The following is a 457,192-nucleotide window of genomic DNA, read 5'->3' as shown; positions in this document are numbered from 1 at the left end:
TGGCGGAACTCTGCCCTGGCGAAACGCCGCCGATGTTCTCGACCTCCGCTATCGCCTGCGTGACGATTGAAGGCGATAACGACAAGGGCGTGTTTAACTGGCAGATGAGCCCCTGCAATCTGAAAATGGCGAAAGCGATTTAACGCCTGCCACTAAGCTGTAAAAGAAAAAGAGCCGCTGATGCGGCTCTTGCTGTTTCTGCGGCGTCCTTTTTGCGCCAGTCACGCGCATGGCTTAAGGCAACTGCGGCGGCTGCCACTCTTCCACTTCAATCAACACCAGCAGCGCGGCGTCGCCGCCATACTCTTTCGGCGCCTGATGAAACGCCATCACGTGTGGATGCTGGGCCAGCCACAGCGGCGTCTGCTGTTTGAGAATATGTTTACCGTGGCCGTGCATCACGCAGGCACAGAAGACATGCTCGCGGCGACAGGCGGCAATCAGCGCTCCCAGCTCCTGCTTGGCCTGCATCTGCGTTAAGCCGTGGAGATCGAGGAACAGCTCGGGCGAGTAATCGCCGCGGCGCAGTTTTTTCAGCTCGAAATGGTCGACGCCGGGGCGTACATAGCGCATCGGCCCGTCGCTGTTCAGAAGCGGCTGGAACTCATCGGAAAAGTAGTGGCTGGCGTCCACCTGCTCCTGCAACAGGCGCTTAGGCGGCACCTCACGCAGTTTTTTACGCGCGGGCGGGTGCACAATGGTGTCCTGTTTCAGCTCCCGCGTTCCGCTCATCAGCGCGCGAAACAGCGACTTTTCTTCCTCACTCAGCGATGGCTTCTTTTTCATCTTCTTCTCTTCTTTATCGTTGCGCAGGCAGTTTACCCGAGATTGGCGCGTCGCCAAACAAAAGCCAATTTTCAGGGATGACGCGCCGGTTGCTGATTTATCGCCGCCTTCATGGCAAACTAGCCGCCGAATTTAACGCGGAGCGTCATGCGGAGGGCAGTGTGGATAAAATTTTCGTCGATGAGGCAGTCAGTGAACTGCATACCATTCAGGATATGTTGCGTTGGGCGGTGAGCCGTTTCAGCGCGGCGGGCATCTGGTATGGTCACGGCACGGACAACCCCTGGGATGAAGCGGTGCAACTGGTGCTGCCGTCGCTCTACCTGCCGCTGGATATTCCGGAAGATATGCGTACCGCGCGTCTGACCTCCAGCGAGCGTCACCGCATCGTCGAGCGGGTGATCCGCCGCGTCAACGAGCGTATTCCGGTGGCGTACCTCACCAATAAAGCCTGGTTCTGCGGCCACGAGTTTTACGTCGACGAGCGCGTACTGGTGCCGCGCTCGCCCATCGGCGAGCTTATCAACAACCGTTTCGCCGGGCTTATTGACCATGAACCGCAGCACATCCTGGATATGTGCACCGGCAGCGGCTGTATCGCCATCGCCTGCGCGTACGCCTTCCCGAACGCCGAAGTTGACGCGGTAGATATCTCCGGCGACGCGCTGGCCGTCACCGAGCACAACATTGAAGAGCACGGGCTTATCCATCATGTGACGCCGATCCGCTCGGATCTCTTCCGTGACCTGCCGAAAGTACAGTACGACATTATCGTGACCAATCCGCCGTATGTGGATGAAGAAGATATGTCCGACCTGCCGAACGAATATCGCCACGAACCAGAGCTCGGTCTCGCGGCTGGCAGCGACGGACTGAAGCTCGCGCGCCGCATTCTCGCCTGCTCGCCGGACTACCTGACCGACAACGGCATTCTGATTTGTGAAGTCGGTAACAGCATGGTACATCTGATGGAGCAGTACCCGGACGTACCGTTTACCTGGCTTGAGTTCGACAACGGCGGCGACGGCGTCTTTATGCTGACCAAAGCACAGCTCATCAGCGCACGCGAACACTTCAGCATCTACAAAGATTAAAACAGGCGGGCGCACGCCCGCTGAATAATGCATAACACCACAACGACACGATAATGGAGCCGTGATGGCAGGCAACACTCTTGGACAACTCTTTCGCGTCACCACTTTCGGCGAGTCCCATGGTCTGGCGCTCGGCTGCATCATTGACGGCGTACCGCCGGGCATCGCGCTAAGCGAAGCCGATCTCCAGCACGATCTCGACCGCCGCCGCCCGGGCACCTCCCGTTACACTACGCAGCGCCGCGAGCCGGATCAGGTGAAAATTCTCTCCGGCGTGTTTGAGGGCGTGACCACCGGCACCAGCATCGGCCTGCTGATTGAAAACACCGATCAGCGCTCACAGGATTACGGCGCCATCAAAGATGTGTTTCGTCCGGGGCACGCCGATTACACCTACGAACAGAAATATGGCGTGCGCGACTATCGCGGCGGCGGACGCTCCTCCGCGCGTGAAACCGCCATGCGCGTCGCCGCAGGCGCGATTGCCAAAAAATATCTGGCGCAGAAATTCGGCATCGTTATCCGCGCCTGCCTGACCCAGATGGGCGACATTCCGCTGGAAATCAAAGACTGGGCGCAGGTGGAGCAGAACCCGTTCTTCTCGCCGGATGCCGACAAGCTCGACGCGCTCGATGAACTGATGCGCGCGCTCAAAAAAGAGGGCGACTCCATCGGCGCGAAAGTGACGGTTGTCGCCGACAACGTGCCGCCGGGCCTCGGCGAGCCGGTGTTTGACCGGCTTGACGCCGATATCGCGCATGCGCTGATGAGCATCAACGCCGTAAAAGGTGTAGAGATCGGCGAAGGGTTTGGCGTCATCGCGCTAAAAGGCAGCGAAAATCGCGATGAAATCACCAAAGACGGTTTTCAGAGCAACCACGCGGGCGGCATTCTCGGCGGCATCAGCAGCGGCCAGCAGATTGTCGCTACTATCGCGCTGAAACCGACCTCCAGCATCACCGTGCCGGGGCGTACCGTTAACCGCGCCGGCGACGAAGTCGAAATGATCACCCGTGGCCGCCACGATCCGTGCGTCGGCATTCGCGCGGTGCCTATCGCCGAAGCGATGCTGGCTATCGTGCTGATGGACCATCTGCTGCGCCACCGCGGCCAGAACGCGGACGTCACCACCACGCTTCCTCGCTGGTAACCTCATGAAAATACGCTGCACTACCTTGCTGGCGCTGCTCTTTTGCAGCGCGGCAAGCGCCGCCACGCCGTGGCAGAAAATCACCCAGCCCATTCCGGGCACGGCCCAGTCGATCGGCACCTTTTCCAACGGCTGTATTATCGGTGCCGAGCCGCTGCCGATGGACTCGGAACATTACCAGATCATGCGCACCGACCAGCGTCGCTATTTCGGCCACCCGGATCTGGTGCGCTTTATTGAGCGTCTTAGCAATCAGGTGAACGAATTACAGCTCGGCACCGTGCTGGTCGGCGATATGGGCATGCCGGCGGGCGGGCGCTTTAACGGCGGTCACGCTAGCCATCAGACGGGGCTTGATGTCGACATCTTCCTGCAGCTGCCGAAACAGCGCTGGAGCGCGGCGCAGCTGCGTCGTCCGCAGGCGCTGGATCTGGTGTCTGACGACGGGAAATCGGTCGTGTCGTCGCTCTGGAAACCGGAAATCGGCGGGCTGATTAAGCTTGCGGCGCTGGATGACGACGTCACCCGTATTTTTGTCAACCCGGCCATCAAGCAGCAGCTCTGCCTGGACGCCGGGCCGGATCGCGACTGGCTGCGCAAAGTGCGCCCGTGGTTCCAGCATCGCGCCCATATGCATGTGCGCCTGCGCTGTCCGGCAGACAGCCTGGAGTGCGTGGAGCAGGCGCCGCCGCCGCCGGGCGACGGCTGTGGCGAAGAGCTGCAGAGCTGGTTTAAACCGGCGGCACCGGGCAGCGGCAAAGCTGAGAAGACAACGCCGCCGCCACCGCCGCCGTCATGTCAGGCATTGCTGGATAAACACGCCCTTTAACACAGACTAAGGATGGCCGTGATGGACTGGTTTATGGTTTCGCCGCTGTTGCTGACAGCGCTTTTTTTCGTCGCCATGCTCGCAGGCTTTATTGATGCCCTCGCGGGCGGCGGCGGGCTGCTGACGGTGCCTGCGCTGCTGGCGGCAGGCATGTCGCCCGCCCAGGCGCTGGCGACCAATAAACTTCAGGCGTGCGGCGGCTCGCTCTCGTCGTCGCTCTATTTTATCCGTCGCGGCGTGGTCAGCCTTCACGACCAGAAGCTGAATATTCTGATGACGTTTATCGGCTCAACCAGCGGCGCGCTGCTGGTGCAGCACGTGCAGTCCGATATTCTTCGCCAGATTTTGCCAGTGCTGGTCATTGCCATCGGGCTCTATTTCCTGCTGATGCCGCGCCTTGGCGAAGAAGATCGCCAGCGCAGGCTCTACGGCCTGCCGTTCGCGCTGGTGGCGGGCGGCTGCGTCGGCTTTTACGACGGCTTTTTCGGCCCCGGCGCGGGCTCGTTTTACGCCCTGGCGTTCGTGACGCTCGCGGGGTTTAACCTCGCGAAATCCACCGCCCACGCCAAGGTGCTCAACGCCACTTCCAACGTCGGCGGGCTGCTGCTGTTTATCATCGGCGGCAAGGTTATCTGGGGCACCGGCTTTGTCATGCTGGCCGGGCAGTTTTTCGGCGCGCGCCTGGGCTCGCGCTTAGTATTAAGTAAAGGACAGCGCCTGATCCGCCCGATGATCGTTATCGTCTCGGCGGTGATGAGCGCCAAATTGTTATTTGACAGCCACGGGCAGGAGATCCTCCGCTGGCTGGGGATGGCGTAATGCGTGAACACCACTATCAGGATTTAATCGCGATTTTCGACGGCTGCTTCGCCGATGATTTTAATACCCGTCTGATTAAAGGCGATGACGAACCCATTTATCTTCCTGCTGATGACGAGACGCCGTATCACCGCGTGGTCTTCGCCCACGGCTTTTACGCCAGCGCCCTGCATGAGATTTCGCACTGGTGCATTGCCGGCAAAGCGCGGCGTGAACAGGTGGACTTCGGCTACTGGTACTGCCCGGACGGGCGCGATGCCGCGACCCAAAGCCAGTTTGAGGATGTCGAAGTTAAACCCCAGGCGCTGGAGTGGCTATTTTGCGTGGCGGCGGGTTTTGCGTTTAACGTTAGCTGCGACAATCTCAGCGGCGATGTCGACCCGGACCGCATCGCGTTTCAGCGCCGGGTGCACGCGCAGGTGATGCAGTATCTGAACGACGGCATTCCCGCGCGTCCGGCGCGCTTTATCGCCGCGTTACAGGATTATTACCAGACGCCGCCGCTGGCGGCGCAACAATTCCCATGGCCGGAAGACTTGTGCTAATCGCCATGTTATTAACCGAGGAAAAACGATGATTGCCGAATTTGAAGCACGTATTCTGGCGCTAATTGATGAGATGGTAGAGCACGCGAGCGATGACGAACTGTTTGCGAGCGGCTATCTGCGCGGCCACCTGACGCTTGCCGTCGCGGCGCTGGAGCACGGCGACGATCACTCCCCGCAGGCCGTGTATACGAAGGTGACCAACAGCCTGGAAACCGCGATCCACGCGGGCGAACTCTCGCCGCGCGATCAGGCGCTGGTGCTGGGCATGTGGGATAACCTGTTCCAGCAGGCGAAGCTGAACTAAGCCTGATGGCCTGCGCGCCGCCAGGGCGCGCAGGCTGTGAACTTACTGCGCCTGCGCCTCCAGGCGAAACACCCGCGTTCCCGCGTTGAGTCGGGTCACCTGTTCCGACATCACATCCGCCGATCCTGCCAGCTCCTCCACCATCGACGCGTTGCTTTGCGTGACTTTATCGAGCTCCGCGATCGCCAGGTTTATCTGCTCGATGCCGCGCTGCTGCTCCTGGGTCGCCATATTCACTTCATCCAGCAAATCCCGCACCCGCGTGGCGTTGCCGATAATGTCGCTCATGGCGCTCTCCGCGCTACGCACAAGGCTTGCGCCTTCGCTCATTTTATCGGTGGTGCCGACAATCAGCTGGCGGATATCCTTCGCGGCCTCGGAGCTGCGATGGGCGAGGTTGCGCACTTCGCCCGCCACGACGGCGAAGCCTTTGCCGTGCTCGCCCGCGCGGGCGGCTTCGACCGCCGCGTTAAGCGCCAGAATGTTGGTCTGAAACGCTATCCCTTCAATCAGGGCGATAATCTCGGTCATCCTGTCTGCGCTGGCGGAAATCGCCTGCATGGTGCCAGAAACCTGGCTCATCACCACGCCGCCCTGCTGGGCGCTGGACGCGGCATTGCCCGCCATCAGCCGCGCCTGCTGCGTGTGATCGGCGTTATTTTTCACGGTCGAGGTGATCTGCTCCATGCTGGCCGCAGTCTCGATAAGCGCCGCCGACTGCTGTTCGGTGCGGGCAGAAAGTTCGCGGTTGCCCGCGGCGATTTCGCCCGCGTGATTCAGCACCGTTTCCGCCGAGTGGCGAATGGCTGCGATAAGCTTGCGCAGCTCGTTTTGCATCACGCCGAGCGAGCTCAGAAGGTTGTTGTCGCCGCGCCAGGTCACCGGGCGGCTCAGGTCGCCCTGCGAGATGGTATAGGCTATCGCCTGCGCTTTGGCCGGTTCGCCGCCGAGCTGGCGCATCAGGTTGCGGGTCAGGACAGCGGCAATCACGCCGCTTGCGACGAGCGCGACGATCCCGAGGACAATCTGAGTCCAGGTGGCGGAGGTATAACCCTGCGCCGCGCGTGCTGCTTCGGTGTCGGCGGCGGCGATTTCGTTTTTCTCAAGTGTCGCGAGATCCGCCATCAGCTGCGTGCGGTACTGGCGCGAATTATCGCCGCTGATTTTACTGGCAAGCGCAATATCTTCCTGCGCCAGCGCCGCCAGTACCTGACGGTTAGACTGAGAAAACGCCTTAAAGTTATTCACGATGTTAATCGCCAGCGGCGGCAGCGTGTCGCCCTGATATAAACGCAGATAATGGTTCTGTGCTTCCAGGAAATTATCGATCGCCTGTTGCAGTTCTTTCTGATGCTTTTCGCGTTCGGCCAGAGTCGGGGAAGCAATCATCTGCACCTGCTGAAGCCGCAGCTCCGATAAAACGCCACGCATTTCAAGCGCATATCGGACTGCCGGAAAACGCTCCGTCAGGATAAACGAGGCGCTCTTATTATTATTGCTGAGAAAATAAAGTGATAAGGCTCCCATTACGAGCATTAACGCCAGAATAATGGAAAGGCTCATGATTATCTTTTGGGAAAATTTGAGGTTATTCATTGTTATTGGCCATGGTATTTACCGGAACGGTAAAACGTATTAACGGCACGGCACGGCGTTTCCCCAGCGCGCTTTATTAACCTGGATCAAGATTTTGTGAAATGATTTTTCAGAAATATCAGAAGGGCATATCGGCAGGGCGACGCGCCGTGATGCGCGCCGCGAAGGTTTAGCGGGCGGCGCGGCCTTTCAGCAACTTACGCACCCATAACCGGTTAGGGTTGAGCGCGGCAAGCGTAGCGCTATCCAGAGGCAGCGGCTCGCCGCTCATCTGCGAGGCTAAAATCTCCGCCGCCAGCGGCGCGCTGCACAGCCCGCGCGAGCCGAGCGCGCCGAGCACAAACAGGTTGTCCAGCGCCGGGGCTGGCGGGACGGCGTGCGCGGCGTCCGCCTGGCGGGAGAGGTCAGCGTACACGCTGAGCGTGGCGGCGTAGTCGGGCGCGTTGCCGACCATCGGCAGGTGATCGCGCGTGGCGCAGCGCACCCCGCATCGCGCGTCGCCGGCGCTCACGTCCACTTCATGCGTCCACTGCGCCTGCGGCAGACAGTCGATCAGCCGCTGGCGGTTGTGCTGCTGATCGTCTTCCTGATAGCGCATCTCGCTGGCGCCGCGATGATAGCTCGCGCCGATGCAGTGCATACCGTTGGCCGGGTTCTGCGGCGTCAGGTAGCCGTCGTAGCACAGCACCTGGCGCAGTGCGCCGAGGCCTGGCGTGGAAGGAATATGGCTCACCTGGCCGCCGACGGGGTAGACCGGCAGTTTTTCCGTTTGCACAAACTGGCCCAGCTGATGACCGTTTGCCAGCGCGAGCGTGGTGTGGCGCGCCTGCGCACCGTGGGCGAAATCGAGCCGCCAGCCGCCGTTTTCGGGGTGCAGCGCGCTGACCCGATGCCCGTAGTGCACCTGCAGGCCGCGCGCCTGCGCGAGCGCGAGCACGCCTGCGGTGAGTTGCGCCGGGCAGAGCCAGCCGCCCTGCGGGTATTCAACGCCGCCACAGCCGGTCTCCACGCCGCAGCGCGCCTGTACCGTGTCGCTATCGACCGCTCGCGCCAGGGTTTCCGGCAGGTCGAGTTCGAGCATCCGGGCGATTTTCGTCTGGCTCTTTTCGTCCCAGCCCAGCTGCGTCACGCCGCACCAGTCTTTATCGAAACTGACCGGCAGCGCGTCATACAGCCTGCGCGCGAAGGTAAAGGCCGCCGGGAAAAACGCGGACAGCGCGGCGTCATGGTGGCTTAACAGAGGATAGAGCGCGCCCTGGCGGTTGCCGGATGCGCCCTGGGCGGGCGCGTCATCCTCGCAATATAGCGTAACCTGCCAGCCGCGCGTCTGCAGCGCAAGGGCCAGCAGGGCGCTCGCGATGCCGCCGCCAACGATCGCCGCGTCTTTGTCGCCGATCGCCGGGCGACGCGCGTACCAGGGCGCGCGGGCTGGCGGCGCGGCGTCAGGGTTAAGCGTGCCGACCAGCATCTCCCGCTTGCGCCCGAACCCTTTGCGTTTCACCACCTGAAAACCGGCCTCAATCAGACCACGGCGCACAAAACCCGCTGAGGTAAAGGTGGCAAGGGTGCCGTCGGGACGGGCGAGGCGCGCCATCGCGGCGAACAGGCCGGGCGTCCACATATCCGGGTTTTTCGATGGCGCGAAGCCATCAAGGAACCAGGCGTCCACCTGACGGTTATGCGTATCATCCAGCGTCTCAACCAGTGCGTTAATATCGCCAAGCCAGAGGTCAAGCGTGACGCGGCCGCCGTCCAGCAGCAGTCGCTGACAGCCCGGCAGCGCCATCGGCCACTGTGCCTGGAGTGGTTCCGCCCACGGCGCGAGTTCCGGCCAGTGGGCGTGCGCGCTTTGTAAGTCCGCGAGCGTCAGCGGAAATTTTTCAAAGCTGATGAAGTGCAGACGCTGTAGCGTAGCGTCCGGGTTCGCCGCGCGAAACGCCGCAAACGCCTGCCAGAGCGTCAGAAAATTCAGCCCGGTGCCGAAGCCGCTTTCGGCGACAACAAAGTTGTCACGCGGGTGTGTCATAAAACGTTCGGGGAGCTGATTACCGTTCAGAAAAACATAGCGGGTCTCTTCCAGACCGTCATCATTGGAAAAATAAACGTCATCAAAATCTCGGGAAACAGGTGTACCCTCATTATTAAACGTCAGGCTGGCGGGCTGTATGGCGATAGGTTTCACGTAAATGGCTCGAATGGCAGGCAGTCGCACGATCTTAGCGAGCCCGGTCGGACAGCGCAAATTTCTTGCCAATCTGGCTGATCGGACTTGTTCGGCGTACAACTGTACGCTATCTTGCGACACGACACTTACTTAGCGTACTCGAAGAGGTATTGAATGAAACGTGCAGTAATTACTGGCCTGGGCATCGTTTCCAGCATCGGTAATAACCAGCAGGAAGTCCTGGCATCCCTGCGTGAAGGACGCTCGGGGATCACTTTCTCTCAAGAATTTCTCGACGCGGGTATGCGTAGCCACGTCTGGGGCAACGTGAAGCTGGACACCACCGGTCTTATCGACCGTAAAGTGGTGCGTTTCATGAACGATGCCTCTATTTATGCTTACCTCTCCATGCAGGAAGCGATTAAAGATGCCGGACTGAGCGACGAGGTGTATCAGAACAACCCGCGCGTCGGTATCGTTGCCGGCTCCGGCGGCTCGTCCAAAGCACAGGTTTTTGGCGCTGACGCGATGCGCAGCCCGCGCGGCCTGAAAGCGGTCGGCCCGTACGTCGTCACTAAAGCGATGGCGTCTGCGGTATCTGCCTGCCTCGCCACCCCGTTTAAAATCCACGGCGTTAACTACTCCATCAGCTCCGCCTGCGCCACCTCCGCGCACTGCATCGGCAATGCGGTCGAGCAGATCCAGCTTGGCAAACAGGACATCGTGTTTGCGGGCGGCGGCGAAGAGCTCGGCTGGGAAATGGCGTGTGAGTTCGACGCGATGGGCGCGCTCTCCACCAAATACAACGAGACCCCTGATAAAGCCTCCCGTACCTACGACGCGAGCCGCGACGGCTTCGTTATCGCAGGCGGCGGCGGTATGGTCGTGGTCGAAGAGCTCGAGCACGCGCTGGCGCGCGGCGCGCACATCTACGCGGAAATCGTCGGTTACGGCGCTACCTCCGATGGCGCTGACATGGTGGCACCGTCTGGCGAAGGCGCAGTGCGCTGCATGAAGATGGCGATGCACGGTCTCGACACCCCGATCGACTACCTGAACTCCCACGGCACCTCTACTCCGGTGGGCGATGTGAAAGAGCTCGGCGCTATCCGTGAAGTGTTCGGCGACAACACGCCGGCTATCTCCGCGACCAAAGCGATGACCGGCCACTCGTTGGGTGCGGCGGGCGTACAGGAAGCTATCTACTCGCTGCTGATGCTGGAACACGGCTTTATCGCGCCGAGCATCAACATTGAAGAACTGGACGAGCAGGCGAACGGTATGAACATCATCACCGCGCCGGTTGAGCGTGAGCTGACCACCGTGATGTCCAACAGCTTCGGTTTCGGCGGCACCAACGCCACGCTGGTCATGCGTAAATACCAGGCATAACGTCTCTTTAAAAGAAATGGAGCCGCAAGGCTCCTTTTTTTATCTTTTATTTTCTCCCTGTGATGCGCGTCATTCCCGCGCAGCCCCCAGCTGTGAAATGATGCAGTTTCTGGTTTTACATACCCTCTCAAATACAGGCTTTTGTTTTTAAAAGTATTTTTCTATTAGTGCTTTACTTTCTTCCTCTAACGCAAATTATGTATTTTATTTGCCACTCCGCGCGCCGCCATCAGAGCGTAATTTCGCTTAAGTAATAAATAACGTATTTTTAACAAATATAACTCGCTGAATAATAAAAATTAATCCAATAAAAGTTCCCTGAATACGCGTAAGCATAAAGTTTCGCCGGTTTTGGCCGATATATCTAAATATATCCGGACGCCTTCTTATTCACTGAGGCGGCGCTACACACCGGAATCGATATTAAATACTGCCATTCTTAATCTTTTCAAAAAGATAAGAATGAAGGACGCAGCGGAAAAGAAATCCGAAATCAGTTTGCGGAATTCAGGGAAACGTTGTTTGCCTCTTTCGAGGCGTTGCCAGCCGGGGAAACCAACCATGCCCACAGAACCATCTCTGGGTAAAGGGATTTTATTCACCAAAGGGAAAGTGATCCCACTCGTTATTTTGTCCTGTTCAGGTGCCGCTTCCGCCAGCGAAAAACCGGATGAGACGTTCACCTATCTGCCCTCCGTCGCGGCGGCGGATGTCGTGACGCGCACCAACTGGAACCGACCGCTGTTTATCACCAGCGCCGCGACGGCGCGCGCGGCTGGCGTGAACGGCGCGGGCGTGAAAGTCGGCGTGGCGGACACCGGTATTCTCGCGACGCATCCGGCGTTGGTGGGCGCGGTGAAGGGCACGCTGAATTACGTCGACCCGACCACAAACAACCTGAGCGTCGGCGATGTGCGCGGTCACGGCACGATGGTCGCCCAGACGCTCGGCGGACGCGCGACCAGCCTGTTTACCGGCGGCACTGCGCCGGGCGTGACGCTTATCAGCGCCCGTATCATTCCTGACGTCGCCAATACCCGGCAGAGCCTTAATTTCGGCCAGATTAACTACGATCTGGCGCGCGCGGGCGCGAAAATTATCAACAACTCCTGGGGCATCCCTGACTGGAGCCCGACGAGTACCTCCACGACTAACTATTTTGTCAACGCCTGGAAACCGTTTATCTCGGCATACAACGGGCTTATTGTCTTTGCGAGCGGTAACGACGGCGCGGCCAACCCGGTGGGAGTGGCGAAGCTGCCGTCGCTGGCGCCCGCATCGGGACTGGATAAAGGCTGGCTGGTCGCTACGGCCACGGACACCTTTAACCCTGGCTATATCGCAAGCTACGCCAACCGCTGCGGCGTGATGAAAAACAACTGTCTGGCGGCGCCGGGCAGCGTCTACATTCAGAGCACCGACAGCAGCGGCAAAGCGGTGCTGCGGCTGGTGAACGGCACCTCCTTCGCTGCACCGCAGGTCTCCGGCGTCGCGGCGATGGTCTGGCAGAAATACCCCTATTTCACCAACGACCTGGTGCGCCAGACGGTGCTTGGCACGGCGACCGACATCGGCGCTCCCGGCGTGGATGCGGTCTTCGGCTATGGCATGCTGAACGCCGCGAAAGCCATCAATGGCCCGGCGAAATTTAACTGGGGCACCGTGAGCGTGGCGTTTAACAGCTACACCTCCACCTGGGGCAACGCCATCAGCGGCAGCGGCGGGCTGATTAAAAGCGGCACCGGTAAGCTGGTGCTGACGCAGGACGCCAGCTACACCGGCAATACGCTGGTGATGGGTGGTAGCCTGTCGTCTGCGAAAAGCCTGGCCTCCGCCGTCACCATTGGCCGCGCGGGCACGCTCGACGTGCGTACGGTAAAAGGCAACGTCGATAATAGTGGTTATGTGCTGCTGCGCGACGGCAAAACGCGGTTTGCGCGCGCCTACACGCAGCGCACCACCGGCACGCTGGCGTTTATGCTCGGCTCGACGCTGGATGTGGCCGGGCGGGCGACGCTCGCAGGCAACCTGCATCTGGTGGGCGTGCCGACGGGCTACGTCACCCAGGCGCGCCAGCCGGTCGTTAACGCAGGCGCGGTATCCGGCAGGTTCAGCCGCTTTACGCAGTCGGCAGGCGTCTTCCTGACGGGCTCGCTGGGTTACAACACCCGCCAGGTGTGGCTCAACATCAAACGGTTGCAGGTGACGCAGACCAAAGTTGCGACGACGTCAGCGGCCACGCTTTCCGGCGCTGCGCGTCTGGAGCAGGCGTTCACGCAGCTTGATAAACAGGTGGCGAGCGGTGTGGTGGTGCGCGCAAGTTCATTTGCCTCAACGGCGGGTGATTTACAGCGCATTTCGAATAACCCGTCCGCCCGTGCGGCGCTGGAAAGCCTCTCCGGCCAGTTGCCTGCGGCGACGGCGGCGCTCACCTGGCAGGCGATTAACGTCAACCAGCGCAGCAGCGCGAAGCGCATCGATGAACTGCTGGACGCGCCGCACAGCCGCAGCTGGAGCGATACGCTTGCATGGAACGGCAGCCTCGGGCGCGCCGGATTCGCGCCGGTGAGCTACTCGATGAAAGGGTGGGTAACAGGCCAGGATCAGTTCATCGACGAACACACGTTTGTCGGCACCTCGCTGTCGCGCACCGAAACGTTCAGCGCGCTGAGCAGCGGCGGCGAGCGTAATACCGGCACCCTGAGCGAAGCCGCGCTGTACGGCGGTAAAATCTTCGGCGGTTACTACCTGACCGGCCGCCTGGCGTCGGGGTATTACGACGGTCGTCAGCACCGTATGCTGTGGCTCGGCAGCCGCTCCGAGCGCGTCAGCAGCCGTCAGAGCGGCAGCTGGATGTCGCTTGGCAGCGAAACCGGCTATCGCTTTAGTGTGGATGGCCTGCAGGTGACGCCGTTTGTCGACACGCAGTACATCACGCTTAAGCAGGATGCCTTTACCGAGAAGAGCGCCTCCGGCTTTGGGCTTCGCGCCGACAACCAGAGCACCACCCGCTGGCAGGCGGGCGCGGGGCTGCGGGCGAGCTATGACATTGACCTGAAAACGCACGGCAGCCTGAACCTGAGCGTCCAGACGCATCTGCAGCGCGCGTTAAGCCAGGACGAAGGGCACTACCAGGCGAGCTTTACCGGCGTGAATCAGTCGGTGCCGCTCAGCGGCGTGACCGCGCCTGAGAAAACGCTCACCAGCGCGGTCTCGCTGGGCTGGCAGGTCAACCCGGCGCTGAACCTCAACCTTACGGGCGAGCAGGAGACCAGCGACGGGCGCGACAGCAATCGCAGCGTATTTGCGGGCGTGTCGTTAAGCTTCTGAGGCGTGCCGGGGAGTCAAAAGAAAAGGCGTCGAAAGACGCCTTTTTGCTGCCTGTCAGATAACCAGCCAGAGCAGAAGGATAACCAGCACCAGCAGGAACATCGCAAGGCCGGGGCGGGCGGACACCGTCTTCACCGGCTGGGTGAAAAACGCGATAAGCGGGCTGTAAATCGGCTGGATATGGCGCACTTCGAGGGTTTCCGGCGAGCGCTCCGAGCGGCGCACGAACACCTGATTAAGCAGATCCTGCACCTGGGCGGTGGTCAGCACCGTTTGCGGCGTCGCCTGGAAGCGCTGCTGCGCATAGTCGCTGATCTCCTGCCATTCGCGCGTTTCAAGGGGCTGGCGCAGCGCGGCCTGAATGGTGTGCAGCGTTGGCGCCGGCTGATCGGCGAGCGTCTGGCGCGCGGCAAGCCAGGTCGAGAGCGCCGCGAAATGCTTCGCCGGAATGAGTTCGCCGGTTTTCACATTGGAGAGTTCCAGCATCGACTGCCAGATAAGCTTCGGCGACTCGCCGGTCGCGGCGGCAAGCTTCGTCACCTGCTGGTTAAGCGTGTTGTGCTCCGCAGGCAGCAGCGGGCGGTCTGTCGCCGGGCGCTGTTGCGGCTGCGGGATATTAAGCTGCGCGTTTTGCAAAAGCGTCAGTACGGTTTTCAGCTGGTCGCCGGAGAGCTGATTCAACGCCGTATGGCCGAACTGCTGGCGTATATAATCGCTCACCGCCTGGCGGTTATTGCCCACGCTTAACAGTTCGGTGAGCTGCGACAGCACCTGACGCTGGGTGTGCGTCTGCTGCGCCTGGCCGAGCCGCTGATTGAGATTCTGCTCAGCGGCGGGGAAGTGGCGCGAAAGCAGCGGCGCGTCGCTCTTTAAGCCCAGATCGTGCTTCATGCCGGCCCAGACTTCGGCGCTTTGCTGCTGGGTCAGCGCCACCAGCCGGGTGATAAGCCGCTCCAGCACGGTACGCTGCTGGGTGGAAAGCGGCTGCTCGCCCGCAGAGTGGGGCGAGGTGGGAGGCTCGCCCGCCGGGCGGGGCGTGGCGCCATGAATGGGTTGCATCATCAATAATCCTTAACCTGACCGGACGGTGCCGCGAAACTAACCACGCTGTTAAGTATGCCTGGCGGCGAGATTATGGCACACTTAACGGCTATCTCCCGCACATAAACAGGTAGAGAAACGTGAAAATCCTCGTTGATGAAAATATGCCTTACGCACGCGAGCTGTTCAGCCGTCTGGGCGAGGTGAAAGCCGTGCCGGGCCGCCCGATCCCGCAGGCGGAACTGGACGACGCCGACGCGCTGATGGTGCGCTCGGTCACGCCGGTCAATCGCGCGCTGCTCGAAGGTAAAAACGTCAGGTTTGTCGGCACCGCCACGGCGGGCACCGACCACGTTGATGAAGACTATTTACAGGCGGCGGGCGTCGCGTTCTCCGCCGCTCCCGGCTGCAACGCTATCGCGGTGGTGGAGTATGTGTTCTCCGCGCTGCTGATGCTCGCCGAGCGCGACGGCTTCGCGCTTGCTGACCGCACCGTCGGGATCGTCGGCGTGGGTAACGTCGGCTCCCGGTTACAGGCGCGGCTTGAGGCGCTGGGCATCCGCACGCTGCTGTGCGATCCGCCGCGCGCCGATCGCGGCGACAGCGGTGATTTCCGCACGCTGGATGAACTGGTGCGCGAGGCGGATATTCTCACGTTCCACACGCCGCTGTTTAAAGACGGCCCGTATAAAACGCTGCACCTTGCCGATGAGGCGCTGATTGCGCGCCTTAAACCCGGCGCTATCCTGATTAACGCCTGCCGCGGCCCGGTCGTGGACAACGCCGCGCTGCTGGCGCGTCTTGAGGCGGGCCAGGCGCTGAGCGTAGTGCTGGACGTCTGGGAACCGGAGCCGGAACTCAATACGGCATTGCTAAAACGCGTGGATATCGGCACCGCGCATATCGCGGGCTATACGCTCGAAGGCAAAGCGCGCGGCACCACTCAGGTGTTTGAAGCCTACAGCCAGTTCCTCGGCGAGGCGCAGCAGGTGGCGCTCGCGACGCTGTTGCCGCCGCCGGAGTTTGGCCGCGTGACGTTCCAGGGGCCGCTCGATCAGGCGGCGCTGAAACGGCTGGTGCATCTGGTGTATGATGTGCGCCGCGATGACGCCCCGCTGCGACGCGTGGCGGGCGTGCCGGGTGAGTTCGACAAGCTGCGCAAAAATTACCAGGAGCGCCGCGAATGGTCGTCACTGTACGTGCAGTGCGATGACGCCGCCGCCGCCGAACTGCTGCAAAAGCTGGGTTTTAACGCGACCCATCATCCGATCCGTTAATCACTGACTCTCTTATTCCCCGCGCAACGCGCGGGGGATGCATTTTTATTTTCTGGAGTAAATACCACCATGTCTGAAGGCTGGAATATCGCCATACTGGGCGCGACGGGCGCCGTGGGAGAAGCCCTGCTTGAGCAACTCGCCGAGCGTCAGTTCCCGGTGGGTGAACTTTATGCGCTGGCGCGCAACGAAAGCGCGGGCGAAACGCTGCGCTTCGCGGGCAAAAGCGTGCAGGTGCAGGACGCCGAGGCGTTTGACTGGACGCAGGCGCAGCTCGCCTTTTTCGTCGCAGGCCCGGAAGCCAGCGCCCGCTATGTAGATGACGCGACCAACGCCGGTTGTCTGGTTATCGACTCCAGCGGCCTGTTCGCGCTGGAGCCGGACGTGCCGCTGGTGGTGCCGGATGTGAATCCGTATGTGCTGGCCGATTATCGCAACCGGAATGTCGTGGCGGTGGCCGACAGCCTCACCAGCCAGCTTCTGACGGCGCTGCGTCCGCTGATGGAAGCAGGCGGCCTGTCGCGCATTCAGGTGACGAATTTACTGTCCGTGTCCGCCCAGGGCAAAGCGGCGGTCGACGCGCTGGCCGGGCAGAGCGCGCGGTTGCTGAACGGCATGCCGGTTGATGAAGACGACCATTTTGGCCGCCAGCTGGCGTTCAACATGCTGCCGCTGCTGCCGGACCGTGAAGGCAGCGTGCGTCAGGATCGCCGACTGGTGGATGAAGCGCGCAAGATTCTTCAGGACGAAGGCCTGATGATTTCGGTCACCAGCGTGCAGGCGCCGGTCTTTTACGGTCACGCGCAGATGGTGAATTTCGAAGCGCTGCGCCCGCTCGCGGCGGAAGAGGCGCGCGACGCGCTGGAACGCGATCCGGATATCGCGCTGTCCGAGGCCAGCGACTATCCGACCCAGGTGGGCGACGCCTCCGGCAGCGTGCATCTCTCCGTCGGCTGCGTGCGTAACGACTACGGCATGCCGGAGCAAGTCCAGTTCTGGTCGGTTGCCGACAACGTGCGCTTCGGCGGCGCGCTGATGGCGGTGAAAACCGCTGAGAAGCTGCTGCAGGAGTATCTGTACTGATGTCCGACGGTCTGGAAAAGCCGGTCGTGAAAATCGCGCTCGGCATTGAGTATGACGGCAGCAAATATTACGGCTGGCAGCGCCAGCAGGAAGTGCGCAGTGTTCAGGAGAAGCTTGAACAGGCGCTCTCGCAGGTCGCTAACGAGCCGATTAACGTCTTCTGTGCCGGGCGTACCGACGCGGGCGTACACGCCACCGGCCAGGTGGTGCATTTCGAAACCACTGCCGTTCGCAAGGACGCGGCCTGGACGCTTGGCGTAAATGCGAATTTACCTGGTGACATCGCCGTGCGCTGGGTCAAAGATGTGCCCGCGGAGTTTCATGCCCGGTTCAGCGCCACGGCCCGCCGTTACCGCTACGTTATCTATAATCATCGTTTGCGGCCGGCGGTGCTCTCGCAGGGGGTGACGCATTACCACCTGCCGCTGGACGCACAGCGTATGCACCGGGCGGCGCAGTGCCTGATCGGCGAAAACGATTTTACGTCGTTTCGCGCGGTGCAGTGCCAGTCCCGCACCCCGTGGCGCAACCTGATGCACATCAACGTTGAGCGCTTCGGGGCTTACATTGTGGTGGATATCAAGGCAAACGCGTTTGTTCACCATATGGTGCGCAATATCGTTGGCAGCCTGATGGAAGTGGGCTGCGGTAACCAGCCGGAGAGCTGGATGGCAGAACTGCTGGCGGCAAAGGACAGAACGCTTGCGGCAGCGACGGCGAAAGCGGAAGGGCTTTATCTGGTGTCGGTGGATTATCCGGCGCAGTTTGACCTCCCAACGCCGCCGATGGGCCCACTTTTTTTAGCTGACTGAACGCAGTCGGGGAAGATGAACCTGTATGGACATTATTCGCTTTCTGATTGATTTTATTTTACATATCGACGTGCACCTGGCGGAGCTGGTGGCACAGTACGGCATCTGGGTTTACGCGATCCTGTTCCTGATCCTGTTTTGCGAAACGGGGCTGGTGGTGACGCCGTTTTTGCCAGGCGATTCGCTGCTGTTCGTCGCCGGCGCGCTCTCTGCACTGCCGTCAAACGATCTTAACGTGCATCTGATGGTCACGCTGATGGTCATTGCCGCTATTCTTGGTGATGCGGTGAACTACACGATAGGCCGTTTGTTTGGCGCTAAACTTTTCAGCAATCCGGATTCCAAAATCTTCCGGCAGAGCTATCTTGATAAAACGCATGCGTTTTATGAACGCCACGGCGGCAAAACCATTATTCTCGCCCGCTTCGTGCCGATCGTGCGCACCTTCGCGCCGTTCGTCGCCGGGATGGGACATATGTCCTACCGCCATTTTGCCCTGTTTAATGTGATTGGCGCGCTGCTGTGGGTCCTGCTGTTTACCTACGCGGGCTACTTCTTTGGCGCGATGCCGTTCCTTCAGGACAATCTGAAGCTGTTTATCGTGATGATTATTATCGTCTCTGTATTGCCGGGCATTTTTGAAGTGGTGCGTCACAAACGCGCCGCGGCACGCCAGGCAAAATAAGCCCTCTGGCGGTTCGACCACTTTTTTATCCAAAGTCGCGGGCCGTTATGGTTTAATGAGCACCATTTATGGTCTGTGGAAGGCAATAATGGCATTATGCGCCCCCACAGAAAAACTGGCATCGACCAGGTTCAGGCAGAAAGGTTATCAATGAGCTGGATTGAACGAATTCTCAATAAAAGCAATATTACTCCCACTCGCCGAGCGAACATCCCGGAAGGGGTGTGGACCAAGTGCGACAGCTGCGGACAGGTTCTCTACCGCGCCGAACTGGAGCGTAACCTTGAGGTTTGCCCGAAGTGCGATCACCACATGCGCATGGCCGCGCGCGACCGTCTGCACAGCCTGTTAGACGAAGGTTCGCTGGTGGAACTGGGCAGTGAGCTTGAGCCGAAAGATGTGCTGAAGTTCAAAGATTCCAAAAAATACAAGGACCGTCTGGCGAGCGCCCAGAAGGAAACCGGCGAGAAAGACGCGCTAATCGTGATGAAAGGCACCCTGCACGGGATGCCGGTTGTCGCGGCGGCGTTTGAGTTCGCCTTTATGGGCGGCTCGATGGGTTCTGTCGTCGGCGCACGTTTCGTGCGTGCGGTCGAGCAGGCGCTTGAAGACAACTGCCCGCTCATCTGCTTCTCCGCCTCCGGCGGCGCGCGTATGCAGGAAGCGCTGATGTCGCTGATGCAGATGGCGAAAACCTCTGCGGCGCTGGCCAAAATGCAGGAGCGCGGTCTGCCGTACATCTCCGTGCTGACCGACCCGACTATGGGCGGCGTCTCGGCAAGCTTCGCGATGCTTGGCGATCTTAACATCGCTGAGCCGAAAGCCCTGATAGGCTTCGCCGGTCCGCGTGTTATCGAGCAGACCGTACGTGAAAAACTGCCGGCTGGCTTCCAGCGCAGTGAATTCCTGATCGAAAAAGGCGCTATCGATATGATCGTGCGTCGTCCGGAACTGCGTCTTAAGCTTGCAAGCGTTCTGGCGAAGCTCATGAACCTCCCGGCGCCGAGCCCGGACGCGCCGCGTGAAGCGGTCGTCGTGCCGCCGGTCCCGGAACAGGATCAAGAGGCCTGATAGTCATGAAGGGCAGGGCCACCAGGCGCTGCCCTTCTTGTTTATGAACCGTAACCAGGATACGGGCATCATGGAAAAGCAACAGCTTCCCCAAGCCACGTCGCCTCTGGCCACGTGGCTTTCTTATCTGGAAAACCTGCACGGCAAGACCATCGATATGGGCCTTGTGCGCGTCTCACGCGTGGCGGCGGCGCTGGACGTTGTGAAACCCGCGCCTTTTGTGTTTACCGTCGCAGGCACTAACGGCAAAGGCACCACCTGCCGCACGCTCGAAGCAGTGCTGATGGCCGCGGGCTACCGCGTGGGCGTCTACAGCTCGCCGCATCTGGTGCGCTATACCGAGCGCGTGCGCGTGCAGGGCGAAGAACTGGCTGAAAGCCAGCACACCGCTGCGTTTGCAGAAATAGAAGCCGCGCGCGGCGAGACCTCACTCACTTATTTCGAATACGGCACGCTTTCCGCACTGTGGCTGTTTAAGCAGGCGCAGCTCGATGTCGTTATCCTCGAAGTGGGGCTCGGCGGTCGCCTTGACGCCACCAACCTGGTGGACTGCGATGTGGCGGTCGTCACCAGCATCGCGCTCGATCATACCGACTGGCTGGGGCCGGATCGCGAAAGCATCGGGCGTGAGAAAGCCGGGATTTTCCGCCCTGGCAAACCGGCGGTGGTGGGCGAAACCGATATGCCGCAGACTATCGCGCAGGTGGCGCAGGAGACAGGCGCGCGGCTGCTGCGCGTTAACGCCGCCTGGCGCTATACGGTCACGGGCGATAGCTGGCGCTTTAGCGACGAGCGCGGCGAACTGCTTGATCTTCCGCTGCCGCAGGTGCCGCAGCCGAATGCCGCGACGGCGCTTGCGGCGCTGCGCGCAAGCGGCCTTGCGATAAGCGAGCAGGCGATCCGCGACGGCATTGCGCGCGCCACGCTGCCGGGACGTTTTCAGATAGTGAGCGAGGCCCCGCGGATTATCCTGGATGTGGCGCATAATCCGCACGCGGCGGGTTATCTGGCGCAGCGTCTCGCGCAGTCGCCGTCGGCCGGGCGCGTGCTGGCGGTCATCGGCATGCTGCATGATAAAGATATCGCCGGAACGCTCGCCTGTCTGGAGAGGGTGGTGGATAGCTGGTATTGTGCCCCTCTGGACGGGCCGCGCGGCGCCCGCGCCGAAGCGCTTGCGGAACATCTGCAGGCCAGCGCGGTCTTTGATAGCGTGGCGCAGGCCTGGCATGCGGCGCTGGCCGATGCGCAGCCCGCCGATACGCTACTGGTATGCGGGTCGTTTCATACCGTAGCCGCGGTAATGGAAGAGATGGACGCGGGGAGACGAGGTGGCGAGTAAGTTTCAGAACCGATTAGTTGGCACGATTGTACTGGTGGCGCTGGGGGTTATCGTGCTGCCAGGGCTGCTGGACGGCCAGAAAAAACATTATCAGGATGAGTTCGCCGCGATCCCCCTGGTGCCGAAGCCTGGCGATCGCGATGAGCCGGATATGCTGCCTGCCGCGACGCAGGCGCTGCCGTCTCAGCCGCCGGAAGGCGCGGCGGAAGAGGTAAGGGCCGGTAACGCGGTGACGTCATCGATAGACACCACGCGACTGCCTGCCGACACCGGCGCGGAGCTCGACGATGTGCCGGTGACGCCGGTGAAACCCAAAGCGACGGAGCCTGCCAGAACGCGTCCCGCCGACAAGCCGCAGAGCAAACCGCAGCGTGATAAAACCGACGAACAGCTCGCGATGGTGAGCGAGGCCGAAGCGCCTGCGAAACCAGAGCCCGCCAAAACCACGCCGCCGGAAAAAGCGCAGACGCCGCCTGCGGGTAAAGCGTATGTGGTGCAGCTTGGCGCGCTGAAAAACGCGGATAAAGTGAATGAGATTGTCGGTAAGCTGCGCTCGGCGGGCTACCGTGCCTATACGTCGCCGTCCACGCCAGTACAGGGGAAAATCACCCGTATTCTGGTCGGGCCGGAGGCGTCAAAGGACAAGCTTAAGTCGTCGCTTGGCGAGCTCAACAGCCTGTCAGGGCTTAACGGCGTGATAATGAACTACAGCGTGAATTAAGCGGTCCTGCGCCTGATTTGCAGGCGCGTCGAGAAACCGCATCGCGCCACAGACGGCCCGCAGCCGGTGTCAATTCACCCTTTGCGGGCGTAACGGACGGATGGCGTTGAAGATTTTTTCAACGCCATTTTTTATTAACGCGTGGAAGGGAAATCCCTACGCAAACGTTTTCTTTTTCTGTTAGAATGCGCCCCGAACCGGATGTCAGGGCGTTTTATCGTGGGACACATTCATGGTCTGGATAGATTACGCCATCATTGCAGTAGTGGGTTTCTCGTGCCTGGTCAGCCTGATCCGCGGGTTCGTGAGAGAGGCGCTGTCGCTTGTCACCTGGGGCTGCGCTTTCTTTGTCGCCAGCCATTACTACACTTACCTGGCAGTCTGGTTCACCGGCTTTGAAGATGAACTGGTACGTAATGGGATTGCTATCGCGGTGCTGTTTATCGCGACGCTTATCGTCGGTGCGATAGTCAACTATGTGATTGGCGCGCTGGTGGAGAAAACCGGCCTGTCGGGTACTGACAGGGTGTTGGGGATCTGTTTCGGCGCCTTGCGGGGCGTGCTGATTGTCGCCGCCATTCTGTTCTTTCTTGATACCTTCACGGGCCTGTCCAAAAGCGAGGACTGGCAAAAGTCCCAGCTCATCCCGCAGTTCAGTTTCATCATCAGATGGTTCTTTGACTATCTGCAAAGCTCGTCAAGTTTCCTGCCCCGGTAATCGTGCCGGGGGCGGTCTTTGAATTGAGGAAAAGACAACATGTGCGGTATTGTCGGGATCGCCGGTGTTATGCCGGTCAACCAGTCGATTTATGACGCGTTAACGGTGCTTCAGCACCGCGGGCAGGATGCCGCAGGCATCATCACCATCGATGCGAATAATGGTTTCCGTCTGCGTAAAGCGAACGGCCTGGTGAATGATGTGTTCGAAGCCCGCCACATGCAGCGTCTGCAGGGCAACATGGGTATCGGCCACGTGCGCTACCCGACAGCGGGCAGCTCCAGCGCCTCCGAAGCCCAGCCGTTCTATGTGAACTCGCCCTACGGCATTACCCTTGCCCACAACGGCAACCTCACGAACGCCCATGAACTGCGCAAAATGCTCTTTGAAGAGAAGCGCCGTCATATCAACACCACCTCAGATTCTGAAATCCTGCTCAACGTCTTTGCCAGCGAGCTCGATAACTTCCGTCATTACCCGCTGGAAGCGGACAACATTTTCGCGGCCATCGCGGCGATGAACCGCCTGATCCGTGGCGCTTACGCCTGCGTGGCGATGATTATCGGTCACGGCATGGTGGCGTTCCGCGACCCTAACGGCATCCGCCCGCTGGTGCTCGGCAAACGCGACGCCGGTAACGGGCGCACCGAATATATGGTGGCCTCCGAGAGCGTGGCGCTCGACACGCTGGGCTTTGAATTCCTGCGCGATGTCGCCCCTGGCGAAGCGGTTTACATCAGCGAAAAAGGCCAGCTGTTTACCCGCCAGTGCGCGGATAACCCGGTCAGCAACCCGTGCCTGTTCGAGTATGTCTACTTCGCCCGCCCGGATTCCTTTATCGACAAGATTTCCGTTTACAGCGCCCGCGTTGAGATGGGCAAAAAGCTCGGCGAGAAAATCGCGCGCGAGTGGGAAGATCTGGATATCGACGTGGTTATCCCGATCCCGGAAACCTCCTGCGATATCGCGCTGGAAATCGCGCGTATCCTCAACAAACCCTACCGCCAGGGCTTTGTGAAGAACCGCTATGTCGGGCGCACCTTTATCATGCCGGGCCAGCACCTGCGCCGTAAGTCGGTGCGCCGCAAGCTCAACGCCAACCGCGCCGAGTTCCGCGATAAAAACGTGCTGCTGGTCGATGACTCTATCGTGCGCGGCACCACCTCCGAGCAGATTATCGAAATGGCCCGCGAAGCAGGGGCGAAGAAGGTCTATCTGGCCTCTGCCGCGCCAGAAATTCGCTTCCCGAACGTTTACGGTATCGACATGCCGAGCGCCAACGAGCTTATCGCGCATGGCCGCGAAGTGGACGAAATCCGCCAGATAATCGGTGCCGACGGCCTGATTTTCCAGGATCTCGACGATCTCATCGAAGCGGTACGCGCTGAAAACCCGGACATCCAGCAGTTCGAGTGTTCGGTGTTTAACGGCGTTTACGTCACTAAAGATGTCGACCACCAGTATCTGGAATATCTGGAATCTCTGCGTAACGACGACGCGAAAGCCGTGATGCGCCAGAACGAAGTCGAAAATTTAGAGATGCACAACGAAGGCTAATTCTTTCCGCATGCCATCGCCCCTTCCGCGCAGGGAGGGGCGAAATCCCCGTTTGCATCTCGCCGCGTCTTGCGGCAAAGTCTCGCTCAGTGCCCCTTTTCCAGATAACTTCATGAAAAAAATCATTGTCGGTATTTCCGGCGCCAGCGGCGCGATTTACGGCATTCGGCTGTTGCAGACGCTCCAGGCGGTGCCGGAAGTGGAAACCCATCTCATTATGAGCCAGGCCGCGCGTCAGACGCTGGCGCTGGAAACGGACATGACCGTGCGCGATGTCCAGGCGCTGGCCGATGTGAACCACGACGCGCGCGATATCGCCGCCAGCGTCTCTTCCGGCTCGTTTAAAACTGATGGAATGATTATTTTGCCGTGCTCGATTAAAACGCTCTCCGGCATTGTGAACAGCTATACCGACGGCCTCCTGACGCGCGCGGCGGATGTGGTGCTGAAAGAGCGCCGCAGGCTGGTGCTGTGCGTGCGCGAAACGCCGCTGCATCTCGGTCACTTACGCCTGATGACCCAGGCGGCGGAACTGGGTGCTGTGATTATGCCGCCCATGCCCGCGTTTTATCACCGCCCGCAGACGCTGGACGATGTGATTAACCAGACGGTCAACCGCGCGCTCGATCAGCTCGATATTACGCTGCCCGCCGATCTCTTCACCCGCTGGCCTGGCGCGTAACGCGCGCCACGATGAGGCAAAGCGGAGCGCGGCGCCTCATTTTGGGGCAATTCTGCAAGCGCGATCATATCCTCAACATTTAATCCCGCTTTTTACCTTTTCACGCTCAGCGTCTGCTGCGCGGAGTGCTATCTTTCATTCACACAACTTAGTTGCAACCGTTTATTAACAATTCATGCCGGTTCCGGCGGTCGGCTAAACCTGGCATGGGAAGTGCAACGCCTGGTTGCAACATACAACGCAACAGATAATAAAATCAGAAAACTTGAGGGTAATGTATGAAGAAGAAGGTGCTCGCGTTCTCCTTACTGCTTGGCCTTTCCACCAGCGCCAGCGTATTCGCCGCGCTTCCCCAGACCGTACGCATTGGCACTGACGCCACCTACGCGCCGTTCTCTTCAAAAGACGCCAAAGGCGATTTTGTCGGGTTCGATATCGATCTCGGTAACGAGATGTGCAAACGCATGCAGGTAAAATGCACCTGGGTCGGCAGCGATTTTGACTCGCTGATCCCCTCACTCAAGGCGAAAAAGATAGATGCGATTATCTCTTCGCTCTCCATCACTGAAAAACGCCAGAAAGAGATAGCGTTCTCCGAGAAACTTTACGCGGCGGATTCCCGCCTGATAGCCGCCAAAGGCGCGACTATTCAGCCGACCATTGATTCCCTCAAAGGCAAACATGTCGGCGTGCTGCAGGGCTCTACTCAGGAAGCTTACGCCAATGAGAAGTGGCGTGCGAAAGGCGTGGATGTGGTGGCCTACCAGAACCAGGATCTGATCTACTCCGATCTGGCGGCGGGCCGTCTCGACGCCGCGCTGCAGGATGAAGTGGCCGCAAGTGAAGGGTTCCTCAAGCAGCCTGCCGGGAAAGACTATGCGTTCGCGGGGCCGTCGGTAAAAGATAAGAACTACTTTGGCGACGGCACGGGCGTGGGGCTGCGTAAAGATGACGCCGAGCTGAAAGCCGCGTTTGATAAAGCCTTCACCGAAATCCGCAAAGACGGCACTTACGACAAGATGGCCAAAAAGTATTTTGATTTTAACGTGTATGGCGACTGATCGCCCATAACGCGCTCGCCTGCCTGCGGCCATCGTGGTGCGCCGCTGGCATGCGTGACGCAAAATGGTGCAACTTATGCACCAGAAGAGGGCGAAGGCGCATTTCTATCCACGAATAATGAAAATAAATCTATCTCAGCGCGCATAAAGTTTTGATTACGAGGCGGCAGTGATGGCACGATAAGTGCAGTTTTTCCGCCTGACACTTTATTATGCGCGTCTGATGAGGATAGTTATGAAAAAACGGCTGTTAGCACTTTCTCTGGGGCTGGCTCTTTCCAGCATTTCTGGCGCTTTCGCAGCAATTCCGCAGCATTTACGTATCGGCACCGATCCGACCTACGCGCCGTTTGAATCGAAAAACGCGCAGGGCGAACTGGTCGGTTTTGATATCGATCTGGCGAAAGAGCTGTGCAAACGCATCCAGACACAATGTTCTTTCATTGAGCAGCCGCTCGACGCGCTGATCCCGTCCCTGAAAGCGAAGAAAATCGACGCCATTATGTCCTCGCTGTCGATTACCGAAAAGCGCCAGCAGGAGATTGCGTTTACCGACAAACTCTACGCCGCCGATTCCCGTCTGGTGGTCGCTAAAGGCTCGCCTGTCCAGCCGACGCTTGAGGCGCTTAAAGGCAAACGCGTGGGCGTGCTCCAGGGCACGACGCAGGAAACCTACGGCAACGTACACTGGGCGCCGAAGGGCGTGGAGATTGTCTCCTATCAGGGCCAGGACAACATTTACTCCGACCTGACCGCCGGGCGCATCGACGCCGCGTTCCAGGATGAAGTGGCCGCCAGCGAAGGCTTTCTGAAACAGCCGGTGGGCAAGGATTACCAGTTCGGCGGCCCGTCGATTAAAGATGAAAAACTCTTTGGCGTCGGTACCGGCATGGGTATTCGCAAAGACGATGACGAGCTGCGCCTGGCGCTGAACAAGGCGTTTGCAGAGATGCGCGCCGACGGCACCTACGAGAAGCTCGCCAAAAAGTATTTTGATTTCAACGTTTACGGCGACTAACCCGCACGGGACAGCGCGGCGCCCCGCGGGGCGTCGGACGGTCGTGCGCACGCTGAGTACAGGATAAGGCACCATGCTGTATGGGTTTTCACAGGTAATACTCCAGGGGGCGCTTGTCACCCTGGAGCTGGCGCTCAGCGCCGTAGTCCTCTCGGTGGCGATTGGTCTGGTTGGGGCGGGCGCGAAGCTGTCGCGCAACCGTCCGCTGGCGCTCATTTTCGAAGCGTATACCACGCTTATCCGCGGCGTGCCCGATCTGGTGCTGATGCTGCTGATTTTCTACGGCCTGCAGATCGCGCTGAACAGCGTGACCGATGCGCTGGGGTTCAGCCAGTTTGATATCGACCCGATGGTCGCGGGCATTATCACGCTCGGCTTTATCTATGGCGCTTACTTCACTGAAACCTTCCGTGGGGCGTTTCTCGCCGTGCCGCGAGGCCACATCGAGGCGGCGACCGCGTTTGGCTTTACCGGCTCGCAGACCTTTCGCCGCATTCTGTTCCCGTCGATGATGCGTTTTGCGCTGCCGGGTATCGGCAACAACTGGCAGGTGATTTTAAAAGCCACCGCGCTGGTGTCGCTGCTGGGGCTGGAAGATGTGGTCAAGGCGACGCAGCTTGCCGGCAAAAGCACCTGGCAGCCGTTTTACTTCGCGATCGTCTGCGGGCTGATTTATCTGGTGTTTACCACGCTCTCCAACGGCATCCTGCTGCTGCTTGAGCGCCGCTACACCGTGGGCGTGAAGAGGGCCGACCTGTGATTGAGATCCTTCAGGAGTACTGGAAATCCCTGCTCTGGACCGACGGTTACCGCTTTACGGGCGTGGCGATTACGCTCTGGCTGCTTATCGCCTCGGTGGTGATGGGCGGCGTGCTGGCGCTGTTTCTGGCGATTGGCCGCGTCTCGGAAAATAAAGCGGTCTGGTTCCCCATCTGGCTCTTTACGTATGTGTTTCGCGGCACGCCGCTTTACGTGCAACTGCTGGTGTTTTACTCGGGCATGTACACGCTGGAGGTGGTAAAAGGCACCGCGCTGCTGAATGAGTTTTTCCGCAGCGGGCTGAACTGTACCGTGCTGGCGCTGACGCTTAACACCTGCGCATACACTACCGAGATTTTCGCGGGCGCTATTCGCGCCGTGCCGCATGGCGAAATAGAGGCGGCGCGCGCCTACGGGTTTTCGCGCGTGAAGATGTATCGCTGCATCATTCTGCCGTCGGCGCTGCGTATCGCGCTGCCTGCCTACAGCAACGAAGTGATCCTGATGCTGCACTCCACGGCGCTGGCGTTTACCGCCACCGTGCCGGATTTGCTGAAAATCGCCCGCGACATCAACTCCGCCACTTACCAGCCGTTTACGGCGTTCGGCATCGCGGCGGTGCTCTACCTGATTATCTCTTACGTGCTGATAAGCCTGTTCCGCAAGGCGGAAAAGCGCTGGCTGCGGCACCTGAAACCGGCTTCAACGCACTGAGTGGCTACGCATGTCTGAAAATAAATTAAACGTGACCGATCTGCACAAGCGCTACGGCGAACATGAAGTGCTCAAAGGCGTCTCGCTGAAGGCGAACGCCGGGGATGTGATTAGCATTATCGGCTCCTCCGGCTCCGGTAAAAGCACCTTCCTGCGCTGCATTAACTTTCTGGAAAAGCCGAGCGAAGGCACGATCGTGGTGAATAACCAGAACATCACGCTGGTGCGCGACAAAGACGGGCAGCTTAAGGTGGCGGATAAAAACCAGCTACGCCTGTTGCGCACGCGCCTGACGATGGTGTTCCAGCATTTCAACCTGTGGAGCCATATGACGGTACTGGAAAACGTCATGGAAGCGCCGGTTCAGGTGCTGGGCTTAAGCAAACAGGATGCGCGCGAACGGGCGGTGAAATATCTCGCCAAAGTGGGCATCGATGAGCGCGCGCAGGGGAAATACCCGGTGCATCTCTCGGGCGGCCAGCAGCAGCGCGTGTCGATTGCTCGCGCGCTGGCGATGGAGCCGGATGTGCTGCTGTTTGACGAGCCGACCTCCGCGCTCGACCCGGAGCTGGTGGGCGAAGTGCTGCGTATCATGCAAAAGCTCGCCGAAGAGGGCAAAACGATGGTCGTGGTCACGCATGAAATGGAGTTTGCCCGCCACGTCTCGTCGCACGTGATTTTTCTGCATCAGGGCAAAATCGAAGAAGAAGGGCCGCCGGACGCGCTCTTTAACAATCCGCAAAGCCCGCGCCTGCAACAGTTTCTGAAGGGATCGCTGAAGTAACCGCGACAGGCTTTCACGGCCGGCAGGGACGCCGGTCACGCGTCATCGTCTGTCAGTATTAATCCCATCTCATCAGCCAGCCGGTAAATCTCAACCAGCGCGCCTTCCAGCAGCGGCAGGCTCTCATTGAGTATGAGCGGCACAGCGCTGAGGCGATCGCCAAACAGCATCAGCGCTTTGCCGCCGTGCTGGCGCGACGCCCAACTGATGCCGTGCAGATGCGGATTCGCGCGATAAATGGCACCAGCCCACTGACGGGTCTGCGGATAACAGAGCGGCGAGCTGGCGGTAAGCGCCGCTGACGTAACGCCCCAGCGGCGCAAAAGCGTTGGCGTGAGGGCCGCCAGCGACAGCGCGCCGCCCGGCGTTAGCGTGCTGATGCACAGCCCTGCGGCCTTGCGGAGATCGAAGCTGACGCCAAGCGAGCCCGTCGGCACGTCGTGAAAGAGCGACTCCATAATCGCCACTTCCGCTTCCACGCCGCCATAGAGCGTGGGAATGGCGCTGCCGTCGGCGCGTTGCAGCGGGCTGAAACGCGCGTTGCCAATGCCGGGGTTAAAGGCGTCGCCCGCGAACTGGCGGCTGTGAACGCGAATAATCCGCTTCCCTGCGGGCCATACCGTGACGCGCGGCACCTGCATATCGACAGGCGGCGCTGGCAGGCATTCTTCCGTGACATCAACCATGCACCGGGCCCTGCGCTTCCGCGTCGGCGGCGTTCATCACCGCCTGCGGATCGGTCTTCAGCCGGTCTTTAGGTTTGTCGCCCCCAAGCCAGGCGTTCGGCGAGTGGAACCAGAGCGCGATGGCCCAGGGGGTTTTCTCGCGAAACCGCGCCAGGATGGGTTTCAGCGATGGCAGTGGCTGGCCGCCTTCATCGAATGCCCAGGCCGGATAGCGGTCTTTACCGTTTACCGGCAGGGCGAAGACTTTGCCCGCCTGCTTCCAACGGTTCGCCGTCGCGCTCGGGTTTTTCAGCGCCGCGCCCGCCGCCAGGCTTACTTCACCTGCGCAAAGCCAGCGGTCTTCTTCCAGCACGCGCTGGCGCAGCGCGTCGAGCCGCTCGCGGTTGCGGGCCTGTAGGGGCGCAATCCCGGCGGCGGCAGCGCGCTGCCCGGCGCGCTTCATCTGCGACACGGCGGTGACGGCACTGACGATAGCGAGCCGGATTTCGTTATCCAGCGCCGCGTCGTCGACTTCATCAGGCATTTTCAGCATCAGATAGCGTCCGGCGTCTTCGCCCGGAATATCGGACAGCTGAATACGCCCCCATGGCGCAGGCGTTTCCTGAAGAGATGTGCCCAGATGCCCGACATCGACAAACTCGACGCTGACCTCCAGCGGATACTCTTTAAGCTTTGCGTGGCGTGTACGGGAAACCATAGCGCCTCCCTCGTGATATAAATGATATTCGTGATATTGATTATAACGTAACCAGTGAAGGGAAAGCCAGCAGGGAGTGAGACAGCGTGATGACGGGCGAAGCGGGCAGCATGCGCTGCCCGCACAATGCGCTTAGCGCGCGCGTTTAGCGATATCTTTTAACGCCTCTTCTAAATCGAACCAGCGAAAGCCGAAACCCGACTCCTCAAGGCGTTTTGGCAGCGCGCGCTGGCCGCCCAGCACCAGCACGGCGGATTCGCCCATCAGCAGACGTACCGCCGTGGCGGGCGCGCGTAGAAACGCCGGGCGACGCAGCGCATGGCCCAGCGCGTGGGCGAAACGTTCGTTGCGCGCCGGGTAGGGCGACACCATGTTAAACGGCCCGCGCAGATCGTTATCCAGCAGCCAGAGGATAGCGTTCACCATGTCATCGATATGGATCCAGGCGAGATACTGGCGGCCATTGCCGATAGGGCCGCCCAGCCCGAGGCGAAACAGCGGCAGCAGTTTCGCCATCATGCCGCCATCGGGCGCCAGCACCGCGCCGGTGCGCAGCAGGCAGACGCGGGTGCGCTCGCTTTGCGCGCCTTCGGCAATCTGCTCCCAGCGGGCGCACAGCTTATGGGTGAATTCACTGTGCGGGGGCTCGTCCTCGGTCACCACCACCTCGCCGAGATCGCCGTAATAGCCCACCGCGGAGCCGGAGAGAAACACCGCAGGCGGTTCGCTGCCCGCTGCCATCAGCGCCACCAGTTGTTGAGTTATCTGCCAGCGGCTCTGGCACAGGCGCTCTTTCTGCGCCGCCGTCCAGCGCTTGTCGGCGATGGGCTCGCCCGCCAGGTTAATGACCGCGTCGAAGGCGTCGAGATCGTTGAAGTGATCCAGCCCCGGTGCCAGCGTCACGCCAGCGTCGAGTCGCGCGCGGGCGTGGTCCGGATTGCGGGTGACGACCGTCACGTGGTGCCCCAGCGCCAGCAGGCGCGATGTCAGCGTGCGGCCAATCAGACCGGTGCCGCCGGTTACCAGAATCTGCATAAGTGCCTCCTGCATGCGTTTAGCGCCGCCAGCGTAAGGTGATGAACACCGAAACGGCAAGCGCTGTGCATAAAATGAGTCGGTTTCTCCTTTAGCATAGGCGACCCGGCGGCGAACGCCCGGGACGCCGGGCACATCTTGCGTTAATTTTTCCTGTAAAGAGAAGCGGTTATTGCAGAGCGTACGGTAACGGCGCTTCAGCTTAGAGCGCGGTGGCGAGCTGCCAGGCGCGCTCCGTCGCCGGGCGGTGTTTGATGCGCTCATACCAGTTGCTGACCGCCGGGAAGTTGTCGAGATCGATACGCTGACGCTCATGGGAGACAACCCACGGATAGGTGGCGATATCGGCGATGCTGTAACGATCGCCGCCAAGCCACGGGCATTTTTCCAGCCGCTTGTTGAGCACGCCGTAAAGGCGTTGCGTCTCTACCTGATAGCGCTCGATGGCATAAGGCACCGCCTGCGGCGCGAAGTGGTTAAAGTGGTGATTCTGTCCGAGCATCGGCCCGAAGCCGGAAACCTGCCAGAAGAGCCACTGCAACGTCACCTGCCGCTCGCGCAGTTCGCCGCTCAGCAGTTTGCCGCTTTTCTCTGCGAGATAAAGCAGGATCGCGCCCGACTCAAACAGGCTGAGCGGCGCGCCGCCATCGGCCGGAGCATTATCGATAATGGCCGGAATTTTATTGTTCGGGGCGATGGCGAGAAACTCGGGTTTAAACTGTTCGCCTTTGCTGATGTCAACGCGGTGGAGACGATACTCCAGCCCGGCCTCTTCGAGAAACAGCGTGACTTTATGGCCGTTAGGCGTCGGGGCGTAGTAGAGATCCAGCATGGCAGCATCCTTTGTGAGGGGGTTCGGCGTGCTCAAAGTATAGGCGTTTTGCTGCAAAATGCGGCGGGCCCCGATTTTCGGCAGCATGACAGAAAAGGGATTACGGTATAGTTTTAGCTATCCGCCATCTTAAGATGAGAATGACGATGTCCCAGCCCGCGATTACGCTTTGGTCCGATGCCCAGTTTTTTAGCCCGTACGTCATGTCCGTCTGGGTGGCGTTGCAGGAAAAGGGTTTACAGTTTCAGTTGCAAACCCGCGATCTGGCGCGCGGCGAGCATCTTCACGCAGACTGGCAGGGGTTCGCGTTAACGCGCCGGGTGCCGGTGCTGGTGATTGACGATATCGTCCTGAGCGAATCCACGGCAATCGCGGAGTATCTCGAAGAGCGTTTCGCGCCGCCGGTATGGGAGCGGCTCTATCCGCACAATATGGAAAAGCGCGCCCGCGCCCGCCAGGTGCAGGCGTGGCTGCGAAGCGATTTAGGCGCGCTCAGATCCGAGCGTCCGACGGAGGTTATCTTCGGCGCGGCCCGCTTTGCGCCGCTGAGCGCTGAGGGCCAGGCGGCGGCGGATAAGCTTATCGACTGCGCGCAGGCGCTGCTGACGCACGGGCAGCAAAATCTGTTTGGCGAATGGTCGCTGGCGGATACTGACCTGGCGCTGATGATTAATCGTCTGGCGATGCACGGGGACCCGCTGCCGGATACGCTTGCCGACTACGCCGCGTTCCAGTGGCAGCGCGCCTCGGTGCAGCGTTATATCGCACTTTCTGCCAGGCGTTCGGGCTGATTAGGCTTACGCGATCCGGTATCATGCGTGCACCACAATTTTCATTCGGAAGGTGAGTAATGAAGCTGATGTTCGCTTCGGATATTCACGGCTCGCTGCCCGCCACGGAGCGCCTGCTGGCGCGCTTTGCCGACAGCGACGCACGCTGGCTGGTCTTGCTGGGTGATTTCTTAAATCACGGTCCGCGCAACCCGTTGCCGGACGGCTATCACCCCGGCGAAGTCGCAAAACGACTCAACACGGTGGCGGACCGCATTATCGCGGTGCGCGGCAACTGCGACAGCGAAGTCGATCAGATGCTGCTGGAATTCCCTGTCACCGCGCCCTGGCAGCAGGTTTTACTGGCGAAGCAGCGGCTCTTTTTGACCCACGGTCATCTCTACAGCCCGGAGAATCTGCCGCCGCTGGCCGCAGGCGACGTGCTGGTCTATGGTCATACCCATATTCCCGTAGCGGCGCGCAAAGGCGAGCATATTCACTTTAATCCGGGCTCCGTCAGTATGCCGAAAGGCGGCTATCCGGCGAGCTATGGGTTCCTTAATGGCGACACGCTGAGCGTGATAACCCTCGACAGCTCGCAGGTTATTGCACAGACCGCGATTTCCCCTTAATTTACCGAACAACCAGAACGCGCCGTAAGAGCGCTTATTGAAGAAGGTTTCCTGATGGTGGAGCAGAATCATTTGGCAGGCATGGAGTGGGTTGACATTGTCAGCGAAGACAATGAGGTGATTGCGCAGTCCAGTCGGGCGCAGATGCGCGCCGAACGCCTGCGTCACCGTGCGACCTATATCGTGGTGCATGACGGCATGGGCAAAATCCTCGTGCAGCGTCGTACCGATATTAAAGACTTTATGCCAGGCATGCTGGACGCCACCGCAGGCGGCGTGGTGCAGGCGGGTGAAGCGCTGCTGGAGAGCGCGCGTCGCGAGGCGGAGGAGGAGCTTGGCATTGCGGGCGTGCCTTTCGCTGAACATGGCCAGTTTTATTTCGAAGATGAACATTGCCGCGTCTGGGGAGGCCTGTTCAGCTGCGTCTCCCACGGCCCGTTCGCGCTGCAGGAGTGCGAAATCAGCGAGGTGTGCTGGATGGCGCCTGAAGAGATCACCGCGCGCTGCGATGAGTTCACGCCGGATACGTTAAAAGCGCTGTCGCTGTGGATGAGCCGTAACGCAGGGCAGGAGAACAGCAGTAAAGAGAAAGAAAAAGAGCAGGAAGAGAAAAACACCACGTTGAGCTAAGTGGTGGCGCCCCGCGACGTACACAACGCGCGGGGCGGCCCGGTTCACTCAGGCGCAACCGCCGTCACAGAGCGCCCGCCACAACGTATCAAACCCCACCGCTTTAAATTCGTCAGAACGCGCCGGTTCGCGCGTGGCGAAATCCATCGTCGTCTGCGCCAGCGCAAAGAAAATCTCATCGCCAAACGCGCGGAATTGCGGTGAGCGGAACAACGGCGCAATACATTTTTCGCAAAGCTCGTGCAGTTCCGGATAGATATCCGTGACCAGTTTTTCGCTTTCGTCAGTAATACGGCTGCTGACTTCCAGTTTACGCACGGCCAGATTCGCTTCTGGTTTGGTCAGCCCCCAGTCGATAAAACTGTTCCAGACGTGGCGGATGTTTTCCCGGTGATCGCTGTTGGTATCGAGCTTGCCTATCATCGAACGGCAGAAGTCTTGCTTCAGATGCACATAAAGCGCGTTATACAGTTCGTCCTTCGAGGCGAAATAGCGAAACAATGTACCTTCAGCCACGCCTGCCTTGCGGGCTATCAACGCGGTGGACGCGCCAAGACCGGCCTCGGCGATAGCGTCGGTCGCGGCTTCAAGAATCGCCATTCTTTTATCTTCACTGCGGGGACGCGCCACGGGCATTTCACTCCTGTCAAAAGGGCAGATTGAATCACGACTCGCCAATCCGCTGCAAGGCCCCGGATCACAGGGCAAAAACGGGGTTGACGAATCAATGCGCATTCCTATAATGAGTGGTTACTCACTCATTATCAAGTTTCGCCGGACAGTTTTTCTGCGCCGTGCGTCGGTCTCTTGCGGCCGGGAAATGAGCGGGGCGCTCCTGCGAGCCGGGACTCAGGGCAGGCAAACGCCTGGAATATCATTGCTATCACCACGACTGGAGGGATTCTATGGAACTTCCCGCTCAGGTTATTGAAACGCTGACTGACTGGATTGATGACAACCTTCACAAGCCGTTGCGCATAGATGATATCGCGCGTCACGCGGGCTATTCCAAATGGCATCTGCAACGGCTGTTCCATCACCACAAAGGGGAGAGTATCGGGCGCTATATCCGGGAGAAAAAGCTGCGGCTGGCGGCGCAGGACTTGCGCGCCACGAATGACCGCGTGTTGGATATTTCCATGAAATACGGGTTCGATTCGCAGCAAACCTTTACCCGGCTTTTTACCCGTAAGTTTCAGATGTCGCCAGGCACATGGCGTAAACAGGGCGCGGCCCCAGCAAACCACTGCTGAGCTGCGGTTTGCATAGCGCGCGAAATTCCCTGACAATGCGCTTTTGAACAGACCGAAAGCCTCTCATGAAGCATCCTCTTGAAACGCTGATCACCGCTGGCGGCATTCTGCTGCTGGCGTTTCTCTCCTGCCTGCTGCTGCCGGCCCCAAGACTCACGCTGACGCTGGCGCAGAGCCTGATGACGAAGTTTCATCTGGTTGATCTTAACCAGCTCTACACGATTATTTTCTGCATCTGGTTTTTACTGCTCGGCACGGTGGAGTATTACGTGATTCGCTTTGTGTGGCGGCGCTGGTTTTCGCTGGAGCGCTGAAAAAGCAGGGTGTTAACCCATAAAAAAGGCCGCATTACGCGGCCTTTTGCTTTTCAGCAGCGATGAGATTACTGCTGCTGAGACGCCTGAATCGCCGTCAGTGCGATGGTGTAGACGATATCGTCAACCAGCGCGCCGCGGGAGAGGTCGTTAACCGGTTTGCGCATACCCTGCAGCATCGGCCCGATGGAGATCAGGTCAGCAGAGCGCTGTACCGCTTTGTACGTAGTGTTACCGGTGTTCAGATCCGGGAAGATGAACACGGTAGCGCGGCCAGCGACCGGGGAGTTCGGCGCTTTGGATTTCGCCACGTCAGCCATGACGGCGGCGTCATACTGCAGCGGGCCGTCGATCACCAGATCCGGGCGTTTTTCCTGCGCCAGTTTGGTTGCTTCACGTACTTTTTCGACATCGCTGCCCGCACCGGAGTTGCCGGTGGAGTAGGAGAGCATCGCCACGCGCGGTTCGATGCCGAAAGCGGCAGCGGAATCCGCAGACTGAATCGCGATTTCAGCCAGTTGTTCAGCGGTCGGGTCCGGGTTGATCGCGCAGTCGCCGTAAACATAAACCTGTTCCGGCAGCAGCATGAAGAAGACGGAAGAAACCAGCGAACTGCCCGGCGCGGTTTTGATGAGCTGCAGCGGCGGACGGATGGTGTTGGCGGTGGTGTGAACCGCGCCGGACACCAGACCGTCGACTTCGTCCTGCTCCAGCATCAGCGTGCCGAGAACGACGTTGTCTTCCAGCTGCTCGCGGGCGACCGCTTCGGTCATGCCTTTGCTCTTACGCAGCTCAACCAGACGCGCCACATAGCTTTCACGCACCACTTCCGGATCGACGATTTCGATGCCCGTGCCGAGCTCTACGCCCTGGGCTGCCGCCACGCGGCTGATTTCATCCGGGTTACCCAGCAGGACGCAGGTCGCGATACCGCGCTCGGCGCAGATAGCGGCCGCTTTCACGGTACGCGGCTCATCGCCTTCCGGCAGCACGACGCGTTTGCCCGCTTTACGCGCAAGCTCGGTCAGCTGGTAGCGGAACGCTGGAGGAGAGAGACGACGGCTGCGCTCGGAGGCGGCGGTCAGAGAGTCGATCCACTCTGCGCTGACGTGGCTTGCCACATATTCCTGCACTTTTTCGATACGCTCGTGGTCGTCTGCCGGCACTTCAAGGTTGAAGCTCTGCAGGCTGAGCGAGGTCTGCCAGGTGTTGGTGTTGACCATAAATACCGGCAGGCCGGTGGCGAAAGCGCGCTCGCACAGCTTGTTGATGCGCTCGTCCATTTCATAACCGCCGGTCAGCAGGATGGCGCCGATTTCCACGCCGTTCATCGCGGCGAGGCAGGCGGCGACCAGCACATCCGGACGATCCGCGGAGGTCACCAGCAGGGAGCCCGGACGGAAGTGTTCCAGCATGTGCGGAATGCTGCGCGCGCAGAACGTCACCGACTTCACGCGGCGGGTTTTGATGTCGCCTTCGTTAACGACGGTCGCGTTCAGGTGGCGAGCCATGTCGATGGCGCGGGTCGCTATCAGATCAAAGCTCCACGGCACCGCGCCCAGCACCGGCAGCGGGCTGATGGACTGCAGATGCTGCGCGTCGATGTTGACGATTTTCGCTTTAGTGGAGTCGTCGAAAATCTCAGAGAGATCCGGGCGCGTACGGCCCTGCTCATCAACCGGCGCGTTCAGCTTGTTGACAATAACGCCGGTAATGTTGGCGTTTTTGCTGCCGCCGAAGCTGCTGCGGGTCAGTTCGATACGCTCTTTCAGCTGTTCCGGCGTGTCGGTGCCCTGAGACATCACGAACACGATTTCCGCGTTCAGGGTCTTGGCGATTTCATAGTTCAGCGACTGGGCGAACTGATGCTTGCGGGTCGGCACCAGGCCTTCCACCAGCACCACTTCGGCGTCTTTGGTGTTCTCATGGAAGCGAGCAATAATCTCTTCCATCAGCACGTCTTTCTGGTTGCTGGAGAGCAGCGACTCGACGTGGCTCATGCGCAGCGGCTCGGCCGCCGGCAGGTTGGTGCTGGCACGCACGATGGTCGTGGTCTGGTCCGGGGTATCGCCGCCGGCGCGCGGTTGGGCGATAGGTTTGAAGACGCTCAGACGAACGCCTTTACGTTCCATAGCGCGGATCACGCCGAGGCTGACGCTGGTCAGGCCGACGCTGGTTCCGGTTGGAATAAGCATAATGATACGGGACACGGTTTATCCTCTTCTTGTTGCAGCCAGCCGCGCGGCTGGCACCACATAAAACAACACCGCCAGCACAGGCTGGCGGTGAGGGATCAGGCGGTCAGGCGGCAGGCGTCCTGCGCGATAACCAGTTCTTCGTTGGTCGGAATGACCATCGCGAGGGTGGTGCCTTCTTTGTTGATGTAACCGGATTTGCCAAAACGCGCGGCCAGGTTGCGCTCGTGATCAACCTCAAAGCCAAGCACGCCGAGCTTGCCGAGGGAGAGCTCGCGAACCATCGCGGCGTTCTCGCCGATGCCGCCGGTGAAGACGACCGCGTCCAGACGACCTTCCATCAGCGCAGTGTAGGAGCCGATGTATTTCGCCAGGCGGTGGCAGTAGACATCCATCGCGCGTTTCGCGTCTTCTTTGGTCGCGTAGTTGTCTTCAACATAGCGGCAGTCGCTGGTGACTTCGGTCAGGCCCAGCAGACCAGATTCTTTGGTCAGCAGCTTGTTGATGTCGTCAACGCTCATGCCCAGGGCATCGTGCAGATGGAAGACGATCGCCGGGTCGATGTCGCCGGAGCGAGTACCCATGACCAAACCTTCCAGCGGGGTCAGGCCCATAGAGGTATCCACGCATTTGCCGTTGCGGATAGCGGAAACGGAACCGCCGTTACCGAGGTGGCAGGTGATGATGTTGACTTCATCTACCGGCTTGTTCAGCATTTTAGCGGCTTCCTGGGTCACATAGAAGTGGCTGGTGCCGTGCGCGCCGTAGCGACGAATGCCGTGTTCTTTATACAGTTTGTACGGCAGGGCGTAGAGGTAAGACTCTTCCGGCATGGTCTGGTGGAACGCGGTGTCGAAGACGGCCACGTTTTTATCCGCCAGGTGCGGGAAGGATTTCAGCGCTTCAGCGATACCGATCAGGTGAGCCGGGTTATGCAGCGGTGCGAAAGAGGCGGAATCTTTGATGCCCTGAATAACAGACTCATCAATGACAACGGAACTGGTATACTTTTCGCCACCATGCACGATACGATGACCAATCGAGGTCAGCTGGGCAGACAGCTCCGGTTTTTGTGCCAGAATAGTATTAACGATGAAGTTCAGCGCTTCGCTGTGAGCCGCGCCGGCGCCAAGCGCCGCTTCTTGTTTGCCGCCGTCCATTTTCCATTTAATACGCGCTTCAGGAAGATGGAAACATTCGGCCAGACCGGACAGGTACTCGTCACCGTTGAGAGCATCGATGATGGCAAATTTCAGTGAGGAGCTACCGCAGTTGAGAACCAGTACTAACTTACTCGACATGGAAGTACCTATTAGTGATACGTGGCTAAAAAAACGTCAGTGAGTCTCTCAGCGTAGCGTAAGATGACGCCGACATTTATGATTAACGTCATAGCGAAGGGAGATTCTGCTGTGACGAAGAAATAAACAAAGTTTACGCCATTCCTCGCAAATTTCCGGCGGGAATGGTGACCTTAAAGATTTGACAGCGCGGGCTTTGCCTTCTACGCCATCGCAGGCGCGCACAGGATAACTGATTGCGACTTGCATTGACAAAATATTTTGAACCTTGTCATAGAGAGTTGTTATCTTGCAGGAAAATTTTATTTTTTATTAATGAAGTTGAGGTAAGGCCATGTCGACACCTGAAAATCGCCCCGTGAGCTTTTTTAGCCTGTTTCGTCGTGGGCAACATTATGCGAAGACCTGGCCTGTCGATAAGCGCCTGGCTCCCGTCTTTGTTGAAAATCGCGTGATCCGCGCCACCCGCTTCGCGATCCGCGTAATGCCGCCCGTCGCCGTGTTTACGCTGTGCTGGCAGATTGCGCTCGGCGGTCAGCTTGGGCCCGCCGTCGCCACCGCGCTGTTCGCGCTGAGTATGCCGATGCAGGGCCTGTGGTGGCTTGGCAAACGCTCCGTCACGCCGCTGCCGCCTGGCACGCTGAGCTGGTTTTATGAAGTGCGCACCAAATTGCAGGAGGCCGGGCAGGCGCTGGCGCCTGTCGAAGGCAAGCCCGATTACCAGGCGCTGGCCGACACTCTGAAACGTGCGTTTAAGCAACTTGATAAAACTTTTCTTGATGACTTGTAATTGATCAAAAGACGTATGGGCAAAAAAAGGCAGAGTAGGGAGCAGTATCCCACTTTGATCGGGCTTCGCCTGTAACAGGAGCACACCATGGAAATGACCCATGCCCAGCGTCTTATTCTCTCCAACCAGTACAAAATGATGACCCTGCTCGATCCGGATAATGGCGAGCGCTATCGCCGCCTGCAAACCATCATCGAGCGCGGCTACGGGTTGCAGATGCGCGAGCTTGACCGCGATTTCGGCGAGCTAAGCGAAGAAACCTGCCGCACCGTCATTGATATTATGGAGATGTATCACGCCCTCCAGGTCTCCAGAGCCAATATGAAAGACAACCACACCATTGATGAGCGTCGCGTGACGTTCCTCGGCTTTGACGCGGCCACCGAAGCCCGTTTTCTCGGTTATGTGCGGTTTCTGGTGAACACGGAGGGACGCTATACCCATTTCGACGCCGGCACGCACGGCTTCAACGCGCAAACCCCGATGTGGGAGAAATACCAGCGGATGCTGAAAGTGTGGCAGGCCTGCCCGCGGCAGTATCATCTGTGCGCCAACGAAATTATGCAGATTATTAACGCCTGACGGGAGAAGGCTGTGGAATGTAAAGGGTTTTTGTTCGATCTTGACGGTACGCTGGTGGATTCGCTGCCTGCGGTAGAGCGCGCCTGGTGCCACTGGGCGGATCGCTTTGGCATCGCGCACGACGAGGTGCTGGGCTTTATTCATGGCAAACAGGCGATCACCTCGCTGCGCCATTTTATGGCGGGTCACAGCGAAGAGGAGATCATGGCGGAGTTTCGCCGCCTGGAGCAGATTGAAGCGAGCGATACTGAGGGCATCGTCGCGCTGCCCGGCGCGCTGGCACTCCTTAATCATCTGAACGACGCCCGCATTCCCTGGGCCATTGTTACTTCCGGCTCCATGCCGGTCGCCTCCGCGCGCCGTGGCGCAACGGGTCTGCCGGAGCCAGAAGTGTTCGTGACCGCTGAGCGTGTAAAGCATGGCAAACCGGAGCCGGACGCCTATCTGCTCGGCGCTGAACTGCTTGGCCTCGCGCCTCACGAATGCGCCGTCGTGGAAGATGCCCCGGCGGGTATTCTTTCCGGCCTGGCGGCGGGATGTCCGGTGATTGCCGCGAACCCGCCCGCGAATACGCCGCGTCTTGACGAGGCGGCGCTGGTCGTTAAAACCCTTAACGAGCTGGTGCTGGGAAAAGGCGCCGACGGCTGGGTGCGCGTAACGCAACAGCCGTAACGGCACGGCTTCCCGGCGCGGCGGCGCTACCATTATCACGGCGGGTTTCCCGCCGTTTTCATTGGTGGCGCCCTGATGACAACAAAAGGATACGTTGTGAATGGTGAATTGATCTGGGTGCTGACCCTGCTTGGCGTGGCGGTGGTGCTGTTCGCTACCGGGAAAATCCGCATGGACGCCGTGGCGCTCTTGGTCATCGTCGCGTTCATCCTGAGCGGCACGCTGACCGTGAATGAAGCCTTTGCCGGTTTCAGCGATCCGAACGTTATCCTTATCGCCGCGCTGTTTGTTATCGGCGACGGGCTGGTGCGCACCGGTGTTGCCACCAGAATGGGCGCCTGGCTGGTACAGATGGCGGGCAGCAGCGAAACCCGGATGCTGGTGCTGTTAATGCTAACCGTCGCCGGGCTTGGCGCCTTTATGAGTTCCACTGGCGTCGTGGCGATTTTTATTCCCGTGGTGATAAGCGTCTGCGCGCGCATGAAGATCGCGCCGTCGCGCCTGATGATGCCGTTAAGTTTCGCCGGGCTTATCAGCGGCATGATGACGCTAGTGGCGACGCCGCCAAATCTGGTTGTGAACAGCGAACTGCTGCGCGAAGGGCACGCCGGGTTCGGTTTTTTCAGCGTCACGCCCGTCGGGCTCGCCATTCTCGCGCTCGGCATTCTCTATATGCTGCTGATGCGCTTTATGCTCGGCACCGCTGAGAGCGCTGACAAACCGCAGGCCTGGAGCCGTCGCACGTTTCGCGATTTTATCCGCGACTATCACCTTACCGGCCGCGCGCGGCGGCTCGCAATCCGCCCCGGCTCGCCGCTTATCGGTCACCGTCTCGATGATTTAAAGCTGCGCGAGCGCTACGGCGCCAATGTGATTGGCGTTGAGCGCTGGCGCCGTTTTCGCCGTGTCATCGTCGATGTGAATGGCGTGACGGAGTTTCGCGCGCGGGACGTGCTGCTGATAGATATTTCCGCCTCGGATATAGATCTGCGCCAGTTTTGCAGCGAGCAGCAGCTGGAGCCGATGATCCTGCGCGGCGACTATTTTTCCGATCATGCGCTGGATGTGGGCATGGCGGAGCTGTCGCTAACGCCGGAAGGCGACATGGTGGGAAAAACGGTGCGCGAGATACGTTTTCGCAGCCGCTACGGGCTGAATGTCGTCGGCATCAAACGCGAGGGGAAAGCGCTGCCGGGCGCGGTGGTCAACGAGCCGCTTCAGCTTGGCGACCTCTTACTGGTGGTCGGGCCCTGGAAGCTCATCAGCCAGCTCGGACAGAAGAGTCGCGACGTGGTAGTGCTGAATCTGCCGGTGGAGGAGAGCGACGCATCGCCCGCCCACAGCCAGGCGCCGCATGCGATTTTTTGCCTCGCGCTGATGGTGGCGATGATGCTTACCGATGAGATCCCAAACCCGGTCGCCGCGATTATCGCTTGTCTGCTGATGGGTAAATTCCGCTGCATCAACCCGGAAAGCGCCTGGAAGGCGATCCACTGGCCGAGCATTATTCTTATTGTCGGGATGATGCCGTTCGCGCAGGCGTTGCAGAAAACCGGCGGGGTGGCGCTGATTGTCGACGGGCTGATGCGCGTCGGCGGCGGTTATGGCCCGCATGTGATGCTGGCTTGCCTGTTTGTGATGTGCGCCGCTATCGGCTTGTTTATTTCCAATACCGCGACCGCGGTGCTGATGGCACCCATCGCACTGGCGGCCGCGAACACGATGGGCGTGTCGCCTTATCCGTTCTCCATGGGCGTGGCGATGGCGGCGTCGGCTGCCTTTATGACGCCCGTTTCATCGCCGGTCAACACGCTGGTGCTTGGGCCGGGGAATTACCGTTTCAGTGATTTCGTCAAAACCGGCGTGCCGTTTACGCTTATCGTGATGGTGGTCTGCGTGCTGTTGATTCCGGTGCTGTTCCCGTTCTGACACTCAGAGCGGGGAGTCCTGGCTTATCTCATCCAGTGAGAGATGAAAGCTTGGCACGAACACCTGCATGAAATAATCCATTTCGGGGCTGTGCCGCTGCGCCAGCGTTTTCTCAAGACGGCTTTTGGCAAGCAGGAATTCGTTATTGCCTGCCGAAAGCTCTTCCAGGCATTTCAGGTAAGCGCACAGCGCGTCTGCCTGTTTAACCAGCGATTTCTCCTCTTCGGTATAGTGATGCTCATCCAGCAGCGGGGCGAAAATGTCCTGCAACTCCTCAGGCACCATCTCGATGAGCTTCTGCTGGGCGATTTTCTCGATGGCCTTGTATTCATGGGCTATCTGGGAATTGAAATATTTCACCGGCGTCGGCAGATCGCCCGTCAGCACTTCGCTGGCGTCGTGATACATCGCCAGCAGCGCGATACGCTCCGGATTGACGTCACCCTGAAATTTGCGGTTTTTAATTGCGGCAAGCGCATGGGCGACCATCGCCACCTGCAGACTGTGTTCAGAGACATTCTCGGTGCGCACGTTGCGCATTAATGGCCAGCGGTTGATTAACTTCAGGCGGGAAAGGTAGGCGAAAAAATGACTCTGACTCATAAAGATCCCTTGTCTGTAACGGCGACAAAAAACCATTGTGAGGGGAGCGGGGGGAAGATGCAAATCTCCCCCCGAAAGGTTACTGGTGGTAGCCGGAAAGGAAGCGGCCCAGTTTGGTAATGGCGAGATCGAGTTCGTCAATGCGCGGCAGCGTCACGATACGCACATGATCCGGCCACGGCCAGTTAAACGCGGTACCCTGAACCAGCAGCACTTTTTCCTGTAAGAGGAAGTCGAGCACCATCTTCTGATCGTCGTGAATGTTAAACCGTTTGGCGTCAATTTTCGGAAACATATAGAGCGCGCCGCGCGGTTTCACGCAGCTGACGCCCGGGATCTCGTTAATCAGTTCCCACGCGCGGTTGCGCTGCTCATAGAGCCGACCGCCAGGCACGATAAACTCGCTGATGCTCTGGTAGCCGCCAAGCGCCGTCTGGATGGCGTGCTGCGCCGGCACGTTGGCGCACAGACGCATCGAGGCGAGCATCTCCAGCCCTTCTATATAGCCCTTCGCGTGTTTTTTCGGCCCGTTCAGCACCATCCAGCCCTGACGAAAACCGGCAACGCGGTAGGTTTTCGACAGCCCGTTGAACGTGACGGTGAGCAGATCCGGTGCCAGCGCCGCGATCGAATGATGCTCGGCGTCGTCGTAGAGGATCTTGTCATAAATCTCATCAGCAAAAATGATGAGGTTATGCTGGCGCGCAATCTCAACAATCTCCAGCAGCAGTTCTTTTGAATAGACCGCGCCGGTCGGGTTGTTCGGGTTGATGATGACGATCCCGCGTGTGCGCGGCGTGATTTTGGCGCGAATATCGTCGAGATCCGGAAACCAGTCGGAGGATTCATCACACAGATAGTGTACCGCTTTGCCGCCGGAGAGTGACACCGCTGCCGTCCAGAGCGGATAGTCCGGCGCAGGGACCAGCATTTCGTCGCCTGTGTTTAGCAGGGCCTGCATCGCCTGCACGATAAGCTCGGAGACGCCGTTGCCAATATAGATATCTTCAACGGTGACGTCGCGCATGTCGCGCGCCTGGTAGTGCTGCATGATGGCTTTGCGCGCGGTGTAGAGGCCTTTGGAATCGCAATAGCCCTGCGCGGTAGGCAGGTTGCGGATAACATCCACCAGGATTTCATCAGGCGCGTCAAAACCGAACGGCGCAGGGTTGCCGATATTCAGCTTAAGAACTTTTTGGCCTTCTTCTTCAATGCGTTTGGCCTCTTTAAGCACCGGGCCGCGGATGTCATAACAGACATTGTCGAGCTTGCTGGATTTTTCGATGGGCGACATAGCGTCAGAACCTTACTTGTTTTGCGCTTCCTGCCATGGAAGCCGATGGCGGACAATTTACTCCTCCCTTCCACGCTTTTAAAGCCTCGGCGGCAAGAGAGTGTTGTCGTAGCTTATGATATCAGCCAGCGTTATGTTTCTTATTGTTGCCTTAAATTTTTATAAAATAGTGTAAAATGAAGTGAGCTCTGGTTTTTGTGCTGGTATAAGTTTTGGCTATGGTTAATGTCACCACAACACAGGGCGCAAAACTTAGCGGGTTAATTAATTCAGCCGCTAGCAATTTCGCATGCCAAAAATAGCGGAATTTACTGTGCACAGTTATTGAGGAAAAAAGGCCGCGCGATAGCCTTCTTTGTAACGAGCTTGTTATATGAACAGCGCGGGGAATAAGGAATTATTAAATAATATTAATTATTGGTTTTGGCGATGTCTGTAATAGCGTTACGAAAATTTAGAAATTGTTCAGCTCGTATAAGTAAAATCGCATTGAGTCTTAAAAAAAGATCAAATTTGCGATATTATAAGCCCCCTGGCGCGAGACGTTTCGCCAGCGCAGCCAGGCCGGAGAAGGCGTTTTCGGCAACTGGTTGTTTCTACAGTCATTCAGGACACAAGTCAGGCATAGTTATATACTCTTCTTTTTCTTTTGCCAGAGTATGTTAAGGTCGCAGAGTTGTTACTTTTCGCCTTAGCCAACGTAGCCAGATTTTTAATTCAAATCACGGGTTCGATGTGCAAAATATTTGACGTAAAGGCACAACGGCAGCAGCGAAAAACGCCCTTTTACTGTTTTAATAACCAGGGGTTTGAATTAGAAAAGCGCATGGCGGTCTTCCGACGCGGGTTGTGTTAGCCCGGAAGCATGCTTCAAAAGGAATTGCTTTCTTTCCTTTACACATAGCAAGAGACGGTACCCGCCGCGTGCGGTGACCTGAAAGTGATAACAATATGATTAACGCAAATCGTCCGATCTTAAACCTCGACCTCGATCTGCTGAGAACGTTTGTCGCAGTCGCCGATCTGAATACGTTTGCCGCCGCAGCAGCAGCGGTATGCCGTACGCAGTCGGCCGTCAGCCAGCAGATGCAGCGCCTGGAGCAACTGGTCGGTAAAGAGCTGTTCGCCCGTCATGGGCGTAATAAACTCTTAACCGAGCATGGCATCCAGTTGCTGGGTTACGCACGTAAAATTTTGCGCTTCAATGATGAAGCATGCACTTCGCTAATGTATAGCAATCTGCAGGGCGTCCTGACTATTGGCGCCTCTGACGAATCGGCGGATACCATCCTGCCGTATCTCCTCAATCGTATTAGTTCGGTCTATCCGAAACTGGCGATTGATGTGCGCGTTAAGCGTAATCCGTACATTATTGAAATGCTCAATCAGCAGGAAATAGACCTGGTGGTCACCACGCGACAGCCGGAGAATCTGGATTCTCTGGTGCTGCGCACATCGCCCACGCTGTGGTATTGCGCGGCGGATTACACCCTGCATAAAAACGAAGCGGTGCCGCTGGTCATGCTGGATGAGCCTGGCCCGTACCGGGATGTGATTATCGAGCAGCTCAACGCGGCGAATGTGCCGTGGCGTATCTCTTACGTCGCGTCCACGCTGCCTGCGGTGCGTGCCGCCGTCAAAGCGGGGCTTGGCATTACCGCGCGTCCGGTGGAGATGATGAGCCCAGAGCTGCGCGTGCTTGGCACGTCAGATGGCTTGCCTGCGCTGCCAGAAACGCAGTACATGCTGTGCCGTAACACCAGCACTAAAAACGAAATGGCGGAGATTATCTTCCAGGCCATGGAGAGCCATTATCAGCCGTGGCGCTACACTGCAACGCTTGAAGGCGGTGACGACACGATGCTGGTGCAGGGCGATCTGGAGTAAGCTTTGCCGTAAATGTTTCAATTATGTTAATGAAGCCTCTGGCGATCGTAAGGTTGTCAGAGGCTTTTTTTATACATTTTCATTATCTAAGTACCTGTAATTAACACAAATTGAAACCCCATTTCATCATGCTTTCTTCCTTCTGAAACCCGCCTGCGGCGCATCTCACCAGCAGAAAATTTCACTTTTGATGTTAAAAAGTGAGCAGTTTTGTTGCTGTTTTTACCGGTCAATTAACAAAAGCGTGTCGCAGATCAAGAAAATACTCCTGACGAGGGGGAGGAATAGTTGAGATTTCCTGCCAAAATAAGGGGTGTTTATGTCTCCCCACATTTAACGGACACGATTCACCCGCCGGGCTCCGTGGTCTCGTACGCGGCTCACAGGACGCTAAAAGCATCAAATGTTAATGGAGTTGGGGTGATGTAAACTAATGTTAGGTTTCTTTTGTTAAAGTTGACAAAAGGTTATAGAAAGGAGTAAAAAACCCCATCAATTTGCTGCCTAAGTAATAATACCAGCAGTTATTGTACGGTTGATTGTTCCTCCCCTTGAATCGATGTGGCGTTCATCTGCCAGCAAGAGCAGAGGCTTTAGCGCCACTTTTGATGAGTAAGCAATGAGTATGTCAACATCCACTGAAGTTATCGCTCATCACTGGGCGTTCGGTATCTTTCTTATTGTTGCCATTGGCCTGTGTTGTCTGATGCTGGTCGGCGCCTGGTTCCTCGGCGGTCGCGCCCGTGCCAGGTACAAAAACACCCCGTTTGAATCGGGGATCGACTCGGTTGGCACCGCCCGCTTACGACTTTCCGCGAAGTTCTACCTGGTAGCGATGTTTTTCGTCATCTTTGACGTCGAAGCCCTCTATCTCTTCGCCTGGTCAACATCAGTCCGTGAAGTCGGCTGGCTCGGCTTTATCGAGGCCGCAATTTTCATTTTAGTGCTACTGGCTGGTCTGGTTTATCTGGTGCGCATCGGCGCGCTGGAGTGGACGCCGTCGCGTTCCCGTCGCGAGCGTGTGAACACCGAAGAAGCTGGCAGTCTCACTAATCGTCATACGCAGTAACAGCGAGGCAATAAGATGGACTATACGCTCACCCGCATAGATCCCGACGGTGAGAATGACCGTTACCCCCTGCAAAAACAGGAGATTGTGACTGATCCTCTGGAACAGCATGTACACCGCAGCGTCTATATGGGCAAGCTAGAGCATGCCCTGCATGACATGGTGAACTGGGGGCGTAAAAACTCCCTGTGGCCTTACAACTTCGGCCTTTCCTGCTGCTACGTGGAGATGGTGACTTCGTTCACCGCGGTCCATGACGTCGCGCGTTTTGGCGCCGAAGTACTGCGTGCTTCCCCGCGTCAGGCCGATTTCATGGTGGTCGCCGGTACGCCGTTTACCAAAATGGCACCGGTTATCCAGCGTCTGTATGACCAGATGCTGGAGCCGAAGTGGGTCATTTCCATGGGTGCGTGTGCGAACTCGGGCGGCATGTACGATATTTATTCCGTCGTGCAGGGCGTGGATAAATTCCTGCCCGTGGATGTTTACATCCCAGGCTGCCCGCCGCGCCCGGAAGCGTACATGCAGGCGCTGATGCTGCTGCAGGAGTCAATTGGCAAAGAGCGCCGTCCGCTGTCATGGGTGGTTGGCGATCAGGGTGTTTATCGCGCCAACATGCAGTCAGAGCGTGAGCGTAAACGCGGCGAACGTATCGCAGTCACGAACCTGCGTACACCGGACGAAATTTAATTTGCGCCTGCGGGGGGTTGCTTCTCACGTATACCAATAAACGACAGCGAGAAGCCGCCGCCCGACAGTCATCACAAACCATTGGCAATGGTGAACAATATGACCGATTTAACTGCGCAAGACGCCGTTTTGCCTGTGTGGCAGACCAGGGATCACCTTGACGACCCGGTTATTGGCGAGTTGCGTAACCGTTTTGGGCCGGATGCCTTTACTGTTCAGGCTACCCGCACCGGTGTTCCGGTTGTCTGGGTCAAGCGTGAGCAATTACTGGAAGTTGGCGAATTTTTACGAAAGCTGCCTAAACCCTACGTCATGCTGTATGACCTGCATGGCATGGACGAGCGCCTTCGCACCCACCGCAACGGTTTACCGGCTGCGGATTTTTCCGTTTTCTACCACCTGCTTTCCATCGATCGCAACCGCGACATCATGCTGAAAGTGGCGCTCACGGAAAACGATCTCCACGTGCCGACCTTCACCCGTCTTTTCCCGAACGCCAACTGGTATGAGCGTGAAACCTGGGAAATGTTCGGTATTACCTTTACCGGCCACCCGAACCTGCGCCGCATCATGATGCCGCCGACCTGGGAAGGGCATCCGCTGCGTAAAGATTACCCGGCGCGCGCGACCGAATTCGATCCGTTTACGCTCACTAAGCAAAAAGAAGAGCTGGAAATGGAAGCGCTGACCTTCAAGCCCGAAGAGTGGGGCATGAAGCGCGGCAACGACACTGAAGATTTCATGTTCCTGAACCTCGGCCCGAACCACCCGTCGGCGCACGGTGCGTTCCGTATCATCCTGCAGCTGGACGGCGAAGAGATCGTCGACTGCGTGCCGGATATCGGTTACCACCACCGTGGCGCGGAGAAAATGGGCGAGCGTCAGTCCTGGCACAGCTATATTCCGTACACCGACCGTATCGAGTATCTCGGCGGCTGCGTGAACGAAATGCCGTATGTGCTGGCTGTGGAAAAACTGGCGGGGATTCAGGTGCCGGAGCGCGTCGACGTCATCCGCGTCATGCTCTCTGAGCTGTTCCGCATCAACAGCCATCTTCTCTATATCTCGACCTTTATTCAGGACGTGGGCGCGATGACGCCGGTCTTCTTCGCCTTTACCGATCGTCAGAAAATCTACGATCTGGTGGAAGCGATTACCGGTTTCCGTATGCACCCGGCCTGGTTCCGTATCGGCGGTGTCGCGCACGACCTGCCGCGCGGCTGGGATCGCCTGCTCAAAGAGTTCCTGGAGTGGATGCCGAAACGTCTCGACTCTTACGTCAAAGCGGCGCTGAAAAACACCATCCTGAAAGGCCGTTCTCAGGGTGTGGCGGCTTATGACGCTAAAGAAGCGCTGGCATGGGGCACTACCGGCGCAGGCCTTCGCGCCACCGGTATCGACTTCGACGTGCGTAAAGCGCGCCCGTACTCCGGCTACCAGAACTTCGAGTTCGAGGTGCCGGTCGGCGGCGGCATCAGCGACTGCTACACCCGCGTGATGCTGAAAGTCGAAGAAGTGCGCCAGTCGCTGCGAATTCTTGAGCAGTGCCTGAAAAACATGCCGGAAGGCCCGTTCAAGGCGGATCACCCGCTGACCACGCCGCCGCCGAAAGAGCGTACGCTGCAACATATCGAAACCCTGATTACCCACTTCCTGCAGGTTTCGTGGGGCCCGGTGATGCCGGCCAACGAATCCTTCCAGATGATTGAGGCAACCAAGGGGATTAACAGTTACTACCTGACCAGCGACGGCAGCACCATGAGCTACCGTACCCGTGTTCGTACACCGAGTTTCCCGCATCTTCAGCAGATTCCTTCGGTGATCCGCGGCAGCCTGGTATCCGACCTGATTGTCTATCTGGGTAGTATCGATTTTGTAATGTCTGATGTGGATCGCTAACTATGCACGAGAATCAACAACCACAGAACGAGGCTTTTGAGCTGAGTGCGGCAGAGCGTGAGGCGATTGAGCACGAGAAGCACCACTACGAAGACCCGCGTGCGGCGTCCATTGAAGCGCTGAAAATCGTTCAGAAACAGCGTGGCTGGGTGCCGGACGGCGCTATCTATGCGATAGCGGAAGTCCTCGGCATCCCGGCGAGCGACGTCGAAGGGGTCGCGACCTTCTACAGCCAGATCTTCCGCCAGCCGGTAGGCCGTCACGTGATCCGCTACTGCGACAGCGTGGTGTGCCATATCACTGGTTATCAGGGGATCCAGTCCGCGATTGAAAAACATCTGAGCATCAAACCGGGCCAGACCACGTTTGACGGACGCTTCACGTTGCTGCCGACCTGCTGCCTGGGTAACTGCGACAAAGGGCCGACCATGATGATTGATGAGGACACTCACAGTTATCTGACGCCGGAAGGGATCCCTGAGCTTCTGGAGCAGTACAAATGAAACAGATTATTCGTACTGCCGAAACGCATCCGCTGACGTGGCGCATGCGCGATGACAAGCAGCCGGTGTGGCTCGAAGAATACCGCAGCAAAAACGGCTACGAAGGCGCGCGCAAGGCGCTCACCGGCCTGGCGCCGGATGAAATCGTCAATGCAGTGAAAGACGCAGGTCTCAAAGGGCGCGGCGGCGCAGGCTTCTCCACTGGCCTTAAGTGGAGCCTGATGCCGAAAGACGAATCCATGAACATCCGTTACCTGCTGTGTAACGCCGATGAAATGGAGCCGGGCACCTATAAAGACCGCATGTTGATGGAACAGCTGCCGCACCTGCTGGTGGAAGGCATGCTGATCTCCGCGTTCGCGCTGAAAGCCTATCGCGGCTACATCTTCCTGCGCGGCGAATACATTGAAGCCGCCGTTAACCTGCGCCGCGCCATCGCGGAAGCGACCGAAGCGGGTCTGCTTGGCAAAAACATTCTCGGCTCGGGGTTCGATTTCGAACTCTTTGTGCACACCGGGGCGGGCCGCTATATCTGCGGCGAAGAGACGGCGCTTATTAACTCGCTGGAAGGCCGTCGCGCCAACCCGCGTTCCAAGCCGCCGTTCCCGGCATCCAGCGGCGTATGGGGTAAACCGACCTGCGTGAACAACGTGGAAACCCTGTGCAACGTGCCGGCCATTCTCGCCAACGGCGTCGAGTGGTATCAGGGCCTGTCGACTAGCGAAGACAAAGGCACCAAGCTGATGGGCTTCTCCGGTCGCGTGAAAAACCCTGGCGTCTGGGAGCTGCCCTTCGGCACCACCGCGCGTGAAATTCTCGAAGAATACGCGGGCGGCATGCGTGATGGTCTGAAATTCAAAGCCTGGCAGCCGGGCGGCGCGGGGACAGACTTCCTGACAGACGCGCATCTCGATCTGCCGATGGAATTCGCCAGCATCGGTAAAGCGGGCAGCCGTCTTGGCACCGCGCTTGCGATGGCGGTCGACCATGAGATCAACATGGTGTCGCTGGTGCGCAACCTGGAAGAGTTCTTCGCGCGTGAGTCCTGCGGCTGGTGTACGCCATGCCGTGATGGTCTGCCGTGGAGCGTAAAAATCCTGCGCGCGCTGGAGCGCGGCGAAGGGCAGCCGGGGGATATCGAAACCCTGGAGCAGCTCTGCCGCTTCCTGGGCCCGGGTAAAACGTTCTGCGCCCATGCGCCAGGTGCCGTAGAGCCACTTCAGAGCGCGATTAAATATTTCCGTGACGAATTCGAAGCGGGCATTAAGCAGACCCCAGGCAACACCCGTGCCATTAATGGTATTCAGCCGAACCTGCTCAAGACGCGCTGGTAAAAGCATTTTGATTAACGCCTGGCTCGCGCCAGGCCAACTGGAAGCATGCTGACTATGGCTACGATTCATGTAGACGGCAAAGAATATGAGGTAGACGGCGCGGACAACCTGCTGCAGGCGTGTCTGTCGCTCGGCCTCGATATTCCTTATTTTTGCTGGCATCCGGCGCTGGGAAGCGTCGGCGCCTGCCGCCAGTGCGCGGTGAAGCAATATCAGAACGCGGAAGATACCCGTGGTCGCCTGGTGATGTCCTGCATGACGCCGGCATCCGATGGCACCTTTATCTCTATTGACGACGACGAAGCGAAGCAGTTCCGCGAAAGCGTTGTAGAGTGGCTGATGACTAACCACCCGCACGACTGTCCGGTCTGCGAAGAGGGCGGTAACTGCCACCTGCAGGATATGACCGTGATGACCGGTCATAGCTTCCGTCGCTATCGTTTTACCAAACGTACCCACCGCAATCAGGATCTGGGGCCGTTCATCAATCATGAGATGAACCGCTGCATCGCCTGCTACCGCTGCGTGCGTTACTACAAAGATTACGCTGACGGCACCGATCTCGGCGTTTACGGCGCGCATGACAACGTCTATTTCGGACGCCCGGAAGACGGTACGCTTGAGAGCGAATTCTCCGGCAACCTGGTGGAAATCTGCCCGACCGGCGTGTTCACCGATAAAACGCACTCCGAGCGCTACAACCGTAAATGGGATATGCAGTTCGCGCCGAGCATCTGCCAGCAGTGTTCACTGGGCTGCAACACCAGCCCTGGCGAGCGCTACGGCGAACTGCGTCGTATCGAGAACCGCTATAACGGTACTGTTAACCACTACTTCCTGTGCGATCGCGGTCGTTTCGGTTACGGCTACGTCAATCTGAAAGACCGTCCGCGTCGTCCGGTACAGCGCCGTGGCGATGACCTCATCACCCTGAACGCCGATCAGGCGATGCAGGGCGCGGCGGATATTCTGCGTCAGTCGAAGAAAGTCATCGGTATCGGCTCCCCGCGGGCGAGCGTTGAGAGCAACTTCGCGCTGCGCGAACTGGTTGGCGCTGAAAACTTCTATACCGGCATCGCGGCGGGCGAGCAGGAACGTCTGCAGTTAATGCTTAAAGTGCTGCGTGACAGCGGCATCCGCACGCCGGCGCTGCGTGAGATTGAATCTTACGACGCCGTACTGGTGCTGGGCGAAGACATCACCCAGACCGGCGCGCGTGTCGCGCTGGCGGTGCGTCAGGCGGTGAAAGGCAAAGCGCGCGAAATGGCAGCGGCCCAGAAAGTGGCTGACTGGCAGATTGCGGCCATCCTGAACATCGGCCAGCGCGCCAAACATCCGCTGTTCGTGACCAACGTCGACAGTACCCGTCTGGACGATATCGCCGCGTGGACTTATCGCGCGCCGGTTGAAGATCAGGCGCGTCTGGGCTTTGCCATTGCGAACGCGCTGGACGCCGCCTCGCCTGCGGTTGAAGGGCTGGGTAGCGATCTGCAAAACAAAGTTGACGTCATTGTCCAGGCGCTGGCTGGCGCGAAAAAACCGCTGATTATCTCCGGTACCAACGCCGGTAGCGTCGAGATGATTCAGGCGGCCGCGAACGTCGCGAAAGCGCTGAAAGGCCGCGGCGCCGATGTCGGCATCACGATGATCGCTCGTGCGGTGAACAGCGTCGGTCTTGGCATGATTGGCGGCGGTTCGCTTGACGACGCGCTGAACGAGCTGGAAACCGGCAGCGCCGACGCGGTTATCGTGCTGGAAAACGATCTGCATCGGCACGCCTCGGCGGCCCGCGTGGACGCCGCGCTCTCCAAAGCGCCGCTGGTCATGGTGATTGACCATCAGCGCACCGCGATTATGGATCACGCGCATCTGGTGCTTTCTACTGCGAGCTTCGCTGAAAGTGACGGCACGGTCATCAACAACGAAGGCCGCGCGCAGCGCTTCTTCCAGGTTTACGATCCGTCTTACTACGACAACACGGTGACGATGCTGGAAAGCTGGCGCTGGCTGCATTCGCTGCACAGCACGCTGCAGGACAGGCATCCGGACTGGACGCAGCTCGACCATGTGATCGACGCCTGTATCGAGAAGCTGCCGCAGCTGGCGGGCATTAAAGATGCCGCGCCGGACGCGACGTTCCGCATTCGCGGCCAGAAATTAGCGCGCGAACCGCATCGTTACAGTGGCCGCACCGCGATGCGCGCCAATATCAGCGTGCATGAACCGCGTCAGCCGCAGGATAAAGACACCATGTTCTCCTTCTCGATGGAAGGGAACAACCATCCGGACGCGCCGCGTTCTCAGGTGCCGTTCGCCTGGGCGCCGGGCTGGAACTCCCCGCAGGCCTGGAACAAATTCCAGGACGAAGTGGGCGGCCATCTGCGCCACGGCGATCCGGGTGTGCGCCTCATTGAGGCGGGCGAGGGCGCTATCGACTACTTCACGACCGTGCCGCAGCGCTTCGCGCCGCAGGATGGCCAGTGGCGTATCGCGCCTTACTATCACCTGTTCGGCAGCGATGAAATGTCGCAGCGTTCGCCGGTCTTCCAGAGCCGTATGCCGCAGCCGTATATCCGCCTGAATCCGGCAGATGCCGCGAAGCTTGGCGTTAATGCGGGCGCGAAGGTTTCCTTCAACTATGAAGGCCAGACCATCACGCTACCGCTGCAGCTGTCTGAAGGGCTGACGGAAGGGCAGGTCGGTCTGCCGATGGGCATGCCGGGCATCGCGCCTGTCATGGCTGGCGCTCGTCTTGAAAATCTGCAGGAGGCTGCGCAATGAGTTGGTTGACACCGGATGTTATCGAGATCCTGCTCAGCATCCTTAAAGCGGTGGTCATTCTGCTGGTGGTCGTGAGCTGCGGCGCGTTCATGAGTTTTGGCGAGCGTCGTCTGCTCGGCCTCTTCCAGAACCGCTACGGACCAAACCGCGTTGGCTGGGGCGGTTCGCTCCAGCTGGTCGCGGACATGATCAAGATGTTCTTCAAAGAAGACTGGGTTCCGCGCTTCTCTGACCGCGTTATCTTTACGCTGGCGCCGATGATCGCGTTCACCTCGCTGCTGCTGGCGTTCGCCATCGTACCGGTAAGCCCCACCTGGGTGGTGGCGGATCTCAACATCGGGATCCTGTTCTTCCTGATGATGGCCGGTCTTGGCGTGTATGCGGTGCTGTTCGCGGGCTGGTCGAGCAACAACAAATACTCTCTGCTGGGCGCCATGCGCGCCTCCGCGCAGACGCTGAGCTACGAAGTGTTCCTCGGGCTCTCCCTGATGGGCGTCGTCGCGCAGGCGGGTTCCTTCAACATGACCGATATCGTTAACAACCAGGCGCATATCTGGAACGTTATCCCGCAGTTCTTCGGCTTTGTGACTTTCGCTATCGCGGGCGTTGCGGTGTGTCACCGTCACCCGTTTGACCAGCCGGAAGCCGAGCAGGAGCTGGCTGACGGTTACCACATCGAATATTCCGGCATGAAGTTCGGCCTGTTCTTCGTGGGCGAATATATCGGGATTGTGACGGTTTCCGCGCTGATCGTGACGCTGTTCTTCGGCGGCTGGCAAGGTCCCTGGTTACCGCCTTTCATCTGGTTCGCGCTGAAAACCGCGTTCTTCATGATGATGTTTATTTTGATTCGCGCCGCATTACCGCGTCCTCGTTATGACCAGGTAATGTCCTTCGGCTGGAAAGTTTGCCTGCCGCTGACGCTTATCAACTTGCTGGTAACCGCGGCTGTCATTCTCTGGCAGACAGCAGCATAAGGGGTGGAAAAACCATGACATTGAAAGACATAGTGGTTGGTTTCGGCACCCAACTACGCAGTATCTGGATGATTGGCCTGCACGCGTTTTCCAAACGCGAAACGCGCATGTATCCGGAAGAGCCGGTTTATCTGCCGCCGCGCTACCGTGGACGTATCGTGCTGACGCGCGACCCGGACGGTCAGGAGCGCTGCGTAGCCTGTAACCTGTGCGCCGTCGCCTGTCCGGTGGGCTGTATCTCTTTGCAAAAAGCAGAGACCAAAGATGGCCGCTGGTACCCGGAATTCTTCCGCATTAACTTCTCGCGCTGCATTTTCTGCGGGATGTGCGAAGAGGCCTGTCCGACGACCGCAATCCAGCTGACGCCGGATTTCGAGCTGGGCGAGTTTAAGCGCCAGGATCTGGTGTATGAAAAAGAGGACCTGCTGATTTCCGGTCCGGGCAAATACCCGGAATATAACTTCTACCGGATGGCGGGTATGGCAATCGACGGCAAAGATAAGGGCGAGGCGGAAAACGAAGCCAAACCTATCGACGTCAAAGGCCTGTTACCTTAAGGAGTCAGGAATGGAATTCGCTTTTTATATCTGCGCCCTCGTGGCGGTCCTGACCACCGCCCGGGTGATCACCCACAGCAATCCGGTACACGCGCTGCTGTACCTGATCATTTCGCTGCTGGCGATCGCGGGCGTCTTTTTCTCGCTGGGCGCTTACTTTGCCGGTGCGCTGGAAATCATCGTCTACGCAGGCGCCATCATGGTGCTCTTCGTGTTCGTGGTTATGATGCTCAACCTCGGGGATTCCGTGGTGCGTCAGGAGCGCGAATGGCTCAAGCCGCAGATCTGGATTGGCCCTGGCATTCTCTCGGCTGTCCTGCTGGTGGTGATCGTTTACGCGATTCTCGGCGTTAACGATCAGGGCATTGAAGGCAATCCGATTAGCGCGAAAGCCGTCGGTAAAGACCTGTTCCAGCCTTACGTACTGGCGGTGGAACTCGCGTCCATGCTGCTGCTGGCGGGCCTGGTTGTCGCCTTCCACCTTGGCCGTGAAGAGAAAGCGGGCGATGTGGTGAGCGTGCGCGGCGGGGCTCCGTCGGACGCGTCGAAAAGAAAAACGGAGGAGCGCGCATGATCCCGTTACAACATGGACTGATCCTGGCGGCGATTCTGTTCGTCCTGGGCCTGACCGGTCTGGTTATCCGCCGCAATCTGCTGTTTATGCTGATTGGGCTGGAAATCATGATTAACGCCGCCGCGCTCGCCTTCGTGGTCGCGGGCAGCTACTGGGGCCAGACTGACGGCCAGATAATGTATATCCTGGCGATTAGCTTAGCCGCGGCGGAAGCGAGCATCGGCCTCGCGCTGCTGCTGCAACTCCATCGTCGTCGCCAGAACCTGAATATCGATTCAGTAAGTGAGATGCGTGGATGAACCTGCTCGCATTAACCATTATTTTGCCATTGATTGGCTACGTACTGCTCGCCTTCTCTCGCGGACGCTGGTCGGAAAACCTCTCCGCGACGGTCGGGGTAGGCTCTGTAGGGCTGGCCGCGCTGGTCACCGCTTACGCTGGCATTGATTTCTTTAATAACGGCAAACAGGCGTTCTCGCTGCCGCTGTGGACCTGGATGTCCGTTGGCGATTTCAACATCGGCGTTAACCTGGTGCTGGATGGCCTGTCGCTCACCATGCTCTCTGTGGTCACGGGCGTAGGCTTCCTGATCCACATGTTCGCGTCCTGGTACATGCGCGGCGAAGAGGGCTACTCCCGCTTCTTCGCGTATACCAACCTGTTTATCGCGAGCATGGTCGTGCTGGTGCTCTCCGATAACCTGCTGTTGATGTACCTCGGCTGGGAAGGCGTGGGCCTGTGCTCCTATCTGCTGATCGGTTTCTACTACGCCGATCCGAAGAATGGCGCTGCGGCGATGAAAGCGTTTGTCGTGACCCGCGTGGGTGACGTCTTCCTCGCATTCGCGCTGTTCATTCTTTACAACGAACTGGGCACGCTGAACTTCCGCGAAATGGTCGAACTGGCGCCGCAGCACTTTGCTAATGGCAATGAGATGTTGCGCTGGGCGACGCTGATGCTGCTCGGCGGCGCGGTCGGTAAATCTGCTCAGCTTCCGCTCCAGACCTGGCTTGCGGACGCGATGGCGGGCCCGACGCCGGTTTCCGCGCTGATCCACGCGGCAACCATGGTGACCGCGGGCGTTTACCTGATTGCCCGCACCCATGGCCTGTTCCTCCTGACGCCGGACGTGCTGCATCTGGTCGGTATCGTAGGGGCTGTTACGCTGGTGCTGGCGGGCTTCGCGGCCCTGGTGCAGACGGATATCAAACGCGTTCTCGCTTACTCCACTATGAGCCAGATTGGCTACATGTTCCTGGCGCTTGGCGTTCAGGCGTGGGACGCAGCGATTTTCCACCTGATGACCCACGCGTTCTTTAAAGCGCTGCTGTTCCTCTCGTCCGGCTCCGTCATTCTGGCGTGCCACCACGAGCAGAACATCTTCAAGATGGGCGGCCTGCGTAAGTCCATCCCGCTGGTGTATGTCTGCTTCCTGGTGGGCGGCGCGGCGCTGGCGGCGCTGCCGCTTATCACCGCGGGCTTCTTCAGTAAGGACGAAATCCTTGCAGGTGCCATGGCGAATGGACATATCAATCTGATGGTTGCGGGTCTGGTCGGTGCGTTCATGACCTCCCTGTATACCTTCCGTATGATTTTCATCGTATTCCACGGTAAAGAACAAATTCATGCTCACGCAGGGAAAGGGATTACCCATCACCTGCCGCTGATTGTGCTGCTGGTACTGTCCACCTTCGTTGGCGCGATGATTGTGCCTCCGCTGGCGGGCGTTCTGCCAGACACCACCGAGCTTGAGCACGGTCGCGTTCTGACGCTTGAAATTACCTCCGGTGTGGTCGCTATAGCGGGCATTCTGATCGCCGCCTGGCTGTGGCTTGGCAAGCGTACGCTGGTTACCGCCATTGCTAAAAGCGCGCCGGGTCGTTTCTTCGGCACCTGGTGGTACCACGCCTGGGGCTTCGACTGGCTGTATGACAAAGTGTTCGTCAAGCCTTTCCTGGGTATCGCCTGGCTGTTGCAACGCGATCCGCTTAACGCACTGATGAACATTCCGGCCATTCTTTCCCGCTACGCAGGCCGTGGTCTGCTGCTGAGCGAGAACGGCTATCTGCGCTGGTATGTGGCCTCAATGAGTATCGGCGCGGTGGTCGTGCTGGTGTTGTTGATGGTGTTGCGTTGATTTGAGATGGCGGTGTTGCCCGGTGGCGTTGCGCTACCGGGCGAGGGAGACGGCAGGGCGGGTAAGCGTTAGCGCCACCCGACACCGTCAACCGCCCTCAAACGTGGATGTAGTCGAATTCGTTGAAAATCGGTCCCTTTGGGACTTAAACAAGGAACAAATATCGCCATGTTACTACCCTGGCTAATACTGATTCCCTTTATCGGCGGCTTCCTGTGCTGGCAGACCGAACGCTTCGGCGTTAAGGTGCCGCGCTGGATTGCGCTGATTACCATGGGGCTGACGCTGGCGCTCGGCCTGCAACTCTGGTTGCAGGGCGGCTACTCACTGACGCAATCCGGTGAGTTTCCGAAGTGGCAGGACCAGTACATTCACGACTGGATCCCGCGCTTTGGTATCACCATCCACTTAGCCATCGACGGTCTGTCGCTGCTGATGGTGGTACTGACCGGCCTGCTCGGCGTGCTGGCGGTGCTCTGCTCGTGGAATGAGATTGAAAAATATCAGGGCTTCTTCCACCTGAACCTGATGTGGATCCTGGGCGGCGTTATCGGCGTATTCCTCGCCATCGACATGTTCCTGTTCTTCTTCTTCTGGGAAATGATGCTGGTGCCGATGTACTTCCTGATTGCCCTGTGGGGCCATAAGGCATCGGACGGTAAGACGCGTATCACGGCGGCCACCAAGTTCTTCATCTATACCCAGGCGAGCGGTCTGGTGATGCTGATTGCCATCCTGGCGCTGGTGTTTGTGCACTACAACGCGACCAACGAGTGGACGTTCAACTATGAACAACTGCTGAAAACGCCGATGTCGCACGGTGTCGAATATCTGCTGATGCTCGGCTTCTTCATCGCGTTTGCGGTGAAAATGCCGGTGGTGCCGCTGCATGGCTGGCTGCCGGACGCGCACTCGCAGGCGCCGACCGCTGGTTCTGTCGACCTCGCGGGCATCCTGCTGAAAACCGCGGCCTACGGTCTGCTGCGCTTTGCGCTGCCGCTGTTCCCGAACGCGTCTGCCGAATTTGCCCCGATCGCCATGTGGCTGGGTGTTATCGGTATTTTCTACGGCGCATGGATGGCTTTCACCCAGTACGACATCAAACGCCTTATCGCATACACCTCCGTTTCCCACATGGGTTTCGTGCTGATTGCCATCTACACCGGCAGCCAGCTCGCTTACCAGGGCGCGGTTATCCAGATGATCGCTCACGGTCTGTCCGCGGCGGGTCTGTTTATTCTGTGCGGTCAGCTCTATGAGCGTCTGCATACTCGCGATATGCGCCAGATGGGCGGCCTGTGGAGCAAGATCAAATGGCTTCCGGCCCTGTCGATGTTCTTTGCTGTGGCGACGCTCGGTATGCCGGGCACCGGTAACTTCGTTGGCGAATTCATGATCCTGTTCGGCAGCTTCCAGGTCGTGCCGGTTATCACCGTCATTTCGACTTTCGGTCTGGTGTTCGCTTCCGTTTACTCGCTGGCGATGCTGCATCGCGCGTACTTCGGCCAGCCGAAGAGCGACGCGGCGCGTCAGGAGATCCGCGGCCTGTCGCTGCGCGAGCTGTTTATGATCCTGCTGCTGGTGGTGCTTCTGGTGCTGCTGGGCTTTTATCCCCAGCCAATTCTGGATACATCCCATTCGGCGATGAGCAATATTCAGCAGTGGTTTACCGATTCTGTTTCAACTACAAGGCCGTAATTCGCCATGACAATAACTACTCAACAATTGATCGCGCTGCTACCGCTGCTGATCGTCGGATTGACGGTGGTAGTTGTGATGCTCTCCATTGCGTGGCGACGTAACCACTTCCTGAATGCCACGCTGTCCGTCGTCGGGCTTAACGCCGCGCTGCTGTCGCTGTGGTTCGTCGGTCAGGCAGGCGCGATGGATGTCACGCCGCTGATGCGTGTGGACGGTTACGCCATGCTCTATACCGGGCTGGTGCTGCTGGCGAGTCTTGCAACCTGTACTTTCGCTTATCCGTGGCTGCAGGGGTATAACGACAACAAGGAAGAGTTCTACCTGCTGGTGCTGATTGCCGCGATGGGTGGCATTCTGCTGGCGAATGCCAACCATCTGGCCTCGCTGTTCCTGGGTATTGAGCTGATTTCGCTGCCGCTGTTTGGCCTGGTGGGCTACGCCTTCCGCCAGAAGCGTTCGCTGGAAGCGGCTATCAAATACACCATCCTGTCTGCCGCCGCCTCGTCATTCCTGCTGTTTGGTATGGCGCTGGTTTACGCGCAGTCCGGCAGCCTGTCGTTTGTGGCGCTCGGTAAGAGCCTCGCGGACAACATGCTGCACGAGCCGCTGCTGCTGGCGGGTCTCGGCCTGATGATTGTCGGTCTCGGCTTTAAGCTCTCGCTGGTGCCGTTCCATCTCTGGACGCCGGACGTTTACCAGGGCGCGCCTGCGCCGGTTTCGACCTTCCTGGCCACCGCGAGCAAAATCGCTATCTTCGGCGTGGTAATGCGTCTGTTCCTCTACGCGCCGGTGGGAGAGAGCGAGGCGGTACGCGTGGTGTTAGGCGTGCTGGCCTTCGCCTCAATCCTCTTCGGTAACCTGATGGCGCTGACCCAGACCAACATTAAGCGTCTGCTCGGTTACTCCTCCATCTCCCATCTCGGCTATCTGCTGGTGGCGCTGATTGCGCTGAAAAGCGGCGAAATGTCGATGGAAGCCGTGGGCGTGTACCTTGCAGGCTATCTGTTCAGCAGCCTCGGCGCGTTTGGCGTGGTGAGCCTGATGTCCAGCCCGTATCGCGGCCCGGACGCAGATTCGCTCTACTCCTACCGTGGCCTGTTCTGGCACCGTCCGATCCTCTCCGCGGTCATGACCGTGATGATGCTGTCGCTGGCGGGTATTCCGATGACGCTCGGCTTTATCGGCAAATTCTACGTGCTGGCAGTGGGTGTGCAGTCAGGCCTGTGGTGGCTGACCGCTGCCATCGTGGTGGGCTCGGCGATTGGTCTTTACTACTACCTGCGTGTCGCGGTAAGCCTGTACCTCAACGCGCCGCAGCAGCTTAACCGCGATGTGCCGTCCAACTGGGCGTACAGCGCAGGCGGCGTCGTGGTGCTTATCTCCGCGCTGCTGGTCCTGGTGCTGGGCGTCTGGCCGCAACCGCTGATCACGCTGGTCAATCTGGCGAAACCGCTGATGTAAGCGCGAGCCTGAGCTAACAAAAACCGCCGGTAACCGGCGGTTTTTTTATGGGCGCTATACCGTGAGGGTCAGGAAATCTTCCGCCAGTTCGCTTGCCGGAAAAATAGCCTGGCACTCCGCCAGCAGCCGCTGGCAGTCCGCCGCGTCGTAGCGCGAGCTGAAGTGCGTCATCACCAGACGCTTCGCGCCCGCCTCACGGGCGAGCGTCGCCGCCTGCTGCGTGGTGGAATGCCCGCGCCCGTTGGCTTTCTCGGCCATCGCCGCCTCAAGCGTGGTTTCATGCACCATCAGGTCGACATCACGGGCGAGTGCGGCCGCCTGCGCCGTCGGGCCCGTATCGCCGAAAATCGCTATCTTTTTGCCGGGGCGCGGCGCGCTCAGGTAATCCGCGCCGCACAGCGTGCGTCCGTCATCCAGCGTTACCGTCTCGCCGCGTTTGAGCTGCTGAAACAGCGGTCCTGGCGTCACGCCCGCCGCTTTCAGCGCCGCGGCGTCCAGCGTGCCAGGCTTGTCGCGCTCTTCAATCCGGTAGCCATAGCACTCCACCGGGTGCGTCAGCGCAAACGCGGTGACGGTGAACGCATCATCATCAAGCACGGTGCCTGCGGTGATTTCGTGGATGCGCAGCGGGTAGCTGGTCCAGGAGCCGCTCAGGCGCAGCGCGGTCTCAATAAATTCTTTGATACCCTGCGGGCCGTAGACGTCAAGCGGCGTTTCGCAGCCTGCCATCGAGCGGCTGCACAACAGGCCCGGTAGCCCGAAGATATGATCGCCGTGCAGATGCGTGATAAAAATCTTCTCAATCTTACCGGGGTTCGCGCTGGCGCGCAGCATCTGATGCTGGGTCGCCTCGCCGCAGTCAAAAAGCCACAGCCCCGACTGATTATTCTGCGGGTTCAGCACAATGGCCGTCACGTTGCGCGTGGTGGAGGGCAACCCGGCGCTGGTGCCTAAAAATGTCAGTTCCATGAGGAATTTACTCTGCAAGATCGGGGAAAGCTTTTAGTATAACGAGGATCGCCGCACAATCTGGAGCCCATTATGATCGACTGGCAGGATAAGCATCACGCTGAGCTGGATGTCCCAACCTTATACGCGCTGCTGAAGCTGCGCTGCGAGGTGTTTGTGGTTGAACAAACCTGTCCCTATCTGGATGTGGACGGCGAAGACCTGGTGGGCGAGAACCGTCATCTGCTCGGCTGGCGCGATAATCAGCTCATCGCTTATGCGAGGATTCTGAAAAGTAATGCGTCTGACGCGCCGGTGGCGATAGGCCGGGTCATTGTTTCAGGGCTGGCGCGGGGCGAAAAGCTGGGCGTCGAACTGATGAAACGCGCCGTCGCAAGCTGCGAGCGTCACTGGCCGCAGAGCCCGCTATACCTGAGCGCGCAGGCGCATCTGCAGGCCTTTTACGCGCAGTTTGGCTTCACCCCCGCGACAGACATCTACGACGAAGACGGCATCCCGCACATCGGAATGCGTCGCGAACCGCTGCCAGGCAAAAAAGCGTGATTGTGTCTATAGTTAGCAAACCGGTAACTTGTTAACACGGAGACCAGTTATGCCTTTATCTTCACAACCTTATGAAACACGTGTAGACGATGACCTGACCCTGCTGAGCGACACGCTGGAAGAGATCCTGCGCTCCTCTGGCGACCCGGCGGATCAAAAATATATCGAGCTGAAAGCGCGCGCCGAGCAGGCGCTGCATGACGTGAAAAACCGCGTCAGCTCTGCCTCCGACAACTACTACTTCCGTGCCAAACAGGCGGTGTATCGTGCCGATGACTATGTGCATGAAAAACCGTGGCAGGGCGTAGGGATTGGCGCCGCCGCAGGGCTCGTGCTGGGCCTGCTGTTAGCCCGTCGCTAAGCGTAGCGCACCGCACGCTGGCGCATCCTTTGGGGTGCGCCATTTTTTTTGTCGTGAAAACCCCGTAGAATGCAGGGTTTTCACGCAAAGGAAGGGATACCTGTGACGACGTTCGCCGCCGCGCTGGCGCAGGCGCAAGAGGCGCTGGCTCAACGGCCGGATACCGCCGGCTTCTACCGCTGCGCGGTTGAATTCTCCCCTGTCGACCACGATTTTCTCGCCTGGCTGCGCGCGCAGCCTGATTTCCCAAAGTTTTACTGGCGCTCGCGCGATGGTCACGACGAAGCCGCGGCGCTTGGCGCGGCGCGGCGCTTCACCACGCTTCACGACGCTGAAACCTTTTTACGCCAGCACGCCGATATGCCTTCGTTGCGCGCGTGGGGGCTGAACGCGTTTGAGCCGCAGCGCGGATCGCTTTTTATCCCGCGCCTTGAGCTGCGTCGCGAAGGCGAGCGCGCCTGGCTTATCGCCACGCCCGGTCACGACGAGACGGCTGCGCAGGGAATAAAAAGGATCGCCGCGCTGCAACCGGCGATGACGTTAGCCCGGCCTCAGCCGGGTTTCGTCAGCCGGTGCGACATTCCCGACGCGGCGCAGTCGGCGCAGCGCGTCGGGCTGGCGACGCAGGCCATCGCGCGCGGCGATTTCGCGAAAGTCGTGCTGGCCCGCGCCACCGAGCTGCGTTTCGCAGCGCCGGTCGACGCCGGGGCGCTGATGGCCGCGAGCCGGCGCGCCAATCGTGATTGCTATCACTTTTATCTGGCGTTCAGCGCGCGCGAGGCCTTTCTCGGCTCCACGCCGGAGCGGCTGTGGCGGCGACAGGGGCTCGCCCTTGACACCGAAGCGCTGGCAGGCACCGTGGAAAATCACTCCGATGACGCGCAGGCGCATGAACGCGCGGCGTGGCTGCTGGGGGATGATAAAAACCGGCGCGAAAACGCGCTGGTGGTGGACGATATCTGCGAGCGTCTGAAGCCCATCGCGGATGACATTCATACCGAGGCGCCGCAGGTGGTGCGGCTGCGGCGGGTGCAGCACCTCAGACGCCTGATCCGCGCGCGGCTCCTGACGCCTGACGACACTGCCTGTCTGCGCCAGTTGCAGCCGACCGCCGCGGTGGCCGGGCTGCCGCGCGAGGCGGCGCGGCGCTTTATCGCGTCTCATGAACCCTTTGACAGGGCGTGGTACGCGGGCTCTGCCGGTTATCTCTCTCTCGAAAAAACAGAGTTCTGCGTCAGCCTGCGTTCGGCATGGCTTGATGGCGAGACGGTGCGGATCTATGCGGGCGCCGGGCTGGTGGCGGGCTCGCAGGCGGCGCTGGAATGGCAGGAGATCGAGAACAAAGCCGCGGCGTTGCTCACGCTGTTAACGGACTGAACCTTGTCACAATCCCGACCCATATCAAAATTCGATTTTGGCGAGGCTTTATAATAAACCGGCTAAATTGATACCGGACAAGCTTATGTCGACAAGCACCTTCAACCGCCGCTGGGCCGCGGTGATCCTCGAAGCGCTGAGCCGCCACGGCGTGCGCCATTTGTGTATCGCGCCCGGCTCGCGCTCCACGCCGCTGACGCTTGCGGCGGCGCAGAACCCGGCGTTTACCCTGCATACCCATTTTGATGAGCGCGGCCTGGGCCATCTGGCGCTGGGGCTTGCCAAAGCAAGCGGCGAGCCGGTGGCGGTGATTGTCACATCCGGTACGGCGGTGGCGAACCTCTATCCGGCGGTGATTGAAGCCAGGCTGACCGGCGAAAAACTGGTGGCGATCACGGCGGACCGCCCGCCCGAGCTGATTGACTGCGGCGCGAACCAGGCGATTCGCCAGCAGGCAATTTTTGCCTCGCATCCCGCTGCCGCCCTCGACTTACCGCGCCCCACGCCGTCTGTTCCCGCCGCCTGGCTTATCAGCGCCATCGATGAAAAGATGGGCGCGTTGCGCGCGGGCGCGCTGCATATCAACTGCCCGTTCGCGGAGCCGCTGTATGGCGAGCTGGATGAGACCGGTCTGGAATGGCAGCAGGCACCCGGCGAATGGTGGCAGGAGGCCACGCCCTGGCTGCGTCTTGCCGACGAGCGAGCCGTTAACGCGCAGCCGGACTGGTCCTTCTGGCGCGCGCAGCGCGGCGTCGTGCTGGCAGGCAGGCTTAGCGCGCAGGAAGGCGCGGCGGTGGCGCAGTGGGCGCAACGCCTCGGCTGGCCGCTGATAGGCGATGTGCTGTCGCAAACCGGCCAGCCGCTGCCGTGCGCCGATCTCTGGCTCGCGCATCCGGAGGCCGCGCGCGTGCTGGAACAGGCGCAGCTCGTCGTGCAGTTTGGCGGGAGCCTTACCGGCAAGCGCCTTCTGCAATGGCAGAGCGAATGTCGCCCGCAGGAGTACTGGATTGTCGATGCGCTGCCGGGGCGGCTCGATCCGGCGCACCATCGCGGACGTCGGCTGGTGGCGGATATCTCCGCCTGGCTTGCGCAGCATCCGGCAACGCCGTCGATACCCTGGGCGGAGGCGCTCGAAGGGCTGGCGGCGCGAGCGCAGCGTATCGTGGCGCGCGAACTCACTGAATGGGGCGAAGCGCAGGTGGCGCACCGGCTGCCTGAACTGTTGGCGCCAGACGGACAGCTCTTTCTCGGCAACAGCCTGACGGTGCGGCTGGCCGATGCGCTGGCGCAGCTGCCCGCCGGGTATCCGGTTTATGGCAACCGTGGCGCGAGCGGCATCGACGGACTGATTTCCACCGCCGCAGGCGTACAGCGCGCCACCGGGCGGCCAACGCTTGCGGTGCTGGGCGATCTCTCGACCCTTTATGACATTAACGCGCTGGCGCTGCTGCGCGACACACCCGCGCCCTTCGTGCTGATGGTTGTTAACAACAACGGCGGACAGATTTTCTCCATGCTCCCGACGCCCGCCCGCGAGCGCGAAAAATATTACTGCATGCCGCAAAACGTCAGTTTCGCGCCCGCGGCGGCTCTGTTCTCGCTCCATTATGAGGCGCCTGCAAGCCTTGCGGCGCTGCGGGAGGCGATGACGCGCGCCTGGCAATCGCCGGTTGCGACCGTCATTGAACTGCGCGTCCCGGACACCGATGGCGCGCAGGCGTTTCAGCGTCTCATCCAGCAGGTGCGGGCCTGATGCGGCTGGCGGCGCACTGGTTGCCCGCTCGCGCGGCGTCGCGCGGCGCGGTCGTCTGGCTGCATGGCTTTCTTGGCGATCGCCGTGAATGGCAGACGGTGGCGGCAGACTGCGAACAGTACGACCACGTGTTTATCGATCTGCCGGGCCACGGCGGCTCGGCGCACTGTACGGCATCAGGCTTCGCGCACGTCAGCGAATTACTGACCGCAACGCTCAATAGTTACAACATACTTAAATACTGGCTGGTGGGTTACTCCCTCGGCGGGCGGATAGCGATGTTTCACGCCACGCAGGGAGAGACGCGCGGCTTGCGGGGGCTGGTGGTGGAAGGCGGTCATCCGGGGCTGCGCGACGCGCACGAACGCGAGGCGCGTCTGATGGCCGACCAGCGTTGGGCGCAGCGGTTACGCGGCGAACCGTTCGCTGCCGTCCTGGACGACTGGTATCGCCAGCCAGTCTTCGCCACGCTCACGCATATGCAGCGTCAGGCGCTGATAGCGCTGCGCCTGCGCAACGATCCCGTCGCGCTTGCCGCGATGCTCGACGCCACTTCCACGGGCCGTCAGCCGCCGTTGTATGAACCGCTGCAGGCGCTGCGCGTGCCGTTTCATTACCTGTGCGGCGAACGCGACGCAAAGTTTTGCGCGCTCGCCGCCACGCTCAATGTCCCCCTGCATCTGATAACTGGCGCAGGCCACAACGCGCACCGGGAAAACCCGCAAGCGACGGCCCGCTGCCTTAACGCGATTTTGCGAACCCCTACGGAGAACTCCCATGATTTATCCTGATGAAGCGACGCTGTACGCGCCCGCCGAATGGCTCGACTGCTCTGAAGGTTACACCGATATCCGCTACCAGAAATCCACCGACGGCATCGCGAAAATCACCATTAACCGTCCGCAGGTGCGCAACGCGTTTCGCCCGCTTACGGTCAAGGAGATGATCCAGGCGCTGGCCGATGCGCGGTATGACGACAACATCGGCGTCATTATCCTCACCGGCGAAGGCGAAAAAGCCTTTTGCGCGGGGGGCGATCAGAAAGTACGCGGCGACTACGGCGGCTATCAGGACGACTCCGGCGTACATCACCTCAACGTGCTCGATTTCCAGCGCCAGATCCGCACCTGCCCGAAACCGGTCGTGGCGATGGTGGCGGGCTACGCGATTGGCGGCGGCCACGTGCTGCATATGATGTGCGATCTCACTATCGCGGCAGAAAATGCCATTTTCGGCCAGACCGGCCCGAAAGTCGGCTCCTTTGACGGCGGCTGGGGCGCGTCTTACATGGCGCGCATTGTCGGGCAGAAAAAGGCCCGCGAAATCTGGTTCCTGTGCCGTCAGTATGACGCCCAACAGGCGCTCGATATGGGCCTGGTCAATACCGTGGTGCCGCTGGCGGAACTGGAGCGCGAAACCGTGCGCTGGTGTCGCGAAATGCTGCAAAACAGCCCGATGGCGCTGCGCTGCCTGAAGGCGGCGCTGAATGCCGACTGCGACGGTCAGGCGGGGCTGCAGGAGCTGGCGGGCAACGCCACTATGCTGTTCTACATGACCGAAGAGGGCCAGGAAGGGCGCAACGCGTTCAACCAGAAGCGCCAGCCGGACTTCAGCAAATTCAAGCGTAATCCATAATGCGCGCGGCACAGCTTTACCGTTATCAGCTGCCGATGGACGCGGGCGTGGTGCTGCGCGAGCGGCGTCTTAAAACCCGCGACGGCCTGCTGGTGCGCCTCTCTGACGACGGGTGCGAAGGGTGGGGCGAGATAGCGCCGCTGCCGGGCTTCAGCGCCGAGACGCTGGAGGATGCGCTGCCTGCCGCGCGCGACTGGTTGATGGCGTGGCGTGGCGGCGACGCGCCGCCGCTACCGGCTATCGCCAGCGTCGCGTTCGGGTTGAGCTGCGCCCAGGCGGAGCTTGACGGTACGCTGCCGCAGGCGGCGGATTATCGCGCGGTGCCGCTCTGCACCAGCGACCCGGATGAGCTTTTCGCGCGCCTCGACGGGCTGCCTGGCGAGAAAGTCGCCAAGGTGAAAGTAGGGCTGTACGAGGCGGTGCGCGACGGCATGGTGGTCAACCTGCTGCTGGAGGCGCTCCCCGATCTTACGCTGCGTCTTGACGCCAACCGCGCCTGGACGCCGCAGAAAGCGCAGCAGTTCGCGAAATACGTGGATCCGGCGCATCGTCCACGCATCGCCTTTATCGAAGAGCCCTGCAAAACCCGCGACGACACGCGCGCGTTCGCCGCCGAAACCGGCATCGCCATCGCCTGGGATGAGAGCCTGCGCGAGGCGGATTTTACGTTCGCCGCCGAGCCGGGTCTGCGCGCCGTGGTGATTAAACCGACGTTGACTGGCAGCCTGCAAAAGGTACGCCAGCAGGTAGCACAGGCTCACGCGCTGGGCCTGACGGCGGTCATCAGTTCATCCATTGAGTCAAGCCTCGGCCTGACGCAGCTGGCGCGAATAGCCGCCTGGCTGACGCCGCAGACGATCCCTGGTCTGGACACGCTGAGCCTCATGCGCGCCCAGCTGGTTCGCCGTTGGCCTGCCAGCACGCTGCCGTGTGTGACCGTGGATACGCTGGAGCCGCTGCTGTGATCTTTAGCGACTGGCCCTGGCGGCACTGGCGGCGGCAGCGAGGAGACGCGCAGGCGCTGCGCCTGAACGCGCGGCGGCTAAGCTGGCGTGAACTCTGCGCGCGCATTGATGCGCAGGCTGCGGGGCTTCACGCCCAGGGCGTGCGCGAAGGCGATGGCGTGCTGCTGCGCGCTGATAATCAGCCCGACGCGTTGCTGGCGTGGCTTGCTCTCTTGCAGTGCGGGGCGCGCGTCATGCCGCTGAATCCGCAGCTGCCTGCGCCCCTGCTGGCTGAACTGCTGCCGACGCTGAGCCTGCGCCATGCGCTGGTGCTGAACGGCGGTGAGCTACCGGTGCGGCTTAACCCTCTGACGTTGCGGCCTGGTCAGGGCGAGCACGCGGCGCCCTGGCACGACCGTCGTCTCGCTTCCATGACGCTGACCTCGGGATCGACGGGGCTGCCGAAAGCGGCAGTGCATACTTTTCGCGCGCATCTTGCCAGCGCAGAAGGGGTGCTCGCGACGATCCCGTTTGCCCCGCAGGACGACTGGCTGCTCTCGCTGCCGCTGTTTCACGTTTCCGGCCAGGGCATTCTCTGGCGCTGGCTCTCTGCTGGCGCGGGCCTGACGGTACGCGATAAGCAGCCGCTCGATCAGGCCTTATGCGGCTGCACGCATGCCTCCCTGGTGCCGACCCAGCTCTGGCGTCTGCTTAATAGTGGCGTTGACGTGTCGCTCAGGGCGGTGCTGCTGGGCGGCGCGGCGATCCCGGTTGAGCTCACCGAACAGGCCCGCACGCGCGGTATCCGCTGCTGGTGCGGCTACGGGCTGACCGAGTTTGCCTCCACGGTATGCGCCAAAGAGGCGGATGGCCTCGCCGATGTCGGGCGGCCCCTGCCGGGGCGCGAGCTGCAAATAGTCGAGGGCGAAGTCTGGCTGCGCGCGGACAGTATGGCCGCAGGTTACTGGCGCGACGGAGAAATAATCCCGCTCACTAATGACCAGGGGTGGTTCGCCACCCGTGATTGCGGCCGAATCGACGATGGCAGGCTGACTCTCCTTGGAAGAAAGGACAATCTCTTTTTTTGCGGCGCAGAAGGTATTCAGCCGGAGGAAGTGGAGCGGGTTATCAGCGCGCATCCGTCGGTTGAGCAAGTGTTTATTGTGCCGCAGGATGATGCGGAGTTTGGCCAGCGCCCGGTGGCGGTCGTGGCGTGCGACGAAGCCTGCGACCCGTCCGTGCTGGCAGGCTGGTGCGCCGATAAACTGGCGCGATTTCAGCAGCCGGTGCGCTGGCTGCGCCTGCCTGAGACGCTGAAAACCGGCGGCATTAAAATTTCCCGCCGGGCGCTACGTGACTGGGTAAACCAGCAGGCCGTCGCTGAGTCAGGTACGCTGGACGTTCAGTAGCTGCTTCGTATGCCAGCGGCCCAGCGCGAAAACCGTGGTCAGCGCGCCGAGCAGGGCACAAAACATATCCGACTGGGTATCCCAGGGGTCGCCCTGGGTGCCGAGAAAGTCATCCGCGCCTTGTCCCAGCGCCAGCGCTGACCACCATTCGATCAACTCGTAAACGGCGCTAATCGCCAGCGCGATACAGCAGACCACGAAGGCGAGCATTTTACGCCCGTGAACGTAGCCGCCGCGCAGCAAAATTTCCCGCGCCGCAAGCGCTGGCACCAGCCCCTGGAAAAAGTGTCCCAGCTTGTCGTAGGGGTTGCGGCTCAAATCCAGCCACGCCTGAACGTCAAAACCAATAGGCACTTTCGCGTAGGTGTACATACCGCCGACCATCAAAATGATGGCATGGAAGAAAATCAGCACATAAAGCAGCGGCGTTAACGGATAGCGCGCGTGCGTGGCCAGCAACAGCGGAACGATGATAATGACCGGCGTCACTTCCATCAGCCAGGTGAGTTTGTCGCCTGCGCTGATGCCGGTATAAACAAGGATGAGGAGCAGCGCCAGCGCTGCGACAATTAACCCCGAACGGGAAGATGCGGCGGTCATAACGGTAACCTGAAAGTGAAAACGATAACTATCAGGCAGATGCGGTGAAAATACAATCTCTGCCGTCGCGGGCGGCGAGTGAGTTGCCGCCCGCGAGATATTCCATCAGGAGGGAAGATCGGTCTGCGTTTTTAGCTGGCGTCTGCGCAGTCGCTTCACGACCGGCGGCACGGCAATCACCAGTATCGCCAGGACCAGCAGGGTTTTGGTCACGCCGCTCTGCCAGAGTATGCCCAGCTCTCCGTTGCTTATCGAGAGCGCGCGGCGCAGGTTCTGCTCCAGCATTTCGCCCAGCACGAAGCCCAGAATGAGCGGCGACATCGGGAAGTGCATTTTGCGCAGAATATAGCCCAGCACGCCGAGACCCACCATCAGCAACAGATCGAACGTCGTGCTGTGGACCGCGTAGACGCCGACCGCCGAGACCGCCGCGATCGCTGGCACCAGAAACCACAGCGGGATCGTCAGCATGCGGGTGAACAGACCGATCAGCGGAATGTTCATAATAAGCAGTATCACATTGGCAATCAGCAGCGCGGCGATAAGCCCCCAGACGATATCCGGCTGTTCGGTAAACATCGCCGGCCCCGGCGTGATGTTATAGAGCGTTAGCGCGCCCATCATCACCGCCGTGGTGCCGGAGCCCGGCACGCCCAGGGTCAGCATCGGGATAAACGAGCCGCAGGCCGAAGCGTTGTTGGCCGCCTCTGGCGCCGCCACGCCGCGAATATCGCCCTTACCAAAGGAACCGTCTTTGTCGCCGAGCTTTTTCTCGGTCATGTAGGTGATGGCGCTTGCGATGGTCGCGCCTGCGCCAGGCAGGATACCAACAAAAAAGCCAATGACTGACGAGCGCAGCGTCGCGCCAGTGCAGGCGGCGGCCTCTTTGGCGTTAAAGAGCATACGCCCGGTTTTACGCACCAGCGTCTGGCCGCTGCTGGTGCTCTCCAGCATCAGCAGGATCTCGGACACCGAGAACAGACCTATCACTACCACGATAAACTGCACGCCGTCCGAGAGATGCACGCTGTCAAAGGTGAAGCGGTAGACGCCGGTGTTGGCATCGACGCCCACCGTGGCGAGCCCCAGGCCAATCAACGCCGCCAGGAACGATTTCAGCGGGTTTTGCGCCATCATGCTGCCAAGACAGGCGATAGCGAATACCATCAGCGCGAAATATTCCGCCGGGCCGAACGCCAGCGACCACTCGGCGAGCACAGGTGCGAACAGAATGATGCCGCCGATGGCGATAAACGAGCCCACGAACGAGCTAACCGCGGAAATCGACAGCGCCACGCCGCCGCGCCCCTGTTGCGCCATCGGATAGCCGTCCAGCGCGGTCATGATCGCGGCGGCATCCCCTGGCACGTTGAGCAGAATCGACGAGATGCGCCCGCCATATTCGCAGCCGATGTAAACGGTCGCGAGCAGGATCAGCGCCGACTCTGCCGGCAAATGAATGGCGAACGCAAGCGGCAGCAGAATAGCGACGCCGTTAATCGGCCCGAGGCCCGGCAGCAGACCGACGATAGTGCCGACAAAACAGCCGATCAGCGCAATCAGCAAATTGGTGGGCGTCAGCGCGACGGCGAAGCCCTGCGAAAGATAAAGCCAGGTATCCATAAAAGCCCCCGTTAATTAAGCCAGGCCCCGAGAGGCAGCGTCACGTCAAGCAGGCGATCGAAAGCGAACCAGAGCGCGCCGCCCATCACCACGCCGGAGGCGAGCGCCGCCGGAAGCCGCGCGCCGAATAGCATGCCAATCACCGCCGTCAGCAGCGCAGTCGCGAGCGGAAAGCCCAGCCATTCAAAGCCCCAGGCGTAGAGCAGCAGAATAATCACCATCACCACCAGCCGCTGCAGCACCGCGTGATGCGGCCACTCCACCACATCCGGGCGGCGCAACAGCAATAGCACCGAACAGAGCAGCATCAGGGCGATAATGCCCACCGGAAAGGGGCGCGGCCCGACCGGCTCATAGGCGTACTCGCTGTGGATCTGCCAGGCGACAAACAGCCCGCCGATACACAGCAGCAGCCAGATCCCGGCAAAAATGCGATCGCTCATCACAGCCTCCTTCGCTATTTCGCAAGCCCAAAGGCTTTGGCTTTTTCGCGGTAGTCGTTGACCTGGTTTTTCACATACTCATCCAGCGCTTTGCCGGTCAGGTTAAATTCAAACAGGCCGCGCAGGTCGCGCTGCTTTTTGAATTCCCCGGTCTGCTGGAGTTTTTCGAAGGTCTGTACCCACCACTGATAATCGGCGTCACTGACTTTCGGGCCGACATAAAAACCGCGAATGATAGGCCATACCAGGTCGTAGCCCTGTTCTTTGGCGGTCGGCACCTGGGCGAGCTGGCCGGGCAGGCGCTCATTGGCAAAGACGGCCAGTACCCGCAGTTTATTGCCGGTCAGGTAGGGCACCATTTCGCTCAGATCGCCCGACACTGCCTGCACATGATTGCCCATCAGCGCGGTCACCGGCTCGCCGCCGCCCTCAAACGCCACGTAGCGCATTTTGTGTGGGTCGACGCCCGCCTTCTGGGCCAGCAGCGCGGTTTTCATCCAGTCCTGGCTGCCGATGGACGCGCCCGCGCCAAACACGACGCTGTTGGGATCTTTCTCCAGCGCTTTCATCAGGTCGCCGAGCGTTTTCCAGGGCGAGTCGGCGCGTACCGCTATCATCCCGTAGTCGGTGCCGACGCTCGCAAGCCAGCGCACGTCGTCAACGTTGTAGCGGCCAAACTTGCCTTGCGAGAGGTTCAGCAGCGAGCCGCCGGAGAACGCCACCACGGTGCCTGGCTCGCCGGGGCGCTGGGCGACGATAGCGTTATAGGCCACCGCGCCGACGCCGCCGGGCATGTATGTCACGCGCATCGGTTTTTCCAGCGCGCCGGTCTCCTGCAGGCTCACCTGGATGAGCTTGCAGGTTAAATCAAATCCGCCGCCGGGCTTCGCAGGCGCGATGCATTCCGGGCGTGACGGCGCTTCCGCGGCGTGGGCGGTGGTAAAGGTGAAAGCCAGAGACGTTGCTAACAGGGTAGAGAGAAGCGATGTTTTCATTTTCATCCTCATGCATGACAGCCGTGATGTTTCTGATTATGTGAACTGCTTTGTAGCGTGTCGGTTGCGTGATTGTTAAAACTAAAGCCTTTCAGTTTCCTTTCATCGCGACAGAAACTTTACCGGATGTGATATGCGTCTCTTATTAGCGGAAGATAATCGTGAGCTGGCTCACTGGCTGGAGAAAGCGCTGACGAATACCGGCTTTGCCGTGGATTGTGTCGGCGACGGGCTGGCGGCGGACCATCTGCTGCAAAACGAAAGCTACGCCGTGGCGGTGCTGGATATCGAAATGCCGCGCCTGAACGGGCTGGAGGTGCTGGCGCGCCTGCGCCGTCGCGGCCAGGCGGTACCGGTGCTGCTGCTCACCGCACACGGGAGCGTGGCCGACCGGGTAAAAGGGCTTAACGAGGGCGCGGACGACTACCTGCCGAAGCCCTTTGAGCTGAGCGAGCTGGAGGCGCGGCTGCGCGCGCTGGTGCGGCGCAGCGAAGGGCAGGTGCAGGAGGCGCAGCGCTTAGGCGAGCTGATATTCCACGACGCGGGCTATTTTGAGTTACAGGGCAAGCCGCTGGCACTGACGCCGCGCGAGCATGCGCTGCTCACCGTGCTGATGTTCCGCCGCCGCCGTCCGGTGTCGCGCCAGCAGCTCTTCGAACAGGTGTTCAGCCTGAGCGATGACGTCAGCCCTGAGAGCATCGAGATTTACATTCACCGGCTGCGTAAAAAACTGCTGGCGAGCAACGTCCAAATCACCACGCTGCGCGGCCTGGGCTATGTGCTGGAGTGCAGCGATGAGCTGGTTGCGCCCTGAATCCCTGCTCGGCAAATTGCTGCTGTTTCTCGGCCTGCCGCTCCTGCTGCTGTGGGCGTTTTCCGCGTTAAACAGTTATGTCAGCGCGCTGAATGCCGCAACCCAGGCGTATGACCGTACACTGCTGGCCTCGGCGCGTATCGTGGCCGAGCGCCTTAATGTGCATCACGGCGAGTTGCAGGCGGAGGTGCCCTGGGCGGTGCTCGACAGCGTCGAGCGCAACATGAACGACCGTCTCTTCTACAAAGTGCAGGATACCCACGGGCGGGTTATCTCCGGCTATGACGATCTCCCGGCGATGCCGCGCGGCGTGGCGCGCACCGAGCTTTACCCGGCGCTGGCGTGGTTTTATCACGCTACCTATCAGGGCCAGCGGCTGCGCGTGGCGCGGCTGCTGCAGCCGGTTAACGAGGACGGCATCAACGGCATGGCGGAGATTTACGTCGCCGAGACGTTGCAGTCGCGTCATCTGCTGGCGCGCCAGCTGCTCATCTCTTCGGCGCTGACCCAGGGAGGACTGGTACTGATGACGCTGGTGCTCGCCGGGCTGCTGCTGCGCCGGGTTCTTAAGCCGATGCGCAAGCTGTCGCGCCTGATGGTCAGGCGCTCGCCCGGCGAGCTGACGCCGCTGCCGGATCTGCTGCCGTGGTCGGAAACGCGGCTGCTGATTGTCGCTTTTAACCGCTATATCAGCCGTCTGCGCGCGCTGATTGCCCGCCAGGAGCGCTTTAGCGCCGATGCCTCTCATCAGTTAAAAACGCCGCTCACGGTGCTGAAAACCCAGGCGGCGGTGGCGCTGGCAAGCGACGACCCGGCCCAGTGGCGCGAGAGCTTACAGGCCATGAGCGCGACGCTCGATCAGACCATCACCCTGACGGAACGGCTGCTGCAACTGGCAACATTGCGCCGGGCAGAGCCGGGCGAGACGCGCGCGCTCGGCGTGGTGGATCTGGTGGCGGCCGCGCGTGAGAGCTGTTTCTCGCGCCTGCCGCAGGCGCGCAGCAAACCGGTGGATCTCGGTTATGAAGGCGAGGAGGGGCCGGTGTGGGTGGCTGCCGAGCCGCTGTTGCTGGCGGAGCTGTGCGCCAATCTGCTCGATAATGCGCTGAAATATACGCCTGCGGGCGGCGTGGTGACGGTGCGCGTCTGCGTCGCGGCGGGTGAGGCGATGCTTGATGTGGAAGACAGCGGGCCCGGCATCGACGCCGCGCAGCGCGATCAGGCGCTGACGCCGTTTCGCCGTCTCGATAACGCCGGTATACACCCTGGCGCCGGGCTCGGGCTGGCGCTGGTGAATGATATCGCCCGCTGGCATCGCACCCGCGCCGAACTCCTTAACGGCGACAGGCTCGGCGGGCTGCTGGTCCGCGTCCGGCTGCCGCTTCATTCCTCGCCGCCCGCCCAAAGCGGCGTTTAATGCTTTTCAGCATAGGCGTTTTCTCTTTTTTACCGCCCGGCGCGGCGCGCGGGGCGGCCCGCATTGATCGCAGGCCGGATACAGGTACAATGCCGCGTTACGTTTACAGGGTCCTTTTTTCTTTTTTTTGAGATACATGGAATGAAAAACACACTTCGTTTAGCAATGGCCGGCCTGCTGCTGGCCGCCACGCAGGCCAGCGCTATCAGCGTGAATGGCGCGGTCGGTGAGCATTACACCAATCTGGGCGCCGGTTTTGGCACCGAAAGCAGCGGCCTGCAGCTGACCGGCAACTGGGCACATAACGACGATCACGGCGATATCGTCGGCGTCGGCCTGGGCTTCAACATGCCGCTGGGGCCGTTTATGGTCACGCCGGGCGTGAAGGCGATTTACCTCAACCCGAACGAAGGGGATGAAGGCTACGCGGCGGCGGTTGGCGGCGGCGTGCGCTGGGATATCGCGCAGCGCGTTTCGCTGTTCGGCGACTACTACTACTCGCCGGATTCGCTCTCCAGCGGCGTTAATGATTACCAGGAAGCGAGCGCGGGCGCGCGTTTCTCGCTGTTCCGTCCGCTCAGCGTTGAAGCGGGTTACCGCTACATCAACATGACCGGTAAAGACGGCGATCGCGACAGCAAAGTGGCTGACGGCCCGTACCTCGGCGTGAGCGCAGGCTTCTGATTTTTCGGGCGCGGCCACCGCTGCGCCTGTTTTTTTCCTCCTTCCTTCCTCTGCGCGCTATAGTAAAGGCTTCCCTTCACGCGGAGAAAATAATGCTACAGACAGAAATGCTCTCGACCGGCGACGAAGTGCTGCACGGTCAGATTGTCGATACCAACGCCGCCTGGCTTGCCACGCTGTTTTTTGAACAGGGACTGCCGCTCACCCGGCGCAACACGGTAGGCGACAGCCTGGAATCGCTGGTGGCGGCGCTGACCGAGCGCAGCCAGCACGCCGATATTCTTATCGTTAACGGCGGCCTGGGGCCGACCAGCGACGATCTGAGCGCCGAAGCGGCGGCGCGCGCGTTGGGCGTGGAGCTTGAGCTGCACGAAGGCTGGCTTGCGACAATGGAGCGGTTTTTCACGGCGCGCGGGCGGCTGATGGCGGCGAGCAACCGCAAACAGGCGCTGCTGCCGGCGGGCAGCGAAATGATCGACAACCCGGTCGGCACCGCCTGCGGGTTCGCCATTAAGCTCAACCGCTGTCTGATTTTCTTCACGCCCGGCGTACCGTCGGAATTTAAGCGGATGGTGGAGCATGAGATCCTGCCGCGCCTGCGCGAGCGCTTTACGTTCCCCGAGCCGCCGCTCTGCCTGCGTCTCACCACGTTCGGGCGCTCCGAAAGCGATCTCGCCGCACAGCTCGACACCCTGACGCTGCCGCCGGATGTCGTGATGGGCTACCGCTCCTCAACGCCGATTATCGAGCTTAAGCTCACCGGCCCGGCTTCCCGCCGTGTTGAGATGGAGGCTATCTGGCCGCACGTTCGCGAGGTGGCAGGCGACAGCCTGATTTTTGAAGGCACTGAAACGCTGCCTGCCCAGATTGCCCGCTGCCTGCGCGAGCAGCAGCTCAGCATTACCCTGAGCGAGCAGTTCACCGCGGGCCTGCTGGCGCTGCAGCTCACGGATGCCGACGCGCCGCTGCTGGCGAGCGAAGTGCTGCCCGCCCAGGTCGAAACGCTGGCGCAGACCGCGCACTGGAACGTGGAGCGCTGCCGTCGGCATCTCGCGGATTTGGCGCTGAGTATCGCAAGCGTTGAAGACGATGAGATCAATATCGCGCTGACCACGCCGCAGGACACGCATGCCGTGCGTTTGCGCTTTAACGCCAGCCGCTACGCGCGGCGGATTCGCCAGGAGATCTGCGCGATGATGGCGCTGACGCTGGTGCGCCGCTGGCTGAACGGCCAGGCCGTGACCGCAAGCCAGGGCTGGGTGCAGGTGGTCGATACGCTGACCGTCTGACGGCACGCCGGGCGCGGGCGACAGTGCCGCGCGCCCGCGTTCTTTTCTGTCCTTCCTCTTGTACCTCCTCCGGGCCGTTATTTTCCTTTTATCTCCGCCGCACCTGCCTGGTGCATCTCCCTACTGTTTTTGGCCTTAAACGAAAGTAAACGCGCATAAATCGAAAAATCTAACCCACCACCATGCGCTTTTGTGTTCGATTGTCATAAATCCGTAACAAATTGTGCGATGTTTCACAGCATAAATAATCCTTTTTGCCTACTATCACGCTCGCAAGGGAAACATAAGCAAAACGAATAGTTCGATACCTAATAAGCAGGAGACAGTGATGTTAAGTATTTTTAAACCCGCCCCGCATCGCGCAAGGCTGCCTGACGGCGAGGTAGATCCTCTCTATCGTCGCCTGCGCTGGCAGATTTTTATGGGGATTTTCTTCGGCTATGCCGCTTACTATCTGGTACGTAAAAACTTTGCCTTGGCGATGCCGTATCTGGTGGAGCAGGGCTTCTCGCGCGGCGATCTCGGTTTTGCGCTTTCTGGTATTTCCATCGCTTATGGATTTTCGAAATTCATCATGGGTTCGGTCTCTGACCGCTCAAATCCGCGCGTCTTTCTGCCGGCGGGCCTGATCCTCGCGGCGGCAGTGATGCTGTTTATGGGCTTCGTGCCGTGGGCGACCTCCAGCATCATGGTGATGTTTGTGCTGCTGTTTATGTGCGGCTGGTTCCAGGGCATGGGATGGCCGCCGTGCGGGCGCACGATGGTGCACTGGTGGTCGCAGAAAGAGCGCGGCAGGATTGTGTCCGTGTGGAACTGTGCCCATAACGTGGGCGGCGGCATTCCGCCGCTGCTGTTCCTGCTCGGCATGGCGTGGTTTAACGACTGGCACGCCGCGCTGTATATGCCTGCCTTCGCGGCGATTCTGGTCGCGATCATCGCGTTTGCCCTGATGCGCGATACGCCGCAGTCCTGCGGGCTGCCGCCCATCGAAGCGTATAAAAACGATTACCCGGACGACTATAACGAGAAGCACGAAGAAGAGCTGACAGCGAAGCAGATTTTTATGCAGTACGTGCTGCCGAATAAGCTGCTGTGGTACATCGCGGTGGCGAACGTGTTCGTGTATCTGCTGCGCTACGGCATCCTCGACTGGTCGCCCACCTACTTAAAAGAGGTGAAGCATTTCGCGCTGGATAAGTCCTCCTGGGCCTATTTCTTCTATGAATATGCAGGCATCCCCGGCACGCTGCTTTGCGGCTGGATGTCGGACAAAGTGTTCCGCGGCAACCGCGGCGCGACTGGCGTGTTCTTTATGACGCTGGTGACTATCGCGACCGTCGTTTACTGGCTCAACCCGCCGGGCAATCCGCATATCGACATGGCGTGCATGATTGTCATCGGCTTTCTGATTTACGGCCCTGTAATGCTGATTGGCCTGCATGCGCTGGAGCTGGCGCCGAAAAAGGCGGCGGGAACGGCGGCGGGCTTTACCGGCTTGTTTGGCTATCTCGGCGGTTCCGTCGCGGCGAGCGCTATCGTGGGTTACACCGTCGATTTCTTCGGCTGGGACGGCGGCTTTATGGTGATGATTGGCGGCAGCATTCTGGCGGTCCTGCTGCTGATTATCGTGATGGTGGGTGAGCATAAGCATCACCATGAAACGCAGGCAAAACGCGGATAAGGAGCACCGATGAAACTGAGAATGACGCTGGCGGCGCTGGCGATAGGCGTAATGTCGGCAAACGCGCTGGCGGCGGATAAGCTGGTTATTGCCCATCGCGGGGCCAGCGGGTATCTGCCTGAGCATACGTTGCCTGCGAAAGCGATGGCGTATGCGCAGGGCGCCGATTACCTGGAGCAGGATCTGGTGATGACCAAAGACGACCAGCTGGTGGTGCTGCATGATCACTATCTGGATCGCGTGACCGATGTCGCGGAGCGATTCCCGGACCGCGCGCGCAAAGATGGCCGCTATTACGCCATCGACTTTACGCTCGCGGAGATCAAATCACTGAGGTTTACCGAAGGTTTTGAGCTCGACAACGGCAAAAAAGTGCAGACGTTCCCTGGCCGCTTCCCGATGGGCAAATCTGACTTCCGGGTGCATACCTTCGAGGAAGAGATCGAGTTTGTGCAGGGGCTTAATCACTCCACCGGCAAAAACATCGGCATTTATCCTGAGATCAAAGCGCCGTGGTTCCATCATCAGGAAGGCAAGGACATCGCCGCGAAGACGCTGGAAACCCTGAAAAAGTATGGCTACACCACGAAGCAGGACAAGGTTTATCTGCAGTGCTTTGACGCCAACGAGCTTAAGCGTATTAAGACCGAGCTGGAGCCGAAGCTTAAGATGGATCTGAAGCTGGTGCAGCTTATCGCCTACACCGACTGGAACGAAACCCAGCAGAAACAGCCGGACGGCAAATGGGTAAACTACAGCTACGACTGGATGTTTAAGCCGGGTGCGATGAAGCAGATAGCGCAGTACGCCGACGGTATCGGGCCGGATTATCATATGCTGGTGGCGGAGGGCTCAACCAAAGAGAAGGTGACGCTGACCGCGATGGCGAAAGAGGCGCACGACAGCCATTTGCAGGTGCACCCGTATACGGTGCGCGCCGACCAGTTGCCGGATTACGCTACCAACGTCAATCAGCTTTACGACGTGCTGTATAACCAGGCGGATGTGGACGGGCTGTTTACCGATTTCCCGGATAAAGCCGTTGAGTTTATTCACCGGAAGTAGGTTTTGTCGGTCGGGTGGCGGCCTGATGCGTCACCCTGACCCTCTCCCACAGGGAGAGGGGGAAAAGGACGTTTACATCTCTATTTCAATATCGCCCTGCGGTTTACAGCAGCAGGGCAAAATCTCGCCTTCCTGAATAAACGCCAGCGGTTTAGTCAGCCACTGTACCTGGCCCGCGACCAGCTTACAGCGGCAGGAGCCGCAATAGCCTTCGCGGCACTGGTATTCCACCGTCACCGCGTGCGACTCCAGGGCCACCAGCAGAGAAGGGTGCTCGTCCGGGCACAACAGTTCGGTGCCCGTCACGCGAAGCGTAATACGACCCATATCAGAGCTGGAAGCTGCTCAGGTCGTCGTGGTCGATTTCCGAGTCTATCTGGCCAACCAGATAAGAGCTCACTTCCACTTCCTGCGGCGCTACCTGTACGTTATCGGACACAAGCCAGGTGTTGATCCACGGAATGGGGTTGGAACGGGTTTTGAACGGCAGATCCAGGCCCACCGCCTGCATGCGGATGTTGGTGATGTACTCGACGTACTGGCAGAGAATGTCTTTGTTCAGGCCGATCATCGAACCGCCCTGGAAGAGGTATTCCGCCCACTCTTTCTCCTGCTGCGCGGCCAGCACGAACAGATCGTAACACTCCTGTTTGCACTCTTCGGCAATCACCGCCATTTCCGGGTCGTCTTCGCCGCTGCGCATCAGGTTCAGCATATGCTGGGTGCCGGTCAGGTGCAGCGCTTCGTCGCGGGCGATAAGGCGAATGATTTTAGCGTTGCCTTCCATCAGTTCGCGCTCGGCGAAGGCGAAGGAGCAGGCGAAGCTGACGTAGAAGCGGATCGCTTCCAGCGCGTTGACGCTCATCAGGCACAGGTAGAGCTTTTTCTTGAGTTCATGCAGGTTCACGGTCACGGTTTTGCCGTTGACGCTGTGGGTGCCTTCGCCCAGCAGATGCCAGTAGCTGGTCATCTCGATCAGGTCATCGTAATAGTGCGAGATGCCTTCGGCGCGCTTTAAGATCTGCTCGTTGGTGACGATATCGTCAAATACTACCGCCGGATCGTTAACGATGTTGCGGATGATGTGGGTGTACGAGCGCGAATGGATGGTCTCGGAAAACGCCCAGGTTTCGACCCAGGTTTCCAGTTCCGGGATTGAGATCAGCGGCAGCAGCGCCACGTTCGGGCTACGGCCCTGAATGGAGTCGAGCAGCGTCTGGTATTTCAGGTTGCTGATGAAAATGTGTTTTTCATGATCCGGCAGCGCCTGGAAATCGATGCGGTCGCGGGAAACGTCCACTTCTTCAGGACGCCAGAAAAACGACAGCTGCTTTTCGATGAGCTTTTCGAAAATTTCATATTTTTGTTGATCGTAACGCGCCACGTTGACCGGTTGGCCAAAGAACATGGGTTCGAGAAGCTGGTCGTTTTTCGTCTGTGAAAATGTGGTGTAGGCCATGACGTAAATCCTGTCTGCAAACAATATTGGCTGTTAATGGTGAGTGGCGCTTTGCTTACCCACCCTACGGCCAACGGATCGGCTGTTGATGGTTCGGCGGTAAAGGATGGATGCGCTTCGCTTACCCACCCTACGACCTTCACAACAAGAGGGCGGGTTTCCCCGCCCTGCGTTTAAATCTTACATGCGCCGCTTTCGCAGCCGTCATCCTGAATGGATGGCGCCAGGTCATCCTGGGCGTCTTCCGCGCCGTCGCGGGTGTTCTGATAGTACAGCGTCTTCACGCCGAGCTTATACGCCGTCAGCAGGTCTTTCAGCAGCTGCTGCATCGGCACTTTGCCGGACGGGAAGCGCGTCGGATCGTAGTTGGTGTTCGCAGAAATCGACTGGTCGATGAATTTCTGCATGATGCCCACCAGTTGCAGATAACCGTCGTTACCCGGCATCTCCCACAGCAGCTCGTACTGATCTTTCAGCTGTTCGTAATCCGGCACGACCTGACGCAGGATACCGTCTTTCGACGCTTTAATGCTGATGTGACCGCGCGGCGGCTCGATGCCGTTGGTGGCGTTAGAGATCTGCGACGAGGTCTCGGACGGCATCAGGGCAGAGAGCGTGGAGTTACGCAGGCCGTGCGTCTTGATAGATTCACGCAGGGTTTCCCAGTCGTAATGCAGCGGCTCGTTAGCAATCGCGTCCAGATCTTTCTTGTACGTATCGATCGGCAGGATGCCTTTGCTGTAGGTGGTTTCATTGAACCACGGGCACGCGCCTTGCTCTTTCGCCAGCTCGTTAGAGGCTTTCAGCAGGTAGTACTGAATTGCTTCGAACGTTTTGTGCGTCAGATTGTTGGCGCTGCCGTTGGAGTAACGCACGCCGTGCTTCGCCAGGTAGTACGCGAAGTTGATCACGCCGATGCCGAGAGTACGACGGCCCATTGCGCCGCGTTTCGCCGCCGGGATCGGGTAATCCTGATAATCCAGCAGGGCATCCAGCGCACGCACGGCGAGGATAGCCAGTTCTTCGAGCTCGTCCAGGTTCTCGATGGCGCCCAGGTTGAACGCGGAGAGGGTGCAGAGCGCGATTTCGCCGTTTTCGTCGTTAACGTCTTCCAGCGGTTTGGTCGGCAGCGCGATCTCCAGGCACAGGTTGGACTGGCGCACCGGTGCCACGACCGGATCGAACGGGCTGTGGGTGTTGCAGTGGTCCACGTTCTGGATGTAGATACGGCCCGTGGAGGCGCGCTCCTGCATCATCAGGGAGAACAGCTCAGACGCTTTAATGCGCTGCTTGCGAATGCTCTCGTCCTGCTCGTAGCGGGTGTAGAGACGCTCAAACTCGTCCTGGTCGGCAAAGAACGCGTCGTACAGGCCGGGCACGTCGGACGGGCTGAAGAGGGTGATGTCTTCGCCTTTCAGCAGACGCTGATACATCAGCTTGTTGATCTGCACGCCGTAGTCCATGTGACGCACGCGGTTCGCTTCGGTGCCGCGGTTGTTTTTCAGCACCAGCAGGCTTTCCACTTCCAGGTGCCACATCGGGTAGAAGAGGGTTGCCGCGCCGCCGCGAACGCCGCCCTGTGAACAGGATTTCACTGCGGTCTGGAAATGCTTATAGAACGGGATGCAACCGGTGTGGAACGCTTCGCCGCCGCGAATCGGGCTTCCGAGCGCACGGATGCGGCCCGCGTTGATGCCGATACCGGCGCGCTGGGAGACATATTTCACGATGGCGCTGGAGGTCGCGTTGATGGAATCCAGGCTGTCGCCGCACTCGATCAGCACGCAGGAGCTGAACTGACGGGTCGGGGTGCGAACGCCAGACATAATCGGCGTCGGCAGCGAAATTTTAAAGGTAGAAACCGCGTCGTAGAAGCGCTTCACATAATCCAGGCGGGTTTCGCGCGGATAGTTGGAGAACAGGCACGCGGCTACCAGGATATAGAGGAACTGCGCGCTTTCGTAGATCTCGCCGGTCACGCGGTTCTGTACCAGGTATTTCCCTTCGAGCTGCTTCACGGCGGCGTAGGAGAAATTCATGTCGCGCCAGTGGTCGATAAAGCCGTCCATCTGCGCGAACTCTTCTTCGCTGTAATCCTGCAGCAGGTGATGGTCATATTTGCCCAGCTCAACCATCTTCACGACGTGGTCGTAAAGCTTCGGTGGCTCGAACTGACCGTAGGCTTTTTTGCGCAGGTGGAAAATCGCCAGGCGCGCGGCCAGGTACTGGTAATCTGGCGCCTCGCGGGAGATCAGGTCCGCCGCCGCCTTGATGATAGTCTCATGAATATCGGAGGTTTTGATGCCGTCGTAGAACTGAATGTGCGAACGCAGCTCTACCTGCGAGATGGAGACGTTATGCAGACCTTCCGCAGCCCAGTCCAGAACACGATGAATTTTATCCAGGTTAATGCGTTCCTGGCTGCCATCTCGTTTTGTTACCAGCAGACTCTGATTCATGGGTAATACCTGTCCGTGAAATCCGTGAAAATAGAAATATCCCCCGCTTATCCACAAGTGACTAACTTGTGGATAAATACTATATGTAGGGGGTTTGAGATAAGTGAAACGCTATATGGTGAGTATTCTAGTCTGGATTCTTTTGAGAACAAGGCTTGATTTCGATGTTAATTTGCGTTTGCAAAATTCTGAAATTAAGTAAGTCCTCATCGCATAAGGGCTTGAGGCCTTGTCAAGGCGGCAGGAAAAAAAATGAAAATTTGATCGAACGCTGATTTCCTGGGCAGGAAAGAAATTGCGCAACAGAACGTTGCGCAATTTTTAATACCAAAAGCTTATATCAGGCAGGGTTTTTAGCCTGTGTATGCAACATGTAATTAACATCCACGCCTGGCGCGAGCTTAAACGTGTTGGTCAGCGGGTTATAGTGCAGACCGATAATGTGACGCTCCTGCAGCGGCGTTTCGTCGACCCAGCCCAGCAGTTCGGACGGACGGATAAACTTTTTGGCGTCGTGGGTGCCTTTGGGCACCATGCGCAGCACATACTCCGCGCCGACCACCGCCATGAGCCAGGCTTTGGCGTTGCGGTTGAGCGTGGAGAAAAAGACGTGGCCGCCGGGCTTCACGAGTTTTGCACAGGCCTGTACCACCGAGCGCGGGTCCGGCACGTGCTCCAGCATCTCCATGCAGGTCACCACGTCATAAGCGCCCGGATGCTGCGCCGCGTGCTCTTCTACCGTGCGCTGGACATATTCCAGCTCTACGCCGCTTTCAATGGCGTGCAGACGCGCCACCGCGAGCGGCTCGGCGCCCATATCGAGCCCCGTGACGTTCGCCCCTTCGCGGGCCATGCTTTCCGAGAGAATGCCGCCACCGCAACCGACATCCAGCACCTTTTTCCCGAACAGCCCGCCTGCACGTTCGGCGATATAGCCCAGACGCAGCGGGTTAATGCGGTGCAGCGGTTTAAACTCCCCTTCACTGTCCCACCAGCGCGAAGCGACAGCTTCAAATTTGGCGATTTCTTCTAAGTCTACGTTGTGCGCAACGGGTGGTTTTTCAGCATTCATTGACGCCTCTACTCCTTTCTTCGCAAGAGCGTCGAGTATAACAGGCGTCAGTGGGGAATAAAGCGGCCTGACGGGGCTATTCGGTTTACCGAACAGGCCGCGGCTGTGTTATAATTTGCGACCTTTGAATCCGGGACACAGTAGAGGGATAACGGTCAGATGAGCGACCTTGCCAGAGAAATTACACCGGTCAACATTGAGGAAGAGTTAAAGAACTCCTATCTGGATTATGCGATGTCGGTTATTGTCGGCCGCGCGCTTCCGGATGTCCGAGATGGCCTCAAACCGGTACACCGTCGCGTACTTTACGCCATGAACGTGTTGGGCAATGACTGGAATAAAGCCTACAAAAAATCCGCCCGTGTCGTTGGTGACGTAATCGGTAAATACCATCCCCACGGTGATTCCGCCGTTTACGATACCATCGTGCGTATGGCCCAGCCGTTCTCGCTGCGCTACACGCTGGTGGATGGTCAGGGCAACTTCGGTTCTATCGACGGCGACTCCGCCGCGGCGATGCGTTATACGGAAATCCGTCTGGCGAAGATCGCCCATGAACTGATGGCCGACCTCGATAAAGAAACCGTTGATTTTGTAGATAACTACGACGGCACGGAAAAAATCCCTGACGTCATGCCGACCAAAATCCCGAACCTGCTGGTGAACGGGGCTTCCGGCATCGCGGTCGGGATGGCCACTAACATTCCGCCGCATAACCTGACGGAAGTGATTAACGGCTGCCTCGCCTATATCGATGATGAAGACATCAGCATCGAAGGGCTGATGGAGCATATCCCTGGCCCGGATTTCCCGACCGCCGCTATCATCAACGGCCGTCGCGGCATTGAAGAGGCGTATCGCACCGGTCGCGGTAAAATCTATATTCGCGCGCGCGCGGAAGTAGAAGTCGATCCGAAAAACGGCCGCGAAACCATCATCGTGCACGAAATTCCGTATCAGGTGAACAAAGCGCGCCTGATCGAGAAAATCGCCGAGCTGGTGAAAGACAAACGCGTCGAAGGCATCAGCGCGCTGCGCGATGAGTCTGACAAAGACGGTATGCGTATCGTTATTGAGATCAAACGCGACGCCGTTGGCGAAGTGGTGCTCAATAACCTGTACTCCCAGACGCAGCTTCAGGTCTCGTTCGGCATCAACATGGTGGCATTGCACCATGGCCAGCCGAAGATCATGCCGCTGAAAGATATTCTGGCGGCGTTTGTTCGCCACCGCCGTGAAGTGGTGACCCGTCGTACCATTTTCGAACTGCGCAAAGCGCGCGATCGCGCGCATATTCTGGAAGCGCTGGCCATTGCGCTTGCGAACATCGACCCGATCATTGAACTGATTCGTCGCGCCCCGACGCCGGCGGAAGCAAAAGCGGGCCTGATCGCGCAGGCGTGGGATCTCGGCAACGTGAAAGCGATGCTGGAAGGCGCGGGCGATGACGCCGCGCGTCCGGAGTGGCTGGAGCCGGAATTCGGTATTCGCGACGGTAAATACTGGCTGACCGAGCAACAGGCCCAGGCGATCCTCGACCTGCGTCTGCAAAAGCTCACCGGCCTTGAGCATGAAAAACTGCTCGACGAATATAAAGAGCTGCTGACCCAGATTGCCGAGCTGCTGCACATTCTCGGCAGCGCCGATCGCCTGATGGAAGTGATCCGCGAGGAGCTGGAGCTTATTCGCGATCAGTTTGGCGACGAGCGCCGCACCGAAATCACCGCCAATACCGCTGATATCAACATTGAAGATCTGATCAACCAGGAAGATGTGGTGGTCACCCTGTCTCACCAGGGCTATGTGAAGTATCAGCCGCTGACGGATTACGAAGCGCAGCGCCGCGGCGGTAAAGGGAAATCTGCCGCGCGTATTAAAGAAGAAGACTTTATCGACCGCCTGCTGGTGGCTAACACCCACGATACGATCCTCTGCTTCTCCAGCCGTGGTCGTCTCTACTGGATGAAAGTCTATCAGCTGCCGGAGGCGAGCCGTGGCGCGCGCGGTCGTCCTATCGTTAACCTGCTGCCGCTGGAAGCGAACGAGCGTATCACCGCTATCCTGCCGGTGCGCGAGTACGAAGAGGGCGTTAACGTCTTCATGGCGACCGCCAGCGGGACCGTGAAGAAAACGGCGCTGACCGAGTTCAGCCGTCCGCGTACCGCCGGTATCATCGCGGTGAACCTGAACGAAGGCGATGAGCTGATTGGCGTTGACCTGACGGCCGGTAAAGACGAAGTCATGCTGTTCTCCGCGCAGGGCAAAGTGGTGCGCTTTAAAGAAGACGCCGTGCGTCCGATGGGCCGTACCGCCACCGGCGTGCGCGGTATTCGTCTCGGCGAGGGCGACAGCGTGGTGTCGCTTATCGTGCCGCGCGGCGAAGGCGCTATCCTGACCGCCACCCAGAACGGTTACGGCAAGCGTACCGCGGTGGAAGAGTACCCGACCAAGTCGCGCGCGACCAAAGGGGTTATCTCCATTAAAGTCACCGATCGCAATGGCCCGGTGGTCGGCGCGGTGCAGGTTGACGACGCGGATCAGATCATGATGATCACCGACGCCGGTACGCTTGTGCGTACGCGCGTGTCGGAAATCAGCGTGGTGGGCCGTAACACCCAGGGCGTTATCCTCATCCGTACTGCGGAAGATGAAAACGTGGTGGGTCTGCAGCGCGTAGCCGAGCCGGTGGATGACGAGGAACTCGACTCCATCGACGGCAGCGTAGCGGAAGGCGATGACGAAATCGCGCCGGAAACCGATGTCGATGACGACGCGGTGGACGACGCCGACGAATAATCGTCGCGCTTTCGCCGCGACCATTCGCTACACGCAAGGGCCGGTTTTACCGGCCCTTTCTTTTTTCGGCGCGCAACGCGCCAGGCTGCTCTGAATATCGCCGGATAACGTTGTTGCCGTTGCGGCACAAGGGTTTTGCGGCTACCTTAACGGCATTCCTTTTTCTTACCTCACGGCTAGCTGGTGCCCCTTTGAAATACTTCGTCTCTTTCCGCTCGACGCTTAAAGTGTCGCGTTATCTTTTCCGGGCGCTGGCGCTGCTGCTCTGGCTGCTTGTCGCCCTGTTTTCGGTGTTTTACATCGTTAACGCGCTGCACGTAAAAGAGTCGGAAATTCGTCAGGAATTCAACCTGAGCTACGATCAGGCGCAGCGCTATATTCAGCGCACCTCTGACGTCATGAAAGAGCTGAAGTATGTGGCGGAAAACCGTCTGGATAATATCGACGCGCTGCTGAAAAACGGGCGCGGGCAGAATGACCCGCTCAACTCGCCGTCGTTCGTGCCGCTGTTTACCGACTCTGACTGTAATACGCTCGGCACGAGCTGGCGCGGCTCGCTGCAGTCGCTCTCCTGGTTTTTGCGCTACTGGCACGACAACTTCTCCGCCGCCTACGATTTAAACCGCGTGTTTCTGATTGGCTCCGATAATCTCTGCATGGCGGATTTTGGCCTGCGGGAGATCCCGCTGGAGCGTGATAAAACGCTTGAGGCGCTGCATGAGCGCATCATGAAATACCGCAACGCGCCGCAGGACGAACGCGGCAACAGCCTGTTCTGGGTCGCGCAGGGGCAGCGCCCCGGCGTCGGCAACTTCTATTCCCTGACGCCAGTCTACCTCGCGAACCGCCTGCAGGGGCTGCTTGGCATCGAGCAGACCATCCGCATCGAAAACTTCTTCACGCCCGGCAGCATGCCGATGGGCGTGACCATCCTTGATGAAAACGACCGTCCGCTGTTTGCGCTGACCGGCCCGGAGACGCGGATTGAGCGCGACGGCGAATGGGAGCAGGAGCGTGCGTGGTTTGGCTATACGTCGGGCTTTAAACAACTCATCCTGAAAAAGAGCCTGCCGCCGTCGTCATTAAGCATCGTCTATTCCGTGCCGGTCGATCTGGTGCTGGAACGTATCCGGATGCTTATCCTTAACGCCGTGCTGCTGAACGTGCTGGTGGGGATTGTCCTGTTTACGCTGGCGCGCATGTATGAGCGCCGTATTTTCATTCCGGCGGAAAACGACGCCCAGCGTCTTGAAGAGCATGAGCAGTTCAACCGGAAAATCGTCGCGTCGGCGCCGGTCGGGATCTGTATTCTGCGCACCCAGGACGGCACCAATATTATTTCCAACGAGCTTGCGCATAATTATCTGAATATGCTGACGCACGAAGACCGTCAGCGGCTGACGCAGATCATCTGCGGCCAGCAGGTGAACTTCGTCGACGTGCTCACCAGCAACAATACCAACCTGCAAATCAGCTTCGTGCACTCGCGCTATCGCAATGAAAACGTGGCGATCTGCGTGCTGGTGGATGTTTCGGCGCGTGTGAAAATGGAAGAGTCGTTGCAGGAGATGGCCCAGGCGGCCGAGCAGGCGAGCCAGTCGAAATCAATGTTCCTCGCGACCGTCAGCCATGAGCTGCGCACGCCGCTATACGGCATTATCGGCAACCTCGATCTGCTCCAGACCCAGGAGCTGCCGAAAGGCGTCGACAGGCTCGTGACGGCGATGCATAACTCCTCAAGCCTGCTGCTGAAAATCATCAGCGACATCCTCGATTTCTCGAAAATCGAATCAGAGCAGCTGAAAATCGAACCGCGCGAGTTCTCGCCGCGCGAGGTAATGAGCCACATCACCGCCAACTACCAGCCGCTGGTCGTGCGCAAACAGCTCGGGCTTTACTGCTTTATCGAGCCTGACGTGCCGATGACGCTGCTGGGCGACCCGATGCGTCTGCAGCAGGTCATTTCCAACCTCCTTAGCAACGCCATTAAGTTTACCGATATCGGCTGCATCATTTTGCATGTCGGCACTCAGGGCGATTATCTCTGTTTCCGCGTGCGCGACACCGGCGTCGGCATTCCGGCAAAAGAAGTGGTGCGGCTGTTTGATCCGTTCTTCCAGGTCGGCACCGGCGTGCAGCGCAACTTCCAGGGCACCGGGCTTGGCCTCGCGATTTGCGAAAAACTGATCAACATGATGGACGGCGATATTTCGGTAGATACCGAGCCGGGCATGGGCAGCCAGTTTACTATCCGTATTCCGCAGTGGCAGGCGCAGCTGCCACCGAAGGCGAACGTGGACGGGCTTTCCAATAAACGCTTCTGGCTGGCGGTACGTAACGCCTCACTGTGCGAATACCTGCAAGGGATGCTGACGCGCAACAATATTCGCGTGCAGAATCACCACGGTGAAACGCCGGACAAAGACGATATTTTGATAACCGACGACGAAAACTGCGTCGCGTGGCAGGGCAGGGCGGCGATCCTCTTCTGCCGCCGCCATATCGGTATGCCGGTGGAGCGCAGCCCTGGCGTCTGGATGCATAGTGTCGCAGCACCCCATGAACTGCTGACGCTGCTTGGCCGTATTCACAGTATCAATGTAGAAGTGCCGGGCAGCGAACCGACGCTCCCGGCTGCGTCAACCAGCGCCGAACAGAACGAGGATATGATGATTCTGGTGGTGGATGACCATCCGATTAACCGTCGCCTGCTTGCCGATCAGCTCGGTACGCTGGGCTATCAGTGCCGCACCGCCAATGACGGCGTGGATGCGCTCAATGTGCTCAGCAAAAACCATATCGATATCGTGTTAAGCGACGTCAACATGCCGAACATGGACGGTTACCGCCTGACGCAGCGCATTCGCCAGCTGGGCCTGACGCTGCCGGTCGTAGGCGTGACCGCCAACGCGCTCGCCGAAGAGAAGCAGCGCTGTCTTGAGTCGGGGATGGACAGCTGTCTCTCCAAACCGGTGACGCTTGATGTGCTGAAACAGACCCTGGCGGTGTATGCCGACCGGGTGCGCAAAGCGCGCGTGTCATGAGGGCGCATCGTCACCCGTGGCGGTGCGCTTGCAGACGCAAGGGCAACATTGATAAGCAACACGAAACGGTGACTGGTAAGCGGCGGTAATCGGTTGTGGGAAAAACGGGTGGGGAAAAGCGAGATGTCCCTGCCGCGAGGGCAGGGACGAAGGCGTTACTCTTTATCCGCCGGCGTCAGGCTGACGGAGGAGAGGTAGTTCAGCAGCGCGATATCGTTATCTACGCCGAGCTTCATCATCGCCGATTTCTTCTGGCTACTGATGGTCTTGATGCTGCGGTTCAGTTTCTTGGCGATTTCGGTCACCAGGAAACCTTCTGCGAACAGGCGCAGCACTTCGCTCTCTTTCGGTGACAGGCGTTTATCGCCATAGCCGCCGGCGCTGATTTTCTCCAGCAGACGGGAGACGCTTTCCGGGGTAAATTTCTTGCCTTTTTGCAGCGCAGCCAGCGCTTTCGGCAGGTCGGTCGGCGCGCCTTGCTTGAGAACAATCCCTTCGATATCGAGATCCAACACGGCGCTCAGAATAGCCGGGTTGTTGTTCATGGTCAGCACGATAATAGATAAGGTCGGGAAATGACGCTTAATGTATTTAATAAGCGTAATGCCGTCGCCGTATTTATCGCCCGGCATGGAGAGGTCGGTGATAAGTACGTGCGCGTCTAACTTCGGCAGATTGTTAATTAATGCTGTGGAATCTTCGAACTCACCGACAACATTCACCCACTCGATTTGTTCAAGAGATTTGCGAATGCCGAACAGAACAATCGGATGGTCATCGGCAATAATTACGTTCATATTGTTCATGTATTAGGCTACCTTGCTACAGCAGGCTCTTGACGTAAACGTCAATGTCGCTGATATATTTTTCTATGGCTGTGGCATCCTTCTCGCGAATAAGATGCTCCAGTGTTTCACATAACTGTTTGCCGGGAACCAGATTCAGCATAGCGAACACGCCCTTCAGGCGGTGCGCCGTCTGCGCCAGCGCAGCGAAATCGCCGGCGGACGATTCAGTATACAATCTCTGAACATCATCCGGTACCGTATCGACGAACAGCGCATAATAGCCGCTGGCATGAAGCTGCGCATTTTCATCGCCGCCCATTGGAGATTCAGGAATATCTTCCTGCGCCAGTTGCTCTTCAATTAGTTGTAGCACTGCTTCCTGCATGGCGTGACTAATATTAAAGTTGACGCGCAGCTGTCCCGGTCCGATGCGTCGTACGCCGGCCTCATCATCGCTTAAAAGCAGGCCGTTGGCAGTAAGATTAGACGGATTATCCGTTAAAAATATATCAAACTCTTGACTCGATAATCTCTCATCCTGCGTGATGCAGGACGCGCCCCACTGTTCAAGCTGACGCACCACCACGTTACGCACCTCGTTAGACGTAATATCGATCATCGCGATAACGTCATCCAGCAGGCGCTCGTCGCTCTCTTCGGTTTCCATCGGCTCAACCGGCATCGTCACATGCAGCGAATAGCGCGTGCCAAGCTCTTTGCGGGCTTTGATATTCAGATGCCCGCCGAGGCGGCGCGCCAGCTGGTTGCACAGATAGAAGGTGAGGCCATTGGCCTTGCCGAACTGATCGGTTGAGGTGTCGTTAAGGAACGGGAAATGCAGATTGTCGATTTCGCTGTTACTGATGCCTTCGCCGGTATCAAGCACGCGGAACAGCAGACGCTCGCGCGCGCCTTCTTCGGCCATGATCTCCAGCGTAATTTTACCAATCTGCGTTGTCGTCACGGAATAGTGCAGCAGCATCAGCAGGACTTTGCGCAGCGCCTCGCGGTCGCCGTGGCGCTCTTCATTGGCGGCAAGCTGGTTGTTGATAAGCAGTTGCAGGCCTTTTCGCTTGATAACCGGCAGCACTTCCGGCACTACTTCGTCAATCAGTTCCTGAATGGTGAAATCGGTCGGCGTCGGGCGCCAGAAGTCGGCTTCCAGCTGATTCACCAGCTGAATTTCATCGACCAGACGGGCGATGCGTTCGGCCTGTTCGGCCAGCACCTGGCTTTCCGGCGCGTCAATCACCGCCGCCTGTCGGGCGAGCTGTTGCGTCGGGTCTTTCAGCGCCGCGCCGATATTCTGCATAAATACGGAGCGCCCCTGCTGGTTTTTCTCATACAGGCGCTGCGCCTGCTTGAGCTTTTTGTTCACCAGAATTTCGCGGTCCTGATCGCGAATAATGAAAATCTGGGTGCGCGGCACGACCTGGCTTCTGAAAAGCCGGATCTCGTAGAGCTCGTTATTGACCGTCGCCTGAATAATGCCCTGATGCTGGTCCGCCATCGAGGTGATGTTTTGCAGATTCAGGTGCGGCAGCAGGTGATCGGCGATTTTATTGCTCATGATCGTGCGGCTGGATTCCTGGTCATGCACCAGCAGGCCCAGCGGCAGGACGCTCAGGATCTCATCATTGAGCGCGCGCAGCATTTGCAGCTCGGCGCTATTGACGTTGCTGGTCGCGGTCTCCACCGGGCGGCTCGGCTGGTGACGGAACGTGGTATAGCCAAACAGCGCCAGCGCCAGCAGGCCGATATTCAGCAGCAGCGGCAGGAGTATGTTTTGCAGCGTCTCCATCAGCAGCGTCCCGAACGGCACTTCCCAGATAAGCCGCAGCTGGGTGCTGGTCAGCGCCGAGGAGATCTCAATGCGCGTGCTGTTGAAATTAATATTAACGCTGTCCGGGTCTTCTTTTTCCTGACCCGTGAGCGCGCTCTGACTGCTGTCGGGCTCCAGGCGGAAGCTCTCCAGCGGCATTCCCGGCGGGATAAGATCGTTAATCGGAATATCGAACGCCACGACCGTCGCGAGATGGCCCGGCTGGTTAAAGGTGGTGCGCAGCGTGAAATAGTGGCCGTTCTGCCAGGGGAGCTTGCGCAGCGGCGAGAAACTTTCGCGCTCGTCCAGGGCGTTCGCCTGCTGGAGCATTTCGGCGCGGCGCGAATCGGCAATCGCGTTAATCGAATTTTCTTTAAAGCCGGAGGAGAGATCTTTGAGCGGCAGCGTCGAGATAAGGATCATGCTGTTATCCTGGCCGTTCAGATAATACATCGACCAGGGCGCGCTCTCGGCCCCCCACAGCGTATCGAGATAGCTTGAGATCCGCTGCGTCATATCGAGCGTGGAGCTGTCGTGCGAGCCGAAAATCAGCGCTTCGGTTTTGCGGTGCGGTTTTTCAAGGTAATAGACATCCTGACGCAGGCGCGTCTCCTGTAGCCCTTCGCCGCTCTGACCGGCAGCGCTCGCGCCGATGTTGTCATAAATCTGCCAGGTGGCGTAACGGTAGGTGTCTACGCGTTTATGCAGCGCGTGGGTGATGTCGACTATCTGATAGCTTTTGTCTTTCAACCAGGCGTTAACGGCGCTCTGGACCATCACGCCCATCGTCACCAGAAGCACCACAATCAGTAATAAGAAGAAACGGGTAATACTGCCCGGCATAAGGGAAAATTTATTGGGGATCATTGCGTCTGGCTGACTCATTATTGTGCGTAATCCACCGGCCTGCGCCGTGTAAAGAAAAAAGAACCGTGCTGCGCCGGCGGCAGCTATCCATTTTTTAGCCTTCTCGTCCTGCGGCGTCGCGGCGAACGAAAGCGCAACGCCCGTAGCACAGGGCTTGTCGGGACGACACCTGTCTTCTTTTAACAGTATCGCAAACAATGAAGTATAAAGCGAAACGTATGATTTACCAGATGGTGAGAACGCTCTGAAACTGCGGCGCAGCGGGTGTGAAAGGGGGCCCGCGCCCGGAAAACCCGGCGGGGATTATCGCCTTTTTTATTCGCAGACGAACAAAATAACGGCAATATGATTATTTAATAGTCGTTAACTTTACTTTAATTTACCCGGAAATAGTTGAACCTGAAATTTCAGGCAAAAAAATGCCGGATGCGAGCATCCGGCGGTAATTAGGGGTAAAACGAACATTCAGATATGAATGACGGTAATAAATAAAGTTAATGATGATAGCGGGAGTAATTCTAGTGGACTCTTCTCATTGGGTTTTGGCATTCAGTGCGGTAACAAATCCTAATGGTTATCGTGTTGATTTTTAATGACTATATCTGGTTTCTTGATAATTTGTGCGAATATATTTAGCGATTAGTGCGGAAAAAAGTTCCGTCATATTAATACATTGTTACATTTTGTAGGCATTATGAAACACCTAAAAAGTTTTCGTATCATATTCCTGTTGGATTATTCGGCTCCGGTTTCGGACAATGGATTCGCCCACTAGTTCAGAGAATTAGTGAGCAGTGGCAATAATAAGTATATAAAGGCATATAACAGAGGGTTAATATAATGAAAGTTAAAGTTCTCTCCCTGCTGGTACCGGCGCTGCTGGTTGCAGGCAGCGTAAACGCGGCAGAAATCTATAATAAAGACGGCAATAAATTAGATCTGTTCGGTAAAGTTGACGCTGAGCACTACTTCTCTGACGACAACAGCAATGATGGCGATCAGACCTACATGCGTATCGGCTTCAAAGGCGAAACCCAGGTAAACGATCAGATCACCGGTTACGGCCAGTGGGAATACCAGATCCAGGGCAACACCTCTGAAAGCGACAACCAGTCCTGGACCCGTGTGGCGTTCGCAGGTCTGAAATTCGGCGACGCAGGTTCTTTCGACTACGGTCGTAACTACGGCGTTATCTATGATGTGACCTCCTGGACCGACGTTCTGCCGGAATTCGGCGGCGACACCTACGGTGCGGACAACTTCCTGCAGTCTCGTGGTAACGGCATCGCGACTTACCGCAACACCGACTTCTTCGGTCTGGTTGACGGCCTGAACTTCGCTCTGCAGTACCAGGGTAAAAACGGCAGCGTATCTGGCGAGAACGACGCTACCGGCGGTCGCAGCCTGCTGAAACAGAACGGCGACGGCTACGGCATGTCTCTGACCTACGATCTGGGCGAAGGCTTCAGCGTCGGCGGTGCGATGGCTTCTTCTAAACGTACTGCTGACCAGAACAGCGCAGGCGTTTACGGCGAAGGCGACCACGCAGAAGTTTACTCCGGCGGCCTGAAATACGATGCGAACAACATCTACCTGGCGGCGCAGTACTCTCAGACCTACAACGCGACCCGTTTCGGTACCTCTAATGGTAGCGATCCGAGCGACATCTACGGTTTCGCTGACAAAGCGCAAAACTTCGAAGTGGTTGCACAGTACCAGTTCGACTTCGGCCTGCGTCCGTCCGTGGCGTACCTGCAGTCTCGCGGTAAAGACATTGCCAGCAAAGGGACCGGCGTTTCTTACGGCGACCAGGACATCCTGAAATACGTTGACGTTGGCGCGACTTACTACTTCAACAAAAACATGTCCACCTTCGTTGATTACAAAATCAACCTGCTGGATGACAACAAGTTCACCCGCGCGGCTGGCATCGGTACCGATGACATCGTAGCGGTAGGCCTGGTTTACCAGTTCTAATCCCCCCCGGGATGTGCGAAAGGAGCCTGCGGGCTCCTTTTTTTATGTCTGGTGAAAATAAGGTAACCTTGGGCCGCCGCTACAGAGGAGAAACGCGTGAAATTATTCGGTAACCGTGCCGTGCTGCTGGCCGCCGCTTTGACCGTCGCCGGATGTGACAACGCCCCGACATCCGCCCCGCAGGCGCTGGTGCTGGAGGGCAAAACGATGGGAACGACGTGGCGCGTCAGCCTGGCGGGCGTGGACGTCGCGCGCGCGCAAACGCTGCGTGACAAAATCCAGGCGCGGCTCGACGCCGACGACCGCCTGCTGTCCACATGGAAAAACGACTCGGCGCTGATGCGCTTTAATCACGCGCGCACCACCGCGCCCTGGCCGGTAAACGAGGCGATGGCGGATATCGTGACGGAATCGCTGCGCGTCGGCGCGAAAACCGACAACGCGATGGATATCACCGTCGGGCCGCTCGTCAATCTCTGGGGGTTCGGGCCCGATAAACAGCCGGTGAAAACCCCGGACCGGGCGCAGATCGACGCGGCCCGCGCGCGCACCGGGCTGTCGCACCTTAAGGTCATTAACGGGGCCGGGCAGCAGTGGCTGCAAAAAGATCTGCCCGATCTCTTTGTTGACCTCTCGACCGTGGGCGAAGGTTACGGCGCTGACGATCTGGCGCGCCTGATGGAAGAAGAGGGCATCAGCCGTTATCTGGTGTCGGTCGGCGGCGCGCTCGCCAGCCGCGGCATGAACCCTGGCGGCCACCCGTGGCGCGTGGCGATCCAGAAGCCGACTGACCAGGAAAACGCCGTGCAGGCGGTGGTCGATATCAACGGCCACGGCATCAGCACCTCCGGCAGCTACCGCAATTATTACGAACTCGACGGCAAACGCCTGTCGCACGTCATCGACCCGGCGACCGGGCGGCCGATTACGCATAAGCTGGTGTCGGTGACGGTGATTTCGCCGACTGCGCTGGAGGCGGACGCCTGGGACACTGGCCTGATGGTGCTCGGCCCGGAAAAAGCGCGGGCCGTGGCGCTGCGCGAGAAGCTTGCGGTCTACTTCATCACCCGCGAGGGCGACGGCTTCGCGACCTGGATGTCGCCGCAGTTCAAAACCTTCCTTGAGCAGCGCGAAAATTAAAAAGCAAGAACGTGAGTGTCCAAAGGCGGCTCCCAGGGCAAAGTCACGCTAACCTGTAAGAAGGAGAGCGCCATGAACGTAGCTGATTTTACCAGTGAACACGCCCGCTGGCAGGCGGTGGAAAACCGCGATGCGCGTGCCGATAACGCTTTTGTTTTCGCCGTGGTGACGACCGGCATCTTTTGCCGTCCGTCGTGCCGCGCGCGCCGTCCGCTGCGCGCCAATGTCCGCTTCTACCCGGATGCGGCAGCGGCCTGCACCGCGGGGTTTCGCCCCTGCAAACGCTGTCAGCCCGCAGGCCTCACGCCGCAGGCGCAGAAAGCGCAGCGCATCGCGGCCGCCTGCCGTCTGATGGCGCAGAGCGAGACGCCGCTGACGCTCGCCGTACTTGCCGACAGTGCCGCCATGAGCCCGTATCACTTTCACCGCGAGTTTAAAGCTGTCACAGGTATGACGCCGAAAGCCTGGCAAAACGCCCTGCGCGCGCAAAAGCTCCAGGCGGCGCTGCGTGAGGGGATGAGCGTCACCGATTCACTCTGGGAGGCGGGATTTTCATCCGGCAGCGCGCTCTACCGCGAGGCCGACCGCGCGCTCGGTATGCACCCGCAGCAGTACCGCCGCGGCGGGGAACAGATAGCGATCCGCTACGCCATCGCGCCCTGCGAGGCCGGGCGCTGCCTGGTGGCGGCAAGCGAACGCGGGCTCTGCGCCGTCCTGCTGGCGGATGATGACGCGGCGCTTGAAGCCGAGCTGGCCGCGATTTTCCCGCACGCGCAGCGTCTCGCGCCCGACGCGACTTTCGCGGGCCAGGTTGCGCAGGTGGTGGCATGGATAGACGCGCCGCAGGGCGAGCTGGCGCTGCCGCTCGATTTACGCGGCACCGCGTTTCAGCTGCGGGTCTGGCAGGCGTTGCAGACCGTGCCGCCCGGCAGCACCATCAGCTATCAGGCGCTGGCGGCCCGCACCGGTAACCCGCAGGCGGTGCGCGCGGTCGCCAGCGCCTGCGCGGCCAATAAGCTTGCGATAGTGGTGCCGTGTCACCGGGTGGTGCGGCGCGACGGCGCGCTCTCCGGCTACCGCTGGGGCGCTGCCCGCAAGGCGCGGCTGCTGGCCCGTGAACGTGAACAGGAGACCTGATGCTCGATCTCTTTGCCGATACCGATCCCTGGGAGGAGCCGCTCGCCGACGGCGCGGTCGTACTGCGCCGCTTCGCGCTCGCCAGCGCGCCCGCGTTAATGGCGGGTATTGAAACGGTGGCTTCCCGCTCGCCGTTTCGCCATATGGTGACGCCCGGCGGCTATACCATGTCTGTTGCCATGACCAACTGCGGCGACGTGGGCTGGAGCACCAACCTTAAGGGGTATTTGTACGCGCCGGTCGATCCTCAAACCGGCGCGCCCTGGCCCGCCATGCCTGATGCCTTTCGCGCGCTGTGCGACGGCGCCGCGCGGGCGGCGGGCTACCCTGATTTCATTCCCGATGCCTGTCTTATCAACCGCTACGCGCCGGGCGCGAAGCTATCGCTGCATCAGGATAAAGACGAGCCCGATCTGCGCGCGCCGATTGTCTCGGTGTCGCTTGGTCTGCCCGCCGTGTTTCAGTTCGGCGGCCTGAAACGCAACGATCCGCTCAAGCGTCTGCTGCTGGAGCATGGCGACGTCGTCGTCTGGGGCGGGCCGTCGCGGCTGTTCTATCATGGCATCCAGCCGCTGAAGCCCGGCCAGCACCCGGCCACCGGGGAATATCGCTATAACCTGACCTTCCGCCAGGCGCGCAAATAAAAATAAGAATTATTCTTGCTGTGAACGCGGAGCCGTTTAAACTGCTCGCTGTTTTTCACCGTCTGAGTCGTGCTTATTTATGGAACTTCTGCGCCTTGTCTGGCGCCAGTATCGCTGGCCATTTTCTCTGGTGCTCCTGCTGAGCCTCGCCAGCGCGGCGCTCGGCATCGGGCTTATCGCCTTTATTAATCAACGCCTGATTGCAACTGCCGATATCACGGTATCGGTACTGCCGGAGTTTCTCGGCCTGCTGGTGCTGCTGATGGCTATCACGCTCGGCTCCCAGCTGGCGCTCACCACGCTTGGCCACCACTTTGTGTTCCGGCTGCGGGGTGAATTTATTAAACGCATCATGGATACGCCGGTCGGGCAGATAGACAAGCTCGGCAGCGCCACGCTGCTGGCGGGGCTTTCCAGCGACGTGCGTAATATCACCGTCGCGTTCGTGCGCCTGCCGGAGCTGGTGCAGGGCGTGATTTTAACGCTCGGCAGCGCCGCGTACCTCGGCTGGCTGTCGGGGAAAATGCTCCTGGTGACCGCGCTGTGGATTGCCGTAACGCTCTGGACGGGCTACCTGCTGGTGCAGCGCGTCTATAAACATCTCGCCACGCTTCGCGAGGTGGAAGACAGCCTGTATGACGATTTCCAGACCGTGCTGGAAGGGCGCAAGGAGCTGGCGCTCAACCGCGAGCGCGCAGAATACATTTTCGACAAAATCTACCAGCCAGACGCCGAACGTTACCGCCAGCACATCATCCGCGCCGACACTTTCCACCTGAGCGCGGTTAACTGGTCGAATATCATGATGCTCGGCGTGATTGGCCTGGTGTTCTGGATGGCCAACGGCCTCGGCTGGGCCGATACCACGGTCGCGGCGACCTATTCGCTGGCGCTGTTGTTCCTGCGCACGCCGCTGCTCTCGGCGATGGGCGCGCTGCCGACGCTGCTCTCAGCCCAGGTGGCGTTTAATAAGCTCAAACAGTTCCAGCTCGCGCCTTACACCCCGGCGTTCAGCCGCCCTGCGCGCCACCCAGGCTGGCAGACGCTGGAGCTGCGTGACGTCACGTTCACCTACCACGACGGCAGCTTCAGCGTCGGGCCGATTAATCTGACTATTCAGCGCGGCGAACTGCTGTTCCTGATTGGCGGCAACGGCAGCGGCAAATCGACGCTCGCGATGCTGCTGACCGGCCTGTATACGCCGGCTTCGGGCCAAATTCTGATAGACGGCAAGCCGCTCGGCGCAGACGAGATGGACGCGTACCGTCAGCACTTCTCGGCGGTGTTTACCGACGTCTGGCTGTTCGACAAACTGCTCGGCCCCGGCGGCGAGGAGGCCGATCCGGCGCTTGTCGAGACCTGGCTGCACCGCCTGAAAATGGACCATAAGCTGACGCTTGAGAACGGCAAAATCCTTAACCTCAAGCTCTCAAAAGGGCAGAAAAAACGCGTGGCGCTGCTGCTGGCGCTGGCGGAAGGGCGCGACATCATTCTGCTCGACGAATGGGCCGCCGACCAGGACCCGCATTTTCGCCGCGAGTTTTATCAGGTGCTGCTGCCGCTGATGAAGGAGATGGGCAAAACCGTGTTCGCCATCAGCCATGACGATCACTACTTCATCCACGCCGATCGTCTGCTGGAGATGCGCCAGGGCGTGCTCTCGGAGCTCACGGGCGACGCGCGCGAGCTCGCGAGCCGCGACGTGCTGGCGCGCACCGGCAGCTGATCGGCGCGCATAAAAAAAGCGGAAGTTCTCTTCCGCTTTTTTACTTCGTTACCTTACAACCACCGCGCTGACGGTGGTTTTTTTATGTCAAAGCTTGCCGCTCAGCCGCTGATGGAAATCGTGGCTGCGCATATCCAATCCTTCGATTTCCACCTTCGCGTTGTAGCGTTGGTAATGCGTTTCGATGGCATCCAGGGCTGCGACGGTCGAGGCGTCCCAGATTTGCGCGTGGGTTAAATCGATGATCACCCGCGCCGGGTCTTCGGCATAGCGGAAATGTTCGTAGAGGTCGTTGCTGCTGGCGAAAAACAGCGGGCCGCGCACGCGGTAGCGCACCGCCGCGCCGTTATCGATAACCTCGCGCTCGGCGCGCACCACGTGGGCGACGCGGCGGGCGAACAGCATCATCGCGAACAGTACGCCGCCCGCAACGCCAATGGCGAGGTTGCCGGTCCAGACGGTGGCGATAACCGTCACCGCCATCACCAGTGTCTCCGACACCGGCATCCGCTTGAGCGTCGCCGGCGCGATGCTGTGCCAGTTCAGGGTTTTCGCCGCGACCACCATCATAATGCCCGCCAGCACCACCATCGGAATTTGCGCCATCACGGCGCTCAGCCCCGTGACCATCAGCAACAGCACCAGCGCGGCGGCGAGGGTAGAAAAGCGCGACCGGGCGCGGCCCAGCTCCACGTTCACGACCGTCTGGCCGATCATCGCGCAGCCGCCAATGCCGCCATAAAACCCGCTCAGAATATTGGCAACGCCAAGCCCCCAGCATTCGCGGCGCTTGCTTGATGGGGTATCCGTGATGTCATCGACCAGACGCGCGGTCAGCAGCGACTCCATCAGCCCGACAAACGCGATACTCAGCGCGCATGGCCAGACGATGTGCAGTGTCTCCAGATTGAGCGGCACCAGCAGCGAGTTAAAGCCCGGCAGGCCTGGGGTCATGGGGCCTTCATCGCCGACGGTCGGCGGCATCAGCCCACACGCCCAGGCGATGACCGTGACCGCGACAATGGCCACCAGCGGCGACGGCACGCTTTTGGTGACGCGCGGCAGCAGCAGCACGATGGCGAGCGTGGCGGCGAAAAGCAACCAGACCATCGGGCTTTGTCCCCAAACGTGCGGCACCTGCGCCATAAATATCAGGATGCCGAGCGCGTTAACGAAGCCGGTCATTACTGAGCGCGGGATATAGCGCATCATGCGTGCGAGGCCAAACAGCCCGAACAGGATTTGGATTATCCCGCCCAGCACCAGCGCGGGCAGAATGTAGCCGACGCCGTGCTGATGCACCATCGGGCCGATGACCAGCGCCACCGAGCCTGCGGCGGCGGTGACCATAGCCGGGCGCCCGCCGAGAATCGACATGCTGAAGCACAGCACAATCGACGCCACCAGGCTCACTTTCGGGTCGACGCCCGCAATCACCGAGAAGGAGATAACCTCCGGGATCAGCGCCAGCGCGGTCAGGATGCCCGCCAGCGATTCGCGCATCAGCAGGCGCGGCGTGCGCAGCACATGCGCGACAGAGAGCTCAGGAATGGCCTGGGCTGTGTTTTGAGTATCTGACATAGGTATTTGCAGGTGTTTTATTATCAGCGCCGCCCTTTTTGGACGGCAGGGACGGGCGATGGTACAGAGCAAGGCCGCAAAACGCCAGCCTTGCGGGTTATTTCAGGCCAAGCTTGCGCGCGAGCCGGTGCAGGTTGCCGGGGTCCATTTCCAGAAGCCTGGCGCAGGCCGCCCAGTTATCACCGGCGACCTGCAACGCGCGCTGGATGTAGTCACGCTGAAACTGGCGCGTGGCGTGCTGGAGGTTTTCTATCTGCGGCGCGGCAGGCTGCGGGGCCGCGACAGGCGCGGGGGCAGCGTCGCCGGGGGCGAAGTGGTGCGCCAGCAGCCGCAGTTCCGGGCCACGGCTCTCCGCCTGTGCCACGATAATCGCCCGGTAGAGCGCATGTTCCAGCTCGCGAATGTTGCCTGGCCAGCGCTGCGCCAGCAGCCAGGCGCTCGCCTGCGGGCTCAGCGCGACCCGTTTGAGGCCAAATTTCACGCGGCATTTTTCGCAGAAAAAGCCCGCCAGCAGCAGGATGTCCTCGCCGCGCTCGCGAAGCGGCGGCACATGCAGCGGAAAGACGCTCAGGCGGTGATAGAGATCGGCCCGAAAGCCACCCTGTGCGACGGCTTCACGCAAATCGCGGTTGGTGGCGGCGATGATGCGCACATCCACCCGCAGTGGTTTATCTTCGCCGACGCGCTGCACGTCGCCATATTGCAGCGCGCGCAGCAGCTTCGCCTGGAGCGTCAGCGGCAGTTCGCCCACTTCATCGAGAAACAGCGTGCCGTTGTCGGCGAGCTCAAACTTGCCGCGCCGGTCGTGGATGGCGCCCGTGAACGCGCCTTTCACATGGCCGAACAGCTCGCTCTCCGCCACGCTTTCCGGCAGGGCGGCGCAGTTAACGTAGACCAGCGGGCTTGCGGCGCGGGCGGACTGCATGTGTAGCTCGCGCGCCACCAGCTCTTTACCGACGCCGGTTTCGCCAAGTACCAGCACGTTAAGATCCGACGGCGCCACCAGCGTTATCTCTTTTTTCAGCTGCTGCATCGGCGCGGATTCGCCAATCATTTCCAGACGCTCGTCCGGCTGCACGTTCTCCAGCGCCCGGCTGAACGGCGCGGCGGTTTTCTCCAGTTGCTCCATCAATAGCGCGTTATGCAGCGCGCTGCCCGCAAGGCTTGCCACGCCGCGCAGTTCGTCGTCGCTGTAGGCGTCAAACTGCGTGGCGCGCATGCCGTCGAGCGTCAGCGCGCCGATAAGCGTCTGCCCGGAGAACAGCGGCATCCCCACGCAGGCGTGCACGTGCAGCTCCTGGCGCTCCGGGATCAGCCCGTCGTAAGGGTCCGGCAGGTCGCTGTCGGCGGGAAAGCGCACCACATCGCCGGCGCGGGCGATGGCTTCAAGACGCGGATGCGCGGCGAGGCTAAAGCGGCGGCCCATGACGTCCGGCGCGAGGCCCGCTGTCGCCAGCGGGCGAAACTGGCGGTCTTCATAGCGCAGCAGGGCGGTGGCGTCGCAGCGCAGCAGGTGATGGATACTCGCAATCATGCGGTTAAAACGATCGCGCCCCGGCAGACCGTTTTGCATATCAACGGCGAGTGCGGCGAGCGCGTGAGCGGAAAGCGTCATGGTGTCAATTCCACAATGGAGTGTCAAAATCACAATAGCCCGCAATTGTATTTTTGACAATCATGAAAATAAAAAACATTTAAAATCAATAGAATAAAAATTGGCACGGACACTGCAATACGTCATGCATATCGCTTTATTGCAGAGGAACCGTTAATGAACATTCAGGTAAAAAACACGATTTTTTGGGTGGGCCAGCGCGACTGGGAAGTGCGCGATTTTCACGGCACCGAATACAAAACCTTAAAAGGCAGTAGCTACAACAGCTACCTCATCCGCGAAGAGAAAAACGTGCTGATCGACACCGTCGACCACAAATTCAGCCGCGATTTCGTCAATAACCTGAGAAGCGAAATCGATCTCGCCGATATCGACTACATCATTATCAACCACGCCGAAGAAGATCACGCGGGCGCGCTCTCTGAGCTGATGAACTGCATCCCCGATACGCCGATTTACTGCACCGCGAACGGCATCGACTCCATCAACGGCCATCACCATCACCCGGAATGGAATTTCCACGTGGTGAAAACCGGCGACACGCTGGATATCGGCAACGGCAAAAAGCTGATATTCGTCGAGACCCCGATGCTGCACTGGCCGGACAGCATGATGACCTACATGACCGGCGACGCGGTGCTGTTCAGTAATGACGCCTTCGGCCAGCACTACTGCGACGAACATCTTTTCAACGACGAAGTGGACCAGGCCGAGCTGTTCGAGCAGTGCCAGCGCTACTACGCCAATATCCTGACGCCGTTCAGCCGTCTGGTGACGCCGAAAATCACCGAGATCCTCGGCTTTAACCTGCCGGTGGAGATGATTGCGACCTCTCATGGCGTGGTCTGGCGCGACAACCCGACGCAGATTGTCGAGCTGTACCTCAAATGGGCGGCGGATTATCAGGAAGATCGCATCACGATTTTCTACGACACCATGTCCAACAACACCCGCCTGATGGCCGATGCTATCGCCCAGGGCATCGCGGAAGTGGACCCGCGCGTGGCGGTGAAAATCTTTAACGTCGCCCGCAGCGATAAAAACGAAATCCTCACCAATGTGTTTCGCTCCAAAGGCGTGCTGGTCGGCACCTCAACCATGAACAATGTGATGATGCCGAAAATCGCAGGTCTGATGGAAGAGATGACGGGGCTGCGTTTTCGCAACAAGCGCGCCAGCGCGTTTGGCTCACACGGCTGGAGCGGCGGCGCGGTAGACCGTCTCTCCACTCGCTTACAGGACGCCGGGTTTGAGATGTCGCTAAGCCTGAAAGCCAAATGGCGACCGGACCTCGACGCGCTGGAAGCGTGCCGCGAGCATGGCCGCGACATCGCGCGCGCCTGGGCGCTCTCACCGCTGCCTGTCGCGACCGTGACCGCGCCCGCCGACGACAGCGGCGTGGCGTTTCAGGAACCCGACGAACCCGTAGGCCAATGCATGATCTGCACCGTCTGCCAGTGGGTATACGACCCGGCGCAAGGCGAGCCGAATCAGGATGTCGCGCCGGGCACGCCGTGGGATGCCGTGCCGGAAAGCTTCCTCTGCCCGGAATGCGGCATCGGCAAATCGGTTTTTGACGTGTACGAGGGCTGAATCATGACCCAGGATCTGATCGTTATCGGCTCGGGCTTTGCCGCCCGCCAACTGGTGCGCCACCTGCGCCAGCAGGACAGCACGCGCGCAGTCCGGGTTATCGCGGCGGACAGCGGCGATGATTACAACAAGCCCGATCTCAGCCATGTTTTCACCAACGGGCAGGGCGCGGACGATCTCACCCGTCAGCCCGCGGGGGAGTGGGCGGAGCAAAATAACATTCTGCTGCATCCGTTCACCCAGGCCACGGCGATCGACAGCGCCGCGCGCACCGTGGTGACAACTGCCGGAACCTTCCCCTGGCGACAGCTGGTGCTCGCCACCGGCGCGCAGGCGATACTACCGCAGGTCGAGGGCAGGGAACTGATGTTCACGCTCAACAGCCAGCAGGAATACCGGCGCTGCGAGGCGGCCTTGCGCGACGCGAAACGCGTGCTGCTGCTGGGCGGTGGGCTTATCGGCACTGAGCTTGCGATGGATCTCAACCGCGCCGGGAAACAGGTGACGCTGGTGGATACCCGTACGAGTCTGCTCTCGTCAGTACTGGTGCCGGAAATCAGCGCGCGCCTGCAAACGGTGCTGGCGCAAAACGGCGTAGCGCTGCGACTCGGCACGGGGCTTGCCTCGCTCGCGCGCCATCACGACACGCTGGCGGCGACCTTAACCGACGGGCACCTGCTGTGCGTGGATGCGGTGGTCTGCGCCATCGGGCTGCGCCCGGAACTGACGCTCGCGCAAAGCGCGGGTCTCGTCACCCGGCAGGGGATTGTGGTGGATGACCGCCTCGCCACCAGCCACCCGGATATCTACGCGCTCGGCGACTGTGCGGAGATCCGCGGACGACTGCTGCCGTTCTTACAGCCTGCGCAGCTTTGCGCCATGACGCTTGCCAGAAACCTCAGCGGCACGGCGCAAAACCTGACGCTGCCTGCGATGCTGGTGAAAGTGAAAACGCCGCTGATGCCGCTGCACCTGGCGGGCGACACCGCTAACCGCGAGCTGGACTGGGAGATACGCGTCACGCCCGGCGGCCTGGTCGCGCGTGGGCTGGACGGACAGGGCTCGCTGCGCGCGTTTGTGGTGAGCGAGGATCGTATGAAGCAGGCGTTTGGGCTGCTTAAAGAACTCAACGCGAGCGGCTGAGCGGTTATTCGACGCGCTGGTAAGGAAAGCGGTCTTTGATGGCTTTGCGAAAATAACGCCCCTTCGACAGGGCGCGGCCCAGCGCGAGATACACCTGCTCCGGCACGTTCTGATAGTGATAGACCGCGCCGTTATGAAAGGCGATTTCCAGCACCCGGCTGTCCCAGTCATACCCGACCGACGCCAGGCTGCGGGAGATGACGGTTTCGCGTTGCATGTCGCCCTCGCGCCTGATGAAAAACTGACAATAAGTATAGCGTTGAAACGCGCCGCCCCGGCGCAACACCGATTTGAGGAGAATTACGATGCGTATCCCACAACATAAAGTAGTTCGCCACGCTCATAGCCGTTCGACAGAGAAAACCAGCCGTAAAGGCTGGTTTTGAGTGCGGGCAACGTTAGAGTGAGAATTCGCGTCGTCACGCCCGCTCACGCCAGAAACGTCGGCGGCGTTACGCCGGGGATCGTGCGGGTGATTAGCGTTCCATCACGCCGGGGCTGATTTTCGCTTCATTGCGATACGAACAGCAGACGATGCCAAAGACGATCAGTACCATGGTGATGATGTGATAGCTTCTGAGTTCATTGCCTAAAAACACAATGCCCATGATGCCGCCGGAGAGGGGAATAAGATGGGTGTAGATTTCACTGCGGGTCGTGCCAATCAGCGACACCCCTTTATTCCAGAACACATACGACAGCCAGGACGGAAAAATAATCAGGTAGAGAATACCGGCAATAACTGCAGGCGAAAGGGTGTAAATCACGCCCCGATAATCCTGTGCCAGAGTGGCATGCAGAAGAAACATCGGCACCAGAATTATCGTACCGACGAGCGAACTGAAAGCGACAAACGAGGTGTTTTTCACGGTCTTGTCTTTCAGGCGTAAAAACGCGCAGTAAAACGCCCAGCTCAGCGCGGAGATAATGGTTAACACATCGCCTAAGCCAAAGGTCTTGATATTGCCGCTGCCGCCTGCGCTGGAGAACGCGAGATATAACACCCCGCCCGTACTGGCGATCACGCCGATAATATTGCGCGCCGAAATGCGCTCGCGAAAAATAAAATGGTTGATAAGCAGCACAAGACACGGCGTGCTGGAGATATAAATCGCGGCATTCAGGGAGGTCGTGTACTGAAGCCCGATATATAAGCTCAACGGGAAGCTGACCTGGCCCAGAAAGGACAGCAGCGTATTGATGCCGAGATTTTTCCTGAGCGCGGCGAAATCAACTGAAAACCGACGCCAGTAAAGCGCGAGCATTAACGCGGTGGTCGCGCCCCAGCGAATAAGGCTTAAACCGTAAGGGTCCACATACTGGACCAGAATATGCCCCACCACATAATTTCCGCCCCAGAAAATGGCGGCGAGAGCGAGCAGTAAATAGGCCACGGATTACCTCTCGTTCAGCATAAACAAAGACCCGGAGAGGTTCTCCGGGCCGGTATCGTCATCACAGCGCGAGCAATTTTTGCATCAGCTGATCGTAATAGCGCTCGGCGGTTCGCAGGCGTAATAAGCTGCCCAGATAAAACTCTTTGCGGGTCGCCGGGTCGCGATTGGCTATCACATCAATCACGTTATAAAGCCAGTCGTCACCGTGTTTAATATCGATAGTCATGTGCTCGGTATAGTATTTCACATCACGATCGATAAGCCCGAGGCGCAGGCAGCCATTCACCAGTCTGGCATACTGGGGAGGGTCTAACACCTCCGTCATCGCCATCACGCCAAGCAGTTTGTAGTAGTGCTTGCGGTTAACGCAGCCCAGCATAAACGCGTTATGACCGGCCAGCGCTTCCGTGCCGTACATATCGATATAGTGATTGCCGGGCAGGGTAATATCCTGGCGCGCCAGAACATCCTTATAGAGATTGACGTGCGTGAAGACGTTATCGCCGTGGCCTATCTCATCCCACAGGTTTTCGCTGATGGTGCCGCGCGTTTCCGGCTGCGAGCCGATAAGGGTATAAGCCACCAGGTCAAAGAAAATTAAGTTCAGGGCGCTGTCGCTTTTAAAAAAATAATAAAGCTGTTGGGTAGAGGCATCTTTTTCAAGAAACTCGAAAAGAGGATGATGTGATGCATTATGCGCGTGCCAGACCGTTTTTAAATAATCGCCGAAATGTTGTGAGGTATTGACGTCATCCGGGATTTCCAGCCCGGCGAATTCATTCTCCATCCACTGCTGTTCGATAGCGTTTTTAATTTCCAGCACGACGTGGTCGTATTGTTTCGCTGCGGGCGCTGATAAAGGATGAGACAGTACGCTCTGGTAGATAATAAATAAAGCATGCTGCGCTATTTTCTGATCGACCGCCGAGTGCTCGTGCCAGGCGCGCTGAACAATCTTATGAAGCATGCTCATTGAAGGTAAATCAGCGCTGTCGCCGTTTATATAGGCAAGCAGGCTTTGGGTGAAACCATAAATATCATCCGTAAAAGCGGGTTCGATTCTCTGCAGGTTAAACATGGCAATTTCCTTGTTTTTGACGCGGTTATTTTGTGGTTATTGCTGTCTCTGAATTTGTGATTTGGGTCACATAAAAAAGGATATATTTTATCAAAAAAAGCTTAACGGTTTTGTAGTGACGATAAGGCATGGCTGAAAGCAAAATATATTGGAGTGGGTGAAGAGTGATACCCTGATGAAATTATTATTGGCTGAAAAAGGCCCGTTGATGATAATGGGGCGTTGAAATACTCAGGCGCGGCCTCCCATAAGGCAGGATATAAACATGTTGATGTACACGACGATTGGAACCCACGATCCAGACCGTATGATCGCGTTTTATGACGCGATTTTTAAGGTGTTAGGCGTGTCTCGTCTCCCTTCCTGGACCGAAGGCTGGGCAACCTGGGGAGAGCCCATTGAAACCGGCTTCAGTTTTTGCATTTGTGAGCCGTATAACCAGCAGAAGGCAACGGCGGGTAACGGCACGATGTTTTCATTCCGGGCGGCAAGTGCCGCGCAGGTCCGAGAATTCCATGCCGCCGGCCTCAGGCATGGCGGAAGTGATGAAGGACGCCCCGGCATACGAGAAGCCTACGGGCCAGATTTCTATGTCGCTTATCTCAGAGACCCGGACGGACATAAGCTCGCCTGCGTATGTTATCCCTTTCATCCTGAAACGTAACGATGAATGAAGAGAGCCTGCGTAATTCAGGCTGGCGGGGCGGCTTTAATGGCATCCACGAACAGCCGCAGCGCGACCGGCATATGACGATGGTGCGAAAAATAGAGCGCAAGCCCCTGTGAGGCGATAGTCCAGGCTTCCAGCAGCCGTACCAGTCGTTGTGCGGCAAGCGCCTGCTGTACGTAGCGCTCCGGCACATAGGCCACGCCTAATCCGGCGGCGGCGGCCTCGGCCATTAGCGCACTGCTGTCGAGCGTCAGGCAGCCCGGTACATCCAGCGCCAGTCGCTGCCCCTGCTGCTCATATTCCCAGTGATACCGTTTACCGCTCGGTAGCCGCTGGCGTAAGCAGATGTGCTGCATCAGATCCTGCGGATGCTGAACTTCTGGTCTTGATGCCAGGTAACCGGGCGATGCTACCGTTACGAAGCGCAACGGGCCACTCAGGGGGATCGCCACCATATCTTTTGGCACGTCTTCAAAGAGCCGTATGCCCGCATCAAACCCTTCATCAACAATATCCACTAACTGACCCTGGGCGACGAAATCCAGTTCAATGGCCGGATAGCGCTGTATGAAAGCCGGCACTATTTTTTCCAGCAGAAGGCTGATGGCGGCATCGCTCGCGCTAATACGCAGTGTGCCGTAGGGCTGATGATCGCTTGTGGTCACCTCATTGAGCAGCTCATCCATTTGCATCAGCAGCGGCGCCAGGCGTTGCATTAGCCTTTCACCGGTTTCGGTCAGCGCCACGCTTCGCGTCGTTCGATGAAAAAGCCGCACGCCAAGCGTGTTCTCCAGCCCTTTGATGGTATGGCTGAGTGTTGAGCGTTTAAGACCGAGGACATCTGCCGCACGCCGAAAACTGCGCTGCTCGGCCACGGTTTTCACCGCCAGTAATTCACTCCAGGACGGGCGTTTCATTGTTTAATTTTCCCCACCATCCCATGCCGGTTTGGGGAGATTATGCCATCAATCAGGCGGTTTAAGATGAACACTCGTTCACTAAACGGAGATGAAAGCGATGAAAACCTGGCTCATTACCGGCGCATCGAGCGGTCTCGGCCGCCTGATGTGTGAAAGTCTGCTGGCCCGTGGCGACCGGGTAGTGGCAAGCGTCCGGCGTGAGGGCGCGCTGGAGGATATGCGCGCGCACTATGGCGAGCAGTTGCAGGTCATCATGCTGGATATCAGCAAAACCGACACAATCAAACCCATTATTGAGGCGGCATTCGCCAACGCCGGAAGGATTGATGTTGTGGTGAGCAATGCGGGGTACGGACTGTTGGGCGCGGCGGAAGAGCTCAGCGACAGTCAAATTAAACGCCAGATTGCCACCAATCTTATCGGTTCCATTCAGCTGATCCGCGCGGCAATTCCGTTGCTGCGCCAACAGAGCGGCGGCCGTATTGTGCAGCTCTCCTCCGAAGGCGGGCAGATAGCTTATCCCGATTTCAGTGTGTATCACGCGACCAAGTGGGGCATTGAGGGGTTCGTCGAAGCCGTTCGTCAGGAAGTGGCGGCATTCGGCATCGACTTTCTGTTAGTCGAGCCAGGGCCGACCGCAACAACATTTGCAGCAGGGCTGGATATCGCCGATGCATTACCCGTCTATAACGACACTGACGCAGGGAACCTGCGCAACGCGCTTACTCGTGGCGAATTCGCGATTAAAGGCGACGCGCGAAAATGCGTGGCGGCGATAATCGCGGCGGCAGATGCTGCGAACCCGCCGCTGCGCTTACCACTTGGCAGCACGGCGTACCAGAATATTGAAACGGCGCTCAGTCAGCGACTGGACGCGCTGCGGGCAATGAAAAATGTGGCATATAGCGCAGACAGGCAGTAATAGCCCATCACCTTCATCATCGGCATAAAACCAGCCGTTAAGGCTGGTTTCCCGGTTGTGGAGCTGCACGAAGAGGATAATCTCTGGCCCTGACGATAACGCAGCGATGCACAAAATTAACAACAGTGAGACTGTGAGAGAAAAGCGGACGCTATACCTGCATGATAAGAGGTGATAATTAGAACATTCAAACAGCTCACACCTTTTATTTTTTCTAAAGAAAAAGAGAACCCTGCCGATGCATATTATTTATGGGATTTCACCACCTGCTTCTCATAAAGCAAGCGATTTAATGTAAGCGTAACATGGATTTTACAATGATGAATTATTCTATTAAGACTAATATTAAAGCTGCTGTACTATCTGCAGTTTTATTATTGGCTGGTTGTAGTGCAATATTCCCTAAGCCCGCTCTGTATGTTCCCCCACACAACACACCAGATGTCGCGAAGATTCGCCTGATGGGCGCGCCTATGAGCTATGCGCTATATCAAAAAGATAGCGCCGGTAAAGAAACCGGAGGCTGGGTTCAGGAGCATAGCGCTTACGTCAATATCTTCCTTGGAAATACCCAGGATCTGGGCTTTCCCAAACTCAAGCATAAAGATTACAGCGACACTTTTTTCGAAACGACGCTACTCCCGGATCGTGAGACAACTATCCATCATTCTTTATACGATGGTTGCACCGTTGCTCTGACTATTACTCCGAAAAAAATGCGTTATATGAGATTCATTACAGTTACGGAGATAAAACAGGTTACTGTGTCATTTATGCCAGGGAAATAAAATACGACCCTGATATGGGTATTTATTACGAGGATAATGTGAAGTGAAGGTGAAATATTCCCTTTTGCTGGCATTCACTACGATCGCGCTGAATGGTTGTATTGCCAATGTAGACAGGACACGAGCCACCGATTTATATAATCATTCAGAGAAGGATATCCGCACCAGTATCATAGTGGGTCAATCCACCAAAAAGGATGTACTGCTGCTACTTGGGGCTCCTGCCACGCCAAAAGAGTTCAAAACCGCTCGCAACTGGATTTATGCCTCAAGCGTTGTCGATCGCCGTCTCTATTTTTTTATACCCATAATCAGGGACAAAGATCAGCTTCTGTTACTGGAGTTCAATAACGAAGGTGTAGTGAGTAAAATGTATTATACCGAGAAGTAATTCATCGGCAGGCGTAATACCTGCCGTATTTTTCTTCACGGCACATAAAGATTTTGCTTACATAGCTATATAGTCGTTAACCGCAAGCAGCCAGGCCCGCACAGGTTCATTAAATAAAACCGCTGTCGGACTGTCGTAATCGCCCGGTGATAGCGATCAGCGCCTGCACCTCTTCTGGCGTCAGCCTGTCCAGAAAATGTTGCCGCACGCTTTTAGCATGCACGGGCCGCGCCACGGCGAGATGCTCGCGCCCGGCGTCTGTAATGCTGACTGAAATGCCAGCCGGGCTGTTGCGATGGCGCTGAACCAGCTCTCGCGTCGCCATACGGGAAAGCTGGTGTGAAAGCCGGGATTTATCCCATTCAAGATATTCCAGCAGCTCACGCTGAGTCAGCATCCCGGCGGGGCTTTTACTGAGCGTCATCAGGACGGTGAAATCCGGCCCGGACAGCCCGGTGGCCGTAGTGATATCCCGGACGACACGCCCGGTGACAATTTCTGCAAGCCGGCGATATCCGCGCCATGCCTGCCACTCTTCTTCTGAAATCCCGGTATGACTCATCGCGTTCTCATTTTTTGGGTTGATGTATCAACTTTACGGTCATAGAGTATTCTTTTTAATGGCTGAGGGATACAGGCGTGTCGGACAAACTTAACGTCGCCATCGTTGGCGCAGGCCCGGCAGGCCTCACTGCCGCCGTCATATTGCAGCGCAGCGGCGCTGAGGTAACGGTATTTGAGGATGAATCGGCTGCTTTCGCGCGCAGCCAGGGGGGCTCGCTGGATTTGCATCCTGACAGCGGACAGGAAGCGCTGCGCAGAGCGGGTCTTCTTGAGCAATTTATGAATATAGCCAGGCATGAAGACCAGGAAAGCCGGCAGGTGAACTACCGTACCGGTGACAGTGAGCCCGGCGAGCTTGAGCCGCCAGGCGACATCAGTAAGCCTGAAATTGACCGCGGCGAGCTGAAAAAATTGCTCCTGAACGCGCTCTCACCGAGGACAGTCCAGTGGGCGCACAAACTCCATTATGTTGACTATGGCCTTCAACGAAAGCACGGGCTGATGTTCAGCAATGGCAAACGTTATGAAGCGGATATCGTCATCGGCGCGGACGGGGCCTGGTCGCGGGTCAGGCCTTATCTGACGCCCCAGCGTCCATTCTATACGGGCATTACCTTTTTCGAAGGCTGGGTAGCGCAACCCGGCGCGCGTATTGACCGCATTACCGGAAAAGGCACCGTTTTCAGCTTTGGTGGCGCTCAGGCTCTGGTTACGCAGCGCAATGGCGGGGGACGGGTGTGCGTTTATGCCGCCATCAAACAAGAAACCGGTGTTATTGACGAGGGGATAGCGTCCTGCGGCATCAACGTTTTTGTGCGTGAACACTACCGCGACTGGTCTCCTGACCTGCAGGCCGTGGTGAATGCCGCCGGGGATTATCTCAGGCGGCCGATTTACAGCCTGCCGGCGGATTTTGGCTGGGCTCCACGCCCGGGTATCACGCTCATCGGGGATGCCGCTCACCTGATGCCGCCTGTTGGCGTAGGGGTTAATCTGGCAATGCTGGATGCGTCAGACGTTGCGCTGGCCCTGTGCGACGCATCGCACCCGCTGAACGCTTTACGCTATGCGGAAACAATCATTATGGCACGCGCGCGCGACATCATGCCCGCCGCGATAACCGGCTTTCAGGACTGGTTCTGCGAGAAAATTTAGGCTGACGATAAAGGGATGTCGGGCATAGCGGGCAGCAAACAAAATATCCCGGGCGGTGGCGATGCCCTATCGCGTTATGTTGCCAGGGGGAGCGCGCTTAATTTCTGCTGCATGAAATCAATCAGCGCGCGTGTTTTCGCGGGTAAGAAACGTCTGTCTGAATACAGCGCGAACAACTGCAACGGGGCGGCCGATTGTTCAAATTCAATCTCAATTAACCGTCCATCGTTAATATAGGGCTGGCAGGCGTGTTTTGACAAAATGGCAAAACCGACGCCCGCTATCGCCGCTCGCCCGGCCATCTCTCCGCTGTTGGCCCGATAATGACCTTTTACCTTGATGGTCTCGAATCCGCCTTTTTTATTCACAAACTGCCAGGGCGCGCCTTTCAGCGCACTGACGGTTGTAATACAGGGCAAGGTTTCAAATTGCCGGATATGTTCAGGGGTGCCATAACGCTGAATGAGGGAAGGGGCGGCGACGATGGTGCAAGGAATGGTCATCAGGTGTCGGGCGATATAATCACTGTCGTCCATCTGCCCACGGGTAATAATGACGGCTAAATCCAGGTCATCCCGCAGGGATTCTAAACCTGACAGATTGGTGATACAGCTAATTTCCAGTTCCGGGTACTGGCAGGCGAAATCGGCAATAACAGAGCCCAGCAACGCAGGGCCGATTTCATTGGGAATGCAGATGCGTAGTGGGCCTTTGAGCTGCATTTGCCGCAACGTTAATTCTGTCTCCGTTTGCTCAAGCGCGTCCAGTAATGGCTTCGCTCGTAAGTAGAGCAGGTGCCCCGCCTGGGTAAGCTTCATATGCCGTGTGCTGCGCTCAATAAGCTGAAGACTGAGCTTCTCTTCCAGCTGTGAAATAGCGCGGCTGACATTGGAGGTGGGCATTTCGAGCACTTTTGCCGCCCCCACAAAACTTTCTTTTTCCACCACGGCGACGAAGACTTTCAGGGTATTAAAATCAAGAGCCGGACGCATCGACTATCCCATATATGATAATAATGAGCGCCATCTTTACCATACAATGAACATTGTTGATACCGGTTAAAGGCGAACAGCTTGCTTGCCATGTCGCGTTGCTGTCAAAGGGGGTTACTGGGTTTGAAGGGGAATGGAAGGGAGGAGTGACTCTCACCATCGCCATATTGCAGGCATAAAAAAACCAACCGCAACGGGTTGGTTTTCTTGGGATTTTTTGGTCGGCACGAGAGGATTTGAACCTCCGACCCCTGACACCCCATGACAACGACTTAAACTCCTTCAAAGCCGCGTCGCACAAGGCTTTATGCGTCATTCCTATGTATATGCAAATAGTGCATTTTTTGCAAAGTCCTCACTAAATACATCAATCACTTAGCCCCTTATTTTACCTTCTATTACGATGCTGTTTTTATCTCGCCATGTGGTACGTAAACCCAATCAATATGGTTCTCTGTGTAGATCTTCGTTGACTTCGCATCGCTGTGCGCCATGCGGCCTTGAGGGTCAATTCCTTGCTTATTGAAAAGGAAAGCAGAAAGCGCCCTGATCTCGTGAAAAGTTGGTCGCTGATCCTCGGGTAGATTCGACCCTACGCCTACTTCATCGCGCATTGCTGAAAACGAACGGCTAAGATAATCGGGCGCAACTTGTGTCGGATGTCTTACCTCTTTGCTTGTGGGGTTGCTTCGCTTCAATGGAAGACGATGCACTACATAAGGGCTGGCCACATTATCCCGGCTGCGCTCGATGATATCCCGCAGCACTGTCCCGATCGGTATAGCCACGTGGGAGGCTTCTTTATGCTGCACCTTCTGGCGGTGAATGTAGAGCGTGCCGAAGATTTCCCCTTCTGGCTCTGGAAACCATACACATCCACACACGCCTTCGCTTGGCTGTTTAATGGAATAACGAATGCGCGAGACTTCAAGCCTTGCATGCGTGGTTTGCATTGCCAGATCCATGGCTGTTTGCAGCCATAACGGAGCGGCGCGGTGTATTTTGTTGAAGTCGTCCAAGGTGAGACGGTGGCGAGTTTTCGAATCGACCCGACGCATTTTTTTGCGTTCGGCAGGGTTATCCATCATAAGCGACTCATCGACCGCATAGCTGAAGAGCTTTTTAAGAAAGCTTACTTTCCTGTTCTGCACGTTCGCTGATGCTTCGCTGTGGTATTTTTTGATATAGCCGTTAACATGCTCCAGATCGATATCGCAGGCGTAAATATCAGCGAAAAACTCTTTCACTCGCTCAATATCATTCAGCCAAACAGCCTTCGCATCTGTGCCTGGGTTTTCATCGCGAATAGCTCTATCTAGTAGCGCTTGGACGTGTTCCGCAAACGGTCTGGCTTCGCCATTAATGCCTCCAGACTCTCGAACAAGGCTTTCAATAGATGGCATTGATTCGGGCCGCATGCGGAGGTTATATTCGCGTGCAATAGCGATCGCCACAGCCCGATCGGTACCAATATTTTTTCTCTTCCCGGTAATGAGTTGAAACCGGTACTGCCCGGTTTCTTTGTCGAAATAGAGGTAGTCAGGAAAATGTCTGTTTTCCCTTTTTCGTGGTCTGCCGGCCATCTTAATCCTCTTGAATTAGCCTGCGAACGTTTTCACTGATCATCGAGTCAACGCCCCATTGTTCGCCAGCGCATACCCAGACCATACCGTCTACGATGCGCCCGCGCAGCAGGCCGTTTTCTACCCAGCGTTTAATCGTTCTGTTATCTGGAACCGAACCTGGAATAAACTCACGCTTCCCCCAGGCACTCGCTTTCATTAACTTGGCCATACGCTCTCTCCACACTTATACCGGCTGCACCCGGTTTATTGCCTTTTAAAAGCGCAAGTGGAGCACCCGCCGCGGGCACCTTCCACACACACCTCACATTTTGCTGCGGGAGTCCATACGTTGGTTTTCTGACTCACCGCCGCGCTGTTTCTTTCAATATCCAATAGGCGTTGTCGTTCAAGCTTCTTGTTTCGTTCTTTCATCGCCTGCACAGTAATGGTCAGCAGATCCACATCCGTGACGCTGCCATGCAGAATTTCTGCGATACGCTCGACGATTGCGCGGTAATCTGTTTTTTTGTCATGATGCACCGCATTCGCTCAATGAATTTGCCAATGCGACCAGAGCATCATGCAGTTCAGTTGCGCCAGCTGTACGCAGCTCTGCTTGTTCATAACTAATATCCAGTCTTTCCATTACGCAGTCAGTATCCAGATAGTCAGAGCAGGTATCGATCGCATTCCTGATGCCTTGCGACAACTCGCTGGTAGTTTTTTGTAGTAGACAGGAGTTCTCCGCCGTCAAGGCTTCGCACAGCTTCGTCTTTTCGTTTAACACTACAACTAAGAGATCGAGCTGCCCGGCCATACGCTGAACAAGAGAGGCGGCTTCATGCATACCGTTCTGCGTGCCCAAAAGCACCACCAGCTGGTGGCCTGATTTCGCGAGCTCCTTCGTTTTTTCGTAATTCAATGCGTGTTCCTCCACTTAGCTTTGCGCTGCACCGCGCTGAATTTTGGTTGAGCGAATCCCTCACCAGATGGCGATAAAAAAAGAATTACGCTTCACTAAATGCCCCTTATGCGGGGCATTTAAGGCAGCGAATTAAGCTGAGAATTGGCCAATAAACGTTTCTACCTGGCTGTCTTTGAATTTTTCAATCAGCAGGTCGCGAAACTCTGCAGCCATTTCTTCCTGTTGGGCTTCGAGCTGGACGATGCGCAGAACAAGAACCGGACGGTCGCCACCGATAATGCTCAGACGTAACTTAAAGCGACGCTCAGCCAGACCTTCAAACGGCACGCAGGTAAATTCAAAGGCTACCGGCATGATGTCCTGCGTTCTGGCTTCTACGCTTTCCATCAGGGAGCGCTTGCCGCTGAAGTCACCATCTTCAAAGTCAGCTTTCTGAATCGACTCGATGGAGATTTTGCGAATTGCCGCAGCCGACTTCTTCGCATCAATCGGCTGGCCGTCGGCGTCAAAGCCGATCAGGCATTCAGACCAGTCTTCCAGCAATTCGGCCAGCTCTTTCTGTGTATGGCGGTCGCCGTTGATGCAAAGCAGTGCGGAAAAGGGCGCGGTCTTCTTCAGCGCCAGCAGCGCGGTATTATCAGCGTGGCCGGGTTTATCCAGGGTTCCGAGGTTAAATACCGCAACAGCACGCATATCTTCGGCATTAATAAAGCAACGGGTACCCTCTGCAGCGTAGCCAGTAGAGTAGCGGGCAAAGTCTTCAATGCTGGCGGTCAACATTTTGCCGCGAAATCGAAAGCGCTCCAGGCAAAGGGATTCCAGACTGTCGATTCGTGCGCCCTGCGGAACAACGGCTGCGGGGCAGTCCACGCTTTCAAGCTTTTCTTCCATAAAACGGGAGAGGGTCAGATCGCCAATTTTATCGATCGCAGTTGCGTCTAAAGAGTGGGACATGGTTATTCCTTAACTGGTTGAATGGTAGGATTTACTGCTTGGCACGCAGCTTCGCATCAGGATCACCAGCCAGAGTAAAAAGCTGGCCCTGATCTTCCTGCAGAATGGAAAGCTTGCCGCCGCGGTTTACGTACATCGGCGTCTCGGTGGTGTCTTCCTCCGAGGATTTGCCGCGTGGAGTGGGGCGCATATATGACAGCTTGTGCTTAATCATCACGCGCTTCTCTTCGACGGAATTGCTCATGCGGTCGAGCTCAAAGGTCACGGTAACTTTTCCTTTGGTGCCGTTGTTCAGCACGCCAAATGCAACTTCGCTGAGTGCCAGGGCGATTTTGTTTTCGAACACCCCTCCGTCCAGTTCGCCCAGAAACTCAGGCACTTTGGTCAAACGTTCATTACTCATCGGTTTACCCTCAGAAAGGCGGCTGCAACCGCCGGTCGTAGTTTCTCCACACAACACAGAAGAGCACCTACGGTTAGGAGTTCCGCCCGGGTGGATTGGGTCATGAGCCGGTCACCCAGTGATGCTCTTGTGTGCTGTGTAAATTGGTTGTTCACACTCCACGTACAGAAAATAATTCTAAATTGCGAATTACGCAAGTGTTAATTGCATATTGCGCAATTTTTGAGGGTGAAAAAAAGGCCGCTTGTGCGACCTGTTATTGTGTTTCGAGGATTAGCCGTGCCTTTTAAACGCCTGCGATTGGCTTATCAACACCTTTCCATAAATATAGAAACGATGCTCGTTACTCTTGTCTATGCTCCATTCTCGATATTTAGGATTGTCTGAAATAACAAGAAGTTGGTCTGGTATCATTTGGAGGCGTTTAGCGTAGATTTTTCCATCAAAACCAAAGGTGTAGATGCCGTCACCATCAAACTCATTAATCGAGACATCGACGAAAACTAAGTCACCAGGCTCAATGGTGGGCGACATACTATCGCCACGGACGTTTATCACTTTAACGTTTCCAGCGGATCTACCACCAAACATCGCTAAAGCTTTTTCGTGGCTGTATTCAATCGCCTGAATAACATCGATCACATCACTTCCTTGTATATAACCCACCCCAGCACTTGCGCTGGCATCAAGAACTTCGACTCTAAACACATCGGTACCCTCTCCGACTGCGGAATCTGGTTTACTGTTTTTATATACAGTAGTCTCATTGTCGGTCGAGGTAAAGAGGTCAGCGACAGTTACGCCTAAAGCTTGCGCTAATCGATTAAGTGTCTGTTCTGTAAATTGCTTTTGTTTACCTGTTTCAAGACGAGAAATATTCGCCGCATCCACTTCAACGGCGTCAGCTAATTCAGCAATTTTCATATTCTTCGCCAGGCGAAGCTGTCTAACTCGATTTCCTATGTTCATGCGCATATTACATGTCCATTTTGCGTTTCATGCAAAGTAACTTGCGCAAGATTACAACATGCAATAACATGCGTAATACGCAAATATAGGAGGCGTTATGCAATCCCCATTGAGAAAATTGCGCAATTCGCACGGTTATACGTTATCTCATGTTGCTGGCGGTGTTCAGGTTGACCCTGCCACGCTAAGTCGCATCGAACGTTGTGAGCAAGTTCCTTCCGTTGAGTTGGCTGAAAAGCTTGTGAAGTTCTACGACGGGGAGATAGACGAATTGCAGATTCTTTACCCCAGCCGTTATCAGACAACCGAACAAGAAACAGCCAAACCCGGCAACGCCAATTTAGCGGCAAATTAATCAACCGTTAACTACCAAAAGGAAAACAAGATGGTAGACAACATCAAAGCAGCAATCAGCGCGATGTGTAAGGCGCATCCCGCCGGCCGCCTCGGGATGGCTGCTGATCTCGGCATGAGCATCGACACCTTTCATAACCACATGTACCAGAAATGCGGCAGCCGTTTCTTTACGCTGGCCGAACTTGAGCGCATGGAGGACCTGTCCGGCATATCGATGCTGGCGGAATATGCCGCGGCGCGCGTCGGCAAACTGCTGGTGGACGTTCCGAAGCCGGAAAGCATGGACAACGTGGACCTGTTCGCGATCGACATGAAAACCAGCGCGGCGAAAGGCCAGCTGGCGCAGGCGCAGATTGAAGCGGCTGAGGATGGGGTAATTGACCGTCATGAACGCAAAAAGCTCTCTGAGCTGTTTCGCAAGACTATTCGCCACCAGTTCCACGGATTCATGGGCTTTATGGCGCTGTATGGGGTTTCAGACCAGGCAGTAGAAGTATTTATGAGCACCAGAAAAGGTGACGCCCCGAGTGTGCAGCTCGAGGCGTCGGGCGCGTCTTTTCAATAGTGGAGAAACTACGCATGAACAGTTTAACAACACGTTACCGCAGGTCGCAACTTATTGCGCTGCCGGTACCGGGCGGAGCCGGTCCGGTGCAGTACCGGTATGCAGTGAGAGTATCAGGCCACTGTGTGCCCGTCAGCTACCAGCTCGTTCAGCAGATGGTAGGGGAGTTTAACCGCCAGGCGGAGGCTTTCGCGTGCAGGAACTCAACAGACGATACCGCGACTGGCGGGGAACTGAAGTCCACGTCACCGGTTACGACCCCGAAAAACGACAGGTTATCTTCCGGCGCGCGGGTTACCCGCACGACTGCATGCAGCCTGTTGAGCGGTTCCGCGAGAAGTTCAAAAGGGTGGATGCATGAGCGTTAAGTTATCAGCCTACGTCTGGGATGGCTGCGCGAGTGCCGGAATCAAAGGCACGAAGCTGCTGATCCTGGCGCGCCTGGCTGATTTTTCCAGCGATGAAGGTATCAGCTGGCCCAGCGTCGACACCATCGCGCGCCAGATTGGCGCCGGTCGCAGCACCGTTATTACCGCAGTTGGTGAGCTTGAGCGTGACGGATGGCTGACCCGTAAAGAACGCCGTCAGGGCCAGCGCAGCGGTACCAACATCTACACGCTGAACGTGCCGCGCCTGCGCCAGGCGGCTGCCGGTGCTTATTCTCAGGGTCCAGTTTCTGAACATTCAGAATCTGGACGTTCAGAATCCGAAGGTTCAGAAGCTGGACGTCCAGAATCTGAACGTCCGGAAAACCGCAAAAATCGGGCTTCTCAGGGTCCAGAATCTGGACACGATCCGTCAGTAAATTCAAAACAAGAACCATCAGATAAACAACCTTCTTGTCAGGTTGCCCGGCAACCCGACGCTGAGCAGCTGATCACCGATAAAGCGATTGCTGTGCTGAAGTACCTGAATCTGGTCACCGGCGCGCGTTACCAGAACTCGAAATCCTCACTGGAGAACATCCGGGCCCGGCTGCGCGAAGGTCATTCGGTGGACGACCTGCAGCTCGTTGTCGACTACAAGCACGAGCACTGGCACGACACGGAAATGTACGACTACATGCGCCCGCAGACGCTGTTCGTCCCGGGCAAGCTTGAAGGCTACCTGCTGAGCGCTACCCGCTGGAAAGAGCGCGGACGCCCGCCCCGCCAGCAGTGGAAGCAGCGCAGTGTGCAGCGCGACGACAGCGCATTTAAAGCCAGCTATGCCGGTGTTGATTACAGCCAGGTTCCGGAGGGGTTCAGATCATGAAAAACGAGAAGCTGAAACACGAAGTTTTTGAAGAGCTGGCCTGCCAGCTGGAAAGACAGCATCTGTGGCGCCGCGCCGCACATGCCTACCTGGCTGCGTTCGATGCCTCGAAGAGTAACCGGGACCGCGAACGGCTGGCGAAGAAGCGTACCCAGTGCCTGAAGATGAGCAACCGCGTTGGTTACGTAGAAGGCCGTTGCTATCTGGCCGGTAACTATGTGGGGGAACTGTGATGCACACGTTGTATGTTTATAACCAGGCGCTGGCGGCGCTGCGCAGCAAACCGGCTCACGAACTTAAGGAAGTCGGCGATCAGTGGCGTACGCCGGACAATATTTTTTGGGGCATCAACGCCATGTTCGGCCCGCTCGTACTGGACCTGTTCTCTGATGGCGAGAACGCCAAATGTGATGCTTATTACACCGCCGAAGATAACGCGCTGACGCAGGACTGGTCCGCGCGTCTGGCCGAGCTCAACGGCGCCGCGTTCGGCAACCCTCCGTACAGCCGCGCATCCAGGCACGACGGTCAGTACATCACCGGCATGCGTTACATCATGCAGCACGCCAGCGAGATGCGGGAAAAAGGCGGGCGGTACGTCTTTTTGATTAAGGCGGCCACCAGCGAGGTCTGGTGGCCGGAAGACGCGGATCACATCGCCTTTATCCGTGGCTGTATTGGTTTCGATCTTCCGTCCTGGTTCGTCCCTAAAGACGAAAAGCTGATCCCGTCCGGCGCGTTTTTTGCGGGTGCCATTGCGGTATTCGATAGGACCTGGCGCGGCCCGGCAATGAGCTACATCAGCCGTAACGAGCTGGAAGCGCACGGCGACGCGTTTATTGCACAGATACGCCGTCAGGCTGAACGCCTGCTGATGAGTAACCGCCCGGAACCCGATGAGGATGAAACAGATCTGCATTCAGAAACTGAGCCGCAACTGCAGGCTGCTGAAACAGAGTTGCCACTGACCGCAGCCGACATCCTGGAGCGAAGCGGCGTTGAGGTATGGGCCTGCGCATGCGCGGCGTTCGGCAGCAAAGAGACGTATGCCTTTCATGAATCCCGCTTTGCTCACAGCTGGGCCGCCGATTCTGTGGAAAGCCCGATGCTGGTGACGGTGACCGCAGATGTCATTTCGCGCGCGCAGTCGCTGATTAAAGAGCATCACAACGGCGTGAAGCTGCGTGCTTTTATGGCCCTCCATGATTTTGTCTTTCAGGACGATGCGGAGCGGAAAGACATGCACGAACGGCTTGCGACGGTCGCTCGCGAAGCTGAAGAGCAGCATGGCCTGGCGATGGATGAGGTTCTGCTGGTTGTCGGCGCAATTGACACCACGCACTGGCGGAACATTCGGCAGCTTAGAGCCTCCGTTCGCGAAATGGCTGGCGCGCGGGAGAAAGCGGCATGAATTCTGCCTCTGCTTTAACTGTCCGCCAGCAGGAGGTGCTGGATATGCTCGCGGATTTCCAGAGACGAAACGGTTACCCGCCGACACAGAAAGAAGTGGCCCAGCTGATGGGGGCCGCTTCACCCAACGCTGCGACCGACATGCCGCGTACGCTGGAGAAGAAAGGCGCCATATCGTTATCAAAAGGCGTCGCCCGCGGCATCACCATCAACGGCATTGCCAAACAAGATGAAGCAGTTTCTCTGCTGCGTGCGATGGTAGAAGGTGAAGCCAAATCGCGCGATCGCGCGGTGGCTTTCCTGAAAGCGCGGGGTGCCATTGCATGAAGCTGACCCTGCCTTTTCCTCCCAGCGTTAACAGCTACTGGCGCGCCCCGTCTAAGGGGCGGCTAAAAGGCCGTCATCTCGTCAGCGCCGACGGGCGCAAATATCAGAGCAATGCCGCAGCGGCCGTTTTTGAGCAACTGCGGCGCATACCCAGGCCTGTCACCAGCCTGCTGGCGGGGGAGGTGGTGCTTTACCCGCCCGACCGGAAACGCCGCGATCTGGATAACTACCTGAAGGCACTTTTCGATGCGCTGACGCTGGCCCATGTCTGGGAGGACGACAGCCAGGTGAAAAAGATGCTGGTGGAATGGGGTCCGGTAACCAGCAAAGGGAAGGTGGAAATCACGATCAGTAATTTTGTGGCGGGTGCAGCCGCCTGACAGATGGAGAAACGTATGAACCAGACAAACCCGATTTCAGTTTGCCCCAGGCATCATGTGGCGCTGGCAGGTCAGGAGATTTTTATGTCCAGCCGGGAAATTGCCTCGCTTGTAGGTTCACGTCATACCGACGTGTGCACCGCCATTGAGCGGTTAATGAAGAAAAGCGTTATTGAAGGGTATACGGCATTGCCGTACACCCACCCGCAGAACAGGCAGGAATACCACCACTACCTGGTTAACAAGCGTGACAGCTATGTCATTGTGGCGCAGTTATGTCCGGAGTTTACCGCGCGCCTGGTTGATCGCTGGCAGGAACTGGAAAGCAGCCAGCAGCCGGGCGTGCCGCGGTCGCTGCCGGAGGCACTGCGTCTTGCTGCGGATCTGGCCGAACAAAAGGAAAGGCTGGCACAGGAACTCGCCGCCGCGGCGCCAAAGGTGGAGTTTGTGGATCGCTACTGCACCGCCAGTGGTTCGCTCTCATTCCGTCAGGTCGCAAAGCTGTTAAAAGCCAAAGAGACGGATTTCCGCCTGTTCCTGATCGACAACGAGATTATGTACCGCCTCGGCGGGGTGCTGACGCCGCGCCACCAGCATATTGATGCCGGACGATTCGAGGTGAAAACGGGCACCTCCACGACATCCAACCACGCGTTCAGCCAGGCACGTTTCACAGCGAAGGGTATTAAGTGGATAGGTGGGCTGTGGGCTGAGCATGTGGCGAAGGGGAACGCAGCGTGAGAGCTCTGTTAACACAGGAAATCGCGCGCGGAATGGGTATCGTGCTGCTGCGCCCCGGCCCTGAACTGATGCCCATATTTGCAAACGGGCGCGTGCTGGTGGAGGTTCAGCCAGAAAGTATGGTGCATTTCCCGAGCGGCGCGGTGCCTCCGGCGCACCAGCCTCTGGCTGATGACGAGGGGCTGAAAGTCTTCTTTACTGATGAGCGGGTGATCCGGGCTGCTGGTGGCATCACTGGGCTGGAGCACTGGCTGATGAAGCAGCAGGGCGGCTGCCAGTGGCCGCATAGTGAGTACCATCACCATGAGCTGACCACGATGCGGCATGAGCCCGGCGCGCTGCGACTGTGCTGGCATTGTGATAATCAGCTGGCCGAACATTTTACTGAGCGCCTGTCAGCAATTGCCCGTTCCAATGTGATAGCCTGGATTATCAGCGTCGCGAGCGGAGCCCTTGCCTTTAACGATACCCACGAGCTGACTCTGCCGGAGTTGTGCTGGTGGGCTGTCAGAATGGATATCACAGATGCGCTGCCGGACAGCGTGGCGCGCCGCGCGCTGCGCCTTCCGCCTTTGCCAGTGCAGGGCGTGTCGCGTGAAAGCGATATTGTTCCGGGACCGTCGGCCGCTGAAATAGTACAGACGAAAGCACAGCGTGCTGGTGCCGTGAAGACGCTAATGAACTGCGACAAGCCGCACGAGCAACAGATGCGGGTGGTTGCGCTGACAATCGACCCTGAGTCGCCTGAAAGTTACATGCTCCGGCCAAAGCGCCGCCGCTGGGAAAACGAGAAATACACCCGCTGGGTTAAGCAGCAGCCTTGCGCATGCTGCCACCAGCGGGCAGACGACCCCCATCACCTGATCGGCCACGGGCAGGGCGGGGTGGGTACCAAAGCCCATGACCTTTTCGTGTTGCCTTTGTGCAGAAGGCATCACGACGAGCTCCATCGGGACACCGTGGCATTCGAAGAAAAATACGGCTCACAGCTTGAGCTGATTTTTCGTTTTTTAGACCGCGCGCTCGCGATCGGCGTGCTGTCATAAGTGGAGTGGAGACCACACATGAACCTCGAAGCTTTACCAAAGTTCTATTCCCCGAAATCACCGAAACTCAATGATGAGACACCAGCCACCAGCAGCGCCGCGCTGACCATCTCGGATGTAATGGCCGCACAGGGTCTCGTCCAGTCTAAGGCGGCGCTGGGGTTCAACCTCTTCCTCGCCAAAATGGGCATCCAGGATCCGCAGCCAGCTGTTGATGGACTGGTTAAATATGCGCTCGCGCTAAATAACGGCGTAATGAAAAAACTCGGTGAGCGCGCGCGCGCGAAAATGGCCCTTTGTCTGGCTCAGTTCGCCTACAGCGACTATGCGCGCTCGGCAGCCAGCAGCTGCGAATGCCATCACTGTGAAGGAAAAGGGGTTAAGCGCGTGCGTCGGGAGGTGGTGAAGCATCCTGGCGTGAAAGGCGTGGATGCGACAATTCGCGTAGAGGAAGTGGAAGAACTCTGTAAGCACTGCGGTGGGAAGGGGATTATCAGTACGGCCTGCCGGGACTGCTCGGGACGGGGAACGGCGCTCGACCGTAAGCGTACCGAGTTACACGGCGTGCCGGTGCAAAAGCTGTGTGAGCGATGTGGTGGTAAAGGGTTTGCACGTCTTCCCACCACTCTGGCGCGCCGTCAGGTGCAGGTTCTGGTGCCTGATATGACCGATTACCAGTGGTACAGCGGGTTTGCTGACGTCATTAACCTGCTGGTGACGAAATGCTGGCAGGAGGAAGCATTCGCGGAAAAAATGCTGCGCGAAATCACACGTTAGAAGCCTGATTAAACATTTTGACGGCATGATGCTTGCTAAGTTCAAAAAAATCGGGTAGGATTTCTCTAACGATGGGCATTGTGTATCCACCGTTCAGAACCCGCCATTGAGCGGGTTTTTTATTGGCGAAAAAAAGCCCGACATAAAGCCGGGGCTCAAAAGCAGGGAGACGGAGGAAGTGGTTAGCCTGCTTTATGCAACTCGTTGCGCGTAGCAGCCGCAATAAATGCGCTTCTGCTGCTATATGACGGGTTATTTTTTACCGCGCTATCGATTTGGTGCAATAACCGATGCGGCAAGGTGATATTTATTCTTTCCGCGCGACCATCGAATTTGTCCATGTTGACCGGGATCAGAACCCACTGGCCGTTCTTATACGCTGCGGCATCTTTTGCGATGTGCTCCTGCATCTTACCGGCGTTCGGTATCGCCATATCATTTTCTGCTAACGCTTCGAAGTGCGCATCAATTGCGCTTCTGGCGTCGGCAATAGCTTCTTCGACCGTATCCCCGGCGAAGATACAGCCATCAACATCAGGAAACCACCCGCTGGCGGATCCGTCTTTATCTATCTCAATAAATGCTGGGTAATGCATACGTAAATCCCCGTGGTATTCGTCGTAAAGGTGCGCCCCGTAGGGCGCGCTCCTGATTACTTGATCCCTGCTTTTTTGAGTACTTGCCGAAGGGTTCCGGTTTTAATCTCTTTGCTGGGATGGGGTACTGTCACAAGGTTAGGAGAATCTGGATGTTTGAACGTGTGGTGACTGCCTTTAATCCTTACCAACGTCCAGCCATGTTCTTCTAACAGCCTTATCAGTTCCGAACTCTTCAAGTCTCCTCCGTCTCGCTAACTGATGAAGTAATTATACACACTATACACACCACTGCAAATGGTTTGATGTGTATGGTGTGTATATTTTTATTTTCAGCTCAACCGCAGCTTAATTCCTCGCGGTTCATTTACTTCAGGCTCGCTCCGGCGGGTCTTTTTCATTTCCCCTCGCTCAGAGAGGATGCACAGCAAAAGAGGGGGCTACATGTCCGATCCGGTTTCGGGAACTGTCGCGGCAGGTGCTGCGCTTACTGGTGCGAGCATCTACGGACTGCTGACCGGCACAGATTACGGCGTAATTTTTGGCGCGTTTGCCGGTGCGGTCTTTTATGTTGCCACCGCGGCAGACCTGACCCTGATCCGGCGCGCAGCCTATTTTGTTGTTTCGTACATCGCTGGCGTTTACGGTGCGGGGCTGGTGGGCTCCAAACTTGCCAGCTGGACGGAATACAGCGACAAGCCGCTTGATGCACTGGGGGCCGTTATCCTCTCTGCGCTGACGATTAAAATCCTGACTTTCGCCAGCCAGCAAGACCCTGCGCAGTGGTTCCAGCGGTGGAGAGGGGGAGCCAATGGTAATAAGTGATCCGCTGGTACTGACCAACGTGGCGACGTGCTCGGCCATTGTTTTGAGGCTGATGCTGTTCCGCAAGCCCGGTGCCCGTCACCGCTGGTGGGCATCGTGGCTGGCATATCTGATTATTCTGGCGTATGCCTCGGTGCCGTTCCGCTACGCCTTTGACTTTTACGTCCACACACACTGGGCGTCGGTCATCATCAATTTAATCATCTGCGCCGCCGTGTTCCGTGCCAGGGGCAACGTGGCGCGCCTGTTTCAGGTACTGAGGCCCGAATGAACCAACAACAATTTCAGCAGGCGGCTGGTTTAAGCGCCGGCTTAGCTGCGCGCTGGTTCCCGCACATTGATGCGGCGATGCGCGAGTACGGCATCACTGCGCCGATTGATCAGGCAATGTTCATTGCGCAGGTAGGCCATGAAAGCACCGGCTTTACCAGGCTGGTGGAGAGCTTCAACTACAGCATCGCCGGGCTGAGCGATTTTGTCCGTGCTGGTCGGTTAACTCAGGATCAGGCCAACATGCTGGGCCGCCGCACGTATGAAAAGGTGCTCCCCCTTGAGCGTCAGCGCGCGATAGCCAATCTGGTTTACAGCAAGCGCCTCGGTAATAACACCTCGGGTGATGGCTGGAAATATCGCGGGCGCGGCTTAATCCAGATTACGGGGCTCGAGAATTACCGCGACTGCAGCAGCGCGCTGAAACTCGACCTTGTCAGCACCCCGGAGCTGCTTTCCGAAGAGGCCAGCGCTGCGCGCTCTGCGGCATGGTTCTATACCAGCAAAGGCTGTCTGAAATATCCGGGCGATTTGCTGCGCGTCACGCAGATCATTAACGGTGGGCAGAACGGGATGAAAGACAGACAGGCCCGCTATGCGGCAGCTCGCCGGGTGCTCTGATGACTGCGCTATGGAGCTTTTCCCGTGCATGGTGGAAGCCGTTACTTTTCCTGGCTGCTGTTGGATTTGCGCTTTATTACCGGGCCTCGCTCACAAAAGCCGAGGCATCTTTAACCAACGTTAATCATGAATTAAAACTGGCTAAAGATGACATTGAGGATATGCAGCGCCGTCAGCGCGACGTAGCGGCTCTTGATGCGAAATATACGAAGGACTTAGCGGATGCTCAGAAAAATATTGCACAGCTTGAGCGCGATGTGGCTGCTGGCCGTAAGCGGTTGCAGCTCAACGCCACCTGTCCCGCGAACGGAGCATCCGGCACCAGCGACGTGGGCGATGCTCCCACCGCCAGACTTACAAACTCCGCTCAACGGGATTATTTCACCCTCAGGGATGGAATCGAAACAGTGACCAAACAGGTTAACTATCTGCAGGACTACATCCGGCAGCAATGCCTCAAATAAATTGTGTTACCCCGTAAGGATGGTGATCGAAATCTTGCTGACGGGTAAGCCGTAAGTGGGCAAGCAATTCCGTGAGGAATAGCGAAGCCTGCGACCATGACAACCCCCAAGAAGATTCACCATCAGCAAAAAAGCAATATCGGCCTCGCTAATGCGGGGCTTTTTTATGCGCTTTGCAAGCGCAAACAATAATCCGAGCCTTTCAAAAGATATAAATAAGGCTTTGATTAACTCACTTAAGGAAAATAAATTATGATGAAAATTGTTAAAGCCTCAATCGTAGCTGTTTCTGTGATCGCATCTTTTTCAGCTATGGCTGACTGGCAGCCTTATAAAACCGTTGTATTGGATGGTTATACTAATACAATTCCCGGAGGTAGTGTTTACAGTGAAACAAGTGTGCCTTCAGGCGTTTATCGCTTCCGTATTGACCCGGCTTCAGCTGGAGTTGACTTTGCCACTGGCCAAGCGGGAAATACGAAATCTAAATCCGCTGCACTAATGACCTATGATCGTACGACCACCACAGATAAAACCGCTGCTGTGAGTTATTATGGTTTGAATAATGACGGTCTTAAAGCTTCGTCTCAGATGCATGCCTTTCCACAAGGAGGCGCGTTTAATCTGTTCTTAGAAGACTGGGTACGTCAGGATGATTCAGGCTCTGTGAACGTCATAATTGAAAAATGGAAGGATTAATTTTCAAATAGAATAATTTTGAAAGTAAGCACCCTATATCTTCAGTGGGTTATATAGGGTGCTTTTTATTGCTGGTATCAGGTTCAGGAATTAGCTTTAATCAAGCTTAAGGGTAATTTGTACACAAAAATAACGGGTGGGTAAGTAATGGTTTAGATTGAAAGAAAATATGCCGTATGTCTGCCAATCCAGAAATATGGTCTGTTTGGAGCGCGAAGATGCCAGACTGATTCGCCGCCTTATTACTATCAAAGTTACCATCACAAGGCGCATTTACGAGTGCGCCTGATGATGTTATCCCCTCTGCACAACACGGTTAGCCACGCTGTGAAGCGCCGCGAAGCTGGACCATCAACCCACAGGTAAATCAATGAGCGAAGCAAAACCACAGGATGGAAGCACCGTTAAGGGCTACGCACACTGGGAACGAAAGAAATCGAAGACATGAACGAGCTGAAGAAAGTCAGCCGTGAGTTCTGCCAGTTACTGGAGAAGCAGAAGGCTTGGGTGCAGGATGAGCTGACAGTGACTGGTAACCATTCAGCTGAAGCGCATGAAGCTGGCCGCTGTCTTTCTATCGCTAGGACCAAAATGCAAGAAGCTTGTATGTGGGCCCGTCGCGCTGTCGCACGGCCTGACGCCGGCTGCTGAGGCATTACAGCAGGCATTCACTGAGTGCCTGTGATAATGCTACATTACTCTCCTTACACTAGCAGAAGTGCGCGCCGAGCGCGATCGACTTATTGCCGCTTCTGACTGGGCAATGATGCCTGACGCGCCGACCGACAAAGAAGCATGGGGCGCTTACCGGAAGGCATTACGTGAGGTTCCACAACAAGAAGGTTTTCCCGAAAAAGCTGTCTGGCCGGTGCCCCCGGTCACCGTAAGCGGGGAATAATTTGATCGCATTACTCTCTGGTAGAGAAAATAACTTTCATTGTCATGCCCCCAAATATGACTCCTGTCAAAACAACGAAATTATTAAATCATTAACATGATATTTTTACAGTGAAGTGTCAGCCCATATCCTCTTCTGGGAAGAAGTGGGTATGGGTGAACGGGGTTAAATTTATACTGCCATATTTAAAGGCCGATGATGAACTTTCTCAAATTATTAATATTTTAAATTTAACGTTGAGCTGGCAAAGGTTTTTTCTTTACTTTGCTTCACATTCCATGAGCTTAAATGAATAGGTTTCGTTTTGGTTTGTAGCAACGAGGATTTTATCATCACCAATGAATGCAACTTTCCCTTTAATGAAATTAGAACATTTGCTTTTATCAAACATCTCTAGATTGTAAATTAACCATTGAGATTTATAGCTTATGTAAGACATGTAATCGTTGCCCTTGAGTGTTGCAAGATGGAATAGGAAGGAACAATAAACAACGACTAAAAACATTTGTATTAACAAAGTCACCTTATGCAGGAATGTTTTGTTGTTTGGCTGGTAACCTGGAAATAAGAATTTAATAAGTTTTTCATCGTATACAAAAAACCAACCCCATAAAGGCAATGTTATCAGGATGATAGTAAATGGCAGTGACATAACAATGGGGATAATCAAGGGGATCATTGTAGTGGCAATGAATATTAAAGAGTGAGGGAAATTTGACGGTGATACAGATGTGATGTCATTTATTATTATTCCCGAAAGGCATAGAGCTAAATTTACGCAAATAGAGCTTGCCAGGATTAAAATTCCTTTACCTAAAGTTGTTTCGTATGCTTTTTTATATAATTTAATTAAGAAACTCACTACTGCATAAGACCAATACATTAAAGTTATAATAAAAAAGCCTTTCCATAATTTCTCACTTCCCGATAAAGAAAGCAAATATAGAATAAACATGGATATAATTAGGTTTCTAATTACTTTTTGTGAAGAATCGAGTTTTGCATTGAATGTCGATATTTTCTTAAAAAAAACACTATTTAACATTGTTCGCTCCGCATAGTTAATAATGAGCAGCCGATCTTATGACTTTTCAGTAAAGCATGCTAGTATATATAGAGAATATATCTCTAGGCTTATAGGGGTGTGGAACTGGCATGAATGTAATATCCATAGTTTCTCTCATATCAAAACACTACATATTGTATTAAATTTCATGTCCGTGCGGATTATATTGCGTATATTGAGGTTTATTTTTCTTTTCACATAAGATTCAGCTCAATTAGCTTAAATACTGACAATCAGGCTGCGTTATTCCAAAGCACGTCCGCCCGAACTCGACGTACCTTTTCCAACTCTTACTGGGCAATGATTCCTGACGCGCCGACCGACAAAGAAGCATGGGGCGCTTACCGGAAGGCATTACGTGAGGTTCCACAACAAGACGGTTTTCCCGAAAAGCTGTCTGGCCGGTTCCCCCGGTCACCGTAAGCGGCGAATAATAAGGCGGAGCGTTTTTCTGGCAGAGCAGCTGTTAAAACTGCTCTGCCGTTACGATTAATAGGCCGCTTCGTCTTGATTTCGTTACCTCCTGAAAATACTGTATAAATACACAGTAATTTTTACAGGAGGTACATAATGAAAATACACCCCCTCGTCTTACCGGTTAAGCCAGTCAGCATCCCATTCTATGCAGACCTGATTTCTGCTGGTTTCCCGAGCCCTGCCGCCGATTATATCGACAGTGGAATTGATCTCGTTTCCCACCTCATTGCACACCCCTCATCCACCTATGTTCTGCGGGTCGCCGGCGACTCGATGCGCGACGCCGTGACCTGCTCCCCGTTGATTAATACACCGCGATGTTAGTAATGTCTTCATAAGCCACATGAGGACATCCCCATGAAGAAGCGTTTTTCCGACGAACAGATCATCAGTATCCTCCGCGAGGCTGAAGCCGGGGTTTCTGCCCGTGAGCTCTGCCGTAAGCACGCCATTTCCGACGCCACCTTTTACACCTGGCGCAAGAAGTATGGCGGTATGGAGGTGCCCGAGGTTAAGCGCCTGAAGTCGCTTGAGGAAGAGAACGCCAGACTCAAGAAGCTGCTTGCCGAAGCCATGCTGGATAAGGAGGCGCTTCAGGTGGCTCTGGGGCGAAAGTACTGACGACAGGCCAGAAGCGGGAAGCCGTTGAGTTTATGTGTGATGCAACCGGTCTGTCGCAACGTCGAGCCTGCAGGCTTACAGGTTTGTCTCTGTCGACCTGCCGCTACGAGGCTCAGCGTCCGGCGGTTGATGCGCATTTATCAGAGCGCATTATTGAGCTGGCACTGGAGCGCAGGCGTTTTGGCTACCGCCGCATCTGGCAATTACTGCGCCGTGAAGGCCTTCAGGTTAATCACAAGCGCGTGTACCGTCTTTATCATCTCAGCGGGCTGGGCGTAAAACGCAGACGACGTCGTAAAGGACTGGCAACGGAACGTCTGCCGCTGCTCCGCCCGGAAGCGCCCAACCTGACCTGGTCGATGGATTTCGTCATGGACGCACTGGCCACCGGTCGCAGGATAAAGTGCCTGACCTGTGTGGACGACTTCACGAAGGAGTGCCTGACAATTACCACAGCATTCGGGATTTCAGGCGTTCAGGTCACGCGTATACTGGACAGCATTGCACTGTTTCGAGGCTATCCGGCGACAATAAGAACTGACCAGGGGCCGGAGTTTACCTGCCGCGTACTGGATCAATGGGCCTTTGAGCATGGTGTTGAGTTGCGCTTAATCCAGCCGGGCAAGCCAACGCAGAACGGATTTATTGAGAGCTTTAACGGACGATTTCGCGATGAATGTCTGAATGAGCACTGGTTCAGCGATATCGTTCACGCCAGGAAAATCATTAATGACTGGCGGCAGGATTATAACGAGTGTCGTCCACATTCGGCACTGAATTATCAGACGCCATCAGAGTTTGCAGCACGGTGGCGAAATGAAAAATATGAAGATAAACAAACCGACATTACTAACTGACGGTTGTATCTAATACTGGGGGCAGGTCACATTCTGTGTGAATCAACAGGGAGCAGATCAGTCTGCGCCGTAGGTACTGACTATGAGTCGTTATGCTGACAAGGAGGTACTCGCGGTACTACCAAACTACGGCATTCAGCGCCATGATCGCTCCCAATTGTAACGAACGAGAGGCGATCATTTGCGATGGCATTTACAAGAGGATGCGATGATCTCAAATTCCTAAAATATCCTATTCCCTTCGGCTAGGAAACCCATACGTAAAACCTAAATTTACAATGTGTTTTTGGGGCTATGCTGATCTATCAAATAAATCAAATCCTCACAATGTAATTTGCATCGAATAAGCTCCCTGATTGGAACACTGTAAAAATGGGCTTTATCCGTACGCACAGCATTGATCGGAGCCAGCATTATTTCCAACTCTCGTTTGTCTTGCGCAAGATGACTGAAGGCTGCCCACGCGTCTCTCCATAGCATTAATTGACCAAGCTGGCCCAGATATAGGCCATCAAAGATTCCTAAAATCTGGTCTCGTGGAGTATATTTGTAGCGCGCATTAGACTTAACGACATTTCCCTGCACCTTCTTAAAAGCAGCGCCTCCAAGAGCCTGCTCAATCTTTGCCTGAACAGCCACACCAAAAGTTTTTTCGTAAATGTATCGCACATAGGAGCGAAGGCTGATTTCAGCACTTTCAATTAAACTCCAGATGGCATCGTGCGTGGGGCCATCATTCATGTCATTGTGGGGGGCGGGTGGAACTTCATCGACAAAAATATACTCTTTTATATAACCCCAATATACTTCATTAATTGCACTAAGAAAGCCGTTTTCATATTTACCGATACCAGTGAATAAAAGCTCGTCAATGGCCTTTTCAGAAAGCATCGGGTCCCAACCATGATCTTTAAAGATGGAGACTACTTGACTGTTAGGGATTTTATCATTGACCGCCAGTACATCATGAACAGCTCGCGCTTGTTTCGACAAAGCCACCGCCCAAAGGCGCAAAAGCTGACTGCACTCTGTGCGGAAAATCGCAAGCGACGAAGAAAGATGCTCAACAGTATTTATCTCGTTACGTTGAATAAAGTCCCACAACCTAACCGTAAGCCCTGCATGGCCTCCAGTTATGGAATGTAGTTTGAGAGCAACATTTTCTTCGATAGAGAGTGCATAACTTGTTTCAATGTTCTTTACAAGAACACCCACGTCATCTTTTGAAAAGTTCTGGATATAATAATATGCCGCTCGACTACCTATAGGCGATGTATCATCTTCCGAAAACACAAAAAGCTGTTGAGCCCCCGCAAAAACCATACCTATTTTTGCTTGAGCAGCTAATTCTGACCCATAAAGAATAGTAAAAAGGTTATCTTGGAATCCGCGTGGAAAACGCTCACCCAAAACACGCTCAGATTCGTCTATGAGAAATAAGATTGTTAAATCAACGTTGCCAGCACTACTGGTTATACTTAATATTCGTGATGAAAAATCTTCTACTGTGACGCACCTGTTTTCTTCGAGGGAATTTATAGGAAACCCATCAATCGTGGCCTTACACGACTCAATAGTCCTCACAACCAAGTAAGTAAAGAAGTCGCTGGGGGTTGCTTCTACAGGAAGTCTGGTAAGGTCAATATAAACAGGGCAAGTGAAGGTATCAAGATTTTCGACGCTGACAGATCGCTGCAAAGTCTCATGAACCTTAAGGAGAAGCGTTGTCTTCCCGCTTTGACGTCCGCCAAAAAGTAGCACACATCTTCTGTTTATAGCCTCGCGCTCCAGAGCAACTATAAGTTTGCTTCTACCAGCAAAGATACTGACGTTGGCTTGAAAAGGGTCAAACGTATGCATCATTTAAACTCCCCAATTTTTCTTTTTAGCCAAAGGGCAAGTAAGTCCATAGTGAATTTAGCATGACCGCCCTCGAGTTCAATAAGCTGGTAACCTAATAAGTGTCTTAGTGCCATACCCGAGGAACCGCTTTTGACGAGCTCACTTGACATATGCGCTTCGTTACCATCCAATGCCAGCTTTAAACAAAAATTCTTTTCATCTGGGTAATCTCTCGAAAGCCTCTCGAAGATCTCTCGCATATCTTTGTCGCAAAAAAGGATATATTGATCAACACTTTCCTCTATTATTGCTTCTGTGATCAATAACGGCCGATCAATATATTTTTCGGCAAGAAAACTGCAGAACTGCCTTGAGAAGAACGGATGCCCACCTGTTAATTTAACAATCGCAGGTACCGCTCCCTTTGCAAACTTAATACCCATGCCTCGTCCAAGAGCGGTTAACATTGCGTTGCATTCAGATGAAGGCAATAGTCGAAGATAAATTTCTTTGAAAAAGTTGAATGCGGGGTTATCACGTTCCTCGAACTGAGCTGTTTCTGAAATCGCCGCATTTGCACCAGTCACTACAAGAGAAAACGAGCTTGATTCTTGAGAAACACCCCGCAAGTAACTAAAAAAGTCAAAATAGCCTGATAGACCTTCTTTTCCTTGTGAGGTAGGAAGAAGTCGTTCAATTTCATCTAGAAGAAGTACCAATTTGGGCTTTGAGTTAGCTGGCGAACTATTGATTGACTCAAGAATACTGGTTAGATCCGCGTCGAAGGCTGTTGCCACAGGAAAATCATGTGGTATATCTAGAACGCTTTCAAAGTGCCCACCTAGCCTCCACTTAGATACTTTTAACGTCTCACTGGACGACACGAGCCGATGAAGCTCCGATGACAAGCGCCAATATATCCAACTGAAATCTTTGACATCTCCAGGTACGCGTAAGAGGTCGACATATACATAGATATCACCATCATCTCTTGCTCTACGCGACAACTCTTTAAGAAGTGACGTCTTTCCAACCTTTCGCAGGCCGAACAACCCTACTGGCATCGAATCAGCAATTGAATGTTTTAACTCATCAAGGTCACGATTTCGACCAAAAAATTTTCGTCCGACGACGGGAAAATTAACGTTAAATAAGTCTCTACGGTAAAGCCACTGCCCAAATAATTCATTCAGTGTCGCATGAGTCTCCCCGCCCTCTATTTCCGCTTGAGAAAGCGGAATTATAGCAGGGTAAAGTTTATTCTTGTTTTCAATTCTTGAGAACAGTACTTTCTTCAAATCTTCAGAAACTGATGCAGTGACCATCAGGCATAGTTGCTCATCTGTGCCGCGCGCAGCAGCAGAAACCGCAATTTTTTCGGTGAGTTCATTTATGTCAGCTAATGATACCTGTGACTTGAAGTAGACTCTTACTAATATCGTAGTTTCAACACCAAAGCTTTCAATTAGCTCTTTATCTACGATGCCAACCACAATATCAGCGCCTTCAGTCACCGCATCGAGGGGCTCAACGTCGATAATTTTAAAACCTTCACCATTAAAGAAATTGAAGGCAAGATTTCCCCTATGGTGCTTGCTTCGTAACCGGGCAATGTTCAGAGACCTGAGGTCGCTTTCAGGAAATGATGCAGGTGATAGTGTCTGAATGGCCCGTTCATAATAGATTAGTGCCTCTTGGAGTGACGCATTAGTGTTTTCTTTAAATGCATTTCGCCCTAAAAGCAAATATATCCCACCATGCGTGCCAGGCTTAGCGTTCTTGAGTGCTTCTGTAAGAAGGCTACGAGCGTCCGAAAAAAGCTCGAGAGAAATGGCTAGAGTTGCAGCGTCTTCATATATTTTTCTTACAGGAAATTTTTTTAACCCTTCTCGATAAACATCCATAGCTTCTTTTTTTCGACCACGGTTTTTCTCCATTGCGGCGAAGCTGAGAACCACCTGTAATGACGGCGATACTTCAAAAGCTTTTCGAAAAAGTTTTTCCGCCTGTTCAAATTGCCGATTGTCTCGAGCGATCACTGCTTGGGCCCTGTAGTCTTGACCAGTAGCCGTATCTATCTCTCGAGAGAGGTTTAAATCGGCAGGGGCTACGCTTGGCTTGATGTCGCAAGCGCATGGGCCTTTACTATTTGTCCCAAGAATATAGCTGACTTTATCACCTACTCGATAATCAGACTTTTTCTGCAATTCTGAACGCGAAAAATAAAGTTTCGACTTACTATCATCTGTTTTCAAAAAACCAAACCACTGCCGCAGCATTGTAATTTCGCCTGAGTATCTTTCAGCCATTTTTCATCACAATTAGTTGTTTTTTCTGGTTGTAGTCTGCACTTGAAACTTCGTCGTTGCAAGCAGCTCTGAACAACTTTGACTAGAGCTCGCTCGCCGCTGAACGACTGCTCTTGGCACAAAGCGGACGGGGGCGAGCTACTGAAGGTCCGCTAAGAGCGAGGAGCGGACGTTAAGGAATTAACGCAGCCAATACACGCTTAGCGATGAAAATGATCCTGCTTGAGTTTGCCGAAAACGATTTTAGATAAATACCGACCCGAAGGTCGGTAGTGATTGTCGTCAATCAATATTACCAGGCGTAGGCTTCAGGAGCCTCTCCGCCCGGCCCGGGCCAGAGGGTATCCAGTTTTTTAAGCGTTTGCGCCGACAGTTTTACAGATAAGGCATTGAGATTCTGGCGAAGTTGTTCAACCGTCCGTGGTCCGCTGAGTACAGTAGTGACCACCGGATTTTGCAGTAACCAGGCGAGCGCGACGTCGGCCGGGGTTTCGCCAATCTCTTCACAGAGCGCTTCCCAGGCTTCCAGTTGTGGTCTAAAATGATTGATTCGTTCCTGCATATGGGGAGCAGCTCTGCGCCCTGCTGCCATTTTTTGCAATACACCACCCAGCATCCCCATCCCGACCGGGCTCCAGGGGATCAGGCCAATGCCGTAATGACGCAGCGCCGGAATGACTTCCAGCTCAGCCGTGCGCTGGGTCAGATTGTACAGGCTCTGTTCTGATGCCAGTCCCAGCAAGTTGCGAGCGTCAGCCTTGCACTGTGCAGTCGCGATGTCCCAGCCGGCAAAGTTGCTGCTGCCCACGTAGCTGATTTTACCCTCGCGGATCAGCTGTTCCATGGCCTGCCAGATTTCCTCCCAGGGAGTGTTCCGGTCGATATGGTGCATCTGGTAGAGGTCAATATGGTCTGTCTTCAGTCTTTTCAGACTGGCCTCACACGCCCGTCGGATATGGTAGGCGGACAGGTATTTGTCGTTCGGCCCCGTGTCCATCGGCTGGTAAACTTTCGTGGCCAGCACGATACGGTCACGCTGGCCGCTACGGGCCAGCCAGTTACCGATGATCTCTTCAGATGTGCCGTAACCCTTTGCCATATCCGGTGACTGAGGCCCGCCGTAAACGTCAGCGGTATCGAAAAAGTTAATCCCTGAATCCACGGCCTCATCCATAATCCTGAAGCTGGTCGGTTCATCCGTCAGTTCACCGAAGTTCATGGTCCCAAGACCGATGCGGCTCACCCGCAGGCCAGTTCGGCCCAGATGTTTGTAGTTCATGTCACCTACTCCTTAACTGAACGCGTTATTTCAGGTTGTTACGGAAAAAGTCTGCCAGCTTGCTAAAGGGGATAAGGTCGGTTCGATCGTATAAATCGACGTGTCCTGCGCCAGGTACGACATACAGCTCTTTAGGCTGACCGGCACGTTTGTAAGCGTCCTCGCTGAACTCTTTGGAGTGGGCCTGGTCGCCGGTAATAAACAGCATCGGACGCGGTGAAATGGTTTCAATATCGTTGAACGGGTAGAAGTTCATGAATTTGCCGATACTGCTCAGCATCGGTTTCGTCGTCAGTTCCTCTTTCTCACCTTGGGCGGTGTAGCCACCGCGCTCAGTACGGTAGAAATCAAAGAACTCGCGCTGAATTTCCGGCGTGGAGGCGTCCAGTTTATTCACGGTGCCCGGAATGTACGCTGTCTCTCCCCCTTTGAATTCGGCAAACCGCTGCTCAATAGCCGACTGGATGAAAGCCTTGCGCTGCTCAATTGTCTGGGAATGGTTCAGTCCGTTTCGGAATGCCGATCCCATGTCATACATGCTCACCGTAGCAATAGCTTTCATGCGCGGATCGATTTTGGCAGCACTGATAACAAAACTTCCGCTGCCGCAGATACCCAGCACGCCGATGTTTTTCGGGTCAACGAACGCCTGCGTGCTCAGGTAATCCACCGCTGCGCTAAAGTCATCCGTATAGATTTCCGGCGCGATCAGATGCCGGGGTTTACCTTCGCTTTCCCCCCAATAAGACAGATCGATAGCCAGCGTGACAAACCCCTGCTCAGCCAACTTCTGCGCATAAAGATTTGAGCTCTGTTCTTTGACCGCCCCCATCGGGTGGCCCACGACAATTGCCGGGTTTTTGGCGTTCTGATTGATTGTTTTCGGCATAAACAGATTGCCGACCACGTTCATTTGATACTGGTTTTTAAAGGTGACTTTCTGCTGCGTCACCTTATCGCTTTTATAAAAGTTATCCGCACCTCTGGACATATCAGCAGCGGAGGTGGCAAAAGCGCTGAAAAGTAGTCCCAGGGCTAAGGTCAGTTTTCTCATCGTTAATTCTCCTGTCAGGAAGCCAGCGTGGCGTTATCAATGACAAAGCGGTAATGCACATCGCCTCTGAGCATGCGTTCGTAGGCTGCGTTAATCTCGTCGGCACGGATCAGCTCAATGTCGGCGACAATATTGTGTTCAGCACAGAAATCGAGCATCTCCTGTGTTTCAGGAATGCCGCCAATCATCGAACCGGCAATAGCCCGACGCTTCATGATGAGGTTGAAGACTTCTGGCGAGTCGTGTGGTGTGGCAGGCGCGCCCACGAGGGTCATGGTGCCGTCGCGTTTCAGCAGGGCGGTGAACGCATCGAGATTATGCGGCGCTGCAACAGTATTCAGAATTAAATCAAAACTTTTGACATGGTTTTCCATCTCTCCTGCATGGCGTGAAACCACCACTTCATCAGCCCCAAGCGCTCTGGCGGCTTCACGTTTGGACTCCGAGGTGGTGAAGGCCACAACGTGTGCCCCCATGGCATGAGCCAGTTTGATCCCCATATGCCCCAGCCCGCCGATGCCCACAACACCGACTTTCTTGCCGGGGCCGGCTTTCCAGTGGCGCAATGGCGAGTAAGTCGTGATCCCTGCACAGAGTAAGGGGGCGACAGCGGCCAGTTGCGATTCCGGGTGACTGACGCGCAGAACATAGCGTTCATGCACCACAATCTGCTGCGCATATCCGCCCAGGGTATGACCCGGCGCATCTGGCGTCGGGAAGTTGTATGTCCCGGTCATATGGTCGCAGTAGTTCTCCAGCCCCTCTTCACAGTCGGTACAGTGTTTACAGCTGTCGACAATGCAGCCGACGCCCACCAGATCCCCGGCACGAAAGTCAGAGACGTGCTCGCCAACGGCCATCACGCGGCCGACAATTTCATGTCCTGGCACACAGGGATACAGCGTTCCTGCCCACTCTGAACGTACCTGGTGGATATCTGAGTGACAGACACCGCAAAAGGCAATATCGATTTGAACATCATGCGCGCCAGGGGCGCGGCGGGTGATATCCATGGGTTCGAGCGGTGATGTGCCCGCACTGGCGCCGTAAGCTTTAATGGTCATTACATAACTCCTGGTTTTTGAATGGTCTCAGGCAGAGGGATCTGCACGTGAGGTCATGAAAATAAGTACGGTGGCAATAATCAGCATTGCGGCGCTGGCCAGAAAAGTACTCTGGTAGCCGTGATGGTCAAAAAGCAGCCCTCCCACGGTTGAACCGAGCGCAATGGACAACTGCACCATCGCGACCATCAGTCCGCCGCCGGCTTCGGCATTCTGCGGGAAAGTATGTGGAACCCACGCCCACCATCTCACTGGTGCTGCGGTAGAAATGAGCCCCCATAGTCCCAGCAGTACAACGACAATGGCTGGCTGACTGCCGAAGATAATCAGTGCCAGCGCGGTGAACGCCATCAACACCGGTATCGCCATCAGAGTCAGGTAGAAACTGCGTTTCAGCACCCGGCCAATCAGGGTTGTGCCGATGAAACCCGCGATACCGATAACCAGCAGGACACCTGTTACTTCTGCGGCATCCTCCCGCGTGACGGTTTCAAGGAAGGGCCGGATGTAGGTAAAGAGCGTGAACTGCCCCATAAAGAAGATCCCCACACCCAGCATGCCGAGTGTCACCACCCGGCGGCGAAACAGTGTGAAGACGTTAGCGGACTTCGCTTTTTGATGGACGACAGGCATGGAAGGCAGGCTGAGTCGTTGCCAGATAAGCGCGACGAGCGCGACCGGAACCAGGCAAAAGAAGGTCCCGCGCCAACCAATAACCGAACCAAGCCAGCTCCCCAGAGGGGCAGCCACGACTGTTGCCAGGGCATTGCCGCTGTTGAAAATGGCCAATGCCAGCGGAACGCGATGCACCGGTACCAGACGCATCGCCGTGGCGGCTGACATCGACCAGAATCCCCCCACCACGATGCCAATCAGGGCCCGGCCCGCCATATAGGTCAGGTAATCAGGGGCCATGGCGATGACCGCGCCCGAAACAGCCATCAGGCATGTCAGGCCAAGCAGAAGGGTTTTACGGTTGAGCGAGCCTGACAATATGGAAATAAACAGGCTGGTTACCACGGCAAATGCCCCGGAAATCGCGATGCCTTGCCCGGCCATGCCTTCGGTGACTCTCAGGCTTTGTGCCATTGGGGTCAGCAGGCTGACGGGCATAAATTCGGAGGCAATAAGTGCAAAGACACAAAGTGTCATGGCAAAAACGGCCCCCCAGTGCGCAGGATGTTTACTGTCGTCGGTGGTTTTTTTTCGGTTATCGTCTGTCTGATTACTCATTTATGTCTTTCTTTTCAATGTTGAACGCGATACTGACCCTCAGCTGCAGGCTGATGAAACGAGGGTTTGAGGGTTTCGGTCGGTCGTAGGTGAGAGCGGCGCTGTGGCTATGACAGAGCAGATCAGTCAGTTGCCCTGATTTGCACCGACAGAGGTCCATGACGCTGAAGTGCGGGTAATCCTGAGTCCACTTTGCCTACCGGAATCAGTGACCGGGCGTAAGATCTGCCCTGAACAAAAATCGCCAGATTGCCCCAGGGGGCATAGAAGGTAATGTCCCCGGCTTCGGGCGTCATGCCGTCAGGAGCCTGTGCTGTGGAAAGCCTGCGGGGCAGGTTGCTGATGCGCTCAATCTCGGCATAGTCTTCCAGTGTCAGAGAGAGAGGAAGCAATAAGGCAAAATCCCGACCCGTTGGGGTGTCAAAGAGAGTGGCGGTAGCGGTTTCTCCGTCCACAACGATCTCAATTTTCATTAGTGTCTCCTGAACGTCTCGCCGGTCGTTGTCACCGGCCATGGCGGACTGCGTGACGACAAGCAGGCCGGCAAGGAGCAACCGCAGTGACGTTCTGCGGTGAGCGTTTTGCATAGAGGTTAGCGTTGACTTTTTCATCACATTATTGTTACCAATATGCAGGGCGTTAACTAGCTAATGAATACTTAATAGCCTTATAAGTAAAATTTATAAATAGACTGAGAACAATCATGGCCAGACGCAATCTCAACGATTTACTCTCTTTCATCACCGTGGCGCGCGAGGGTAGCTTTACGCGCGCGGCCGCGCAGCTGGGCGTGACTCAGCCGGCGCTCAGTCAGGCGATTTCCGGACTTGAGGAGCGCATGAAGATACGCCTGCTGACACGCACAACGCGCAGTGTGTCGCCAACGGCGGCTGGCGAACGGCTGCTGCAGTCCGTAGGGCAACGCATTGATGAAATTGAAGCGGAACTGGATATGCTGACGGCGTTGCGGGAAAAACCAGCAGGCACGGTGCGTATCACTTGCGGACCAAATGTATTAAAAAACACCCTGTTGCCCCGACTGACGCCCCTGTTGAGGGAATATCCCGATATTCACCTTGAGTTCGATGCCAACCACGGATTCCGGGATATTGTGGCGGATCGTTTTGATGCCGGTGTGCGGCTCGGGGACACTATCGACAAGGACATGATTGCCGTGCCGATCGGCCCGAAGCTGCGCATGGCAGCTGCGGCTTCCCCGGAGTATTTCGCCCTGTGTCCTCCCCCTCAGACGCCACGCGATCTTGTGCAACATAGCTGTATTAATGAGCGGATGGTTCAGTCGGGGAAAATTTACGCCTGGGAATTTGAACAGGAAAACGGCAAATTTCACGTTCGGGTTGAAGGGCAATTAACGTTTAATACGTCTGAACACGTCGTGGACGCAGCGCTTGCCGGTCTCGGAATTGCTTTTTTGCCTGAAGAGGAGTTCGGTGCGCACCTCAGCAATGGAAAACTGATTCGGGTGCTTGAGGAGTGGTGTCGGCCTTTTCCGGGTTACTATCTTTATTACCCCAGCCGTAAGCAACCTTCGCCGGCCTTTTCACTCGTTGTGGATGCGTTGCGTATTAACCTGAAAATTTAACGCTGGATCTTCGGGTCAATGTTTACAGAGTGGAAATGAAGGGCTGCTGCTGGCACAGGGCTGCTGTTGCAGCCCTCATAAATTAAACTTCAATAGACTCAGATATCTCCAGGGCATCATCCACTTCAATTCCGAGATAACGGACGGTACTTTCGAGTTTTTTGTGACCTAAAAGTAGCTGGACCACTCGAAGATTCTTGGTTTTCTTGTAGATCAGGTAAGGTTTTGTTCTTCTCATGGAATGTGTGCTGTAAAGCGAATCATCGAGACCAAGCTTTTCTGCCCACCCATGAAAGATTCGGGTGTATTGCCGGGTTGAAATGTGCTGGTTAGTTCCGACCCGAGACCGAAACAAGAAATCTTTACTGTGCAAATTGCCAAGCTTTATCAATGTAGCAACAGCTTCTCTTGTCCCTTTGGTTATCTCAAATTGCACAGGGCTACCGGTTTTCAGTTGCAACACCGTTGCTCTGCTTGAAACAGAGCTACCATATGCAACATCAGATACTTTGAGTTTTACCAGATCACAACCTCGTAGCTTACTGTCCAAGGCCATATTGAACAGCGCCAAATCGCGCGTTTTACCTTCCAGTTCAAGTCTGATTCGGATCCCCCAGATATGGGATATCTGAAGTGGTCTTTTTTGGCCGACGATACGGTCTTTGTTCCACGGTGACGTGTTCATACTCAACTCTCCTGCAATGTGGGAGATTTGAGTATGGTTGTCCCCTGAGCGAGGAGCCGACATCGTGACTCGAACAGGATTCCTGCTAAGATAAGGCATTGATGAAAAAGCAGTGAATTGTCAGAAGTCGGCGAAGACCATAATACAAAGGAGGCGTAATGTTTACCCCGGAGTTTATAAATGAAGAACGCGGCGAGTTTCTCCTTGTGGCCAACCACGGTCTGGCATCCCCGGAATCGATAAAACTCAGTATTGCATACAATATAGCCAGAATATGCTGGGGACTATCGCAGCTTCCACCGCACATTCAAACTTGCCGGGTCGTCTATGACATTAGAGGGCAGTCCATCCCTGTCCAGGTTCAGGCCCAGGTCAGGCAAGCGCTTGAGCAGGTAGCCATTGTGGAGTTTAAAAATTGATGGGGCTTCAGTTAATTATCAAAGCAGAACGTAACAAGATAGAAAAAGCATTGGGATCGCTGACATCAGAATGTGAAATATTTCCGGTCGCTGAAGGCCTTTTCGGTGTTTCCATTTCGGACCGAATTCTCTCATCCGCGGGTGAGGCTGTCGTTCAAAAAAAACTTGAACCACTCACACGTTTTGACCTGTGGCAGGGAGCCTGGCAAGAATCCAGGCGGCGTTGGCTTGGGTGAGTTTCAGCGCTATCACCTGCCTTCATTAGCAAAGCGGCTTAATGCTCTCAATATTAAGATATGAAGGTCCGCTCCTGGCACATAGCGGAACGTAACAATTCAATACAAGTCTTTGTGATCTGCGCATAGTCAGGAATGACGAGCTGCTTGGCGTGATGACCACCGGTACCAAAAGACGGGCGTTATGCTGTGTAACTTTTTCAGCCACGGCTTGGCGCAGCTGAATCTGTTTGACGAGAACGCGCCGCGCGCGAACAGCGAGGCTCTGATGTCACTGATAGACAAACTGAACCAGCAGGGCCGGGGAACTCTGTATTTTGCGGGGCAGGGTATCCAACAGTCGTGGTAGATGAAGCGGTAAATGCTGTCACCGTGCTATACGACACGGCTTGCAGATGTGCCAGTTGTACGAGCTAATTAGGGAAAAGCTGTGTCGCTTTTGTGTCGTAAATGTGTCGTGACTGGCCGCCAGGAGCAGCTCCAGAATGACAAATAACGACACAGTGAGCGATGCGAACGCGGAAAAACAGTGTATTTACAGTGCTATTAAAAATAAACCTACGTTCTTCTAATTCGTGGGTCTCACGCGCGTCGTTTTGAGGGCAAAAAGACAGAGTTTTTACCATCATTTTGCCATCGTTTTACCATCGCCATATTGCAGGCATAAAAAACCAACCGCAACGGGTTGGTTTTCTTGGGATTTTTTGGTCGGCACGAGAGGATTTGAACCTCCGACCCCTGACACCCCATGACAGTGCGCTACCAGGCTGCGCTACGTGCCGACGTGGAGGCTTATACTACCCGTTTTCACGCTGATTGCAAGCCGCGCCCCGTTGAGTGATTCATAATTAATCAATCAGTTAGCAATGAACCGTTTTTCATCCGTCAGTACCTGCAACAGCAGGCTGAGCTGCGGTTTATCCTCATTCATCCGCTCGCCGCGCAGGTCGTACATCCGGTAGTTGCCGTTGTTATCCAGCACCAGTGTCATCTGCGGCGTCGTCACCGCCAGCGTGTTGTTATCCGCGCTCACCACCCAGTTGTTGCGACGGGCAGGGGAGAAGAGATCCTCGCCCTGCGAATACTCATTCGCCGGGGTGCGCACGTGCAGCAGGCGCTGCATCAGGGTCGTCATGACATCCTGATGATCGGTCAGTTTAGTGACGCGCTGCGCTGGCGTGCCCGGCCAGTGGATAACCAGCGGCACCTGAATGCGCGAGCGATCCCAGCCGAAGCTGTCCTGCTGTTTGCCAAGCGGCACGCCGCGGCCCGCGGTGATAATCACGACGGTGTTATCAAGCTTGCCGCTCGCTTTAAGCGCGTCCAGCACGCGGGCTATCTGCGCGTCCACATTGCCTGCCGCGCGGGCGTAGCGACGTGCAAAGGCCGCCTGCTGGGTATCTTCGTCGATCGTGGTGCCGTTAAACGACACCCATGAGAACCAGCGGTTATCCTCGGAGGCGTATTTATTCAGCCAACTGACCCACTGTGACGCGGTCTGCTCGTCGCTCTGCGGCTGCGCCGTCGGGAGCGAGAAGTCGGAGAGCAGCGCCTGACGATACAGCGAACTGCTGAAACCGTCGGAGGCGAACAGGCCGAGCTGATACCCCTGCTGGTTCAGCGCGGTGATGAGCGCCGCCGGCGTGCGCGCGGCCAGCACGCCATCCATATAGCCCGGCGAAATCCCGTAGAACAGGCCGAAAATGCCGTTATCCGCGAGGTTCCCCGAGCTGAAATGCTGGGTAAAGTTAATGTTGTCATGCGCAAACTGCGCGAGCGACGGCATCTGTTTTTCAAAGCGTGAGTAGTTCAGGCCATCGACCGTGATAAACAGAACGTTATGACCAGAGCCCATGTCGCCGTAGCGCAGGTCGCTGAGCGGATACTGCACGCTGACGGCTTCCGGATCGCCTTGCTCCACCAGCCGACGCTGATACTCCTGCGCGTCCAGCAGACCGTGTTTTTCCAGAAAACGGCGCGCCGTCATCGGGTAGGAGAGCGGCAGATTCGCGCGCTGCATCGTGACGGGGCGATAGAAATTCGCGTCGGCCCAGATATACATCACGTGCGTGGTAACGAACGAGGCGAAAAAGAGCGCCGCCACGGGGCGCGCGTAACGGCGTCGACGCGTCAGGCTGCGCAGCTTCTGCCAGCTCCAGGTAGCGAACAGCATCTCGATAAGCAGAATGACCGGCACCGCGATAAACATCAGCTGCCAGTCGCGGGCCATTTCGCTCTGATCGGGGTTGATCACCACCTGCCAGACCACCGGGTTGATGTGCAGGTGGAAGCGGGTAAAGACTTCGCTGTCGACCAGCAGCAGCGTCATGCCGACGGTCGCGAGAATAGCCGACAGGAAGCGCATCAGCCGCTGCGACATCACGATAAACGTCAGCGGGAAGAGGATTAGCAGATAGGTCGCGAAGACCAGAAAGCTAAAGTGGCCCACCAGGCTTACGTAGGAGTAAACCCGGCCCGTCAGCGTCGTGGGCCAGTCGGCGATAAACAGATAGCGGCTACCAAGAACAATGGACAGCAGAATATTGAACAGGGCGAACCAGTGCCCCCAACTGACCATCTGGGAGACTTTTTCACGGTAGCGCTGACGGTTAGTCACCATAGCTTTTTAACGTTCTTCCTTAATGCGCGTTGTCGTCGTGAATGGAGGATTGCAACGCATCCGCGAAGGAGCGCGCCAGCGTCTTGCGCTGCGCGGGGGCCACGCTGTTATTGATAACATTGGTGACCATGTTCCCCAGCACCATCAGGGAAAGGTCGGTGGGCGCTTTGTGCTTTGACAGCACGTTCGCCAGTTCAGTCAGTAATTCTTCAACGCGTTCGTCACTATAGCGGGATACTTGTGGCATAACTCAACATCGGTTTGTTCAGGAAAGTCCAATATCTTACCGTAGCAGTGGCTTTATTTCTGCATTTTTATCTGCGGTTGCGCAGGACGGCGGGCAGTGGTTGAATACGGCCCTGCCCAACAGGAGAGTTTATCATGAGTCTGGATATCAACCAGATTGCCTTGCATCAGTTAATTAAGCGCGATGAGCAGAATCTGGAGCTTATCCTGCGCGACTCGCTGCTTGAACCAGGCAATACCGTTACGGAAATGATGGCCGAGCTGCACCGTGTCTACAGCGCGAAAAGCAAAGCCTACGGCCTTTTTAATGAAGAGAGCGAGCTTGCCGAGGCGCTGCGCCAGTGCCGTCGCGGCGATGACGATTTCCTGGCGTTCAGCCGCGCGGCCACGGGCCGTTTGCGCGACGAGCTCGCGAAATACCCGTTCGCGGACGGCGGCGTTGTGCTGTTCTGTCACTATCGCTACCTGGCGGTGGAGTATCTGCTGGTGGCGGTGCTAAACAATTTAAGCAGCATGCGCGTTAACGAACAGCTCGATATCAGCGCCACGCACTATCTGGACATCAACCATGCCGATATCGTCGCGCGTATCGATCTCACCGAATGGGAAACGAACCCGGAATCGACCCGCTACTTAACGTTCCTTAAAGGGCGCGTCGGGCGCAAAGTGGCCGATTTCTTTATGGATTTCCTGGGCGCGAGCGTGGGGCTCGACACCAAAGCGCAGAACCGCGGGCTGTTGCAGGCGCTGGATGATTTCACCGCCGAGGCGCAGCTGGATAAAGCCGAGCGCCAGAATGTGCGCGCGCAGGTCTACAGCTATTGCAATGAACAGCTGCAGGCGGGCGAAGAGATTGCGCTCTCTGAACTCTCAAAAGAGCTGCCGAATTTCGGTGAGAAAAGCTTCCAGGAGTTTACGGCGGAGCAGGGCTATGAACTGGAAGAGACCTTCCCGGCGGACCGCAGCACGCTGCGTCAGCTGACCAAATACGCCGGCAGCGGCGGCGGGCTGACGATTAATTTCGATGCCATGCTGCTGGGCGAGCGCATTTTCTGGGATCCGGCGACCGACACGCTGACCATCAAAGGCACGCCGCCGAACCTGCGCGATCAGCTGCAGCGCCGCCTGTCCGGCAAGTAAGCGTCAGACGCGAAAAAGGGCGGATTATCCGCCCTTATTTTTTTGAGCCTGAATGACAGGCAAAAAAAACGCCGCTTAGCGCGGCGTTTTATCCTTCATCGCAATTACGCGCGAACGAAGTCGATGTGCTGCAGTTTCGGTTTGTACGGGTGACGCTGTACAGCCTGAACTTTTACTTTAACTTCTTTGCCATCGATAGCCAGAGTCAGCACTTCGCTGTAAAACTCCGGTTTTGCCTGCATGTTCATCAGCTTGTCGTGATCCAGTTCGATAGCAACCGGAGCTTCGGTGCCACCGTAGATGATAGCCGGGAACTTGTTGGCGTGACGCAGGCGGCGGCTCGCACCCTTACCCTGCTCTTTACGTACTTCAGCGTTAATAGTAAACATTGACATCTCTCTTAATAAAGAAGCCTGTTACAGGCGACCCAGCAACAGGCGAATGACTGGCTTTGCGGATGCAAAAGCGGGCGGCATTATAGCCATTTGAGCGCGCACGGGCAATGAAAACCGCCGCTAACCGCGTAATTCATTGGCGCGCCGGAAGCGGCCATTGTAGTCGAACACCTTTTCACGCACCTGCCAGAACTGGCCTTTCAGGCGCGCGACCACGAAATCCGGATGGCGCAGCAGCGCCTGTTGCGCCACGATATCGTTAACGGTTATCCAGCGCAGCGGCACGCCCGGCGTGCGGGTATGCGGGCGGATAAACAGCTGTTCAAAGGCGGTGCGCTGCGCGGGCGTCTGCAGACGAAAACGCTCGCTGACGTCCGCGCCGTCCTCGTCGTAATAGGTCACCTTCAGCCAGTCGCCTTTCTCATCGGCGCCCGGTTGTAACTGCATCCCGCTACAGCGTAATACCAGCGCATCTTTGAGCTTCAGCGCCGCTTTCAGCATATCGTCCGGGTCTACCAGCACCTCGTTGCATTCGCGACAGCGTCGCGCGGCGATATCGTTTTCAGCGTTGCAGTGCGGGCAGTTTTTAAAGCGGAAACGGTAGTCGCACTGCTCGCGATGGCCGTCGTCATCCTCAAACCAGCCCTGACAGCGGCGGCCGAAATGCTCAATCAGCGTGCCGTCGGCCGTCGTTTTGCCCCAGAAGGTGTTGGCGAAGCCGCAGGCAGGGCAGAAGACCTGCACCGGCACGTTGTCGCTTTTGCCCTTCGGCGCGCCCACTTCCGGCGCGTAGAGATCGTGCGGGTTACCCGCGTAATCGAGGATCAGACAGTCGGTTTTGCCGGGCGACAGCCGCAGCCCGCGCCCAACAATCTGCTGATAGAGGCTGACCGACTCGGTCGGGCGCAGGATAGCGATTAAATCGACATGCGGGGCGTCAAAACCGGTGGTCAGCACCGCCACATTGACCAGGAAGCGCAACTGCTGGGCTTTAAACGCCTCGATAATCGCGTCGCGCTCGCGTCCCGGCGTTTCACCGGTAATCAGCGACGCCTCGCCCGCGGGCAGCAGGCCGGTTATCTCACGGGCGTGCTCGACGGTGGCGGCGAAAATCATTACGCCGCGCCGGTCGGCGGCATACTCGACAATCTGGCTGACGATATGGGGGGTAATGCGCCGTTGCTGTTTCAGTTCCCGGTTGAGATCGGCCTCGCTGAACAGACCATTGCTCTGGGCTTGCAGGCGGCTGAAATCGTACTGCACCACCGGCATGTCGAGGCGCTCCGGCGGCGTGAGATAACCGTACTTAATCATATAGCGCAGCGGCAGCTCGTAGATGCAGTCGCGGAACAGCGCTTTTTCATCGCCGCGCACCATACCGTGATAGTGAAACTGGTAAATCCAGCCTTTGCCGAGGCGAAACGGTGTCGCAGTCAGGCCCAGCAGCCGCAGGCGCGGGTTCTGCTTGCGCAGGTGCGTGAGGATCTGTTGATACTGGCTGTCGTCGTCATCGCTGATGCGATGGCACTCATCGACAATCACCAGCGAGAATTCTCCCTGAAAATGGTCAAGATTGCGCGCCACCGACTGCACGCTGCCGAACACCACTTTGCCGTGGCTCTCTTTGCGCGCGAGGCCTGCCGCGTAGATATCCGCTTCAAGCCCGAGCGCCAGATATTTCGCGTGGTTTTGCGCCACCAGTTCTTTCACGTGAGCGAGCACCAGCACGCGGCCACGCGCGAGCCGCGCCAGTTCGGCGATGACCAGGCTTTTGCCGGCGCCAGTCGGCAGGACAATCGCCGCGGGCGCGTCATGGCGGCGAAAATGGTTAAGGGTGGCATCCACCGCTTCGCGCTGGTAGGGACGTAAAGTAAAGGACATGGGGCCTGCAGAAATAGGGATCACGCTAATATTATGCCACGAATCATTTTCATCTTGTGAGCGGGCCATTGCCCGTTATACTGACGGCTCTGATTCCGCTTCATGAATGTTGCCGGGCGCCTTGCCCGCCCCCGCGTCGGAACTGCTTCAACAGGCTTATAAACGTCAACAACAGGCTTATAAACGTAATGCGACTTGATAAATTTATCGCCCAGCAGCTTGGCGTCAGCCGCGCTATTGCTGGTCGCGAAATTCGCGCCAGCCGGGTAACGGTCAATGGCGACATTGTTAAAGACACCGCTTTTAAACTGCTGGCGGATCACGACGTCGAGTATGACGGCAATCCGCTGGCCCAGCAGCATGGCCCGCGCTATTTCATGCTGAATAAACCGCAGGGCTACGTCTGCTCGACCGACGATCCGGATCACCCGACCGTACTCTATTTTCTCGACGAGCCGGTCGCCCATAAGCTGCACGCCGCCGGGCGTCTGGATATCGACACCACCGGGCTGGTGCTGATGACCGACGACGGCCAGTGGTCGCACCGCATCACCTCGCCGCGCCACCACTGCGAAAAAACGTACCGGGTGACGCTGGAGTCGCCGGTGGTGGACGACACCGCCGCGCTGTTCGCCAGAGGCGTACAGCTGCATAACGAAAAAGATCTCACCAAACCTGCTCAGCTTGAGGTGATAACGCCGACCGACGTGCGCCTGACCATCAGCGAAGGGCGTTACCATCAGGTCAAACGCATGTTCGCGGCGGTGGGCAACCACGTGGTCGGGCTGCACCGCGAGCGCATCGGGGGCATTGAGCTGGACCCCGAACTGGCGCCGGGCGAATACCGTCCGTTAACCGACGACGAAATTGCCAGCGTTGGCATGCCGTCGCGCTAATATCAGGAGTCAACCGTGACCACCAGGCAGAATTCGTCGCTGGGTATTGTGTTTATTCTTGGCCTGCTGGCCATGCTGATGCCGCTCTCTATTGATATGTACCTGCCGGCGTTGCCGGTCATCGCGAGCGAGTTCGGCGTCGAGGCGGGCAGCGCCCAGATGACGCTCAGCACCTATATCCTGGGCTTTGCTATCGGGCAGCTGTTTTACGGCCCGATGGCCGACAGTCTGGGACGCAAGCCGGTGATCCTCGGCGGCACGCTGATTTTCGCGGCGGCCGCTATCGCCTGCGCGCTGGCGCAGACTATCGACCAGCTCATCTATATGCGTTTCCTGCACGGGCTCTCCGCCGCCGCGGCAAGCGTCGTCATCAATGCCCTGATGCGCGATATCTACCCGAAGGAAGAGTTCTCGCGCATGATGTCCTTCGTGATGCTGGTGACCACCATCGCGCCGCTGCTGGCGCCGATTGCGGGCGGGGCGGTGCTGGTCTGGTTTAACTGGCACGTCATCTTCTGGATCCTCGCCGTGCTGGCACTGCTGGCCTGCGCCATGATCTTCTTTCTTATCCGCGAAACGCTGCCAGTGGAGCGCCGCCAGAAGTTTCACATTCGCACCACGCTTGGCAACTTCGCCACGCTGTTTCGCCATAAGCGCGTCCTGAGCTATATGCTCGCGAGCGGCTTTAGCTTTGCGGGTATGTTTTCGTTTTTAAGCGCCGGACCGTTTGTTTATATCGAGCTGAACCATGTTTCGCCGCAGCATTTCGGCTACTACTTCGCGCTCAACATCGTGTTTCTGTTTGTGATGACCATTATTAACAGCCGCTTTGTGCGCCGCGTCGGCGCGCTGAAGATGTTCCGCGCCGGGCTGTTTATTCAGTTCACGATGGCGGTGTGGCTGGTGTTAAGCGCGCAGTTTGACGCGGGCTTCTGGTCGCTGGTTATCGGCGTGGCGGCGTTTGTCGGCTGCGTGTCGCTGGTGGCCTCTAACGCGATGGCGGTGATCCTGGATGAGTTTCCGCATATGGCGGGCACGGCGTCGTCGCTCGCGGGGACGTTCCGTTTTGGCATCGGGGCCATTATGGGCGCGATGCTTTCAATGGCGACCTTCAACTCCGCCTGGCCGATGCTGCTTTCGATGTTCTTCTGCGCCACCTGTTCGATACTTTTCTACCTGTACGCCAGCCGCCCATCCCGTCGCGCTGCGTAACCCTTCCGGGGGAGATTTTCTCCCCCTTATGCTCCGCTGTTTTCTCTGCCAGACGGCGTTCCCCGAGCGGTTATTTGTTTCGTGAATGTAAAAGTAAAGCGCGTAAAAAGTCACAGCCTTGTATTAAAAAAGGTTGTGTCAGGGCGCAGAACGGGGTACATATAGCGCCAAAATGGGAGCCAACGCACAAAATAACCGCCTCGCTGCTGAGGAAATAACCGGCGCGCGCTTGCCATGAAACCGTTTTCTTTGTTGACGTGATCACTTTTTGTCAACATGTGTTAATATTTATGTGAATGACTTGTAAAATTTATGTTTCCGGGGACACTATCTTGAATACGCTACAACTCTCAATCGTTCATCGCTTGCCGCAGAGCTATCGGTGGAGTACGGGTTTTGCCGGTTCAAAAGTTGAACCGATCCCGCAGAGTGGACCAGACTGCGATAACTGTCTGGTGGGCCTGCGCCTGCTGAGCCCGGACGGCGAAAAAGCCTGGCCGGTGATGCATAAGCTGAGCCAGGCGCTGAGTGATATCTCGGTGGATTGTTCCGTGCTGGAGTGTGAAGGCGAGCCGTGCCTGTTTGTGAATCATCAGGATGAGTTTGCGGCCACCTGCCGCCTCAAAAACTTCGGCGTGGCCATCGCTGAGCCGTTTTCCGGCCAGAATCCGTTCTGAGCGTTAACGCAGCGTTAACAGCTCGCGCGTATATGCCTCACGCGGGGCGGCGAAAATCTCCCGACAGTCGCCCTGCTCAATCACCTCTCCCTGACGTAACACCACTACCTGATGACACAGCGAGCGCACTACCTGGAGATCGTGACTGATAAACAGGTAAGCGAGCTTATGCGTCTGCTGGAGTTTTTTCAGCAGCGTCAGGATCTGCGCCTGCACGGTACGATCGAGCGATGACGTTGGCTCATCGAGGATCAGCAGCTCGGGTTTGAGGATAAGCGCCCGCGCGATGGCGATACGCTGGCGCTGGCCGCCGGAAAACTCGCTCGGGTAGCGGTGGCGCGTTTCAGGATCCAGCCCCACTTCACGCATAGCCTCAATCACCTGGGTTTCACGCTCCGCTGGGGTGAGCGTCGGCTGATGCACGCACAGCCCTTCGGCGATGATACTGAGCACGTCGAGACGCGGGTTAAGCGAGGAGTTCGGATCCTGGAACACCACCTGAATGCGGCGGCGCAGCGGCAGCAGCGCGCGGCGGTTAAGCTGGTGTAAAGGGTGCCCGTCAAAGACAATTTCGCCCTTCGAGGCAATCAGGCGCAGCAGCGCCAGCCCGGAGGTGCTCTTACCGGAGCCCGACTCGCCCACCAGCCCCAGACTTTCGCCCGCATGCAGCGTAAAGCTTAAATTTTTCAGCGCATGATGATAACCCGTGATGCGCCTGAACAGCCCGCGGCGCTTTTCAAACGCCACGCTCAGGCCGCGCACTTCCAACAGCGGCGCGGCAGGTGTGGGCAGCGGCACCGGCTCGCCATCCGGCTCGGCGGCGATAAGCCGCCGGGTGTAGTCGTGCGCCGGCGCGGTGAAAATCGGCCCGACGCGGTTCTGCTCCACGCAGCGCCCGTTCTGCATCACCGCCACGTTATCCGCAAGCCGCTTCACGATATTCAGGTTATGCGTGATAAACAGCAGGCCCATGTTGAGTTCGCGTTTCAGTTCCGCCAGCAGTTGCAGGATTTGCGCCTGCACCGTGACGTCGAGCGCCGTGGTGGGCTCATCGGCAATCAGCAGTGCCGGGCGCGTCAGCAGCGCCATCGCAATCATCACGCGCTGGCGTTCGCCGCCGGAGAGCTGGTGCGGAAAGTCGTTCAGACGCTGCGCGGCGTTGCGGATGCCGACCCGCTCAAGGCAGGTGAGGATCTCGGCGCGCGCGGGCTCGCGGCGCATACCACGGTGCAGGGACAGCACTTCATAGAGCTGTTTTTCGACGCTGTGCAGCGGGTTTAAGGAAACCATCGGCTCCTGAAAGATCATCGCTATCTGGTTGCCGCGCACCGCGCGTAGTTCGCGCTCGTGGGCGTTAAGCAGCGAGCGGCCCTGGAAGCGGATATCGCCCTGCGGATAGACGACCGGCGGGGAAGGGAGCAGGCGCAGTATGGAGAGCGCCGTGACGCTCTTACCGGAGCCGGACTCGCCCACCAGCGCCAGCGTTTCGCCCGCCTCGATGGTCAGCGACAGCGAATCCACTACCTGACGCTCCACGCCCTGCTGGCGAAACGCAATGGAGAGGTTGTCGATGGAAAGCAGGGGATGCGCCATATCAGATAGCCTTACTCGGATCGAAGGCGTCGCGAACCGCTTCGCCAATAAAAATTAACAGCGACAGCAGGATCGCCAGCGAGAAGAAGGCGGTCAGCCCAAGCCAGGGCGCCTCAAGATTATTTTTGCCCTGTAAGAGCAGTTCGCCGAGCGACGGCGAGCCGAGCGGCAGCCCGAAGCCCAGAAAATCGAGCTCTGTCAGCACAGTAATCGAGCCGCAGAGAATAAACGGCAGAAACGTCAGCGTCGCCACCATCGCGTTAGGCAACATATGGCGCCAGATAATCGCCCGGTCGCTGACGCCCAGCGCCTGGGCGGCGCGAATGTAATCAAAGTTGCGGGTGCGCAGAAACTCGGCGCGCACTACGCCCACCAGCGTCATCCAGCCAAACAGCACCGTGATCAGCAGCAGCCACCAGAAGCCCGGCTGCACCACGCTTGAGAGCAGGATAATCAGAAACAGCGTCGGCATGCCCGACCAGATCTCAATAATGCGCTGGCCGAAAAGATCGACCCTGCCGCCGTAATAGCCCTGAATCGCCCCGACGGTAATGCCGATGACGCTTGAGCACAGGGTAAGCATCAGGCCGAACAGCAGCGAAATGCGCGTGCCGTAGAGAATGCGCGCCAGCACGTCGCCGCCGTTGGCATCGGTGCCGAGCCAGTTTTGCGCCGACGGCGGGGCGGGGAAGGGCCGGTCGGAGGCGAAGTTAATCGCGGTGCCGCTGAATCTAATCGGTGCCCAGAGCACCCAGCCGTTATCCTGCAACCGCTGCTGTAGCCACGGATCCTGATAATCGGCGGGCGTCGCGAGCGGGCCGCCGAAATCGCTTTCGCTGTAATGCGCGACCAGCGGGAAATACCAGTGATCCTGGTAGCGCACCGCCAGCGGTTTGTCGTTGGCGATAAGCTCGGAAAACAGGCTCAACACAAAAATGACCGTGAAAATCCACAGCGACCAGTAACCGCGCCGGTTATGGCGAAACCGCGCCCAGCGGGCCTGATTTACGGGATTCAAACCCATCATCCGCGCCTCTCGAAATCAATGCGTGGGTCGACCAGCGTATAGGTGATATCGCTCAGGATATTCAGCAGAAGGCCGACCAGGGTGAAAATATAGAGCGTGCCGAACATCACCGGGTAGTCGCGCGAGACGGTGGCTTCATAACCCAACAGCCCCAGGCCGTTGAGCGAGAAAATGACCTCAATCAGCACCGAACCGGTGAAGAACATGCTGATAAAGGTCGCCGGGAAGCCCGCGATCACCAGCAGCATGGCGTTGCGAAACACATGCCGCCAGAGGATCTGCTGTTCACCAAGCCCTTTGGCACGCGCCGTCACCACGTACTGTTTGCGGATCTCATCAAGAAACGCGTTGCGGGTGAGGATCGTGAGCGTGGCGAAGCCGCCAATCACCGTCGCCAGCACCGGCAGCGTGATGTGCCACAGATAGTCGGTGATTTTTTGATACCACGGCAGCGTGTCGAAGTTGGTCGATACCAGTCCGCGCAGCGGGAAGAGATCGAACCAGGTGCCGCCTGCGAAGATGACGATCAGTAAAATCGCAAACAAAAACGCCGGGATCGCGTAGCCGGTAATGATCGCCACACTACTCCAGACATCGAAGCGGCTGCCGCTGTTGACCGCCTTGCGGATGCCGAGCGGGATCGACACCAGGTAGATAATCAGCGTGCTCCACAGACCGAGCGTTATCGACACCGGCAGGCTGTTTTTAATCAGATCCAGCACCGAGGCGCTGCGAAACAGGCTGTCGCCGAAGTCGAAACGGACATAGTTCCACAGCATGTTGAAATAACGCTCATGCAGCGGTTTATCGAACCCGTAGCGGTGGGTTATCTCGGCGATCACTTCCGGGTCGAGCCCACGCGCGCCGCGGTAGTGGCTCTCGTTCACGTTCATCACGCCGTTTTGCGGGCGGCTGCTTTCCATTCCGCCGCTCTGGACGCCCGGCACACCGGTACCGCCGCCGAACTGGATAGCGGCAAGCGCCTGATCCACCGGACCGCCGGGGGCTATCTGAACAATAAAAAAGTTAATGGTGATGATGGCCCAGAGTGTCGGGATCAGCAGCAGCAAACGACGAAGCAGGTAGGCGCCCATAATTCTCCTTAGCGCCGGGCTTCTGGCAGGGCGGCGGCTTTGTTGACGTCATACCACCACGTGTCAAAGCCCAGGGTGTAGAGCGGGCGTGTGGCGGGGCGGGAGAATTTATTCCACACGGCGACGCGGTCCGCTCCGGCGTACCACATGGGGATCATGTAGTAGTTCCAGGTCAGCACGCGGTCGAGTGCGCGGCCAAGCGGCAGCAGCTTCTGTTGATTGCCCTGGCTGGCGATAATCTGTTCGATAAGCTTATCCACCGCCGGGTTTTGCACGCCAGGGGTATTCCAGGACGAATCGATATAGTCTGACGCCCAGCTTATCTGCAGCCCTGTGTCGGGCCAGGGCGCGGCGCGGTAAAGCGTCGGCAGCATGTCGAAATCGCGCTTGCGCAGCCGGTTAGTGAGCTGCGAATTATCGACCTGGCGGATGGTCATGGTAATGCCGAGCCGCGCCAGGCTGTGCTGGAAGGGCAGCACCCACTGGTTATTGCCCGCCGAGCCCAGCAGCAGTTCAAAGGCAAACGGCTTGCCGGTTTCGCGGTTCACGAGCTTATTGTTTTTCAGCTCCCAGCCCGCGTCTTTCAGCAGCGCCAGCGCCTTGATGAGATTGTCCCTGTCGAAACCGTCGCCGCGCGAGACCGGCGGCTCATATATTTGGGTGAAAACTTCCGGCGGCACCTCTTTTTTCAGCGGCGCCAGCAGCGTGAGCTCGTCGGCGTCCGGGTAATGGCGCGCGGCGTAGTCGGTGTTGAGGAAATAGCTGTTCGGACGACGCCAGGCTTTATAAAACAGCACTTTGTTCATCCATTCGAAATCAAATGCCAGCGAAATAGCCTCGCGCACCCGGCGGTCGGCGAAAAAGGGCCGTTGAATGTTAAACGCCAGCCAGCGGGCGTCCTGCGCGGTGGTGTTCTCGAACTCGTCTTTGACGATGTAGCCGCGCTCGAAATTGCTGCCGGTATAGCGTGTCGCCCAGTTTTTCGGGCTGGTTTCCGGGCGGAAATCATACGCGCCCGCTTTGAACGCCTCAAACGCGACGTTGTCATCCAGGTAGTAGTCGTAGCGGATGGTATCGAAATTCCAGCGGCCGCGGTTGACGGGCAGATCCGCCGCCCAGTAATCCTTCACGCGGGAATAGACAATGTATTGTCCCATTCGCCACTGGGTCGCGCGGTAAGGGCCGTTTGCCAGCGGCGGCGTAGAGAGCGGATCGCTAAGCTTGTGGTCGCGCCAGTATTTCTCCGGCATCACCGGCAGCGTCAGCAGGCCCAGCATATTCTCTTTGCCCGGTTTCGCCAGTTCGATGCGCACGGTCAGCGGCGCGATGGCTTTCATCGTGGCGCCTTTATAATAGAGGCGAAACTGCGGCACGCCCTCGGTCATGAATTTATGAAAGGTGAACGCGACATCCTTAGCGGTAATGGGCGAGCCGTCGTGGTTGCGCGCCTGCGGGTTAATCGTGACTTCCGCCCACGAGAAGTCATCCGGGTAGCGGATCATCTCGGCAATCAGCGGGTAGTAGCTGCCCGGCTCGTCATCGGAGCCGGTAAAAAGCGAGTCGTAGAGCGTTTCGGTGCGCACGCCAGGGTTGCCGCGCAGCGCGTAGCGGTTGAAATTATCAAAGGTGCCGAGGGCCGCGAGCGTGATAGCGCCGCCTTTCGGGGCCGCCGGGTTGACGTAATCGAAGTGGTTAAAATTGACGACATACTTCGGCTCTCCGAGCACGGCCAGAGAGTAGCTTTCATGGATAGTCTGCGCCTGACAAACAGCGCTGAGCAGCAGACACAGCAAAACGAACGCGCGTGCAATCATTGGGATGGTATGTCCTTCTCCGGCGCCTGAAGGGGCGCGCTAACAGCATGGCTGCATAATAAGGGAGCCGCGCGTGATTGTGAAATAGCCCGGCGTTATGAGTCCATCTCCTTCATGCTCGCCGGAAGCTCACCGGCGCGCACCGGGCGGCTGAAATAGTAGCCCTGCAGGAAATTTACGCCACGCACGCTCAGCCATTTCGCCTGATCCAGCGTCTCCACGCCTTCAGCGACGGTCGTCATATTCAGGCGCTTCGCAAGACTTATCACGGCGTCGAGCACCGGCGAGGTAATGGTTTCGGTGCCGATCGCATTGACGAAACCGCGATCAATCTTCAGGTAGTCGAGCGTAAAGCGCTCAAGGTAGATAAGCGCGCTATGGCCGGTGCCGAAGTCGTCCACCGCGATTTCGTAGCCCTGCTGGTGCAGCCATTCGAACAGACCTATCGCTTCTTTTTCGCGGATCATGTCGCGCTCGGTTATCTCAAACACCAGCTGGAAATAATCCGGCGGCAGCGAGGCGTGGAATTTCTGGATATCCGCCTGAAATTCTGGCGAATGGAGATGGCCGGGCGCGATGTTTATCCCGAGCTTGGAACCCGGCGGCAGCGACTGTTGCAGGTGCGGCACGTCCTGGGCGATAAGCTTAAACAGGTGGCGGGTGAGGGGAACGATAAGGCCCTGCGCCTCGGCGAAGCTGATAAACGCGTCCGGCGGGATCATGCCCGCGGCCGGGTGCTTCCAGCGCATCAACGCTTCGACGCCGCGGATCTGACGCGTGGCCGCGTCCACCACAGGCTGATAGACCACAAAAAACTGATTTCGCTTGATGCCGCTTACTATCTCCCGCCCGGATCGCGCGCGCAGCGCCAGCAGGACAACCGTCAGCACGCCGCCCAGAACGCCGAGCAACAGGCCGAGCAGCAGCGCCAGATGCCTGTCTTCGGCAGGCATAGTGTCGCCGTATAAATAAAGCTTCAGCGGGTAGCCCCGCACGCTCTCGCTACGCAGCGGCTCAGCGGGGAGTTCGTCGGGCGTCATCGCCCTGCCGGAAAACGTGGTCAGCGCGCGATCTTTCGCCACCAGCGCCAGGCCGTTGAGATCGTTCTGGCGCGCCGTGTAGACCAGATACGGCGTGAGGTTGACGTTCAGCGTCGTGACGATCCCGCGGCCTGCCATCAGCGGATTGCCGAACCACATCACGATCGACGGTTTATCCGGCATCATCGGCGTGCCGGTAATAATGCTGATATCCACCGCTTTACGGGTGTCGATATCCGGCGCGAAGTCGCGCAGCGGCAGCTGAAGCCTGCCGGTGGCGGAGGAGCAATAGGCAGCGCCGTTTCGTAAGAGCAAAAATGCGCGCACGTTGACGTTAAATGCCGCGCGTGAAGTGAGTTCGGCCGACACTGCGCCGCACTCGGCGAGCGTCAGCGGTTGCAGCGCGTCGGCGGAGGCTTTCAACTGCGCGAAATAGGTGTTGAGATAATGATGAATATCCCGCGCCAGCATGTCGTACTGGTTTTCCCGCTGCTGATGCAGCCAGCCGCGGGCGGCGAGCGTGACAATAAACGCCAGGGCAAGTCCCGTCGCGACGCCGGCAAGCAGGATTTTGCGGGGAGTGGACAGGGTTGATGCAAAAGGCGGACTGGATAACATCCTTTCAGTTCCCGTGCGAGCAACTAGCGTGAAATCAGCTTAACAGACAATACCGCAGAACGTGAGGGGCAAGGCGCGGCGGGCGCGCAGACAAAAAAAACGCTGCATCAGCAGCGTTTTTTATCGTTCAGCACAGGCAATCAAGGGAAATCGACACGCTGAGTATTAACTGCGGCCCAGTACGCGGCGCGCTTCGTTATAGCGCTTCTTCCAGTACGGTTCATCCATGTTGGAGATCATCACGCCGCTGCGTGTAGATGCATGAACAAACTGATTATTACCGATGTAAATACCCACGTGGCGGCCTGTTGAGCCTGCGTGGAACAGCACCAGATCGCCGGTGCGCAGGCGGGTACGGTCAACCGATTTACCCATTTCCTGCTGCTCGTAAGTCGAGCGCGGCAGTTCTAAACCAAACTGTTCGCGGAAAGTGCGCTGCACGAAGCCTGAACAATCGATGCCACTTTTAGTGCTGCCGCCGAGGCGATAGCGTACGCCTTTCCAGTCAGCGTACTGATCCATAATGCGGGATTTCACATCCAGCGTACGAACCATCTGTTCAAATTCATCCTGAGAGGCTTGCAGTAACAGCCCGTCGTTTTCACCTACTGCATGCGTCTCAGAATGCATGTTTTTTGCGGTATTGGTAGAGCTACATGCTGACAGCAGAATTGCCACAGCCACTGCGGGGATGACCCGAGTGATATATCTCAAAATTGGTTGAGATTTGACCATTTTGTTTGTTTTCCCTTGAAGTCCTTAACGATAAAAATCGTTATAAAAAATGCTAAACGTGCCGAGACTAATGAGCTCTGAGGGGTAAGACAATTCCTGGTGAGCTAAATTGTGTGTTGGTGCACACTTTTATTTGCATTACCAATAAATGCCATTAAACCACAAAACGCTCCCGAGATTACCTGAACAAAACCCATATAGCGAGTGGTTTTAATCATTTTTTTATAAGAAATTGTAATGGTCAAGAACCGTAAAGACAGAGAAAGCGTGCGGTCTGAAAAGCGACGTAAAAATAGTCAACACCTTCATTTTTATGACGAATGTATGAAAGTATTGCGAAAAGTGTCTGGCGGCGGGAGGGCGAAAAATAAACAGGGACCCTTAACGATCCCTGTTGATGATATTTTTAATCTATTAATTAATTGTTATGGAGTTGTTGTTTTTTGACCGGGCAGATGATTATTAAGCCAGGTAATTATTTTATCGCTAAGCGGCGTCAATAAAATCCACGGAAGGCCAATAAAAATGATTGACAAAGAGCCGACAGCTATATCCGTAAACCAGTGCGCGCCAATCATCATGCGCGGCAGGGCGAACACGCAAAATATCAGAATGCCCAGCGCAAAGGCTTTACCACCGAAATAGCGCCACATAAAACCCGCGAAAATGAGCAGCATCATGCCGTGGTCGCCCGGGAAACTGTCCGTCGAGGCGTCTTTGGTTGAGATCCCCACCACCTTACCGACCCGCAGGCTGTCCTCGAACGTCAGCGTCGGGCTCGGGCGCGACACCGGCAGCAGGTGGCCAAGCTGATTGAGCACCACCGCCGAGAGCAGCATCACCACGCCCATAATAATAATGTGGCGACGGCCCGACGGCGTGGCCTGACGCCAGTACCAGAGCAGCAGCAGCCCCATCGCGAGCAGCGAACAGCCGTCAAACGCACGGTTGTTGGTTATCGCTAGGAACCATAAAAAGCCGTGGCTGGCAGCGGCAAGGTGATTGAAAAAGTGGAAAATCCCGGCATCGAGGGTAAACCAGAAGCCGGTTTGCGCCGGCGGATACCAGGAGAGAAACAGGACGGCGCCTGCGAGATTCAGCAGCAGGATCGCGGGGATACGGGTAGTAGTCATGACAGTCTGATTTTCACAAAAGGGTAACGTTAAAGCGATTTGTCTAAACGAAGCTTCAACAAGGCCGATTGCAGCGCATTCCAGTCGGTGTCGTTGGCGGTAATGAGCTCGATGCGGCTGTCCGGCGGCGGAGCGCTCTGGGTTTCAATATGAAAGTCCTGGCCCTGACGGTTAATGCGCACTAGCCCTTCACGAATACGCAGCACGCCTTTCACGCGCTCTGCCGGCGCAAGCCGCGCCCACTCCAGAATGCCGATGGTATCGAATACCGTGTCGGCATCGAAAATCCAGCCGCAGGCGTGATGGCCCTGGCCGCTGTTAAGGCTGCGCCGCCAGCGCTGGTTGCCGGGCAGGCTCAGGGCCGCAAGCCCATTGCGTTGGGCAGGCGCATGGGCGTGATGCGCGCTTGCTGGCAGCTCGCGCAGGTTAAGGCGCGGCTTATCAAGCAGCGCCAGATCGATCTCGCCCTGGGTGGCGAGAACTAGTTCGCGGCCTGCGGCGTCGCTTTCGCGCCAGGCGCGAAGCGCCGCCAGGCTTTCTTCGTCGCTGCGGTCCTGTTTATTGGCGACGATAATATCCGCCGCGGCGAGCTGGTCGCGGAAATTCTCATTGGTGACATATTTCTCGTCCCGCAGCTGGCGCGGGTCGAGCAGACAGAGCGTGGCGCGCAGGTCTATCCAGGGCTCATACACCGGCGAGGTGAGCATATCCAGAATCTGTTTAGGGTGACCCAGCCCGGTCGGCTCAATCAGCAGCCGGTCCGGCTTGCCCTGGCGCAGCAGAGTATTTAGCCCGACCTGCATCGGCAGGCCGTTGACGCAGCACATGCAGCCGCCGGGGATCTCTTTTAACAGCGCGCCGCTGTCGGCCATCAACGCGCCGTCGATGCCCACCTCGCCAAATTCATTGACCAGCACGGCCCAGGTTTCCGTTGGATCTTTATGGGCCAGCAGATGACGGATCGTGGTGGTTTTGCCGCTGCCGAGAAAGCCGGTAATGAGATTGGTACGGGTCACGTGCGCTCCTGATAAATATCTGGCGGAAATAAATCATCAGGCATCATTCTGGATAAAAATGGCAGGGATGAGAAGAGGTAACGCGGACGGGCAGGCGCCGCATCCGCGATAATAGCATTCAGGGTTAAAATCAGCGCCGCGCGAGGCGCGCTACCGCTTCTTTGGCGCCCAGGCGGCTGAGCGACTGCCAGGCGGCGTTTAGCGTATGGATAAACAGCGGATGCTGCGCCAGCTCCTCGCCGAACACCTCTTTAAGCGTCAGCAGCGCGCCGACTCGCTCCTCTTCATGGCTTGAGTGCGCCAGCGCCGCGATTTTTTCTGCCAGCGGGTCGCGCACGTCAATGGGCTGACCGCTGTCATCCACGCCGCTTACGTAACGCATCCAGCCCGCCACGCCCAGCGCCAGCAGCGACCACTCGCCGCCGTGCTGCAAATGCCAGCGCACGGAATCCAGCATTCGCTGCGGCAGCTTCTGGCTGCCGTCCATCGCGATTTGCCAGGTGCGGTGCTTCAGCGCCGGGTTGGCGAAGCGGGCAATCAGGCTGTCGGCGTACCCGGTTAAGTCCACCCCCTGAATGCGCAGCGTCGGAGCCTGCTCGCGCAGCATCAGCTGGCGCGCCGCGTCGCGAAAATTCGGGTCGTTCATGCAGTCGCTGATGTGCTGATACCCCGCCAGATAACCGAGATACGCGAGAAAAGAGTGGCTGCCGTTCAGCATTCTTAACTTCATCTGCTCCCAGGGCAGGACGTCATCAACCATCTGTACGCCCGCATCCTCCCAGGCCGGGCGGCCCGCGACGAACTTATCTTCGATAACCCACTGGATAAACGGCTCGCAGCTGATGGCGCACGGGTCAGCGACGCCCAGCGTATCGGCTATCTCCTGGAGCGACTCCGGCGTCGCCGCCGGCACGATACGGTCAACCATCGTACCGGGGAATGTGACGTTTTCAGCAATCCACTGCGCCAGCGCCGGATCGCGGTTGTGCGCCATGCCGAGCACCGCTTCGCGCACCACATGGCCGTTATCAGGAATGTTATCGCAGGAGAGCACGGTAAACGGCGCGTGCCCGCGCGCGCGGCGGCGGTGCAGCGCCTCCACCAGCAGCCCTGGCGCAGAGTGCGGCTGGTGCGGGTTATCGAGGTCATGCACGATGCGGCTGTTTTGCGTATCCAGCTGGCCGGTGGCCGGGTCGATGCAGTAGCCTTTTTCCGTGATGGTTAACGAGACGATAGCGACCTGCGGCTCACAGAATTTTTCAATGATCGCCTCCATACCGTCGAGCTTCGCATTGAGGCACTCTTTCACCGCGCCAATAATGATGGCCTGATTGCCGTCGGCCCCTTTTTCCAGCACGGTATAAAGATGGTCCTGGGCGCGCAGCGCGCTCATTAGCTCATCGCCGCTGAACAGGCTGATTTCGCAGATGCCCCAGTCGCCGCCTTTCAGGTTAAGGACCCGGTCGGTCAGAAGCGCCTGGTGGGCGCGGTGAAACGCGCCGAAGCCGAAATGCACGATGCGGCTTTGCAGGGCGCTGCGGTCATATCCTGGGCGTTGAACCGCAGCAGGCAGCGTGGCGGAAGCGATATTCTTCATTTCTCACATATCCTGATAACCATTATTTAACAAACTCAGTGTAAAGTTATATGACAGCAAATTGAATTGGTATGCCGTAAATATCCGGGGTTTGTGAGCTGGATCAAGACAGAGTGGCGCGCGGTTTGACGCTTCTGGCTAAACATGTATGGTAGTCATCATAGATTATCGCGATATTGGTATAACAACTTTTTTAAGGAGAGGGCGATGGAACAAACCTGGCGTTGGTATGGGCCGAACGATCCGGTCTCGCTGGATGACATCAGACAGGCCGGGGCGACCGGTATTGTCACCGCGCTGCATCACATCCCCAACGGTGAAGTCTGGCCGGTGGAAGAGATTAAAAAACGTCAGGCGGAGCTTGCGCAAAAAGGGCTCACCTGGTCGGTGGTGGAGAGCATCCCGGTACATGAAGATATCAAAACCCATACCGGCCAGTATGACCTCTATATCGCCCGCTACCAGCAGAGCATCCGTAATCTCGCGGCCTGCGGCATCGACACCGTCTGCTACAACTTCATGCCCATCCTCGACTGGACGCGCACTGACCTCGAATACACGCTGCCGGACGGCTCGAAAGCGCTGCGTTTCGACCAGATTGCCTTCGCCGCGTTCGAACTGCACATCTTAAAGCGCGACGGCGCGCGCCACGATTACACGCAGGACGAACAGCGCCAGGCGCAGGACTATTTCAACGCCATGAGCGAGGCGCAGATTGAGACGCTCACGCGTAATATCATCGCCGGTCTGCCGGGTGCGGAAGAGGGCTACACGCTGGATCAGTTCCGCGCGCGTCTTGCGGAATATGACGGCATCGATAAAGCCGCGCTTCGCGACAATATGGCGTATTTCCTGAAAGCTATTGTGCCGGTGGCGGAAGAAGCGGGCGTGCGCCTTGCCGTTCACCCTGACGATCCGCCGCGCCCGATCCTCGGCCTGCCGCGCATTGTGTCGACGATTGAAGACATGCAGTGGCTTAAAGAGACGGTGGACAGCATTTATAACGGCTTCACCATGTGCACCGGCTCTTATGGCGTGCGCGCCGATAACGATCTGGTGCGGATGGTCGAAACCTTCGCCGATCGCATTCACTTCACGCATCTGCGCGCCACCTGTCGCGAAGAGAACCCGAAAACCTTCCACGAAGCGGCGCATCTGTATGGCGACGTCGACATGGTGGCGGTGGTGAAAGCGATCCTGACCGAAGAGCAGCGCCGCAAAAAGGCAGGCGATCTGCGCCCGATCCCGTTCCGCCCGGATCACGGCCATCAGATGCTTGACGATCTGCGCAAGAAAACCAACCCCGGCTACTCGGCGATTGGCCGCCTGAAAGGGCTTGCCGAAGTACGCGGCGTGGAGCTGGCGCTGAAAAAAGTGCTGTTCCCGGATCTGCTGTAAACGGCAACGTCTGGCTATAAAAAAAGCCCCGCACTGCGGGGCTTTTTCATTGATACGGTAACGCTTATTCAGCGCGGCCCATATAGCGACGCTCGGCGATATGCACGCGGATTTTCTCACCGGCGCTCAGGTATTCCGGCACCTGGATCACCACGCCGGAGGAGAGCGTGGCCGGCTTGGAGCGGGCGCTCGCAGACGCGCCTTTGATGCCCGGCGAGGTCTCGACGATTTCAAGATCCACTGTCTGCGGCAGTTCCAGCGCCAGCAGCTGGCCGTCCCAGGTCAGAACCTGCATATCCGGCATGCCGCCTTCCGGCATAAACAGCAGCTCTTCTTCAATCTGATCTTTGGTAAAGGTGTACGGCGTGTAGTCTTCTTTATCCATAAAGACATACTCGTTGCCGTCGACGTAGGAGAAATCCACAAAGCGACGGGTCAGCGTAATGGTGTCCAGGATGTCGTCGCCTTTAAAACGCTCTTCCACTTTCTGCCCGGTGCGGACATCGGAAAAACGCATTTTGTACAGGGTGGCCGCGCCGCGCGCGCTCGGGGACTGAATGTCGATATCTTTTACAATCAGCAGTTTGCCGTTGTAGTTCAGCACCATACCTTTTTTAATTTCGTTCGCTCTTGGCATCGAAGTGTCCTGTTAAGCTGGAATATGCAAAATATCGCGACAAGTTACTCGCGAGACACGCGCCAGGCAAGCGGAATTACGTAGATTGCGAGACGTGCCGAAAATGCGGCGCGCGACAGGCTTTTTCGGCCTCAGGGCTGTACCCGGCGGGGCAAAACGCTACAATGCCCGGCTTTCACGCGAGGAGCGCTATGCCGATTTCCATCCGTCACGTCCAGCCTGAAGAAACCGCCGCCATATACCGTTTGATTCCGGAGTTTGCCGGGGTACATGACGCGCAGGCCATCCGCCAGCGTATCGGCGGGCGCGTCGCCTGTGCGCTGGTGGCGTATGACGAGGCGCAGCCGGTTGGCTTTAAGCTCGGCTATGAAACGGCACCGGGCGAGTTCTACAGCTGGCTCGGCGGCGTGGCGCCTGCGTACCGACGCGACGGCGTGGCGCAGCGCCTTCTTGAGGCGCAGGAACGTTGGGCGCAGGAGCACGGCTACGCGCGCCTGCGCGTGAAAACCCGCAATCAGTTTCGCGCCATGCTGATGCTGCTTATCCGCAACGGCTACCAGATTATCGGGCTGGAAAAAAAGGGCGAGGCCGCGGACTACCGGCTGCTGCTTGAAAAATCACTGACCGGCGCGTAGCGCGCGTCACGGAGAGTTTATGGACTGTCGCCCCGACTGCGGCGCCTGCTGCACCGCACCGTCGATCTCAAGCCCCATTCCCGGCATGCCTGATGGCAAACCGGCGAACACGCCGTGCGTCCAGCTTGATGAGCGGCTGCGCTGTAAGCTTTTCGGCTCGCCGCTGCGCCCGAAAGTCTGCGGCGGCCTGCAACCGACCCAGGAGATGTGCGGCGCAAGCCGCCACGCGGCGATGCGCTTTCTTATCCATCTTGAGGCGCTTACCGCACCCTAAACGTCTTTAATGCGCCACAGACACCAGACCGCGCCCGCGGTCATCGCCATCGCTACGTAAAACACCGAGTGGTAATTCCACAGTTCCGCAATCACGCCCGCAAGCGAGCCGGCGATTATCCAGCCCACGCGCGTGGTGTTGGTGTAAAGCGTTGTAGCGGCCCCCGCCTGGCCTGGCATCAGGTCCTGAAAATAGAGCATCCCGATACCCGCCAGGATGCCGATATAGACAGCGTTGAGCACCTGTAGCCCCAGCAGCAGCGCCGGGCTGTGCAGCGTCAGCATACCCAGATAAAACAGCACGCCCGCCATGACGGCGATGCGCATCAGAAAGCGTTTGCCGAATTTGCGGGCATAGAAGCCTGCAATCAGCATCACCGGGATCTCAAGCCCTGCCGCCGCGCCCATCATCACGCCTGCCAGTTTTTCCGGCAGCTTCAGCTCGTTAATCAGGTACAGCGGCATATTAATAATGTAGAGGCTGTTAGTGCCCCACATCAGCGTGCAAATCGAAAACAGCAGCAGCGCGTCGCGACGGTTGCGGCGGGGCGCCTCTAAGGGCGCGGCGGTGGCGAGCGGCTCTTTGCGCATCGACGGCAGGAAACACCAGACCATCAGGGCGCAAAGCACGAACGCGGCAGCGGCGCTGACGTACATCGTCTGAAAGCCAAACCCCATCGCCAGCGCATAGGCCAGCGGCGGCCCCACCACCCAGGCGAGCGACACCTGCGCGCGCAGAACCGAGCTAAACATTACCGCTTCACGCCCGGTGCGGTCAGCGTGCTCGCGCGCCAGCGCGAACATCTGCGGGTTGGCGGTCGAACCAAAACTGCTCAGGAACACGCCTACAAACAGCAAAATGAAATAGTTGCGGTTCCACGCAAACAGCAGACACGCCAGCGCGCCCAGCAGACAGCAGGCGAAAATCAATGATTTACGGTCGCCTTTACGATCGGAGCGGCCCGCCAGGAACTGGCTGACGAAAATCCCGATGATTGCGCTGCCGGTAAAAAAGAAGCCGACCATCGCCGGGCGGGCGTGCACTTCTTCGGTCAGAAACAGGCTCAGCGTCGGGGTTTGCAGCGCGCCGGCGATACCGGTGAGAAAGGCGACAATCAGAAACGAGGCGGAGGTGAAATCGAGCGGTCTTTGCGGCGTCGCGAGGGCGTTGTTTTGCATATTTTCGGCGAGATCAAGAAAGAAGAGGCGGAGTTTACGCCTCTTGCCATACTTTGAATAGCGACCAGCAGGTGAGATGCCACAAAAAATCAAAATGGTATTTCAGAATGAAGTGCCGCTTTGCTGAAGCGAGCTGACGCGTGCTGAAAACCGCTGACAGAGTGTGCCGTTGCGTTTCACTAAGGGGTGAAATGTGCGGGATCTCTAATATTCAACACGTGAATAACGGCTTTTCTTGCGCACGGGCTATGGAAAATGCAGACTTTCTTGAAACGTTTCAGCGTTATCTCGTTTTCGCTCATTTGGCGGGATAACGCTCTTTTTCTCACAACGGCTGAAACGATTCGGGTTCAGCAAGCGAGGAGACCATGTTCCAGTTATCTGTTCAGGATATCCATCCCGGCGCTCAGGCCGGTAATAAAGAAGCGGCGATTCGTCAGGTGGCTGACGCGCTGGTTAACGCAGGCAACGTCAGCGCCGGTTATGTTGACGGCATGCTGGCCCGCGAGCAGCAAACCTCCACCTTCTTAGGGAACGGCATCGCTATTCCTCACGGAACGACCGACACCCGCGACCAGGTCCTGAAGACCGGCGTGCAGGTGTTCCAGTTCCCGCAGGGCGTGGCCTGGGGCGAGGATCAAATCGCCTATGTCGCTATCGGCATCGCTGCCAGCTCTGATGAACATCTCGGTCTGCTGCGTCAGCTCACTCATGTACTGAGCGACGACGCCATTGCTGAACAGCTGAAAACCGCCACCACGGCGGAAGAGCTGCGCGCCCTGCTGATGGGCGAGAAGCAAAGCGCGGGCATGAAGCTTGATAACGACACCATTACGCTCGACGTCGCGGCCACAAGCCTGGTGACGCTGCAGGCGCTGAACGCCGGTCGTCTTAGCGAAGCGGGCGCGGTGGATGCTGAATTCGTAAGCCACGTGATTAACGCGAAGCCGCTGAATCTCGGTCAGGGCGTCTGGCTTGCCGACAGCCCGCAGGGCAACCTGGCGAGCGCGGTTGCAGTAAGCCGCCCGGTACAGCCGTTCACGCAGGACGGCGAAACCGTCGGTCTGCTGCTGAGCGTCGCGGTAGCCGATGACCAGCCATTGCAGGTGCTGGGCCGCGTCAGCGAACTGCTGATTGCCGGTAAAGCTGAACGTCTGCTGAACGCCGACGCCGCCACGCTGCTGTCGCTGCTGACCAGCGATGACGCGCTGGCCGACGACGTGCTGAGCGCCGAATTTACGGTACGCAACGAGCACGGCCTGCACGCCCGTCCGGGCACCGTGCTGGTCAACACCATCAAGCAGTTCAACAGCGATGTCACCGTGACCAACCTCGACGGCTCCGGCAAACCCGCCAATGGCCGCAGCCTGATGAAAGTCGTCGCGCTGGGCGTGAAGAAAGGCCATCGCCTGCGCTTTACCGCACAGGGCGATGACGCGCAGGCGGCGCTGGACGCCATCGGCGAGGCGATCAACGCCGGTCTCGGGGAGGGCGCAGCATGAGCAGACGTGTCGCCACCATTACCCTCAACCCGGCATATGACCTGGTAGGTTACTGCGCAGAGATTGAGCGCGGCGAAGTTAACCTCGTGCGGACCACGGGTCTGCACGCGGCGGGTAAAGGCATTAACGTCGCCAAAGTGCTCAAAGATTTAGGTATCGACGTCACCGTGGGCGGTTTTCTGGGTAAAGACAACCAGGACGGCTTTCAGCAGCTGTTCAGCGAACTCGGCATCGCCAACCGTTTCCAGGTGGTGCAGGGCCGTACCCGCATTAACGTCAAGCTGACGGAAAAAGACGGCGAAGTGACCGACCTCAACTTCTCCGGTTTTGAAGTAACGCCGGCCGACTGGGAGCGTTTCGTTAATGACTCCTTAACCTGGCTTGGCCAGTTCGACATGGTCTGCGTCAGCGGCAGCCTGCCGTCGGGCGTCTCTCCTGAGGCGTTTACCGACTGGATGACCCGCCTGCGCAGCCAGTGCCCGTGCATTATCTTCGACAGCAGCCGCGAGGCGCTGGTGGCCGGTCTGAAAGCCGCGCCGTGGCTGGTAAAACCGAACCGCCGCGAGCTGGAGATCTGGGCCGGTCGCAAACTGCCGGAACTGAAAGATGTTATCGAGGCGGCTCACGCGCTTCGCGAACAGGGGATCGCCCATGTGGTGATCTCTCTGGGCGCGGAAGGGGCGCTGTGGGTGAACGCGTCGGGTGAATGGATCGCCAAACCGCCGTCCTGCGAAGTCGTCAGTACGGTCGGGGCAGGGGATTCCATGGTCGGCGGCCTGATTTACGGGCTGCTGATGCGTGAATCCAGTGAGCATACCCTACGTCTTGCAACGGCGGTGGCGGCGCTGGCGGTCAGCCAGAGCAACGTCGGCATCACCGACAGGACACAGTTGGCCGCAATGATGGCGCGTGTCGACTTACAACCCTTCCACTAACAGCAGGAGAGGCATAATGAAAACGCTGCTGATTATCGAGCCCGGGTGTGGACAGGCCCGCGCTTATATGGCGAAAACGCTGCTTGGGGCGGCCGCGCAAAAAGCGCAGCTGGAACTGACTGACAACCCGAACGATGCGGAGCTGGCGATTGTTATCGGCAACGCCGTACCGGGCGACACGTCGCTGAATGGCAAAAAAGTGTACCTCGGCGACATCAACCGCGCCGTGGGGCACCCGGAGCTCTTTTTAAGCGAAGCAAAATCGCACGCCGCGCCTTACAGCGCGCCTGCTGCGGCGCCGGCGGCGAGCAGTAACGCCAGCGGCCCGAAACGCGTCGTGGCGGTCACCGCGTGCCCGACTGGCGTCGCGCACACCTTTATGGCGGCAGAAGCAATTGAAACCGAAGCTAAAAAACGCGGCTGGTGGGTGAAAGTGGAAACGCGCGGCTCGGTTGGCGCGGGCAACGCTATCACGCCGGAAGAAGTCGCGCAGGCCGATCTCGTTATCGTGGCGGCGGATATCGAAGTGGATCTGGCGAAATTCGCCGGTAAGCCGATGTATCGCACCTCGACCGGTCTGGCGCTAAAGAAAACCGCGCAGGAGTTCGATAAAGCCGTAGCGGAAGCGAAGCCGTATCAGCCCGCAGGCGCTGGCGCTGTGGCGAGTGATAAAAAAGAGCAGGGCGGCGCGGGTCCTTACCGTCATCTGCTGACCGGCGTCTCTTATATGCTGCCGATGGTGGTGGCGGGCGGTCTGCTGATTGCGCTCTCTTTCGTGTTCGGTATCGAAGCCTTTAAACAGGAAGGCACGCTCGCGGCGGCGCTGATGAAAATCGGCGGAGGCTCCGCGTTCGCGCTGATGGTGCCGGTACTGGCAGGCTACATCGCGTTCTCCATTGCCGACCGTCCAGGTCTGACGCCGGGTCTTATCGGCGGTATGCTGGCGGTCAGCACGGGCTCCGGGTTTATCGGCGGCATCATCGCGGGCTTCCTCGCAGGCTACGTGGCGAAAGCCATCAGCGGCAAAGTGAAGCTGCCCCAGAGCATGGAGGCGCTGAAGCCCATCCTGATTATTCCGCTGTTCTCAAGCCTGATTGTCGGTCTGGCGATGATTTACGTGATTGGTACGCCGGTCGCGAAAATCCTGGCGGGCCTGACCGCGTGGCTGCAGAGCATGGGCACCGCGAACGCCGTTCTGCTGGGGACTATCCTCGGTGCGATGATGTGTACCGATATGGGCGGCCCGGTGAACAAAGCGGCATACGCTTTCGGCGTCGGTCTGCTGAGTTCTCAGGTGTACGCGCCGATGGCGGCGATTATGGCGGCCGGTATGGTTCCGCCGCTGGCGATGGGTATCGCAACGCTTGTGGCGCGTCGTAAATTCGACAAAGGCCAGCAGGAAGGGGGCAAAGCGGCGCTGGTGCTGGGCCTGTGCTTTATCTCCGAAGGTGCCATCCCGTTCGCGGCACGTGACCCGATGCGCGTTATCCCTTGCTGCATCGTGGGCGGCGCGGTGACCGGCGCTATCTCAATGGCGATTGGCGCGAAACTGATGGCGCCGCACGGCGGTCTGTTCGTGCTGCTGATCCCTGGCGCTATCACCCCGGTGCTGGGCTACCTGCTCGCCATCGTGGCAGGTTCGCTGCTGGCGGGTCTGGTATACGCCTTCCTGAAACGTCCGGAAAGCGAACTGGCGGCGAAAGCGGCCTGATGTAACGACTCCCTGCTCCGGCAGGGAGTTTTTTTATCCCTCAGTTAGCCTTATTCCCCCTCTTTTTTGCGCTGCGCGTCGATTGCGTCAACACTTAAGTCTTTGACACCACTCACAGGAGGACGCTGTGCTGCGCTCAATCGCCACGGTCTGCGTCGCCGGAACATTGCCCGAAAAACTGCGTGCTATCGCGCAGGCCGGGTTCGACGGCGTGGAGATTTTTGAACCGGATTTCACCGCCTGGGGCGAAAGCCCGGCGCGCCTTGCCGCGCTCTGCCAGGAGCTGGGGGTAACGATTTTTCTTTTTCAGCCGCTGCGGGATATCGAAGGTATGCCGCCGCAACAATGGCCGCAGACGCGCGAGCGCGCCTGCCGCACTTTTGAGACGATGCGTGAAATGGGCTGTCGCGACCTGCTGCTGTGCAGCAATCTGGCGGCGCAGAGCAGCGCCGACCCGGCGCGGCAGGTGGAAGATTTAGCGCGCGTGGCGGTGCTCGCGGCGGAGTTTGACGCGCGGGTAGGGTACGAGGCGCTCGCCTGGGGCCGCCATGTGAATCGCTATACCGACGCCTGGGCGCGCGTGCAGGCGGTGGATAGTCCGGCGCTCGGCCTGGTGCTCGACAGCTTCCACGTGCTGGCGCTCGGCGATACGCTTGCGCCCGACGCCATCCCGCCTGAAAAAATCTTCTTTACGCAGCTTGCCGACGCGCCGCGAAAGACGCTGCCGGTCGAGACGTGGAGCCGCCATTTTCGCGCGTACCCCGGCGAGGGGGACCTGCCGGTGACGGAGTTTGCACGCACGCTGTTGCAGTGCGGGTATCAGGGGCCGTGGTCGCTGGAGGTCTTCAGCGACGCCTGGCAGCAGGCCCCCGCCATTGAGAGCGCCCGCGCCGGGTTTGCCTCCCTGACGCGGCTTGCGGCGCAGATTAGCGCGTGAGCGCGTCGCCGGTTTGCTGGGCGTTCAGCCAGGCGATTTCTTCTTTCCAGATATCCGGATTAATGGTTTCCAGAATCAGCGGAATATTGTCGAACTGCGGCTGCTGCATTATCCAGCGAAACGGCGTAAAGCCGATGTTGCCTTCGCCTAAGCTGTGGTGGCGGTCCACCCGGCTGGCGAAGGCGCTTTTGGCGTCGTTCAGGTGCATCCCGCGCAGGTATTCAAAACCGACGATACGGTTAAATTCCGCGAACGTCTTTTCGCAATCCGCTTCGGTGCGCAGATCATAACCTGCCGCGAAGGCGTGGCAGGTGTCGATGCAGACGCCGACGCGGGATTTATCCTCCACCTGGTCGATAATCGCCGCCAGATGTTCGAAGCGAAAGCCGAGATTGCTGCCCTGGCCTGCGGTGTTTTCGATAACCGCGGTCACGCCTTCCGTCTTCTCCAGCGCGATATTGACCGATTCGGCGATGCGCGAGAGGCACGCGTCTTCGCCTATCTGTTGCAGATGGCTGCCAGGGTGGAAGTTCAGCAGCGTCAGCCCAAGCTGCGCGCAGCGCTCCAGCTCGTCGATAAACGCCGCGCGGGATTTCTCCAGCGCTTCCGGCTCCGGGTGCCCGAGATTAATCAGGAAGCTGTCGTGCGGCAGAATTTGCCCTGGGCCGAAGCCGTGCTGGCGGCAGGCGGCTTTGAAGGCGTCGATGACATCAGGCGTCAGGGCCGCCGCGCGCCACTGACGCTGGTTTTTGGTAAACAGCGCAAAGGCTGTCGCGCCGATTTCCGCCGCGCGGGCCGGGGCGTTAGCCACCCCGCCCGATGCGCTGACGTGCGCGCCGGTAAACTTCATCGTTTTCTCCTGTCATACCGCAAAGGGGGAACGTTTTATCATAGCGGACCTGGCAGGGGAAGGCGCGTTGGCTTAGCCCAGCAGGTGCGTCACCGCAAGGTTGATGGCGCCGCCGCCGACAATCAGCCAGACGAAGAGCACTAGCGCCATCAGGAGCGGTCGCACGCCGGCGTTTTTCAGCGCGCTGACGTGCGTGGTGAGCCCCAGCGCCGCCATCGCCATCGCCAGCAGGACCGTGTCCAGCGTCACCAGCGCCTGCACCACGCTTGCGGGCAGAAGATGCAGCGAGTTAAACGCGGCCACGGCGATAAAGAGCAGCGCGAACCACGGAATGGTGATTTTACCCGCCTGTTCGCCGCCGCGCGGGGCCAGCTGCTTCACACGACCCGCCAGCAGCAGCAGGAACGGCGCGAGCATCATTACGCGCAGCATTTTGGCGATGACCGCCGCGTTTTCTGTGTCCGGGCTCACCGCGTGGCCTGCCGCGACAACCTGCGCGACCTCATGCACCGTCGAGCCGATATACACGCCAAACGTTTGTTCGTTAAACCACGGCGCCAGCCATGGCCACAGCAGCGGATAAACAAAAATCGCCAGCGTGCCGAAAATCACTACCGTTGCCACTGCCACGGTCACTTTGCTCGCCTGCGCTTTCACTACGGGCTCGGTGGCAAGCACCGCCGCCGCGCCGCAGATGCTGCTGCCTGCGCCAATCAACCAGCTGGTTTCGCGATCAAGCTTAAACACCTTTTGTCCAAGCCAGCAGGCGAGCGTGAAGGTGCTGGCGAGCGTCAGCACATCGACCAGCACGCCGCTTGCGCCCACATCGGCGATTTGCCAGAACGTCAGGCGAAACCCGTAAAGGATAATGCCCAGTCGCAAAAGATGTTGTTTGGCGAACAGCACGCCGCCGTCGCAGTGGGTATGTATTTTGGGATACAGCGTATTGCCGAGGATCATCCCGCCGAGAATGGCGAGGGTCAGCGCGCTGAAACCGGCGTTACCAACCGCCGGGATAGTGCCGCACCACAGCGCGACGGCCGTCAGCGCGCCAGTGAGCGCAAGGCCGGGCAGAAAGTGCGTAAGCCCATGATGTCGGGCAGGAAATGTCAGTGTGGTCATAGCGTCCTCCTGTTATGGAATAAGCTTATGCCCCTCTGGTATAAAAATAAAATTGATTATATATTTATAATTAATCTTAATAAGTGGTAAGCGCCGTCCCGTCCGAACGAGGTCATCATGCACATCACCTTACGTCAGCTGGAAGTGTTCGCCGAAGTGCTGAAAAGCGGCTCGACAACCCAGGCATCCCAGATGCTTTCACTCTCGCAATCCGCCGTCAGCGCGGCGCTCACCGATCTCGAAGGCCAGCTCGGCGTGCAGCTGTTTGACCGCGTCGGCAAGCGGCTGGTGGTGAACGAGCACGGGCGGCTCCTCTATCCGCGCACCGTCGCGCTGCTTGAGCAGGCGGGCGAAATCGAACGGCTGTTTCGCAACGACAACGGCGCCATCCGCGTCTTCGCCAGCAGCACCATCGGCAACTATATTCTGCCGGAAATCATCGCCCGCTATCGCCGGGACTTCCCTGATCTGCCGCTGGAGATGAGCGTCGGCAACAGCCTGGATGTCGTGCAGGCGGTGTGCGATTTCCGGGTGGATATCGGGCTTATTGAAGGGCCGTGCCATATGGCGGAGATCGTGGCGCAGCCCTGGCTTGAGGATGAGCTGGTGGTGTTCGCCTCGCCCGCGAGCACGCTGCTGGAAGGGGAGGTGACCCTGGAGCGCCTCGCCGCCACGCAGTGGATCCTGCGTGAAAAAGGCTCCGGCACGCGGGAGATTGTCGATTATCTGCTGCTCTCTCATCTGCCGCAGTTTCGCCTGAGCATGGAGCTTGGCAACTCCGAGGCCATTAAACACGCGGTGCGACACGGGCTTGGCATTAGCTGTCTGTCGCGCCGGGTTATCGCCGAGCAGCTGGAAACCGGCTCGCTGGTGGAGGTGAAACTGCCGCTGCCGCCGCTGGTGCGCACGCTTTATCGTATCCATCATCGCCAGAAACACCTCTCCAGCGCGCTGGCGCGCTTTCTGCGCTATTGCGAACTTTGATTTCGCGGGGCGCGTCACACGACGCGCTCATTATCAGTTTTTTTTCCGCCACCGCCCCGATTCGCTGCTTTACTTATAATCCTCCGGCGATCATGAAGCTCTCTTATAACCGCGTTTTTCCACCAGGTGCTCCGCGGTAACTCTGCTACAATCGCGCCTCTTTTGATGGATGGGCATTATTTTTATATGGTTTCCGAATCTAAAACCACACAAGCGCCTGCGCTGCGTCGCGAACTGAAGGCGCGCCACCTGACCATGATCGCCATTGGCGGCTCCATCGGCACAGGACTTTTCGTCGCCTCCGGTGCGACCATTTCTCAGGCGGGCCCCGGCGGCGCGCTGTTTTCCTATATTCTCATCGGCCTGATGGTCTATTTCCTGATGACCAGCCTCGGCGAACTGGCGGCATACATGCCGGTCTCCGGGTCGTTTTCCACCTACGGCCAGAAGTATGTCGAAGAGGGCTTCGGCTTCGCGCTCGGCTGGAACTACTGGTACAACTGGGCGGTGACCATCGCGGTTGACCTCGTGGCCTCGCAACTGGTGATGAGCTACTGGTTCCCGGACACGCCCGGCTGGATCTGGAGCGCGCTGTTCCTCGGCATCATGTTCCTGCTGAACGTCATCTCCGTGAAGGGCTTCGGCGAAGCGGAATACTGGTTCTCCTTAATTAAAGTCGCCACCGTGATTATCTTTATCCTGGTGGGTATCGCGATGATTGTCGGTATCTTCAAAGGCTCTGAACCCGCGGGCTGGAGCAACTGGAAGATTGGCGACGCGCCGTTTGCGGGCGGTTTCTCGGCGATGATAGGCGTGGCGATGATTGTCGGGTTCTCGTTCCAGGGCACCGAGCTTATCGGCATCGCGGCGGGCGAATCTGAAGATCCGGAGAAGAACATTCCGCGCGCGGTGCGTCAGGTGTTCTGGCGTATCCTGCTGTTCTATGTGTTCGCGATTCTGATTATCAGCCTGATTATTCCGTACACCGACCCGAGCCTTCTGCGCAATGATGTGAAAGACATCAGCGTCAGCCCGTTCACCCTGGTGTTCGAGCATGCGGGCCTGCTGGGCGCGGCGGCGATTATGAATGCGGTGATCCTGACGGCGGTGCTCTCTGCGGGCAACTCCGGGATGTATGCCTCCACCCGTATGCTTTATACGCTCGCCTGTGACGGCAAAGCGCCCCGCATTTTCTCGAAGCTTTCTAAAGGCGGCGTGCCGCGCAACGCGCTGTATGCGACGACGGTTATCGCCGGGCTGTGCTTCCTGACGTCGATGTTCGGCAACCAGACGGTATACCTGTGGCTGCTGAACACTTCCGGGATGACGGGCTTTATCGCCTGGCTTGGCATCGCCATCAGCCATTACCGTTTCCGCCGTGGTTATGTGATGCAGGGCCACGATCTGAACAACCTGCCGTACCGCTCCGGTTTCTTCCCGCTGGGCCCGATTTTCGCCTTCGTGTTGTGCCTTATCATCACGCTTGGCCAGAACTATCAGGCGTTCCTGGCAGACACCATCGACTGGGCAGCCGTGGCGGCGACCTATATCGGCATCCCGCTGTTCCTGTTGATTTGGTTCGGCTATAAGCTTGCGAAGGGCTCCCGTTTCGTGCGGTATCGCGATATGGAATTCCCTGAGCATCTGAAGAAATAAAGAGAAGGGCGCGTAAGCGCCCTTTTTTATGGGGTGTTTCTGTGGGGCGGCGTGCACTGATTACCGCAAATGCTGGGCGTGGAAGCGCAAATGCTCTTCAATAAAAGTGGCGATGAAATAATAGCTATGGTCATAACCGGGCTGCATACGCAGCGTTAACGGCCAGCCGGCTTCGCGCGCGGCTTCATCGAGACGCTCGGGCTGGAGCTGCTCGCCGAAGAAAGGATCGCCGTCACCCTGGTCGATAAGTGTCGGAATGGCGTGTGCCGGGTCGGCGTTTTCCATCAGCGCGCAGCTGTCCCACGCCCGCCACTGGCTCTCGTCATCGCCCAGATACGCCGCGAACGCCTTTTTGCCCCACGGCACACCGGCCGGGTTCACGATCGGCGCGAACGCCGACACCGAGCGAAAACGCCCCGGATTTTTCAGCGCCATAATCAGCGCGCCGTGACCGCCCATTGAATGCCCGCTGATGGCCGCCTCTGGCGCGAGCGTAAAGTTCTCCGCCAACACCTGCGGCAGCTCATTGCTCAGATAATCAAACATCCGGTAATGCGCCGCCCACGGCGTCTCGGTGGCGTTCAGGTAAAACCCGGCGCCTTTGCCGAGATCGTACCCGGCGTCATCCGCCACATCCTCGCCGCGCGGGCTGGTATCGGGCATCACCAGCGCGAGGCCGAGCTCTGCCGCGACGCGCTGCGCGCCCGCTTTGGTGGTGAAATTCTCATCGCTGCAGGTCAGCCCCGACAGCCACCACACCACCGGCGGCGGGGTCTGCGCGTCGGGCGGCAAAAAGATGCTGAAGGTCATCGGGCAGTTAAGTACGCGGGCGTCGTGACGCCAGCGCTGTTGCAAACCGCCGAAACAGCGGTGTTCTTCAAGCAGTTCCATAGTGGCTCCTTTTTTTCAAACCCGGATAGTGCAGTTTAAACGCCAGGTGAGCAAGTTTCACTTCACCGGGTCGGCATCATGGCGCATCATATTCGTAACTTTATTTTAACAATTGGGGGCGGCGTGGCGCTGCGTATTGCATTAACCGGTTTTCTGTCACTGGTGGTGGCGATGGGGATTGGGCGTTTCGCCTTCACGCCGCAGGTGCCGTTAATGGTGGGCGAGGGCCAGCTGACGCTGACCAGCGCAGGGCTGGTGGCGGCCGCCAACTATCTCGGCTACCTGCTCGGCGCGTGGGACGCCATGCGTGCGCGCCGTCATGTCGAATACCGTCTGCATTTGGGCGTCTGGGGCGCGGTGCTGCTGACGCTGGTGTCCGCGCTGGCGGACGGCCCGTGGTCGCACGGCGTGGTGCGTTTTGTGATTGGCTGCATGAGCGGTTGGGCGCTGGTGATGGCGGCAGGCTGGACCAACGAGCAGCTCGCCCATCACGGCAGGCCGGGCCTGAGCGCGGCGGTGTTCGCGGGGCCGGGTGTCGGTATCACGATAAGCGGCCTGCTGGCGGTCTGGATCCAGGGCGCGGCGTTAAGCGCGGCGCAGGGCTGGGTGATTTATGGCGTGCTGGCGCTCGCGCTGATTGCGCTTATCGCCCGTTACTTACCCCGTAAAGGCGAGCTGCACCGCGCAGATACGCCGCCCGCGCCGCTGGAGCTCACGCCCGCGCTGAAACGGCTGGTCTGGAGCTACAGCCTTGCGGGTTACGGCTATATTCTGCCCGCGACGTTTTTATCCCAGATGGCGGCGGCGCGTTTTCCCGGCAGCCTGTTCGCACAGTTCGTCTGGCCGGTCTTCGGCGCGGCGTCGGTTATCGGCATCGCGCTCAGCATCCTCGCCCGCACGCGCGGCACGGCGTCGCAGCGGCTGGCCGTCGTGCTCTGGCTCCAGGGGCTCGGCGTGCTGGCGGCCGCGCTGCTGCCGGGGCTTGCCGGGCTGGTGGTCGGGTCTTTGCTGGTGGGCGGCGGGTTTCTGTGCGCGGTGCAGCTCTCTTTACAGTGCGGGCGCGAGCTCGCGCCACAGCACACCCGCTATCTGGCGGGGCTGCTTACGACCGGCTACGCCATCGGGCAGCTGGTCGGCCCGGTGACCTCCGCGCTCTCCAGCCATTTCACCGGCCAGCTGGAACCCGCACTGTGGCTGGCGGGCGTGGCGCTGTTTATCGGCGGCGCGCTGGTCTGGCGACGCGCCTGAAAGGCCGCGACGATTTCAACAATTTCGCCCGGGCCACTGGATTATGTGCGTTAGCTCACGCACAATGAGCGCACGCTCAGCCCCGGCCGGGCAGAGTCTGGTTACACCTGCAGGAGAAAAGAACAATGCCATCACTCAGTAAAGAAGCGGCCCTGGTTCATGAGGCGCTGGTCGCGCGCGGTCTGGAAACGCCGCTGCGCCCGCCCATTAACGAACTGGATAATGAAACCCGCAAACGCCTGATCGCAGGCCATATGACCGAGATTATGCAGCTGCTTAATCTTGATCTGAGCGATGACAGCCTGATGGAAACTCCGCACCGCATCGCCAAGATGTATGTGGATGAAATTTTCTCCGGCCTCGATTACGCGAACTTCCCGAAAATCACCGTCATTGAGAACAAAATGAAGGTGGATGAGATGGTGACGGTGCGCGATATCACGCTGACCAGCACCTGCGAACACCATTTCGTCACCATCGACGGCAAAGCGACCGTCGCGTATATCCCGAAAGACGCGGTGATCGGCCTGTCTAAAATCAACCGCATCGTACAGTTCTTCGCCCAGCGTCCGCAGGTGCAGGAGCGTCTGACCCAGCAGGTGCTGGTGGCGCTGCAAACCCTGCTTGGCACCAATAACGTGGCGGTTTCTATCGACGCGGTGCATTACTGCGTGAAAGCGCGCGGCATTCGCGACGCCACCAGCGCCACCACGACGACCTCGCTCGGCGGGCTGTTTAAATCCAGCCAGAACACGCGCCAGGAGTTTCTGCGCGCCGTGCGCCACCACAACGGCTAAGGCGCCGGGATGACGAGAAATATCACCCTCGACGCGGTACGCGGCTTGGCGATCCTCGGCATCCTTCTGCTTAACATTACCGCCTTCGGGCTCCCGAAGGCGGCCTATCTCAACCCAGCCTGGTATGGCGTTATCACCGCCCGCGACGCCTGGACATGGGCGCTGCTCGATCTCTTCGCCCAGGTGAAATTCCTCACGCTCTTCGCGCTGCTGTTCGGCGCGGGTCTGCAAATGCTGCTGCCGCGCGGCAAGCGGTGGATCCAGGCGCGCCTGACGCTGCTGGCGCTGCTCGGTTTCATTCATGCGATTTTCATCTGGGACGGCGATATTCTGCTGGCTTATGGATTGGTGGGGCTCGTCTGCTGGCGCATGGTGCGCGACGCCCAGAGCGTGAAGTCGCTGTTTAAAACCGGCGTCGTGCTGTACCTCATCGGGATTGCGGTGCTGCTGCTGCTCGGCATGATGTCTGACGATCATATGAGCCGCTCCTGGACGCCGCAGGGGGGCGATCTGTTCTATGAGAAGTTCTGGCGTCTCGAAGGCGGCATGGATGCCATCCGCAGCCGTCTCGATCTGCTCTCCTCGATGCTGCTGGCGCTTGGCGCGCAGTATGGGTGGCAGCTGGCGGGTATGATGCTCACCGGCGCGGCGCTGATGCGCAGCGGCTGGCTGCGCGGCGAATTCAGCCAGCGCCACTACCGACGCACCGGGTTCGGGCTGGTGGCGCTGGGCGTCTTGATTAACCTGCCGGCGATTATCGCCCAGTGGCGGCTTGGCTGGGACTACCGCTGGTGCGCGTTTATTCTCCAGGCGCCGCGCGAGCTCGGCGCGCCGCTGCAGGCCCTCGGCTACACCGCGCTGGTGTTTGGCTACTGGCCCTGTCTCGCGCGCCTGAAACTGATGACCGCCGTCGCCTGCGTTGGCCGTATGGCGCTCACCAACTATCTGCTGCAAAGCCTTATCTGCACCACGCTTTTCAACCACTTCGGCCTGTTCATGAAATTCGACCGGTTCGCGCTGCTGGCGTTTGTCCCGGCGGTCTGGGCGGTCAATCTTCTCTTTTCCGTGCTCTGGCTGCGTTACTTCCGTCAGGGGCCGCTGGAGTGGCTGTGGCGGCGTCTGACGCGCCTTGCCGCAGGCGCACCGCAATCCGCATCATCCAGATAACGATCTGGATCACAATCGTTAACAAATCGCATGTAACCGTTTCCAGCGCTGTGATGCGCTTCACGCAGCGCGTGTCGGCACGCTGCCAGAATAGCCTCCTGACTTAACACAGGGGGTTACTGTGAGACGCATTTCAGCTCTTCAGGGTGGTCGCCATGATCACCATTCGTGACGTCGCCCGTCTGGCAGGGGTCTCTGTCGCGACGGTCTCCCGGGTTCTCAATAACAGCGCGCTGGTCAGCCCTGAAACGCGTGAAACGGTGATGCAGGCGGTGTCGCAGCTCGGCTATCGCCCGAACGCCAACGCGCAGGCGCTCGCCACGCAAGTCAGCGACACCATCGGCGTCGTGGTGATGGACGTCTCCGATCCCTTCTTCGGGGCGCTGGTGAAAGCGGTCGATGTGGTGGCGCAGCAGCACGGCAAATATGTGCTGATCGGCAACAGCTACCACGAGGCCGAAAAAGAGCGTCACGCCATCGAAGTGCTGATCCGCCAGCGGTGCAGCGCGCTTATCGTCCATGCTAAATCCCTTAGCGACGACGAACTTGCCACCTTTCTCGAACAGGTGCCTGGCATGGTGCTGATTAACCGCATTGTGCCCGGCTACGCGCATCGCTGCGTAGGGCTCGACAACGTCACCGGCGCGATGATGGCGACGCGCATGTTGCAAAGCAGCGGCCATCAGCGCATCGGCTATCTCGCCTCCAGCCATCAGATTGACGATAACGATAAACGCCGCGAAGGCTGGCAGCGGGCGCTTTCCGACGACGGCGTACAGCCTCCGGAAAGCTGGGTCGGCACCGGCAGCCCGGATATGCAGGGCGGGGAGGCGGCGATGGTAGAGCTGCTCGGCCGTAACCTTCAGCTTACCGCCGTGTTCGCCTATAACGACAGCATGGCGGCGGGCGCGCTGACGGCGCTGAAAGATAACGGCATTCTGGTGCCGCAGCATGTATCAGTTATTGGTTTCGATGATATTCCAATTGCCCGTTATACCGACCCGCAACTCACCACGGTGCGTTATCCGGTGGTTTCTATGGCGCGGCTCGCTACCGAGCTCGCGTTACAGGGAGCCGCAGGGGAGTTGGATCCGGCGGCAACGCACTGTTTTATGCCCACCCTGGTACGGCGTCATTCCGTGGCGGCGAGACAAAGTGTGGCCCCGATCACTAGTTTATAAACCAGCGTGATGTAACCGCTTTCAATCTGTGAGTAAATTCACAGTATATTAACATTGCGCTGTCTATGATGACGGCGTCTCATGGGCCTGAAACATTATGTAACGGCGATTTAACATTGACGTTATCTGCCGGCCCGGAGCCACAAAAAAGCGTTACTGGAGCGTTACCGAGCAAGGAAGAGTTTTTTATTAGTGAACTTCGGCATTCAGTAAGGCTTTTCTCTTACCGTCCTGCCGCCCGTTTTTCACGATAGCTACCCTGCATAAAAACCGGAGATACCATGAATAAGAAGGTGTTGACCCTCTCTGCCGTTATGTCCTGCATGCTTTTTGGCACTGCTGCTCAGGCGGCCGACCGTATTGGCGTAACCATTTATAAATACGACGACAACTTTATGTCCGTCGTGCGCAAGGCGATTGAAAAAGAGGCTTCTGCGTCGTCTGACGTTCAGCTGCTGATGAACGACTCCCAGAACGACCAGTCCAAGCAGAACGATCAGATTGACGTGCTGCTGGCGAAAGGCGTCAAATCTCTGGCGATCAACCTGGTTGACCCGGCTGCCGCAGGCACCGTTATCGAAAAAGCGCGCGGTCAGAACATCCCTATCGTGTTCTTCAACAAAGAGCCGTCTCGCAAAGCGCTGGACAGCTATGACAAAGCCTATTATGTGGGCACCGATTCCAAAGAATCCGGCATTATCCAGGGCGACCTGATTGCCAAACACTGGAAAGCCAACGCCAACTGGGATCTCAACAAAGACGGTCAGATCCAGTATGTGCTGCTGAAAGGCGAACCGGGCCATCCGGATGCCGAAGCGCGCACCACTTACGTTATCAAAGAGCTGAATGATAAGGGCATCAAAACCCAGCAGCTGCAGCTCGATACCGCCATGTGGGACACCGCTCAGGCGAAAGACAAAATGGACGCCTGGCTCTCTGGGCCTAACGCCAACAAAATCGAAGTGGTTATCGCCAACAACGACGCTATGGCGATGGGCGCGGTAGAAGCGCTGAAAGCGCATAACAAATCCTCTGTGCCGGTCTTCGGCGTGGATGCGCTGCCAGAAGCGCTGGCGCTGGTGAAATCCGGGGCGCTGGCTGGTACCGTGCTGAACGATGCCAACAATCAGGCGAAAGCCACGTTTGATCTCGCCAAAAACCTGGCGGCAGGTAAAGGCGCGGCAGACGGCACCAACTGGAAAATCGAAAATAAAGTGGTGCGCATTCCTTACGTCGGCGTTGATAAAGACAACCTGGCGGAAATCACCGGTAAATAATAATTGCGAAGTTCTTACGGGGCGCGTTTTGCGCCCCTGTTAAGCCGTGCCATGCTCAGACAACACTCTCGCAGCCAGGTATAAATATGGTCAGCAATAATACGCAGTCGCCAGGCGAATACTTGTTGGAAATGACGAATATCAACAAGAGCTTTCCGGGCGTTAAGGCACTCGATAATGTGAATTTAAAAGTTCGTCCTCATTCTATTCATGCTCTGATGGGCGAGAATGGCGCGGGCAAATCCACATTATTAAAATGTCTTTTCGGGATCTACCAGAAAGATTCCGGCAGTATTCTCTTCCAGGGGAAAGAAATAGATTTCCATTCTGCCAAAGAAGCGCTTGAGAATGGAATTTCAATGGTCCATCAGGAATTAAACCTGGTCTTACAGCGCTCTGTAATGGACAACATGTGGCTTGGCCGTTATCCGACCAAAGGCATGTTTGTCGACCAGGAAAAAATGTTTCTTGATACCAAAGCGATTTTCGACGAGCTGGATATTGATATCGATCCGAAAGCTCGCGTGGGTACGCTTTCCGTATCGCAGATGCAGATGATTGAGATAGCCAAAGCGTTCTCCTATGACGCCAAAATCGTCATCATGGATGAACCGACGTCTTCTCTGACAGAAAAAGAAGTTAATCATCTCTTTAAGATTATTCGCAAGCTGAAAGAGCGCGGCTGCGGTATCGTTTATATTTCCCACAAAATGGAAGAGATCTTCCAGCTGTGCGATGAGATTACCATCCTGCGCGACGGCCAGTGGATCGCCACCCAGCCGCTCGACGGGCTGGATATGGATAAGATCATCGCCATGATGGTGGGCCGTTCGCTTAACCAGCGCTTCCCGGACCGTGAAAACAAGCCCGGCGAAGTGATCCTTGAAGTGCGCAACCTGACCTCGCTGCGCCAGCCGTCTATCCGCGACGTTTCCTTTGATTTGCATAAAGGGGAGATTCTTGGGATTGCAGGCCTGGTGGGCGCCAAACGCACTGATATTGTGGAAACACTCTTTGGTATCCGCGAAAAGTCTGGCGGTACCATTACTCTGCACGGCAAAAAGATTAATAACCATACCGCGAATGAAGCGATTAATAACGGCTTCGCGCTGGTGACCGAGGAGCGCCGCTCAACGGGGATTTACGCTTATCTGGATATCGGCTTCAACTCCCTGATTTCCAATATTCGCAACTACAAAAGCAAAATCGGCTTGCTGGATAACTCCCGCATGAAAAGCGATACCCAGTGGGTTATTGACTCGATGCGCGTTAAAACGCCGGGCCATCGTACCCAGATTGGATCGCTGTCCGGCGGTAACCAGCAGAAAGTTATCATCGGGCGCTGGCTGTTGACCCAGCCGGAAATATTAATGCTCGATGAGCCGACTCGCGGGATTGACGTGGGCGCGAAATTTGAAATCTATCAGCTCATTGCCGAGCTTGCGAAAAAGGGCAAGGGGATCATTATTATCTCCTCCGAAATGCCTGAGCTGTTAGGGATAACTGACCGTATTCTGGTAATGAGCAATGGCCTCGTCTCCGGAATTGTTGACACCAAAACGACGACGCAAAACGAAATTCTGCGTCTTGCGTCTTTGCACCTTTAATATCAGGGGCTCCTCATGAGTGCGTTAAATAAGAAGAGTTTTCTCACTTATCTGAAAGAAGGCGGTATTTACGTCGTCCTTTTAGTGTTGCTGGCCATTATTATTTTCCAGGATCCAACGTTTTTAAGTCTGCTGAACTTAAGTAACATTCTGACCCAGTCATCGGTGCGTATTATTATCGCGCTCGGCGTGGCGGGGCTGATTGTCACCCAGGGGACCGACCTTTCCGCAGGGCGCCAGGTGGGCCTCGCGGCGGTTGTCGCGGCGACACTGCTGCAATCGATGGAAAACGCCAACAAGGTGTTCCCGGAAATGGCGACCATGCCGATTCCGCTGGTGATCCTGATTGTCTGCGCCATCGGTGCCGTGATTGGCCTCGTGAACGGCATTATCATCGCGTACCTGAACGTAACGCCGTTTATCACCACGCTCGGCACGATGATTATCGTTTACGGTATCAACTCGCTCTATTACGACTTTGTGGGCGCGTCGCCGATTTCCGGCTTCGACAGCGGCTTCTCGACCTTTACGCAGGGCTTTGTGGCGCTCGGCAGCTTCAGGCTTTCATACATTACGTTCTACGCGCTGATTGCCGTGGCGTTCGTCTGGATCCTGTGGAATAAAACCCGCTTCGGTAAGAATATTTTCGCTATCGGCGGCAACCCGGAAGCGGCGAAGGTCTCCGGCGTGAACGTGGCGTTGAACCTGCTGATGATTTATGCGCTCTCCGGCGTGTTCTACGCCTTCGGCGGGATGCTGGAAGCGGGCCGTATCGGCTCTGCGACCAACAACCTGGGCTTTATGTACGAGCTGGACGCCATCGCGGCGTGCGTCGTGGGCGGGGTTTCCTTCAGTGGCGGCGTAGGTACGGTGCTGGGCGTGGTGACCGGTGTCATCATCTTCACCGTTATCAACTACGGCCTGACCTATATCGGCATTAACCCGTACTGGCAGTACATCATCAAGGGCGGGATTATCATTTTCGCCGTCGCCCTGGATTCGCTGAAATACGCGCGTAAGAAATAATCCATCTGGACGTGAAAAGCCTCCGCCTGCGGGGGCTTTTTTTATGGAGCAGGAGAGTGAGGGGGGATGGCGGGTGCGCGGCGCTTACCCGCCCTACTTTATAAATCTGCATAGATTCATAGGGGTGGGTAAGCGAAGGCCACCGTGTATACAAAAATGAGGCGGGGTTTTGTAGGGTGGGGTAAGCGAAGCGCACCCACCATGTACAAAGTGCATTCATCCTGTGTAGAACGCGCCCGTCATAACATCCTGCGGCTTACTTCTTCTTCTGCAATTCGAGCATCTGCTCCGGCGTAACGGCGGGGTAGCCCTGCGCGTCGTCGGGCACTTCATGAAGGGCGGGGATCGGCACCAGCGGGCCGAGGAAGCGCGGTTCGCGCTTGAAGATATAGAGATCGGCGAGCGCGCCTAAACGTGCGCCGAACTCGCGCACCCGTACCGACAGCATATTTTTTGGCGACGGCACGGCGTAACACTGCGCCTGAATACCCATGTGCAGCGCGATAAACAGCGCGCGCTCGCAATGGAAGCGCTGGGTAATAATGATGAAATCGTTGGTATCGAACACCCGACGCGTGCGCACGATGGAATCGAGCGTACGAAAACCAGCGTAATCAAGCACGATGTCCGCCGGATCGACGCCTGCGGCGATTAAATCTTTGCGCATCGTCATCGGCTCGTTATAGCTCTGCTGGGCATTGTCGCCGCTCAGCAGCAGATAATTCACCTTGCCGCTGTTATAGGCGTTCAGCGCGCCCTGAATGCGGTAGCGGTAATACTGGTTAATCACGCCGGTGCGGTAATATTTGGCGGTGCCGAGCACCACGCCGACCTGACGCCAGGGTAAATCCTGCAATTCGTCATAGACATAGGGCGCGGTTTTCCAGCTTATCCAGCGGTCGAGCAGCAACGCCGTTAACAGCAGTACGCCAATCAGGGCCAGCAGGCTGTATAACAAACGCTTTAACATTCAGGCGGCTCGAAGCAATAAGGAAAGAGACTCAAGGCTACTTTACCCGTCGGGCAAGAGCAAGAATCGAACGTCCGGTTGAAGCATTTTTCGTCGCTGCGGGCAGGACACCCGCAGCGGGGGATTAGGCAAGCGCGATGCGTTCAAGGGCGGCGAAGCCCAGCGCGTTGAGGGTTGCGGCGGTAGCGTCGCGCTGTACGATAGCGGCGTCGCTCCGCTCGGCGAGCACCGCGCGCTGAATGTCGCGCCAGGCGTAGCCGTTCAGGCACAGCAGGTTCAGCGCGGCCTGCAACGGCGGCAGGGACGGGTTAAATGCGGCGTTTTCCGCGTAGCTGCCGGTAAACACCGCGCCGTCCCGGGTTTCAATGGCGAGCCCGGAAGGCGACTGGCTGTAAGGCGCGTGGCTGCGGTTCGCCGCGGCGATAGCCGCCTGGGTCAGCGCGTCGCCGTGCAGCGCATAGCCGTGGTTTTCGGTATCGAAAATCAGCGTCTTGATATCCAGATCGCGCGGGCCGAACGCGTCCGGCAGGTAATCGCCCAGTTTTGACGGTGCGCGACCCGGCAGATTAATGCGCAGCGTAAGCCCGCTGTTGAGCTCATTCATAAACTGACGGCAGTGGCCGCACGGCGTGTAATTAACGGTAATGGCCGCAAGGCCGGTTTCGCCGCGCATCCACGCGTGGGTGATAGCGCTCTGTTCGGCGTGAATGGTCTGCTGCATCGCGGCGCCGCGAAATTCCATATTAGCCCCGAAATAGAGCGTGCCGCTCAGGCCGCGGGCCACGGCACCGACGTTAAAATGGGAAATATCGGTCTGCGCGCAGGCGGCGGCCAGCGGCAGGAGAGCAAAAGCCAGCGCGTCGTCATCAAGGCCGCTCTGGCGGCGAATGTCTGCGACCTGTTCGTTGTTTAACATCGCCGGAAAATGGGGGTCGGCAAGCAGCGGAGCCAGAGCGGCTTGCAGCGCAGCCGGCAGCTGTGCGAAGGCAGTTTCAAAACGTGGGTGCATGGCAAAGCCTCAAATAAGTAACCGGAACCGTAGTTTACGGCGCTCCTGAGGCTTTATATGTGATTTAACTCTCACTGGCTATGCAACAAATGAAATTTAGAATCAAAATGCGCGACGTATCGCAAGTTTTAGCGCCATAACGCCATGATCAGCGGGAACAGGAACGGCGCCAGCAGCGACGTAATAATCCCGCAAATCACCAGCGCCAGCGAACTGAACGCGCCTTCCTGGTAGTCCATCTCGGCGCAGCGCGCCGTGCCGAGGGCGTGCGAGGCGGTGCCCATTGCCAGCCCGCGCGCGGATTTGGTTTTAATACGCATCACGTTCAGCAACGCGTGGCCGAACACCGCACCCAGTATGCCGACGAAAATCACGCAGACCGCGCTGATGGCCGGAATGCCGCCGAGGCTGCCGCCGACCGCCATCGCAATCGGCGTGGTCACCGATTTCGGCAATACCGAGGCCGCTATCTCCGGGCTCGCGCCCATCAACAGTGCAATCGAGGTGCCGGTCACCATCGCCACCACGCTGCCCGCAAAGCAGATAGTAATGATGGATTTCCAGCGCGCGCGGATCTGGTGCAGCTGTTCATACAGCGGGAACGCCAGCGCCACGACGGCGGGTTGCAGTAGATCATTTAACACGCGGCTGCCCTGAAAATAGCGCTCATACGGGATGCCGGTCAGCATCAGAAAAGGGATCAGCACCACCATGCAGACCAGCAGCGGGTTTAGCAGCGGGCTTTTGAGACGCGCGGCCAGCCTGCGGGCGGCGAAAAACACCAGCAGCGTTAACGGCAGCGACCACCAGATATTCTGGATCATTTTTCACGGCTCCCTTTCTGGCCAATGACTTTGCGCTCGCCGTGCGCCAGATGCGAGCTCCAGCTCACCACCATAAACACCACCAGCGTACTGATAAAACAGGAGACCACTACCGGCCCGAACTGCGCCTGCAGCACGTCGAAATATTGCATCACACCGATACCCACCGGCACGAACAGCAGCGCCATATAGCGGATCAGCAGATGACAGGCGGGCTGCACCCATTTCGCGGGGAGGATCTGAAACGCGAGCAGCAGAAAAAGAATCAGCATGCCGATGATGCTGCCGGGAATGGTAATCGGCAGCAGCGCGGCGAGCGCGATACCTGCATAAAGGCAGGTGTAAATCAAAATAAAAGCGCGAACCAGTTGCCAGAGAGAAGTCAGCATTGTGCTCATAAGAAGTAACCTTTAACCGAACGCATTCATCATACAATTAAATCTGGAACTGTGCTACCGATCACAGATGCTTCCTCAGCATACCTAATCTTTCCGGCGGGCGCTCTTTTACACGCGGACGCCCGTGCGGCGCATTCCCTTCGCGGTGGCGAGGCGCTACCATAGCGCCTCATTTTTTAGCGGGTAGCGTTATGCGTGTGTTACTGGCGCCGATGGAAGGCGTGCTTGATTCTCTGGTGCGTGAACTGCTCACCGGAGTGAATGATTACGATCTCTGCATCACCGAGTTTCTGCGCGTGGTGGACAGCCTGCTGCCGGTGAAGTCGTTTTATAAACTCTGCCCGGAGCTTTATCACGAGAGCCGCACGCCGTCCGGTACGCGGGTGCGGGTGCAGCTGCTCGGCCAGCATCCGCAGTGGCTCGCGGAGAACGCCGCCCGCGCGGTGGCGCTCGGCTCGTGGGGCGTCGATCTGAACTGCGGCTGCCCGTCGAAGCTGGTCAACGGCAGCGGCGGCGGCGCCACGCTGTTAAAAGACCCGGATCTTATCTATCGCGGCGCGAAGGCGATGCGCGAGGCGGTGCCCGCGCATCTGCCGGTGACGGTAAAAATTCGCCTCGGCTGGGACAGCGGCGCGCGGCGCTTTGAAATTGCCGACGCCGTACAGCAGGCGGGCGCGACGGAGCTGGTGGTGCATGGGCGCACCAAAGAGGATGGTTATAAAGCGGAGCGTATCAACTGGCAGGCCATCGGCGAGATCCGCGAGCGGCTGTCGATTCCGGTTATCGCCAACGGTGAAATTTGGGATTACGCGAGCGCGCAGGCCTGCCTGGCGGCGACGGGCTGCGAATCGATCATGATTGGCCGCGGCGCGCTCAACGTGCCGAATTTAAGCCGGGTCATCAAATATAACGAGCCGCGTATGCCGTGGCCCGACGTCGTTAAGCTGCTGCAAAAATATACGCAGCTGGAGAAGCAGGGCGACACGGGCATGTATCACGTGGCGCGCATCAAGCAGTGGCTCGGCTATCTGCGTAAAGAGTACGTCGAGGCGACGGAACTCTTTAGCGAGATCCGCGCGCTGACCACCTCAGCAGCTATCGCGCAGGCTATCAACCGCCACTGATTGTCTCGCCGCCCGCAAGCAGCGAGCGGATAAACCCGCGCAGCCACATCAGCGCCGGATCGCTGTTATGGCGCTGATGCCAGTGCAGCGCCACCTCGAACGGCGGCACGTCCAGCGGCACCGGGCTCGCGGCAAGCCCCCACGCCGTCTGCCACGGGTCGCACAGGCCCGCGGGCACGGTAGCAAGCGCGGGCATTTGCAGCAAAAGCCCCGGCAGGCCCGCAAAGTGCGGCGTGGTGTAACAGACGTTGCGCCGCTCGCCCTGACGTGCCAGCAGGGTGTCGATAAGACTGCTGGTCGCTTCCCGGTATGTCACCATCAGATGCGGTTCACGCACGTAATCGGCAAGCGTCAGCGGCGTGTTAAGCGTAAGCTGCGACGGGTGCCAGAGCGTGACGAAAGGCATGCTGACCAGTACGTCGCGCTCCAGCCAGCGCGGCCCGGCCGGCGCCACGCTTATCGCCATATCCAGCTCGCCCTCCTCCAGACGCCGCGCGTCGCTGAAAGGCGAACTCGCCACCACGCTCAGACGCAGCCCCGGCGCGGCATCGCGCAGTGCCGGGATCAGCTGCGGCATCAGCCACATCTCCACCCAGTCGGTCATGCCAAGCGTAATGGTGGCGCTGGCCTGCTGCGGATGAAAATCGGCCTGCTGGAACAGCGCCGACTGCAGCTGCTCCAGCAGCGGCATCAGCTCGGCATGCAGGGCGACCGCGCGCGCCGTCGGCTGCATCCGGTGGCCGCTGCGGATAAACAGCGGGTCGTCGAACATATCGCGCAGGCGCGAGAGCGCGCCGCTCACGGCGGGCTGCCCGAGGTGCAGTTTATCGGCCGCCATCGACACGCTCTGCTCGCGAAACAGCACGGCGAAGGCGATGAGCAGGTTAAGGTCGATTTTGCGGAAATCGTTTTCTTTGATAGTCATCATGGCTCCAATCAATTGGAGTGATAGTAGTGCCTCGCCGATACTTCAGCAAGACCAATCACTGGGAGACACACCATGAAAACGACGGCTGCGCTGCTGGCGCTCTTTACGCTCACCTTCACGGCGCACGTTGGCGCTGCGCCGATTACCCCCGCCCAGGCGCCGGGCTATTACCGCATGATGCTTGGCGACTGGCAGATAACGGCGATCTCTGACGGCACCGTGACTATCCCGGCAGATAAGCTCTTGACCCGCATCGCGCCTGACGCGCTTAACGCGCGACTGGCCGACGACGCGCTGACCCCGCAGGTCGAAACCTCAATTAACACCTATGTCATCAACACCGGCGACAGGCTGATCCTCGTGGATACCGGCGCAGGCCCGCTGATGGGCGATGCGGGCGGTCATCTGCCGGAAAACCTGCGCGCCGCGGGTATCGATCCTGCGAACATTAACACGGTCTTATTAACGCACATCCACGGCGACCACTCCGGCGGCGTGCAGCGCGACGGCAAACCCGTTTTCCCGAACGCCACCGTGCGGGTGGATCAGCGCGATGTCGATTTATGGCTCAATCCCGCCCGAAAAAACGAGGTGGAAGAGAGCCAGCGGCACACCTTTGCGGAATCCGAGCGCTCGCTGCGCCCGGTCATTGCGGCGGGCAAACTCAGCACGTTCCGCGCGCCGGTGCAGATTATGCCTGGCATCGAGGCGCTGCCCGCGCCCGGTCACACGCCTGGCAGCGTCATCTACAAAGTGAGCCGCGGTGGCGAAACGCTGCTGCTGTGGGGCGATATTATCCATGTGAAAGCGGTGCAGATGCCGCAACCGCAGGTGGCGATACATTTCGACGTCAACCAGGATGGCGCGGTGGCAATGAGAGAGAAAACCCTGAAAATGGCGGCGCAGAGCAACGCCTGGGTGGGGGCTGCGCATATCGCGTTTCCGGGGATCGGTAAGATAAAAGCGCAGGGAGACGGGTATCGCTGGGTGCCGGTCAACTACAGCAGCCACGGCGGGCGTTAACAGAAGGGGCGCCGCGGACAGGCGGCGCCCGGTACATCAGAAGATCATCTTAAACACGCCCGTGACCACCAATAGCCCAATCAGAAAAATAATCAGTACCGCCCACAGAATGATTTTCATCACTTACTCCTTATTGTCTTTGCGGGATCTCATTGATCCATGAAGGTAATTATCAGTATAGAAGCTCCTGCAAAGGCGGCAGAAAAAAGTGCGCATAGCGCGCCACCCCGCGCGGGGGCTGAATTTTCAGGCGTCGCTATACTTAACGCTTTACCGCAAACACCCGGAGGCACCATGAGTTCTGTAAACAAAGTGGCGATCGTCACCGCGTCAGATTCTGGCATCGGCAAGAAGTGTGCGATTTTCCTGGCAAAGCAGGGTTTTGATATCGGCATCACCTGGCATAAAGATGACGAGGGCGCGAAAGCGACGGCGCGGGAAGTGGAAAGCCTCGGACGGCGCGCCGAGCTTATCCAGCTAAACCTCAGCAACCTGCCGGAAGGCGCGAACGCCATTCAGGAGCTGATTGACCGTTTCGGGCGCATCGACGCGCTGGTCAACAACGCGGGCGCGATGATCAAAGCGCCGTTTCTGGAGATGACGTTCGACGAATGGCGCAGCATTCAGACGGTGGATGTCGACGGCGCGTTTCTTTGCTCGCAGATTGCCGCGAAGGCGATGGTAAAGCAGGGGCAGGGCGGACGCATCGTCAATATCACCTCTGTGCATGAGCACACGCCGCTGCCGGAGGCGAGCGCGTACACCGCCGCCAAACATGCGCTGGGCGGGTTAACCAAATCGATGGCGCTGGAACTGGTGGAACATAACATCCTGGTGAACGCCGTGGCGCCGGGGGCGATTGCCACGCCGATGAACGACATGAAAGAGGGCGACGCTAAGCCCGGCTCCATGCCGAATATTCCGCTGGCGCGCCCTGGCGAAACCGAAGAGATAGCCAGCATCGTCGCGTGGCTCTGCTCCGAGGGCGCGACCTACACCACCGGCCAGTCGTTTATCATCGACGGCGGCTTTACGCTCGTGAATCCGCAGTTTAAAGCGCAGGCGTCTTAATCCTCTCTGCTGCTGCGCTTATGCCACAGCCAGCGCAGCAGCAGCACAATCCCCACCGCCAGCGCCACCCAAATCAGATGCTTAAGATGGTGATCGAGGCGATGCAGCCAGGGTTCGATCACCTCTCCACCCAGATACCCCAGCGTGGTAAACAGGCTCGCCCACACCAGCGCGCCGAGAATATTGAGCGGCAGGAAAAGCTTCGGCGGAATGTGGCTTGCGCCAATGAGCAGCGGCCCGATGATGCGAAAGCCATACATAAAGCGCGTGCCAATCACAAACCACGCCGGATGGCGCTGGATAAGCTTTTGCGCGCGCGTAATTTGCTTCTGCTTGCGGGAAAAACGTCCCAGGGCGCGAGTGCCGAAGTGGCGGCCTGCGAGATAAAGCAACTGGTCGCCAATCATGCCGCCGAGCGCCACGACCAGCACCACCAGCCCAAAATGCAGCAGCCCCTGATGGGCCGCCACGCCGCCCAGCAGGGTCACCGTTTCGCCCTCCGCCAGGCTGCCGAAAAAGAGTGTCAGATAACCGTACTGCTCAATCAGGTTATTGATATCCATAAATCTAAAATGCTCCCGTTGTATTGCCTGCGTTCGCGCCGCGCGCGAAACCAAAAGTATAACGCGCTCGTCACGCCTTGCAGGGTGAACCCTCCGCGCGTTTTTGTGCTGTTTACTTTTTAATCTGTGGCGCTGAATTATACTTAAAGCACCCGTTCCGGGCGGTCTGTGTCAGGGGGCGTTATGAACCATGTCTGGGGGCTTCTTGCCCATCCCTTTCAGGAAATGCAGGTGATTCGCCGCGAAAACGAAACCGTGTCGCATCACTATACTCACCACGTGCTCATCATGGCGGCCATTCCCGTGCTGTGCGCGTTCATTGGCACCACCCAGATTGGCTGGGATTTCGGCGACGGTAATGTGGTCCGACTGTCGCTGTTTACCGGCTTTTATCTGGCAGTGCTGTTCTATGCGCTGATGCTGGTGGGCGTCGCCATTATGGGCCGCGTCATCTGGTGGATGGCGCGCGACTTCCCGCATCGCCCGTCGCTCGCGAGCTGTATGGTCTTTGCGGGCTATGTGGCGACGCCGCTTTTTTTAAGCGGTATCGTGGCGCTCTATCCGCTGGTGTGGCTCTGCGGGCTGGTGGGTACGCTGGCGCTGCTCTACACCGGGTATCTGCTCTATGTGGGCATTCCGGCGTTTCTCAGTATCGATCAGGAAGAGAGCCTGCGGTTTTCCGGCTCAACGCTCGCCATCGGCGTGCTGCTGCTGGAGGTGCTGCTGGCGCTGACCGTGCTGCTCTGGGGCTACGGTTATCGCCTGTTCTGACCGACACCTTGCCGCCGGCGTAAAAACCGGCGGCGCTGCGGCGCGCGCTGAATCTTCTGTAGCGAGAAACGCGAAGGCCGGAGTATCATGCCCGCGCCAGCCATCAATAGCTTTTTTCGTTGGTGGCGGTGCGTTTGATTACGCGCGTGAATTATTTTCCGAACTTTCGCCATGTCGACAAAAATTCGTCTTTCCCTGTTAAGTCTTGCGCTGCTGCTGGCCGCGCCGCTTTCCACGCCCGCGCTCGCCGCCGCCAAAGCCGCCGCGCCGCTGGTCTCCGCCGCCGAGCCGCAAATCGCCTCGGGCAGCGCCATGATAGTCGATCTGCGTACCAATGAAGTGCTGTTCTCAAGCCACCCGGATCTGGTGCGCCCGATTGCGTCCATTACCAAAGTGATGACGGCAATGGTCGTGCTCGACGCCAGCCTGCCGCTTGATGAAGTGTTGACCGTGGATATCAGCCATACGCCGGAGATGAAAGGGATCTATTCGCGGGTGCGCTTAAACAGCCAGATCAGCCGTAAGAATATGCTGCTGCTGGCGCTGATGTCGTCGGAAAACCGCGCGGCGGCGAGCCTTGCGCATCATTATCCGGGCGGCTACGACGCGTTTATCCGCGCCATGAACGCCAAAGCCAAAGCGCTCGGCATGCGTAACACGCATTTTGTGGAGCCGACGGGGCTGTCCATCCAGAACGTCTCTACCGCGCGCGATCTCACCAAACTTCTGATCGCCACCAAACAGTATCCGCTGATTGGCCAGCTCAGCACCACGCGCGAGGAGATGGCGACATTCGCCAACCCGGCGTACACGCTGCCGTTTCGCAACACCAACCACCTGGTCTATCGCGACAACTGGAATATTCAGCTGACCAAAACCGGCTTCACCAACGCGGCGGGACATTGCCTTATGATGCGCACGCTCATTAACAACCGCCCGGTGTCGCTGGTGGTGATGGACGCCTTCGGCAAGTACACGCATTTTGCCGACGCCAGCCGTCTGCGTACCTGGCTTGAAACCGGCAAGGCGCAACCGGTGCCTGAGGCCGCGCTCAGCTATAAGCGTCAGAAAGCAGCGCAGATGGCGAACAACAGCGCCGAATAAGTTATTCCGGCAGCGTCCAGTCTCCCTGATTGAGCGGACGCTGCATAATCAGCGTGTCGCGCCAGCCGCCGAACTTAAACCCGACGCTGCGCAGATTCCCCACTACTTCAAACCCCAGCAGCCGGTGCAGCCGCGTCGAGCCGCGATTATTCTCGCCATCGCCTATCACCGCCATCATCTGCCGCCACGGGCCTTGCTCGCAGCGCTCGATCAGCGCCTGCAACAGACGGCTGCCGATGCCGCGACCGGTCACGCTGGCGTCGATGTAAATGGATTCTTCGAGGGTATAACGATACGCGGGGCGCGGACGCCAGGGCGAGGCGTAACTGTAGCCAACCACGATGCCGTCGAGTTCCGCCACCAGCCACGGCAGGCCCTGATCCGTCACGGCGGTGACGCGCGCGGTCATCTCCGCGAGGGTGGGGGGCGTTTCTTCAAATGAGGCGCGGCCGTGTTCGACGTGCCAGCCGTAAATCGCGCGGATGGCCTCGATATCCCCCGGCGTGACGTCCCGAATCGCGGCTTTCGACGCCGTGAGATGTTCCACAACAGCCATACCTGTATCCTCTGAAAGCACACCGCCGGAGGGCTCCGGCGGTGTGGCGGATATATTATGCCTGTGCTTAAAAAGAATACAGCCTGCCAGAATCAGCGGGAGGCGCTGTCCGTCGGCGTTTGTGCGATCCCGGCAGGCTCGCCCCAGTATTTCTGCTTCGGCGTTTTGCCGATGCCGGGGTTCATGCTGTTGGTCGGGTCGTTGGCCTTATAAAATTGTTTTAAGCTCTCCGGCGCTTCATAGAGATGGCCGACGTTATGTTCCGCCGGGTATTGCGCGCCGCGCGCCCGCAGCAGCGCCAGCATCTCTTCTTTCAGCGCGTGGACGTCCACCCCCTTCTTGACGATGTAATCCTGATGGAAAACGTGACAGAAGAAGTGGCCGTAATAGAGCTTATGCACCAGTTTGCTGTCGATTTCCGGTGGCAGATGCTCGAACCACTCGGTGTCGTTGCGCCGCAGGGCGATGTCGAGCGCCAGAATATCCTCGACCTCATCGGCATGCACCGCGTGGTAGCGCACCGCCGCGCCCGCCGCCGCAAAGCGATGCAGAAACGCTTTGCTGCCTTCTTCCGCCGTACAGGCGAAGAAATCGCCCTCGGCGTCTTTAAAGAACGCGGTCAGCCAGCTGCGCGCCTCTTCGATGCCGTCCCCCGCCATTTTCAGCAGCAGGTGATGCTCATATTTATCGCGCCAGCTTTTCATGCGCGGCGGCAGGTGGCCGGGGAACAGTCCGCCCAGTTTTTGCATCACGCGGTCGGTAAAGTGCGGTTTGATAAACGGCACTTTCTCAAGCCAGGCGTCGGTGCGGCCTTTGGTGGTGAAGAAGAACGGCATTTTGTCGGTGCCGAGCTTGTTGATCATCAGGAAGGTGTCTTTCCCGTAGCGCTCGGCGATGTCGTAGATGTCGCGGTGCATATATTCGCCCGCGACCGGCAGACTCTGGAAGTTCGCGAGAATATGGCGGCGAATCTGGGTCAGCACGTCGGGCTGATTGGTGCCGATATAAAACACTTCCTGGCGCTTTTCCGCCTCGAAGGTATCAAGACGCACGGCGAACACGGCAAGCTTACCGGCGCAGCCGGAGGCCTCGAACAGCCGCTCCGGGTTGGCGTTGTAGCGCGCCGGGCTGTCAGCCTCGATATCGCGCACGCGCTCGATGTAGTGGCGGTCAGACGCCTGGCGCTCGTCGTGGCGCACCGCAGCGGGGTCGATACGGTCATCATCCAGGCGGCCCAGGATCTGCTCCGGCGTCTGGCCCAGATCGATGCCGAGATGGTTGACGAGGCGCAGCCGTCCGGTTTCATCAATCTGCGCAAACAGAGCCATTTCGGTATAGGCGGGGCCGCGATGCACCAGCGCGCCGCCGGAGTTATTGCAGATGCCGCCCATCACCGACGCGCCGATGCACGAGGAGCCAATCACCGAGTGCGGCTCGCGCCCGAGCGGCTTTAACGCGCGCTCCAGCTGCCAGAGCGTGGTGCCGGGGTAAGCCAGGATCTGCTCGCCCTTACCCAGCAGATGCAGCTTATCGAGGCGCAGCGTGCTGATAATAATAATGTCGCGATCGTAGTCGTTGCCGTTCGGCGTCGACCCTTCGGTCAGGCCGGTATTGGCCGCCTGCATCAGAATAATTTTGTCGGCGGCGACGCAAACTTCCAGAACGCGCCATAATTCCAGCAGCGTACCGGGAAAAATAACGGCCAGCGCCTCGCCCTGGCCTGAGCGAAAGCCTTTGCGGTAGCGGGCGGTTTTGGCCGGATCGGTGAGAAGATGGCTGGCGCCGGTAATGCGGGTCAGCTCCGCGATAACCTGCTGGTTATCGGAGGTTGGTGTCAGGATCATGTTCCACTCCTTGTGGCAGAGAAAACGCACGTCTCTAAGCATAGCCGCGAATTTCGCGACGAGTCCGAAAAGGTTGAAAAATCAGCGGATAAACTTGCGTTTGGCTTCTTCCCTGCTAAGGCTTATGGCACACTGCACACCTTATATCTTTGTGGCGGCAACGTTGCGGCTGCGTCTGAAAGAGAGTTAATCCTATGAAATGGCTTTGTTCTGTGGGTATGGCCGTGAGCCTTGCGCTGCAACCGGCCCTGGCGTCTGAACAGTTCGGCGATCATCCGTTGACGCCCGAAGCGCGGGATGCGTTCGTCACCGATTTACTCAAAAAAATGACGGTCGATGAGAAGATAGGCCAGCTGCGCCTCATTAGCGTAGGGCCGGATAACCCGAAAGAAGCGATTCGGGACATGATCAAAGAAGGTCAGGTCGGCGCAATTTTCAACACCGTGACCCGCCCGGATATCCGTACGATGCAGGATCAGGTGATGCAGTTAAGCCGCCTGAAAATCCCGCTGTTCTTCGCCTACGACGTGCTGCACGGCCAGCGCACTATTTTCCCGAACAGCCTGGGGCTGGCGTCCTCCTTTAACCTCGACGCGGTGAAAACGGTAGGCCGCATATCGGCCTATGAAGCCGCCGACGACGGTCTGAACATGACCTGGGCGCCGATGGTGGACGTGACGCGCGACCCGCGCTGGGGCCGCGGCTCTGAAGGGTTCGGCGAGGACACCTATCTCACCAGCATGATGGGCAAAACCATGGTGGAATCGATGCAGGGCAAGAGCCCGGCGGACCGCTATTCGGTGATGACCAGCGTGAAACACTTCGCCGCCTACGGCGCGGTGGAAGGCGGTAAAGAGTACAACACCGTCGATATGAGCTCCCAGCGCCTGTTCAACGACTACATGCCGCCGTACAAAGAGGCGCTCGACGCGGGCAGCGGCGGGGTGATGATTGCGCTCAACTCCCTGAACGGTACGCCAGCGGCATCCGATGGCTGGCTGCTAAAAGATCTGCTGCGCGACGACTGGGGCTTTAAAGGCATCACCATCTCCGACCACGGCGCGATTAAAGAGCTGATTAAACACGGCACGGCGTCCGGCCCGGAAGACGCGGTACGCGTGGCTATCAAATCCGGCGTCGATATGAGCATGGCGGACGAGTATTACAGCAAATACCTGCCGGATCTTATCAAGAGCGGCAAAGTGACGATGGCCGAGCTCGACGACGCCACCCGTCACGTGTTGAACGTTAAATACGACATGGGGCTGTTTAACGATCCCTACAGCCATCTGGGCCCGAAAGAATCTGACCCTAAAGACACCAACGCCGAAAGTCGTCTGCACCGCGACGACGCACGCCGCGTGGCGCGTGAAAGCCTGGTGCTGCTGAAAAACCGCCTGGAGACGCTGCCGCTGAAAAAATCCGGCACCATCGCGGTGGTCGGGCCGCTTGCTGACAGCAAGCGCGACATGATGGGCAGCTGGTCTGCCGCGGGCGTGGCCGATCAGGCCGTGACGCTGCTGCAGGGCATGAAAAACGTCGCTGGCGATAAGGCGAAAATTCTCTACGCCAAAGGCGCGAACGTCACCGATGACAAAGGCATTGTCGACTTCCTGAACCTCTATGAGCCTGCCGTCGTCGTGGATAAACGCACGCCGAAGGAAATGATCGACGAGGCGGTGAACGTCGCGAAGCAGTCTGATGTGGTTGTGGCGGTGGTCGGCGAAGCCCAGGGCATGGCGCATGAGGCATCCAGCCGTACCGATCTGACCATTCCGCAAAGCCAGCGTGACCTGATTAGCGCGCTGAAAGCGACCGGCAAACCGCTGGTGCTGGTGCTGATGAACGGTCGCCCGCTGGCGCTGGTGAAAGAAGATCAGCAGGCCGACGCGATGCTGGAAACCTGGTTTGCCGGGACCGAAGGCGGTAACGCCATCGCCGACGTGCTGTTTGGCGACTACAACCCGTCGGGCAAACTGCCGATTTCTTTCCCGCGCTCGGTTGGCCAGATCCCGGTTTACTACAGTCATCTCAACACAGGCCGTCCGTACAACCCGGAAAAACCGAACAAATACACCTCGCGCTACTTCGACGAAGCCAACGGCCCGCTGTATCCGTTTGGCTATGGCCTGAGCTACACCACGTTCAGCGTTTCCGACGTGAAGCTCTCCGCGCCGACCCTGAAACGTGACGGCAAAGTGACCGCCAGCGTGACGGTGACCAATACCGGCAAACGCGAAGGCGCAACGGCGGTGCAGATGTATCTCCAGGACGTCACGGCGTCCATGAGCCGTCCGGTGAAACAGCTGCGCGGCTTTGAGAAAGTGACGCTCAAGCCTGGCGAAAGCCAGACCGTCAGCTTCCCGATTGACGTCGACGCACTGAAATTCTGGAATCAGCGCATGAAATATGACGCCGAGCCCGGCAAGTTCAACGTCTTTATCGGGCTCGACTCGGTACGCGTGAAGCAGGGCGAATTCGAACTGCTGTAAGCCGCTGTTAATCGTCAGAGGGCCGGGAAACCGGCCCTTTTTTATGGCGTTTTACTTCCAAAAAATGCCATTTCCTCTCTTTTCCCTCCGCCCGTAACATTTATCAACTACGCTTTTCTCTTAAGCCCTTAGCGAAGCGGATAAAAGAGGAAAATCATGACGCTGAAACAGTGGAGCGCGGCAGGTCTGTTGCTGCTGGCAGCAGGCGCGCAGGCGGCCGAGCCGGTGAAGGTTGGCTCAAAAATCGATACTGAAGGCGCGCTGCTCGGCAACATCATTTTGCAGGTGCTGGAAAGCCACGGCGTGAAAACGGTCAATAAAGTACAGCTTGGCACCACGCCGGTGGTGCGCGGGGCCATTACCTCCGGCGAGCTGGATATCTACCCGGAATACACCGGCAACGGCGCGTTCTTCTTCAAACAGGAGAACGATCCGGCCTGGAAAAACGCGCAGCAGGGCTACGAGAAAGTGAAAAAGCTCGATGCCGAACAGAACAAGCTGGTCTGGCTGACGCCTGCGGCGGCGAACAACACCTGGACTATCGCGGTGCGTCAGGATCTGGCGCAGAAAAACAAACTCACCTCGCTTGCCGATCTGAGCCGTTTCCTGAAAGAAGGCGGCACGTTTAAGCTTGCGGCCTCGGCGGAGTTTATCGAGCGCGCCGACGCGCTGCCGGCGTTTGAAAAAGCGTACGACTTCAAACTCAACCAGAACCAGCTGCTGTCGCTGGCGGGCGGCGATACCGCCGTGACCATCAAAGCGGCGGCCCAGCAGACGTCGGGCGTTAACGCGGCGATGGCCTATGGCACCGACGGCCCGGTCGCGGCGCTCGGCCTGCAAACGCTCACCGACCCGAAAGGCGTTCAGCCGGTCTACGCGCCAGCGCCCGTGGTGCGCGAGGCGGTCCTGAAGGCGTACCCGGAGATGCCGCAGTGGTTTGAGCCGGTGTTTAAAGCGCTGGATGAGAAAACGCTGCAGACGCTGAATGGCCAGATTGCGGTCGAAGGGCTTGATGCCGGGAAAGTGGCGTCGCAGTGGCTGAAAGAAAAAGGACTGGTGAAATAGCGCTCCGGCGTTCGCCTGCAGGAACCGTTTTGTCGATAAGATGCCATAACCGGGTGCTGTTGCTGCTGGCGGCGCTGTTTGCCGCCGCCGCGCTGTTGCCCTTTTTAAATCACGCGCCGAACCGCCTGGTCTCCGGCGCGCCGCTCGGCCTTGCTGAGCTCTTCCCCGCCGTCGCGCCCGTGCTCCGGGCGCTGCCGCTGCTGCTTTGTCTGCTCGCCTTCGTTCCCGGAAAACCGGGGGCGTGGCTTGTGCTGCTTAGCGCGCAGGCGCTGTTTATCGCGCTGCTCTATACCACGGGCGCTGAGGCGGCGCAGCTGGCGCAGACGGGCAGCCGCCTTGCGCGCACCTCGCCCGGCAGCGGGCTGTGGCTGATGCTGGCGGTCGCGCTCCTTGCCGCGAGCGACGCCATCGGCAGGCTGACGCGTAAGCCGCTCTGGCGCTGGCTGTTGCAGGCGCAAATCTGGATAGCGCCGCTGTGGCTGCTGATGAGCGGGCATTTCGACGCGCTGTCGCTGCTCAAAGAATATGCCAACCGCCAGACGGTGTTTGATGACGCCGCCGCGCGCCATCTGATGCTGCTGTTCGGCACGCTGTCGGCGGCGCTCGCGATGGGGCTGCCGCTCGGGATCCTCTGCCATCGCCGTCCTCGCTGGCAGCCGGGCCTGTTCGCCGCGCTCAATATTATTCAGACGGTGCCGTCGGTGGCGCTGTTCGGCCTGCTGATGGCCCCGCTCGCCGGGCTGGCGCGGGAATTCCCGGCGCTTGGCGCGATGGGCGTTTCCGGGACTGGCGTTGCGCCCGCGCTGATTGCGCTCACGCTCTACGCGCTGCTGCCGCTCGTGCGCGGCGTGGTGGCCGGGCTCGGCGAGGTGCCCGCGCCGGTGCTGGAGAGCGCGAAAGGGATGGGCATGACCGCGGCTCAGCGCTTCTGGCACGTCGAGACGCCGCTCGCGATGCCAGTGTGGCTCAAGAGCCTGCGGGTGGTGGCGGTGCAGACGGTAGGCATGACGGTGGTCGCCGCGCTTATCGGCGCGGGCGGTTTTGGCGCGCTGGTGTTTCAGGGCTTGCTCAGCAGCGCGCTCGATCTGGTGCTGCTTGGCGTTATCCCCGTTGTGGCGCTGGCGGTGGTGCTGGACGCGCTGTTTACCTTGGTTATCGGGGCGCTGGAGGCGAAACGAGATGATTGAATTTCAGCAGGTCAGTAAATTTTATGACGGCAATGCGGCGGTCAGGGATATCAGCCTGACGTTCGCGGAGGGCGCGTTTTCGGTGCTGATCGGCACCTCTGGCTCCGGTAAGTCCACCACGCTTAAAATGATTAACCGACTGGTGGAGCACGACGCGGGGGAGATCCGCTTCGCTGGCGAGGAGATCCGCCGCTTTTCGCCCGAGGCGCTGCGCAGGCGCATGGGTTATGCCATTCAGTCGGTCGGGCTGTTTCCGCACTGGACGGTGGCGCAGAATATCGCCACCGTGCCGCAGCTGCTCAAGTGGCCGAAGGCGCGCATTCAGGCGCGGGTCGATGAGCTTTTAACGCTGCTGGGGCTTACGCCAGAGGCGTTTCGCGACCGTTACCCGCACCAGCTTTCCGGCGGGCAGCAGCAGCGCGTCGGCGTAGCGCGGGCGCTGGCGGCCGACCCGGAAGTACTGCTGATGGACGAGCCCTTCGGCGCGCTCGACCCGGTGACCCGTACCGCGCTGCAGCAGGAGATGCGCCGCATTCATCAGCTGCTCGGACGCACTATTGTGCTGGTGACGCACGACATCGACGAAGCGCTCGGCCTCGCGCAGCATCTGGTGCTGATGGATAACGGCGAGGTGGTGCAGCAGGGCACGCCGCTCTCGCTCCTGACCGCGCCGCGCAACGATTTCGTGCGCGATTTCTTCGGGCGCAGCGAGCTTGGCGTGCGGCTGTTGTCGCTCAAACAGGTGGCGGATTTTATCGAGCCGGGCGCGGGGCAAGGCGAGCCGGTGGCGGAAACCTTAACGCTTCGCGAGGCGATGTCGCTGTTTGTCGAGCGCCAGTGCGAGGCGCTGTCGGTGGTGGACGCCCAGGGTGCGCACCGCGGCGTGCTGCGCTTTCGTCATCTGGTTAATCAGCGGGAGGCGCAGGGTGAGTAGACTGCGCGATCCGCTGCTGTGGCTGACGCTTGCGTTTATCGCGCTGCTGCTGGCGATGCCGCACAGCGAAGGACTGTTCCACTGGCTGTTTCCGGGGCTGTCGCGCCCGGTGTATCTACAGGAGAGCTTTGTGGCGCTGGCGCTCTCGCATCTGGGGCTGGTGGCGGTCTCCGGCGCAGTGTCGGTCGCCTGCGGCGTTGCGGTGGGGATCGCGGTGACGCGCCCGTGGGGACACGAGTTTCGCGCGCTCGCGCAGACGCTCGCCGCCGCCGGACAGACCTTTCCGCCGGTAGCAGTGCTGGCGATTGCCGTGCCGGTGATGGGCTTCGGGCGCGAACCCGCGATTGTCGCGCTGATCCTCTACGGCCTGCTGCCGGTGTTGCAGGGGACGCTCGCAGGGCTCAGTGCCGTGCCGGAGGAGGTGAAAGAAGTGGCGCGCGGCGTCGGTATGAGCCGCGGGCAGATCTTACGCAAGGTGGAGTTGCCGCTGGCTTTCGGGGTGATGCTCGCCGGGATACGGACCTCGGTGATTATTAATATCGGCACCGCGACGATTGCCTCAACCGTCGGGGCCAGCACGCTCGGCACCCCGATTATCATTGGCCTGAGCGGCTTTAATACGGCCTATGTGATTCAGGGTGCGGTGCTGGTGGCGCTGGCGGCGATTCTGGTAGACAGACTCTTCGAGCGCCTGGCGCGGGTTATGAACCGGAATGCAGGATAACGGTGTAGCCTGCGAGCATTACGCCGCCGATGCCGCCGATGGCCATCAGGACCATGCCGGTAATGAGGCTGATTCGGACTAATTTCATGCTGTGCTCCTTATGTTAACCGCGTAATTATACGGTGAAGCATGGCGGTTAATGAACCTTTAAATCGTCTCGGTCTCGTGGAGCGAAAAAATCGCGTGGCCCTGCTGGTGCCAGGCGGCGATCTGCTCAAGCTGACGCGCCGCAGGCGGCTCGCCGCACCACACCAGCAGCGTTTTCCCGGGGAACAGCTCCGGGCGCAGCTGAGCCAGCGGCTGCGCCAGTATGTCGACCCGCCAGCCTTTCTGCACCGCTATCCAGGCTTCCAGCCACAGCGTCGTCGCGTCCGGATGTCCCCAGCTCACCACCAGAGCGTCGTTACCCGGCTTTTTCCATGCCGATTGCAGACAACACGCAACATAGTTGATAAGGATCCCGTCAAGCAGGCTCAGCAGCGCGTGCAGGGTGGCATGCTGTAACTGTATCCGTCGGCGCAGCGGGGTATAGAGATGGCGCACCAGCATCTGGGCCGGATAGTCGCGCCCGAGCTCGCTGACCCAGTGACGTACCTGACCGACGTTGCCGCTGCGCAGTTGCGTGAGCAACAGTTCCTGGCGCTCGCGCCAGCCTTTCGGTTCATCCGCGCTGTCGCAGCTCAGCAGCGTTTTGACTTTACTGACCTGAACCCCTTGCTCTATCCAGTGTTTGATTTCGCGGATGCGATCGATATCCGCCTCGCTGAACAGGCGGTGACCGCCGTCGGTGCGCACGGGTTTAAGCAGCCCGTAACGCCGTTGCCAGGCGCGCAGCGTCACCGGGTTTACTTCACAGAGATCGGCGACTTCGCCAATCGTATATAGCGCCATACTGGTTCTCTTCTGGGATCGTACCCGTTAAATGTAGTAGGTGTTGCACGAACCGGGAAAAAGAGTTTAAGCCAGACCCGGCGAGGGTAAAAGCGGCAGTCAAAACGATGAAGCACGGGGCATGAGATGAAAAAAGGGGAGATGTGCATCTCCCCTTCATTGATGACGCGTGCGGCGCGTCGGCGCGGTGAGTTATTTCACCTGCTGGCCCGGTTTGGCGCCGCTGTCCGGGCTTAACAGGAAGATATCTTTCCCGCCAGGGCCTGCGGCCATCACCATCCCTTCCGAGATGCCAAAGCGCATTTTACGCGGCGCGAGGTTCGCCACCATCACGGTCAGGCGGCCAATCAGCGCCTGCGGATCCGGGTACGCGGAACGGATGCCGGAGAAGACGTTGCGTTTTTCGCCGTCGAGATCCAGCGTCAGGCGCAGCAGCTTGTCGGAGCCCTCAACGAATTCCGCGTTCTCAATCAGCGCCACGCGCAGGTCGATTTTCGCGAAATCGTCAAACGTGATGGTTTCCTGAATCGGGTTATCCGCCAGTTCGCCGGTCGCCGGGGCGGCAGCGGCTTTCACTTCTTCTTTTGACGCTTCCACTAACGCTTCCACCTGTTTCATTTCGATGCGGTTATACAGCGCTTTGAAGCTGTTCACTTTATGGCCGAGCAGCGGGGTGTTGACGCCATCCCAGGTCAGCTCGATGTTCAGGAACGCCTCGGCGCGCACGCACAGCTCCGGCAGCACCGGCTTCAGGTACGTCATCAGCACGCGGAACAGGTTGATGCCCATTGAGCAGATTGCCTGCAGGTCGGCGTCGCGGCCTTCCTGTTTGGCGACGACCCACGGGGCCTGTTCGTCGACATAGCGGTTAGCGAGATCGGCAAGCGCCATGATTTCACGCACCGCTTTACCGAATTCACGCGCTTCCCACGCCTCGCCAATCGTGGCGGCGGCGTCAGTAAAGCTTTTATACAGCGCCGGGTCGGCGAGTTCCGCCGCCAGTTCGCCGTCAAAGCGTTTGGCGATAAAGCCCGCGTTGCGCGAGGCCAGGTTCACCACTTTATTGACGATGTCCGCGTTCACGCGCTGCACGAAATCTTCCAGATTCAGGTCGATGTCATCGATGCGCGAAGAGAGCTTGGCCGCATAGTAGTAGCGCAGGCTGTCGGCGTCGAAATGGTTCAGCCAGGTGCTGGCTTTAATAAAGGTGCCGCGCGATTTGGACATCTTCGCGCCGTTAACCGTCACGTAGCCGTGGACAAACAGGTTGGTCGGCTTACGAAAACCGCTGCCTTCCAGCATGGCCGGCCAGAACAGGCTGTGGAAGTAGACGATGTCTTTACCGATAAAGTGATACAGCTCGGCGTCGGAGTCTTTTTTCCAGTAAGCGTCAAAGCTCTCGGTGTCGCCGCGCTTGTCGCACAGGTTTTTGAACGACCCCATGTAGCCAATCGGCGCGTCCAGCCAGACGTAGAAATATTTACCCGGCGCGTTCGGGATTTCAAAGCCGAAGTAAGGCGCGTCGCGGGAGATGTCCCACTGCTGCAGGCCGGATTCAAACCACTCCTGCATTTTGTTCGCCACCTGCTCCTGGAGCGCGCCGGAGCGGGTCCATGCCTGCAGCATTTCGCTGAACGACGGCAGGTCGAAGAAAAAGTGTTCGGAATCACGCATAACTGGCGTCGCGCCGGACACCACGGATTTCGGCTCGATAAGCTCGGTCGGGCTGTAGGTCGCGCCGCAGACTTCGCAGTTATCGCCGTACTGATCCGGGGATTTACATTTCGGGCAGGTGCCTTTCACGAAACGGTCCGGCAGGAACATGCCTTTCTCAGGATCGTAGAGCTGCGAAATGGTGCGATTTTTAATAAAGCCGTTTTCTTTCAGGCGAGTGTAAATCAGCTCCGACAGCACGCGGTTTTCGTCGCTGTGGGTGGAGTGATAGTTGTCGTAGCTGATGTTAAAGCCCGCGAAATCGGTCTGATGCTCTTTGCTCATCTCGGCAATCATCTGCTCCGGCGTGATGCCAAGCTGCTGGGCTTTGAGCATGATGGGCGTGCCGTGGGCGTCGTCGGCGCAGATGAAGTTAACCTCGTGGCCGCGCATTCGCTGGTAACGGACCCAGACATCAGCCTGGATGTGCTCCAGCATATGGCCGAGGTGGATGGAGCCGTTGGCGTACGGCAGCGCGCACGTTACCAGAATTTTCTTCGCGACTTGAGTCATAGTGAGTATTACGTCTTCTGTGGCAAATGGGGCAGTCATAGTAACCGAATCAACCCGCGTTGAGTACCGCGCGGCGGTGAAAGCGCGCAAAAAAGAAGGCGAAAGAGCGGTATACGGTGAGGTGTTGAGCGGCCATGATAAGACGCTGATAGCGCACATCAGGCCAGGCTCAGCGGGCGTTTAATATCGTCTTACTCCCCGCGACTCTGTTATGATTCTAAGACTGCAATTTTTTAACATCAGAACAACAAAGGAGTCGGGATGAATTCGCAATCCCAGGCCAGGTCCCCCGAGGCGCTGCGCGCGCTGGTCGCCGGGACGTTAACCAATTTCCAGCACCCCACCCTGAAGCACAATCTGACGGCGCTCAAAGCGCTGCATCACGTCGCCTGGCTTGATGACACGATTCATGTTGAGCTGCTGATGCCGTTTGCCTGGCGCAGCGGTTTCGAGGAGCTGAAAGAGCAGGTGAGCGCCGAGCTGCTGCGTCTTACCGGCGCCAGCGCCATCGACTGGAAACTGTCGCACAGCATCGCCACCTTAAAGCGCGTGAAAAATCAGCCGGGCGTCAACGGCGTGAAAAACATCATCGCGATAAGCTCCGGCAAGGGCGGGGTAGGGAAATCCTCTACTGCCGTGAACCTGGCGCTGGCGCTGGCGGCCGAAGGGGCTAAAGTGGGCATTCTCGATGCCGATATCTACGGCCCGTCGGTGCCGACGATGCTCGGTGCGGAAGGCGAGCGCCCGACCTCGCCGGACGGCACGCATATGGCCCCGATTATGTCGCACGGCCTTGCCACCAACTCCATCGGCTATCTGGTGACGGACGATAACGCGATGGTGTGGCGCGGCCCGATGGCGAGCAAAGCGCTGTTGCAGCTGTTGCAGGAAACGATGTGGCCGGATCTCGATTATCTGGTGCTGGATATGCCGCCGGGCACCGGCGACATTCAGCTGACGCTCGCGCAGAACATTCCGGTGACGGGCGCCGTGGTGGTGACCACGCCGCAGGACATTGCGCTTCTCGACGCCAAAAAAGGCATCGTGATGTTTGAGAAAGTGGAAGTGCCGGTGCTCGGCATCGTCGAGAACATGAGCATGCACATTTGCAGTCACTGCGGCCACCACGAGCCGATTTTCGGCACCGGCGGCGCGCAGAAACTGGCGGAAACCTACCGCACCCAGCTGCTGGGCCAGATGCCGCTGCATATCTCCCTGCGCGAAGATCTCGACCGCGGCCAGCCGACGGTCATCTCACGCCCGGAGAGCGAATTCACCACCCTTTACCGCCAGCTGGCGGGCCGTGTGGCGGCGCAGCTCTACTGGCAGGGCGAAGTGATCCCTGGCGACATCGCGTTCCGCGCGGTGTAAGGGCGCAACGCGCTGATGAACGCCTCCTCCGGGAGGCGTTTTTTTATGGATCAGGACTGGCGAAAATGCAGCAGATCGTAAGTGCCCTCCGGCGCTTCGCCGCTCGCCTCCCGCACCCAGCCGTGATGCGCATAAAAACGCAGCGCGCGCGTGTTTTTCACCAGGCATTTGAGCGCGCCGGTGCTGGTAAAGCGCGCCTGCACCGCCTTTAGCAGCGCCGCGCCGACGCCTTTCCCCTGCGCCTCGGGAGCCACAAAGAGGTGATGCAGGAAGTTGTCATCCTCCGCGAGCGACGCGAACCCGAGCCGGTGCCCGTCCTCTTCCGCCACCAGAATGGTTTCGCCGAGCGTATCGGCGTCGAAATCCTCCAGCCGCCATTCGCGGCCGTCGAGCCACGGCCAGCCCTCGCGCCGGGCGTGTAAATAAATCGTGCGCAGGAACGGGCGATCGCTTTCCTGCCAGGGTCTGATGTTCACGTACTGTCTCCTTAATAAACGACGCTCACTGCCGGTTTTTTGGTTTTCTTCATAGAAAGTTATGGCACAGCAGCGTATTTTACGCGCTCTTAATCGTAAGACCGGAGCGTGGGCGTGTACGAATTTAATCTGGTGTTATTGCTGCTCCAGCAGATGTGCGTGTTCCTCGTTATCGCCTGGCTGATGAGCAAAACGCGGCTGTTTATCCCGCTGATGCAGGTAACGGTTCGCCTGCCGCATAAGTTTCTGTGCTACGTGGTCTTTTCCATTTTCTGCATTATGGGCACCTGGTTTGGGCTGCACATTCAGGATTCCATCGCCAATACCCGCGCTATCGGCGCCGTGATGGGCGGGTTGCTTGGCGGCCCGCTGGTGGGCGGGCTCGTGGGGCTGACCGGCGGGCTGCACCGTTATTCGCTCGGCGGGATGACCGCCTTAAGCTGCATGGTGTCAACGATTGTCGAAGGGCTGCTCGGCGGTATCGTTCATAGCTGGCTGATTCGCCGCGGGCGCACCGATAAAATCTTTAACCCGTTTACCGCAGGGGCTATCACGCTGGTGGCGGAGATTGTCCAGATGGGCATCATTTTGCTTATCGCGCGCCCGTTCAGCGACGCGCTGCATCTGGTGCAAAACATCGCCGCGCCGATGGTGGTCACGAATACCGTCGGGGCCGCGATGTTTATGCGTATTCTGCTCGATAAGCGCGCCATGTTTGAGAAATACACCACCGCGTTTTCCGCCAGAGCGTTGAAGGTCGCCTCCGCGACGGAAGGGATTTTGCGCCAGGGTTTTAACGTCGAGAACAGCATGAAGGTGGCGCAGGTGATCCGCCAGGAGCTGGAGATAGGCGCGGTCGCCATTACCGACCGCGAGCAACTGCTGGCGTTTACCGGCATCGGTATGGATCACCATCTGCCGGGCAGCCCGATCTCGTCGTCCTGGACGCTGCGGGCGATTGCGTCCGGCGAAGTGGTCTACGCCGACGGCAACGAGGTGCCGTACCGCTGCACGCTCCACCCGAACTGCAAACTCGGCTCGACGCTGGTGATCCCGCTGCGCGGCGAAAACCGCGAAGTGGTCGGCACCATCAAGCTGTATGAGCCGAAAAACCGGCTGTTCAGCTCCATCAACCGCACGCTGGGGGAGGGGATCGCACAGCTACTATCGGCCCAGATCCTGGCGGGCCAGTATGAACGCCAGAAACAGCTGCTCACCCAGTCGGAAATCAAGCTGCTGCACGCCCAGGTCAATCCGCATTTTCTGTTTAACGCCCTGAATACCCTGATGGCGGTGATCCGCCGCGACAGCGATCAGGCGTGCCAGCTGGTGCAGTATCTCTCGACGTTCTTTCGCAAAAACCTCAAGCGCCCGACGGATGTGGTGTCGCTGGCCGATGAAATCGACCACGTTAATGCCTACCTGAAAATCGAGCAGGCGCGGTTCCAGTCGCATTTGCGGGTCAGCCTCAGCCTGCCTGACGAACTGCGACACATCCGGCTGCCCGCCTTCACCTTGCAGCCGATTGTGGAAAACGCCATCAAACACGGCACATCGCAGCTGCTCGGCACAGGCGAAATTACCCTGCGCGCGAGCCGTGACGCCGACCATCTGGTGCTGGAAATTGAAGATAACGCCGGGCTCTATCAACCCAACGCCGACAGCAACGGCCTGGGCATGAGTCTGGTGGATAAACGACTGCGCGCGCGCTTTGGCGACGGGTGCGGCATCTCGGTCGCCTGTGAGCAGGACCGCTTTACGCGAATTACCTTACGTTTACCGCTGGAGGGAACGACATGATTAGCGTGCTGATTGTCGACGATGAGCCGCTGGCGCGGGAAAACCTGCGTCTGCTGCTGAAAGAAGAGACGGATATTGAGGTGGTGGGCGAGTGCGGCAACGCCGTCGAAGCCATCGGGGCGGTACATCGTCTGCGGCCCGACGTGGTGTTTCTCGATATCCAGATGCCGCGCATCTCCGGCCTTGAGATGGTCGGCATGCTCGACCCCGACAGCCGCCCGTGGATTGTTTTCCTCACCGCGTTTGATGAATACGCCGTCCAGGCGTTTGAAGAGCACGCCTTTGATTATCTGCTCAAGCCCATCGAGACCGCGCGCCTGCAAAAGACGCTGGCACGGATGCGCAACGAGCGGCGCGAGCAGGATATGTCGCCGCTGACCGCCCGTCAGGAGCCGCTGAAGTTTATCCCCTGCACCGGCCACAGCCGGATTTATCTGCTGCAAATGGACGATGTGGCGTTTGTCGCGAGCCGCATGAGCGGCGTGTATGTCACCAGCGGTCAGGGGCAGGAAGGGTTTACCGAGCTGACGCTGCGCACGCTGGAGAGCCGCACGCCGCTCATGCGCTGCCACCGGCAATATCTGGTCAACATGGCGCATCTCAAAGAGATCCGGCTTGAAGAGAATGGCCAGGCGGAGCTGCTGCTGCGCCACGGGCAGACGGTGCCGGTCAGCCGTCGCTACCTCAAAACGCTTAAAGAAGCGCTCGGACTGCGCGGATAATCGCCGGATTGTAGCGGTGGTAAAATAAATATCGCCGCTCTGTACATCTTTTGCCTCCTTTGCCGATAACGGGAAGATATATCCGTATCAGGCAAAAATGAGGACTTCTTGATGGGCCTGCTTAAAGATTTTTCCATCCGCGCAGTCATGCTGACGGTGCTCGGCGTACTCTGTGTGTTATGGGCGGCCGTGGGCGTCTACAGCGTCTATTCGCTGTCGGCGATGTCCGACGGCAACCGCGTGGATCGCCAGCTGGTGTCGCAAATGACCGTGCTCAGCAAAGGCAACGATCAATATTTCCGCTTCGTCACCCGCCTGACCCGCGCGATGGAGAACGGCGCGCCGGACGCCAAATCGCTCGAATCCGTCCAGCAGGCGCTCGACAGCATGTCGCGCCAGCTCGATCAGTTTAAAAAACTCTCGCCGGGCCCGCTCGACCCTGCCGTTTCGCAAAAAGTCATCGCCGACTGGCAAAAATTGCTGGATGAAGGCGTGATCCCGCAGCTGAAACTGGCGCGCGAAGGCACGCCGGAAGCGTACCGCGCCCATGCGGGTAACGTGACGCCGGTCTTCAGCCGCGCGTTTGGCGCAAGCGCTGAGAAATTCAACGTCGCCGCGGGCAGCAAGCTCGACGCCACGCGTGAGCGCGTCGACAGCATGACCGCCACCACCAAAACGGTGATCATCATCGCGGTGATCATCGGGCTGCTGCTTTTGCTGCTGACCGACCGCTATCTGGTGGCGATGCTGGTGAAACCGCTTGAGAAAATCCGTAACCACTTCACCCTGATTGCCGGTGGCGATCTCAGCCAGCCGGTGGAGCCGTTTGGCCGCAACTGCGTCGGTAAACTGGTGCCGCTGCTGACCGCGATGCAGGATCAGCTGCGCGAAGCGGTGAGCGCCATCCGGCACGGCAGTGAGAATATTTGGCGCGGCGCGTCGGAAATCTCTGCGGGCAATAACGATCTCTCCTCGCGCACCGAGGAACAGGCCGCCGCGCTGGAACAGACCGCCGCCAGCATGGAAGAGCTGACCTCTACCGTGCGTCTGAACGCGGAAAACGCCCGTCAGGCGAGCGAACTCGCGCATGCCGCCTCGGAAAACGCCGGCAAAGGCGGGCAGCTGGCGCAGGACGTTATCCAGACGATGCAGGGCATCTCCGGCAGTTCGAAGAAAATCGCTGACATTACCAGCGTGATTAACAGCATTGCGTTCCAGACCAACATCCTGGCGCTCAACGCCGCCGTTGAAGCGGCGCGCGCGGGCGAACAGGGACGCGGTTTCGCGGTCGTGGCGGGTGAAGTGCGTAACCTCGCCAGCCGCAGCGCCGAAGCGGCCCGCGAAATCGAAACGCTGATTACCGAATCCGTCGAGCGTATCGACAAAGGCTCGGAGCTGGTCAACGCGGCGGGCGATTCCATGTCGGAAATCTATCGCGGCGTCTCGAACGTCAGCACGATCATCAAACAGATTGCCTCGGCCTCGGAAGAGCAGAGCAAGGGGATCTCGCAGGTAGGGCTTGCCATCACGCAGATGGACACCGTCACCCAGCAGAACGCCTCGCTGGTGGAGCAGGTCTCCGCCGCCGCCGCCGCGCTGGAGCGTCAGACCGAAGAGCTGCAAAGCACCGTGCAAAAGTTCCGCCTCTCGGCCTGATCGTCTGCGTATACGCTATAAAAAAGCCGCCTGTCAGGGCGGCTTTTTGGTTTATTCCAGCCCCAGCGCGGCGCTGATATGCGCTATCTCCTCCCGCCACTGCGCCTGTAAGGCCGGTTTCTGATGGCGCGGCTTGCGTTCGAGATCGGCGTTAAGCCGGGTCTCAAGCGCCACCAGCCGTTCCAGCAGATGGGTTTCATGCTCAGGCGCGGTCGCTTGCGGGGCCGGGCTCTCACTGGCAGAGGCTGCTGATGTGGCCGCCGCAGGCGCTTCGCGCAGTCGCGCCAGCAGCGCTTCCAGGTTATGCCATTCGCTGAGAACGCCATCCTCCACGAGCCAGAAGCGATTGCAGCTCGTCTCCATCAGCGTTCTGTCGTGCGTCACCAGCAACAGCCCGCCCTCGAACGCTTGCAGCGTCTGCGCCAGCGCCTCTTTGCCTTCCATATCCAGATGGTTGGTCGGCTCGTCGAGCATCAGCAGCGAATAGCGCGCGAGCGACAGGCCGACAAACAGCAGGCGCGAACGCTCGCCGCCGCTGAGCGTATCGACCCGCTGCCCGTGCCGCGCCCACGGAAAACCGGCGCTGATAAGCGCCAGCTTGCGCGTTTGCAGTTCAGGGGCGAACGGCTCCAGCGCCTCCAGCAGCGTGGCATCGTCAGGCAACTGATGCAGCGACTGGTCGTAATACCCGAGCGACACGCGCGGATGAAACGTGACGCCAGGCGTGGTCGCCTGCGCCTCCCACTGCCGCCACAGCAGGCGCAGCAGCGACGATTTACCGCAGCCGTTATGGCCGAGCAGCGCTACGCGATCGCCGCTTTTAAGCCGCGACAGCGGCAGGGTGAAGAGTGTCGGCGCGCCAGGCGCGGCGCTGACCGCCAGGTTTTCCATCTCCAGCAGACGGTCCGCCGCCAGCGCGTCGCCAGCAAGCGTCAGCTGCCAGCGGCTGCCCTGCGCCAGTTCGGTTTGCTCCTCCTTAAGGCGCGCGACCTGTTTTTCCATCTGTTTGGCCTTGCGGGCGAGATCTTCGTTGTCGTACACCTGGCCCCAGGTGGCGAGCCGTTTCGCGCTTGCCGTGACGCGATCTATCTCTTTTTGCTCGGCTTTACGGCGCAGCGCGTCGCTGTCGTCACGCGCCGAGAGCGCCGCCCGTGCGGCCGTGCAGGGCAGATCGAACGCCTGCAGCTTGCCGTCGCGCAACACCCAGGTGCGGTTGGTGACGCTGTCCAGCAGCGCACTGTCGTGGGAGACCAGAATAAAGCTGCCGTTCCAGCGCGCCAGAAACTGCTCCAGCCACAGCAGGGTAGGCAGATCGAGATGGTTACCTGGCTCGTCGAGCAACAGCAGATCGGGCGAGACAATCAGCGCGCGCGCCAGCAGCAGCCGGGTATGCTGGCCGCCGCTCAGCGACCCGGCGGTCAGCGTCCAGGCCGATTCGGCAAAGCCCATGCTGGCCAGCAGCGCCTGCGCCCGCCAGGCGTGACTTTCCCGCTCGGCTTCAGGCAGCCGCGCCAGCAGGGCCTCCAGCAGGGTCTGATGATGCAGCGCGTCGGGCAGGTGCTGCTCCACCCGTGCCAGCAGGCAGCGCGCCGCGCGCGTCACCACGCCCTCAGCAGGCGAAATCGTGCCATCAAGCGCCTTCAACAGCGTGCTTTTTCCACAGCCGTTATGGCCGATAAGCCCGACGCGGTCGCCTTTTTTCAGGGTGAAAGAGAGGGTGTCCAGCACCGGGCCGAACGGAGAATCAATACGCAAAGATTGCGCAGTCAGTAATGTGCTCATCGCTTACTCAGAATTTTCAGGCGCACAAACGCCTCGTCAAACATCGCTGACGATAATCCGGTAAGCCCTGGGAAGGGATTAGATGATGGGATCTTCGCTCAGGGTCCAGTTATCGCAGCACGATACCGGTAATGCCTGAGCTCTGGCGATCGCCAAAATGATGTGAATAGTCAAACAATTCACAGCACAGCATAAGAGTCCTCCTTATATATTCATCAGGTTAATGGATGAAGCGAGTGTAGCGAGCAGCGTGCTTTTTCGCCACTCCCAGCATTAAGGGGTGTGCGGTGCGTCGGCATTCGTGAGAAGAAGGAAGCGCCTGAAACCCTGGAAGCGTTTCAGGCGCGGATATTAGCGGTGATAGAAGATGTCGCCGTTCATGGCGCGCACGACTTTGCCTTCGGCGTCGGTGATAAGCACGTAGTAGCCGCCCATGTAGGTCCAGTGGGTGCCCGCTTCCGGGGCAGGCAGGTTACGGATTTGCCACTGTTTGATGTTGTACTCTTCGGTCCGGTAGAGGTCCGGCACGACATCGCCAACGGTAAATTTGCGCGAGTCGGAGATAAACTCTTTTACCTCATAGCCGTCGATGGTTTTGGGTTTTACACCGTCTGCGGCGAATGCAGAGGCCACCGACATCAACAGCACTCCCGCTACGATCATTCTGGTTTTCAACATACCTTCTCCACATGTCAGGGCGCTGTGCCCCATTGATTTCCGTTACCGTCAGGCCGCTATCTTCCAGCGCCATCGCCAGTCGGGCAAGGCTAATTATGTATAAAAAAATGAAGCGGATAGCAATCGGCGCAGGGCGGATTTGATGGTGGCGCAGGTTGCAGTTTCTAATGGGCAGCGTTCTCTCCTGCAATCCTCAAGCTGCGCTCGAGTGAGTTTACAGGACATAACTTAAGCACAGAGGTCAAAACTCCCTGGAAAGCGTTAAATATCCGTTAAACCTGACAGAGTACTCATCACAATTTATCAGACCAGGGCCGATAAAAAGCTTTCTCTTTGACTTTGTTGGTGAAAATTTATTTTGCTGTAGTGGTTTACTATGCCCCTTATTATTGGACGAAAAATAATCTAATGGAAAATTCAGGCTTGCTGGTGTCTCGAATAAGCGTACGGCTGGAGGTATATCGATGTATAAATTATTTTGTGGTGCTCCAGATAATGCGTTGTCCAGTGTTACGCAAGTATTATGCTAAAACACGATCAAGGTAATAATAGCGAATGCGCGACGTAACCATTTTATCCTGCCAAACTACTGCGACACGAGTTATAAATTTTAAATGTAATTAACTAGATGAATGATGTTATTAATTTCATTTGTTAAGTGGCAGCTTATTGAATGTTAATTTCATTTTTTATTTAACACGCAGAAAGAACGACAGCCTCACTCCCCCTTGCCTCCCTCATCCGTTTGTCCTACTCTGGCAGCGGTAAATGTATTTACTGATGACTCGGGGTGCCCTTCCTTGCGAAGGCTGAGAAATACCCGTATTACCTGATCTGGATAATGCCAGCGTAGGGAAGTCAGATGCCTGTCCGGTATCCCGTCTTCGCGCCTGGCAGGAGAGAACCATGTCTTCTGACCTGCTTTGCGGCACCCATGCCGCGCCTGTTGTCACTCAACTTCGTCGTCACGCCCCGCTGGTGCACTGCATCACCAACGATGTGGTGCAAAATTTCACGGCCAATGTGCTGCTCGCGCTGGGCGCTTCGCCCGCGATGGTGGTCGATGCCGACGAAGCCGCGCAGTTCGCGACCATTGCCGATGCCCTGTTGATTAATTTAGGCACGCTCACGCGCCCGCAGCAGTTGGCGATGCGCGCGGCTATCGACAGCGCCCGTGCGGCGGGCAAGCCCTGGACGCTCGACCCGGTCGCGGTCGGCGCGCTGACGCTGCGTACCGGCTTTGCCCATGAGATTCTGGCGCTCCGGCCTGCGGCTATCCGCGCCAATGCATCTGAAATTCTCGCGCTGGCAGGCGAAAGCGGCGGCGGACGCGGCGTTGACGCCATCGCGAGCGCGCATCACGCCCGCGAGGCCGCGGCTTTGCTGGCGCGTCGCAGCGGCGCCGTCGTCGCGGTAACCGGCGAGGTCGATTACATCACCGATGGCGAACGCACGCTGGCGGTCGACGGCGGCACCGCAATGCTTACGCGCGTGGTCGGCACCGGGTGCGCGCTCTCGGCAGTAGTGGCCGCTTGCTGCGCGCTGCCAGGCGATCGTCTGGAGAATGTCGCGACGGCCTGCTGGCTGATGAAGCGCGCGGGCGAACAGGCGCTCGCCGTCTCGTCAGGGCCGGGCAGTTTCGCCCCTGCGTTACTCGACTGCCTGCATGCGCAGGCGTTCGGAGGCCAACATGCAGCGCATTAACGCCCTCACCATCGCCGGCACCGACCCGAGCGGCGGCGCGGGTATCCAGGCGGATCTGAAAACCTTTTCGGCGCTTGGCGCTTATGGCACGTCGGTTATCACCGCGCTGGTGGCGCAGAATACGCGCGGCGTTCAGTCGGTGTATCGCGTCGAGCCGTCGTTTGTCGCCGCCCAGCTCGATTCGGTATTAAGCGACGTGCGCATCGACACCACCAAAATCGGCATGCTGGCCGAAACCGATGTGGTCGAGGCGGTGGCGGAGCGGCTCTCACACTACCGGGTGCGCAATATCGTGCTGGATACCGTGATGCTCGCGAAAAGCGGCGATCCGTTACTGAGCCCGTCGGCGGTGCGCACGCTGCGCGAGCGGTTGCTGCCGCAGGTGGCGATTATCACGCCGAACCTCCCGGAGGCGGCGGCGCTGCTGGAAACGTCTCACGCCCGCAGCGAGGCGGAGATGCGCCAGCAGGGCGAGGCGTTGCTGGCGCTCGGCTGCGGCGCGGTGCTGATGAAGGGCGGCCATCTCATTGATGACGAAAGCCCGGACTGGCTCTTTACTCGCGATGGCGCCACACGTTTTACCGCGCCGCGCGTGATAACGAAAAACACGCACGGCACCGGCTGCACGCTCTCCAGCGCGCTGGCCGCGCTCTGGCCGCGCCACGGTGACTGGGTGCAAACCGTGACGGCGGCGAAGGCGTGGCTGACAAAAGCGCTGCAACAGGCGGATAGTCTGGAGGTGGGGGAGGGGATCGGGCCTGTCCATCATTTTCATGCATGGTGGTGAACCGTGCCAGCAGAATTAGCTGAAAATGCGGTCGGGTCTGGTAATCTGTGCTATTTGGTACCAGGATTAGACAGCCCGTTCAGCGGGTAGGTAAGGATCTTTTCGTCCGGCGGGCGTCGTCCGCCGACAATGATGGGAGCGTATGATGACTGATATTGCGCAGTTGCTCGGCAACGATGCCGATAGCCTGTTACAGCACCGCTGTACGACCATTTCCTCCGACCAGCTCTATCTGCCAGGGCCGGATTATGTCGATCGCGTGATGATCGACAACAACCGTCCGCCCGCGGTGCTGCGAAATATGCAGACCCTTTACAACACCGGACGCCTCGCGGGCACCGGATATCTCTCCATTCTGCCGGTGGACCAGGGCGTCGAGCATTCAGCGGGCGCGTCGTTTGCCGCGAACCCTATGTATTTCGACCCCAAAAATATTGTCGAGCTGGCAATTGAAGCGGGCTGCAACTGCGTGGCCTCCACCTACGGCGTGCTGGCGTCGGTGTCGCGCCGCTACGCGCACCGCATTCCTTTCCTGGTGAAGATTAACCATAACGAAACCCTGAGCTACCCGACGCAATACGACCAGACGCTGTATGCGAGCGTCGAGCAGGCGTTCAATATGGGCGCGGTGGCGGTCGGGGCGACGATTTATTTCGGCTCCGAAGAGTCGCGCCGCCAGATTGAAGAGATTTCTGCCGCGTTTGAGCGCGCGCATGAGCTTGGCATGGTGACGGTGCTGTGGGCGTATCTGCGTAACAGCGGCTTTAAGAAAGATGGCGTTGATTACCACGCAAGCGCCGACCTGACCGGGCAGGCCAACCATCTCGCGGCGACCATCGGCGCGGATATCGTGAAGCAGAAGATGGCGGAGAACAACGGCGGCTACAGCGCGCTGAAATTCGGCTATACCGACGATCGCGTCTACAGCAAGCTGACCACCGATAACCCTATCGATCTGGTGCGCTACCAGCTGGCGAACTGCTATATGGGCCGCGCGGGGCTAATCAACTCGGGCGGCGCGTCCGGCGGCGAGGCGGATCTCACCGACGCGGTACGCACAGCGGTTATCAACAAACGCGCGGGCGGCATGGGGCTTATCCTGGGTCGTAAGGCGTTTAAGAAAACGATGGCCGACGGCGTGAAGCTGATTAACGCGGTGCAGGACGTCTACCTGGATAAGCGTGTAACCATCGCCTGACGGCGGTGACGTTATGCGAAAACGCGCCTGCGGGCGCGTTTTTTGTTGGCGCAAAGGGTAGGGCCGGAAATGGCGGGTGTGCGTTACTTACCCACCCTGCAAACAAAAGAGACATTGAATGCCTTAATGGTGGGTGCGCGTTGCTTACCCACCCTACAACATTAAATATTTCTGTAGGGCGGGTAAGCGAAGCGCACCCGCCATCAAAATCACCGGGCACTCGCCACATCGGCTTATTTCAACAGCGGACAATCCGGCGGCAGGCGGCAATGTAGCGCGCCGGGCTTGATAACAATACGGAACTGCTGGCCGCTCAGTGGCTCGCCGTCGAGGTTAAACGTGATGTCGTGCGGCGCCGTTATCTCAAACCAGGCCGACGCGCCGTCGATAATATTCGGACTCTCTTCCGGCTGCGTCAGCGTGGTAAAGAGCGCCGGTAGCAGCTCTTCGCCGGTGAAAATACGCAGCTGCAGCAGGCCATCGTTAATCAGCGCCCCAGGGCACAGCTCCTGCCCACCGCCCGCCTGACGCCCGTTACCGATGCCGATAACCAGCGCGTCGCCCTGCCAGTGAAAATTCTCGCCGCGAATTTCGCAGCGGTCCGCTTTCAGGGTGTCCATACGCATCAGGCCGTGGATGAGATACGACACGCCGCCAAGCGCCGCCTTCAGCCGCTCCGGCGTTTCGGTGGTAATGCGGGTGCCAAACCCGCCCGTCGCCATGTTGATAAACCAGGCTTTATCATTCACCTGAGCAATATCAACAGGCACCGCGCGGCCCTCGACCGCAAGCTTTAGCGCCAGTTCGATATCGTCCGGCACGCCGACGCTTGTCGCAAAATCATTGGCGGTGCCGAGCGGCACCAGGCCGAGCGCCGGACGTTTCTCTTCAGCGACCGCCGCCAGCGCCGCCGCCACTTCGTTAATCGTGCCGTCGCCGCCTGCGGCGATCACCGTCTCTGCTCCCCGTTCCGCCGCCTCATTGACATAGCGCGCCGCGTCGCCCTTTTCCCAGGTCACGCGCACATCCAGCGGGTGGCCCTGCTCGCGCAGCAGTTTTACGCTGCCGCGCAACACGTCATTGTCAGCGCTTTTACCATTTAAAATCAGAAACGAACCGGGGGAACGGGACATGAATGCACTCCTGTGAATACGTATTCACAGAGTTTATCGCAGAGTCTGGCGAGTCGCTTAAGAACTGGCTGAAAGGACAAAAAAATAAGCCTGCGTAAGGGAGATTACGCAGGCTGAAGGAGGTGGTTCCTGGTACAACTGGCATTTATGGTTTATGTTTTTCAGCGCCAGGGATAGTAACCGCTTTAAACATGACGGTGTGTGATCCCCTCCGAAGAAACATTCGCGCGATAAAAATAACCCCTATAAATTATTTACTGTGTGGATTCCTGGTGGTCTGGCCAGAGAAATTACGCATCAACAGCGCATATTCCAGTGTTAAATCCTCAGGAACAGGCATCCAGATGGTATATCCGTCTCCCGGCGCGACCTCCATCTTTTCCCCTTTGGCGTTTTCCATATGCTCCAGCGTAAAGCTGATATTGCCCTGCGGCGTCATCAGCTCCAGGCTGTCGCCGAGCGAGAATTTGTTTTTCACCGCCACCGCCGCCAGCGCGCCGTTGCGCTCGCCGGTGAATTCGCCGACAAACTGCTGGCGGTCCGACACCGAATAGCCATATTCATAATTCTGATAGTCATCATGGGTGTGACGACGCAGGAAGCCTTCGGTATAACCGCGGTGCGCGAGACCTTCCAGCGTCTCCAGCAGGCTCGGGTCGAACGGTTTGCCGGCGGCGGCGTCGTCAATCGCCCGGCGATAGACCTGGGCTGTGCGCGCGCAGTAGTAAAACGACTTGGTGCGGCCTTCGATTTTCAGCGAGTGCACGCCCATTTTCGTCAGCCGTTCGACATGCTGAATGGCGCGCAAATCTTTGGAGTTCATGATGTAGGTGCCGTGCTCGTCTTCGAACGCGGTCATGTACTCGCCGGGACGCTGCGCCTCTTCAATCATAAAAACTTTGTCGGTGGGCGCGCCGATGCCGAGCGTCGGCTCGACGTTCTGCACCGGGATAGGCTCATGAATGTGAACGATATTGCCGACGCTGTCTTCTTTGCCTTCCTGCACGTTATATTCCCAGCGGCAGGCGTTGGTGCAGGTGCCCTGGTTCGGGTCGCGTTTGTTGATGTAGCCGGAAAGCAGGCAGCGGCCGGAGTAGGCCATGCAGAGCGCGCCGTGCACGAAAATCTCCAGCTCCATTTCCGGCACCTGTTCGCGGATTTCAGCGATCTCTTCCAGCGATAACTCGCGAGAGAGAATGACGCGCGTCAGCCCCATCTGCTGCCAGAATTTCACCGTCGCCCAGTTCACCGCGTTGGCCTGCACCGAGAGGTGAATATCCATCTGCGGGAAGTGTTCGCGCACCAGCATAATCAGGCCAGGGTCGGACATAATCAGTGCGTCCGGCCCCATCTCAACCACCGGCTTGAGGTCGCGGATAAAGGTTTTCAGCTTGGCGTTGTGCGGCGCGATGTTCACCACGACGTAGAATTTTTTGCCAAGCGCGTGGGCTTCGTTGATGCCGAGCTGCAAATTCTCGTGGTTGAATTCGTTATTGCGCACGCGCAGCGAATAGCGCGGTTGCCCGGCATAGACCGCATCGGCACCATAAGCGAAGGCGTAACGCATATTTTTCAGCGTTCCCGCCGGCGAAAGAAGTTCGGGTTTAAACATGATGGACTCGTTCTGATCTCAGGTCAGCGCCGCTTCAACAGTGAAGCGGTGGGGGGCGCGTTTACCCCCACGTTAAGGGCGGGAATTGTAGCGCCAGCGGCGCAGGGGTGCAAACCGTTACGGGGCTTAGGGGCGTGAGGTGGGTGCGCTGCGCTTACCCACCCTACGAAACTGGAGTAAGCGGAAATATGCGGGTACGGTGACATCGTTCCGTTCGCCATCACGCCGCGTTTATATGTGCGTCTTCCTCATGCGAACGTGCAAAGGGGGGCTCGCCGCCGCCCCCTTAACACGTTCGCGTGAATCAGGGTGACAGAGATAATCTGCGTTCTGGCGAACGGAACCGGTTACCGGGCGTGCATCTTCATCGGGCCCGTGTATCCGCCGTGTAGGCGATATCTATACTACTCGCCCTGCATCCGCCTCCCAGCGGTAGCCCACGCCGTACACGGCGCGGATAAACGGCTGGTCATCGTCGAGCGCCTCAAGCTTGCGGCGCAGGTTTTTGATATGGCTGTCGATGGTGCGATCGGTCACCACGCGGTAGTCGTCATACAGATGGTTCAGCAACTGCTCGCGGGAAAACACCTTGCCCGGCTCGCTGGAAAGCGTCTTCAACAGACGGAACTCGGCGGGCGTCAGGTCGAGCGGCTTCTGCCGCCAGCTCGCCTGGAAGCGGCCTTCATCGATAACCAGCGGGCTCTGAGCGTCCAGCGCCTGCAAATCGCGCTGCGGCTTGCAGCGGCGAAGGATGGTTTTCACGCGCGCCACCACCTCGCGCGGGCTGAACGGCTTGCAGATATAATCATCGGCGCCAATCTCAAGGCCCAGCAGGCGGTCGATTTCTTCGATTCTGGCGGTCACCATCACTATCGGCACTTCGGAAAAGCGGCGAATTTCCCGGCACAGCGTCAGCCCGTCGGTGCCAGGCAGCATCAGATCCAGCAGGATCAAATCCGGCGGCGTCTGGCGCACATAGGGCAGCACCTTATCGCCGTGATTAATCAGCGTCGGCGCATAGCTGGCCGCCCGCAGGTAATCCACCAGCAGCGCGCCAAGTTTCGGCTCATCCTCAACAACCAGAATGCGCGGGGTTTTGTCGTCAATCGGTAACTCTGTCATACGTCTCCCGGAAGGATGGCATCAAGCGGTAAGGATACGGTAATGCTAACACCGCCTGATGAGGAATGATCGGCGCTAATGGTACCGCCATGCGCCGCCACGATATTGGCGCAGATGGCGAGGCCGAGACCCGAACCGCCGCTGGCGCGGTTGCGCGAGCCTTCGGCGCGGTAAAAGCGCTCAAACAGTTTCGCGAGCTGCTCGTCGCTCACGCCCGGCGCGCTGTCGCTAAAGCGCAGCACAAAGCGGGCTCCCTGGCACTCGCCCTGAATCAACAGACCGCCGCCCGCGTCCGTGTAGCGCAGGCTGTTTTCCAGCAGATTATTAAACAGCTGCATCAGCCGGTCGCGGTCGCCGAACAGCGTGACGTTTTCCGGCAGCGATAAGTTGAGCGTCAACCCGCGCGCTGCGAAGCGCTCGCGGAACGCGCCAGCGGCCACTTCGATGAGCGCGACGATCTCCAGCGGTTTTTTCTGGTAAGCGAGCGCGCCCTCGTCGGAGAGCGACAGCTGATGTAAATCGTCCACCAGTTTGGTCAGCGTGCCCACTTCTGCCTGTAACGAGGCGACGGACTCCGGCGTAAACTGGCGCACGCCGTCCTGAATCGCCTCCAGCTCGCCGCGCAGCACGGCAAGCGGCGTGCGCAGTTCGTGCGAAATATCCGCCATAAAGGCCTGGCGCATCTGCTGGTTTTTCTCAAGCGTACTGGCGAGCTGGTTGAAATCCTGCGCCAGACGGCCCAGTTCATCCTGGCCGGTGGCGACGACGCGGGCCGTGAAATCGCCCGCTGCGAGCCGGTGCGTGCCTTCCACCAGCCGTTTTACCGGCGCCAGCAGGCCGCGCGCCAGCAGCAGCGTGGCCGCCGCGGCCAGCAGCGTCGAGAGCGCGACGATAAGCCAGCTGGTGCGCCGCTGCTGTTTATCGAAATTAATATCGGTGCTGCGCGTCAGGCGCTCCACCGGTGAGGCGATGACCCAGCCGACGCGTTTGCCGTCGACGACAATCGCGCGCCGCGCGCCATCCTGCGGCACCGGCGAGCGCGGGCCGACCAGCACCGTCTGATCGGCGTCCACCACCCAGAACTGCGTGCGCCAGCCGTGCGGCGGCATATGAGGCGGCGGCCCCCGGTCTGGCGGCGGCGGGCCGTCGTGGGCGTTCTCCCGCTCGAAAGAGCGTAAAATCTGGAACACCACGCGATCGTTATGGCGCAGAAACCCCCAGTCGCCGTGCTGCTGATATTGTTCGCTCAGCGCGTCGCTTAGCAGCGCCAGCCGCTGCTCGTTGCCATGTTTGATGTAGTCGATAAAGCCGCGCTCAAAGCTAAAGCGCACCGCCCAGTGCATCGTAATTAACAGCAGAATGCAGGTAGCGAAAATGGCCAGAAACAGCTTGCCCATAATGCCGGGCCGCCAGAACCTCATGAAGCTCTCCTTTTGCGCCGCGCGATCGCGGTGTTTTTACTGATATCCTTCGGGACGCGGGCAAACACCAGCGCGGGCACGGCGATAATGAGCGCCATGCACAGGTACGTCCAAAGGAAGATCCCGTGCGCGTCGCTGCTGTCAGCGGCCAGATGGTTATGGCCGAACGCGCCGAGCAGCAGGCCCGCGAGGGTCACGCCGAGGCTCATGGCGAGCTGCATCACCATTGAGAGCATACTGTTGCCGCCGCTCGCCATCTCATCCGGCAGGTCGCGCAGCGTCAGGGTGTTCATTGCCGAGAAGCGCACCGAGTTAATCATTCCCTGCAAGAGCAGCACCAGCGGCAGCAGCCAGTACCCGCCCGCGAGCGCCACGCCCATAAACAGCACGCTCACCAGCGCCAGTCCGAGCGTGGAGGCCACCAGCACCCGGCGATAACCAAAGCGGTTCACCACCTGCACCACGATGCGCTTCATCCCCATGCTGCCAAGCACCATCGGGATCATCATCAGGCCAGCGTGAAACGGCGAAAACCCGAGGCCAATCTGTAAAAAGACCGGCGTCATAAACGGCAGCATCCCGCTGCCGATGCGCCCGCATAAGCTGCCGAACAGCCCGAGCGAAAAGGTGCGGGTCTCGAAAAGCCGCAGGCTGAACAGCGCCCGCTCGTTGCCGCGCGCGTGCCACAGATAGAGCAGCACCGCCGCGCTGCCGCCCGCTACCAGCGCGCCGAGCCCGGCGGCGGAAAGACCGGTACTCTTGTAGCCATCAAGCGCTATCGTCAGCGCCGCCATGCCGAAGGCGAGCAGCAGAAAACCGGAGAAATCGAACCGCCGCGTTTGCATCGTGTAGTTCGGCATCAGCCACAGCGTCGCGGCGGCACCCGCCATGCCGACCGGCAGGTTAATCAGAAAGATCCAGTGCCACGAGGCGTACTCCACCAGTAGCCCGCCGAGCGCCGGGCCGAGCAGCGGCCCGACCTGGCCTGGCAGCGTGACAAAGGTCATCGCGGCCATGTATTGATCGCGCGGGACGATTTTCATCACCGTCAGCCTGCCGACCGGTACCATCATCGCGCCGCCGACGCCCTGCAACACCCGCGCCGCCACCAGCTCGTCGAGCGTTGACGACCAGGCGCAAAACAGCGAGCCGAGCGTAAACAGCACAATGGCGCAGAAGAAGATATTGCGCACCCCGACGCGGTCCGCCAGCCAGCCGCTCGCGGGCAGCATCACCGCCACCGTCAGCACGTAGGAGACAATCACCATGTGCATCCGCAGCGGGCTCTCTCCGAGGCTCGCGGCCATGGAGGGCAGGGCGGTGTTAACGATAGTGGTGTCCAGCGCCTGCATAAAAAAGCCGAAGGCGACAATCCACAATTGCCAGCGCACGTTCTGGGGCAGGTCGGTCATAGGCTATTCGCTCGTGGTCACGGGGTCCTCAGGTTTCGCCCGGCGCGTAAAACGCAGGCGCAGTCGGTCGAAGAAGAGGTAGACCACCGGCGTGGTGTAGAGCGTCAGCAGCTGGCTCATCACCAGGCCGCCGACGATCGTAATGCCGAGCGGCTGGCGCAGCTCCGCGCCGTCGCCGCTCGCTATCATGAGCGGCAGCGCGCCGAACAGCGCCGCCAGCGTCGTCATCATGATCGGCCGAAAACGCAGCAGGCAGGCCTGGAAAATCGCCTCGCGGGCGGTCAGCTCGCCGCTGCGCTGGGCCTCCAACGCGAAGTCCACCATCATTATCGCGTTCTTCTTCACGATACCAATCAATAGCATAATACCGATAAGCGCGATGAGGCTAAACGGGGCGTCGAACGCCTCCAGCGCCAGTAACGCCCCGACGCCCGCCGAAGGGAGCGTGGAAAGGATAGTCAGCGGGTGCACGTAACTTTCATACAGCATCCCCAGCACGATATAGACCGTGGCGATGGCGGCCAGGATCAGGATTACCTGCGAATTCATGGTGTCCTGGAACACCTGCGCCGTGCCCGCGAAGCTGCCGCGCACCGACGACGGCACGCCGAGCGAGGTCATGGCGCGGGTGATGACGTCGCTCGCCTCGGAGAGCGAGACGCCGGTCGGCAGGTTAAACGCGATGGTCGATGCCGCCGACAGCCCCTGATGGTTCACCGACAGCGGCGCGTTGGCGGGCCGCCATGTCGCGAACCACGAGAGCGGGACCGGCTTGCCTTCGCTGTTCAGCACGAACATCTGATTCAGCGCACTGATGTCCTGGGTGTAGCGCGGGTCGACCTCCATCACCACTTTGTACTGGTTCAGCGGCTGGTAGATGGTCGAAATCTGGCGCTGGCCGAACGCGTTATTCAGCAGGCTGTTGGCGTCCTGCACGCTGATCCCTAAGCGCGCCATCGATTCACGATCGTAGACCAGGCTCATCTCCGCGCCGTTATCCTGCTGGTCAGAGTTGACGTCGGCAAGCTGCGGTAGGGCGGAGAGCGCCTGGCGGATTTTCGGCTCCCATTGGCGCAGCGCCGCGAGATCGTCTGACAGCAGCGTGTACTGGTAGCTGGCGTTCGACTGGCGTCCGCCGACGCGGATATCCTGCACCGCCATTAAAAACAGGCTGGCGCCGGGCTCTTTGGCGAGCTTCTTACGCAGCCGGTCAATCACCTGCTGGGCGCTCTCTGTGCGCTCGCCGAGCGGTTTGAGCGAGATAAACATCATGCCGCTGTTGACCCGCGAGCCGCCGGTAAAGCCAGTAACGTTATCCACCGCCGGATCGTCGCGGATGATTTTCATGAAATCCTGTAACTTGCCGCGCATCGCCTGGAACGAGATGCTCTGGTCGGCCTGAATGCCGCCCATCAGCCGCCCGGTGTCCTGCTCGGGGAAAAAGGTTTTCGGAATGGAAATATAGAGCCAGACGTTCAGCGCGATGGTCGCCAGCAACACCACGCCCACCAGCCGCGCGTGATTCAGCACCCAGCCGAGCGAGCGGGCGTAGCCGCCCTGAAGCGCCAGCAGCAGCCGGTTGATACCGGTGCGGCGCGTTTCCTTCGGCGCGCGGGTTTTCAGTAGCCAGCCGCACATCATCGGCGTGAGCGTGAGCGACACCACCAGCGAAATCCCGATAGCCACCGACAGCGTCACCGCGAATTCGCGGAACAGCCGCCCCGGCAGGCCGCCCATCAGCAGCAGCGGCAGGAACACCGCCACCAGCGAGAGGCTCATGGAGAGCACGGTAAAGCCCACCTCGCGCACGCCCTGCAGCGCCGCCTGGAGCGGCTTCATGCCCGCTTCCAGATGGCGTGAGATATTCTCCAGCACCACAATGGCGTCATCCACCACAAAACCCGTGGCGATGGTCAGCGCCATCAGCGAGAGGTTATTCAGGCTGAAGCCGCACAGGTACATGGCAGCGAAGGTGCCGACGAGCGACACCGGCACCGCGACGGCGGGGATAAGCGTCGCGCGCCCGGAGCGCAGGAACAGAAAGACCACCAGAATCACCAGCGCGACGGAAATCGCCAGCGACTGTTCCACCTCTTTAAGCGACGCGCGAATCGTCGGCGAGCGGTCCTGCGCTATTTGCATATCGATGGCGGCGGGAATGGTCTCGCGTAGTTCAGGCAGCGCGCCGCGGATGCGATCCACGGTGTCGATGATGTTGGCTTCCGGCAGCTTGCGGATCATCAGCAGGATCGCTGGTTTGGCGTTGGTCATGCCCGCGTTGCGCACGTCCTGCACCGAATCGGTCACTGTCGCCACGTCGCTTAACTGCACCGCCGCGCCGTTGCGGTAGTGAATGACCAGCGGCGCATATTCGGCAGCAGTTTTCAGTTCATCGTTGGTCTGCAACTGCCAGCGCTGCTGCGCGCCTTCAATCGCGCCCTGCGGGCGGCGCACGTTGGCGTTGCTGATGGCGCTACGCACCGCGTCCAGCGATACGCCCTGGTTAAACAGCGCCTGCGGGTTTAGCGCCACGCGCACGGCGGGCAGCGAGCTGCCGCCGACATCGACATCGCCCACGCCGTCGATTTGCGCGATGGTCTGGGCGAGCTGTGTCGAGGCGTAGTCATACAGCTCGCCCTGGGAGTAGGTGTCCGAGGTGAGCGTCAGGATCATAATTGGCGCGTCGGACGGGTTCGCTTTGCGGTACGTCGGGCGCGAGGGCATGCCGCTTGGCAGGAGGCTCTGCGCGGCGTTGATGGCCGCCTGCACGTCGCGCGCCGCGCCGTTGATATCGCGGTCGAAGTTAAACTCCAGAATAATGCGCGTGCTGCCAAGCGAGCTCGACGAGGTCATCTCATTGACGCCCGCGATGCGCCCGAGCGAGCGCTCAAGCGGCGTCGCCACCGACGACGCCATGGTCTCCGGCGACGCGCCAGGCAGCGAGGCGCTCACCATAATGACCGGGAAATCCACCTGCGGCAGCGGGGCCACCGGCAGCAGCCGGAAGCCCAGCACGCCGCAGAGCGTCACGGCGATGGAGAGCAGGATGGTCGCGACCGGGCGGTAGATAAAGAGCGCGTAAAACTTCACTTACGCCTCCTCTTCACGGCGGGGAAAGCGACGGCGCACGGCATGGCCCAGGCGGTCGAACAGCAGGTAAATGACTGGCGTGGTAAAGAGCGTCAGCACCTGGCTTACCAGCAAGCCGCCCACCATGCCGATGCCGAGCGGACGCCTGAGCTCCGCGCCGACGCCGGTGCTTAACATCAGCGGCAGCGCGCCGAGCAGCGCGGCGAGCGTGGTCATCAGGATCGGTCGAAAACGCAGCAGGCAGGCCTGGTAAATCGCCTCGCGCGGCGACATGCCCTGTTCGCGCTCGGCGGCCAGGGCGAAGTCGATCATCATGATGGCGTTCTTCTTGACGATGCCTATCAGCAAAATGATGCCGATGATGGCGATAACGTCCAGCTCCGCCCCGGCGATAAGCAGCGCCAGCAGCGCGCCGACGCCCGCGGTGGGCAGCGTTGAAAGAATAGTGATGGGGTGAATAAAGCTTTCATAGAGCACGCCCAGCACGATATACATCGCCACCACCGACGCCACAATCAGCCAGACGGTGCTGCCGAGCGCTGCCTGAAACGCCAGCGTGCTGCCCTGGAACTGGGTGGTTATCTCCGCCGGAAAGGCGAGATCCGCCTCCGCCTGGGTGATGGCCTCGACCGCGTCGCCGAGCGAATAGCCCGTCGGCACGTTGAAGGAGAGCGTGGTGGATGGGAACTGGTCCAGATGGTTAATGGTAAGCGGCCCTAAGCGCTGTTCTACGCTTGCGATAGCGCTGAGCGGCACCATGCCGCCATCGCTGCTGGTAAGGCGAATGCTGTCGAGCGCGTTGAGGCCGGGCGTCGCGGCGGTGTCATGCTCCAGCACCACCCGATACTGGTTGGCCTGGGTATAAATGGTGGAGATCAGCCGCTGGCCAAAGGCGTTATACAGCGCGTTATCGACGTCGTTCATGCTGATGCCGAGCCGGCTGGCGCTGGCGCGATCCACATTCACGAAGGCCACCAGCCCTTTATCCTGCCAGTCGCTGCTGACGTCCGCGAGCTGCGGCAGCGTTTTCAGCCGCTCTGTGAGCTTTGGCACCCATGTGCTGAGCGCCTCCAGCGAGTTGGCCTGGAGCGTGAACTGATACTGCGTGCGGCTCACTTGGGTATCGATAGTGAGATCCTGCGTCGGTTGCAGATAGAGCGTCGCGCCCGGCACGCTGGCGGCAGCGGTCTGGAGACGCGCAATCACCGTCTGGACACGGTCATCGCGTTCATCCAGCGGTTTTAAGTTGATTTGCAGCCGCGCGCTGTTCAGCGACGGGTTGGTGCCGTCGACGCCGACGAACGAGGTCATGCTCTCGACCGCCGGATCGTTGAGGATAACGTCGGCCACCGCGCGCTGGCGCTCGGCCATGCTGGCAAAGGAGACAGACTGCGGCGCCTGGAGCGTACCCTGAATAATGCCGTTGTCCTGCACCGGGAAAAACCCTTTCGGGATAACCACCCACAGCAGCACGGTGAGCGCCAGCGTGCCGACCGCGACGCCAAGCGTCAGCCACGGATGGTTCAGCACCCGCTTGAGCCACTGTCCGTAACGGGCAATCACACGGTTAATCACGCGCTCTGAGGCACGCGAAAAGCGGTTCTGTTTGCGCAGCGATTCATGGCTTAACATCCGCGCGCACATCATCGGCGTCAGCGTCAGCGAGACTACGGCGGAAATCAAAATGGCCACCGCCAGCGTTACCGCAAACTCACGGAACAGACGGCCCACAATGTCGCCCATAAACAGCAGCGGGATCAGCACCGCTATTAGCGAGAAGGTGAGCGAGATGATCGTAAAGCCGATTTCGCCCGCGCCCTTGAGCGCTGCGACCAGCGGCTTTTCGCCTTTCTCGATATAGCGCGAGATGTTCTCAATCACCACAATGGCGTCATCCACCACAAAACCGGTGGCGATGGTCAGCGCCATTAACGTCAGGTTGTTGATGGAGAAATCGAGAAACACCATAAGCGCGAATGTGCCGACCAGCGAGAGCGGCACCGCGACCGCCGGGATAATGGTCGCCGGAACGTTGCGCAGGAACAGGTAGATAATCATCACCACCAGCGCTATCGCCAGCATCAGCTCGAACTGGGTGTCGTTGACCGAGGCGCTGATATTGGTGGTGCGATCCGTCAGCACATTCACCTGCACCGATTTCGGCAGGCTCTCGGTGAGCTGCGGCAGCAGCTTCTGGATAGTTTCAGCGGTGGTAATGATATTCGCGCCCGGCTGGCGCTGGACGTTCATCACAATCGCGGGCTGTTTATTGGCCCAGGCGCCGAGCCAGGCGTTTTCCGCGCCTTGCTCGACTTTCGCCACGTCGCCAAGCCGCACCGGCGCGCCATTCTGGTACGCGATAATCAGGTTGCGGTACTCGTCGGCGGATTTCATCTGATCGTTGGCGGAGAGCGTCACTGCGCGCTCGGGGCCGTCGAAACTGCCTTTCGCCGAATTGACGTTCGCGCTGGTAATGGCGGTGCGCACCGTTTCGCTGTTAAGGCCCAGCGACGCCAGCGCCTGCGCGTTGAGCTTCACCCTCACCGCCGGGCGCTGCCCGCCGGAGAGCGTCACCAGCCCCACACCCGATACCTGTGAAATACGCTGCGCGACGCGGGTTTCCACCATATCTTCCACCTGGGTCATCGGCAGGGCCGAGGAGGTGACCGCAAGCGTCATGATGGGCGGGTCCGCCGGATTGACTTTGCTGTAAACCGGCGGGTTAGGGAGATCGTCCGGCAGCAGGTTGGTGGCGGCATTAATCGCCGCCTGCACTTCCTGTTCGGCGACATCGAGCGGTAGCGTCAGCTGAAACTGTAGCGTGACGACCGACGCGCCGCCCGCGCTCTGCGACGCCATCTGCTTTAAGCCTGACATCTGGCCGAACTGTCGCTCCAGCGGCGCGGTAATGGCGGAGGTCACCACGTCCGGGCTGGCGCCGGGGTAGAGCGTCACGACCTGGATGGTCGGGTAGTCCACTTCCGGCAGCGCAGAGACCGGCAGAAAACGGTAGCCGATGATCCCGGCAAGCAGGATCGCCACCATCAACAGCGTGGTGGCGACGGGGCGCAGAATAAACAGGCGGGACGGGCCGCCCGTGGCGCTCGGAGGTAACACCTGCATCAGGAACGCGCTCCTTTGGCCGCGCGGGCGCTGTCGGTCGTGGCGCGCTCGCCGCGTTCAGGCTTTGCGGTATCCGTCGCCGCCTGCGCGGCCACCACCTCGACCTTCGCCCCTTCGGTCAGGCGGTCGATGCCGTCTGTCACCACGCGATCGCCTGCCGAGAGACCCGCGGTGATCACCACGCTTTCGCTGTCCTGAATGCCGGTCGTGACGGTGTGCTTACTCACTTTGTTGTCATCATTGAGCACCCAGACGAAATGGCCCTCGTTGCCCATCTGCAGCGCGGCGGTCGGGATCACCACGGCGTTCTGCTGGGTGTCGATAAGCATCCGGGCGTTTACAAACTGATTCGGGAAAAGCGCGTCGTCCTCATTGGCGAAGCGCGCTTTGAGCTTGATAGTGCCGGTGGTGGCGTCAATCTGGTTATCGAGGCTCAGCAGTTCGCCGCTACTGAGCTTCGTGCTATTGGTGCGATCCCAGGCTTCCACCGTCAGGGTTTTGCCCGCTTTCTGCGCCTGCATGACGGCGGCGATATTGCTCTCCGGCAGGGTAAAGACCAGATCTATCGGGTGCGTCTGCGTCAGCACCACGAGGCCCGTCGTGTCGCCGCTGGAAATCTGATTGCCGATGTCCACCTGTTTTAAGCCGACGCGCCCGTCGATGGGCGCGGTGATGCGGCTCCAGTCAAGCTGCAACTGCGCGCTGGCGACCGCCGCTTCATCGGCTTTCAGCGTGCCTTCGGTTTCGCTGACCAGCGCCTGCTGGGCGTCGAGCTCCTGGCGTGAGACCAGATTCGTTTTGCCAAGCTGCTGGTAGCGCGCCAGGTCGCGGCGGGCGTTGGCGAGCGTCGCGCGGTCTTTGGCAAGCTGCCCCTGCGCCTGAGCGAGCGCCACCTTAAACTGGCTCGGGTCGATTTCGGCGAGCAGATCGCCGGCTTTAACCTGCTGGCCTTCTTTGAAGTGAATGGCCATCAGCTGGCCGTCCACGCGGCTGCGCACCGTGACGGTGTTCGCGGCGGTGATCGTGCCAAGCCCCGTGAGGTAGCGCGGCACCGCTTCGCTGCGGGCCGTCGCGGCCTGAACCGGCGCGGGCGCGCCGCCTGCGCGCATCCCTGCGCGACCGTGCGGCGCGCTGCCGGAGGGCGCGTCGGTGGCGGCGCTTCGCCAGTAAAGGAGAGCGGCAAGGGCTGCGACAATGACGCAGGCGATAATCCACCCGCGTTTTTTAACCGTGCTTTTCATAAGCGGTACGTCTTCTTTTCCTGAAACGATTAGGCGTAATGATACAAGTTTAGTGAGCCTTCACCGTGGAAAGATGGAGGAAATATGAAACACCGTTTAGAAGTGTCCGAATAAGGCAGGTTTACGAGCCTTCTCGCAGAGGCGTAATCCTTTTCTGACAGCCCCTTAAGACCCTTATTAAAGTATGGTTTTGTGCTCGGATATAAACTATAGTTTATGAGGGATGGGTATGACATGGACGGTGATTTTTACCCCGCATTTTTATAAGTGGTATCAAAAACAGCCAGAAGGATTACAGGATCGTATCGCCGCGCTGTTATGGAATTTACGCCACAGCGGCCCGTTGGTCGGGCGTCCGCTGGTGGATACGATAAAAGGCTCGCGGATCCCCAATCTGAAAGAGCTGCGCGTTCAGTATGGCGGTTCGCCGTGGCGGGTATTTTTTGCCTTTGATCCAACCCGTCAGGCTGTGGTGCTGTGTGCAGGCAACAAGCGCGGTCACAAAGATTTTTATAAAACCTTAATCACGCAGGCGGAGACGGCGTTCTTCCAGCATCTACAAATAATGGAGTGTAAAAATGAAAACGCTTGATAATGTGATGGCGGAGTTTACGCCAGAGCGGCAGGCTGAGATCCTGCGCATGGCCGATGAAATCGCCCTTGAACACGGGCTGCCGCGCCTTCGCGAAGAGCGAGCCTTCTCGCAGCAGCAGCTGGCGGCGTTAATGGGCGTCACGCAGCCCGCTATCGCCGCCATCGAACAGCGCGGAAAGGAGATAAAACTGTTAACGCTTAAACGCTATGTCGAAGCGCTGGGCGGCAAGCTGTCCCTGCTGGTTGAGCTGCCCGAAGGCAGCAAAATCATTCCTGTTTAACGCGGTTACGCAAACACCACCTGCGCCCAGCGTGCGAGCCCGGCGGTGACCGAGCCGAAATCATCGCCGCCCTGAACCGGAATGCCCGGCAGCTGGGTTTGCAGCGCCTCGCGAATAAGCGGCGAACGCGCGCTGCCGCCGGTGAGGTAAATGACATCCGGACGTTCATTACTGGTATCCAGCGCCAGCGTCACCTGCTCCAGAATGCGCTGCAGCGGCGGGTTCAGCGCGAGCGCCAGCGCCTGCTGCGTGATGTCGCAGCTGAGATCGGCGGCGATAAACGGCAGCGCGGTCCGGCACTCCGGAGCCTGCGAAAGCGCGATTTTGCTCTCTTCCGCCGCCCGCACCAGCCGGTAGCTGAGACGCTGACGCCAGACCTTCTGCAACAGCGCCACTTTTTGCGGCTCGCGGGCGTCACGCACTAAATCCGCCAGCAGGCGGCCGCACGCGGCGCTGTAAAAGTCGCTCTGCGCCGGAACATCGTTGATAGCGCACGCGTTCCACCATGGCAGCACCGGCAGCGAGGTGCCTTTTTCCGTTTCGCCGCCCATGCCGAGCAGCGGCATCAGCTGTTTAAACGCCAGCGCGATATCCAAATCGTTACCGCCGACGCGACAGCCGCTGTGGCCCAGCAGGCTCTGATCCCGGTCGCGGCGCGCGCGCCACTGCGGGCCCATCAGCAGTAGCGAGCAGTCGGTAGTGCCGCCGCCGATATCCACGACCAGCACGCGCTGCTCCTGGCGTAGCGTGGCTTCGAAATCCAGGCCGGCTGCGACCGGCTCATACTGAAAGACGACGTCGCGAAAACCGGCACGGTGCGCCGCGCGCTCAAGGATGCCCTGCGCCTGCTGGTTGGCGTCATCGCCGCCGAGCCCCTGGAAGTTAATCGGGCGGCCAATCACCGCCTGGTCTATCTCCGCGTTCGCCTGTTCCTGCGCCGTGTTGCGGATATGCACCATCATCGCGCAGACCAGATCTTCAAACAGCGCAACCTGCTGCGGCTTCAGGCCGCTGGCGCCGAGAAACGATTTCGGCGACTTCACGAACCAGACCTCTTCCGGGTCGTCCATATACTGGCGCAGCGCACTCAGGCCGAACTGCACGCTGGCGGGCGTCACGTCGATGCTCTCTTCGCGGTTATAGCTGACCGCGCGGCGCAGCAGCGCCTGCGTTTCTGCGCCGCTCGCCTCGACGTTCTGATGGCGGTAGAGCCACTCGCTCACCGCTTCGCGCACCGGCGCGCCAATCATCGATGGCAGTAGCGTCGAACCCTGCTCAAGCGGCAGCATCTGCGGCGCGCCGTCGCGCATAATGGCCACCGAACAGTTCGCGGTGCCGTAGTCAAAACCGATAAACATTCACATTTCCCCATGCCGTGAAGAAGGGGGGCGACTTTAGCGAAATGTCGCGTCGGCGGCAATATGGAATAACCGCGCAAGGCAAAAAAAGGCCGCAGCGATTAAGCTAAAGAAATCAAAAACAAAGGAGACGCTATGTTTACGCTTCGCTATCAGCCGCCTTACGACTGGCCGTGGATGTTACGCTTTCTCGGCGACCGTGCCGTGGCGGGCATTGAAGAGGTGAGCGAAACCCGCTACCGGCGCACGCTGGCGATCGGCGCGCATCAGGGGTGGTTTAGCGTCACGCCGCACCCGGAAGACGCGACGCTTGCGCTCACCCTGAGTGACGGGCTGCTGCCGGTGGCGGACGAGGTGCAGGCGCGCGTGGCGCGCCTGTTTGATTTACGCTTCGATCCTGCCCCGATGCTGGAGACGCTCGGCCTGCTCGCCGCTGCACGGCCAGGGCTGCGCCTGCCAGGCTCGGTGGATGTGTTCGAACAGGGCGTGCGCGCCATTCTCGGGCAGCTGGTGAGCGTGGCGATGGCGGCGAAGCTGACCAGCAAAGTAGTGCAGGCGATCGGCACGCCGCTTGAAGACGGCAGCGGCTGGCGCTTTCCCACGCCCGAAGAGATGGCGCGCGCGGAACCCGCCGCGCTCAAAGCGCTCGGAATGCCGCTGATGCGGGCGGGCGCGCTTATTCAGCTTGCGCATGAGCATCTCGACGGGCGGTTTCCGCTCACCTGTCCGCAGGATGTGGCGGCGGGCGTGAAAGCGCTGACGCAGCTGCGGGGTATCGGCACCTGGACTGCCAATTACTTCGCGATGCGCGGCTGGCAGGCGCCCGACGTTTTTCTGCCGGACGACTATCTGATTAAGCAGCGTTTCGCGCCGATGACGCCCGCGCAGATCCGCCGCTATGCCGAACGCTGGCAGCCGTGGCGCACCTACGCGCTGCTGCACATCTGGTACGCCAGCGACTGGCAGACGCCGGTCAGTGAATAGAAAAGTAGCTGGTGGCGAGCCGGGCGGCGAGGGATTGCGTCTGGGCCACCGTTTCGCCATACACCAGATCGATACCCATGCTGGCGAGCGTCTCCAGCAGCGACTGCTGATCGGCGGGCCCGGCGATAGTTTCCAGGCCGAGACGGCGCGCGTTGCCCATCACGATGGTCAGCAGCATCTCGTCCATCAGGCTGGCGTGCGCGTCCATCACCAGATCGCTTGCCACCATAATGTAATCGGCGCACTGCGCGCAGATATGCTCGAACACTTCCAGCTCGCGGCCCACGTGGCTGAGCACAACCCGGCAGCCCGCTTCGCGCAGGCGCAGTAACTGACGGCGCGCGGTCGCGGCGTCCTGCGTCAGTACTTCGCTGCTGACGATAAAATGCAGCAGGCGTGGCGGCAGGTGGCTTGCGTCAAGCTGCGCCAGCAGCGCGTCAAGGCGCTGCGCGTTTAACAGCGTTGCGCCGGAGAGCGTCAGCGCGACGCCGACGCCTTTTGTCGCCACGCAGGCGGCGTGATCACGGAAGAAATCGGCCAGTAGACGCGCGTCCAGCGCCTGCAACAGTTCAGGATCGCTAAGCCCGGCGCGGAAGCTGTGCTCTTCGATCATTTCGCCTTCGCTGGTCCACAGCCGCAGCGACAGCAGCCAGAAGGTCGCGGTTTCCGGCACGCGCGGCGAAGCCACCGGGCGCACCATCAGTATCTGATGGTGTTCGGTTATCATGCGCTGCTGTTCATGGGCGGTGAGGGTGCCGCGGCCATTGTGCTGCTGGTGCGGCTCGTAGACCGTCACCACGCCGCGCCCGGCGTTTTTCGAGGTATAGCAGGCGATATCCGCCTGGGACATCACCTCCTGCGCCTGGTTATTCGCGGCCTCGATAATCGTGATGCCCGCGCTGGCGCCGATGCGGTGCAGGCGGCTCTCCCAGACGAACGGATATTCGTTGATGGCCGCCACGATGCGCTCGGAGATGGTGCGGGCGTTCTCCAGGCTGCAATCCGGCAACAGCAGGCCGAACTCGTCGCCGCCGAGGCGCGCCAGCACGTCGGTCGTGCGCAGCATGCCGAGCATCAGGGAGGCGAGCTCGCGCAGCAGCGCGTCGCCCGCCGCGTGCCCGGCGGAGTCGTTCACCGCTTTAAACCGGTCGAGATCGATATAGACCAGCGCGTGGCGCTGGTGCGTGTCGCTGACGCTTTGCAGCAGGCGTTTCAGGTGCGCTTCAAAGCTTACGCGGTTGGCAAGATGCGTGAGGGCGTCATGCGAGGCGCTGTAGCTGAGCTGGCGCAGCATTTTGCGCGACTCCGTCACATCGTGGATAACCAGCACCGAGCCGATGTTTTCCCCCTCCAGCGTGCTCAGCGGGGTAATGGTGTAATGAATATCGTAATTACCGCCGCTGCGGCAGTGCAGCACCACATCCTGATCGATGCCGGTGCTGGCGTGCGTGGCGTCGCCGCTGTGAATATCTTCAAGCAGCGGGCCGTTATCGCCAAAGGTAATGCGTAAAATCGCGAGCACCGGCTGGCCGATGGCCTCTTCCTGCCGCCAGCCGCTCATCTTCTCCGCCACCGGGTTCATAAAGGTGACATTCATAGCGACATCGGTGCAAATCACCGCCTCGCCGATGGAGTCGAGCGTGATGTGCAGACGCTCTTTTTCCTGGAACAGCGCTTCGTTGAGCTGTTTCACCTCGGTCATATCCATATTAATGCCGAGCAGGCGTTCCACTTCGCCCTGTTTATTGAGCACCCGGTTGGCGAGCGCGCGAATATGGCGCACGCCGTTTTTCACCTGGATGCGAAACTCCAGTTTAAACGGCACGCGGGAGCGCAGCGCCTCCTGAATGGTAGCTTCGGCCTGGGCGACATCTTCTTTTAAAAGCCGCGATTTCCACAGCTGGTACGTCGGGCGGGTGTGCGGCGGCACTTCGTAGAGCTCGAACATGCGCTGATCCCAGGCGATAACCTCAGTGCCAAGCTCCCATTCCCAGATACCGATGCCGCCCGCTTCGTTAGCAAGCGTGATGCGCTCCATCAGGCGCTTATTCACCCACTCGGTGCGCTTAAGGTCGGTGATATCTTCTATCTGGGCGATAAAGTAGAGCGGCGAGCCGTCGCGCTGGCGCACGATAGAAACCGCAAGCAAGGCCCAGACGACGTCGCCCGCGCGGGTGTAGTAGCGTTTTTCCAGCGAATAGTTGTTCATCTCGCCGTTCAGCAGTTTTTCCACCAGCGCCATATCGGCGTGCAGATCTTCCGGGTAGGTGAGCTGCTGAAAACTCATGCTGGCGAGCTGTTCCGGCGTGTAGCCGAGAAACGTGCAGAGCGCTTTATTGACCTGCAAAAAACTGCCTTCGGTGGAGACCAGCGCCATGCCGATGGCGGAGTATTCCATCGCGTTGCGAAAACGCGTTTCGCTCTCGGTGATGAGCTTGCGCTCTTCCCGCGAGGCGTACATCACCATCGTCATCACGTTGGCGGGCAGCAGGATCATTAAAAACGGCAGCCAGGGCGCGTTTACCACGATGCCTTCATGGGGTAAATCGAGCAGCGTCGGATTGGAGGCGATAACGAACGAGACCATCATGACCGTCGCGAGAAAGACCGTGAACGCCTCCAGGCGCGGCAGACGAATGGCGCTCCACATCAGCAGCACAATCACAAACGTGAACGGCCACGGCAGATAGTGCAGCGCCAGCCAGCTGCAGAGTAACGTGATGCACAGCGTCGCCAGGCTTTCGGCCAGCAGACGCGGACTGCGATGACGCAGCAGATAGCGCGCTTTAAAAAGCAGGCCGAGCGGCACCAGCGCCAGCGCGCCGATGGTTTCCGATAAAATCCACACCAGAAATACGCGCAGCGTCACCTCATGCTCGCTGATGACCGCGAGCAGGCAGCCGCCCACCAACGGCGGCAAAACAGCGCTGGCGAGCGCGAGCCGCAACCAGTTGTTGAGGTTTTTAAGCGGGTTATACCAGGGCAGGAGTTTACGCAACAGCGTCGCGCCCACCAGCGCCTCGATAATATTAATGACGGTATAGAGGGGCTCAAGGTGACCGGGCGGAAAGAGCGTCAGCGTCGCCAGCACCGTGCCTGCGCCGCACACCAGTGCGATGGGCACCCACATACGCAAGGCGTGGCGAAAGAACGCCACCATCATGATGGAGGTCGGGAACCACAGTGGGGCCAGCAGCGTGTCGTAAAGCGTCAGCTCAAGCGAAAAGAGCGTAAAAATATAAGTCAGTAGTCCAAGGCTTACTAAGCGCAGCAGTGGATGTGGCGTGGCCGCCAGCTCCTGCTTGTTCTTTTTTTTGGTCATTACCACATAATCCGCATAGGCATTGCCGTCAGGTGCAATACCCGGACGCATCAGGAAAAATGTTTCGGTTATGCTAGTACAAACAATTTACAATTCCTATGGCGGCCGCTCATAAATTAACTGTGGTGAATAATAAAAAGCGCGCCGCAGAACTTTCGCCTTGCTTACTGGCTGTTTACGCAGCAAAAAACCGTCGTTTTGCCCCGCCGGAGGCAACAGAATTTGCGCACTTATTCTCACGATTGCAGCATCGACTGGTATCGATTTAGCGAAATCCCTATAATTGCCGCGTCTGGCGCGACGGCGTCACCCTTCCTTTTCTCTTTATTATGTAAACCAGGTCGCTAATTTATGACTGACAAGTCCCATCAATGCGTCATCATCGGCATCGCCGGCGCATCGGCTTCAGGTAAAAGCCTTATCGCAAGCACCCTCTATCGGGAGCTGCGTGAACAGGTCGGTGATGAACACATTGGTGTTATTCCAGAAGACAGCTATTACAAGGATCAAAGCCATCTGTCCATGGAGGAGCGGGTTAAAACCAACTATGACCATCCCAACGCGATGGATCACAACCTGCTGTTTCAACACCTGCAAATGCTGAAAGCAGGTAAACCCATTGAGCTGCCGGTTTACAGCTACGTGGAACACACCCGTACCGCGCAAACGGTACATATCGAACCGAAAAAGGTGATTATTCTGGAAGGGATCCTGTTGCTCACCGACGCGCGTCTGCGCGAAGAGATGAATTTCTCGATTTTCGTCGATACCCCGCTGGATATCTGCCTGATGCGCCGCATTAAGCGCGACGTCAACGAGCGCGGGCGTTCTATGGACTCCGTGATGACGCAGTATCAGAAAACGGTGCGTCCTATGTTCCTGCAGTTTATTGACCCGTCCAAGCAGTACGCCGACATCATCGTGCCGCGCGGAGGCAAAAACCGCATCGCTATCGATATCCTCAAAGCGAAAATCAGCCAGTTCTTTGAATAAGCTGCGTTTTGCGTGTACCGTTCCAGAAGTAACTCTCAGGCTTTCGGCGTTTGCCGGAAGCCTGAACACATCAGGAGAGTGTAATGCGTCTTTGTGACCGAGATATTGAAGCCTGGCTGGACGAAGGTCGCCTGGCGATCACCCCGCGTCCGCCGGTGGAGCGCATCAACGGCGCCACGGTGGATGTGCGTCTTGGCAATAAATTCCGCACCTTTCGCGGCCACACCGCCGCGTATATCGATTTAAGCGGCCCGAAAGATGAAGTGAGCGCGGCGCTCGATCGCGTGATGAGCGATGAGATTGTCCTGAACGACGGCGAAGCGTTCTTTCTGCATCCGGGCGAGCTGGCGCTGGCGGTGACCTATGAGTCCGTCACGCTGCCGGCGGATCTGGTGGGCTGGCTTGACGGGCGCTCGTCGCTGGCGCGCCTCGGGCTGATGGTGCATGTCACCGCGCACCGTATCGATCCGGGCTGGCAGGGCTGTATCGTGCTGGAGTTCTATAATTCAGGAAAGCTGCCTTTAGCCTTACGCCCTGGCATGTTAATCGGCGCGCTAAGCTTCGAGCCGCTTTCCGGTCCGGCGGCACGGCCTTACAACCGCCGTCAGGATGCGAAATACCGCGATCAGCAGGGTGCTGTCGCCAGCCGTATAGACAAAGACTAAACGCCTGCGGGCCGGTCTGCAGAGGATGCCATGAGACGAGTTCTGACCACGCTGATGATCTTACTGGTGGTGTTTTTCGCCGGTCTCTCCGCGCTGGTGATGCTGGTAAATCCCAACGATTTTCGCAGTTACATGATAAGCCAGGTAGAACGGCGCAGCGGCTATCAGCTTAAGCTTGATGGCCCGCTGCGCTGGCACGTCTGGCCGCAGCTCAGCATTCTCTCGGGCCGGATGAGCCTCACCGCGCCGGGCGCCAGCCAGCCGCTGGTGAGCGCCGATAACATGCGTCTTGACGTGGCGCTGTTCCCACTGCTGTCGCATCAGCTCTCTGTGCGTCAGGTGATGCTGAAAGGCGCGGTGGTGCAGCTGACGCCACAGAGCGAGGCGCGACGCGAACCTGGCGCCCCGGTCGGGCCGAAAAACAGCGCCCCGCCGGTGGAAGATACCCGCGGCTGGTCGTTCGACATCGCCCGTCTCAAAGTGGCCGACAGCGTGCTGGTGTTCCAGCATAAAGATGATGAACAGGTCACCGTTCGCAACATCAATCTGCAAATGGAGCAGAACGAGCGCCACGACGCGCAGCTGGAGTTAAGCGGCAAAGTAAGTCGCGACCAGCGCGATCTCACGCTGTCGCTCTCCGCCGCGCTGAACGCCGCCGATTACCCGCAGACGCTGAACGCGACCGTCTCGCAGCTCTCCTGGCAGCTGCACGGCGCGGATCTCCCGCGCGACGGCATCCAGGGCGAAGGCACCTTCCAGGCGCGCTGGCTGGAGGCGGAAAAACGCCTGGAATTCAGCGCGCTGAACCTTAAAGCTAACGACAGCCAGCTTGCCGGGCAGGGGAGCGTAACGCTCGGCGACGCGCCCGCGTGGGATCTCGATTTACACTTCAGCGCGCTCAATCTCGACCATCTCCTGGCGCCGGATCCGGCCACCACCACCGCCGTTGCCCAGCAGGGCCAGCAGAGCGCGCTGCCGCGTCCGGTTATCGCCGCTGAAGTGGAAGAAGCGCCCTATACCGGGCTGCGCGGTTTCAACGCCAGCGCGCGTATTCAGGCTGACAGCGTGCGCTGGCGCGGGCTTGCCTTCAGCGATGTTAACGCCGATATGCGCAACCAGGCGGGGCTGCTGGCGCTGAAAACGCTCAGCGGCAAGCTGGGCGCGGGCGAACTGTCGCTGCCGGGCACGCTGGACGCCCGCGAAGATGTGCCGGACGCGCGTTTTGCCGTGAACGCTAAAAATATTGAGGTGGGCGAGATCCTGCGCGCCTTTAATTACCCGATCGCGCTGACCGGCAAGATGAACGTCAACGGCGCGTTTCGTGGCGATCGCATCGATGCGCAGGCGTTTCGTGAAAACTGGGAAGGCGAGGCGGCGCTGAGCCTGACCGGCAGCCGCATGGAAGGGCTTAACTTCCAGCAGCTGATCCAGCAGGCCGTGGAGCGCAGCGGCGGCGGCGTCAGCGCGCGTGAGGATTTCGACAACGCCACCATGCTCGACAGTTTCACCACGCACGCGACGCTGGATCACGGCGAGCTGGCGCTTGACGAGATGCAGGGGCGTTCATCGCTGCTGACGTTAAGTGGCGAGGGCACGCTTGATCTCGTGCGCGAGCAGTGCGACACGCGCTTTAAGGTACAGGTGACCGACGGCTGGCAGGGCGATGACAAACTGGTGCAGTGGCTCAAAGCCACACCGGTGCCGCTGCGCGTTTACGGCTCCTGGAAAGCGCTCAATTATAATTTGCAGGTCGATCAGCTGCTGCGTAAGCATCTGCAGGATGAAGCGAAGCGCCGCCTGAGCGACTGGAGCGAGCGTCACAAAGGCAGTAACGACGCGCAGGATGTGAAAAAGCTGCTCGATAAACTCTGACGCGATGTCGGCGTCTGGAAAAGCGGCCCTGGCGGCCGCTTTTTTATGGGCTTATACGTCTTCTGGCATCACGTCATCAGGTACGGTCTCAGCGATAATCTGCACCTTCTGAATCCGGTGATGCTCCACCTTGAGGGTTTTCAACTGATAGTGCCCGACGTTGAGCGTTTCGCCGACCCCCGGAATGCGCTGTAAATACTCCATCATCAGCCCGGCGAGCGTGTGGTATTCGCGCTTCTCATCCAGCGGCAGCGGCACATACTGAATTAAATCTTCCAGCGGCATATGGCCGTTGGCGGTCCAGCTGCCGTCGGCGTTTTTCTGAATGTCGTGGCGCGCGTCAATCTCTTCCACTTCATTGGGCAGGTTGCCGGCGATGGTTTCCATCACATCGCTCAGCGTCACCACGCCCTCCACCGAGCCAAACTCATCCACCACAAACGCGAAGTGGGTACGGGCGTTGCGAAACTGCTCCAGCGCTTTTAACAGCGGCAGCCCTTCCGGGAAGACCAGCGGCTGGCGCACCAGCACGCGCAGATCGAGCGGCTCGCCGCGCAGCGACTGTTGCAGCAGGTCGATGATATGCACTACGCCGAGCAGGTCGTCATCGTCGTCCTCTTCGCTGCGCACCACCACGCGGGTGTGTTGATTGCGCTCCAGCAGGGCGCGCACCTGTTCTTCCGGGGCGTTGATATCGATATGTTCGACATCGTGACGCGAGGTCATGATGCTGCTGACGCTGCGCTGATTGAGGTTCAGCACGCGCTCAATCATCAGCTGCTCCTGGAGATTAAACAGCGGATGGTTATCGTAGTCGGCAAGCAGCGAGGCGGTCTGCGGATCGAGATCGGCATCTTCTTTCTTACCGCTGATAAGGCGCATCACGGCTTCGGTGGTGCGCTGGCGCAGCGTCTGGTTAGCGGTGGAGAGAAAACGGCGGCGGTTGAAAATCGCGAGCTGGTTAAGCGCCTCGATAATAATAGAAAAGCCAATCGCCGCGTAGAGATAGCCTTTCGGAATATGAAAGCCGAAGCCGTCGGCGATAAGGCTAAAGCCAATCATCAACAGGAAGCTCAGGCAGAGAATAACAATCGTCGGGTGATTGTTCACAAAGCGCGTCAGCGCCTTGCTCGCCAGTAGCATCAGCGACACGGCGATAATTACCGCGGCCATCATCACCGCCAGGTGATCCACCATGCCCACGGCGGTGATCACCGAGTCGAGCGAGAACACCGCATCGAGGATGACGATTTGCGCCACCACCGCCCAGAATTTCGCGCCGCGACGCTGTGTCGGGTTGGCCGTGTCTTTGCCTTCGAGCCGTTCGTTAAGCTCGACGGTCGCTTTAAACAGCAGGAAAAGCCCGCCGAGCAGCATGATTAAATCGCGCGCGCTGAAGCTGAAACTTTTGATAGTCAGCAGTGGCGTGGTGAGCGTCACCAGCCAGGAGACCGAGGCGAGGAGGCCGAGGCGCATCACCATCGCCAGTATCAGCCCGGTGACGCGCGCGCGGTCGCGCTGGGCGGGGGGCAATTTTTCAGCAAGGATGGCGATAAACACCAGGTTATCGATTCCGAGAACCAGCTCCAGCACGATAAGCGTGGCCAGACCTGCCCAGATAGAGGGGTCGGCAATCCATTCCATATGAGGTCAGTTACCTTTTAAGATAAATAGCAGTCTGATGATCCTGGATAAATCGCCCTTAAATTGCAATGCGAGGCAGAATAATCTTAACGATGAGCAGTGGCGGGAATTTAACCAAAAATGGCAAATTAATGCTAATAAGTAGCCAGATGCCATATTCTGGTCATAATGAAAAAGAATGAAATAATACTTTTACCCAGATATATCTTAATTAGATTCTTCGGGTAGTTTATTCCCGCCTGCCTGTCAACATGAAGAAAATCCTAAAAGCAATAAAATGCGCTGTTCATATTATTCTTAAAAACAGCCTTGCAACGGTGCGTTAACTTGCCTGCCAAAACTTTAGCTGCAACAATCCATTCAGCATTTCTTATTCCCACCGGCACACAAGATTTTTTCTTTGTGCGTAATGGATGAGCGGTGCGCCAGCGTAATGAACCGTCTCTTTCAATAAGATAAATCCAATTGGAAGAGGCTTCACAGGGGTGTGTCAATATAACCGTCTGTTTTTGCAGTAGATTGGTAACTGAAAGCCAAGGGCGGTAGCGTGCCTGAAGTCTGTCAATTAGCCTCAATTATTCTGTCAATAGTATATGGGTAAATAAGCGACTTTTAGGAATGATTCCAGTTATATTCTGGCGCCTGACGCCGCATTCTTGATGCAGGAACAAGCGGTACGGTGGCTTATTTTAAAGGGTCAGAATAATTACTCTGCCAAAGTGATAAAAATTCAATGATGAAATCCAGACTGAAATTGATGCCTTTATTGGTGTCTGTAACCTTGATGAGCGGTTGCACTGTTTTTCCCGGCAGCAATATGTCTACGATGGGAAAGGACGTGATCAAGCAACAGGATGCAGACTTTGATCTAGACCGGATGGTGAACGTATATCCGCTGACGCCACGACTGGTAGAACAATTACGTCCTCGTCCGAATGTCGCTCAGCCTAATATGTCTCTCGACCAGGAGATTGCCAGCTATCAGTATCGCGTAGGGCCAGGCGACGTGCTGAACGTCACCGTCTGGGATCACCCGGAGCTCACTACGCCTGCGGGTCAGTACCGCAGCTCCAGCGATACCGGCAACTGGGTGCAGCCAGACGGCACCATGTTCTATCCCTACATTGGCAAGGTCCATGTGACCGGCAAAACGCTCGCTGAAATTCGCAGCGATATTACCGGCCGTTTAGCGCAGTACATCGCTGACCCGCAGGTGGACGTTAATATCGCCGCATTCCGTTCGCAGAAAGCGTATGTCTCAGGCCAGGTGGCGAAATCAGGCCAGCAGGCTATTACCAACGTGCCGCTGACCGTACTTGACGCGATCAACGCCGCAGGCGGTCTGACGGACGCCGCCGACTGGCGCAACGTGGTGCTGACCCATAACGGGCAGGAGCGCCGCATCTCCCTGCAGGCGCTGATGCAAAACGGCGACCTGAGCCAGAACCATCTGCTCTATCCGGGCGACATCTTATTCGTTCCGCGCAACGACGACCTGAAAGTCTTTGTCATGGGCGAAGTGAAGAAACAGAGCACGCTCAAAATGGACTTCAGCGGTATGACGCTGACCGAAGCGCTCGGCCAGGCCGAAGGCATCGATCTGACGACGTCTAACGCCAGCGGCATCTTCGTTATCCGTCCTCTGCGTGACGATAAACAGCGCGGCGGCAAGATTGCCAACATTTACCAGCTTGATATGTCTGATGCGACTTCGCTCATTATGGCGACGGAGTTCCGTCTGCAGCCGTATGACGTGGTCTATGTCACCACCGCACCGGTGGCGCGCTGGAACCGTCTTATCAACCAGTTGCTGCCGACCATCAGTGGCGTCCGTTATATGACGGATACGGCAAGCGACGTTCACAACTGGTAATGCGTATGTTTAACAAAATTCTTGTGGTTTGCGTGGGGAACATCTGTCGTTCCCCGACCGCGGAGCGATTGCTTAAACGCTACCTGCCGGAAGTGACGGTAGCGTCCGCCGGGCTCGGCGCGCTGGTGGGGAAGGGGGCTGATGCCAGCGCGGTCAGCGTGGCGGCCGCGCACGACCTCTCTCTGGAGGGCCATGAGGCCCGCCAGATAACCAGCGCGATGTGCCGCGATTACGATTTAATCCTCGCAATGGAAAAGCGTCATGTCGCCTCGATTTGCGAGATGGCGCCGGAGATGCGCGGCAAAGTGATGCTGTTTGGTCACTGGGACGACCAGCGCGATATTCCCGACCCGTATCGTAAGAGCCGGGACGCCTTTGAGGCGGTTTACGCACTTCTGGATCACTCTGCCCGCCAGTGGGCGCAGGCACTGAAAACGCAGCAGGGATAACGATGACTGATAAAGTGAGACATTCTGCCGCCCCGGTGGAGGGCGGCGACGAGATAGATATTGGACGCCTTGTCGGCACCGTGGTGGAAGCACGCTGGTGGGTGCTTGGCATTACGGCGCTGTTCGCGCTGGGCGCGCTTATCTATGTGATGTTCGCTACCCCCATCTACAGCGCCGACGCGCTGGTACAAATTGAGCAGAATCAGGGCAACTCGCTGGTGCAGGACATCAGCACGGCGCTGCAGAACAAGCCGCCGGCGTCCGATGCGGAGATTCAGCTGATCCAGTCCCGTCTGGTGCTCGGCAAAACCGTGGACGATCTGGATCTCGACATCGCCGTTGAGAAAAAGACCTTCCCGCTGTTCGGCTCCGGCTGGGAGCGGCTGATGGGTCGCGCTAACGAGACCATCAAAGTGACCAGCTTCGACCAGCCGCAAGGCATGGCGCAGGATGAGTTCACCGTCGCGGTTCTCGGCCCGAAACAGTATCAGCTCACCAGCAGCGGCGGCTTTAGCGCCCGTGGTGAAGTGGGCAAACCGCTCAGCAAAGATGGCGTCAAAATGACGGTCGCGGAGATTCACGCCCAGGAGGGCAGCGAATTTACCGTCACGAAATACTCGACGCTCGGCATGATTAACCAGCTGCAAAACAACCTGACGGTGACCGAGACCGGGAAAGACACCGGCGTGTTGAGCCTCACCTATATGGGTGAAGATCGCGATCAGATCCGCGATATCCTTAACAGCATCACCCGCAACTATCTTGAGCAGAACATCGAGCGTAAATCGGAAGAAGCGGCCAAGAGCCTGGCGTTCCTCGCCAAACAGCTCCCGGAAGTGCGCTCGCATCTGGATGTCGCGGAGAACAAACTCAACGCCTACCGTCAACAGCAGGACTCCGTAGACCTGCCGCTGGAGGCCAAAGCGGTGCTGGATTCGATGGTCAACATCGATGCCCAGCTTAACGAGCTGACCTTTAAAGAGGCGGAAATCTCCAAGCTCTACACCAAAGCGCACCCGGCGTACCGCACGCTGCTGGAAAAACGCCAGGCGCTGGAAGATGAGAAAGCCAAGCTCAACAAACGCGTTACCGCGATGCCGAAAACCCAGCAGGAGATCGTGCGTCTGACCCGCGACGTGGAGTCTGGCCAGCAGGTTTACATGCAACTGCTGAACAAACAGCAGGAGCTGAAAATCACCGAGGCGAGCACCGTGGGCGATGTGCGCATCGTCGACCCGGCAATTACCCAGCCGGGCGTGGTGAAGCCGAAGAAAGCGCTGATCGTGCTGGGCAGCATTATTCTCGGCCTGCTGCTCTCTATCGTGATTGTGCTGCTGCGCTCGCTGTTTAACCGCGGTATCGAAAGCCCGATGGCGCTGGAAGAAGCCGGTATCAACGTCTATGCGAGCATCCCGCTCTCCGAGTGGCAGAAGTCGCGCGACAGCGTGAAGACCGTCAAAGGCGTCAAACGTTTCAAACAGAGCCAGTTGCTGGCCGTGGGCAACCCGACGGATCTCGCCATCGAGTCTATCCGCAGCCTGCGCACCAGCCTGCACTTCGCCATGATGCAGGCGCCGAACAACGTGCTGATGCTGACCGGCGTGAGCCCGTCTATCGGTAAAACGTTTGTCTGCGCCAACCTGGCGGCGGTCATCAGCCAGACCCACAAGCGCGTGCTGCTGATCGACTGCGATATGCGTAAGGGCTACACCCACGAGCTGCTGGGCACGACTAACGTTAACGGTCTTTCCGACGTGCTGGCAGGGCAGGGCGACATCAGCCGCTGCGCGCAGAAGACCTCTGTGCCGGGCTTCGACCTGGTGCCGCGCGGTCAGGTGCCGCCGAACCCGTCAGAGCTGCTGATGAGCGAACGCTTCGCGGAGCTGGTGAAGTGGGCGAGCGCCAACTACGACATGGTGCTTATCGATACGCCGCCGATTCTCGCGGTGACCGATGCCGCCGTGGTGGGGCGTCACGCTGGCACCACGCTGATGGTGGCGCGCTACGCGGTCAACACGCTTAAAGAGGTGCAGACCAGCCTGAGCCGCTTTGAGCAGAACGGCATCCAGGTGAAGGGCGTTATCCTCAACTCTATTTTCCGTCGCGCGACGGGCTATCAGGACTACGGCTACTACGAGTACGAATACAAATCGGATCATAAGTAGCAGCGTTACCCCTCACCCTGCCCTCCCGCGTCCTGCGGGAGGGGAAGCCACCTCAACGGCATGCGTCATTTCTTCTTAGTCAGAACGGGAGAGGGCGGGGCGAGGGCAATGAATACGGCACAGCCCACTGCGGCTGCGCCCTTGCGGCAACGTGCATCACTTTCCATTTAGCATTCGGAGACACCACAATGACCAGCACAGCGCGCCCATTAGTTTCTGTATACATGCCGACGTGGAATCGCCAGCAACTGGCTATCCGGGCTATCAACTCCGTGCTGCGCCAGGACTATGACAACTGGGAGCTCATCATTGTCGATGACTGCTCCAGCAACTGGGAACAGCTGCAAAACTTCGTTCTGGCGCTTAACGATCCGCGCGTCAGCTACACGCGCAACGATTTCAACTCCGGCGCGTGCGCGGTGCGCAACCAGGCCATTTTGCAGGCGAAGGGCGATTTCATCACCGGCATCGACGATGACGATGAGTGGATGCCGAACCGTCTGTCGGTCTTCCTCGCGCATAAAGATAAGCTCAATCATCACGCGTTTCTCTATGCCAACGACTATCTGTGCGAAGGCCAGGTTTACTCGCAGCCCAGCAGCCTGCCGCTGTATCCGAAATCGCCATGGTCGCTGAAGCTCTTTTACAAGCGCAACATCGTCGGCAACCAGGTATTTACCTGGGCCTGGCGGTTTAAAGAGTCGCTGTTTGATAACGAGCTGGCCGCCGCCCAGGACTACGACATGTTCCTGCGTATGGTGGTGACCTACGGCGAGCCGTGGAAAGTGGAAGACGCGACGCAGATCCTGCATATCAATCACGGCGAAATGCAGATAACCAAATCCGCGAAAAAGTTTGCCGGTTATTTCCACTTCTACCGCAAACATAAAGATAAATTCGACCGCGCAAGCAAAAAGTATCAGCTCTTTACGCTCTATCAGATCCGTAATAAACGCATGAACTTGCGCACGTTGCTGACGCTGCTCTCGGTTCGTAATACCAAACGTCTTGCCGACAGCCTGCGGGGGAAATAATGCTGCTTGAGGATCTGCGCGCCAACTCATGGAACCTGCGCCCCTGCTGCATGGTGGTCGCCTATCGCATCGCGCACTTCTGCTCGGTGTGGCGCAAAAAAAACGTACTGAACAACCTGTGGGCGGCGCCGGTGCTGCTGCTCTACCGCTTTTTTACCGAATGCTTCTTCGGCTATGAAATCCAGGCTGCCGCCACTATTGGCCGCCGCTTCACCATCCACCACGGTTATGCCGTCGTTATCAATAAAAACGTGGTGGCGGGCGATGATTTCACCATTCGCCACGGCGTCACCATCGGCAACCGCGGCGCGGACAATCTCGCCTGCCCGGTTATCGGCAATGGCGTGGAGCTGGGCGCGAATGTGGTGATGATTGGCGATATCACCATCGGCAATAACGTGACCGTCGGCGCGGGCAGCGTGGTGCTGGACAGCGTGCCGGACAACGCGCTGGTGGTGGGCGAAAAAGCGCGGGTGAAGGTAATTAAATGAATATTTTACAATTTAATGTCCGCCTCGCAGAAGGCGGCGCGGCAGGCGTGGCGCTGGATCTTCACCAGCGCGCCCTGCAACAAGGGATGCGTTCTCGTTTTATTTACGGTTACGGCAAGGGCGGTAAAAAAAGCGTCAGTCATGATAATTTCCCGGAAGTGGAAAAACATACGCCGCGACTCACCTCCATTGCCAATATCGCGCTGTTTCGCTTCGTAAACCAGGATCTGTTTGGCTCCCTTGACGGGCTCTATCGCCGCGTCACGCGGACCGACGAGCCGGTAGTGCTGCATTTTCATGTCCTGCACAGCTACTGGCTGAATCTCGATAAGGTGGTGGCATTCTGCCAGAAGCTCAAAGCGCATAAGCGCGATGTGAATTTCGTCTGGACGCTGCATGACCACTGGAGCGTGACGGGCCGCTGCGCGTTTCTTGACGGCTGCGACGGCTGGAAAACCGGCTGCCAGAAATGCCCGACGCTGGACAACTATCCGCCGGTCAAAGTTGACCGCGCACGAAGCCTGGTGGACAGCAAGCGTCAGCGCTTTCGCGACATGCTGGCGCTCGGCTGCCATTTTATTTCGCCAAGCCAGCACGTGGCGGACGCCTTCAACAGCCTCTACGGGGCGGGGCGCTGCAAAATTATCAATAACGGTATCGACGTGGCGACAGAAGCCATTCTCGCCGAACTCCCGCTGATGGCGCCGGGCACCGGCGCGCCGAAAATCGCGGTCGTGGCGCACGATTTACGCTACGACGGTAAAACCAATCAGCGCCTGGTGCGTGACCTGGTGGCGCTCGGCGATAAAGTCGAAGTACATACCTTCGGCAAGTTCTCGCCGTTTGAGGGCGCGAACGTGGTGAACCACGGCTTCCTCACCGATAAGCGCAAGCTGATGAACGAGCTGAACCAGATGGACGCACTGCTGTTTACCTCGCGCGTCGACAACTACCCGCTGATCCTGTGCGAAGCGCTCTCGATTGGCGTGCCGGTTATCGCCACCCACAGCGAGGCGGCGCAGGAAGTGCTGCATAAATCGGGCGGTAAAACGGTCGATGAAGACGAGGCGTTGCGGCTTGCGCAGCGCGGTAAAGCGCAGATCGCCGAAGCCGTCTTCGGCACCACGCTTGAGGCCTTCCGGGCGCGCAGCCGGGAAGCGTACAGCGGCCAACAGATGCTGGAGGAATATGTCTCGTTCTATCAGAATCTGTAGCTATCTGCTGCTGCCGTTCATCTATCTGGTGGTGAACGTGAAACTGGCGCAGCTCGGCGAGAGTTTTCCGATTACGATTGTGACGTTCTTGCCGGTGCTGCTGCTGCTGTTCGTGGACAAGATAAACCTGAAAAAGCTGATGATCGCCCTGGGACTTGGCGCCGGTCTGACGCTTTTCAACTATCTGTTCGGTAAGTCGCTCGACGCCAGTAAATATGTCACCTCGACGATGCTGTTTCTCTACACGGTCATCATTATTGGGATGACCTGGAGCATCCGCTTCAAGACGATTTCGCCGCGTAACTACCGCAAAATCCTGCGGCTGTTTTACCTGGTGGTGGGCTTTATTGTCACGCTGGCGGCGCTGGAGATGGCCCAGATTATCCTCACCGGCGGCAGTAGTCTGATGGAGAACATCTCGAAGCTCCTCATCTACAGCAACAGCTATGTACTCAATTTCATTAAGTTTGGCGGCAAGCGCACCACGGCGATGTATTTCGAGCCGGCGTTCTTCGCTCTGGCGTTAATCTCAATTTGGCTCAGCATCAAACAGTTTGGTATCAAAACCCCAAAAACCGATGGTATGATTCTTTTAGGGATAGTCTTATCGGGTTCGTTTTCGGGCGTGATGACATTTATCCTGTTTTATTTGCTTGAGTGGGCGTTTCAGTATCTTAATAAAAACGCGATTCGTAAAAAGTTGCCGCTGGCAATTGTTTCCCTGGCTGTCTTTATCGTGGGCGTGGTGTTCGCCTTCCCGTATATCGCGGAGCGTATCGGTGATTTAGGCACAGAGGGTTCGTCATCCTATTATCGCATCATCGGCCCGTTGGTCATGGTGGGATATTCGCTGACGAATATCGATGGTGTAGTGCGTTTTGGTTCGCTTTACGAATATGTCGCATCATTCGGAATTTTTAACGGTGCGGACGTCGGGAAAACAATAGACAATGGGCTCTACCTGCTAATCATTTATTTCTCATGGTTTGCAGTGTTACTGACCGGCTGGTATTTGTTCAGGGTCGGGAAAATGATGATTAACGCTTTTGGTAATAATCAGAATTTTCGTGTACAGCTGTGGTTATTTACACCTGTATCCCTGTTTTTTACCGGTTCGATTTTTAGCCCGGAATATGCGTTCTTAATTGTTTGTCCGTTTATTCTGCGTAAAGCGTTAAACATTACAGATTCCTGATGAGGTAGGCCCGGATGCTTTTAAGTGTAATTACTGTCGCCTGGCGCAATTACGAAGGGGTGGTGAAGACCTGGCAGTCCCTGGCCCACCTGGCGCAGGCGCCCGAGATTGAGTTTGAATGGATTGTGGTGGACGGTGCCTCCAACGACGGCACCGCGCAGTTCCTGCACGATCTCGACGGTCAGTACAACCTGCGTTACGTCAGCGAAAAAGACAACGGCATATATGATGCGATGAATAAAGGCATCGCTATGGCCAACGGTCGCTTTGCGATTTTTCTGAATTCCGGCGACGTATTTCATCCGAACGTAGCCGATGTAGCGCGCCAGCTGGCCGCTGCGCCTGCCGGTGAAGAAGCGATGTATATTGGCGACGCGCTGCTTGATTTCGGCGACGGCAATAAAGTGCGCCGCAGCGCGAAAAGCGGCTGGTATATTTATCACAGCCTGCCGGCCAGCCATCAGGCCATTTTCTTCCCGGTTTCCGGGCTTAAAAAGTACCCCTACGATCTGCAATATAAAGTCTCATCCGATTACGCGTTAACCGCCAAAATGTATAAATCCGGCTACGGCTTTAAAAAGCTGAAAGGGCTGGTGTCAGAATTCTCAATGGGCGGCGTGTCAACCTCGAATAATCTGGAATTATGCCGGGACGCTAAAAAAGTCCAGCGCGATATATTACGTATTCCCGGGTTATTAACAGAACTTTCTTATTTATTACGCTTGCGTACGACCGGAAAAGCTAAGGCGCTGTATAACAAAGCATAAAGCCTTGCCATAAGGAAAGCATATGCAGGATTTAAGCGGATTCTCGGTGCCGAAAGGTTTCCGGGGCGGGCACCCTATTAAGGTTCAGTTGTGGTGGGCGGTTCAGGCAACGCTGTTTGCCTGGTCGCCGCAAATATTATATCGCTGGCGCGCGTTCTTATTACGGTTATTCGGCGCGCGAATTGGCAAAGGCGTGGTGATTCGCCCTTCGGTGCAAATTACCTACCCGTGGAAATTAACCATCGGCGATTACGCCTGGGTTGGGGATGACGCGGTGCTGTACACGCTCGGGGATATCACCATCGGTGCCAACGCCGTGGTGTCGCAGAAATGCTACCTGTGCACCGGCAGCCACGACTACATGAGCAAGCATTTTGATATTACCGCCGCGCCGATTGTGATTGGCGAGAAGGCCTGGCTTGCGACGGATGTGTTTGTCGCACCGGGCGTGACCATCGGCGCAGGCACGGTGGTCGGCGCGCGCAGCAGCGTGTTTAAGACGCTACCGGCCAACAAGATTTGCCGCGGCAATCCGGCGCAGATCGTACGCGACCGGGTAGAGGGGGAATAACCCTTTACGCCGCAACAGATTTCCCCTCTCAAGCCGAGAGGGTTTGGGAAAGGGGAGCAGGACACTGGTCCCTGAATTAATAAACGGCCTGGTGAGCCAGGCAAAGTCCGATTTAAACAGAGGAAAAACAAATTATGAGTAAAGTTGCTCTCATTACCGGCGTAACCGGACAAGATGGCTCCTATCTGGCTGAGTTTCTGCTTGAGAAAGGGTATGAAGTCCACGGTATCAAACGCCGCGCGTCTTCTTTCAATACCGAGCGCGTTGACCATATCTATCAGGATCCGCACAGCAGCAACCCGAAATTCCACCTGCACTATGGTGACCTGACCGATACCTCCAACCTGACCCGTATCCTGCAGGAAGTGCAGCCGGACGAAGTGTACAACCTGGGCGCGATGAGCCATGTAGCGGTCTCCTTCGAATCCCCGGAATACACCGCGGACGTAGACGCCATGGGCACCCTGCGCCTGCTGGAAGCGATTCGCTTCCTGGGTCTTGAGAAGAAAACCCGTTTCTACCAGGCGTCCACCTCTGAGCTGTACGGTCTGGTGCAGGAAATCCCGCAGAAAGAAACCACCCCGTTCTATCCGCGTTCTCCGTATGCGGTCGCGAAACTGTACGCTTACTGGATCACCGTTAACTACCGTGAATCCTACGGCATGTACGCGTGCAACGGCATTCTGTTCAACCACGAATCTCCGCGTCGCGGCGAAACCTTCGTGACCCGCAAAATCACCCGCGCTATCGCCAACATCGCCCAGGGTCTGGAATCTTGCCTGCACCTCGGCAACATGGACTCCCTGCGTGACTGGGGCCATGCCAAAGACTACGTGAAAATGCAGTGGATGATGCTGCAGCAGGAACAGCCGGAAGATTTCGTTATCGCGACCGGCGTGCAGTACTCCGTGCGTCAGTTCGTTGAAATGGCGGCCGCGCAGCTGGGTATCAAACTGCGCTTTGAAGGCAAAGGCGTCGAAGAGAAAGGCATCGTGGTTTCCGTGACGGGTCACGACGCGCCGGGCGTGAAACCGGGCGACGTTATCGTGCAGGTTGACCCGCGCTACTTCCGTCCTGCTGAAGTGGAAACCCTGCTGGGCGACCCGACCAAAGCACACGAAAAACTGGGCTGGAAACCGGAAATCACCCTGCAGGAAATGGTCTCTGAAATGGTCGCGAAAGATCTCGAAGCCGCGAAGAAACACTCGCTGCTGAAATCTCACGGCTACGAGGTTGCCATCGCGCTGGAGTCCTGAGCATGAAAAAGCAACGTATTTTTGTGGCCGGCCACCGTGGGATGGTGGGGTCGGCCATCGTTCGCCAGCTTGAGCAGCGCGACGATGTCGAGCTGGTGCTCAAAGGGCGTGACGAGCTGAACCTGCTGGACAGCGCGGCGGTCAACGCGTTCTTCGCGGATGCCGCGCTCGACCAGGTTTACCTGGCGGCGGCGAAGGTGGGCGGCATTGTCGCTAACAACACCTATCCGGCGGACTTCATCTACGAAAATATGATGATTGAGAGCAACATCATTCACGCGGCGCATCTGCACAACGTGAACAAGCTGTTGTTCCTCGGATCGTCGTGCATCTACCCGAAACTGGCTAACCAGCCCATTGCGGAAAGCGAACTGTTGCAAGGGACGCTGGAGCCGACGAACGAGCCGTACGCCATCGCCAAAATCGCAGGCATCAAGCTGTGCGAGTCATACAACCGCCAGCATAACCGCGACTACCGCTCGGTGATGCCGACCAACCTGTATGGTCCGCATGACAACTTCCACCCGAGCAACTCGCACGTTATCCCGGCCCTGCTGCGTCGCTTCCACGAAGCGACCCAGGAAAACGCCGCGGACGTGGTGGTGTGGGGCAGCGGTACGCCGATGCGCGAATTCCTGCATGTGGATGACATGGCGGCCGCCAGCATTCACGTGATGGAGCTCGACCGCGAAGTGTGGCAGGAGAACACCGAGCCGATGCTGTCGCACATTAACGTGGGCACCGGCGTTGACTGCACCATCCGCGAGCTGGCGCAGACCATCGCTAAAGTGGTGGGCTACAAAGGCCGCGTGGTGTTTGACGCCTCAAAACCGGACGGTACGCCGCGCAAGCTGCTCGACGTCAATCGTCTGCACTCACTGGGCTGGTATCACGAGATTTCACTGGAGGCGGGCCTTGCCAGCACTTACCAGTGGTTCCTTGAAAACCAGCATCGTTTCCGGGGGTAAGGATGTTTTTAAGTCAGGAAGATTTTGCCACCGTGGTGCGCTCCACGCCGCTTATCTCCATCGATCTGATTGTCGAGAACGAGCAGGGGGAGTTCCTGCTCGGTCATCGCACCAATCGTCCGGCGCAGGGCTTCTGGTTCGTGCCGGGCGGTCGGGTTCAGAAAGATGAGCCGCTGGCGCAGGCGTTTGAACGTTTGACGCAGGCGGAGCTTGGCAAACGCTTTTCGATGCCGGAGGGAGAGTTTTACGGCGTCTGGCAGCACTTCTATGACGACAACTTCTCCGGGACCGACTTCACGACCCACTACATCGTGCTGGGCTTCCGGCTGCGTGTGAAAGCGGATGAACTCAACCTGCCCAAAGAGCAGCACGAAGCTTACCGCTGGCAGTCGCCCGCCTCGATTGTGGCCAGTGAAGATGTGCACGACAACAGCCGCGCCTACTTTATGGCTGAACGTTTTGCCGGAGTACCAGGCTTATGAAAATCCTGGTCTACGGCATCAACTACTCGCCGGAGCTGACCGGTATCGGTAAGTACACCGGCGAGATGGTGGAATGGATGGCCCGTCAGGGCCATGAGGTGCGGGTCATTACCGCACCGCCTTACTACCCGGCCTGGAAAGTGGGGGAGAACTACTCCTCCTGGCGCTGGCGCAAAGAGCAGGGCGCCGCCACGGTGTGGCGCTGCCCGCTTTATGTCCCGAAACAACCTTCTACGTTAAAACGCCTGATCCATCTCGGCAGCTTCGCGGCGAGTTCATTCTTCCCGCTGCTGGCCCAGCGTCGCTGGAAGCCGGATCGCATCATCGGCGTGGTGCCGACGCTGTTCTGCACGCCGGGCATGCGCCTGCTGGCGAAGCTCTCCGGCGCGAAAACCGTGTTGCACATTCAGGATTACGAAGTGGACGCCATGCTCGGTCTTGGCATGGCGGGCCGCGGCAAGGGGGGCAAAATCGCCCGTCTCGCCAGCCGTTTTGAGCGCAGTGGTCTGCATAACGTCGATAACGTTTCGACTATTTCGCGCTCGATGATGAACAAAGCCAAAGAAAAAGGGGTTCCCCCGGAGCGCGTGATTTTCTTCCCGAACTGGTCAGAAGTGGCGCGGTTCCGTGATGTGAAAACCGAAGAGGTTGACGCGCTGCGCCGCGAGCTGGGCCTGCCGGCGGATAAAAAAATCATCCTTTATTCCGGCAACATCGGGGAGAAACAGGGCCTGGAAAACGCCATTGAGGTGGCGGCCCGCTTTACCGACCAGCCGTGGATTTTCGCCATTGTCGGCCAGGGCGGCGGCAAGGCGCGTCTTGAGAAGATGGTCGCGGAGCGCGGACTGACCAACGTCCGGTTCTTCCCGCTACAGCCTTATGAAGCCCTTCCGGCGCTGCTCAAGATGGCGGATTGCCATCTGGTTATCCAGAAGCGCGGCGCGGCGGACGCGGTTCTGCCGTCCAAGCTCACTAACATTCTGGCGGTGGGCGGCAATGCGGTGATCACCGCTGAGCACGACACCGAGCTCGGACAGCTCTGTATCGCCGAGCCTGGCATCGCCGTCTGCGTGGAGCCGGAATCGGTCGACGCGCTGGCGCAGGGGATCGAAAGCGCGTTGGCGCTGCCCAAAGACAACACGGTGGCACGTGAATATGCCGAACGCACGCTCGAAAAAGAGAACGTGTTAAGCCAATTTATCGCTGATATTCGGGGTTAAGCCATGAGTCAGTCAAAACTCTTTCCGGTAATTATGGCAGGGGGCTCCGGCAGCCGTCTGTGGCCGCTTTCCCGCGTGCTTTACCCAAAACAGTTCCTCTGCCTGAAAGGGGATCTGACAATGCTTCAGACCACCGTCTGCCGCTTAAACGGCGTGCAGTGCGAAAGCCCGGTGGTTATCTGTAACGAACAGCATCGCTTTATTGTTGCCGAGCAGCTGCGCCAGCTGAACAAGCTCACCGAAAACATCATTCTTGAGCCTGCCGGGCGCAACACTGCGCCTGCCATTGCGCTGGCGGCGCTGGCGGCGAAACGCAACAGCCCGGACACCGATCCGCTGATGCTGGTGCTGGCCGCCGACCATGTGATTCAGGATGAAGACGCGTTTCGCAGCGCCGTGCGCGCCGCGATGCCGTTTGCCGAGAGCGGCAAACTGGTCACCTTCGGCATCGTGCCGAACCTGCCGGAAACCGGCTACGGCTACATCCGCCGCGGCGAAGTGTGCAACCCGGAAGTGGCGGTAGACGCCGTCGCTTTCAGCGTCGCGCAGTTCGTCGAAAAACCGGATCTGGAAACTGCCCGTTCTTACGTCAACAGCGGCGAATATTACTGGAACAGCGGTATGTTCCTGTTCCGCGCCGGCCGTTACCTGGAAGAACTCGCGAAATACCGCCCGGATATTCTGGACGCCTGTGAAAACGCCATGAACGCGGTTGACCCGGATCTCGACTTTATCCGCGTCGATGAAGAAGCCTTCCTGGCGTGCCCGGAAGAGTCTATCGACTACGCGGTGATGGAAAAAACCGCCGACGCGGTGGTGGTGCCAATGGACGCGGGCTGGAGCGATGTCGGCTCCTGGTCGTCGCTATGGGAGATTTCCAGCCGCTCGCCGGAAGGCAACGTGCATCACGGCGACGTGATTTCGCACAACACCGAGAACAGCTATGTCTATGCCGAGTCGGGTCTGGTCACTACCGTTGGCGTGAAAGATCTCGTCGTGGTCCAGACCAAAGACGCGGTGCTGATTGCCGACCGTAACCACGTCCAGGACGTGAAAAAAGTGGTCGAGCAGATCAAAGCCGATGGCCGTCACGAGCATCACATCCACCGCGAAGTGTACCGTCCGTGGGGCAAATATGACTCCATCGATCAGGGCGACCGCTATCAGGTGAAACGCATCACCGTCAAGCCGGGCGAAGGGCTCTCATTGCAGATGCATCATCACCGCGCTGAACACTGGATAGTCGTGGCGGGCACCGCGAAGGTGACGATTAACGACGAGGTGAAACTGGTGGGTGAGAACGAGTCGGTCTACATCCCGCTCGGCGCCACCCACTGCCTGGAAAACCCCGGCAAGATCCCGCTGGATCTGATTGAAGTGCGCTCCGGCACGTATCTGGAAGAAGACGATGTGATTCGCTTCGCTGACCGTTACGGGCGGGTGTAATTCTGCGGCACGGTTTGCGCCCCGGTCTCGCCAGTCGCGACCGGGGACGCGACACCAGCGGCAGAAGCTTGCAGAATTTTTTCCGACAAAAAAGACAACCCAAGAGATAAAAATGGAAAAGTTAACGTGTTTTAAAGCTTACGACATTCGTGGGCGTCTGGGCGAAGAACTGAATGACGATATCGCGTGGCGTATTGGCCGCGCCTATGGCGAGTTCCTGAAACCGAAAACCATCGTGCTGGGCGGCGACGTGCGCCTGACCAGCGAATCCCTGAAGCTTTCGCTTGCGAAAGGCCTGCAGGACGCGGGCGTGGACGTGCTGGATATCGGCCTGTCCGGCACCGAAGAGATTTACTTCGCGACCTTCCATCTGGGCGTGGACGGCGGCATCGAAGTGACCGCGAGCCACAACCCGATGGACTACAACGGCATGAAACTGGTGCGCGAAGGCGCGCGCCCCATCAGCGGCGATACCGGCCTTCGCGACGTGCAGCGTCTCGCGGAAGCGAATGACTTCCCGCCGGTGAACGAGGCGAAGCGCGGCAGCTACAAAAAAATCGACCTGCGCGACGCGTATATCGACCATCTGCTGGGCTATATCGACGTTAACAACCTCAAGCCGCTGAAACTGGTGATTAACTCCGGCAACGGCGCGGCGGGCCCGGTCGTGGACGCTATCGAAGCGCGCTTTAACTCGCAGGGTGTGCCGGTTGAGTTCATCAAAGTTCATAACACCCCGGACGGCAATTTCCCGAACGGTATTCCTAACCCGCTGCTGCCGGAGTGCCGCGACGACACCCGTAACGCGGTGATTGAGCACGGCGCGGACATGGGCATCGCGTTTGACGGCGATTTCGACCGCTGCTTCCTGTTTGACGAGACCGGGCAGTTTATCGAGGGCTACTACATTGTCGGCCTGCTGGCCGAAGCGTTCCTCGAAAAACACCCAGGCGCGAAAATCATTCACGATCCGCGTCTGTCCTGGAACACCGTCGACGTGGTGAAAGCCGCAGGCGGCGTGCCGGTGATGTCGAAAACCGGCCACGCGTTTATCAAAGAGCGTATGCGCCAGGAAGACGCCATCTACGGCGGCGAGATGAGCGCGCACCATTACTTCCGTGATTTCGCCTACTGCGACAGCGGCATGATCCCGTGGCTGCTGGTCACCGAACTGCTGTGCCTGAAAGGCCAGTCGCTGGGCGAGCTGGTACGCGACCGTATGGCGGCGTTCCCGGCGAGCGGCGAAATCAACAGCAAACTGGCAGAGCCTGCCGTGGCGATTAAGCGTGTGGAAGATCACTACGCGCCGCAGGCGAGCGAGACCGACCACACCGACGGCATCAGCATGGCGTTTGGCGAATGGCGCTTTAACCTGCGCTCGTCTAATACCGAGCCGGTGGTGCGTCTTAACGTGGAGTCGCGCGGCGATACCGCGTTAATGCAGGCGAAAACCGAAGAAATTCTGGCTCTGCTGAATCAGTAAAACGGCGCGGCCGCCCGTTTCCTCCGCAGGCACAGGCCAGCCGGGAGACGGGCAGCCGCTTAACTGCGCCTTACGGCGCCTGAAGGTACGACGATGACAAATCTAAAAAAGCGCGAACGAGCCAAGACAAATGCATCGTTAATCTCTCTGGTGCAACGATTCTCCGACATAACCATTATGTTCGTCGGACTGTGGGTGGTGTGCAGGATCAATGAGCTGCCGTTTTTCTACATGCATCTTCTGATGGCCCTGACCACCCTCGTTGTCTTCCAGATGATTGGCGGGATCACCGATTTCTATCGCTCCTGGCGCGGCGTCAAAATCTCGACCGAACTGCTGCTGCTGTTGCAGAACTGGACCATGAGCGTGGTGTTCAGCGCCGGTCTGATGGCGTTTAACCCCGACTTCGAAAGCCCGTTCCGCGTCTATTTCGCCTGGTATCTGCTGACCGGCACCGGCATGGTGATTTGCCGTTCGGCGATTCGCTTTGGCGCGGGCTGGCTGCGTAATCGTGGCTACAACACCCGCCGCGTGGCGATTGCGGGCGCGCAGCCGGTGGGCCAGCAGCTGGCAGAGAGTTTTCGCAACGAGCCCTGGCTGGGCTTTGATGTGGTCGGTATTTACCACGACCCGGAGCCGGGCGGCGTGCCGACTGGCTGGGCCGGCAACCTTGAGCAGCTGGTGGAAGACGCCCGTGCGGGCAAGATCCACAACGTCTATATCGCGATGTCGATGAGCGAAGAGGCGGCGATGAAGAAGCTGGTGCGCCGGCTCTCCGATACCACCTGCTCTGTGATGCTGATCCCGGACGTGTTTACGTTCAATATTCTGCACTCGCGCCTGGACGACGTGAACGGCGTGCCGGTGGTGCCGCTGTATGACACGCCGCTCTCTGGCATCAACCGCATCCTTAAGCGCGTGGAAGATATCATTCTGGCCTCGATGATCCTGCTGCTGATTTCGCCGGTGCTGTGCTGTATCGCGGTCGCCGTGAAGCTCAGCTCGCCGGGCCCGATTATCTTCCGCCAGACCCGCTACGGTATGGACGGCAAGCCAATTATGGTGTGGAAGTTCCGCTCCATGCGCGTGATGGAAAACGACAAGGTGGTGAAGCAGGCGACCCAGAACGACCCGCGCGTCACCAAAGTGGGCAACTTCCTGCGTCGTACCTCGCTTGATGAACTGCCGCAGTTTATCAACGTGCTCACCGGCGAGATGTCGATTGTCGGCCCGCGTCCGCACGCGGTGGCGCATAACGAACAGTATCGCGCGCTGATTCAGGGCTACATGCTGCGCCATAAAGTCAAACCGGGCATCACCGGCTGGGCGCAGATCAACGGCTGGCGCGGCGAGACCGATACCCTGGAGAAGATGGAAAAACGCATCGAGTTCGATCTGGAGTACATCCGCGAGTGGAGCGTATGGCTCGATATCAAAATCGTTTTCCTGACGGTGTTTAAAGGCTTTGTTAACAAAGCGGCTTATTAAGGGTAGTGGGTCATGAGCCTTCGCGACAAAACCATTAGCGGCGCCAAGTGGTCCGCGATTTCGACGGTCATCATCATCAGCCTCGGGCTGGTACAGATGACCATCCTGGCGCGGCTGATGGATGGTCATCAGTTCGGGCTGCTGACCATCAGCCTGGTGATTATCGCGCTGGCCGATACGCTCTCCGATTTCGGGATTGCGAACTCGATTATCCAGCGCAAAACCATCAGCCATCTCGAACTGACGACGCTCTACTGGCTGAACGTCGGGCTCGGGATCGTGGTCTGCGCGGTGGTGTTTCTGCTAAGCGACCTGATTGCGGCCGTGCTGCATAACCCGGATCTGGCACCGCTGATTAAGACGCTGGCCTTCGCCTTTGTGGTTATCCCGCACGGCCAGCAGTTCCGCGCGCTGATGCAAAAAGAGCTTGAATTCAACAAGATTGGCTCCATTGAAACCTTCTCGGTACTGGCGGGCTTCACCTTTACGGTGGTGTCCGCGCAGTACTGGCCGGTGGCGATGACCGCCATTCTCGGTTATCTGGTCAACACCGCGGTGCGCACCCTGCTGTTTGGCTTCTTCGGGCGCAAGATTTACCGGCCGGGCCTACATTTCTCGCTGGCGTCTGTGTCGTCTAACCTGAAGTTCGGCGCGTGGCTGACCGCCGACAGTCTGGTGAACTACATCAACACCAACCTCTCAACGCTGGTGCTGGCGCGTATTCTTGGCGCGGCGGTGGCTGGCGGCTATAACCTCGCCTACAACGTGGCGGTCGTGCCGCCGATGAAACTCAACCCCATCATCACCCGCGTGCTGTTCCCGGCGTTCGCCAAAATTCAGGACGATACCGAAAAGCTGCGCGTGAATTTTTACAAGCTGCTGTCGGTGGTCGGGATTATTAACTTCCCGGCGCTGCTGGGGCTGATGGTGGTGTCGAATAACTTCGTGCCGCTGGTGTTTGGCGAAAAGTGGGTGAGCATCGTACCGATTCTGCAACTGCTGTGCGTCGTCGGCCTGCTGCGCTCTATCGGTAACCCGATTGGCTCGCTGCTGATGGCGAAAGCGCGCGTCGATATCAGCTTTAAATTCAACGTGTTTAAAACCTTCCTGTTTATTCCGGCCATTGTGGCGGGCGGGCATTTCGGCGGCGCGCTCGGCGTGACGCTGGGCTTCCTGCTGGTGCAGGTGATTAACACTATTCTGAGCTATTTCATCATGATTAAGCCGGTGCTGGGCTCCAGCTACCGCGAGTATATCCAGAGCATTCTGCTGCCATTCTGGCTCTCGTTGCCTACTCTGGTGGTCAGCTTCGCGCTGGGCGTGGCGCTGAAGGGGCATCTGCCGCTCGCCTCGCTGCTGGCGGTGCAGATTGCGGCGGGCGTGCTGGCTTTCGCCGTGACGATTGTGCTGTCGCGCAATGCGCTGGTGGTGGAACTGAAACGTCAGTTTTGCCGCAACGATAAAATGAAAATGCTGCTCCGTGCAGGCTGATCCCGTTAAAAATTATTGATGCGCAAGTCCCTGCGGCCGGAGTGCCGCGAAGAGGGCGCGCGTATATTTCAGAGGTCAACATGAAGTTACTCATTCTTGGCAACCACACCTGCGGAAACCGTGGCGACAGCGCCATCCTGCGCGGCTTGATTGATTCGATAACGCTTCAGGACCCGACGGCGGAAGTGGACGTAATGAGCCGCTACCCGGTGAGTTCCGCCTGGCTGCTGGACAGAGAGGTCATGCCTGACCCGCTCTACAAACAGATGAAGCAGTTTAACAACGCCGCGGGCGTCATGGGCCGCGTGAAGAAAGTGCTGCGTCGTCGCTATCAGCACCAGGTGCTGCTCGCCAAAGTGACCGGCAACGGGAAGCTTCGCAATATCTCCCTGCCGCAGGGCTTCACCGATTTCGTGGGGCTGCTTGGCGGCTATGACGCGATTATCCAGGTCGGCGGCTCGTTCTTTGTCGATCTCTACGGCACCCCGCAGTTTGAACATGCGTTGTGCGCCTTTATGGCGAAAAAGCCGCTGTTTATGGTTGGCCACAGCGTCGGCCCGTTCCAGGAGCCGCAGTTTAATCAGCTGGCTAACTACGTCTTCGGCCACTGCGACGCGCTGATCCTGCGTGAAACCGTGAGTCTGGATCTGATGAAAAAAGGCCAGATTGACACCTCGAAAGTGGAACTGGGCGTTGATACCGCCTGGCTTGTCGAACATCATCATGACGATTTCGTCCCGAGCTACGCCGTGCAGCACTGGCTGGACGTGGCGGCGCGCGATAAAACCGTGGCGATCACGCTACGCGAGCTGGCGCCGTTCGATAAACGTCTCGGTACGACCCAGCAGGCCTACGAGCAGGCGTTCGCGAATGTGGTCAACCGCATCATCGACGAAGGCTACCAGGTGCTGGCGCTCTCCACCTGTACCGGCATCGACAGCTATAACAAAGATGACCGCATGGTGGCGCTCAACCTCAGCAAATTAGTGAAAGACCCGTCGCGCTTCCACGTGGTGATGGATGAGCTGAACGACCTCGAAATGGGCAAAATTCTCGGCGCGTGCGAGCTGACCGTCGGGACTCGTCTGCATTCGGCGATTATCTCGATGAACTTCGGCACGCCTGCCATCGCGATTAACTACGAGCACAAGTCGGCGGGCATTATGCAGCAGCTCGGCCTGCCGGAGATGGCGATTGAGATCCGTCATCTGCTGGACGGCTCGCTGCAGGCGATGGTGGCGGACACCTTAGGCCAGCTGCCGGTGATTAACGAGCGCCTGTCGGCGGCTGTCGCCGCCGAGCGTGAGAAGGGCCAGCAGATGGTAAAATCCGTGCTGCTGCGCGCGGGAGGGGCCCGATGAAAGTCAGCTTCTTTCTGCTGAAATTCCCGGTCGCCTCGGAAACGTTCGTCCTGAACCAGATAGTCGGCTTTATCAATATGGGGTATGAGGTGGAGATCGTCTCGCTGCAGAAGGGCGATCTGAAAAACACGCATGCCGCGTACACCGAGTACAACCTGGCGCAGAAAACCCGTTTTCTGCTGGAGGAGCCGGAAGGCAAGGCCGCCAAGCTGAAATACCGCGCCACGCATACCGCGCGCGGGTTGTTTAACGCCCGCACCTGGCGGGCGCTCAATATGGGCCGCTACGGCGATGAGGCGCGTAACCTTATTCTCTCTGCAATATGTGGACGCGTGCCAGGTACGCTGAAAGCCGACGTGTTTATCGCGCACTTTGGCCCGGCGGGGGTCACCGCCGCGAAACTGCGCGAACTCGGCGTGCTGGACGGCAAAATCGCCACCGTGTTCCACGGTATCGATGTGTCGCACCGCGAGGTACTGACGCGCTATACGCCGGAGTATCAGCAGCTGTTTCGCCGCGGCGATCTGATGCTGCCGATTAGCGAGCTGTGGGCTGAGCGCCTCAAAGCGATGGGCTGCCCGCAGGAGAAAATCGCCGTCTCGCGCATGGGCGTGGACATGGAGAAATTCTCGCTGCGCCCGCTCAAGCAGCCGGGCACGCCGCTTGAGATTATCTCGGTGGCGCGTCTGACCGAGAAAAAAGGGCTGCATGTGGCGATCGAAGCGTGTCGCCTGCTGAAAGGCCGCGGCGTGGATTTTCGTTACAACATCCTGGGCACCGGGCCGTGGGAGCGCCGTCTGCATACGCTGATTGAGCAATATGGACTGGAAGATTGCGTGTTTATGCCGGGCTTTAAGCCGAGCCATGAAGTTAAGGCGATGCTGGACGAGGCCGATCTGTTCCTGCTGCCGTCCGTCACGGGCGTTGATGGCGACATGGAGGGCATTCCGGTCGCGCTGATGGAGGCGATGGCGGTGGGTATTCCGGTCGTCTCCACGCTGCACAGCGGGATTCCTGAGCTTATCGACGCCGAAAAATCGGGCTGGCTGGTGCCGGAGAATGACCCCCAGGCGCTGGCGGAAAAACTGCAGGCCTTCGCCGGGATCGACGAGCAGACGCTGCGCCCGATGCTGACCCGCGCCCGTGAAAAAGTGGAAACCGAGTTTAACCAGCAGCGTATCTACCGCGAACTCGCGGGCCTGCTGCAAACCCTGTAACCCGAGGTTTTATGCGTAAACTGATGTCGTCCGGGCGCCTTTCCCGCCGGACTTTCGTGCAGGCCAGCGCCGCCACGGCGCTGCTGCCACTGTTGCACAGCCGCGCCGCCCACGCCATTACCGGCGGCAAAACGGTGAATGTCGCCGATTACTACCGCGATAACTGGCCGCAGGCCTTTAAGCTGGCGTTCAGTGAGGCGCAGACGGTTGAGGTGCCCGCGAACCTCACCTGCGACAATATCAACAGCCCGGTGTTTATGCCCGCCGGTAAAACCCTGCGGGTGCTTGGCGCGCTCAAGGGCAACGGCAAAGGGCGGTTTATTCTCCAGGACGGCTGCCAGATCCTCGGCGAGAAGAAAGGGCGCCTGCATAACATTATTCTCGACGTGCGCGGCTCGCAGGTGGCGATTAAAGGCATCGAGATGACCGGCTTCGGCCCGGTGATGCAGATTTATATCGGCGGCAAAAAGCCGCAGAAGATGCAGGATCTCGTGATTGACGATATCTACATTCACGACGCCAACTACGGCATTCTGCGCCAGGGCTTTCATAACGAACTGCGCGACGTGCGCATTACTAACGGGCGCTTTGAGCGTCTGCAGGGCGATGCTATCGAATGGAACGTCGCGATTAACGATTCCGAACTTCTTATCTCCGATCACGTGCTCGACCAGATCAACTGCACGAACGGCAAAATTAACTGGGGCATTGGCATCGGTCTTGCGGGCAGCACTTACGATAATGCCTACCCGGAAAGCCAGGCGGTGAAGAATTTTGTCGTGGCGAATATTACCGGCAGCAACTGCCGCCAGCTGGTACACGTCGAGAACGGCAAGCATTTCGTTATTCGTAATGTGAAGGCGAAAAACATCACGCCAGACTTCAGTAAAACCGCCGGCATCGATAACGCGACGGTAGCGATCTACGGCTGTGATAACTTCCTGATTGATAACGTCCAGATGGTGAACAGCGCCGGAATGCTGATTGGCTATGGCGTCATCAAAGGTAACTATCTGTCGATTCCGCAGAACTTCAAGCTTAACGATATCCATATGGATAACCGCAACCTGCCGTATAAGCTGCGCGGCATCCAGATCTCTTCCGGTAACGCCACCTCGTTCGTCGCCATTACCAATGTCGATATGAAGCGCGCCACGCTTGAGCTGCATAACAAACCGCAGCATCTGTTTGTGCGCAACGTAAAGGTGATGCAGGAGTCGTCCGTTGGCCCGGCGCTGAAGATGCATTTCGACCTGCGTAAAGACGTGCGCGGCCGCTTTATGGCCAAAGACGACACGCTGCTGTCTCTCGCGAATATCCAGGCAGTGAATGAGAAAGGGCAGAGTTCAGTCGACATTGACCGCGTGGATCATCAGCATGTGAAGGTGGAAGCGCTGAATTTTGCGCTGCCTCAAAAGGCGCGCTAAACGAGGCAGGCAATCATACGGTGCGGCTTTTTTAAGGCAACGCCTGCGCGTTTTATGAACAAAATCACGCGATTTCATACTGGCGATCCGGCAGTAAAAGCTTATACTTCCTCAAATTATTAAGGGAACCTCATTAACTGAAAGTTGCTTCCTGGAAGGCAGGGCGGCGCTTTCAGTTTTTTATTGAAGTAGTCACTAACGCATCGGGCAGGATATGAAAGAGAAGGTAATTTTTATCGGCGCGTCTGGGTTTGTCGGCACCAGACTCATTGAGAGGGCACTGTCTGACTTCGATATCACGAATTTTGACAAGCAAAACAGCCATTTCTATCCCGATATCACGGTAGCGGGCGATGTGCGTGATAAAGCCTCGCTTGAGAAACAGCTTAGCGAATGCTCTACCGTTGTCCTTCTGGCCGCCGAGCACCGTGATGATGTGAGCCCTACCTCGCTCTATTATGACGTCAATGTCGAAGGCACGCGCAATGTGCTGGAAGCGATGGATAAGCACAACATCAAGAATATTATCTTCACCAGTTCCGTGGCGGTGTACGGTCTCAATAAAAAGAACCCCGATGAAAACCATCCGGTCGATCCGTTCAATCATTACGGTAAAAGTAAGTGGCAGGCGGAAGAAGTATTGCGTGAGTGGTTTAACCGCGCACCGGAAAGCCGTTCTCTGACCATTGTGCGCCCGACGGTTATTTTCGGAGAGCGCAACCGCGGCAACGTTTATAATTTACTCAAGCAGATTGCCAGTGGCCGCTTTGCGATGGTTGGCGCAGGTAATAACTATAAATCAATGGCTTACGTTGGAAACATTGTTGAGTTTATAACCTGGAAACTGAAAAACGTTACACCCGGATATCAGGTCTACAATTACGTGGATAAGCCGGATCTGAACATGAACCAGCTTGTCGCGGAAGTGGAGAAGAGTCTCGACAAAAAGATCCCTTCTGTCCATTTGCCTTATCCGGTCGGTATGCTCGGTGGCTACTGTTTCGATATGCTGAGTAAAGTGACGGGTAAGAAGTATGCTGTCAGCGCCGTGCGTGTGAAAAAATTCTGCGCAACGACGCAGTTTGATGCCACCAAAGTCCATCAGTCTGGTTTTGTCGCGCCGTACTCGCTCTCAGAAGGGCTCGATCGCACGCTACAATATGAATTTGTCGCCGTAAAACACGACGACATTACCTTCGTTTCTGAGTAAGCGCTCGGGCATTAAAGGAAAACGCGCAGGTTCTTTTCTGCGCGGAAAGGATGCTCTGGAAATCGTATTTGGCTGTTTTCCGAATTCTCTGAGCCCAATTAAGAGTTAAGTCAGTTCTTATGTTATCAGGTATCTGAAAATCGCAGAATGACAGCCATTGAGACATTTTTTACTAAATCACGTGGCTGTGATTGACCAAATTCAAGATAACAAACATTTAGAGGTGGATAGAGATGGTTAATATGAAAGCAGTTATTCCCGTCGCAGGGCTCGGCATGCACATGCTGCCTGCCACCAAGGCGATTCCGAAGGAGATGCTGCCGATTGTCGATAAACCAATGATTCAGTACATTGTCGACGAAATCGTGGCGGCTGGGATCAAGGAAATTGTGCTGGTTACCCACTCCTCCAAAAACGCGGTTGAGAACCACTTCGACACTTCCTACGAACTTGAAGCTCTTCTTGAGCAGCGTGTGAAGCGCCAGCTTCTGGCGGAAGTGCAGTCCATCTGCCCGCCAGGCGTAACCATCATGAACGTCCGCCAGGCGCAGCCGCTGGGGCTTGGCCACTCTATTCTTTGCGCGCGCCCAATTATTGGCGATAACCCATTTGTGGTCGTGCTGCCGGATGTTATTATTGACGCCGCTTCTGCTGACCCGCTGCGCTATAACCTGGCCGCTATGATTGCTCGCTTCCAGGAAAATGGCCGCAGTCAGGTACTGGCGAAGCGTATGGCGGGCGATCTCTCTGAATATTCTGTGATTACCACGCAGGATGCGCTGGATACCGAAGGTAAAATAAGCCGTATCGTGGACTTCATCGAGAAGCCGGATCAGCCGCAGACGCTGAACTCTGACCTGATGGCCGTTGGTCGTTATGTTCTTTCCGCCGACGTATGGGAAGAGCTGGCGAAAACCGAGCCGGGCGCCTGGGGCCGTATTCAGCTGACTGACGCCATCGCGCGCCTTAACGAGAAGCAGCCTGTTGAAGCGATGTTGATGACTGGCGACAGCTACGATTGCGGTAAAAAAATGGGTTACATGAAAGCGTTCGTGAACTACGGCCTGCGTAACCTGAAAGAAGGGCAGAAGTTCCGCGAGAGCATTAAGAAAATCCTGGCGTAAGCCAGTCGCTATGCGCGGTACGCTATACAGGCAGGATAGCCTTGATAAAACGGCAGTTGAGCATTCGGGTTGATAAGCATTTATACTCGACAGACTCGCTGCCGTTTTGTTTTTTTAAGGCTAAAAAACGTTCTGCGTGGTAAGTCAGGCGGTTGCGTTCACAATAGATTCAGCGTAAATCCTGGGCGCTACGATTGATAAAAAATGATGGTAGATTTCTCAGTACACTGGTAGCTGTTGAGCCAGGGGCGGTAGCATTGTGTGAACAGCACATCAAATGAAATTGGTTATTCTTAAAGCGCTATGTCGAAGTGATTTATATTAATGCTCCAAATACCGAACATTACTACAAATTCCTTTTCACAATATCCACATATAAGAGATAACTCGCTGTGAAAATATTAGTCACCGGTGGTGCCGGCTTTATTGGCTCTGCTGTAGTACGACATATTATTGAGAATACCCAGGATTGGGTGGTCAATGTTGATAAGCTTACTTACGCAGGCAATCCGGAATCTGTATCTTCTGCTGAAAATAATGAACGCTATGCCTTTGAACAAGTCGATATTTGCGACCGCGCTGCGCTCGATCGCGTCTTTGAAGAACATCAGCCCGATGCAGTTATGCACCTGGCTGCTGAAAGCCATGTCGATCGTTCAATCAGCGGCCCGGCTGACTTTATCGAAACGAATATCATTGGTACGTATACGCTGCTTGAAGCGGCGCGTGCTTATTGGTCATCATTAAATGATGACCGCAAAGCCGCTTTTCGCTTTCATCATATCTCAACCGACGAAGTCTATGGCGATCTGCCGCACCCTGATGAGTGGCAAACTGGCGAATCGCTCCCCCTTTTTACAGAAGAAACCGCTTACGCGCCAAGTAGCCCTTACTCCGCTTCGAAAGCCTCAAGCGACCACCTGGTACGCGCGTGGCTGCGCACTTATGGATTGCCTACCATCGTGACCAATTGCTCAAACAATTACGGGCCATACCATTTTCCTGAGAAGCTGATCCCGCTGGTGATCCTCAATGCGCTGGATGGTAAACCGTTGCCGGTTTATGGTAAAGGTGATCAAATACGCGACTGGTTATATGTAGAAGATCATGCGCGTGCGCTCTATACCGTAGTGACCCAAGGGCAGGTTGGCCAGACTTATAATATCGGCGGACATAACGAGAAAAAGAACCTTGATGTCGTATTAACCATTTGTGACCTGCTGGATGAGATTAAACCTAAAGCGACGTCTTACCGCGAACAGATCACTTACGTTGCCGACAGACCAGGCCACGATCGCCGTTATGCCATTGATGCTCATAAAATCAGTCGGGAATTAGGCTGGCAGCCGCAGGAAACGTTTGAATCAGGGATTCGTAAAACGGTGCAATGGTATCTGGAAAATTCTCAGTGGGTTGAGAATGTAAAGAGCGGCGACTATAAACTTGACCGTCTGGGGTTAATCTGATTATGAAAGGTATTATACTGGCAGGCGGTTCGGGTACACGCTTGTATCCTATTACGATGGGCGTTTCCAAGCAGTTACTCCCTGTGTATGACAAACCAATGATTTATTATCCGTTGTCGGTGCTAATGCTGGCAGGGATTCGTGACATTCTTATTATTACCACACCTGAAGATAACGCCAGCTTTTGCCGCCTTTTAGGAGATGGGAAAGATTTTGGTATCAATATTGAATATGCTGTTCAGCCTTCGCCTGATGGCCTCGCGCAAGCATTTTTAATTGGTGAAAAGTTTATTGGCAATGAGCCGGTATGCCTGGTGCTGGGCGATAATATATTCTTTGGCCAGGGCTTCAGTCCAATATTAAAACATGCTGCAACCAGGCAAGAGGGAGCGACTATTTTTGCGTATCAGGTCAAGGATCCCGAACGTTTCGGCGTTGTTGAATTCGATAAATCTTTTAACGTGTTATCAGTAGAAGAAAAACCAGTTCAGCCCAAATCAAATTGGGCGGTAACAGGTTTATATTTTTATGATAATGACGTAATTAATATCGCTAAGCAAATTAAACCCTCCGCGCGAGGAGAACTGGAAATTACCGATATTAATGATACATACTTACGCAATAATACGTTAAAAGTCGAGTTATTAGGTCGTGGTTTTGCCTGGCTGGATACTGGCACGCATGATAGCTTAATCGAAGCAGGGTGTTTTGTTGAAACAGTACAAAAACGACAAGGCATGATGGTTGCCTGCCCAGAAGAAATTGCCTGGCGTAATCATTGGTTAAGCGATAATGAGTTATTAGCTATAGGGGCGGGCTTACGCAAAAATGACTACGGTAAATATCTTCTACAACTGATAGAGAATAAATGAATATACAAATTATACCATTACAAAAACATGGTGATGCCAGAGGTTCTTTGATTGCGCTTGAAGAGCAAAAAAACGTTCCATTTAGTATTAAACGTGTTTATTACATGTTTGATACCCAGCAAGGTGTAAGGCGCGGTTTTCATGCCCATAAGCAGTTGATGCAATTAGCTGTGGCGGTTAGAGGTACATGCAAATTTTTGCTGGATGATGGCGTTAGCCAGGAAGTGATAAGTCTTGATGATCCTTCGCAAGGGCTATTAATTGAAAAAATGGTCTGGCATGAGATGTTCGACTATTCAGATGACTGTGTATTAATGGTATTAGCAGATGATCTCTATGATGAGTCTGACTATATTCGTGATTACTCACTGTTTAAAAAGATAGCTGCCGATGGACAATTTAACGCTAACAACGTATGACCGTGATTTTCTTGAGCTGAGTTGGACATGGTTACAAGATCCGGAAATAAAAAAACTAACTTTAACCAGTGATTTTAGCCGGCAGGACCAGGAGAATTTTTTTAATAATCTCAGTCACAGAGAAGATTATATAATTTACGGTGTTAATCTTGGATCGAGAAAAATAGGAGTTGCTGGATTAAAAAACATCAAAGAAAATGATGCAGAATATTGGGGGTACATAGGGGAAAAGGATTTGTGGGGTAAGGGATTAGGCAAGTATCTAATTAGTGCATTAGAAGATGTTGCCAAAAATAAGGGTATCAAAAAACTTTACCTTAAAGTTAGTGATTTAAATGTCAGGGCAATTAAAGCATATCAGAAGTCTGGTTTCGTAATAAATGACCATGAATGTGACATTATCATTATGGAGAAAATGATTTAAATGCTTTCGATACATGAACTTGAACAGAGTGTTTATAATGACTGGGATCAAGTAGTCGAAAATGCTAAAAATGGTCTCTTCTTATTTCAGATTAATTATTTTAAATATCATGAAGCTCGCTTTGATGATTGTTCTTTGATTATAAAGAAAAAAAATAAACCTGTAGCTGTATTTCCCGCCAATCGTATTGGTGCTACCGCTTATAGCCATCAAGGGTTAACATTTGGTGGGTTGATCTTACTTCCCGAACTGCATGCAGTAGATGTGTTAAATATATTTGAGCTGATAAAAGAGCATTACAAGGCGAAAGGAATTAACAACATTATATATAAAGCTATACCATATCCTTTTTCTAAGTATCCTGCTCAAGAGGATTTATATGCTCTATTCAGGAACTCTGCGAGATTAGTTCGTAGGGATATATCAAGCGTCATAGACATTGCAAGAAGACCTAAGCTGTCTGACTCGCGCAAAAATACAATAGTAAAAGCAAAAAAAAATGGTGTGAGAGTTTGCGAATCAACCAATTTTGATAAATTTCACCAAATTCTTTCTGAGGTACTGGCCCGGTTTGGTGCTACACCGGTGCATAGCACGGCTGAACTTCAGCAGTTAAAAATGGGATTTCCACATAATTTAAAGTTATATATAGCTACAAAAGAAGAGGAGTGGTTAGCTGGCGTGCTGGTTTACGATTATGGGCACCTTGTTCATACCCAATATATGGCTAATACACCACAAGGGCGACAAATAGGTGCTCTTGATTATATATTATATTCACTGATTGAAGAAATTTATACGGATAAAAAATACCTGAGTTTCGGTATCTCAACTGAAGACTCAGGGAATTTTTTAAATACTGGGTTGATTGCTCAAAAAGAAGGTTTTGGGGGCAGAGCAGTCGTCCATGATTTTTACGAAATGGAGTTGTAATGATTAATTTTCTTAACTTAAAAAAAATCAATGAAAACTACAAAACTGAATTGATGCAGGCCGTAGAAAATGTCATTGATTCTGGCTGGTATATCAATGGTCAGGAAGTCACTAATTTTGAAAATGAATTTGCAGCTTATTGTAATGTACAGCATGCTATTGGCGTAGCAAACGGTCTGGATGCATTAACGCTCGTGCTTAGGGCATGGAAAGAGCTAGGTAAACTTCAGGATAATGATAAAGTAATAGTGCCCGCTAATACTTATATTGCTTCGATTCTGGCGATTACGCAAAATAATCTTATTCCTGTTTTAGTCGAGCCAAATGAACAAAACTATAATCTGTCTGCTTCGGGCATTGAAAATGCCTGGGACCCGTCTGTAAAAGCGATTTTGCCAGTACATTTATACGGCCAAATATCCCCTATGGAGGAAATAAGGCAATTTGCAAATGACAAAAAAGTTTTAGTGCTGGAAGACTGCGCACAAGCCCATGGTGCATCGATTAATGGAAAAAAAGCGGGTGCATGGGGCGATGCGGCAGCATTCAGTTTTTATCCGGGTAAAAATTTAGGCGCATTAGGCGATGCAGGTGCCATCACCACCAACGACGCTGAGCTGGCAGCCATGTTAAAAGCATTGCGTAATTATGGCTCTCATAAAAAATATGAAAACCTCTATGTTGGGGTTAATAGTCGGTTGGATGAAATGCAGGCTGCCATACTCCGTGTGAAGCTGCCATACCTTGATAAAGAAAATGAGGCGCGGAAAAAAATTGCGCATCGTTACATCAATGAAATTAAAAACCAACACATTTCTTTACCTGTTTTAGGAAAAGAAGAAGCACATGTTTGGCATCTTTTTGTAATCCGAACCCAGAACAGAGACTTGCTTCAGCAACATCTGACGCATTCAGGTGTCCAGACATTAATACATTATCCATTACCGCCTCATAAGCAACAGGCATATAAAGAATATAATCATTATTCTCTTCCTGTTACCGAGAGAATCCACAATGAAGTATTGTCTTTACCGATGGATCCAAACCTGACAGCAGAAGAGGTAAGCTTGGTAATCAAAGCTGTAAATGAGTTTACTGTATGAGGAAAATATTTTCGGTTACGATTTTCACAGCAATGCTCACATTACTAAGAATGCTATGTGGTTTTGCAATTGCGAAAATCGTGGCAATTTATACAGGCCCGGCAGGTATGGCTATGCTGGGCCAGATGCAAAGTATGATTACCTCATTGAATGGAATAGTGACATCGCCTGTAGGTAGTGGTGTTGTCCGCTATACTGCAGAGCATGTCGATAATGGCTACGAAGCTTGCGCCAAATGGTGGCAGGCTTCTCTTCAGTGGGCTTTTGGACTTTTTCTGATTATTGCGCCTCTGGCAGTTTTGCTAAGTAACCAGATTTCAGCTTTTCTTTTTCAAAACGAGAAATTCTATTGGGTAGTTATTTTAAGCTGTATTGTCTTACCCCTTTCTATTATCAATACTACTTTCATTTCTGTTACTAACGGTCAGCAGCAATATAAGAAATATATTTCGGTTGGTTTCATATCTGTAATCATTTCAAGCGCATTAATGGCAGTGATGATCTACATATACAGATTACAGGGTGCGATGATAGCGGCTGCTCTTAATAGTTCAATATCAGGCGTTGTAGTTTTGATGCTCTCGCTGCGGCAGCCATGGCTCAAAATAAGATACTGGATTGGCAAGACGTCTTCAACTCATCGTAAAGCCATTGGCGGTTATGTCATTATGGCTATCACGTCAGCAATAGTTGTACCCTTGTCTCTGGTACTGGTAAGAACCATTTTGGTTAACCATGTAGGATGGGAAGGCGCAGGACAGTGGCAGGCTGTATGGAAAATTTCTGAAGTATATCTTGCCATAATTACACTGGCATTAACTACTTACTACCTTCCTCAATTATCAAAGCTTCAGTCTGCTGAAGAGATCAAGCATGAAATAAATCAAACAGCAAAGATAATACTGCCAATAGTATCTATTCTTGCCCTTGGGGTTTATCTTTTTCGGGATCTGGCGATATATATACTTTTTACGGATGAATTTAAGCCAGCACGGGATTTGTTTGGTATCCAGCTTTTTGGGGATGTAATAAAAATATTAGCCTGGCTGTATGCTTTTCCTATGATCGCTAAAGCTGCAGTTAAATGGTATGTTGCAACGGAAATCATATTTTGTTGTACACTTGTGCTGTTCACTTATTACTTCGTTTTACTGTATGGAGTACAAGGTGCTAACATAGCATATGCTTTAAACTATATTTTTTATTTTATAATTATGTTTTTTAATCTTAAAAGATTTGCAAGGTAGCGTTTGCTATGAATATATTGCTGGTGGGTGAGTTCTCTGGAGTGCATATGACTCTTGCCCGGGCCCTTAAAGATGATGGTCATAATGTAATAATTGTTTCCGATGGGGATTCTTATAAGAATTTTTCACGTGATATAACTATAACTGCTCAGAAAAGAAAGGGTAAATTTGCTGCGCTAGCCAGGATGTTTCTTGACGTTACGGGGACAAAAGGACTAATTACATACTTTAAGCACAGAAAGGTTATTGCCGGTCTTAAAGGTTACGATGTTGTACAGATTATTAATACCGTTCCTTTAGATTGCTTTGGCTCAATAGCTAGCTATTTATTCGTCCGCAAATTAAAAGAAAATAATAAAAAACTCTTTCTCTGTGCTCTTGGCGATGATTATAGATGGGTAAAAGCATGTCTGCTTAATAGGTTTAAATATTCCGCGCTCAGCAATCTTACTATCAAAACATTACATACATATATTTATTCCCTGAAGTACGTGTATGGTATGTTCTTTAAAAAATTACACATGTATGTAGAAAAACAATGTGATGGTATTATCCCTGGTCTTATTGAATATGCAATTGCTTATGAAGGCATTGATAAAGTTACGCCCATAATTCCGCTACCTTTGCCCAAGAAAATATTCGACGAAGCCAATAGTATGGATGCTAATGTGCATACATCTTCCAGCAGGATAACTATTTTTCACGGCTGGCAAGTTGGGCGAGAACTAAAAAAAGGAAATTTTATTTTAGATGAAGCGGTTAAAAGAATCCTGCAATCAAATTTGGCAGGAAAAATTGATTATCAGATTGTCAAGTCTGTACCTTTTGATGAGTATATAACAAGAATTAAAAGCGCAGATATTTTCCTTGACCAGACATACAGCTATGATCGCGGTATGAATGCCATTTTTGGAATGGCATATTCTTCCGTGGTGTTTTCAGGGTTTGAATATGAAAAGGAACAGCATATAGGTATTTCTGCTGAGCCAGATGTCGATCTTATAGAGAAAGAATTAATAAGACTCATCGATGATCCTGTGCTAATGAAAACAATTAAAAATAATGCGCGTGATTATGCTCTGAAGCGACATAATCCAGAAAAGGTAATGCGTAATTACTTAAATGTCTGGCAAGGCTATAATTTAGATGGCTCTCAAACGCATTCGTGGAGCTTAAATGGAAACAATAAATAGTCAACATAAAGAAGACAGGTGGCTTGTCTTTTGTTTTATTTTCACAACGCTATCTGTGCTCACTATGCCATTATGGCTCTCACTGCTATTTTTGGCAGTTATAATATTTTGGGTACCGACCCCGTACAGGTTACTGTTTGTTAGTGTTCTTATTATAGTCTCCGCTTTTTTTAACTCAGGGATTGATATCACAGGGGATTTGAGCACGTATTCGGCGGTATTTTCAAACCTGAATAAAATATCTTATGTTGAGGAGTTTTCATCTGAGCCCTTACTTTTATTTCTTTACGGTATATGCAACCAGTTAGGCTTGGATTTTAAATCGACATTATTTATGCAATCGCTATGCATGAATATTGTTTTATTGTATGCGCTGTGTACCTACTTTGGCTTTAACGGTTTGAAATTTTTCCCGGCGATCATCCTCTATCCACAATTTATTCAGCAGGGGCTTTTTCTGAGCCGCCAATCGCTAAGTACACTTTTCTTTATTACGCTTGTAGCTCAAAGCAAGCTTTTGACAAGGCATTATTTTCGTAATGTTTTTTGGGCCGGGCTAGCATTGCTTGCACACAGTTCTGCCGTAATGAATATTGGTATTTTTTTACTGAGTTATAAAGTAAAAAGGTTTGTGAAGTGGTACTTCGTATTGCCGGTTGTCATTGTTGCAATTCTTTTTCCTTTTAATGATGCTTTTGTAACTCAACACCTTGTATCGCTCGCGAATATTACCGGCGGCCTGGATCGGAAGATTGGCTTTTATATGAATAATATGCCGGATGGAGAAGCGCTCAGTATAATGAGCTTGCTGATGCTACCTCTTCACGCAACGTTCTTGGTCTTAAGTGTCGTTTTGATTAAGTCGCGAAAAGATAAGTCTGACATTGATCCTTTTTCAATTATATTTATATGTTTATACTGTGTCGTGCTTTTTTTGCGTGAATATTCTTTATTACCGACTCGGCTTGGAATGCCTATCGTCGCATTCAGCGCGTTCTTCTTTTACAACATCACCACTTTATACAAACAATATCTCAAAAATATTCATTTAATGGAATCGCTGTTTTTTATCTTTATATGTTTAACATTTATTAGATTTCTTTATACAAATGATTATGGGGATTACGCTATTACACTGTTCGGCAAGCAATCTCTTATAAGTTATCCAATAGATATTCTCTTCAGAAGATAAATTCAGGTAATTATGAAATACATTATTGGTTCAGGTTGGTGGTGTTCGACTGAAAAAGATACCAGAGAAAAACTTTATGGCGATGAAATAATACGCGGCCCTGCTTTCCATAAGGAGTGGTATAACGCTATTACAAAATTCACTTCACCTGAACGTATTTATATAGTTGATAGCAATTCACCTGTTGTGCCAGATTTAGAAGGTTCAATTAATTTTGTATCGTTAAATGAAAATGGTGGGCATTCGACCAGCCTTAAAGGTAAATATTCAGGTTGGATGCGGTCAGTATTACACTCCATGTCCTATGCTCAAAACTGTGATTGTGATTATTATGTTTATGTAGAACAAGACGTGCTGTTGTTTGGCGATGGTATTATAGAACATTGCATCAAACACATGAGCAAACCCTATGCATTTGGTAAATGCAATGATTTTAACAATCCTCTGCAGCAGTCATTTTTCATTATTAAAAAAGAGGCGATTGATAAATTTTTAGCCAGAATTTATTTAATAGACTTTGATGATTCTCAGATATCGCCTGAAAAAAAATTCGCCCTGGCAACAAGTCCGTTTTTTAATTTTGTACCAAAGTTTTTATTTGTTGCTTCAAAAAACAAGTTTTTGAAAAGGCTTTTTTGGCGTTTGCAAAATAAAGTGTGCACTTTGTTAGGGCGTTATGATTATTTACCTATAGGGTATGGAAGGGACAGGCCGATAAATATGCAAGATGATTTCTTTTATTTTCAGCATGCCAGCCAGTCAGAGCTGTCTCAATACCTGAAAATTAAATAAATGTGCATGAATTAAGGTTATTTAGGTGATATTTTTTGCAATATGTTTTCATGGTAAATTATGCGATTTATAACCAAGATTAAACTTGCGATACAATCAATCCTTCTTTCAGGAAAGTATTTCTATCTTTGCCTTAACTCCAAAATGAGCTGTAATCAAAGTAATGGGTATATTGTTACTTTAACATCATTTGGCAGTCGTTTGAATTTTGTTTTTTTAACGATAGAAACGATATTACAACAGAGATATAAACCTGAAAAAGTGATTTTGTGGCTTTATACTAACGATCGGCCTAAAGGTCTTGCTCGTATCATATTAAACAAGCAGAGTAAAAGAGGATTGGTGATCCGCTATGTAGAAAGAGATGTAAGATCATATAAAAAGCTTTCTTACATGCTTGAGCATTATCCACAGGCAAACTTTTTTATTACTGCCGACGATGATGTAATTTATCCCGATGACTGGCTGCAGGGATTTAAAACTGCGGCAGATAGAATGCCTGATAAAGTGTATTGTTATCGTGGAAGAATTATCGATTTTGATAATAATTATACAAACTGGAAACTTGCTACAGATAATCGATATTCACATGATTTACTTATGCCGACAGGTGTGTCGGGTGTTTGTTACCCACGCGAAGCGTTGGATGCTCGGGTCGCTGATTTTGATAATATTGAAAAAATTTGTCCCTATGCCGATGATATTTGGTATAAGTTACTAACAAAAGCCCGAGGTTATAATGCCGAGTTAGTGATGCCGGAAAGTGTGCACCATGTTCCATCTCTGTCTGGATTCAAAAAAGGTCTTGAAAAAATTAATGTTTTGAATGATCTGAATACTCAGCAATTTAAAGATACGTTAGTTTATTTTCAATTAAGTCGTGTTGATTTCGAAAAATAGGAAAAAGAATGCTCAATTTGGTATCAATTATTATGCCAACATGGAATTCCGCGGCGACTATATCTGAGAGCATTAATTCTGTAATCAATCAGACGTACCCGCATTGGGAGTTGTTGATAACAGATGATTGTTCAACTGACGGGACAATGGATATTCTTCGCGATTTAGCTGCTGCTGATTCACGGATAAAAATATATCAAAATGACACTAATTCTGGCGCTGGTATAGCACGAAATAATTCGATATCACATGCACAGGGGCGCTTTATCGCTTTTTTAGATAGCGATGATATGTGGCATGCGGAAAAGCTTGAAAAGCAAACGCGGTTTATGCTGGATAATGGTTACACTCTTACTTACACCCATTATCAAAAAATAAATCAACGAGGCGAGATTACCGGGCGCATTCACCCACCGAGATGTGTTAACTATTCTGAATTACTTAAATCCAATGTTATAGGCTGTCTGACTGCGATGTATGATACGGCTGAAATTGGTAAAGTATATATGCCATCAATTCGTAAGCGACAGGATATGGCATTATGGTTAAAAATCTTAGAGAAAGTAGACTATGCCTGGTGCTTGCCAGAAAGCCTTGCCCTTTATCGTGAAGGTCACCAAAGCCTCTCTTCAAATAAAATAAAAGTATTAGCTTCGCAATGGGCTTTCTACCGTCATTATTTGCAATTCAATTCTGTAAAATCCGCCTGGTATTTTACCTACTATGTTATTCGTGCATTAAAAAAACATGGTATATAAAAGGTTTGTTCAAACCAGAGGAATTGAACTGTTTTACAAAATCTTGTCAGTGTTTGTCGCCTGTTCCCTGCAGACGGCGGCTGTGTTTTAAATAATTAACAGTTGGAAATCCGTCCAAACGATAAAAAATTCTATTCCGGTTGAAATTTGACTCCTTAAATTTTTGTTCCTTATTTTAACTTCTCACTTCCGACGTACCTGGGTTAACATCTAAGATACATTTCCAAGCCGCGCACACGTCGCGGTGACCAAACCTGACAGGAGTATGTAATGTCCAAGCAACAGATCGGCGTCGTCGGTATGGCAGTCATGGGGCGCAACCTGGCGCTCAACATTGAAAGCCGTGGTTACACCGTCTCCGTATTCAACCGCTCCCGTGAAAAAACCGAAGAAGTGATTGCCGAGAATCCCGGCAAGAAACTGGTGCCTTATTATACCGTTCAGGAGTTTGTCGAGTCGCTGGAAACCCCGCGCCGCATCCTGCTGATGGTGAAAGCCGGCGCGGGTACGGACGCAGCTATCGACTCCCTGAAGCCCTATCTGGAAAAAGGCGACATCATCATTGATGGAGGCAATACGTTCTTCCAGGACACCATTCGTCGTAACCGCGAACTGTCCGAAGAAGGTTTCAACTTCATCGGTACCGGCGTGTCCGGTGGCGAAGAGGGCGCCCTGAAAGGCCCGTCTATCATGCCTGGCGGCCAGAAAGAAGCTTATGAGCTGGTTGCGCCGATCCTCAAAGAGATCGCGGCCGTTGCCGAAGGCGAACCTTGCGTGACCTACATCGGTCCGGACGGCGCGGGTCACTATGTCAAAATGGTGCACAACGGGATCGAATACGGCGACATGCAGCTCATTGCAGAAGCGTACTCCCTGCTGAAGCACGGTCTGAACCTGTCTAACGAAGAACTGGCGAAAACCTTCTCTGAGTGGAACGAAGGCGAGCTGAGCAGCTACCTTATCGATATCACCAAAGACATCTTCACCAAAAAAGACGAAGACGGTACCTACCTGGTCGACGTTATCCTCGACGAAGCGGCAAACAAAGGCACCGGTAAATGGACCAGCCAGAGCTCGCTGGATCTCGGCGAACCGCTGTCCCTCATCACTGAATCCGTATTTGCGCGTTACATCTCCTCCCTGAAAGAGCAGCGCGTCGCGGCGTCCAAAGTGCTGAGCGGCCCGCAGGCGAAACCGTTCGCAGGTGATAAAGGCGAGTTCATCGAGAAAGTGCGTCGCGCGCTGTACCTCGGTAAAATTGTCTCTTACGCGCAGGGCTTCTCCCAGCTGCGTGCCGCGTCTGAAGAGCATAACTGGAATCTGAACTACGGCGAAATCGCGAAGATTTTCCGCGCAGGCTGCATTATTCGCGCCCAGTTCCTGCAGAAAATCACCGACGCTTATGCAGAAAATCCATCTATCGCCAACCTGCTGCTGGCGCCGTACTTCAAGAAAGCGGCGGACGACTATCAGCAGGCCCTGCGTGATGTTGTCGCTTATGCTGTGCAGAATGGCATCCCGACCCCGACGTTCTCCGCTGCCATCGCCTACTACGACAGCTACCGTTCCGCGGTGCTGCCGGCGAACCTCATCCAGGCGCAGCGTGACTACTTCGGCGCGCACACTTATAAGCGCACCGACAAAGAAGGCGTTTTCCACACCGAGTGGATGGAATAACGTTTCCTTTGTTTAGTAAACAAGCCCGGTGGTGATGCCGGGCTTTTTTTGTGTCTGACGATCGCCGCCCGCCGCGATGAAGGCCAGCAAGCGCCTTGTTTTTCAGTATTTTCCCAAGTCACATTCGCGCTTCGCTATGCAATCATAACGCCTTGCATCTACACTCATGGCTGGTGTGGCTTTCTCATAATAATTAGATGACCAACAAGGACTCTATGAGCAAAGAATTTCAGGGTGGCGCTATTCACCACAGCAATGGGAACCCGGAACAGATTGACCTTATCGACCTGCTGATGCAGCTCTGGCGCGGACGTCTCACTATTATTGCGACCGTCATCGTGACGATTATTCTGGCCGTGCTTTTTCTTTTCATCGCCAAAGAAAAATGGACTTCTACGGCTATCGTGACGATGCCGGATGCCGGTCAGGTAGCCAGCTATAACAACGCGATGAACATTCTCTACGGCACCAACGCGCCGAATGTTACCGACGTGCAGCAGCGCGTAGTGGGGCGCTTCAGCTCCGCGTTTTCGGCGCTGTCGGAATCGCTGCAAAACCAGCAGGAGCCTGAGCAGCTGACCATCGATATGGCTGTCAAAGGCCAGCCGCTGCCGTTGAAAGTCACTTATCAGGCGCAAACGCCTCAGGCCGCGCAGAAAAAACTGGCCGAATACATTCAGCAGGTGGATGAGCAGATCGCCAAAGAGCTGAATAAAGACCTTAGCGATAACGTAACGGCCCGCGCGAAAGAGCTCCAGGAGTCGCTCTCCTCGCAGGAAAAAGTGGCGCAGGAGCAGAAAGATCTGCGCATCAAGCAGATTGCCGAAGCGCTCAAGTTCGCGCAGGAAGCGAACGTAACGTCGCCGCAGATGCCGCAAGCGCAGGAAGTCACGCAGGACACGTTGTTTCTCTTAGGCAGCGAGGCGCTCTCTTCAATGATTAAAAACGAAGCGACGCGTCCGCTGGTCTTCTCCGATGCGTATTACCTGACAAAACAGAACCTGCTCGATATTTCGAAGCTTAAAATTGACGAATCGTCGCTGCATGCTTATCGCTATGTCATGAAGCCGAACGAGCCGCTGCGCCGCGACAGCCCGAAACGTGCCCTGGTACTGGTGCTGGCCGTACTGCTGGGCGGTTTGATTGGCGCAGGCATTGTGCTTGGCCGCAACGCGCTGCGTGAATATAACGTCCGCCAGACGCGTTAATCTGACGAAACGAAAAAGGCCGCATCGCGCGGCCTTTTTTATTGCGAGTCTTACAGACCCTTACTTGTGCCGTCCCCGCAAATTCTCAATCACCGCGCTTAAATCAAGCTCCTGATCCTGCAGCAGCACCAGCAGGTGATACACCAGATCAGACGCTTCATTCACCAGCTCGTCACGGTCGTGAACCGTGGCGGCAAGCGCCGTTTCCACGCCTTCTTCACCCACTTTCTGCGCGATGCGCTTGGTGCCGCTGGCGTAGAGCTTTGCGGTGTAAGAGCTCGCCGGCGAGGCAGTTTTCCGCGCGGCCAGCAGTTCTTCGAGCTGGTACAGGAAATGCCACTGGTGGTGCGCGTCGCCAAAGCAGCTGGAGGTGCCGAGATGGCAGGTCGGGCCAATCGGGTTTGCCAGCACCAGCAGCGTATCGTTATCGCAATCCGGCGTTATGCTCACCACATTGAGAAAATGGCCGGACGTCTCGCCTTTGGTCCACAGGCGTCCTTTGGTGCGTGAGAAAAACGTCACTTTGCCGCTCAGCTCGGTCTCGCGCAGCGCGTCTTCATTCATATAGCCCAGCATCAGCACTTCGCCGGAAACCGCATGCTGCACCACGACCGGCAGCAGCCCGTCGGTTTTCGCCCAGTCCAGTTGGGCCCGCTGTTGTTCTGTTAACACACCCGAATCTCCACGCCTTGCTGAGCCAGAAACGTTTTCAGCTCGGCAATATTAATAATCTGCTTGTGGAACACCGACGCCGCCAGCGCGCCATCGACGTTCGCCTCGCGAAACGCTTCCAGGAAGTGTTCCATCGTGCCCGCGCCCCCTGATGCGATAAGCGGCACGCGGCACGCCTCACGCACCTTTTTCAGCTGCACCAGATCGTAGCCGTTACGCACGCCGTCCTGGTTCATCATATTCAGCACGATTTCACCCGCGCCACGCTGCTGTACTTCCTTAACCCACTCCAGCGTTTCCCATTGGGTGACGCGGGTGCGGCTCTCATCGCCGGTGTACTGGTTCACATGGTATTTGCCGGTCTGCTCATCAAACCAGGTATCGATGCCCACCACGATGCACTGCACGCCAAAGCGATCCGCAAGCCGGGTGATAAGCGTCGGGTCCGCCAGCGCCGGCGAGTTGACGGAGATTTTGTCCGCGCCGAAGGAGAGAATGTGCGCTGCATCGTCCAGCGTTTTAATGCCGCCTGCCACGCAGAAGGGGATATCGATAACTTCCGCCACGCGCGTCACCCAGCTTTTATCGACCACGCGGCCATCGCTGGAGGCGGTGATATCGTAAAACACCAGCTCATCGGCGCCTTCTTCGGCGTAGCGTTTCGCGAGCGGTACGATGTCGCCGATAATTTCGTGGTTGCGAAATTGCACCCCTTTGACGACCTGTCCGTCGCGCACGTCAAGACAGGGGATTATCCGTTTTGCCAGCATTGGATCGCCTCCGTTACGTTAAATTTGCCTTCCAGCAGCGCGCGACCGACGATCACGCCGCCCACACCGCTACCGCGCAGCGCGCGGATATCCGCAAGCTCGCCGATGCCGCCGGAGGACTGAAACGCCACCTGCGGGTAGCGCGCGCAGACTTCCTGATAGAGTGCCACATTGGAGCCGGACAGCGTCCCGTCGCGGGAGATATCCGTGCACAGCACATGCCTGAGGCCGAACGGCAGATAGCTTTCCACCAGCGTTTCCAGCGTCACGCCGGAGTTCTCTTGCCAGCCGCTGACCGCGACCTGCTTGTTACCCGCATCATCGATACGCACGTCGAGCGCCAGCACCAGCGCGTCGGCGCCAAAACGTTCGAACCAGCGCTGCACCTCTTGCGGCGCGTTGACCGCCGTTGAGCCGACCACCACGCGTGCGGCGCCCGCCTCAAGCAGGGCCGCCACGTCGTTTTCGCTACGCACGCCGCCGCCGACCTGCACCGGCACGTTAACGCCCGCCACCAGTTTTTGAATCAGCGGGATCTGGCGCTTCGCCGGATCTTTCGCGCCGGTCAAATCCACCAGGTGCAGCAGCTGCGCGCCCTGCGCCTCATACTCCTGCAGGCGCGGCAGCGGGTCACGGCCATAGTCGCGCTGCTGGCCATAATCGCCCTGATGCAGTCGCACCACGTTGCCATCAATTAAATCCAGAGCCGGAATAATCATTTACATCTCCAGGAAGTTTTTCAGCAGCTGCGCGCCCGCGGCTCCCGAACGTTCCGGGTGGAACTGCACCCCCCAGAAATTATCTTTCTGCACCGCGGCGGTAAACGCCTCGCCGTAGTGGCACTGCGCGATGGTGTGGGTATTCACCGGCATCGCGTAGCTGTGCACGAAATAGAACCACGCGCCGTCCTCAATGCCGCGAAACAGCCGGTCGCCCGCTTTGGCGTGTACGCGGTTCCAGCCCATGTGCGGCAGCGGCAGGCCGTGATCGGTCATTTTCGGCACCGGCTGGTCGATAATGCCCAGCAGGTCAACGCCGTTGCTCTCTTCGCTGCGGCTGCCGAGCAGCTGCATGCCGAGACAGATCCCCAGCACCGGTTGGGTACAGGCTTTGATTAAATCGATGAGATCGCGCTCGATAATCTGCTTCATCGCCGCTTCGGCGGTGCCGACGCCCGGCAGAAACAGCTTATCGGCACGCAATACCACATCCGGGTCGCGGCTCACCACCGGCTCGTAGCCGTGGCGGCGCACCGCGGACTGCACCGAGTGCAGGTTCGCGCAGCCGGTATCGAGGATAACCACGTTCATCACAGCACTCCTTTCGATGAGGGCAGGGTGTCGCCTTCGACGCGGATAGCCTGGCGCAGGGTGCGGCCAAAGGCTTTAAACAAACTCTCCACGCGGTGGTGATCGTTTTTGCCTTTGGTTTTCAGGTGCAGCGTGACGGCCATGGTGTACGAGAGCGAGCGGAAGAAGTGCTCGACCATTTCGGTGCTGAGATCGCCCACGCGCTGGTAGGTAAACTCGGCCTTATATTCAAGGTGCGGACGCCCGGAGATATCGAGCGCGCAGCGCGCCAGACATTCGTCCATCGGCAGCACGAAGCCGAACCGGTTAATGCCGCGCTTGTCGCCGAGCGCCAGCTTTAGCGCTTCGCCGAGCGCCAGCCCGGTATCTTCGACGGTGTGGTGATCGTCGATATACAGATCGCCCTTCACCGTGATTTCCAGGCGAAAGCCGCCGTGGGTAGCGATTTGGTCAAGCATATGGTCAAAGAAACCGACGCCGGTGTTGATTTTGCTGCCGCCTTCGCGATCCAGCCAGACCTTCACGTCAATCTGGGTTTCACGCGTGCTGCGCTTGACATGGGCATAGCGGTCACGGCGGGTCAGACGCTCGCCGATGGCCGCCCAGTTAAGGTCAGCGCGGCTGTAGCGCAGCCCGTTAATGCCCATATTGCCGGCAAGCTCGACGTCGGTTGCGCGATCGCCAATCACGTAGCTGTTCGCCGCATCCATCACGCCCGGCTCCAGATAGCGCTCCACCAGCTTCACTTTCGGCTTGCGGCAGTCGCAGTTGTCCGTCGGGAAATGCGGGCAGATCAGCACGTCTTCAAACAGGATGCCCTGAGAGGTGAAAATCTGCATCATCAGGTTATGCGGGCCGTCAAAGTCCGCCTGCGGCAGGCTGTCGGTGCCAAGCCCGTCCTGATTGGTGATCATGACCAGCTTAAAGCCCGCTTTTTGCAGTTGCAGCAGCACTGGGATCGCATCCGGCTCGAAGGCGAGTTTGTCAAAACGGTCCACCTGGAAATCGTCCGGCGGCTCGGCAATCAGGGTGCCGTCGCGGTCAATAAAGAGATACTTCTGGCTCATACTCGCTCCGTGGCCGCAAGGCCGGGTTGGTCACGCAGGGCGTCAATTACGCGCTGGCACTCTTCGCGGGTGCCGACGGTAATGCGCAGGCAGCCGCTGAGTGTCGGTTGTCTGTTCTGGTCTCGTAAGATAATGCCCTGATCCCACAGCGATTTAAATACTGCGCTGGAGGCGGTGATGCGCGCCAGCACATAGTTGGTTTCGCTGTCGAAAATGGCCTCGACGCACGGCGTCTCGCGCAGACCCGCAATCAGGAGCTGGCGGTTGACCAGCACCTGCGCCACGCGCTCGCGCATCGCAGTGATGCCCTGCGGGCTCAGTGCCTGGGCGGCGATATCCGCGACGGGCGTGGAGAGCGGGTAGGGGGCAATCACTTTCAGCAGCAGATTAATGACGTCTTCATTGGCAAGCGTAAAGCCGCAGCGCAGTCCGGCAAGCGCGAAGGCTTTGGAGAGCGTGCGCAGCACGACGAGGTGCGGGTAGTCGCCAAGCCAGCCTGCGAGCGTCGCCTGCGGGCAGAATTCAATATAAGCCTCATCGGCGACCACAATGGCTTTGCCGCGCGCCATCTCCAGCAGCGTGCGCAGATCCTGCGGGTTAATCAGCTGGCCGGTCGGGTTATTGGGGCTGCAGACGAAAATCACTTTCACGCCGTCGAGCTGTTCGGCAATCGCCGTAAGGTCAAGCTGCCAGCCGTCGATGGCCTGCACGGTGCGGCACTCCACACCGATGGTTTCGGCGCTGACGCTGTACATGCCGTAGGTCGGCGGACAGTAGAGCACCGCGTCGCGCCCCGGCTCGCAGAACGCGCGGATCAGCAGCTCAATGCCTTCATCCGCGCCGCGGCTGACCAGCACCTGCTCTGGCTTCACGCCCGCGTACTGCGCGTAACGCTCGATGACGAGTTTCGGCTGGCACTCCGGGTAGCGGTTGAGCGTCTGGGCGGTTAACTGAAATTCCACGGCCTGCGGGTATTCGTTGGCGTTCAGCCAGACATCGCCATTGCCGCCGAGGCGGCGCGCAGACTGATAGGGCGTCAGATTGCGCACGTTCTCGCGCGCCAGTTCTTCAATGCTCATGCTTGCTCCTTCAGGGCTGCCACGCGCAGCGTCACGGCGTTTTTGTGGGCGGTGAGCTGTTCTGCCGCCGCCAGGGTTTCGATGGTCTCTGCCAGCGCGGAAAACCCGGCGGGCGTCAGTTCCTGAATAGTCATGCGCTTCTGGAAATCCGCAAGACCGAGGCTTGAGCTGGTGGCGGTATAGCCGTAGGTCGGCAGCACGTGGTTAGTGCCGGAGGCGTAATCGCCCGCCGATTCCGGTGACCAGTCGCCTAAAAACACCGAGCCTGCGCTGGTGATGCCATCGACCAGCTCGCGGGCGTTGCGGGTCTGGATAATCAGGTGCTCCGGGCCGTACTGGTTAGAGATTTCCACGCACTGGGCGAGGTCGCGCGCCACAATAAGGCGGCTTGCCGCGAGCGCCTGACGGGCGGTGTCGGCGCGGGGCAGCGCTTCCAGCTGGCGGGCGGTGGCGTCGGCGACCGCCTTAGCCATCGCCGCATCCGGCGTCAGTAAAATAACCTGCGAGTCCGGGCCGTGCTCGGCCTGCGAGAGCAGATCGGAGGCGACGAAATCCGGCGTCGCGCCGCTGTCGGCAATCACCAGCACTTCGGAAGGCCCGGCGGGCATATCGATCGCCGCGCCGTCGAGACGCTGGCTCACCTGGCGTTTGGCTTCGGTCACAAAGGCGTTGCCGGGGCCGAAAATTTTCGCCACTTTCGGCACGCTTTCGGTGCCGAAGGCGAGGGCAGCAATCGCCTGCGCGCCGCCCGCCTGAAACACCTCCTGCACGCCGCAGAGTTTCGCGGCATAGAGAATTTCATCGGCGATGGGCGGCGGCGAGCAGAGCACTACGCGTTGACAGCCCGCGATGCGCGCAGGCGTCGCCAGCATCAGCACGGTCGAGAAGAGCGGCGCGGAGCCGCCCGGAATATAGAGACCGACCGACGCCACCGGGCGCGTCACCTGCTGGCAGCGCACGCCGGGCAGGGTTTCGACATCCACGGGCGCGAGCTGCTGGGCGCGGTGAAATTTTTCGATATTCGCCACGGCAACCGCCATCGCCTGCTTCACGTTGTCATCAAGGCGCGCGGCAGCGGCGTCAATCTCCTGCGCGCTGACCTGCAGGGCGGCCACGTCGGTTTTATCGAACTTCGCGCTATAGTCGCGCAGCGCCGCGTCGCCGCGGGCTTTTACATTATCGAGGATCTCCGCCACGGTGCGGGTAATGCTCTCCGAGGCAGAAATGGCCGGGCGCATCAGCAGCTCGCGCTGCTGTGCGGCGTTACAGGTGTTCCAGTCGATGACGGTGGTAAAAGTCATGGCGGTTACTCCATCATCTTCTCAATCGGCAGCACAAGGATGGAGCTCGCGCCCAGCGCTTTGAGCTTCTCCATCGTTTCCCAGAACAGCGTTTCGCTGCTCACCATATGCATCGCCACGCGCTGCTGATCGCCGGCCAGCGGCAGAATGGTCGGGCGTTCCGCGCCTGGCAGCAGGGCTATCACTTCATCAAGACGCTCCGTCGGCGCGTGGAGCATGATGTATTTCGATTCGCGGGCCTGGATAACGCCCTGGATGCGGGTCAGCAGTTTGTCGATAAGCTGCTGCTTCACGGCGGGCATTTCGCCGTCACGCTGGATAAGACAGGCTTTGGAGCGGTAAATCACTTCCACTTCGCGCAGGCCGTTGGCCTCAAGCGTCGCGCCGGTGGAGACTAAATCGCAGATGGCATCAGCCAGCCCGGCGCGCGGGGCCACTTCCACTGAACCGTTCAGCAGGCAGGATTTAAACTGCACGCCTTTTTGATCGAGATAACGCTTGAGCAGGTGCGGGTAGGAGGTGGCGATGCGCTTGTTTTTCAGGCTTTCCGGGCCTTCCCAGACGTCGTCGACCGGCGTGGCGAGCGAGAGGCGGCAGCCGCCGAAATCGAGACGGCGCAGCGTATAGTAGCGCGGGTCGTCGCCCTGGGCGCGGCGGGTGAGTAACTCTTCTTCCAGCACGTTTTCGCCGATGATGCCGAGATCCACCACGCCATCCATTACCAGGCCCGGGATATCGTCATCCCGCACGCGCAGGATATCGATAGGCATATTCTCCGCCAGCGCAATCAGACGCTGGGTGTGGAGATTAATTTTTATGCCGCAGCGGGCCAGCAGTTCTCGCGAATCATCGCTTAAACGGCCTGATTTTTGAATAGCTATGCGTAAACGGTTGTTGTCTGTCATCTCGCCTTATCCTTATTGATCTCGTGAAATTCGCCTGCAAACGCCCAATAAAAAAGCCCCCGGAAGGTTGATCTTCCGGGGGCTCTCTTAGCGTTCATGCACCACTGGAAGATCCGATCGTCTTCCAGCACACATCGCCTGAAAGACTAGTCAGGATGATGGTGATGGTGGTGGTTGTTAAACTGAACGCGTGTCATAAAATTCTCTTGATGAATGCTTATTCAAACCTGTCTTAACCGTAAACCATACCGGGCAGAGAAGGCAAGGGCTTTTTTTCATCATTAAAACCTTTCATATTCACTACATCAATTGTCAGCCCGCAGCGGCTGGCGTAGCCTGAAAAGACGCAGGCGAAAGACGGAGCAGGAGAACGAGATGAAAAAGGTCGCGATTGTCGGATTAGGATGGCTGGGGATGCCGCTGGCGCTCGCGCTGAATGCCCGTGGCTGGCAGGTCGCGGGCAGCAAAACCACCGCCGACGGCGTGGAGGCCGCGCGCATGTGCGGCATCGAGAGTTACCAGCTGGAGCTGCTGCCGGAAATGGTGTGCGACAGCGACGATCTGGACGCGCTGTTTAACGCCGACGCGCTGGTGGTGACGCTGCCCGCACGCCGCACCGGCGGCAATGGCGAATACTATTTGCAGGCGGTGCAGCAGGTCGTGGACAGCGCGCTGGCGCACCAGATCCCGCGCATTATCTTTACGAGTTCTACCTCGGTCTATGGCGAGGCTGAAGGCCTGTGCAAGGAAACCTCGCCGATTGAACCGGTCACTGAAAGCGGGCGCGTGCTTAAAGAACTCGAACAGTGGCTGCACCATCTGCCGGGAACGTCGGTCGACATTCTGCGTCTCGCGGGTCTTGTCGGGCCGGGGCGGCATCCGGGGCGTTTCTTTGCCGGTAAAAGCGCGCCTAACGGCGGACATGGCGTCAATCTCGTGCATCTTGAGGATGTGATCGGCGCCATTACCCTCCTGTTGCAGGCGCCCAAAGGCGGCCATATTTATAACCTCTGCGCCCCGCAGCATCCGGCGCGCGCCGCGTTTTACCCGGTAATGGCGCGCCAGCTTGGGCTGGAGCCGCCGCGCTTTAGCGACAGCCCCGTGGGCAGCAAAGGCAAGCTTATCGACGGCAACCGGATCTGCCACGAACTGGGGTTCGAGTACCTCTACCCGGACCCGCTGGTTATGCCAATGGCGTAAGCGCCAGCGCCTGATGCTCCGCCTGCCAGACGCGGCAGGCCGCGACGAAGGCGTCGAACATCTGTTTTGACAGCGGTTCGTCGTGCAGCGCGCCCCATTCCGGGTGCCACTGCACGCCGAAGGCGAAGGGGTGTTCGGGAATGCTTATCGCCTCAATCAGCCCGTCGTCGGCGCGCGCTTCAATAAACACGCCGGGCCCGACCTCGCGGATCCCTTGCTGATGCAGCGTGTTCACGCGAACGGATTCGCCTGGCGGCACCCAGCTGTCGAGCCAGCCGCCGGGCGCTATCTCAAGGCCGTGGACCGGCGCAAATTTCGCCTCCGGGCTGCCGCTCGGGTTTACTTCATGCTCGCGTAATCCTTCAACGTTATGTAACTGCCGCCAGAGTTTCCCGCCGGTCGCGACGACCATCTCATGCACACCGCGACACGAGCCAAGCAGCGGCAGGCCGGTGTTAAGCGCATGACGCACCAGCATTAACGCCAGTTTATCGCGCCCGGGATCGTTGCTGCTTTCCTGCGCTTCTTCACCGTAGTGATGCGGTTCAATGTTGCATGGGCTGCCGGGCAGAAAAATGCCGCTGAGCGATTTCAGGGCGGCGGCGAGATAAAGCGGATCGTCCGCCAGATGATGGGGCAGGGGAATGGCCACGGCGCCCGAATGGTAAAGCGGTGCCAGATAGAGATTTTCCACCGTCAGGATCAACTGTCCTTCCTGATTACTTTGACACATCAAAACGCCAATCAACGGCGGTGTGGTTACGGTCATGCTGGTTCGCCTGTTTCGCTGGGATACAGATCCTGTAGTTGAGCATTCGCAGCGGGTCAACTTTCCATGCGCGCACTCTGGCAGAACCCGGGCCTTGAGCTATGGTTTGATAACGGGCGTTATTTGAGCGGTTTTCGCCACGGCCTCGCGATGTAAAACCGCCCGGCGTGATCTTCTGCAGCGCCCCACAACATACCGATGAGAACAGTCTTGCCTCCGTCTTTTTGGGCGGAGGCTTTTTGCGCACAGGAGTCAATGATGCAAAGCAATCAGCAGTGGCAGGAGAGGCGTGAAAGCGCGGTGCCGCAGGGCGTGGGCAACGCGCTGCCGGTGTATGTGGCGCGAGCGAAAAATGCGGAGATCTGGGATGTCGAAGGGCGGCGCTATATCGACTTCGCCTCCGGGATTGCGGTGCTGAATACCGGCCATAACCATCCGGCGGTGATCGAGGCGGTCAAAGCGCAGCTCGATAACTTCACGCATCCTTGCTTTCAGGTGACGCCTTACGGCAACTACATTGAGCTGGCGGAGCGGCTGAACGCGCTTGCGCCCATCAGCGAGCCCTGCCAGACGCTGTTTCTCTCGACCGGTGCCGAGGCGGTGGAGAACGCCATTAAAGTGGCGCGCATTGCTACGGGCCGCTCGGCGGTGATTGCTTTTCGCGGCGCGTTTCATGGCCGCACGCTGCTCGGCATGGCGCTCACCGGTAAAGTACAGCCGTATAAAAAAGGGTATGGTCCGTTTCCGGCCGGGATATACCACGCGCCCTATCCGGCGGCCTACCTGGGCGTAAGCGACACCCAGGCGCTGGCGTCGCTCGCGGGGATTTTCGCGGCCGATGTTTCGCCGGACGAGGTCGCGGCGATTATCATCGAGCCGGTGCAGGGCGAGGGCGGGTTTTACGCCGCGTCGGCGGAGTTTATGCAGCAGCTGCGCGCCCTGTGCGATAAACATGGCATCGTGCTGATTGTCGATGAGATCCAGAGCGGGTTTTGCCGCACCGGCAGAACCTTCGCCATTGAACACGCGGGCGTCGAGCCGGATCTCATCACCATGGCCAAAAGCCTGGCGGGCGGTTTTCCGCTCTCGGCGCTGGTGGGCAAAAAGGCGCTGTTCGATAAAGCGCTGCCGGGCGGGCTTGGTGGCACTTACGCCGGGTCGCCGGTCAGTATCGCCGCGGGGCTGGCGGTGACCGATATTATCGCGCGGGAACGCCTGAACGAGCGGGCGACAGCGCAGGGCGAACTGCTGACTGGCCGCCTGCGTGAATTTGCCGAAACCTATGACTTTATCGGCGACGTGCGCGGCGTCGGCGCGATGGTGGCGATGGAGCTGGTGCATGAGCGCGACAGCCATCGCCCGGACAAAGAGTTAACCCAGCAACTGGTGCAGGAGGCAGGGCGTCAGGGGCTGATTTTGCTGACCTGCGGCGTGCGGGCGAACGTCATCCGTTTTCTTATCCCGCTTACCGCAGAGAAAGAAATTGTGACAGAAGGTCTCAACATCTTGTCATCCTGCCTTAAAGTGGTGCAAAATACGCGCCCTGCAAAATGAGATGATTAACCGACGTTCAACGCGTCGGTTATTTTTTTGCAGTCAAGAGCATCGTAATTAAATTCAAGAGGCCGGGCTTCGTACCGGATAGATACTTACTTAAAATCCGACAGTTGTTGTCGCTGAGGAATACAGAAAATGGGGCAATTTTTCGCTTATGCGGCGATGTTCACCGTAAAGGAGAATAATTATGTCGCTTAATGCAACTCCAAAAACCTCTCGCGTGGAATTACGTAAAACGCTTACGTTGATTCCGGTTGTTATGATGGGCCTTGCCTATATGCAACCTATGACGCTGTTCGATACATTCGGTATTGTATCCGGCCTGACGGACGGTCATGTGCCGACCGCGTACGCCTTCGCGCTGGTCGCGATCCTCTTTACCGCGTTGAGCTACGGCAAGCTGGTGCGCCGCTTCCCGTCGGCGGGCTCGGCATACACCTACGCGCAGAAAGCGATTAACCCGACCGTGGGCTTCATGGTGGGCTGGTCGTCGCTGCTCGACTACCTGTTCGCGCCGATGATCAACATCCTGCTCGCGAAAATCTACTTTGAAGCGCTGGTGCCTGGCATCCCGTCGTGGATTTTTGTGGTGCTGCTGGTCGCGTTCATGACTGTTTTCAACATGCGTACCCTGAAAGGCGTGGCGAACTTCAACACCATTATCGTGGTGCTGCAGGTTATCCTGATCGCCGTGATTCTGGGCATGGTGATTTACGGCGTGTCCCACGGCGAAGGGGCCGGTACGCTGACAAGCTCTCGTCCGTTCTGGTCTGAGAATGCGCACGTCATCCCGATGATCACCGGGGCGACCATTCTGTGCTTCTCGTTCACCGGCTTTGACGGCATCAGTAACCTGTCGGAAGAGACCAAAGACGCAGGTCGCGTTATCCCGCGCGCTATCTTCCTGACCGCGCTGATTGGCGGCCTGATCTTTATTTTCTCTACGTACTTTATCCAGCTCTACTTCCCGGATATCTCGCGCTTTAAAGATCCGGACGCGTCTCAGCCGGAAATCATGCTGTACGTGGCAGGTAAAGCCTTCCAGGTCGGCGCGCTGATTTTCTCCACCGTGACCGTACTGGCTTCCGGTATGGCGGCGCATGCGGGTGTTGCGCGTCTGATGTACGTGATGGGCCGTGACGGCGTGTTCCCGAACCGCTTCTTCGGCTACGTGCATCCGAAATGGCGCACCCCGGCGCTGAATGTAGTGCTGGTCGGCGCGATTGCGCTGATGGCGATTAACTTCGACCTGGTGATGGCAACGGCGCTGATTAACTTCGGTGCGCTGGTCGCGTTTACTTTCGTAAACCTGTCTGTGATTTCACAGTTCTGGATCCGCGAAGGCCGCAACAAGACGCTGAAAGATCACTTTACTTACCTGCTGCTGCCGGTGTGCGGCGCGCTGACCGTGGGTGCGCTGTGGCTGAACCTGGAAGAAAGCTCGATGGTGCTGGGCCTGATCTGGGCCGGTATCGGTGTGGTTTACCTGGCGTGCGTGACCCGCAGCTTCCGTAACCCGGTTCCGCAGTACCACGAAGACATCGCGTAATCCGCCGAAAAGCAACGCGAAAAAAGGCTCCCCTCGGGGAGCCTTTTTTGTTGGCGATGGATTGGGATGTCGATGGGGCGGCGGGTGCGCTTCGCTTACCCGCCCTACAATTCAGGCGTGCTTAAAGCAATAAAGTAGGGTGGGTAAGCGAAGCGCACCCACCTGCCACAACGGTTTACCCGACAATCTCCTGCGCGTACTGATACAGCGCCTTCAGAAGCGCCGTTTTCTCTTTATCGCTCTCATACTGGTTGTAGAGCATCTCCAGCTCCTGGGCGTAAGCCTGGAGGAACTCCGGCGTAAAGACGTCGCGGCGATGGTTAAGCCAGCGCTGCTGTTCCGGCTCGCTGAGCGTGCCGGGGAAATTGCGCGCACGGTAGTTAAACAGCAGCTTTTCAATGCGCTTATCCACGAACGTGATATCCAGCGCCGGGAGGTTCTGCGGCGGCGTCTGCAACACAATGCGCATCGCGGCGCGATCGGCGTCGCTGAAAAAGCCGTCGTAGAGCTGCGCATCCACGTTGCTGGTGGGCGGGAAGGGCGGCGCTTCGGCAAACAGCGCCACCAGTTTCTCGCGAACCTGAGGCGCGGCGCGCAGCACTTTCAGGTTGTTAAGACAATGCTGACGGTCGATGCCGAGGCGCTCAGCGTCTTCCGGGCGCAGCGTGTTGGCCTGCGCCAGCACCGGGCACTTATTGAGGTGCACCAGCTTCACCGGCACCGCGCTGTCGTCACCCAGCACGGCTTTCGGCGTATACAGCCGTTCGCGCAGCGCATCGGCATCGAGCTCCAGCAGCGGGCTGATATCGCCTGCCAAATCCACCACAATCACCGCGTTGCGGTTGTCCGGGTGCCAGGCGATCGGCGCTATCCAGCTTGTGTTGCCGCGCCAGGCACCAAACATGCCGGAAACATGCACCAGCGGTTTCATCTGGACGATATCAATCAGCGTCGCCAGCTTCTGCTTACTGCGATAGGTGTAGAGATAATCGAACATCCGCGGCTGGCGGGTTTTCACCAGTTGCGCCATGGCGATGGTGGCGTGGACATCCGCCATCGCGTCGTGCGCGTTGGCGTGCTCAATGCCATTGGCCACGGTCAGGTGTTCGAGCCGGAAACTCGGCAGGCCATCGCTGTTCTCCGGCCAGACGATCCCTTCCGGGCGCAGCGCGTAGCAGGCGCGCATCACATCCAGCAGATCCCAGCGCGAGTTGTCGTGCTGCCAGCTCCACGCGTACGGGTCGTAAAAGTTACGGTAGAAGATATTGCGCGTCACTTCGTCATCGAAACGCACGTTGTTATAGCCCACCACGCAGGTTTTCGGCACGGTGAACAGGGCGTGAATGCGCCCTGCGAACTCGGCTTCGTTCTCGCCGCGCGCGAGCGCCACCTGCGGCGTAATGCCGGTTATCAGCACGGCTTCCGGCTGGGGGAGATAATCGTCGGCGGGCTTGCAGTAGAAGACTTCCGGTTCGCCGATAACGTTAAAATTTTCATCGGTGCGCAGGGCGGCGAACTGCGCCGGGCGGTCGAGCGAGGGGCTTTTGCCGAAAGTCTCGTAATCGTGGAACAGAAAAGTCGGTTGCGCGGCAGAATCAGACACCAGGTCACCATCCAGAGTAAGTAAAAAAACAGGGCTATGGTAAACCATAGCCCTCTCAGGAAGAAGTGGCAGCCGTCTTAAGGCAATACCTGCTCCGGCTGCACCGGCTTGCGGGTGATGAGACGTTTACCCAGCGCGATGCCCGGTTTCTCGACGCGATGGAACAGCACCGTCGCGAGCCCGTAAGTGACCGGCAGGCTGATGGCGGCGGCAATCAGCAGGCGTACCGGCGAGGCGTGCTGCGCGAACGCGCTGTGCTCCACCAGCAGCCCGATGACCGGGATGACAATCATCAGGTGCAGCAGGTAGACGGAGTACGACACATCGCCCAGAAACTGGCTGACGCGGCGCGTCAGAAGCCAGCGCGGCAGGCGCATGACCTGATGCAGCAGCGAGCCCGCCTGCGCCTGCCACAGCAGCGCGCCGAGGCCTGCAATCATCACGCACTGGGCGATGAGGCGATTCGGCGTGACCGCGATATGCATCTGCCAGGCGAGCACCGGCGCGAGGAACGCCAGCAGCAGCAACAGGCGACGACTGTCGCGCACGGCGGCGGCAATCAGCATACCCGCGACAAACAGCGGCAGCTTAATCAGGATCATCGACGGCATCGGGAACGCCTCGAAGTAGCCCGGCAGCGCCCAGCGCGCCGCGAAGCAGGCGATCATCACCGCGAACGCGGCGACGAAAAAGCCCCAGCGCATCACCAGCAGCATGATGAACGGGAACAGCAGATAGAACTGCATTTCGAGCCCGATGCTCCAGTCCGGCAATACCGTACGGAACGAGTAATAAGGGATAGCGCCGAAGACAAACGAAATATGCGCAAGAATATTGCCCGCCGAGGTGTCTGCATAACGCTGGCTTTCCGTTTGCGTGGACGGCCAGGCCTGCGCGATAACGTCGCGCCATTCGCCGAACGCCGCGCCGAAAATCAGCGCCAGCAGCAACAGGAAATAGTACAGCGGCGCAATGCGGAAAAAGCGCCGCAGCCAGAAGTTACGGATGGTATGGCTGCTGGTCCAGGGTTCAATATCCCGGCGTTCCAGATAATTCTTCGCCATCAGAAACCCGGATAACAAAATAAACAGATCGACGCCCATACCCGGATCGTATAACAGAGGAATGCGGCACTGCACCAGCAGGCAAATATGCCCCAGCAATACCCACAGCGATGCGAGACCGCGTAATCCCTCCAGCTCCGGCGACCAGCTTTTACCCTGCGCCATACCCTTCTCCTCAGCCTTATAAAAGCCACCAGGCTAAAAAGAGTCAGCCTTTATCACAATCGGAAGAGTACGTGAAATATGCATTATCAGATTTTCCGCAGTCAGGTGCAGGCAGGTAAATAGCACGTTGGAAAAGGCGGCTCAGACGCGTCTTATTCATATTTCCTTGCAATTTACCGGAGCAAGGAAATAAAAACTGCCGTAAAAAAGGCGCCCCATCGCGAAGTTACTGAGGATATGCTGTTGAAATTTAGACCAATGATTGCCGTTTCCTGCATCATGTTGGCCGGTATTACCGCGCAGGCGCACGCCGCCGCGCCTGTCATGCCACAGCCGCCAGCCATTATGGCGGGCAGCTATGTGTTAATGGATTACACGACCGGACAAATCCTCGCGGCAAATAACGAACATCAACAGCGTAACCCGGCGAGCCTGACGAAATTAATGACCGGCTATGTGGTGGACCGCGCCATCGACAGCCATCGCATTACGCCGGATGACGTGGTGACAGTCGGCAAAGACGCTTGGGCGAAAGATAACCCGGTGTTTGAAGGCTCGTCACTCATGTTCCTGAAAGCGGGCGATCGCGTGACGGTGCGTGACCTCAGCCGCGGGCTGATTGTTGACTCCGGCAACGACGCCTGCGTGGCGCTGGCGGATTACGTGGCGGGCGGTCAGCCGCAGTTCGTCGCGATGATGAATGACTACGTGCAAAAGCTCGGGCTCAAAGATACCCATTTTGAAACCGTCCACGGACTCGACGCGCCGGGGCAGCACAGCTCCGCGTTCGATTTGGCCGTATTGTCGCGCGCCATTATTCACGGCGAGCCGGCGTTTTATCATATGTACAGCGAAAAGAGCCTGACCTGGAACGGCATCACCCAGCAGAACCGCAACGGACTGTTGTGGGATAAAACGCTCAACGTCGACGGCCTGAAAACCGGCCACACCTCGGGCGCAGGCTTTAACCTTATCGCCTCCAGTGTTGACGGCAAGCGTCGTCTGATCGCGGTGATTATGGGCGCTGACAGCCCGAAAGGCCGCGAAGATCAGGCGCGCAAACTCCTTCACTGGGGCCAGCAGACCTTCGACACCGTAGAGATCCTCCAGAAAGGCAAAAAAGTGGGCAGCGAGCGTGTCTGGTACGGTAAAAACGAGCAGGTGGCGGTCGGCACCGATCGCGACTTCTGGCTGACGCTGCCAAAAGCGCAGCTCGCCAGTGTGAAAGCCAAATATCTTCTGGATCGCGACCGTCTCGACGCGCCGCTGGCCGCCAATGAAAGGGTGGGTGAGATAGAACTCTACAATGGCGATCAGATAGTCGCGCGTCTGCCGCTGGTGACGCTTGAGAAAGTGAAAAAGGGCGGCGTGTTCTCGCGCTTTGGCGACTGGCTGCACCTGACGCTGTAACCTTTTTTGCGAACGCGAAGGCGCTCACAGACGCCCGGATGAGCGCCGCACACTATACTCGCTATTTTCAACAGCGAGGAGTGAACATGGATTACACCATCGAGCATGTCGTAACGCGAAAAATCGCCGGGTTCCACCTGGTGGGCCCGTGGGAGAAAACGGTGCCGCAGGGCTTCGAACAGTTGGTGATGTGGGTCGATAATTTTCATATCCAGCCGAAGGCGTGGATTGCGGTCTACTATGACAATCCGCAGCAGGTCGCGCCGGAAAAACTGCGCGCCGATACTGTGGTTGAAGTACCCGCGGATTTCACGGTGCCCGAGAACAGCGTCGGCGTTGTCCTGACGGACTTGCCCGGCGGTCAGTACGCGGTGGCCCGCGCGCGCGTTGAAAACAACGATTTCGGCGCGCCGTGGCTAACGTTTTTTACTCGCCTGCATCAGGACGTGCGTTACCAGATGGCGGCGCGTCCGTGCTTTGAAATCTACCTTAACGACGGCAAGAAAGATGGCTACTGGGATATCGACATGTACATCCCGGTGCAGACCTCCGGCGAATAACCCTGGCGCGCGCCCGTTTGGCGTGGGCGCGCGGTTTTTGTTAAATAAAAGGTGAAATAAAGTTAATTCCGCGCTTTTTCACCGCTTCTTTCCCAAAAGTTACAGCTTTTCCCCAATTTTTATCAGAAAATAACGCCCCACATTTTCAGGCGTCGCGTCTGCTGTGACGTTTCATCAGGGCTTTTAACGGGAAAGTTAGCGTGCGAGCTGATAAATCGCTTACCTCTTTCGAAATTCGTCTCTACCAGCATTACCGCATCGTCCACGGCGTGCGTATCGCGCTGGCGTTTATCATGACCTTTTTGCTGGTGCGGATGCTGAACGTGCCGGAAGGCACCTGGCCGCTTATTACGCTGGTGGTGGTGATGGGGCCTATCTCTTTCTGGGGCAATGTCGTGCCGCGTGCGTTTGAGCGCATCGGCGGCACTATCCTCGGCGCCGTGCTCGGGCTGGTGGCGTTACAGCTGGAGCGCTGGTCGCTGCCCCTGATGCTCCTTTGGTGCGCGCTGGCGATGTTCCTGTGCGGCTATCTGGCGCTCGGCAAACGCCCCTATCAGGCGCTGCTTATCGGCATTACGCTTTCGGTGGTGGTGGGCGCGCCGCAGGGCGACATGCTGGTCGCGCTCTGGCGCGGCGGCGACGTGATTTTCGGCTCGCTGCTGGCGATGCTTTTTACCAGCCTGTGGCCGCAGCGCGCGTTTATCCACTGGCGCATCCAGATGGCGAACTTCGTCGGCGACTTCGGCAAAATCTATCACGCCGGGCTGTCGCCAAACCTGGTCGAGCGCCCGCGTCTCGATAAGCCGCTGCAGCATATTCTTGGCAGCGTCGTGAAGCTGCGCGCGTTTATCACGCCCGCCAGCAAGGAGACGCATATCCAGCGCGCCATTTTCGAGGCTATCCAGACTACCAGCCGCAACATGGTCTGTACGCTGGAGATGCAAATCAATGCCTGGTGGGCCTCGCGCGAAAGCCATTTCCTGATGATCAACGCCCGTACGCTGCGCGATTCGCAGCAGATGACCGAGAATACGCTGGCGGCGATTGCCGAGGCGCTGCGCGAAGGCAACCCGTCGCCGGTAATGGCGAACCGCGAAAAGCTCGCCGAGATTGTTCAGGAACTGCGCGCGCTGATGAAAGAGGGGCAGCAGAATGAACTGGTGGAAACGCCGATTCACGGCTATGTATGGTTAAGCATGGAGCTGGCGCAGCAGCTGGAGCGCCTGTCGCAGCTGATCTGTCGGGCGCTGCGCAAATAACCCGCAGACGGCTGGCGCTTGTTTCGATTCAGCACCGTTTCAGAGTATGATGGTGACAGGCATCCTGAACGGGATAAAACCATTGTCATCAACCGCCGCTGCCAGTAAGGTTTATGCTATGCGGTTGTTTTAACGAATCCGAGTCTTATATTCAGCAGGGGTGTAAAAATGGAAAACAGCAAACCTTCATTCCAGGACGTTCTTGAGTTCGTGCGTCTGTTCCGCCGTAAGAACAAGTTGCAGCGCGAGATCCAGGATGTCGAGAAGAAAATCCGTGACAACCAGAAGCGCGTGTTGCTGCTCGATAACCTGAGCGACTACATCAAGCCGGGTATGAGCGTGGAATCCATCCAGGGCATCATCGCCAGCATGAAAAGCGACTACGAAGACCGCGTTGATGATTACATCATCAAAAACGCCGAAATCTCCAAAGAGCGCCGCGAGATTTCGAAAAAGCTCAAAGCGATGGGCGAGCTGAAAGTCCACGAGCCGAAAGGCGAAGAATAAGTTAAAAAAACCGCTTCGGCGGTTTTTTTATGCCTGCGCTATGGCGAGACCGCCGCGCGCCGCAACCAAAGCCCGCATTACACGGGCTTTATAGTTGTGGGCGTGGTAATTCGCAGGCACATACGCGATGGCGGGGTTATTCAGGCTTCGGCGTTTCTGAGGCGCGTACCACGAAGAAATCCGTTGAGATGCTCGCGCCTCTGTCAACCGTGATGAGATCGTGGACAAAATAAGCGAATATCTCCGGCGGCGCCCTGTACCAGGGCTGCGGCGGCGCATCGCCGGTAAAGGCGTTGATCCTGTACTGGTGAAACCGCTTTGCCCGCCGGTAGGCAGGCTCGTAAACGTCAGGCGCTATCTTAATCGCGGTATCGAACGGGCCGGGGCCTTCTGTGGTGTTAATGATGTCGCGGGCGACACTATCAATATCGTTTAACCAGCCCCAGTGGCTGTCGAGAACCTCAGTTTTAGCCTGAACGTGCATCGCCTGCTGCTTCCCCTGCGGGGTGATACCGAGCAGCCCGGCGCTGCTGCCCGCCGCCAGCGTAATGTCTGCCTGTTCTTTCTCCAGCTGCTGGCGCGCAAGGCGATACTGATAAAATTGCTGCCCCAGCCATTCGAAATAGCTGTCGAGATGCAGATTCTGTGTGGAGAGGTTGACGGGTTTGCCCAGTACGGCTTTCTGATAGCGCTTTACCCATTGCGCCACAGAGGCGTTTTCAACGTTATCCTGCATGATGAAATATTCTGCAAGGACGGGGTTATCTTGCTGTAAGGTCTGGAAATCAGGAAACGGCACGCCCGCCATCGCCGCCTCCCGGTACATGCGGTGCAGGGCCACCCGGCACAGTTCCGCGCTGGGTTTCTGCTCGCTGGCTTTCAGCCCGCCGCCGATATCCTCGCTACAGCCTGGCAACAGCTCTTCGCGGTGTTTAGGGTTATTGCTGCCGAACCGATACAGGCAGCGCCATACACGCCGCTCATGCGCCGCCACCAGATGCAGCGCATTCTTCACCGCATCGGGCAACACTGAAAAGTGATCGATATATTTTCTGCCAAACATCATGCTGAGCGAGCGTAACGGGCCGCCTGCGGCGCTGATAAAATAGTCCACGCCATTATCGTTGCTGGCGGAAGTGTCGCGCGAGCAGTCAAACAGCCCGGTAAAGAGAATATCTACCGGAATGCCCTGCCAGGTGTAGCGATCGCCTTGTTTCTGGCAAATCTCGCCCAGTAAATCGTCAAGAAATTTCCGCGCGAGCGTGGCGCCGAGATCGAAACCAAACAGGGAGACGGAGATAAGTTTGATGGGGACCGGGCTGAGTTTTTTTGCATCTTTGAAAGCTTCTGCAAAGGATGTTTTGGCCGAAGTCACTCGCGTATCCACACCCGTCACTAAAAAATCCGCCATCACCGGTGTATCGCGTAAACAGGGCGTGGCTTCAATACTGACTTTTTTCGCAATATCAGTACCAATGTCCGTCACCAGATTGCGCCATTCGGCAGGCTTGAGCAGTTTCTTACTGCTGTCTTTTAAAACCTCGTACCAGTTCTTGCCCTTCAGTATCTCTTTACCGGCGTCTTTCGCCATCTCTTTGGGCTGATCGTGTAAATCCTCCAGCGTGGTATTTTGCGCGCCATCCATAATGGTATGCAGTTTGGTGCTTAAATCTTCATGGAAGGGGGTGCCGAGGCCTGAGAAGTAAAGCTTTGAGTAACTTGTATAAGGGGTGTTCATTTGAGAAATGGGGTAAGCTCTGAACAACCTTGCAATATTACTCAGGCGATGATCTGGTGCATCAAGTTCAATATTGCGGCCGACGCCATCAAAAAAGAAACCAATATGCCAGGTGCGGGAACAATTGCCTATATTGTGTTCAATGGCCTGCTGCGCGCGGTTTGCCGCGGCAATAAGGCTTTCAATATCCATTATCGCGGCTCCTTTTGAATAGTCTGTTTTGTGTTCACAGGAAGAGAATCAATATCAGGATGAGAAAAATCAGCACTCCACCATAAATACACTTTATTGTTTGCAAGAAAATAAACATGGAGATAATTTTCTCCCCATTCCCGCTTCGGGAGTGGAGTTTTAATTTTGTGTACTTCAGTTCTCACTCCGGCCTGATATTGTGCCAGAGTATAATCGACCGTCCATGTAATCATTGCCGTATTACCACTTATATCGCCACAGCATGTTATTCCACCAGTATCAGATGAGTAAGGATTCTTTTTATCGCGAGCGAAAGTATTCCCTCCCGCAACACCATTCACACTAAACCCCCGGATAGGACGATCGAGGTTACTATGAATGATCAATGTTACCGCCCCGGTCGGTGGCCCCCAGATACTGGCCCAGAACAGCCAGGCGGCATAGAACACCACTGGCAGCGATAACCCCAGCCAGATCCATTTTCCCCAGCGGGCATAGCCGCGGTTGACCGCCGCATCTATTTTTTCGAGTCGAGTATAAAAGCCCATTTTTATTCCTTGTCAGGTAAATTTCCGTTTTGGAACTCATCGTTAAATATCATGAGATACTGTTTAAAGACGCATGGAGTTATTGCGGCCCACGCCGTTAAAAAGAAATCCATATGCCAGCGGTGGGAACGATTGCCCATATTTTGTTCAAGGGCCTGCTGAGCGCGGTTTGCCGCGGCAATAAGGCTTTCAATATCCATTATCGCGGCTCCTTTTGAGTAGTCTGTTTTATGGTATCAGTAAGAGAATCAATATTCGGATGTGAGAAACCGGTTCCCCACCATAAATAAACGTTGTCCTTTGGAAGGAAGTAAACATGTAAATAGTTTTCTCCCCATTCCCGCTTCGGGAGTGGCATAACAATACGGCGAGTTTCTTTACGCAGCCCGGCATCATACTGTGCACGCGTTGTACTTAACGTCCAGATAACCTCTGCGGTATCACCACTAATACTGCCACAACAGGTCGCGCCACCAGTGTCAGATGAATAAGGATTTGTTTTATCTCGAACAAAGGCATTTCCTCCCGCCACACCATTAACGCTAAATCCCAGGACAGGGCGATCAAGCTCACTGTGTATAATAAGCGTTACCGCCCCGGTAGGCGGCCCCCAGATACTGGCCCACACCAGCCAGGTGGCATATATCACCACTGGCAGCGATAACCCCAGCCAGATCCATTTTCCCCAGCGGGCATAGCCACGGTTAACTGCCGCATCTATTTTTTCGAGTCGAGTATAAAAGCCCATTTTTATTCCTTGTCAGGTAAATTTTCGTGTTACTTGTTTATTTTTTAAAAGGCATCCTGTGCGCTGTCATACCCGTGTTTATTGCGGCGGTTATTGTATGCCTGTTAACGTGCATATCAATACGCGTATAAGTAACAAGGTATGCCTGTTTGCGAATTTATTACTACTCTTCGCATTCTGCGTTTTAACGAAATACAGGCTAACGGATGGTTTGTGAGGTTTACTTTAACTCTGTAAGGATTCACCTGAGGAATATATATTTCGTGGCGTATTATCAGCCGGGCGATATAAAGCCACCTGTATGCCGGAGCGCAGAGGATTCAGTCAGGGCTGGTCATATCACAAATATTGAGTAAACGAATAATAGCACCGCGAGAGAGGCGTATTTCCCGGCAGGCAACGTGACTTTTGGCGTCATCGATAAGCTAGAGGCGGGTAGCGGTAACGGACATTCTCAGGGGAGATTGTTCTGACGGTTGGGTCAGAATGCTCGCTGCCGCGTCGCTGGCGTACATCCCGCAACGTGCGGCAAAGGATGCAGAAAGCAATGGGCGGGAAGGCGGCTGGAGGCAACGCGTTAAACCCATAATAAAAAAGCCCGCATTAAGCGGGCTTTTTTTGAATCTGGCTCCTCTGACTGGACTCGAACCAGTGACATACGGATTAACAGTCCGCCGTTCTACCGACTGAACTACAGAGGAATCGTGTGGAGGCTAATCATAGCGGCCCCGCGCCAATTGTCAAACCTCATTTGCCACTGCGGCGCGTGTTCGAACATTCTGTGAACATTGCGCGCTATTTTCAGACAATATGTGCGGAAAGCCTTTGCAGGATTGCGGGTTCTAACTCACTATTTGAAATGAGGTTTCAACTTTCAGGTGCAGGTCCATTTTGAGTCTAACCACTACCGTTCGCCAGGCGATCGCTCGTACGCCCTGGTACAAAAAGCGCAAAAGCTATCGAGTCCTGTTCTGGCGTGAGATCACGCCGCTGGCGGTGCCTATCCTGCTGGAAAACACCTGCGTGCTACTGATGGGCGTGCTCAGCACCTTCCTTGTGAGCTGGCTCGGTAAAGAGGCGATGGCGGGCGTGGGGCTTGCCGATAGCTTCAACATGGTGGTGCTGTCGTTCTTTGCGGCGGTCGACTTAGGGACCACGGTGGTGGTGGCCTTCAGCCTCGGCAAGCGCGATCGCAAGCGGGCTAGGGCGGCGGCCAGACAGTCGCTGGTACTGATGACCATCGTGTCGGTGCTCCTGGCGGCGCTGGTGCATCTGACGGGCGAATACATCATCAATGTGGTGGCGGGCGAGGCGAGCGCGCAGGTGAAAGAACTGGCGCTTATCTACTTGCAACTGACGGCCTGGAGTTACCCGGCGGCGGCCATCGCGTTGATTGGCAGCGGCGCGCTGCGTGGCGCGGGCAATACCAAAATCCCGCTGTTGATCAACGGCGGGATGAACATCCTGAACATCGTGATCAGCGGCTTTTTGATTTACGGGCTTTTCTCCTGGCACGGGCTGGGCTTTATTGGCGCCGGTATCGGGCTCACTATCTCGCGCTACATTGGCGCCATCGCCATTATCTATGTGCTGATGATTGGCTTTAACCCGGCGCTGCGCATCTCGCTGAAAAGCTACTTCTCGCCGCTGAAGCTCAATATTCTCTGGGAGGTGCTCGGCATAGGGCTGCCGGCGAGCATTGAGTCGGTGCTGTTTAATGGCGGTAAGCTGCTGACGCAGATGTTTGTCGCGGGGATGGGCACCAACGTTATCGCCGGTAACTTTATCGCGTTCTCGGTCGCCGCGCTGATTAACCTGCCGGGCAATGCGCTCGGCTCGGCGTCCACTATCATCACCGGCAAGCGCCTTGGCAAAGGGCAGATTGGTCAGGCGGAACGCCAGCTGCGCCACGTCTTCTGGCTCTCCACCTTTATGCTTACCGCCATTGCGTGGCTGAGCGCGCCCTTTGCCGGGCTGTTCGCGTCGTTTTACACCCATGAAGAGGATGTGAAAGACGTCGTGAAGATCCTGCTGTGGCTTAACGCCGCGTTTATGCCCATCTGGGCGGCCTCGTGGGTGCTGCCCGCCGGGCTCAAAGGCGCGCGCGACGCGCGTTTCGCGATGTGGGTATCGATGCTTGGCATGTGGGGCTGTCGCGTGGTGGCGGGCTATACGCTCGGCATCGTGCTCGGTATGGGCGTGGTCGGCGTGTGGCTCGGGATGTTCCTGGACTGGGCCGTGCGCGGCGTCTTTTTCTACTGGCGTATGGTGAGCGGAAAATGGCTGCAGAAATACCCGCGCCCGCCAAAACGACCGGTGGTGCTGGATTCCCCCGCGCCGCCCGGCCAGCCGAAGGCGATGTAAGCCTGACGCTGAAATGCCACAAGCCCGCACAACGCGGGCTTTTTCATTGGGCTCTGCTAACGGCGCGAAGCGGCTTTATTAGGCTCAGTCATCAACGGCGTAGTATGCGTTTTTGAGGTGTCCAGCATTATTAATCATTTAAAATAAAAAACGGTATATATTTGGTGTGTGTATTTAATAGGGGGATTTTATTTTTATTATGAATTTGCAGGCGGGTAATTCCCCTTTGGGCAAAAATAAAATTAAGCGCATTCATTCCTCCGGCATGGCCGCTGCCGCCTGGGTTCGGGTATAAATATGCGTGCTTAAACATGTCTTATTACGTTTTCCCCGATTGACCCGGTTATTTTGCGGCATATTCTGTCTTTCCGTTGTGATTAAGACCTGTGGGATCCCTGCTGCCGTGTGCAGCCATCGGCTGGTAAAGGAATACGTAATGAATACCTTGCAAAAACAATTCGACGGTCAGAGCCGTTATTGGCTGGAAATAAATAACAGCCGGGTGACGCCGGACGTGCTGAACTTCCGTGGGCGCGAAGCGCTTAATGAACCTTTTACATGGCGCATTGTATTCACGGCCCCGCAGCGCGACGTAGCGCAGACCGATGTTCTGCTGAAATACGCCAGCCTGAGTATGCGTTCCGGTCGCGTGGTGCATGGCATCATCACCGGTTTTGAGTGGCTGGGAACGACAGCTGACCAGACACATTACGCGGTGACGCTCTCATCGCGGCTGGCGCTGCTCAACCTGACCCGGCGCTGCGCGGTGTACCAGAATCTCTCCGTACCCGAACTGGTGGAACAGGTCTTGCGCGCGCACGGGCTGGAAGGGCCGGACTTCCACTTCCGACTGGAGCGCGTGTATCCGCAACGCGACCTTATCACCCAGTGGCGGGAAACGGATCTTGCGTTTATCCGGCGTGTTCTTTCTGAGGTGGGCATCTGGTTTCGCAGCGAAATGAACGCGGCGACGCAGCAGGAGACGGTCATTTTGGGCGACAGTCAGCGTAACTGCGCGTTCGGCGTCAGCGTGCCCTTTCAGGCGCCGTCCGGACTGTACGACGGCGCAGAAGCCTCGGTATGGGGTGCCCGCGTCTGGCATCACACCGTCACCGGCGAGGTGCGAACCCGTGATTATAACTATCGCGACGCCAGCATGCCGATGGATTCGGCAGTCGCCGTTCGCAGCGCCGCCATCACCACCGGCGAGCACTATCGCTATGGCGCGCCGTTTCTGGCGGCGGGTGATGATGCCACCTCATCGCCGGAAACCGAAAGCGGCGCGTTTTACGCCCGCATCCACCATGAGCGCGAACTCAATAGCGCCACGCGGCTGCATCTGTTCAGCAATGCCGCGCATCTGACGCCGGGGCAGGTGCTGGAGACGCCGGGCAGCTCGCTTGCCGCGTTGCAGGAAGGGATGCTGATTACGCTTGCCACCTTCCGTGCGGCGCGCGATACGCGCCTGCATGTTTCGCTGTGGGGCATTCCTTATACCGAACGGGTGAACTATCGCCCGGCGGAGCTCATCCGCCCGGAAATTCATGGCACCTTACCCGCCCGTATCGAGAGCCGCGAGCCGCATGACACTTACGCCCATCTGGACAGCGCAGGCCGCTACCGCGTGAAACTGGATTTCAGCCGCGAGGATGCGGAGCCGGGTTACCACTACCTGTGGGTGCGTCTGGCAAAGCCCTTCGCAGGTGAAAATTTTGGCTGGCACATGCCGCTGCTTGACGGCACTGAGATCAGCATTGCCTATGACGACGGCAATATCGACCGCCCGTATATCGCCCACGCGTTTCACGACGCAGAGCATGCCGATCTGGTTAATCGCGACAACCGCAGTCAGAACATTCTGCGCACCGCCGCTGACAATACGCTGCGGATGGAAGATAGGCGCGGGCAGGAGCATGTGACGCTAAATACGCCTTACGGCGCGACGCAACTGAACCAGGGGCAGATAGTCGATCAACAGGACAAACCCCGGGGCTGCGGCTTTGAACTACGCACCGATGAATACGGCGTTATCCGTGTGGCGAAGGGGCTGTTTATCACCGCCGATGGGCAGACCAAAGCGCAAGGCGAGGTGCTGGAAAGGGAAACGGCCCTTCAGGAAATCGAACTCTGCCTCACTCAGCTCCGGCAGTTAGCCGCTGCCGCAGAACAGGCACAGGCGCTGGAGGCGGATATCGCCAGTCAGCTCGCGATGTTTGACGCGCGGTTAACGCCGCTGAACGACATGATCCATGTCCACGGCCCACAAGGCGTGGCGTTCACCAGCGGCGAACATCTGCAGATGGCGGCCAGCCAGAATGTGGCGCTGAACGCCGGGGGAGATATCAGTCTCGGGTCGATGGGGAACACGACCCTAATGGCAGGAGAGAAAATCGGCCTGTTTGCCCATACCGGCACGCTGAGCGTGATATCCGGTGAAGGCCCGGTACAAATGCAGGCGCAGAACGGCGCGATGTTGCTCGGCGCGCAACAGAAGGTGAGCCTGATGTCGACCGCCGACATGCTGTTTGCAGGCAAGAAAAAAATCATCCTGATCGGCGGCGGTAGCTACCTGAAAATCGAAGAAGGAAACATCGAGTACGGGACGACCGAAACGTATTTACGCAGGGTGGAGCGGACGTATGTTGGGCAGCCTGCCTCGCAACCGGTGGATTTCCCGCAACTTCATCCTGTCATTCAGGGCAACATCTGTATTACCTGCCTGCTAAAAGCTATTCAGGCAAATGACGCCATGGTTCAGGGAGTATAACGATGGACACGACCGCGTTACTTGCAGCATTACCCGACGGAACAGATGAGAAGATTTGTCTGCTGTTTGAGGCAGGCGCACAGTCGGAAAGCGATTTTCTGGCGTTCCGGGCGAAACACGAGCACAGGCTGCACTCGCTGTATATCCACCCACAGCTTGTGGCACTCCAGAATTACGGACCGTGGCTGCTTGATGTTGATGATAAGGCGCAGTTGCGTGACTTTCTGAATCTGCTGTCAGGCAGCGTAGCGGTCATTGCTTACACGCATCATTTACCTTTCCTCGCAATTCAGCTGTCTCGCGGCTGCACTATCGTTTCGCCGGCAGGCTCTACCGCGCTGGTACGCTTCTATGCAAGTCATGTCATTCCGGTGCTGGCCGCCTGTACGGAACATAACTGGCACGCTTCATTGTTCAGCGGCGTTACACAATGGTGGCTGCCCGGTGAAACGCAGTGGCAACCCATCAGCATTACGCCATCGAAGACAGCAAGCGACGAAGCACCCCTTATCCGGCTGGATAACATTACCTGGGAGCAAATCTCCGATAAGCCGGAGGTGAACAGCGTGCTGAATGTGTGGCAGACAATGGCCACCAGCCAGTCGTTCCCCGCATGCGCGCAGCGGCTGATGGTTATCAGGGCGCTGAAGAAAGCGGCGAGTCTGGGGCTGGAAAAGTCCGCAGATCGCGTGCTCTATGCGCTTTGTTATCTTAATGGCGGGAAGAAGATGCTGGAGTCAGAGACGGTATGCGCGTTACTTCCGGGCGTTATTGCTGGGAAGGTGCCACTGGCAGACGTATTGCTCACAACCGCGGTCGTATAAGGACTGGATGAGACAACGGGCACTGCTGCAGCGGCGCTGGGTGCCGGTTAACAAGGAGCGGTTATGGTATTAGACGGTTTTGAACTGAATTATATCGAGAAGTGGCTGCCGGAGGCGTCCGTGAAATACAAAGACGGCAGACCGGCGGTCAATCTCGGTCTGATTATGACGGTGTTTTTTAAGGACGGGCATACGCCAGAGGTTCGTCGAAGAATGGTGGAGTGTGTCGATCGCTTTTATGCCGAATTTAAACCCTGCCTGAAAAAGCACCTCACCAAAAACTGGGTAGGTATTACGGAGAAGAATTACGCTAAAAAACGACAGAAGATTATCGATTCCACCCCGGAAGAGATTTTTTCCTGGTATATGAGCAGCGCAGAGAAAGATTTTTTAGCGCCCGATTACGATATTCTCATTATGGGTAAACGTATATTTCATAACGATAATGATCGCTCAGTTATTAAATTAACGTTCCCGCTCTCGCTGCTGAAAGAGCCTGATGGTAAAGCACGATATGAGGGCTGGCTGCTGTGGTTGTGTGACATCTTTGCCGTGGAAAGCGGTTATGCCGGGCTGTCGTTTATTCTTCCCTACGCCTTCGAACGGATGTTTCCGTATGAGTATGCCCTGGCGCAGCGTTTTTCCGGCGTGATGGTGGATTCTATTGGTACGCTTGAAGGCAGACGGGCAGTTAATAGTCTCAAAGGAGCCTGCTGGTACACCATACTGGGAACCCCGTGGCTGGAAAAACTGGGCGGTGCACAAAGGTTATCGCATCGTTTAGTGAAAACGCCTGAAATCAGCCTGTTACCCTACAGCAACGGCGCGATCCTCAGGGCGGGTGAGCTGCCACCACCACTGGGTGACATGAAAACCGAAGGTTTGCCGCCACTGCTGGTCAAGGTAAACCAGCTAATTCGCCCTGTCCGGTATGACGGTCATAATGGCCTGCACTTCTATTCAGACTATGAAAACTTACAGTTTGAGAAAGCGTCGTCCATGGCCTGGTTTGCCCGCTTTGACGACGCGAGCGCGCTGCTGGATAAAGCGGAAACAGACGAATCCTGCGATCCCGTGCGCATTCAGTGCTGGACTGACGATATCGCCCCTCATGCAGGGCAATGGGCCGCGACAGTGAACGGCAGGACTGAATATATACAGACACGGGCAGGGCAGAAGATGCCGCCTTTTGAGGATAAAGAGGGTAAGCCGCATCGGGCCTGCTGGACGTTGCTAAAGCGGGATGACAAAGGCAGCGTTTTTGCGTTACCTGAAGATGACTGATCCAAAAACAGCAGATACAAAAAACCCGGCAATCTGTATCAGACGTGCCGGGTTCATTTGTTTTATAACGCTCCAGGATTTGTTAAAAAATCCCAGAACTAAAATCTGGCTCCTCTGACTGGACTCGAACCAGTGACATACGGATTAACAGTCCGCCGTTCTACCGACTGAACTACAGAGGAATTGCGAGAACGGGGCGCATAGTAACGGCAGCGTTCGGGGTTGTCAAAGCCTGAATGTAAAATGCTGAACCATTTGCTGAATAATTCTGCAAATCCTGGCGCAGCCCGCGCTGCGCCAGGATCGATCAACGGAACGGCGGCTCGTTAAAGGTGCGCAGTTTACGCGAATGCAGGCGTTCGCCCTCGGCGCGCAAGAGGTCGATGGCGCGAATGCCAATCTGCAAATGCTCGGAAATCGCGCCCTCGTAGAAGCGGTTCGCCTGGCCTGGCAGCTTGATTTCGCCATGCAGCGGTTTATCCGAGACGCACAGCAAGGTGCCGTACGGCACGCGAAAGCGATACCCCTGCGCGGCAATGGTGGCGCTTTCCATGTCGATGGCCACCGCGCGGCTCAGGTTGAAACGCAGCGCCGAGGCGGAATAACGCAGCTCCCAGTTGCGGTCGTCCGTGGTCACCACGGTGCCGGTGCGCAGCCGCTGTTTCACTTCTTCGCCCGGCATGTTGCTCACAAGCTTGGTGGCGTCATAGAGGGCGCGCTGCACTTCGGCGATGCTCGGCACCGGAATATCCGGCGGCAGCACGGCGTCCAGTACGTGATCATCGCGCAGATACGCATGGGCGAGCACGTAATCGCCAATCGACTGGCTCTCGCGCAGGCCGCCGCAGTGGCCAATCATCAGCCAGACATCCGGGCGGAGCACCGCGAGGTGGTCGCAAATGGTTTTTGCATTCGACGGCCCGACACCGATATTCACAAGCGTAATGCCCTGGCCGTCGGCGGTAATCAGGTGCCAGGCGGGCATCTGATGCTTTTTCCAGGCGAGGTCGGAAATCGCCGCTTCCGGCGCCTCGGTGTCGGCGGTGATCCAGGTGCCACCCGCGCAGGAGAGCGCGACGTAAGGGCTTTCCGGGTCGAGGATCTGGCTGCAGCCCCAGCGCACGAATTCATCCACATAGCGCGTGTAGTTGGTAAAGAGCACGAAGGGCTGAAAGTGCTCGACCGGCGTGCCGGTGTAATGGCGCAGGCGCGCGAGCGAGAAATCGACACGGCGGGCGTCGAAGTGCGAGAGCGGATAAAACTCGGTCGGGTGGAACAGGCCATCGGCGGTTTCATCGCCAATCTGCGCCAGCTCAGTGGTCGGAAAGTGGCGGGTGAGGCCCGCGCTCATTGAGCGATCCAGCGTCAGCGCCGAGCCGTCGATGACATACGGATAAGGAATTTCATGCTGCGACGGCCCCACTTCGATGGTCGCGCCGTAATCTTCATAAAGCAGGATCAGTTGCTCGCGCAGGTAGCTGCGAAACAGCCCCGGGCGCGTAATAGTGGTGGTGTAGCAGCCCGGATGCGTGAATCGGCCGTAAGCGCGCGTCTTCTGCGCCCGGCGCGCATCGCCATCCCAGCATACCCGCAGTTGCGGGTAGACAAACAGGCCTTCGGCCCGGCGGGCGTCTTCGGGCAGGGTACCGTTCTCAATAAACGCTTTAATCGCGTCGCGCAGGGCGTTGACCGCGTCATCATACAACGCTTCCAGCTTGTCGAGCGCCTCATCGGGCGTCAAAGATGTTGCAGTGGTATTCATCTGGTCTCCTGGTCCCTCGTGGCACAGCAAGAGAAATGCTGTGCCTGATAACATGCCACAGGTTTATGAAACTAAACGTAATGGTGCAATGGCATAAATCTGTAAAGTGCCCCTGTATGCGCATCGCGCCAGACCGGCTCCGCTTATTTCGCCCATCCTCCGGCCTCCGCTCACTCCGTTAAGCATTCATTTTATGAATAAATATTTTCACTGATTATGTCTATGTTTTTAGAGACGAAAGGGTCAATCGCCTCATTCAGAGGCCTGTATGAGGGTTTATTCCCGCCTTGCCATGGCGGGACACAGGTATACTGACTCTCTCTATATGGCTCAAACATGCAGGAAAACAATGCTATCTACCCTGATTTATCGTAGCCGGGCGCGAGGAGATATCGACCAGGCGAGCCTTGCGGCGATAGTAAGGCAGGCGCAGACGCGTAATGCGCAGATGCAGGTCAGCGGCATTCTGGTTTTTGATGGTCACCAGTTTCTGCAGGTGCTGGAAGGGCCACTGAGCTCGGTCGAGGCGCTGTTCGCACGCATTAGCAACGATGAACGGCACGACTTCGTGGTTGAGCTGATGCGCGACTACGCGCCGCGTCGGCATTTCGAAAATGTCGGGATGACGCTGTTTGACCTGCGCGATGCCAAAGCGCACGCGGTGCTCAAATCCGTGGTGCAATCTAGCGTGGTGCCGTTCAGCCTCGCCCGCGAAGCGCGGGTGTATAAATTTATCCGCTCCTTTCTGGGGGGCCCGGACAGCCAGCAGATCGCCCGGGAATTTCAGCCGGACGCCTGGCGAGTCGAAAGCCTGCCGTCGCGCCCGCAACCCGCTTCGCCGCCCGCCGTGCCTAATGCCACCTGCCAGTTTGCCTTGCAGCCTATCGTGGCGCCGCTCGCCGGCAAAATTAAAGCTTTTGAGGCGCTTATCCGCACCGCTGACGGCGGCTCGCCTGCCGCCTGGTTTGCCGCGTTGTCCGGCGACGCGCTCTATGAGGCCGATCTCCAGGCTAAAGATGCCGCCTTTGCGCTTGCGAAAGCGGTGAACATCGGCAGCGATATGATTTCAGTCAACCTGCTGCCCGGTTCGCTGGTGCGGGTGCCGGACGCGGTGGCGATTTTGCTTTCGCAAATCGCGCATCACGGCCTGTTGCCGCAGCAGGTGATTGTTGAAATCACCGAAAGCGAAGTGATCACGCACTTTGAGACGTTTGAGCACGTCATCCGCCAGCTGCGCGCGGCGGGAATCAATCTCGCGATAGACGACTTTGGGGCCGGGTTCGCCGGGCTGTCGCTGCTTACGCGCTTTCAGCCAGGGCTTATTAAAATCGACCGCAGCATCGTTACCGATATTCATCTTTACGGCCCGAAACAGGCTATCGTCTACGGCATTCTTCGCAGCTGTGCTGAGCTGGAGATAACCGTGGTGGCGGAAGGCGTGGAGAAAGTGGAGGAGTGGTGCTGGCTTACGGCGGCGGGTATCAAGTATTTCCAGGGCTATCTCTTTGCCAGACCCGCGCTGAACTGCGCCCCGCCCGTCAGCTGGCCGGTTACCGGGTTGTAAGCGCGTCAGGACGCAGTCCCTCAATAAATTTGAACCATTATGTGAAACAAATGGCATTTATTCTTGCCCGTTATCAGTCCAGAGTGGGAGCACTGAACCAGACTACGCGGCGGGCATCGCGCACTTTGCACAAACGCTGCCCGCCCTGAAAACGGGATCGTTATGAAAAAAATCGGCTTTTTGTCATTTGGCCACTGGACGCCGTCGCCGCAGTCCGCCACCCGCACCGCGGCAGACGCGCTGGTGCAGTCCATCGATTTAGCCGTCGCGGCAGAAGAGCTGGGGGCGGATGGCGCGTATTTCCGCGTACACCACTTCGCCCGTCAGCTCGCCTCGCCGTTTCCGCTGCTGGCCGCCATCGGGGCCAGAACACGTCATATTGAAATTGGCACCGGCGTTATCGACATGCGTTATGAGAACCCGCTCTACATGGCGGAAAGCGCAGGGGCGGCAGATCTTATCTCCGGCGGGCGTTTGCAGCTTGGTATCAGCCGCGGTTCGCCGGAGCAGGTGATCGATGGCTGGCGCTATTTCGGCTATGCGCCTGACGCCGGTGAAAATGAGTCCGACATGGCGCGTCGTCATACCGAAGCGTTGCTTGAGGTGCTGCGCGGGGAAGGGTTTGCTAAGCCTAATCCGCAGCCGATGTTCGCTAATCCGCCCGGTCTGCTCCGGCTTGAACCCTGGTCAGAGGGGCTGCGCGAGCGCATCTGGTGGGGCGCTGGCTCTAATGCCACCGCGGTGTGGGCGGCGACGCTTGGAATGAATCTGCAAAGCTCTACGCTGAAGGATGATGAAACCGGCGAGCCATTCCACATTCAGCAGGCGCAACAGATCCGCGCCTACCGCGCTGCCTGGGCTGAGGCCGGACATACCCGCACGCCCAGGGTGTCGGTGAGCCGCAGTATTTTTCCACTCATGGACCACCGGGATCGCGCCTGGTTTGGCGCAAGCCGTGATGACAGCGATAAAGTCGGTTTTCTGGATGAGAAGACCCGCGCCATCTTCGGGCGCAGCTACGCGGCTGAACCCGAAGCGCTCATAGAACAGCTTAAGCAGGATGAAGCAATCGCCGAAGCCGATACGCTGTTACTGACGGTGCCGAACCAGCTGGGCGTGGAGTATAACGTCCACGTGATTGAATCGGTGCTGAAGCACATCGCCCCGGCAATGGGGTGGCGCGACTAGCGCACCGCAGAAAAGCAAAAAGCCCGCTAAAAAGCGGGCTTTTTTAAATCTGGCTCCTCTGACTGGACTCGAACCAGTGACATACGGATTAACAGTCCGCCGTTCTACCGACTGAACTACAGAGGAATCGTGTGAACGGGGCGCATAGTACCGGGGTCGTCTGGCGTTGTAAAGCCCTGAACACCACAGAAAATTCGTTTGCCGAGAAAACCGCCAACCGGCGCGCGGGTGCAGCGCTTGCACCGGGATGGTGCAGGAATACCTCTAATGGGGCATAAGCAAAACAGTGTTTCATCCGCCAGCAACGATAAGTTATCGCTTTCTCTTATAATTTAAGCGCTTATATAAGCCGCGTCCGCTTTGCAAAAACTGGCAAGCATCTTGCAAAACCTGTTACGACATCATTGCCGGCATTGGCTCTGGCATTCCGTACAGGAGGCAAAATGAACTTAAGACGACTGAAATACTTTGTGAAAATCGTCGATATCGGTAGCCTGACGCAGGCGGCCGAAGTGCTGCATATCGCGCAGCCCGCGTTAAGCCAGCAGGTCGCGACGCTCGAAGGGGAGATGGATCAACAGTTGCTGATCCGCACCAAGCGCGGCGTGACGCCAACGGAAGCCGGGAAAATCCTTTATGCGCATGCCCGCACCATTTTGCGCCAGTGCGAACAGGCGCAGCTCGCCGTTAATAACGTCGGCCAGACGTTGCAGGGGCATGTGTCCATTGGCCTCGCGCCCGGCACCGCGGCGTCTTCCGTCACCATGCCGCTGCTCCAGGCGGTACGCGCAGAGCTGCCGGACGTGCTGGTTTACCTCCACGAAGACAGCGGCGCCACGCTCAACGACAAACTGCTGAGCGGCCAGCTTGACATGGCGGTGCTCTACGATCGCGCGCCGGTAGCCGGGCTCACCAGCCAGCCGCTTATCAAAGAAGATCTGTTCCTGGTCGGCACGCGTGATTGTCCAGGGCAGAGCGTCGATCTGGCGAGCGTCGCCCAGATGAATCTCTTCCTGCCGCGCGACTACAGCGCCGTGCGCAAGCGCGTGGACGAGGCGTTCTCGCTGCGTCGTCTGACGGCGAAAATTATCGGTGAAATCGAGTCGGTCTCGACGCTCAGCGCCGCCATCGCGAGCGGCATGGGCGTGACGGTGCTGCCGGAATCCGCCGCTCGCTCGCTCGCCAGTTCGGCGAACGGCTGGCTCGCGCGCATTACCAGCCCGTCGATGACGCTGCCGCTGTCGCTCAATGTCTCGTCACGTCTGCCGTTAACGCCACAGGCGCAGGCGGTGAAAGATATTCTGCTGTCACTGGTGGCGCGCCCGGCGCTTGAGAACCGGGAACTGATGCTGGTGGGCTAAGCGTTATTCCGCTGTGGAATAACAGGCCGATTTTTATTATTTGTGATGCCCGCCGGGGGACTTTAACAATAGCGTCATGTTGACTGTCTCCTGGGGGCGCTGTGAATTTCCAGCAACTTAAAATTATTCGCGAGGCCGCGAGGCGGGATTTTAATCTCACCGAAGTGGCCAACATGCTCTACACCTCGCAGTCCGGCGTCAGCCGGCACATTCGCGAACTGGAAGAAGAGCTGGGCATTGAGATTTTCATTCGCCGCGGCAAACGGCTGCTTGGCATGACCGAGCCGGGTAAAGCGCTGCTGACGATTGCCGAGCGTATCCTTAACGAGGCCAGCAACGTGCGCCGCCTCGCCGATCTCTTTACCAACGACGCCAGCGGCGTGCTGACGATCGCCACGACGCATACCCAGGCCCGTTACAGCCTGCCTTCCGTGATAAAAACGTTCCGATCGCTGTTTCCTGACGTGCGCCTGGAGCTTATCCAGGGAACGCCGCAGGAGATTGAATCGCTGCTGCAAAGCGGCACGGCGGATATCGGCATCGCCAGTGAGCGGCTCAGCGCCGATCCGGGGCTGGTGGCGTACCCGTGGTTTCGCTGGCATCACAGCCTGTTAGTGCCGAACGATCATGCGCTGGCGCAGGCGAACCCGCTGACGCTGGAGGAGATTAGCCGCTGGCCGCTTATTACCTACCGGCAGGGCATCACCGGGCGTTCGCGCATCGACGAAGCCTTCAGCCGTAAAGGGCTGACGCCCGACATCGTGCTGAGCGCGCAGGACTCCGACGTTATCAAAACTTATGTTGAGCTGGGGCTCGGCATCGGACTGGTGGCGGAGCAGGCGAGCGATACCCGCGAAGAGAGCGGCCTGACGCGCCTCGACACGCGCCATCTTTTTGACGCCAACACCGTCTGGCTCGGCCTCAAGCGCGGGCAGCTTCAGCGTAATTACGTCTGGCGGTTTATCGAGCTGTGCAATAACGGCCTGTCGCTTGATGAGATAAAACAGCAGGCGCTGGAGCCTGCGGGCGAGATGGTGATTGATTACCAGATTTAACGGCAATCTCCCGCCAGCCATTGACTGGCGGGACGGATTGCTTAACGCGCCGGTGAGGCTTTAATAAACAGCGCCGTCAGCGCCGAGAGCAGACAGCCCGCTATCAGATAGATAGCCACCGTATGCCACGCGCCGCCGGAGAACGTCAGCAGCGCCGCGGCGATAAACGGCGTAAAGCCGCCGCCCACCACGCTTGCCACCTGATACCCGACGCCCGCGCCGCTGTAGCGATACCCCGCGCCGAACATCTCCGTAAACATCGGCTGCTGCACGCAAACCACCATATCGTGCGCGATATTCGCGAGCATCAGCGAGAAAATCACCACACCGAAGACAGAACGAGCCTCCAGCGCCATAAAGAACGGGAACGCGCTCATCGCGCCCAGCAGCGCGCCGGTAATGTAAATGCGCCGGCGGCCGTAGCGATCCGCCATCCACGCGAACAGCGGAATGGTCAGGCAGCTTATCCCGCCCACCAGCAGGCCAATATTAAGAAACAGCTCGCGCGGCAGGCCGAGCGTCTGGGTCGAGTAGTTCAGCGCAAACGCGGTCACGATATACATGGTCAGCAGTTCGCACAGGCGCAGCGCGATGATTTTCAAAAACGCGCCTGGGTGGCGCACCAGCGCCTCAAACACCGGCAGCCGGTTTTTCGCCTGCGCAGGCTGTGCGGCCTGCACGCGTTCGAACTCGGCGGACTCTTCCATGCCGTTACGCACCCACAGCGCGCCCAGCACCAGCACGATGCTGAAGAGAAACGGCAGACGCCAGCCCCAGCTCAGGAACTGCTCATCGGTCGTGAGCGTGCTGATAAGCGACACCAGACCGGTGGAAAGCAACAGGCCGACGCCATAACCCACCTGAATACCGCTACTATAAAACGCCTTTTTCCCGGCGGGCGCGCTCTCGACCGCGAGCAGCGCCGCGCCGCCCCATTCGCCGCCCACCGCGAAGCCCTGGATGGCGCGCAGCGTTACCAGCAGCGCGGGCGCCCACCAGCCGATGGTTTCGAAGGAGGGCAGAATGCCGATACAGGCGGTGGCGATGCCCATCAGCCAGACGGTCATCATCAGCATCCGCTTACGGCCCAGGCGATCGCCGAAATGCCCAAAGACAATCCCGCCGAGCGGGCGGAATAAAAAGCCGACGCCAAAGGTGGCGAAGGCGGCAAGCGTCCCCATCGCGGGCGAAATCTGCGGGAAAAATTCGCTGTTGAACACCAGCGCCGCGGTGATGCCGTACAGCAAGAAATCAAACCAGTCGACGACCGCGCCCGCGAAACTGCCCCAGGCAGCGCGGCGGGCACGGTTGAAGGCGGGAGCCGCCGCATCGGGGCGGGGCGTTATGAGCGTGGGATCCATCATTGTCCTGTCCGTTACTGAATAGGCTGTTTTTATTGTTATTAAGCCCGCGAGAAAGTGACTCACATCGTTCGCAGCAAAAAGCCGTACAGAGACTACCGCGGCAACCGTCAGGTGAAAACTCTTTTGCGCCGCGTGCGGCGGGAAAGGGCAATTTGACTCAGCGAAGCGGCATAGGCAGAGGATTATGCGGTGGGAGTTGGGCGGCGGCGGATAGGGCCCGAAAAGCAAAAAGCCCGCTAAAAGCGGGCTTCTTTGAATTTGGCTCCTCTGACTGGACTCGAACCAGTGACATACGGATTAACAGTCCGCCGTTCTACCGACTGAACTACAGAGGAATCGTGTGAACGGGGCGAATCATAATCATGCCCCGTATCGGTGTCAACGCAAAAAATTACGCTATGGATTCAACCGCTTAATTCTGCGTCAGTTTGTGGTTTTAATGTACCTGACGGTCTTCGGCGGGCGTGATGACATTCCCCTGACGCAGGCGCAGCAGCGGGTCCTGGCCGTAGAAATGACAGAAGCGCTGCCACAGCAGCGGGAAACGCGGCGCGAACAGCTCAGGAGCGCTGAAGAAATACTCGGAGAGCACCGCGAAGCACTCCGCCGGATCGGTCGCCGCATAGGCGTCGATGCTGGCGGCGCTTTCGCCCACCAGATCGATTTCGTCCTGAATATTTTCCATCGCGGCGTGCAGGTCGTGCTCCCAGCCTGCGACTTCGCGCAGCGGGATCAGCGGAATGCCGCTCGCGCGGTCTCCGTTACGCATATCCAGCTTGTGCGCCACTTCGTGAATGATGAGGTTAAAGCCGGAGGCGTCGAACGAATCCTGAATATCGAGCCAGTTGAGGATAATCGGCCCCTGCTGCCAGCTCTGGCCCGATTGCACGACGCGCTGGTTATGTACCAGGCCGATATCGTCTTCCCACTCGTCATCCACCACAAACGGCGCAGGGTAAATCAGCACCTCGTGGAAGCCGTCAAGCCATTCGAAGCCGAGCTCCAGCACCGGCAGGCAGAAGAGCAGGGCGATGCGGGCGCTTTTCAGCTCGTCGAGCTCAAAACCCTGCAACGGGACCAGCCGTTTTTGCTGCAAAAAACGCTCGGCGAAGCGCACCAGCTTCTGCTGTTGGTCGTCGCTCAGGCCCGCCAGAACGGGAATGGCGAGCGCCGCGTCCCAGGGAATGGGTGCCAGCGCGGCGGTTTCATTTGCTTTCCAGGGCCACTTAATCATCTTATTGCTCGCAAACTCGTCACTTGAACAAAATCGAAGAGGCAGGGACTGTTAAAATGCCAAAGATCCTGGCATCATGGCAACCTCAAGTACGGAGAGATGCCGGAGCGGCTGAACGGACCGGTCTCGAAAACCGGAGTAGGGGCAACTCTACCGGGGGTTCAAATCCCCCTCTCTCCGCCACTATTCAAACACTTACCGCCTCGTCTTTCAGTGATAACAATCCCGTTGAGAAAAAATGAGACAATTCGCTGTTAAAAACAGCGCCAGCCTCTGCTTTTTGATAGCGGCTTTTTTTACCTTTCTTTGCTCTGTACGGCGGGCTGGCTGCATTGCCGCTAACCGGCTGACATTGTCGCGCGAAAGATCGACCTCATAAGGCTATTCTGATATTTTTGTCATTTCGCGACAAGGAAAGCACGCATTATGGCACTCATCAAACACGCGTTCGCGCTCACAGCGGGTCTGCTGGCATTTAATGCGCAGGCCGCCGAAAGCTATATTCCCGCACTCTATAATTTCTCTGTGATGTATGACTTCAACCCGGTCCGGGGACCGGTGAAAACGCTGACGGCGACCGTAAAAAGTGAATCTGAAAATTACACAATAAAGGTGGCGCTTTCCCCTGAAGGCTGTATTGATGAGTTCACGCGTAGTGACGTTAATCAATATGGCAACGCAGCGCTGACGCGCCAGGGAAATACGCTGGCGGGCACGCTCAATAACAGCCCGGTAAAATATGTGTTTGACGAGCACTGCAATATCGTCAGCATGACCGATCAATACGGCACTAAAACCTTCAAGACCAACCGCGCGGGGCTGATTGAGCAAACGACGGCTAATGGGCAAAAGCTCTCTGTTTATCGCTATACCGACGGCGACAGCTTTGCCGGTAGTCAGTACTATCTTAATGATAAAGTTGTCAGTTATTCAGACGTGACTTATTCGGACGTTAAAAATAAACCGCTGGATTTTAAAATGACCACGGCGTTTGGCGAGGAATATACCCTTAATGGCGACAGCGCCTGTGTGTATGACGCCCGTAAAGTGCCGGTGGAATGTACGATTGTCACGAAAAAAATTCGTAATAATCAGATTATTGAAGAGGCGCATTATTCCGGCAGGATGGCCGTGACCTATTATTAAGCGGGCCGCTGGCGGGCGTTTTAACTGTTATTCTGTCGCCACGCCCGACGCCCTTGCTCACCGTCCGTGATTCACCAGCGCAGGTGATGATTTCTCTGAACGCCTGCTCAAAAGTGCCTCTCTGGCGCTATCGGTACTATTCTTACAGCATGTTCCGATAAAGATAACCCCCGGAATTTTCAGGCTTGTACGCCTCGTGCCGCACAGCGCGTGTAAAAAATTGCCCGGCGCGGTTTCTGATAAACTTCAGTAAAATTAATGAAACGCGGCGGGATACGCAGGAGGTAGCAGTCGTGCCTGACAAAAAGCAGTTTATTCGCATTTTAGCGCTCGATACCTCTCTGGGCCGCAGCCTGGCTTTTTTTCTGTTTATCCTGCTGGCGGGTAGCATCGCGGCCAATGCCGTAACGCTCTATCTCTCCTGGGAGCGCACCGTGGAGGAAACCGAAAGCAAGGCGATTAATCTGTCGCTTTCGCAGGTACGTCAGGCTGATGACACCTTTCTTCAGACGGAGCTGACCTTACAGGAGATCCGCCGCAATCTGGCCTACGGTTATCTCCCCGATGCCGAGCTGAATGCGTCGCTCGCCGAGCTGGAGCGGCGTCTGCCGCAGCTCGACGGGCTGTTTATTTACGACGCGCGCGGCGTATGGCGCAACAGCTCTTTCGAGCCTGAACCTTCTGAGGCGAATATCGCCGAACGCGACGATTTTCTCTATCACAAAGAGCATGGCTGGATGGGCGTACATATCGGCCATGTGGTGCGCAGTAAAATCAGCGGTCAGTTGGTTATCCCGGTTTCCCTGCGTATAAACGACATCACCGGCGGGTTCGCGGGCATCGTCATGGCCACGGTGAAAATGGACTATTTCCGCCAGTTCTACAGCTATTTTGAACTTACGGATAATGACATTCTCGCGCTACTGCTGGTGGACGGCAAACCGCTCTATATCCGCCCGTTTGATGACAGCGTCCTGAATAAAGATCTCTCCGCCAGCCCGCTCTTTACGCAAGTGCTGCTGCGCGCGCGGCAGGGAAGCGCCACCTGGCTGTCGGCGCTGGATAAAGTCGTGCGGATCTACGGCTTTGCGCGCTCGACGCGCTACCCGATTGTAGTGGTGGCGGGGTACGATAAAAATAACCTGCGCGCGACATGGCTGCGCAACAGTATTCCGGATTTACTCATCAACGGCGCGCTGCTGACCGCCATTATCCTGATGGGGTTTGTGCTCTTCCGGCAGGTGAGGGTGAATATCCGCGACCGCAACGAGCTCGCGACGCTGCGTGACGAGCTGGTAAAAATCAACCATACCCTGCACTCAATGGCGATGATTGACGGGCTCACCGGGCTTGCCAACCGTCGTCGCTTCGACGCTTTTCTGGAGCAGGCGCTGGCCGATTCCGCCGTGACGGGCCACCCGGTGTCGCTGATCCTTATCGATGTCGACTTCTTTAAACGCTATAACGATAACCGCGGCCACGTGGCGGGCGACGCGTGTCTGCGCCGTATCGGCGGCGTGCTGCAACAGGCGTCGTTCAATCACGGCGATCTGGTCGCCCGTTACGGCGGGGAAGAGTTCGCGATTGTTCTCGCCGACGCCTCGCCGGACGACGCGCTGCGCGTCGCGGAAAAGGTGGTCAGAATGGTTCGTGAAAAAGCGCTGCCGCACCCGGATACCGAACTGCCGGAAGGCGTCGTCACCATCAGCGCGGGCTGTTACAGCATGGTGGCGGATGGGCGCATGGAGTGCCTGACCGCGCTTATCAAAGGCGCCGACGAGGCGCTCTATCAGGCCAAAAGCACCGGGCGTAACCGCGCGGTGCGCCTCACGTCATCATCGCCTGCTGCATAAACCGGATCAGCGTTTCGCTGGCGGAAGAGAGCCCCTTGTGCGGCGCGTAAATCAGCGAAAAGGGGCGCGTGCGTCCTCGGGTATGCGCAAGGATTTCCCTAAGCTGGCCGCTGGCCATTAACGGCCGCGCGATAAAATCGTAAGTCTGACAAATACCCGCGCCGCTGGCGGCAAGGGAGATAACGCCCAAAATATCATCGGAAATCTGTATCTGCCCTTTGGGCGTCCATTCCACAGGCTGACCACTCTCACTGAGGCTCCAGCTGGCGATACGCCCGCTGCTGGGCATGATAAACGGCAGACAGCGGTGTTGCGCAAGGTCGCTAATGTGCTGCGGCTCGCCGTGCTGTTGCAGATACCCCGGTGCGGCGACCAGACACAGCGGCGCGTCTTCCAGTTTGCGCGCCACCAGGCGGCTGTCCGGCAGCGTTCCAAGACGGATCGCCAGGTCGTACCCCTCGGCGACCAGATCCACATTGCGATTGGTAATATTCAGTTCAACGGTGACGGCCGGATAGCGCGCGGCGAACCGCTGCAACAGCGGCGGCAACCGGTAATGCGCGTAAGTGGTCGGCGCGCTGAGCCGCACATGGCCCACGGTCTCCTCGCCGCGCCCCTGGATGTCGCGCTCGGCGCGCTCAAACACCCCGAACGCGCTGCATGCCTGCTCGTAATAATGTCGCCCGGCCTGCGTCAGGCTCAACTGCCGGGTAGTGCGCCTCACCAGCTGTACGCCGAGGCGCGTCTCCAGCCGCGTCAGCGCGCGGCTCAACACCGATGCCGTGGTCGCCAGCGCGACCGCCGCCGCCGTGAGAGATCCCTTTTCAATAATCGTGACGAAAATCTCCACATCGCTGAGATGGGCGAAGCGTCGGCTCATTATGTCTCCTGAAGAACAAATGAATGTCTGTGGCGGTAGTTTATCCACTTTTTCGGAAACACTACAGTGTGCGCATCCCGCAGGCCCGGCCTGCGTCTCACACGAACACTGCTCAGGAGCTTTTTATGAAACGCTTTCGTCATCTCATTCTCACCGCCGCGCTCGGCCTGTCGGCGCTGCATGCCCAGGCCGCCAGCGTGCTGGTGGTGTTATCCGATGCCGACCATCTGGATCTCAAAGACGGAAAGGTCTTCCCGACGGGTTTTTACCTCAACGAGTTGATGCAGCCCGTAAAACGTCTGCTGGATGCCGGACATCAGGTGACGTTCGCCACGCCAGGCGGTCTTGCGCCGACGCTCGATAAATCCTCTGACGACAAAAAGTATTTCAACAATGACGACGCCGCGTGGCGCACGCATCGTGCGCTGCTCGACACCCTAAAGCTGACTTCGCCCGAGGCGTCGCCGGTCATCAGCCTGGCACGCGCCGCGCAGAGAGGCTACGGAGAGTTTGACGCCCTCTATATTCCCGGCGGCCACGCCCCGATGCAGGATCTGCTGACAAGTCAGGCGGTGGGCGAGGCGCTTGCCGCGTTCCATGCTGCCGGCAAGCCGACGGCGCTGGTCTGCCACGGCCCCATCGCGCTGCTCTCGACGCTGCCGGACGCCCCGGCGTTTACCCGCGCGCTTGCCGAAAACGGTCATGCGACCGCGCAGCCCGGCTGGATCTACGCGGGCTACCGCATGACGGTCATCAGCAATGCCGAAGAGGAGATAGCCAAAGGGCTGCTGCCCAAAGGCGGCGCGATGAAGTTCTATCCACAAACCGCGCTGGAGCAGGCGGGCGGTAAATTCAGCAGCAATAACGAGCCGTTTACGCCGCATATCGTGACGGACCGCGAGCTTATCACCGGCCAGAATCCGGCCTCGGCATCCGGCGTGGCGCAGGCGTTGCTGACGCGCCTGGCATCGCCTTCTGTTAAACGTAATTAAGGAGTGGGTATGGATCTGCAACTGAACGGCAAAACGGCGATTGTGACGGCGGCAACGGCGGGAATTGGCCTGGCCATCGCCCGCAGGCTGGCCCAGGAAGGCGCGGCGGTGACGCTGACCGGGCGCGATCGCGAAAAACTGGCCGCTGCGGTGGCGGTCATTGAAGCCGACACGCCCGCTGCGCGCGTGACCGGCGTGCTGGCAGACGTCAGTACAGTGGCGGGCGTGGCGACGCTAGTGGCCCGCCAGCCGCAGACGGATATTCTGATCAATAACCTGGGTTTTTATGAGGCGACGCCGTTTGCGGAAATTGATGACGACGCGTGGCATCGGATGTTTGATGTTAATGTCATGTCCGGGGTGCGGCTCTCCCGGCACTATTTCCCGATGATGCTCAGGAACAACCAGGGGCGCGTTATTTTTATCTCCAGCGAAGTGGGGGCGTTTACGCCGCCGGACATGATCCACTATGGAGTGAGTAAATCGGCCCAGCTCGCGGTGTCACGCGGTATGGCGGAGCTCACCAAAGGCACGGGCGTCACGGTGAACAGCGTATTGCCCTCCGCGACTCGCTCGGAAGGGATTATGGATTACCTGCGCCAGACCGCCCCGCAACCGGGCATGACTGACGCGCAGATTGAAGCGCATTTCTTTACGACATATCGTCCGAGCTCGCTTCTGGCGCGCATGATTGAGGCCGATGAAATCGCCGCGATGGTGGCGCTGCTGGCAAGTCCGCTGGGAGCGGCCTCTAACGGGGCGGCAGTGCGCGTCGAAGGCGGCACGTTCCGCTCGATACTTTAAACAGGCTGCGCGACATCCTGTCATAAAAACAGGCCCGCGAGCGGGCCTGCTGTATTTCTCCGGGGGAATTTACGCAAGCGTAAACGCCGTCGTAATTAAGGATTGCAGTTCATCCTCAGAAAATAACCGCGCGCGGTAGCATTCGCCAGGGAATTCCGGGTAGCCATGCAGCGCGCTTATCACATCATAAATCGTCGCAATGACATGACCCGTCGGGTCGATGATAAAGAACGAGCGCGCGGCGTTAGTAAAGACCGTGTAATAGTCGCCATAGTCGAAAACGGCACCCATAAAATCGGTAATCTGTGGAACACGCGTTTGCGGAAGGGAGACAGCCGCGCCCGTTTGCCTCACGGTGTTGGCCGCGAGATCGACTGCGTAAAACAGCACCTGGACGGGCAGGGCGCCCGATGCGGCCTCTGTCGCAGGCGCGCTTATGGGCCGTACCACCGCCTTACCGTCTGCATCGGCGCAGGAGCGGTTATTAAACAGCGAGAAAACGAATTTCCCTGCGCTGATATCGCTTTTATCTTTGAAATACGGGTTTTGCGTGACGAAAACCGTGTGCGCGCCATTATCGCGATCGGTAATGGCGCTGGTATCGAGGCGCGGGACAGATAAGGACTGCGCGAACGTCGGGTTATAGTTACCCGTATCCGCTGACCATAAAATATGGCCGTCATCCGGGGAGATCCCAACCGTCAGGCTGGCCGAGCGCGTATGCACAATAATGGCTTCACTGAAGGTATTGCCGGCCGGAATATGCGACAGCGAATTGAAATGCACATCGTTGGTGCCGCTGTTATTCAGGATACTGGTGTTATCAAATTCGGCAGTGAAATTTTTCCGCCACAGCATTTCACCGGTTTTATCGTCAAATTTCAGGATCCACGCGTCCTGACGCATCGTATTGGTGGAGCGGTCCGGGAAGTCGCTGCCAATCATGTAGAGATTGCCGGCGGTGTCCCATACCACATCGTGTGTGTTGGTATACGCGTTGCCGTGTTCATCGCGTAAGTTAAATTCCAGCACCGGGTTGCCGAGAATATCGATTTTGAAAAAACGGCGGGCATACCAGTGTTCTTCTTCGTCGCTGCCGATATAAAAATAACCGTCGTGGGTGCGCAGCATCTGGTTGCGATAAGGCGCTGAATAATAGCAGCGCAAATCGCCGTTGCGATCGTAGCCGTCGCAGAAGGTCGTCATCAGCCAGCTATTGCCCCAGACGCTGGTAAAAAGCGCCGGATCGGTCTGCTCAATATCGAGGTGGAATATCGTTTCGTCGCGATAAGTCTGCGCCTCGGTGCTGATAATCAGCGTACTGTCATAGGCGACATTGCCGTTTTGTTCGGTAAAAATGATGCGGACTTCATTCGCGTAGCGGGCATACAGCCCCATCACCGGTACTTTGATAATGCCGTCCTTCCCTGTAGTCCATTGATCGAAGGTATAAGTGAAGGGAATACTGCCCGGGCTGCCCGCGCGCGCCGCGACGGTATACGTAAAAGTGACGGGGGAATCGGTGCGGAAATGCACATACGCCGCCAGCTGGTTATTGGCCGGGGCCAGTTCTGTTTGCAAATGTACAATCGTCATAGTCATGTCCTTTGTTAACGATAAAAATCAGGCGGGCAAACCGCCGCGCCTGATGTGTCTCATCCCTGAGGGGTTGCTTTGCTTACCCGCATCTCCTGCACCTGAGCGGCGAGAATAGTGTTGCCTTTCTTGAGGTAGTCGATCACCGCGTCAGAGAGGTTGTAGCCGCCGTGTACCTGCTTGTTGGTGCCTGCGGTGAAATCCATGAAGCCGTCGCCGCCGGGCGCCAGGAAGCTGTTGGTCGCGACCCGGTACGTGGTCTGGTCGTCAATCGGCTTGCCGTTAAGCGTGAACTCCACGACGCGCTGGCCTGCGGGTTTCGCCGGGTCATAACGCATCAGAGCGCCTTTTGACATCTGCAAGACGCCGTTAGTTAATCCTGCGCTGTGCTCCATCAGGCTACGTAACTGTTTGCCGGTGAGATCCATCACCGTCAGCTCGTTCGGGAAGGGGAATGCGCTGATAATATCGCCATAGGTGATTTTGCCGGCGGCGATGTCGTCGCGCAGGCCGCCGGAGTTGGTGAGCGCCAGCTGCGCGTCAGGCGCGGCGGCCATCATGGCGTCGGCAAACAGGTTGCCGAGCGGCGACGATTCGCCATAAGCGCGGGTCAGCGCAATCGGTGTTTCGCCGATAGGCTGGCGCACCGTTTCGGCGAGTTTTTTATTCCAGCTGTCAATACGCTGCTGCGTGGTCGGATCGGGCGTAAATTCATCGGAATAAAGCGTTTTAAGCTCGAACTGTTTGACCTTGTAGCCATGCTGACCGGGCTCGACATCGAGCACCAGTTTGCCGATATTCACGCCGCCGCTGTCGGTGGACATAATCAGCGTGTCGCCCACTTTAATCGGCTCCGGGGTGCCGGTATGCGCATGGCCGGTTATCAGGAGATCCAGGCCTTTAACCTTGCTTGCGGTCTGAATATCGGTATTCAGCGCCCGTTTAACATCTTTATTGCCAAGACTGGACTGGCGGCCCGGCACGCCTTCATGGATCAGGGCGACGGTAACATCCACTTTGCCGCGTAATTCGTCGATGTAATGCTGCAGCCATTTCACCTCGTCGCGCGCTTCAATGCCCTGGCGCATTGACGACGACACCGTGTCGTTAAAGGCGAAAACGCCATGCAGGCCGATGACGCCAATTTTCACGCCCTCTTTTTCCAGAATCACGTAGGGTTTATTCCAGAAAGGCATATCGCTGTTCTGATAAAACACGTTGCCGAGCAATATCGGAAATTGCGCCTGGCTTAACTGCAGCAGCGTATTATCCCAGCCGTGGTCGAATTCATGATTACCAATGGAGGCGGCATCCAGCGACATTGTATTCATAATATCTATGATTGCTTTGCCTTTCGTCAGGCTGCTGATATACGGCCCGGTGAAATAGTCGCCCGCGTCAAAATAAAAAGTCGCTTTATTGTGCGCTTTTTCCTGTTTTACCAGCGCGGATATTGTCGCGAAACCGCCGACATCACGCTGGCCATTTGCAATCCACGGCACTTTATAAGGCTCGACATGCGCGTGAAGATCGTTGGTGTAAATGACGGTAATGTCTTTCGCCAGCGCAGGTAATGAAAGCCCGGCCGCAATCAGTAAGGCTAGAAAATGTCGTTTCATCGTTATTGCTCCTTAATAACGCAAGGGAAGTGTCATCGTGCCGGGCTATTTTTTTCCGCGCGTCGGTGGGCTTTTGTGATACCTCGCACAAACCGTTTTCGCCGGGCTTTCCAGAATGCGGCAACTGACAAAATAAGTGGGTAAGGGAAATGACGGCAGGATTGCTGGTGAGGCTGAATGTCTGTAAAAGCTGGGCATGCCCGAATTTAGGCGTGCCGGACGCGCCGGATTATCAGCAGCCCGTCTATCGGCTCGGGTATCCGGCGTTGCACTGCGCGCGCTGCGGCAGCCTGCCGCCGCTTTTTAATGAGCCGCTGTTTAACGGCTGGTTCAGGCGCTTTCTGGCGCAAAAGTTAAAACACAGCGGGGCGGGGTGCCCGCACTGCGCGTCGCCAGAGACCATCCGCTACGGCGTGACGCAGACCGGCCACCCGCGCCTGCAATGCTGCGCATGCCGGAAGATTTTCACGCCCTGGCTGCCGGGCGATAACGCGCGCCTGAAGATCCAGACATACCTTAAGGCGCTGGCACGCGGTGAGGCCGGATGCGATCGCGCCAGCTACCGCACGCTGGCGCAGGCGGCGGCCTGGTGCGAGGCGCGGCTGGTTGCGCACGCCGGGCGCGTCGCCCATATCGCCACGCAGACATTTACCGTGCCGGTGCTGGGCGAACATCCGCAGCAACCGCTGTATGTGGTGCTGAGCGCGGATATCGTGACCGGCCAGGTGTTGCAACTCTCCTCCAGCTATTGCGCCTGGAAGCCGCATGACGCGCTGCGTTACCACGGCGACGACGCGGACCGCGCGACATTAACGCTTTGCGGCGAGCAACGCGTCAGGGAGCAGGAGGCGCTGTTTATGCGCCGCAGCCAGTTTGACGACATCCGCTATGGCGACGCTGCGCTGTGCCGCAACGATCCGGGCGCGCTGCTGCGTCCGTCCGTTGTCATTCACGGTCATTTTCAGTGGCTGCGAAGGCGGTTCCCGGCGGTGATATCGCACAGCCTCGCGCACGAGTGCGTGCTGCGCGGGGCGGCGATCACGGCATGGGCGTCACAGGTGAGCGCCGGTAAAACGCAACTGCGGTTTGTGGTGGAAGAGGCGCTTGATGAGACGGCGGCAGGCGGGACCTATATCCACCGCGGAAGCTGGCGTATTGGCTGGTGGAACAATCTGTGGCAGCAGTGGGAAAACGGCGCGACGCGCAAGATGATCGGTATGCTGACCGGCGAGGAGTATGTCGGCGATACCTCCACCATCTCGCTTGCAGCCTGTACGGCGTTTATCGGGTGGCTCGGCCGCCAGCCGGTGACCGCGCGGTGGGGATATCATCGCGCGGGCGTGGTCAGCCAGCAGCTAGTGTGTCTCGCGTACCGCTATAACCAGCAGCTACTGGCGCAATGCGACTGACCGCAGGGAATAAAAAACCCGCGACGGGCGGGCTTTTTATGGCGCTTATTCGTTAACCAGCCACATATCGGCTTCGTCGAACATCTCTTCCAGCATCCGGTTAAGCTTTTCACGATCGTTCTTATTGGCGTCGGAATTCAGCCCGTTCGTCTGCATCGGCTTCACGCGCACGTCGGCATCCGGGAAGATGCGATGCACGCGGCGGGTCAGCTCGGCCAGAATAATGTCGCTCGCGCCGGGCAAGCCTGCGACATTGCGTTTGTCATAAACCAGTTCAACAAACATGGAAAACTCCACAGTATGGATATATATACAGTCCTGGCACACTATAGCGCCCGGCTGTCATCCGGTAAAGAGGAGAGTGAAGGCGCGCGTAAAGAAGCCGTGAAATAAAAAAAGGCCCGCACGTGGCGGGCCGGAAAGGACAGAAGCAGATTAGAACTGATACACCATGCCAATGCCGACGATGTCATCGGTGGCGATGCCGTTGTCTTTATAGAAGCTGTCGTCTTCATCCAGCAGGTTGATTTTGTAATCGACGTAGGTGAGGAAGTTTTTATTGAGATACCAGCTGGCACCCACATCCGCGTATTTCACCAGATCGTTATCCTGGTACTTACCGGCGTACCAAAGATCTTTGCCACGGGATTGCAGATACGCCAGCGACGGACGCAGGCCGAAATCGAACTGGTACTGCGCGACGATTTCGATGTTCTGCGTTTTGTTGGCGATGCCGACGCTGTCGCCGTACGGTGTCATGTTGCGGGTTTCGGCATAGGTCGCGGCCAGATAAATATCGTTAGCGTCATATTTCAGACCGGTCGCCCACGCGTCGGCGCGATCGCCGCCTGCGACGATGGAATCGCCACGGCCGTAATTAACCTGCTTCGTCGTACGATCGGCTGTCGAGTAAGCGGCGGACGCGCTAAAGCCCATGCCGAAATCGTAGCTGGTGGACAGACCGAAGCCGTCGCCGTTCTGGCTCTGGATGCCCTGACCGCTGGCGGTGCCTTCGTTGCCGTTGCCGTCATCTTCGTTATTGCCCTGGTATTGCAGCGCGAAGTTCAGGCCGTCCACGAGGCCGAAGAAATCGGTGTTGCGATAGGTCGCCATGCCGTTGCCGCGCCCGACCATGTAGTTATCGCTGTAGGTGTAGGAGTCGCCGCCGAACACCGGCAGCATATCGGTCCAGGCTTCGACGTCATAAATCACGCCGTAGTTACGGCCATAATCGAAAGAGCCGTAATCGCCATATTTCAGACCGGCAAACGCCAGTTTGTTATAGGACGTGTTGCTGTCCTCAGCGCTGTTGGCCATGATTTTATAGTTCCACATGCCATAGCCAGTGAGATCCTTGCTGATTTGGGTTTCGCCTTTAAAGCCGAATTCCAGATAGGTGCCGTCGCCATCGTCGCCTGGATTATCGGAAAAAGTATGACGCGCATCGACTTTGCCGAACAGATCGAGTTTATTACCGTCTTTATTATAAATTTCTGCCGCATTGGCAGCGCCTGCTATCAATAATGCGGGTACAACAAGAGCCAGTACTTTTCTTTTCATTATCAATTTCCTTATCGTCATAAATAATATCAATGAATGGTGTAAATCAATGACGTGGCGGAGCGTTATCCGCGGCACGCATATTAGCAGAATGAAAAAACGTCACAAAAATTATTTTCCCGCGTTGTGGTGTATTCTTTTTAAATAATATGCGAGAGCTATTTAATCTTATTGAAGATTATTATGGTGAATGATTTAGGGCCAGAATGGCATTTGCAATGGAAACGCTTTTTCCACGTTTTCTCGCAAAAATGCGCGCGGCGTCTGCGTTTAAAAATTCCCCACGGAGGCGTAATGCGATTATTTATATCTTCAAAGGCGGGGAAATAATTACCTGTTGAACTATTGCGGCGATAACTGTTTTTCAGAAAAGGCATCGGTGCGAAAGCGGATAAATATCCTCGTCGCGCGTAATAAAAGAATATTCGCGCCATAAAAAGAGAAGACACCACTGTCATTTTACTTGCGTTAATTTATGCCATCGTTAACCGGTAAAGATGCATCACGGCACTTAACAGTGGTCGTGGCGCGCAAATGTCCGCAAACCATGCTAATTTTGTGATCTGCATTACAGAAACACATCCGGTGTCCTGCGCAAAAGGAGTCTCTATGTCGCTAACCCACTGGCAGCAGCGTTTTGAAGCGTGGCTGCATCACAGCTGGAATCAGGATGATAAAGCCCATGATGTCGCGCATTTTCGCCGCGTCTGGAAAACGGCCCAGCAGATCATGGCGGGCAGTGAAGCCAACCGCCTTGTGGTCCTGACCGCCTGTTATTTCCACGATATCGTCAACCTGCCGAAAAACCACCCGCAGCGCCCTCTGGCCTCGACGCTGGCGGCCCAGGAGACGCTGCGCATTCTGGAAACCCATTTTCCCGATTTCCCGCGCGAGGAGTATGACGCTGTGGCCCACGCGGTGCGGGCGCACAGCTTCAGCGCAGGCATCACGCCCGAGACGCTGGAGGCGAAAATCGTGCAGGACGCCGACCGGCTGGAGTCGCTGGGCGCGATTGGTCTCGCGCGCGTCTTTTATGTCTCAGGCGCCCTTGGCCGGGCGCTGTTTGACAGCGACGATCCGCTCGCCTGCGAGCGTGAACTCGACGACACCGCCTGGGCGCTCGATCACTTCCAGAAAAAGTTGCTGACGTTGCCGGGCACCATGCAAACCGAGGCGGGCAGGGCGCTTGCGCGTCACAACGCCGATTTTCTTGTTCACTATATGGCGAAGCTCTGCGCGGAGCTAAAAGGCGACTACTGCCAGCTTGACGAGGCGGTGCTGCGCCGCTTTATTCAGGTGACGCCTTAGCCGCAGCCCCGCTCCAAAGTGTGTTACTCTGTCAGATATCGGATCTGTTTGGCTAACGCAATGTTCGAAAATCACTCGGTTATTGAGGATGTACTGACGGGCGCGGTGAATGACGCCGCCCCTGCGCTGAGCGCACACGCGCTGCTGCTAAAAGTGCTGGAGATTTACGACACCAAAACGCTGGTGGCGATGTTAAACGACGTCGGCGAGAAGCGCTGGAGCCGCGCCCGGCTGAAACGCCAGCAGCTCAATCCTGACGGCGCGCGCCTCGGCCCTGGCGAATATCGCCGCCTTCTGTCGCTGCTCCCTGTGCCGCCGCGCCATCATCCGCACTACGCCTTTCGCTTTATCGATCTTTTCGCCGGTATCGGCGGCATTCGCAGCGGTTTTGAAGCCGCGGGCGGCCAGTGCGTCTTTACCAGCGAGTGGAACAAACACGCGGTACGCACCTACAAAGCCAACTGGTATTGCGACCCGCAGCAGCATCAATTCAATGAAGACATCCGCGACGTAACGTTAAGCCACCGTCCCGACATCAGCGACGAGGCCGCCGCCGAGCATATCCGCGCGCAAATCCCGCAGCATGACGTCCTGCTGGCGGGCTTTCCGTGCCAGCCGTTTTCGCTGGCGGGCGTCTCGAAGAAAAACGCGCTGGGCCGCGCGCACGGCTTCGCCTGCGAAACCCAGGGCACGCTGTTTTTCGACGTGGTGCGCATTATCGCCGCGCGTCAGCCCGCGATTTTCGTGCTCGAAAATGTGAAAAACCTCAAGAGCCACGACAAGGGCAACACCTTTCGCATCATTATGCAGACGCTCGATGAGCTGGGTTATGAAGTGGCGGACGCCGCCGAAATGGGCCCGGACGATCCGAAAATCATCGACGGTAAACACTTTCTGCCTCAGCACCGCGAGCGCATCGTGCTGGTGGGCTTTCGCCGCGATCTTAACCTGCACGCGGGTTTTACCCTGCGCGCGCTGCCGGAATTTTACCCGGCGCGGCGTCCGGCGTTTGGCGAGCTGCTCGACCCGACCGTGGACGCCCGCTACGTGCTGACGCCGACGCTGTGGAAATACCTCTACCGCTACGCGCAGAAGCATCAGGCGAAGGGCAACGGCTTCGGTTATGGGCTGGTAAACCCGCAGAACCCGTCCAGCGTGGCGCGCACGCTCTCGGCGCGCTATTACAAGGACGGCGCGGAAATTCTGGTCGATCGCGGCTGGGATAAAGCGCTCGGCGAGAAAGATTTCGACGATGCCACCAACCAGCAGCGCCGCCCGCGCCGCCTGACGCCCCGTGAGTGCGCGCGTCTGATGGGCTTTGAATCTCCGCAGGGCCACGCGTTTCGTATTCCCGTCTCCGATACCCAGGCCTATCGCCAGTTCGGCAACTCGGTCGTGGTGCCCGCGTTCGCGGCGGTCGCCCAGCTTCTTCGCCCGCGTATCGCACAGGCGGTGCGCCTGCGACAGGAGAAAACCGATGGCGGACGTTCATAGCAAAGCCATTCGCAGTAAAAATATGCGCGCTATCGGCACCCGCGATACCGCCATCGAGAAGCGGCTCGGCGCGCTGCTCACGGAGCTGGGGTTTACCTTTCGCGTACAGGACGCCGCGCTCGCCGGGCGTCCGGATTTCGTCCTCGACGACTACCGCTGCGTTATCTTCACCCACGGCTGTTTCTGGCACCATCACCACTGTTATCTCTTCAAAGTGCCCGCCACCCGCACCGAATTCTGGCTCGATAAAATCGGCAAAAACGTGACGCGCGATAAGCGCGATGTGGCGACGCTGCGGGCTGATGGCTGGCGCGTGCTACTGGTCTGGGAGTGCGCGTTACGAGGACGCGAGAAGCTGTCGGACACGGCGCTTGCCGAGCGGCTGGAAGAGTGGATTTGCAGCGGCGGGGCGCAGGCGCAGATCGATTTTCAGGGCATTCACGGCGGGGACGACGAGCGGCCCACGCCGCCCGCCGGTTAAGCGTTACTTCTCGACGGGGCAGGGCGCCACCACCGGTTTGGCCGGCAGCAGATATTTACCGAGCGTCACCAGCAGCACCGCCAGAATAATCACGCCAAGCGCAATCCATTCCACCGATGAGAGACTCTCGCCGCCAAAGCCAGTGCCGAGCAGCACCGCCACCACCGGGTTGACGTAGGCATAGCTGGTCGCGACCGCGGGCGAGACGTTACGGATAAGATACATATAGGCGCTGATGGCGATAACCGAGCCGAAGAGCGCCAGATAACCCACCGCCAGAAAGCCGGAAAGATCGGGCATCGCGGTCAGCCGCTCGCCGGTGAAGAGCGACGCTACCATCAGCACCAGGCCCGCCGCGAGCATCTCAATCGCGCCCGCCATCATCCCGACAGGCAGTTCAATGCGTGAACCGTAGACTGACCCAAACGCCCAGCTTAACGAGCCAATCAGAATCAGCAGCGCGCCCCATGGGTTGCCGCTGAGATTGCCGCCGCTGTTTAACAGCACAATGCCCGCCAGACCGATGGCGACGCCGAGCCACTCCAGCTTGCGGGTCTGAATGCCGAAAACGCGGCTGAACATGAGCGCGAACAGCGGCACGGTCGCGACCATCACCGCGGCGATCCCCGAGGGCACGTGCTGATGTTCGGCGACCGTCACAAAGCCGTTGCCCACCGAGAGCAGTAGCACGCCAATCAGCGCCGCGTTCAGCAGCGGGCGACGCGCCGGAAGTTTATGGCCGGTCAGTAGCAGGAAACTCAACAGCAGCACGCCCGCGCAGAGAAAGCGCACGCCTGCCATCATAAACGGCGGCCAGCTTTTCACGCCGACGGCAATCGCAAAATAGGTGGAACCCCAGATGATATACAGCGCGAACAGGGCGCCCAACAGTGGCAGAACTCGACCGAAACGCATACTCCCTCACGACATGAAATAAAGAACGCTTATAGTGAACGCTAAAATTATTGCAGAGGCGAGGTTTTTAATTGTTTCGCTTAAGTTAATTTTGCGTTGACAGAAGGTGGTAGTTTCAGGGCCCAGGCTTTTGCTCCATACTTAACACTCCAGAATCACAACACGAAGGAATGAAATTTTGGCCGGAAGTAGTTTGTTAACGCTGCTGGATGATATCGCCACTTTACTTGACGATATCTCAATGATGGGAAAACTCGCGGCAAAAAAGACCGCAGGGGTGCTGGGCGACGATCTTTCTCTTAACGCGCAGCAGGTCACCGGCGTGCGCGCCAACCGCGAGCTGCCCGTGGTCTGGGCGGTGGCGAAAGGCTCGCTGCTCAATAAAGTGATTCTTGTGCCGCTGGCGCTCATCATCAGCGCCTTCGCGCCCTGGGCGATTACGCCGCTGCTGATGGTCGGCGGCGCGTTTTTGTGTTTCGAAGGCGTGGAGAAAGTGCTGCACAGCCTGCACGCGCGCAAACACAAAGAGACGCCGGAGCAGAAACAGCAGCGTCTCGACGCTATCGCGAAGCAGGATCCGAAAGTCTATGAGCGCGATAAAGTCAAAGGCGCGGTGCGGACGGACTTTATCCTGTCGGCGGAAATCGTCGCCATCACGCTTGGTATCGTGGCGGAAGCCCCGCTGATAAACCAGGTGCTGGTGCTAAGCGGCATCGCTATTCTGGTGACGCTTGGCGTCTACGGTATCGTTGGCGTTATCGTGAAGCTCGACGATATGGGCTACTGGCTCGCGGACAAGCGCTCGGTGCTGGCGCGCGGCGTCGGCAAAGGGCTGCTGGTCACGGCGCCGTGGCTGATGAAAGCGCTGTCGGTGCTCGGCACCATCGCGATGTTCCTCGTGGGCGGCGGCATTGTGGTGCATGGCGTCGCGCCGCTGCATCACGCTATCGAACACTGGGCGCAGGGCCTCGGCGGCGTTGGCGCGGCGGTCATGCCGACCGTGCTGAATCTGGTGCTCGGTTTTATCATTGGCGCTGTGGTGCTGGCGGCGGTATCGCTTATCGGACGCCTGCGCGGTAAACCGGCTCATTGAGATTATTCCTGATTTTTTAACGACAACAGGCGAAAATCGCGCGCGTTGACTATCTTCTGGATGTTTTCACACTGATAAAGGAGGCGGGCATGGTCTTTTTAGTCAGCGATGAAGTTCAGCGCAAAAACAGCGGTCAACGCATGGTTGTCACCGGTTATTCCAGCGGCATGGTCGAGTGCCGCTGGTATGACGGTTACGGCGTGCAGCGGGAGGCGTTTCGTGAAGACGAATTGCTTCCCGGTGAAAGACAGTCTCGCGACGAGCGTCGTTGAAATAATGCCCGGCCAGCGCGCCGGGCATTTTCGTTCTCCCTCCATCCTGTAACAGATCAACGACATCCTGATGCTTTCCAGGCGACAATCCTTAAAAAAACGGCCACACTTTTAATATCCGCGTCGCCTGGTATTATCTGAGCCGCCTGAACTTCACCATGCCGCATTAAGTCGAGCCTTTATCAGTACAGGGAGTCTGACGTGCCTGACAAGATCCTCATCAGCCGCTGGCGGACCAAAAACCCTATTCGGGTCGTCAACCTCTGCTTTTGCGCCGTCTTTATCTTCTCCACGCTGCTGACCTGGCGTGAAGTCGTGATATTGCAGGATGCCTGGATCTCTTCCCAGCGCAACCAGCTGGACACCATCGCCACGTCAATGGATCGCAACCTGCAATACAGCGTCGACAAGCTGCAGTTTTATCGCGCTGGCATGCGCTACACCATGCACAATCTGCTGGAAGGGCCGGAGACCGATGCCACGATAGCGGCATTCCAGGCGCACCGCCACGCTCCCGCCTGGGCGCTGCCCGCCGTGCGCGACCACGCACTGGTCATCAAAGGCGTATCGGACGAGTTCGTCGCCGAAAGCACCCTGCTTGAGCGCGACGACATACTATTGCACAACGAACTCAACGCGACGCTGGCGCTCGGCCATATGCTGAGCATCGCCGACAGCGGCAACGATCGCCCTGAAATGCGCACCTATTATGTTTCCCGCGCCGGGTTTTATCTCACCAGCCTGCCGTTCTACGGCCACGGACGAATCCCCGAGCAATATTACGAGCAGGTCAGCAGCCGCTGGTTTCTCGGCCATGCGCTGCGCCTGAACCCGGCGCGCGGCGTGCGCTGGCTGCACGGCAGAGATCCAAGTATGCCGTCGGGACAGCGCGTCACCGCCAGCATTCCGCTTGATGACGATGGCCGCTGGTTCGGCGTGCTGGCGATGGATTTTCCCATCAGCGCGATGCGCGATTTCCTGAAAAACGCGCTCAGCAATGACGAGGCGGGCGGGGAGATCATGCTGTTTGACGGCCAGCTGAGCCCCATCACCACGACATCATCCGATATCGACAGCACGCTTCACTTTACCCCGCAGGAGAAAGCGACCCTTGCGCGCCAGATGGAGCTTGCCAATCACGGCGACATGCGTATGGATACGCGTTTTATCACCTGGGCGAAGCTTGACTATTTCGACGGCGTACTGGTGAAGGTAACCACGTTCTCGCAGAGTGCCGAAGGCAAATTCGGCAAGGTGGCGATGGTGCTCGGCCTGCTGTGGCTGCTCTTCACCGCGATGCTGTTTATCTCCTGGCGGGTGATCGTCGGGATGGTACGCAATATGCTGACCATGCAGCGCTCGCTGAAATGGCGCGCCTGGTATGACACGCTGACGCGGCTCTATAACCGCGGCGCGTTCTTTGAGCGCGCGCGGCTCGCCGCGAAAGAGTGCGAGGCGCAGCAACAGCCGTTCTCGGTTATCCAGCTCGACCTCGATCATTTTAAAAGCATCAACGACCGCTTCGGGCATCAGGCGGGTGACAAAGTACTGACGTGGGCGGCGGGCATGCTGAGCCGCACGCTGCGGGCGGAGGATATCGCCGGGCGCGTCGGCGGCGAGGAGTTTTGTATTATCCTGCCGGGCACGCCGCCTGAGGGCGCGCGCCTGGTGGCGGAGCGTATCCGCCAGCGTATCAACAGTCAGGAGATCCTGGTGCGGCCCGACACCACAATACGCATCAGCGTGTCCGTGGGCGTCAGCGAGGCGATGCGCGATGGCGATTACGACTTCGAGCATTTACAGTCTATAGCCGACCACCGGCTGTATCAGGCGAAGCAGCGCGGGCGCAACCAGGTGTGCGACGAAGGGTAGAGCTTACGCCTTACCCAGAAAGTGATCGAGCCCTTCGCGAAAGCCCGCCGGGCCGCTTTCCTGCGTGCGGTAAACGCGCTGCGGATCTTCGTTTTTCAGCACCACGCCCTGACGGCTCAGCCCTTTTACCACTACCGCGAAATCGACGTTATCCAGCAGCGAAGCGTCATCCGGCCCGTCGCCCAGACCAAGCGTAGTGCGAAGCCTGCCTTCCCGCTTGCGGTACTCCTCTTTAAGCCAGTTCACCGCCTGGCCCTTGCCGCCGCGCGCGTCCAGTACATGCCAGAAACGGCCGCCTTCAATCATCATCAGACCGAGCGCTTCAAGGCTTGCGGTAAAGCGCGCAAGGTTTTCATCGCTGTCGCGCCAGATAACCGTTTCCGAGGCTTCCAGCAGGTTCGCCATCGCGGCGAGCTTCGGGCTAAGGCCCGTCCATTCGGCGATGGTTTTGTCGTCCACATCGCTAAAACAGAAGAGCTTATAGCCGTGCTCGTCGCGCAGGCGGTTGATAACGTCCAGGATCTCGTCATGGGGCACGCCGTTGAGCAGGCGGGGAAAGTCGGGGCTCTCTTCCCAGCGGGCGTCGAGCTGAATAATCGCGCCGTTTTCGGCGATAAACGGCTGGCCCTGCAACCCCAGCGACTCCTGCAACGCGATAATTTCCGCCGCCGTTTTGGTGCTGGAGAGCACCACCGGCACCTGATGGTCGATTAAGCGGGCAAGCCACGCCTGCGCGGGCGTCCACTCATGGGTATTCGGGTCGAGCAGGGTGCCGTCAAGGTCGGTAATCACCAGCAAATCGTCATTCAGATGCGCCATAGCGGCTCCTTTTTATGCGCCAGCGATCGCAGAGTCGACCAGGAATAATCTCAATTAATCGGCCTTGTTTGCAGGGTTATTCTGGGATCGATTCCATGGAAGGCGCGCAGTTGTTGGATCGTAGTGAATATATCTGCCAATAATATTAGCAGCGTATTATTCACCAGAAGAATATATCCTTGTGCCGAAAAAATTTTGCGGTATGTTGTTCATCGACATCAGTTTCTCTGGTGTAACGAATTTTAAGTGCTTCTTGCTTTCGCAAGCTTATCCCGGCTCCCCAGGCCGGGATATTTTTATGCTTAACGGTTCACTTCGCTCGGCCCCGCATCGCGGATATCCAGTTCGAACTCCTCGCCAAGCTCCCGACACGCTTCCTGCCTGCGCGCATCCGCCTGCGCCGGGGAAACGCGGTCTGACGTATGCGGCTCGTGCTCGCTGATAACCTCAATCGCGCCCAGCAGGGCGTCGATATCGGCCTGCGGCGCATCGGGCGTTGGGTTTTCCGGTTTCATGGCAATCACCTCTGGCGGCCCCATCCCGGTAAGTATAGTCGCGCGCGCGTGCGGCCACATGCCCGGTGCCAGCAAAGCGGTTTTGTTCTACACTGGCTCAATAGTGATAAGAGGAGCAGTTATGAACGTTAACGATCGGGTTACCGTCAAAACGGATGGCGGGCCGCGCCGCCCTGGCGTGGTGCTGGCCGTAGAGCCTTTCAATGAAGGCACCATGTATCTGGTTTCGCTGGAAGAATATCCGCTGGGAATATGGTTCTTTAATGAAAAAGATCACCCGGACGGGGTATTTGTCGAAAAGGTAGAATAACGCGTCATACGTCTTGCTTATAATAACGCCGCCCCGTTAATTAGGGCGGCGTTATTTTTTGGACAATGAAAATTCTCGCCGAAGCGATGCGATGGAAAATTCATTTACCGTTCCGGCGAAGGCCAGAAACGAGGCGTGCAGGGTACAGGATAAAATTATAGTGCTGCGTTAGCGCATATTCACAAAAATGCCGTTGGTGACGTTATCGGTCAACCGGACGACATGATAGATCACTTGCTTATTATGGGTCTTGATTTTGCGTTTTATATTGCCTTTGTGTGACGAAACGGTCTTGGCCTTAATATTCATCTGATCGGAAATCTGAATCGTATCCTGGCCAGACATCCACATTCTCAGCATACTGGATTCAGTACGGCTTAAAGAAAGTGTAGGCAAACTTATTTTGCCGATGCACTGCATATCTTTGGTTAAATAATCTCCCAGAATGGCATCCAGCGACTCTGGTTTAATCGATTTAGAGCTAATTAACAGATTCTTACGCACCCGTAAATATTCATCGAAGTGAATATTGGCAATCGCCATAAAAACGATAAATAACGTACCGGGATGCTGATTAATGATGTGCTTTATATGCTGACTGCTCACCGGGTCGTGAATAAAACAGTCTTCATTAATAAACACCACATGGGGTTTGCGTACCTGACAGGCTTGTTCCAGATTATCCACGCTATCAGCATGAAATATCTGTCTTTTTCGCACTCCTCTCGATGATAAATAATCGGTTAGCCCGAGCCTGGTATAGCTGCAGAGATCCATAATAATCGTTGACATAGCCTACCCTCACTAAACGCGTTATCCGTTAAAGCACAACGATTGCTCCACCAGCCTGAGAACGACCGCCGTTCTGCCAAGACCAGCAATTACGGGATAAGAAAGCGTAAAACGGCACACCGCAGACCGATAGCGTGAATCGTATCAGCCGGGTATCGAAGTCATTCAGGCGACCCCAACTATCCCGTAAAGTTACGTATAATTTGCCAGGAAAGTTCTTAAAGTAAAGAGGCGATCCGGTTCTGTGAGAGGCGTAAAATCATTAATTCCGCCTGGGATGTATGGTCAGCCGGAGAATATATTCTCCATATTAGGAATATCCTTAGGATGACCATTTAAAACGAAGGGTTAACCCTTAGCAGGTATTTCGCTAACGATATCAGTCAACAAGTGAAATATTTCTGCGAATAAATGTTCACAGAACGGTGCTATTAAGGGCATTAACGCCGCCATCACGATAATCCCGATACTGAGGGTCAGCGGGAAGCCGATCGCGAAGACGGTAAGCTGCGGGGCCATACGGTTTAACAGGCCGAGCGCCAGGTTCAGCGACAGCAGCAGCGTAATGAGCGGCAGCGCCAGCATCACGCCGTTGATGAAAATCAGGCTGCCGGCACGCGTCAGCGCCATAAAGGCGTTGCTGTTAATCGCCTCGCCGCTGATTGGCAGCGTATGAAACGTATCGGCAAGAATGGAGATAAGCCACAGGTGACCGTTGAGCGTCAGGAACAGCAGCATCGCCAGCATATCGATAAAGCGCGCCAGCACCGGCATATTCAGGCGGCTGCCCGGATCGAAAAAGGTGGCGAACGACAGGCCCATTTGCAGACCGATAAGCTCGCCTGCGGTACGCACCGCGGCGAACGCGAACTGCATCGTAAAGCCGACGGCGATTCCGATCAGGATCTGCTGCAGCCCCAGCCACAAGCCTTCGAGCGAGAAAATCGGCACGTTACTGCCAGGAATATTCGGCGCGAGCGCAATAGTTATCAGCAGCGCAAGACCAATCTTGACGCGAATGCTGATAGCGCGCTCGCTGAGAATTGGCGCGGTGCTGATCAGCGCCAGCACGCGCAGCAGCGGCCAGAAGTACAGAGTCAGCCAGTGAAGCCACTGGTCGCTGGTGAATTGCAGCATGTGTTCGGCCGTCAGCCGATGATATACGGCAGGTTGGAAAACAGGGTGCGCATGTAGTCGAGCAGCAGATTAAGCATCCACGGGCCTGCCGCCACGATAACCACAAACACCGCCAGAATTTTAGGAATGAACGACAGCGTCATTTCGTTAATCTGGGTGGCCGCCTGCAGAATACTGATAAACAGACCGGTCACCAGCGCGACCAGCAGGAGCGGCGCGGCGAGCGCGAGCGCGACTTTCATGGCTTCCGTGCCCATCATCATGACTGATTCTGGCGTCATCATGCACCTCGTTAACTGTAAAAGCTTTGGGCAAGCGAACCGACAAGCAACTGCCAGCCGTCAACCAGCACGAACAGCATCAGCTTGAAGGGCAGGGCGATAGACGCCGGCGGCACCATCATCATCCCGAGCGCCATCAGCACGCTCGCCACCACCAGATCGATAATCAGGAAGGGGATGAACACGGTAAAGCCAATCTGGAAGGCGGTTTTCAGCTCGCTCGTCACATAGGCAGGCAGCAGAATGCGCATCGGCACGGCTTCCGGACCCTGAATCGGCTGGGTGTTGGCAAGCTTCGCGAACAGTGCGAGATCCGCCTCACGCGTCTGGCGCAGCATAAATTCACGCAGCGGTTGCGAACCGCGATCGAGCGCCACTTCCATCGAAATTTTGTTTTCGCTGAACGGCTGATAGGCGTCGGTATAAATCTTATCGATAACCGGCGACATGATAAAAAAGGTCAGGAACAGCGCGAGCCCCAGCAACACCTGGTTTGGCGGTGCAGACGGCGTCCCGAGGGCGTTACGCAGCAGGCCGAAGACGATAATGATGCGCGTAAAGCTGGTCATCATTAACAGAATGGCGGGCAGGAACGTCAGCGAGGTGATAAACACCAGCGTCTGTACCGGCAGTGACCAGCTCTGACCGCCGCCGGACATCGGCTGGCTGACAAGACCCGGCAGTTGTGCCATCGCCGGCGCGGCCATCAGGCCAAGCGCGAGGAAAGAAAGACTTAACCAACGACGCATTACTTTCTCCCGCTACGCTTAAGCAGATTCTTCATCAGGTTCTGGAACTCACCGGCTGGCACGGTCTCCTGCTCTGGCGCAGGGGGCGCAGGCGGGAGAGTATGCAGCGGGGTAATCGAGGTGGCGGTCACGCCCAGCACCAGGCGGGCGTCTTCCACTTCGACAATCACAATCTTTTCACGAGCCCCGAGGCTCAGGCTGCTGTTAAGCTTCAGACCACGCATCCCGGCGGTTTTAGCGGTAAAGCCAAAACGCTTTGCCATCCAGGCAAACAGCAGAATAAAGAGGATAATCAGCGTTAATGCGCCGCTTACCTGGATTAAGGATGAGCCGGCATCGGGCATGGCCGGCTGTGGAACTGTGGTCTGATTTTTCATTTAACGACTCAGGCGACGCATACGTTCTGACGGGGTGATGATATCGGTGATGCGCACGCCGTATTTATCGGCGACGACCACGACTTCACCCTGGGCAATCAGGTAACCGTTGATGAGGATGTCCAGCGGTTCACCGGCAAGACCGTCCAGCGCGACCACGGAACCCTGCGTCAGACGCAGCAGCTCTTTGATGGTCATACGGGTGCGGCCCAGCTCCACGGTGAGTTTCACCGGGATATCCATAATCAGGTTGATATCCTGCAGCGCGCCGACCATGTCGCCGCCTTCCAGCGCGCGGAACACGCTGTCTGCTGAACTTTTGCCTGCGGTTTTCTGCTCGCTCAACGCATCGGCCCACAGATCGTCTGCGGCGTCGCCGGTGCTGGTGCTTTTTTGTTCGTTCAATGCATCAGCCCACAGATCGTCCATTTCACCTGCGTTTTCATCGGACGGTTTGTTAATGTCACTCATTGGGCTGTTCCTCATTCAGCGAATTCAAAATTGGGTTGATCAAATGTTCAACGCGCAGGGCATATTGTCCGCTCACGGTGCCGTACTGGCTGGTGAGAACCGGCACGCCATCCACGTGCACCAGAATGCGATCCGGCTTGTCGATGGGCAGCACGTCGCCTGGCTTCAGCTTCAGAATCTTCGACAGTCGCAGCGGGATCTCGGCGAAGTTGGCAATCAACTCCAGCTCTGAATGCTGTACCTGACGCACCAGAGTGTCGCGCCAGTTTTGGTCTTCCTGGCGGGAGTTTTCCAGCGGCGGGTTGACCAGCAGTTCACGCAGCGGCTCAATCATGCTGAACGGCAGGCAAATATTAAACTCGCCGGTCAGGTTACCAATCTCGACGTGAAACGGGGTGTTAACCACGATATCGTTCGGCGAGGTGGTGATATTGGTGAATTTCACCTGCATTTCTGAACGCACATACTCTACGTCCAGCGGGTTAATCGCTTTCCACGCGTCGCTGTAGGCTTCAAGCGCCAGCTTGAGCATACGGTTGATGACGCGCTGTTCGGTATGGGTGAATTCACGGCCTTCCACTTTAGTCGGGAAGCGGCCATCACCGCCGAACAGGTTATCCACCGCGATAAATACCAGGCTTGGCGAGAACACAAACAGGCCGGTGCCGCGCAGCGGTTTTAAATGAATCAGGTTAAGGTTGGTCGGCACCGGCAGGTTGCGGGCAAACTCGTGGTAGGGCTGAATGCGAATGGCCCCCACGGTAATGTCCGGGCTGCGGCGCAACAGGTTAAACAACCCCATACGGAACTGGCGCGCAAAGCGTTCGTTGATAATCTCCAGCGCCTGGAGGCGCTCGCGCACCACGCGACGCTGGGTATTGGGATCGTAGGGGCGGATGTCGCCATCGCCCACCGACGCTTGCTGTTCCGCGCTCTGGTCGCTGTCGCCGTTTAACAGCGCATCGATTTCGGCTTGAGAAAGAATGCTGTCGCCCATGGCTTTACCGCAGAATAAAGGCAGTGTAGAGGACGTCAGTCACTACCTGCTTCGGTTGTCCTGCCACCAGCGGTGCGGAAAGCGTCTGTTTGATCGCTTCCACCAGCTTCTGTTTGCCTTCATCTGTCGCCAGCTGCGAGGCGTCCTGACGAGAGAAGAGCAGCAGCAGACGGCTGCGCACTTCTGGCAGATAGTCGCTCAGGCGCTGACGGGTCGCTTCGTCTTTCAGGCGCAGCGTAATGCCGACATACAACACGCGGTCGGCATCACCCAGATTCACCGTGAAAGTGTCGAGGGCGAAAAAGACCGGCGCTGGCGGCGGTTCTGGCGCCGCTTTAGCCGCGGTGGTGCCATGCTGCTGCATACGCCAGTAGCTGTAACCTGCCGTCGCACAGGCAGCGAGAGTTATAATGACCAGTAACGGGATCCAGATGGAGCGTTTACGGCCTTTACCTTTGGTGATTGCGCTGTCAGTCATCAGACTCGGGTTTCCTGTATCAGTACTGCGATAGAGTGATTATCCCGTCTCTGCGCGCAGTCAAAGCCTGGAAAAAACGGGAATAATCACGTTACCTCTGGCGTTAGGCAAAGATATCGACCGCGCCATTGCCGCGAGCGGCCGCCTGAAGGCTTGCCGGAGCGGCAATCGCTTCTTCTTCACCACCGAGGCTAAAACCGTTGCCACCGCGTGAAGAGGCAGACTGTTGCGGGTTGTTTTGCTGCTGCTGACCGCTAAAGTTTTCGCTGCTGATATTGCTCTGACCCAGCTGAATGCCGCTTTCCGCGAGCTGCGTGCGCAGCGTCGGCAGCGCCGCTTCGAGGGCGGCGCGCACGTGGCTGTGCGGCGACACCATCTGTATCTGCGCCATATTATCGTCAAGCTTCAGGCTAATCTGCACCGCGCCCAGCTCTTCCGGGTGTAAATGCAGCTCAGCGCTCTGCTGGCCGTTGCGGGTAAACAGCGAAATGTGCTGGCTTACCGAGTTCTGCCAGTCCGGGGTGCCGAACGGCGCGGTGACCTGGGCGGTCGGCATCGTCATCACCGGCGCGCTGGCCTGCTGGCTTTGCGTGGTCGAAGAGAGCGCGTGCAGGTTCAGGTTGTGCGGTACCTGGGTGCTGCTGACGTCAGCGGCGGTTTTATCAAGCGTCGACACCGGCGCGACAACATCGGTCGCGGTCTGGCTGGTCACCGGCGCGGTGGCGGCGGCGGCCGTCAACGGCGTGGCGGCGTCATCGCTCTTGGCGCTGGTTTTGGCATCGCTTTTCGCACTGCCGAGCGCCTGGGTCAGGCTTGCCGTCGGGTTAAAACCGTTAGCGCCGAGCGCCGCGACGCCCTGCGCCTGCGTCTGCGCCGTTACGGCAGGCGCCGCGTTCGGCTGCTGGGCAGGCGGCAGCATCGCGAAGAGGGCACTTAACGCGGCCATGTCTTCATCGCTGAGCTTTTTATCGTCGTCAAGACCGGCCGGTTTCAGCGTCGGCTGCGCGGCGGTGGTCGCGGTCTGCACGTCGCCCGCGGCAAGCGAGAGATCGGCAGGCGAGATGTCGCCGCGGGTCAACTGGTCAAGCAGACGTGTCAGATCGCTCTGGGTGCCCGGCAGGGTCGCCGTGGCGTCCGCCAGCGTTTTACCCGCCAGCGTCTCTTTCCCCGCGCCCTGCAACTGCGCGAGCGATACGGTTTTACCGTCCGCAAGCGTCAGCTCGCCGGAAAAGTGCTGGCCTAACAGCGCCAGGAAATCCTGCGCCGCGTCGCCGCCTTTGGCGTCGAGGCCTTTCAGACCGGCGCCAGGCGACGTCGCATCGACATCGCTGGTCAGCACAACATTGGGCAACGTAATCATTCGCCTTTCCTCATTGATGCCCGCTGGGCAAATTCATCCATTCTTTTTTGATCGAGCCGGTTTTCCGCCAGCATCGCCGCGCTGGCGTGCCGGTCCTGAAGCGTTTGCCAGGCCTGAAGACGCTGCTTTTTCTCTTTCCAGAACGAGAGCGCCTGATCGACTTTGTTATTCCACTGCGACAGCTGGAGGCGATGCTGTTCAATCGCTTTCTCCAGCGTCTGGATAAACTGCTGGTAATTGACCCAGCGGTTACTGGCAATACCCTGCGTCATCGTCTGATTCAGGTTATTGCGATATTCCTGCTGATAGTTCATCAGCATCGACAGCTGCTCCTGCGCCTGCTGGCAACCGCGGCGCATTTCGCCAAGCCGCAACGCGGCATCGTCGACTTCTTTCTCAGCCATATCTTTAAGCGTGTTCAGCGCGCCATTCTGTTTCATGGCTACCTCCCTCATACCTCATCATACTGACGGGAAGATAAGTTCCAGTGCCTGTAACGCATCCTCGACATCGGAACGTTCGTAAATACCTTGCTGCAGAAACGCTTCCAGTTGCGGCCACAGCGTAATGGCGCGATCCAGCATCGGATCGCTGCCTTTGGCGTAAGCACCAACGCTCACCAGGTCACGGTTGCGCTGGAAACTTGAGAGCAGCTGTTTGAAGTTCCGCACGCGCGCGTAGTGCGACTCGCTGATGATGGAAGTCATCACGCGGCTGATGGACGCTTCAATATCAATAGCCGGGTAGTGTCCGGCTTCCGCGAGGCGGCGCGACAGCACAATGTGGCCGTCGAGGATGGCGCGCGCGGAGTCGGCGATCGGATCCTGCTGGTCGTCGCCTTCGGTCAGTACGGTATAAAACGCGGTAATCGACCCGCCGCCGGTGATGCCGTTACCGGCGCGTTCCACCAGCGCGGGCAGTTTGGCGAAGACGGAAGGCGGATAGCCTTTGGTTGCGGGCGGCTCGCCGATAGCCAGCGCAATCTCACGCTGCGCCATCGCGTAACGGGTCAGGGAATCCATGATCAGCAGTACGTGCTGGCCACGGTCGCGAAAATCTTCCGCGATGCGGGTGGCATACGCCGCGCCCTGCATACGTAATAAAGGAGAGACATCCGCCGGGGCGGCTATCACCACAGAGCGCGCGCGCCCTTCGGCACCGAGGATGTTCTCGATAAAATCTTTTACTTCGCGGCCACGTTCGCCAATCAGCCCCACGACGATGACATCCGCCTGGGTGTAGCGCGCCATCATGCCGAGCAGCACCGATTTACCGACGCCGGAACCCGCGAAAAGACCCATACGCTGGCCGCGTCCCACCGTCAGCAGGGCGTTAATCGGGCGCACGCCCACGTCCAGCACATCTTCAATCGGGGTGCGTTGCAGCGGGTTGAACGGCGGCGTCATCAGCGCGCCGGTGGTTTCGGTATCGGGGGAGGGCAGGCCGTCGAGCGGTTTGCCCGCGCCATCGAGCACGCGGCCCAGCAGCTGTGGGCCGAGCGGCAGCTGTTTGCTGCTATGCAACCCTTCGCCGTTACCGCCACGCGCATAGACGCGCGCGCCCGGCAGAATGCCTTCGACTTCTTCCAGCGGCATCAAAAACAGTTTCTGGCCGTTAAAGCCGACCACTTCGCTCTCCACTTCGTGGAGCTGCGCGCCTTCCTGACGTTCGATAATGCAGGTCGCGCCGAGCGGCAGTTGCAGGCCGGTCGCTTCCAGCACCAGACCGGTGGCGCGGGTCAGGCGGCCGTAGCGGCGCACGGACGGCAGTTGCGCCATTTTGGCCTCGAAATTATCGAGCGTGTTGAGCCAGCGAGTCAGTCGGGCAGTCATTACACCACTCCTGGTGCGGCCAGGCGGCACAGTTCCTGCCAGCGCGTCGCCACGCTGGCGTCGAGATCGCCTTCATCGGCGGAGACTTTGCAGCCGCCCGGATGCAGCGTCGGGTCGCCGCGCAGCCGCCAGCCGTGCAGGCTTAAGGTCGCGCCGAGCATCTCTTCGACGCGCTGTAAATCGTCCGGATGCACGCGCAGCTGCGGTTTACCGCTAAACAGCGGCTCCTGCTGCAACAGCGTCTGGATCTGCTTGATCAGGTGGTTGTTATCAACCTGCACGTGGCCGATGACCTGACGCGCCGCTTCCAGCGCCATCTGCATCAGGCGTGAAGCGATAACGCTGTCGAGCGCGTCCAGCGTGTACTGGAACTCGCTCACCAGCTGCTGCATACGTGCGTGGATTGGCCCCTGCTGGGCGCGCGCTTCCGCGAGCCCCTGTTCGAGACCTTTCGCATAGCCTTCCTGGCGGCCCTGTTCGAAGCCCTGCTGACGCCCCTCGGCGAGCCCGGCGTTATAGCCTTGCTCATGCGCCTGGGTTTGCATCATCACCAGCGCCTGCTGCTGTTGTTGCAGGCGTAACTGTTCTTCGTCGACCTCTTCGCGTTCACCGATGACCGTCTCGTCGAATGCCGTAAATTCCTGCATAACGGGCGGAGCGAGGTCATCAGGCATCCAGCGCTGCCAGGGAAGCTTATTAGACATAGGTATCCTCGCCGCTGCCAATTACCATCTCGCCGGTTTCCGCCAGACGACGGACGATGAGCAGGATAGCTTTCTGTTCGTTTTCCACCTGAGACAGACGTACCGGGCCGCGGTTGGCCAGGTCGTCGCGCAGGATATCCGCGGCGCGCTGCGACATGTTGCGCAGGAACTTCTCGCGCAGCGGCTGCTCGGCACCCTTGAGCGCGATAAGCAGGGATTCGGACTCCACTTCCTGCAGCAGGCGCTGGATGGAGCGGTCGTCGACTTCCACCAGGTTTTCGAACAGGAACATCTCGTCGATGATTTTCTGCGCCAGATCGCCGTCGAACTCGCGCACGGCGGTAATAACGGCTTCTTCCTGCTGGGTTTTCATCAGGTTGATAATTTCTGCCGCCGTTCTCACGCCGCCCATTTTGCTGCGCTTGAGGTTCTGGCCGTCGAGCAGGTTGTTCAGCACTTCGGTCAGTTCCGCCAGCGCCGCCGGCTGGACGCCGCCGAAGGTGGCGATACGCAGCATCACATCGTGACGCAGACGCTCGTCGAACAGCGCCAGGATATCCGCCGCCTGGGCACGTTTGAGATGGACCAGGATGGTGGCGATAATCTGCGGGTGTTCGTCGCGAATAAGGTCGGCGGCGCTCTGCGGCTCCATAAAGTTGAGCGTTTCCATACCCGAAGTGGTCTCTTTAGAGTCGAGAATATCTTCGAGCAGGCTGGAGGCGCGCTCTTCGCCCAGCGCTTTGACCAGCACCGAACGCAGGTAGTCGTTGGTGTTGATGCTGAGCGCAGCAAACTGTTCCGCTTCCTGTTCAAACTCCGCCAGCACGTCGGTCAGCTGTTTGTTAGAGATCTGACGCACGCTCGCCATCGCGGCGCTGAGATGCTGCACCTCGCGAGGGGAGAGGTGTTTGAATACCTCTGCCGCGCGGTCTTCGCCGATGGTCATCAGCAGAATGGCGCTTTTGTCAGTGCCGGACAGCCCATTCGTATTAGCGTTGGTATTAGCGTTACTCATAGCTCGTTACTCATCCACTGGCGGATGACCAGCGCGACCACGCGCGGATCGTTGTCAGACATTTCGCGGATACGCTGGCTCATGACTTCTGCGCTCAGGCGCTGGTTAGCGCGGCGCTGCTGCGTCTGTTCGTCTTTGCTCAGGCGAACTTCCACGGACTCTTCCACTTCTTTATTCTGCTGCTGAATTTCCTGTACGCGCTTAACTTCTTCCGCGCGGCGCTGGAGCTGCGGACGAACCGCTTTACGCCACAGCAGCCAGGCGACAATCAGCACCAACAGCCAGCGGCCTGCGGCCAGAAGCTGGTCGATGAAGGCTTGCTGCTGCCAGAACGGCAGTTCGCCACCGGTCTCATCGCTCGCCGTGAACTGCGAGTTGACCACGTTCAGGGTATCGCCACGTGACTCGGTGTAGCCCATCGCTTCGCGGGTCAGGTTTTCAATCTGTTTCAGCTGGTCAGCGGTCAGCGCGAGCGGTTTGCCGTTCGCCAGCTGACGGTAGTTCACCACCACCGCCACGGAGAGACGCTGCACGTCGCCCACGTTCATTTTGGTGTGGCGAATGGTGCGGTCCACTTCGTAGTTAGTGGTTTCATCGCGCTGGCTGCTGTGCGGACCACCGCTGGTCGCCGCCGTGCTGGTGTTCTGCCCGCGCTGCGCATTCTGACCATTCGCATTCTGACCGTTGGCGTTCTGGGCGTTGTTCTGCCCGGCAGGCGCGTCGATAGGCGCGCTGTTCGCCGGAGCCGGCTGGTTAGAAAGAGCGCCCGGTACGCCGCCCGGATACCCGCCGCCCACCTGGTCGTTGGTGTTCAGCTGACGAGAACGAACGGCCACCTGCGACGGGTCGCTGTTCGGGCGGTACTGTTCTTCGGTCTGTTCTTTATTAGAGAAATCGATCTGCGCGGTGACCTGAGCGTGGACGTTGCCAGAGCCGACGATAGGCGCAAGGATAGATTCGATACGGCGCTGCACGCGGCCTTCGACATCGGCGGCATATTTGAGCTGCGCGTCGTTCAGGTCGCGACCGGCCGTGCCGGACTGGGTCAGCAGGTGACCGGCCTGATCCACGAGCGTAACGTTGCCCGGCGGCAGGCCAGCAACGGCGCTGGAGACCATATGCACAACGGCGGCAATCTGACCTTCATCCATCGCGCGGCCCGGCTCCAGGCTCAGGGTGACCGACGCGGACGGCGATTTCTGCTCGCGAACGAATAATGACGGTTTCGGCATGGCGAGGTGAACGCGCGCAGCCTTCACCGGACCTAAGGTCTCGATGGTGCGCGAGAGTTCGCCTTCCAGCGCGCGCTGGTAGTTAACCTGCTCGCTGAACTGGCTGATGCCGAATTTTTCCTGATCCATCAGCTCAAAGCCCACGGCGCCGCCTTTCGGCAGACCCTGCTGAGCGAGACGCAGACGCAGGTCATAAACTTTCTCGGCAGGCACCATGATAGAGGCGCCGTTGTCGGCAAAGTTATAAGGAATATTCATCTGAGTCAGTTGGGTGACGATAGCGCCGCCGTCCTGATCGCTCAGATTGCTGTAAAGCACGCGGTAGTCGGGCTGTTTTGCCCAGAGCACCATAGCCACAATGATAGCGACCGCGGCGGCCCCGGCCACCATTAAGGGGATCTTCGGGTTTGCGCGTAAGCGGTTGAGCCACTCTACGGTTTTATTTTGTGGCGTTTGAGTTGAAGCTGCGGCAGTCATTGCGCCCCTCTTGACTCAGCGTTGACAGAATAATGCGTGTTATGAAGCAAAACGGACTCCCGGGTCGGCAAGCACGACTAAAGTTCCACTTGGATGGCGATGTCATTATTTGCTTTTATGGGATTTTCTATGGGTCAAATAGGTTGGTTTTTTATCGTTATTTAGAGCCTTTATCCCATTGACAAAGTGTTACTCTGCACACCGTTGAAAAATCATCCAGGGGTAAAAGATGGCTATTCAGGGTATTGAAGGGGTCCTCCAGCAGATGCAGGCTACCATGCAGGTAGCGCGCAATAATGCTGTAGAGACGCCGCCCTCCGTGAGTTTTGCCGGAGAGTTACAGGCCGCGCTTGGACGTATCAGCGATACGCAAAACGCCGCCCGCACTCAGGCGGAGAAATTCGCTATCGGCACGCCGGGCGTGGCGCTGAATGATGTGATGGTAGATATGCAGAAATCGTCGATTTCACTGCAGATGGGGATCCAGGTCCGTAACAAGCTGGTCGCCGCCTATCAGGACATCATGAACATGCAGGTGTAGTAAATTTATCTTGTTGAAATAAATAAGATATCTTAAACAGATACTCGTATATGGGGCATGGGTGGGGCGAAAGCAGATAACCTCTGTTTTTACGTCTCAACCTGCCCCATAGCGTTATCTGCCCTATAAAGGCGCTGAAGGACTGGCCCTCATGAAACACACTCCTGCCGATACCGCTTTTGATTATGGCTGCGCAAAACACGATGGCGCACGCCACACCTCGCTTTTCGCTTTGATGAAGTAAAACGCTTCCGCCACGCGTGACGCTTCCAGCCGGGTTTACTCCGCCTGCGGGTTAATCTTGCAGTACAGCGCGCCCAGTAATGCCAGGTCCGTCAACAGGGCGACCGTATTGATAAGTCCGCCGCTCTGGTTGACGAAAAAGACAACAACGCCAGTGAGCGCCATGCCAGCGAGCCACCGCCCGCGTGCGCGTTTCGCCTGCCTGCGATGACTGACCGTGTAACCCGTCATGCCTTGCCCGAGTCCTGCGACCGCGACACCGGCCAGCAGAAGCCAGCCATTACGCGGCGTATGAAGGGCGATAAGCGCCATCAGCAGCCCGCCAGCCGCCGTTAACAGCCCCGCGTAAATCCGTACCAGCGCGTCGCGCCGCCTCAGCATTCCCGCCTTTGCGAGCCCGTAGCCAGACCCTGATGCCGCCAGCAGCGCACTCAGCAAGGCAAGCGCCGGGAGCGCGCCCTGCGACGCGCTGGCGCTGATAAGCAAAACCAGCTCTGAGATAAACAGACTCACCAGAAGGAAGGAGAGGAGAGTGCGAGCCTCCCGAGGCAACGCGTCGGAATCGGATAACGGGCATACGGTCATAATAAGTCTCACGGTAAGGGCGGATGAGATAACATTTAATTCATCCTGCTTTCAACAGGCGTTGAGCTTACCGCCTGCTTTATGCGAGCATCAAAGTCATTGTTTTCAGCCATGGATGAGAATAATTCATCATGAAGTTATCCCGCTTCCCGCCGCTGGGCGCACTTCGCGCCTTTCACTGCGTGGCGACGCTGCTCAGTTTTAAACAGGCCGCACAGCAGCTGAACGTGAGCGCGACGGCCGTCAGCCATCAGATCCGTGTAATCGAATCGACGCTGGAGTGTCGGGTCTTTGAGCGCAACGCCCAGGGCGTGAGGCTGACGGACGCCGGAAAATTACTGTACGCCGGAACCCAGGCCGCCTTTAGCGCGCTGGAAACGTCGGTCAATAATATCGAGCGGGCCAGACGTCCCCCGACACTGACCATCACCACCACGTCCAATTTTCTGACGAACTGGCTGGTGCCGCGCCTGACGGACTTCAAAGCGCGGTTTCCGCACATTGATTTGCATCTGCACACCAGCATTGAGAAGGTTGATTTAACGCAGCGCACGGTGGATGTGGCGATCCGCTATCGCGAAACGCCAGAAGATGAACTGCACAATACGCTGTTATATGAGGACAGGTTTGCCGTCGTCGCCAGCCCGGGGCTTGCTGTGCGTACGCTTAACGATCTTAACCCTGTGACGCTTTTCCACGTCGAAAACCGACATGTTCCGGCCGCCTCGCCGGACTGGCAGCACTGGAAAACCCGTTATGGCCCGGCAGACCTAATGGTCGGGAAAGGCCTCTTTTTCAGCGATGAGACCCACGCGTTGCAGGCCGCGGTGGCAGGGCAGGGCGTGGTCATCGCCAGCAAACTGCTGGCGGAAGACCTGATTAAACGCCAGATGCTGGTGATGCCGTTCGACTGCTCGCTGCCCGGCGCGAATTACTATCTGGTGACGATGAAAGATACGGCTGAACGGCCCGACGTCACGGCCTTTCGGGAGTGGATCGTGGGCGCGATGCGGGGCACACCGACCTCTCACGACGGGAACTGATACCTCTGCGCAGGTCTGCGCGAGCGCGCCGTGATGTTCGCCTGTGCTAATACACATATACCTGGTTAACGCTTTTTATTGGGACACACTATGGATCATCCTTCTTCACAGGCGACAGAAGATTTTTATCGCAAACATGCCCGGCAATGGGACGAGATAAGACAAACGCGGTTTATCGAGCAGCCATGGCTGGACGCGCTACTGGCGGGGCTAGAGGCGGGCCGCCAGGTACTTGATATCGGCTGCGGGTCGGGGAGCCCCAACGGCGCGTATATTGATAATAAAGGGATGAACATCACCGGCGTTGATATTACGCCTGCGCTGATTGCGCTTTGTCATGAGCGACTGCCGCGCCACCGCTGGTTAACCGGCGATATGCGCACGCTGTCGCTTAACGCCCGTTTTGATGCGCTGATCGCCTGGGACAGTTTTTTCCATCTCACGCGCGACGATCAGCGCGGGATGTTCGCCGTCTTTCAGCAACATGCGAAGCCGGGCGCGAGATTGCTCTTTAACAGCGGGCCGGAAAATGGCGAGGCGGTGGGAGAGTTTCTGGGCGACCCGCTCTATCACGCGAGCCTGTCGCCGCAGGAATATACGAGCCTGCTGAACGCGCATGGGTTTGAGGTGCTCGCATTTCGCCCGAACGACGCGGCAAGCGGCGGCAGGACGGTGTGGCTCGCGAGGGCGCGTTAAGGGCGGCTGATCGGCGTTTAGCGGCCCTTACAGCCAGCCCATATAGTCAGCACCCCAGACTACTGCCGCCACTACCAGTAAAATAATCGTCGTTTTGCGCATGGTATCCGTTCTCTGGTTAAGGTTTTCCTTAACATGATGCCCGCAACGCGGCGGATTATCTAATAAAAGCGTTACGCCAGCGGGTTATCGATGGGCGTCAGGAGATCGGGGCTCTGGTTTCTGATATTCCCCACCGCGCGGTCTACCGGGTGCCAGATAAACGCGTCCGGGTCGAGGGCCGCGTCGTGCGCCAGCTCGCCTGCGCGGGCGTCGGAGGTTTCCGGGCTAAGCCAGGCGAGCGCGGCTTCGGCGGTCAACGCCACCGGGCGACGATCGTGAATATCAATCAGCCCTTTGTCCGCAGCCGCGGTGACAATCACAAACCCTTCGTGCTCATGGCCTGCGTCGAACGGCGCTTTGCCGATGGCGGCGAAAAACAGTGGCTCGCCATCGGCGCGGTGAATGAAATACGGCTGCTTTTTATCGCCGTCGCGCTTCCACTCATACCAGCCATCCGCAAAGACGATAGCGCGCCCGTGCTGCCACAGCGGTTTAAACATCCGGCTGCTGGCGGCGGTTTCGACGCGAGCGTTAATCAGCGGCGTTTTGTGCCACCACGGCGGCGCATAGCCCCAGTGGACCGGGTCGAGATGCAGCGTGTCGTCGCGCTGGTTCAGCAACAGCACACGCGTGCCGGGCGCGACGTTGAAGCGCGAGAGCGGCTCCGGGTCGAAGGGAATATCGCGCTCGGTATTTTCATCAAGCGCCGCGAGGTATTCTTCACGGCTTAAGGTCTGGGCAAATCGGCCGCACATAGCAGGGCTCCGGTCACAGGCTTTACCGAAGTATAGGGCAGGAACCACGCGCCCTCCCGACAGAGAGGGCGCAGCGGGTTATTTCTGAATAAGATAGCGGATAGTCGGGCCATCCTGCTGGATATCCAGCACCGTATAGCCGTGGTTGCGCGCATCCAGCGGAATGTTGTTGATTGACTGCGGGCAGTCGCTAATCACTTCGAGAATCTCGCCTTTTTTCAGCTGCGGCAGCGCTTCGAGCGTGGCGACGGCAGGATAAGGGCAAGGCTCGCCGGACATATCCAGGCGGTAGTCAGGGGTAATAGCGTTCATGCGCTCTCCTTAATGGCGGCAACGGCGGCGGTCGGTTTCTGACGGCGGAAGAAGCGTTTCTCCTGCGCAATGACCAGCATCAGCGCGGCGAACAGCAGCAGATACGTCACCAGCAGCCCGCCGAGCGGCCCGAAGGTGTTCAGCAGGTTGATTTTGTCCCAGCTCGTGGCGAGCGACGGAGACAGGTCATCCCAGAAATAGGCGAGTATCGTGGAGCCGATAACGTTACCAAGCCCGACCCACCAGTAATGCACCTGGCCTTCTACGGCGCGATACATCCAGCCGGTTTCACAGCCGCCCGCCAGCACAATCCCGAAGCCGAACAGCAGGCCGCCCAGCACGGCGTTCGGGCCTGCCCACATGATTTTCGGCTCGGCGCCTAATTGCACATAGCTAAAAATGCCGATGGCGCTGACCGCCATGCCGAAAATAATCGCTTTGGCCATATGGGTGCGCCCGGTTATCCACATATCGCGAAACGCCGAGGTAAAGCAGATCTGCGCGCGCTCAATAAGCAGGCCGAAACCGACGCCGAACAGCATCGCGAGACCCAGTTTCGGGGCGTTCATCGCGGTGAGCAGCGCCCAGCCGATCATGCCCGCGAATATCAGCATGCCGAGGCGAAAGCGGCGCTTAGCCTGATCCGGCTTTTGCGTCAGCGGCGCGGCAGCGCTCACTTTTTGCATTTTGACCGGGATGCGAAACAGCGGCAGCAGCGTAAAGCGCGCACCAAACCAGGAGCCGATCGCCGTCGCCAGCGCGAAAAACCACGCGTGCAGGGAAAACTGCGGAATGCCGGTAAAGAACGCCGCGAGGTTGCAGCCCATGGCGAGACGCGCGCCGAAGCCCGCAATGATGCCGCCTGCCACCGCCTGGATAATGCGGATGCGATGCTGCGGCAGGCGCAGCTTCACATTGTTAGCCCACAGCGCGGCCGCAAAACAGCCGCCGAACATGCCGATAATCATCATCCCGTCGATGCGGGTAAGCGGGGTGCCTTCCAGATGAATCAGTTTAAAGTAGCCCCAGGTTTCGGTATGCACGCCGAGCAGCTGTAACAGCTGTCCGCCCCAGCGGGTGAATTCGCCGGTGACGGCCCAGAAGGTGCCGGTGATGCCGAAATAATAAGTGGAGAGGATGCCTGCGGCGATAACGGCGGGCAGCGGGGCCCAGAAACGGATGAGATATTGCTGTTTAAAGTCGTGCCATGACATGAATTTTAGCCTCTGAACTCAGACGGAACTAAAAAGCGCCGCGAGGGGCGCCAAAGAAGCCCGCATATTACGCCGCTGTCCGTTTTCGCACAGCAAAAATTCTGCAAAAGCGAATCTGGATCAATTCCTGCGGCGCGGCGTTGGGGTGGAAGCGTTAACGCTTTAATGCCACAATCTTTTTTTTCTTCACAGGCAGGACAAACGATGAAAAAAATCGCGCTGGGATTGATGATGCTGGGGCTGAGCGGATGCGTTCAGGTGGAGAACTACAACGAGGTGGTGAAAACGCCGCCGCCAGCGGGGATAGCGGGGTACTGGCAGTCGAACGGGCCGCAGAGCAAGCTGGTGAGCCCGCAGGCCATTGCGAGCCTGGTCGTGACGCCTGCGGGCGACACGCTCGATTGTCGCCAGTGGCAGCGGGTGATTGCGCTGCCCGGCAAGCTGATGCGTCGCGACAACGATCTTTACAACGTGACGAGCAAGCTTGAGGTGTATTCGATTGAGCGCGAAGGCGACACGCTGGAATATGCCGGGATGACGCTTAAACGCGTTGACCGTCCGACAACCGAATGCGCGGATTTCCTCGCAAAAAACCCGCTCGACACGCCGTTGCCGTAACAGGGGCGAATGTGGCGTTGTGGTTGTATGACGGCGGGTGCGCGTTGCTTACCCGCCCTACATGCAGATAGGAGGTTGTGGGTTGTGTAGGGTGGGTAAGCGTAAGCGCACCCACCATCACCCACCATTAACGTGGCTCCATCAGCGGTACTCACCACACACTAAAACGCGGGAATGGCTTTTTCCCGGACGGGAAAAGCGCAGGGCAGCGGCAGGTCGCCGTGCCCCGACAGACAGGAAATTACGGGTTGAGGTCGTGCGGCATCAGCACGTTGCCGGAAAGATTGCCGTAGGTCGACACCAGCGACTTCTGGTTGCCGTTATGCTCAATCAGCACGCGCAGCTCTTCCATCCGCGCCTGAAGTTTGGTCTTTAACGCCGCTTCGTTCGCCAGTACTTTGGTCAACATCTCGCGCGCTTTTTCCTGAAATACGCTGTTGTCCGGCTCGACCGGGTTGCTGGCGATAGCCTCAACCAGCGCCACGTATTTCACTTCCTGTTCAATCAGCTCATCCCACTGTCCTGAATTCGCCAGGCTGAGCATGGTATTACTAAGCGCGTAAAGCGCCTGCCAGTTATTTAGGGATGAGATGAAATCATTCATCAGAAGGTTTCCTGCGCGATAGTAGAGCCAGGGCCAATCTGCTTCCAGGCGTCAGCAATATTGGTCATCAGAGTTTCGACTTCAGTGATGGCATCAACATCGTTACGCAGGTTCGCATGCAGTAAACGTCGCACCATGTATTCATAAAGCGAGGCCAGGTTTTGGGGCAGATCTCCGCCAATATCCATATTCAGGCCGGCCTTCAGTCCGTTATCAATAATGTTGATGGCTTTGGTCAGCGCCTGACCTTTCGCCTGGGTGTCGCCCTGTTCGATAAACAGGCGCGCGCGGACAAGGGCACTGAGTGCCCCGTCAAACAACATTACGACCAGCTGGTGTGGACTTGCGCTCATTACCGCACTCTCCAGGCCTACCTGCTGGTAGGCCTGAACACCAGAACTATTGTACATATCCGTTCCTTAACTGCTTGAAGAAGAGAACTGTTTGGTCAGGTACGTCGAGGTGCTGTTCAGTTTGTTCACCATAGAATCCAGGTTGCTGAACTGCGACTTATAACGTGCCATGGTCGCTTCGATGGACGCTTCCATCGCGGTGTAACGCTTATCAAGCGATTTCAGCGTGTCGTTAATGCTGTTTTTCGCGTTCTGAATTACCCCTTCTTTGCCCGTGGTGGTGCTGAGCATCGAGGTCAGGGTGTTGTTCATTTTGGTGGCGAGACCGGTGGTTTTACCGTCGCCCACAAAGTAGGCCTGAACGGCGTCCGGATTCTCGTTCAGCGCTTTGGTCAGCTTGGCGTCGTCGATTTTCAGCACGCCCGCGGCGCCATCGGCGGCCATAACCGGGTCCTGCGTCACGCCGAGCTGCGCGAGGATAGCGTAGCTGCCGCTCTGTACTTCCGTCAGCGTGCTGCGCAGCTGAGACTGCACTGAACGCACGTTACCGTCGCCAATCAGCGCGCCGTTGTTGGCAGACTGGGTGGCGCCTGCATCCACTTTGACATATTTGGTCAGCGAAGCGATGGTCGACTGCAGCGAGTTATACGCGCTGACCCAGTCGGTCACGGCCTTTTTGTTCGCGTCGGTCGCACGCGTGACGGACAGCGTTTCGTTGGCGGTGCTCTGGGCTTTCAGCGTCAGCGTCGTGCCGGGCAGTGCATCGGAAATAATGTTGGTTGAGCGCTCGATTTCGATATCGTTGACGACCACTTTGGCGTTCTGCGAACCCGTCTGGATAGAGAGCGCGCCGGTTTTGGTGCTGGAATCGAAGCCGATAACGCCCTGCAGCGTGTCATCGCCGGTGACCTTGACAGTCATATCCGCGTTGGTGCCGGTGGTTTTCGAGGTCAGCATCAGGCGGAAATCGCCGTCAGACGCTTTAATCACGCTCGCGGAAACATTACCGCCTGCTTTATTGATAGCTTTCGCGATGCCGTTAAGCGAAGTATCGCCATCGGCAAGGGAAACGGTCAGCGGCTTGGTAGTGCCCGGCTGGGTAATGGTCACGGTGCGGGTGGTGCCGGTGGTCGCGCCAAGCTGCGAGGTGCTGCTGGCGATAGAGCCTGACGTCAGCACCTGCGCTTTCGCCAACTGCTTCACGTTAACGGTGTAATCACCTACCATCGCATCACTGGTCGTGGTGGCGGCAAAGGCGGTATTGGTACTGCTGACCGAGGTCGAGTTCCAGGTCGCGGTTTTGCCAAGCGTTGCTGTCGCGGTCTGCAGGCTTTGCAGCGAACTTTGCAGCTTGCTGTAAGCGCTCAGCTGCGTGTTATAGGTGCTCTGCTGTTTGGTGATAACCGTCAGTTTGGTCTGCTCTGCCGCTTCCAGCTTGTCATACAGATCGGCAAGCCCAAGATTCGAGCCTACCCCGAGATTACTGATTGTAGCCATGCGTGATTTCCTTGAGGTCGATGGTCGTTTCAGTGTCTTATCGGCGACGCAAGGCAAAAGTTTACTCCCGGCGGCAAAAAAATAATCGCAGGAATAGATGACAGACTCGCGGGCTATTGAACCGATAGCGCGCCCTAAGCGAAATCATTTCCCTTCTTTATATGCCCGTAAAAAGAAACCCGCGCTCTCACGATTTATAAGGAATCATGCGGGGAAAAAATACGCATAATATATTAATCCAAAGCATAAGAATAATCTTAGTCGGGAGCCTTATAAAGGAACATTAAATAAAATAAATCATTAAAAAACAATGTGATGTAAAATTTTTGAGTTTGTTTCTAAAGTCTTTTTAAGAAGCGTCGATAACCTTGTTGACGGTGAGAGACGCCGTGAGTGTTAGGCACCGAACCTAAACCCAATTTTTGAAGGAATTAAATTATGTCAGTTATCAATACTAACCTTTTGTCCCTGACCACTCAGAACAACCTGAACAAATCTCAGTCTGCTCTGGGCACTGCTATCGAGCGTCTGTCCTCTGGTCTGCGTATCAACAGCGCTAAAGATGACGCTGCTGGCCAGGCGATTGCTAACCGTATGACCTCTCAGGTTAAAGGTATGACCCAGGCTGCTCGTAACGCTAACGACGGCATCTCCCTGGTTCAGACCGCTGAAGGTAACCTGAACGAAATCAACACCAACTTACAGCGTATCCGTGAGCTGGCTGTTCAGGCTGCAAACGACACCAACGGTTCCAGCGACCTGACTTCTGTTAACACGGAAATTACTCAGCGTCTGGCTGAAATCGACCGTATCGCTGGTGGTGCTAACTTCAACGGCAAAAAACTGCTGGATGGCTCTGTTACTTCTTCCCTGAACATTCAGGTTGGTGCAGGTGTTTCTACTAACGATACTATCGGTATCGGCAGCAATGCCCTGATCAACGCGACTTCTGGTAGCCTGGATACTAACCTGAAGACCACTATCTCTGATAACGCCTCTGCTAAATCAGTAATTTCTGCTGCTGACGCTGCTATCGCTAAAATTGATGGTGCTCGTTCTAACATGGGTGCGATTCAGAACCGTTTTGAATCTACCATCAACAACCTGAACAACTCTATCAACAACCTGTCTGCGGCACAGTCCCGTATTCAGGACGCTGACTACGCGACCGAAGTTTCTAACATGTCTCGTGCTCAGATCCTGCAACAGGCTGGTACTTCTGTACTGTCTCAGGCAAACCAGGTTCCGCAGTCTATGCTGTCCCTGCTGCGTTAATAGACGCTCAAGCTTTCAAAAAGGTTGCTGGAAACAGCAACCTTTTTTTTTGCCTGTCAGTTATCGGCCCATTCCTTAAATGCAATCTTCAAAATAAGCCGCTATTCGCGGGGTTTTTCCCTCCATTATGCCTGCGCCCCCGGTGTTACCCTTTCAGGAAAGTTTCCTCTTTGTATGCCGCGAAGGGAATTCACCCCCAAGGTTGCGACAGATATGGCCGGATTGACTGGCATAACGCCGTCGCGTGTTGCAATTAATGATGAGTTAAAACCGATGAATCAGTTTGCCCAGTGTCGTGCAATGCATCAGTACTACCGTGACCTCTTCACCCGCGATATCTATCTGCCGGAAGCGGATGTTATGCCGTCGCACCTGGTGGCGGAGGTTCTGCACTTCTGGAGCACCGATTACGCCGCGCTGGAGCCTGCCATCATGGCGGCGCAAACCAGCCTGGAAGAAGAAAAAGCGCTGGCGGTGAAACACCTGCTGTGTGCCGCGACGCTCGCCAACCAAGTATTCGACAGCAAAAAGCAGGGGCATCAGATTGTTGCCGCAGAAGGCTTTGGCGAACAGGTCACCGCGCATGTGGTGCAGGCGCTACAGCGTGACGACTCTGTGAATTTTATCGTAGCGGCTATTCAGCTGCTGTTTCGCGTTAATGAGATAGATGGTGCTGTCTTTTTAATCTCCAACCACCTGTCACGCCTGAGCACCAGCGCGCCGGTTTTGAAAATCCTTTTGCTTATCTGCCTGATGGAAGAAGATTACAACCAGGCGCAGGTGGTGATTCAGGCGCTGACGGCGGACTCTTCCTTAATAGAAGAAGAGTCGCTGGTATTGCTAATGATCGTCTGCGGAATTTACAAGCTCGGCGGCTGCCCGGATTCCTTTATCGATTTCCGCCCGCTGAACGACGCGCTGCCGCTGCCGGACTACAGCCGCTACCGCTGGCACATCGCGAAAGCCGCGACCGGCAACACCACGGTGCTGGTTTCCTGCGATCCGAAATATTTCTTCGACCACGCTCAGGCGCTGGTGGCATCCGTTTATGAAACAAACGGCACTGCACTTGATGTGCATCTGCACATCTATAACTGCGACGCGCGCTGCGAAGCCCGCGTGCGCGACATGCAGGCGGCGTTTCCTGGCCTGAACCTTTCTCTTAGCAGTGAAGTCATCGAACCGGTGCGCGGCATTAACGTGCATTACGCTTCACGCCGTTTTGTCTTCCTGCGCCATGCGCTGGAGCAGTTCGACACGCCGGTCATTCTGCTGGATGCCGACTGCCTGGTGCGCAAACCCTGGGCCGATGTGTATACGCGTCTCGATAACGCCGACCTGATCCTGACCTGCAGCGACGGCGCGCCGCTCTGGGAGCGCGTGCTCGGCGGCTTTATTTATGCCCGTCCCACTGAGGCGAATTTCCGTTACCTCGACATCGTGGCGCGCTTTATCGACCGCAACCTGGTGGCGGAAAACTGTGAATGGTTCCTGGACCAGGTAGCGCTCTCCTTTGCGCTTGATGTGCTGCCCGCCGCCGAGCAGATGCAAATCCGTCGTGAAGAGGCCGCGCGTCTTATCAGCATTAACCACACGGCTGACGCGTTCAGTTGGGTCGTGACGACCGCCAAACAGGGCGGTGGCGCATACAGCGACTACAAGACAAGCGTGATGGCGAAATATCTTGCCGCGTAAGCTCTGGACCTTTTAAAACGGATGAATGATGTGAAGATACTCTACCCGGAACACCGCATTAGCCCTGCCGCGCTGCACGCCAGCGCCGCGCTCAACCATGTGGCGGTGACGCTGCCTGCGTTCTCACGCGTGCTGGAGATTGGCTGCGGAGCAGGCGAGGCGCTGATTGCGCACGCCCGCGCCTGGCCGAACAGCATCGCGCTCGGTATCGATCTTGACGAAGCGCGTATCGGCGAAGGGCAGCAGCAGATCCAGGCCAGCGGGCTTACCAATATTGAGCTGTTTGCCGCGGGGCTGGGTGATCTGCTGGCGGTGTCGCCGGGCGAGTTCGACTACATCATCATCCACGGGCGTTTTTCTTACACGGATGGCGACACGCGCGACGCGCTGCTGGGCTGGTGCCGTCAGCATCTTTCCGCGCAGGGCATCATTGCGTATCACGCGGTTGTGCTGTCAGACAATGACGATGAGACGACGCTGCGTAACGCGCTGGCGTTCCACAGCGCGCGCGCCACCAGCGAGGCAGAACAGCGCTCTTCTGCACGCGCTATGCTCGGCTATCTGGCGATGATGCTGCCAGAGGGCGCGCTGAAAACCCAGGTGACGGGCGCCGAAACGCTGGATGATGCCTCGCTCCAGCAGCGTTACCTGACCGGCGACGCGGGGGCAGGTGACTATGCCGATTTCGCCCGCGCGATGCAGGCGCTGGATCTGGATTGTATCGGCGACGCGCTGCCGCAAACTGACCTTGCCGCGTCTTACGGCGAGCAGCAGCAGCAGCTGCTCGCGATGATTGCAGGTCAGAGCGATCGCCACAGCGCCCGTCAGTATCTCGATTACGCGGTCAACCGCCGCGAGCGTTTCACGCTGCTCTGCACGACGGGCACGGCGCAGCCTGCCTTCGTGCCGGATCTGGCGGTACTGGAATCGCTGCACTGGGCGGGCAATTTTACCCGTGTATTGACTATTAACGAACAACCGATTCGCGGTCATATTTCGCAGTCCGGCGTGCTTGTTCATACCGAAAACCCGGTGACGCTGCAAATTTTTGACCTGCTCGGTGGCGCCTGGCCGATGAGCCTGAGCGTCGATCAACTGGTCTTTAACTGCCGTCTGCCGGAGCGACCGGGCGATGACACCCGCAAGCTGGTGCTGGAATCGCTGCGCGATCTCTTTTTGAACAATCTCGACGGGCTCTACTGGAGCGCTGCGCCGGGGCCGTATAACCTGGCGGATAACGACGTCTTAATGCCGATTGCGCCGCTTGCGCAAACCGATGAAGACACCCGCATCATGAACCTGTGGGGCGAGGCGGTGACCGTCACGCCCGCGCAGGCGCGCTGGCTGCGCGACGGTATGCGCGCCACCGATGAAGACGCCTGGGCGAGCTTTACCGCGCTGCGTCTTCGCGGCGTGCTGAAAGGCTCGCCGCTGGCGTGGAAAAACGCCATCCAGCCATTTCTTCGCACTGGCAAGGTGGCGTGGTTGAAGCAATGTATCAATACGCTGCTGCTGTTAAGCGTCAGCGAGAAGCGCGGCGGCCTGCTGTATAGCGACACCAATCAGGATGCTGACAGCCAGACCGACAGCATCCACATGAATGCGGTGTATGAAGAGGCGAACCGGCTGATTGGCAAAGGCATGGCGAAAGAGGCGCGCGACTATACCCGCGCGCTGCTGGAAGACGACCCGCAGAATATGCACATCCTGCGCTGCTACTCACGCACCTGCGTACTGACTAGCGCGTGGGACGAGGCGCTGGACGCGCTCTGCCGCCTGATGGGCCATTACTTCTCCAGCCTTGATATCTATTACGATCTGGCAACCGCGCTGCAAAAAACATTTGACCATTTCAACGCCCGCAAAGTGGTGCGTGGCCTGCTGCGCCTCGATGAGAAAAACGCTGGGTTCTGGAATTCGCTTGGAGCTATCTACCATGCCAGTGGTGAGGTGACGCTTGCTGAAAAATGCGCCCGCGAAGCGTTTCGCTTCCAGCCTCGTAACCCGCGCTATCTGGGAATGATGGGCGTGGTGCTGAGCGACAACCAGAAGCTCGATGAAGCGCGTTACTTCCTGGAAAAATCAATGGAGATAGCGCCAGAGGATTTCGACTGCTTCACCAGCCTGCTGTTTGTGATGACGCACGATAACCGCGTCAGCACGCAGGAACTGCTGGCGAAGCACCGCGAGTATGGCGAGCGCGTCACGGCCGCGGCTTCGCGCAGCAAGCTCGAACTGCCGCTGAATAATGTCAAAGACCCCCACCGCAAGCTGCGCGTCGGGTTTGTCTCAGGCGATCTACGTGATCATCCTGTTAGTAACTTCTTGTTGCCGTTCTGGGATTCGTTTGACCGCACGCAGTTTGAACTGGTGGGCTATAACGCCGCGCCGATGGCTGACGAGGTCACAGACCACCTGAGCGCAGGCGCCGTGCTGTGGCGCGACGTCTATCAGTTAAGCGATCGCGAGCTGGCGCGTCAGATCAATGACGATGGCGTGGACATTCTTATCGATCTCTCCGGGCACACGACCTGGACGCGGCTGCCGATGTTCGCGCTGCGCCCGGCGCCGCTGCAAATGACCTGGATTGGCTACCCCGGCACCACCGGCGTACCAGCAATGGATTACCGTGTTATATCGTCGACGCTCGCCAGCCCCCCCGGTCTTGCTGAACAGTTTACCGAGCAGATCCTCTGGGTGCCGATGCGCAAGATTTTCGAGCCACATCCGCAAAGCCCGGACGTCAACATGCTGCCGGCGCTGCGTAATGGCCATCTGACCTTTGCGAGTTTTAACCGCCCGAAAAAAATTAATGATGAGGTATTGGAACTCTGGGCGCAGATCCTGGTGCGCGCACCGAGCGCGAAGCTGCTGATGGGCTTTATGGCTGATGACGAAATGATAGCGATGATGACGCGCCGCCTGACGCATTTCGGTGCGCGACCTGAGCAGTTGATTTTCAAAACGCGCATCGGGCTTATCGGCTATCTCGAATATCACCATCACATCGATATTTTGCTCGATGCCTTCCCGTATACCGGCGGCACCACCACCAACCACGGCGCGTGGATGGGCGTGCCGACGCTCACCCTCTGCGGCGAGACGATGGCGGGGCGTCAGGGCGTAGAAAATATGAATAGCTATGGACTGGCGGAATTTGTGGCGAATGATAAAGCGGACTACGTCAACAAAGCGCTCTCCTGGCAGGGCCGTTTTGAAGAGCTGAACGCGATTCGCCTCTCAATGCGCAGCCGTATCCCGACCGATAACACCGACGGGTTCCGGGTGGCTGACACCTTTGAAAAAGGGCTGCGCGAGGCGTGGAAAATTTACTGTACCGGAGAGGCGCCGCGTTCGTTCTTCGTTGAGGAATAACGCGTCGCGACGGCATTACCCATACCGGCCGGGGCCGGCAACGTTTGGTGTAAAACACCGAGGTGTATCATGCAAAATCTTTTTGTCACCAGCCCGCTGCTGCCGCCGCTGGAAGAGTTTATCCCGTATCTTGAGCAGATCTGGGAAAACAAATACCTGACCAACGGCGGTCCGTTTCATCAGGAGCTGGAGACCCGGCTCGCGGAGTATCTCGGCGTGGAACACCTCTGCCTGTTTTCCAACGGCACGCTGGCGCTCCTGACGGCGCTACAGGCCCTGCGTATTACCGGTGAAGTCATTACCACGCCGTATTCTTTCGTGGCGACGTCGCACTCGCTACTGTGGAACGGCCTGACGCCGGTCTTCGCCGATATCGACCCGGTGACCTGCAATATCGATCCGAACAAAATTGAACCGCTCATCACCTCGGCGACCTCGGCTATCCTGCCGGTGCACTGCTACGGCTTGCCGTGCGATGTCGACAAAATTCAGTCCATCGCCGACGCCTGGGGCCTGAAGGTGATTTACGACGCCGCGCACGCGTTCGGCGTGAAGAAAAATCACCAGAGCATCCTGAACTGCGGCGACCTGTCGATTCTGAGCTTCCACGCCACCAAGGTTTTCAACACCTTTGAGGGCGGGGCGATCATCTGCCCGGACGCGCGGATGAAGCAGCGCATCGACTACCTGAAAAACTTCGGCTTTGCGGGCGAAACCACCGTCGTGGCGCCGGGCATCAACGCCAAAATGAACGAAGTGCAGGCGGCGTTCGGCCTGGTGCAGCTTGGACATATCGATAACGCGCTGGCGAGCCGCGCGGCTATCCACGACCGCTACTGCGAGTGGCTGGCCGACATCCCTGGCATCGAAACCTTCAGCGCGCCGGAGGACGTGGAGTGGAATCACTCTTACTTCCCGGTGCGCGTGAACGACGATTTCCCGGTGAGCCGTGACGCGCTCTATGAAGCGCTGAAAGCCGAAAACATCTATTCGCGCCGCTATTTCTATCCGCTTATCAGCGCGTTCTCGATGTATCGCCATCTGCCGTCGGCGCAGCCGCAAAACCTGCCGATCGCCAACGGCATCGCCGAGCGCATTCTGTGTCTGCCGATTTTCCCGGATCTGACCGAAGAGGATCAGCGCCGTGTGGTGGATGCTATTCGCGCGCAGGCCGCGCTCGGCGTTGCGGAGAAAGTGGCATGAAACTCGGTATTTACGGCGCAGGCGGGTTAGGGCGCGAGGTGCTGATGCTGGCGCGCGCCATTAACCAGTGTACGTCGCGCTGGCGCGAGATTTTCTTTATTGATGATGTGACCGACGCGCGCGAAGTTTATGGCGCGGCGGTGGTGCGTTTCGACGCGCGCCCGGCGGAGTGCGAAGTGGCTATCGCTATCGGCGAGCCGGCGCTGCGCCAGCGCCTTGCGCAGAAGCTGGCGGGCGTCGCGCCGCTCGCGACGCTTATTCACCCGAATGTCGACGTGCCGGAACAGAGTGTGATCCACCCCGGCGCGATCATTTTTGAGGGAGTATTTATTTCTTGTGGTGTTGCGATTGGTGAAAACGCATTAATTCTACCTCGAGCATACATCAGTCATGACTGCGCTATTGGCGCGCACAGCGTAGTAGCAGGATTAGTAGCACTTGGGGGGTATGTAAAGATAGGCGAACGCGCTTTTCTCGGTATGAATAGCTGTGTGAAAGAGCAAATCCACATCGGTAATGACGCTATCGTTGGCATGGGAGCGGCAGTAGTAAATGACGTGGCAGATACCACTATTGTTGCAGGTACCCCCGCAAAAATGATGCGTCAGAATATAGAGGGCAAAGTATTTAAATAATTTCTGAACGACGCAGCTTTGCGTAGCCTATACACGCAATTGGAGATTGCCGCCGTCTGGCTGGCAGATCCACCTTTCCGGCAACCACCTCACTTGCTGCGTGGTGCGGTGTCTGTTATTGAAGATGATGGCGACATGCTGACCTAAGGCAAGACGCTCACATTCTTAAGCGAATTTTCCCGCAGACTGCTGGCCGACCCGCGCGTGCGGGCCTATAGCGACGTGGTGAGCCTGGCGTTCTGGTGTCGTCCGGCGTCGCTGGAAAAGCTGCGTCAGGAATTTATGCCGCAGGGCATCACCCAGGGCCGCGGCGTGGCGTTTCATATCGCGCCGTCCAACGTGGCGGTGAATTTCGCGTTTTCGCTGGCGGCCGGGCTGCTGACCGGCAACGCCAATATTGTCAGACTCTCCTCAAAACCGTTCCCGCAGACGGCGCTGATTTGCGATGCGCTGAAAGGGGCGCTGACGCAGGTGCCGGCGCTCGCTGAGAGCCTGTGTCTGGTGCAGTACCCGCATGACGCGGCGTTAACCGATTATTTCTCGGCGCTGTGCGACGCGCGGCTTATCTGGGGCGGCGATCGCACCATTAGTGAGGTGCGACGATCGGCGCTGCGCCCACGTGGGGTGGATATCGCCTTTGCGGATCGTTACTCCTTCGCGGTGGTCAATGCCGACGCCTGGCTTGCCGCGCCGGATAAATCGCGTCTGCTGGAGGCGTTTTATAACGACACGCTGCTCACCAGCCAGCAGGCGTGTACCGCCGCGAAAATGGTGGTCTGGACCGGCGATCGTACCGACGAGGCGCGCGCGCAGTTCTGGCCCGCGTTTCGCGACTGGTGCGGCGAGCGCTATGCGCCGCTGCCGACGACCGCCGTGAGCAATCTCGCGTGGTTCTGCGCCCATACGGTGAGCGATCCGACGCTGCGACGTATTGCGCAACCCGATAATCGTCTGTTCCTGGCGCAAACTTACGCGCCGGATGGCGCGTTGCTGGCGGATCATCACCAGAGCGGGGTGTTTATTGAATATGTTGCGCAGGATCTGCTGGACATTGCGCCGCTGTGCGGGGAGAAGTGCCAGACGATCGTTCACTACGGTGTGGATCCTGAGGATTTTCAACGGTTTCTGGCGACCGCAAAACCGCGCGGCGTCGATCGTATCGTGCCACTTGGGCAGAGTATGCAGTTCTCTTTGCACTGGGATGGCTATCCGCTGGTCGAAATGCTGACCCGTCGTTTAACTTTAATTTCTTATTAATCAGTCTATTTTCAGTGATTTAGCTTATAACCTGAAAATAGCCCCTTATTTAGTCCATTATTCTCCCGATTAAAAAGCGCTGTAGAATTAGATAATCACGCCGATAACTCAACTAACGCAGGGCTGTTTATCGTGAATTCTCTCTATACCGCTGATGGTGTAATGGATAAACACTCGCTCTGGCAGCGTTATGTCCCGCTGGTGCGTCACGAAGCGTTGCGCCTGCAGGTGCGTTTGCCGGCGAGCGTCGAACTGGACGATTTGTTACAGGCGGGCGGCATCGGCTTGCTGAATGCTGTAGAACGCTACGACGCCCTGCAAGGAACGGCATTTACCACTTACGCAGTGCAGCGTATACGTGGCGCGATGCTGGACGAGCTGCGCAGCCGTGACTGGGTGCCACGCAGTGTCCGACGCAACGCGCGCGAGGTGGCGCAGGCAATAGGCCAACTGGAGCAGGAACTGGGGCGTAACGCGACGGAACTGGAGGTCGCAGAGCGACTGAGTATCCCGCTTGAAGAATATCGTCAGATGTTGCTCGACACGAACAATAGTCAACTTTTCTCTTATGACGAATGGCGTGAAGAGCATGGCGATAGCATCGAACTGGTGACGGAAGATAACCAGAACGAGAACCCGCTGCAGCAACTGCTGGAAAGCAATTTACGCGAGCGTGTGATGGAAGCGATTGAATCGCTGCCGGAACGCGAGCAGATGGTGCTGACGCTGTACTACCAGGAAGAGCTCAATCTCAAAGAGATTGGCGCGGTACTGGAAGTGGGCGAATCACGGGTGAGCCAGTTGCATAGCCAGGCCATAAAACGTCTGCGAACCAAGCTGGGTAAGCTATAGGTTGTTGATTCGTCATCATCCTGGTAATGCCGCATACAGTAACGACAACCAGGAGTTATCATGACGGCGCAGCAACCTAAAAGGCGGCCCCTGAGCCGCTACCTTAAAGACTTTAAGCATTCGCAGACGCATTGTGCGCATTGTCACAAGCTGCTGGACCGCATTACGCTGGTCCATCGCGGCGAGATTGTGAACAAGGTCGCTATCGCTTCTCTCGACACGCTACTCGACGAGGCCACCTGGGAGCTTGAAAAGCAGGACTGGGTGGCGCTCTGTCGCTTCTGTGGCGATCTGCACTGTAAAGAGCAGAGCAATTACTTCGATATCATCGGCTTTAAGCAATACCTCTTCGAGCAGACCGATATGAGCCACGGCACGATCCGCGAATACGTGGTGCGCCTGCGCCGTCTCGGCGCGCATCTGACCCAGCGCCAGGTGCCGCTTTCTCTTGCCCGTCAGGATAATCTCGACGAGCATCTGGAGGAATATCTTCCGCTGACCAGCACCAATAATTACCGGATTGCGCTTCGCAAGTATGCCCAGTATCAGCAGCTCTCCTTGGCCCCGACGGAGAAAACCGCGTCTGCGGTCACTTCTGGTATATATTAAAAAGGTATAAGTTGTAGCACAGTGGTTTTGATTTCTTTACGTAACTACTTACACTACAACTCAATTTCGTTAATTCGGGGTACTTATGAAACTTGCACTTTTGGGTCGTCAGGCGCTCATGGGCGTCATGGCTGTAGCGCTGGTGGCGGGCATGAGCGTAAAAACCTATGCCGCGGAAAATTTGCTGAATAAAGTTAAAGAACGCGGCACGCTGCTGGTGGGGCTGGAAGGCACTTATCCGCCGTTCAGCTTCCAGGGTGATGACGGCAAACTGACCGGCTTCGAAGTGGAGTTCGCCGAGGAGCTGGCGAAACATCTGGGCGTAAAAGCTTCCCTTAAGCCTACCAAGTGGGACGGGATGCTGGCGTCGCTGGATTCTAAGCGCATCGACGTGGTGATTAACCAGGTCACTATCTCGGACGAGCGCAAGAAAAAATATGATTTCTCAACGCCGTATACCGTATCCGGTATTCAGGCGCTGGTGAAGAAAGAGAACGCGGCGAGCATTAAAACCGCCGCCGATCTCAAGGGCAAGAAAGTGGGCGTCGGCCTTGGCACCAACTACGAAGAGTGGTTGCGCCAGAATGTGCAGGGTGTTGATATCCGCACGTATGATGATGACCCGACCAAATATCAGGATCTGCGCGTAGGCCGTATCGACGCCATTCTGGTGGACCGCCTTGCGGCACTGGATCTGGTGAAGAAAACCAACAATACGCTGGCGGCGGCTGGCGAACCGTTCTCCCGTCAGGAAGCGGGCGTGGCAGTGCGTAAAGGCAACGAGGATCTGGTGCAGGCTATCGATAAAGCGATCGCGGATATGCAGCAGGATGGCTCGCTGAAGAAAATCTCTGAGAAGTGGTTTGGCGCAGACGTGACCAAATAAGGTCGCCGCTGCTGATAAAAGGTGCTGATATCAGCGCCTTTTTTTATGCCGCCGGAAAATTGCTGCATAATGACGGTTTAACCGCTGAACTGGCATGAGGTTTCCTGATGCATAATCTCACCCGCTTTGCGCGCCTTGAGCTTATCGGCGCGCCCACTCCGCTGGAGTTTCTGCCGCGCCTGTCTGACTATCTGGGCCGCGAAATTTTTATTAAACGCGACGATGCGATGCCGGTAGCGATGGGCGGCAATAAGCTGCGCAAGCTGGAGTTTCTGGCCGCCCAGGCGCTGCGCGAAGGCGCCGACACGCTGGTCACCGCCGGCGCGATACAGTCGAACCATGTGCGCCAGACGGCGGCGGTGGCCGCGCGCCTCGGCCTGCACTGCGTCGCGCTGCTGGAAAACCCGATTGCGACCCGCGAAGACAATTACCTGACTAACGGTAACCGGCTACTGCTGGATCTGTTTAATGTGCAGGTGGAAATGTGCGACGCGCTCGACGCGCCGGACCAACAGCTTGATGCGCTGGCGGTGCGCCTCGAAGCCCAGGGATTTCGCCCGTATGTGATCCCGGTCGGCGGCTCGAATGTGCTGGGCGCGCTCGGCTATGTCGAGAGCACCCTGGAAATCGTGCAGCAGTGCGAAGGCATTGTGCGGCCCTCCTCGGTGGTGGTGGCCTCCGGCAGCGCCGGCACCCACGCGGGGCTGGCGGTCGGGCTGGAGCAGGGGATGCCGGACGCTGAGCTTATTGGCGTGACGGTCTCGCGCACCGTAGCGGAGCAGAAGCCGAAAGTGGTGGCGCTGCAGCAGGGTGTCGCGCAGGCGCTGGAGCTCGACGCCAGCGCCGATATCGTGCTGTGGGATGACTACTTCGCGCCGGGATACGGCAAGCCTAACGACGAAGGCATGGAAGCGGTAAAACTGCTGGCGCGCCTCGAAGGCATTTTGCTGGACCCGGTCTACACCGGCAAAGCGATGGCTGGGTTGATTGACGGCATCGCGCAGCACCGCTTTAAGGATGAAGGCCCGATTCTCTTTATTCACACCGGCGGCGCTCCGGCGCTGTTCGCGTACCATCCGCATGTTTAACCGCAGGGTGAAACCAACATAATGCAGGAAAGTATCCAACTGGTTATCGATTCGGCGCCGTTTCTTCTGAAAGGGGCCATTTTTACGCTGGAGCTGAGCATCGGCGGCATGTTCTTCGGCCTGGTGTTAGGCTTCGTGCTGGCGATGATGCGGCTGTCGGCCTTCTGGCCGGTCTCGTGGCTGGCGCGCTTTTATATTTCGATTTTTCGCGGCACGCCGCTTATCGCACAGCTCTTTATGATCTACTACGGCCTGCCGCAGTTCGGCATTGAGCTTGACCCGATCCCGGCAGCGATGATTGGGCTGTCGCTCAATACCGCGGCCTATACCTCCGAGACGCTGCGCGCGGCGATTTCGTCCATCGATAAAGGGCAGTGGGAAGCGGCGGCGAGCATCGGTATGACGCCGTGGCAGACGCTGCGCCGTGCGATCCTGCCGCAGGCCGCGCGCGTGGCGCTGCCGCCGCTTGGCAACAGTTTTATCAGCCTTGTGAAAGACACCTCGCTCGCCGCCACCATTCAGGTGCCTGAGCTGTTCCGCCAGGCGCAGCTGATCACCTCGCGCACGCTGGAAGTATTCACCATGTATCTGGCTGCCTCGCTCGTCTACTGGGTGATGGCGACGGTGTTGTCCGCGCTGCAAAACCATTTTGAAAACCAGTTAAACCGACAGGAGCGCGATCCGAAATGAGTGCGATTGAGGTCAAAAACCTGGTGAAGCAATTCCACGGTCAGACGGTGCTGCACGGTATCGATCTGGAAGTGCAGACCGGGGAAGTGGTGGCGATTATTGGGCCCAGCGGCTCCGGCAAAACCACGCTGCTGCGCAGTATTAATTTGCTGGAACAGCCCGAGAGCGGCACTGTGCGGGTGGGCGATATCCTTATCGATACCGCAAAATCGGCGCGCGAACAGCGCGGCCTGGTGCGCGCGCTGCGCCAGCAGGTGGGTTTTGTGTTCCAGAGCTTTAATCTGTTTCCGCACCGCACGGTGCTGGAAAATATTATCGAAGGGCCGGTTATCGTTAAAGGCGAGCCGAAAGCGGAGGCTACCGCCCGCGCCCGCGAGCTGCTGGCGAAAGTGGGGCTTTCCGGCAAGGAAAACAGCTACCCGAAACGTCTCTCCGGCGGCCAGCAGCAGCGCGTGGCGATTGCCCGCGCGCTGGCGATGCGCCCCGAGGTTATCCTGTTTGACGAGCCGACCTCGGCGCTGGATCCTGAACTGGTGGGCGAAGTGCTGAACACCATCCGCCAGCTGGCGCAGGAGAAGCGCACAATGGTGATTGTGACCCATGAGATGAGTTTTGCGCGAGATGTCGCCGACCGCGCCATCTTTATGGATCAGGGGAAAATCGTGGAGCAGGGCGAGGCGAAAGCCCTGTTCGCCAACCCGACGCAGCCCCGCACCCGCCAGTTTTTAGATAAATTCCTGAATACCTGACTCTCCGCCCGGCGTGAATTGCACGCCGGGCACGCGCCGAAAAACCCTGTCAAAAATATGGCTTAAAAATCGACTGATGAATTAATCAGCATCAACAATCCCTTAGCCAAATAATTTGCCTTAAAGGTGAAGACTGGCTCAAAGTTGCTGACAGAATGCAGATTATTGATATTAATAATTCCGAAGAATGTGGTACTTTGTTCTATCACAAAAAAAAATGCTTACAGCACGACAGGAGTTTCGCCCCACAGCATGAAGGAAAGTGACTTTTTTAACTGGCGTCGGGAAATGACGACCCGCTTTCAGGAAATTCAGGATTCGAGCGACATTTATTCGCTCCTGAAAACCGAAACGCAGAACATGGAATATGATTATTTCGCGCTTTGCGTTCGTCATCCTGTGCCTTTCACGCGCCCCAAACTGACGCTGCACACCACCTATCCTGAAGCCTGGCTTGAGCATTATCAGGCGGAAAATTACTATGTGATAGATCCGGTGCTGAAGCCCCAAAATTATCAAATGGGCTTTCTCCCGTGGAGCGATACGCTGTTTAGCGGCGTGGCGGAAGAACTCTGGAATGCCGCGCGCGACCACGGTCTGGTCAAGGGCGTAACGCAGTGCGTCATTGCGCCTAACCGCGCCCAGGGATTCCTCTCCGTCTCTGGAACCAACCCGCGTGGACACACCATGCCGGATGACGAACTGGCGTTGCGACTTCAGCATTTAGTGGAGCAGAGCCTGGTGACAATGGCGAGGTTGGAAGATCCGGCAGCGACCGTGCTGGAAATGAAGCTGAGCAAACGAGAAAAAGAGATATTGCAGTGGACGGCGGAAGGTAAAACGTCGGCGGAAATAGCGATAATATTATCTATCTCGGAAAATACCGTTAATTTTCACCAGAAAAATATGCAGAAGAAGTTTAATGCTCCAAACAAAACGCAAATTGCCTGCTATGCTGCTGCGATTGGCCTGATTTGAGCGTGTAATTCGTTCTGCGTGTCAGACGTTCAAGCCGGCTGGAAGAATAACGCCTTCCAGCCGGTTTTTTATTACTGACGATAAGCCTGTTTAATCTGCTTAACGGTATTCGTAAAGACTGCGGCCTGCGCCTCGTCTTCCATTTCAGCGATCTGCCTTTCCATTTTAATGATAACCCGGCCCGCGTCAGCCTGGCCCATCGCCTGCAGCATCAGGGTCAGCAGGGATTTCAGGCAGGAGACTTCAACAGCCAGTTCCTGGATCTGCTCTGAGGTGGAAAAATCGGGAGCGCTCATGTTTTGTCCTTTTTTGTGTAGCGGCGTGCGCCGGGCATGCCTGTCGATGTTTTAAGGCGGCGGAGTATACCACAAGGTCCAAAAAAGTAATTAGCGCCGATTTTTTGAGCGTTCTTCGGGCTGTCGGGTTTATTATAATAAGCTTTTACGCAGAGCAAACATTTCGCCGGGTTCGCTGGCGTAGCGGTAAAAATATATGTTTCTGATAAGTTTCGGCATTGTAAATTTAAAATTTGTTAATTATTGCCTGAAAATTCACGCTTCGTAATAAGTTAGAACGAAAAATGCTGTACTTTGATTTTGCGATGTTTTTTTAGCGTTATGGCCGCTACCTCTTCGTTAAAAACGCGTTTTAATTTTGTTTGCCTGGCTCCACTGGCGCATAACTGCATTTTTTGCGTTTCAAAGTTGAGTTAAAAAACGCTAATATGGGGCGAAAAGTTACCAGCAGCGTTATCCCTTTTTGAGGAGTGTTTTCCTTTGATCAACGTTCTTCTTGTTGATGACCACGAACTGGTGCGCGCAGGGATACGACGCATACTTGAAGATATGAAGGGCATTAATGTGGCAGGCGAAGCCTGCTGCGGCGAGGACGCCATCAAATGGTGTCGCATTCACCCGGTGGATGTGGTGCTGATGGACATGAACATGCCGGGCATTGGCGGCCTGGAGGCGACTCGCAAAATCGCCCGTTATTCTTCAGACATTAAAGTGATCATGCTTACCGTTCATACGGAGAATCCGCTACCGGCGAAAGTGATGCAGGCCGGCGCGGCAGGCTACCTGAGTAAAGGTGCGGCACCCGCCGAAGTGGTGAGCGCCATCCGGTCGGTTCACGCCGGGCGACGCTATATCGCTTCCGACATCGCACAGCAAATGGCGCTCAGTCAGATAGAGCCCGACCGCAGCGAATCCCCCTTCGCGAGTTTGTCGGAAAGGGAATTGCAGATTATGCTCATGATTACCAAAGGCCAGAAGGTCAATGAAATCTCTGAGCAGCTTAATCTCAGCCCGAAAACCGTTAACAGCTATCGCTATCGTATGTTTAGTAAGCTAAACATTCACGGCGACGTCGAGTTAACGCATCTGGCCATCCGCCATGGCCTGTGTAACGCGGAGACCTTATCAAGTCAGTGAGTGAAGTTTTCGATTCAAAATCATTTCTGAAAACCGTTACCAGCCAGCCTGGCGTCTACCGCATGTATGACGCCAGCGGGACGGTTATCTACGTCGGCAAAGCCAAAGACCTCAAAAAGCGCCTGTCCAGCTACTTTCGCAGCAACCTCGCCAGTCGAAAAACCGAGGCGCTGGTGGCGCTCATCCAGAATATCGACGTGACGGTGACCCACACCGAAACCGAAGCGCTGTTGCTGGAGCACAACTACATCAAGCTCTACCAGCCGCGTTATAACGTGCTGCTGCGCGATGACAAATCGTATCCGTATATTTTCCTGAGCGGCGACACGCACCCGCGTCTGGCTATCCATCGCGGCGCGAAACACGCCAAAGGGGAGTATTTCGGCCCGTTCCCGAACGGCTACGCGGTGCGTGAAACGCTCGCGCTTCTGCAAAAGATTTTCCCGATTCGCCAGTGCGAGAACAGCGTCTATCGCAACCGCTCGCGTCCCTGCCTGCAATATCAGATTGGCCGCTGCCTCGGGCCGTGCGTCGAAGGGCTGGTGAGCGAAGAGGATTACGCGCAGCAGGTGGAGTATGTGCGGCTGTTTCTCGCCGGGAAAGACGATCAGGTGATAAACCAACTGGTGGCGCGCATGGAGCAGGCGAGCCTGAACCTGGCGTTTGAAGAGGCCGCGCGCCTGCGCGATCAAATCCAGGCGGTGCGCCGCGTGACGGAAAAACAGTTTGTCTCCAATAATGGCGACGATCTGGACGTCATTGGCGTGGCGTTTGAGTCGGGGATGGCCTGTCTGCACGTGCTCTTTATACGCCAGGGGAAAGTGCTCGGCAGCCGCAGCTACTATCCAAAAGTGCCGAGCGGCACCGAGCTTGCGGAAGTGGTGGAAACCTTTGTCGGCCAGTTCTATTTACAGGGCAGCCAGATGCGTACGCTGCCGGGCGAGATCCTGCTCGATTTCCCTCTCACTACGCCCGAACTGCTGGCGGAGACGCTGTCGGAGATCGCCGGGCGTCGGGTGAATGTCCAGACGCGCCCGCGCGGCGACCGCGCGCGCTATCTGAAGCTTGCGCGCACCAACGCCGCCACGGCGCTCACCACGCGGTTGTCGCAACAGTCGACCATCAGTCAGCGCCTGACGGCGCTCGCGCAGACGCTGCATCTGCCGGAAATAAAACGGATGGAGTGTTTTGATATCAGTCATACGATGGGCGAACAGACCGTGGCTTCCTGCGTGGTATTTGACGCCAACGGGCCGCTACGTTCTGAATATCGTCGCTATAATATTACTGGCATCACGCCGGGCGATGATTACGCCGCGATGAACCAGGTGCTACGCCGTCGTTATGGGAAAGCTATTGAAGAGAGCAAAGTGCCGGATCTTATCCTTATCGACGGCGGTAAAGGCCAGCTTGGCCAGGCGAAAGCGGTTTTCGCCGAGCTGGACGTGACGTGGGATAAACATCATCCGTTGCTGCTTGGCGTGGCGAAGGGCAGCGATCGTAAGGCCGGGCTTGAGACGCTGTTCCTTGAGCCGGAAGGGGAGGGCTTCGCTCTGCCGCCTGATTCGCAGGCGTTGCACGTCATCCAGCATATTCGCGATGAGTCGCACAACCATGCGATAACCGGGCACCGTAAAAAGCGCGCTAAGGTGAAAAACACCAGTACGCTTGAGACGATAGAGGGTATTGGCCCGAAACGCCGCCAGATGTTGCTCAAATATATGGGAGGGTTGCAACCGCTCCTGAACGCGTCGGTGGAAGAAATCGCGAAAGTGCCGGGCATCTCGCAGGCGCTTGCAGAAAAGATCTACTACTCGTTGAAACATTAAGGGCTATGTAGCAACATAGCGGTAATCTCAAATTATGACAGATAGTTACCTGCACTATGCGATTTAATATCCCTACATTGCTGACGCTGTTTCGAGTCATTCTGATCCCGTTTTTTGTGCTGGCGTTCTATCTGCCTTTTCACTGGGCCCCGTTTCTCTGCGCGCTGATCTTCTGCTTCGCGGCCATTACCGACTGGTTTGACGGTTTTCTCGCGCGCCGCTGGAATCAGAGCACCCGCTTTGGCGCGTTTCTGGACCCGGTGGCGGATAAAGTCATGGTCGGCATCGCGATGGTGCTGGTCGTCGAGCACTATCACAGCTGGTGGATAACGCTGCCGGCCGCTACCATGATCGCGCGCGAAATTATTATCTCTGCGCTGCGTGAATGGATGGCCGAACTCGGTAAGCGCAGCAGCGTGGCGGTTTCCTGGATTGGTAAAGTGAAGACCACGGCGCAGATGCTGGCGCTGATCGGTTTGCTGTGGCGTCCGAACCTGTGGATCGAATACGCCGGTATCGCGCTCTTTTTCGTTGCGGCAGTGCTGACGTTCTGGTCAATGTTCCAGTATCTGAACGCTGCGCGCGGTGATTTGCTCGAACGGTGATCTATCCGGCGTAAAATTCAGCAAACGAGTCATGTAGCCTGAAAATTTCGTTGACTCATTGCGTCAGGTAAGTAGAATGCAACGCATCGAACGGCGGCACGGTTCGCCAGACGGTAAATAAATCAAGTAATTAGATTCAAGCATTTAGCTAAAATTACTTCGATAAGCGGGAATAGCTCAGTTGGTAGAGCACGACCTTGCCAAGGTCGGGGTCGCGAGTTCGAGTCTCGTTTCCCGCTCCAAATTCTGATATCAGCCCTTTGCTGGTATCCGCCTGAAAAGGCAACGCAATTCTGGCGCGTTAACAAAGCGGTTATGTAGCGGATTGCAAATCCGCCTAGTCCGGTTCGACTCCGGAACGCGCCTCCACTTTCTTCCCGAGCCCGGGTGGTGAAATCGGTAGACACAAGGGATTTAAAATCCCTCGGCGTTCGCGCTGTGCGGGTTCAAGTCCCGCCCCGGGCACCATGGGAAACACAAGAATAATCAAAGCAATAAGCAGTGTCGTGCAAACCACCTTCGGGTGGTTTTTTATTTTCTGCCACGTTCTCCTGACATCCTTCCTGACGTTATTCGCGACCGGATTTACTCGCGTATACTCTCATGCCCCTCTTTGCCTGAATGCGCCCTCTGACAGTGAAGTGTGGGCAAATCTGGCAGGTTGATGACGAAGCAGTACTCCTCTAAGCTACGCCTTCAGATCTTTTAAAGGGACGTCATCATGTTACTCACAGGCCCCCTCAAATGGGGTATGGTTGCTACGCTTGCCGTTACGCTTTTAGGGGGATGTATACCCTATCCAAGAGAGCGGCCTGGTTATATTGATCTGTGCAAAAGTGAGTATGAATTCAGTATCGACAGCCCTGGCGGGAAGAAAAGCATCGTCATTGAAACCTGGCTCTACGATCACGCCATCCCCGGCAATTATATGCCAGAAAAACAAGGCGATTTTACGCTCCCGCGTGTACAGGGCCCTGAGGCCCGGCCGGAATTTTATGTTCAGCTGGTGGTCTGGAACAAAGGCCGACAACGTCCTTCGCGACCAGGAAGCAAAGGGCAACCGCCTGTACCTGTCATGCTGGATACCCGTAAAGCCTATATAGACCTGGGGGATGGAAAGCGTATTAACGCACGACCTGAAGTTTTTCTTGGTACGACGTCGTTCCCTTACGATTTTCCGGAGAACAACATGAAATATGCCAGGCTCTCACCCTATGATATTAACAGCGATGAAGTGCACCGTAATGTCCCGAGAATTACCAACAACGATGACTATGGTTCAGCTTATGTCGTCTTTAAAATTTATCGCAAGCAGGCGAACGTAAACTGGACTATTTATCCAGGTGAGCTCGAATCAGAAGGCCAGAAAATTCCACTTCCTGCGCTTAAACTTTGCTGGCAGCCGACGTTGAAATGGATAGGTATTGAACCTTTGATGCGGCCCTGAACGTTAATATGCTTGCGGGCTGACAGGGCATTTGAGGCGTGGAGGTTAAATGAAGGGATGTACTCAATTAAGATAATAAAAAACCCGCACAAGGCGGGTTTTTTTATCAGTATAACCTGATGGCTCAGGAAATAACCTTCGTCGCGGTCGCAGGCATACCGATGCTTATTGCGGCTTACAGCGGCGTCACATTGCCTGCTGCCGGGCCTTTAGCGCCATTTTCAATGGTGAAGGAGACCTGCTGGCCTTCATCAAGCGTTTTGAAATTGTCGCTCTGGATAGCAGAGAAGTGTACAAACACATCTTTGCTGCCGTCATTCGGGGTGATAAAACCAAAACCTTTATCAGCGTTAAACCATTTTACTAAACCAGTCATTTTGTTAGACATAGATACTTCCTTAATATTTGAGCCACTAAACGCGGCGATGATGGCCTGTCATTAGAGAGAAACTTATTTGGCACTTAGGAGAAGGCTCATGAGGAAGGATATCTATTGATAGCACTTGAACTGAGGACTGCTTTACTAAAACTGCGTTCATAAGGTCTGTATTCCAAACCGAGGACCTTATTAAGTCATATAAATTTTTGTTTAGCAATATTTATTTCAACCGCTTACATGCCTGGACGGCCATAAGGTTATCTGGCGCTGCCTCACTCCGCATCCATTTAGGGGGGTGCCACCGCGCTGGGTGACTCATTACACGAATTATCTGATTACGGCGCGCAGGCGTAAGACCTGCGGGCAGGCAAAGGGGGTTTTTCTATCCACGCCAGGCCAGCGTCCGGTCCGCTTTACTGACACGGCATGAAAATACGAGCGGCGTACGATGCACGATTTGATCATAGTCACATTGCGATAATAAATTCGCGCACAGCTATATATCATGTATTCGTTTTTCCGATCTGCTGCTACTTTTTAAGTGCACCCCATCATGGTGCTATCCACTCACTGCAATGAGTTTTCCGGTCAGCTGACAGGCCCCAGGGTTGAGCCATTCTGTCGCAGACGACTTCGGGGGAGAATCGTACATTGCGGAACAAGGGCCAGGACGGCGCAAACTATCACATACTGGGCCAGTCCATGAGGACTGGCTTTTTTTTCGACCCGTGGCTCGAACACGACAAACCTTGCCAGCTAAGAACCCTGCCGGTTTTCAGGGGTTACCGGATTGAACATAAACGCTTATGGTTTCTTTGTGATAACAAGGAGACGACGATGGAATACCGGCTTACCGACACCCCCGATGATGAACTCAAGGCGCGCATCAGAAAACAGCTTGGCCTCTATAACGCGATGCACATGACGCCAGACCTGCAGGAGCTGATTATCAGCGTCAATGACGCGCAGGGGAACCTGACGGCGGGCCTGACCGGGCGCAGCCACTGGGGTTGCATGCATATCGAGTTTCTCTGGGTTGACGAATCGCTGCGCGGGCAGGGCACCGGCGCGACGCTGATGGCGATGGCTGAAGAAGAAGGGCGTAAGCGCGGCTGCAAGCGGATATTTGTCGACACCTTCAGTTTTCAGGCCCCTGATTTTTACCGCAAGCAGGGTTATGACGTTTACGGTGTGGCGCCGGATTATCTGGCGGGCCATTCGCGCTTTTATTTCAGTAAGGCGCTGAGTCACGAATAACCCTAAAAAAGCCCCGTCAGACGGGGCTTATTTGTGGTTACCCCACTTCGCGTAATACGCCTGCGCTAATCAGAAACTGAATGACCACGATGCCGACGCCGCAGACGAAAACCACCGCCAGCATCGCTTTCCCGCCCGCGACCTGCCAGGTTGCCGGGTGGCGTTTGCGGCTCTGCCAGGCGAGCATCGCCGGCAGCAGCAGCGCCAGCACAGCCAGCGCCACGCCTGCGTAGCCGAGCGCCATCACAAACCCTTGCGGGTAGAAAAGCGCAAAGGCCAGCGGCGGCACGAAGGTCATTAGCCCGCTCTGGGCGCGGCCCGCCACGGTGCGCCGACGCTTAAGCATATCCGCAAGGTAATCAAACAGTCCGAGCGATACGCCGAGGAACGAGGTCGCGAGCGCGAGATCGGCAAACAGATGCACGGCCAGCTCCACATGCGGCGAGGCGACAACATCGCGCACGGCCTGCAACAGCCCGTTTAGTCCGGCGTGTGTGGCCAGCAGGCCCATAAACGTCGTCGAGGGGATGGCCCCGAGCGTGGCGAGCTGCCAGAACAGATACGCCACCAGCGGGATAGCGCTGCCGGTGATAAATATCAGCCGCAGTTTGCGCACATCGCCTTTCATATAGCTGACGATACTCGGCACGCTGCCGTGAAAGCCGAACGAGGTAAAAATCACCGGCAGGGCGGAGAGCGCGAGCCCCTGTTCGACCGGCAGCGTCAACAGATTTGCCTGACGAATATGCGGCATCATCAGCCCCAGCATCACCACCAGAAAAATCGTTTTGGCCGTAAACAGCAGCCGGTTTACCAAATCGACGCTGTGCGTGCCGATGCTGACAATCAGCCCGCCCGCGAGCGTAAAGGCCAGCACGCCGGTTGCAGGCGTAATAGTCATCCCGAGCCACTGGCTAAGGCTTGAGGCCAGCAGCTCGCCCGCGCCGCTGATATAGGCGGCTGTCAGCGCGTACATTAAAAACAACATGCTAAAGCCCGCGAGCCACTGCCCCGGTTTGCCGAGATAGTGCAACGCCAGCGTGCCGAGGCCCGTCGAGGCGGGCTGATGCTGATACACCTCCACCAGCAGCAGCGCGGTATAGCACATCAGCGCCCACAGCAAAAAGAGCAACAGCGCCGTCACGCCAAAGCCGACGCCTGCCGCCGCGAGCGGCATCGCCAGCATCCCTGCGCCGATCGTAGTGCCGGCGACGATAAAAATACTGCCAAGAGTGCGGTTCTTCACGCGGTGTACTGTCCTGGAACGATCCTCTGAAAATTTATGCTGCGCAGGGTAAAGAATTCCGCGCAATTCGTCAAACTGACGTTACGTGAAATGTAATGAATTATTTACAGTAACAATGCGAACACCGACGCAGGATCTCCCACGCGTGAACGTGTCAGAAAATACGGAGGATTAAATAAAAGGTGGGGTAAGAATTAACGCAAAGGAAGACCGGTAATGACAGGCGTCATTACCGGGAAAATATCAGGCCTGGGTGTCGAGGGTCGCCAGTTCTTTATCGATAAAATAGAGACCTTCGCCGCTTTTACCCGCAAGGCTCAGTTTATCCAGCACGGATTTAAACAGTTTCTCTTCTTCGTGCTGTTCAGCGACATACCACTGCAGGAAATTAAAGGTGGGATAATCCTGGGTGGTCATCGCTACATGGGCCAGGGCATTAATCTGGCGGGTGATCAGTTGCTCATGCTCATAGGTAGCCTGGAATAACGCATCAAGCGACGCATACTCGGCAAACGGCGACGGTACAGCGTTGATTCGCGGGAAGCTGCCGGTGTCGGTCAGGTAGTTAAACAGACGCTGCATGTGCGTCATCTCTTCCTGTGCGTGACGGCTCAGAAACGCGGCGGCGCCTTCAAAGCTGTGATAGCTGCACCAGGCGCTCATCTGTTGATAAAGCAGCGAAGAATAGAGTTCAAGATTCATCTGCTCATTGAGTTTTTCAATCATATCCGGCTTCAGCATATTTCGCTCCGCAATAGGGGGGGTAATTATCGCTGCACTATAATTTGTTATTAAACTGTTTGCAAAAGATAAAATAAAAAAGGCGTGGCGTTAATAATGCAAACGGGAATTAAACGCATTTAATAATTAAATGAGAATTATTATTGCTGTTTAAATAAAGGGAATAAGCAGGAAGAAGAAATAAATAGCGGAGCAGGCGGTGGCCTGACGGCGCAACCTTGCGGAAATAAAAAATCTCAGCCATCGCCGGATGCCGATGGCTGTAAAGCGTGATTACCAGCCGCCAACGGCGCGGTTATTGATGGTAAAGCCGCGGCACTGGTACTCCAGCACGATAGATTCCGTCATGCATTGCGTGCCGGTTATCACGGAGCACGTCTTCACGGGTGCGCCATAGGCTTCGGCCACGGCGTAGCCCCAGTCCTGACACTGACGATTCGCTATCGACTGCGCCACGTAGTTATCCACTTTGGCATGTTGCAGCGGTTGCTCGCTGATACCGAGCCTGACGGTGCCGGTAACTTTACTGCCGCCGACAATTTCCGGCGTTTTGGTGATGGTGCAGCCGCCCAGCGCGAGCAGGGCGGTAATCAAAATGACCTTGCGCATCGGTTTTCTCACAAAGTTTGCCTTAATAGCATCATGCCACGTTGCCGCGCGCGCCAATCGACTGAAAAGCCCCCGGTTCACCCCGTTTCCCGCGTCTTTACCCGTCAGTAACGTGACGTGACCTTGAATAATTACTTAACTTTATTGTTTCAAAGCTGAAGTTTTCCAGGCGCAGGCCGACAACTACGATACGGTAAGTCTTTATCTGTACGTAAAAAAGAAATGCAGAGAGGACCGGGACAGATACCGTCTTGATTCGCTCAGGGACGGCTTCTTAACACCGGGAATCGACTATGAACTTTATCCGTAACGTAAAAATCCGTGCGATGGTTGTATGGGTCTTGCTCTTATCAACCATCGTCTGGGTGGGCGTGTCCGGAGCGACGCTCTGGTTTCTACATCACCTGGAAAATAGTCTTAAACTGAGCCCTGAACAGGCAAGCTGGGTCGATACTACCCAACTGATATTAAGCCTTTCAGTCGTGGGCAGTATCGCCCTTACCGTTCTGATGGAACGCTATCTTTACCTCTGTCTGGTTCGCCCCGTGGAAACTATTCGTGAGCATTTGCATGTGCTGGCTGACGGCAATCTGGAGGTGAAACTGCAGGATCTCGGCAGCAACTGCGTCGGGCTGATGGTGCCTTATATTCAGCGCATGCAGGATAACTGGGAAAAAACGGTCAGCGCCATTCGCGCGAGCGCAGACAGCATCCGCAGCCATGCGGGCGAGGTCACTGGCGTTAACAACGAACTCTCCACGCGCTCCGAAGAGCAGGCGGCCGCGCTTGAGCAAACCAGCTCCAGCATGGAGCAGCTCAGCAGCACGGTAAAACTCAACGCGGAAAACGCGAGCCACGCCAGCACGCTCTCCGGCAACGCCACGCGCACCGCGCAGGCAGGCGGGGCCTCCGTGAAGGAGGTCATGGAAACCATGTCGCGCATCTCCAGCAGCTCCAGCAAAATCGTCGATATCACCACGGTGATTAACAGCATTGCGTTTCAGACCAACATCCTCGCGCTCAACGCGGCGGTGGAGGCGGCGCGCGCGGGCGAGCAGGGCCGCGGGTTTGCGGTGGTGGCGGGCGAAGTGCGCAATCTCGCGAGCCGAAGCGCCCAGGCGGCGAAAGAGATAGAAACGCTGCTTAACGAGTCGGTCGCCAATATCCAGACCGGCTCCGGTCAGGTGAAGAAGGCGGGCGAGGCGATGGATCAGATCCTTGTCGCGGTACGTCAGGTTAACGACATCATGGGCGAGATCGCGAGCGCTTCCGGCGAGCAGAGCGACGGCATCAGCCAGGTTGGCGTGGCGGTCAAAGAAATGGACGCGGTCACGCAGCAGAACGTGCAGCTGGTGCAGCAGTCGGTGCTCTCCTCAAACGATCTGGAGCGTCAGGCTGCGCATCTCACCGAAGTGGTGGGGCTATTCCGCCTGCGCGGTCAGCGCGAGCGCGCCGCACCGGCCGCTACCGCCGCGCCGCTGGTGCGTCCTGCGCTGGCGGGCGCGGCGGCGACGAAAAGCGTGTCTGGTGCCGAGAACTGGGAAACCTTCTGAACGCAGGCGTGTGAAAGAAAACTGTGAGCCTCACTCTATTTTTTAAAACAATCTTTCATTTAATTTGAAAGTGCGTTTGACGGATAGTATGGTGAGTTCACAGTTTGCTATTCATAGCCTTTTCAGGAGACAACCTAATGAAAATTGCACTGATGATGGAAAACAGTCAGGCGGCCAAAAACGCAATCATCTATAAAGAGCTGAAAGCGGTGGCGGATGAGAAAGCGTTCCCGGTGTACAACGTGGGCATGAGCGATGAGAACGATCATCACCTGACCTACATCCACCTCGGGATCATGGCGAGCATCCTGCTGAATTCCAGAGCGGTGGATTTCGTGGTCACCGGCTGCGGCACCGGCCAGGGCGCGCTGATGTCCCTGAATATTCATCCGGGCGTGGTGTGCGGCTACTGCATCGATCCGGCAGACGCCTTCCTGTTCGCGCAGATCAACAACGGCAACGCGCTGGCGCTGCCGTTCGCAAAAGGCTTCGGCTGGGGCGCGGAACTCAACGTGCGTTTCATCTTTGAGAAAGCCTTTACCGGGCGCAACGGCGAGGGCTATCCGCCGGAGCGTAAAGAGCCGCAGGTGCGCAACGCGGGTATTCTGAACCAGGTGAAAGCCGCCGTGGTGAAAGATAACTATCTCGACACCCTGCGCGCCATCGATCCGGAACTGGTGAAAACCGCGGTCTCCGGCGAGCGTTTCCAGCAGTGCTTCTTCGATAACTGCCAGGATAAAGAGATCGAAGGGTTCGTACGCAGCATCCTCGGCTAATCGCATCACGCCGGACAATACGCCAGCCCGCGGGCTGGCTTTTTTATGCCTGTTTGCCGGATACGCTGCTGCCGGCGTGTGCGGCGAGCCGCAGCGTATCCACCATGCCTGCGAGGCTCAGCAGCGCCATCATCACAAACGCCAGCCGGAAGCTCAGGCCCGGAACAGCGGTCGTGAAAAAAGCCTCGCTTATCACTTCGCCCAGCCGGATGCCGATGGCGCCGAGCGTCACGCCCAGCCCGACCGCCAGCTGGGTGGCGGTGCTGAAGAGCGTATTGGCGTAGCTCATTTCCCCGGCGGGCACATCGGCAAACGCCAGCGTGCTGACGCCGGTAAACTGAATGGAGCGAAACACGCCGCCCAGAAAGAGGATAAGCAAAATAAGCCACACCGGCGTCTGGGGCGTCAGCAACGCGCAGGCGAGCAGCGCCAGCACGTTCAGGAGGCCGTTAATCAGCAGCAGTTTTTTAAACCCGAGCCAGCGGATAAGCGGCGTGGTGGCGGGCTTGATAGTCAGATTCCCTGCAAAAACCGCCAGCACCAGCAGCCCCGAGTGAAACGCGTCCATTCCGAACCCCACCTGAAACAGCAGCGGCAGCAAAAACGGCACGGCGCTGATGGAGGTGCGAAACAGCGAACCGCCATACATCGTCACCCGGAACGTCGGCACCGCCAGCGCATCGAGGCGAATCATCGGAAACGGCGCGCGGCGAAAATGGCGTAGCGCGTAGATAAGCGCGCCGCCGCCCGCCAGCAACAACGCGCCCGTTAACAAACCGTTCGAGTCCCGCGCGGCCAGCATCTCCATCGCGCAAACCAGCGCTACCATCGCGAGTGCCGTGGCGATAAACCCTGGCGTGTCGAACGGGCGGCGGGCGTCGTCATGGTTATCAGGAATAATGCGCCAGGCGAGGGCCATCGCCAGCAGCCCTGCGGGCAGATTAATAAAGAAAATCCAGCGCCAGCTGGCGTAGCTGGTGATAAACCCGCCGAGCGGCGGCCCGATAATCGGAGCCACCAGCGCGGGCCAGGTAAGCGTCGCGATCGCTGTGATAAGCTGATGTTTCGGCGTCACGCGCAGCACTGCGAGCCGCCCGACCGGCACCATCAGCGCGCCACCCGCGCCCTGCAACACCCGCATCAGCACAAACGTCTCCAGCGAATTCGCAAGCCCACACAGCACCGACGCGCCGGTGAAAATGCCCAGCGCCACGGTAAACACCCGGCGCGCGCCGAAGCGGTCGGCAATCCAGCCGCTGGCCGGGATCAACACCGCCAGCGTCAGCAGATACGCGCTGATGCCGATATTAAGCGCGACGGCGTCGACGCCGAAGGTCTGCGCCATCGTCGGCAGGGCCGTGGCGATCACCGTTCCGTCGAGAAACTCCATAAAGAAGGCGCCTGCCACCAGCAGCGCGGCGGGAGACACCCCGCCTGCGCCCGGTTTCGCCAGCTTCTGACCCATGCCTGCTCCCTAAAAATTTTTTATAAATTTTCACCAAAAGATGCAATCGTTAAACGCCGGAATTATCAGCAATTTATTAACATTAAGCACATGTTCATTAACTTATTGGTGTGATTTTAATCACAAAATGGTTGATTTTTGTGATGTAAGTCATATTATTGCCGTACAGCATTCCGTTAACCATAATGAACAACACCGGAGCCCGCATGAAACTGCGTAAGATCCTCAAAAGCATGTTTGAAAACTACTGCAAAACCTTCAAAGACGTTCCGCCTGCCGGGATGTTCTGATAAAAAACCTGCCGCCTGGCAGGTTTTTTTATGCCTGACGTTCTGGTTATACCCGCTTTCGCTGCGTTCGCAAACCCAGGTTTTCTTCTTATTAAAACTTCGGTTCATTTTAGTTGCCTGCGGCGTCAAGGTCGCATTTGCCGGGCTTTGCCGCTACTATGTGCGCCTTCACGCTAAGGAGAACGCAATGTCACAATCCCTCACCGCCGAAGATGAACTGGTTTCCGACGTGGTCGCCTGCCAGTTGGTCATCAAACAGATCCTCGACGTTATCGACGTCATCGCACCTGTGGAAGTGCGCGACAAAATGGCCAGCCAGCTGAAAAGCATCGATTTCGCAGGCCATCCTTCCGCTGACCCGGTGACGCTGCGCGCTATCCAGAAAGCGGTGGCGCTGATTGAGCTGCGCTTCACCCCGCAGAGCGAAGCGCACTAAGCAACGCGGCCCCTGCCGGGGCCGTTGTTACTGAAAGAAGCCCATCCAGGCGCAGGCCAGCAGCCAGAGCGCCATCACCCTCTGAAAGCGCACCAGCGCTCTGTCGCTGCGAAACACGCGGTGCACGCCGCGGCCCAGCCACGCCCAGGCGACAAGACAGACCAGCGAAATCACCAGAAAGCCCAGCGCCTGAAACAAGAGCGTGAATAGCGCGCGGCCCTCCTGCGGCGCGAATACCGTCACGACCGCCATCGCCATCATCCAGGTTTTCGGGTTAATCAGCTGTAACGCCGCCGCCGCCCGCGCGCTGAACGGACGCGTCGCGTCTCCCGCAAGCGTCGCGGCAGGCGAGGTGAAAAGCTGCCAGCTCATCCACGTCAGCCACAGCGCGCCCGCAAGCGCCATCAGGCGCGCCAGCCACGGCGCATGGCGCAGCGCTTCGCCGGGCCCGACGCCGGAGATCAACACAATGGCGCTGGAGGCGAAACAGGCACCCGCCACTGCGGGTAGCGTCGCGCGTGCGCCGTAGCGCTGGCTGTTGGTGAGTATGAGAATATTCGTCGGCCCGGGCGTAATCGAGGCGACAAACGCGAAGAATAAAAACGGCAGCTGTTGTGAAAGCAGGCTCATAGGATCTCCTGGTTGTTGAGCCTCTATCTTCGCGGCGTCAGCGTGTCGGGTCTGGAAGATTCGTGCAGAGTCTGCGGTAGTGGGCGGGCGAGAGCCGGTAGGCGCGCTGGAACCAGCGGCCAAGATGGCTTTGATCAGCGAAACCGAGTGCTGCGGCAACCTCGGCGGGCATCATGCCACGCGAGAGCAGCGTTCTGGCGCGGGCGAGGCGCAACTGCACCAGCCACGCGTGCGGCGTCATGCCGAAGGCGTGCTTAAAGCTGCGTGAAAGCGTAAAGCGGTCGGTCTCCAGCGCCTGCGCCAGTTCCGCGAGGCCAATATTGTCGCCGATGTGCGCGCAAAGATAATCGCGGGCGCGCTGGGCCATACGCGCATCGCGAATTTCACCGGGCAGCCGTTTGCGCCACTGGCAGTGGTGCGTCAGCTGGCTGAGCAGGGTGTCCATCACGCCCTGCTGCACAATACGCATCTCATCCTGATGCAGCGTGTTGAATGTGGTGGCGATGGCCTGCGTGAGCGTCGGATCGCGGGCGATAGTGTGGGCGAAGCGCAGCTCGTAACGGTCCGGCAACGTGGCGTAAAGCCCGCCGAGGGTGTCGCGCAGCCAGCGCTCATCCAGATAAAACGTGAGATAGGTAAAACCGCCCGCCACCGGCGCGTCGCCGTCGTGGGTCTCGCCGGGCTCCAGCAGAAACGCGGCGCCGGGCGTGCTGTGATGGCGCTCCCGGCGGCAGTGAAACTGCTGGGTGCCGGAGAGCGTCACGCCCACCAGATAGCTGTCATGCCAGTGCGGATCGTAGGCGTGGCCTTCAAAGTGCGCGCGGATAGTTTCGATGCCGGTGTCAGCGTGCTGTCGTAGTTCAATCCAGTCTTTTGCCATAGCGTCTCCTGCGAAAGGAAACTCTAGCATAACGAATCGTTAACAACAGTCTGGAAGATTTGTGCAGGCGGCCCGCAGGCCGCCCTGTTTAAGAAGAATAATCAGAAGAAAAGCTCCACCAGCAGATAGCTGGCGGCGCAGGCGCAGCTGACGCCAATCAGGCCTGGCAGAATAAAGCTGTGGTTTAAGATGAACTTGCCGATGCGGGTCGTGCCGGAGCGGTCAAAGCCGATGCATGCCAGATCGCTTGGGTAGGTCGGCAGTACGAAATAGCCGTAGGAGGCAGGGAAAAACGCCACCAGCATTTTCGGCTCTACGCCGAGCATCAGCCCCATCGGCGCGACGGCGGTCAGCGCTGCCGCCTGGCTGTTCACCAGCTTGGAGACCAGAAACAGCACCAGCGCGTAGGTCCACGGGTGGCTCTTCACCACGCCTTCCAGCGCCATTTTCAGCTCCGCGAGATGCGCCTGGAAAAACGTATCGCTCATCCACGCCACGCCGAAGACTGAGAAAATCGCCACCATCCCCGCTTTAAATACCGCGCCGCTGGAAATAGAGGCGGCGTTCACTTTACAGACCACCAGCATCACGGCGCCCGCGATCAGCATCATCATCTGGATAACCAGGTTCATGGAGAGCGGGGCGATTTTGCCTTTTACCTCAAAGGCCGGACGCAGCGCGGTCACCGCGCCGAGCAGCACGACCAGCGCAATGGCAGCGAAGAAAATCCAGGTTGACCACCAGGCGTGTTTATCAAAGCGCTGGTTCATCAGCGTTTCGCTGCCGCCGTAGATAAACTCACGCTGTTTCGGGTCGCGCAGGCGCGCCTGGAACGCCTCATCGTCTTCCAGATTTTTACCGCGCTTCAGGCTCCATAGCGCCGCAATCAGCACGCCGAACAGCGAGGCAGGCACCGATACCGCGAGAATTTCAAGAATACTCCACGCCTCGCCGACGCCGTGCTGCGCGCCGAGAATCGAGACCAGCGACACCACCGCGACCGATACCGGCGAGGCGGTGATCGCCATCTGCGAGGCGACGGACGCCACCGCCATCGGCCGCTCGGGGCGGATGTTTTTCTTCAGCGCGATATCCGCGATGATGGGGAACATAGTGTACACCACATGGCCGGTGCCGCATAAAAAGGTCAGCGTCCAGGTGGTGAGCGGCGCCAGCAGCGTGATGTGCTGCGGGTGACGGCGCAGCAGCCGCTCGGCGAACTGCATCATCACGTTCAGGCCGCCTGCGGTTTGCAGTGTGGCTGCGCAGCCGATCACCGCAAGGATGGTCAGCATCACGTCCACCGGCGGCTTGCCCGGCTCCAGTCCAAAAATAAAGGTTAAAAGAAACAGCCCGATGCCGCTGATTAAGCCAAGGCCCATTCCGCCGAAGCGGGTGCCGGCCAGCAGACACAGAATAATGACGATAAATTCGAGGGTGATCATAAAGCTCCTGCCACACAACGTTGGGTGAATCGCTTAAGCATTACAAATTGTGTGGAAAACCATTGGGAGCCAGATCGGATTTATAAAAAGCTAACAAAAACAGTACATTGTTAACTTTTGGTTAACCTTGGAACGGGTGATGAAGTAACCGAAAGGCTGACGGCAGAAACAACAGCGCCCTCGGATGAGGGCGCGGGGCGGTCTGTTTCAGGTTTACAGGGTCTGTTCCATCATCCCAAGCAGGCGCTGGTCCGCCTCTTCGGCGCACAGCCCGGCCTGACGGGCGCTGGAAAGCTCATGCACGATGGTTTCTAGCAGCGTCTCGTCCTGGCGCAGCTCCTGGGCGAAGTCGCCGAGCATGGCGAGCATCGCCTCGTCATGAGCGGTATGCGCCTCGCTCATCAGGCGCGCCAGCGCCGTGCGCCGTCCGGTGAGTTCCTCCTGCATCTGGTGGAAAATCGCCTCAAGGCTTGAGCAATCGGGCTTGACCGATTTCAGCGCGCCGACCACAGGGTTGGCGCCGGTTTGTTTCAGATAATCGAATAAACGCATCATTTGCGTCACGTTATGCTGCGCCTGCTGACGCAGGACCGTCGCGCTGCCGTTGAGGCTTTGCTGCGCGCACCAGTCGCTGTAATACAGGCACAAATTCGATGCGTAAAACTCCTGGTTCATTTGTGCATTCAGTTTCTGCACCACGCCGATGGGAGCCATAAAAATATCCTTATTGACAGGTTAAAGGGAGAACGGTCATTGACCGCGACAAGTGCGCTTCAGGCCTGCCACATCCCGGCTGGCCGCCACTCATCAACCGTAATTAAAGAAGCGTGCGTTATCGTTCCTGATGTATTAAGCCTGGTATAAATGGGGGCTTTTGCCAGTCCAACCGTTTCTTTCTTAAAACGTGATACAGCGCCGGATTATACTTGAAACATTGTTTCATTATTGTGCGAGCCCGATGTGACGGGATCGTAATAAGCACAATCAACAGGAGCGAGAAATGAAACGAGCGGCGGTGCTGCTGGCGCCAGGTTTTGAAGAGGGAGAAGCCATTGTCACTATCGATATATTACGACGGCTAAACATTGCGGTAGAGATGCTCGCCTGCGCCGACACGCGCGCCGTGGTGAGCTACCACGCGATACCGCTGGTGGCCGACGCGCGCCTCGCCGAGCGCCTTGACGACACCTACGACGCGCTGGTGTTGCCGGGCGGTCCGCAGGGCAGCGTGAATCTCGCGGCGGACCCGCAGGTTATCGCGTTTGTCGCACGCCACGATAACGCCGGAAAACTTATCTGTCCTGTCTGCTCCGCCGCCGCGCGGGTGCTCGGCGGCAACGGGCTGCTGAAAGGGCGGCGTTATGTCTGTTCGGGCGAGCTGTGGCGGGACGTGCGGGACGGCGAGTATGTGGACGCGCCGGTGGTAGAGGATGGCAATCTTATGAGCGGCAAAGGGCTCGGGCGCGTGTTTGACTTCGCGCTGACTATCGCGGCGCGCTTAACCGGCGATGAAGTGGCCGCGCGCGATCACGCTAAACACATCTATTACCCCTGGTAAAGCGGGCGGCCACGGCGGGCTATACTTACCGGACGTTCGCGAAAGGAGGAGAGTATGACTAACGCGTGTGAAACGCTGTATCTGCGCGAGCCCTGCGGTGGGGTGCCCAATAACGCGCTGCCGGTGCTGCTGTACCGGCAGGTGCTGCCCGCGGACGCAGACGACGCGGCGGTCTGGTTTGAGCAGCGCTTCGCGCAGCACGAATGGCCCGCCCGCTGGCGCTATCCGGTCTTCACCTATACCCATTTCCACACCAACACGCATGAAGTGCTCGGCATTTATGCGGGCGAAGCGCAAATCCAGCTCGGCGGCGACGCGGGCCCGGTGGTGACGCTGCGCACGGGCGACGCGGTGCTGATCCCGGCAGGCGTCGGGCATAAGCAAATCGACGCCAGCGCCGACTTTATGGCCGTAGGCGCTTACCCCGAGGGGCTCTCGCCCGATAAATTCCTTGATGAACCCGCGCAGCTGGCGCAAACGCTCAACCAGGTGGCGCAGGTGACGACGCCGTCGCACGATCCGCTCTTCGGTAAGGCAGACGGTCTCGCTACCTGCTGGTAGCCCTCAAGGATTCCCCGGCTGAGCTTATGGAGATATCTGCTAAGCCCCTTCTCAATCATCATACATATCGGGCTGAATTTATGCCCGATATTGCTGTATTTATGTACGCAATCACTGTAATTCCATGATGTGATTTCGCTCTCCTATGGAGAATTAATTTCCCGCTAAAACTATCTCCAGCAATCGCCGCTTCCCGGAGTGAACGGCTAATGCGTTGTTTTCTGTCCGATTAAAAGAACCTTTCAGGTTTTTACCCTGCATAAAAGAAAGCTAAAGCTGGAGATAACCATGCACAAATTTACTAAAGCGCTGGCGGCCATTGGGCTCGCCGCCGTTATGTCACAATCCGCTATCGCAGAGACCATGAAGCTCGGTTTTCTGGTGAAACAGCCTGAAGAGCCGTGGTTCCAGACCGAATGGAAATTCGCCGACAAAGCCGGCAAGGATCTCGGTTTTGAAGTGATCAAAATCGCGGTGCCGGACGGCGAGAAAACCCTCAACGCCATCGACAGCCTCGCGGCGAGCGGCGCCAAAGGCTTTGTTATCTGTACGCCGGATCCGAAACTCGGCTCGGCGATTGTTGCGAAAGCACGCGGTTACGACATGAAAGTCATTGCCGTCGATGACCAGTTCGTCACCGCCAAAGGCAAACCGATGGAAACCGTGCCGCTGGTGATGATGGCCGCGACCAAAATCGGCGAGCGTCAGGGCCAGGAACTCTATAAAGAGATGCAAAAACGCGGCTGGGATGTGAAAGAAACCGCGGTCATGGCTATCACCGCCGATGAGCTCGACACCGCGCGCCGCCGCACCAGCGGCTCGATGGACGCGCTGAAAGCCGCCGGCTTCCCGGAAAAACAGATCTATAAAGTCCCTACCAAATCCAACGACATCCCCGGCGCGTTCGATGCCGCCAACTCCATGCTGGTTCAGCACCCGGAAGTGAAACACTGGCTAGTGGTCGGTATGAACGACAACACCGTGCTGGGCGGCGTGCGCGCGACTGAAGGGCAGGGCTTTAAAGCCGCTGACGTTATCGGTATCGGCATTAACGGCGTGGACGCGGTCAGCGAACTCTCTAAAGCGCAGGCCACCGGCTTCTACGGCTCGCTGCTGCCAAGCCCGGACGTACATGGCTATAAATCCAGCGAAATGCTCTACAACTGGGTCACCAAAGGCGCTGAGCCGCCGAAGTTCACCGAAGTCACCGACGTGGTGCTGATCACCCGCGACAACTTTAAAGAGGAACTGGCGAAAAAAGGTCTCGGCGGCAAGTAATGGGCGATTTATCGCGGTTCGGGCGCGCGTGCGCGCCCGCTTTTTGAGTGGCCCGGAGGTATCATGCAGACATCTTCACCCTATCTCTCGTTTCGCGGCATCGGGAAAACCTTTCCCGGCGTGAAGGCGCTTTCCGATATCAGCTTTGACTGCCACGCAGGGCAGGTGCATGCGCTGATGGGCGAAAACGGCGCCGGGAAATCGACGCTGCTGAAAATTCTCAGCGGCAACTACGCGCCGACCACCGGCTCGATCGCCATCAAAGGCGAAGAGGTCACCTTTAGCGACACCACGGCGGCGCTCAACGCGGGCGTCGCCATCATCTACCAGGAGTTGCATCTGGTGCCGGAGATGAGCGTCGCGGAAAACATCTATCTGGGCCAGATCCCTCACAAGGCCGGGATAGTCAATCGTTCGCTGCTCAACTATGAAGCAAAAATCCAGCTGGAACATCTCGGGCTCGATATCGATCCGCAGACCCCGCTGAAATATCTCTCTATCGGCCAGTGGCAGATGGTGGAAATTGCCAAAGCGCTGGCGCGTAACGCCAAAATCATCGCGTTCGATGAGCCGACCAGCTCGCTCTCGGCGCGTGAAATCGAGCATCTGTTCCGCGTTATCCGCGAGCTTCGCAAAGAAGGGCGCGTGATTTTGTACGTCTCGCACCGTATGGAAGAGATTTTCGCCTTAAGCGACGCCATCACGGTCTTTAAGGATGGCCGCTACGTGCGCACCTTCAGCGATATGCAGCAGGTGAACCACGACAGCCTGGTGCAGGCGATGGTCGGGCGCGATCTCGGCGATATCTACGGCTGGCAGCCGCGCGAATACGGCCCGGAGCGGCTGCGCCTCGACGCGGTGAAAGCGCCAGGCGTGCGCGCGCCGGTGAGCTTAAGCGTCAGGAGCGGCGAAATTGTCGGCCTCTTCGGGCTGGTGGGCGCCGGGCGCAGCGAATTAATGAAAGGCATGTTCGGCGGCACGCGCATCACCAGCGGCCAGGTGCTGATCGACGGCGAACCGGTGGCTATCCGCGCGCCGGGCGATGCTATCCGCGCGGGCATGATGCTCTGCCCGGAAGATCGCAAAGCCGACGGCATCATTCCCGTGCACTCGGTGCAGGACAACATCAACATCAGCGCGCGGCGCAAGCACATCAGCGCGGGCTGCCTTATCAACAACGGCTGGGAGCAGGAAAACGCCCGCCATCATATTCGCTCCCTGAATATCAAAACCCCCGGCGCTGAGCAGCTGATTATGAATCTCTCCGGCGGCAACCAGCAGAAGGCCATTCTTGGGCGCTGGCTGTCCGAGGAAATGAAAGTGATCCTGCTCGATGAGCCGACCCGTGGGATTGACGTCGGGGCGAAGCATGAGATCTACAACGTGATTTACGCGCTGGCGGCGCAGGGGGTGGCGGTACTGTTCGCCTCCAGCGATCTGCCGGAAGTCCTCGGCGTGGCCGACCGCATTCTTGTGATGCGCGAAGGTGAAATCGCCGGTGAATTACTGCACGAGGAGGCCAGCGAATCAACGGCGCTCAGCCTCGCGATGCCAAAAACCAGCCAGGCTGTCGCTTAAGTAAGGAGAAATTATGTCATCACTAACCACATCCGGTGCGCCGAAGTCCTCATTCTCCGTGGGTCGCATCTGGGATCAGTACGGCATGCTGGTCGTCTTCGCCGTGCTGTTCCTCGCCTGCGCTATCTTCGTGCCGAACTTCGCCACCTTTATCAATATGAAAGGCCTGGGGCTCGCTATCTCGATGTCCGGGATGGTGGCCTGCGGTATGCTGTTCTGCCTCGCCTCCGGGGATTTTGACCTCTCGGTCGCGTCGGTTATCGCCTGCGCGGGCGTGACCACGGCGGTGGTCATTAATATGACTGAAAGCCTGTGGCTGGGCGTCGCGGCAGGCTTGTTGCTCGGCGTCGTAAGCGGTCTGGTCAACGGCTTTGTTATCGCCAGGCTTAAAATCAACGCGCTCATCACCACGCTCGCCACGATGCAGATTGTGCGCGGTCTCGCGTATATCATCTCTGACGGTAAAGCGGTGGGCATCGAAGACGAAAGCTTCTTTACCCTCGGCTACGCCAACTGGCTCGGGCTGCCGGCGCCTATCTGGCTGACCGTCGCCTGTCTGATTGTGTTTGGCTTCCTGCTTAATAAAACCACGTTCGGGCGCAATACGCTCGCGATTGGCGGCAACGAAGAAGCCGCGCGCCTGGCGGGCGTGCCAGTCGTGCGCACCAAAATCATTATCTTTGTGCTCTCAGGGCTGGTGTCCGCCGCGGCGGGGATTATTCTCGCCTCGCGCATGACCAGCGGCCAGCCGATGACCTCTATCGGTTATGAGCTGATTGTCATCTCCGCGTGCGTGCTGGGTGGCGTTTCTCTGAAAGGCGGCATAGGAAAAATCTCGTATGTGGTGGCGGGTATCCTGATTCTCGGCACCGTCGAAAACGCCATGAATTTACTCAATATCTCGCCGTTCGCGCAGTACGTGGTGCGCGGCCTGATCCTGCTGGCAGCGGTGATCTTCGACCGTTACAAACAGAAAGCGAAACGCGTGGCATAACGGTTTTTATCTCCTCATTACTTCCCAAAAACGCCTTCCGACCTGTTTTTTCAGACAGGCGGAAGGCGTTGCCGAATGGCGACACTCGTCACACTGTCTATACTTACACGGTCATTAAAACTATCAGATAACCTCAGGGTTAGCTGTTCAACCCGTAAGGACAGGAGGAAACACTGGTGGCCGAAGAGTTAGCAGTACCGCCCGTAGACCGCGAAAATCTTGCCTTTTTTTTCGACCTTGACGGCACGCTTGCCGACATCAAGCCGCATCCCGATCAAGTGTTCATTCCTTCCGAGGTTCGTCGCCTTCTGCAAAAACTCGCCGACATGAATGACGGCGCGCTGGCACTGATTTCAGGACGTTCCATGACGGAGCTGGATCAGCTTGCCGTACCGCACCATTTTCCGCTAGCCGGGGTTCACGGGGCCGAGCGTCGTGATATCGGCGGTCAGCATCATGTGGTGACGCTGCCCGAAACGCTGGTAGCGAGCCTGCATCAGCAACTGGAATCGGCGCTGGCGACGATGCCCGGCACCGAACTTGAGGCAAAGGGAATGGCGTTCGCGCTGCATTATCGCGGCGCGCCGGAGTACGAAGAGAGCGTTATGGCGCTCGCGCAGCGCATTGCCAGCGAGCATAAGCAGCTGGGTCTGCAACCGGGTAAATGCGTGGTGGAGTTAAAACCGCTGGGCATTAATAAGGGCGCGGCTATCGAGGCATTCATGAATGAAGCGCCGTTCGCAGGCCGCGTGCCGGTATTTGTGGGTGACGATCTCACCGACGAAGCCGGGTTTTATGTCGTTAACCAGCACAATGGTATCAGCGTGAAAGTCGGGCAGGGCGATACCCAGGCCAAATGGCGCCTTGCCGGTGTCTCTGCCGTTCACGCGTGGCTGGAGCGCGTCACTCAACATCAAGAACAAGAAAAAAAAATTCTGAATAAAAGGAGAGAAGGCTATGAGTCGCTTAGTCGTAGTATCTAATCGTATTGCCCCGCCGGATGATAAAAAGAGTAGCGCAGGGGGGCTCGCGGTAGGGATACTGGGAGCGCTGAAAGCAGCAGGCGGCCTGTGGTTTGGCTGGAGCGGTGAAATCGGCGATGAAAATGCGCCGCTGAAAAAAGTCACCCAGGGCAACATTACCTGGGCCTCGTTCAATCTGAACGAGGAAGATCATGAGCTCTACTACAACCAGTTCTCCAACGCCGTGCTGTGGCCCGCTTTCCACTACCGTCTGGATCTCGTCAATTTCCAGCGCGACGCCTGGGAAGGGTATCTGCGCGTCAACAGCCTGCTGGCGGACAAACTCAAACCGCTGATTGAGCCGGACGATAATCTGTGGATCCACGATTACCATCTGCTGCCGTTCGCGAGCGAACTGCGCAAGCGCGGCGTGAATAACCGCATCGGTTTCTTCCTGCATATTCCGTTCCCGACGCCGGAAATCTTCAACGCGTTACCGACGAACACCGAGCTGCTGGAGCAGCTGTGCGATTACGATCTGCTGGGCTTCCAGACGGAAAACGACCGCGTCGCCTTCCTGGACTGCCTGGCGTCCCAGACGCACCTCTCGACCAACAGCGACGGCGAGCATACCGCTTACGGTAAAACGTTCCGCACCAAAGTCTATCCGATTGGTATTGAGCCAGAAGAGATTGCGCAGGCCTCAGCAGGCCCGCTGCCGCCGAAGCTCGCGCAGCTGAAGGCCGAGCTTGCCAATGTGAAGAACATCTTCTCAGTGGAGCGCCTCGACTATTCCAAAGGGCTTCCTGAGCGTTTCCAGGCGTTCGAGACGCTGCTTGAGAAATACCCGGAGCACCACGGCAAAATTCGCTATACGCAGATTGCGCCGACCTCGCGCGGTGATGTGCAGGCGTATCAGGATATTCGTCATCAGCTGGAAACCGAGGCCGGGCGCATCAATGGCCGCTATGGTCAGCTCGGCTGGACGCCGCTCTATTACCTCAACCAGCACTTTGACCGTAAGCTGCTGATGAAAGTCTTCCGCTATTCGGATGTCGGTCTGGTGACGCCGCTGCGCGACGGGATGAACCTGGTCGCTAAAGAATATGTGGCGGCGCAGGACCCGGAAAACCCTGGCGTGCTGGTGCTGTCGCAGTTTGCGGGCGCCGCCAACGAACTGACCGCCGCGCTGCTGGTAAACCCTTACGATCGTGATGATGTGGCCGCCGCCCTCGACCGCGCGCTGAAAATGCCGCTTGCTGAGCGTATCGCGCGCCACAGCGAGATGCTGGAGATTGTCCGTAAGAACGACATCAACCACTGGCAGGAGGCCTTTATTCAGGACCTAAAGCAGATAGCGCCACGCAGCGCTGAACGTGAACTGCAACAGAAAGTGGCGACCTTCCAGAAACTGGCCTGACGCGCCATCTCTTTCCCGGGCGTTCCGCCCGGGGAATCTTCCTTAAGTGTTAATCAAGCGCCACCAGCAGGAGATCGGTCCTGCTGGCCGCTAACACGCTTTTTGCCGAACAGACCGCCTTGCTAAAGAAACTCTGGTTGTGATTGCCGCAAATCACCAGGTCGATGTCATTTTTTTCACATATATCGTGAATATATTCTCCGAGCTCACCGGTCGCGATGAGGGCCTTCTCAATCGGGTATCCGGCTGCGGTTTTCAGGGCTTCCAGGAAGGTTTGCGTCTCCTCATACATGACGTCGCGCAAATTTTCGAGCATTGGAGCCGACATTTGATTAAAGAGTTCCGGATCTGTGGCGATAGTAATAAGGGTGATCTTACCGTTTACAGGTTTAACAATTGAAACCGCGCGGGCGATAAGACGGTGGCTTTCCGGCGTGACGGCCACGGCAACCAGCACATGCGAGTAGCTCATAGATATATCCTTGTCACTGAAGAGAAAACAGCAGGGAACAGCGATGATTTAATAGCACGATGCCCACGCCCACAAGGGCTACAAGGACGAAATGTGAGCCGTAAAACGGTTCATGCAATACTTTAAGTATTCTAATGAAAGGAATATTTCGCCCATTATTCCCCTTCCGTAACATGTTGTAACTTTGTTGCAAACTTAGCCTTATCACAAATCCGACCACTTTCCGTTCAGAATTGCATGATTAGCACGCTTGCTAATATTTATCCTAATTTATTGAATATTAACGCTTAGTTGATTTAAGTACTCGCTTGCCAGTACTGTCTCTTTTATAGCGATTACCGGTAACACGGGAAGGTTAAATAATTGCTGTGAGAAAGTATAACCGGGTGCTACATGGTACTTTAGGGTGAATGAATATTCGGAATTTTACTCATTGCTATCCACTCGATTGTTCAAAAAATGAACAAAATAAAAGCGATTCTGATGTTTTTTTAGTGACTTTTTCCGAAAATGTGTGATACTCGTCACACTTTTTCCAAAATCTCCTCATGAGCACATTGTGTGAATGATGTTCGCCGAGTACGATTTGCTCGATTTAGGAAAAATCTTAAGCAAGTGTAAGGAAATGATGAAAGGCGTGCACGGAGCCTGCCAGGGACAAAATCGAATTTGACGGGGACACTGTCCACTGACAAGTCTGGTTTCACCGATGCATTTTGGCCGTAACGATTTATTTTTTTACCGGGATTTGCCCGGCGACATCACGGGGTGCGGCTTCGCCGCTTGAAAATAATAGTTTGTTATTGGATGGGAAAAATGCATACATCCGAGTTGCTGAAACATATTTATGACATCAACCTGTCATATCTGTTACTGGCCCAGCGCTTGATCAGTCAGGATAAAGCGTCTGCGATGTTTCGTCTGGGGATCAGCGAAGAGATGGCGTCCACGCTTGGCGACCTGACTCTTCCGCAAATGGTGAAACTGGCTGAAACCAATCAGCTCGTCTGTCAGTTCCGTTTCCAGGATCATCAGTCGATTACGCGTTTAACACAAGAATCACGCGTTGACGATCTGCAGCAGATTCATACGGGTATTCTGCTCTCTACGCGTCTGCTCAACGAAGCCAATGGCACCGAAGACGTCGCTCGTAAGAAAAGGGCGTAATCTATGACCGACAAGAGCATTGTTCAGGAAGCCCGTGATATCCAGCTCGCCATGGAACTCATTACCCTTGGCGCACGTTTACAGATGCTGGAAAGTGAAACGCAACTTAGCCGCGGTAGACTCATCAAACTTTATAAAGAGCTGCGGGGCAGCCCGCCGCCAAAAGGTATGTTGCCCTTTTCCACGGACTGGTTCATGACCTGGGAGCAGAACATCCACGCATCGATGTTCTGTAACGCCTGGCAGTATCTGCTGCGCACCGGGTTATGTTCAGGCGTTGACGCGGTTATCAAAGCGTACCGTCTGTACCTGGAGCAATGCCCGCAAGAAAACGACGAAGGCCCGCTGCTGGCACTCACCCGCGCCTGGACGCTGGTGCGTTTTATGGACAGCGGAATGCTCGAATTATCCCGTTGCAACAGCTGCGGCGGCAATTTTGTCACTCATGCACACCAGCCGGTTGGCAGCTTCGCATGCAGCCTGTGCCAACCGCCATCTCGCGCCGTAAAAAGACGTAAACTTTCGCGAGATGCTGCCGATATTATTCCACAACTGCTGGATGAACAGGTCGAACAGGCCGTTTAACCGGATAGGTGTGGAAAACCACTCCAGCAGCGGCCCAAAAGGCCGCTGCTTTTTTTTTCCTAACTTAAACCGGCAACGTTTTCTGCTTCACCTGAACGTCCTCGCCATAGCCAACAGCGGAAGGATGATGTCGTGCTGATTTTAATAGGTTACCTGGTCATTCTGGGAACAGTCTTCGGTGGTTACATGATTACCGGGGGAGAGCTTGGTGCACTCTATCAACCTGCTGAATTAATCATCATCGGCGGGGCGGGTGTGGGTGCGTTTATCGTCGGGAATAACGGCAAAGCGATTAAGGGCACGCTGAAGGCGCTGCCGCTGCTGTTTCGCCGCTCCAAATACACCAAAAGTATGTACATGGATCTGATGGCGCTGCTGTATCGCCTGATGACCAAATCGCGCCAGCAGGGCATGTTCTCGCTGGAACGTGATATCGAGAACCCGAAAGAGAGCGAAATCTTTACCAGCTACCCGCGCATTCTGGCGGACAACACCATGCTGGAGTTCATCACCGATTATCTGCGTCTCATCATCAGCGGCAATATGAACACCTTTGAGATTGAAGCGCTGATGGACGAAGAAATCGAAACCCATGAAAGCGAAGCCGAAGTGCCGGCCAACAGCCTGGCGCTGATGGGCGACTCGCTGCCGGCATTCGGTATCGTGGCGGCGGTAATGGGCGTGGTGCACGCGCTGGCGTCTGCGGACCGTCCGGCGGCAGAGCTCGGCGCGCTTATCGCTCACGCGATGGTGGGGACGTTCCTCGGCATCCTGCTGGCGTACGGCTTTGTGTCGCCGCTCGCCACCGTGCTGCGCCAGAAGAGCGCTGAAACCACCAAGATGATGCAGTGCGTAAAAGTGACGCTGCTTTCAAGCCTTAACGGTTATGCGCCGCCTATCGCGGTTGAGTTTGGCCGTAAGACGCTCTATTCGAGCGAGCGTCCGTCCTTCACCGAGCTCGATGAACACGTTCGCGCGGTGAAATCGCCTAATCAGCAGCAGGTGACAGAAGACGCATGAAAAACAGCAACCACCCCGTCGTTATCGTAAAAAAGCGCAAGCATAAAGGGCACGGCGGCGGATCGCACGGCTCCTGGAAAATTGCTTACGCCGACTTTATGACCGCCATGATGGCCTTCTTTCTGGTGATGTGGCTTATCTCCATCTCCAGTCCGAAGGAGCTGACGCAGATTGCGGAATATTTCCGCACGCCGCTGTCAGCCGCCATCACCGGTGGGCAGCGTATCGCCGATAGCCAGAGCCCGATCCCTGGGGGTGGAGATGACGTCACGCAATCGCAGGGCGAAGTGAAAAAAGAACCGAACATCGACGAGCTTAAAAAACGCATGGAGCGTAATCGCCTGCAGAAACTGCGCGGCGATCTGGATCAGCTGATCGAAGCCGACCCGAAACTGCGCGCGCTGCGGCCGCACCTGCGCATCGACCTGGTGCAGGAAGGGTTGCGTATTCAGATTATCGACAGCCAGAACCGGCCGATGTTTAAAACCGGCAGCGCCGAAGTAGAGCCGTATATGCGCGACATTCTGCGCGCTATCGCGCCGGTGCTGAACGGGATACCTAACAGAGTCAGCCTGTCAGGCCATACCGATGACTTCCCGTACGCTAACGGCGAACGCGGTTACAGTAACTGGGAACTCTCGGCAGACCGCGCTAACGCGTCGCGTCGCGAGCTGGTTATCGGCGGGCTTGATGATGGCAAGGTACTGCGCGTGGTCGGCATGGCCGCCACGATGCGACTGGCGGAAAAAGGCGCCAATGAAGCCCTCAACCGCCGGATAAGTTTGCTGGTGCTTAATAAGCAGTCGGAAGATGCCATCGTGCATGAAAACGCCGAAAGCGAAAACGAGTCACTGAGCGTTTTACAACAACCGGGCGCCGTCCCCCCGGCCTCAAACCCAACACCGTCCCAACCGGTTACGAGGTGATAGCGTGAGTATGGATATTAGCGATTTTTATCAGACATTTTTCGATGAGGCCGACGAACTGTTGGCCGACATGGAGCAGCATTTGCTCGATCTGGTGCCCGAAGCGCCGGATGCCGAACAGCTAAATGCCATATTCCGCGCCGCACACTCTATTAAGGGCGGAGCGGGGACCTTTGGCTTCACCATCCTGCAGGAAACCACCCATCTGATGGAAAACCTGCTGGATGAAGCACGTCGGGGTGAAATGCAACTTAACACCGACATCATCAACCTGTTTTTGGAAACCAAAGATATTATGCAGGAACAGCTTGACGCTTATAAAAGCTCTCAGGAGCCGGACGCAGCCAGCTTTGAATATATCTGTCAGGCGCTGCGTCAACTGGCGCTCGAGGCCAAAGGCGAAGCGCCTGCGGCCGCGGCGAAACTCTCTGTTGTCGAAACAGACAGCGCAACGCCAGCGCCGGCTGCGGCGACGGATGGCGGCAAGCTGCGCATCAAGCTTGGCAAGCTCAAAGGCAATGAAACCGAACTGTTGCAGGAAGAACTCAGCAACCTCGGCACCTTAAGCCAGATTGAGAAAGCTGACGATCACCTGATTGCGACGCTCGAAACCAGCGCCAGCGCAGATGACATCACGGCGGTGCTCTGCTTCGTTATCGAAATCGACCAGATTGAATTCCTGCCGCTGCCGGCCGCTGAACCTGCGCCTGCCGCACCGGCGGAGCCAGTCGCTCAGGCCGCGCCTGCGCCGGTTGCGCCTGTCGCCGCGCCGGTCGCCAAAGCGCCTGCCGCCAGCGCCCCGCGCGCTGAGCAGAACAAACCGGCTCGCGAGAAAGAAAACACCAGCATCCGCGTTGCGGTGGAGAAAGTCGACCAGCTTATCAACCTGGTGGGCGAGCTCGTTATCACCCAGTCGATGCTCCAGCAGCGCTCTAATGAGCTGGATCCGGTCACCCATGGCGACCTGATCACCAGCATGGGTCAGTTACAACGTAACGCCCGCGATCTGCAGGAATCGGTGATGTCCATCCGTATGATGCCGATGGAATACGTCTTCAGCCGCTTCCCGCGTCTGGTTCGCGATCTGGCGAGCAAGCTTGGCAAACAGGTTGAACTGACGCTGCAGGGCAGCTCCACCGAACTCGACAAGAGCCTTATCGAGCGCATCATCGACCCGTTAACGCACCTGGTGCGTAACAGTCTCGACCACGGTATCGAAGCGCCGGAAAAACGCGCCGACGCCGGGAAGTCGCCGGTGGGCAACCTGATCCTCTCTGCGGAGCATCAGGGCGGCAACATCTGTATCGAAGTGACCGACGACGGCGCGGGCCTTAACCGCGAGCGCATCCTTGCCAAAGCGATGTCGCAGGGTATGGCCGTCAGCGAAAGCATGACTGATGACGAAGTGGGCATGCTCATCTTCGCGCCGGGCTTCTCTACGGCTGAGCAAGTGACCGACGTATCGGGTCGCGGCGTCGGCATGGACGTGGTGAAACGTAACATTCAGGAGATGGGCGGCCATGTCGAAATCGCTTCCCGTCAGGGGCAGGGCACGACTATCCGTATCCTGCTGCCGCTGACGCTGGCAATCCTCGACGGCATGTCGGTTAAGGTAAACGAAGAAGTCTTTATTCTGCCGTTGAACGCGGTAATGGAATCGCTGCAACCGCGTGAAGAAGATCTGCATCCGCTGGCAGGCGGCGAGCGCGTACTGGAAGTGCGTGGCGAATATCTGCCGCTGGTGGAGCTGTGGAAAGTCTTTAATGTGCAAGGGGCCAAAACCGAAGCGACGCAGGGCATTGTCGTTATCCTGCAGAGCGCCGGTCGCCGTTATGCACTGCTGGTCGATCAGCTGATTGGTCAGCACCAGGTCGTGGTGAAAAACCTTGAGAGTAACTATCGCAAGGTGCCGGGAATTTCGGCCGCCACTATTCTGGGCGATGGTAGCGTGGCGCTGATTGTTGATGTATCCGCGCTGCAAAGTTTAAACCGTGAGCAACGTCTGGCGCCGACCGCCGCCTGAAGCCACTTTCGTAGAAAAGGTAAGTAATATGACCGGTATGAGCAACGTCACTAAACTGGCCGGCGAGCCGTCTGGCCAGGAGTTCCTGGTATTCACCCTGGGCGACGAAGAATATGGTATCGATATTCTCAAAGTGCAGGAAATTCGTGGTTACGATCAGGTAACCCGTATCGCGAACACGCCGTCTTTCATCAAAGGCGTCACCAACCTGCGCGGCGTTATCGTGCCTATCGTTGACCTGCGCGTGAAGTTCGAACAGGGCGATGTGGAATATAACGAAAACACCGTAGTTATCGTGCTGAACTTCGGCCAGCGTGTGGTCGGCATTGTGGTAGACGGCGTGTCTGACGTGCTGTCCCTCACCGCCGATCAGATTCGCCCGGCGCCGGAATTCGCTGTGACGCTCTCCACAGAATACCTCACCGGCCTCGGCGCTATTGGCGAACGCATGCTGATTCTGGTACACATTGAGAAGCTGCTCAACAGTGAAGAAATGGAACTGATTGACAGTGCAACCGCCCGCGTGGCGTGACAACAAGAAAAGCAGTGGCATGGGGCGCGAAAGCGCCCCTTTTTTTTGGCCGCGCGCCGGGCAGGGCGCTTAACGGCGCGGGCGCTTATGCGGATCGCGTGTTCGCCGCGCGGTTTTCTGGCGATTAATGCCTGTCAAACCGTGATTCAGATCACAAAATGATTAATATATCATTTGCCATTTACATTTTTATCACGCGAAATAAATTTAACCGATTGTTTATAATAGATTTTCCTGCCTGAACATCCCTCCTCACCGACACGTTTAACAACTTTTGTGATGTTTTGAAACATAAACTAAATTTCAGTTTAGCGTCTCGCCTGACGCGCTGCATGTCTTTGCGCGTGCCGCCATCGCGGCCCGACAGCGCGTCGATTCCGTTCTGAGTTTGAGGATAAACACGATGAAAACACGTCTTTTAGCTGTTGTCTTCGGTGCCGGCATGATGCTGGGCGCGCCTGCCAGCCACGCGGTTACCAGCAGCGGGACTATCGGGGCAACCTTAACGCTGACTAATGGTTGCCTGATTAACGGCTCGCCGAGCCAGAACGGGATCAACTTCGGTACCCTGAACTTCGGGACCAGTCCGGCGACCTTTTCCACGTTAACCACTCAGCTCACGGGCGCGGGCGGCGGCAACACCTTTTCCATCCAGTGCACCACGCCGGAATACACCGTGCAGATAACCGGCAGCACCAACCAGGCGCCGGGCACCGTGGTCGGTACGCCAGGCACGCCGGGCCGTTATCTGGTGAACACCACCAATACCGCCCAGGGCGTGGCCTATAGCCTCTACAGCGACAGCGCCTTCCAGAACGTCATCGCCAACAACGCCTCGATTCCGGCCGCGTCAACGACCGGCGGGGTGAGCAACTACACCATCTATGGCCGTATCCAGGGCGGCGGCAACAGCGTAACGGTGGTGCCGGGCACTTACACCGACACCATCAACGTCAGCGTGACCTACTAAGCGCCAGCAGGGCAGAGATGAGGATGACGGGCGACCGGGCGCGGTTGCCCCAGGGGAGCGCTGTGCGGCGAATTCAATGGAGTGCGGTTGGGGTATTTCTTGCCCTTAGCGGCGCGGCGCAGGCCATTACGACGCAGTCTTTTCAGGTCAGCGCGACCGTCGCCGCCGGATGCTCGGTCACTACCGGCGCCGGCGGCACGCTCGGTACGCTGAATTTCGGCACCCGCAGCGGCGTGGACAACGCGCGCGTCAGCGCAAGCTTTGTCCCGTCTTCCTCGCTGCTTCTCGCCTGCACGCCGGGCGTGGCGCTCAGCATGAGCATCGATGGCGGCCAGAACTATGGTTCCTCGGTGCGCAATCTGGTTCGCGGCGGCGGCACCGAACGGGTGCCGTACCGGCTCTATACGTCAAGCTCGCTCAATGCGGCGAGTGAAATCGGCGTCAACCAGGCGGTCTCCATCGCCTACAGCAACAGCAATAACATTTCGCTGCCGATTTTTGGCGCAGCGCAGCTTACGGGCTTCAGCCCCGCCGGCGCCTACACCGACAGGCTCACGGTGACATTATCATGGTGATACAGGGAGAGCAGACACGATGCGCTTCGCAACGTCTCTCAGGCGGTCCGGACTGGCCGCCGCGTTTTGGCTGACCGCAGGCAGCGCCTGGGCGGCTGGCAATATGCTTATCTGGCCTATCGATCCCTACCTCGCGCCCGACGACAAGGCGGCGGAGTTGTGGATCCAGAATCAGGGCGCTGCGCCTATGACCATGCAGGTGCGCATTGTGCGCTGGCGTCAGGAAGGCGGCAACGAGCGCTATCAGCAGCAGCAGGACGTGGTGGCGAGCCCGCCTATCGTGCGCATCGACGGCAATAAAAAACAGTTAATTCGTTTGATCCGCCAGGCGGAGATCCCGGCGGGCGTCGAGCAGGCTTACCGCATCGTCGTAGATGAAATTCCGCAGCCTACCGAACCTGGCAAGCCGCAGCTCGGCCTGAAGCTGCAAATGCGCTACTCGATTCCGCTCTTCGCCTACGGGCAGGGCGTCGTCACGCAGCGCACGGGCGCGCACCACGCGTTCCTGGAGCCGGAAAACCTCTCGTGGCGGGTTATCCGGGATAACGGCCAGCCGGCGATTGAAATCACCAACCGCGATCAGATCCACGCGCGCATCAGCCAGGTGACGGTACAGCAGGGCGGCCAGAGCCGCACCCTGGCGGAGGGGCTGCTGGGCTATGTGCTGCCCGGCCAGGCGCGCGTTTTCCCGCTGCCCGCAGGCGTGCCGCAACCCACCCAGCTTAGCGCCTCCGTCAATGCCCGTGAGGCGAAATGGCACGCCGCCGCCCGATAATTTTTCGGGGGGTGATAACCAGCCTGCTTTGCGTCGTCTCTCCCGGGGTTAATGCCCTGGAAGGCGATGACGCGCTGCCGCCGCCTCCGGACGTGCAGGCTATTGAGCGCCAGGCGGTGTTTCATCTTTCGCTGGTGGTGAACTATTACGACACCGGGCTGGTGGTGCCGGTGACGCGGCGCGCTGGCGCGATGTGGGTCTCGTCGGCGGATCTGCAACGCGCCGGGCTGCCGGGCAATAAACTCCCGACGGGCGACGTCAATGTCGACTCGCTCCCGCAGGTGAAAAGCCGTTATGACAGCGTCGGCCAGCGGCTGCTGCTGACCGTGCCCACGGACTGGGTGGCGTCGCGCACGGTGGCGCTCGGCGAGCAGGAGCGGCGGGTGCGCCCGCGCGCCAGCAACGGCGCGGTGCTGAACTACGACTTTTACGCGAGCGACACCAACCACGGCCTGCGGCAGGCCTCGCTGTGGCATGAGATGCGCCTCTTCGGCGACGGCGGGTCGCTCTCTTCCACCGGGGCGCTGCGCGAAGTGTTTCGCGGCTATCCGGGGCAGGATGAAGGCTATATGCGCTACGACACCACCTTTAACAGCACCAACGACGACAACGCCTGGAGCTGGTCGCTGGGCGATGTGATAAGCGACAGCCTGAGCTGGAGCAACAGCGTGCGCCTGGGTGGCATCAACGTCGGCCGCGATTTCTCGCTGCGTCCCGATCTCATTACCTATCCGCTGCCCGCGTTTTCCGGCGAGGCGGCGGTGCCCTCCACCGTTGATGTGTTTATCAACGGCTATCGCTCCGGCTCGACGGAGCTCACGCCCGGCCCGTTTACGCTTACCAACCTGCCGTACATCAACGGCTCCGGCGACGCCGTGCTGGTCACTACCGACGCGCTGGGCCGCCAGGTCTCCACCACGCTGCCGTTTTATGTGGCAAGCGAGCTGCTAAAGCCCAGCTTAAGCGACGGCGCTTTCAGCGCGGGCGCGCTGCGGCGCAACTACGGCGTGAAAAATTTCGACTACGGCCCGGCGGCGGCGAGCGGCTCCTGGCGCTACGGCGTGACCGATTTCTGGACGCTGGAAACCCACGGCGAGGCGGCGGAAAGACTAACGCTCGGCGGCGTCGGGTCGCTGTTTAAAATCGGCCGCTTCGGCGTTATCAACGGCGCGGGCAGCTGGAGCTCGATGCGCGAGCAGAGCGGCCAGCAGTGGAACTGGGGGTATCAGTACAATACGGCCGGCTTCAGTCTCTCGACGCAGCAGACCCGGCGCACGCGCGGGTTCGGCAACCTGGCGCTCTACGATCAACCGGTGCGTTACGATCAGTATCAGCAGCCTATCGTCACCTTAAGTCGCGAAACCACGCAGTATGCGCTGACGCTTAATATGGGCGCGGCGGGCAGCGTCGGCGCGGCCTGGCTCGACGTGCAGACCTTCAACCGCGACCACACCCGGCTGCTGAACCTTTCCTGGAACAAAACGTTGTGGAACAGCAGTCTTTATCTCGCCGCGAGCCACGACTATGAAGATCGCGACTGGACGTTCGCGCTTTCGCTGCAAATCCCGCTTGGCGAGCAGAGCTCGGTGGCGCTCAGCGCCGAAACCACGCCGGAAAGCGGCAGCACGCAGCGCGTCAACTACAGCCGCGCGATGCCAAGCGACGGCGGCTTTAGCTGGAATATGGCTTACGCTAACCAGTCGCAGGACGATAACTACCAGCAGGCAACGCTCGGCTGGCGCAATAATCATGTCGAAATGCAGGGCGGGATCTACGGCCAGACTAAAAACCTCACCCGCTGGGGGGAAGCAACCGGCTCGCTGGTGACGCTGGATGGCGAGTTGTTCGCGGCGAATCAGATAAACGACGCGTTTGCGGTCGTCAGCACCCAGGGACAGCCGGGCGTGACGGTGAACTTTGAAAACCAGCCGATAGGCGAGACCGACGAAGAGGGCTATCTGCTGGTGAGCGGCGTCACCTCGTACTATCCGGCGACCTACAGCATCGACGCGCTCAACCTCCCGGCCGATACCCGTATTCGCGATACTGAAAGGCGGCTTGCGCTGCGGCGCAACAGCGGCTATCTGGTGACGTTTGCGATGGAGCAGGAGCGGGTGGCGAGCGTTATCCTGCATGATGAGAACGGCCTGCCGTTGCCCGTGGCAAGCCAGGTGCTGCGCCCTGACCGGGCAACGGCCGTGGTGGGCTACGACGGGATCGCGTGGCTTGAAAATATTGGCGAGGTAAACCCGTTGCGCGTCGTCAAACCGGACGGCAAAACGTGCAGCGTGACGCTGACGGTCGGCCCCGCCCGTCAGCACCGTCTGGAAACCTATGGTCCGCTTACTTGCCGCGAGGTTGCGCCATGATGCGTCTGCTGCTGTTAATGATCCTGTTGCTCTCAAGCCTGCCGGCGCTCGCGGCATGTCGCGTCAGCGGCACCAACGCCGCCTACGGCAGCCAGACGTCGTTTGTCATCAACAGCACCGTGCAGACCACGTCGGCGACGCTGACGGTGGATTGCGACACCGCGTTTAACGTGCTCAACAATGATTTTGTGACCCTGACGCTCACGGGTGCCACCACCAGCGCCGACACCCGCCCGACGCTTGGGCGCAGCGGCGACGCCACCGATCGCATTCCCTTGCAGGTCTGCGCCCAGAGCGGGTGTTCGTCCGGCAGTGAACTGACCCTGAACGGCAGCTATCGCTGGACCGGCCAGGCGCTGCTGAATCTTCTGACCAACAAGCGTTACACCTTTCCTGTCTATATTCGCACGCTACAGGGACAGAACGTCGCCGCGGGCGCTTACCAGGTGACGCTCAACTTCAGCGTCAGCTACAGCATCTGTGCGGTGGGCGTTGCGGTCTGCCTGAGCCCGCAGACCGGCACCGGGACATTCACAAGCCTCGTGACGCTCACTGTCACCAATGATTGCAGTACCATCAGCGCGCCGAACCTTAACTTCGCCAGCGCCCCGCTGGTTAAAGATTTCGCGCCCGTATCGCAAACCATCGCCATCACCTGCACCAAAGGCAGCCTCTACACCGTTGGCATTAACAATGGCAACAACGCCGTCGGCAGCGTGCGCAATATGGCGAGCGGCGCCAACCGGCTCAGCTATGAGATCTACAAAGGCAGTACCGCCAACCGCTGGGGCGTCAGCGGCACCGAACGCTGGGCAAGCGACAGCGCCACCCAGGTCAGCACCGATGGCCTGCTGCGATCCTATCAATACACGGCGCGTATTCTCGCCACGCAAAACACGCCGCCCGCCGGGAGTTACACCGATACGCTGGTGGTGGACGTCGCCTTCTGACGCCGCCGCCGACTAACGCAAATTTCCTTAACACAACGATAAAGTTCCCCCAGGCCATGCCGATAACCCCTTCAGGAACCAGAAGGAAGGTGTCGCATGTTGAATCGTATCCGCGTTGTCTCACTGCTGATGATGGTGCTGGTGGTCTTCGCACTGCTGCAATTCATTTCCGGTGGACTGTTTTTTTCGTCACTGAATAACAACCAGCAGAGTTTCGCTGCCTCGCACCAGTTACGTCTGCAACAGGCGCAGCTTAACCAGTCGTGGAATTTGTTGCTGCAAACCCGCATCAACTTAAGCCGCTCTGCGGCGCGCATGATGATGGACGCGAGCAACCAGCAGAGCAGCGCGAAAACCGACCTGCTTAATACCGCGAAAAAGGTGCTGGCTGAGGCGGACACGCACTTTAACGCTTTCAAAGGTGTGACGGTGGACGTGCCGGAAATCAACGCGGCGGCAGGTGACGTTGAAACCAGTTATCGCGATTACTACCAGGCGCTGAGCGAGCTGGTGCAGTACCTGGAAACCGGCAACATGGATGCTTACTTCGCACAGGCGACGCAGGGCAAACAGAACGCGCTGGAAAAAGCCGTGGTGCGTTATGACGACGTGAACGTGCGTCTGGCGCAAAAGGCGTGGGACGAAAGCCGCAGCGATTTCCGCCTGGCCCAGTGGCAGACCGCCATTTTGGCCGTACTGGTGGTGCTGGTGATTACGCTCGTGTGGTACGGCATTCGCCATGTTCTGCTGACGCCACTCGCGGGGGTTATCCAACATATCCGCGAGATCGCGGGCGGCAACCTGACCGAAACCATTACCGTGACCGGGCGCAACGAGATAACCGAGCTGTCGGCGAGCGTCCAGCACATGCAGCAGGCGCTGATCCAGACGGTCAGCAGCGTGCGTGAAGGCACCGATGCGATTTACAGCGGCACCAGCGAAATCGCGGCCGGCAACACCGATCTCTCTTCGCGTACCGAAGAGCAGGCGTCGGCGCTGGAGCAGACCGCCGCCAGCATGGAAGAGCTGACCGCGACCGTGAAGCAGAACGCGGAGAACGCCCGTCAGGCGTCGCAGCTGGCGCTGAGCGCGTCGGAAACCGCGCAGCGCGGCGGCAAAGTGGTCGATGGCGTGGTGAATACCATGCACGACATCGCCGCCAGCTCGAAAAAGATTTCAGACATTACCAGCGTGATTGATGGCATCGCCTTCCAGACCAACATTCTGGCGCTGAACGCCGCGGTGGAAGCCGCGCGGGCAGGGGAGCAGGGCCGCGGCTTCGCGGTCGTCGCGGGCGAGGTGCGTAACCTCGCGAGCCGCAGCGCCCAGGCGGCGAAAGAGATTAAAGCGCTGATTGAAGATTCCGTCTCCCGCGTCGATTCCGGCTCTGTGCTGGTGGAAAGCGCCGGTGAAACGATGCAGGAGATTGTCGGCGCCGTGACCCGCGTGACCGACATCATGGGCGAAATCGCCTCTGCCTCTGACGAGCAGAGCCGCGGTATCGACCAGGTGGCGCTGGCGGTCTCCGAGATGGACCGCGTCACGCAGCAGAACGCCTCGCTGGTACAGCAGTCCGCTGCCGCTGCCGGTGCGCTGGAAGATCAGGCAAGCCGTCTGTCGCAGGCGGTCGCCGCCTTCCGCCTCGCGGCGACACGCGCCAGCGCGCGTCCGACGCCTGTCGCGGCGCGCGCCGAGCCGGTCGGGACAACGTTTGCGGCGGGCAAACCGGTCGCCGCCGGGCAGGATAACTGGGAAACGTTCTGACGAGATTCCGGCTTATGACCGGCTAAGGGAGCAAGGATGTTGCACAGAATCGTTATGCCGTCGGGATGGTTTTTTTTGATGGCGCTTTGCGCAAGCACATGGAGCGCGATGCAGGCTAACCGGACCGGTAACGTTGCAGAAGCGGGCGCACACATTTACACGACGTTGAAACGTCTGAGCGCGTGGACGGTAAAGACGAACCCGACGCGGGTAACGAAAGCCGCCGCCGCCGTCAGGACGCACATTCGCGCCCTGACGCGAAAGAATACGGTCAGCCGCGCCCACGATGGCGCGGCTGATGAAAAAAGAGATTCAGTCTTAAACCTTGAACACGACTCTTACGAGCGTAACAAGATGGCCGCACCACCGTGGGTGGTGCCAGGAACACCCTGACTGTGAAGAAGAAGGCGCTATGACATCATCCATGCCTGCTGGGCAAACGTCATTATTAGTACAGATGACACAGCGCCTCGCGCTGTCCGACACCCACTTCCGTCGGATATGTCAATTGATTTACCAGCGCGCTGGAATTGTGCTGGCCGAACATAAGCGGGATATGGTCTACAACCGTCTGGTTCGTCGTCTGCGCACGCTCGGCCTGGATGATTTCGGACGCTATCTCAGCATGCTGGAAGCGAACGCCAACAGCGCGGAGTGGCAGGCGTTTATCAACTCGCTGACTACGAACCTGACGGCGTTTTTCCGTGAAGCGCACCATTTTCCGGTGCTGGCGGAACATGCCCGCAAGCGCACCGGCGAGTACCGCATCTGGAGCGCCGCGGCGTCAACGGGCGAGGAGCCTTACTCCATCGCCATTACGCTCGCGGATACGCTTGGCACGGCGCCGGGCCGCTGGAAAGTCTACGGCACGGATATCGACACCGAAGTGCTGCAAAAGGCGCAGAGCGGCATCTACCGGCAGGAGGAGTTAAAAACCCTGTCGCCGCAGCAGATGCAACGCTATTTCATGCGCGGTACAGGCCCTCATCAGGGGCTGGTGCGCGTGCGTAACGAACTGGCGAACCAGATTGAGTTCGCCTCGCTGAACCTGCTTGATAAGCAGTACAACGTACCGGGGCCATTTGACGCGATTTTCTGCCGCAACGTGATGATTTATTTCGATAAAGAAACACAGCAGGAGATCCTCAAACGCTTTGTTCCGCTGCTGAAGCCGGGCGGTCTGCTGTTTGCGGGCCACTCAGAAAACTTCAGTAACCTCAGCCGGGAATTCTCGCTGCGCGGTCAGACGGTGTACGCCCTGAGTAAGGAAAAAGAATGAGTAAAATCAGAGTGTTGTCAGTAGATGATTCGGCGCTGATGCGTCAGATCATGACCGAAATTATCAACAGCCACAGCGATATGGAGATGGTGGCGACGGCGCCGGACCCCCTGGTTGCCCGCGATCTGATTAAGCAGTTCAATCCGGATGTATTAACGCTGGATGTCGAGATGCCGCGTATGGATGGCCTCGATTTCCTGGAAAAACTGATGCGCCTGCGCCCGATGCCAGTGGTGATGGTTTCATCGCTGACGGGTAAAGGCTCGGAAGTGACCCTGCGCGCGCTGGAGCTCGGCGCCGTGGATTTCGTCACCAAGCCGCAGCTCGGTATTCGCGAAGGCATGCTGGCCTACAGCGAGCTGATTGCCGATAAAGTGCGTACCGCCTCGCGCGCGCGGATCTCCGCCCGTCTGCCGGATGTGGTGCCGAAGACGCTGAAAGCGGGCCCGCTGCTGAGCTCGGAAAAACTGATTGCCATCGGCGCCTCCACCGGCGGCACCGAAGCGATTCGCCATGTGCTCCAGCCGCTGCCGCTTTCAAGCCCGGCGGTGTTGATTACCCAGCACATGCCGCCTGGATTTACCCGTTCATTCGCCGAGCGTCTGAACAAGCTGTGCCAGATTAGCGTGAAAGAAGCCGAAGACGGCGAACGCGTGCTGCCGGGCCATGCTTATATCGCCCCGGGCGATAAGCATATGGAGCTCGCACGCAGCGGCGCGAACTATCAGATTAAGATCCACGACGGACCGCCGGTGAACCGGCACCGTCCGGCCGTGGATGTGTTGTTTCACTCCGTCGCCAAACATGCGGGGCGCAACGCGGTGGGCGTGATCCTCACCGGGATGGGCAACGATGGCGCGGTGGGAATGCTGGCGATGCACCAGGCGGGCGCCTGGACCATTGCCCAAAACGAAGCGAGTTGTGTGGTGTTCGGCATGCCGCGTGAGGCCATCAACATGGGTGGCGTCAGCGAAGTCGTCGATCTAAGCCAGGTCAGCCAGCAGATGCTGGCGAAAATCAGTGCCGGACAGGCAATACGTATTTAACGAGGAGTACAGTTTTTATGGCGGATAAAGATCTTAAGTTTCTGGTCGTGGATGACTTCTCCACCATGCGCCGCATTGTACGTAACCTGCTCAAAGAGCTGGGTTTTAACAACGTAGAAGAAGCGGAAGATGGTGTGGATGCTCTCAACAAACTCCAGACTGGCGGTTTCGGTTTTGTTATTTCCGACTGGAACATGCCTAACATGGACGGCCTTGAGCTGCTCAAAACCATCCGCGCCGACGGCGCAATGGCCGCTATGCCGGTGCTGATGGTGACGGCGGAAGCCAAGAAAGAGAACATCATCGCGGCAGCGCAGGCAGGCGCCAGCGGCTACGTGGTGAAACCGTTCACGGCGGCGACGCTTGAAGAAAAACTGAGCAAGATTTTCGAAAAACTCGGCATGTGAGGACAGGCAGATGACGGCATCGATAAAACCGACTGACGAGCATTCGACTGGCGACATTATTGTCCGTATCGGCAGTCTTACCCGCATGCTGCGCGACAGCCTGCGTGAGCTGGGGCTCGATCAGGCGATTGCAGAAGCGGCGGAAGCAATCCCGGACGCGCGCGACCGTCTGGACTATGTGGTACAGATGACAGCGCAGGCCGCCGAACGCGCCCTGAACTGCGTCGAGGCTTCACAGCCTCACCAGAACAAGATGGAAAACGACGCGAAAGCGCTGAGCGGCCGCTGGGACGAGTGGTTTGCGAACCCCATCGAACTGAGCGACGCGCGTGAGCTGGTGACCGACACCCGCCAGTATCTGGCAGAAGTCCCGGATCACACCAGCTTCACCAACGCCCAGCTTCTGGAAATCATGATGGCACAGGATTTCCAGGATCTGACCGGTCAGGTGATTAAGCGCATGATGGATGTTATCCAGGAGATTGAGCGCCAGCTTCTGATGGTGCTGCTGGAGAACATGCCGGAGCCGAACGCGCGCGCCAAGCGCCCGAACGACAGCCTGCTCAATGGCCCGCAGCTGGACGCCACCGCCGCAGGCGTCGTGGCAAGCCAGGATCAGGTCGACGACCTGCTCGACAGCCTCGGGTTCTGAGTCAAAACCGCCGCCTGACAGGCGGCGGTTTTATTTTATGGGCAGAGTGAGCGTCAGCTGCTGTTGCGGCATCTGGAAATCAAGCGTGAGATCGGCGTGCGCCTCAAAAGCCGCCAGCCGCTGACGCAGCTTTTCGAGCCGCAGTCCGTTAAGGGCAAGGCGTGCGTAATGGGCGTATTCATAGCGCAGCAGCATGTCATCGTGGTAATGCGCCAGCTGTTCTTGCAGATAAGCGCCCAAACGCGGGCCGATTTTCCCTACCTGCTTGCCATAAATAGTGCGCAAAATCTTCACCAGTGCGCCAGTTGCATTCGGCGTATGGCCCAGCACCAGTTCAAGGCGCCGCTGCTGTAACTCATCCAGATAGTTTTCCGGGCTGCTCAGCGTGCGGTTATGTAATCCGTACAGCACGGCATCCCAGGACATTAACGTGGTTTTTAGCAAGCTCTGCTCGCTCTCAAGCGGGATGAGGTTCTCACGAAACGCCCAGGTATCCGCAAGGCACCAGATATCAAAATCGATATTCTGATAGCGAAAGCGCACGCCGCCATATTTATTCAGGCAGTAATCATTAATCGCCAGACGCTGTAAATCTGCGAGCAGGGCGTCACGGGTTGTGTTAATAACGACATCGATGTCAGAGGTGAAGCCTTTTGTCCCGTAAAGCCCAATATCGCGGATCATGCCGCCAAAAATCCAGGCGTGCGAATGCGCCGCGAGACGCATAATCATCTCTCTCGCGGCAATGCGCTCGTCGCAGGATTTAAAATAGGCTTCAATGCGACGCTTAAGCAGGTCGTGCCTGTAAGCGATATTGGTATTCATAGAGCGATTTGAACACATCCTGACTCAGCTTTTCCCACTGCATATCCATAAAAACCTCTTTTCCTGTGTGTGTTCGGTTACGCTACCAGAGCAGGTCAAGTGAGGCTAAGCCTTTCAGGGATATATCTTTATTCCACGAGGCGGCACGCAAAAGCGCTGCAACGTTTACCTTCACGACAGCCAATGAATTCCACTTAACGGCAGAAACCCCATCATTTCTTAGCGCTAATTCGGCTATTAGCGCGGGCGCCCTTTGGCATGATAGGCACAGGCAACGTGTAGTGAGAATCGAATCGTGTCAGACGATAGCGACGACAAAACAGAAGCCCCCACACCCCACCGACTAGAAAAAGCGCGTGAGGAAGGGCAAATCCCCCGATCGCGAGAGTTGACCTCCATGCTGATGCTGCTGGTCGGCGTCGCGGTGTTGTGGGTTGGCGGATCGCTCCTGGCGCGCCAGCTGGCGGCGATGCTCGCGCACGGTCTGCATTTCGATCACAGCATTATTAACGACCCTAAGCTCGTCGTCGGCCAGATTAGCTTTCTGATTAAGCAGTCGCTGATGGCGCTGGTGCCGCTGATTATGGGCCTGGTGATTGTCGCGATGTTCGCGCCAATGCTGCTCGGCGGCCTGCTGTTCAATACCAAAGCCGTGGCGTTTAAGTTCAACAAGCTGAACCCGCTGCCCGGCATCAAACGTATTTTTTCATCGCAATCGCTGGCGGAATTGCTGAAAGCGATAATGAAATCAGCGCTGGTTGGCGTCGTGGCCGGGTGTTTCCTCTGGTACAACTGGCCGGACATGATGCGCCTTATCAGCGAATCGCCTGTCGCGGCCATGCGCGACTCTATGAATCTGGTGGCGCTGTGCTGCGTGCTGATTGTCATGGGCCTGGTGCCGATGGTCGGCTTCGACGTGTTCTGGCAGATAGTCAGCCACACCAAAAAATTACGCATGTCGCGCCAGGATATTCGCGACGAATTTAAGAACCAGGAAGGCGACCCGCACGTGAAAGGGCGCATTCGTCAGCAGCAGCGCGAAGCGGCCCGTCGTCGCATGATGGCGGACGTGCCGAAAGCCGACGTTATCGTCAACAACCCGACCCACTATTCGGTGGCGTTGCAGTATGACGAGAACAAGATGAACGCCCCGAAAGTGGTGGCCAAAGGCGCAGGGCTGGTCGCGCTGCGTATACGTGAAATCGGCAATGAACATCGCATTCCGATGCTGGAAGCGCCGCCGCTGGCGCGTGCGTTATACCGGCATGCGGAAATTGGTCAGCAGATCCCAGGGCAGCTTTATGCCGCCGTGGCGGAAGTACTGGCATGGGTATGGCAACTCAAGCGCTGGCGTCTCGCTGGCGGTTTGATTCCGAAGAAACCTGAAAACCTTCCGGTGCCTGAGGCGCTGGATTTTATGAACGAGAAGGACACTGATGGCTAATCTGGTGGCAATGCTGCGCCTGCCTGGCAATTTGAAATCGACCCAATGGCAGATCCTCGCCGGGCCGGTTATCATCCTGATGATCCTGTCGATGATGGTTCTGCCATTGCCGGCTTTCATCCTGGATTTGCTATTCACCTTTAACATCGCGCTTTCCATCATGGTGCTGCTGGTGGCGATGTTCACCCAGCGCACGCTGGAGTTCGCGGCGTTCCCGACCATTCTGCTGTTTACCACGCTGTTGCGCCTGGCGCTGAACATCGCGTCCACGCGTATCATTCTGATGGACGGGCACACTGGCGCGGCGGCGGCGGGTAAAGTGGTGGAAGCGTTCGGCCACTTCCTGGTGGGCGGCAACTTCGCCATCGGTATCGTGGTGTTCATCATCCTCGTTATCATCAACTTCATGGTTATCACCAAAGGTGCCGGGCGTATCGCGGAAGTCGGCGCGCGCTTTGTGCTCGACGGGATGCCAGGCAAACAGATGGCTATCGACGCCGACCTCAACGCCGGGCTTATCGGCGAAGAAGAGGCGAAAAAACGCCGTACCGAAGTCACCCAGGAAGCGGACTTTTACGGTTCGATGGACGGTGCGAGTAAGTTCGTGCGTGGTGACGCCGTCGCCGGTCTGCTTATCATGGCGATCAACATTATCGGCGGTCTGCTGGTGGGTGTTGTGCAGCATGGCATGCCGGTAGGGCACGCGGCGGAGAGCTATACGCTGCTGACCATCGGTGACGGTCTGGTTGCCCAGATCCCGGCGCTGGTGATTTCGACCGCGGCGGGCGTTATCGTGACCCGCGTCGCCACCGATCAGGACGTTGGCGAGCAGATGGTCGGCCAGCTGTTCAACAACCCGCGCGTGATGGTGCTGAGCGCCGCCGTTCTCGGCCTGCTCGGCATGGTGCCGGGGATGCCTAACTTTGTGTTCCTGCTGTTTACCGCCGCGCTGCTGGGCCTCGCCTGGTGGATGCGTGGCCGCGAGCAACAGGCGCCTGCCGCGCCTGCGCCGGTCGTTCAGCCGGATAATCCGCAGGCGGTGGAAGCGACCTGGAACGACGTTCAGCTTGAAGATTCGCTGGGGATGGAAGTGGGCTACCGCCTGATCCCGATGGTGGATATGCAACAGGACGGCGAACTGCTGGGCCGTATCCGCAGTATCCGTAAGAAATTCGCGCAGGATCTTGGCTTCCTGCCGCCGGTGGTGCATATCCGCGACAATATGGATCTGCCGCCGGCCCGCTATCGCATTCTGATGAAGGGCGTGGAGATCGGCAGCGGTGAGGCCTATCCGGGCCGCTGGCTGGCGATTAACCCCGGTACCGCCGCAGGCTCTCTGCCGGGCGAGCCGACTATCGATCCGGCGTTCGGTCTGGCCGCTATCTGGATTGAAAGCGCGCTGAAAGAGCAGGCGCAAATTCAGGGCTTTACGGTGGTTGAAGCGAGCACCGTGGTCGCGACCCATCTTAACCACCTGATTGCGCAATATTCCGCCGAACTGTTTGGTCGTCAGGAGGCGCAGCAGCTGCTTGATCGCGTCAGCAAAGAGCTGCCGAAACTGACTGAAGATCTGGTGCCGGGCGTCGTGACGCTCACCACGCTGCATAAAGTGCTGCAAAACCTGCTCTCTGAGAAAGTGCCTATTCGCGATATGCGTACCATTCTGGAGACGCTGGCGGAACATGCGCCTATTCAGAGCGACCCGCACGAGCTCACCTCGGTGGTGCGCGTGGCGCTGGGGCGCGCTATTACCCAGCAGTGGTTCCCGGGTAATGATGAAGTGCAGGTTATTGGGCTTGATACCGCGCTGGAGCGTCTGCTGCTGCAGGCCCTGCAGGGCGGCGGCGGTCTGGAGCCGGGTCTTGCCGACCGTCTTCTTGAGCAGGCGCAGGAGGCGCTGTCGCGTCAGGAGATGCTGGGCGCGCCGCCGGTGCTGCTGGTTAACCATGCGCTGCGTCCGCTGCTGGCGCGCTTCCTGCGCCGCAATCTGCCGCAGCTGGTGGTGCTTTCGAACCTTGAGCTGTCTGACAACCGCAACATCCGTATGACGTCGAGCATCGGAGGTAAATAATGCGCGCGTTCTGGCTGACAACGCTGCTGATGGCTTCTTCTCTGGCGAACGCCGCCGGAGAGGGCGCCTGGCAGGCAAGCGCGATGGGCCCGGTAATAAGCCAGCGCGGAATGGCGGCTTCGTCGCCGGTGCTGGCCGCCGATCCTTCGGCCTGGGGCGTGATGACGGTGGTGTCGTGGCGCTATGAGCTGATTGGCCCGACGCCCGCTGGCATGGTGGCGCGTCTGTGCTCGCAAACCCGCTGCGTGCAGGTGGATGACGAGGCTGGCACCACGCGCGCGTTTACTAATGTGGCGGCAACCGAGCCGCTGCATTTTATCTTTGAAGTCCCCGGCGGCGGCAGGCTGTTCCCGGCACTCCAGGTGCGCAGCAGCCAGGTCATCGTTAACTACCGCTAATCCCGTTCCTCACGCGCAAAGCGCGTTACCTTCCTCAGCCGCCGCGTTTTTGGCGGCTGGCTCGCAATTCTGAACTCTCGCTTTGAACCCATCGAAACGCTGTTTTATAAATCAGTGAGGTTGGTGGCAGCGCTCTTTGTATTTTTGCCAGGTTCCCGTTGCAGGTGGCAGAAAAAGAAAGGTTTCCCACCCGCCATACTTTTACTTTAGCCGTGATAGCTCCCGCACGACCGGGGCTCCCAATAAAAACACACAGGGTGACGGCGATGAAAACGCGTAAACCAGGACTGGCAAATTACCTTGCCTATGGGTCAGGAGACTTCCTCGGCGCAGGAACAACCGCCCTGACGGCAGCATGGCTTCTGTATTTCTACACGACCTTCTGCGGCTTAAGCCCGATTGAGGCGACGTTTATCTTCGCGACGGCGAGGGTCGCCGACGCCGTGGTCAGCCCGCTGATGGGCTTTCTGACCGATAACTTCGGCACCACCTGGTTTGGCCGCCGGTTCGGGCGCCGTAAGTTCTTTATTTTGCTCGGCATCCCCTGCGTTTTTAGTTACTCGCTGATGTGGGTCGGGGAGATGGGGTTCTGGTATTACCTGCTCACCTATCTGCTGTTCGACGTGGTCTACACCATGATCCTTGTGCCTTACGAAACGCTGGTGCCGGAAATGACCGACGATTTTAAAGAGAAAACCAAATTCTCCGGCGCGCGTATCTCAATGGCGCAGATGTCCGCCATTCTGGCGTCGTTCCTGCCAGGCGTCCTGCTGTCGCACTTTGGCAAAGATAACGCGGTGTCGTTTTTCTATGCGAGCCTGGTGTTCTCGGTGCTGTGCGCCATCATGCTGACGCTGGTGTGGATTTTCACCTGGGAGCGCCCGCGTGAGGCCTGGTCGCAAGCGGCGCTGCAGGCCGAAGAAGAGAAAAAACACCTGACGCTCGGCCAGAGCCTGCGCCGCCTGTTCGTCGAACTCTCCTCCACGCTGCGCATTAAGATTTTCCGCCAGCATCTTGGCATGTACCTCGGCGGCTATATCGCCCAGGACGTGTTCAACGCCGTATTTACCTACTACGTGGTGTTTGTGCTGATGCAGGAGGCGTCGGTCGCCTCGAACCTGCTCGGCACCATGGCGATTTTCCAGTTTATCGCCGTCATTGCGATGATCCCGCTGTGTATTCGCTTCGGACCCGCACCGTCCTATCGCATGGTGGTTATGCTGTTTGGCCTGAGCTCACTCTCTTACGCGCTGCTCTATTACACCGGCATGAGCGATATCTACGCGCTGCTGCTGCTGGTCTCCGCCCTGGCGGGCCTCGGTCGCGGCGGCATTAACTATGTGCCGTGGAACACCTATACCTACATCGCGGATGTTGATGAAGTGGTCACCGGCCAGCGCCGCGAGGGGATTTTCGCCGGCATTATGACGTTGACCCGTAAAGCCTCGCAGGCGGGCGCGGTGATGCTGGTGGGGATTGTGATGCAGATGTCCGGCTTTGTTTCTGGCCAGAGCACGCAGGCGCCCGCGGTGAGCCATACCATCCTGACTATCCTGAGCGTGGGCACCCTTCTTGTGCTTGCCTGCGGCTTCCTGGTTTCGCTGCGCTTTAAGCTGAACCTCAAAACCCACAGCATCCTGCGCGAAGAGACCGCCAGAATGCGCGCCAGCGGCCGCGTCATGCCGGAGAGCATCAGCCCGGCGAACCGTGCGACCGTCGAGATGCTGGCCGGGATGCCCTATGAAAATCTGTGGGGTAACAACAACATCGGTTTCCTGAATCGTAACAAGCCGGCCGCGCCGGCGCTCAAAGAGACAACGCCTGAATTTGATACCACACAGAGGTTAAGCTAATGACTATCTGGCCTGTAAAACACAGCCCGCTGCTGCGTCAGCCCGAACGTTTCATTGCCCGCGACGAACTGAAGGCGATTATCCATAACATTACCGACAACCTTATCAATATTCAGGATGAGACCGGCCAGTTCCTGCTGCGCCTGGATGACGGACGCGTGATTGACACCAAAGGCTGGGCGGGCTGGGAGTGGACGCACGGCGTGGGGCTCTACGGTATCTATCACTATTACCGCCAGACCGGCGACGCGCGGATGCGCGCCATCATCGACGACTGGTTTACCGCGCGCTTTGCCGAAGGCGCGACCACCAAAAATGTCAACACGATGGCGCCGTTTCTGACGCTCGCTTACCGCTACGAAGAAACGGGCGACACCCGGCTGCTGCCGTGGCTTGAGAGCTGGGCGGAGTGGGCGATGTATGACATGCCGCGCACCGACGACGGCGGTATGCAGCACATCACCCTTGCCGAAGAGAATCACCAGCAGATGTGGGACGACACGCTGATGATGACCGTGCTGCCGCTTGCGAAAATCGGCAAGCTGCTGAACAAACCGGCGTACGTCGACGAGGCCGTGTATCAGTTCCTACTGCATGTGCAGAACCTGATGGACCGGGAAACCGGCCTGTGGTTCCACGGCTGGAATTACGACGGCAACCATAATTTCGCCAAAGCCCGCTGGGCGCGCGGCAACAGCTGGCTGACTATCGTTATCCCGGATTTTCTGGAGTTAATGGACTGGCCGGAAAACCACGCGGTGCGCCGTTATCTGATTCAGGTGCTGGAGCGCCAGGCGGCGGCGCTCGCCAGATGCCAGGACGACAGCGGCTTGTGGCATACGCTGCTGGACCACCCGGACTCCTATCTCGAAGCCTCCGCCACGGCCGGTTTCGCGTATGGCCTGCTAAAAGCGGTACGCAAGCGTTATATCGGCAAGGACTATGCCGCGGTCGCAGAGAAAGCCATTAAAGGCGTGGTGGCGAACGTCTCGCCGCAGGGCGAACTGCTGCAGGTCTCCTTCGGCACCGGCATGGGAAGCGACCTGGCGTTTTATCGTCAGATCCCGTTAACCTCGATGCCCTACGGCCAGGCGATGGCGATTCTCTGCCTGACGGAATATTTGCGCACTTTCCTCTAATCATGCCTGCCGCCGCGCAATCCCGACGCGCGGCGGCCATTCAACCGGGCGTTTGCGGTTTTATTCAGCGCCGCGTCAGACGCCCGGTTTACCGCATTACCAGTAAGAGTTTTAAATCATCAGTATTAGCTTATTCAGACAGAAATTTTCTCTTTATGGCTTTGATGATATTAATAATGCGCTTACTCGGCCAATAATATATTTTCAATATTAAATTTCTCCAAAAAAGTAATTGATTTTGACTTGTTTTTTCGTTGTCAGACTTTAAGATGCGAGCCGCACTGCCATTATTGTTGATTCGTTTTAGCTGAGACAATAATCCGGTAATCCCTGCAATTTCGCTGCTATGACGCCTGTGATTCTTTGCGTTGCGCTAAGAATATTATTTCCAGATGCTGCTCATGGATGCCTGTCGCTCGGTGACTTTTTGCCGCGTTAATGTCTGTCATGACATTAGCCTAATAAAAGCGCACTGTTTTTCGTCTGGCTACGCGATTGCATAACTTGGTAACGCATTCGCATATCGGGCTGACTTAAGGTATGTCGGCGATATGGCCGCGCCGGTCTGCGAAGCCGCTAATCCTGATGGATCATATAAATAAATGAACCACTATCCTTTACCTCAACGGCCGGAGGCCCAGATAAGGGCGCTGATTAATGCCTTACAGGGTCATGGCACGATTAAAGAATATCCTCGCGGTTCATGCCTGACGCAGAATGAAGAGTATATCAATATCCTGTTGTCAGGCAGTCTGGCGCTGACGCGGGATTGGGATAACCTTATTTTCTTTGAAACCCACCGAGCCACTATTATCGGTATTTCTCTTGAGCCGCATAACGTCCGTTTTGAGCGCTTTCGGTTAATAATAAGAGAAGACAGTCTGGTTAAAAGAATTAACCGGGCAGAGTTTTTTAAGATTATTGAAGAGCAAATGCTCTGGGAAGAACTCTCCCACGTTATCTCATTTTATTATCATGTACTGCTATGGAAAAATTACCATTTTTTCGCGGCGGATTCCTATATGCTGGTGCGCAAATCGTTAATCACCCTGGGTGAATTACCACCGGAAACGCGCCTGAAGATCAATGCCAGCCAGTACATTACCAGCACCACCAATTTATCCAAAAGCTACGTGATGAAAGTGATTCAGGAGTTGCGCAAAGGCGGTTATATCGAAATTCAGCGCGGCCGCCTGTTTTCCATCGGCAAGCTGCCGCAAAAATATTGAGCAGGCGCCAGTAAAAAGGCCCGTCTCTGACGGGCCTTTTTGCGTGCAGGCACAGATTACATGCGCTCGACGGTTTCGATGCCGAGCGTCTCCAGCCCAAGCTTCAGCGTTCTCGCGGTCAGCAGCGCCAGTTTCAGGCGGCTCTGGCGCAGCGCGTCGGTTTCCGCGCTCAGGATAGGGCAGTGCTCGTAGAAGCCGGAGAACAGACCCGCCAGATCGTAGAGATACGCGCACATCACATGCGGCGTACCGTCGCGGGCTACCACGCTCAGGGTTTCTTCAAACTGCAACAGACGCGCGGCGAGCTGCGCTTCGCGATCGTCCTGAATCACCACCGGCGCAGTCAGTTCGCTCTCCGCCACGCCCGCTTTGCGGAACACCGACAGCACGCGGGTATAGGCATACTGCATATACGGCGCGGTATTGCCTTCGAAGGCCAGCATGTTATCCCAGTCGAAAATGTAATCGGTGGTGCGGCTTTTGGAGAGATCGGCGTATTTCACTGCGCCGATACCCACGGCGTTCGCCAGTTTTTCGAGCTCGTCGGCAGGCATATCCGGGTTTTTCTCCGCCACCAGACGACGGGCGCGCTCCAGCGCTTCGTCCAACAGTTCGGAAAGCTTGATGGTGCCGCCCGCGCGGGTTTTGAACGGTTTGCCGTCTTTGCCGAGCATCATGCCGAACATGTGGTGCTCCAGCGGCACCGATTCCGGCACGTAGCCTGCTTTACGCACGATAGTCCACGCCTGCATCAGGTGCTGGTGCTGACGGGAGTCGATGTAATAGAGCACGCGGTCGGCATGCAGGGTTTCGTAGCGGTATTTCGCACAGGCGATATCTGTCGTGGTGTAGAGGTAGCCGCCATCCTTTTTCTGGATGATGACGCCCATCGGCTCGCCTTCTTTATTTTTGTATTCGTCAAGGAACACCACGGTGGCGCCTTCGCTCTCCACCGCCAGGCCTTTGGCTTTCAGGTCGGCGACGATGCCGGGCAGCATCGGGTTATAGAGGCTTTCGCCCATCACGTCTTTGCGCGTCAGGGTCACGTTCAGGCGCTCATAGGTTATCTGGTTCTGCGCCATGGTGATGTCGACCAGCTTGCGCCACATCTCGCGGCAGTATTCGTCGCCGCCCTGCAGTTTCACCACGTAGCTGCGCGCGCGCGCCGCGAACGCTTCGTCTTCGTCGTAATGTTTTTTGGCTTCGCGATAGAACCCTTCGAGATCGGAGAGCGCCATTTCGCCGGCGTTTTCCTGCTGCTGTTTTTCAAGCCAGGCAATCAGCATGCCGAACTGGGTGCCCCAGTCGCCGACATGGTTGGCGCGGATAACGTTGTGACCGAGGAATTCCAGGGTGCGCACGGACGCATCGCCGATGATGGTGGAGCGAAGATGGCCCACGTGCATCTCTTTGGCGACGTTCGGGGCGGAGTAGTCCACCACGATAGTTTGCGGCGCGGCCATTTTTTCAACCCCTGCACGATCGCAGGTGACGGCCGCTTCGACGTGCTGCGCGAGAAACGCCGGGTCGAGGAAGATATTGATAAAGCCAGGACCGGCGATTTCCGTTTTCGCGGCGATCCCGGTGAGATCCAGATGCGCCATAGCCTGCTCGGCGAATTGTCGCGGCGGCATGCCCAGTTTTTTCGCGATAGCCATCACGCCGTTAGCCTGATAGTCGCCGAACTGCGCTCTGGCTGACTGACGAACCTGCGGTTCGCAATCCGCAGGCGCACCTGCGGCAATCAGTGCCTGACTGACTTTTTCTGAGAGAAGAGCCTGAATATTCACCGGGATACCTTACGTTAATAACGCTGCCTGTCGAAGGGCGGCAGCGTGCGGTCTTAAGAAAAAAGAGGGCAAAAGTATACTGCATTTAGGCGGCGGCGTCAGCACCGGCGGGCAGGGCGGCGCGCGCTGGAGCGGCGGCGCCAAACAGGGTAGATTAGCGCCTTTGTCACCGAATGAGAAAAACCGATGACCCACTGGCACACCGTGGACGCCCTCCAGGATATCCGCGCGGATCTGCCGCGCTTTGAGGCGGCGCTACAGACGCTCGCCGCGCGTCTTGCGCTCGACATTACCGGCCTGCACGCCGATCACATCTCCCTGCGCTGTCACCAGAACGCGACCGCCGAGCGCTGGCGCGCCGGGTTTGAGCAGTGCGGCTCGCTGCTTAGCGAAAACATCATTAATGGCCGCCCGATTTGTCTCTTCCGGCTGGACGACCCCGTCTGCGTCGGCCCGTGGCGCTTTACCATCGTCGAGCTACCGTGGCCTGGCGAGAAGCGCTACCCGCATGAAGGCTGGGAACATATTGAAATTGTGCTGCCCGGCGCGCCGGAAACGCTCAACCAGCGCGCGCTGGCGCTGCTCGGCGATGAGGGGCTGATGGCGCCGGATATCGCGGTGAAAACCAGTTCGCCTGCGGGTGAGCACGAACGCCTGCCGAACCCGACGCTCGCCGTGACCGACCGCATCGTGACTATCAAATTCCACCCGTATTCCCTCGAAGAGATCGTTGCAAGCGAACAGCAGTAATCGCGCGCGTTAACGTCCGGGGCCCGACTGGCGCAAAGTCTGGCCCCTTTTTTTGTCTATAGTATTCAGGGGATCCATTCCCGCATGACCCTGTAGAGAGCGTAAGGAGAGACCCGCCGCCTGTTTTCGACCCCATGGGAGAGACTCATGCAACACACCGTAAAACATACTGATTTGTGGATTAACCGTGATGAGCCGGGGCTGCGCCGCTCCCTGCTTATTCACCGCTCCGCCGAGGAGCTGTTTGATCTCTGGCGCGCCCCCTCAACCCTGCCGCGCATTATGGAACATTTCGCCCGTATCACTATTCTCAGCGATACCGCGTCCCACTGGGCGGTACGGATGCCGCTTGGCAAAAACATCGAATGGGACGCGTATATCGTCGATGAAGAGCGCGGCCACTACATCAGCTGGGCGTCGGAGAAAAAGGCCACCGTGCCGAACGCCGGCAGGCTCACTTTCCGCCATGTCTCTGAGGAGCGCGGCACCGAAGTGACGCTGGCGCTGCACTTCGACCCGCCGGGCGGTTTTCTTGGCGAATGGCTGTCGAAAAAAATCGATCTGGTGCCTGAGGCGATGCTGAGCCAGGCGCTGCGACGCTTTAAGAACCTCGCCGAAACCGGTGAAATCGCCACCAACACCCCGCAACCGGCGGGGCGTCACGGCGGCATGGACAAGGTGGAGGAATAAACGATGCGAGCACTTTGCTGGAATGGCGTGAACGATCTGCGGGTCGAGACCGTGAGCGACCCTGTCCTGGTTAATCCGCAGGATGTGATCCTGAAAGTGGGGCTCACCACCACCTGCGGCTCCGATCTTCACGTCATCGACGGCCTGATTCCGAGCATGGAAGAGGGCGATATTCTCGGCCACGAATTCATGGGCGAAGTGGTGGAAGTGGGCCCGGAGGTGAAAAACATCCGCCGCGGCGACCGCGTCGTGGTGCCGTCGTTTATCTCGTGCGGCGCCTGTTGGTACTGCAACCACGGCCTCACCTCCTGCTGCGATAACACCAACCCGAACGCGCATATGCAGGAGAAAATCCTCGGCTATCCCACCGCGGGCATTTACGCTTACAGCCACGCCTTCGGCGGCTATGCCGGTTCGCACGCCGAGTATGTGCGCGTGCCGTTCGCGGATAACGACTGTTTTGTGGTGCCGGAAAGCGTCTCTGACGAACAGGCGCTGTTTCTCTCGGACGCGGCGCCGACGGGCTACATGGGCGCGGATTTCTGTAATATCCACCCCGGCGACACGGTCGCGGTCTGGGGCTGCGGCGGCGTCGGGCTGATGGCCGCGCAAAGCGCGTACCTGATGGGCGCGGAAAAAGTGATCGCCATCGACCGCTTCCCGGAGCGCCTGGCGATGGCCCGCGATCTGGTGGGCGCCATCCCGCTCGATTACACCAAAGTAGATATCTACGAGGCGTTGCTTGAAATAACCAGCGGCCGCGGCCCGGACAGCTGCATCGACGCGGTCGGCATGGAGGCGCACGGCGAAGGGCTGGAATATGCTTATGACCGCACCAAACAGGCGCTCAAGATGCACACCGATATCGGCGCGGCGCTGCGTCAGGCGATCCGCGCCTGCCGGAAAGGCGGCACGCTCGCTATTCTCGGCGTCTACGGGATGATGGATAAATTCCCGCTCGGCGTGGCGATGAATAAAGGCTTAACCATTCGCACCGCCCAGCAGCACGGGCAAAGCTATATGAAACGCCTGCTGGATCACGCCTCGCGGGGGGAACTGCGTACCGATTTCCTCGCCACGCACCGCTTCTCGCTGGAAGACGCGCCGCGTGGCTATGAAATGTTTAAGAATAAAGAAGACGGCTGCGTGCGCGCGGTGTTTAAGCCCTGATGTACGCGGCCTCAACCGCGCGCGTCAGGCGCGCGATGGCCGTTTCCAGCGTGGCGGCCGTGCAGCCGAAGTTAATGCGCACGTACTGCGGGTCGCCAAAATCCGCACCAGGAGAGAAGCCGAGCCCCTGCTCTTTAAAGAAGCGCGTCGGGTTGTCCACGCCGAGCCCTGACGCGTCCACCCAGGCGAGATAGGTCGCCTCCGGCAGCAGCATATCGAGCCCCGGCAGCGCGCGTATCGCGTCATACAGGCGATCGCGATTGCGGCGCAGATAAATCAGTTGCTCCTCAAGCCACGGCTCGCCGCCGCGCCATGCCGCTTCGGCGGCCGTCAGCGCCAGTACGTCCACGTTCGGCACGATCCCGGCGCGCGTCTCACTAAAGCGCTGGCGAAGCCGGGCATCCGGGATGACCGCCACCGATGCGCCAAGCCCGGCGATGTTGAACGTCTTGGACGGCGACATCAGCGTGATGGAGCGCCGCGCGGCGTCTTCGCTGAGCGAGGCGAACGGAATATGACGCACGCCTGGCTCAAGGATGAGATCGCAGTGGATTTCATCGGAGCAGACAATCAGATCGCGCTCCTGCGCGAGTGCCAGCTGCGCCTCCAGCTCCTCGCGGCGGTAAGCCGTACCGCCAGGGTTTTGCGGGTTGCAGAGCATCAGCAGTTTTTCGCGCCCGGTAAGCTGCGCGCGCAGGCTGTCGATATCGAGCGCCAGGCGCTGCCCGCGCGTCTGTAGTGGCGCGTTAATCTGCGCGCGTCCGGCGAACGCGGCGGACTTGCGAAACGGCGGGTAAATCGGCGTCGGGGCGATGGTCGTCTCGTCAGGGGCGGTAAACGCGCGCACCGAGAGATTCAGCCCGGCGACAATCCCCGGTAAAAACACCAGCCACTGCGGATCCACGCGCCACCCGTAGCGTCGCTCGCACCAGTCGACAAACGCCTGCGCAAGCCCCTTTGGATGCGCGCCGTAGCCGAAAACGCCGTGCCCGACGCGCGCTATCAGCGCGTCGGTAATACAGGCGGGCGAGCGAAAATCGGTGTCGGCCACCCACATCGGCAATACCGATTCGTCATGAGTGTTCCACTTACTGCTGTCGCTGTGACGGCGGTTGATCTCTTCGTCGAAATTGAATGCCATGATAGGTTGTCCTGGTGCAAGCGTGTTTCCAGACTAGGTTGTTTAGCCGACGCTGACCACTACTTTAATTAACAGGGAGTTAACCATGCCGTTACTGGAAATTTGTTGTTACAGCCTGGCGTGCGCAGTGACCGCGCAGGAGGCGGGCGCAGACCGCATTGAGCTCTGCTCGGCGGTGAATGAAGGCGGTTTAACGCCGTCGGCGGGCGTGCTGAAGGGCGCGCGGGCGCAGATAACCCTCCCCGTTCATCCGATCGTGCGTCCGCGCGGCGGCGATTTTTGCTATCGCGCCGATGAGTTCGCGGCGATGCTCGACGACATCGCGTTTATCCGCGAGCTCGGCTTCGCGGGGCTGGTGACCGGCGTCTTAAATGAGGACGGCGAAGTGGATATCGCGCGGATGCGCAAAATAATGCGCGCCGCCGACGGCATGGCCGTCACCTTTCATCGCGCCTTCGATATGTGCGCCAGCCCCTTGAAAGCGCTGGAAGAATTAACCGATCTCGGCGTGGCGCGCATTCTCACTTCCGGGCAGCAGGCGACGGCGGAAAAAGGAATTTCATTAATTACGGAACTAAAACGACAGTCGCGTGCTCCAATCATTATGGCTGGTGCAGGGGTGCGGCTAAGTAACCTCGACCTGTTTCTGGCGCAGGGGATAGACGAGCTTCACAGCTCAGCGGGCATCCAGAGCGCGTCTCCCATGCGCTATCGCAACACCGGCGTCTCGATGTCATCGGGCGCCAGCGCCGACGAATATGCCCGTTACCAGGTGGATGGCAACGCGGTAGCCGCCATGAAGGCGGCGATGTTGTCAGCGCAATGATTTTTGCCCTCAGTTTTTACCGCACATCATGTCGCCCAATATGATGCTTGCTCGTACCAGGCCCCGGTCTTTTGCCGGGGCTTTTTTTATGCCCGACGGCAGCCCACTACCAAATCTGGTCCTCGTCTTGTCTTTCGGGGCGGGCTCAAGGAAGATGCCACGCAGCGTCAGTTTCTGTTAAAGACAACCGCATTGCCTGAACAAGGGAGAACAGGATGATCGTCGGCATCGATCTTGGTACCACCAACAGCCTCGCCGCCGTCTGGCAGGACGGCAACCCGCGGCTTATCACCAATGCGCTGGGGGAGTTGCTCACGCCAAGTGTGGTCGGCCTTGACGACGAAGGCCGCGTGCTGGTCGGCAAAGCCGCGCGGGAGCGCCTGCACACGCACCCGCATCTCACCACTGCGCTTTTCAAACGCCATATGGGCACCGCCTGGACTGTCCGGCTCGGCGATAAGCTGTTTCGCGCCGAGGAGCTGTCGGCGCTGGTACTGAAAAGCCTCAAAGACGATATCGAACGCGCCTGCGGCGAGCCGGTGACCGAGGCGGTCATCAGCGTACCGGCCTATTTCAGCGACGCCCAGCGCAAAGCCACGAAGGTGGCGGGGGAGCTGGCGGGGCTAAAGGTTGAAAAACTGATTAACGAGCCGACCGCCGCGGCGCTGGCCTATGGCCTGCACCGTCAGGGCGAGGAGGGGACGTTTCTGGTGTTCGACCTCGGCGGCGGCACCTTTGACGTCTCGGTGCTTGAGCTATTTGAAGGCGTGATGGAAGTGCGCGCCAGCGCAGGCGACAACTTTCTCGGCGGCGAAGATTTCGACCAGGCGCTGATCGACTTTTTCGTGTCGCGCCAGATGGCGGCAGGCGGCCTGCCGGATCCGCGCGCGCATACCCACGCGCTGCGCCGCGAGGCAGAGCGCGTGCGTCAGGCGCTCGGCGAACAGCATACCGCGACGTTTACGCTGCGTGCCGAAGATAAGACCTGGAGCGAGACCCTTCATCAGGGCGAGCTGAACGAGATTTTCGCGCCGCTGCTGACCCGTCTGCGTCAGCCGATTGAGCGCGCGCTGCGCGACGCCCGCATCCGGGTGGCCGATCTCGATGACATTCTGCTGGTGGGCGGCGCGACCCGCATGCCGCTGGTGCGCCGTCTCGCCGCCAGCCTGTTTGGCCGTTTTCCGTCGGTATCCATTAATCCGGACGAAGCGATAGCCCTTGGCGCGGCCGTTCAGGCGGCGCTGAAAAAACGCGACGCGGCGCTCGAAGAAGTGGTGCTGACCGACGTCTGCCCGTATACGCTTGGCATCGAAACCGTTAAAGCGTTTGGCCGTCATCATGACGAGGGCCACTATCTGCCTATCATCGAGCGCAACGTGGTGGTGCCGGTGAGCCGCGTGAAAACCGTCAGCACGCTTTACGATAATCAGACCATGGTGGCGTTCACGATTTATCAGGGCGAGAGCCGCCTCGTGAAAGACAATATTGAGCTTGGCCATATGCGCGTGCCGGTGCCGCCAAAACCGGCGGGCGAGGTCTCGCTGGACGTGCGTTTTACCTATGACGTTAACGGCATTCTGGAGGCGGAAGTCACCGTGCCGCTGACCGGCCAGCGTCATCAGCTGATTATCGAAAACAACCCCGGCGTACTGACGCCCGAGGATATAGCCCAGCGGCTGACGGCATTGCAGGCGCTGAAAATTCACCCGCGCGAGCGTCAGCCTAACACCCATCTGCTGGCGCGCCTTGACCGGTTGTATCAGGAAAACACCGGCGAGATGCGTGAAGAAATCAGCTATCTCGGCGCGTGTTTTCAGCAGGCGCTGGAGAGCCAGGACGACGCGCGCATTGACAGCGCCCGTCAGGAGATAACCCTGAAGGCGGACGCTATCGAAGCCGGGATGTGGCTTTTCTGATGCGCTTTCTCGAGATCCTCGGCCTGGAGCCCGGCGCGGATGAGCGCGCCGTTAAACGCGCCTACGCGAAACGACTCAAAACCTGCCGCCCGGATGAAGACCCGCAAGGGTTTCAGACGCTGCGCGATGCCTATGAAGAGGCGCTGGAATATGCCCGCGCGCGGTGGGGCGACGACGAACCAACGCAAGCGGTGACGGATGCGCCGTTCGCGCCTCAGGATGTGGGGCAGGCGGCAAGCCCGGCGGACGTTGCGCCGCGTTTTGATGATGACGAACAGAGCGTCAGCGAGCCTGAATCCACGCGCCCGCCGGGTATCGATCCCGCGCCGTCTTTGACGGGGAGCGCGTCGCCGCGCGTTAACCAGTGGCTCGACGGGCTGACGGAAGAAAATCTCAACGCGCGCTGGCTCCAGGCGCGGGCGATGGGCGAGGGCGTCGCGTTTGAAAAAGGAGTGCTGGCGCGCTGTCTGTCGCATTTCTCTTCCAGTGAGTCCGGGCTTGCGGCACGCGCACAGGCGCTGTTTCAGTGGCTGACGGCCGGGCAGACGCTGGCGTTTGATACCGCGCAGCAAACCCGCCTGCGCGGCGTGCTGCTGGCGCCTTTCGCCGACGAGATGGGGGCGGCGCTGGCGGAAGGCCAGGACGACCGTTACCTCGCGCAGCTGCGCGCGCTGGCGCATACCGCCTGGCTGCAAAGCTACGACGGCCAGCTTCAGTTGCAGCGCCTGGCGCTGGCGCTGCTCGATGAAATACCCGACTGGTCCACGGAGCGGTTTGCCACGCTCTGCGCGCTGTTTCACTGGGATGAGGCGCGCGGCGAGCGGCCCGACTTACCGGAGCTGTGGGCGCGGGCCGTCGCGCGCGACGACGATGAACGCCTGTTTGCGACGCTTTCGGCGCTGCGCGACGCGCCGGACGACACGTCGGCGCACCGGGCGGCACGCATGGTGCTGGGCGCGCAGGATGAGGATGCGCGGATGCTGGCGGGGCTCGACTATACCGACGACGACTGGAGCGCCTGCGCGCAGCTGACCGACCGGCTGGAGATTGGTCATCCGGCACTCATCCCGCGCTTTGCGGGCGCGGATATCCACGCCTGGGAGCAGACGTCTGCCAGGCTCACCAACACCAACGTGCCAATGTTGCGCGGCCTCTGGTTTATCGGACTGATGATGGCTACGTTCGGCTGGATGTTGCCGGCGATTTACGACGGCTCGATAACCCCGCTCGGCGTGGTGCTTCGCGTGCTGGTGGCGCCGGTGGTGGCGATGGTAGTGGGCGCGGTGCCGCTGGCGCTGTGGTCAGGCCTCACCCGGTCACTGTCAGGCACCGACACGGCGCTGAGCGAGCGACTGCTGCCGCGGTTTATCTACTCGCCACGGCGCAAACGCTGGCGGCTGCTGGCGCATGTCATTCCGTTCTGCGTCGTGAGCCTCGTTATCGCGCTGGTCTGCGGCAGGCTCGCGCTGGGGATCTTTGTGGTAGTGACGCTACTGCTCGCCTGGACCGATCTCTGGCGCTACCCGGGCGCGCTGCAACGCTATCGCAAAAAACCGGCCCCGAAACGCGCGGGCATGAAGAAAAAAGTGCTGCTGGCGCTGCTGTTCTTCGCCATTATCACCGGCGTGCGCGCGCTGCTGCCGGGAGCGGCGCAGACGACGCCGGATACGCCAAAAACGCCGTCGACGGTTTACCAGGGCGAGGCGACACATCCAGACGCCGACGCTTCGCAGGCCACCTGCGACACGCCGCCTGCGGTGCCGCCGCTGTGCCGTAATCTCAACGATCCGCAGGCGTGCAGCGAGCGGGTAAACCATGAGTGGTACGCACGCTGCGCATCAAAATAGCGGCCAACAGCAGACAATTGCCCGGCATTGCCGGGCTTTTTTTTAGGCGCGTGTGGCCGCGGTTTTTTCGTCAGGCTGTTCGCTTTTAACGCAACCGGCACGCTGCCGCCTGGTTTATTTCGCCGTTTCTTTGCCAGACTTCTCAGGTGAATTTTTTTTGAGGAGGAATGATGGGCTTACTTAATTTTGTCAAAGAAGCGGGCGAGAAAATCTGGGACAGCGTCTCCGGGCATGACGATGCCGCCGCGCAGAACGCCAAAGTGCAGGAACACCTCAAGAAAACCGGCATCCCGGACGCCGATAAAGTCCAGGTGCAGGTCGATGACGGCAAAGCAACCGTCACCGGCGAGGGGTTAAGCCAGGAAGCTAAAGAGAAAATCCTGGTGGCGGTGGGGAACATCGCGGGCATCGGCCATGTCGCCGATAACGTGGCGGTGGCAAGCCCCGCGCCGGAGAGCCAGTATTACACGGTGAAAAAAGGCGACACGCTGAGCGCGATTTCAAAAGACGTGTATGGCGATGCGAATCAGTACCCGAAAATCTTCGAGGCCAATAAGCCGATGCTGACCAGCCCGGAAAAAATCTATCCGGGCCAGGTGCTGCGTATTCCGAAATAACCGCTATGCTCCCGCTCGTGGTAGGCGGGAGACGTTATCACGGTTTGCGTGCGACCAGGACGGCGCGCAGCGGGGCGGGGTAGCCTTCGCAGGTTTTCGTGGCATCCTGAGGGTCGAGGAAATCGGCCAGCGACTCCGTCTGCATCCAGGCGGTGCGGCGCTGCTCTTCCACGGTGGTGACCGAGTAATCCGCAATGCGCACATCCACAAAACCGCACTTCTCCAGCCAGTTTTTTAGCGCTGGCGCAGACGGAATAAAGTAGACGTTACGCATCTGCGCGTAGCGCTCGCCGGGCACCAGCACGGTATTCTCGTCGCCTTCCACCACCAGCGTTTCCAGCACCAGCTCGCCCTCGTTCACCAGCTGATCTTTGAGCTGCCAGAGATGCTCCAGCGGCGAACGGCGGTGATAGAGCACGCCCATGGAAAACACCGTGTCGAACGCGTTCAGCGCGGGCATCTGTTCAATGCCGAGCGGTAGCACGTGCGCGCGGTTATCGCCGCCCAGCAGCTTGCGCACCGCCTCAAACTGGCACAGGAACAGCTGCGTCGGGTCGATGCCGACCGCGAGCTGCGCGCCCGCGCCGACCATGCGCCAGAGGTGATAGCCGCTGCCGCAGCCCACATCGAGAATAGTGCGGCCGGTAAGCGGCGTAATATGCGGCAGCACGCGGTCCCACTTGAGATCGGAGCGCCATTCGGTGTCGATATCGATGCCATAGAGCGAGAACGGCCCTTTGCGCCACGGCATCAGCGTGCGCAGCAGCTGCTCAATGCGCTTACGCTGGCCGTCGCTGAGCGGCGTATCGCTCTGCGCGCTGACGCTGTGCAGCAGATCGAGCCGATCCGGCACCAGCGCCGGGAGATTATCGAGCGAATTTTTCCACTGCTTAAACTGGCCGTGCAGGGCGTCGCGCTGCCAGGCGGCGACCTGGGCGGGCAGCGTTTCGAGCCAGTGAGCGAGCGGGCCACAGGCTATCTGCTGATAAAACTTACCGAAATCGATCATGCCGCGCTCCCGGCTTTCAGCGCCACCAGCGAGCCAAAGTTAAAGCACTGGAACCAGAGTTCGCTGTGCTCAAAACCGGCCTGACGCAGACGCGCTTTATGGGTTTCCACGGAATCGGTCAGCATCACGTTTTCCAGCATGCTGCGCTTCTGGCTGATTTCCAGCTCGCTGTAGCCGTTGGCGCGCTTGAAATCATGATGCATGTTGAACAGCAGCTCGCCGACCTCGCTGTCTTCAAAGCTGAATTTTTCAGAGAGCACCAGCGCGCCGCCGGGGTTAAGCCCCTCATAGATTTTATTGAGCAGCAGCTGGCGGTCGTTCGGGTTCAGGAACTGGAGCGTGAAGTTGAGCACCACCATAGAGGCGTTCTCGATGGTGATATTGCGGATATCGTCTTCAATCACCTCGACCGGCGTTTGCGCTTTAAAGGCGTCGATATGGCGACGGCAGCGCTCCACCATGGCGGGCGAATTGTCCACCGCGATAATTTTACAGCCGTCGTGACGCACGTTGCGGCGCACCGAGAGCGTGGCCGCGCCAAGCGAACAGCCGAGATCGTAAACCTGGCTTGCGGGCTGAACAAAGCGCTCCGCCAGCATGCCAATCATAGCGATGATATTGGAATAGCCCGGCACGGAACGCTGGATCATATCGGGGAAGACTTCAGCCACCCGCTCATCGAAAGTCCAGTCGCCCAGACGGGCGATAGGCGCGGAGAACAGCGTGTCGCGATTAGACATAGCGTAAATCCTGGGGAAAACGAAAGGGGCGTATTTTGCGCTAATGGAAGGAGAAAACCAACTCCCAGGGCATATACCAGATGTTGACCAGCACCATCAGCAGCAGCGCGGTATAGGTGGCGCTCATGCCGCTGCGCCGCCAGCGCATCAGCCGGTGATGGAAGCCGTAATAATGCATCAGTCGCCCGGCCAGCAGCAGCAAACCGCAGACGTGGAGCATCCAGTTTTGCGCGCCGTTCATCTCCATAAACAGCAGCAGCAACAGGCCGATGGGCAGATACTCCACCGCGTTGCCGTGAATGCGGATAGCGCTTTGCAGCTCGCTGAAACCGCCATCGCCATACGCGACGCGATACTGCATGCGCAGGCGAACCACATCGAAAGAGAACTTCATCAACAACAACGCACCCAGAACCGCATAAAGCGCGCTTACCATAGAAACTCCGTTTAACGCTGTTAATGGCGCCTTTATGATAGCGTGGCGCGTGCCTGTTGTCGCTGCTCTAAAAGAGGGTGTCCTGATGCGGGATGGCGGGCTCGTCGCCAAGGGTCGGCAGCGCGTCGCGAAGCCGGGGCCAGAGCGTATGCACCAGCTCCGGCGCGTGTTCGATGTCCGGCGTGTGTAAAAAGAGATAGGGTGTTGTGGTCTGCTGCCACAGCGCGAGTTTGGCGAGCCACACCGTAAAGAAATCGGCGTTTTGCGCCATATCGTCGCTGCCGATAAACCGCACCATCGGATGCTGCGCCGTGACCAGCGCGTGAACCGGCACTTTGGGCTTTTTGCGCTGGGCGTCGATAACCGCCGGGCTGTTCGGCCGGGCGGCATGCACCGGGCGGCTGTCGAGCATCACGCGATTAACGCCACGCGCGATAAGCCCGCGATTGAGCGCCAGCTCCGCCTCGCCTTTAGCGAAGAAATCGGGATGGCGGACCTCCACGCCGTACGTGAACTCGCGGGGCAGGGCGTCAAGGAACGCCCAGAGCGCAGGCAGATCGCGCGGGCCGAACGCGGCGGGCAACTGCAGCCAGTACTGGCCGATGCGAGCGTCGAGCGGCGCCATGCGGGCGAAAAATTCGGCGGTCAAATCCTCACAGTGGCGCAGCGCGGCGTTATGCGAAATGGTCGCCGGAAATTTAAAACAGAAGCGGAAATCATCGTGGGTCTGCGCATGCCAGCGCCCGACAATCTCCGCCTTCGGCAGCGCGTAGAGCGTGGTATTGCCTTCCACACAGTTAAAATGGCGGGCGTAATCTTCAAGCGATGTAATGCCAAGCCGCACCCATCGCGGGTGCGACCACTGCGGCAGACCGAGATAAATCATAGGGCTGCGAGGATCTCCTCTGTGGAACGCACCCGTCCGAGGCGCGGGAAAATGTGCGTCATGCTGCCGTCGTGCTGGTCGGCATCGGCGGCGGAGCAGGCGTCTTCGGCGATGACCAGTTCAAAGCCCATCTCCCAGGCGTTACGCGCGGTGGATTCCACGCCAATATTGGTGGAGATGCCGCACAGAATGATGGTCGTAATGCCGCGACGACGTAATTGTAGCTCCAGATCGGTGCCGTAGAAGGCGCCCCACTGGCGTTTCGTCACTTCGATATCGGTGTCGCGTTTGCCGAGCGCCACCGGATAGTGCCACCACTCTGCAGGCAGCGTTTGCCCGGCGATGGGCGAATCCACCGGTTGCTTGAGCGCTTCGGCGAAATCTTTCGACCAGCCGACGCGCACCATTACGACCGGCGCGCCGACGGCGCGGCATTTTTCGGCCAGCCGTGCGGCGCGCGCGACGACGTCTTCAGCGCGGTGCGGACCGCCCGCAAAGGGAAGGATGCCTTCCTGTAAATCGATAACCACCAGCGCGGTGGCGGCGGGATTGAGCGTTAACATAGAGACTCCCCTTAAAAGCGTGTTTTGGATGAGTACCTTACTGGCGTGGCGCGCAGCACGGTTGTCTATTTTTGTTAAATTTTGTGAGAAGCGCCAATTTACGCGCAGCAATCGCGCGGGCGCACGGCTTCGGGCTTATCGCGGCGCGGAATTTCCAGTATAATAGCCCCCTTTTTTCATCCAGTAGTGACATTCAGCCAAAGCTGCGACAGTGGTGCCTGCAGGGCAGGCGACAAACGGCCTGCGGCTAAATTAAGGGATATCTCATGCGTACAGAATATTGCGGGCAGCTCAATCTGTCCCACGTCGGACAGCAAGTGACTCTGTGTGGTTGGGTCAATCGTCGTCGCGATCTCGGCAGTCTGATTTTTATCGACATGCGCGATCGTGAAGGCATTGTTCAGGTGTTCTTCGACCCGGATCGCGCCGACGCCTTCGGCCTCGCCTCTGAACTGCGTAATGAGTTCTGTATTCAAATCACCGGCACCGTGCGCGCCCGCGACGAGAAAAACGTCAACCGCGATATGGCGACCGGCGAAGTGGAAGTGTTCGCCACCGAGCTGAACATCATTAACCGCGCCGAGCCGCTGCCGCTCGACTCCAACCAGGTCAACAGCGAAGAAGCGCGTCTGAAGTACCGCTATCTCGACCTGCGTCGCCCGGATATGGCGCAGCGCCTGAAAACCCGCGCTAAAATCACCAGCTTCGTGCGTCGCTTTATGGATGACCACGGCTTCCTCGACATCGAAACCCCGATGCTGACCAAAGCCACGCCGGAAGGCGCGCGCGACTACCTGGTGCCGTCCCGCGTGCACAAAGGCAAGTTCTACGCGCTGCCGCAGTCCCCGCAGCTGTTCAAACAGCTGCTGATGATGTCCGGCTTCGATCGCTACTATCAGATTGTTAAATGCTTCCGCGACGAAGACTTACGCGCCGACCGTCAGCCTGAGTTCACCCAGATCGACGTCGAGACCTCCTTCATGACCGCGCCGCAGGTGCGTGAGGTGATGGAAGATCTGATTCGTAAGCTGTGGCTGGACGTGAAGGGCGTCGATCTGGGCCAGTTCCCGATCATGACCTTCGCCGAAGCTGAGCGTCGTTACGGCTCTGACAAACCGGATCTGCGCAACCCGATGGAGCTGGTGGATGTCGCTGACCTGCTGAAAAACGTCGAGTTCGCGGTATTTGCAGGCCCGGCCAACGATCCGAAAGGCCGCGTTGCCGCGCTGCGCGTGCCGGGCGGCGCTCAGCTCAGCCGCAAGCAGATTGACGACTACGGCAATTTCGTCAAAATTTACGGCGCGAAAGGCCTGGCGTACATCAAAGTCAACGAGCGCGCGAACGGTCTTGACGGCATCAACAGCCCGGTCGCTAAATTCCTGAACGCGGAGATCGTGGAATCTATCCTTGAGCGCACCGGCGCGCAGGATGGCGACATGATTTTCTTCGGCGCCGACAACAAGAAAGTGGTCGCCGACGCGCTGGGCGCGCTGCGCCTCAAGCTCGGTAAAGATCTGAGCCTCACCGACGAAACCAAATGGGCGCCGCTGTGGGTTATCGACTTTCCGATGTTTGAAGACGACGGCGAAGGCGGACTGAGCGCGATGCACCATCCGTTTACGGCACCGAAAGACATGACCGCTGACGAGCTGAAAGCCGCGCCGGAAGAGGCCGTAGCGAACGCCTACGATATGGTTATCAACGGCTACGAAGTGGGCGGCGGCTCGGTGCGTATCCACCGTGGCGACATGCAGCAGACCGTGTTTGGCATTCTCGGCATCAACGAACACGAGCAGCGCGAGAAATTCGGCTTCCTGCTGGACGCGCTGAAATTCGGTACGCCGCCGCACGCGGGCCTGGCGTTCGGTCTTGACCGTCTGACCATGCTGCTGACCGGCACCGATAACATCCGTGACGTTATCGCCTTCCCGAAAACCACCGCCGCGGCGTGTCTGATGACCGAAGCGCCGAGCTTTGCGAACCCGACCGCGCTTGGCGAGCTGGGTATCGCGGTGGTGAAGAAAGATGCTAAAGACGCTAATGCGTCTTCGGAGAACGAATAAATGCCCTATAAGCGTCCCGTTTCCGTGCTGGTGGTGATTTACGCCGCCGACACGAAACGGGTGCTGATGTTGCAGCGGCGCGACGATCCTGATTTCTGGCAGTCGGTCACCGGCAGCCTGGAAGACGGAGAGACCTCGCCGCAGGCCGCCGCGCGTGAAGTAAAGGAAGAGGTCTCTATTGATGTTGCCCGCGAGCAACTGACCTTGATGGACTGTCAGCGCACGGTGGAGTTTGAAATTTTTAGTCATTTACGTCATCGCTATGCGCCGGGGGTGATGCGGAACACGGAGTCCTGGTTCTGTCTGGCCTTGCCGACGGAGCGGGAGATCGTGTTTACCGAACACCTGACCTACCGCTGGGTTGACGCCGCCGATGCGGCGGCGCTCACCAAGTCCTGGAGCAACCGGCAGGCGATTGAAGAATTTGTTATTCACGCGGCCTGAGAAGGCGCGCTTTCTGGAGATATTTTTATGGCAGGTCATAGTAAATGGGCCAACACCAAACACCGCAAAGCGGCACAGGATGCCAAGCGCGGTAAAATCTTCACTAAAATTATTCGCGAGCTGGTAACGGCAGCGCGCCTCGGTGGCGGCGATGCGGGCTCCAACC

433 protein-coding genes, 9 tRNA genes, 2 pseudogenes, 1 riboswitch and 1 other annotated feature (2 of these 446 running past the window's edge) are annotated in these 457,192 nt (G+C 57.6%); of the genes and pseudogenes, 277 read left to right on the top strand and 167 right to left on the bottom strand.

Features of this window, described 5'->3' with window-relative positions:
- On the top strand, positions 1 to 143 hold the final stretch of the coding sequence (gene sixA, locus AFK67_RS14435) for a phosphohistidine phosphatase SixA (protein ID WP_032966724.1). Its footprint begins 346 nt before the window's first position; the window shows 143 of its 489 coding nt (coding positions 347–489); its start codon lies off the left edge, out of view; it ends in the stop codon at positions 141 to 143.
- Positions 144 to 234: 91 nt separating this feature from the next.
- On the opposite strand, the gene smrB is transcribed toward sixA, so the two are convergent.
- A complete protein-coding gene (smrB, locus tag AFK67_RS14430; RefSeq protein ID WP_004387043.1) occupies positions 235 to 786 on the bottom strand; it encodes an endonuclease SmrB in 552 nt (183 codons plus the stop codon).
- A 161-nt stretch (positions 787 to 947) separates the two neighbouring features.
- Between smrB and prmB the strand changes: the two genes are divergently transcribed.
- From prmB to AFK67_RS14400, 6 genes are all read left to right on the top strand, one after another.
- Positions 948 to 1,880, top strand: coding sequence for a 50S ribosomal protein L3 N(5)-glutamine methyltransferase (gene prmB, locus AFK67_RS14425; protein WP_007750650.1), 933 nt, complete (start codon positions 948 to 950; stop codon positions 1,878 to 1,880).
- Between the two features lie 64 nt (positions 1,881 to 1,944).
- Positions 1,945 to 3,030 (top strand): chorismate synthase, encoded by a 1,086-nt coding sequence (gene aroC, locus AFK67_RS14420; protein ID WP_007715639.1) that lies wholly within the window; start codon positions 1,945 to 1,947, stop codon positions 3,028 to 3,030.
- Positions 3,031 to 3,034: 4 nt separating this feature from the next.
- Positions 3,035 to 3,859 (top strand): penicillin-insensitive murein endopeptidase, encoded by an 825-nt coding sequence (gene mepA / locus AFK67_RS14415; RefSeq protein ID WP_007715637.1) that lies wholly within the window; start codon positions 3,035 to 3,037, stop codon positions 3,857 to 3,859.
- Positions 3,860 to 3,880: 21 nt separating this feature from the next.
- On the top strand, positions 3,881 to 4,678 hold the full coding sequence (locus tag AFK67_RS14410) for a sulfite exporter TauE/SafE family protein (protein WP_007715635.1): 798 nt from the start codon (positions 3,881 to 3,883) through the stop codon (positions 4,676 to 4,678).
- Entirely contained in the window at positions 4,678 to 5,223 is a 546-nt protein-coding gene (locus AFK67_RS14405) for an elongation factor P hydroxylase (RefSeq protein ID WP_007715627.1), read from the top strand. Before AFK67_RS14410 ends, AFK67_RS14405 begins: the two co-directional genes overlap by 1 nt.
- A gap of 28 nt (positions 5,224 to 5,251) precedes the next feature.
- Positions 5,252 to 5,530 (top strand): YfcL family protein, encoded by a 279-nt coding sequence (locus tag AFK67_RS14400; RefSeq protein WP_007715625.1) that lies wholly within the window; start codon positions 5,252 to 5,254, stop codon positions 5,528 to 5,530.
- A gap of 42 nt (positions 5,531 to 5,572) precedes the next feature.
- Here AFK67_RS14400 and AFK67_RS14395 read toward each other — a convergent pair whose 3' ends face one another.
- Together AFK67_RS14395 and mnmC are read right to left on the bottom strand one after the other, a co-directional pair.
- Positions 5,573 to 7,066 (bottom strand): methyl-accepting chemotaxis protein, encoded by a 1,494-nt coding sequence (locus AFK67_RS14395; RefSeq protein WP_235509000.1) that lies wholly within the window; start codon positions 7,064 to 7,066, stop codon positions 5,573 to 5,575.
- A 229-nt stretch (positions 7,067 to 7,295) separates the two neighbouring features.
- Complete coding sequence (gene mnmC, locus AFK67_RS14390; RefSeq protein ID WP_038883167.1) at positions 7,296 to 9,308, bottom strand: bifunctional tRNA (5-methylaminomethyl-2-thiouridine)(34)-methyltransferase MnmC2/FAD-dependent 5-carboxymethylaminomethyl-2-thiouridine(34) oxidoreductase MnmC1; 2,013 nt, start codon at positions 9,306 to 9,308, stop codon at positions 7,296 to 7,298.
- Between the two features lie 156 nt (positions 9,309 to 9,464).
- On the opposite strand from mnmC, the gene fabB reads away from it, so the two are divergent.
- Both fabB and AFK67_RS14380 read left to right on the top strand, forming a co-directional pair.
- Positions 9,465 to 10,682, top strand: a complete 1,218-nt coding sequence (fabB, locus tag AFK67_RS14385) for a beta-ketoacyl-ACP synthase I (protein WP_007715616.1) — start codon at positions 9,465 to 9,467, stop codon at positions 10,680 to 10,682.
- Between the two features lie 561 nt (positions 10,683 to 11,243).
- Positions 11,244 to 14,012, top strand: coding sequence for an autotransporter serine protease (locus tag AFK67_RS14380; protein WP_007715607.1), 2,769 nt, complete (start codon positions 11,244 to 11,246; stop codon positions 14,010 to 14,012).
- Between the two features lie 54 nt (positions 14,013 to 14,066).
- On the opposite strand, the gene flk is transcribed toward AFK67_RS14380, so the two are convergent.
- On the bottom strand, positions 14,067 to 15,071 hold the full coding sequence (gene flk, locus AFK67_RS14375) for a flagella biosynthesis regulator Flk (RefSeq protein ID WP_032966766.1): 1,005 nt from the start codon (positions 15,069 to 15,071) through the stop codon (positions 14,067 to 14,069).
- A gap of 122 nt (positions 15,072 to 15,193) precedes the next feature.
- On the opposite strand from flk, the gene pdxB reads away from it, so the two are divergent.
- The 15 genes from pdxB (at position 15,194) to hisP (ending at position 29,334) form a co-directional block, all read left to right on the top strand.
- Positions 15,194 to 16,330: a 4-phosphoerythronate dehydrogenase PdxB gene (pdxB, locus tag AFK67_RS14370; protein ID WP_007715603.1), complete on the top strand. Its 1,137-nt coding sequence runs from the start codon at positions 15,194 to 15,196 to the stop codon at positions 16,328 to 16,330.
- 69 nt (positions 16,331 to 16,399) lie between these two features.
- Complete coding sequence (locus AFK67_RS14365; RefSeq protein ID WP_007715601.1) at positions 16,400 to 17,413, top strand: aspartate-semialdehyde dehydrogenase; 1,014 nt, start codon at positions 16,400 to 16,402, stop codon at positions 17,411 to 17,413.
- Positions 17,413 to 18,225 (top strand): tRNA pseudouridine(38-40) synthase TruA, encoded by an 813-nt coding sequence (gene truA, locus AFK67_RS14360; protein WP_007715599.1) that lies wholly within the window; start codon positions 17,413 to 17,415, stop codon positions 18,223 to 18,225. Before AFK67_RS14365 ends, truA begins: the two co-directional genes overlap by 1 nt.
- 25 nt (positions 18,226 to 18,250) lie before the next feature.
- On the top strand, positions 18,251 to 18,910 hold the full coding sequence (locus AFK67_RS14355; RefSeq protein WP_007715598.1) for a DedA family protein: 660 nt from the start codon (positions 18,251 to 18,253) through the stop codon (positions 18,908 to 18,910).
- Between the two features lie 150 nt (positions 18,911 to 19,060).
- A complete protein-coding gene (gene accD, locus AFK67_RS14350; RefSeq protein WP_038883117.1) occupies positions 19,061 to 19,981 on the top strand; it encodes an acetyl-CoA carboxylase, carboxyltransferase subunit beta in 921 nt (306 codons plus the stop codon).
- A 70-nt stretch (positions 19,982 to 20,051) separates the two neighbouring features.
- Entirely contained in the window at positions 20,052 to 21,320 is a 1,269-nt protein-coding gene (gene folC, locus AFK67_RS14345; RefSeq protein ID WP_038883170.1) for a bifunctional tetrahydrofolate synthase/dihydrofolate synthase, read from the top strand.
- Positions 21,310 to 22,041, top strand: a complete 732-nt coding sequence (gene dedD, locus AFK67_RS14340; protein ID WP_007750633.1) for a cell division protein DedD — start codon at positions 21,310 to 21,312, stop codon at positions 22,039 to 22,041. The genes folC and dedD overlap by 11 nt, the downstream gene beginning before the upstream one ends.
- A gap of 232 nt (positions 22,042 to 22,273) precedes the next feature.
- Positions 22,274 to 22,759, top strand: a complete 486-nt coding sequence (gene cvpA / locus AFK67_RS14335) for a colicin V production protein (protein WP_004386645.1) — start codon at positions 22,274 to 22,276, stop codon at positions 22,757 to 22,759.
- A gap of 39 nt (positions 22,760 to 22,798) precedes the next feature.
- Positions 22,799 to 24,316, top strand: a complete 1,518-nt coding sequence (gene purF, locus AFK67_RS14330; protein ID WP_007727427.1) for an amidophosphoribosyltransferase — start codon at positions 22,799 to 22,801, stop codon at positions 24,314 to 24,316.
- 112 nt (positions 24,317 to 24,428) lie between these two features.
- Positions 24,429 to 24,998, top strand: coding sequence for a UbiX family flavin prenyltransferase (locus AFK67_RS14325; RefSeq protein WP_007727430.1), 570 nt, complete (start codon positions 24,429 to 24,431; stop codon positions 24,996 to 24,998).
- A 278-nt stretch (positions 24,999 to 25,276) separates the two neighbouring features.
- A complete protein-coding gene (gene argT, locus AFK67_RS14320) occupies positions 25,277 to 26,059 on the top strand; it encodes a lysine/arginine/ornithine ABC transporter substrate-binding protein ArgT (RefSeq protein ID WP_007727433.1) in 783 nt (260 codons plus the stop codon).
- A 235-nt stretch (positions 26,060 to 26,294) separates the two neighbouring features.
- Positions 26,295 to 27,077 carry a histidine ABC transporter substrate-binding protein HisJ gene (gene hisJ / locus AFK67_RS14315; RefSeq protein ID WP_032967467.1) on the top strand — a complete coding sequence of 261 codons (783 nt, stop codon included), beginning with the start codon at positions 26,295 to 26,297 and terminating at the stop codon, positions 27,075 to 27,077.
- 73 nt (positions 27,078 to 27,150) lie between these two features.
- Positions 27,151 to 27,837, top strand: coding sequence for a histidine ABC transporter permease HisQ (locus AFK67_RS14310; protein ID WP_007727440.1), 687 nt, complete (start codon positions 27,151 to 27,153; stop codon positions 27,835 to 27,837).
- Positions 27,834 to 28,550 (top strand): ABC transporter permease, encoded by a 717-nt coding sequence (locus AFK67_RS14305; protein ID WP_007727442.1) that lies wholly within the window; start codon positions 27,834 to 27,836, stop codon positions 28,548 to 28,550. The genes AFK67_RS14310 and AFK67_RS14305 overlap by 4 nt, the downstream gene beginning before the upstream one ends.
- Positions 28,551 to 28,560: 10 nt before the next feature.
- Complete coding sequence (gene hisP, locus AFK67_RS14300; protein WP_004386652.1) at positions 28,561 to 29,334, top strand: histidine ABC transporter ATP-binding protein HisP; 774 nt, start codon at positions 28,561 to 28,563, stop codon at positions 29,332 to 29,334.
- A gap of 35 nt (positions 29,335 to 29,369) precedes the next feature.
- Here hisP and AFK67_RS14295 read toward each other — a convergent pair whose 3' ends face one another.
- The 4 genes from AFK67_RS14295 to yfcG form a co-directional block, all read right to left on the bottom strand.
- Positions 29,370 to 30,020: an RES family NAD+ phosphorylase gene (locus AFK67_RS14295; protein WP_007727445.1), complete on the bottom strand. Its 651-nt coding sequence runs from the start codon at positions 30,018 to 30,020 to the stop codon at positions 29,370 to 29,372.
- Positions 30,013 to 30,717 (bottom strand): antitoxin Xre/MbcA/ParS toxin-binding domain-containing protein, encoded by a 705-nt coding sequence (locus tag AFK67_RS14290; RefSeq protein ID WP_007727447.1) that lies wholly within the window; start codon positions 30,715 to 30,717, stop codon positions 30,013 to 30,015. The genes AFK67_RS14295 and AFK67_RS14290 overlap by 8 nt, the downstream gene beginning before the upstream one ends.
- 132 nt (positions 30,718 to 30,849) lie before the next feature.
- A complete protein-coding gene (locus AFK67_RS14285) occupies positions 30,850 to 31,752 on the bottom strand; it encodes a TIGR01777 family oxidoreductase (RefSeq protein ID WP_007727449.1) in 903 nt (300 codons plus the stop codon).
- 202 nt (positions 31,753 to 31,954) lie between these two features.
- Positions 31,955 to 32,584 carry a GSH-dependent disulfide bond oxidoreductase gene (yfcG, locus tag AFK67_RS14280; RefSeq protein ID WP_007727451.1) on the bottom strand — a complete coding sequence of 210 codons (630 nt, stop codon included), beginning with the start codon at positions 32,582 to 32,584 and terminating at the stop codon, positions 31,955 to 31,957.
- Between the two features lie 146 nt (positions 32,585 to 32,730).
- Here yfcG and yfcF point away from each other — a divergent pair, with 146 nt between their 5' ends.
- The 3 genes from yfcF to yfcD are packed head-to-tail and all read left to right on the top strand — an operon-like array spanning position 32,731 to position 34,616.
- Entirely contained in the window at positions 32,731 to 33,375 is a 645-nt protein-coding gene (yfcF, locus tag AFK67_RS14275) for a glutathione transferase (protein WP_007727454.1), read from the top strand.
- A gap of 59 nt (positions 33,376 to 33,434) precedes the next feature.
- Positions 33,435 to 33,986, top strand: a complete 552-nt coding sequence (gene yfcE / locus AFK67_RS14270) for a phosphodiesterase (RefSeq protein ID WP_007727457.1) — start codon at positions 33,435 to 33,437, stop codon at positions 33,984 to 33,986.
- 54 nt (positions 33,987 to 34,040) lie between these two features.
- A complete protein-coding gene (gene yfcD, locus AFK67_RS14265) occupies positions 34,041 to 34,616 on the top strand; it encodes an NUDIX hydrolase YfcD (RefSeq protein WP_007727459.1) in 576 nt (191 codons plus the stop codon).
- A gap of 48 nt (positions 34,617 to 34,664) precedes the next feature.
- Here yfcD and AFK67_RS14260 read toward each other — a convergent pair whose 3' ends face one another.
- Entirely contained in the window at positions 34,665 to 35,252 is a 588-nt protein-coding gene (locus AFK67_RS14260) for a TetR/AcrR family transcriptional regulator (protein WP_038883123.1), read from the bottom strand.
- A gap of 269 nt (positions 35,253 to 35,521) precedes the next feature.
- On the opposite strand from AFK67_RS14260, the gene AFK67_RS14255 reads away from it, so the two are divergent.
- Together AFK67_RS14255 and AFK67_RS14250 are read left to right on the top strand one after the other, a co-directional pair.
- Positions 35,522 to 35,869 carry a RamA family antibiotic efflux transcriptional regulator gene (locus AFK67_RS14255; protein ID WP_007715999.1) on the top strand — a complete coding sequence of 116 codons (348 nt, stop codon included), beginning with the start codon at positions 35,522 to 35,524 and terminating at the stop codon, positions 35,867 to 35,869.
- A 65-nt stretch (positions 35,870 to 35,934) separates the two neighbouring features.
- On the top strand, positions 35,935 to 36,183 hold the full coding sequence (locus AFK67_RS14250; RefSeq protein ID WP_007716001.1) for a DUF1158 domain-containing protein: 249 nt from the start codon (positions 35,935 to 35,937) through the stop codon (positions 36,181 to 36,183).
- 68 nt (positions 36,184 to 36,251) lie between these two features.
- Here the strand turns inward: AFK67_RS14250 and pta are convergent, their stop codons facing one another.
- Together pta and ackA are read right to left on the bottom strand one after the other, a co-directional pair.
- Positions 36,252 to 38,393, bottom strand: coding sequence for a phosphate acetyltransferase (gene pta / locus AFK67_RS14245; protein ID WP_007716003.1), 2,142 nt, complete (start codon positions 38,391 to 38,393; stop codon positions 36,252 to 36,254).
- 83 nt (positions 38,394 to 38,476) lie between these two features.
- On the bottom strand, positions 38,477 to 39,679 hold the full coding sequence (gene ackA, locus AFK67_RS14240) for an acetate kinase (RefSeq protein ID WP_007716005.1): 1,203 nt from the start codon (positions 39,677 to 39,679) through the stop codon (positions 38,477 to 38,479).
- 334 nt (positions 39,680 to 40,013) lie between these two features.
- On the opposite strand from ackA, the gene yfbV reads away from it, so the two are divergent.
- The 4 genes from yfbV (at position 40,014) to AFK67_RS14220 (ending at position 43,652) form a co-directional block, all read left to right on the top strand.
- Positions 40,014 to 40,469 carry a terminus macrodomain insulation protein YfbV gene (gene yfbV / locus AFK67_RS14235; protein WP_032966805.1) on the top strand — a complete coding sequence of 152 codons (456 nt, stop codon included), beginning with the start codon at positions 40,014 to 40,016 and terminating at the stop codon, positions 40,467 to 40,469.
- A gap of 87 nt (positions 40,470 to 40,556) precedes the next feature.
- On the top strand, positions 40,557 to 41,051 hold the full coding sequence (locus AFK67_RS14230) for a YfbU family protein (protein ID WP_032966808.1): 495 nt from the start codon (positions 40,557 to 40,559) through the stop codon (positions 41,049 to 41,051).
- A 12-nt stretch (positions 41,052 to 41,063) separates the two neighbouring features.
- Positions 41,064 to 41,723: a sugar phosphatase gene (locus AFK67_RS14225; RefSeq protein WP_038883125.1), complete on the top strand. Its 660-nt coding sequence runs from the start codon at positions 41,064 to 41,066 to the stop codon at positions 41,721 to 41,723.
- A gap of 96 nt (positions 41,724 to 41,819) precedes the next feature.
- Positions 41,820 to 43,652: an SLC13 family permease gene (locus AFK67_RS14220; protein ID WP_007716017.1), complete on the top strand. Its 1,833-nt coding sequence runs from the start codon at positions 41,820 to 41,822 to the stop codon at positions 43,650 to 43,652.
- Positions 43,653 to 43,655: 3 nt separating this feature from the next.
- Here AFK67_RS14220 and yfbR read toward each other — a convergent pair whose 3' ends face one another.
- Entirely contained in the window at positions 43,656 to 44,255 is a 600-nt protein-coding gene (yfbR, locus tag AFK67_RS14215; RefSeq protein ID WP_007716020.1) for a 5'-deoxynucleotidase, read from the bottom strand.
- Between the two features lie 79 nt (positions 44,256 to 44,334).
- Positions 44,335 to 45,549, bottom strand: coding sequence for an alanine transaminase AlaA (alaA, locus tag AFK67_RS14210; RefSeq protein WP_007716022.1), 1,215 nt, complete (start codon positions 45,547 to 45,549; stop codon positions 44,335 to 44,337).
- A 951-nt stretch (positions 45,550 to 46,500) separates the two neighbouring features.
- Here alaA and lrhA point away from each other — a divergent pair.
- From lrhA to nuoN, 14 genes are all read left to right on the top strand, one after another.
- A complete protein-coding gene (gene lrhA / locus AFK67_RS14205) occupies positions 46,501 to 47,436 on the top strand; it encodes a transcriptional regulator LrhA (RefSeq protein ID WP_007716024.1) in 936 nt (311 codons plus the stop codon).
- Between the two features lie 619 nt (positions 47,437 to 48,055).
- A complete protein-coding gene (gene nuoA, locus AFK67_RS14200) occupies positions 48,056 to 48,505 on the top strand; it encodes an NADH-quinone oxidoreductase subunit NuoA (RefSeq protein ID WP_007716026.1) in 450 nt (149 codons plus the stop codon).
- Positions 48,506 to 48,520: 15 nt separating this feature from the next.
- Positions 48,521 to 49,195: a NuoB/complex I 20 kDa subunit family protein gene (locus tag AFK67_RS14195; RefSeq protein ID WP_004388648.1), complete on the top strand. Its 675-nt coding sequence runs from the start codon at positions 48,521 to 48,523 to the stop codon at positions 49,193 to 49,195.
- A gap of 87 nt (positions 49,196 to 49,282) precedes the next feature.
- Positions 49,283 to 51,094: an NADH-quinone oxidoreductase subunit C/D gene (nuoC, locus tag AFK67_RS14190; protein ID WP_007750602.1), complete on the top strand. Its 1,812-nt coding sequence runs from the start codon at positions 49,283 to 49,285 to the stop codon at positions 51,092 to 51,094.
- A 2-nt stretch (positions 51,095 to 51,096) separates the two neighbouring features.
- Positions 51,097 to 51,597: an NADH-quinone oxidoreductase subunit NuoE gene (gene nuoE, locus AFK67_RS14185; protein ID WP_004388650.1), complete on the top strand. Its 501-nt coding sequence runs from the start codon at positions 51,097 to 51,099 to the stop codon at positions 51,595 to 51,597.
- Entirely contained in the window at positions 51,594 to 52,931 is a 1,338-nt protein-coding gene (gene nuoF, locus AFK67_RS14180) for an NADH-quinone oxidoreductase subunit NuoF (RefSeq protein ID WP_007716044.1), read from the top strand. Before nuoE ends, nuoF begins: the two co-directional genes overlap by 4 nt.
- Positions 52,932 to 52,985: 54 nt before the next feature.
- Positions 52,986 to 55,712 (top strand): NADH-quinone oxidoreductase subunit NuoG, encoded by a 2,727-nt coding sequence (gene nuoG / locus AFK67_RS14175; RefSeq protein WP_007716046.1) that lies wholly within the window; start codon positions 52,986 to 52,988, stop codon positions 55,710 to 55,712.
- Complete coding sequence (gene nuoH, locus AFK67_RS14170; protein ID WP_007716048.1) at positions 55,709 to 56,689, top strand: NADH-quinone oxidoreductase subunit NuoH; 981 nt, start codon at positions 55,709 to 55,711, stop codon at positions 56,687 to 56,689. Before nuoG ends, nuoH begins: the two co-directional genes overlap by 4 nt.
- Positions 56,690 to 56,703: 14 nt before the next feature.
- Positions 56,704 to 57,246, top strand: coding sequence for an NADH-quinone oxidoreductase subunit NuoI (gene nuoI / locus AFK67_RS14165; RefSeq protein ID WP_007716051.1), 543 nt, complete (start codon positions 56,704 to 56,706; stop codon positions 57,244 to 57,246).
- Positions 57,247 to 57,256: 10 nt separating this feature from the next.
- Positions 57,257 to 57,820 (top strand): NADH-quinone oxidoreductase subunit J, encoded by a 564-nt coding sequence (gene nuoJ / locus AFK67_RS14160; RefSeq protein WP_007716054.1) that lies wholly within the window; start codon positions 57,257 to 57,259, stop codon positions 57,818 to 57,820.
- On the top strand, positions 57,817 to 58,119 hold the full coding sequence (nuoK, locus tag AFK67_RS14155; RefSeq protein ID WP_004388260.1) for an NADH-quinone oxidoreductase subunit NuoK: 303 nt from the start codon (positions 57,817 to 57,819) through the stop codon (positions 58,117 to 58,119). Before nuoJ ends, nuoK begins: the two co-directional genes overlap by 4 nt.
- Entirely contained in the window at positions 58,116 to 59,957 is a 1,842-nt protein-coding gene (gene nuoL / locus AFK67_RS14150) for an NADH-quinone oxidoreductase subunit L (protein WP_007716064.1), read from the top strand. The genes nuoK and nuoL overlap by 4 nt, the downstream gene beginning before the upstream one ends.
- 168 nt (positions 59,958 to 60,125) lie before the next feature.
- Positions 60,126 to 61,655 (top strand): NADH-quinone oxidoreductase subunit M, encoded by a 1,530-nt coding sequence (nuoM, locus tag AFK67_RS14145; protein WP_007716065.1) that lies wholly within the window; start codon positions 60,126 to 60,128, stop codon positions 61,653 to 61,655.
- A 6-nt stretch (positions 61,656 to 61,661) separates the two neighbouring features.
- On the top strand, positions 61,662 to 63,119 hold the full coding sequence (gene nuoN, locus AFK67_RS14140; protein ID WP_007716069.1) for an NADH-quinone oxidoreductase subunit NuoN: 1,458 nt from the start codon (positions 61,662 to 61,664) through the stop codon (positions 63,117 to 63,119).
- Between the two features lie 54 nt (positions 63,120 to 63,173).
- Here the strand turns inward: nuoN and rnz are convergent, their stop codons facing one another.
- Entirely contained in the window at positions 63,174 to 64,088 is a 915-nt protein-coding gene (gene rnz / locus AFK67_RS14135; protein WP_038883127.1) for a ribonuclease Z, read from the bottom strand.
- A 72-nt stretch (positions 64,089 to 64,160) separates the two neighbouring features.
- Here rnz and AFK67_RS14130 point away from each other — a divergent pair, with 72 nt between their 5' ends.
- From AFK67_RS14130 to menE, 8 genes are all read left to right on the top strand, one after another.
- Complete coding sequence (locus AFK67_RS14130) at positions 64,161 to 64,631, top strand: GNAT family N-acetyltransferase (RefSeq protein ID WP_007716074.1); 471 nt, start codon at positions 64,161 to 64,163, stop codon at positions 64,629 to 64,631.
- Positions 64,632 to 64,680: 49 nt separating this feature from the next.
- Entirely contained in the window at positions 64,681 to 64,992 is a 312-nt protein-coding gene (elaB, locus tag AFK67_RS14125) for a stress response protein ElaB (protein WP_007716076.1), read from the top strand.
- Between the two features lie 102 nt (positions 64,993 to 65,094).
- Positions 65,095 to 66,369, top strand: a complete 1,275-nt coding sequence (gene menF / locus AFK67_RS14120) for an isochorismate synthase MenF (protein ID WP_038883129.1) — start codon at positions 65,095 to 65,097, stop codon at positions 66,367 to 66,369.
- A gap of 85 nt (positions 66,370 to 66,454) precedes the next feature.
- Positions 66,455 to 68,122, top strand: coding sequence for a 2-succinyl-5-enolpyruvyl-6-hydroxy-3-cyclohexene-1-carboxylic-acid synthase (gene menD, locus AFK67_RS14115; RefSeq protein ID WP_007716084.1), 1,668 nt, complete (start codon positions 66,455 to 66,457; stop codon positions 68,120 to 68,122).
- Complete coding sequence (menH, locus tag AFK67_RS14110; protein ID WP_007716086.1) at positions 68,122 to 68,913, top strand: 2-succinyl-6-hydroxy-2,4-cyclohexadiene-1-carboxylate synthase; 792 nt, start codon at positions 68,122 to 68,124, stop codon at positions 68,911 to 68,913. The genes menD and menH overlap by 1 nt, the downstream gene beginning before the upstream one ends.
- Positions 68,900 to 69,757: a 1,4-dihydroxy-2-naphthoyl-CoA synthase gene (gene menB, locus AFK67_RS14105; protein ID WP_007716089.1), complete on the top strand. Its 858-nt coding sequence runs from the start codon at positions 68,900 to 68,902 to the stop codon at positions 69,755 to 69,757. The genes menH and menB overlap by 14 nt, the downstream gene beginning before the upstream one ends.
- The gene (menC, locus tag AFK67_RS14100) at positions 69,757 to 70,722 is read left to right on the top strand and encodes an o-succinylbenzoate synthase (protein ID WP_007716093.1); all 966 of its coding nucleotides are present in this window, start codon (positions 69,757 to 69,759) and stop codon (positions 70,720 to 70,722) included. Before menB ends, menC begins: the two co-directional genes overlap by 1 nt.
- A complete protein-coding gene (gene menE / locus AFK67_RS14095) occupies positions 70,719 to 72,110 on the top strand; it encodes an o-succinylbenzoate--CoA ligase (RefSeq protein ID WP_007716095.1) in 1,392 nt (463 codons plus the stop codon). The genes menC and menE overlap by 4 nt, the downstream gene beginning before the upstream one ends.
- Here the strand turns inward: menE and AFK67_RS14090 are convergent.
- From AFK67_RS14090 to AFK67_RS14075, 4 genes are all read right to left on the bottom strand, one after another.
- Positions 72,087 to 72,710: a DUF2238 domain-containing protein gene (locus AFK67_RS14090; RefSeq protein WP_038883133.1), complete on the bottom strand. Its 624-nt coding sequence runs from the start codon at positions 72,708 to 72,710 to the stop codon at positions 72,087 to 72,089. The two genes, menE and AFK67_RS14090, sit on opposite strands and share 24 nt — an antisense overlap.
- Positions 72,711 to 72,815: 105 nt before the next feature.
- Complete coding sequence (locus tag AFK67_RS14085; RefSeq protein WP_007716107.1) at positions 72,816 to 74,333, bottom strand: tripartite tricarboxylate transporter permease; 1,518 nt, start codon at positions 74,331 to 74,333, stop codon at positions 72,816 to 72,818.
- Between the two features lie 11 nt (positions 74,334 to 74,344).
- Positions 74,345 to 74,776, bottom strand: a complete 432-nt coding sequence (locus AFK67_RS14080) for a tripartite tricarboxylate transporter TctB family protein (protein ID WP_007716110.1) — start codon at positions 74,774 to 74,776, stop codon at positions 74,345 to 74,347.
- Positions 74,777 to 74,790: 14 nt separating this feature from the next.
- Positions 74,791 to 75,771, bottom strand: coding sequence for a Bug family tripartite tricarboxylate transporter substrate binding protein (locus AFK67_RS14075; RefSeq protein WP_032966820.1), 981 nt, complete (start codon positions 75,769 to 75,771; stop codon positions 74,791 to 74,793).
- Between the two features lie 133 nt (positions 75,772 to 75,904).
- Here AFK67_RS14075 and tctD point away from each other — a divergent pair, with 133 nt between their 5' ends.
- The 6 genes from tctD to glpQ all read left to right on the top strand — a co-directional run bounded on the left by tctD (position 75,905) and on the right by glpQ (position 82,721).
- Positions 75,905 to 76,585: a transcriptional regulator TctD gene (gene tctD / locus AFK67_RS14070; RefSeq protein ID WP_007716116.1), complete on the top strand. Its 681-nt coding sequence runs from the start codon at positions 75,905 to 75,907 to the stop codon at positions 76,583 to 76,585.
- Positions 76,566 to 78,002 (top strand): sensor histidine kinase, encoded by a 1,437-nt coding sequence (locus AFK67_RS14065; RefSeq protein WP_007716119.1) that lies wholly within the window; start codon positions 76,566 to 76,568, stop codon positions 78,000 to 78,002. The genes tctD and AFK67_RS14065 overlap by 20 nt, the downstream gene beginning before the upstream one ends.
- A gap of 141 nt (positions 78,003 to 78,143) precedes the next feature.
- On the top strand, positions 78,144 to 78,686 hold the full coding sequence (locus AFK67_RS14060; RefSeq protein WP_032966813.1) for a YfaZ family outer membrane protein: 543 nt from the start codon (positions 78,144 to 78,146) through the stop codon (positions 78,684 to 78,686).
- A 92-nt stretch (positions 78,687 to 78,778) separates the two neighbouring features.
- Positions 78,779 to 79,975, top strand: a complete 1,197-nt coding sequence (locus AFK67_RS14055; RefSeq protein ID WP_007716123.1) for a nicotinamide mononucleotide deamidase-related protein YfaY — start codon at positions 78,779 to 78,781, stop codon at positions 79,973 to 79,975.
- A gap of 328 nt (positions 79,976 to 80,303) precedes the next feature.
- Complete coding sequence (glpT, locus tag AFK67_RS14050; RefSeq protein ID WP_007716124.1) at positions 80,304 to 81,656, top strand: glycerol-3-phosphate transporter; 1,353 nt, start codon at positions 80,304 to 80,306, stop codon at positions 81,654 to 81,656.
- Between the two features lie 9 nt (positions 81,657 to 81,665).
- Entirely contained in the window at positions 81,666 to 82,721 is a 1,056-nt protein-coding gene (gene glpQ / locus AFK67_RS14045) for a glycerophosphodiester phosphodiesterase (protein WP_007716126.1), read from the top strand.
- Between the two features lie 72 nt (positions 82,722 to 82,793).
- Here the strand turns inward: glpQ and yfaE are convergent, their stop codons facing one another.
- From yfaE to ubiG, 4 genes are all read right to left on the bottom strand, one after another.
- The gene (gene yfaE / locus AFK67_RS14040) at positions 82,794 to 83,048 is read right to left on the bottom strand and encodes a class I ribonucleotide reductase maintenance protein YfaE (RefSeq protein WP_007716129.1); all 255 of its coding nucleotides are present in this window, start codon (positions 83,046 to 83,048) and stop codon (positions 82,794 to 82,796) included.
- Position 83,049: 1 nt separating this feature from the next.
- Positions 83,050 to 84,180, bottom strand: a complete 1,131-nt coding sequence (gene nrdB / locus AFK67_RS14035; protein ID WP_007716132.1) for a class Ia ribonucleoside-diphosphate reductase subunit beta — start codon at positions 84,178 to 84,180, stop codon at positions 83,050 to 83,052.
- A 173-nt stretch (positions 84,181 to 84,353) separates the two neighbouring features.
- Positions 84,354 to 86,639, bottom strand: coding sequence for a class 1a ribonucleoside-diphosphate reductase subunit alpha (nrdA, locus tag AFK67_RS14030; protein WP_007716136.1), 2,286 nt, complete (start codon positions 86,637 to 86,639; stop codon positions 84,354 to 84,356).
- Between the two features lie 340 nt (positions 86,640 to 86,979).
- Positions 86,980 to 87,711, bottom strand: a complete 732-nt coding sequence (gene ubiG, locus AFK67_RS14025) for a bifunctional 2-polyprenyl-6-hydroxyphenol methylase/3-demethylubiquinol 3-O-methyltransferase UbiG (protein ID WP_038883136.1) — start codon at positions 87,709 to 87,711, stop codon at positions 86,980 to 86,982.
- 159 nt (positions 87,712 to 87,870) lie between these two features.
- On the opposite strand from ubiG, the gene gyrA reads away from it, so the two are divergent.
- Both gyrA and rcsC read left to right on the top strand, forming a co-directional pair.
- Positions 87,871 to 90,507, top strand: a complete 2,637-nt coding sequence (gene gyrA / locus AFK67_RS14020; protein WP_038883139.1) for a DNA topoisomerase (ATP-hydrolyzing) subunit A — start codon at positions 87,871 to 87,873, stop codon at positions 90,505 to 90,507.
- A gap of 191 nt (positions 90,508 to 90,698) precedes the next feature.
- Positions 90,699 to 93,551, top strand: a complete 2,853-nt coding sequence (gene rcsC / locus AFK67_RS14015) for a two-component system sensor histidine kinase RcsC (protein WP_038883141.1) — start codon at positions 90,699 to 90,701, stop codon at positions 93,549 to 93,551.
- 155 nt (positions 93,552 to 93,706) lie between these two features.
- On the opposite strand, the gene rcsB is transcribed toward rcsC, so the two are convergent.
- Together rcsB and rcsD are read right to left on the bottom strand one after the other, a co-directional pair.
- Positions 93,707 to 94,357, bottom strand: coding sequence for a response regulator transcription factor RcsB (gene rcsB / locus AFK67_RS14010; RefSeq protein WP_007676706.1), 651 nt, complete (start codon positions 94,355 to 94,357; stop codon positions 93,707 to 93,709).
- A 16-nt stretch (positions 94,358 to 94,373) separates the two neighbouring features.
- Entirely contained in the window at positions 94,374 to 97,028 is a 2,655-nt protein-coding gene (gene rcsD / locus AFK67_RS14005) for a phosphotransferase RcsD (RefSeq protein ID WP_032967717.1), read from the bottom strand.
- Positions 97,029 to 97,868: 840 nt separating this feature from the next.
- Between rcsD and AFK67_RS14000 the strand changes: the two genes are divergently transcribed.
- From AFK67_RS14000 to AFK67_RS13980, 5 genes are all read left to right on the top strand, one after another.
- Positions 97,869 to 99,005 carry a porin OmpC gene (locus tag AFK67_RS14000; RefSeq protein ID WP_007734560.1) on the top strand — a complete coding sequence of 379 codons (1,137 nt, stop codon included), beginning with the start codon at positions 97,869 to 97,871 and terminating at the stop codon, positions 99,003 to 99,005.
- 96 nt (positions 99,006 to 99,101) lie between these two features.
- Positions 99,102 to 100,145, top strand: coding sequence for an FAD:protein FMN transferase ApbE (gene apbE / locus AFK67_RS13995; RefSeq protein ID WP_007734557.1), 1,044 nt, complete (start codon positions 99,102 to 99,104; stop codon positions 100,143 to 100,145).
- Between the two features lie 72 nt (positions 100,146 to 100,217).
- Positions 100,218 to 101,282, top strand: coding sequence for a bifunctional DNA-binding transcriptional regulator/O6-methylguanine-DNA methyltransferase Ada (ada, locus tag AFK67_RS13990; protein WP_007734555.1), 1,065 nt, complete (start codon positions 100,218 to 100,220; stop codon positions 101,280 to 101,282).
- A complete protein-coding gene (gene alkB / locus AFK67_RS13985) occupies positions 101,282 to 101,926 on the top strand; it encodes a DNA oxidative demethylase AlkB (protein ID WP_038883144.1) in 645 nt (214 codons plus the stop codon). The genes ada and alkB overlap by 1 nt, the downstream gene beginning before the upstream one ends.
- A 79-nt stretch (positions 101,927 to 102,005) precedes the next feature.
- A complete protein-coding gene (locus AFK67_RS13980; protein ID WP_038883148.1) occupies positions 102,006 to 103,652 on the top strand; it encodes a multidrug ABC transporter permease/ATP-binding protein in 1,647 nt (548 codons plus the stop codon).
- Between the two features lie 87 nt (positions 103,653 to 103,739).
- On the opposite strand, the gene AFK67_RS13975 is transcribed toward AFK67_RS13980, so the two are convergent.
- Both AFK67_RS13975 and norR read right to left on the bottom strand, forming a co-directional pair.
- The gene (locus AFK67_RS13975) at positions 103,740 to 105,233 is read right to left on the bottom strand and encodes a SulP family inorganic anion transporter (protein WP_038883151.1); all 1,494 of its coding nucleotides are present in this window, start codon (positions 105,231 to 105,233) and stop codon (positions 103,740 to 103,742) included.
- Between the two features lie 97 nt (positions 105,234 to 105,330).
- Positions 105,331 to 106,848: a nitric oxide reductase transcriptional regulator NorR gene (gene norR, locus AFK67_RS13970; RefSeq protein WP_007734546.1), complete on the bottom strand. Its 1,518-nt coding sequence runs from the start codon at positions 106,846 to 106,848 to the stop codon at positions 105,331 to 105,333.
- Positions 106,849 to 107,004: 156 nt separating this feature from the next.
- On the opposite strand from norR, the gene norV reads away from it, so the two are divergent.
- Both norV and norW read left to right on the top strand, forming a co-directional pair.
- Positions 107,005 to 108,441 (top strand): anaerobic nitric oxide reductase flavorubredoxin, encoded by a 1,437-nt coding sequence (gene norV, locus AFK67_RS13965; protein WP_007734544.1) that lies wholly within the window; start codon positions 107,005 to 107,007, stop codon positions 108,439 to 108,441.
- Positions 108,442 to 108,444: 3 nt separating this feature from the next.
- Positions 108,445 to 109,584 carry an NADH:flavorubredoxin reductase NorW gene (gene norW / locus AFK67_RS13960; protein WP_007734542.1) on the top strand — a complete coding sequence of 380 codons (1,140 nt, stop codon included), beginning with the start codon at positions 108,445 to 108,447 and terminating at the stop codon, positions 109,582 to 109,584.
- 4 nt (positions 109,585 to 109,588) lie between these two features.
- On the opposite strand, the gene AFK67_RS13955 is transcribed toward norW, so the two are convergent.
- From AFK67_RS13955 to AFK67_RS13945, 3 genes are all read right to left on the bottom strand, one after another.
- Positions 109,589 to 109,801, bottom strand: coding sequence for a KTSC domain-containing protein (locus AFK67_RS13955; RefSeq protein ID WP_007734538.1), 213 nt, complete (start codon positions 109,799 to 109,801; stop codon positions 109,589 to 109,591).
- Between the two features lie 259 nt (positions 109,802 to 110,060).
- On the bottom strand, positions 110,061 to 110,978 hold the full coding sequence (locus AFK67_RS13950) for a DMT family transporter (protein WP_007734535.1): 918 nt from the start codon (positions 110,976 to 110,978) through the stop codon (positions 110,061 to 110,063).
- A gap of 61 nt (positions 110,979 to 111,039) precedes the next feature.
- On the bottom strand, positions 111,040 to 112,059 hold the full coding sequence (locus AFK67_RS13945; RefSeq protein WP_007734532.1) for an iron-containing redox enzyme family protein: 1,020 nt from the start codon (positions 112,057 to 112,059) through the stop codon (positions 111,040 to 111,042).
- Positions 112,060 to 112,324: 265 nt separating this feature from the next.
- Between AFK67_RS13945 and AFK67_RS13940 the strand changes: the two genes are divergently transcribed.
- Positions 112,325 to 112,723: a VOC family protein gene (locus AFK67_RS13940; protein ID WP_032967715.1), complete on the top strand. Its 399-nt coding sequence runs from the start codon at positions 112,325 to 112,327 to the stop codon at positions 112,721 to 112,723.
- A 26-nt stretch (positions 112,724 to 112,749) separates the two neighbouring features.
- Here the strand turns inward: AFK67_RS13940 and AFK67_RS13935 are convergent, their stop codons facing one another.
- Complete coding sequence (locus AFK67_RS13935) at positions 112,750 to 113,646, bottom strand: LysR family transcriptional regulator (protein ID WP_007734529.1); 897 nt, start codon at positions 113,644 to 113,646, stop codon at positions 112,750 to 112,752.
- A gap of 100 nt (positions 113,647 to 113,746) precedes the next feature.
- On the opposite strand from AFK67_RS13935, the gene AFK67_RS13930 reads away from it, so the two are divergent.
- From AFK67_RS13930 to AFK67_RS13920, 3 genes are all read left to right on the top strand, one after another.
- Positions 113,747 to 114,571, top strand: a complete 825-nt coding sequence (locus AFK67_RS13930; RefSeq protein WP_007734526.1) for an SDR family oxidoreductase — start codon at positions 113,747 to 113,749, stop codon at positions 114,569 to 114,571.
- Between the two features lie 317 nt (positions 114,572 to 114,888).
- Positions 114,889 to 115,359, top strand: a complete 471-nt coding sequence (locus AFK67_RS13925) for a hypothetical protein (RefSeq protein ID WP_235047903.1) — start codon at positions 114,889 to 114,891, stop codon at positions 115,357 to 115,359.
- A gap of 43 nt (positions 115,360 to 115,402) precedes the next feature.
- Positions 115,403 to 115,750, top strand: a complete 348-nt coding sequence (locus AFK67_RS13920; RefSeq protein ID WP_032967713.1) for an outer membrane protein assembly factor BamE — start codon at positions 115,403 to 115,405, stop codon at positions 115,748 to 115,750.
- A gap of 109 nt (positions 115,751 to 115,859) precedes the next feature.
- Here AFK67_RS13920 and AFK67_RS13915 read toward each other — a convergent pair whose 3' ends face one another.
- Positions 115,860 to 116,312 (bottom strand): MarR family winged helix-turn-helix transcriptional regulator, encoded by a 453-nt coding sequence (locus AFK67_RS13915; RefSeq protein ID WP_007734523.1) that lies wholly within the window; start codon positions 116,310 to 116,312, stop codon positions 115,860 to 115,862.
- Positions 116,313 to 116,389: 77 nt separating this feature from the next.
- Here AFK67_RS13915 and AFK67_RS13910 point away from each other — a divergent pair, with 77 nt between their 5' ends.
- Complete coding sequence (locus AFK67_RS13910; protein WP_007734520.1) at positions 116,390 to 117,469, top strand: FAD-dependent oxidoreductase; 1,080 nt, start codon at positions 116,390 to 116,392, stop codon at positions 117,467 to 117,469.
- A 74-nt stretch (positions 117,470 to 117,543) separates the two neighbouring features.
- Here AFK67_RS13910 and AFK67_RS13905 read toward each other — a convergent pair whose 3' ends face one another.
- The 8 genes from AFK67_RS13905 to AFK67_RS13875 all read right to left on the bottom strand — a co-directional run bounded on the left by AFK67_RS13905 (position 117,544) and on the right by AFK67_RS13875 (position 123,277).
- A complete protein-coding gene (locus AFK67_RS13905) occupies positions 117,544 to 118,461 on the bottom strand; it encodes a LysR family transcriptional regulator (protein WP_007734517.1) in 918 nt (305 codons plus the stop codon).
- Positions 118,462 to 118,859: 398 nt separating this feature from the next.
- The gene (locus AFK67_RS13900) at positions 118,860 to 120,044 is read right to left on the bottom strand and encodes a phage integrase Arm DNA-binding domain-containing protein (RefSeq protein WP_007716884.1); all 1,185 of its coding nucleotides are present in this window, start codon (positions 120,042 to 120,044) and stop codon (positions 118,860 to 118,862) included.
- Between the two features lies 1 nt (position 120,045).
- Positions 120,046 to 120,255, bottom strand: a complete 210-nt coding sequence (locus AFK67_RS13895; RefSeq protein WP_007716881.1) for a hypothetical protein — start codon at positions 120,253 to 120,255, stop codon at positions 120,046 to 120,048.
- A gap of 35 nt (positions 120,256 to 120,290) precedes the next feature.
- Complete coding sequence (locus AFK67_RS22120; protein ID WP_007716879.1) at positions 120,291 to 120,566, bottom strand: hypothetical protein; 276 nt, start codon at positions 120,564 to 120,566, stop codon at positions 120,291 to 120,293.
- Positions 120,556 to 120,948, bottom strand: a complete 393-nt coding sequence (locus AFK67_RS13890; RefSeq protein ID WP_032966860.1) for a hypothetical protein — start codon at positions 120,946 to 120,948, stop codon at positions 120,556 to 120,558. Before AFK67_RS13890 ends, AFK67_RS22120 begins: the two co-directional genes overlap by 11 nt.
- Before the next feature lie 132 nt (positions 120,949 to 121,080).
- Positions 121,081 to 121,905 carry a YfdQ family protein gene (locus AFK67_RS13885; RefSeq protein ID WP_007716876.1) on the bottom strand — a complete coding sequence of 275 codons (825 nt, stop codon included), beginning with the start codon at positions 121,903 to 121,905 and terminating at the stop codon, positions 121,081 to 121,083.
- Between the two features lie 31 nt (positions 121,906 to 121,936).
- Positions 121,937 to 122,308: a YfdP family phage-associated protein gene (locus AFK67_RS13880; RefSeq protein WP_007716873.1), complete on the bottom strand. Its 372-nt coding sequence runs from the start codon at positions 122,306 to 122,308 to the stop codon at positions 121,937 to 121,939.
- A 273-nt stretch (positions 122,309 to 122,581) separates the two neighbouring features.
- On the bottom strand, positions 122,582 to 123,277 hold the full coding sequence (locus tag AFK67_RS13875; RefSeq protein ID WP_032966864.1) for an XRE family transcriptional regulator: 696 nt from the start codon (positions 123,275 to 123,277) through the stop codon (positions 122,582 to 122,584).
- Between the two features lie 97 nt (positions 123,278 to 123,374).
- Between AFK67_RS13875 and AFK67_RS22115 the strand changes: the two genes are divergently transcribed.
- The 11 genes from AFK67_RS22115 (at position 123,375) to AFK67_RS13830 (ending at position 130,134) form a co-directional block, all read left to right on the top strand.
- A complete protein-coding gene (locus AFK67_RS22115) occupies positions 123,375 to 123,632 on the top strand; it encodes a helix-turn-helix transcriptional regulator (protein WP_071602701.1) in 258 nt (85 codons plus the stop codon).
- 30 nt (positions 123,633 to 123,662) lie between these two features.
- Positions 123,663 to 124,199, top strand: coding sequence for a YmfL family putative regulatory protein (locus tag AFK67_RS13870; RefSeq protein ID WP_015740892.1), 537 nt, complete (start codon positions 123,663 to 123,665; stop codon positions 124,197 to 124,199).
- Positions 124,200 to 124,392: 193 nt separating this feature from the next.
- Complete coding sequence (locus AFK67_RS22110) at positions 124,393 to 124,560, top strand: DUF4222 domain-containing protein (protein ID WP_015386538.1); 168 nt, start codon at positions 124,393 to 124,395, stop codon at positions 124,558 to 124,560.
- Positions 124,557 to 125,453, top strand: a complete 897-nt coding sequence (locus AFK67_RS13865; RefSeq protein ID WP_053532904.1) for a conserved phage C-terminal domain-containing protein — start codon at positions 124,557 to 124,559, stop codon at positions 125,451 to 125,453. The genes AFK67_RS22110 and AFK67_RS13865 overlap by 4 nt, the downstream gene beginning before the upstream one ends.
- Positions 125,450 to 125,686 carry a PerC family transcriptional regulator gene (locus AFK67_RS13860; protein WP_007728837.1) on the top strand — a complete coding sequence of 79 codons (237 nt, stop codon included), beginning with the start codon at positions 125,450 to 125,452 and terminating at the stop codon, positions 125,684 to 125,686. The genes AFK67_RS13865 and AFK67_RS13860 overlap by 4 nt, the downstream gene beginning before the upstream one ends.
- Positions 125,686 to 126,864, top strand: coding sequence for a phage N-6-adenine-methyltransferase (locus tag AFK67_RS13855; RefSeq protein WP_007728839.1), 1,179 nt, complete (start codon positions 125,686 to 125,688; stop codon positions 126,862 to 126,864). The genes AFK67_RS13860 and AFK67_RS13855 overlap by 1 nt, the downstream gene beginning before the upstream one ends.
- The gene (locus AFK67_RS13850; protein WP_007728842.1) at positions 126,861 to 127,190 is read left to right on the top strand and encodes a LexA family protein; all 330 of its coding nucleotides are present in this window, start codon (positions 126,861 to 126,863) and stop codon (positions 127,188 to 127,190) included. The genes AFK67_RS13855 and AFK67_RS13850 overlap by 4 nt, the downstream gene beginning before the upstream one ends.
- Entirely contained in the window at positions 127,187 to 127,570 is a 384-nt protein-coding gene (locus tag AFK67_RS13845; RefSeq protein WP_038883190.1) for a RusA family crossover junction endodeoxyribonuclease, read from the top strand. Before AFK67_RS13850 ends, AFK67_RS13845 begins: the two co-directional genes overlap by 4 nt.
- A gap of 15 nt (positions 127,571 to 127,585) precedes the next feature.
- On the top strand, positions 127,586 to 128,311 hold the full coding sequence (locus tag AFK67_RS13840; protein WP_050555368.1) for a phage antirepressor KilAC domain-containing protein: 726 nt from the start codon (positions 127,586 to 127,588) through the stop codon (positions 128,309 to 128,311).
- Complete coding sequence (locus AFK67_RS13835; RefSeq protein ID WP_038883193.1) at positions 128,308 to 129,357, top strand: DUF968 domain-containing protein; 1,050 nt, start codon at positions 128,308 to 128,310, stop codon at positions 129,355 to 129,357. Before AFK67_RS13840 ends, AFK67_RS13835 begins: the two co-directional genes overlap by 4 nt.
- A gap of 18 nt (positions 129,358 to 129,375) precedes the next feature.
- Positions 129,376 to 130,134, top strand: a complete 759-nt coding sequence (locus AFK67_RS13830) for an antitermination protein Q (protein ID WP_007728178.1) — start codon at positions 129,376 to 129,378, stop codon at positions 130,132 to 130,134.
- 182 nt (positions 130,135 to 130,316) lie between these two features.
- Here the strand turns inward: AFK67_RS13830 and AFK67_RS13825 are convergent, their stop codons facing one another.
- Together AFK67_RS13825 and AFK67_RS22105 are read right to left on the bottom strand one after the other, a co-directional pair.
- Positions 130,317 to 130,730 (bottom strand): type II toxin-antitoxin system HicB family antitoxin, encoded by a 414-nt coding sequence (locus AFK67_RS13825; protein WP_007728176.1) that lies wholly within the window; start codon positions 130,728 to 130,730, stop codon positions 130,317 to 130,319.
- Between the two features lie 56 nt (positions 130,731 to 130,786).
- Positions 130,787 to 130,969: a type II toxin-antitoxin system HicA family toxin gene (locus AFK67_RS22105; protein ID WP_071602705.1), complete on the bottom strand. Its 183-nt coding sequence runs from the start codon at positions 130,967 to 130,969 to the stop codon at positions 130,787 to 130,789.
- 205 nt (positions 130,970 to 131,174) lie between these two features.
- Between AFK67_RS22105 and AFK67_RS13820 the strand changes: the two genes are divergently transcribed.
- The 7 genes and pseudogenes from AFK67_RS13820 (at position 131,175) to AFK67_RS23670 (ending at position 134,507) form a co-directional block, all read left to right on the top strand.
- Positions 131,175 to 131,555 carry a phage holin family protein gene (locus AFK67_RS13820; protein ID WP_007747946.1) on the top strand — a complete coding sequence of 127 codons (381 nt, stop codon included), beginning with the start codon at positions 131,175 to 131,177 and terminating at the stop codon, positions 131,553 to 131,555.
- Positions 131,542 to 131,826, top strand: coding sequence for a phage holin family protein (locus AFK67_RS13815; protein WP_007709085.1), 285 nt, complete (start codon positions 131,542 to 131,544; stop codon positions 131,824 to 131,826). Before AFK67_RS13820 ends, AFK67_RS13815 begins: the two co-directional genes overlap by 14 nt.
- Positions 131,823 to 132,446, top strand: coding sequence for a glycoside hydrolase family 19 protein (locus AFK67_RS13810; RefSeq protein ID WP_053532902.1), 624 nt, complete (start codon positions 131,823 to 131,825; stop codon positions 132,444 to 132,446). Before AFK67_RS13815 ends, AFK67_RS13810 begins: the two co-directional genes overlap by 4 nt.
- Positions 132,446 to 132,910: a lysis protein gene (locus AFK67_RS13805; protein ID WP_032806383.1), complete on the top strand. Its 465-nt coding sequence runs from the start codon at positions 132,446 to 132,448 to the stop codon at positions 132,908 to 132,910. The genes AFK67_RS13810 and AFK67_RS13805 overlap by 1 nt, the downstream gene beginning before the upstream one ends.
- A gap of 252 nt (positions 132,911 to 133,162) precedes the next feature.
- Positions 133,163 to 133,609: a hypothetical protein gene (locus tag AFK67_RS13800; protein WP_032967679.1), complete on the top strand. Its 447-nt coding sequence runs from the start codon at positions 133,163 to 133,165 to the stop codon at positions 133,607 to 133,609.
- Positions 133,610 to 133,979: 370 nt separating this feature from the next.
- Positions 133,980 to 134,260: pseudogene (locus tag AFK67_RS23470) on the top strand (Acb2/Tad1 domain-containing protein).
- Between the two features lie 67 nt (positions 134,261 to 134,327).
- Positions 134,328 to 134,507, top strand: coding sequence for a tail fiber assembly protein (locus AFK67_RS23670; RefSeq protein ID WP_200863221.1), 180 nt, complete (start codon positions 134,328 to 134,330; stop codon positions 134,505 to 134,507).
- A gap of 259 nt (positions 134,508 to 134,766) precedes the next feature.
- On the opposite strand, the gene AFK67_RS23080 is transcribed toward AFK67_RS23670, so the two are convergent.
- Entirely contained in the window at positions 134,767 to 135,552 is a 786-nt protein-coding gene (locus AFK67_RS23080; protein WP_038883206.1) for a hypothetical protein, read from the bottom strand.
- A 159-nt stretch (positions 135,553 to 135,711) separates the two neighbouring features.
- Between AFK67_RS23080 and AFK67_RS23665 the strand changes: the two genes are divergently transcribed.
- The 3 genes from AFK67_RS23665 (at position 135,712) to AFK67_RS13775 (ending at position 137,528) form a co-directional block, all read left to right on the top strand.
- The gene (locus tag AFK67_RS23665) at positions 135,712 to 135,996 is read left to right on the top strand and encodes a phage tail assembly chaperone (protein WP_081591074.1); all 285 of its coding nucleotides are present in this window, start codon (positions 135,712 to 135,714) and stop codon (positions 135,994 to 135,996) included.
- A gap of 147 nt (positions 135,997 to 136,143) precedes the next feature.
- On the top strand, positions 136,144 to 136,374 hold the full coding sequence (locus tag AFK67_RS23465; RefSeq protein ID WP_235508994.1) for a S24 family peptidase: 231 nt from the start codon (positions 136,144 to 136,146) through the stop codon (positions 136,372 to 136,374).
- A gap of 33 nt (positions 136,375 to 136,407) precedes the next feature.
- Positions 136,408 to 137,528, top strand: a protein-coding gene (locus AFK67_RS13775) for an IS3 family transposase (protein WP_085958808.1) whose coding sequence is annotated in 2 segments (ribosomal slippage) — positions 136,408 to 136,666 and positions 136,666 to 137,528 — 1,122 coding nt in all. Because the reading frame shifts where the segments join, the coding sequence is not laid out codon by codon here.
- Positions 137,529 to 137,801: 273 nt separating this feature from the next.
- On the opposite strand, the gene AFK67_RS13770 is transcribed toward AFK67_RS13775, so the two are convergent.
- From AFK67_RS13770 to AFK67_RS13740, 7 genes are all read right to left on the bottom strand, one after another.
- Complete coding sequence (locus AFK67_RS13770) at positions 137,802 to 139,391, bottom strand: AAA family ATPase (RefSeq protein WP_007731207.1); 1,590 nt, start codon at positions 139,389 to 139,391, stop codon at positions 137,802 to 137,804.
- Positions 139,388 to 141,679: a hypothetical protein gene (locus tag AFK67_RS13765; RefSeq protein WP_144421364.1), complete on the bottom strand. Its 2,292-nt coding sequence runs from the start codon at positions 141,677 to 141,679 to the stop codon at positions 139,388 to 139,390. The genes AFK67_RS13770 and AFK67_RS13765 overlap by 4 nt, the downstream gene beginning before the upstream one ends.
- A 292-nt stretch (positions 141,680 to 141,971) precedes the next feature.
- Complete coding sequence (locus AFK67_RS13760; protein WP_007731885.1) at positions 141,972 to 142,958, bottom strand: aldo/keto reductase; 987 nt, start codon at positions 142,956 to 142,958, stop codon at positions 141,972 to 141,974.
- Between the two features lie 25 nt (positions 142,959 to 142,983).
- Positions 142,984 to 144,012, bottom strand: a complete 1,029-nt coding sequence (locus AFK67_RS13755; protein WP_007731883.1) for an alpha/beta hydrolase — start codon at positions 144,010 to 144,012, stop codon at positions 142,984 to 142,986.
- Between the two features lie 14 nt (positions 144,013 to 144,026).
- Entirely contained in the window at positions 144,027 to 145,076 is a 1,050-nt protein-coding gene (locus AFK67_RS13750) for an NAD(P)-dependent alcohol dehydrogenase (RefSeq protein ID WP_007731881.1), read from the bottom strand.
- 27 nt (positions 145,077 to 145,103) lie between these two features.
- Complete coding sequence (locus tag AFK67_RS13745; RefSeq protein ID WP_007731878.1) at positions 145,104 to 146,309, bottom strand: MFS transporter; 1,206 nt, start codon at positions 146,307 to 146,309, stop codon at positions 145,104 to 145,106.
- Positions 146,310 to 146,431: 122 nt separating this feature from the next.
- Entirely contained in the window at positions 146,432 to 146,782 is a 351-nt protein-coding gene (locus AFK67_RS13740; protein ID WP_032967629.1) for a cyclophilin-like fold protein, read from the bottom strand.
- Between the two features lie 230 nt (positions 146,783 to 147,012).
- Here AFK67_RS13740 and AFK67_RS13735 point away from each other — a divergent pair, with 230 nt between their 5' ends.
- Positions 147,013 to 147,912, top strand: coding sequence for a LysR family transcriptional regulator (locus AFK67_RS13735; protein WP_007731876.1), 900 nt, complete (start codon positions 147,013 to 147,015; stop codon positions 147,910 to 147,912).
- 82 nt (positions 147,913 to 147,994) lie between these two features.
- Here the strand turns inward: AFK67_RS13735 and AFK67_RS13730 are convergent, their stop codons facing one another.
- A complete protein-coding gene (locus AFK67_RS13730) occupies positions 147,995 to 148,597 on the bottom strand; it encodes a site-specific integrase (RefSeq protein WP_032967626.1) in 603 nt (200 codons plus the stop codon).
- Positions 148,598 to 148,755: 158 nt separating this feature from the next.
- Between AFK67_RS13730 and AFK67_RS13725 the strand changes: the two genes are divergently transcribed.
- From AFK67_RS13725 to AFK67_RS23585, 3 genes and pseudogenes are all read left to right on the top strand, one after another.
- Positions 148,756 to 149,016 carry a hypothetical protein gene (locus AFK67_RS13725; RefSeq protein ID WP_032967625.1) on the top strand — a complete coding sequence of 87 codons (261 nt, stop codon included), beginning with the start codon at positions 148,756 to 148,758 and terminating at the stop codon, positions 149,014 to 149,016.
- Positions 149,016 to 149,252 carry a hypothetical protein gene (locus AFK67_RS22090; RefSeq protein WP_071602706.1) on the top strand — a complete coding sequence of 79 codons (237 nt, stop codon included), beginning with the start codon at positions 149,016 to 149,018 and terminating at the stop codon, positions 149,250 to 149,252. Before AFK67_RS13725 ends, AFK67_RS22090 begins: the two co-directional genes overlap by 1 nt.
- Before the next feature lie 184 nt (positions 149,253 to 149,436).
- A pseudogene (locus AFK67_RS23585) lies at positions 149,437 to 149,673 on the top strand (DUF4113 domain-containing protein).
- Between the two features lie 284 nt (positions 149,674 to 149,957).
- Here the strand turns inward: AFK67_RS23585 and AFK67_RS13715 are convergent.
- The 3 genes from AFK67_RS13715 to AFK67_RS13705 all read right to left on the bottom strand — a co-directional run bounded on the left by AFK67_RS13715 (position 149,958) and on the right by AFK67_RS13705 (position 152,119).
- Positions 149,958 to 150,034: transfer RNA gene (locus AFK67_RS13715), tRNA-Pro, on the bottom strand.
- Positions 150,035 to 150,108: 74 nt separating this feature from the next.
- A complete protein-coding gene (gene yejM, locus AFK67_RS13710; RefSeq protein ID WP_007723232.1) occupies positions 150,109 to 151,872 on the bottom strand; it encodes an LPS biosynthesis-modulating metalloenzyme YejM in 1,764 nt (587 codons plus the stop codon).
- A 19-nt stretch (positions 151,873 to 151,891) separates the two neighbouring features.
- Complete coding sequence (locus AFK67_RS13705; RefSeq protein ID WP_007723237.1) at positions 151,892 to 152,119, bottom strand: YejL family protein; 228 nt, start codon at positions 152,117 to 152,119, stop codon at positions 151,892 to 151,894.
- Positions 152,120 to 152,253: 134 nt separating this feature from the next.
- Here AFK67_RS13705 and yejK point away from each other — a divergent pair, with 134 nt between their 5' ends.
- Positions 152,254 to 153,258 (top strand): nucleoid-associated protein YejK, encoded by a 1,005-nt coding sequence (yejK, locus tag AFK67_RS13700; protein WP_007723240.1) that lies wholly within the window; start codon positions 152,254 to 152,256, stop codon positions 153,256 to 153,258.
- 104 nt (positions 153,259 to 153,362) lie between these two features.
- Here yejK and rplY read toward each other — a convergent pair whose 3' ends face one another.
- On the bottom strand, positions 153,363 to 153,647 hold the full coding sequence (gene rplY / locus AFK67_RS13695; RefSeq protein WP_007675837.1) for a 50S ribosomal protein L25: 285 nt from the start codon (positions 153,645 to 153,647) through the stop codon (positions 153,363 to 153,365).
- Between the two features lie 126 nt (positions 153,648 to 153,773).
- On the bottom strand, positions 153,774 to 155,534 hold the full coding sequence (locus tag AFK67_RS13690; RefSeq protein ID WP_007723242.1) for a DNA repair helicase RadD: 1,761 nt from the start codon (positions 155,532 to 155,534) through the stop codon (positions 153,774 to 153,776).
- 188 nt (positions 155,535 to 155,722) lie between these two features.
- On the opposite strand from AFK67_RS13690, the gene rsuA reads away from it, so the two are divergent.
- The 3 genes from rsuA to AFK67_RS13675 all read left to right on the top strand — a co-directional run bounded on the left by rsuA (position 155,723) and on the right by AFK67_RS13675 (position 158,319).
- On the top strand, positions 155,723 to 156,430 hold the full coding sequence (gene rsuA / locus AFK67_RS13685; protein ID WP_007723245.1) for a 16S rRNA pseudouridine(516) synthase RsuA: 708 nt from the start codon (positions 155,723 to 155,725) through the stop codon (positions 156,428 to 156,430).
- Positions 156,431 to 156,445: 15 nt separating this feature from the next.
- Positions 156,446 to 157,642, top strand: coding sequence for a Bcr/CflA family multidrug efflux MFS transporter (locus tag AFK67_RS13680; RefSeq protein ID WP_007723248.1), 1,197 nt, complete (start codon positions 156,446 to 156,448; stop codon positions 157,640 to 157,642).
- A 332-nt stretch (positions 157,643 to 157,974) separates the two neighbouring features.
- Entirely contained in the window at positions 157,975 to 158,319 is a 345-nt protein-coding gene (locus tag AFK67_RS13675) for a YejG family protein (protein ID WP_007750443.1), read from the top strand.
- A gap of 3 nt (positions 158,320 to 158,322) precedes the next feature.
- Here the strand turns inward: AFK67_RS13675 and yejF are convergent, their stop codons facing one another.
- The 9 genes from yejF to AFK67_RS13630 all read right to left on the bottom strand — a co-directional run bounded on the left by yejF (position 158,323) and on the right by AFK67_RS13630 (position 169,986).
- A complete protein-coding gene (gene yejF / locus AFK67_RS13670) occupies positions 158,323 to 159,912 on the bottom strand; it encodes a microcin C ABC transporter ATP-binding protein YejF (protein ID WP_038883221.1) in 1,590 nt (529 codons plus the stop codon).
- Position 159,913: 1 nt separating this feature from the next.
- The gene (locus AFK67_RS13665) at positions 159,914 to 160,939 is read right to left on the bottom strand and encodes a microcin C ABC transporter permease (protein WP_032967293.1); all 1,026 of its coding nucleotides are present in this window, start codon (positions 160,937 to 160,939) and stop codon (positions 159,914 to 159,916) included.
- Entirely contained in the window at positions 160,936 to 162,033 is a 1,098-nt protein-coding gene (locus tag AFK67_RS13660; RefSeq protein WP_007723257.1) for a microcin C ABC transporter permease YejB, read from the bottom strand. The genes AFK67_RS13665 and AFK67_RS13660 overlap by 4 nt, the downstream gene beginning before the upstream one ends.
- 8 nt (positions 162,034 to 162,041) lie before the next feature.
- On the bottom strand, positions 162,042 to 163,847 hold the full coding sequence (locus tag AFK67_RS13655; RefSeq protein WP_007723260.1) for an extracellular solute-binding protein: 1,806 nt from the start codon (positions 163,845 to 163,847) through the stop codon (positions 162,042 to 162,044).
- 95 nt (positions 163,848 to 163,942) lie between these two features.
- Positions 163,943 to 165,505 (bottom strand): cyclic di-GMP phosphodiesterase, encoded by a 1,563-nt coding sequence (locus tag AFK67_RS13650; RefSeq protein WP_038883224.1) that lies wholly within the window; start codon positions 165,503 to 165,505, stop codon positions 163,943 to 163,945.
- A 165-nt stretch (positions 165,506 to 165,670) separates the two neighbouring features.
- A complete protein-coding gene (mepS, locus tag AFK67_RS13645) occupies positions 165,671 to 166,240 on the bottom strand; it encodes a bifunctional murein DD-endopeptidase/murein LD-carboxypeptidase (RefSeq protein ID WP_032967294.1) in 570 nt (189 codons plus the stop codon).
- 425 nt (positions 166,241 to 166,665) lie between these two features.
- On the bottom strand, positions 166,666 to 167,373 hold the full coding sequence (locus AFK67_RS13640; RefSeq protein WP_007723276.1) for a phosphatase PAP2 family protein: 708 nt from the start codon (positions 167,371 to 167,373) through the stop codon (positions 166,666 to 166,668).
- Between the two features lie 29 nt (positions 167,374 to 167,402).
- The gene (locus AFK67_RS13635) at positions 167,403 to 168,389 is read right to left on the bottom strand and encodes a CobW family GTP-binding protein (protein ID WP_007723279.1); all 987 of its coding nucleotides are present in this window, start codon (positions 168,387 to 168,389) and stop codon (positions 167,403 to 167,405) included.
- A 130-nt stretch (positions 168,390 to 168,519) separates the two neighbouring features.
- On the bottom strand, positions 168,520 to 169,986 hold the full coding sequence (locus AFK67_RS13630) for a mannitol dehydrogenase family protein (RefSeq protein ID WP_007723282.1): 1,467 nt from the start codon (positions 169,984 to 169,986) through the stop codon (positions 168,520 to 168,522).
- A 207-nt stretch (positions 169,987 to 170,193) separates the two neighbouring features.
- On the opposite strand from AFK67_RS13630, the gene uxuA reads away from it, so the two are divergent.
- Positions 170,194 to 171,384 carry a mannonate dehydratase gene (gene uxuA / locus AFK67_RS13625; protein ID WP_007723284.1) on the top strand — a complete coding sequence of 397 codons (1,191 nt, stop codon included), beginning with the start codon at positions 170,194 to 170,196 and terminating at the stop codon, positions 171,382 to 171,384.
- A 64-nt stretch (positions 171,385 to 171,448) separates the two neighbouring features.
- Here the strand turns inward: uxuA and yeiP are convergent, their stop codons facing one another.
- The gene (yeiP, locus tag AFK67_RS13620; protein ID WP_015741863.1) at positions 171,449 to 172,021 is read right to left on the bottom strand and encodes an elongation factor P-like protein YeiP; all 573 of its coding nucleotides are present in this window, start codon (positions 172,019 to 172,021) and stop codon (positions 171,449 to 171,451) included.
- A gap of 191 nt (positions 172,022 to 172,212) precedes the next feature.
- On the opposite strand from yeiP, the gene AFK67_RS13615 reads away from it, so the two are divergent.
- Both AFK67_RS13615 and AFK67_RS13610 read left to right on the top strand, forming a co-directional pair.
- A complete protein-coding gene (locus AFK67_RS13615) occupies positions 172,213 to 172,656 on the top strand; it encodes a GNAT family N-acetyltransferase (protein WP_007723298.1) in 444 nt (147 codons plus the stop codon).
- 19 nt (positions 172,657 to 172,675) lie between these two features.
- Complete coding sequence (locus tag AFK67_RS13610; protein ID WP_032967295.1) at positions 172,676 to 172,930, top strand: YkgJ family cysteine cluster protein; 255 nt, start codon at positions 172,676 to 172,678, stop codon at positions 172,928 to 172,930.
- Here AFK67_RS13610 and setB read toward each other — a convergent pair.
- Complete coding sequence (gene setB, locus AFK67_RS13605; protein ID WP_007723306.1) at positions 172,927 to 174,108, bottom strand: sugar efflux transporter SetB; 1,182 nt, start codon at positions 174,106 to 174,108, stop codon at positions 172,927 to 172,929. The two genes, AFK67_RS13610 and setB, sit on opposite strands and share 4 nt — an antisense overlap.
- A gap of 368 nt (positions 174,109 to 174,476) precedes the next feature.
- Between setB and fruB the strand changes: the two genes are divergently transcribed.
- From fruB to AFK67_RS13585, 4 genes are all read left to right on the top strand, one after another.
- A complete protein-coding gene (fruB, locus tag AFK67_RS13600; protein WP_007723313.1) occupies positions 174,477 to 175,610 on the top strand; it encodes a fused PTS fructose transporter subunit IIA/HPr protein in 1,134 nt (377 codons plus the stop codon).
- A complete protein-coding gene (fruK, locus tag AFK67_RS13595) occupies positions 175,607 to 176,545 on the top strand; it encodes a 1-phosphofructokinase (RefSeq protein ID WP_007723316.1) in 939 nt (312 codons plus the stop codon). Before fruB ends, fruK begins: the two co-directional genes overlap by 4 nt.
- A 16-nt stretch (positions 176,546 to 176,561) precedes the next feature.
- A complete protein-coding gene (gene fruA / locus AFK67_RS13590) occupies positions 176,562 to 178,256 on the top strand; it encodes a PTS fructose transporter subunit IIBC (protein WP_007723319.1) in 1,695 nt (564 codons plus the stop codon).
- A 127-nt stretch (positions 178,257 to 178,383) separates the two neighbouring features.
- Positions 178,384 to 179,193, top strand: coding sequence for a sugar phosphate isomerase/epimerase family protein (locus AFK67_RS13585; RefSeq protein WP_038883225.1), 810 nt, complete (start codon positions 178,384 to 178,386; stop codon positions 179,191 to 179,193).
- On the opposite strand, the gene nfo is transcribed toward AFK67_RS13585, so the two are convergent.
- Together nfo and AFK67_RS13575 are read right to left on the bottom strand one after the other, a co-directional pair.
- Entirely contained in the window at positions 179,183 to 180,043 is an 861-nt protein-coding gene (nfo, locus tag AFK67_RS13580) for a deoxyribonuclease IV (RefSeq protein WP_007723324.1), read from the bottom strand. The genes AFK67_RS13585 and nfo overlap by 11 nt on opposite strands.
- 72 nt (positions 180,044 to 180,115) lie before the next feature.
- Complete coding sequence (locus AFK67_RS13575; RefSeq protein ID WP_007723326.1) at positions 180,116 to 181,165, bottom strand: YeiH family putative sulfate export transporter; 1,050 nt, start codon at positions 181,163 to 181,165, stop codon at positions 180,116 to 180,118.
- 117 nt (positions 181,166 to 181,282) lie between these two features.
- Here AFK67_RS13575 and yieE point away from each other — a divergent pair, with 117 nt between their 5' ends.
- Entirely contained in the window at positions 181,283 to 182,149 is an 867-nt protein-coding gene (yieE, locus tag AFK67_RS13570) for a DNA-binding transcriptional regulator YeiE (RefSeq protein WP_007723332.1), read from the top strand.
- 186 nt (positions 182,150 to 182,335) lie between these two features.
- Positions 182,336 to 183,805 (top strand): amino acid permease, encoded by a 1,470-nt coding sequence (locus AFK67_RS13565; RefSeq protein WP_032967303.1) that lies wholly within the window; start codon positions 182,336 to 182,338, stop codon positions 183,803 to 183,805.
- 60 nt (positions 183,806 to 183,865) lie between these two features.
- Here the strand turns inward: AFK67_RS13565 and fghA are convergent, their stop codons facing one another.
- Positions 183,866 to 184,696, bottom strand: coding sequence for an S-formylglutathione hydrolase (gene fghA, locus AFK67_RS13560; RefSeq protein WP_007723336.1), 831 nt, complete (start codon positions 184,694 to 184,696; stop codon positions 183,866 to 183,868).
- Positions 184,697 to 184,819: 123 nt separating this feature from the next.
- On the opposite strand from fghA, the gene AFK67_RS13555 reads away from it, so the two are divergent.
- The 7 genes from AFK67_RS13555 (at position 184,820) to mglC (ending at position 192,999) form a co-directional block, all read left to right on the top strand.
- Complete coding sequence (locus tag AFK67_RS13555) at positions 184,820 to 185,944, top strand: YbfB/YjiJ family MFS transporter (RefSeq protein WP_032967304.1); 1,125 nt, start codon at positions 184,820 to 184,822, stop codon at positions 185,942 to 185,944.
- A 125-nt stretch (positions 185,945 to 186,069) separates the two neighbouring features.
- A complete protein-coding gene (gene folE / locus AFK67_RS13550; RefSeq protein ID WP_007723344.1) occupies positions 186,070 to 186,741 on the top strand; it encodes a GTP cyclohydrolase I FolE in 672 nt (223 codons plus the stop codon).
- Positions 186,742 to 186,750: 9 nt separating this feature from the next.
- A complete protein-coding gene (yeiB, locus tag AFK67_RS13545) occupies positions 186,751 to 187,908 on the top strand; it encodes a DUF418 domain-containing protein YeiB (protein ID WP_007723347.1) in 1,158 nt (385 codons plus the stop codon).
- Positions 187,909 to 188,063: 155 nt separating this feature from the next.
- Positions 188,064 to 189,089: an HTH-type transcriptional regulator GalS gene (galS, locus tag AFK67_RS13540; RefSeq protein WP_007723349.1), complete on the top strand. Its 1,026-nt coding sequence runs from the start codon at positions 188,064 to 188,066 to the stop codon at positions 189,087 to 189,089.
- 281 nt (positions 189,090 to 189,370) lie between these two features.
- The gene (gene mglB / locus AFK67_RS13535) at positions 189,371 to 190,366 is read left to right on the top strand and encodes a galactose/glucose ABC transporter substrate-binding protein MglB (protein ID WP_007675902.1); all 996 of its coding nucleotides are present in this window, start codon (positions 189,371 to 189,373) and stop codon (positions 190,364 to 190,366) included.
- Positions 190,367 to 190,452: 86 nt separating this feature from the next.
- The gene (mglA, locus tag AFK67_RS13530) at positions 190,453 to 191,973 is read left to right on the top strand and encodes a galactose/methyl galactoside ABC transporter ATP-binding protein MglA (RefSeq protein WP_007723351.1); all 1,521 of its coding nucleotides are present in this window, start codon (positions 190,453 to 190,455) and stop codon (positions 191,971 to 191,973) included.
- Between the two features lie 15 nt (positions 191,974 to 191,988).
- Positions 191,989 to 192,999, top strand: a complete 1,011-nt coding sequence (gene mglC / locus AFK67_RS13525; RefSeq protein WP_007723353.1) for a galactose/methyl galactoside ABC transporter permease MglC — start codon at positions 191,989 to 191,991, stop codon at positions 192,997 to 192,999.
- Positions 193,000 to 193,255: 256 nt separating this feature from the next.
- Here the strand turns inward: mglC and sanA are convergent, their stop codons facing one another.
- The 4 genes from sanA to AFK67_RS13505 all read right to left on the bottom strand — a co-directional run bounded on the left by sanA (position 193,256) and on the right by AFK67_RS13505 (position 196,200).
- Complete coding sequence (sanA, locus tag AFK67_RS13520; protein ID WP_007675908.1) at positions 193,256 to 193,969, bottom strand: outer membrane permeability protein SanA; 714 nt, start codon at positions 193,967 to 193,969, stop codon at positions 193,256 to 193,258.
- A 124-nt stretch (positions 193,970 to 194,093) separates the two neighbouring features.
- A complete protein-coding gene (gene cdd, locus AFK67_RS13515) occupies positions 194,094 to 194,978 on the bottom strand; it encodes a cytidine deaminase (protein ID WP_007723355.1) in 885 nt (294 codons plus the stop codon).
- 128 nt (positions 194,979 to 195,106) lie between these two features.
- On the bottom strand, positions 195,107 to 195,802 hold the full coding sequence (locus tag AFK67_RS13510; RefSeq protein ID WP_038870643.1) for a CidB/LrgB family autolysis modulator: 696 nt from the start codon (positions 195,800 to 195,802) through the stop codon (positions 195,107 to 195,109).
- Positions 195,799 to 196,200: a CidA/LrgA family protein gene (locus AFK67_RS13505; protein WP_007723357.1), complete on the bottom strand. Its 402-nt coding sequence runs from the start codon at positions 196,198 to 196,200 to the stop codon at positions 195,799 to 195,801. Before AFK67_RS13505 ends, AFK67_RS13510 begins: the two co-directional genes overlap by 4 nt.
- A 191-nt stretch (positions 196,201 to 196,391) precedes the next feature.
- Here AFK67_RS13505 and dusC point away from each other — a divergent pair, with 191 nt between their 5' ends.
- Positions 196,392 to 197,324 (top strand): tRNA dihydrouridine(16) synthase DusC, encoded by a 933-nt coding sequence (dusC, locus tag AFK67_RS13500; protein ID WP_007723358.1) that lies wholly within the window; start codon positions 196,392 to 196,394, stop codon positions 197,322 to 197,324.
- On the opposite strand, the gene AFK67_RS13495 is transcribed toward dusC, so the two are convergent.
- Positions 197,311 to 198,249 carry a LysR family transcriptional regulator gene (locus tag AFK67_RS13495; RefSeq protein WP_032967305.1) on the bottom strand — a complete coding sequence of 313 codons (939 nt, stop codon included), beginning with the start codon at positions 198,247 to 198,249 and terminating at the stop codon, positions 197,311 to 197,313. The genes dusC and AFK67_RS13495 overlap by 14 nt on opposite strands.
- Before the next feature lie 75 nt (positions 198,250 to 198,324).
- On the opposite strand from AFK67_RS13495, the gene AFK67_RS13490 reads away from it, so the two are divergent.
- Positions 198,325 to 199,275 carry an MBL fold metallo-hydrolase gene (locus AFK67_RS13490; RefSeq protein WP_007723364.1) on the top strand — a complete coding sequence of 317 codons (951 nt, stop codon included), beginning with the start codon at positions 198,325 to 198,327 and terminating at the stop codon, positions 199,273 to 199,275.
- A gap of 36 nt (positions 199,276 to 199,311) precedes the next feature.
- On the opposite strand, the gene yohP is transcribed toward AFK67_RS13490, so the two are convergent.
- Positions 199,312 to 199,395 (bottom strand): small membrane protein YohP, encoded by an 84-nt coding sequence (yohP, locus tag AFK67_RS22075; RefSeq protein ID WP_000691708.1) that lies wholly within the window; start codon positions 199,393 to 199,395, stop codon positions 199,312 to 199,314.
- A 174-nt stretch (positions 199,396 to 199,569) separates the two neighbouring features.
- Between yohP and AFK67_RS13485 the strand changes: the two genes are divergently transcribed.
- Positions 199,570 to 200,346: an SDR family oxidoreductase gene (locus AFK67_RS13485; protein ID WP_007723367.1), complete on the top strand. Its 777-nt coding sequence runs from the start codon at positions 199,570 to 199,572 to the stop codon at positions 200,344 to 200,346.
- Here AFK67_RS13485 and AFK67_RS13480 read toward each other — a convergent pair.
- Positions 200,343 to 200,909: a DedA family protein gene (locus tag AFK67_RS13480; protein WP_007723370.1), complete on the bottom strand. Its 567-nt coding sequence runs from the start codon at positions 200,907 to 200,909 to the stop codon at positions 200,343 to 200,345. The genes AFK67_RS13485 and AFK67_RS13480 overlap by 4 nt on opposite strands.
- A 183-nt stretch (positions 200,910 to 201,092) precedes the next feature.
- Between AFK67_RS13480 and AFK67_RS13475 the strand changes: the two genes are divergently transcribed.
- Positions 201,093 to 201,680 carry a Yip1 family protein gene (locus AFK67_RS13475; RefSeq protein WP_007723373.1) on the top strand — a complete coding sequence of 196 codons (588 nt, stop codon included), beginning with the start codon at positions 201,093 to 201,095 and terminating at the stop codon, positions 201,678 to 201,680.
- Between the two features lie 171 nt (positions 201,681 to 201,851).
- Positions 201,852 to 202,784, top strand: a complete 933-nt coding sequence (gene pbpG / locus AFK67_RS13470) for a D-alanyl-D-alanine endopeptidase (RefSeq protein ID WP_007723377.1) — start codon at positions 201,852 to 201,854, stop codon at positions 202,782 to 202,784.
- Position 202,785: 1 nt separating this feature from the next.
- On the opposite strand, the gene AFK67_RS13465 is transcribed toward pbpG, so the two are convergent.
- The gene (locus AFK67_RS13465) at positions 202,786 to 203,340 is read right to left on the bottom strand and encodes a GNAT family N-acetyltransferase (protein ID WP_007723379.1); all 555 of its coding nucleotides are present in this window, start codon (positions 203,338 to 203,340) and stop codon (positions 202,786 to 202,788) included.
- A gap of 92 nt (positions 203,341 to 203,432) precedes the next feature.
- A complete protein-coding gene (gene dld / locus AFK67_RS13460; RefSeq protein ID WP_007723381.1) occupies positions 203,433 to 205,184 on the bottom strand; it encodes a D-lactate dehydrogenase in 1,752 nt (583 codons plus the stop codon).
- A gap of 194 nt (positions 205,185 to 205,378) precedes the next feature.
- Here dld and bglX point away from each other — a divergent pair, with 194 nt between their 5' ends.
- The 5 genes from bglX to AFK67_RS13435 all read left to right on the top strand — a co-directional run bounded on the left by bglX (position 205,379) and on the right by AFK67_RS13435 (position 211,586).
- Positions 205,379 to 207,676 carry a beta-glucosidase BglX gene (gene bglX / locus AFK67_RS13455; protein ID WP_032967298.1) on the top strand — a complete coding sequence of 766 codons (2,298 nt, stop codon included), beginning with the start codon at positions 205,379 to 205,381 and terminating at the stop codon, positions 207,674 to 207,676.
- Between the two features lie 156 nt (positions 207,677 to 207,832).
- Positions 207,833 to 208,741, top strand: a complete 909-nt coding sequence (osmF, locus tag AFK67_RS13450) for a glycine betaine ABC transporter substrate-binding protein OsmF (RefSeq protein ID WP_007723386.1) — start codon at positions 207,833 to 207,835, stop codon at positions 208,739 to 208,741.
- 29 nt (positions 208,742 to 208,770) lie between these two features.
- Positions 208,771 to 209,928: an ABC transporter permease gene (locus tag AFK67_RS13445; protein ID WP_007723388.1), complete on the top strand. Its 1,158-nt coding sequence runs from the start codon at positions 208,771 to 208,773 to the stop codon at positions 209,926 to 209,928.
- Positions 209,921 to 210,862, top strand: a complete 942-nt coding sequence (locus AFK67_RS13440) for an ABC transporter ATP-binding protein (protein ID WP_007723390.1) — start codon at positions 209,921 to 209,923, stop codon at positions 210,860 to 210,862. The genes AFK67_RS13445 and AFK67_RS13440 overlap by 8 nt, the downstream gene beginning before the upstream one ends.
- The gene (locus tag AFK67_RS13435; protein ID WP_007723392.1) at positions 210,855 to 211,586 is read left to right on the top strand and encodes an ABC transporter permease; all 732 of its coding nucleotides are present in this window, start codon (positions 210,855 to 210,857) and stop codon (positions 211,584 to 211,586) included. The genes AFK67_RS13440 and AFK67_RS13435 overlap by 8 nt, the downstream gene beginning before the upstream one ends.
- On the opposite strand, the gene AFK67_RS22600 is transcribed toward AFK67_RS13435, so the two are convergent.
- The 3 genes from AFK67_RS22600 to metG form a co-directional block, all read right to left on the bottom strand.
- On the bottom strand, positions 211,564 to 211,674 hold the full coding sequence (locus AFK67_RS22600) for a protein YohO (RefSeq protein ID WP_032967300.1): 111 nt from the start codon (positions 211,672 to 211,674) through the stop codon (positions 211,564 to 211,566). The genes AFK67_RS13435 and AFK67_RS22600 overlap by 23 nt on opposite strands.
- A gap of 59 nt (positions 211,675 to 211,733) precedes the next feature.
- On the bottom strand, positions 211,734 to 212,477 hold the full coding sequence (locus AFK67_RS13430) for a MerR family transcriptional regulator (protein WP_007723394.1): 744 nt from the start codon (positions 212,475 to 212,477) through the stop codon (positions 211,734 to 211,736).
- Positions 212,478 to 212,669: 192 nt separating this feature from the next.
- Entirely contained in the window at positions 212,670 to 214,703 is a 2,034-nt protein-coding gene (gene metG / locus AFK67_RS13425) for a methionine--tRNA ligase (protein WP_032967301.1), read from the bottom strand.
- A gap of 261 nt (positions 214,704 to 214,964) precedes the next feature.
- On the opposite strand from metG, the gene apbC reads away from it, so the two are divergent.
- Positions 214,965 to 216,074 (top strand): iron-sulfur cluster carrier protein ApbC, encoded by a 1,110-nt coding sequence (gene apbC / locus AFK67_RS13420; protein ID WP_007723405.1) that lies wholly within the window; start codon positions 214,965 to 214,967, stop codon positions 216,072 to 216,074.
- 50 nt (positions 216,075 to 216,124) lie between these two features.
- On the opposite strand, the gene AFK67_RS13415 is transcribed toward apbC, so the two are convergent.
- The gene (locus AFK67_RS13415; RefSeq protein WP_007723408.1) at positions 216,125 to 216,550 is read right to left on the bottom strand and encodes a GNAT family N-acetyltransferase; all 426 of its coding nucleotides are present in this window, start codon (positions 216,548 to 216,550) and stop codon (positions 216,125 to 216,127) included.
- Between the two features lie 114 nt (positions 216,551 to 216,664).
- On the opposite strand from AFK67_RS13415, the gene AFK67_RS13410 reads away from it, so the two are divergent.
- From AFK67_RS13410 to AFK67_RS13400, 3 genes are all read left to right on the top strand, one after another.
- On the top strand, positions 216,665 to 218,350 hold the full coding sequence (locus AFK67_RS13410) for a sensor histidine kinase (RefSeq protein WP_007723410.1): 1,686 nt from the start codon (positions 216,665 to 216,667) through the stop codon (positions 218,348 to 218,350).
- Positions 218,347 to 219,072, top strand: a complete 726-nt coding sequence (gene btsR / locus AFK67_RS13405; RefSeq protein ID WP_007723413.1) for a two-component system response regulator BtsR — start codon at positions 218,347 to 218,349, stop codon at positions 219,070 to 219,072. Before AFK67_RS13410 ends, btsR begins: the two co-directional genes overlap by 4 nt.
- Positions 219,073 to 219,183: 111 nt before the next feature.
- The gene (locus tag AFK67_RS13400) at positions 219,184 to 220,728 is read left to right on the top strand and encodes a methyl-accepting chemotaxis protein (RefSeq protein WP_007723415.1); all 1,545 of its coding nucleotides are present in this window, start codon (positions 219,184 to 219,186) and stop codon (positions 220,726 to 220,728) included.
- Positions 220,729 to 220,779: 51 nt separating this feature from the next.
- On the opposite strand, the gene AFK67_RS13395 is transcribed toward AFK67_RS13400, so the two are convergent.
- Both AFK67_RS13395 and AFK67_RS13390 read right to left on the bottom strand, forming a co-directional pair.
- Positions 220,780 to 222,510, bottom strand: a complete 1,731-nt coding sequence (locus AFK67_RS13395) for an ABC-F family ATP-binding cassette domain-containing protein (RefSeq protein WP_038883232.1) — start codon at positions 222,508 to 222,510, stop codon at positions 220,780 to 220,782.
- A gap of 351 nt (positions 222,511 to 222,861) precedes the next feature.
- The gene (locus tag AFK67_RS13390) at positions 222,862 to 223,188 is read right to left on the bottom strand and encodes an RcnB family protein (RefSeq protein ID WP_032967302.1); all 327 of its coding nucleotides are present in this window, start codon (positions 223,186 to 223,188) and stop codon (positions 222,862 to 222,864) included.
- A gap of 776 nt (positions 223,189 to 223,964) precedes the next feature.
- Positions 223,965 to 224,061: riboswitch (TPP riboswitch) on the top strand.
- Between the two features lie 33 nt (positions 224,062 to 224,094).
- On the opposite strand from AFK67_RS13390, the gene thiM reads away from it, so the two are divergent.
- The 3 genes from thiM (at position 224,095) to fbaB (ending at position 226,877) form a co-directional block, all read left to right on the top strand.
- Entirely contained in the window at positions 224,095 to 224,892 is a 798-nt protein-coding gene (gene thiM / locus AFK67_RS13385; protein ID WP_007723423.1) for a hydroxyethylthiazole kinase, read from the top strand.
- A complete protein-coding gene (thiD, locus tag AFK67_RS13380; protein ID WP_007723425.1) occupies positions 224,879 to 225,679 on the top strand; it encodes a bifunctional hydroxymethylpyrimidine kinase/phosphomethylpyrimidine kinase in 801 nt (266 codons plus the stop codon). The genes thiM and thiD overlap by 14 nt, the downstream gene beginning before the upstream one ends.
- A gap of 145 nt (positions 225,680 to 225,824) precedes the next feature.
- Positions 225,825 to 226,877, top strand: a complete 1,053-nt coding sequence (gene fbaB / locus AFK67_RS13375; RefSeq protein ID WP_032967307.1) for a class I fructose-bisphosphate aldolase — start codon at positions 225,825 to 225,827, stop codon at positions 226,875 to 226,877.
- Positions 226,878 to 227,110: 233 nt separating this feature from the next.
- On the opposite strand, the gene yegS is transcribed toward fbaB, so the two are convergent.
- The 8 genes from yegS to AFK67_RS13335 form a co-directional block, all read right to left on the bottom strand.
- The gene (gene yegS, locus AFK67_RS13370) at positions 227,111 to 228,010 is read right to left on the bottom strand and encodes a lipid kinase YegS (protein ID WP_007723429.1); all 900 of its coding nucleotides are present in this window, start codon (positions 228,008 to 228,010) and stop codon (positions 227,111 to 227,113) included.
- 250 nt (positions 228,011 to 228,260) lie between these two features.
- Positions 228,261 to 229,622 (bottom strand): prephenate-dependent tRNA uridine(34) hydroxylase TrhP, encoded by a 1,362-nt coding sequence (gene trhP / locus AFK67_RS13365; RefSeq protein WP_038883233.1) that lies wholly within the window; start codon positions 229,620 to 229,622, stop codon positions 228,261 to 228,263.
- A gap of 399 nt (positions 229,623 to 230,021) precedes the next feature.
- On the bottom strand, positions 230,022 to 230,744 hold the full coding sequence (baeR, locus tag AFK67_RS13360; RefSeq protein ID WP_007723432.1) for an envelope stress response regulator BaeR: 723 nt from the start codon (positions 230,742 to 230,744) through the stop codon (positions 230,022 to 230,024).
- On the bottom strand, positions 230,741 to 232,165 hold the full coding sequence (gene baeS, locus AFK67_RS13355; RefSeq protein ID WP_038883237.1) for an envelope stress sensor histidine kinase BaeS: 1,425 nt from the start codon (positions 232,163 to 232,165) through the stop codon (positions 230,741 to 230,743). Before baeS ends, baeR begins: the two co-directional genes overlap by 4 nt.
- Positions 232,162 to 233,577 (bottom strand): MFS transporter, encoded by a 1,416-nt coding sequence (gene mdtD, locus AFK67_RS13350; RefSeq protein ID WP_007723437.1) that lies wholly within the window; start codon positions 233,575 to 233,577, stop codon positions 232,162 to 232,164. The genes baeS and mdtD overlap by 4 nt, the downstream gene beginning before the upstream one ends.
- A gap of 3 nt (positions 233,578 to 233,580) precedes the next feature.
- Positions 233,581 to 236,667 (bottom strand): multidrug efflux RND transporter permease subunit MdtC, encoded by a 3,087-nt coding sequence (gene mdtC, locus AFK67_RS13345; RefSeq protein WP_007723439.1) that lies wholly within the window; start codon positions 236,665 to 236,667, stop codon positions 233,581 to 233,583.
- Positions 236,668 to 239,790 carry an MdtB/MuxB family multidrug efflux RND transporter permease subunit gene (locus AFK67_RS13340; protein WP_007723441.1) on the bottom strand — a complete coding sequence of 1,041 codons (3,123 nt, stop codon included), beginning with the start codon at positions 239,788 to 239,790 and terminating at the stop codon, positions 236,668 to 236,670.
- Complete coding sequence (locus AFK67_RS13335) at positions 239,790 to 241,031, bottom strand: MdtA/MuxA family multidrug efflux RND transporter periplasmic adaptor subunit (protein WP_053532900.1); 1,242 nt, start codon at positions 241,029 to 241,031, stop codon at positions 239,790 to 239,792. Before AFK67_RS13335 ends, AFK67_RS13340 begins: the two co-directional genes overlap by 1 nt.
- Positions 241,032 to 241,260: 229 nt before the next feature.
- Between AFK67_RS13335 and AFK67_RS13330 the strand changes: the two genes are divergently transcribed.
- Both AFK67_RS13330 and AFK67_RS13325 read left to right on the top strand, forming a co-directional pair.
- Positions 241,261 to 241,623, top strand: coding sequence for a type II toxin-antitoxin system RelE/ParE family toxin (locus AFK67_RS13330; protein ID WP_007731981.1), 363 nt, complete (start codon positions 241,261 to 241,263; stop codon positions 241,621 to 241,623).
- Positions 241,610 to 241,906 (top strand): helix-turn-helix domain-containing protein, encoded by a 297-nt coding sequence (locus AFK67_RS13325; protein ID WP_007731980.1) that lies wholly within the window; start codon positions 241,610 to 241,612, stop codon positions 241,904 to 241,906. Before AFK67_RS13330 ends, AFK67_RS13325 begins: the two co-directional genes overlap by 14 nt.
- A 5-nt stretch (positions 241,907 to 241,911) precedes the next feature.
- Here AFK67_RS13325 and yegD read toward each other — a convergent pair whose 3' ends face one another.
- Positions 241,912 to 243,264: a molecular chaperone gene (yegD, locus tag AFK67_RS13320; protein WP_038883250.1), complete on the bottom strand. Its 1,353-nt coding sequence runs from the start codon at positions 243,262 to 243,264 to the stop codon at positions 241,912 to 241,914.
- 135 nt (positions 243,265 to 243,399) lie between these two features.
- On the opposite strand from yegD, the gene alkA reads away from it, so the two are divergent.
- Complete coding sequence (gene alkA, locus AFK67_RS13315) at positions 243,400 to 244,248, top strand: DNA-3-methyladenine glycosylase 2 (protein ID WP_007731976.1); 849 nt, start codon at positions 243,400 to 243,402, stop codon at positions 244,246 to 244,248.
- On the opposite strand, the gene AFK67_RS13310 is transcribed toward alkA, so the two are convergent.
- Positions 244,238 to 247,621: a diguanylate cyclase gene (locus AFK67_RS13310; protein ID WP_007731974.1), complete on the bottom strand. Its 3,384-nt coding sequence runs from the start codon at positions 247,619 to 247,621 to the stop codon at positions 244,238 to 244,240. The two genes, alkA and AFK67_RS13310, sit on opposite strands and share 11 nt — an antisense overlap.
- A gap of 300 nt (positions 247,622 to 247,921) precedes the next feature.
- Here AFK67_RS13310 and udk point away from each other — a divergent pair, with 300 nt between their 5' ends.
- The 3 genes from udk to asmA all read left to right on the top strand — a co-directional run bounded on the left by udk (position 247,922) and on the right by asmA (position 251,100).
- A complete protein-coding gene (udk, locus tag AFK67_RS13305; protein WP_004386755.1) occupies positions 247,922 to 248,563 on the top strand; it encodes a uridine kinase in 642 nt (213 codons plus the stop codon).
- Positions 248,564 to 248,646: 83 nt separating this feature from the next.
- Positions 248,647 to 249,228 (top strand): dCTP deaminase, encoded by a 582-nt coding sequence (gene dcd, locus AFK67_RS13300; RefSeq protein WP_004386756.1) that lies wholly within the window; start codon positions 248,647 to 248,649, stop codon positions 249,226 to 249,228.
- A gap of 30 nt (positions 249,229 to 249,258) precedes the next feature.
- Positions 249,259 to 251,100, top strand: a complete 1,842-nt coding sequence (asmA, locus tag AFK67_RS13295) for an outer membrane assembly protein AsmA (RefSeq protein ID WP_038883254.1) — start codon at positions 249,259 to 249,261, stop codon at positions 251,098 to 251,100.
- A gap of 51 nt (positions 251,101 to 251,151) precedes the next feature.
- Here the strand turns inward: asmA and AFK67_RS13290 are convergent, their stop codons facing one another.
- Positions 251,152 to 252,744 (bottom strand): TerC family protein, encoded by a 1,593-nt coding sequence (locus AFK67_RS13290; RefSeq protein WP_007731967.1) that lies wholly within the window; start codon positions 252,742 to 252,744, stop codon positions 251,152 to 251,154.
- A 733-nt stretch (positions 252,745 to 253,477) separates the two neighbouring features.
- Here AFK67_RS13290 and AFK67_RS13285 point away from each other — a divergent pair.
- From AFK67_RS13285 to wzzB, 36 genes are all read left to right on the top strand, one after another.
- Positions 253,478 to 254,617 (top strand): polysaccharide export protein, encoded by a 1,140-nt coding sequence (locus AFK67_RS13285; protein WP_038883256.1) that lies wholly within the window; start codon positions 253,478 to 253,480, stop codon positions 254,615 to 254,617.
- A gap of 5 nt (positions 254,618 to 254,622) precedes the next feature.
- Complete coding sequence (gene wzb, locus AFK67_RS13280) at positions 254,623 to 255,066, top strand: low molecular weight protein-tyrosine-phosphatase Wzb (RefSeq protein WP_032967632.1); 444 nt, start codon at positions 254,623 to 254,625, stop codon at positions 255,064 to 255,066.
- Positions 255,067 to 255,068: 2 nt separating this feature from the next.
- Positions 255,069 to 257,231 (top strand): tyrosine-protein kinase Wzc, encoded by a 2,163-nt coding sequence (wzc, locus tag AFK67_RS13275; RefSeq protein ID WP_007731958.1) that lies wholly within the window; start codon positions 255,069 to 255,071, stop codon positions 257,229 to 257,231.
- Between the two features lie 188 nt (positions 257,232 to 257,419).
- Positions 257,420 to 258,265, top strand: a complete 846-nt coding sequence (wcaA, locus tag AFK67_RS13270) for a colanic acid biosynthesis glycosyltransferase WcaA (protein WP_032967631.1) — start codon at positions 257,420 to 257,422, stop codon at positions 258,263 to 258,265.
- 2 nt (positions 258,266 to 258,267) lie between these two features.
- Complete coding sequence (wcaB, locus tag AFK67_RS13265; RefSeq protein ID WP_085958847.1) at positions 258,268 to 258,756, top strand: colanic acid biosynthesis acetyltransferase WcaB; 489 nt, start codon at positions 258,268 to 258,270, stop codon at positions 258,754 to 258,756.
- Positions 258,753 to 259,970 carry a colanic acid biosynthesis glycosyltransferase WcaC gene (gene wcaC, locus AFK67_RS13260; RefSeq protein WP_038883257.1) on the top strand — a complete coding sequence of 406 codons (1,218 nt, stop codon included), beginning with the start codon at positions 258,753 to 258,755 and terminating at the stop codon, positions 259,968 to 259,970. Before wcaB ends, wcaC begins: the two co-directional genes overlap by 4 nt.
- Complete coding sequence (gene wcaD / locus AFK67_RS13255; protein ID WP_007750202.1) at positions 259,945 to 261,165, top strand: colanic acid polymerase WcaD; 1,221 nt, start codon at positions 259,945 to 259,947, stop codon at positions 261,163 to 261,165. The genes wcaC and wcaD overlap by 26 nt, the downstream gene beginning before the upstream one ends.
- Positions 261,166 to 261,179: 14 nt before the next feature.
- Complete coding sequence (gene wcaE, locus AFK67_RS13250) at positions 261,180 to 261,932, top strand: colanic acid biosynthesis glycosyltransferase WcaE (RefSeq protein WP_007731946.1); 753 nt, start codon at positions 261,180 to 261,182, stop codon at positions 261,930 to 261,932.
- 22 nt (positions 261,933 to 261,954) lie between these two features.
- Positions 261,955 to 262,503: a colanic acid biosynthesis acetyltransferase WcaF gene (gene wcaF, locus AFK67_RS13245; protein ID WP_007731945.1), complete on the top strand. Its 549-nt coding sequence runs from the start codon at positions 261,955 to 261,957 to the stop codon at positions 262,501 to 262,503.
- 134 nt (positions 262,504 to 262,637) lie between these two features.
- Positions 262,638 to 263,759 (top strand): GDP-mannose 4,6-dehydratase, encoded by a 1,122-nt coding sequence (gene gmd / locus AFK67_RS13240; protein ID WP_004386768.1) that lies wholly within the window; start codon positions 262,638 to 262,640, stop codon positions 263,757 to 263,759.
- Between the two features lie 2 nt (positions 263,760 to 263,761).
- Positions 263,762 to 264,727, top strand: a complete 966-nt coding sequence (fcl, locus tag AFK67_RS13235; RefSeq protein ID WP_007731943.1) for a GDP-L-fucose synthase — start codon at positions 263,762 to 263,764, stop codon at positions 264,725 to 264,727.
- Positions 264,728 to 264,729: 2 nt separating this feature from the next.
- Complete coding sequence (locus AFK67_RS13230; protein WP_007731940.1) at positions 264,730 to 265,209, top strand: GDP-mannose mannosyl hydrolase; 480 nt, start codon at positions 264,730 to 264,732, stop codon at positions 265,207 to 265,209.
- Positions 265,206 to 266,429 carry a colanic acid biosynthesis fucosyltransferase WcaI gene (gene wcaI, locus AFK67_RS13225; protein ID WP_007731938.1) on the top strand — a complete coding sequence of 408 codons (1,224 nt, stop codon included), beginning with the start codon at positions 265,206 to 265,208 and terminating at the stop codon, positions 266,427 to 266,429. Before AFK67_RS13230 ends, wcaI begins: the two co-directional genes overlap by 4 nt.
- A 3-nt stretch (positions 266,430 to 266,432) precedes the next feature.
- Positions 266,433 to 267,875, top strand: coding sequence for a mannose-1-phosphate guanyltransferase (cpsB, locus tag AFK67_RS13220; RefSeq protein WP_007731936.1), 1,443 nt, complete (start codon positions 266,433 to 266,435; stop codon positions 267,873 to 267,875).
- Positions 267,876 to 267,987: 112 nt separating this feature from the next.
- Entirely contained in the window at positions 267,988 to 269,358 is a 1,371-nt protein-coding gene (cpsG, locus tag AFK67_RS13215; protein ID WP_032967540.1) for a colanic acid biosynthesis phosphomannomutase CpsG, read from the top strand.
- Positions 269,359 to 269,451: 93 nt separating this feature from the next.
- Entirely contained in the window at positions 269,452 to 270,846 is a 1,395-nt protein-coding gene (wcaJ, locus tag AFK67_RS13210) for an undecaprenyl-phosphate glucose phosphotransferase (RefSeq protein WP_032967539.1), read from the top strand.
- A 12-nt stretch (positions 270,847 to 270,858) separates the two neighbouring features.
- Positions 270,859 to 272,337 carry an MOP flippase family protein gene (locus tag AFK67_RS13205; protein WP_007728988.1) on the top strand — a complete coding sequence of 493 codons (1,479 nt, stop codon included), beginning with the start codon at positions 270,859 to 270,861 and terminating at the stop codon, positions 272,335 to 272,337.
- Positions 272,338 to 272,417: 80 nt separating this feature from the next.
- Entirely contained in the window at positions 272,418 to 273,698 is a 1,281-nt protein-coding gene (gene wcaK / locus AFK67_RS13200) for a colanic acid biosynthesis pyruvyl transferase WcaK (protein WP_007728986.1), read from the top strand.
- Positions 273,695 to 274,915, top strand: a complete 1,221-nt coding sequence (wcaL, locus tag AFK67_RS13195; RefSeq protein ID WP_007728984.1) for a colanic acid biosynthesis glycosyltransferase WcaL — start codon at positions 273,695 to 273,697, stop codon at positions 274,913 to 274,915. The genes wcaK and wcaL overlap by 4 nt, the downstream gene beginning before the upstream one ends.
- Before the next feature lie 11 nt (positions 274,916 to 274,926).
- Complete coding sequence (wcaM, locus tag AFK67_RS13190; RefSeq protein WP_038883258.1) at positions 274,927 to 276,342, top strand: colanic acid biosynthesis protein WcaM; 1,416 nt, start codon at positions 274,927 to 274,929, stop codon at positions 276,340 to 276,342.
- Positions 276,343 to 276,556: 214 nt separating this feature from the next.
- On the top strand, positions 276,557 to 277,552 hold the full coding sequence (locus tag AFK67_RS13185; protein ID WP_007728981.1) for an NAD-dependent epimerase/dehydratase family protein: 996 nt from the start codon (positions 276,557 to 276,559) through the stop codon (positions 277,550 to 277,552).
- Positions 277,553 to 277,785: 233 nt separating this feature from the next.
- Complete coding sequence (gene galF / locus AFK67_RS13180; RefSeq protein WP_038870797.1) at positions 277,786 to 278,676, top strand: UTP--glucose-1-phosphate uridylyltransferase GalF; 891 nt, start codon at positions 277,786 to 277,788, stop codon at positions 278,674 to 278,676.
- A 392-nt stretch (positions 278,677 to 279,068) separates the two neighbouring features.
- Positions 279,069 to 280,142 carry a dTDP-glucose 4,6-dehydratase gene (gene rfbB, locus AFK67_RS13175; RefSeq protein WP_007728977.1) on the top strand — a complete coding sequence of 358 codons (1,074 nt, stop codon included), beginning with the start codon at positions 279,069 to 279,071 and terminating at the stop codon, positions 280,140 to 280,142.
- Between the two features lie 2 nt (positions 280,143 to 280,144).
- The gene (gene rfbA / locus AFK67_RS13170; protein WP_032967538.1) at positions 280,145 to 281,014 is read left to right on the top strand and encodes a glucose-1-phosphate thymidylyltransferase RfbA; all 870 of its coding nucleotides are present in this window, start codon (positions 280,145 to 280,147) and stop codon (positions 281,012 to 281,014) included.
- A complete protein-coding gene (locus AFK67_RS13165) occupies positions 281,011 to 281,433 on the top strand; it encodes a sugar 3,4-ketoisomerase (RefSeq protein WP_032967537.1) in 423 nt (140 codons plus the stop codon). The genes rfbA and AFK67_RS13165 overlap by 4 nt, the downstream gene beginning before the upstream one ends.
- Positions 281,405 to 281,857 (top strand): GNAT family N-acetyltransferase, encoded by a 453-nt coding sequence (locus AFK67_RS13160; RefSeq protein WP_032967536.1) that lies wholly within the window; start codon positions 281,405 to 281,407, stop codon positions 281,855 to 281,857. The genes AFK67_RS13165 and AFK67_RS13160 overlap by 29 nt, the downstream gene beginning before the upstream one ends.
- On the top strand, positions 281,858 to 282,790 hold the full coding sequence (locus tag AFK67_RS13155; RefSeq protein WP_038883259.1) for a GNAT family N-acetyltransferase: 933 nt from the start codon (positions 281,858 to 281,860) through the stop codon (positions 282,788 to 282,790). It abuts the gene before it with no gap.
- Positions 282,790 to 283,893 (top strand): DegT/DnrJ/EryC1/StrS family aminotransferase, encoded by a 1,104-nt coding sequence (locus AFK67_RS13150; protein ID WP_038883261.1) that lies wholly within the window; start codon positions 282,790 to 282,792, stop codon positions 283,891 to 283,893. The genes AFK67_RS13155 and AFK67_RS13150 overlap by 1 nt, the downstream gene beginning before the upstream one ends.
- Complete coding sequence (locus AFK67_RS13145) at positions 283,890 to 285,140, top strand: O-antigen translocase (protein ID WP_007728965.1); 1,251 nt, start codon at positions 283,890 to 283,892, stop codon at positions 285,138 to 285,140. Before AFK67_RS13150 ends, AFK67_RS13145 begins: the two co-directional genes overlap by 4 nt.
- Positions 285,141 to 285,148: 8 nt before the next feature.
- On the top strand, positions 285,149 to 286,333 hold the full coding sequence (locus AFK67_RS13140; protein WP_007728964.1) for a glycosyltransferase family protein: 1,185 nt from the start codon (positions 285,149 to 285,151) through the stop codon (positions 286,331 to 286,333).
- Positions 286,317 to 287,525 (top strand): EpsG family protein, encoded by a 1,209-nt coding sequence (locus tag AFK67_RS13135; protein WP_038883262.1) that lies wholly within the window; start codon positions 286,317 to 286,319, stop codon positions 287,523 to 287,525. The genes AFK67_RS13140 and AFK67_RS13135 overlap by 17 nt, the downstream gene beginning before the upstream one ends.
- Positions 287,526 to 287,537: 12 nt before the next feature.
- Positions 287,538 to 288,317, top strand: coding sequence for a hypothetical protein (locus AFK67_RS22915; protein ID WP_134792941.1), 780 nt, complete (start codon positions 287,538 to 287,540; stop codon positions 288,315 to 288,317).
- A gap of 60 nt (positions 288,318 to 288,377) precedes the next feature.
- Positions 288,378 to 289,217, top strand: coding sequence for a glycosyltransferase family 2 protein (locus tag AFK67_RS22060; protein ID WP_071602710.1), 840 nt, complete (start codon positions 288,378 to 288,380; stop codon positions 289,215 to 289,217).
- Positions 289,218 to 289,225: 8 nt separating this feature from the next.
- Positions 289,226 to 289,975, top strand: coding sequence for a glycosyltransferase family 2 protein (locus tag AFK67_RS22055; RefSeq protein ID WP_071602711.1), 750 nt, complete (start codon positions 289,226 to 289,228; stop codon positions 289,973 to 289,975).
- A gap of 270 nt (positions 289,976 to 290,245) precedes the next feature.
- Positions 290,246 to 291,652: an NADP-dependent phosphogluconate dehydrogenase gene (gene gndA, locus AFK67_RS13120; RefSeq protein WP_038883264.1), complete on the top strand. Its 1,407-nt coding sequence runs from the start codon at positions 290,246 to 290,248 to the stop codon at positions 291,650 to 291,652.
- 215 nt (positions 291,653 to 291,867) lie between these two features.
- Positions 291,868 to 292,860, top strand: coding sequence for an LPS O-antigen chain length determinant protein WzzB (gene wzzB, locus AFK67_RS13115; protein ID WP_007728948.1), 993 nt, complete (start codon positions 291,868 to 291,870; stop codon positions 292,858 to 292,860).
- 60 nt (positions 292,861 to 292,920) lie between these two features.
- On the opposite strand, the gene hisIE is transcribed toward wzzB, so the two are convergent.
- The 9 genes from hisIE to hisL all read right to left on the bottom strand — a co-directional run bounded on the left by hisIE (position 292,921) and on the right by hisL (position 300,161).
- Positions 292,921 to 293,532: a bifunctional phosphoribosyl-AMP cyclohydrolase/phosphoribosyl-ATP diphosphatase HisIE gene (hisIE, locus tag AFK67_RS13110; RefSeq protein WP_038883265.1), complete on the bottom strand. Its 612-nt coding sequence runs from the start codon at positions 293,530 to 293,532 to the stop codon at positions 292,921 to 292,923.
- On the bottom strand, positions 293,526 to 294,302 hold the full coding sequence (gene hisF, locus AFK67_RS13105) for an imidazole glycerol phosphate synthase subunit HisF (protein ID WP_007728941.1): 777 nt from the start codon (positions 294,300 to 294,302) through the stop codon (positions 293,526 to 293,528). Before hisF ends, hisIE begins: the two co-directional genes overlap by 7 nt.
- On the bottom strand, positions 294,284 to 295,021 hold the full coding sequence (gene hisA, locus AFK67_RS13100) for a 1-(5-phosphoribosyl)-5-[(5-phosphoribosylamino)methylideneamino]imidazole-4-carboxamide isomerase (protein WP_007728938.1): 738 nt from the start codon (positions 295,019 to 295,021) through the stop codon (positions 294,284 to 294,286). The genes hisF and hisA overlap by 19 nt, the downstream gene beginning before the upstream one ends.
- Entirely contained in the window at positions 295,022 to 295,612 is a 591-nt protein-coding gene (gene hisH, locus AFK67_RS13095) for an imidazole glycerol phosphate synthase subunit HisH (protein WP_007728935.1), read from the bottom strand. It abuts the gene before it with no gap.
- On the bottom strand, positions 295,612 to 296,679 hold the full coding sequence (hisB, locus tag AFK67_RS13090) for a bifunctional histidinol-phosphatase/imidazoleglycerol-phosphate dehydratase HisB (protein ID WP_007728933.1): 1,068 nt from the start codon (positions 296,677 to 296,679) through the stop codon (positions 295,612 to 295,614). The genes hisH and hisB overlap by 1 nt, the downstream gene beginning before the upstream one ends.
- A complete protein-coding gene (gene hisC, locus AFK67_RS13085) occupies positions 296,676 to 297,758 on the bottom strand; it encodes a histidinol-phosphate transaminase (RefSeq protein WP_007728930.1) in 1,083 nt (360 codons plus the stop codon). The genes hisB and hisC overlap by 4 nt, the downstream gene beginning before the upstream one ends.
- A complete protein-coding gene (hisD, locus tag AFK67_RS13080) occupies positions 297,755 to 299,059 on the bottom strand; it encodes a histidinol dehydrogenase (RefSeq protein ID WP_007728928.1) in 1,305 nt (434 codons plus the stop codon). Before hisD ends, hisC begins: the two co-directional genes overlap by 4 nt.
- Before the next feature lie 5 nt (positions 299,060 to 299,064).
- On the bottom strand, positions 299,065 to 299,964 hold the full coding sequence (hisG, locus tag AFK67_RS13075) for an ATP phosphoribosyltransferase (protein ID WP_007728926.1): 900 nt from the start codon (positions 299,962 to 299,964) through the stop codon (positions 299,065 to 299,067).
- A 47-nt stretch (positions 299,965 to 300,011) separates the two neighbouring features.
- Positions 300,012 to 300,135, bottom strand: a sequence feature (His leader region).
- Positions 300,111 to 300,161, bottom strand: coding sequence for a his operon leader peptide (hisL, locus tag AFK67_RS22910; protein WP_071601073.1), 51 nt, complete (start codon positions 300,159 to 300,161; stop codon positions 300,111 to 300,113). Its footprint overlaps the feature before it by 25 nt.
- 178 nt (positions 300,162 to 300,339) lie before the next feature.
- Here hisL and AFK67_RS13070 point away from each other — a divergent pair, with 178 nt between their 5' ends.
- On the top strand, positions 300,340 to 301,164 hold the full coding sequence (locus tag AFK67_RS13070) for an SDR family oxidoreductase (protein WP_007728921.1): 825 nt from the start codon (positions 300,340 to 300,342) through the stop codon (positions 301,162 to 301,164).
- Here the strand turns inward: AFK67_RS13070 and AFK67_RS13065 are convergent.
- On the bottom strand, positions 301,148 to 301,933 hold the full coding sequence (locus tag AFK67_RS13065; RefSeq protein WP_007728918.1) for a gamma-glutamyl-gamma-aminobutyrate hydrolase family protein: 786 nt from the start codon (positions 301,931 to 301,933) through the stop codon (positions 301,148 to 301,150). The two genes, AFK67_RS13070 and AFK67_RS13065, sit on opposite strands and share 17 nt — an antisense overlap.
- Positions 301,934 to 302,191: 258 nt before the next feature.
- Here AFK67_RS13065 and gabT point away from each other — a divergent pair, with 258 nt between their 5' ends.
- From gabT to AFK67_RS13055, 3 genes are all read left to right on the top strand, one after another.
- A complete protein-coding gene (gabT, locus tag AFK67_RS13060) occupies positions 302,192 to 303,487 on the top strand; it encodes a 4-aminobutyrate--2-oxoglutarate transaminase (RefSeq protein ID WP_007728915.1) in 1,296 nt (431 codons plus the stop codon).
- A 138-nt stretch (positions 303,488 to 303,625) separates the two neighbouring features.
- Positions 303,626 to 303,688, top strand: a complete 63-nt coding sequence (yoeI, locus tag AFK67_RS23660; RefSeq protein WP_097566144.1) for a membrane protein YoeI — start codon at positions 303,626 to 303,628, stop codon at positions 303,686 to 303,688.
- On the top strand, positions 303,678 to 305,039 hold the full coding sequence (locus tag AFK67_RS13055; RefSeq protein ID WP_007728912.1) for an APC family permease: 1,362 nt from the start codon (positions 303,678 to 303,680) through the stop codon (positions 305,037 to 305,039). Before yoeI ends, AFK67_RS13055 begins: the two co-directional genes overlap by 11 nt.
- Positions 305,040 to 305,214: 175 nt before the next feature.
- Here AFK67_RS13055 and sbcB read toward each other — a convergent pair whose 3' ends face one another.
- Together sbcB and AFK67_RS13045 are read right to left on the bottom strand one after the other, a co-directional pair.
- Entirely contained in the window at positions 305,215 to 306,642 is a 1,428-nt protein-coding gene (gene sbcB, locus AFK67_RS13050) for an exodeoxyribonuclease I (RefSeq protein WP_007728909.1), read from the bottom strand.
- A 77-nt stretch (positions 306,643 to 306,719) separates the two neighbouring features.
- The gene (locus tag AFK67_RS13045; RefSeq protein WP_007728905.1) at positions 306,720 to 307,871 is read right to left on the bottom strand and encodes an acyltransferase family protein; all 1,152 of its coding nucleotides are present in this window, start codon (positions 307,869 to 307,871) and stop codon (positions 306,720 to 306,722) included.
- A gap of 243 nt (positions 307,872 to 308,114) precedes the next feature.
- Between AFK67_RS13045 and dacD the strand changes: the two genes are divergently transcribed.
- From dacD to AFK67_RS13025, 4 genes are all read left to right on the top strand, one after another.
- On the top strand, positions 308,115 to 309,281 hold the full coding sequence (dacD, locus tag AFK67_RS13040; protein ID WP_032967542.1) for a serine-type D-Ala-D-Ala carboxypeptidase DacD: 1,167 nt from the start codon (positions 308,115 to 308,117) through the stop codon (positions 309,279 to 309,281).
- A gap of 86 nt (positions 309,282 to 309,367) precedes the next feature.
- Positions 309,368 to 309,841: a DNA gyrase inhibitor SbmC gene (gene sbmC / locus AFK67_RS13035; RefSeq protein ID WP_007728900.1), complete on the top strand. Its 474-nt coding sequence runs from the start codon at positions 309,368 to 309,370 to the stop codon at positions 309,839 to 309,841.
- 200 nt (positions 309,842 to 310,041) lie between these two features.
- Positions 310,042 to 311,100: an FUSC family protein gene (locus tag AFK67_RS13030; protein WP_032967541.1), complete on the top strand. Its 1,059-nt coding sequence runs from the start codon at positions 310,042 to 310,044 to the stop codon at positions 311,098 to 311,100.
- Positions 311,101 to 311,268: 168 nt separating this feature from the next.
- Positions 311,269 to 311,607: a DUF496 family protein gene (locus tag AFK67_RS13025; RefSeq protein ID WP_007728894.1), complete on the top strand. Its 339-nt coding sequence runs from the start codon at positions 311,269 to 311,271 to the stop codon at positions 311,605 to 311,607.
- Positions 311,608 to 311,743: 136 nt separating this feature from the next.
- On the opposite strand, the gene AFK67_RS13020 is transcribed toward AFK67_RS13025, so the two are convergent.
- The 5 genes from AFK67_RS13020 to AFK67_RS13005 all read right to left on the bottom strand — a co-directional run bounded on the left by AFK67_RS13020 (position 311,744) and on the right by AFK67_RS13005 (position 315,534).
- Positions 311,744 to 313,537: a T6SS phospholipase effector Tle1-like catalytic domain-containing protein gene (locus tag AFK67_RS13020; RefSeq protein ID WP_038883266.1), complete on the bottom strand. Its 1,794-nt coding sequence runs from the start codon at positions 313,535 to 313,537 to the stop codon at positions 311,744 to 311,746.
- The gene (locus AFK67_RS13015) at positions 313,537 to 314,085 is read right to left on the bottom strand and encodes a hypothetical protein (RefSeq protein ID WP_032967531.1); all 549 of its coding nucleotides are present in this window, start codon (positions 314,083 to 314,085) and stop codon (positions 313,537 to 313,539) included. Before AFK67_RS13015 ends, AFK67_RS13020 begins: the two co-directional genes overlap by 1 nt.
- Positions 314,086 to 314,087: 2 nt before the next feature.
- Positions 314,088 to 314,285 (bottom strand): hypothetical protein, encoded by a 198-nt coding sequence (locus tag AFK67_RS23140; protein ID WP_007728883.1) that lies wholly within the window; start codon positions 314,283 to 314,285, stop codon positions 314,088 to 314,090.
- A complete protein-coding gene (locus tag AFK67_RS22045) occupies positions 314,285 to 314,833 on the bottom strand; it encodes a DUF3304 domain-containing protein (protein ID WP_007728881.1) in 549 nt (182 codons plus the stop codon). Before AFK67_RS22045 ends, AFK67_RS23140 begins: the two co-directional genes overlap by 1 nt.
- Before the next feature lie 625 nt (positions 314,834 to 315,458).
- A tRNA-Asn gene (locus AFK67_RS13005) sits at positions 315,459 to 315,534 on the bottom strand.
- A gap of 190 nt (positions 315,535 to 315,724) precedes the next feature.
- On the opposite strand from AFK67_RS13005, the gene AFK67_RS13000 reads away from it, so the two are divergent.
- Positions 315,725 to 317,197: an EmmdR/YeeO family multidrug/toxin efflux MATE transporter gene (locus tag AFK67_RS13000; RefSeq protein ID WP_038870845.1), complete on the top strand. Its 1,473-nt coding sequence runs from the start codon at positions 315,725 to 315,727 to the stop codon at positions 317,195 to 317,197.
- Positions 317,198 to 317,327: 130 nt separating this feature from the next.
- Here the strand turns inward: AFK67_RS13000 and AFK67_RS22900 are convergent, their stop codons facing one another.
- Positions 317,328 to 317,510 carry a hypothetical protein gene (locus AFK67_RS22900; protein ID WP_134792910.1) on the bottom strand — a complete coding sequence of 61 codons (183 nt, stop codon included), beginning with the start codon at positions 317,508 to 317,510 and terminating at the stop codon, positions 317,328 to 317,330.
- Positions 317,511 to 317,633: 123 nt separating this feature from the next.
- Between AFK67_RS22900 and AFK67_RS12995 the strand changes: the two genes are divergently transcribed.
- The 3 genes from AFK67_RS12995 to AFK67_RS12985 all read left to right on the top strand — a co-directional run bounded on the left by AFK67_RS12995 (position 317,634) and on the right by AFK67_RS12985 (position 322,072).
- The gene (locus AFK67_RS12995) at positions 317,634 to 319,964 is read left to right on the top strand and encodes a type VI secretion system Vgr family protein (protein WP_007716312.1); all 2,331 of its coding nucleotides are present in this window, start codon (positions 317,634 to 317,636) and stop codon (positions 319,962 to 319,964) included.
- 2 nt (positions 319,965 to 319,966) lie between these two features.
- Complete coding sequence (locus AFK67_RS12990; protein ID WP_007716314.1) at positions 319,967 to 320,788, top strand: DUF4123 domain-containing protein; 822 nt, start codon at positions 319,967 to 319,969, stop codon at positions 320,786 to 320,788.
- A gap of 63 nt (positions 320,789 to 320,851) precedes the next feature.
- The gene (locus AFK67_RS12985) at positions 320,852 to 322,072 is read left to right on the top strand and encodes a DUF3396 domain-containing protein (protein WP_007716316.1); all 1,221 of its coding nucleotides are present in this window, start codon (positions 320,852 to 320,854) and stop codon (positions 322,070 to 322,072) included.
- Positions 322,073 to 322,178: 106 nt separating this feature from the next.
- On the opposite strand, the gene AFK67_RS12980 is transcribed toward AFK67_RS12985, so the two are convergent.
- A tRNA-Asn gene (locus AFK67_RS12980) sits at positions 322,179 to 322,254 on the bottom strand.
- Between the two features lie 125 nt (positions 322,255 to 322,379).
- On the bottom strand, positions 322,380 to 323,834 hold the full coding sequence (locus AFK67_RS12975) for an AMP nucleosidase (protein WP_007716318.1): 1,455 nt from the start codon (positions 323,832 to 323,834) through the stop codon (positions 322,380 to 322,382).
- A 349-nt stretch (positions 323,835 to 324,183) separates the two neighbouring features.
- On the opposite strand from AFK67_RS12975, the gene AFK67_RS12970 reads away from it, so the two are divergent.
- Positions 324,184 to 325,398, top strand: coding sequence for a diguanylate phosphodiesterase (locus AFK67_RS12970; protein WP_007716320.1), 1,215 nt, complete (start codon positions 324,184 to 324,186; stop codon positions 325,396 to 325,398).
- 162 nt (positions 325,399 to 325,560) lie between these two features.
- Entirely contained in the window at positions 325,561 to 326,586 is a 1,026-nt protein-coding gene (locus AFK67_RS12965; protein WP_007716322.1) for an LLM class flavin-dependent oxidoreductase, read from the top strand.
- Positions 326,587 to 326,636: 50 nt separating this feature from the next.
- Here AFK67_RS12965 and AFK67_RS12960 read toward each other — a convergent pair.
- Positions 326,637 to 326,712, bottom strand: a tRNA-Asn gene (locus AFK67_RS12960).
- Between the two features lie 317 nt (positions 326,713 to 327,029).
- On the opposite strand from AFK67_RS12960, the gene nac reads away from it, so the two are divergent.
- Together nac and cbl are read left to right on the top strand one after the other, a co-directional pair.
- Complete coding sequence (nac, locus tag AFK67_RS12955; protein WP_007716324.1) at positions 327,030 to 327,947, top strand: nitrogen assimilation transcriptional regulator NAC; 918 nt, start codon at positions 327,030 to 327,032, stop codon at positions 327,945 to 327,947.
- A 101-nt stretch (positions 327,948 to 328,048) separates the two neighbouring features.
- Positions 328,049 to 329,002, top strand: a complete 954-nt coding sequence (gene cbl, locus AFK67_RS12950) for an HTH-type transcriptional regulator Cbl (RefSeq protein ID WP_007716325.1) — start codon at positions 328,049 to 328,051, stop codon at positions 329,000 to 329,002.
- A gap of 41 nt (positions 329,003 to 329,043) precedes the next feature.
- Here the strand turns inward: cbl and shiA are convergent, their stop codons facing one another.
- The 3 genes from shiA to mtfA form a co-directional block, all read right to left on the bottom strand.
- On the bottom strand, positions 329,044 to 330,363 hold the full coding sequence (shiA, locus tag AFK67_RS12945) for a shikimate transporter (RefSeq protein WP_038883268.1): 1,320 nt from the start codon (positions 330,361 to 330,363) through the stop codon (positions 329,044 to 329,046).
- 262 nt (positions 330,364 to 330,625) lie between these two features.
- Positions 330,626 to 330,701, bottom strand: a tRNA-Asn gene (locus AFK67_RS12940).
- 101 nt (positions 330,702 to 330,802) lie between these two features.
- Complete coding sequence (mtfA, locus tag AFK67_RS12935; RefSeq protein ID WP_038870946.1) at positions 330,803 to 331,600, bottom strand: DgsA anti-repressor MtfA; 798 nt, start codon at positions 331,598 to 331,600, stop codon at positions 330,803 to 330,805.
- A 93-nt stretch (positions 331,601 to 331,693) separates the two neighbouring features.
- Here mtfA and AFK67_RS12930 point away from each other — a divergent pair.
- From AFK67_RS12930 to AFK67_RS12920, 3 genes are all read left to right on the top strand, one after another.
- Positions 331,694 to 331,783 (top strand) — tRNA-Ser (locus tag AFK67_RS12930).
- 243 nt (positions 331,784 to 332,026) lie between these two features.
- Entirely contained in the window at positions 332,027 to 332,746 is a 720-nt protein-coding gene (locus tag AFK67_RS12925) for a YnfC family lipoprotein (protein ID WP_007716331.1), read from the top strand.
- Between the two features lie 293 nt (positions 332,747 to 333,039).
- Positions 333,040 to 334,599, top strand: a complete 1,560-nt coding sequence (locus AFK67_RS12920; RefSeq protein WP_007716332.1) for a GGDEF domain-containing protein — start codon at positions 333,040 to 333,042, stop codon at positions 334,597 to 334,599.
- On the opposite strand, the gene AFK67_RS12915 is transcribed toward AFK67_RS12920, so the two are convergent.
- Positions 334,574 to 335,479 carry a LysR family transcriptional regulator gene (locus AFK67_RS12915; protein WP_007716335.1) on the bottom strand — a complete coding sequence of 302 codons (906 nt, stop codon included), beginning with the start codon at positions 335,477 to 335,479 and terminating at the stop codon, positions 334,574 to 334,576. The genes AFK67_RS12920 and AFK67_RS12915 overlap by 26 nt on opposite strands.
- A gap of 125 nt (positions 335,480 to 335,604) precedes the next feature.
- On the opposite strand from AFK67_RS12915, the gene AFK67_RS12910 reads away from it, so the two are divergent.
- Positions 335,605 to 336,471: a type 1 glutamine amidotransferase domain-containing protein gene (locus AFK67_RS12910; protein WP_038883270.1), complete on the top strand. Its 867-nt coding sequence runs from the start codon at positions 335,605 to 335,607 to the stop codon at positions 336,469 to 336,471.
- Between the two features lie 9 nt (positions 336,472 to 336,480).
- Entirely contained in the window at positions 336,481 to 337,275 is a 795-nt protein-coding gene (locus AFK67_RS12905) for an SDR family NAD(P)-dependent oxidoreductase (protein ID WP_007716343.1), read from the top strand.
- A gap of 69 nt (positions 337,276 to 337,344) precedes the next feature.
- On the opposite strand, the gene AFK67_RS12900 is transcribed toward AFK67_RS12905, so the two are convergent.
- Together AFK67_RS12900 and AFK67_RS12895 are read right to left on the bottom strand one after the other, a co-directional pair.
- The gene (locus AFK67_RS12900) at positions 337,345 to 338,871 is read right to left on the bottom strand and encodes an aryl-sulfate sulfotransferase (protein WP_038883271.1); all 1,527 of its coding nucleotides are present in this window, start codon (positions 338,869 to 338,871) and stop codon (positions 337,345 to 337,347) included.
- Positions 338,872 to 338,930: 59 nt separating this feature from the next.
- Positions 338,931 to 340,490, bottom strand: coding sequence for a bifunctional metallophosphatase/5'-nucleotidase (locus AFK67_RS12895; protein ID WP_007716347.1), 1,560 nt, complete (start codon positions 340,488 to 340,490; stop codon positions 338,931 to 338,933).
- 149 nt (positions 340,491 to 340,639) lie between these two features.
- Here AFK67_RS12895 and AFK67_RS23460 point away from each other — a divergent pair, with 149 nt between their 5' ends.
- Complete coding sequence (locus AFK67_RS23460) at positions 340,640 to 341,899, top strand: IS1/IS1595 family N-terminal zinc-binding domain-containing protein (RefSeq protein ID WP_235047906.1); 1,260 nt, start codon at positions 340,640 to 340,642, stop codon at positions 341,897 to 341,899.
- 45 nt (positions 341,900 to 341,944) lie between these two features.
- Here AFK67_RS23460 and AFK67_RS12885 read toward each other — a convergent pair whose 3' ends face one another.
- Together AFK67_RS12885 and ompC are read right to left on the bottom strand one after the other, a co-directional pair.
- Complete coding sequence (locus tag AFK67_RS12885; protein WP_007716350.1) at positions 341,945 to 342,184, bottom strand: DinI family protein; 240 nt, start codon at positions 342,182 to 342,184, stop codon at positions 341,945 to 341,947.
- A gap of 150 nt (positions 342,185 to 342,334) precedes the next feature.
- Positions 342,335 to 343,459 (bottom strand): porin OmpC, encoded by a 1,125-nt coding sequence (ompC, locus tag AFK67_RS12880; RefSeq protein ID WP_007716352.1) that lies wholly within the window; start codon positions 343,457 to 343,459, stop codon positions 342,335 to 342,337.
- A gap of 609 nt (positions 343,460 to 344,068) precedes the next feature.
- Here ompC and AFK67_RS12875 point away from each other — a divergent pair.
- Genes AFK67_RS12875 through AFK67_RS12865 form a run of 3 tightly spaced genes read left to right on the top strand, consistent with a single transcriptional unit; the run spans position 344,069 to position 346,742 of the window.
- Positions 344,069 to 344,767 (top strand): phosphohydrolase, encoded by a 699-nt coding sequence (locus AFK67_RS12875; RefSeq protein WP_007716354.1) that lies wholly within the window; start codon positions 344,069 to 344,071, stop codon positions 344,765 to 344,767.
- A 60-nt stretch (positions 344,768 to 344,827) separates the two neighbouring features.
- Entirely contained in the window at positions 344,828 to 346,261 is a 1,434-nt protein-coding gene (locus tag AFK67_RS12870; RefSeq protein WP_265094104.1) for a DNA cytosine methyltransferase, read from the top strand.
- Positions 346,245 to 346,742 carry a very short patch repair endonuclease gene (locus AFK67_RS12865; protein WP_007716359.1) on the top strand — a complete coding sequence of 166 codons (498 nt, stop codon included), beginning with the start codon at positions 346,245 to 346,247 and terminating at the stop codon, positions 346,740 to 346,742. Before AFK67_RS12870 ends, AFK67_RS12865 begins: the two co-directional genes overlap by 17 nt.
- Before the next feature lie 3 nt (positions 346,743 to 346,745).
- On the opposite strand, the gene yedA is transcribed toward AFK67_RS12865, so the two are convergent.
- Positions 346,746 to 347,657, bottom strand: a complete 912-nt coding sequence (gene yedA, locus AFK67_RS12860) for a drug/metabolite exporter YedA (protein WP_038883273.1) — start codon at positions 347,655 to 347,657, stop codon at positions 346,746 to 346,748.
- Between the two features lie 178 nt (positions 347,658 to 347,835).
- Here yedA and AFK67_RS12855 point away from each other — a divergent pair, with 178 nt between their 5' ends.
- From AFK67_RS12855 to dgcQ, 3 genes are all read left to right on the top strand, one after another.
- Positions 347,836 to 348,750, top strand: a complete 915-nt coding sequence (locus AFK67_RS12855; RefSeq protein ID WP_007732463.1) for a DUF808 domain-containing protein — start codon at positions 347,836 to 347,838, stop codon at positions 348,748 to 348,750.
- Positions 348,751 to 348,839: 89 nt separating this feature from the next.
- Entirely contained in the window at positions 348,840 to 349,022 is a 183-nt protein-coding gene (locus AFK67_RS12850; RefSeq protein ID WP_007732461.1) for a YodC family protein, read from the top strand.
- 201 nt (positions 349,023 to 349,223) lie between these two features.
- Positions 349,224 to 350,894 (top strand): cellulose biosynthesis regulator diguanylate cyclase DgcQ, encoded by a 1,671-nt coding sequence (dgcQ, locus tag AFK67_RS12845; protein WP_007732459.1) that lies wholly within the window; start codon positions 349,224 to 349,226, stop codon positions 350,892 to 350,894.
- 3 nt (positions 350,895 to 350,897) lie between these two features.
- On the opposite strand, the gene AFK67_RS12840 is transcribed toward dgcQ, so the two are convergent.
- Positions 350,898 to 351,713: a mannosyl-3-phosphoglycerate phosphatase-related protein gene (locus AFK67_RS12840; protein WP_007732457.1), complete on the bottom strand. Its 816-nt coding sequence runs from the start codon at positions 351,711 to 351,713 to the stop codon at positions 350,898 to 350,900.
- A gap of 302 nt (positions 351,714 to 352,015) precedes the next feature.
- Entirely contained in the window at positions 352,016 to 352,228 is a 213-nt protein-coding gene (locus AFK67_RS12835) for a DUF2525 domain-containing protein (protein WP_032967651.1), read from the bottom strand.
- 121 nt (positions 352,229 to 352,349) lie between these two features.
- On the opposite strand from AFK67_RS12835, the gene dsrB reads away from it, so the two are divergent.
- Entirely contained in the window at positions 352,350 to 352,538 is a 189-nt protein-coding gene (dsrB, locus tag AFK67_RS12830; protein WP_007670278.1) for a protein DsrB, read from the top strand.
- 168 nt (positions 352,539 to 352,706) lie between these two features.
- Here dsrB and rcsA read toward each other — a convergent pair whose 3' ends face one another.
- The 14 genes from rcsA to fliF all read right to left on the bottom strand — a co-directional run bounded on the left by rcsA (position 352,707) and on the right by fliF (position 364,440).
- Positions 352,707 to 353,330, bottom strand: a complete 624-nt coding sequence (rcsA, locus tag AFK67_RS12825) for a transcriptional regulator RcsA (RefSeq protein ID WP_007732435.1) — start codon at positions 353,328 to 353,330, stop codon at positions 352,707 to 352,709.
- A gap of 348 nt (positions 353,331 to 353,678) precedes the next feature.
- Positions 353,679 to 354,467, bottom strand: a complete 789-nt coding sequence (fliR, locus tag AFK67_RS12820; protein WP_007732432.1) for a flagellar biosynthetic protein FliR — start codon at positions 354,465 to 354,467, stop codon at positions 353,679 to 353,681.
- A gap of 11 nt (positions 354,468 to 354,478) precedes the next feature.
- Positions 354,479 to 354,748, bottom strand: a complete 270-nt coding sequence (gene fliQ, locus AFK67_RS12815) for a flagellar biosynthesis protein FliQ (RefSeq protein ID WP_004388139.1) — start codon at positions 354,746 to 354,748, stop codon at positions 354,479 to 354,481.
- A gap of 11 nt (positions 354,749 to 354,759) precedes the next feature.
- Positions 354,760 to 355,497: a flagellar type III secretion system pore protein FliP gene (gene fliP / locus AFK67_RS12810; protein ID WP_007732427.1), complete on the bottom strand. Its 738-nt coding sequence runs from the start codon at positions 355,495 to 355,497 to the stop codon at positions 354,760 to 354,762.
- A complete protein-coding gene (fliO, locus tag AFK67_RS12805) occupies positions 355,497 to 355,874 on the bottom strand; it encodes a flagellar biosynthetic protein FliO (RefSeq protein WP_007732425.1) in 378 nt (125 codons plus the stop codon). Before fliO ends, fliP begins: the two co-directional genes overlap by 1 nt.
- A complete protein-coding gene (gene fliN, locus AFK67_RS12800; RefSeq protein ID WP_007732422.1) occupies positions 355,875 to 356,345 on the bottom strand; it encodes a flagellar motor switch protein FliN in 471 nt (156 codons plus the stop codon). It lies immediately after the preceding gene.
- Positions 356,338 to 357,342, bottom strand: a complete 1,005-nt coding sequence (gene fliM / locus AFK67_RS12795; RefSeq protein WP_007732421.1) for a flagellar motor switch protein FliM — start codon at positions 357,340 to 357,342, stop codon at positions 356,338 to 356,340. Before fliM ends, fliN begins: the two co-directional genes overlap by 8 nt.
- A 4-nt stretch (positions 357,343 to 357,346) precedes the next feature.
- Entirely contained in the window at positions 357,347 to 357,820 is a 474-nt protein-coding gene (fliL, locus tag AFK67_RS12790; RefSeq protein WP_004388144.1) for a flagellar basal body-associated protein FliL, read from the bottom strand.
- A gap of 103 nt (positions 357,821 to 357,923) precedes the next feature.
- Positions 357,924 to 359,180 (bottom strand): flagellar hook length control protein FliK, encoded by a 1,257-nt coding sequence (fliK, locus tag AFK67_RS12785; protein WP_007732416.1) that lies wholly within the window; start codon positions 359,178 to 359,180, stop codon positions 357,924 to 357,926.
- Positions 359,177 to 359,620 carry a flagellar export protein FliJ gene (gene fliJ, locus AFK67_RS12780; protein WP_007732409.1) on the bottom strand — a complete coding sequence of 148 codons (444 nt, stop codon included), beginning with the start codon at positions 359,618 to 359,620 and terminating at the stop codon, positions 359,177 to 359,179. The genes fliK and fliJ overlap by 4 nt, the downstream gene beginning before the upstream one ends.
- Positions 359,621 to 359,641: 21 nt before the next feature.
- Entirely contained in the window at positions 359,642 to 361,012 is a 1,371-nt protein-coding gene (gene fliI, locus AFK67_RS12775; RefSeq protein WP_007732408.1) for a flagellar protein export ATPase FliI, read from the bottom strand.
- On the bottom strand, positions 361,012 to 361,716 hold the full coding sequence (gene fliH / locus AFK67_RS12770) for a flagellar assembly protein FliH (RefSeq protein WP_007732405.1): 705 nt from the start codon (positions 361,714 to 361,716) through the stop codon (positions 361,012 to 361,014). The genes fliI and fliH overlap by 1 nt, the downstream gene beginning before the upstream one ends.
- Entirely contained in the window at positions 361,709 to 362,731 is a 1,023-nt protein-coding gene (gene fliG / locus AFK67_RS12765) for a flagellar motor switch protein FliG (RefSeq protein WP_007732402.1), read from the bottom strand. The genes fliH and fliG overlap by 8 nt, the downstream gene beginning before the upstream one ends.
- A complete protein-coding gene (gene fliF / locus AFK67_RS12760) occupies positions 362,728 to 364,440 on the bottom strand; it encodes a flagellar basal-body MS-ring/collar protein FliF (protein WP_007732399.1) in 1,713 nt (570 codons plus the stop codon). Before fliF ends, fliG begins: the two co-directional genes overlap by 4 nt.
- A gap of 229 nt (positions 364,441 to 364,669) precedes the next feature.
- On the opposite strand from fliF, the gene fliE reads away from it, so the two are divergent.
- Positions 364,670 to 364,981 (top strand): flagellar hook-basal body complex protein FliE, encoded by a 312-nt coding sequence (fliE, locus tag AFK67_RS12755; RefSeq protein ID WP_007699247.1) that lies wholly within the window; start codon positions 364,670 to 364,672, stop codon positions 364,979 to 364,981.
- A gap of 279 nt (positions 364,982 to 365,260) precedes the next feature.
- On the opposite strand, the gene AFK67_RS23455 is transcribed toward fliE, so the two are convergent.
- A complete protein-coding gene (locus AFK67_RS23455) occupies positions 365,261 to 365,809 on the bottom strand; it encodes a hypothetical protein (RefSeq protein WP_235047907.1) in 549 nt (182 codons plus the stop codon).
- Positions 365,810 to 365,940: 131 nt separating this feature from the next.
- Here AFK67_RS23455 and AFK67_RS12745 point away from each other — a divergent pair, with 131 nt between their 5' ends.
- Positions 365,941 to 366,852, top strand: a complete 912-nt coding sequence (locus AFK67_RS12745; RefSeq protein ID WP_007732395.1) for a LysR substrate-binding domain-containing protein — start codon at positions 365,941 to 365,943, stop codon at positions 366,850 to 366,852.
- A gap of 90 nt (positions 366,853 to 366,942) precedes the next feature.
- The gene (locus tag AFK67_RS12740; RefSeq protein WP_038883275.1) at positions 366,943 to 367,548 is read left to right on the top strand and encodes a class I SAM-dependent DNA methyltransferase; all 606 of its coding nucleotides are present in this window, start codon (positions 366,943 to 366,945) and stop codon (positions 367,546 to 367,548) included.
- A 173-nt stretch (positions 367,549 to 367,721) separates the two neighbouring features.
- Here AFK67_RS12740 and AFK67_RS12735 read toward each other — a convergent pair whose 3' ends face one another.
- The 3 genes from AFK67_RS12735 to yedE all read right to left on the bottom strand — a co-directional run bounded on the left by AFK67_RS12735 (position 367,722) and on the right by yedE (position 369,931).
- A complete protein-coding gene (locus tag AFK67_RS12735; protein ID WP_007732390.1) occupies positions 367,722 to 368,405 on the bottom strand; it encodes an SOS response-associated peptidase in 684 nt (227 codons plus the stop codon).
- Positions 368,406 to 368,483: 78 nt separating this feature from the next.
- The gene (yedF, locus tag AFK67_RS12730) at positions 368,484 to 368,717 is read right to left on the bottom strand and encodes a sulfurtransferase-like selenium metabolism protein YedF (RefSeq protein ID WP_004386794.1); all 234 of its coding nucleotides are present in this window, start codon (positions 368,715 to 368,717) and stop codon (positions 368,484 to 368,486) included.
- Positions 368,714 to 369,931, bottom strand: a complete 1,218-nt coding sequence (yedE, locus tag AFK67_RS12725; RefSeq protein ID WP_007732379.1) for a selenium metabolism membrane protein YedE/FdhT — start codon at positions 369,929 to 369,931, stop codon at positions 368,714 to 368,716. Before yedE ends, yedF begins: the two co-directional genes overlap by 4 nt.
- A gap of 204 nt (positions 369,932 to 370,135) precedes the next feature.
- Between yedE and yedD the strand changes: the two genes are divergently transcribed.
- Positions 370,136 to 370,549 (top strand): lipoprotein YedD, encoded by a 414-nt coding sequence (gene yedD / locus AFK67_RS12720; RefSeq protein WP_007732377.1) that lies wholly within the window; start codon positions 370,136 to 370,138, stop codon positions 370,547 to 370,549.
- Between the two features lie 241 nt (positions 370,550 to 370,790).
- Here yedD and fliT read toward each other — a convergent pair whose 3' ends face one another.
- The 3 genes from fliT to fliD are packed head-to-tail and all read right to left on the bottom strand — an operon-like array spanning position 370,791 to position 373,003.
- Entirely contained in the window at positions 370,791 to 371,153 is a 363-nt protein-coding gene (gene fliT, locus AFK67_RS12715; protein WP_007732374.1) for a flagella biosynthesis regulatory protein FliT, read from the bottom strand.
- Positions 371,153 to 371,563, bottom strand: coding sequence for a flagellar export chaperone FliS (gene fliS / locus AFK67_RS12710; protein WP_007732372.1), 411 nt, complete (start codon positions 371,561 to 371,563; stop codon positions 371,153 to 371,155). Before fliS ends, fliT begins: the two co-directional genes overlap by 1 nt.
- 9 nt (positions 371,564 to 371,572) lie before the next feature.
- Positions 371,573 to 373,003: a flagellar filament capping protein FliD gene (gene fliD, locus AFK67_RS12705; protein ID WP_007732367.1), complete on the bottom strand. Its 1,431-nt coding sequence runs from the start codon at positions 373,001 to 373,003 to the stop codon at positions 371,573 to 371,575.
- A gap of 438 nt (positions 373,004 to 373,441) precedes the next feature.
- Between fliD and AFK67_RS12700 the strand changes: the two genes are divergently transcribed.
- The 13 genes from AFK67_RS12700 (at position 373,442) to sdiA (ending at position 388,295) form a co-directional block, all read left to right on the top strand.
- Complete coding sequence (locus AFK67_RS12700; protein WP_007732365.1) at positions 373,442 to 374,278, top strand: flagellin N-terminal helical domain-containing protein; 837 nt, start codon at positions 373,442 to 373,444, stop codon at positions 374,276 to 374,278.
- Positions 374,279 to 374,491: 213 nt separating this feature from the next.
- Entirely contained in the window at positions 374,492 to 375,973 is a 1,482-nt protein-coding gene (locus tag AFK67_RS12695) for a hypothetical protein (protein WP_038883276.1), read from the top strand.
- Between the two features lie 21 nt (positions 375,974 to 375,994).
- Positions 375,995 to 379,348 (top strand): O-linked N-acetylglucosamine transferase family protein, encoded by a 3,354-nt coding sequence (locus tag AFK67_RS12690; RefSeq protein ID WP_007732359.1) that lies wholly within the window; start codon positions 375,995 to 375,997, stop codon positions 379,346 to 379,348.
- Between the two features lie 69 nt (positions 379,349 to 379,417).
- Complete coding sequence (locus tag AFK67_RS12685; protein WP_007732357.1) at positions 379,418 to 380,551, top strand: DegT/DnrJ/EryC1/StrS family aminotransferase; 1,134 nt, start codon at positions 379,418 to 379,420, stop codon at positions 380,549 to 380,551.
- Positions 380,548 to 381,186, top strand: a complete 639-nt coding sequence (locus AFK67_RS12680) for a NeuD/PglB/VioB family sugar acetyltransferase (RefSeq protein WP_007732354.1) — start codon at positions 380,548 to 380,550, stop codon at positions 381,184 to 381,186. Before AFK67_RS12685 ends, AFK67_RS12680 begins: the two co-directional genes overlap by 4 nt.
- Positions 381,187 to 381,390: 204 nt before the next feature.
- Positions 381,391 to 382,443, top strand: a complete 1,053-nt coding sequence (locus AFK67_RS12675) for an acyl-CoA reductase (protein WP_007732348.1) — start codon at positions 381,391 to 381,393, stop codon at positions 382,441 to 382,443.
- Positions 382,444 to 382,575: 132 nt separating this feature from the next.
- Positions 382,576 to 383,295, top strand: a complete 720-nt coding sequence (locus AFK67_RS12670; protein WP_007732345.1) for an RNA polymerase sigma factor FliA — start codon at positions 382,576 to 382,578, stop codon at positions 383,293 to 383,295.
- 60 nt (positions 383,296 to 383,355) lie between these two features.
- The gene (fliZ, locus tag AFK67_RS12665; protein ID WP_007732343.1) at positions 383,356 to 383,904 is read left to right on the top strand and encodes a flagella biosynthesis regulatory protein FliZ; all 549 of its coding nucleotides are present in this window, start codon (positions 383,356 to 383,358) and stop codon (positions 383,902 to 383,904) included.
- 85 nt (positions 383,905 to 383,989) lie between these two features.
- Positions 383,990 to 384,790, top strand: a complete 801-nt coding sequence (tcyJ, locus tag AFK67_RS12660; protein ID WP_032967649.1) for a cystine ABC transporter substrate-binding protein — start codon at positions 383,990 to 383,992, stop codon at positions 384,788 to 384,790.
- Between the two features lie 107 nt (positions 384,791 to 384,897).
- A complete protein-coding gene (gene dcyD / locus AFK67_RS12655; protein ID WP_007732336.1) occupies positions 384,898 to 385,878 on the top strand; it encodes a D-cysteine desulfhydrase in 981 nt (326 codons plus the stop codon).
- Positions 385,879 to 385,899: 21 nt separating this feature from the next.
- Entirely contained in the window at positions 385,900 to 386,568 is a 669-nt protein-coding gene (gene tcyL / locus AFK67_RS12650) for a cystine ABC transporter permease (RefSeq protein ID WP_007732333.1), read from the top strand.
- A complete protein-coding gene (gene tcyN, locus AFK67_RS12645) occupies positions 386,565 to 387,317 on the top strand; it encodes an L-cystine ABC transporter ATP-binding protein TcyN (protein ID WP_007732332.1) in 753 nt (250 codons plus the stop codon). The genes tcyL and tcyN overlap by 4 nt, the downstream gene beginning before the upstream one ends.
- Before the next feature lie 252 nt (positions 387,318 to 387,569).
- A complete protein-coding gene (gene sdiA / locus AFK67_RS12640; RefSeq protein ID WP_007732331.1) occupies positions 387,570 to 388,295 on the top strand; it encodes a quorum-sensing transcriptional regulator SdiA in 726 nt (241 codons plus the stop codon).
- Between the two features lie 71 nt (positions 388,296 to 388,366).
- On the opposite strand, the gene AFK67_RS12635 is transcribed toward sdiA, so the two are convergent.
- The gene (locus AFK67_RS12635; protein WP_007732327.1) at positions 388,367 to 388,591 is read right to left on the bottom strand and encodes a DUF2594 family protein; all 225 of its coding nucleotides are present in this window, start codon (positions 388,589 to 388,591) and stop codon (positions 388,367 to 388,369) included.
- 480 nt (positions 388,592 to 389,071) lie between these two features.
- On the opposite strand from AFK67_RS12635, the gene uvrY reads away from it, so the two are divergent.
- The 7 genes from uvrY (at position 389,072) to AFK67_RS23450 (ending at position 393,609) form a co-directional block, all read left to right on the top strand.
- Positions 389,072 to 389,728 (top strand): UvrY/SirA/GacA family response regulator transcription factor, encoded by a 657-nt coding sequence (uvrY, locus tag AFK67_RS12630; protein WP_007732313.1) that lies wholly within the window; start codon positions 389,072 to 389,074, stop codon positions 389,726 to 389,728.
- Positions 389,725 to 391,557, top strand: coding sequence for an excinuclease ABC subunit UvrC (gene uvrC / locus AFK67_RS12625; protein ID WP_007732311.1), 1,833 nt, complete (start codon positions 389,725 to 389,727; stop codon positions 391,555 to 391,557). Before uvrY ends, uvrC begins: the two co-directional genes overlap by 4 nt.
- Before the next feature lie 56 nt (positions 391,558 to 391,613).
- Positions 391,614 to 392,162 (top strand): CDP-diacylglycerol--glycerol-3-phosphate 3-phosphatidyltransferase, encoded by a 549-nt coding sequence (pgsA, locus tag AFK67_RS12620; RefSeq protein ID WP_007732308.1) that lies wholly within the window; start codon positions 391,614 to 391,616, stop codon positions 392,160 to 392,162.
- 166 nt (positions 392,163 to 392,328) lie between these two features.
- Positions 392,329 to 392,404: transfer RNA gene (locus tag AFK67_RS12615), tRNA-Gly, on the top strand.
- A 53-nt stretch (positions 392,405 to 392,457) separates the two neighbouring features.
- A tRNA-Cys gene (locus AFK67_RS12610) sits at positions 392,458 to 392,531 on the top strand.
- 12 nt (positions 392,532 to 392,543) lie between these two features.
- A tRNA-Leu gene (locus AFK67_RS12605) sits at positions 392,544 to 392,630 on the top strand.
- Between the two features lie 253 nt (positions 392,631 to 392,883).
- Entirely contained in the window at positions 392,884 to 393,609 is a 726-nt protein-coding gene (locus tag AFK67_RS23450) for a hypothetical protein (protein WP_234012991.1), read from the top strand.
- 175 nt (positions 393,610 to 393,784) lie between these two features.
- On the opposite strand, the gene cspE is transcribed toward AFK67_RS23450, so the two are convergent.
- Positions 393,785 to 393,997 carry a transcription antiterminator/RNA stability regulator CspE gene (cspE, locus tag AFK67_RS12595; RefSeq protein ID WP_007720208.1) on the bottom strand — a complete coding sequence of 71 codons (213 nt, stop codon included), beginning with the start codon at positions 393,995 to 393,997 and terminating at the stop codon, positions 393,785 to 393,787.
- 828 nt (positions 393,998 to 394,825) lie between these two features.
- On the opposite strand from cspE, the gene AFK67_RS12590 reads away from it, so the two are divergent.
- A complete protein-coding gene (locus AFK67_RS12590; RefSeq protein ID WP_007720210.1) occupies positions 394,826 to 395,245 on the top strand; it encodes a GNAT family N-acetyltransferase in 420 nt (139 codons plus the stop codon).
- A gap of 37 nt (positions 395,246 to 395,282) precedes the next feature.
- On the opposite strand, the gene tyrP is transcribed toward AFK67_RS12590, so the two are convergent.
- The 3 genes from tyrP to yecR all read right to left on the bottom strand — a co-directional run bounded on the left by tyrP (position 395,283) and on the right by yecR (position 397,853).
- The gene (gene tyrP, locus AFK67_RS12585) at positions 395,283 to 396,491 is read right to left on the bottom strand and encodes a tyrosine transporter TyrP (RefSeq protein WP_007720213.1); all 1,209 of its coding nucleotides are present in this window, start codon (positions 396,489 to 396,491) and stop codon (positions 395,283 to 395,285) included.
- A gap of 243 nt (positions 396,492 to 396,734) precedes the next feature.
- Positions 396,735 to 397,232: a non-heme ferritin gene (gene ftnA, locus AFK67_RS12580; protein WP_007720215.1), complete on the bottom strand. Its 498-nt coding sequence runs from the start codon at positions 397,230 to 397,232 to the stop codon at positions 396,735 to 396,737.
- Between the two features lie 273 nt (positions 397,233 to 397,505).
- Positions 397,506 to 397,853: a YecR family lipoprotein gene (gene yecR, locus AFK67_RS12575; RefSeq protein ID WP_007720219.1), complete on the bottom strand. Its 348-nt coding sequence runs from the start codon at positions 397,851 to 397,853 to the stop codon at positions 397,506 to 397,508.
- Between the two features lie 281 nt (positions 397,854 to 398,134).
- On the opposite strand from yecR, the gene AFK67_RS12570 reads away from it, so the two are divergent.
- Positions 398,135 to 399,394 carry a methyl-accepting chemotaxis protein gene (locus AFK67_RS12570; RefSeq protein WP_038883280.1) on the top strand — a complete coding sequence of 420 codons (1,260 nt, stop codon included), beginning with the start codon at positions 398,135 to 398,137 and terminating at the stop codon, positions 399,392 to 399,394.
- A gap of 137 nt (positions 399,395 to 399,531) precedes the next feature.
- Entirely contained in the window at positions 399,532 to 400,170 is a 639-nt protein-coding gene (locus AFK67_RS12565) for an RpiB/LacA/LacB family sugar-phosphate isomerase (protein WP_007719514.1), read from the top strand.
- A gap of 43 nt (positions 400,171 to 400,213) precedes the next feature.
- On the opposite strand, the gene AFK67_RS12560 is transcribed toward AFK67_RS12565, so the two are convergent.
- Entirely contained in the window at positions 400,214 to 401,635 is a 1,422-nt protein-coding gene (locus tag AFK67_RS12560; protein ID WP_007719510.1) for an MFS transporter, read from the bottom strand.
- 206 nt (positions 401,636 to 401,841) lie between these two features.
- On the opposite strand from AFK67_RS12560, the gene azuC reads away from it, so the two are divergent.
- Both azuC and AFK67_RS12555 read left to right on the top strand, forming a co-directional pair.
- The gene (azuC, locus tag AFK67_RS22885; protein WP_015386592.1) at positions 401,842 to 401,925 is read left to right on the top strand and encodes a stress response protein AzuC; all 84 of its coding nucleotides are present in this window, start codon (positions 401,842 to 401,844) and stop codon (positions 401,923 to 401,925) included.
- A gap of 187 nt (positions 401,926 to 402,112) precedes the next feature.
- The gene (locus tag AFK67_RS12555) at positions 402,113 to 402,361 is read left to right on the top strand and encodes a DUF2766 family protein (protein WP_007719504.1); all 249 of its coding nucleotides are present in this window, start codon (positions 402,113 to 402,115) and stop codon (positions 402,359 to 402,361) included.
- A gap of 27 nt (positions 402,362 to 402,388) precedes the next feature.
- Here the strand turns inward: AFK67_RS12555 and AFK67_RS12550 are convergent, their stop codons facing one another.
- The 4 genes from AFK67_RS12550 to AFK67_RS12535 form a co-directional block, all read right to left on the bottom strand.
- A complete protein-coding gene (locus tag AFK67_RS12550; RefSeq protein ID WP_007719501.1) occupies positions 402,389 to 402,991 on the bottom strand; it encodes a LysE family translocator in 603 nt (200 codons plus the stop codon).
- A 37-nt stretch (positions 402,992 to 403,028) separates the two neighbouring features.
- On the bottom strand, positions 403,029 to 403,871 hold the full coding sequence (locus tag AFK67_RS12545; protein ID WP_038883283.1) for an AraC family transcriptional regulator: 843 nt from the start codon (positions 403,869 to 403,871) through the stop codon (positions 403,029 to 403,031).
- 101 nt (positions 403,872 to 403,972) lie between these two features.
- A complete protein-coding gene (locus AFK67_RS12540; RefSeq protein ID WP_007719496.1) occupies positions 403,973 to 405,316 on the bottom strand; it encodes an anaerobic C4-dicarboxylate transporter in 1,344 nt (447 codons plus the stop codon).
- Between the two features lie 213 nt (positions 405,317 to 405,529).
- Complete coding sequence (locus AFK67_RS12535; RefSeq protein WP_007719493.1) at positions 405,530 to 406,030, bottom strand: non-heme ferritin-like protein; 501 nt, start codon at positions 406,028 to 406,030, stop codon at positions 405,530 to 405,532.
- 286 nt (positions 406,031 to 406,316) lie between these two features.
- Here AFK67_RS12535 and AFK67_RS12530 point away from each other — a divergent pair, with 286 nt between their 5' ends.
- From AFK67_RS12530 to otsA, 7 genes are all read left to right on the top strand, one after another.
- Positions 406,317 to 406,874 carry a DJ-1/PfpI family protein gene (locus tag AFK67_RS12530; RefSeq protein ID WP_007719485.1) on the top strand — a complete coding sequence of 186 codons (558 nt, stop codon included), beginning with the start codon at positions 406,317 to 406,319 and terminating at the stop codon, positions 406,872 to 406,874.
- 54 nt (positions 406,875 to 406,928) lie between these two features.
- On the top strand, positions 406,929 to 407,435 hold the full coding sequence (locus AFK67_RS12525; RefSeq protein WP_007719481.1) for a cupin domain-containing protein: 507 nt from the start codon (positions 406,929 to 406,931) through the stop codon (positions 407,433 to 407,435).
- A 288-nt stretch (positions 407,436 to 407,723) separates the two neighbouring features.
- Entirely contained in the window at positions 407,724 to 408,713 is a 990-nt protein-coding gene (gene araF, locus AFK67_RS12520; protein WP_007719479.1) for an arabinose ABC transporter substrate-binding protein AraF, read from the top strand.
- Positions 408,714 to 408,776: 63 nt separating this feature from the next.
- Entirely contained in the window at positions 408,777 to 410,291 is a 1,515-nt protein-coding gene (gene araG, locus AFK67_RS12515) for an L-arabinose ABC transporter ATP-binding protein AraG (RefSeq protein WP_007719476.1), read from the top strand.
- A 10-nt stretch (positions 410,292 to 410,301) separates the two neighbouring features.
- Complete coding sequence (gene araH / locus AFK67_RS12510) at positions 410,302 to 411,285, top strand: arabinose ABC transporter permease AraH (protein WP_200863222.1); 984 nt, start codon at positions 410,302 to 410,304, stop codon at positions 411,283 to 411,285.
- A gap of 176 nt (positions 411,286 to 411,461) precedes the next feature.
- Complete coding sequence (gene otsB / locus AFK67_RS12505; RefSeq protein WP_038883289.1) at positions 411,462 to 412,268, top strand: trehalose-phosphatase; 807 nt, start codon at positions 411,462 to 411,464, stop codon at positions 412,266 to 412,268.
- The gene (gene otsA / locus AFK67_RS12500; RefSeq protein ID WP_007719459.1) at positions 412,243 to 413,667 is read left to right on the top strand and encodes an alpha,alpha-trehalose-phosphate synthase; all 1,425 of its coding nucleotides are present in this window, start codon (positions 412,243 to 412,245) and stop codon (positions 413,665 to 413,667) included. The genes otsB and otsA overlap by 26 nt, the downstream gene beginning before the upstream one ends.
- Before the next feature lie 49 nt (positions 413,668 to 413,716).
- On the opposite strand, the gene uspC is transcribed toward otsA, so the two are convergent.
- The gene (uspC, locus tag AFK67_RS12495) at positions 413,717 to 414,139 is read right to left on the bottom strand and encodes a universal stress protein UspC (RefSeq protein ID WP_007719456.1); all 423 of its coding nucleotides are present in this window, start codon (positions 414,137 to 414,139) and stop codon (positions 413,717 to 413,719) included.
- A gap of 816 nt (positions 414,140 to 414,955) precedes the next feature.
- On the opposite strand from uspC, the gene flhD reads away from it, so the two are divergent.
- From flhD to cheZ, 17 genes are all read left to right on the top strand, one after another.
- A complete protein-coding gene (flhD, locus tag AFK67_RS12490; RefSeq protein WP_015741652.1) occupies positions 414,956 to 415,306 on the top strand; it encodes a flagellar transcriptional regulator FlhD in 351 nt (116 codons plus the stop codon).
- A gap of 3 nt (positions 415,307 to 415,309) precedes the next feature.
- A complete protein-coding gene (gene flhC / locus AFK67_RS12485; RefSeq protein WP_007719451.1) occupies positions 415,310 to 415,891 on the top strand; it encodes a flagellar transcriptional regulator FlhC in 582 nt (193 codons plus the stop codon).
- A gap of 132 nt (positions 415,892 to 416,023) precedes the next feature.
- Complete coding sequence (gene motA / locus AFK67_RS12480) at positions 416,024 to 416,911, top strand: flagellar motor stator protein MotA (protein ID WP_004384888.1); 888 nt, start codon at positions 416,024 to 416,026, stop codon at positions 416,909 to 416,911.
- Positions 416,908 to 417,837, top strand: coding sequence for a flagellar motor protein MotB (motB, locus tag AFK67_RS12475; protein WP_038883291.1), 930 nt, complete (start codon positions 416,908 to 416,910; stop codon positions 417,835 to 417,837). Before motA ends, motB begins: the two co-directional genes overlap by 4 nt.
- Before the next feature lie 10 nt (positions 417,838 to 417,847).
- The gene (cheA, locus tag AFK67_RS12470; RefSeq protein WP_032967036.1) at positions 417,848 to 419,860 is read left to right on the top strand and encodes a chemotaxis protein CheA; all 2,013 of its coding nucleotides are present in this window, start codon (positions 417,848 to 417,850) and stop codon (positions 419,858 to 419,860) included.
- Between the two features lie 28 nt (positions 419,861 to 419,888).
- Positions 419,889 to 420,392 (top strand): chemotaxis protein CheW, encoded by a 504-nt coding sequence (gene cheW / locus AFK67_RS12465; protein WP_007719446.1) that lies wholly within the window; start codon positions 419,889 to 419,891, stop codon positions 420,390 to 420,392.
- A gap of 403 nt (positions 420,393 to 420,795) precedes the next feature.
- Entirely contained in the window at positions 420,796 to 421,362 is a 567-nt protein-coding gene (locus AFK67_RS12460) for a Csu type fimbrial protein (protein ID WP_038871165.1), read from the top strand.
- A gap of 62 nt (positions 421,363 to 421,424) precedes the next feature.
- Positions 421,425 to 421,937, top strand: a complete 513-nt coding sequence (locus AFK67_RS12455) for a Csu type fimbrial protein (protein WP_007719437.1) — start codon at positions 421,425 to 421,427, stop codon at positions 421,935 to 421,937.
- A 19-nt stretch (positions 421,938 to 421,956) separates the two neighbouring features.
- A complete protein-coding gene (locus AFK67_RS12450) occupies positions 421,957 to 422,712 on the top strand; it encodes a fimbrial biogenesis chaperone (RefSeq protein ID WP_038883294.1) in 756 nt (251 codons plus the stop codon).
- Positions 422,691 to 425,081, top strand: coding sequence for a fimbria/pilus outer membrane usher protein (locus AFK67_RS12445; protein ID WP_032967029.1), 2,391 nt, complete (start codon positions 422,691 to 422,693; stop codon positions 425,079 to 425,081). Before AFK67_RS12450 ends, AFK67_RS12445 begins: the two co-directional genes overlap by 22 nt.
- Positions 425,078 to 426,031, top strand: coding sequence for a Csu type fimbrial protein (locus AFK67_RS12440; RefSeq protein ID WP_007719427.1), 954 nt, complete (start codon positions 425,078 to 425,080; stop codon positions 426,029 to 426,031). Before AFK67_RS12445 ends, AFK67_RS12440 begins: the two co-directional genes overlap by 4 nt.
- Positions 426,032 to 426,127: 96 nt before the next feature.
- Positions 426,128 to 427,795, top strand: coding sequence for a methyl-accepting chemotaxis protein II (gene tar / locus AFK67_RS12435; protein ID WP_007719423.1), 1,668 nt, complete (start codon positions 426,128 to 426,130; stop codon positions 427,793 to 427,795).
- A 36-nt stretch (positions 427,796 to 427,831) separates the two neighbouring features.
- Positions 427,832 to 428,188 (top strand): hypothetical protein, encoded by a 357-nt coding sequence (locus tag AFK67_RS12430; RefSeq protein WP_235047908.1) that lies wholly within the window; start codon positions 427,832 to 427,834, stop codon positions 428,186 to 428,188.
- A gap of 19 nt (positions 428,189 to 428,207) precedes the next feature.
- Entirely contained in the window at positions 428,208 to 429,074 is an 867-nt protein-coding gene (gene cheR / locus AFK67_RS12425; RefSeq protein WP_032967028.1) for a protein-glutamate O-methyltransferase CheR, read from the top strand.
- Positions 429,071 to 430,120 carry a protein-glutamate methylesterase/protein-glutamine glutaminase gene (locus AFK67_RS12420; RefSeq protein ID WP_007719414.1) on the top strand — a complete coding sequence of 350 codons (1,050 nt, stop codon included), beginning with the start codon at positions 429,071 to 429,073 and terminating at the stop codon, positions 430,118 to 430,120. Before cheR ends, AFK67_RS12420 begins: the two co-directional genes overlap by 4 nt.
- A 17-nt stretch (positions 430,121 to 430,137) precedes the next feature.
- Positions 430,138 to 430,527 carry a chemotaxis response regulator CheY gene (gene cheY, locus AFK67_RS12415; RefSeq protein WP_007719411.1) on the top strand — a complete coding sequence of 130 codons (390 nt, stop codon included), beginning with the start codon at positions 430,138 to 430,140 and terminating at the stop codon, positions 430,525 to 430,527.
- A gap of 10 nt (positions 430,528 to 430,537) precedes the next feature.
- Complete coding sequence (gene cheZ, locus AFK67_RS12410; protein WP_007719409.1) at positions 430,538 to 431,179, top strand: protein phosphatase CheZ; 642 nt, start codon at positions 430,538 to 430,540, stop codon at positions 431,177 to 431,179.
- A gap of 30 nt (positions 431,180 to 431,209) precedes the next feature.
- Here cheZ and AFK67_RS12405 read toward each other — a convergent pair whose 3' ends face one another.
- Positions 431,210 to 432,004 carry a hypothetical protein gene (locus AFK67_RS12405; RefSeq protein WP_007719406.1) on the bottom strand — a complete coding sequence of 265 codons (795 nt, stop codon included), beginning with the start codon at positions 432,002 to 432,004 and terminating at the stop codon, positions 431,210 to 431,212.
- Between the two features lie 295 nt (positions 432,005 to 432,299).
- Between AFK67_RS12405 and flhB the strand changes: the two genes are divergently transcribed.
- The 6 genes from flhB (at position 432,300) to AFK67_RS12375 (ending at position 440,138) form a co-directional block, all read left to right on the top strand.
- Positions 432,300 to 433,448, top strand: coding sequence for a flagellar biosynthesis protein FlhB (gene flhB, locus AFK67_RS12400; protein WP_032967026.1), 1,149 nt, complete (start codon positions 432,300 to 432,302; stop codon positions 433,446 to 433,448).
- Positions 433,441 to 435,519 carry a flagellar biosynthesis protein FlhA gene (flhA, locus tag AFK67_RS12395; protein WP_007719400.1) on the top strand — a complete coding sequence of 693 codons (2,079 nt, stop codon included), beginning with the start codon at positions 433,441 to 433,443 and terminating at the stop codon, positions 435,517 to 435,519. Before flhB ends, flhA begins: the two co-directional genes overlap by 8 nt.
- Positions 435,519 to 435,917 (top strand): flagellar protein FlhE, encoded by a 399-nt coding sequence (gene flhE, locus AFK67_RS12390; protein ID WP_007719397.1) that lies wholly within the window; start codon positions 435,519 to 435,521, stop codon positions 435,915 to 435,917. The genes flhA and flhE overlap by 1 nt, the downstream gene beginning before the upstream one ends.
- 266 nt (positions 435,918 to 436,183) lie before the next feature.
- Positions 436,184 to 437,770: an MFS transporter gene (locus tag AFK67_RS12385; protein WP_032967024.1), complete on the top strand. Its 1,587-nt coding sequence runs from the start codon at positions 436,184 to 436,186 to the stop codon at positions 437,768 to 437,770.
- Complete coding sequence (bglB, locus tag AFK67_RS12380; protein ID WP_007719391.1) at positions 437,770 to 438,909, top strand: beta-galactosidase BglB; 1,140 nt, start codon at positions 437,770 to 437,772, stop codon at positions 438,907 to 438,909. Before AFK67_RS12385 ends, bglB begins: the two co-directional genes overlap by 1 nt.
- Positions 438,910 to 439,511: 602 nt before the next feature.
- Positions 439,512 to 440,138, top strand: coding sequence for a helix-turn-helix domain-containing protein (locus tag AFK67_RS12375; RefSeq protein ID WP_007719384.1), 627 nt, complete (start codon positions 439,512 to 439,514; stop codon positions 440,136 to 440,138).
- Between the two features lie 56 nt (positions 440,139 to 440,194).
- Here AFK67_RS12375 and argS read toward each other — a convergent pair whose 3' ends face one another.
- On the bottom strand, positions 440,195 to 441,928 hold the full coding sequence (argS, locus tag AFK67_RS12370; RefSeq protein ID WP_007719365.1) for an arginine--tRNA ligase: 1,734 nt from the start codon (positions 441,926 to 441,928) through the stop codon (positions 440,195 to 440,197).
- 186 nt (positions 441,929 to 442,114) lie between these two features.
- On the opposite strand from argS, the gene AFK67_RS12365 reads away from it, so the two are divergent.
- From AFK67_RS12365 to AFK67_RS12355, 3 genes are all read left to right on the top strand, one after another.
- On the top strand, positions 442,115 to 442,678 hold the full coding sequence (locus tag AFK67_RS12365; protein WP_007719362.1) for a VOC family protein: 564 nt from the start codon (positions 442,115 to 442,117) through the stop codon (positions 442,676 to 442,678).
- A gap of 147 nt (positions 442,679 to 442,825) precedes the next feature.
- On the top strand, positions 442,826 to 443,368 hold the full coding sequence (locus AFK67_RS12360; protein WP_007719359.1) for an SRPBCC family protein: 543 nt from the start codon (positions 442,826 to 442,828) through the stop codon (positions 443,366 to 443,368).
- 3 nt (positions 443,369 to 443,371) lie between these two features.
- Positions 443,372 to 444,538, top strand: coding sequence for a zinc-dependent alcohol dehydrogenase (locus AFK67_RS12355; RefSeq protein WP_007719356.1), 1,167 nt, complete (start codon positions 443,372 to 443,374; stop codon positions 444,536 to 444,538).
- On the opposite strand, the gene AFK67_RS12350 is transcribed toward AFK67_RS12355, so the two are convergent.
- A complete protein-coding gene (locus AFK67_RS12350; protein WP_038883299.1) occupies positions 444,528 to 445,679 on the bottom strand; it encodes a MalY/PatB family protein in 1,152 nt (383 codons plus the stop codon). The two genes, AFK67_RS12355 and AFK67_RS12350, sit on opposite strands and share 11 nt — an antisense overlap.
- An 85-nt stretch (positions 445,680 to 445,764) precedes the next feature.
- On the opposite strand from AFK67_RS12350, the gene cutC reads away from it, so the two are divergent.
- The 4 genes from cutC (at position 445,765) to lysM (ending at position 450,885) form a co-directional block, all read left to right on the top strand.
- Complete coding sequence (gene cutC / locus AFK67_RS12345; RefSeq protein WP_007719352.1) at positions 445,765 to 446,505, top strand: copper homeostasis protein CutC; 741 nt, start codon at positions 445,765 to 445,767, stop codon at positions 446,503 to 446,505.
- A gap of 215 nt (positions 446,506 to 446,720) precedes the next feature.
- The gene (locus tag AFK67_RS12340; RefSeq protein ID WP_007719349.1) at positions 446,721 to 448,421 is read left to right on the top strand and encodes a molecular chaperone HscC; all 1,701 of its coding nucleotides are present in this window, start codon (positions 446,721 to 446,723) and stop codon (positions 448,419 to 448,421) included.
- Positions 448,421 to 450,268, top strand: coding sequence for a J domain-containing protein (locus tag AFK67_RS12335; protein ID WP_038883301.1), 1,848 nt, complete (start codon positions 448,421 to 448,423; stop codon positions 450,266 to 450,268). The genes AFK67_RS12340 and AFK67_RS12335 overlap by 1 nt, the downstream gene beginning before the upstream one ends.
- Before the next feature lie 170 nt (positions 450,269 to 450,438).
- On the top strand, positions 450,439 to 450,885 hold the full coding sequence (gene lysM, locus AFK67_RS12330) for a peptidoglycan-binding protein LysM (protein ID WP_007719342.1): 447 nt from the start codon (positions 450,439 to 450,441) through the stop codon (positions 450,883 to 450,885).
- A 37-nt stretch (positions 450,886 to 450,922) separates the two neighbouring features.
- Here the strand turns inward: lysM and cmoB are convergent, their stop codons facing one another.
- The 5 genes from cmoB to AFK67_RS12305 all read right to left on the bottom strand — a co-directional run bounded on the left by cmoB (position 450,923) and on the right by AFK67_RS12305 (position 454,519).
- Entirely contained in the window at positions 450,923 to 451,894 is a 972-nt protein-coding gene (gene cmoB / locus AFK67_RS12325) for a tRNA 5-methoxyuridine(34)/uridine 5-oxyacetic acid(34) synthase CmoB (RefSeq protein ID WP_007719340.1), read from the bottom strand.
- Entirely contained in the window at positions 451,891 to 452,634 is a 744-nt protein-coding gene (gene cmoA, locus AFK67_RS12320) for a carboxy-S-adenosyl-L-methionine synthase CmoA (protein WP_007719337.1), read from the bottom strand. The genes cmoB and cmoA overlap by 4 nt, the downstream gene beginning before the upstream one ends.
- Before the next feature lie 40 nt (positions 452,635 to 452,674).
- Positions 452,675 to 453,070, bottom strand: coding sequence for an MAPEG family protein (locus AFK67_RS12315; RefSeq protein WP_007719334.1), 396 nt, complete (start codon positions 453,068 to 453,070; stop codon positions 452,675 to 452,677).
- Between the two features lie 67 nt (positions 453,071 to 453,137).
- Complete coding sequence (locus AFK67_RS12310) at positions 453,138 to 453,956, bottom strand: DUF72 domain-containing protein (RefSeq protein WP_007719332.1); 819 nt, start codon at positions 453,954 to 453,956, stop codon at positions 453,138 to 453,140.
- The gene (locus tag AFK67_RS12305) at positions 453,953 to 454,519 is read right to left on the bottom strand and encodes a hydrolase (RefSeq protein ID WP_038883305.1); all 567 of its coding nucleotides are present in this window, start codon (positions 454,517 to 454,519) and stop codon (positions 453,953 to 453,955) included. The genes AFK67_RS12310 and AFK67_RS12305 overlap by 4 nt, the downstream gene beginning before the upstream one ends.
- Before the next feature lie 266 nt (positions 454,520 to 454,785).
- Here AFK67_RS12305 and aspS point away from each other — a divergent pair, with 266 nt between their 5' ends.
- The 3 genes in view from aspS to AFK67_RS12290 are tightly spaced (at most 27 nt apart) and all read left to right on the top strand, a layout consistent with a single transcriptional unit that may run on beyond the window.
- Positions 454,786 to 456,582, top strand: coding sequence for an aspartate--tRNA ligase (aspS, locus tag AFK67_RS12300; protein WP_007719327.1), 1,797 nt, complete (start codon positions 454,786 to 454,788; stop codon positions 456,580 to 456,582).
- A complete protein-coding gene (nudB, locus tag AFK67_RS12295; protein ID WP_007719325.1) occupies positions 456,583 to 457,026 on the top strand; it encodes a dihydroneopterin triphosphate diphosphatase in 444 nt (147 codons plus the stop codon).
- A gap of 27 nt (positions 457,027 to 457,053) precedes the next feature.
- Positions 457,054 to 457,192, top strand: the 5' end (the start) of a protein-coding gene (locus AFK67_RS12290; RefSeq protein WP_007719323.1) for a YebC/PmpR family DNA-binding transcriptional regulator. 602 nt of this gene lie beyond the right edge of the window; 139 of the gene's 741 nt are visible here — the first part of the coding sequence; the start codon lies at positions 457,054 to 457,056; the stop codon falls past the right edge of the window.

It is taken from the genome of Cronobacter dublinensis subsp. dublinensis LMG 23823 (genome assembly GCF_001277235.1).
Lineage (GTDB): Bacteria > Pseudomonadota > Gammaproteobacteria > Enterobacterales > Enterobacteriaceae > Cronobacter > Cronobacter dublinensis.
This window is presented reverse-complemented; position numbering and strand designations above follow the sequence as displayed.

Bases quoted from the DNA above. Each gene is read 5' to 3' on its own strand.
- nrdB (WP_007716132.1), bottom strand. From the start codon at position 84,180: ATGGCCTACACCACATTTTCACAGACGAAAAACGACCAGCTTCTCGAA.
- AFK67_RS13755 (WP_007731883.1), bottom strand. From the start codon at position 144,012: ATGAGAAAACTGACCTTAGCCCTGGGACTACTTTTCAGCGCTTTTGCC.
- AFK67_RS14410 (WP_007715635.1), top strand. From the start codon at position 3,881: ATGGACTGGTTTATGGTTTCGCCGCTGTTGCTGACAGCGCTTTTTTTC.
- AFK67_RS13765 (WP_144421364.1), bottom strand. From the start codon at position 141,679: ATGGCTGAAAGATACTCAGGCGAAATTACAATGCTGCGGCAGTGGTTT.
- sdiA (WP_007732331.1), top strand. From the start codon at position 387,570: ATGAAGGAAAGTGACTTTTTTAACTGGCGTCGGGAAATGACGACCCGC.
- AFK67_RS13665 (WP_032967293.1), bottom strand. From the start codon at position 160,939: ATGATGGGTTTGAATCCCGTAAATCAGGCCCGCTGGGCGCGGTTTCGC.
- AFK67_RS13935 (WP_007734529.1), bottom strand. From the start codon at position 113,646: ATGAAACGCCCGTCCTGGAGTGAATTACTGGCGGTGAAAACCGTGGCC.
- uspC (WP_007719456.1), bottom strand. From the start codon at position 414,139: ATGAGCTACTCGCATGTGCTGGTTGCCGTGGCCGTCACGCCGGAAAGC.
- yohP (WP_000691708.1), bottom strand. From the start codon at position 199,395: ATGAAAATCATTCTGTGGGCGGTACTGATTATTTTTCTGATTGGGCTA.
- AFK67_RS13905 (WP_007734517.1), bottom strand. From the start codon at position 118,461: ATGCGTCCGGCTCTTGATTTTAATACCCTGAAAGTCTTCGTCGCCGTG.
- menH (WP_007716086.1), top strand. From the start codon at position 68,122: ATGCGGCTGGCGGCGCACTGGTTGCCCGCTCGCGCGGCGTCGCGCGGC.
- AFK67_RS13150 (WP_038883261.1), top strand. From the start codon at position 282,790: ATGATTAATTTTCTTAACTTAAAAAAAATCAATGAAAACTACAAAACT.
- yedA (WP_038883273.1), bottom strand. From the start codon at position 347,657: ATGCGTTTCGGTCGAGTTCTGCCACTGTTGGGCGCCCTGTTCGCGCTG.
- AFK67_RS13205 (WP_007728988.1), top strand. From the start codon at position 270,859: ATGAGCCTTCGCGACAAAACCATTAGCGGCGCCAAGTGGTCCGCGATT.
- AFK67_RS12835 (WP_032967651.1), bottom strand. From the start codon at position 352,228: ATGAAACCGGAAAACCCAACGCCCGATGCGCCGCAGGCCGATATCGAC.
- AFK67_RS13690 (WP_007723242.1), bottom strand. From the start codon at position 155,534: ATGTCCTTTACTTTACGTCCCTACCAGCGCGAAGCGGTGGATGCCACC.
- AFK67_RS14400 (WP_007715625.1), top strand. From the start codon at position 5,252: ATGATTGCCGAATTTGAAGCACGTATTCTGGCGCTAATTGATGAGATG.
- fliJ (WP_007732409.1), bottom strand. From the start codon at position 359,620: ATGAAACAGAATGGCGCGCTGAACACGCTTAAAGATATGGCTGAGAAA.
- AFK67_RS13705 (WP_007723237.1), bottom strand. From the start codon at position 152,119: ATGCCACAAGTATCCCGCTATAGTGACGAACGCGTTGAAGAATTACTG.
- AFK67_RS12875 (WP_007716354.1), top strand. From the start codon at position 344,069: ATGTCGCTAACCCACTGGCAGCAGCGTTTTGAAGCGTGGCTGCATCAC.
- AFK67_RS12905 (WP_007716343.1), top strand. From the start codon at position 336,481: ATGGATCTGCAACTGAACGGCAAAACGGCGATTGTGACGGCGGCAACG.
- AFK67_RS14085 (WP_007716107.1), bottom strand. From the start codon at position 74,333: ATGGATACCTGGCTTTATCTTTCGCAGGGCTTCGCCGTCGCGCTGACG.
- AFK67_RS23450 (WP_234012991.1), top strand. From the start codon at position 392,884: ATGTTACTCACAGGCCCCCTCAAATGGGGTATGGTTGCTACGCTTGCC.
- apbC (WP_007723405.1), top strand. From the start codon at position 214,965: ATGAATTCGCAATCCCAGGCCAGGTCCCCCGAGGCGCTGCGCGCGCTG.
- AFK67_RS12360 (WP_007719359.1), top strand. From the start codon at position 442,826: ATGCAACACACCGTAAAACATACTGATTTGTGGATTAACCGTGATGAG.
- AFK67_RS13430 (WP_007723394.1), bottom strand. From the start codon at position 212,477: ATGGCGCTATATACGATTGGCGAAGTCGCCGATCTCTGTGAAGTAAAC.
- AFK67_RS12895 (WP_007716347.1), bottom strand. From the start codon at position 340,490: ATGAAACGACATTTTCTAGCCTTACTGATTGCGGCCGGGCTTTCATTA.
- sbmC (WP_007728900.1), top strand. From the start codon at position 309,368: ATGGATTACACCATCGAGCATGTCGTAACGCGAAAAATCGCCGGGTTC.
- nuoM (WP_007716065.1), top strand. From the start codon at position 60,126: ATGTTACTACCCTGGCTAATACTGATTCCCTTTATCGGCGGCTTCCTG.
- nuoN (WP_007716069.1), top strand. From the start codon at position 61,662: ATGACAATAACTACTCAACAATTGATCGCGCTGCTACCGCTGCTGATC.
- folE (WP_007723344.1), top strand. From the start codon at position 186,070: ATGCCATCACTCAGTAAAGAAGCGGCCCTGGTTCATGAGGCGCTGGTC.
- elaB (WP_007716076.1), top strand. From the start codon at position 64,681: ATGCCTTTATCTTCACAACCTTATGAAACACGTGTAGACGATGACCTG.
- AFK67_RS12850 (WP_007732461.1), top strand. From the start codon at position 348,840: ATGGTCTTTTTAGTCAGCGATGAAGTTCAGCGCAAAAACAGCGGTCAA.
- AFK67_RS13325 (WP_007731980.1), top strand. From the start codon at position 241,610: ATGAAAACGCTTGATAATGTGATGGCGGAGTTTACGCCAGAGCGGCAG.
- AFK67_RS13915 (WP_007734523.1), bottom strand. From the start codon at position 116,312: ATGAGTCATACCGGGATTTCAGAAGAAGAGTGGCAGGCATGGCGCGGA.
- fruK (WP_007723316.1), top strand. From the start codon at position 175,607: ATGAGCAGACGTGTCGCCACCATTACCCTCAACCCGGCATATGACCTG.
- yeiB (WP_007723347.1), top strand. From the start codon at position 186,751: ATGACGAGAAATATCACCCTCGACGCGGTACGCGGCTTGGCGATCCTC.
- araG (WP_007719476.1), top strand. From the start codon at position 408,777: ATGCAGACATCTTCACCCTATCTCTCGTTTCGCGGCATCGGGAAAACC.
- AFK67_RS13650 (WP_038883224.1), bottom strand. From the start codon at position 165,505: ATGTTATCCAGTCCGCCTTTTGCATCAACCCTGTCCACTCCCCGCAAA.
- tcyL (WP_007732333.1), top strand. From the start codon at position 385,900: ATGCAGGAAAGTATCCAACTGGTTATCGATTCGGCGCCGTTTCTTCTG.
- AFK67_RS12375 (WP_007719384.1), top strand. From the start codon at position 439,512: ATGAACCACTATCCTTTACCTCAACGGCCGGAGGCCCAGATAAGGGCG.
- AFK67_RS13895 (WP_007716881.1), bottom strand. From the start codon at position 120,255: ATGGCCAAGTTAATGAAAGCGAGTGCCTGGGGGAAGCGTGAGTTTATT.
- AFK67_RS14065 (WP_007716119.1), top strand. From the start codon at position 76,566: ATGAGCTGGTTGCGCCCTGAATCCCTGCTCGGCAAATTGCTGCTGTTT.
- cutC (WP_007719352.1), top strand. From the start codon at position 445,765: ATGCCGTTACTGGAAATTTGTTGTTACAGCCTGGCGTGCGCAGTGACC.
- nudB (WP_007719325.1), top strand. From the start codon at position 456,583: ATGCCCTATAAGCGTCCCGTTTCCGTGCTGGTGGTGATTTACGCCGCC.
- norW (WP_007734542.1), top strand. From the start codon at position 108,445: ATGACCCAGGATCTGATCGTTATCGGCTCGGGCTTTGCCGCCCGCCAA.
- AFK67_RS14380 (WP_007715607.1), top strand. From the start codon at position 11,244: ATGCCCACAGAACCATCTCTGGGTAAAGGGATTTTATTCACCAAAGGG.
- AFK67_RS13640 (WP_007723276.1), bottom strand. From the start codon at position 167,373: ATGACTACTACCCGTATCCCCGCGATCCTGCTGCTGAATCTCGCAGGC.
- hisP (WP_004386652.1), top strand. From the start codon at position 28,561: ATGTCTGAAAATAAATTAAACGTGACCGATCTGCACAAGCGCTACGGC.
- AFK67_RS14325 (WP_007727430.1), top strand. From the start codon at position 24,429: ATGAAAAAAATCATTGTCGGTATTTCCGGCGCCAGCGGCGCGATTTAC.
- alaA (WP_007716022.1), bottom strand. From the start codon at position 45,549: ATGTCGCCCATCGAAAAATCCAGCAAGCTCGACAATGTCTGTTATGAC.
- yejF (WP_038883221.1), bottom strand. From the start codon at position 159,912: ATGGCGCATCCCCTGCTTTCCATCGACAACCTCTCCATTGCGTTTCGC.
- fabB (WP_007715616.1), top strand. From the start codon at position 9,465: ATGAAACGTGCAGTAATTACTGGCCTGGGCATCGTTTCCAGCATCGGT.
- AFK67_RS13330 (WP_007731981.1), top strand. From the start codon at position 241,261: ATGACATGGACGGTGATTTTTACCCCGCATTTTTATAAGTGGTATCAA.
- fliI (WP_007732408.1), bottom strand. From the start codon at position 361,012: ATGACTGCCCGACTGACTCGCTGGCTCAACACGCTCGATAATTTCGAG.
- yfcD (WP_007727459.1), top strand. From the start codon at position 34,041: ATGGTGGAGCAGAATCATTTGGCAGGCATGGAGTGGGTTGACATTGTC.
- AFK67_RS13760 (WP_007731885.1), bottom strand. From the start codon at position 142,958: ATGAACTACAAACATCTGGGCCGAACTGGCCTGCGGGTGAGCCGCATC.
- AFK67_RS12440 (WP_007719427.1), top strand. From the start codon at position 425,078: ATGATGCGTCTGCTGCTGTTAATGATCCTGTTGCTCTCAAGCCTGCCG.
- gyrA (WP_038883139.1), top strand. From the start codon at position 87,871: ATGAGCGACCTTGCCAGAGAAATTACACCGGTCAACATTGAGGAAGAG.
- AFK67_RS12445 (WP_032967029.1), top strand. From the start codon at position 422,691: ATGGCACGCCGCCGCCCGATAATTTTTCGGGGGGTGATAACCAGCCTG.
- AFK67_RS13145 (WP_007728965.1), top strand. From the start codon at position 283,890: ATGAGGAAAATATTTTCGGTTACGATTTTCACAGCAATGCTCACATTA.
- yieE (WP_007723332.1), top strand. From the start codon at position 181,283: ATGCACATCACCTTACGTCAGCTGGAAGTGTTCGCCGAAGTGCTGAAA.
- AFK67_RS12690 (WP_007732359.1), top strand. From the start codon at position 375,995: ATGAATGATGTGAAGATACTCTACCCGGAACACCGCATTAGCCCTGCC.
- AFK67_RS13880 (WP_007716873.1), bottom strand. From the start codon at position 122,308: ATGAGTAATGAACGTTTGACCAAAGTGCCTGAGTTTCTGGGCGAACTG.
- mtfA (WP_038870946.1), bottom strand. From the start codon at position 331,600: ATGATTAAGTGGCCCTGGAAAGCAAATGAAACCGCCGCGCTGGCACCC.
- menC (WP_007716093.1), top strand. From the start codon at position 69,757: ATGCGCGCGGCACAGCTTTACCGTTATCAGCTGCCGATGGACGCGGGC.
- AFK67_RS13020 (WP_038883266.1), bottom strand. From the start codon at position 313,537: ATGGATATTGAAAGCCTTATTGCCGCGGCAAACCGCGCGCAGCAGGCC.
- AFK67_RS13735 (WP_007731876.1), top strand. From the start codon at position 147,013: ATGGCCAGACGCAATCTCAACGATTTACTCTCTTTCATCACCGTGGCG.
- hisC (WP_007728930.1), bottom strand. From the start codon at position 297,758: ATGAGCATTGAAGAACTGGCGCGCGAGAACGTGCGCAATCTGACGCCC.
- fruA (WP_007723319.1), top strand. From the start codon at position 176,562: ATGAAAACGCTGCTGATTATCGAGCCCGGGTGTGGACAGGCCCGCGCT.
- btsR (WP_007723413.1), top strand. From the start codon at position 218,347: ATGATTAGCGTGCTGATTGTCGACGATGAGCCGCTGGCGCGGGAAAAC.
- AFK67_RS23140 (WP_007728883.1), bottom strand. From the start codon at position 314,285: ATGGATATTGAAAGCCTTATTGCCGCGGCAAACCGCGCTCAGCAGGCC.
- AFK67_RS12550 (WP_007719501.1), bottom strand. From the start codon at position 402,991: ATGAGCCTGCTTTCACAACAGCTGCCGTTTTTATTCTTCGCGTTTGTC.
- azuC (WP_015386592.1), top strand. From the start codon at position 401,842: ATGAAACTGCGTAAGATCCTCAAAAGCATGTTTGAAAACTACTGCAAA.
- galS (WP_007723349.1), top strand. From the start codon at position 188,064: ATGATCACCATTCGTGACGTCGCCCGTCTGGCAGGGGTCTCTGTCGCG.
- fghA (WP_007723336.1), bottom strand. From the start codon at position 184,696: ATGGAACTGCTTGAAGAACACCGCTGTTTCGGCGGTTTGCAACAGCGC.
- hisF (WP_007728941.1), bottom strand. From the start codon at position 294,302: ATGCTGGCAAAACGGATAATCCCCTGTCTTGACGTGCGCGACGGACAG.
- fliS (WP_007732372.1), bottom strand. From the start codon at position 371,563: ATGTACAATAGTTCTGGTGTTCAGGCCTACCAGCAGGTAGGCCTGGAG.
- fruB (WP_007723313.1), top strand. From the start codon at position 174,477: ATGTTCCAGTTATCTGTTCAGGATATCCATCCCGGCGCTCAGGCCGGT.
- gndA (WP_038883264.1), top strand. From the start codon at position 290,246: ATGTCCAAGCAACAGATCGGCGTCGTCGGTATGGCAGTCATGGGGCGC.
- AFK67_RS22045 (WP_007728881.1), bottom strand. From the start codon at position 314,833: ATGGGCTTTTATACTCGACTCGAAAAAATAGATGCGGCAGTTAACCGT.
- trhP (WP_038883233.1), bottom strand. From the start codon at position 229,622: ATGTTTAAACCCGAACTTCTTTCGCCGGCGGGAACGCTGAAAAATATG.
- flhC (WP_007719451.1), top strand. From the start codon at position 415,310: ATGACCGACAAGAGCATTGTTCAGGAAGCCCGTGATATCCAGCTCGCC.
- wcaD (WP_007750202.1), top strand. From the start codon at position 259,945: ATGTCTCGTTCTATCAGAATCTGTAGCTATCTGCTGCTGCCGTTCATC.
- AFK67_RS14055 (WP_007716123.1), top strand. From the start codon at position 78,779: ATGCTACAGACAGAAATGCTCTCGACCGGCGACGAAGTGCTGCACGGT.
- AFK67_RS14365 (WP_007715601.1), top strand. From the start codon at position 16,400: ATGTCTGAAGGCTGGAATATCGCCATACTGGGCGCGACGGGCGCCGTG.
- wzzB (WP_007728948.1), top strand. From the start codon at position 291,868: ATGAGCAAAGAATTTCAGGGTGGCGCTATTCACCACAGCAATGGGAAC.
- fcl (WP_007731943.1), top strand. From the start codon at position 263,762: ATGAAAAAGCAACGTATTTTTGTGGCCGGCCACCGTGGGATGGTGGGG.
- AFK67_RS13660 (WP_007723257.1), bottom strand. From the start codon at position 162,033: ATGGGCGCCTACCTGCTTCGTCGTTTGCTGCTGCTGATCCCGACACTC.
- osmF (WP_007723386.1), top strand. From the start codon at position 207,833: ATGACGCTGAAACAGTGGAGCGCGGCAGGTCTGTTGCTGCTGGCAGCA.
- ubiG (WP_038883136.1), bottom strand. From the start codon at position 87,711: ATGAATGCTGAAAAACCACCCGTTGCGCACAACGTAGACTTAGAAGAA.
- wzc (WP_007731958.1), top strand. From the start codon at position 255,069: ATGACTGATAAAGTGAGACATTCTGCCGCCCCGGTGGAGGGCGGCGAC.
- yeiP (WP_015741863.1), bottom strand. From the start codon at position 172,021: ATGCCAAGAGCGAACGAAATTAAAAAAGGTATGGTGCTGAACTACAAC.
- AFK67_RS14355 (WP_007715598.1), top strand. From the start codon at position 18,251: ATGGACATTATTCGCTTTCTGATTGATTTTATTTTACATATCGACGTG.
- AFK67_RS13480 (WP_007723370.1), bottom strand. From the start codon at position 200,909: ATGGATATCAATAACCTGATTGAGCAGTACGGTTATCTGACACTCTTT.
- fliQ (WP_004388139.1), bottom strand. From the start codon at position 354,748: ATGACGCCAGAATCAGTCATGATGATGGGCACGGAAGCCATGAAAGTC.
- AFK67_RS14250 (WP_007716001.1), top strand. From the start codon at position 35,935: ATGAAGCATCCTCTTGAAACGCTGATCACCGCTGGCGGCATTCTGCTG.
- AFK67_RS13440 (WP_007723390.1), top strand. From the start codon at position 209,921: ATGATTGAATTTCAGCAGGTCAGTAAATTTTATGACGGCAATGCGGCG.
- pbpG (WP_007723377.1), top strand. From the start codon at position 201,852: ATGTCGACAAAAATTCGTCTTTCCCTGTTAAGTCTTGCGCTGCTGCTG.
- AFK67_RS12970 (WP_007716320.1), top strand. From the start codon at position 324,184: ATGCTATCTACCCTGATTTATCGTAGCCGGGCGCGAGGAGATATCGAC.
- flhD (WP_015741652.1), top strand. From the start codon at position 414,956: ATGCATACATCCGAGTTGCTGAAACATATTTATGACATCAACCTGTCA.
- nuoH (WP_007716048.1), top strand. From the start codon at position 55,709: ATGAGTTGGTTGACACCGGATGTTATCGAGATCCTGCTCAGCATCCTT.
- AFK67_RS13980 (WP_038883148.1), top strand. From the start codon at position 102,006: ATGGAACTTCTGCGCCTTGTCTGGCGCCAGTATCGCTGGCCATTTTCT.
- fliZ (WP_007732343.1), top strand. From the start codon at position 383,356: ATGACGGCGCAGCAACCTAAAAGGCGGCCCCTGAGCCGCTACCTTAAA.
- ftnA (WP_007720215.1), bottom strand. From the start codon at position 397,232: ATGCTGAAGCCGGATATGATTGAAAAACTCAATGAGCAGATGAATCTT.
- bglB (WP_007719391.1), top strand. From the start codon at position 437,770: ATGACTATCTGGCCTGTAAAACACAGCCCGCTGCTGCGTCAGCCCGAA.
- AFK67_RS14195 (WP_004388648.1), top strand. From the start codon at position 48,521: ATGGACTATACGCTCACCCGCATAGATCCCGACGGTGAGAATGACCGT.
- AFK67_RS13495 (WP_032967305.1), bottom strand. From the start codon at position 198,249: ATGACTATCAAAGAAAACGATTTCCGCAAAATCGACCTTAACCTGCTC.
- AFK67_RS13940 (WP_032967715.1), top strand. From the start codon at position 112,325: ATGTTGATGTACACGACGATTGGAACCCACGATCCAGACCGTATGATC.
- AFK67_RS12900 (WP_038883271.1), bottom strand. From the start codon at position 338,871: ATGACGATTGTACATTTGCAAACAGAACTGGCCCCGGCCAATAACCAG.
- nrdA (WP_007716136.1), bottom strand. From the start codon at position 86,639: ATGAATCAGAGTCTGCTGGTAACAAAACGAGATGGCAGCCAGGAACGC.
- pgsA (WP_007732308.1), top strand. From the start codon at position 391,614: ATGCGATTTAATATCCCTACATTGCTGACGCTGTTTCGAGTCATTCTG.
- gmd (WP_004386768.1), top strand. From the start codon at position 262,638: ATGAGTAAAGTTGCTCTCATTACCGGCGTAACCGGACAAGATGGCTCC.
- AFK67_RS13655 (WP_007723260.1), bottom strand. From the start codon at position 163,847: ATGATTGCACGCGCGTTCGTTTTGCTGTGTCTGCTGCTCAGCGCTGTT.
- mglB (WP_007675902.1), top strand. From the start codon at position 189,371: ATGAATAAGAAGGTGTTGACCCTCTCTGCCGTTATGTCCTGCATGCTT.
- mepS (WP_032967294.1), bottom strand. From the start codon at position 166,240: ATGGTCAAATCTCAACCAATTTTGAGATATATCACTCGGGTCATCCCC.
- AFK67_RS12570 (WP_038883280.1), top strand. From the start codon at position 398,135: ATGAACTTTATCCGTAACGTAAAAATCCGTGCGATGGTTGTATGGGTC.
- otsA (WP_007719459.1), top strand. From the start codon at position 412,243: ATGAGTCGCTTAGTCGTAGTATCTAATCGTATTGCCCCGCCGGATGAT.
- AFK67_RS14405 (WP_007715627.1), top strand. From the start codon at position 4,678: ATGCGTGAACACCACTATCAGGATTTAATCGCGATTTTCGACGGCTGC.
- AFK67_RS13825 (WP_007728176.1), bottom strand. From the start codon at position 130,730: ATGCATTACCCAGCATTTATTGAGATAGATAAAGACGGATCCGCCAGC.
- araF (WP_007719479.1), top strand. From the start codon at position 407,724: ATGCACAAATTTACTAAAGCGCTGGCGGCCATTGGGCTCGCCGCCGTT.
- tctD (WP_007716116.1), top strand. From the start codon at position 75,905: ATGCGTCTCTTATTAGCGGAAGATAATCGTGAGCTGGCTCACTGGCTG.
- AFK67_RS13340 (WP_007723441.1), bottom strand. From the start codon at position 239,790: ATGCAGGTGTTACCTCCGAGCGCCACGGGCGGCCCGTCCCGCCTGTTT.
- AFK67_RS13575 (WP_007723326.1), bottom strand. From the start codon at position 181,165: ATGACCACACTGACATTTCCTGCCCGACATCATGGGCTTACGCACTTT.
- AFK67_RS13770 (WP_007731207.1), bottom strand. From the start codon at position 139,391: ATGATGCATACGTTTGACCCTTTTCAAGCCAACGTCAGTATCTTTGCT.
- AFK67_RS13465 (WP_007723379.1), bottom strand. From the start codon at position 203,340: ATGGCTGTTGTGGAACATCTCACGGCGTCGAAAGCCGCGATTCGGGAC.
- alkA (WP_007731976.1), top strand. From the start codon at position 243,400: ATGTTTACGCTTCGCTATCAGCCGCCTTACGACTGGCCGTGGATGTTA.
- wcaF (WP_007731945.1), top strand. From the start codon at position 261,955: ATGCAGGATTTAAGCGGATTCTCGGTGCCGAAAGGTTTCCGGGGCGGG.
- cspE (WP_007720208.1), bottom strand. From the start codon at position 393,997: ATGTCTAACAAAATGACTGGTTTAGTAAAATGGTTTAACGCTGATAAA.
- nfo (WP_007723324.1), bottom strand. From the start codon at position 180,043: ATGAAGTTTACCGGCGCGCACGTCAGCGCATCGGGCGGGGTGGCTAAC.
- AFK67_RS13860 (WP_007728837.1), top strand. From the start codon at position 125,450: ATGAAAAACGAGAAGCTGAAACACGAAGTTTTTGAAGAGCTGGCCTGC.
- AFK67_RS14060 (WP_032966813.1), top strand. From the start codon at position 78,144: ATGAAAAACACACTTCGTTTAGCAATGGCCGGCCTGCTGCTGGCCGCC.
- AFK67_RS12985 (WP_007716316.1), top strand. From the start codon at position 320,852: ATGGTATTAGACGGTTTTGAACTGAATTATATCGAGAAGTGGCTGCCG.
- AFK67_RS13740 (WP_032967629.1), bottom strand. From the start codon at position 146,782: ATGAAAATTGAGATCGTTGTGGACGGAGAAACCGCTACCGCCACTCTC.
- AFK67_RS13310 (WP_007731974.1), bottom strand. From the start codon at position 247,621: ATGCGTCCGGGTATTGCACCTGACGGCAATGCCTATGCGGATTATGTG.
- fliM (WP_007732421.1), bottom strand. From the start codon at position 357,342: ATGGGCGACAGCATTCTTTCTCAAGCCGAAATCGATGCGCTGTTAAAC.
- AFK67_RS13945 (WP_007734532.1), bottom strand. From the start codon at position 112,059: ATGTTTAACCTGCAGAGAATCGAACCCGCTTTTACGGATGATATTTAT.
- yfbR (WP_007716020.1), bottom strand. From the start codon at position 44,255: ATGAGTCAGAGTCATTTTTTCGCCTACCTTTCCCGCCTGAAGTTAATC.
- AFK67_RS13725 (WP_032967625.1), top strand. From the start codon at position 148,756: ATGTTTACCCCGGAGTTTATAAATGAAGAACGCGGCGAGTTTCTCCTT.
- AFK67_RS12735 (WP_007732390.1), bottom strand. From the start codon at position 368,405: ATGTGCGGCCGATTTGCCCAGACCTTAAGCCGTGAAGAATACCTCGCG.
- tar (WP_007719423.1), top strand. From the start codon at position 426,128: ATGTTGAATCGTATCCGCGTTGTCTCACTGCTGATGATGGTGCTGGTG.
- AFK67_RS12405 (WP_007719406.1), bottom strand. From the start codon at position 432,004: ATGAATACCAATATCGCTTACAGGCACGACCTGCTTAAGCGTCGCATT.
- yedE (WP_007732379.1), bottom strand. From the start codon at position 369,931: ATGTCATGGCACGACTTTAAACAGCAATATCTCATCCGTTTCTGGGCC.
- AFK67_RS13565 (WP_032967303.1), top strand. From the start codon at position 182,336: ATGGTTTCCGAATCTAAAACCACACAAGCGCCTGCGCTGCGTCGCGAA.
- aroC (WP_007715639.1), top strand. From the start codon at position 1,945: ATGGCAGGCAACACTCTTGGACAACTCTTTCGCGTCACCACTTTCGGC.
- yfcF (WP_007727454.1), top strand. From the start codon at position 32,731: ATGTCCCAGCCCGCGATTACGCTTTGGTCCGATGCCCAGTTTTTTAGC.
- fliT (WP_007732374.1), bottom strand. From the start codon at position 371,153: ATGAATGATTTCATCTCATCCCTAAATAACTGGCAGGCGCTTTACGCG.
- AFK67_RS13810 (WP_053532902.1), top strand. From the start codon at position 131,823: ATGAACCAACAACAATTTCAGCAGGCGGCTGGTTTAAGCGCCGGCTTA.
- AFK67_RS12315 (WP_007719334.1), bottom strand. From the start codon at position 453,070: ATGGTAAGCGCGCTTTATGCGGTTCTGGGTGCGTTGTTGTTGATGAAG.
- AFK67_RS22060 (WP_071602710.1), top strand. From the start codon at position 288,378: ATGCGATTTATAACCAAGATTAAACTTGCGATACAATCAATCCTTCTT.
- gabT (WP_007728915.1), top strand. From the start codon at position 302,192: ATGCAAAGCAATCAGCAGTGGCAGGAGAGGCGTGAAAGCGCGGTGCCG.
- fliE (WP_007699247.1), top strand. From the start codon at position 364,670: ATGGCTATTCAGGGTATTGAAGGGGTCCTCCAGCAGATGCAGGCTACC.
- AFK67_RS12590 (WP_007720210.1), top strand. From the start codon at position 394,826: ATGGAATACCGGCTTACCGACACCCCCGATGATGAACTCAAGGCGCGC.
- hisB (WP_007728933.1), bottom strand. From the start codon at position 296,679: ATGAGCCAGAAGTATCTCTTTATTGACCGCGACGGCACCCTGATTGCC.
- hisA (WP_007728938.1), bottom strand. From the start codon at position 295,021: ATGATTATTCCGGCTCTGGATTTAATTGATGGCAACGTGGTGCGACTG.
- AFK67_RS12385 (WP_032967024.1), top strand. From the start codon at position 436,184: ATGAAAACGCGTAAACCAGGACTGGCAAATTACCTTGCCTATGGGTCA.
- AFK67_RS12740 (WP_038883275.1), top strand. From the start codon at position 366,943: ATGGATCATCCTTCTTCACAGGCGACAGAAGATTTTTATCGCAAACAT.
- AFK67_RS13475 (WP_007723373.1), top strand. From the start codon at position 201,093: ATGAACCATGTCTGGGGGCTTCTTGCCCATCCCTTTCAGGAAATGCAG.
- rcsA (WP_007732435.1), bottom strand. From the start codon at position 353,330: ATGTCAACGATTATTATGGATCTCTGCAGCTATACCAGGCTCGGGCTA.
- bglX (WP_032967298.1), top strand. From the start codon at position 205,379: ATGAAATGGCTTTGTTCTGTGGGTATGGCCGTGAGCCTTGCGCTGCAA.
- AFK67_RS14255 (WP_007715999.1), top strand. From the start codon at position 35,522: ATGGAACTTCCCGCTCAGGTTATTGAAACGCTGACTGACTGGATTGAT.
- hisH (WP_007728935.1), bottom strand. From the start codon at position 295,612: ATGAACGTGGTTATCCTCGATACCGGCTGCGCGAACCTGCACTCGGTG.
- tcyN (WP_007732332.1), top strand. From the start codon at position 386,565: ATGAGTGCGATTGAGGTCAAAAACCTGGTGAAGCAATTCCACGGTCAG.
- fliR (WP_007732432.1), bottom strand. From the start codon at position 354,467: ATGCTGCAATTCACCAGCGACCAGTGGCTTCACTGGCTGACTCTGTAC.
- sanA (WP_007675908.1), bottom strand. From the start codon at position 193,969: ATGTTAAAGCGTTTGTTATACAGCCTGCTGGCCCTGATTGGCGTACTG.
- AFK67_RS12555 (WP_007719504.1), top strand. From the start codon at position 402,113: ATGTCACAATCCCTCACCGCCGAAGATGAACTGGTTTCCGACGTGGTC.
- norV (WP_007734544.1), top strand. From the start codon at position 107,005: ATGAACATTCAGGTAAAAAACACGATTTTTTGGGTGGGCCAGCGCGAC.
- AFK67_RS12995 (WP_007716312.1), top strand. From the start codon at position 317,634: ATGAATACCTTGCAAAAACAATTCGACGGTCAGAGCCGTTATTGGCTG.
- AFK67_RS13805 (WP_032806383.1), top strand. From the start codon at position 132,446: ATGACTGCGCTATGGAGCTTTTCCCGTGCATGGTGGAAGCCGTTACTT.
- yfaE (WP_007716129.1), bottom strand. From the start codon at position 83,048: ATGGGTCGTATTACGCTTCGCGTGACGGGCACCGAACTGTTGTGCCCG.
- lrhA (WP_007716024.1), top strand. From the start codon at position 46,501: ATGATTAACGCAAATCGTCCGATCTTAAACCTCGACCTCGATCTGCTG.
- AFK67_RS13840 (WP_050555368.1), top strand. From the start codon at position 127,586: ATGAACCAGACAAACCCGATTTCAGTTTGCCCCAGGCATCATGTGGCG.
- dcyD (WP_007732336.1), top strand. From the start codon at position 384,898: ATGCATAATCTCACCCGCTTTGCGCGCCTTGAGCTTATCGGCGCGCCC.
- aspS (WP_007719327.1), top strand. From the start codon at position 454,786: ATGCGTACAGAATATTGCGGGCAGCTCAATCTGTCCCACGTCGGACAG.
- AFK67_RS12450 (WP_038883294.1), top strand. From the start codon at position 421,957: ATGCGCTTCGCAACGTCTCTCAGGCGGTCCGGACTGGCCGCCGCGTTT.
- AFK67_RS13975 (WP_038883151.1), bottom strand. From the start codon at position 105,233: ATGTCAGATACTCAAAACACAGCCCAGGCCATTCCTGAGCTCTCTGTC.
- yejK (WP_007723240.1), top strand. From the start codon at position 152,254: ATGAGTCTGGATATCAACCAGATTGCCTTGCATCAGTTAATTAAGCGC.
- flhE (WP_007719397.1), top strand. From the start codon at position 435,519: ATGCGCGCGTTCTGGCTGACAACGCTGCTGATGGCTTCTTCTCTGGCG.
- fliL (WP_004388144.1), bottom strand. From the start codon at position 357,820: ATGACTGACAGCGCAATCACCAAAGGTAAAGGCCGTAAACGCTCCATC.
- nuoK (WP_004388260.1), top strand. From the start codon at position 57,817: ATGATCCCGTTACAACATGGACTGATCCTGGCGGCGATTCTGTTCGTC.
- AFK67_RS14260 (WP_038883123.1), bottom strand. From the start codon at position 35,252: ATGCCCGTGGCGCGTCCCCGCAGTGAAGATAAAAGAATGGCGATTCTT.
- fliO (WP_007732425.1), bottom strand. From the start codon at position 355,874: ATGAAAAATCAGACCACAGTTCCACAGCCGGCCATGCCCGATGCCGGC.
- asmA (WP_038883254.1), top strand. From the start codon at position 249,259: ATGAGACGAGTTCTGACCACGCTGATGATCTTACTGGTGGTGTTTTTC.
- AFK67_RS12305 (WP_038883305.1), bottom strand. From the start codon at position 454,519: ATGTTAACGCTCAATCCCGCCGCCACCGCGCTGGTGGTTATCGATTTA.
- AFK67_RS12885 (WP_007716350.1), bottom strand. From the start codon at position 342,184: ATGTTTGTTGAACTGGTTTATGACAAACGCAATGTCGCAGGCTTGCCC.
- AFK67_RS12965 (WP_007716322.1), top strand. From the start codon at position 325,561: ATGAAAAAAATCGGCTTTTTGTCATTTGGCCACTGGACGCCGTCGCCG.
- fliG (WP_007732402.1), bottom strand. From the start codon at position 362,731: ATGAGTAACGCTAATACCAACGCTAATACGAATGGGCTGTCCGGCACT.
- AFK67_RS13815 (WP_007709085.1), top strand. From the start codon at position 131,542: ATGGTAATAAGTGATCCGCTGGTACTGACCAACGTGGCGACGTGCTCG.
- AFK67_RS12990 (WP_007716314.1), top strand. From the start codon at position 319,967: ATGGACACGACCGCGTTACTTGCAGCATTACCCGACGGAACAGATGAG.
- mglA (WP_007723351.1), top strand. From the start codon at position 190,453: ATGGTCAGCAATAATACGCAGTCGCCAGGCGAATACTTGTTGGAAATG.
- AFK67_RS13015 (WP_032967531.1), bottom strand. From the start codon at position 314,085: ATGGGCTTTTATACTCGACTCGAAAAAATAGATGCGGCGGTCAACCGC.
- shiA (WP_038883268.1), bottom strand. From the start codon at position 330,363: ATGGATCCCACGCTCATAACGCCCCGCCCCGATGCGGCGGCTCCCGCC.
- AFK67_RS13845 (WP_038883190.1), top strand. From the start codon at position 127,187: ATGAAGCTGACCCTGCCTTTTCCTCCCAGCGTTAACAGCTACTGGCGC.
- AFK67_RS13395 (WP_038883232.1), bottom strand. From the start codon at position 222,510: ATGAGCACATTACTGACTGCGCAATCTTTGCGTATTGATTCTCCGTTC.
- AFK67_RS22900 (WP_134792910.1), bottom strand. From the start codon at position 317,510: ATGTTTAAGCACGCATATTTATACCCGAACCCAGGCGGCAGCGGCCAT.
- mglC (WP_007723353.1), top strand. From the start codon at position 191,989: ATGAGTGCGTTAAATAAGAAGAGTTTTCTCACTTATCTGAAAGAAGGC.
- ackA (WP_007716005.1), bottom strand. From the start codon at position 39,679: ATGTCGAGTAAGTTAGTACTGGTTCTCAACTGCGGTAGCTCCTCACTG.
- nuoG (WP_007716046.1), top strand. From the start codon at position 52,986: ATGGCTACGATTCATGTAGACGGCAAAGAATATGAGGTAGACGGCGCG.
- wcaI (WP_007731938.1), top strand. From the start codon at position 265,206: ATGAAAATCCTGGTCTACGGCATCAACTACTCGCCGGAGCTGACCGGT.
- dld (WP_007723381.1), bottom strand. From the start codon at position 205,184: ATGATCCTGACACCAACCTCCGATAACCAGCAGGTTATCGCGGAGCTG.
- mepA (WP_007715637.1), top strand. From the start codon at position 3,035: ATGAAAATACGCTGCACTACCTTGCTGGCGCTGCTCTTTTGCAGCGCG.
- lysM (WP_007719342.1), top strand. From the start codon at position 450,439: ATGGGCTTACTTAATTTTGTCAAAGAAGCGGGCGAGAAAATCTGGGAC.
- fbaB (WP_032967307.1), top strand. From the start codon at position 225,825: ATGACTGATATTGCGCAGTTGCTCGGCAACGATGCCGATAGCCTGTTA.
- dsrB (WP_007670278.1), top strand. From the start codon at position 352,350: ATGAACGTTAACGATCGGGTTACCGTCAAAACGGATGGCGGGCCGCGC.
- smrB (WP_004387043.1), bottom strand. From the start codon at position 786: ATGAAAAAGAAGCCATCGCTGAGTGAGGAAGAAAAGTCGCTGTTTCGC.
- AFK67_RS13730 (WP_032967626.1), bottom strand. From the start codon at position 148,597: ATGAACACGTCACCGTGGAACAAAGACCGTATCGTCGGCCAAAAAAGA.
- AFK67_RS13055 (WP_007728912.1), top strand. From the start codon at position 303,678: ATGTCGCTTAATGCAACTCCAAAAACCTCTCGCGTGGAATTACGTAAA.
- AFK67_RS13885 (WP_007716876.1), bottom strand. From the start codon at position 121,905: ATGTCCCACTCTTTAGACGCAACTGCGATCGATAAAATTGGCGATCTG.
- AFK67_RS13630 (WP_007723282.1), bottom strand. From the start codon at position 169,986: ATGAAGAATATCGCTTCCGCCACGCTGCCTGCTGCGGTTCAACGCCCA.
- AFK67_RS23465 (WP_235508994.1), top strand. From the start codon at position 136,144: ATGAAAATACACCCCCTCGTCTTACCGGTTAAGCCAGTCAGCATCCCA.
- AFK67_RS14230 (WP_032966808.1), top strand. From the start codon at position 40,557: ATGGAAATGACCCATGCCCAGCGTCTTATTCTCTCCAACCAGTACAAA.
- AFK67_RS13745 (WP_007731878.1), bottom strand. From the start codon at position 146,309: ATGAGTAATCAGACAGACGATAACCGAAAAAAAACCACCGACGACAGT.
- AFK67_RS13900 (WP_007716884.1), bottom strand. From the start codon at position 120,044: ATGGCCGGCAGACCACGAAAAAGGGAAAACAGACATTTTCCTGACTAC.
- thiM (WP_007723423.1), top strand. From the start codon at position 224,095: ATGTCTTCTGACCTGCTTTGCGGCACCCATGCCGCGCCTGTTGTCACT.
- yedF (WP_004386794.1), bottom strand. From the start codon at position 368,717: ATGAACGCTATTACCCCTGACTACCGCCTGGATATGTCCGGCGAGCCT.
- flhA (WP_007719400.1), top strand. From the start codon at position 433,441: ATGGCTAATCTGGTGGCAATGCTGCGCCTGCCTGGCAATTTGAAATCG.
- AFK67_RS13400 (WP_007723415.1), top strand. From the start codon at position 219,184: ATGGGCCTGCTTAAAGATTTTTCCATCCGCGCAGTCATGCTGACGGTG.
- AFK67_RS12695 (WP_038883276.1), top strand. From the start codon at position 374,492: ATGGCCGGATTGACTGGCATAACGCCGTCGCGTGTTGCAATTAATGAT.
- AFK67_RS13830 (WP_007728178.1), top strand. From the start codon at position 129,376: ATGAACCTCGAAGCTTTACCAAAGTTCTATTCCCCGAAATCACCGAAA.
- AFK67_RS23080 (WP_038883206.1), bottom strand. From the start codon at position 135,552: ATGTTAAATAGTGTTTTTTTTAAGAAAATATCGACATTCAATGCAAAA.
- AFK67_RS12545 (WP_038883283.1), bottom strand. From the start codon at position 403,871: ATGGCAAAAGACTGGATTGAACTACGACAGCACGCTGACACCGGCATC.
- hisG (WP_007728926.1), bottom strand. From the start codon at position 299,964: ATGACAGACAACAACCGTTTACGCATAGCTATTCAAAAATCAGGCCGT.
- rsuA (WP_007723245.1), top strand. From the start codon at position 155,723: ATGCGACTTGATAAATTTATCGCCCAGCAGCTTGGCGTCAGCCGCGCT.
- yfcG (WP_007727451.1), bottom strand. From the start codon at position 32,584: ATGCTGGATCTCTACTACGCCCCGACGCCTAACGGCCATAAAGTCACG.
- AFK67_RS12560 (WP_007719510.1), bottom strand. From the start codon at position 401,635: ATGGGTCAGAAGCTGGCGAAACCGGGCGCAGGCGGGGTGTCTCCCGCC.
- motB (WP_038883291.1), top strand. From the start codon at position 416,908: ATGAAAAACAGCAACCACCCCGTCGTTATCGTAAAAAAGCGCAAGCAT.
- AFK67_RS12635 (WP_007732327.1), bottom strand. From the start codon at position 388,591: ATGAGCGCTCCCGATTTTTCCACCTCAGAGCAGATCCAGGAACTGGCT.
- fliN (WP_007732422.1), bottom strand. From the start codon at position 356,345: ATGAGTGACATTAACAAACCGTCCGATGAAAACGCAGGTGAAATGGAC.
- wcaA (WP_032967631.1), top strand. From the start codon at position 257,420: ATGACCAGCACAGCGCGCCCATTAGTTTCTGTATACATGCCGACGTGG.
- AFK67_RS14295 (WP_007727445.1), bottom strand. From the start codon at position 30,020: ATGGTTGATGTCACGGAAGAATGCCTGCCAGCGCCGCCTGTCGATATG.
- AFK67_RS13025 (WP_007728894.1), top strand. From the start codon at position 311,269: ATGGAAAACAGCAAACCTTCATTCCAGGACGTTCTTGAGTTCGTGCGT.
- AFK67_RS13505 (WP_007723357.1), bottom strand. From the start codon at position 196,200: ATGAGCACAATGCTGACTTCTCTCTGGCAACTGGTTCGCGCTTTTATT.
- nuoL (WP_007716064.1), top strand. From the start codon at position 58,116: ATGAACCTGCTCGCATTAACCATTATTTTGCCATTGATTGGCTACGTA.
- wcaE (WP_007731946.1), top strand. From the start codon at position 261,180: ATGCTTTTAAGTGTAATTACTGTCGCCTGGCGCAATTACGAAGGGGTG.
- AFK67_RS13930 (WP_007734526.1), top strand. From the start codon at position 113,747: ATGAAAACCTGGCTCATTACCGGCGCATCGAGCGGTCTCGGCCGCCTG.
- cheR (WP_032967028.1), top strand. From the start codon at position 428,208: ATGACATCATCCATGCCTGCTGGGCAAACGTCATTATTAGTACAGATG.
- AFK67_RS14090 (WP_038883133.1), bottom strand. From the start codon at position 72,710: ATGACCGCCGCATCTTCCCGTTCGGGGTTAATTGTCGCAGCGCTGGCG.
- cpsB (WP_007731936.1), top strand. From the start codon at position 266,433: ATGAGTCAGTCAAAACTCTTTCCGGTAATTATGGCAGGGGGCTCCGGC.
- setB (WP_007723306.1), bottom strand. From the start codon at position 174,108: ATGCAAAACAACGCCCTCGCGACGCCGCAAAGACCGCTCGATTTCACC.
- AFK67_RS13155 (WP_038883259.1), top strand. From the start codon at position 281,858: ATGCTTTCGATACATGAACTTGAACAGAGTGTTTATAATGACTGGGAT.
- AFK67_RS14395 (WP_235509000.1), bottom strand. From the start codon at position 7,066: ATGCTCGTAATGGGAGCCTTATCACTTTATTTTCTCAGCAATAATAAT.
- nuoC (WP_007750602.1), top strand. From the start codon at position 49,283: ATGGTGAACAATATGACCGATTTAACTGCGCAAGACGCCGTTTTGCCT.
- AFK67_RS12365 (WP_007719362.1), top strand. From the start codon at position 442,115: ATGACCCACTGGCACACCGTGGACGCCCTCCAGGATATCCGCGCGGAT.
- nac (WP_007716324.1), top strand. From the start codon at position 327,030: ATGAACTTAAGACGACTGAAATACTTTGTGAAAATCGTCGATATCGGT.
- fliF (WP_007732399.1), bottom strand. From the start codon at position 364,440: ATGACTGCCGCAGCTTCAACTCAAACGCCACAAAATAAAACCGTAGAG.
- wcaJ (WP_032967539.1), top strand. From the start codon at position 269,452: ATGACAAATCTAAAAAAGCGCGAACGAGCCAAGACAAATGCATCGTTA.
- mdtD (WP_007723437.1), bottom strand. From the start codon at position 233,577: ATGACCGACCTGCCCCAGAACGTGCGCTGGCAATTGTGGATTGTCGCC.
- wcaL (WP_007728984.1), top strand. From the start codon at position 273,695: ATGAAAGTCAGCTTCTTTCTGCTGAAATTCCCGGTCGCCTCGGAAACG.
- yedD (WP_007732377.1), top strand. From the start codon at position 370,136: ATGAAAAAAATCGCGCTGGGATTGATGATGCTGGGGCTGAGCGGATGC.
- yfcE (WP_007727457.1), top strand. From the start codon at position 33,435: ATGAAGCTGATGTTCGCTTCGGATATTCACGGCTCGCTGCCCGCCACG.
- AFK67_RS12420 (WP_007719414.1), top strand. From the start codon at position 429,071: ATGAGTAAAATCAGAGTGTTGTCAGTAGATGATTCGGCGCTGATGCGT.
- AFK67_RS13865 (WP_053532904.1), top strand. From the start codon at position 124,557: ATGAGCGTTAAGTTATCAGCCTACGTCTGGGATGGCTGCGCGAGTGCC.
- AFK67_RS13140 (WP_007728964.1), top strand. From the start codon at position 285,149: ATGAATATATTGCTGGTGGGTGAGTTCTCTGGAGTGCATATGACTCTT.
- AFK67_RS13390 (WP_032967302.1), bottom strand. From the start codon at position 223,188: ATGTTGAAAACCAGAATGATCGTAGCGGGAGTGCTGTTGATGTCGGTG.
- AFK67_RS13065 (WP_007728918.1), bottom strand. From the start codon at position 301,933: ATGACCGTAACCACACCGCCGTTGATTGGCGTTTTGATGTGTCAAAGT.
- wzb (WP_032967632.1), top strand. From the start codon at position 254,623: ATGTTTAACAAAATTCTTGTGGTTTGCGTGGGGAACATCTGTCGTTCC.
- purF (WP_007727427.1), top strand. From the start codon at position 22,799: ATGTGCGGTATTGTCGGGATCGCCGGTGTTATGCCGGTCAACCAGTCG.
- AFK67_RS13615 (WP_007723298.1), top strand. From the start codon at position 172,213: ATGCCGATTTCCATCCGTCACGTCCAGCCTGAAGAAACCGCCGCCATA.
- AFK67_RS22055 (WP_071602711.1), top strand. From the start codon at position 289,226: ATGCTCAATTTGGTATCAATTATTATGCCAACATGGAATTCCGCGGCG.
- AFK67_RS12910 (WP_038883270.1), top strand. From the start codon at position 335,605: ATGAAACGCTTTCGTCATCTCATTCTCACCGCCGCGCTCGGCCTGTCG.
- AFK67_RS12975 (WP_007716318.1), bottom strand. From the start codon at position 323,834: ATGAATACCACTGCAACATCTTTGACGCCCGATGAGGCGCTCGACAAG.
- wcaC (WP_038883257.1), top strand. From the start codon at position 258,753: ATGAATATTTTACAATTTAATGTCCGCCTCGCAGAAGGCGGCGCGGCA.
- ompC (WP_007716352.1), bottom strand. From the start codon at position 343,459: ATGAAAAGAAAAGTACTGGCTCTTGTTGTACCCGCATTATTGATAGCA.
- dcd (WP_004386756.1), top strand. From the start codon at position 248,647: ATGCGTCTTTGTGACCGAGATATTGAAGCCTGGCTGGACGAAGGTCGC.
- AFK67_RS12540 (WP_007719496.1), bottom strand. From the start codon at position 405,316: ATGATCACCCTCGAATTTATCGTCATTATTCTGTGTCTGCTGGCCGGC.
- ada (WP_007734555.1), top strand. From the start codon at position 100,218: ATGAACGTAGCTGATTTTACCAGTGAACACGCCCGCTGGCAGGCGGTG.
- AFK67_RS12335 (WP_038883301.1), top strand. From the start codon at position 448,421: ATGCGCTTTCTCGAGATCCTCGGCCTGGAGCCCGGCGCGGATGAGCGC.
- AFK67_RS13070 (WP_007728921.1), top strand. From the start codon at position 300,340: ATGAAAAAGGTCGCGATTGTCGGATTAGGATGGCTGGGGATGCCGCTG.
- cheZ (WP_007719409.1), top strand. From the start codon at position 430,538: ATGACGGCATCGATAAAACCGACTGACGAGCATTCGACTGGCGACATT.
- fliP (WP_007732427.1), bottom strand. From the start codon at position 355,497: ATGCGTCGTTGGTTAAGTCTTTCTTTCCTCGCGCTTGGCCTGATGGCC.
- AFK67_RS12840 (WP_007732457.1), bottom strand. From the start codon at position 351,713: ATGGCGCATCTGAATGACGATTTGCTGGTGATTACCGACCTTGACGGC.
- AFK67_RS23460 (WP_235047906.1), top strand. From the start codon at position 340,640: ATGACGGCAGGATTGCTGGTGAGGCTGAATGTCTGTAAAAGCTGGGCA.
- udk (WP_004386755.1), top strand. From the start codon at position 247,922: ATGACTGACAAGTCCCATCAATGCGTCATCATCGGCATCGCCGGCGCA.
- AFK67_RS12745 (WP_007732395.1), top strand. From the start codon at position 365,941: ATGAAGTTATCCCGCTTCCCGCCGCTGGGCGCACTTCGCGCCTTTCAC.
- fliH (WP_007732405.1), bottom strand. From the start codon at position 361,716: ATGTCTAATAAGCTTCCCTGGCAGCGCTGGATGCCTGATGACCTCGCT.
- truA (WP_007715599.1), top strand. From the start codon at position 17,413: ATGTCCGACGGTCTGGAAAAGCCGGTCGTGAAAATCGCGCTCGGCATT.
- AFK67_RS14310 (WP_007727440.1), top strand. From the start codon at position 27,151: ATGCTGTATGGGTTTTCACAGGTAATACTCCAGGGGGCGCTTGTCACC.
- AFK67_RS13955 (WP_007734538.1), bottom strand. From the start codon at position 109,801: ATGCAACGCGAAACCGTCATCTCCCGCAGCCTGGCGTCGGTCGGGTAT.
- AFK67_RS12310 (WP_007719332.1), bottom strand. From the start codon at position 453,956: ATGATTTATCTCGGTCTGCCGCAGTGGTCGCACCCGCGATGGGTGCGG.
- AFK67_RS14290 (WP_007727447.1), bottom strand. From the start codon at position 30,717: ATGGTTTCCCGTACACGCCACGCAAAGCTTAAAGAGTATCCGCTGGAG.
- AFK67_RS22115 (WP_071602701.1), top strand. From the start codon at position 123,375: ATGCAATCCCCATTGAGAAAATTGCGCAATTCGCACGGTTATACGTTA.
- cheA (WP_032967036.1), top strand. From the start codon at position 417,848: ATGGATATTAGCGATTTTTATCAGACATTTTTCGATGAGGCCGACGAA.
- rcsD (WP_032967717.1), bottom strand. From the start codon at position 97,028: ATGATCCCCAATAAATTTTCCCTTATGCCGGGCAGTATTACCCGTTTC.
- AFK67_RS22600 (WP_032967300.1), bottom strand. From the start codon at position 211,674: ATGAAATTAGTCCGAATCAGCCTCATTACCGGCATGGTCCTGATGGCC.
- AFK67_RS13875 (WP_032966864.1), bottom strand. From the start codon at position 123,277: ATGAACATAGGAAATCGAGTTAGACAGCTTCGCCTGGCGAAGAATATG.
- baeS (WP_038883237.1), bottom strand. From the start codon at position 232,165: ATGAGGTTCTGGCGGCCCGGCATTATGGGCAAGCTGTTTCTGGCCATT.
- AFK67_RS22090 (WP_071602706.1), top strand. From the start codon at position 149,016: ATGGGGCTTCAGTTAATTATCAAAGCAGAACGTAACAAGATAGAAAAA.
- AFK67_RS12340 (WP_007719349.1), top strand. From the start codon at position 446,721: ATGATCGTCGGCATCGATCTTGGTACCACCAACAGCCTCGCCGCCGTC.
- AFK67_RS13610 (WP_032967295.1), top strand. From the start codon at position 172,676: ATGGACTGTCGCCCCGACTGCGGCGCCTGCTGCACCGCACCGTCGATC.
- AFK67_RS13490 (WP_007723364.1), top strand. From the start codon at position 198,325: ATGAAAACGACGGCTGCGCTGCTGGCGCTCTTTACGCTCACCTTCACG.
- AFK67_RS12685 (WP_007732357.1), top strand. From the start codon at position 379,418: ATGCAAAATCTTTTTGTCACCAGCCCGCTGCTGCCGCCGCTGGAAGAG.
- nuoA (WP_007716026.1), top strand. From the start codon at position 48,056: ATGAGTATGTCAACATCCACTGAAGTTATCGCTCATCACTGGGCGTTC.
- cheY (WP_007719411.1), top strand. From the start codon at position 430,138: ATGGCGGATAAAGATCTTAAGTTTCTGGTCGTGGATGACTTCTCCACC.
- rcsB (WP_007676706.1), bottom strand. From the start codon at position 94,357: ATGAACAATATGAACGTAATTATTGCCGATGACCATCCGATTGTTCTG.
- AFK67_RS14285 (WP_007727449.1), bottom strand. From the start codon at position 31,752: ATGCAGATTCTGGTAACCGGCGGCACCGGTCTGATTGGCCGCACGCTG.
- AFK67_RS12870 (WP_265094104.1), top strand. From the start codon at position 344,828: ATGTTCGAAAATCACTCGGTTATTGAGGATGTACTGACGGGCGCGGTG.
- AFK67_RS22915 (WP_134792941.1), top strand. From the start codon at position 287,538: ATGAAATACATTATTGGTTCAGGTTGGTGGTGTTCGACTGAAAAAGAT.
- AFK67_RS13485 (WP_007723367.1), top strand. From the start codon at position 199,570: ATGAGTTCTGTAAACAAAGTGGCGATCGTCACCGCGTCAGATTCTGGC.
- AFK67_RS13870 (WP_015740892.1), top strand. From the start codon at position 123,663: ATGGTAGACAACATCAAAGCAGCAATCAGCGCGATGTGTAAGGCGCAT.
- AFK67_RS13855 (WP_007728839.1), top strand. From the start codon at position 125,686: ATGCACACGTTGTATGTTTATAACCAGGCGCTGGCGGCGCTGCGCAGC.
- AFK67_RS13285 (WP_038883256.1), top strand. From the start codon at position 253,478: ATGATGAAATCCAGACTGAAATTGATGCCTTTATTGGTGTCTGTAACC.
- tcyJ (WP_032967649.1), top strand. From the start codon at position 383,990: ATGAAACTTGCACTTTTGGGTCGTCAGGCGCTCATGGGCGTCATGGCT.
- rfbA (WP_032967538.1), top strand. From the start codon at position 280,145: ATGAAAGGTATTATACTGGCAGGCGGTTCGGGTACACGCTTGTATCCT.
- fliK (WP_007732416.1), bottom strand. From the start codon at position 359,180: ATGATTACGTTGCCCAATGTTGTGCTGACCAGCGATGTCGATGCGACG.
- cdd (WP_007723355.1), bottom strand. From the start codon at position 194,978: ATGCACCCACGTTTTGAAACTGCCTTCGCACAGCTGCCGGCTGCGCTG.
- AFK67_RS23455 (WP_235047907.1), bottom strand. From the start codon at position 365,809: ATGACCGTATGCCCGTTATCCGATTCCGACGCGTTGCCTCGGGAGGCT.
- yejM (WP_007723232.1), bottom strand. From the start codon at position 151,872: ATGGTGACTAACCGTCAGCGCTACCGTGAAAAAGTCTCCCAGATGGTC.
- AFK67_RS12925 (WP_007716331.1), top strand. From the start codon at position 332,027: ATGGCACTCATCAAACACGCGTTCGCGCTCACAGCGGGTCTGCTGGCA.
- rnz (WP_038883127.1), bottom strand. From the start codon at position 64,088: ATGGAACTGACATTTTTAGGCACCAGCGCCGGGTTGCCCTCCACCACG.
- menD (WP_007716084.1), top strand. From the start codon at position 66,455: ATGTCGACAAGCACCTTCAACCGCCGCTGGGCCGCGGTGATCCTCGAA.
- AFK67_RS14080 (WP_007716110.1), bottom strand. From the start codon at position 74,776: ATGAGCGATCGCATTTTTGCCGGGATCTGGCTGCTGCTGTGTATCGGC.
- AFK67_RS13045 (WP_007728905.1), bottom strand. From the start codon at position 307,871: ATGGCGCAGGGTAAAAGCTGGTCGCCGGAGCTGGAGGGATTACGCGGT.
- dusC (WP_007723358.1), top strand. From the start codon at position 196,392: ATGCGTGTGTTACTGGCGCCGATGGAAGGCGTGCTTGATTCTCTGGTG.
- AFK67_RS13800 (WP_032967679.1), top strand. From the start codon at position 133,163: ATGATGAAAATTGTTAAAGCCTCAATCGTAGCTGTTTCTGTGATCGCA.
- AFK67_RS13230 (WP_007731940.1), top strand. From the start codon at position 264,730: ATGTTTTTAAGTCAGGAAGATTTTGCCACCGTGGTGCGCTCCACGCCG.
- nuoE (WP_004388650.1), top strand. From the start codon at position 51,097: ATGCACGAGAATCAACAACCACAGAACGAGGCTTTTGAGCTGAGTGCG.
- yegS (WP_007723429.1), bottom strand. From the start codon at position 228,010: ATGTCCCGTTCCCCCGGTTCGTTTCTGATTTTAAATGGTAAAAGCGCT.
- AFK67_RS13850 (WP_007728842.1), top strand. From the start codon at position 126,861: ATGAATTCTGCCTCTGCTTTAACTGTCCGCCAGCAGGAGGTGCTGGAT.
- AFK67_RS13925 (WP_235047903.1), top strand. From the start codon at position 114,889: ATGATGAATTATTCTATTAAGACTAATATTAAAGCTGCTGTACTATCT.
- cheW (WP_007719446.1), top strand. From the start codon at position 419,889: ATGACCGGTATGAGCAACGTCACTAAACTGGCCGGCGAGCCGTCTGGC.
- nuoF (WP_007716044.1), top strand. From the start codon at position 51,594: ATGAAACAGATTATTCGTACTGCCGAAACGCATCCGCTGACGTGGCGC.
- galF (WP_038870797.1), top strand. From the start codon at position 277,786: ATGGTTAATATGAAAGCAGTTATTCCCGTCGCAGGGCTCGGCATGCAC.
- cmoA (WP_007719337.1), bottom strand. From the start codon at position 452,634: ATGTCTAATCGCGACACGCTGTTCTCCGCGCCTATCGCCCGTCTGGGC.
- AFK67_RS12535 (WP_007719493.1), bottom strand. From the start codon at position 406,030: ATGGCTCCCATCGGCGTGGTGCAGAAACTGAATGCACAAATGAACCAG.
- nuoI (WP_007716051.1), top strand. From the start codon at position 56,704: ATGACATTGAAAGACATAGTGGTTGGTTTCGGCACCCAACTACGCAGT.
- AFK67_RS12680 (WP_007732354.1), top strand. From the start codon at position 380,548: ATGAAACTCGGTATTTACGGCGCAGGCGGGTTAGGGCGCGAGGTGCTG.
- hisD (WP_007728928.1), bottom strand. From the start codon at position 299,059: ATGACTTTTACCACCGTCATCGACTGGAACACCTGTAACGCCGCACAG.
- wcaM (WP_038883258.1), top strand. From the start codon at position 274,927: ATGCGTAAACTGATGTCGTCCGGGCGCCTTTCCCGCCGGACTTTCGTG.
- accD (WP_038883117.1), top strand. From the start codon at position 19,061: ATGAGCTGGATTGAACGAATTCTCAATAAAAGCAATATTACTCCCACT.
- AFK67_RS12565 (WP_007719514.1), top strand. From the start codon at position 399,532: ATGAAAATTGCACTGATGATGGAAAACAGTCAGGCGGCCAAAAACGCA.
- baeR (WP_007723432.1), bottom strand. From the start codon at position 230,744: ATGACAGAGTTACCGATTGACGACAAAACCCCGCGCATTCTGGTTGTT.
- AFK67_RS12865 (WP_007716359.1), top strand. From the start codon at position 346,245: ATGGCGGACGTTCATAGCAAAGCCATTCGCAGTAAAAATATGCGCGCT.
- AFK67_RS12355 (WP_007719356.1), top strand. From the start codon at position 443,372: ATGCGAGCACTTTGCTGGAATGGCGTGAACGATCTGCGGGTCGAGACC.
- AFK67_RS13290 (WP_007731967.1), bottom strand. From the start codon at position 252,744: ATGGAATGGATTGCCGACCCCTCTATCTGGGCAGGTCTGGCCACGCTT.
- fliD (WP_007732367.1), bottom strand. From the start codon at position 373,003: ATGGCTACAATCAGTAATCTCGGGGTAGGCTCGAATCTTGGGCTTGCC.
- thiD (WP_007723425.1), top strand. From the start codon at position 224,879: ATGCAGCGCATTAACGCCCTCACCATCGCCGGCACCGACCCGAGCGGC.
- metG (WP_032967301.1), bottom strand. From the start codon at position 214,703: ATGACTCAAGTCGCGAAGAAAATTCTGGTAACGTGCGCGCTGCCGTAC.
- AFK67_RS14075 (WP_032966820.1), bottom strand. From the start codon at position 75,771: ATGAAAACATCGCTTCTCTCTACCCTGTTAGCAACGTCTCTGGCTTTC.
- AFK67_RS12350 (WP_038883299.1), bottom strand. From the start codon at position 445,679: ATGGCATTCAATTTCGACGAAGAGATCAACCGCCGTCACAGCGACAGC.
- AFK67_RS13135 (WP_038883262.1), top strand. From the start codon at position 286,317: ATGGAAACAATAAATAGTCAACATAAAGAAGACAGGTGGCTTGTCTTT.
- argT (WP_007727433.1), top strand. From the start codon at position 25,277: ATGAAGAAGAAGGTGCTCGCGTTCTCCTTACTGCTTGGCCTTTCCACC.
- folC (WP_038883170.1), top strand. From the start codon at position 20,052: ATGGAAAAGCAACAGCTTCCCCAAGCCACGTCGCCTCTGGCCACGTGG.
- uxuA (WP_007723284.1), top strand. From the start codon at position 170,194: ATGGAACAAACCTGGCGTTGGTATGGGCCGAACGATCCGGTCTCGCTG.
- wcaK (WP_007728986.1), top strand. From the start codon at position 272,418: ATGAAGTTACTCATTCTTGGCAACCACACCTGCGGAAACCGTGGCGAC.
- menB (WP_007716089.1), top strand. From the start codon at position 68,900: ATGATTTATCCTGATGAAGCGACGCTGTACGCGCCCGCCGAATGGCTC.
- AFK67_RS13335 (WP_053532900.1), bottom strand. From the start codon at position 241,031: ATGAAAAGCACGGTTAAAAAACGCGGGTGGATTATCGCCTGCGTCATT.
- AFK67_RS14000 (WP_007734560.1), top strand. From the start codon at position 97,869: ATGAAAGTTAAAGTTCTCTCCCTGCTGGTACCGGCGCTGCTGGTTGCA.
- AFK67_RS12460 (WP_038871165.1), top strand. From the start codon at position 420,796: ATGAAAACACGTCTTTTAGCTGTTGTCTTCGGTGCCGGCATGATGCTG.
- flk (WP_032966766.1), bottom strand. From the start codon at position 15,071: ATGCAACCCATTCATGGCGCCACGCCCCGCCCGGCGGGCGAGCCTCCC.
- nuoJ (WP_007716054.1), top strand. From the start codon at position 57,257: ATGGAATTCGCTTTTTATATCTGCGCCCTCGTGGCGGTCCTGACCACC.
- AFK67_RS13165 (WP_032967537.1), top strand. From the start codon at position 281,011: ATGAATATACAAATTATACCATTACAAAAACATGGTGATGCCAGAGGT.
- AFK67_RS13820 (WP_007747946.1), top strand. From the start codon at position 131,175: ATGTCCGATCCGGTTTCGGGAACTGTCGCGGCAGGTGCTGCGCTTACT.
- glpQ (WP_007716126.1), top strand. From the start codon at position 81,666: ATGAAACTGAGAATGACGCTGGCGGCGCTGGCGATAGGCGTAATGTCG.
- AFK67_RS12430 (WP_235047908.1), top strand. From the start codon at position 427,832: ATGTTGCACAGAATCGTTATGCCGTCGGGATGGTTTTTTTTGATGGCG.
- yfbV (WP_032966805.1), top strand. From the start codon at position 40,014: ATGTCGACACCTGAAAATCGCCCCGTGAGCTTTTTTAGCCTGTTTCGT.
- AFK67_RS12915 (WP_007716335.1), bottom strand. From the start codon at position 335,479: ATGAGCCGACGCTTCGCCCATCTCAGCGATGTGGAGATTTTCGTCACG.
- cmoB (WP_007719340.1), bottom strand. From the start codon at position 451,894: ATGATCGATTTCGGTAAGTTTTATCAGCAGATAGCCTGTGGCCCGCTC.
- AFK67_RS13160 (WP_032967536.1), top strand. From the start codon at position 281,405: ATGGACAATTTAACGCTAACAACGTATGACCGTGATTTTCTTGAGCTG.
- alkB (WP_038883144.1), top strand. From the start codon at position 101,282: ATGCTCGATCTCTTTGCCGATACCGATCCCTGGGAGGAGCCGCTCGCC.
- glpT (WP_007716124.1), top strand. From the start codon at position 80,304: ATGTTAAGTATTTTTAAACCCGCCCCGCATCGCGCAAGGCTGCCTGAC.
- cvpA (WP_004386645.1), top strand. From the start codon at position 22,274: ATGGTCTGGATAGATTACGCCATCATTGCAGTAGTGGGTTTCTCGTGC.
- AFK67_RS13185 (WP_007728981.1), top strand. From the start codon at position 276,557: ATGAAAGAGAAGGTAATTTTTATCGGCGCGTCTGGGTTTGTCGGCACC.
- cpsG (WP_032967540.1), top strand. From the start codon at position 267,988: ATGGAAAAGTTAACGTGTTTTAAAGCTTACGACATTCGTGGGCGTCTG.
- norR (WP_007734546.1), bottom strand. From the start codon at position 106,848: ATGACGCTTTCCGCTCACGCGCTCGCCGCACTCGCCGTTGATATGCAA.
- AFK67_RS13750 (WP_007731881.1), bottom strand. From the start codon at position 145,076: ATGACCATTAAAGCTTACGGCGCCAGTGCGGGCACATCACCGCTCGAA.
- yegD (WP_038883250.1), bottom strand. From the start codon at position 243,264: ATGTTTATCGGTTTTGACTACGGCACCGCGAACTGTTCGGTGGCCATT.
- hisJ (WP_032967467.1), top strand. From the start codon at position 26,295: ATGAAAAAACGGCTGTTAGCACTTTCTCTGGGGCTGGCTCTTTCCAGC.
- AFK67_RS13510 (WP_038870643.1), bottom strand. From the start codon at position 195,802: ATGATCCAGAATATCTGGTGGTCGCTGCCGTTAACGCTGCTGGTGTTT.
- AFK67_RS12525 (WP_007719481.1), top strand. From the start codon at position 406,929: ATGACTAACGCGTGTGAAACGCTGTATCTGCGCGAGCCCTGCGGTGGG.
- AFK67_RS12700 (WP_007732365.1), top strand. From the start codon at position 373,442: ATGTCAGTTATCAATACTAACCTTTTGTCCCTGACCACTCAGAACAAC.
- AFK67_RS12530 (WP_007719485.1), top strand. From the start codon at position 406,317: ATGAAACGAGCGGCGGTGCTGCTGGCGCCAGGTTTTGAAGAGGGAGAA.
- AFK67_RS14130 (WP_007716074.1), top strand. From the start codon at position 64,161: ATGATCGACTGGCAGGATAAGCATCACGCTGAGCTGGATGTCCCAACC.
- rplY (WP_007675837.1), bottom strand. From the start codon at position 153,647: ATGTTTACTATTAACGCTGAAGTACGTAAAGAGCAGGGTAAGGGTGCG.